Origin of the sequence: Streptomyces sp. NPDC088706 (genome assembly GCF_044752765.1) — a bacterium.
Classification (GTDB): domain Bacteria; phylum Actinomycetota; class Actinomycetes; order Streptomycetales; family Streptomycetaceae; genus Streptomyces.
The window spans coordinates 1-458,183 of sequence record NZ_JBIVLW010000001.1 but is presented as its reverse complement, the minus strand read 5'-3'; the positions used below and the strand labels follow the sequence as shown (position 1 = coordinate 458,183).

General features: G+C 72.0%; 402 protein-coding genes, 1 tRNA gene, 1 rRNA gene, 14 pseudogenes and 3 riboswitches. Of the genes and pseudogenes, 240 read left to right on the top strand and 178 right to left on the bottom strand.

The features are described from left to right. Positions 1-14: 14 nt before the first annotated feature. Positions 15-353, bottom strand: coding sequence for a hypothetical protein (locus tag ACIQAK_RS02090; protein WP_366388606.1), 339 nt, complete (start codon positions 351-353; stop codon positions 15-17). 158 nt (positions 354-511) lie between these two features. On the opposite strand from ACIQAK_RS02090, the gene ACIQAK_RS02085 reads away from it, so the two are divergent. The 4 genes from ACIQAK_RS02085 to ACIQAK_RS02070 all read left to right on the top strand — a co-directional run bounded on the left by ACIQAK_RS02085 (position 512) and on the right by ACIQAK_RS02070 (position 6,027). After that, the gene (locus ACIQAK_RS02085; RefSeq protein ID WP_366388216.1) at positions 512-1,276 is read left to right on the top strand and encodes a GntR family transcriptional regulator; all 765 of its coding nucleotides are present in this window, start codon (positions 512-514) and stop codon (positions 1,274-1,276) included. Positions 1,277-1,398: 122 nt separating this feature from the next. Further along, positions 1,399-1,734 (top strand): YnfA family protein, encoded by a 336-nt coding sequence (locus ACIQAK_RS02080; RefSeq protein ID WP_366388217.1) that lies wholly within the window; start codon positions 1,399-1,401, stop codon positions 1,732-1,734. 279 nt (positions 1,735-2,013) lie between these two features. Then, entirely contained in the window at positions 2,014-2,880 is an 867-nt protein-coding gene (locus tag ACIQAK_RS02075; RefSeq protein WP_366388218.1) for a putative protein N(5)-glutamine methyltransferase, read from the top strand. A 150-nt stretch (positions 2,881-3,030) separates the two neighbouring features. After that, on the top strand, positions 3,031-6,027 hold the full coding sequence (locus ACIQAK_RS02070) for a bifunctional [glutamine synthetase] adenylyltransferase/[glutamine synthetase]-adenylyl-L-tyrosine phosphorylase (protein ID WP_366388219.1): 2,997 nt from the start codon (positions 3,031-3,033) through the stop codon (positions 6,025-6,027). A gap of 184 nt (positions 6,028-6,211) precedes the next feature. Here the strand turns inward: ACIQAK_RS02070 and ACIQAK_RS02065 are convergent, their stop codons facing one another. Both ACIQAK_RS02065 and ACIQAK_RS02060 read right to left on the bottom strand, forming a co-directional pair. Beyond that, entirely contained in the window at positions 6,212-7,225 is a 1,014-nt protein-coding gene (locus ACIQAK_RS02065; protein WP_366388220.1) for a phosphatase PAP2 family protein, read from the bottom strand. A 76-nt stretch (positions 7,226-7,301) separates the two neighbouring features. Then, positions 7,302-8,345, bottom strand: a complete 1,044-nt coding sequence (locus ACIQAK_RS02060) for a LacI family DNA-binding transcriptional regulator (protein WP_366388221.1) — start codon at positions 8,343-8,345, stop codon at positions 7,302-7,304. Between the two features lie 344 nt (positions 8,346-8,689). Here ACIQAK_RS02060 and ACIQAK_RS02055 point away from each other — a divergent pair, with 344 nt between their 5' ends. From ACIQAK_RS02055 to ACIQAK_RS02015, 9 genes are all read left to right on the top strand, one after another. Beyond that, positions 8,690-9,961 (top strand): extracellular solute-binding protein, encoded by a 1,272-nt coding sequence (locus tag ACIQAK_RS02055; RefSeq protein ID WP_366388222.1) that lies wholly within the window; start codon positions 8,690-8,692, stop codon positions 9,959-9,961. Positions 9,962-9,980: 19 nt separating this feature from the next. Then, positions 9,981-11,000 carry a sugar ABC transporter permease gene (locus ACIQAK_RS02050; protein ID WP_366388223.1) on the top strand — a complete coding sequence of 340 codons (1,020 nt, stop codon included), beginning with the start codon at positions 9,981-9,983 and terminating at the stop codon, positions 10,998-11,000. Further along, entirely contained in the window at positions 10,997-11,884 is an 888-nt protein-coding gene (locus ACIQAK_RS02045; RefSeq protein WP_366388224.1) for a carbohydrate ABC transporter permease, read from the top strand. The genes ACIQAK_RS02050 and ACIQAK_RS02045 overlap by 4 nt, the downstream gene beginning before the upstream one ends. Before the next feature lie 112 nt (positions 11,885-11,996). Then, entirely contained in the window at positions 11,997-13,673 is a 1,677-nt protein-coding gene (locus ACIQAK_RS02040) for a glycoside hydrolase family 13 protein (protein WP_366388225.1), read from the top strand. Continuing rightward, positions 13,658-14,716: a LacI family DNA-binding transcriptional regulator gene (locus tag ACIQAK_RS02035; RefSeq protein ID WP_366388226.1), complete on the top strand. Its 1,059-nt coding sequence runs from the start codon at positions 13,658-13,660 to the stop codon at positions 14,714-14,716. Before ACIQAK_RS02040 ends, ACIQAK_RS02035 begins: the two co-directional genes overlap by 16 nt. A 427-nt stretch (positions 14,717-15,143) precedes the next feature. After that, positions 15,144-16,877: a carbohydrate-binding module family 20 domain-containing protein gene (locus ACIQAK_RS02030; protein WP_366388227.1), complete on the top strand. Its 1,734-nt coding sequence runs from the start codon at positions 15,144-15,146 to the stop codon at positions 16,875-16,877. Positions 16,878-16,961: 84 nt separating this feature from the next. Beyond that, positions 16,962-22,280 carry a pullulanase-type alpha-1,6-glucosidase gene (gene pulA / locus ACIQAK_RS02025; protein WP_366388228.1) on the top strand — a complete coding sequence of 1,773 codons (5,319 nt, stop codon included), beginning with the start codon at positions 16,962-16,964 and terminating at the stop codon, positions 22,278-22,280. A 187-nt stretch (positions 22,281-22,467) separates the two neighbouring features. Then, complete coding sequence (locus ACIQAK_RS02020; RefSeq protein WP_366388229.1) at positions 22,468-24,615, top strand: AAA family ATPase; 2,148 nt, start codon at positions 22,468-22,470, stop codon at positions 24,613-24,615. A 129-nt stretch (positions 24,616-24,744) separates the two neighbouring features. After that, a complete protein-coding gene (locus tag ACIQAK_RS02015; RefSeq protein WP_366388230.1) occupies positions 24,745-25,449 on the top strand; it encodes a DUF2470 domain-containing protein in 705 nt (234 codons plus the stop codon). A gap of 81 nt (positions 25,450-25,530) precedes the next feature. On the opposite strand, the gene ACIQAK_RS02010 is transcribed toward ACIQAK_RS02015, so the two are convergent. The 3 genes from ACIQAK_RS02010 to ACIQAK_RS02000 all read right to left on the bottom strand — a co-directional run bounded on the left by ACIQAK_RS02010 (position 25,531) and on the right by ACIQAK_RS02000 (position 28,352). Beyond that, entirely contained in the window at positions 25,531-26,256 is a 726-nt protein-coding gene (locus ACIQAK_RS02010; protein WP_366388231.1) for a TetR/AcrR family transcriptional regulator, read from the bottom strand. Between the two features lie 110 nt (positions 26,257-26,366). Beyond that, on the bottom strand, positions 26,367-27,443 hold the full coding sequence (locus ACIQAK_RS02005; RefSeq protein ID WP_366388232.1) for a PDR/VanB family oxidoreductase: 1,077 nt from the start codon (positions 27,441-27,443) through the stop codon (positions 26,367-26,369). Between the two features lie 3 nt (positions 27,444-27,446). Then, positions 27,447-28,352: a metal-dependent hydrolase gene (locus ACIQAK_RS02000; RefSeq protein ID WP_366388233.1), complete on the bottom strand. Its 906-nt coding sequence runs from the start codon at positions 28,350-28,352 to the stop codon at positions 27,447-27,449. A gap of 132 nt (positions 28,353-28,484) precedes the next feature. Between ACIQAK_RS02000 and ACIQAK_RS01995 the strand changes: the two genes are divergently transcribed. Next, positions 28,485-29,237, top strand: a complete 753-nt coding sequence (locus ACIQAK_RS01995; RefSeq protein WP_366388234.1) for a class I SAM-dependent methyltransferase — start codon at positions 28,485-28,487, stop codon at positions 29,235-29,237. Positions 29,238-29,264: 27 nt separating this feature from the next. Continuing rightward, positions 29,265-29,762: a hypothetical protein gene (locus tag ACIQAK_RS01990; protein ID WP_366388235.1), complete on the top strand. Its 498-nt coding sequence runs from the start codon at positions 29,265-29,267 to the stop codon at positions 29,760-29,762. Between the two features lie 75 nt (positions 29,763-29,837). Here ACIQAK_RS01990 and ACIQAK_RS01985 read toward each other — a convergent pair whose 3' ends face one another. The 7 genes from ACIQAK_RS01985 to ACIQAK_RS01955 form a co-directional block, all read right to left on the bottom strand. Further along, complete coding sequence (locus ACIQAK_RS01985; protein ID WP_366388236.1) at positions 29,838-31,466, bottom strand: DUF1996 domain-containing protein; 1,629 nt, start codon at positions 31,464-31,466, stop codon at positions 29,838-29,840. 157 nt (positions 31,467-31,623) lie between these two features. Beyond that, positions 31,624-32,271 carry a response regulator transcription factor gene (locus ACIQAK_RS01980; protein ID WP_366388237.1) on the bottom strand — a complete coding sequence of 216 codons (648 nt, stop codon included), beginning with the start codon at positions 32,269-32,271 and terminating at the stop codon, positions 31,624-31,626. Beyond that, positions 32,256-33,524, bottom strand: coding sequence for a sensor domain-containing protein (locus ACIQAK_RS01975; protein ID WP_366388238.1), 1,269 nt, complete (start codon positions 33,522-33,524; stop codon positions 32,256-32,258). The genes ACIQAK_RS01980 and ACIQAK_RS01975 overlap by 16 nt, the downstream gene beginning before the upstream one ends. Positions 33,525-33,779: 255 nt before the next feature. Next, positions 33,780-34,433, bottom strand: a complete 654-nt coding sequence (locus ACIQAK_RS01970) for a winged helix-turn-helix domain-containing protein (RefSeq protein WP_366388239.1) — start codon at positions 34,431-34,433, stop codon at positions 33,780-33,782. A 396-nt stretch (positions 34,434-34,829) separates the two neighbouring features. Beyond that, complete coding sequence (gene glnII / locus ACIQAK_RS01965) at positions 34,830-35,864, bottom strand: glutamine synthetase (RefSeq protein WP_366388240.1); 1,035 nt, start codon at positions 35,862-35,864, stop codon at positions 34,830-34,832. 171 nt (positions 35,865-36,035) lie between these two features. Further along, positions 36,036-37,178, bottom strand: a complete 1,143-nt coding sequence (locus tag ACIQAK_RS01960; RefSeq protein ID WP_366388241.1) for an ARPP-2 domain-containing protein — start codon at positions 37,176-37,178, stop codon at positions 36,036-36,038. Between the two features lie 60 nt (positions 37,179-37,238). Further along, complete coding sequence (locus ACIQAK_RS01955) at positions 37,239-38,717, bottom strand: hypothetical protein (protein WP_366388242.1); 1,479 nt, start codon at positions 38,715-38,717, stop codon at positions 37,239-37,241. Between the two features lie 197 nt (positions 38,718-38,914). On the opposite strand from ACIQAK_RS01955, the gene ACIQAK_RS01950 reads away from it, so the two are divergent. Next, positions 38,915-39,835 carry a Gfo/Idh/MocA family oxidoreductase gene (locus ACIQAK_RS01950; protein ID WP_366388243.1) on the top strand — a complete coding sequence of 307 codons (921 nt, stop codon included), beginning with the start codon at positions 38,915-38,917 and terminating at the stop codon, positions 39,833-39,835. 42 nt (positions 39,836-39,877) lie between these two features. Here the strand turns inward: ACIQAK_RS01950 and ACIQAK_RS01945 are convergent, their stop codons facing one another. Then, positions 39,878-41,287 (bottom strand): PLP-dependent aminotransferase family protein, encoded by a 1,410-nt coding sequence (locus ACIQAK_RS01945; RefSeq protein WP_366388244.1) that lies wholly within the window; start codon positions 41,285-41,287, stop codon positions 39,878-39,880. A 47-nt stretch (positions 41,288-41,334) separates the two neighbouring features. On the opposite strand from ACIQAK_RS01945, the gene ACIQAK_RS01940 reads away from it, so the two are divergent. Beyond that, entirely contained in the window at positions 41,335-41,832 is a 498-nt protein-coding gene (locus tag ACIQAK_RS01940; RefSeq protein ID WP_366388245.1) for a carboxymuconolactone decarboxylase family protein, read from the top strand. A gap of 128 nt (positions 41,833-41,960) precedes the next feature. Here the strand turns inward: ACIQAK_RS01940 and ACIQAK_RS01935 are convergent, their stop codons facing one another. Continuing rightward, positions 41,961-42,320: an arsenate reductase family protein gene (locus ACIQAK_RS01935; protein ID WP_069757476.1), complete on the bottom strand. Its 360-nt coding sequence runs from the start codon at positions 42,318-42,320 to the stop codon at positions 41,961-41,963. A 120-nt stretch (positions 42,321-42,440) separates the two neighbouring features. On the opposite strand from ACIQAK_RS01935, the gene ACIQAK_RS01930 reads away from it, so the two are divergent. Then, positions 42,441-42,746 carry a hypothetical protein gene (locus tag ACIQAK_RS01930; RefSeq protein WP_366388246.1) on the top strand — a complete coding sequence of 102 codons (306 nt, stop codon included), beginning with the start codon at positions 42,441-42,443 and terminating at the stop codon, positions 42,744-42,746. A gap of 111 nt (positions 42,747-42,857) precedes the next feature. On the opposite strand, the gene ACIQAK_RS01925 is transcribed toward ACIQAK_RS01930, so the two are convergent. Beyond that, positions 42,858-43,130, bottom strand: a complete 273-nt coding sequence (locus tag ACIQAK_RS01925) for an MmpS family transport accessory protein (protein ID WP_366388247.1) — start codon at positions 43,128-43,130, stop codon at positions 42,858-42,860. A gap of 35 nt (positions 43,131-43,165) precedes the next feature. Between ACIQAK_RS01925 and ACIQAK_RS01920 the strand changes: the two genes are divergently transcribed. From ACIQAK_RS01920 to ACIQAK_RS01900, 5 genes are all read left to right on the top strand, one after another. Then, the gene (locus ACIQAK_RS01920) at positions 43,166-43,339 is read left to right on the top strand and encodes a hypothetical protein (RefSeq protein ID WP_366388248.1); all 174 of its coding nucleotides are present in this window, start codon (positions 43,166-43,168) and stop codon (positions 43,337-43,339) included. An 80-nt stretch (positions 43,340-43,419) separates the two neighbouring features. Then, positions 43,420-43,986, top strand: a complete 567-nt coding sequence (locus ACIQAK_RS01915) for a GNAT family protein (RefSeq protein WP_366388249.1) — start codon at positions 43,420-43,422, stop codon at positions 43,984-43,986. 206 nt (positions 43,987-44,192) lie between these two features. Continuing rightward, positions 44,193-45,650 carry a sugar porter family MFS transporter gene (locus ACIQAK_RS01910; RefSeq protein ID WP_366388250.1) on the top strand — a complete coding sequence of 486 codons (1,458 nt, stop codon included), beginning with the start codon at positions 44,193-44,195 and terminating at the stop codon, positions 45,648-45,650. 2 nt (positions 45,651-45,652) lie between these two features. Continuing rightward, positions 45,653-47,074: a glucose-6-phosphate dehydrogenase gene (zwf, locus tag ACIQAK_RS01905; RefSeq protein ID WP_366388607.1), complete on the top strand. Its 1,422-nt coding sequence runs from the start codon at positions 45,653-45,655 to the stop codon at positions 47,072-47,074. Between the two features lie 86 nt (positions 47,075-47,160). Beyond that, positions 47,161-48,267 (top strand): FUSC family protein, encoded by a 1,107-nt coding sequence (locus tag ACIQAK_RS01900; protein ID WP_366388251.1) that lies wholly within the window; start codon positions 47,161-47,163, stop codon positions 48,265-48,267. Between the two features lie 357 nt (positions 48,268-48,624). Here the strand turns inward: ACIQAK_RS01900 and glnA are convergent, their stop codons facing one another. Further along, positions 48,625-50,034 carry a type I glutamate--ammonia ligase gene (glnA, locus tag ACIQAK_RS01895; protein WP_366388252.1) on the bottom strand — a complete coding sequence of 470 codons (1,410 nt, stop codon included), beginning with the start codon at positions 50,032-50,034 and terminating at the stop codon, positions 48,625-48,627. 280 nt (positions 50,035-50,314) lie between these two features. Here glnA and ACIQAK_RS01890 point away from each other — a divergent pair, with 280 nt between their 5' ends. Continuing rightward, the gene (locus tag ACIQAK_RS01890; protein WP_366388608.1) at positions 50,315-50,722 is read left to right on the top strand and encodes an RDD family protein; all 408 of its coding nucleotides are present in this window, start codon (positions 50,315-50,317) and stop codon (positions 50,720-50,722) included. Between the two features lie 126 nt (positions 50,723-50,848). On the opposite strand, the gene ACIQAK_RS01885 is transcribed toward ACIQAK_RS01890, so the two are convergent. The 4 genes from ACIQAK_RS01885 to lipB form a co-directional block, all read right to left on the bottom strand. After that, entirely contained in the window at positions 50,849-51,556 is a 708-nt protein-coding gene (locus ACIQAK_RS01885) for a DUF4191 domain-containing protein (RefSeq protein WP_366388253.1), read from the bottom strand. 30 nt (positions 51,557-51,586) lie between these two features. After that, positions 51,587-51,787, bottom strand: coding sequence for a hypothetical protein (locus ACIQAK_RS01880; RefSeq protein WP_366388254.1), 201 nt, complete (start codon positions 51,785-51,787; stop codon positions 51,587-51,589). 266 nt (positions 51,788-52,053) lie between these two features. Continuing rightward, a complete protein-coding gene (lipA, locus tag ACIQAK_RS01875) occupies positions 52,054-53,031 on the bottom strand; it encodes a lipoyl synthase (RefSeq protein ID WP_366388255.1) in 978 nt (325 codons plus the stop codon). 192 nt (positions 53,032-53,223) lie between these two features. Further along, positions 53,224-54,048, bottom strand: a complete 825-nt coding sequence (lipB, locus tag ACIQAK_RS01870; RefSeq protein ID WP_366388256.1) for a lipoyl(octanoyl) transferase LipB — start codon at positions 54,046-54,048, stop codon at positions 53,224-53,226. 301 nt (positions 54,049-54,349) lie between these two features. Here lipB and ACIQAK_RS01865 point away from each other — a divergent pair, with 301 nt between their 5' ends. After that, positions 54,350-56,086 (top strand): regulator, encoded by a 1,737-nt coding sequence (locus ACIQAK_RS01865; RefSeq protein ID WP_366388257.1) that lies wholly within the window; start codon positions 54,350-54,352, stop codon positions 56,084-56,086. A gap of 59 nt (positions 56,087-56,145) precedes the next feature. On the opposite strand, the gene ACIQAK_RS01860 is transcribed toward ACIQAK_RS01865, so the two are convergent. Then, complete coding sequence (locus ACIQAK_RS01860; RefSeq protein ID WP_366388258.1) at positions 56,146-57,537, bottom strand: FAD-dependent oxidoreductase; 1,392 nt, start codon at positions 57,535-57,537, stop codon at positions 56,146-56,148. 178 nt (positions 57,538-57,715) lie between these two features. Further along, positions 57,716-58,615 (bottom strand): TIGR01777 family oxidoreductase, encoded by a 900-nt coding sequence (locus tag ACIQAK_RS01855; protein WP_366388259.1) that lies wholly within the window; start codon positions 58,613-58,615, stop codon positions 57,716-57,718. Positions 58,616-58,710: 95 nt separating this feature from the next. Here ACIQAK_RS01855 and ACIQAK_RS01850 point away from each other — a divergent pair, with 95 nt between their 5' ends. Continuing rightward, positions 58,711-59,286 carry a GNAT family N-acetyltransferase gene (locus ACIQAK_RS01850; RefSeq protein WP_366388260.1) on the top strand — a complete coding sequence of 192 codons (576 nt, stop codon included), beginning with the start codon at positions 58,711-58,713 and terminating at the stop codon, positions 59,284-59,286. A 24-nt stretch (positions 59,287-59,310) separates the two neighbouring features. On the opposite strand, the gene ACIQAK_RS01845 is transcribed toward ACIQAK_RS01850, so the two are convergent. The 8 genes from ACIQAK_RS01845 to ACIQAK_RS01810 all read right to left on the bottom strand — a co-directional run bounded on the left by ACIQAK_RS01845 (position 59,311) and on the right by ACIQAK_RS01810 (position 71,175). Beyond that, positions 59,311-59,832 carry a DUF4240 domain-containing protein gene (locus tag ACIQAK_RS01845; protein WP_366388261.1) on the bottom strand — a complete coding sequence of 174 codons (522 nt, stop codon included), beginning with the start codon at positions 59,830-59,832 and terminating at the stop codon, positions 59,311-59,313. Between the two features lie 62 nt (positions 59,833-59,894). After that, positions 59,895-60,878: a YafY family protein gene (locus ACIQAK_RS01840; RefSeq protein WP_366388262.1), complete on the bottom strand. Its 984-nt coding sequence runs from the start codon at positions 60,876-60,878 to the stop codon at positions 59,895-59,897. A gap of 126 nt (positions 60,879-61,004) precedes the next feature. Next, entirely contained in the window at positions 61,005-63,725 is a 2,721-nt protein-coding gene (gene aceE / locus ACIQAK_RS01835) for a pyruvate dehydrogenase (acetyl-transferring), homodimeric type (RefSeq protein ID WP_366388263.1), read from the bottom strand. 289 nt (positions 63,726-64,014) lie between these two features. Beyond that, entirely contained in the window at positions 64,015-64,638 is a 624-nt protein-coding gene (locus tag ACIQAK_RS01830; RefSeq protein WP_366388264.1) for a GntR family transcriptional regulator, read from the bottom strand. Positions 64,639-64,786: 148 nt separating this feature from the next. Then, the gene (sucB, locus tag ACIQAK_RS01825) at positions 64,787-66,682 is read right to left on the bottom strand and encodes a 2-oxoglutarate dehydrogenase, E2 component, dihydrolipoamide succinyltransferase (RefSeq protein WP_366388265.1); all 1,896 of its coding nucleotides are present in this window, start codon (positions 66,680-66,682) and stop codon (positions 64,787-64,789) included. 62 nt (positions 66,683-66,744) lie between these two features. Then, positions 66,745-68,133, bottom strand: a complete 1,389-nt coding sequence (lpdA, locus tag ACIQAK_RS01820; protein WP_366388266.1) for a dihydrolipoyl dehydrogenase — start codon at positions 68,131-68,133, stop codon at positions 66,745-66,747. A gap of 412 nt (positions 68,134-68,545) precedes the next feature. Beyond that, positions 68,546-70,105 carry a leucyl aminopeptidase gene (locus tag ACIQAK_RS01815; RefSeq protein WP_366388267.1) on the bottom strand — a complete coding sequence of 520 codons (1,560 nt, stop codon included), beginning with the start codon at positions 70,103-70,105 and terminating at the stop codon, positions 68,546-68,548. Between the two features lie 287 nt (positions 70,106-70,392). After that, positions 70,393-71,175, bottom strand: a complete 783-nt coding sequence (locus ACIQAK_RS01810) for an adenosylcobinamide-GDP ribazoletransferase (protein WP_366388268.1) — start codon at positions 71,173-71,175, stop codon at positions 70,393-70,395. 88 nt (positions 71,176-71,263) lie between these two features. Between ACIQAK_RS01810 and ACIQAK_RS01805 the strand changes: the two genes are divergently transcribed. Then, positions 71,264-72,028: a hypothetical protein gene (locus ACIQAK_RS01805; protein WP_366388269.1), complete on the top strand. Its 765-nt coding sequence runs from the start codon at positions 71,264-71,266 to the stop codon at positions 72,026-72,028. A 112-nt stretch (positions 72,029-72,140) separates the two neighbouring features. Here ACIQAK_RS01805 and cobT read toward each other — a convergent pair whose 3' ends face one another. Both cobT and ACIQAK_RS01795 read right to left on the bottom strand, forming a co-directional pair. Further along, positions 72,141-73,262 (bottom strand): nicotinate-nucleotide--dimethylbenzimidazole phosphoribosyltransferase, encoded by a 1,122-nt coding sequence (gene cobT, locus ACIQAK_RS01800; RefSeq protein WP_366388270.1) that lies wholly within the window; start codon positions 73,260-73,262, stop codon positions 72,141-72,143. Between the two features lie 142 nt (positions 73,263-73,404). Beyond that, a complete protein-coding gene (locus tag ACIQAK_RS01795) occupies positions 73,405-74,607 on the bottom strand; it encodes a bifunctional adenosylcobinamide kinase/adenosylcobinamide-phosphate guanylyltransferase (RefSeq protein WP_366388271.1) in 1,203 nt (400 codons plus the stop codon). A gap of 78 nt (positions 74,608-74,685) precedes the next feature. Here ACIQAK_RS01795 and ACIQAK_RS01790 point away from each other — a divergent pair, with 78 nt between their 5' ends. Continuing rightward, positions 74,686-74,895 (top strand): hypothetical protein, encoded by a 210-nt coding sequence (locus tag ACIQAK_RS01790; protein ID WP_366388272.1) that lies wholly within the window; start codon positions 74,686-74,688, stop codon positions 74,893-74,895. A 94-nt stretch (positions 74,896-74,989) separates the two neighbouring features. On the opposite strand, the gene ACIQAK_RS01785 is transcribed toward ACIQAK_RS01790, so the two are convergent. The 3 genes from ACIQAK_RS01785 to ACIQAK_RS01775 form a co-directional block, all read right to left on the bottom strand. After that, complete coding sequence (locus ACIQAK_RS01785; protein ID WP_366388273.1) at positions 74,990-76,090, bottom strand: trypsin-like peptidase domain-containing protein; 1,101 nt, start codon at positions 76,088-76,090, stop codon at positions 74,990-74,992. Positions 76,091-76,176: 86 nt separating this feature from the next. Beyond that, entirely contained in the window at positions 76,177-76,884 is a 708-nt protein-coding gene (locus tag ACIQAK_RS01780) for a methyltransferase domain-containing protein (RefSeq protein ID WP_366388609.1), read from the bottom strand. Positions 76,885-76,958: 74 nt separating this feature from the next. After that, positions 76,959-77,558 (bottom strand): DUF3043 domain-containing protein, encoded by a 600-nt coding sequence (locus tag ACIQAK_RS01775; RefSeq protein ID WP_366388274.1) that lies wholly within the window; start codon positions 77,556-77,558, stop codon positions 76,959-76,961. 296 nt (positions 77,559-77,854) lie between these two features. Between ACIQAK_RS01775 and ACIQAK_RS01770 the strand changes: the two genes are divergently transcribed. From ACIQAK_RS01770 to ACIQAK_RS01750, 5 genes and pseudogenes are all read left to right on the top strand, one after another. After that, positions 77,855-78,637 carry a PspA/IM30 family protein gene (locus tag ACIQAK_RS01770; protein WP_366388610.1) on the top strand — a complete coding sequence of 261 codons (783 nt, stop codon included), beginning with the start codon at positions 77,855-77,857 and terminating at the stop codon, positions 78,635-78,637. 13 nt (positions 78,638-78,650) lie between these two features. Next, positions 78,651-78,929 (top strand): hypothetical protein, encoded by a 279-nt coding sequence (locus tag ACIQAK_RS01765; protein WP_366388275.1) that lies wholly within the window; start codon positions 78,651-78,653, stop codon positions 78,927-78,929. A gap of 338 nt (positions 78,930-79,267) precedes the next feature. Next, positions 79,268-80,554, top strand: coding sequence for a sensor histidine kinase (locus tag ACIQAK_RS01760; RefSeq protein ID WP_366388276.1), 1,287 nt, complete (start codon positions 79,268-79,270; stop codon positions 80,552-80,554). Then, complete coding sequence (locus ACIQAK_RS01755) at positions 80,551-81,297, top strand: response regulator transcription factor (protein WP_366388277.1); 747 nt, start codon at positions 80,551-80,553, stop codon at positions 81,295-81,297. The genes ACIQAK_RS01760 and ACIQAK_RS01755 overlap by 4 nt, the downstream gene beginning before the upstream one ends. A gap of 54 nt (positions 81,298-81,351) precedes the next feature. After that, a pseudogene (locus ACIQAK_RS01750) lies at positions 81,352-82,262 on the top strand (efflux RND transporter permease subunit); the annotation flags it as partial. Positions 82,263-82,309: 47 nt separating this feature from the next. Here the strand turns inward: ACIQAK_RS01750 and nadA are convergent. Next, positions 82,310-83,488, bottom strand: coding sequence for a quinolinate synthase NadA (gene nadA / locus ACIQAK_RS01745; RefSeq protein ID WP_366388278.1), 1,179 nt, complete (start codon positions 83,486-83,488; stop codon positions 82,310-82,312). A gap of 251 nt (positions 83,489-83,739) precedes the next feature. Between nadA and ACIQAK_RS01740 the strand changes: the two genes are divergently transcribed. Further along, positions 83,740-84,096 (top strand): iron-sulfur cluster assembly accessory protein, encoded by a 357-nt coding sequence (locus ACIQAK_RS01740; protein ID WP_003969624.1) that lies wholly within the window; start codon positions 83,740-83,742, stop codon positions 84,094-84,096. Between the two features lie 79 nt (positions 84,097-84,175). Here ACIQAK_RS01740 and ACIQAK_RS01735 read toward each other — a convergent pair whose 3' ends face one another. Together ACIQAK_RS01735 and ACIQAK_RS01730 are read right to left on the bottom strand one after the other, a co-directional pair. Continuing rightward, positions 84,176-85,612, bottom strand: coding sequence for a hypothetical protein (locus tag ACIQAK_RS01735; protein WP_366388279.1), 1,437 nt, complete (start codon positions 85,610-85,612; stop codon positions 84,176-84,178). Positions 85,613-85,742: 130 nt separating this feature from the next. Then, a complete protein-coding gene (locus tag ACIQAK_RS01730) occupies positions 85,743-85,940 on the bottom strand; it encodes a hypothetical protein (RefSeq protein ID WP_366388280.1) in 198 nt (65 codons plus the stop codon). Positions 85,941-86,096: 156 nt separating this feature from the next. On the opposite strand from ACIQAK_RS01730, the gene ACIQAK_RS01725 reads away from it, so the two are divergent. Next, a complete protein-coding gene (locus tag ACIQAK_RS01725) occupies positions 86,097-87,071 on the top strand; it encodes a carbohydrate kinase family protein (RefSeq protein ID WP_366388281.1) in 975 nt (324 codons plus the stop codon). A gap of 79 nt (positions 87,072-87,150) precedes the next feature. Here the strand turns inward: ACIQAK_RS01725 and ACIQAK_RS01720 are convergent, their stop codons facing one another. Continuing rightward, positions 87,151-88,533, bottom strand: coding sequence for an aminotransferase class V-fold PLP-dependent enzyme (locus tag ACIQAK_RS01720; RefSeq protein WP_366388282.1), 1,383 nt, complete (start codon positions 88,531-88,533; stop codon positions 87,151-87,153). 271 nt (positions 88,534-88,804) lie between these two features. Here ACIQAK_RS01720 and coxB point away from each other — a divergent pair, with 271 nt between their 5' ends. The 4 genes from coxB to ACIQAK_RS01700 all read left to right on the top strand — a co-directional run bounded on the left by coxB (position 88,805) and on the right by ACIQAK_RS01700 (position 93,281). Next, complete coding sequence (coxB, locus tag ACIQAK_RS01715; RefSeq protein WP_366388283.1) at positions 88,805-89,773, top strand: cytochrome c oxidase subunit II; 969 nt, start codon at positions 88,805-88,807, stop codon at positions 89,771-89,773. Continuing rightward, the gene (ctaD, locus tag ACIQAK_RS01710; protein WP_366388284.1) at positions 89,770-91,506 is read left to right on the top strand and encodes a cytochrome c oxidase subunit I; all 1,737 of its coding nucleotides are present in this window, start codon (positions 89,770-89,772) and stop codon (positions 91,504-91,506) included. The genes coxB and ctaD overlap by 4 nt, the downstream gene beginning before the upstream one ends. Next, positions 91,503-91,901 (top strand): cytochrome c oxidase subunit 4, encoded by a 399-nt coding sequence (locus tag ACIQAK_RS01705; protein WP_366388285.1) that lies wholly within the window; start codon positions 91,503-91,505, stop codon positions 91,899-91,901. Before ctaD ends, ACIQAK_RS01705 begins: the two co-directional genes overlap by 4 nt. A gap of 126 nt (positions 91,902-92,027) precedes the next feature. Continuing rightward, positions 92,028-93,281: an Ig-like domain-containing protein gene (locus ACIQAK_RS01700; protein WP_366388286.1), complete on the top strand. Its 1,254-nt coding sequence runs from the start codon at positions 92,028-92,030 to the stop codon at positions 93,279-93,281. Positions 93,282-93,341: 60 nt separating this feature from the next. Here ACIQAK_RS01700 and ACIQAK_RS01695 read toward each other — a convergent pair whose 3' ends face one another. Continuing rightward, complete coding sequence (locus ACIQAK_RS01695) at positions 93,342-93,743, bottom strand: hypothetical protein (RefSeq protein WP_366388287.1); 402 nt, start codon at positions 93,741-93,743, stop codon at positions 93,342-93,344. A 187-nt stretch (positions 93,744-93,930) separates the two neighbouring features. Here ACIQAK_RS01695 and ACIQAK_RS01690 point away from each other — a divergent pair, with 187 nt between their 5' ends. From ACIQAK_RS01690 to ACIQAK_RS01665, 6 genes are all read left to right on the top strand, one after another. Next, entirely contained in the window at positions 93,931-94,551 is a 621-nt protein-coding gene (locus tag ACIQAK_RS01690; protein WP_366388288.1) for a heme-copper oxidase subunit III, read from the top strand. A 55-nt stretch (positions 94,552-94,606) separates the two neighbouring features. Then, the gene (locus tag ACIQAK_RS01685; protein WP_366388289.1) at positions 94,607-95,416 is read left to right on the top strand and encodes a c-type cytochrome; all 810 of its coding nucleotides are present in this window, start codon (positions 94,607-94,609) and stop codon (positions 95,414-95,416) included. Continuing rightward, positions 95,413-96,465: a Rieske 2Fe-2S domain-containing protein gene (locus ACIQAK_RS01680; protein ID WP_366388290.1), complete on the top strand. Its 1,053-nt coding sequence runs from the start codon at positions 95,413-95,415 to the stop codon at positions 96,463-96,465. Before ACIQAK_RS01685 ends, ACIQAK_RS01680 begins: the two co-directional genes overlap by 4 nt. After that, a complete protein-coding gene (locus tag ACIQAK_RS01675; protein ID WP_366388291.1) occupies positions 96,462-98,108 on the top strand; it encodes a cytochrome bc complex cytochrome b subunit in 1,647 nt (548 codons plus the stop codon). Before ACIQAK_RS01680 ends, ACIQAK_RS01675 begins: the two co-directional genes overlap by 4 nt. Before the next feature lie 123 nt (positions 98,109-98,231). Further along, positions 98,232-99,296: an anthranilate phosphoribosyltransferase gene (gene trpD, locus ACIQAK_RS01670; RefSeq protein WP_366388292.1), complete on the top strand. Its 1,065-nt coding sequence runs from the start codon at positions 98,232-98,234 to the stop codon at positions 99,294-99,296. A 96-nt stretch (positions 99,297-99,392) separates the two neighbouring features. Continuing rightward, positions 99,393-99,510: riboswitch (SAM riboswitch) on the top strand. 191 nt (positions 99,511-99,701) lie between these two features. After that, positions 99,702-101,081 (top strand): aminotransferase class V-fold PLP-dependent enzyme, encoded by a 1,380-nt coding sequence (locus tag ACIQAK_RS01665; RefSeq protein ID WP_366388293.1) that lies wholly within the window; start codon positions 99,702-99,704, stop codon positions 101,079-101,081. 73 nt (positions 101,082-101,154) lie between these two features. Here the strand turns inward: ACIQAK_RS01665 and ACIQAK_RS01660 are convergent, their stop codons facing one another. Both ACIQAK_RS01660 and ACIQAK_RS01655 read right to left on the bottom strand, forming a co-directional pair. Next, positions 101,155-101,436 (bottom strand): Lrp/AsnC family transcriptional regulator, encoded by a 282-nt coding sequence (locus ACIQAK_RS01660; RefSeq protein ID WP_007451244.1) that lies wholly within the window; start codon positions 101,434-101,436, stop codon positions 101,155-101,157. Further along, positions 101,433-102,185, bottom strand: coding sequence for a rhomboid family intramembrane serine protease (locus ACIQAK_RS01655; protein WP_366388294.1), 753 nt, complete (start codon positions 102,183-102,185; stop codon positions 101,433-101,435). The genes ACIQAK_RS01660 and ACIQAK_RS01655 overlap by 4 nt, the downstream gene beginning before the upstream one ends. Positions 102,186-102,375: 190 nt before the next feature. Between ACIQAK_RS01655 and ACIQAK_RS01650 the strand changes: the two genes are divergently transcribed. The 5 genes from ACIQAK_RS01650 to ACIQAK_RS01630 all read left to right on the top strand — a co-directional run bounded on the left by ACIQAK_RS01650 (position 102,376) and on the right by ACIQAK_RS01630 (position 107,902). Then, on the top strand, positions 102,376-102,618 hold the full coding sequence (locus tag ACIQAK_RS01650) for a hypothetical protein (RefSeq protein WP_366388295.1): 243 nt from the start codon (positions 102,376-102,378) through the stop codon (positions 102,616-102,618). A 39-nt stretch (positions 102,619-102,657) separates the two neighbouring features. Continuing rightward, on the top strand, positions 102,658-104,019 hold the full coding sequence (locus ACIQAK_RS01645; RefSeq protein ID WP_366388296.1) for an NYN domain-containing protein: 1,362 nt from the start codon (positions 102,658-102,660) through the stop codon (positions 104,017-104,019). A gap of 292 nt (positions 104,020-104,311) precedes the next feature. Next, on the top strand, positions 104,312-105,337 hold the full coding sequence (locus ACIQAK_RS01640; protein ID WP_366388297.1) for an NlpC/P60 family protein: 1,026 nt from the start codon (positions 104,312-104,314) through the stop codon (positions 105,335-105,337). Positions 105,338-105,591: 254 nt separating this feature from the next. Next, positions 105,592-106,620 (top strand): C40 family peptidase, encoded by a 1,029-nt coding sequence (locus ACIQAK_RS01635; protein WP_366388298.1) that lies wholly within the window; start codon positions 105,592-105,594, stop codon positions 106,618-106,620. A gap of 16 nt (positions 106,621-106,636) precedes the next feature. Beyond that, positions 106,637-107,902, top strand: a complete 1,266-nt coding sequence (locus ACIQAK_RS01630) for a hypothetical protein (protein WP_366388299.1) — start codon at positions 106,637-106,639, stop codon at positions 107,900-107,902. Here the strand turns inward: ACIQAK_RS01630 and ACIQAK_RS01625 are convergent. Next, positions 107,878-109,134, bottom strand: a complete 1,257-nt coding sequence (locus ACIQAK_RS01625; protein ID WP_366388300.1) for a glycosyltransferase family 87 protein — start codon at positions 109,132-109,134, stop codon at positions 107,878-107,880. The genes ACIQAK_RS01630 and ACIQAK_RS01625 overlap by 25 nt on opposite strands. Before the next feature lie 168 nt (positions 109,135-109,302). Here ACIQAK_RS01625 and ACIQAK_RS01620 point away from each other — a divergent pair, with 168 nt between their 5' ends. After that, positions 109,303-110,445 carry a glycosyltransferase family 4 protein gene (locus ACIQAK_RS01620; protein WP_366388301.1) on the top strand — a complete coding sequence of 381 codons (1,143 nt, stop codon included), beginning with the start codon at positions 109,303-109,305 and terminating at the stop codon, positions 110,443-110,445. A 101-nt stretch (positions 110,446-110,546) separates the two neighbouring features. Here the strand turns inward: ACIQAK_RS01620 and ACIQAK_RS01615 are convergent, their stop codons facing one another. Next, positions 110,547-112,343 carry an AMP-binding protein gene (locus tag ACIQAK_RS01615; protein ID WP_366388302.1) on the bottom strand — a complete coding sequence of 599 codons (1,797 nt, stop codon included), beginning with the start codon at positions 112,341-112,343 and terminating at the stop codon, positions 110,547-110,549. A gap of 281 nt (positions 112,344-112,624) precedes the next feature. Between ACIQAK_RS01615 and ACIQAK_RS01610 the strand changes: the two genes are divergently transcribed. From ACIQAK_RS01610 to ACIQAK_RS01585, 6 genes are all read left to right on the top strand, one after another. Continuing rightward, positions 112,625-113,434: a metallophosphoesterase gene (locus ACIQAK_RS01610; RefSeq protein ID WP_366388303.1), complete on the top strand. Its 810-nt coding sequence runs from the start codon at positions 112,625-112,627 to the stop codon at positions 113,432-113,434. A 109-nt stretch (positions 113,435-113,543) separates the two neighbouring features. Continuing rightward, entirely contained in the window at positions 113,544-113,993 is a 450-nt protein-coding gene (locus ACIQAK_RS01605) for an SRPBCC family protein (protein ID WP_366388304.1), read from the top strand. Between the two features lie 5 nt (positions 113,994-113,998). Continuing rightward, complete coding sequence (locus ACIQAK_RS01600; protein ID WP_366388305.1) at positions 113,999-115,192, top strand: ArsA-related P-loop ATPase; 1,194 nt, start codon at positions 113,999-114,001, stop codon at positions 115,190-115,192. Between the two features lie 111 nt (positions 115,193-115,303). Then, entirely contained in the window at positions 115,304-115,783 is a 480-nt protein-coding gene (locus ACIQAK_RS01595) for a DUF5304 domain-containing protein (protein ID WP_366388306.1), read from the top strand. A 119-nt stretch (positions 115,784-115,902) separates the two neighbouring features. Then, positions 115,903-116,844 carry an ROK family glucokinase gene (locus ACIQAK_RS01590; RefSeq protein WP_366388307.1) on the top strand — a complete coding sequence of 314 codons (942 nt, stop codon included), beginning with the start codon at positions 115,903-115,905 and terminating at the stop codon, positions 116,842-116,844. 78 nt (positions 116,845-116,922) lie between these two features. Further along, entirely contained in the window at positions 116,923-117,675 is a 753-nt protein-coding gene (locus ACIQAK_RS01585) for an endonuclease/exonuclease/phosphatase family protein (protein WP_366388308.1), read from the top strand. A 3-nt stretch (positions 117,676-117,678) separates the two neighbouring features. Here the strand turns inward: ACIQAK_RS01585 and ACIQAK_RS01580 are convergent, their stop codons facing one another. After that, a complete protein-coding gene (locus tag ACIQAK_RS01580) occupies positions 117,679-118,407 on the bottom strand; it encodes a hypothetical protein (protein WP_366388309.1) in 729 nt (242 codons plus the stop codon). Beyond that, positions 118,400-119,179, bottom strand: a complete 780-nt coding sequence (locus ACIQAK_RS01575; RefSeq protein ID WP_366388310.1) for an alpha/beta fold hydrolase — start codon at positions 119,177-119,179, stop codon at positions 118,400-118,402. Before ACIQAK_RS01575 ends, ACIQAK_RS01580 begins: the two co-directional genes overlap by 8 nt. 232 nt (positions 119,180-119,411) lie before the next feature. Between ACIQAK_RS01575 and ACIQAK_RS01570 the strand changes: the two genes are divergently transcribed. The 4 genes from ACIQAK_RS01570 (at position 119,412) to ACIQAK_RS01555 (ending at position 123,274) form a co-directional block, all read left to right on the top strand. Then, the gene (locus ACIQAK_RS01570) at positions 119,412-120,221 is read left to right on the top strand and encodes a lysophospholipid acyltransferase family protein (protein ID WP_366388311.1); all 810 of its coding nucleotides are present in this window, start codon (positions 119,412-119,414) and stop codon (positions 120,219-120,221) included. Between the two features lie 30 nt (positions 120,222-120,251). Continuing rightward, entirely contained in the window at positions 120,252-121,502 is a 1,251-nt protein-coding gene (gene macS, locus ACIQAK_RS01565) for a MacS family sensor histidine kinase (RefSeq protein WP_366388312.1), read from the top strand. After that, positions 121,499-122,215: a response regulator transcription factor gene (locus tag ACIQAK_RS01560; protein WP_366388313.1), complete on the top strand. Its 717-nt coding sequence runs from the start codon at positions 121,499-121,501 to the stop codon at positions 122,213-122,215. Before macS ends, ACIQAK_RS01560 begins: the two co-directional genes overlap by 4 nt. 63 nt (positions 122,216-122,278) lie before the next feature. Further along, entirely contained in the window at positions 122,279-123,274 is a 996-nt protein-coding gene (locus ACIQAK_RS01555) for a 2-hydroxyacid dehydrogenase (RefSeq protein WP_366388314.1), read from the top strand. Positions 123,275-123,285: 11 nt separating this feature from the next. On the opposite strand, the gene ACIQAK_RS01550 is transcribed toward ACIQAK_RS01555, so the two are convergent. Both ACIQAK_RS01550 and ACIQAK_RS01545 read right to left on the bottom strand, forming a co-directional pair. Next, a complete protein-coding gene (locus tag ACIQAK_RS01550; RefSeq protein ID WP_366388315.1) occupies positions 123,286-125,184 on the bottom strand; it encodes an anthranilate synthase family protein in 1,899 nt (632 codons plus the stop codon). 129 nt (positions 125,185-125,313) lie between these two features. Beyond that, entirely contained in the window at positions 125,314-125,382 is a 69-nt protein-coding gene (locus ACIQAK_RS01545; protein WP_106429850.1) for a trp operon leader peptide, read from the bottom strand. A gap of 102 nt (positions 125,383-125,484) precedes the next feature. On the opposite strand from ACIQAK_RS01545, the gene ACIQAK_RS01540 reads away from it, so the two are divergent. Together ACIQAK_RS01540 and ACIQAK_RS01535 are read left to right on the top strand one after the other, a co-directional pair. Beyond that, positions 125,485-126,831 carry a class II 3-deoxy-7-phosphoheptulonate synthase gene (locus ACIQAK_RS01540; RefSeq protein ID WP_366388316.1) on the top strand — a complete coding sequence of 449 codons (1,347 nt, stop codon included), beginning with the start codon at positions 125,485-125,487 and terminating at the stop codon, positions 126,829-126,831. A gap of 173 nt (positions 126,832-127,004) precedes the next feature. Beyond that, positions 127,005-127,301 (top strand): (2Fe-2S)-binding protein, encoded by a 297-nt coding sequence (locus ACIQAK_RS01535; RefSeq protein ID WP_366388317.1) that lies wholly within the window; start codon positions 127,005-127,007, stop codon positions 127,299-127,301. A gap of 30 nt (positions 127,302-127,331) precedes the next feature. On the opposite strand, the gene bfr is transcribed toward ACIQAK_RS01535, so the two are convergent. Then, positions 127,332-127,811, bottom strand: a complete 480-nt coding sequence (bfr, locus tag ACIQAK_RS01530) for a bacterioferritin (protein WP_366388318.1) — start codon at positions 127,809-127,811, stop codon at positions 127,332-127,334. Positions 127,812-127,962: 151 nt separating this feature from the next. On the opposite strand from bfr, the gene ACIQAK_RS01525 reads away from it, so the two are divergent. After that, the gene (locus ACIQAK_RS01525) at positions 127,963-128,595 is read left to right on the top strand and encodes a sulfite oxidase-like oxidoreductase (protein WP_366388319.1); all 633 of its coding nucleotides are present in this window, start codon (positions 127,963-127,965) and stop codon (positions 128,593-128,595) included. Here the strand turns inward: ACIQAK_RS01525 and ACIQAK_RS01520 are convergent. The 5 genes from ACIQAK_RS01520 to thiO all read right to left on the bottom strand — a co-directional run bounded on the left by ACIQAK_RS01520 (position 128,592) and on the right by thiO (position 133,702). Beyond that, the gene (locus ACIQAK_RS01520; protein ID WP_366388320.1) at positions 128,592-129,449 is read right to left on the bottom strand and encodes a deoxyribonuclease IV; all 858 of its coding nucleotides are present in this window, start codon (positions 129,447-129,449) and stop codon (positions 128,592-128,594) included. The two genes, ACIQAK_RS01525 and ACIQAK_RS01520, sit on opposite strands and share 4 nt — an antisense overlap. Before the next feature lie 6 nt (positions 129,450-129,455). Further along, positions 129,456-131,384, bottom strand: a complete 1,929-nt coding sequence (gene pknB / locus ACIQAK_RS01515) for a Stk1 family PASTA domain-containing Ser/Thr kinase (protein WP_366388321.1) — start codon at positions 131,382-131,384, stop codon at positions 129,456-129,458. A 103-nt stretch (positions 131,385-131,487) separates the two neighbouring features. Next, positions 131,488-132,282, bottom strand: a complete 795-nt coding sequence (locus ACIQAK_RS01510; RefSeq protein ID WP_032759507.1) for a thiazole synthase — start codon at positions 132,280-132,282, stop codon at positions 131,488-131,490. Between the two features lie 2 nt (positions 132,283-132,284). Further along, on the bottom strand, positions 132,285-132,497 hold the full coding sequence (gene thiS / locus ACIQAK_RS01505; protein WP_366388322.1) for a sulfur carrier protein ThiS: 213 nt from the start codon (positions 132,495-132,497) through the stop codon (positions 132,285-132,287). Further along, positions 132,494-133,702, bottom strand: a complete 1,209-nt coding sequence (thiO, locus tag ACIQAK_RS01500; protein WP_366388323.1) for a glycine oxidase ThiO — start codon at positions 133,700-133,702, stop codon at positions 132,494-132,496. The genes thiS and thiO overlap by 4 nt, the downstream gene beginning before the upstream one ends. After that, positions 133,700-133,812: riboswitch (TPP riboswitch) on the bottom strand. It overlaps the preceding gene by 3 nt. A 63-nt stretch (positions 133,813-133,875) precedes the next feature. On the opposite strand from thiO, the gene ACIQAK_RS01495 reads away from it, so the two are divergent. The 6 genes from ACIQAK_RS01495 (at position 133,876) to ACIQAK_RS01470 (ending at position 138,725) form a co-directional block, all read left to right on the top strand. Continuing rightward, a complete protein-coding gene (locus ACIQAK_RS01495; RefSeq protein WP_366388324.1) occupies positions 133,876-134,217 on the top strand; it encodes a hypothetical protein in 342 nt (113 codons plus the stop codon). A gap of 29 nt (positions 134,218-134,246) precedes the next feature. Continuing rightward, positions 134,247-135,491 (top strand): FAD-dependent oxidoreductase, encoded by a 1,245-nt coding sequence (locus tag ACIQAK_RS01490; protein WP_366388325.1) that lies wholly within the window; start codon positions 134,247-134,249, stop codon positions 135,489-135,491. 93 nt (positions 135,492-135,584) lie between these two features. Next, positions 135,585-135,950 carry an Rv2175c family DNA-binding protein gene (locus ACIQAK_RS01485; RefSeq protein WP_030564177.1) on the top strand — a complete coding sequence of 122 codons (366 nt, stop codon included), beginning with the start codon at positions 135,585-135,587 and terminating at the stop codon, positions 135,948-135,950. A gap of 79 nt (positions 135,951-136,029) precedes the next feature. After that, positions 136,030-136,680: a thiamine phosphate synthase gene (gene thiE / locus ACIQAK_RS01480; RefSeq protein ID WP_366388326.1), complete on the top strand. Its 651-nt coding sequence runs from the start codon at positions 136,030-136,032 to the stop codon at positions 136,678-136,680. A gap of 131 nt (positions 136,681-136,811) precedes the next feature. Continuing rightward, positions 136,812-137,729 carry a methylenetetrahydrofolate reductase [NAD(P)H] gene (gene metF, locus ACIQAK_RS01475; protein ID WP_366388327.1) on the top strand — a complete coding sequence of 306 codons (918 nt, stop codon included), beginning with the start codon at positions 136,812-136,814 and terminating at the stop codon, positions 137,727-137,729. Between the two features lie 48 nt (positions 137,730-137,777). Then, the gene (locus tag ACIQAK_RS01470) at positions 137,778-138,725 is read left to right on the top strand and encodes a hypothetical protein (RefSeq protein WP_366388328.1); all 948 of its coding nucleotides are present in this window, start codon (positions 137,778-137,780) and stop codon (positions 138,723-138,725) included. Positions 138,726-138,769: 44 nt separating this feature from the next. Here ACIQAK_RS01470 and ACIQAK_RS01465 read toward each other — a convergent pair whose 3' ends face one another. The 4 genes from ACIQAK_RS01465 to ACIQAK_RS01450 form a co-directional block, all read right to left on the bottom strand. Further along, on the bottom strand, positions 138,770-140,275 hold the full coding sequence (locus ACIQAK_RS01465) for an NAD(P)/FAD-dependent oxidoreductase (RefSeq protein ID WP_366388329.1): 1,506 nt from the start codon (positions 140,273-140,275) through the stop codon (positions 138,770-138,772). 423 nt (positions 140,276-140,698) lie between these two features. Further along, positions 140,699-141,310, bottom strand: coding sequence for a TetR/AcrR family transcriptional regulator (locus ACIQAK_RS01460; protein WP_093692959.1), 612 nt, complete (start codon positions 141,308-141,310; stop codon positions 140,699-140,701). A gap of 29 nt (positions 141,311-141,339) precedes the next feature. Next, complete coding sequence (locus tag ACIQAK_RS01455) at positions 141,340-143,427, bottom strand: YhgE/Pip domain-containing protein (RefSeq protein ID WP_366388330.1); 2,088 nt, start codon at positions 143,425-143,427, stop codon at positions 141,340-141,342. After that, the gene (locus ACIQAK_RS01450) at positions 143,399-144,142 is read right to left on the bottom strand and encodes an ATP-binding cassette domain-containing protein (protein WP_366388331.1); all 744 of its coding nucleotides are present in this window, start codon (positions 144,140-144,142) and stop codon (positions 143,399-143,401) included. Before ACIQAK_RS01450 ends, ACIQAK_RS01455 begins: the two co-directional genes overlap by 29 nt. A 193-nt stretch (positions 144,143-144,335) precedes the next feature. Here ACIQAK_RS01450 and ACIQAK_RS01445 point away from each other — a divergent pair, with 193 nt between their 5' ends. The 3 genes from ACIQAK_RS01445 to ACIQAK_RS01435 all read left to right on the top strand — a co-directional run bounded on the left by ACIQAK_RS01445 (position 144,336) and on the right by ACIQAK_RS01435 (position 146,449). Continuing rightward, positions 144,336-144,863: an SAV_6107 family HEPN domain-containing protein gene (locus tag ACIQAK_RS01445; protein ID WP_366388332.1), complete on the top strand. Its 528-nt coding sequence runs from the start codon at positions 144,336-144,338 to the stop codon at positions 144,861-144,863. Between the two features lie 125 nt (positions 144,864-144,988). Then, positions 144,989-145,747: a methyltransferase gene (locus ACIQAK_RS01440; protein WP_366388333.1), complete on the top strand. Its 759-nt coding sequence runs from the start codon at positions 144,989-144,991 to the stop codon at positions 145,745-145,747. 303 nt (positions 145,748-146,050) lie between these two features. Then, entirely contained in the window at positions 146,051-146,449 is a 399-nt protein-coding gene (locus tag ACIQAK_RS01435; protein WP_366388334.1) for a DUF3040 domain-containing protein, read from the top strand. Positions 146,450-146,664: 215 nt separating this feature from the next. Here the strand turns inward: ACIQAK_RS01435 and ACIQAK_RS01430 are convergent, their stop codons facing one another. The 4 genes from ACIQAK_RS01430 to ACIQAK_RS01415 form a co-directional block, all read right to left on the bottom strand. Then, positions 146,665-149,085, bottom strand: coding sequence for a DUF3488 and transglutaminase-like domain-containing protein (locus tag ACIQAK_RS01430; RefSeq protein ID WP_366388335.1), 2,421 nt, complete (start codon positions 149,083-149,085; stop codon positions 146,665-146,667). After that, complete coding sequence (locus tag ACIQAK_RS01425) at positions 149,082-150,455, bottom strand: DUF58 domain-containing protein (RefSeq protein WP_366388336.1); 1,374 nt, start codon at positions 150,453-150,455, stop codon at positions 149,082-149,084. The genes ACIQAK_RS01430 and ACIQAK_RS01425 overlap by 4 nt, the downstream gene beginning before the upstream one ends. After that, complete coding sequence (locus ACIQAK_RS01420) at positions 150,455-151,507, bottom strand: MoxR family ATPase (RefSeq protein ID WP_366388337.1); 1,053 nt, start codon at positions 151,505-151,507, stop codon at positions 150,455-150,457. The genes ACIQAK_RS01425 and ACIQAK_RS01420 overlap by 1 nt, the downstream gene beginning before the upstream one ends. A 230-nt stretch (positions 151,508-151,737) precedes the next feature. Continuing rightward, a complete protein-coding gene (locus ACIQAK_RS01415) occupies positions 151,738-152,301 on the bottom strand; it encodes a carbonic anhydrase (RefSeq protein ID WP_366388338.1) in 564 nt (187 codons plus the stop codon). 415 nt (positions 152,302-152,716) lie between these two features. Between ACIQAK_RS01415 and rsmH the strand changes: the two genes are divergently transcribed. From rsmH to ACIQAK_RS01335, 16 genes are all read left to right on the top strand, one after another. After that, positions 152,717-153,682: a 16S rRNA (cytosine(1402)-N(4))-methyltransferase RsmH gene (rsmH, locus tag ACIQAK_RS01410; protein WP_366388339.1), complete on the top strand. Its 966-nt coding sequence runs from the start codon at positions 152,717-152,719 to the stop codon at positions 153,680-153,682. Positions 153,683-153,701: 19 nt separating this feature from the next. After that, entirely contained in the window at positions 153,702-154,262 is a 561-nt protein-coding gene (locus ACIQAK_RS01405) for a septum formation initiator (protein WP_366388340.1), read from the top strand. 211 nt (positions 154,263-154,473) lie between these two features. Further along, entirely contained in the window at positions 154,474-156,246 is a 1,773-nt protein-coding gene (locus ACIQAK_RS01400; protein WP_366388611.1) for a penicillin-binding protein 2, read from the top strand. Positions 156,247-156,285: 39 nt separating this feature from the next. Next, positions 156,286-158,004, top strand: a complete 1,719-nt coding sequence (locus ACIQAK_RS01395) for a UDP-N-acetylmuramoyl-L-alanyl-D-glutamate--2,6-diaminopimelate ligase (protein ID WP_401362051.1) — start codon at positions 156,286-156,288, stop codon at positions 158,002-158,004. Positions 158,005-158,008: 4 nt separating this feature from the next. After that, positions 158,009-159,430: a UDP-N-acetylmuramoyl-tripeptide--D-alanyl-D-alanine ligase gene (murF, locus tag ACIQAK_RS01390; protein WP_366388341.1), complete on the top strand. Its 1,422-nt coding sequence runs from the start codon at positions 158,009-158,011 to the stop codon at positions 159,428-159,430. Then, positions 159,427-160,497 carry a phospho-N-acetylmuramoyl-pentapeptide-transferase gene (gene mraY, locus ACIQAK_RS01385; RefSeq protein ID WP_366388342.1) on the top strand — a complete coding sequence of 357 codons (1,071 nt, stop codon included), beginning with the start codon at positions 159,427-159,429 and terminating at the stop codon, positions 160,495-160,497. The genes murF and mraY overlap by 4 nt, the downstream gene beginning before the upstream one ends. After that, the gene (murD, locus tag ACIQAK_RS01380) at positions 160,479-161,921 is read left to right on the top strand and encodes a UDP-N-acetylmuramoyl-L-alanine--D-glutamate ligase (RefSeq protein WP_366388343.1); all 1,443 of its coding nucleotides are present in this window, start codon (positions 160,479-160,481) and stop codon (positions 161,919-161,921) included. The genes mraY and murD overlap by 19 nt, the downstream gene beginning before the upstream one ends. 75 nt (positions 161,922-161,996) lie before the next feature. Beyond that, positions 161,997-163,325, top strand: coding sequence for a putative lipid II flippase FtsW (gene ftsW / locus ACIQAK_RS01375; RefSeq protein WP_366388344.1), 1,329 nt, complete (start codon positions 161,997-161,999; stop codon positions 163,323-163,325). A 6-nt stretch (positions 163,326-163,331) separates the two neighbouring features. Then, positions 163,332-164,426, top strand: coding sequence for an undecaprenyldiphospho-muramoylpentapeptide beta-N-acetylglucosaminyltransferase (murG, locus tag ACIQAK_RS01370; protein ID WP_366388345.1), 1,095 nt, complete (start codon positions 163,332-163,334; stop codon positions 164,424-164,426). Positions 164,427-164,475: 49 nt separating this feature from the next. Further along, positions 164,476-165,270: an FtsQ-type POTRA domain-containing protein gene (locus tag ACIQAK_RS01365; protein WP_366388346.1), complete on the top strand. Its 795-nt coding sequence runs from the start codon at positions 164,476-164,478 to the stop codon at positions 165,268-165,270. Positions 165,271-165,546: 276 nt separating this feature from the next. Further along, a complete protein-coding gene (gene ftsZ, locus ACIQAK_RS01360; RefSeq protein WP_366388347.1) occupies positions 165,547-166,770 on the top strand; it encodes a cell division protein FtsZ in 1,224 nt (407 codons plus the stop codon). Continuing rightward, positions 166,767-167,507, top strand: coding sequence for a peptidoglycan editing factor PgeF (gene pgeF, locus ACIQAK_RS01355; RefSeq protein ID WP_366388348.1), 741 nt, complete (start codon positions 166,767-166,769; stop codon positions 167,505-167,507). The genes ftsZ and pgeF overlap by 4 nt, the downstream gene beginning before the upstream one ends. A 6-nt stretch (positions 167,508-167,513) precedes the next feature. Further along, positions 167,514-168,233, top strand: a complete 720-nt coding sequence (locus ACIQAK_RS01350) for a YggS family pyridoxal phosphate-dependent enzyme (RefSeq protein ID WP_366388349.1) — start codon at positions 167,514-167,516, stop codon at positions 168,231-168,233. Between the two features lie 126 nt (positions 168,234-168,359). Then, positions 168,360-168,989 (top strand): cell division protein SepF, encoded by a 630-nt coding sequence (locus tag ACIQAK_RS01345; protein ID WP_228926830.1) that lies wholly within the window; start codon positions 168,360-168,362, stop codon positions 168,987-168,989. A gap of 73 nt (positions 168,990-169,062) precedes the next feature. Continuing rightward, positions 169,063-169,347, top strand: coding sequence for a YggT family protein (locus ACIQAK_RS01340; RefSeq protein ID WP_006123846.1), 285 nt, complete (start codon positions 169,063-169,065; stop codon positions 169,345-169,347). A 49-nt stretch (positions 169,348-169,396) separates the two neighbouring features. Beyond that, on the top strand, positions 169,397-170,542 hold the full coding sequence (locus ACIQAK_RS01335) for a DivIVA domain-containing protein (protein ID WP_366388350.1): 1,146 nt from the start codon (positions 169,397-169,399) through the stop codon (positions 170,540-170,542). A gap of 388 nt (positions 170,543-170,930) precedes the next feature. Here the strand turns inward: ACIQAK_RS01335 and ileS are convergent, their stop codons facing one another. After that, positions 170,931-174,074, bottom strand: a complete 3,144-nt coding sequence (gene ileS, locus ACIQAK_RS01330; RefSeq protein ID WP_366388351.1) for an isoleucine--tRNA ligase — start codon at positions 174,072-174,074, stop codon at positions 170,931-170,933. 575 nt (positions 174,075-174,649) lie between these two features. On the opposite strand from ileS, the gene ACIQAK_RS01325 reads away from it, so the two are divergent. The 5 genes from ACIQAK_RS01325 (at position 174,650) to ACIQAK_RS01305 (ending at position 179,333) form a co-directional block, all read left to right on the top strand. Then, the gene (locus tag ACIQAK_RS01325) at positions 174,650-175,438 is read left to right on the top strand and encodes a TraR/DksA C4-type zinc finger protein (protein WP_366388352.1); all 789 of its coding nucleotides are present in this window, start codon (positions 174,650-174,652) and stop codon (positions 175,436-175,438) included. 58 nt (positions 175,439-175,496) lie between these two features. Next, entirely contained in the window at positions 175,497-176,084 is a 588-nt protein-coding gene (gene lspA, locus ACIQAK_RS01320; RefSeq protein ID WP_366388353.1) for a signal peptidase II, read from the top strand. Between the two features lie 50 nt (positions 176,085-176,134). Further along, the gene (locus ACIQAK_RS01315; RefSeq protein WP_366388354.1) at positions 176,135-177,076 is read left to right on the top strand and encodes an RluA family pseudouridine synthase; all 942 of its coding nucleotides are present in this window, start codon (positions 176,135-176,137) and stop codon (positions 177,074-177,076) included. Further along, positions 177,073-177,558, top strand: a complete 486-nt coding sequence (locus ACIQAK_RS01310) for a GNAT family N-acetyltransferase (protein ID WP_366388355.1) — start codon at positions 177,073-177,075, stop codon at positions 177,556-177,558. The genes ACIQAK_RS01315 and ACIQAK_RS01310 overlap by 4 nt, the downstream gene beginning before the upstream one ends. Positions 177,559-177,746: 188 nt before the next feature. Continuing rightward, a complete protein-coding gene (locus tag ACIQAK_RS01305; RefSeq protein WP_366388356.1) occupies positions 177,747-179,333 on the top strand; it encodes a Na+/H+ antiporter in 1,587 nt (528 codons plus the stop codon). Positions 179,334-179,469: 136 nt separating this feature from the next. Here ACIQAK_RS01305 and ACIQAK_RS01300 read toward each other — a convergent pair whose 3' ends face one another. Further along, entirely contained in the window at positions 179,470-180,621 is a 1,152-nt protein-coding gene (locus ACIQAK_RS01300; RefSeq protein WP_366388357.1) for a mechanosensitive ion channel domain-containing protein, read from the bottom strand. A gap of 37 nt (positions 180,622-180,658) precedes the next feature. Here ACIQAK_RS01300 and ACIQAK_RS01295 point away from each other — a divergent pair, with 37 nt between their 5' ends. Further along, the gene (locus tag ACIQAK_RS01295; RefSeq protein WP_366388358.1) at positions 180,659-181,237 is read left to right on the top strand and encodes a dienelactone hydrolase family protein; all 579 of its coding nucleotides are present in this window, start codon (positions 180,659-180,661) and stop codon (positions 181,235-181,237) included. Positions 181,238-181,303: 66 nt separating this feature from the next. On the opposite strand, the gene ACIQAK_RS01290 is transcribed toward ACIQAK_RS01295, so the two are convergent. The 3 genes from ACIQAK_RS01290 to ACIQAK_RS01280 all read right to left on the bottom strand — a co-directional run bounded on the left by ACIQAK_RS01290 (position 181,304) and on the right by ACIQAK_RS01280 (position 184,372). Further along, positions 181,304-182,119 (bottom strand): DsbA family protein, encoded by an 816-nt coding sequence (locus ACIQAK_RS01290; RefSeq protein WP_366388359.1) that lies wholly within the window; start codon positions 182,117-182,119, stop codon positions 181,304-181,306. A gap of 63 nt (positions 182,120-182,182) precedes the next feature. Continuing rightward, on the bottom strand, positions 182,183-182,911 hold the full coding sequence (locus tag ACIQAK_RS01285; RefSeq protein ID WP_366388360.1) for a hypothetical protein: 729 nt from the start codon (positions 182,909-182,911) through the stop codon (positions 182,183-182,185). Positions 182,912-183,046: 135 nt separating this feature from the next. Continuing rightward, positions 183,047-184,372, bottom strand: coding sequence for a DUF2252 domain-containing protein (locus tag ACIQAK_RS01280; RefSeq protein ID WP_366388361.1), 1,326 nt, complete (start codon positions 184,370-184,372; stop codon positions 183,047-183,049). A 203-nt stretch (positions 184,373-184,575) separates the two neighbouring features. Here ACIQAK_RS01280 and dnaE point away from each other — a divergent pair, with 203 nt between their 5' ends. After that, positions 184,576-188,115 carry a DNA polymerase III subunit alpha gene (gene dnaE, locus ACIQAK_RS01275; protein WP_366388362.1) on the top strand — a complete coding sequence of 1,180 codons (3,540 nt, stop codon included), beginning with the start codon at positions 184,576-184,578 and terminating at the stop codon, positions 188,113-188,115. A 78-nt stretch (positions 188,116-188,193) separates the two neighbouring features. Here dnaE and ACIQAK_RS01270 read toward each other — a convergent pair whose 3' ends face one another. Further along, positions 188,194-188,373 carry a hypothetical protein gene (locus ACIQAK_RS01270; protein WP_366388363.1) on the bottom strand — a complete coding sequence of 60 codons (180 nt, stop codon included), beginning with the start codon at positions 188,371-188,373 and terminating at the stop codon, positions 188,194-188,196. A gap of 293 nt (positions 188,374-188,666) precedes the next feature. On the opposite strand from ACIQAK_RS01270, the gene ACIQAK_RS01265 reads away from it, so the two are divergent. The 4 genes from ACIQAK_RS01265 (at position 188,667) to ACIQAK_RS01250 (ending at position 192,926) form a co-directional block, all read left to right on the top strand. Further along, positions 188,667-189,932 (top strand): NYN domain-containing protein, encoded by a 1,266-nt coding sequence (locus tag ACIQAK_RS01265; RefSeq protein ID WP_366388364.1) that lies wholly within the window; start codon positions 188,667-188,669, stop codon positions 189,930-189,932. Positions 189,933-190,085: 153 nt separating this feature from the next. After that, the gene (locus ACIQAK_RS01260; RefSeq protein WP_366388613.1) at positions 190,086-191,069 is read left to right on the top strand and encodes an ABC transporter ATP-binding protein; all 984 of its coding nucleotides are present in this window, start codon (positions 190,086-190,088) and stop codon (positions 191,067-191,069) included. A gap of 163 nt (positions 191,070-191,232) precedes the next feature. Continuing rightward, positions 191,233-192,078, top strand: coding sequence for an ABC transporter permease (locus ACIQAK_RS01255; RefSeq protein WP_366388365.1), 846 nt, complete (start codon positions 191,233-191,235; stop codon positions 192,076-192,078). A 155-nt stretch (positions 192,079-192,233) separates the two neighbouring features. Next, positions 192,234-192,926, top strand: coding sequence for an ABC transporter permease (locus tag ACIQAK_RS01250; protein WP_366388366.1), 693 nt, complete (start codon positions 192,234-192,236; stop codon positions 192,924-192,926). On the opposite strand, the gene ybaK is transcribed toward ACIQAK_RS01250, so the two are convergent. The 4 genes from ybaK to ACIQAK_RS01230 form a co-directional block, all read right to left on the bottom strand. Then, entirely contained in the window at positions 192,923-193,423 is a 501-nt protein-coding gene (gene ybaK, locus ACIQAK_RS01245; protein WP_366388367.1) for a Cys-tRNA(Pro) deacylase, read from the bottom strand. The genes ACIQAK_RS01250 and ybaK overlap by 4 nt on opposite strands. Before the next feature lie 17 nt (positions 193,424-193,440). Then, positions 193,441-194,205, bottom strand: coding sequence for an LON peptidase substrate-binding domain-containing protein (locus ACIQAK_RS01240; RefSeq protein ID WP_366388368.1), 765 nt, complete (start codon positions 194,203-194,205; stop codon positions 193,441-193,443). Positions 194,206-194,210: 5 nt separating this feature from the next. Continuing rightward, on the bottom strand, positions 194,211-195,251 hold the full coding sequence (locus tag ACIQAK_RS01235) for a hypothetical protein (RefSeq protein WP_366388369.1): 1,041 nt from the start codon (positions 195,249-195,251) through the stop codon (positions 194,211-194,213). A 220-nt stretch (positions 195,252-195,471) separates the two neighbouring features. Further along, on the bottom strand, positions 195,472-197,073 hold the full coding sequence (locus ACIQAK_RS01230) for an oxidoreductase (RefSeq protein ID WP_366388370.1): 1,602 nt from the start codon (positions 197,071-197,073) through the stop codon (positions 195,472-195,474). 167 nt (positions 197,074-197,240) lie between these two features. Between ACIQAK_RS01230 and hisD the strand changes: the two genes are divergently transcribed. The 11 genes and pseudogenes from hisD to ACIQAK_RS01175 all read left to right on the top strand — a co-directional run bounded on the left by hisD (position 197,241) and on the right by ACIQAK_RS01175 (position 209,148). Then, a complete protein-coding gene (gene hisD / locus ACIQAK_RS01225; protein ID WP_366388371.1) occupies positions 197,241-198,563 on the top strand; it encodes a histidinol dehydrogenase in 1,323 nt (440 codons plus the stop codon). Continuing rightward, on the top strand, positions 198,560-199,693 hold the full coding sequence (locus ACIQAK_RS01220; RefSeq protein ID WP_401847754.1) for a histidinol-phosphate transaminase: 1,134 nt from the start codon (positions 198,560-198,562) through the stop codon (positions 199,691-199,693). Before hisD ends, ACIQAK_RS01220 begins: the two co-directional genes overlap by 4 nt. Next, positions 199,690-200,286 (top strand): imidazoleglycerol-phosphate dehydratase HisB, encoded by a 597-nt coding sequence (hisB, locus tag ACIQAK_RS01215; protein WP_015607963.1) that lies wholly within the window; start codon positions 199,690-199,692, stop codon positions 200,284-200,286. The genes ACIQAK_RS01220 and hisB overlap by 4 nt, the downstream gene beginning before the upstream one ends. Further along, on the top strand, positions 200,283-200,450 hold the full coding sequence (locus tag ACIQAK_RS01210; RefSeq protein WP_003969742.1) for a hypothetical protein: 168 nt from the start codon (positions 200,283-200,285) through the stop codon (positions 200,448-200,450). Before hisB ends, ACIQAK_RS01210 begins: the two co-directional genes overlap by 4 nt. 10 nt (positions 200,451-200,460) lie before the next feature. Further along, positions 200,461-201,114, top strand: a complete 654-nt coding sequence (gene hisH, locus ACIQAK_RS01205) for an imidazole glycerol phosphate synthase subunit HisH (RefSeq protein ID WP_366388373.1) — start codon at positions 200,461-200,463, stop codon at positions 201,112-201,114. Further along, positions 201,114-201,839: a bifunctional 1-(5-phosphoribosyl)-5-((5-phosphoribosylamino)methylideneamino)imidazole-4-carboxamide isomerase/phosphoribosylanthranilate isomerase PriA gene (priA, locus tag ACIQAK_RS01200; protein WP_018512033.1), complete on the top strand. Its 726-nt coding sequence runs from the start codon at positions 201,114-201,116 to the stop codon at positions 201,837-201,839. The genes hisH and priA overlap by 1 nt, the downstream gene beginning before the upstream one ends. Next, a complete protein-coding gene (locus ACIQAK_RS01195) occupies positions 201,836-202,249 on the top strand; it encodes a RidA family protein (protein WP_366388374.1) in 414 nt (137 codons plus the stop codon). Before priA ends, ACIQAK_RS01195 begins: the two co-directional genes overlap by 4 nt. After that, entirely contained in the window at positions 202,246-203,001 is a 756-nt protein-coding gene (gene hisF, locus ACIQAK_RS01190; RefSeq protein WP_366388375.1) for an imidazole glycerol phosphate synthase subunit HisF, read from the top strand. Before ACIQAK_RS01195 ends, hisF begins: the two co-directional genes overlap by 4 nt. A 203-nt stretch (positions 203,002-203,204) precedes the next feature. Further along, positions 203,205-204,141: pseudogene (locus tag ACIQAK_RS01185) on the top strand (alpha/beta hydrolase family protein). A gap of 134 nt (positions 204,142-204,275) precedes the next feature. Beyond that, a complete protein-coding gene (locus ACIQAK_RS01180) occupies positions 204,276-207,593 on the top strand; it encodes an AAA family ATPase (RefSeq protein WP_366388376.1) in 3,318 nt (1,105 codons plus the stop codon). Positions 207,594-207,742: 149 nt separating this feature from the next. Further along, positions 207,743-209,148 (top strand): annotated as a pseudogene (locus ACIQAK_RS01175) (PucR family transcriptional regulator). A gap of 6 nt (positions 209,149-209,154) precedes the next feature. On the opposite strand, the gene ACIQAK_RS01170 reads toward ACIQAK_RS01175, so the two are convergent. Next, positions 209,155-209,787, bottom strand: a complete 633-nt coding sequence (locus tag ACIQAK_RS01170) for a TIGR03085 family metal-binding protein (protein ID WP_366388377.1) — start codon at positions 209,785-209,787, stop codon at positions 209,155-209,157. A gap of 84 nt (positions 209,788-209,871) precedes the next feature. Here ACIQAK_RS01170 and hisI point away from each other — a divergent pair, with 84 nt between their 5' ends. From hisI to lgt, 11 genes are all read left to right on the top strand, one after another. Continuing rightward, positions 209,872-210,249, top strand: coding sequence for a phosphoribosyl-AMP cyclohydrolase (gene hisI, locus ACIQAK_RS01165; protein WP_366388378.1), 378 nt, complete (start codon positions 209,872-209,874; stop codon positions 210,247-210,249). Between the two features lie 11 nt (positions 210,250-210,260). Next, entirely contained in the window at positions 210,261-211,754 is a 1,494-nt protein-coding gene (locus tag ACIQAK_RS01160; protein WP_366388379.1) for an anthranilate synthase component I, read from the top strand. A 14-nt stretch (positions 211,755-211,768) separates the two neighbouring features. Further along, positions 211,769-212,461 (top strand): TIGR02234 family membrane protein, encoded by a 693-nt coding sequence (locus tag ACIQAK_RS01155; RefSeq protein ID WP_366388380.1) that lies wholly within the window; start codon positions 211,769-211,771, stop codon positions 212,459-212,461. A 136-nt stretch (positions 212,462-212,597) separates the two neighbouring features. Further along, positions 212,598-212,849: an HGxxPAAW family protein gene (locus tag ACIQAK_RS01150; RefSeq protein ID WP_366388381.1), complete on the top strand. Its 252-nt coding sequence runs from the start codon at positions 212,598-212,600 to the stop codon at positions 212,847-212,849. Positions 212,850-213,183: 334 nt separating this feature from the next. Continuing rightward, a complete protein-coding gene (locus ACIQAK_RS01145; protein WP_366388614.1) occupies positions 213,184-213,708 on the top strand; it encodes a DUF2752 domain-containing protein in 525 nt (174 codons plus the stop codon). Positions 213,709-213,823: 115 nt separating this feature from the next. Next, the gene (gene trpC / locus ACIQAK_RS01140) at positions 213,824-214,633 is read left to right on the top strand and encodes an indole-3-glycerol phosphate synthase TrpC (RefSeq protein ID WP_366388382.1); all 810 of its coding nucleotides are present in this window, start codon (positions 213,824-213,826) and stop codon (positions 214,631-214,633) included. Between the two features lie 17 nt (positions 214,634-214,650). Continuing rightward, entirely contained in the window at positions 214,651-214,863 is a 213-nt protein-coding gene (gene trpM / locus ACIQAK_RS01135) for a tryptophan biosynthesis modulator TrpM (protein ID WP_366388383.1), read from the top strand. Positions 214,864-215,008: 145 nt separating this feature from the next. Beyond that, a complete protein-coding gene (gene trpB / locus ACIQAK_RS01130; protein ID WP_366388384.1) occupies positions 215,009-216,295 on the top strand; it encodes a tryptophan synthase subunit beta in 1,287 nt (428 codons plus the stop codon). After that, a complete protein-coding gene (gene trpA, locus ACIQAK_RS01125) occupies positions 216,292-217,104 on the top strand; it encodes a tryptophan synthase subunit alpha (RefSeq protein WP_366388385.1) in 813 nt (270 codons plus the stop codon). The genes trpB and trpA overlap by 4 nt, the downstream gene beginning before the upstream one ends. A 75-nt stretch (positions 217,105-217,179) precedes the next feature. Next, complete coding sequence (locus ACIQAK_RS01120) at positions 217,180-218,007, top strand: thioredoxin domain-containing protein (RefSeq protein WP_366388386.1); 828 nt, start codon at positions 217,180-217,182, stop codon at positions 218,005-218,007. 145 nt (positions 218,008-218,152) lie between these two features. Then, positions 218,153-219,136, top strand: coding sequence for a prolipoprotein diacylglyceryl transferase (gene lgt, locus ACIQAK_RS01115; RefSeq protein ID WP_366388387.1), 984 nt, complete (start codon positions 218,153-218,155; stop codon positions 219,134-219,136). A gap of 63 nt (positions 219,137-219,199) precedes the next feature. Here the strand turns inward: lgt and ACIQAK_RS01110 are convergent, their stop codons facing one another. Genes ACIQAK_RS01110 through ACIQAK_RS01080 form a run of 7 tightly spaced genes read right to left on the bottom strand, consistent with a single transcriptional unit; the run spans position 219,200 to position 227,208 of the window. Beyond that, positions 219,200-220,039: an aldolase/citrate lyase family protein gene (locus ACIQAK_RS01110; RefSeq protein ID WP_366388388.1), complete on the bottom strand. Its 840-nt coding sequence runs from the start codon at positions 220,037-220,039 to the stop codon at positions 219,200-219,202. Further along, positions 220,036-221,253 (bottom strand): CoA transferase, encoded by a 1,218-nt coding sequence (locus tag ACIQAK_RS01105; protein WP_366388389.1) that lies wholly within the window; start codon positions 221,251-221,253, stop codon positions 220,036-220,038. The genes ACIQAK_RS01110 and ACIQAK_RS01105 overlap by 4 nt, the downstream gene beginning before the upstream one ends. Continuing rightward, the gene (gene rbsK / locus ACIQAK_RS01100; protein ID WP_366388390.1) at positions 221,250-222,140 is read right to left on the bottom strand and encodes a ribokinase; all 891 of its coding nucleotides are present in this window, start codon (positions 222,138-222,140) and stop codon (positions 221,250-221,252) included. The genes ACIQAK_RS01105 and rbsK overlap by 4 nt, the downstream gene beginning before the upstream one ends. After that, the gene (locus ACIQAK_RS01095; RefSeq protein ID WP_366388391.1) at positions 222,137-223,504 is read right to left on the bottom strand and encodes an ADP-ribosylglycohydrolase family protein; all 1,368 of its coding nucleotides are present in this window, start codon (positions 223,502-223,504) and stop codon (positions 222,137-222,139) included. Before ACIQAK_RS01095 ends, rbsK begins: the two co-directional genes overlap by 4 nt. Then, positions 223,501-224,709, bottom strand: coding sequence for an ADP-ribosylglycohydrolase family protein (locus ACIQAK_RS01090; protein ID WP_366388392.1), 1,209 nt, complete (start codon positions 224,707-224,709; stop codon positions 223,501-223,503). Before ACIQAK_RS01090 ends, ACIQAK_RS01095 begins: the two co-directional genes overlap by 4 nt. Further along, complete coding sequence (locus tag ACIQAK_RS01085) at positions 224,621-226,078, bottom strand: ADP-ribosylglycohydrolase family protein (RefSeq protein ID WP_366388393.1); 1,458 nt, start codon at positions 226,076-226,078, stop codon at positions 224,621-224,623. The genes ACIQAK_RS01090 and ACIQAK_RS01085 overlap by 89 nt, the downstream gene beginning before the upstream one ends. Then, positions 226,075-227,208 carry an ADP-ribosylglycohydrolase family protein gene (locus tag ACIQAK_RS01080; RefSeq protein ID WP_366388394.1) on the bottom strand — a complete coding sequence of 378 codons (1,134 nt, stop codon included), beginning with the start codon at positions 227,206-227,208 and terminating at the stop codon, positions 226,075-226,077. Before ACIQAK_RS01080 ends, ACIQAK_RS01085 begins: the two co-directional genes overlap by 4 nt. Positions 227,209-227,516: 308 nt before the next feature. Here ACIQAK_RS01080 and ACIQAK_RS01075 point away from each other — a divergent pair, with 308 nt between their 5' ends. The 6 genes and pseudogenes from ACIQAK_RS01075 to ACIQAK_RS01050 all read left to right on the top strand — a co-directional run bounded on the left by ACIQAK_RS01075 (position 227,517) and on the right by ACIQAK_RS01050 (position 236,455). Then, positions 227,517-228,248, top strand: coding sequence for a VIT1/CCC1 transporter family protein (locus ACIQAK_RS01075; protein WP_366388395.1), 732 nt, complete (start codon positions 227,517-227,519; stop codon positions 228,246-228,248). A 468-nt stretch (positions 228,249-228,716) separates the two neighbouring features. After that, complete coding sequence (gltB, locus tag ACIQAK_RS01070) at positions 228,717-233,276, top strand: glutamate synthase large subunit (RefSeq protein WP_366388396.1); 4,560 nt, start codon at positions 228,717-228,719, stop codon at positions 233,274-233,276. After that, a complete protein-coding gene (locus ACIQAK_RS01065) occupies positions 233,269-234,798 on the top strand; it encodes a glutamate synthase subunit beta (RefSeq protein WP_366388397.1) in 1,530 nt (509 codons plus the stop codon). Before gltB ends, ACIQAK_RS01065 begins: the two co-directional genes overlap by 8 nt. Before the next feature lie 310 nt (positions 234,799-235,108). Continuing rightward, positions 235,109-235,327: pseudogene (locus ACIQAK_RS01060) on the top strand (VWA domain-containing protein); the annotation flags it as partial. After that, positions 235,324-235,878: a HutD family protein gene (locus ACIQAK_RS01055; RefSeq protein WP_366388398.1), complete on the top strand. Its 555-nt coding sequence runs from the start codon at positions 235,324-235,326 to the stop codon at positions 235,876-235,878. The pseudogene ACIQAK_RS01060 and the gene ACIQAK_RS01055, both read left to right, overlap by 4 nt. A gap of 55 nt (positions 235,879-235,933) precedes the next feature. Continuing rightward, positions 235,934-236,455 carry a pyridoxamine 5'-phosphate oxidase family protein gene (locus tag ACIQAK_RS01050; RefSeq protein ID WP_366388399.1) on the top strand — a complete coding sequence of 174 codons (522 nt, stop codon included), beginning with the start codon at positions 235,934-235,936 and terminating at the stop codon, positions 236,453-236,455. Between the two features lie 20 nt (positions 236,456-236,475). Here ACIQAK_RS01050 and ACIQAK_RS01045 read toward each other — a convergent pair whose 3' ends face one another. Next, complete coding sequence (locus tag ACIQAK_RS01045; RefSeq protein ID WP_366388400.1) at positions 236,476-237,462, bottom strand: acyl-CoA dehydrogenase family protein; 987 nt, start codon at positions 237,460-237,462, stop codon at positions 236,476-236,478. Between the two features lie 2 nt (positions 237,463-237,464). Then, positions 237,465-238,607 (bottom strand): annotated as a pseudogene (locus tag ACIQAK_RS01040) (acyl-CoA dehydrogenase family protein); the annotation flags it as partial. A gap of 105 nt (positions 238,608-238,712) precedes the next feature. Between ACIQAK_RS01040 and ACIQAK_RS01035 the strand changes: the two are divergent. The 5 genes from ACIQAK_RS01035 (at position 238,713) to ACIQAK_RS01015 (ending at position 243,575) form a co-directional block, all read left to right on the top strand. After that, on the top strand, positions 238,713-239,495 hold the full coding sequence (locus tag ACIQAK_RS01035; protein WP_366388401.1) for an SDR family oxidoreductase: 783 nt from the start codon (positions 238,713-238,715) through the stop codon (positions 239,493-239,495). A gap of 30 nt (positions 239,496-239,525) precedes the next feature. Further along, positions 239,526-240,137 carry a TetR/AcrR family transcriptional regulator gene (locus tag ACIQAK_RS01030; protein ID WP_366388402.1) on the top strand — a complete coding sequence of 204 codons (612 nt, stop codon included), beginning with the start codon at positions 239,526-239,528 and terminating at the stop codon, positions 240,135-240,137. A gap of 27 nt (positions 240,138-240,164) precedes the next feature. Further along, complete coding sequence (locus ACIQAK_RS01025) at positions 240,165-241,322, top strand: acetyl-CoA C-acetyltransferase (protein WP_366388403.1); 1,158 nt, start codon at positions 240,165-240,167, stop codon at positions 241,320-241,322. Positions 241,323-241,546: 224 nt separating this feature from the next. Beyond that, complete coding sequence (locus tag ACIQAK_RS01020) at positions 241,547-241,750, top strand: cold-shock protein (protein WP_015607926.1); 204 nt, start codon at positions 241,547-241,549, stop codon at positions 241,748-241,750. Positions 241,751-241,937: 187 nt separating this feature from the next. Continuing rightward, positions 241,938-243,575: a DEAD/DEAH box helicase gene (locus tag ACIQAK_RS01015; protein ID WP_366388404.1), complete on the top strand. Its 1,638-nt coding sequence runs from the start codon at positions 241,938-241,940 to the stop codon at positions 243,573-243,575. A 239-nt stretch (positions 243,576-243,814) separates the two neighbouring features. Here ACIQAK_RS01015 and ACIQAK_RS01010 read toward each other — a convergent pair whose 3' ends face one another. From ACIQAK_RS01010 to ACIQAK_RS00995, 4 genes are read right to left on the bottom strand one after another with little or no spacing between them, the layout of a single operon-like run. Further along, positions 243,815-244,903, bottom strand: a complete 1,089-nt coding sequence (locus ACIQAK_RS01010) for a nitronate monooxygenase (RefSeq protein ID WP_366388405.1) — start codon at positions 244,901-244,903, stop codon at positions 243,815-243,817. Continuing rightward, positions 244,903-245,652 (bottom strand): CoA-transferase, encoded by a 750-nt coding sequence (locus ACIQAK_RS01005; protein WP_366388406.1) that lies wholly within the window; start codon positions 245,650-245,652, stop codon positions 244,903-244,905. The genes ACIQAK_RS01010 and ACIQAK_RS01005 overlap by 1 nt, the downstream gene beginning before the upstream one ends. Then, positions 245,649-246,506 (bottom strand): CoA-transferase, encoded by an 858-nt coding sequence (locus ACIQAK_RS01000; protein ID WP_366388615.1) that lies wholly within the window; start codon positions 246,504-246,506, stop codon positions 245,649-245,651. The genes ACIQAK_RS01005 and ACIQAK_RS01000 overlap by 4 nt, the downstream gene beginning before the upstream one ends. 35 nt (positions 246,507-246,541) lie before the next feature. Next, entirely contained in the window at positions 246,542-247,291 is a 750-nt protein-coding gene (locus ACIQAK_RS00995; RefSeq protein ID WP_366388407.1) for an enoyl-CoA hydratase family protein, read from the bottom strand. Positions 247,292-247,387: 96 nt separating this feature from the next. Between ACIQAK_RS00995 and ACIQAK_RS00990 the strand changes: the two genes are divergently transcribed. Next, entirely contained in the window at positions 247,388-248,314 is a 927-nt protein-coding gene (locus ACIQAK_RS00990) for an SDR family oxidoreductase (RefSeq protein ID WP_366388408.1), read from the top strand. A 148-nt stretch (positions 248,315-248,462) separates the two neighbouring features. Here the strand turns inward: ACIQAK_RS00990 and ACIQAK_RS00985 are convergent, their stop codons facing one another. Together ACIQAK_RS00985 and ACIQAK_RS00980 are read right to left on the bottom strand one after the other, a co-directional pair. Further along, entirely contained in the window at positions 248,463-249,218 is a 756-nt protein-coding gene (locus tag ACIQAK_RS00985) for an ankyrin repeat domain-containing protein (RefSeq protein WP_366388409.1), read from the bottom strand. Between the two features lie 38 nt (positions 249,219-249,256). After that, positions 249,257-250,159, bottom strand: coding sequence for a hypothetical protein (locus ACIQAK_RS00980; RefSeq protein WP_366388410.1), 903 nt, complete (start codon positions 250,157-250,159; stop codon positions 249,257-249,259). A 338-nt stretch (positions 250,160-250,497) separates the two neighbouring features. Here ACIQAK_RS00980 and ACIQAK_RS00975 point away from each other — a divergent pair, with 338 nt between their 5' ends. Further along, the gene (locus ACIQAK_RS00975; RefSeq protein ID WP_366388411.1) at positions 250,498-251,277 is read left to right on the top strand and encodes a serine protease; all 780 of its coding nucleotides are present in this window, start codon (positions 250,498-250,500) and stop codon (positions 251,275-251,277) included. Positions 251,278-251,308: 31 nt separating this feature from the next. Here ACIQAK_RS00975 and ACIQAK_RS00970 read toward each other — a convergent pair whose 3' ends face one another. Next, positions 251,309-253,129 (bottom strand): beta-galactosidase family protein, encoded by a 1,821-nt coding sequence (locus tag ACIQAK_RS00970; RefSeq protein ID WP_366388412.1) that lies wholly within the window; start codon positions 253,127-253,129, stop codon positions 251,309-251,311. Positions 253,130-253,360: 231 nt separating this feature from the next. On the opposite strand from ACIQAK_RS00970, the gene ACIQAK_RS00965 reads away from it, so the two are divergent. Further along, complete coding sequence (locus ACIQAK_RS00965) at positions 253,361-254,245, top strand: AraC family transcriptional regulator (protein ID WP_366388413.1); 885 nt, start codon at positions 253,361-253,363, stop codon at positions 254,243-254,245. Between the two features lie 25 nt (positions 254,246-254,270). Further along, positions 254,271-254,639, top strand: a complete 369-nt coding sequence (locus ACIQAK_RS00960) for a chorismate mutase (protein WP_366388414.1) — start codon at positions 254,271-254,273, stop codon at positions 254,637-254,639. A gap of 98 nt (positions 254,640-254,737) precedes the next feature. Here ACIQAK_RS00960 and ACIQAK_RS00955 read toward each other — a convergent pair whose 3' ends face one another. Further along, entirely contained in the window at positions 254,738-255,580 is an 843-nt protein-coding gene (locus tag ACIQAK_RS00955) for an aquaporin (protein WP_366388415.1), read from the bottom strand. A gap of 288 nt (positions 255,581-255,868) precedes the next feature. Between ACIQAK_RS00955 and pepN the strand changes: the two genes are divergently transcribed. From pepN to ACIQAK_RS00940, 3 genes and pseudogenes are all read left to right on the top strand, one after another. Next, positions 255,869-258,394, top strand: coding sequence for an aminopeptidase N (gene pepN / locus ACIQAK_RS00950; RefSeq protein ID WP_366388416.1), 2,526 nt, complete (start codon positions 255,869-255,871; stop codon positions 258,392-258,394). A gap of 454 nt (positions 258,395-258,848) precedes the next feature. Continuing rightward, a pseudogene (locus tag ACIQAK_RS00945) lies at positions 258,849-260,246 on the top strand (pyridoxal phosphate-dependent decarboxylase family protein); the annotation flags it as partial. 299 nt (positions 260,247-260,545) lie between these two features. Next, positions 260,546-261,973 carry a SidA/IucD/PvdA family monooxygenase gene (locus ACIQAK_RS00940; protein ID WP_366388418.1) on the top strand — a complete coding sequence of 476 codons (1,428 nt, stop codon included), beginning with the start codon at positions 260,546-260,548 and terminating at the stop codon, positions 261,971-261,973. Between the two features lie 71 nt (positions 261,974-262,044). Here the strand turns inward: ACIQAK_RS00940 and ACIQAK_RS00935 are convergent, their stop codons facing one another. Beyond that, a complete protein-coding gene (locus ACIQAK_RS00935) occupies positions 262,045-263,886 on the bottom strand; it encodes a 5'-nucleotidase C-terminal domain-containing protein (protein ID WP_366388419.1) in 1,842 nt (613 codons plus the stop codon). A gap of 144 nt (positions 263,887-264,030) precedes the next feature. On the opposite strand from ACIQAK_RS00935, the gene ACIQAK_RS00930 reads away from it, so the two are divergent. Together ACIQAK_RS00930 and pyk are read left to right on the top strand one after the other, a co-directional pair. Next, entirely contained in the window at positions 264,031-264,762 is a 732-nt protein-coding gene (locus ACIQAK_RS00930) for an SIMPL domain-containing protein (protein WP_366388420.1), read from the top strand. A 120-nt stretch (positions 264,763-264,882) separates the two neighbouring features. After that, positions 264,883-266,322, top strand: a complete 1,440-nt coding sequence (pyk, locus tag ACIQAK_RS00925; protein WP_366388421.1) for a pyruvate kinase — start codon at positions 264,883-264,885, stop codon at positions 266,320-266,322. Positions 266,323-266,328: 6 nt separating this feature from the next. Here pyk and ACIQAK_RS00920 read toward each other — a convergent pair whose 3' ends face one another. Next, positions 266,329-267,105: a helix-turn-helix domain-containing protein gene (locus tag ACIQAK_RS00920; protein WP_366388422.1), complete on the bottom strand. Its 777-nt coding sequence runs from the start codon at positions 267,103-267,105 to the stop codon at positions 266,329-266,331. 109 nt (positions 267,106-267,214) lie between these two features. Continuing rightward, a tRNA-Leu gene (locus ACIQAK_RS00915) sits at positions 267,215-267,289 on the bottom strand. 97 nt (positions 267,290-267,386) lie between these two features. Between ACIQAK_RS00915 and ACIQAK_RS00910 the strand changes: the two genes are divergently transcribed. Next, entirely contained in the window at positions 267,387-268,040 is a 654-nt protein-coding gene (locus ACIQAK_RS00910) for an ANTAR domain-containing response regulator (RefSeq protein ID WP_114930278.1), read from the top strand. An 86-nt stretch (positions 268,041-268,126) separates the two neighbouring features. On the opposite strand, the gene ACIQAK_RS00905 is transcribed toward ACIQAK_RS00910, so the two are convergent. From ACIQAK_RS00905 to ACIQAK_RS00875, 7 genes are all read right to left on the bottom strand, one after another. Then, complete coding sequence (locus ACIQAK_RS00905) at positions 268,127-268,843, bottom strand: ABC transporter ATP-binding protein (protein ID WP_366388423.1); 717 nt, start codon at positions 268,841-268,843, stop codon at positions 268,127-268,129. After that, entirely contained in the window at positions 268,840-269,793 is a 954-nt protein-coding gene (locus ACIQAK_RS00900; RefSeq protein WP_366388424.1) for an ABC transporter ATP-binding protein, read from the bottom strand. Before ACIQAK_RS00900 ends, ACIQAK_RS00905 begins: the two co-directional genes overlap by 4 nt. A 2-nt stretch (positions 269,794-269,795) precedes the next feature. Continuing rightward, the gene (locus ACIQAK_RS00895; RefSeq protein ID WP_366388425.1) at positions 269,796-271,622 is read right to left on the bottom strand and encodes a branched-chain amino acid ABC transporter permease; all 1,827 of its coding nucleotides are present in this window, start codon (positions 271,620-271,622) and stop codon (positions 269,796-269,798) included. A 5-nt stretch (positions 271,623-271,627) separates the two neighbouring features. Next, positions 271,628-272,557, bottom strand: coding sequence for a branched-chain amino acid ABC transporter permease (locus tag ACIQAK_RS00890; protein WP_366388426.1), 930 nt, complete (start codon positions 272,555-272,557; stop codon positions 271,628-271,630). Positions 272,558-272,649: 92 nt separating this feature from the next. Beyond that, positions 272,650-273,888: a branched-chain amino acid ABC transporter substrate-binding protein gene (locus ACIQAK_RS00885; RefSeq protein WP_366388427.1), complete on the bottom strand. Its 1,239-nt coding sequence runs from the start codon at positions 273,886-273,888 to the stop codon at positions 272,650-272,652. Between the two features lie 629 nt (positions 273,889-274,517). Next, positions 274,518-274,988: a hotdog fold thioesterase gene (locus ACIQAK_RS00880; RefSeq protein ID WP_366388428.1), complete on the bottom strand. Its 471-nt coding sequence runs from the start codon at positions 274,986-274,988 to the stop codon at positions 274,518-274,520. Between the two features lie 72 nt (positions 274,989-275,060). After that, positions 275,061-277,358 (bottom strand): FdhF/YdeP family oxidoreductase, encoded by a 2,298-nt coding sequence (locus tag ACIQAK_RS00875; protein WP_366388429.1) that lies wholly within the window; start codon positions 277,356-277,358, stop codon positions 275,061-275,063. A gap of 119 nt (positions 277,359-277,477) precedes the next feature. On the opposite strand from ACIQAK_RS00875, the gene polA reads away from it, so the two are divergent. Beyond that, positions 277,478-280,189 (top strand): DNA polymerase I, encoded by a 2,712-nt coding sequence (gene polA / locus ACIQAK_RS00870; RefSeq protein WP_366388430.1) that lies wholly within the window; start codon positions 277,478-277,480, stop codon positions 280,187-280,189. A gap of 113 nt (positions 280,190-280,302) precedes the next feature. Here polA and ACIQAK_RS00865 read toward each other — a convergent pair whose 3' ends face one another. Continuing rightward, a complete protein-coding gene (locus tag ACIQAK_RS00865; protein WP_366388431.1) occupies positions 280,303-281,235 on the bottom strand; it encodes a DUF4184 family protein in 933 nt (310 codons plus the stop codon). Between the two features lie 202 nt (positions 281,236-281,437). Here ACIQAK_RS00865 and ACIQAK_RS00860 point away from each other — a divergent pair, with 202 nt between their 5' ends. The 3 genes from ACIQAK_RS00860 to ACIQAK_RS00850 all read left to right on the top strand — a co-directional run bounded on the left by ACIQAK_RS00860 (position 281,438) and on the right by ACIQAK_RS00850 (position 284,383). Next, positions 281,438-283,162, top strand: a complete 1,725-nt coding sequence (locus tag ACIQAK_RS00860; protein ID WP_366388432.1) for a lytic transglycosylase domain-containing protein — start codon at positions 281,438-281,440, stop codon at positions 283,160-283,162. 134 nt (positions 283,163-283,296) lie between these two features. Continuing rightward, positions 283,297-283,434, top strand: coding sequence for an SPW_0924 family protein (locus tag ACIQAK_RS00855; RefSeq protein ID WP_366388433.1), 138 nt, complete (start codon positions 283,297-283,299; stop codon positions 283,432-283,434). 25 nt (positions 283,435-283,459) lie between these two features. Then, positions 283,460-284,383 (top strand): DUF3068 domain-containing protein, encoded by a 924-nt coding sequence (locus ACIQAK_RS00850; protein WP_366388434.1) that lies wholly within the window; start codon positions 283,460-283,462, stop codon positions 284,381-284,383. Here the strand turns inward: ACIQAK_RS00850 and hrpB are convergent. Both hrpB and ACIQAK_RS00840 read right to left on the bottom strand, forming a co-directional pair. Next, positions 284,370-286,910 carry an ATP-dependent helicase HrpB gene (gene hrpB / locus ACIQAK_RS00845; protein ID WP_366388435.1) on the bottom strand — a complete coding sequence of 847 codons (2,541 nt, stop codon included), beginning with the start codon at positions 286,908-286,910 and terminating at the stop codon, positions 284,370-284,372. The genes ACIQAK_RS00850 and hrpB overlap by 14 nt on opposite strands. A 38-nt stretch (positions 286,911-286,948) precedes the next feature. Further along, the gene (locus ACIQAK_RS00840) at positions 286,949-287,815 is read right to left on the bottom strand and encodes a class I SAM-dependent methyltransferase (RefSeq protein WP_366388436.1); all 867 of its coding nucleotides are present in this window, start codon (positions 287,813-287,815) and stop codon (positions 286,949-286,951) included. A gap of 434 nt (positions 287,816-288,249) precedes the next feature. On the opposite strand from ACIQAK_RS00840, the gene rpsA reads away from it, so the two are divergent. Further along, a complete protein-coding gene (rpsA, locus tag ACIQAK_RS00835) occupies positions 288,250-289,761 on the top strand; it encodes a 30S ribosomal protein S1 (protein WP_018512105.1) in 1,512 nt (503 codons plus the stop codon). Between the two features lie 107 nt (positions 289,762-289,868). On the opposite strand, the pseudogene ACIQAK_RS00830 reads toward rpsA, so the two are convergent. Continuing rightward, positions 289,869-290,129: pseudogene (locus ACIQAK_RS00830) on the bottom strand (sheath polysaccharide-degrading enzyme); the annotation flags it as partial. A 100-nt stretch (positions 290,130-290,229) separates the two neighbouring features. Here ACIQAK_RS00830 and ACIQAK_RS00825 point away from each other — a divergent pair. The 3 genes from ACIQAK_RS00825 to ACIQAK_RS00815 all read left to right on the top strand — a co-directional run bounded on the left by ACIQAK_RS00825 (position 290,230) and on the right by ACIQAK_RS00815 (position 292,271). Continuing rightward, positions 290,230-291,168: a PAC2 family protein gene (locus ACIQAK_RS00825; RefSeq protein ID WP_366388437.1), complete on the top strand. Its 939-nt coding sequence runs from the start codon at positions 290,230-290,232 to the stop codon at positions 291,166-291,168. 58 nt (positions 291,169-291,226) lie between these two features. Then, the gene (gene coaE / locus ACIQAK_RS00820) at positions 291,227-291,835 is read left to right on the top strand and encodes a dephospho-CoA kinase (protein WP_366388438.1); all 609 of its coding nucleotides are present in this window, start codon (positions 291,227-291,229) and stop codon (positions 291,833-291,835) included. Positions 291,836-291,902: 67 nt separating this feature from the next. Beyond that, a complete protein-coding gene (locus ACIQAK_RS00815; protein ID WP_366388439.1) occupies positions 291,903-292,271 on the top strand; it encodes a tetratricopeptide repeat protein in 369 nt (122 codons plus the stop codon). A 42-nt stretch (positions 292,272-292,313) separates the two neighbouring features. Here the strand turns inward: ACIQAK_RS00815 and ACIQAK_RS00810 are convergent, their stop codons facing one another. Next, a complete protein-coding gene (locus ACIQAK_RS00810) occupies positions 292,314-292,622 on the bottom strand; it encodes a DUF6343 family protein (protein ID WP_366388440.1) in 309 nt (102 codons plus the stop codon). A gap of 81 nt (positions 292,623-292,703) precedes the next feature. Here ACIQAK_RS00810 and ACIQAK_RS00805 point away from each other — a divergent pair. Continuing rightward, positions 292,704-293,137 (top strand): annotated as a pseudogene (locus tag ACIQAK_RS00805) (class I SAM-dependent methyltransferase); the annotation flags it as partial. Between the two features lie 60 nt (positions 293,138-293,197). Here ACIQAK_RS00805 and ACIQAK_RS00800 read toward each other — a convergent pair. Further along, positions 293,198-293,551 (bottom strand): hypothetical protein, encoded by a 354-nt coding sequence (locus tag ACIQAK_RS00800; RefSeq protein ID WP_366388441.1) that lies wholly within the window; start codon positions 293,549-293,551, stop codon positions 293,198-293,200. Between the two features lie 347 nt (positions 293,552-293,898). On the opposite strand from ACIQAK_RS00800, the gene ACIQAK_RS00795 reads away from it, so the two are divergent. The 3 genes from ACIQAK_RS00795 to ACIQAK_RS00785 are packed head-to-tail and all read left to right on the top strand — an operon-like array spanning position 293,899 to position 299,118. Further along, positions 293,899-296,979 (top strand): DEAD/DEAH box helicase, encoded by a 3,081-nt coding sequence (locus ACIQAK_RS00795; protein WP_366388442.1) that lies wholly within the window; start codon positions 293,899-293,901, stop codon positions 296,977-296,979. Continuing rightward, on the top strand, positions 296,976-298,343 hold the full coding sequence (locus ACIQAK_RS00790; protein ID WP_366388443.1) for an SWIM zinc finger family protein: 1,368 nt from the start codon (positions 296,976-296,978) through the stop codon (positions 298,341-298,343). Before ACIQAK_RS00795 ends, ACIQAK_RS00790 begins: the two co-directional genes overlap by 4 nt. 43 nt (positions 298,344-298,386) lie before the next feature. Further along, positions 298,387-299,118: a hypothetical protein gene (locus tag ACIQAK_RS00785; protein ID WP_366388444.1), complete on the top strand. Its 732-nt coding sequence runs from the start codon at positions 298,387-298,389 to the stop codon at positions 299,116-299,118. Positions 299,119-299,544: 426 nt separating this feature from the next. Here the strand turns inward: ACIQAK_RS00785 and ACIQAK_RS00780 are convergent, their stop codons facing one another. After that, positions 299,545-300,756 carry a pyridoxal phosphate-dependent aminotransferase gene (locus ACIQAK_RS00780; RefSeq protein ID WP_366388445.1) on the bottom strand — a complete coding sequence of 404 codons (1,212 nt, stop codon included), beginning with the start codon at positions 300,754-300,756 and terminating at the stop codon, positions 299,545-299,547. 86 nt (positions 300,757-300,842) lie between these two features. Here ACIQAK_RS00780 and ACIQAK_RS00775 point away from each other — a divergent pair, with 86 nt between their 5' ends. Next, the gene (locus ACIQAK_RS00775; protein ID WP_366388446.1) at positions 300,843-301,520 is read left to right on the top strand and encodes a helix-turn-helix domain-containing protein; all 678 of its coding nucleotides are present in this window, start codon (positions 300,843-300,845) and stop codon (positions 301,518-301,520) included. A 21-nt stretch (positions 301,521-301,541) separates the two neighbouring features. After that, positions 301,542-302,195, top strand: a complete 654-nt coding sequence (locus tag ACIQAK_RS00770) for a uridine kinase (protein ID WP_366388447.1) — start codon at positions 301,542-301,544, stop codon at positions 302,193-302,195. Positions 302,196-302,198: 3 nt separating this feature from the next. On the opposite strand, the gene ACIQAK_RS00765 is transcribed toward ACIQAK_RS00770, so the two are convergent. Both ACIQAK_RS00765 and ACIQAK_RS00760 read right to left on the bottom strand, forming a co-directional pair. Further along, positions 302,199-303,107 carry a PfkB family carbohydrate kinase gene (locus ACIQAK_RS00765; RefSeq protein WP_366388448.1) on the bottom strand — a complete coding sequence of 303 codons (909 nt, stop codon included), beginning with the start codon at positions 303,105-303,107 and terminating at the stop codon, positions 302,199-302,201. Next, positions 303,104-304,036, bottom strand: a complete 933-nt coding sequence (locus tag ACIQAK_RS00760) for a pseudouridine-5'-phosphate glycosidase (protein WP_366388449.1) — start codon at positions 304,034-304,036, stop codon at positions 303,104-303,106. The genes ACIQAK_RS00765 and ACIQAK_RS00760 overlap by 4 nt, the downstream gene beginning before the upstream one ends. A 105-nt stretch (positions 304,037-304,141) precedes the next feature. On the opposite strand from ACIQAK_RS00760, the gene ACIQAK_RS00755 reads away from it, so the two are divergent. After that, entirely contained in the window at positions 304,142-304,504 is a 363-nt protein-coding gene (locus ACIQAK_RS00755) for a cupin domain-containing protein (RefSeq protein ID WP_366388450.1), read from the top strand. A gap of 21 nt (positions 304,505-304,525) precedes the next feature. Here ACIQAK_RS00755 and ACIQAK_RS00750 read toward each other — a convergent pair whose 3' ends face one another. The 3 genes and pseudogenes from ACIQAK_RS00750 to ACIQAK_RS00740 all read right to left on the bottom strand — a co-directional run. Then, complete coding sequence (locus tag ACIQAK_RS00750; RefSeq protein WP_401847765.1) at positions 304,526-305,725, bottom strand: MFS transporter; 1,200 nt, start codon at positions 305,723-305,725, stop codon at positions 304,526-304,528. Positions 305,726-305,861: 136 nt separating this feature from the next. Continuing rightward, positions 305,862-306,419 (bottom strand): methylated-DNA--[protein]-cysteine S-methyltransferase, encoded by a 558-nt coding sequence (locus tag ACIQAK_RS00745; protein ID WP_366388616.1) that lies wholly within the window; start codon positions 306,417-306,419, stop codon positions 305,862-305,864. Between the two features lie 57 nt (positions 306,420-306,476). Then, positions 306,477-306,741 (bottom strand): annotated as a pseudogene (locus ACIQAK_RS00740) (glycerophosphodiester phosphodiesterase); the annotation flags it as partial. 153 nt (positions 306,742-306,894) lie between these two features. Here ACIQAK_RS00740 and uvrB point away from each other — a divergent pair. From uvrB to ACIQAK_RS00720, 4 genes are all read left to right on the top strand, one after another. Next, positions 306,895-309,024 (top strand): excinuclease ABC subunit UvrB, encoded by a 2,130-nt coding sequence (uvrB, locus tag ACIQAK_RS00735; protein WP_366388452.1) that lies wholly within the window; start codon positions 306,895-306,897, stop codon positions 309,022-309,024. A gap of 169 nt (positions 309,025-309,193) precedes the next feature. Further along, positions 309,194-309,772 (top strand): TerD family protein, encoded by a 579-nt coding sequence (locus tag ACIQAK_RS00730; protein WP_366388453.1) that lies wholly within the window; start codon positions 309,194-309,196, stop codon positions 309,770-309,772. A 119-nt stretch (positions 309,773-309,891) separates the two neighbouring features. Further along, positions 309,892-311,988: a TerD family protein gene (locus ACIQAK_RS00725; protein WP_366388454.1), complete on the top strand. Its 2,097-nt coding sequence runs from the start codon at positions 309,892-309,894 to the stop codon at positions 311,986-311,988. A gap of 242 nt (positions 311,989-312,230) precedes the next feature. After that, positions 312,231-313,241, top strand: a complete 1,011-nt coding sequence (locus tag ACIQAK_RS00720) for a TerC family protein (protein WP_366388455.1) — start codon at positions 312,231-312,233, stop codon at positions 313,239-313,241. Between the two features lie 173 nt (positions 313,242-313,414). Here the strand turns inward: ACIQAK_RS00720 and ACIQAK_RS00715 are convergent, their stop codons facing one another. Together ACIQAK_RS00715 and ACIQAK_RS00710 are read right to left on the bottom strand one after the other, a co-directional pair. After that, positions 313,415-314,071 carry an MBL fold metallo-hydrolase gene (locus ACIQAK_RS00715; protein ID WP_366388456.1) on the bottom strand — a complete coding sequence of 219 codons (657 nt, stop codon included), beginning with the start codon at positions 314,069-314,071 and terminating at the stop codon, positions 313,415-313,417. A gap of 64 nt (positions 314,072-314,135) precedes the next feature. Further along, positions 314,136-314,825 (bottom strand): maleylpyruvate isomerase family mycothiol-dependent enzyme, encoded by a 690-nt coding sequence (locus ACIQAK_RS00710; RefSeq protein WP_366388457.1) that lies wholly within the window; start codon positions 314,823-314,825, stop codon positions 314,136-314,138. Positions 314,826-315,003: 178 nt separating this feature from the next. Between ACIQAK_RS00710 and uvrA the strand changes: the two genes are divergently transcribed. Together uvrA and ACIQAK_RS00700 are read left to right on the top strand one after the other, a co-directional pair. Continuing rightward, complete coding sequence (gene uvrA / locus ACIQAK_RS00705) at positions 315,004-318,060, top strand: excinuclease ABC subunit UvrA (protein WP_366388458.1); 3,057 nt, start codon at positions 315,004-315,006, stop codon at positions 318,058-318,060. Between the two features lie 209 nt (positions 318,061-318,269). Then, positions 318,270-318,698: a Rieske (2Fe-2S) protein gene (locus ACIQAK_RS00700; RefSeq protein ID WP_366388459.1), complete on the top strand. Its 429-nt coding sequence runs from the start codon at positions 318,270-318,272 to the stop codon at positions 318,696-318,698. A 124-nt stretch (positions 318,699-318,822) separates the two neighbouring features. On the opposite strand, the pseudogene ACIQAK_RS00695 reads toward ACIQAK_RS00700, so the two are convergent. Next, a pseudogene (locus tag ACIQAK_RS00695) lies at positions 318,823-319,749 on the bottom strand (hypothetical protein). Between the two features lie 227 nt (positions 319,750-319,976). Here ACIQAK_RS00695 and ACIQAK_RS00690 point away from each other — a divergent pair. From ACIQAK_RS00690 to ACIQAK_RS00625, 14 genes are all read left to right on the top strand, one after another. Beyond that, complete coding sequence (locus ACIQAK_RS00690; protein ID WP_366388460.1) at positions 319,977-320,597, top strand: papain-like cysteine protease family protein; 621 nt, start codon at positions 319,977-319,979, stop codon at positions 320,595-320,597. A gap of 4 nt (positions 320,598-320,601) precedes the next feature. Then, on the top strand, positions 320,602-321,534 hold the full coding sequence (locus ACIQAK_RS00685; RefSeq protein WP_366388461.1) for a hypothetical protein: 933 nt from the start codon (positions 320,602-320,604) through the stop codon (positions 321,532-321,534). A gap of 148 nt (positions 321,535-321,682) precedes the next feature. Next, positions 321,683-323,824, top strand: a complete 2,142-nt coding sequence (uvrC, locus tag ACIQAK_RS00680; RefSeq protein WP_366388462.1) for an excinuclease ABC subunit UvrC — start codon at positions 321,683-321,685, stop codon at positions 323,822-323,824. Beyond that, positions 323,821-324,825 carry an RNase adapter RapZ gene (rapZ, locus tag ACIQAK_RS00675; protein ID WP_366388463.1) on the top strand — a complete coding sequence of 335 codons (1,005 nt, stop codon included), beginning with the start codon at positions 323,821-323,823 and terminating at the stop codon, positions 324,823-324,825. Before uvrC ends, rapZ begins: the two co-directional genes overlap by 4 nt. Then, on the top strand, positions 324,822-325,856 hold the full coding sequence (gene yvcK / locus ACIQAK_RS00670; RefSeq protein ID WP_366388464.1) for a uridine diphosphate-N-acetylglucosamine-binding protein YvcK: 1,035 nt from the start codon (positions 324,822-324,824) through the stop codon (positions 325,854-325,856). Before rapZ ends, yvcK begins: the two co-directional genes overlap by 4 nt. Next, complete coding sequence (gene whiA / locus ACIQAK_RS00665) at positions 325,847-326,836, top strand: DNA-binding protein WhiA (protein WP_084745309.1); 990 nt, start codon at positions 325,847-325,849, stop codon at positions 326,834-326,836. Before yvcK ends, whiA begins: the two co-directional genes overlap by 10 nt. Before the next feature lie 239 nt (positions 326,837-327,075). After that, positions 327,076-328,086 carry a type I glyceraldehyde-3-phosphate dehydrogenase gene (gene gap, locus ACIQAK_RS00660; RefSeq protein ID WP_366388465.1) on the top strand — a complete coding sequence of 337 codons (1,011 nt, stop codon included), beginning with the start codon at positions 327,076-327,078 and terminating at the stop codon, positions 328,084-328,086. A gap of 113 nt (positions 328,087-328,199) precedes the next feature. Next, the gene (locus ACIQAK_RS00655) at positions 328,200-329,411 is read left to right on the top strand and encodes a phosphoglycerate kinase (protein ID WP_366388466.1); all 1,212 of its coding nucleotides are present in this window, start codon (positions 328,200-328,202) and stop codon (positions 329,409-329,411) included. 6 nt (positions 329,412-329,417) lie between these two features. After that, positions 329,418-330,194: a triose-phosphate isomerase gene (gene tpiA / locus ACIQAK_RS00650; protein ID WP_366388467.1), complete on the top strand. Its 777-nt coding sequence runs from the start codon at positions 329,418-329,420 to the stop codon at positions 330,192-330,194. 120 nt (positions 330,195-330,314) lie between these two features. Next, entirely contained in the window at positions 330,315-330,545 is a 231-nt protein-coding gene (secG, locus tag ACIQAK_RS00645; protein ID WP_018512146.1) for a preprotein translocase subunit SecG, read from the top strand. Positions 330,546-330,652: 107 nt separating this feature from the next. Next, the gene (locus tag ACIQAK_RS00640) at positions 330,653-330,988 is read left to right on the top strand and encodes an RNA polymerase-binding protein RbpA (protein WP_073880172.1); all 336 of its coding nucleotides are present in this window, start codon (positions 330,653-330,655) and stop codon (positions 330,986-330,988) included. A 187-nt stretch (positions 330,989-331,175) separates the two neighbouring features. After that, positions 331,176-332,828 carry a glucose-6-phosphate isomerase gene (gene pgi, locus ACIQAK_RS00635; RefSeq protein ID WP_366388468.1) on the top strand — a complete coding sequence of 551 codons (1,653 nt, stop codon included), beginning with the start codon at positions 331,176-331,178 and terminating at the stop codon, positions 332,826-332,828. Positions 332,829-332,832: 4 nt separating this feature from the next. Then, entirely contained in the window at positions 332,833-333,342 is a 510-nt protein-coding gene (locus tag ACIQAK_RS00630) for a PH domain-containing protein (protein ID WP_366388469.1), read from the top strand. A gap of 119 nt (positions 333,343-333,461) precedes the next feature. Continuing rightward, entirely contained in the window at positions 333,462-334,988 is a 1,527-nt protein-coding gene (locus ACIQAK_RS00625; RefSeq protein ID WP_366388470.1) for a PH domain-containing protein, read from the top strand. Positions 334,989-334,994: 6 nt separating this feature from the next. Here ACIQAK_RS00625 and ACIQAK_RS00620 read toward each other — a convergent pair whose 3' ends face one another. From ACIQAK_RS00620 to tkt, 6 genes are all read right to left on the bottom strand, one after another. Beyond that, positions 334,995-335,357 carry a VOC family protein gene (locus tag ACIQAK_RS00620; protein ID WP_366388471.1) on the bottom strand — a complete coding sequence of 121 codons (363 nt, stop codon included), beginning with the start codon at positions 335,355-335,357 and terminating at the stop codon, positions 334,995-334,997. Positions 335,358-335,427: 70 nt separating this feature from the next. Further along, positions 335,428-336,210, bottom strand: a complete 783-nt coding sequence (pgl, locus tag ACIQAK_RS00615) for a 6-phosphogluconolactonase (RefSeq protein ID WP_366388472.1) — start codon at positions 336,208-336,210, stop codon at positions 335,428-335,430. Further along, the gene (gene opcA, locus ACIQAK_RS00610) at positions 336,207-337,238 is read right to left on the bottom strand and encodes a glucose-6-phosphate dehydrogenase assembly protein OpcA (RefSeq protein ID WP_366388473.1); all 1,032 of its coding nucleotides are present in this window, start codon (positions 337,236-337,238) and stop codon (positions 336,207-336,209) included. Before opcA ends, pgl begins: the two co-directional genes overlap by 4 nt. Further along, positions 337,235-338,767, bottom strand: coding sequence for a glucose-6-phosphate dehydrogenase (gene zwf / locus ACIQAK_RS00605; RefSeq protein WP_366388474.1), 1,533 nt, complete (start codon positions 338,765-338,767; stop codon positions 337,235-337,237). Before zwf (ACIQAK_RS00605) ends, opcA begins: the two co-directional genes overlap by 4 nt. Positions 338,768-338,771: 4 nt before the next feature. Beyond that, positions 338,772-339,890 carry a transaldolase gene (gene tal / locus ACIQAK_RS00600; protein WP_366388475.1) on the bottom strand — a complete coding sequence of 373 codons (1,119 nt, stop codon included), beginning with the start codon at positions 339,888-339,890 and terminating at the stop codon, positions 338,772-338,774. A 33-nt stretch (positions 339,891-339,923) separates the two neighbouring features. Next, the gene (tkt, locus tag ACIQAK_RS00595; protein WP_366388476.1) at positions 339,924-342,026 is read right to left on the bottom strand and encodes a transketolase; all 2,103 of its coding nucleotides are present in this window, start codon (positions 342,024-342,026) and stop codon (positions 339,924-339,926) included. 287 nt (positions 342,027-342,313) lie between these two features. On the opposite strand from tkt, the gene ACIQAK_RS00590 reads away from it, so the two are divergent. Both ACIQAK_RS00590 and ACIQAK_RS00585 read left to right on the top strand, forming a co-directional pair. Continuing rightward, a complete protein-coding gene (locus tag ACIQAK_RS00590; protein WP_366388477.1) occupies positions 342,314-343,267 on the top strand; it encodes a heme o synthase in 954 nt (317 codons plus the stop codon). 85 nt (positions 343,268-343,352) lie between these two features. Further along, complete coding sequence (locus ACIQAK_RS00585; RefSeq protein ID WP_366388478.1) at positions 343,353-343,730, top strand: hypothetical protein; 378 nt, start codon at positions 343,353-343,355, stop codon at positions 343,728-343,730. Between the two features lie 58 nt (positions 343,731-343,788). Here ACIQAK_RS00585 and ACIQAK_RS00580 read toward each other — a convergent pair whose 3' ends face one another. From ACIQAK_RS00580 to ACIQAK_RS00570, 3 genes are all read right to left on the bottom strand, one after another. After that, positions 343,789-344,775, bottom strand: coding sequence for a COX15/CtaA family protein (locus ACIQAK_RS00580; RefSeq protein ID WP_366388479.1), 987 nt, complete (start codon positions 344,773-344,775; stop codon positions 343,789-343,791). Positions 344,776-344,853: 78 nt separating this feature from the next. Then, entirely contained in the window at positions 344,854-345,621 is a 768-nt protein-coding gene (locus ACIQAK_RS00575; RefSeq protein WP_366388480.1) for an ABC transporter permease, read from the bottom strand. After that, positions 345,618-346,544 (bottom strand): ABC transporter ATP-binding protein, encoded by a 927-nt coding sequence (locus ACIQAK_RS00570; RefSeq protein WP_366388481.1) that lies wholly within the window; start codon positions 346,542-346,544, stop codon positions 345,618-345,620. Before ACIQAK_RS00570 ends, ACIQAK_RS00575 begins: the two co-directional genes overlap by 4 nt. A gap of 136 nt (positions 346,545-346,680) precedes the next feature. Between ACIQAK_RS00570 and ACIQAK_RS00565 the strand changes: the two genes are divergently transcribed. The 8 genes from ACIQAK_RS00565 to ACIQAK_RS00530 all read left to right on the top strand — a co-directional run bounded on the left by ACIQAK_RS00565 (position 346,681) and on the right by ACIQAK_RS00530 (position 353,308). Continuing rightward, the gene (locus ACIQAK_RS00565) at positions 346,681-347,424 is read left to right on the top strand and encodes a metalloregulator ArsR/SmtB family transcription factor (protein ID WP_366388482.1); all 744 of its coding nucleotides are present in this window, start codon (positions 346,681-346,683) and stop codon (positions 347,422-347,424) included. Beyond that, entirely contained in the window at positions 347,421-348,842 is a 1,422-nt protein-coding gene (gene sufB / locus ACIQAK_RS00560) for a Fe-S cluster assembly protein SufB (RefSeq protein ID WP_366388483.1), read from the top strand. The genes ACIQAK_RS00565 and sufB overlap by 4 nt, the downstream gene beginning before the upstream one ends. A 102-nt stretch (positions 348,843-348,944) precedes the next feature. Beyond that, entirely contained in the window at positions 348,945-350,126 is a 1,182-nt protein-coding gene (sufD, locus tag ACIQAK_RS00555; protein ID WP_366388484.1) for a Fe-S cluster assembly protein SufD, read from the top strand. Then, entirely contained in the window at positions 350,126-350,443 is a 318-nt protein-coding gene (locus ACIQAK_RS00550; protein ID WP_366388485.1) for a bifunctional 3-phenylpropionate/cinnamic acid dioxygenase ferredoxin subunit, read from the top strand. The genes sufD and ACIQAK_RS00550 overlap by 1 nt, the downstream gene beginning before the upstream one ends. A gap of 7 nt (positions 350,444-350,450) precedes the next feature. After that, positions 350,451-351,242, top strand: a complete 792-nt coding sequence (gene sufC / locus ACIQAK_RS00545; RefSeq protein WP_366388486.1) for a Fe-S cluster assembly ATPase SufC — start codon at positions 350,451-350,453, stop codon at positions 351,240-351,242. Further along, a complete protein-coding gene (locus ACIQAK_RS00540; protein ID WP_366388487.1) occupies positions 351,239-352,507 on the top strand; it encodes a cysteine desulfurase in 1,269 nt (422 codons plus the stop codon). Before sufC ends, ACIQAK_RS00540 begins: the two co-directional genes overlap by 4 nt. A 10-nt stretch (positions 352,508-352,517) precedes the next feature. After that, a complete protein-coding gene (gene sufU / locus ACIQAK_RS00535) occupies positions 352,518-352,973 on the top strand; it encodes a Fe-S cluster assembly sulfur transfer protein SufU (protein WP_366388488.1) in 456 nt (151 codons plus the stop codon). Then, positions 352,970-353,308: a metal-sulfur cluster assembly factor gene (locus tag ACIQAK_RS00530; RefSeq protein WP_015607822.1), complete on the top strand. Its 339-nt coding sequence runs from the start codon at positions 352,970-352,972 to the stop codon at positions 353,306-353,308. The genes sufU and ACIQAK_RS00530 overlap by 4 nt, the downstream gene beginning before the upstream one ends. Positions 353,309-353,416: 108 nt before the next feature. Here the strand turns inward: ACIQAK_RS00530 and ACIQAK_RS00525 are convergent, their stop codons facing one another. Next, on the bottom strand, positions 353,417-353,875 hold the full coding sequence (locus ACIQAK_RS00525) for a hypothetical protein (RefSeq protein ID WP_366388489.1): 459 nt from the start codon (positions 353,873-353,875) through the stop codon (positions 353,417-353,419). Positions 353,876-354,094: 219 nt separating this feature from the next. Between ACIQAK_RS00525 and ACIQAK_RS00520 the strand changes: the two are divergent. Continuing rightward, positions 354,095-354,712, top strand: a pseudogene (locus ACIQAK_RS00520) (Tn3 family transposase); the annotation flags it as partial. Positions 354,713-355,276: 564 nt separating this feature from the next. Then, positions 355,277-356,071, top strand: coding sequence for a hypothetical protein (locus ACIQAK_RS00515; protein WP_366388490.1), 795 nt, complete (start codon positions 355,277-355,279; stop codon positions 356,069-356,071). A gap of 185 nt (positions 356,072-356,256) precedes the next feature. Here ACIQAK_RS00515 and ACIQAK_RS00510 read toward each other — a convergent pair. The 3 genes and pseudogenes from ACIQAK_RS00510 to ACIQAK_RS00500 all read right to left on the bottom strand — a co-directional run. Next, positions 356,257-357,217: pseudogene (locus ACIQAK_RS00510) on the bottom strand (site-specific integrase); the annotation flags it as partial. 234 nt (positions 357,218-357,451) lie between these two features. Beyond that, positions 357,452-358,321, bottom strand: coding sequence for a phosphotransferase (locus tag ACIQAK_RS00505; RefSeq protein ID WP_366388491.1), 870 nt, complete (start codon positions 358,319-358,321; stop codon positions 357,452-357,454). Between the two features lie 326 nt (positions 358,322-358,647). Continuing rightward, positions 358,648-358,905: a hypothetical protein gene (locus tag ACIQAK_RS00500; protein ID WP_366388492.1), complete on the bottom strand. Its 258-nt coding sequence runs from the start codon at positions 358,903-358,905 to the stop codon at positions 358,648-358,650. A 569-nt stretch (positions 358,906-359,474) separates the two neighbouring features. On the opposite strand from ACIQAK_RS00500, the gene ACIQAK_RS00495 reads away from it, so the two are divergent. After that, positions 359,475-360,683: a helix-turn-helix transcriptional regulator gene (locus ACIQAK_RS00495; RefSeq protein WP_366388493.1), complete on the top strand. Its 1,209-nt coding sequence runs from the start codon at positions 359,475-359,477 to the stop codon at positions 360,681-360,683. 15 nt (positions 360,684-360,698) lie between these two features. On the opposite strand, the gene ACIQAK_RS00490 is transcribed toward ACIQAK_RS00495, so the two are convergent. Both ACIQAK_RS00490 and ACIQAK_RS00485 read right to left on the bottom strand, forming a co-directional pair. Further along, positions 360,699-361,118 carry a recombinase family protein gene (locus tag ACIQAK_RS00490; protein ID WP_366388494.1) on the bottom strand — a complete coding sequence of 140 codons (420 nt, stop codon included), beginning with the start codon at positions 361,116-361,118 and terminating at the stop codon, positions 360,699-360,701. 69 nt (positions 361,119-361,187) lie between these two features. Continuing rightward, positions 361,188-362,168 carry a hypothetical protein gene (locus ACIQAK_RS00485; protein ID WP_366388495.1) on the bottom strand — a complete coding sequence of 327 codons (981 nt, stop codon included), beginning with the start codon at positions 362,166-362,168 and terminating at the stop codon, positions 361,188-361,190. A 286-nt stretch (positions 362,169-362,454) separates the two neighbouring features. Here ACIQAK_RS00485 and ACIQAK_RS00480 point away from each other — a divergent pair, with 286 nt between their 5' ends. The 3 genes from ACIQAK_RS00480 to dapD are packed head-to-tail and all read left to right on the top strand — an operon-like array spanning position 362,455 to position 364,444. Further along, positions 362,455-362,781, top strand: coding sequence for a multidrug efflux SMR transporter (locus ACIQAK_RS00480; protein ID WP_366388496.1), 327 nt, complete (start codon positions 362,455-362,457; stop codon positions 362,779-362,781). Further along, positions 362,781-363,401 carry a TetR family transcriptional regulator gene (locus ACIQAK_RS00475; RefSeq protein ID WP_366388497.1) on the top strand — a complete coding sequence of 207 codons (621 nt, stop codon included), beginning with the start codon at positions 362,781-362,783 and terminating at the stop codon, positions 363,399-363,401. Before ACIQAK_RS00480 ends, ACIQAK_RS00475 begins: the two co-directional genes overlap by 1 nt. 44 nt (positions 363,402-363,445) lie before the next feature. Then, a complete protein-coding gene (dapD, locus tag ACIQAK_RS00470) occupies positions 363,446-364,444 on the top strand; it encodes a 2,3,4,5-tetrahydropyridine-2,6-dicarboxylate N-succinyltransferase (protein ID WP_366388498.1) in 999 nt (332 codons plus the stop codon). Positions 364,445-364,450: 6 nt separating this feature from the next. Here the strand turns inward: dapD and ACIQAK_RS00465 are convergent, their stop codons facing one another. Then, on the bottom strand, positions 364,451-365,332 hold the full coding sequence (locus ACIQAK_RS00465) for a 4-hydroxy-tetrahydrodipicolinate synthase (protein ID WP_366388499.1): 882 nt from the start codon (positions 365,330-365,332) through the stop codon (positions 364,451-364,453). A gap of 160 nt (positions 365,333-365,492) precedes the next feature. Between ACIQAK_RS00465 and ACIQAK_RS00460 the strand changes: the two genes are divergently transcribed. The 5 genes from ACIQAK_RS00460 (at position 365,493) to ACIQAK_RS00440 (ending at position 371,103) form a co-directional block, all read left to right on the top strand. Next, positions 365,493-366,194, top strand: a complete 702-nt coding sequence (locus ACIQAK_RS00460) for a DUF4232 domain-containing protein (protein ID WP_401847742.1) — start codon at positions 365,493-365,495, stop codon at positions 366,192-366,194. Between the two features lie 82 nt (positions 366,195-366,276). Then, complete coding sequence (locus ACIQAK_RS00455; protein WP_366388500.1) at positions 366,277-366,981, top strand: antibiotic biosynthesis monooxygenase; 705 nt, start codon at positions 366,277-366,279, stop codon at positions 366,979-366,981. Between the two features lie 181 nt (positions 366,982-367,162). Further along, entirely contained in the window at positions 367,163-368,644 is a 1,482-nt protein-coding gene (locus ACIQAK_RS00450) for a hypothetical protein (protein WP_366388501.1), read from the top strand. A 553-nt stretch (positions 368,645-369,197) separates the two neighbouring features. Continuing rightward, a complete protein-coding gene (locus ACIQAK_RS00445) occupies positions 369,198-370,787 on the top strand; it encodes a TROVE domain-containing protein (protein WP_366388502.1) in 1,590 nt (529 codons plus the stop codon). 85 nt (positions 370,788-370,872) lie between these two features. Continuing rightward, entirely contained in the window at positions 370,873-371,103 is a 231-nt protein-coding gene (locus ACIQAK_RS00440; RefSeq protein ID WP_003969918.1) for a hypothetical protein, read from the top strand. Positions 371,104-371,213: 110 nt separating this feature from the next. On the opposite strand, the gene ACIQAK_RS00435 is transcribed toward ACIQAK_RS00440, so the two are convergent. The 3 genes from ACIQAK_RS00435 to ACIQAK_RS00425 form a co-directional block, all read right to left on the bottom strand. Further along, entirely contained in the window at positions 371,214-372,431 is a 1,218-nt protein-coding gene (locus ACIQAK_RS00435) for a TerD family protein (protein ID WP_366388503.1), read from the bottom strand. 147 nt (positions 372,432-372,578) lie between these two features. Further along, positions 372,579-372,800 (bottom strand): hypothetical protein, encoded by a 222-nt coding sequence (locus ACIQAK_RS00430; RefSeq protein ID WP_366388504.1) that lies wholly within the window; start codon positions 372,798-372,800, stop codon positions 372,579-372,581. Positions 372,801-372,929: 129 nt separating this feature from the next. Continuing rightward, positions 372,930-373,853, bottom strand: coding sequence for a LysR family transcriptional regulator (locus ACIQAK_RS00425; RefSeq protein WP_366388505.1), 924 nt, complete (start codon positions 373,851-373,853; stop codon positions 372,930-372,932). Positions 373,854-374,313: 460 nt separating this feature from the next. Between ACIQAK_RS00425 and ssuE the strand changes: the two genes are divergently transcribed. The 3 genes from ssuE (at position 374,314) to ACIQAK_RS00410 (ending at position 377,288) form a co-directional block, all read left to right on the top strand. Next, the gene (ssuE, locus tag ACIQAK_RS00420) at positions 374,314-374,868 is read left to right on the top strand and encodes an NADPH-dependent FMN reductase (RefSeq protein WP_366388506.1); all 555 of its coding nucleotides are present in this window, start codon (positions 374,314-374,316) and stop codon (positions 374,866-374,868) included. 67 nt (positions 374,869-374,935) lie between these two features. Next, positions 374,936-376,108 (top strand): SfnB family sulfur acquisition oxidoreductase, encoded by a 1,173-nt coding sequence (locus ACIQAK_RS00415; protein WP_366388618.1) that lies wholly within the window; start codon positions 374,936-374,938, stop codon positions 376,106-376,108. A gap of 25 nt (positions 376,109-376,133) precedes the next feature. Further along, on the top strand, positions 376,134-377,288 hold the full coding sequence (locus ACIQAK_RS00410; protein ID WP_366388507.1) for an LLM class flavin-dependent oxidoreductase: 1,155 nt from the start codon (positions 376,134-376,136) through the stop codon (positions 377,286-377,288). A gap of 160 nt (positions 377,289-377,448) precedes the next feature. Here the strand turns inward: ACIQAK_RS00410 and ACIQAK_RS00405 are convergent, their stop codons facing one another. The 4 genes and pseudogenes from ACIQAK_RS00405 to ACIQAK_RS00390 form a co-directional block, all read right to left on the bottom strand. After that, on the bottom strand, positions 377,449-378,900 hold the full coding sequence (locus tag ACIQAK_RS00405) for a penicillin-binding protein 2 (RefSeq protein ID WP_366388508.1): 1,452 nt from the start codon (positions 378,898-378,900) through the stop codon (positions 377,449-377,451). 114 nt (positions 378,901-379,014) lie between these two features. Further along, a pseudogene (locus ACIQAK_RS00400) lies at positions 379,015-379,679 on the bottom strand (response regulator). Continuing rightward, positions 379,676-380,360, bottom strand: a pseudogene (locus tag ACIQAK_RS00395) (sensor histidine kinase); the annotation flags it as partial. The pseudogenes ACIQAK_RS00400 and ACIQAK_RS00395, both read right to left, overlap by 4 nt. 102 nt (positions 380,361-380,462) lie before the next feature. Further along, the gene (locus ACIQAK_RS00390; RefSeq protein ID WP_366388509.1) at positions 380,463-381,233 is read right to left on the bottom strand and encodes an IclR family transcriptional regulator; all 771 of its coding nucleotides are present in this window, start codon (positions 381,231-381,233) and stop codon (positions 380,463-380,465) included. A 170-nt stretch (positions 381,234-381,403) separates the two neighbouring features. On the opposite strand from ACIQAK_RS00390, the gene ACIQAK_RS00385 reads away from it, so the two are divergent. The 3 genes from ACIQAK_RS00385 (at position 381,404) to ACIQAK_RS00375 (ending at position 384,946) form a co-directional block, all read left to right on the top strand. After that, positions 381,404-382,924, top strand: a complete 1,521-nt coding sequence (locus ACIQAK_RS00385; RefSeq protein ID WP_366388510.1) for an aldehyde dehydrogenase (NADP(+)) — start codon at positions 381,404-381,406, stop codon at positions 382,922-382,924. 150 nt (positions 382,925-383,074) lie between these two features. Beyond that, positions 383,075-383,791 (top strand): DsbA family oxidoreductase, encoded by a 717-nt coding sequence (locus ACIQAK_RS00380; protein WP_366388511.1) that lies wholly within the window; start codon positions 383,075-383,077, stop codon positions 383,789-383,791. 87 nt (positions 383,792-383,878) lie between these two features. After that, positions 383,879-384,946: an aminotransferase class V-fold PLP-dependent enzyme gene (locus ACIQAK_RS00375; protein WP_366388512.1), complete on the top strand. Its 1,068-nt coding sequence runs from the start codon at positions 383,879-383,881 to the stop codon at positions 384,944-384,946. A gap of 53 nt (positions 384,947-384,999) precedes the next feature. On the opposite strand, the gene ACIQAK_RS00370 is transcribed toward ACIQAK_RS00375, so the two are convergent. Then, on the bottom strand, positions 385,000-385,506 hold the full coding sequence (locus ACIQAK_RS00370; RefSeq protein ID WP_366388513.1) for a MarR family winged helix-turn-helix transcriptional regulator: 507 nt from the start codon (positions 385,504-385,506) through the stop codon (positions 385,000-385,002). Positions 385,507-385,684: 178 nt separating this feature from the next. Between ACIQAK_RS00370 and ACIQAK_RS00365 the strand changes: the two genes are divergently transcribed. Continuing rightward, entirely contained in the window at positions 385,685-386,755 is a 1,071-nt protein-coding gene (locus tag ACIQAK_RS00365) for an alkene reductase (RefSeq protein WP_366388514.1), read from the top strand. Here ACIQAK_RS00365 and ACIQAK_RS00360 read toward each other — a convergent pair. From ACIQAK_RS00360 to ACIQAK_RS00335, 6 genes are all read right to left on the bottom strand, one after another. Next, positions 386,731-387,768, bottom strand: coding sequence for a VOC family protein (locus ACIQAK_RS00360; protein WP_366388515.1), 1,038 nt, complete (start codon positions 387,766-387,768; stop codon positions 386,731-386,733). The two genes, ACIQAK_RS00365 and ACIQAK_RS00360, sit on opposite strands and share 25 nt — an antisense overlap. Before the next feature lie 110 nt (positions 387,769-387,878). Then, positions 387,879-388,772, bottom strand: coding sequence for an ectoine hydroxylase (gene thpD / locus ACIQAK_RS00355; RefSeq protein WP_366388516.1), 894 nt, complete (start codon positions 388,770-388,772; stop codon positions 387,879-387,881). A 6-nt stretch (positions 388,773-388,778) separates the two neighbouring features. Next, entirely contained in the window at positions 388,779-389,177 is a 399-nt protein-coding gene (locus tag ACIQAK_RS00350) for an ectoine synthase (RefSeq protein ID WP_366388517.1), read from the bottom strand. 83 nt (positions 389,178-389,260) lie between these two features. Beyond that, positions 389,261-390,523, bottom strand: coding sequence for a diaminobutyrate--2-oxoglutarate transaminase (gene ectB / locus ACIQAK_RS00345; protein ID WP_366388518.1), 1,263 nt, complete (start codon positions 390,521-390,523; stop codon positions 389,261-389,263). Positions 390,524-390,786: 263 nt separating this feature from the next. Then, on the bottom strand, positions 390,787-391,317 hold the full coding sequence (gene ectA, locus ACIQAK_RS00340; protein ID WP_366388519.1) for a diaminobutyrate acetyltransferase: 531 nt from the start codon (positions 391,315-391,317) through the stop codon (positions 390,787-390,789). Positions 391,318-391,624: 307 nt separating this feature from the next. After that, complete coding sequence (locus tag ACIQAK_RS00335) at positions 391,625-392,731, bottom strand: aminotransferase class V-fold PLP-dependent enzyme (protein ID WP_366388520.1); 1,107 nt, start codon at positions 392,729-392,731, stop codon at positions 391,625-391,627. Between the two features lie 124 nt (positions 392,732-392,855). Here ACIQAK_RS00335 and ACIQAK_RS00330 point away from each other — a divergent pair, with 124 nt between their 5' ends. Both ACIQAK_RS00330 and ACIQAK_RS00325 read left to right on the top strand, forming a co-directional pair. Continuing rightward, a complete protein-coding gene (locus ACIQAK_RS00330) occupies positions 392,856-393,956 on the top strand; it encodes an amidohydrolase family protein (RefSeq protein WP_366388521.1) in 1,101 nt (366 codons plus the stop codon). 323 nt (positions 393,957-394,279) lie between these two features. Continuing rightward, on the top strand, positions 394,280-395,188 hold the full coding sequence (locus ACIQAK_RS00325; protein ID WP_366388522.1) for an SCO1860 family LAETG-anchored protein: 909 nt from the start codon (positions 394,280-394,282) through the stop codon (positions 395,186-395,188). Between the two features lie 129 nt (positions 395,189-395,317). On the opposite strand, the gene cobC is transcribed toward ACIQAK_RS00325, so the two are convergent. Further along, positions 395,318-396,907 carry an Rv2231c family pyridoxal phosphate-dependent protein CobC gene (cobC, locus tag ACIQAK_RS00320; RefSeq protein ID WP_366388523.1) on the bottom strand — a complete coding sequence of 530 codons (1,590 nt, stop codon included), beginning with the start codon at positions 396,905-396,907 and terminating at the stop codon, positions 395,318-395,320. Between the two features lie 210 nt (positions 396,908-397,117). Here cobC and ACIQAK_RS00315 point away from each other — a divergent pair, with 210 nt between their 5' ends. Next, positions 397,118-397,840: a ZIP family metal transporter gene (locus ACIQAK_RS00315; RefSeq protein WP_366388524.1), complete on the top strand. Its 723-nt coding sequence runs from the start codon at positions 397,118-397,120 to the stop codon at positions 397,838-397,840. 46 nt (positions 397,841-397,886) lie between these two features. On the opposite strand, the gene ACIQAK_RS00310 is transcribed toward ACIQAK_RS00315, so the two are convergent. From ACIQAK_RS00310 to ACIQAK_RS00280, 7 genes are all read right to left on the bottom strand, one after another. Continuing rightward, entirely contained in the window at positions 397,887-399,236 is a 1,350-nt protein-coding gene (locus tag ACIQAK_RS00310; protein ID WP_366388525.1) for a cobyrinate a,c-diamide synthase, read from the bottom strand. After that, positions 399,230-399,829, bottom strand: coding sequence for a cob(I)yrinic acid a,c-diamide adenosyltransferase (gene cobO, locus ACIQAK_RS00305; protein WP_366388526.1), 600 nt, complete (start codon positions 399,827-399,829; stop codon positions 399,230-399,232). The genes ACIQAK_RS00310 and cobO overlap by 7 nt, the downstream gene beginning before the upstream one ends. Next, entirely contained in the window at positions 399,829-401,862 is a 2,034-nt protein-coding gene (locus ACIQAK_RS00300) for a putative cobaltochelatase (protein ID WP_366388527.1), read from the bottom strand. The genes cobO and ACIQAK_RS00300 overlap by 1 nt, the downstream gene beginning before the upstream one ends. Continuing rightward, on the bottom strand, positions 401,859-403,565 hold the full coding sequence (locus ACIQAK_RS00295; protein WP_366388528.1) for a cobyric acid synthase: 1,707 nt from the start codon (positions 403,563-403,565) through the stop codon (positions 401,859-401,861). The genes ACIQAK_RS00300 and ACIQAK_RS00295 overlap by 4 nt, the downstream gene beginning before the upstream one ends. Before the next feature lie 40 nt (positions 403,566-403,605). Continuing rightward, positions 403,606-404,571: a cobalamin biosynthesis protein gene (locus ACIQAK_RS00290; protein ID WP_366388529.1), complete on the bottom strand. Its 966-nt coding sequence runs from the start codon at positions 404,569-404,571 to the stop codon at positions 403,606-403,608. Positions 404,572-404,677: 106 nt separating this feature from the next. Next, a riboswitch (cobalamin riboswitch) is annotated at positions 404,678-404,879 on the bottom strand. A gap of 101 nt (positions 404,880-404,980) precedes the next feature. Further along, complete coding sequence (locus ACIQAK_RS00285) at positions 404,981-405,211, bottom strand: hypothetical protein (protein ID WP_366388530.1); 231 nt, start codon at positions 405,209-405,211, stop codon at positions 404,981-404,983. Between the two features lie 12 nt (positions 405,212-405,223). Continuing rightward, positions 405,224-406,480, bottom strand: coding sequence for an inorganic phosphate transporter (locus ACIQAK_RS00280; protein ID WP_366388531.1), 1,257 nt, complete (start codon positions 406,478-406,480; stop codon positions 405,224-405,226). A 276-nt stretch (positions 406,481-406,756) separates the two neighbouring features. Between ACIQAK_RS00280 and ACIQAK_RS00275 the strand changes: the two genes are divergently transcribed. The 3 genes from ACIQAK_RS00275 to ACIQAK_RS00265 all read left to right on the top strand — a co-directional run bounded on the left by ACIQAK_RS00275 (position 406,757) and on the right by ACIQAK_RS00265 (position 410,188). After that, positions 406,757-407,416, top strand: a complete 660-nt coding sequence (locus ACIQAK_RS00275) for a class II aldolase/adducin family protein (RefSeq protein ID WP_366388532.1) — start codon at positions 406,757-406,759, stop codon at positions 407,414-407,416. A gap of 133 nt (positions 407,417-407,549) precedes the next feature. After that, positions 407,550-408,677: an alpha/beta fold hydrolase gene (locus ACIQAK_RS00270; protein WP_366388533.1), complete on the top strand. Its 1,128-nt coding sequence runs from the start codon at positions 407,550-407,552 to the stop codon at positions 408,675-408,677. A 185-nt stretch (positions 408,678-408,862) separates the two neighbouring features. Further along, entirely contained in the window at positions 408,863-410,188 is a 1,326-nt protein-coding gene (locus ACIQAK_RS00265; RefSeq protein WP_366388619.1) for a hypothetical protein, read from the top strand. 146 nt (positions 410,189-410,334) lie between these two features. Here the strand turns inward: ACIQAK_RS00265 and ACIQAK_RS00260 are convergent, their stop codons facing one another. Together ACIQAK_RS00260 and ACIQAK_RS00255 are read right to left on the bottom strand one after the other, a co-directional pair. Beyond that, positions 410,335-410,748: a VOC family protein gene (locus tag ACIQAK_RS00260; RefSeq protein WP_366388534.1), complete on the bottom strand. Its 414-nt coding sequence runs from the start codon at positions 410,746-410,748 to the stop codon at positions 410,335-410,337. 110 nt (positions 410,749-410,858) lie between these two features. Beyond that, positions 410,859-411,749, bottom strand: coding sequence for a neutral zinc metallopeptidase (locus tag ACIQAK_RS00255; protein WP_366388535.1), 891 nt, complete (start codon positions 411,747-411,749; stop codon positions 410,859-410,861). A 205-nt stretch (positions 411,750-411,954) separates the two neighbouring features. On the opposite strand from ACIQAK_RS00255, the gene ACIQAK_RS00250 reads away from it, so the two are divergent. The 3 genes from ACIQAK_RS00250 to ACIQAK_RS00240 all read left to right on the top strand — a co-directional run bounded on the left by ACIQAK_RS00250 (position 411,955) and on the right by ACIQAK_RS00240 (position 415,027). Then, on the top strand, positions 411,955-413,553 hold the full coding sequence (locus ACIQAK_RS00250) for an ABC-F family ATP-binding cassette domain-containing protein (RefSeq protein WP_366388536.1): 1,599 nt from the start codon (positions 411,955-411,957) through the stop codon (positions 413,551-413,553). 321 nt (positions 413,554-413,874) lie between these two features. Then, positions 413,875-414,096, top strand: a complete 222-nt coding sequence (locus ACIQAK_RS00245; RefSeq protein WP_006123601.1) for a helix-turn-helix domain-containing protein — start codon at positions 413,875-413,877, stop codon at positions 414,094-414,096. Positions 414,097-414,235: 139 nt separating this feature from the next. Continuing rightward, on the top strand, positions 414,236-415,027 hold the full coding sequence (locus ACIQAK_RS00240) for an enoyl-CoA hydratase/isomerase family protein (RefSeq protein WP_366388537.1): 792 nt from the start codon (positions 414,236-414,238) through the stop codon (positions 415,025-415,027). Between the two features lie 59 nt (positions 415,028-415,086). On the opposite strand, the gene ACIQAK_RS00235 is transcribed toward ACIQAK_RS00240, so the two are convergent. Beyond that, entirely contained in the window at positions 415,087-415,893 is an 807-nt protein-coding gene (locus ACIQAK_RS00235) for a hypothetical protein (RefSeq protein WP_366388538.1), read from the bottom strand. A 95-nt stretch (positions 415,894-415,988) separates the two neighbouring features. On the opposite strand from ACIQAK_RS00235, the gene ACIQAK_RS00230 reads away from it, so the two are divergent. The 5 genes from ACIQAK_RS00230 to amaP are packed head-to-tail and all read left to right on the top strand — an operon-like array spanning position 415,989 to position 418,301. Then, complete coding sequence (locus ACIQAK_RS00230; RefSeq protein ID WP_366388539.1) at positions 415,989-416,462, top strand: Asp23/Gls24 family envelope stress response protein; 474 nt, start codon at positions 415,989-415,991, stop codon at positions 416,460-416,462. A gap of 39 nt (positions 416,463-416,501) precedes the next feature. After that, entirely contained in the window at positions 416,502-416,693 is a 192-nt protein-coding gene (locus tag ACIQAK_RS00225) for a hypothetical protein (RefSeq protein ID WP_266537133.1), read from the top strand. Beyond that, positions 416,690-417,037 (top strand): hypothetical protein, encoded by a 348-nt coding sequence (locus ACIQAK_RS00220; RefSeq protein ID WP_366388540.1) that lies wholly within the window; start codon positions 416,690-416,692, stop codon positions 417,035-417,037. The genes ACIQAK_RS00225 and ACIQAK_RS00220 overlap by 4 nt, the downstream gene beginning before the upstream one ends. Further along, positions 417,034-417,717 (top strand): DUF6286 domain-containing protein, encoded by a 684-nt coding sequence (locus ACIQAK_RS00215; protein WP_366388541.1) that lies wholly within the window; start codon positions 417,034-417,036, stop codon positions 417,715-417,717. Before ACIQAK_RS00220 ends, ACIQAK_RS00215 begins: the two co-directional genes overlap by 4 nt. After that, positions 417,714-418,301 carry an alkaline shock response membrane anchor protein AmaP gene (amaP, locus tag ACIQAK_RS00210; protein ID WP_366388542.1) on the top strand — a complete coding sequence of 196 codons (588 nt, stop codon included), beginning with the start codon at positions 417,714-417,716 and terminating at the stop codon, positions 418,299-418,301. Before ACIQAK_RS00215 ends, amaP begins: the two co-directional genes overlap by 4 nt. Positions 418,302-418,487: 186 nt before the next feature. On the opposite strand, the gene ACIQAK_RS00205 is transcribed toward amaP, so the two are convergent. The 7 genes from ACIQAK_RS00205 to ACIQAK_RS00175 form a co-directional block, all read right to left on the bottom strand. Then, positions 418,488-419,243 carry an SDR family oxidoreductase gene (locus ACIQAK_RS00205; RefSeq protein WP_366388543.1) on the bottom strand — a complete coding sequence of 252 codons (756 nt, stop codon included), beginning with the start codon at positions 419,241-419,243 and terminating at the stop codon, positions 418,488-418,490. Between the two features lie 4 nt (positions 419,244-419,247). Continuing rightward, a complete protein-coding gene (locus tag ACIQAK_RS00200; protein ID WP_366388544.1) occupies positions 419,248-421,041 on the bottom strand; it encodes a glycoside hydrolase family 15 protein in 1,794 nt (597 codons plus the stop codon). A gap of 59 nt (positions 421,042-421,100) precedes the next feature. Further along, positions 421,101-421,907, bottom strand: a complete 807-nt coding sequence (locus ACIQAK_RS00195) for an SURF1 family protein (protein WP_366388545.1) — start codon at positions 421,905-421,907, stop codon at positions 421,101-421,103. 78 nt (positions 421,908-421,985) lie between these two features. Then, positions 421,986-422,219, bottom strand: coding sequence for a hypothetical protein (locus ACIQAK_RS00190; protein WP_006123591.1), 234 nt, complete (start codon positions 422,217-422,219; stop codon positions 421,986-421,988). A gap of 63 nt (positions 422,220-422,282) precedes the next feature. Next, a complete protein-coding gene (locus ACIQAK_RS00185) occupies positions 422,283-423,296 on the bottom strand; it encodes a DEDDh family exonuclease (RefSeq protein WP_366388546.1) in 1,014 nt (337 codons plus the stop codon). Between the two features lie 105 nt (positions 423,297-423,401). Then, positions 423,402-423,560, bottom strand: coding sequence for a hypothetical protein (locus ACIQAK_RS00180; protein ID WP_366388547.1), 159 nt, complete (start codon positions 423,558-423,560; stop codon positions 423,402-423,404). Positions 423,561-423,675: 115 nt separating this feature from the next. After that, on the bottom strand, positions 423,676-425,214 hold the full coding sequence (locus ACIQAK_RS00175; RefSeq protein WP_366388548.1) for a S8 family serine peptidase: 1,539 nt from the start codon (positions 425,212-425,214) through the stop codon (positions 423,676-423,678). 343 nt (positions 425,215-425,557) lie between these two features. Between ACIQAK_RS00175 and ACIQAK_RS00170 the strand changes: the two genes are divergently transcribed. The 3 genes from ACIQAK_RS00170 (at position 425,558) to moaA (ending at position 428,777) form a co-directional block, all read left to right on the top strand. After that, on the top strand, positions 425,558-425,923 hold the full coding sequence (locus tag ACIQAK_RS00170) for a DUF485 domain-containing protein (RefSeq protein ID WP_366388549.1): 366 nt from the start codon (positions 425,558-425,560) through the stop codon (positions 425,921-425,923). Further along, positions 425,920-427,560: a cation acetate symporter gene (locus ACIQAK_RS00165; protein ID WP_366388550.1), complete on the top strand. Its 1,641-nt coding sequence runs from the start codon at positions 425,920-425,922 to the stop codon at positions 427,558-427,560. Before ACIQAK_RS00170 ends, ACIQAK_RS00165 begins: the two co-directional genes overlap by 4 nt. A gap of 227 nt (positions 427,561-427,787) precedes the next feature. After that, on the top strand, positions 427,788-428,777 hold the full coding sequence (gene moaA, locus ACIQAK_RS00160) for a GTP 3',8-cyclase MoaA (RefSeq protein WP_366388551.1): 990 nt from the start codon (positions 427,788-427,790) through the stop codon (positions 428,775-428,777). 36 nt (positions 428,778-428,813) lie between these two features. On the opposite strand, the gene ACIQAK_RS00155 is transcribed toward moaA, so the two are convergent. Both ACIQAK_RS00155 and ACIQAK_RS00150 read right to left on the bottom strand, forming a co-directional pair. Next, the gene (locus ACIQAK_RS00155; protein WP_366388552.1) at positions 428,814-429,041 is read right to left on the bottom strand and encodes a hypothetical protein; all 228 of its coding nucleotides are present in this window, start codon (positions 429,039-429,041) and stop codon (positions 428,814-428,816) included. A 220-nt stretch (positions 429,042-429,261) separates the two neighbouring features. Beyond that, positions 429,262-429,639: a DUF3099 domain-containing protein gene (locus ACIQAK_RS00150; protein ID WP_366388620.1), complete on the bottom strand. Its 378-nt coding sequence runs from the start codon at positions 429,637-429,639 to the stop codon at positions 429,262-429,264. A gap of 206 nt (positions 429,640-429,845) precedes the next feature. Between ACIQAK_RS00150 and ACIQAK_RS00145 the strand changes: the two genes are divergently transcribed. Further along, positions 429,846-430,121, top strand: coding sequence for a GlsB/YeaQ/YmgE family stress response membrane protein (locus tag ACIQAK_RS00145; RefSeq protein ID WP_366388553.1), 276 nt, complete (start codon positions 429,846-429,848; stop codon positions 430,119-430,121). A 104-nt stretch (positions 430,122-430,225) separates the two neighbouring features. On the opposite strand, the gene tyrS is transcribed toward ACIQAK_RS00145, so the two are convergent. Genes tyrS through ACIQAK_RS00130 form a run of 3 tightly spaced genes read right to left on the bottom strand, consistent with a single transcriptional unit; the run spans position 430,226 to position 434,464 of the window. Then, entirely contained in the window at positions 430,226-431,497 is a 1,272-nt protein-coding gene (tyrS, locus tag ACIQAK_RS00140) for a tyrosine--tRNA ligase (protein ID WP_366388554.1), read from the bottom strand. 52 nt (positions 431,498-431,549) lie between these two features. Beyond that, entirely contained in the window at positions 431,550-432,944 is a 1,395-nt protein-coding gene (locus ACIQAK_RS00135) for a metallopeptidase TldD-related protein (RefSeq protein ID WP_366388555.1), read from the bottom strand. Next, positions 432,941-434,464, bottom strand: coding sequence for a TldD/PmbA family protein (locus ACIQAK_RS00130; protein ID WP_366388556.1), 1,524 nt, complete (start codon positions 434,462-434,464; stop codon positions 432,941-432,943). The genes ACIQAK_RS00135 and ACIQAK_RS00130 overlap by 4 nt, the downstream gene beginning before the upstream one ends. Before the next feature lie 237 nt (positions 434,465-434,701). Between ACIQAK_RS00130 and fabG the strand changes: the two genes are divergently transcribed. The 3 genes from fabG (at position 434,702) to ACIQAK_RS00115 (ending at position 436,749) form a co-directional block, all read left to right on the top strand. Continuing rightward, complete coding sequence (gene fabG / locus ACIQAK_RS00125; protein ID WP_018488215.1) at positions 434,702-435,421, top strand: 3-oxoacyl-[acyl-carrier-protein] reductase; 720 nt, start codon at positions 434,702-434,704, stop codon at positions 435,419-435,421. A gap of 5 nt (positions 435,422-435,426) precedes the next feature. Further along, positions 435,427-436,194, top strand: coding sequence for an enoyl-ACP reductase FabI (gene fabI / locus ACIQAK_RS00120; protein WP_366388557.1), 768 nt, complete (start codon positions 435,427-435,429; stop codon positions 436,192-436,194). Between the two features lie 183 nt (positions 436,195-436,377). Beyond that, a complete protein-coding gene (locus ACIQAK_RS00115) occupies positions 436,378-436,749 on the top strand; it encodes a hypothetical protein (RefSeq protein ID WP_366388558.1) in 372 nt (123 codons plus the stop codon). Between the two features lie 62 nt (positions 436,750-436,811). On the opposite strand, the gene ACIQAK_RS00110 is transcribed toward ACIQAK_RS00115, so the two are convergent. Beyond that, positions 436,812-437,486: a FadR/GntR family transcriptional regulator gene (locus ACIQAK_RS00110; protein WP_366388559.1), complete on the bottom strand. Its 675-nt coding sequence runs from the start codon at positions 437,484-437,486 to the stop codon at positions 436,812-436,814. Positions 437,487-437,606: 120 nt separating this feature from the next. Between ACIQAK_RS00110 and ACIQAK_RS00105 the strand changes: the two genes are divergently transcribed. The 4 genes from ACIQAK_RS00105 to ACIQAK_RS00090 all read left to right on the top strand — a co-directional run bounded on the left by ACIQAK_RS00105 (position 437,607) and on the right by ACIQAK_RS00090 (position 440,032). Then, the gene (locus tag ACIQAK_RS00105) at positions 437,607-438,911 is read left to right on the top strand and encodes a CynX/NimT family MFS transporter (protein ID WP_366388560.1); all 1,305 of its coding nucleotides are present in this window, start codon (positions 437,607-437,609) and stop codon (positions 438,909-438,911) included. Between the two features lie 17 nt (positions 438,912-438,928). After that, the gene (locus tag ACIQAK_RS00100) at positions 438,929-439,045 is read left to right on the top strand and encodes an SGM_5486 family transporter-associated protein (protein WP_015607728.1); all 117 of its coding nucleotides are present in this window, start codon (positions 438,929-438,931) and stop codon (positions 439,043-439,045) included. A 147-nt stretch (positions 439,046-439,192) separates the two neighbouring features. Next, on the top strand, positions 439,193-439,417 hold the full coding sequence (locus ACIQAK_RS00095) for a hypothetical protein (RefSeq protein WP_366388561.1): 225 nt from the start codon (positions 439,193-439,195) through the stop codon (positions 439,415-439,417). A gap of 96 nt (positions 439,418-439,513) precedes the next feature. Continuing rightward, positions 439,514-440,032, top strand: a complete 519-nt coding sequence (locus tag ACIQAK_RS00090; RefSeq protein WP_366388562.1) for a histidine phosphatase family protein — start codon at positions 439,514-439,516, stop codon at positions 440,030-440,032. A gap of 177 nt (positions 440,033-440,209) precedes the next feature. Here the strand turns inward: ACIQAK_RS00090 and serB are convergent, their stop codons facing one another. Continuing rightward, positions 440,210-441,535 (bottom strand): phosphoserine phosphatase SerB, encoded by a 1,326-nt coding sequence (gene serB / locus ACIQAK_RS00085; protein WP_366388563.1) that lies wholly within the window; start codon positions 441,533-441,535, stop codon positions 440,210-440,212. Between the two features lie 210 nt (positions 441,536-441,745). Between serB and ACIQAK_RS00080 the strand changes: the two genes are divergently transcribed. Further along, positions 441,746-444,586 (top strand): FHA domain-containing protein, encoded by a 2,841-nt coding sequence (locus ACIQAK_RS00080; protein WP_401847734.1) that lies wholly within the window; start codon positions 441,746-441,748, stop codon positions 444,584-444,586. A gap of 77 nt (positions 444,587-444,663) precedes the next feature. Here ACIQAK_RS00080 and ACIQAK_RS00075 read toward each other — a convergent pair whose 3' ends face one another. The 3 genes from ACIQAK_RS00075 to ACIQAK_RS00065 all read right to left on the bottom strand — a co-directional run bounded on the left by ACIQAK_RS00075 (position 444,664) and on the right by ACIQAK_RS00065 (position 447,787). After that, positions 444,664-445,401: a transglycosylase SLT domain-containing protein gene (locus ACIQAK_RS00075; RefSeq protein WP_366388566.1), complete on the bottom strand. Its 738-nt coding sequence runs from the start codon at positions 445,399-445,401 to the stop codon at positions 444,664-444,666. Positions 445,402-445,673: 272 nt separating this feature from the next. Continuing rightward, positions 445,674-446,876 (bottom strand): S-adenosylmethionine:tRNA ribosyltransferase-isomerase, encoded by a 1,203-nt coding sequence (locus ACIQAK_RS00070; protein ID WP_366388621.1) that lies wholly within the window; start codon positions 446,874-446,876, stop codon positions 445,674-445,676. Between the two features lie 185 nt (positions 446,877-447,061). Next, positions 447,062-447,787, bottom strand: a complete 726-nt coding sequence (locus tag ACIQAK_RS00065; protein WP_366388567.1) for an SDR family oxidoreductase — start codon at positions 447,785-447,787, stop codon at positions 447,062-447,064. A gap of 245 nt (positions 447,788-448,032) precedes the next feature. On the opposite strand from ACIQAK_RS00065, the gene ACIQAK_RS00060 reads away from it, so the two are divergent. Further along, positions 448,033-449,178 carry a GAF domain-containing sensor histidine kinase gene (locus tag ACIQAK_RS00060; RefSeq protein ID WP_366388568.1) on the top strand — a complete coding sequence of 382 codons (1,146 nt, stop codon included), beginning with the start codon at positions 448,033-448,035 and terminating at the stop codon, positions 449,176-449,178. Continuing rightward, positions 449,171-449,815, top strand: a complete 645-nt coding sequence (locus ACIQAK_RS00055; RefSeq protein WP_366388569.1) for a response regulator transcription factor — start codon at positions 449,171-449,173, stop codon at positions 449,813-449,815. Before ACIQAK_RS00060 ends, ACIQAK_RS00055 begins: the two co-directional genes overlap by 8 nt. 263 nt (positions 449,816-450,078) lie before the next feature. Here the strand turns inward: ACIQAK_RS00055 and ACIQAK_RS00050 are convergent, their stop codons facing one another. Next, the gene (locus tag ACIQAK_RS00050; RefSeq protein WP_366388570.1) at positions 450,079-450,870 is read right to left on the bottom strand and encodes a hypothetical protein; all 792 of its coding nucleotides are present in this window, start codon (positions 450,868-450,870) and stop codon (positions 450,079-450,081) included. 135 nt (positions 450,871-451,005) lie between these two features. On the opposite strand from ACIQAK_RS00050, the gene ACIQAK_RS00045 reads away from it, so the two are divergent. The 4 genes from ACIQAK_RS00045 (at position 451,006) to ACIQAK_RS00030 (ending at position 454,354) form a co-directional block, all read left to right on the top strand. Then, complete coding sequence (locus ACIQAK_RS00045) at positions 451,006-451,803, top strand: ABC transporter ATP-binding protein (RefSeq protein WP_366388571.1); 798 nt, start codon at positions 451,006-451,008, stop codon at positions 451,801-451,803. Between the two features lie 110 nt (positions 451,804-451,913). Beyond that, the gene (locus ACIQAK_RS00040) at positions 451,914-452,342 is read left to right on the top strand and encodes an NfeD family protein (protein WP_366388572.1); all 429 of its coding nucleotides are present in this window, start codon (positions 451,914-451,916) and stop codon (positions 452,340-452,342) included. A 185-nt stretch (positions 452,343-452,527) separates the two neighbouring features. Next, positions 452,528-453,502, top strand: coding sequence for an SPFH domain-containing protein (locus ACIQAK_RS00035; RefSeq protein ID WP_366388573.1), 975 nt, complete (start codon positions 452,528-452,530; stop codon positions 453,500-453,502). A gap of 84 nt (positions 453,503-453,586) precedes the next feature. Continuing rightward, complete coding sequence (locus tag ACIQAK_RS00030) at positions 453,587-454,354, top strand: sulfite exporter TauE/SafE family protein (RefSeq protein ID WP_366388574.1); 768 nt, start codon at positions 453,587-453,589, stop codon at positions 454,352-454,354. A 75-nt stretch (positions 454,355-454,429) separates the two neighbouring features. On the opposite strand, the gene ACIQAK_RS00025 is transcribed toward ACIQAK_RS00030, so the two are convergent. The 3 genes from ACIQAK_RS00025 to ACIQAK_RS00015 form a co-directional block, all read right to left on the bottom strand. After that, on the bottom strand, positions 454,430-454,942 hold the full coding sequence (locus ACIQAK_RS00025) for an HNH endonuclease (RefSeq protein WP_366388575.1): 513 nt from the start codon (positions 454,940-454,942) through the stop codon (positions 454,430-454,432). A gap of 138 nt (positions 454,943-455,080) precedes the next feature. Further along, on the bottom strand, positions 455,081-455,617 hold the full coding sequence (locus tag ACIQAK_RS00020) for a YbhB/YbcL family Raf kinase inhibitor-like protein (protein WP_366388576.1): 537 nt from the start codon (positions 455,615-455,617) through the stop codon (positions 455,081-455,083). Positions 455,618-455,713: 96 nt separating this feature from the next. Beyond that, positions 455,714-456,496, bottom strand: a complete 783-nt coding sequence (locus ACIQAK_RS00015) for a sporulation protein (protein WP_366388577.1) — start codon at positions 456,494-456,496, stop codon at positions 455,714-455,716. A gap of 86 nt (positions 456,497-456,582) precedes the next feature. Between ACIQAK_RS00015 and ACIQAK_RS00010 the strand changes: the two genes are divergently transcribed. After that, the gene (locus ACIQAK_RS00010; protein ID WP_366388578.1) at positions 456,583-457,227 is read left to right on the top strand and encodes a DNA-3-methyladenine glycosylase; all 645 of its coding nucleotides are present in this window, start codon (positions 456,583-456,585) and stop codon (positions 457,225-457,227) included. 679 nt (positions 457,228-457,906) lie between these two features. Then, positions 457,907-458,183: ribosomal RNA gene (locus ACIQAK_RS00005) — 16S ribosomal RNA — on the top strand; the annotation flags it as partial.

The window sequence follows — 458,183 nt, the reverse complement described above, 5'->3', positions numbered from 1 at the left end:
CGGTGCGCCGGGCCTCATCCGCGGGTCTCGCGCCACCTGCGGACGAGCTTCGCCGCCGTGGGGCAGGTGGCACCCGCCCGGCAGGCGTCGCACGCCGTCGTGTGGGCGAGGAGGTCGCGGTAGGCCGCGTCGGGGGATTCGGTCGTGGTCACGGTCGCCTCTCTGCTGATCTCGGCCCAGACGAATTCGGCGGTGCGGGTGAGGGTGTGCCCGAAGTGATCGGCCGTGGCCAGGGCGGCGAGGACCGCCGCGTGCCCGGCATCGGAGAGCTCGGTGGGGAGGTCCGCCTCGATGCGGATGCCGGCCGTGGTGTCGGTGACGCGCGGCTCGGTGCCGATGGCCGCGGTGAGCATGCCGGTCAGTGCCGCTGCCCGCGCTTGTGCTGAGCGCACACTTCTCCCCTGGTGAAGCCGATGTCACTCCATGTAATGCTGAATACTCAGCTTCAACCTGATGGGTTAGCTTTGTCAATATCGAGCCCGAACGCCGCACCCCTCACGGAGCCGCCGAAATGCCTCGCGATACCCCGTACTTGCAGGTGGCCGACGAGATCCGCGCCCGGGTGCTGGCCGGCGAATGGGCCGTCGGTGACAAGCTGCCCTCCCGCTCCCGGCTCGCCGCGGAGTACGGCGTGGGTCAGTCCGTCGCCCAGCGGGCCATGGAGCGCCTGATCATCGAGGGCATCCTCGAAGGCCGCGCCGGTTCCGGTACGTACGTCCGCAAGGCCCGCGAGCGCCGCAGGATGGTCCGCTCCCGCCTGCGTCAGGAGCGCAGCGGCTCCCCGTTCCGCTCCGAGATGAAGGACCAGGGCGCGACGGGTGCCTGGGAGTGCAACAGCAGGGCGCGGGTCCCCGCGACCGAGGACATCGCCGCCCGCCTGGCGATCGAGCCCGGCGACCTCTGCGTCATGACCGACTACGAATTCCTCGCGGACGGACAGCCCGCCCAGCTCGCGACGAGCTGGGAGCCGATGGCCGTCACCGGCGGCACGTCCGTCCTGCTCCCGGAGATGGGTCCGCGCGGCAGGATCGGCGTCGTCGCCCGTATGCGCTCCATCGACGTGCACATCTCCACCGCCCTCGAACTGCCGCGCCCGGCCCGCGCCACGCGCGAGCAGGCCGGCTTCCTCGGCATCTCCGTGGGCGACCTGGTCACCCAGCTGGAGCGCACGTACTTCGACGCCGATGGCCGTCCGGTGGAGACCGCCGACATCATCGTCCCGGACATCCGCTGGGAGATCGCGTACGAGATCGAGGTCGACGACTCCCGGTTCTGAGCGCCCCGGCCGGCGAACCGCGGAACAACGAGTGCGGCGCCGGCGCACTCCTCGCCGGCCTCTCCGGCTCTGTTCGCTGATCCCGAACCGAGCTGTTCCCCCGACCGGAAGGCCCCTTCACCGTGCTCGTCGCCCGCTCCATCGCCCTGTTCGCCGTCGCCGCACTGTTCGAGATCGGAGGCGCCTGGCTCGTCTGGCAGGGCATCCGCGAGCACAAGGGCTGGGTCTGGATCGGCGCCGGTGTCATCGCGCTCGGGCTGTACGGCGTCGTCGCCACCTTCCAGAGCGACGACGACTTCGGCCGTATCCTCGCCGCCTACGGCGGCATCTTCGTGGCCGGTTCGATCGCCTGGGGCATGGTCGCCGACGGCTACCGCCCGGACCGGTTCGACATCGTCGGCGCCCTGGTCTGCCTCGCCGGGATGGCGGTCATCATGTACGCCCCTCGCGGCCACTGACCCCGACGCAGACGCCGTACGCTCGCGTGGCCCGGGGCGCGACGGGCGACGAGGGCGATCAGCAGTCCATGCCCCTCCGGCGCGGGCTGTTGTAGTGTTACGACCCCTCGCGCACCGGCACGGGGACGGACCGGGGAGGTGAGACCCATTACCGCTGGATCGCTCTGGGTGCTCACTTCGTACGATCGCGTCGCACGGCCGGCAGTGGCAGCAGCAGCCGTCCGGAGGGTCTAGCCGATCGCGGAGCGCCCATCGGTTTCCCCGAAAGGCTTCGCCCGCATGCCGGTTCACGCCGTGAGTTCCCGTTCCGCCACCGTCGCCACCCTGCGCCGCGCGGGCTGCGTCTTCGCCGAGGACGAGGCTCTCCTCCTCCACGAGGCGGCCCTGTCCCCGGACGAACTGTCCTCCCTCGTCGAGCGCCGCGTCGCCGGACTGCCGCTCGAACACGTCCTGGGCTGGGCAGAGTTCCGTGGCCGCCGCCTCGCCGTGGACACCGCGGTCTTCGTGCCCCGCCGGCGTACGGAGTTCCTGGTGGCGCAGGCCGCCGCCTTCGCACCCCGGGGGGCCGTCGTCGTCGACCTGTGCTGCGGGTCCGGTGCGCTCGGCGTCGCCCTCGCCACGGAGCTGGGGGCGGCCGAGGCGGAGGCCGTCGAATTGCACGCCTGCGACGTCGATCCCGCCGCCGTGCGCTGCGCCCGGCGCAACGTCGGCGACCTCGGGCAGGTCTACGAGGGCGACCTGTTCGACCCGCTGCCCGCCGCCCTGCGCGGCCGGGTCGACGTGCTGCTGGCCAACGTTCCGTACGTACCGACCGCAGATGTCGAACTCCTCCCCGCCGAAGCCCGCGTCCACGAACCCCGCGTCGCCCTCGACGGCGGCGGCGACGGGCTCGACGTCATGCGCCGGGTCGCCGCAGACGCCCCCCGGTGGCTCGCCCCCGGCGGCAGCCTGCTGGTGGAGGCCGGTGAGCGGCAGCGGGACGCGGCGGTGCGGGTCCTGCGCGACGCCGGACTCACCCCGAAGGTGGCGGTCTGCGAGGAGCTGTACGCCACCGTCGTCATCGGTACGGCGGGATCGGAGCGTGCCGGTACGGCGGGTAGCAGCCGTAGGTACGGCGGGGCAGCAGCCGTAGGTGAGGCGGGGTAGCAGCCGTCGGTACGGTGGGGTGGCAGCCGTCAGGTGGGCCGTGGCCGCGTCCCGAATCCACCCGCACAGGACTAGGCTCGAAGAGCTGCGGCGCGGCAAAGGGGCAGTGCGCGGCTACGCGGATCGGTTCGGGCGGCAGGAGAGCGTGGAATGACGACGGTGCCGGGGCGTAGGAGCAGTACGTTCACCAGGCTGCTGCGGCACGGATTCACCGACCCGTCCGCCGCCGAGCAGCTCCTGGAGCTGGACGACCTCGCCTCCGTTCGGTCCGATCCGGTCCTCTTGGAGGCGCTCGGCGCCACCGCCGACCCCGATCTGGCCCTGCGCGGCCTCGTCCGGCTCGTGGAGGCCGAGGCGGCGGACGAGCGGCAGGTGCTGCTCGACACCCTCGTCACCGCCAAGCCGCTGCGCGACCGGCTCCTCGGGGTCCTCGGGGCGTCCGAGGCGCTCGGCGACCACCTGGCCCGGCACCCGCGCGACTGGCAGGCACTCGTCACGTACGAGGCGGTCGACCTGCACCCGGGGGTCGCCGAGTTCGAGCGCGGGCTCGCCGAGGCCGTGGACCCGGACTCGCTCCGCGTCGCCTACCGTCGCTGCCTGCTCACCCTGGCCGCCCGCGACGTCTGCGGGACCACCGGCCTCGCCCAGACCGCCGCCGAACTGGCCGACCTCGCCACCGCCACCCTCCGCGCCGCCCTGGCCATCGCCCGCACCGGGGCACCGGAGGACGCGGCGCAGTGCCGGCTCGCCGTCGTCGCCATGGGCAAGTGCGGCGGCCACGAGCTGAACTACGTCTCCGACGTCGACGTGATCTTCGTGGCGGAGGCGCGCGACGGGGTCGACGAGAACAAGGCCATGCAGGCCGCCACCCGGCTGGCCGCCCACATGATGCGGATCTGCTCGGACAACACCCCCGAGGGCACCATCTGGCCGGTCGACGCCAACCTCCGCCCCGAGGGCCGCAACGGGCCCCTCGTGCGCACCCTCACCTCGCACCTCGCCTACTACCAGTGGTGGGCGAAGACCTGGGAGTTCCAGGCGCTGCTGAAGGCCCGCGCGGTCGCCGGGGACCCGGAGCTCGGCGCGGAGTACGTCGACGCCGTCTCCCCGCTCGTCTGGCAGGCCGCCGACCGGGAGAACTTCGTCCCCGACGTGCAGAAGATGCGCCGCCGCGTCGTCGACAACATCCCCGCCGACCGGATCGAGCGGGAACTCAAGCTCGGACCCGGCGGGCTGCGGGACGTCGAGTTCGCCGTGCAGCTCCTCCAGCTCGTGCACGGCCGCAGCGACGCCTCGCTGCACAGCGGCACCACCCTGGAGGCCCTGCGGGCGCTCGCCGAGGGCGGGTACGTGGGGCGCGCGGACGCCGCCCAGCTCGACGAGGCGTACCGCTTCCTGCGCTCCATGGAGCACCGCATCCAGCTCTACCGGCTGCGCCGCACCCACCTGGTCCCCGAGGACGATGCGGACCTGCGGCGGCTCGGGCGGTCGCTCGGGATGCGGACCGACCCGGTCGCCGAGATCAACAGGGCGTGGCGGCGGCACGCCTCCGTCGTACGGCGGCTGCACGAGAAGATTTTCTACCGGCCGCTGCTGGATGCCGTCGCCCAGCTGGCCCCCGCCGAGTCCCGGCTCAGCGCGAAGGCCGCCGCGATCCGGCTGGAGGCCCTCGGGTACGCCGACCCCGGCGCGGCCCTGCGCCACCTGGAGGCCCTTTCCTCCGGGGTCTCCCGCAAGGCGGCGATCCAGCGCACCCTGCTGCCGGTGCTGCTCGGCTGGTTCGCGGACTCCGCCGACCCGGACGCCGGGCTCCTCGGCTTCCGCAAGGTGTCCGACGCGCTCGGCAAGACCCCGTGGTACCTGCGGCTCCTGCGCGACGAGGGGGCGGCGGCGGAGAACCTCGCCCGGGTCCTCTCCGCCGGCCGCCTCGCCCCCGACCTGCTGCTGCGCGCCCCGGAGGCGGTGGCGATCCTCGGCGATCCGGAGGGGCTCGCCCCGCGCACCCGGGACCACCTGGAGCAGGAGGTGCTGGCCGCGGTGGGGCGCGCGGGGGACGCCGAGTCGGCGGTCGCGGTGGTGCGCGGGGTGCGGCGGCGGGAGCTGTTCCGTACGACGGCCGCCGACATCATCGGCTCCTACGGCACCGAGGACAGCCCGGCCGAGCAGGACCACGGGGCCCTCGTCGACCGGGTCGGCTCGGCCGTCACCGACCTCAACGCCGCCACCATCGCGGGCGCGCTGCGGGCCGCCGTACGCGAGCGGTGGGGGGACACCCTGCCGACCCGGTTCGCCGTCATCGGCATGGGGCGCTTCGGCGGGCACGAGCTGAGTTACGGCTCCGACGCCGACGTCCTCTTCGTGCACCGGCCGCGCGAGGGCGTGAGCGACGAGGAGGCGGCCCGGGCCGCGAACGCGGTCGTCTCCGAGATGCGGAGACTGCTCCAGCTGCCGACCGCCGACCCGCCGCTGCTGATCGACGCCGACCTGCGGCCGGAGGGCAAGACCGGGCCGATGGTACGGACGCTGAAGTCGTACCAGGCGTACTACCGGCGCTGGTCGCTGGTCTGGGAGAGCCAGGCGCTGCTGCGGGCCGAGCCGATGGCGGGTGACGCGGAGCTGGCGCGCGACTTCATGGAGGTCGTCGATCCGCTGCGGTATCCGATGGAGGGGCTCGACGAGGACGCCGTACGCGAGATCCGCCGGCTCAAGGCGCGGATGGAGTCCGAGCGGATGCCGCGCGGCGCGGACCCGACGCTCCACGCGAAGCTGGGCCGGGGCGGGCTGAGCGACGTCGAGTGGACCGTGCAGCTGACGCAGATGCAGCACGGGTGGGCGGAGCCGGGGCTGCGGACGACGCGTACGCGTCAGGCGCTGGCGGCGGCGTGCGCGGCGGGGCTCATTCCGGCGGAGGACGCGCAGATGCTGGACGAGGCGTGGGTGCTGGCCACGCGGGTGCGGAACGCGGTGATGCTGGTGCGGGGGCGGCCGGGCGACACGTTCCCGTCCGATCCCCGGGAGATGACCGCGGTGGGGCGGTACCTGGGGTACGAGCCGGGGCACGTCGGGGACATGCTGGACGACTACCGGCGCATCACGCGGAGGGCTCGGGCGGTGGTGGAGGAGCGGTTCTACGGGGCGACGTCCTAGGCGCGTCCTTGCGGTGCTCCGCCCCGGGCCCCGCTCCTCAAGCGCCGGAGGGGTTGGTCCTCAGGCGCCGGGCGGGCTGGAGGTGGTGCGGGCGGGCGGGCTGGAGGTGGTGCGGGCGGACGGGCTGGAGGTGGTGCGGGCGGACGGGCTGGACGTGGTGCGGGCGGACGGGCTGGACGTGGTGCTACGACCTCCGCGCACCCGCCGTCTCGGGCTCGGGATCCGGCTCCGCCGTCGGCCGTGGCAGCCGGGCCGCCGCCCGCACCCCCGTCAGCCGGCCGCTCCCCTTCGCGGGGACCCACTTCGGCAGGTGGTGCGGCAGCGAGCCGTACCAGGTGCGGGAGACCGCGTAGCCGAACGCCAGGCAGGCCATGCCGCCCACCGCGTCCAGCCAGAAGTGGTTGGCGGTGGCCACGATGACGACCAGGGTGAGCGTCGGGTAGAGCAGGCCCAGGATGCGGGCCCAGGGCGCCGAGGCCAGCGCGAAGATCGTCAGGCCGCACCAGAGGGACCAGCCGATGTGCATGGACGGCATCGCCGCGTACTGGTTCGACATGTTCTTGAAGTTGCCCGAGGCCATCGAGCCCCAGGTCTCGTGCACGAGCACCGTGTCGATGAAGTTCGCCCCGTTCATCAGACGGGGTGGCGCCAGCGGGTAGAGGTAGTAGCCGAGCAGCGCCACGGCCGTCGTGGCGAACAGGACGAGCCGGGTCGCCGCGTAACGGCCCGGGTGGCGGCGGAACAGCCAGACGAGGACGCCGATGGTCACGACGAAGTGCAGCGTCGCGTAGTAGTAGTTCATCGACACGATCAGCCAGGTCACGGAATTGACCGAGTGGTTGACCGCTTCCTCGAAGGCGAGGCCCAGGGACTTCTCCGCCGACCAGATCCAGTCCGCGTTGCGCAGGGCCGCCGCCTTCTGCTCCGGGACGGCGTTGCGCACGAGCGAGTACAGCCAGTAACTGACCGCGATGAGCAGGATCTCGAACCAGAGCCGGGGGCGGCCGGGCGACCGCAGGGAGCGGAAGCGGGCCCGCCGCCCGCTCGTGCCGGAAGCCTCCCCCGCGGCCGGGGAAGCGGCGGCCGGGGACGTTGCGGTCGGGGAGATGGCCCGGGCCTCGGGGGCCGCATCGGCCTCGATGGGTGAAGGACCGGCCGCCGACCGGCCTTCCTGTGCTGTCACGTGCGTTTCACCCATAGGCAGAGAGTCTTCCATAGAGATTCCCCTGCCCCCGATCATCCTCCGGTCGGGTCACCGTCGCACATCATGCGCCTCAGGGATGAGCGTGCGACCCCGCGCCCGATCCAGGACCCGAGGCCGTCGTCCCCCGGACCACCAGCTCGGGCATGAAGACGAACTCGCTGTGCGGAGCCGGGGTGCCGCCGATCTCCTCCAGCAGCGTGCGCACCGCGGCCTGGCCCATCGCCGTCACCGGCTGCCGGATGGTGGTGAGCGGCGGATCGGTGAACGCTATGAGGGGCGAGTCGTCGTAGCCGACCACGGAGAGGTCCCGGGGGACTTCCCGGGAGAGCCTGCGGGCCGCCCGGATCGCCCCGAGCGCCATCATGTCGCTCGCGCACACGACCGCCGTGCAGCCGCGCTCCATCAGGGCCGAGGCGGCGGCCTGGCCGCCCTCCAGTGTGTACAGGGAGTGCTGGATCAACTCCTCCACCTGGTCGGGGGTCAGGCCCAGCTGCTCCTGCATCGTGGCGTGGAAGCCCTCGATCTTGCGGAGCACCGGCACGAAGCGCTTGGGGCCGACCGCGAGGCCGATACGGGTGTGGCCCAGCGCCACCAGGTGCGTCACCGCCAGCCGCATCGCCGCCCGGTCGTCGGGGGAGATGAAGGGGGCCTGCACCTTGGCGGAGAAGCCGTTCACCAGGACGAAGGGGACGCCCTGGCCGCGCAGTTGCTCGTAGCGCTGCATGTCGGCCGAGGTGTCGGCGTGCAGACCGGAGACGAAGATGATGCCGGAGACGCCCCGGTCCACCAGCATTTCGGTGAGCTCGTCCTCGGTGGAGCCGCCGGGGGTCTGGGTGGCCAGGACCGGGGTGTACCCCTGCCGGGTCAGCGCCTGGCCGATGACCTGGGCCAGCGCCGGGAAGATCGGGTTCTCCAGCTCCGGGGTGATCAGACCGACCAGGCCCGCGCTGCGCCGGCGCAACCGTACGGGGCGTTCGTAGCCGAGGACGTCGAGCGCCGCGAGGACGGATTCGCGGGTGGTCGCCGCGACCCCGGGCTTGCCGTTCAGGACTCGGCTGACCGTCGCTTCGCTGACCCCCGCCTGAGTTGCGATATCGGCAAGCCGTGCGGTCATGTCAGTGGACTGTACCGGGCCGGTGTCGGATTGCCCACCGTGCGGAGAGCGTCACCGGCAGAGAGCGGGAGTGGCGTTCCGGCAACCTCTTGCAAGCTCTTGCGGTCGGACCGCGGCCCGCGGTCGAATCGTCGCACTGCGCATACGCCGCGCCTGGCCTGCCCTTGCCAGGGGTGAGGGGCCTCCGTCAAGGGGCTTGACGGCAACCTTGAGGACACGCGAATGTAACGATCAGCAGGGATTGCAGAAAGCTTCCGCAAGGTCTTTCGGTGTTCTTTCATCCTTGTTACGTTCACGTCGACCCGGCGCCGCGACGGAGCGGTACGGCAGTTGAAGGAGTTCAGATGCGACGTGGCATAACGGCCACCGCCCTGGTCGCGGCCCTGGCGCTCGCGGCGACCGCCTGCGGCGGCGACGACAAGTCCGGCGGCGGTTCGAGCTCGGGTGAGCTCTCCGGCACCGTGACCTGGTGGGACACCTCGAACGTCGGCAGCGAGGACAAGGTCTTCAAGAAGCTGGCCGAAGGCTTCGAGAAGAAGCACCCGAAGGTCGACGTCAAGTACGTCAGCGTCCCCTTCGGTGACGCGCAGAACAAGTTCAAGAACGCGGCCCAGGCCGGCAGCTCCGCGCCCGACGTGATCCGCTCCGAGGTCGCCTGGACGCCGGACTTCGCCTCCCTCGGCTACCTGGCCCCGCTGGACGGCACCGCCGCCCTGAAGAACCAGGACGACTTCCTGCCCCAGGCCGTCGCGTCCACCAAGTTCGAGGACAAGACCTACGCCGTCCCGCAGGTCATCGACTCCATGGGCATCTTCTACAACAAGAAGCTGCTGGAGAAGGCGGGCGTCGAGGCCCCGGCCACCCTGGACGACCTGAAGAGCGTCGCCAAGAAGATCAAGGACAAGACCGGCAAGACCGGCCTCTACCTGCGCGGCGACGACCCGTACTACTTCCTCTCCTTCCTGTACGGCGAGGGCGGCGACCTGGTCGACGCCGATTCCAAGGCCGTCACCGTGGACCGGCCCGAGGGCGTCAAGGCGTTCGAGGCGGTCAAGGCCCTGGTCGACGACGGCACCGCGAAGACGGACGCCTCGGACGGCTGGGAGAACATGATGCAGTCGTTCAAGAACGGCGACGTCGCCATGATGATCAACGGCCCCTGGGCCGTGTCCGACACGCTGACCGGCAAGGAGTTCACGGACAAGGCCAACCTGGGCATCACCACGGTCCCGGCCGGCTCCGCCGCCCAGGGCGCCCCGCAGGGCGGCCACAACCTCGCCGTCTACGCCGGTTCGAAGAACCTGGAAGCCTCCTACGCCTTCGTCGAGTACATGACGTCCGTGGAGTCCCAGGCCACCACCGCCGGTGAGCTGAACCTCCTGCCGACGCGCACCTCCGCGTACGCCAAGAAGGAAGCCGTCGACAGCGAGATCGTCGGCTTCTTCAAGCCGGTCGTCGAGACCGCCGTCGAGCGCCCCTGGATCCCCGAGGGCGGCAGCCTCTTCGCCCCGCTCGGTGTCGAGTACACCAAGGTCCTCACCGGCCAGACCACGCCGGAGAAGGCCGCCAAGTCGACCGGCGACTCCTACCGCAAGCTCCTGAAGGACTGGAAGTAACAGGAAGGTTGGCCGACTGATGGCTGTCCACACCAGCCAGTCGGTGGTGAAGGCCGCGGGCGAGGACGTCGCCCGCGGCCGGAGCCGCGGTACTGGCACCCCACCACCGGCCCCCGGCCGTTTCCGGCGCGGCCTGTCGACCCACTGGTACGCCTGGACCATGGTCGCCCCGGTCGTCGTCGTGATCAGCGTGATCATCGGCTACCCGCTGCTGCGCGGCATCTACCTGTCGATGACCGACGCCGACGAGCGCAACGTCGCCCGCACCATCGGCGTCAACGAACTGCCCGCCACCTACGGGTTCGTCGGTGCGGACAACTACGTCGACGCGCTGACCGGCTCGCAGTTCCTCGGCACGCTCGGGTGGACGCTGGTGTGGACGGTCTCCTGCGTGAGCGTCACGTTCGTGCTCGGCATGGGCCTCGCCAACATCCTCAACCGCCGCATCGCCGGACGCTCCGCCTACCGCATGGCCCTCATCCTGCCCTGGGCCATCCCCGGCTTCGTCTCGGTCTTCGCCTGGCGCTTCCTCTACAACGAGGAGCGCGGCCTGCTCAACAAGATCCTCGGCGGCGCCGGCATCGACGGTATCCCGTGGCTCAACGACCCGACCTGGGCGAAGTTCGCCGTCATCGCCGTCAACGTCTGGCTCGGCATCCCCTTCATGATGGTCGCCCTGCTCGGCGGGTTGCAGTCCATCCCCTCGGAGCAGTACGAGGCAGCCGAGATGGACGGCGCCACCGCCTGGCAGCGGTTCCGCCACATCACGCTCCCCGGACTGCGCCCGGTCTCCACCACGGTGATCCTGCTCTCGACCATCTGGACCTTCAACATGTTCCCGGTGATCTTCCTGCTCACCCGCGGCGGACCCGGTGAGGCCACCCAGATCCTCGTCACCCAGGCGTACAAGTTCTCCTTCGAGATCAGCCCGCGCGATTTCGCGCAGTCCTCCACCTGGGGCGTGCTGATCCTCGTACTCCTGATGCTCTTCGCCGTGATCTACCGGCGAGTCCTGCGCACCCAGGGAGACAACTGGTGAGCACCGTCACCTCCGCCACCGACACCCCCGCGCGTCCGGCCGGGCCCAAGGTCCGGCTGCGCGGCGAGCGTTCGCCGCTCGCCTCGATCGGGCTGCACCTCACCCTGATCATCGCCTCGGTGATCGCGGTCTTCCCGGTGCTGTGGGTCCTGCTGACCTCGCTCAAGCCCGCCAAGTACGCGACCACCACGGACTTCTTCCGCGAGACCACGTTCGTCAACTACACGAACCTGATCCGCGACACCGAGTTCCTCAACTGGTTCGCCAACTCGGCGATCATCGCCGGGCTCTCCACCGTCATCGGGGTCTTCGTCGCCGCCACCACCGGCTACGCCGTCAGCCGCTTCCGCTTCCCCGGCAAGCGCGGGCTGATGTGGACGCTGCTGATCACCCAGATGTTCCCGGTCGCCGTCCTCATCGTGCCGATCTACAACATCATGGCGAACCTGGGGCTGCTCAACCAGCCCGCCGGCCTCGTCATCACCTACCTCACCATCTCGGTGCCGTTCTGCGCCTGGATGATGAAGGGCTTCTTCGACACCATCCCGCGTGAGATCGACGAGTCGGGCGAGGTCGACGGCCTCACCCCGTTCGGCACCTTCTGGCGGTTGATCCTGCCGCTGGCCAAGCCGGGCCTCGCGGTCACCGCGTTCTACTCCTTCATCACCGCCTGGGGCGAGGTGGCGTACGCCTCCGCCTTCCTGGTCGGTGACGAGAACCTGACGCTGGCCGGCGGACTCCAGAAGTTCGTCAACCAGTACGGCGCCCAGTGGGGCCCCATGACGGCGGCCTCCGTGCTCATCGCCGTCCCGGCGGCCCTGGTCTTCCTGTTCGCGCAGAAGCACCTGGTCACCGGCATGTCCGCCGGAGCCGTCAAGGGCTGAGGAACCTCCTGGACGCCAGCACCCGCACGCATCACCGCACCCGTCACGGCGGCGCCGGAAACCCCGACCCGGCCACCGGCGCCGCTCCCCACCCAGACACCCCAGGGACGACATGACCCAGCACCTCGCTGCCCCCTCCACCGGCACGTCCGACGACGCCCCGGGCCACCGCACCGGCTGGTGGCAGGACGCGGTGATCTACCAGGTCTATCCGCGGAGCTTCGCCGACGGAGACGGCGACGGCATGGGCGACCTCCCCGGCGTCACCGCCCGCCTCCCCTACCTCCGGGACCTCGGCGTCGACGCGGTCTGGCTCTCGCCCTTCTACGCCTCCCCGCAGGCCGACGCCGGGTACGACGTCGCCGACTACCGGGCCATCGACCCGATGTTCGGCACCCTGCTGGACGCCGACGCGCTGATCCGCGAGGCGCACGGCCTGGGCCTGCGCATCATCGTCGACCTGGTGCCCAACCACTCCTCCGACCAGCACGAGTGGTTCAAGCGCGCCCTGGCCGAGGGTCCCGGCTCCGCCCTGCGTGAGCGCTACCACTTCCGCCCCGGCAAGGGCGCCGACGGCGAACTCCCGCCCAACGACTGGGAGTCCATCTTCGGCGGCCCCGCCTGGACCCGTACGGTCGACCCGGACGGCACCCCGGGCGACTGGTACCTCCACCTCTTCGCCCCCGAGCAGCCCGACTTCAACTGGGAGCACCCGGCCGTCGCCGACGAGTTCCGCTCCATCCTGCGCTTCTGGCTCGACATGGGCGTCGACGGCTTCCGGGTCGACGTCGCCCACGGTCTCGTCAAGGCGCAGGGCCTGCCCGACCTCGGCTCCCATGACCAGCTCAAGCTGCTCGGCAACGACGTCATGCCCTTCTTCGACCAGGACGGCGTGCACGCGATCTACCGCAGCTGGCGCACCATCCTGGATGAATACCCCGGCGAGCGCATCGCCGTCGCCGAGGCGTGGACCCCCACCGTCGAGCGGACCGCCAACTACGTGCGTCCCGACGAGATGCACCAGGCGTTCAACTTCCAGTACCTCGGCACCGACTGGGACGCCGAGGCGCTCCGTAAGGTGATCGACTCCTCGCTCGACGCGATGCGCCCGGTTGGCGCCCCCACCACCTGGGTGCTCTCCAACCACGACGTCACCCGGCATGCCACCCGGTTCGCCAACCCGCCGGGCCTGGGCACCCAGATCCGTACCCCCGGCGACCGTGAACTCGGCCTGCGCCGGGCCCGCGCCGCCACCCTGCTGATGCTCGCCCTGCCCGGCTCCGCCTACGTCTACCAGGGCGAGGAGCTCGGCCTGCCCGACGTCACCGACCTGCCCGACGAGGCCCGCCAGGACCCCTCGTTCTTCCGCGCCGAGGGCCAGGACGGCTTCCGCGACGGGTGCCGGGTGCCGATCCCGTGGAGCCGCGAGGGCAGCAGTTACGGGTTCGGCGCGGGCGGCAGCTGGCTTCCGCAGCCCGCCGGCTGGGGCGAGCTGTCGGTGGCGGCGCAGACCGGCGTGGAGGGCTCCACGCTGGAGCTGTACCGGGCCGCGATCGCCGCCCGCCGGGACCACCCGGGCCTCGGCGCGGGCTCCGACGTCGAATGGCTGGACGGCCCCGACGGCGTCCTCGTCCTGGCCCGCCCCGGCTTCGTCTGCACCGTCAACACCACCGGCGCCCCGGTCCGGATCACCGCCCGCGGCCGGGTGCTGCTCGCCAGCTCCCCGGTCACCGTGGACGGCGCGGATGCCGTACTGCCCGCCGACACCACGGTGTGGTGGGCGGTGTGACACTGCCCGCGCCCAGGACCACCGCCGTGCCTCGCCTCTCCGACATCGCCGGCCAGGCGGCGGTCAGCGAGGCGACGGTCAGCCGGGTCCTGAACGGGAAGCAGGGCGTCGCGGACACCACGCGTCAGCGGGTGCTCGCGGCGCTCGACATCCTGGGCTACGAGCGGCCCGTACGGCTGCGGCAGCGCAGCGCCGGGCTGATCGGCCTGGTGACGCCCGAACTCACCAACCCGATCTTCCCGGCGTTCGCGCAGTCCGTCGAGCAGGTGCTGGCCGGGCACGGCTACACCCCCGTGCTCTGCACCCAGCTGCCGGGCGGCGCCACCGAGGACGAGCTGGTCGAACAGCTCGTGGAGCGGGGCGTCGGCGGCGTCGTCTTCCTGTCCGGGCTGCACGCCGACACCTCGGCCGACCCGGCGCGGTACGCCGCGCTCACCGAGCGCGGCGTACCGTTCGTCCTGATCAACGGCTACAACGAGCGCATCAGCGCCCCGTTCGTCTCGCCCGATGACAACGCTGCCGTACGGATGGCCGTGGGCCACCTCGCCGACCTGGGCCACCGCCGGATCGGCCTGGCCATCGGCCCGCAGCGGTACGTGCCCTCCCGGCGCAAGCGCGACGGCTTCGTGGAGGCGGCCATCTCGTTGCTCGGCATGGACCCCTCCGAGGCCGGACTGCTCGTCTGCTCCACCCTGTTCAGCGTCGAGGGCGGCCAGGTGGCGGCGGGCGCCCTGCTGGACGCCGGGTGCACCGGCATCGTCTGCGGCAGCGACCTGATGGCCCTGGGCGTCGTCCGCGCCGCCCGGGGGAGGGGGCTCGACGTGCCGCGTGACGTCTCGGTCGTCGGCTTCGACGACTCGCAGCTCATCGCGTTCACGGACCCGCCCCTGACGACTGTGCGCCAGCCCGTGCAGGCGATGGCGGCGGCCGCGGTGGGCGCGCTGCTGGAGGAGATCGGCGGGAGCCCGGTGCAGCGCACCGAGTACGTCTTCCAGCCGGAGCTGGTGGTACGGGGCTCGACCGCGGCAGTCCGCGCGGACTGACCGGAAACACGGGAACGGACACGTACAGGAGAGGCACCAGGAGTCGGCCCAGGAAGGGCCGGCGGGGAGTTCTTGCGACTCCGGGTGCCTCTCTTGTCGTGACCGGCCCGGCCGGCCGGGCGCGTGGGGTCCGGCGCCGCGAGTCGCGGTACCGGAACCCTCGGCCGACCGGACCGGAGTCGGATGAAACGTAACAGGCCGGCAATATCTTGCGAAAGACCTTGCAGGAAGAAAACCGGGCTGTTTCGTGGATGTGAGCGGGAGATGTCCAAAGGGTTGACCGGCGCCTGACGGGCTCGTACGGTCTGCTCCGCGGCAAGGTTTGCATTCTTGCAGCAAGAACCTTCAGGAGCCTTGAGGGCATGGCGCGTTGCCGGCTGAGGCTGCACCGTCACCCGCGTTCCCCCCCACCCGCAGGAGGAAAGACATGGCACGCAGACCCCTGTCTGCCGCGCTCGCCCTCGTGGCCGGCGCCGCCGCCGCCCTTGTCATCCCCACCGGATTCGGCACCGCGTCCCCCGCGCAGGCCGCCGCTCCGGGCGACAAGGACGTCACCGCCGTGCTGTTCGAGTGGAAGTACGCCTCCATAGCCAAGGCCTGCACGGACACCCTCGGTCCGGCGGGCTACGGCTACGTCCAGGTCTCGCCACCCCAGGAACACATCCAGGGTGGCCAGTGGTGGACGTCGTACCAGCCCGTCAGCTACAAGATCGCCGGCCGCCTCGGTGACCGGGCCGCCTTCTCCGCCATGGTGAACACGTGTCACTCGGCCGGGGTCAAGGTCGTCGCGGACGCCGTCATCAACCACATGTCCGCCGGCAGCGGCACCGGCACCGGCGGCTCGTCGTACACCAAGTACGACTACCCGGGGCTCTACTCGGTCAACGACCTGAACCACTGCCAGGCGCTGATCTCCGACTACAACGACCGCGCCGACGTCCAGAACTGCGAACTGGTCGGCCTCGCCGACCTGGACACCGGCGAGGACTACGTACGCGGCAGGATCGCCGGCTACCTCAACGACCTGCTCTCCCTCGGTGTCGACGGCTTCCGGATCGACGCGGCCAAGCACATGCCCGCCGCCGACCTCGCCGACATCAAGTCCCGGCTGACCAAGCCCGACGTCTACTGGAAGCAGGAGGCGATCCACGGGGCGGGCGAGGCCGTCTCGCCCTCGGAGTACCTCGGCAACGGGGACGTCCAGGAGTTCCGGTACGCGCGCGGCCTCAAGCAGGTCTTCCTGAACGAGAACCTCGCCCACCTGAAGAACTTCGGCACGGGCTGGGGCTTCATGGAGTCCGGCAAGTCCGGCGTCTTCGTCGACAACCACGACACCGAGCGCAACGGCGAGACGCTCAGCTACAAGAACGGCTCCGCCTACACCCTCGCCGGCGTCTTCATGCTGGCCTGGCCCTACGGCTCCCCGGACGTCCACTCCGGCTACGAGTTCAGCGACCACGACGCCGGACCGCCGAACGGCGGCCAGGTCAACGCCTGCTACAGCGGCGGCTGGAAGTGCCAGCACGACTGGCGCGAGATCTCCTCCATGGTCGGCCTCCGCAACGCCGCACGCGGCCAGGCCGTCACCAACTGGTGGGACAACGGCGGCGACCAGATCGCCTTCGGCCGGGGCACCAAGGCGTACGTGGCCATCAACCACGAGGGCTCCTCGCTGACCCGGACCTTCCAGACCTCGTTGCCCGCCGGTGCTTACTGCGACGTACAGAGCGGCCGAGGCGTCACGGTGAACGGTTCCGGCCAGTTCACCGCCACCGTGGGCGCGGGCACCGCTGTGGCCCTGCACGCGAACGCCCGTACGTGCGGGGGTGGCGGTTCCACTCCGGACCCCGGCCCCGGCAACGGCCGGTCCGGTGTCTCCTTCGGTGTCCAGGCCGCCACCCAGCCCGGCCAGAACCTCTACGTCACCGGTGACCAGGCCGCCCTCGGCAACTGGAACCCGGCCACCGCGCTGAAGCTCGACCCGGCCACGTACCCCGTGTGGAAGCTGGACGTGAACCTGCCCGCCGGGACCTCGTTCGCGTACAAGTACCTCCGCAAGGACGCGAGCGGCAACGTCACCTGGGAGAGCGGCGCCAACCGCACCGCCACCGTCCCGTCCTCCGGGAAGGCCACGCTGACCGCCGACGTGTGGCGCAGCTGATCTCTTCCCTCTCCCCGCGGGCCGGTGGCACCGCGACCGGCCCGCAGCCCACCCTCCTGAGACCAGCCGAGGAGCAACCCTCTCGTGTCCCGAACCCTTCTCAGGCGCGGGGTCGTCGCCGCGCTCTGCGCGGCGCTGCTGCCCGTCGTCCCGGCGGCCACGGCCGCCGCATCGCCCAGAACGCCCGCCCCGCCGTCCGACGCGAAGCTCGCACGCGAGGCGGCCCGGCACGACCTCACGCGTGAGCAGTTCTACTTCGTGCTGCCGGACCGGTTCGCCAACGGCACCGCCGCCAACGACCGTGGCGGCCTGACCGGTTCACGGCTGGAGCACGGCTTCGACCCCACCGACAAGGGGTTCTACCAGGGCGGCGACCTCAAGGGTCTGACCGGGAAGCTCGACTACATCAAGGGGCTCGGCACCACCGCGATCTGGATGGCGCCGATCTTCAAGAACCGGCCCGTCCAGGGCACCGGCAAGGACGCATCGGCCGGCTACCACGGCTACTGGATCACCGACTTCACCCAGGTCGACCCGCACTTCGGCACCAACGCCGACCTGGAGAAGCTGATCGACCAGGCCCACGCCAAGGGCATGAAGGTCTTCTTCGACGTCATCACCAACCACACCGCCGACACCGTCGACCACGCGGAGAAGGCCTACGGCTACAAGCCCAAGGGCGCCTTCCCCTACCTCGACAGGACCGGCCGCCCCTTCGACGACCGGGACGGCGTCAAGGAGGTCGACGAGGACTCCTTCCCGTACACCCCGGTGCAGACCCCCGGCACCGGCAAGAAGGTCCCGTCCTGGCTCGACGACCCGACGATGTACCACAACCGGGGCGACTCGACCTGGGCCGGCGAATCCAACGAGTACGGCGACTTCTCCGGGCTCGACGACCTGTGGACCGAGCGTCCCGAGGTCGTGAAGGGCATGGAGAAGATCTACCAGAAGTGGGTCCGCGACTTCGACATCGACGGGTTCCGCATCGACACCGTCAAACACGTCGACCTGGACTTCTGGACCCAGTGGGCCACCGCCCTCGACGCCTACGCGGCGAAGCGGGGCCGGGACGACTTCTTCATGTTCGGTGAGGTCTACTCCGCCGACCCGGCGATCACCTCGCCGTACGTCACCCGGGGCCGGCTGGACTCGACGCTGGACTTCCCCTTCCAGGAGGCCGCCCGGCAGTTCGCCTCCCAGGGCGCCCCGGCCGACCGGCTCGCCTCGGTGTACGGCAACGACTACCGCTACACCACGGACAAGGCCAACGCCTACGAGCAGGTCACCTTCCTCGGCAACCACGACATGGGCCGCATCGGGACCTTCCTGGAGCAGGACAACCCGGGCGCCGGTGACGCGGAGCTGGTGAAGCGGGCGCGGCTCGCCAACGAGCTGATGTTCCTCGGCCGGGGCAACCCGGTCATCTACTACGGCGACGAGCAGGGCTTCACCGGCGCCGGCGGCGACAAGGACTCCCGCCAGACCCTCTTCGCCTCGAAGACCGCCGACTACCTGGACGACGACCAGCTCGGCACCGACCGCACCCATGCCTCGGACGCGTACGACACCACCCACCCGGTCTACCGCTCCATCGCGGGTCTTTCCAAGCTCACCAAACGCCACCCCGCCCTGCGGGACGGCGTCCAGAGCGAGCGGTATGCCGAAGGGCCGGTGTACGCCACCTCGCGCATCGACGCCGAGCGGCCCAACGAGTACCTCGTCGCCTCCAACAGCGCGACCACCCCGAAGGAGGTCCAGCTGACCACCGAGTCGGCCGGGATGAACTTCCGTACGGTCTACGGTGGTTCCGGCGCGGTCCGCAGCGGCACGGACAAGAAGGTCACCGTCACCGTGCCCGCCCTCTCCAGCATCGTGCTGCGGGCGGACAAGCCACTGGGGGCCCCGGCCGCCAAGCCCGCGGTCACCCTGAAGGCCCCGGCCGCCGGCGCCACCGGCACCGTCGAGATCACCGCCGACGTGGACGGCGGCCGGCTCGACCGGGTCGTCTTCGCCGCCCAGGTGGGCAACGGGAAGTGGCGGACGCTCGGTTCGGCCGACCACGCCCCGTACCGGGTCACCCAGTACCTCGACGCTTCGGTGAAGGCGGGAACACCGCTGCGCTACAAGGCCGTTGTCGTGGACCGGGCGGGCCGCACCTCCAGTGCCCTCGCCGCGACCACCGCCGGCCAGGCCCCGCCGTCCCCGAAGCCCGTCGCCGTCGAGCGCGACCGGGCCGTCGTCCACTACCGGCGTGCCGACGGCGACTACGACGGCTGGCAGCTCAAGTCCGGTGGCAGGACCGCCGAGTTCATCGGGCGGGACGCGTTCGGCGCCTTCGCCTGGCTCGACCTGGAGAAGGGCACGAGCTCGGTCCCGTACACCGTCGAGAGGAACGGCACGGCGGACGGGCCGCAGCGGACCATCGACCTCGGGGTGACCGGGCAGGTCTGGATCGAGCAGGGCAAGGACGGGCAGGCGGTCGAAGCGCCCGAGGCCCCGCCGCAGGACACGACGAAGGCGGTCCTCAACTACCACCGCCCCGACGGGGATTACGACGGCTGGGGGCTGCACACCTGGACCGGCGCCCAAGAGCCCACCGACTGGGCCAAGCCGCTGATGCCGGTGAAGAAGGACGCCTACGGGGTCACCTTCGAGGTGCCGCTCGTCGACGGGGCCACCTCGCTCAGCTACATCCTGCACAAGGGCGACGAGAAGGACCTGCCCAGCGACCAGTCCCTGGACCTCGCCACCTACGGCCACGAGGTCTGGATGCTCGGCGGCAAGCCCGGCTACCTGCTCCCGCAGGTCGGCGGGGGCCCGGCTCCCGACCTCACCAAAGCCGAGGCGCAGTGGATCGACGCGAACACCGTCGTCTGGAAGGTGAAGACCACCGACGCCACCAGCCAGCAGCTCGTGTACGCGAGGAAGGGCGGCATCTCCGTCGTCGGCGGGGCGCTCTCCGACGAGGGCCGGTGGCTGCGGCTCACGCCTGGCGCGCTGAGTGACGCGCAGCAGGCCAAGTACCCCCACCTGAAGGGCTATCCGGCCTTCACCGTGGACCCCCGCGACCGGGACCGCGTCCGCGCATCCCTGCGCGGCCAGCTCATCGCCACCCAGCGCGCGGCCAACGGCGCGCTGCTGGCCGCCACCGGCGTACAGACGGCGGGCATCCTGGACGACCTGTACGGCAAGAACGCGGCCTCCGCCCCGCTCGGCCCGGTCTTCCGCAAGGGCACGCCCACCCTGTCCGTGTGGGCCCCCACCGCCCAGGTCGTCGCCCTGGAACTCGGCGGCCGTACGCACCCGATGAAGCGCGACGACCGCACCGGCGTCTGGTCGGTCACCGGAGGGAAGGACTGGCGGGGCAAGCCCTACCGGTACGCCGTGACCGTCTGGGCGCCGACCGTCCAGAAGCTGGTCACCAACAAGGTCACCGACCCCTACTCCACCGCCCTGACCGCCGACTCCGCCCGCAGCCTCGTCGTCGACCTCACCGACCCGAAGCTGGCGCCGCGCGGCTGGTCCGGGCTGAGGAAGCCCGCCGCCACCCCGCTGCGGGACGCCCAGATCCAGGAGCTGCACGTCCGGGACTTCTCCGTCACGGACCGCACGGCCAAGCACCCCGGTGAGTACCTGGCCTTCACCGACACCCGCTCGAAGGGCATGCGGCACCTGAAGAAGCTGGCCGACTCCGGCACCAGCTACGTCCACCTGCTGCCCGTCTTCGACATCGGGACGATCCCGGAGAGGAAGGGTGAGCAGGCCAAGCCCGCCTGCGACCTGTCCGTATACGCCCCCGACTCCCAGGAGCAGCAGGCCTGCGTGAGCAAGGCCGCCGCCAAGGACGGCTTCAACTGGGGCTACGACCCGCTGCACTACACCGTCCCGGAGGGCTCGTACGCCTCCGACCCGGACGGCACGCGGCGCACGGTCGAGTTCCGCCGGATGGTCCAGGGCCTCAACCAGGCCGGGCTGCGCACGGTCATGGACGTCGTCTACAACCACACCGTCGCCTCCGGCCAGGACGACAAGTCGGTCCTGGACAAGATCGTCCCCGGCTACTACCAGCGGCTCCAGGAGGACGGCACCGTCGCCACCTCCACCTGCTGCGCCAACACCGCGCCCGAGAACACCATGATGGGCAAGCTCGTCGTCGACTCGATCGTCACCTGGGCGAAGGAGTACAAGGTCGACGGCTTCCGCTTCGACCTGATGGGCCACCACCCCAAGGACAACATCCTCGCCGTCCGCAAGGCGCTCGACGGGCTCACGCTCGCCGAGGACGGCGTGGACGGGAAGAAGATCATCCTGTACGGCGAGGGCTGGAACTTCGGGGAGATCGCCGACGACTCCCGCTTCGTCCAGGCCACGCAGAAGAACATGGCCGGCACCGGCATCGCCACCTTCTCCGACCGGGCCCGTGACGCCGTACGCGGCGGCGGCCCCTTCGACGAGGACCCCGGCGTCCAGGGCTTCGCCTCCGGCCTCTACACCGACCCCAACTCCTCTCCGGCCAACGGCACCCGCGCCGAACAGCGGGCCCGGCTGCTGCACTACCAGGACCTGATCAAGGTCGGCCTCACCGGCAACCTCGCCGGCTACACCTTCACCGACACCTCCGGCCGTACGGTCAAGGGCTCGGACGTCGACTACAACGGGGCGCCCGCCGGATACGCGGCCGCACCCGGCGACGCGCTGGCCTACTCCGACGCCCACGACAACGAGACGCTCTTCGACACCCTCGCCTTCAAGCTCCCGGCCTCCAGCACGGCCGAGAGCCGGGCCAGGGCCCAGGTGGTGGCGATGGCCGCCTCCGTGCTGTCCCAGGGCCCCTCGCTCGCCCAGGCGGGCACCGACCTGCTGCGCTCCAAGTCCCTGGACCGCAACTCCTACGACAGCGGGGACTGGTTCAACGCCCTGCACTGGGACTGCCGCGACGGCAACGGCTTCGGCCGGGGCCTGCCGCCGGCCGCCGACAACCAGGACAAGTGGTCGTACGCGAAGCCGCTGCTGACCGCCTCCGCGACCATCGCCCCCGACTGCGCCCGGATCGACGGCGCCTCGGCCGCCTACCGCGACCTGCTCACCATCCGCACCACCGAGAAGGAGTTCTCGCTCTCCACCGCCGGGCAGGTGCAGTCCGCCCTGTCCTTCCCGCTCTCCGGCCCGGACGAGACCCCCGGTGTGATCACCATGCGCCTGGGCAAGCTGGCCGTCGTCCTCAACGCCGCCCCGGACACCGCCACCCAGCGGCTCGCCGCACCGGCGGGGCAGACGTACGCCCTGCACCCGGTCCAGGCCAAGGGCGCGGACCTTACTGTCAAACGAGCCAGGTACGACGGGAAATCGGCCAGTTTCACCGTACCGGGACGCACGGTGGCCGTCTTCGTCCTGCGCTGACAGCCACCGGCACTACGGTGACGGCAGACGTCGGCGAAGGAGCCGCGACAGCCGTCCTGGTCCACCACCGGGCCGGTCCCGCCCCCCTCCGCAGGGGGGCGGGACCGGCCCGGTTCGTGCGGCAGGGGTTCCGCCCGGGGCGGGTCGGCTCACCGGCGCCCTCTGCCCCAGCGTGCCGGACGGTGTGATGATGACCCAGGTGGGATTCCTTCCCGAGGAGACGAGCAGCTTCGTCGGGAGGCGGGCCGAACTGGCCCGGCTGGAGACCGCGTTGACCACGCGGCGGATGACCACCCTGATCGGCCCCGGCGGCGTCGGCAAGACCCGGCTCGCCGTCCGGGCCGCCCGCGCCGCCGCCGACCGCTACCCGGACGGCGCCTGGTGGGCCGACCTCTCCCCGCTCTACGACGACGCGCTGCTGCTCCCCACCGTCTCGGACGCGGTCGGGCTCGCCGACCACACCCTGCGCAGGCCCGTCGAGGCGCTCTGCGAATGGCTCAGCGACAAGCGCCTCCTGCTCGTCCTGGACTCCGCCGAACACCTCCGCGCCTCCTGCTCCCATCTGCTGGCCGAGCTGCTCACCACCTCGCCCGGCCTGACCGTCCTGGTCACCAGCAGGCAGCCGCTGACCACCCGGGGCGAGCACGTCGTACAGGTCCCGCCACTGCCGGTCGACGGCGCCCCCGACGCGCTCCAGCTCTTCGAGGAGCGGCTGCGCGCGGGCGACCCCCGGGCGGCCCTGGCCGCCCCGGGCGACCGGGCCGCCGCCGCCGACATCTGCCGCCGCCTCGAAGGCATCCCGCTCGCCATCGAACTGGCCGCCGCGGGTATCGGCCGCCACACCGTGGCCCAGCTCGCCACCCGCATCGGGACCCGCTTCGACGCCCCGGTGGATGCCGAGGACCTCACCGCCTCCCGCCTCGACCTCCTCGCCGACGACTCCCTCTGGCCCCGCCGCCACCGCACCCTGCGCACCACGATCGGCTGGAGCCACGAGCTCTGCACCCCGCTGGAAAGGCTCCTGTGGGCCCGCCTCACCCTGTTCCGTACGGACTTCGACGAGGAGGTCGCCCGCGAGGTCTGCACCGGGGGCCCGCTCACCCCGCACGAGGTGGACCGGGCGCTGCAAGGGCTCGTGGCCCAGTCCGTCGTCCAGCGCGACGGCACCCGCTACCGGATGCTCGACACCCTGCGCGAGTACGGCCGCATGTGGCTCACCGAGCTCGGAGAGGAGCGCGCCGCCGCCGGCCGGCACGCCGCCAGCTTCCTCGGCCTGGCCCGCCGCGCCCACGACGGCTGGACCGGCCCCGACCAGATCTCCTGGTACCACACGGTTGCCGACGCCCACCTGGACCTGTGCGCCGCCCTGGACCACCTGCTCGCCCACGACTCCGCCGGTGCCCAGGAGATGGCCGGCCGGGTCGGCTTCTTCTGGGCCTGCTGCGGCCATCTGTCGGAGGCCCGCGGCTACGCCCAGCGCGCCCTGGACGCCGGCCCGGTGGAGGGCCCGCACCGCACCCGGCTGCAGTGGGTGCTGGGCGTGGCGGCCCTGCTCCAGGGGGACTTCGCCACCGCCGAGACGTACGGGGCGCTCTGCACGGCCATCGCACTGTACGACCGGGACGACGAGGGCATGCTCGGTGCCACCTATCTCTCCGGCCTCACCCAGTTGATGACGGGGGAGCCCGCGGCGGCGCTGGAAGCGGCCGAACGGGTCCTCCGGATGACCGGGGCGGCCCCCTCCGGCGGGGAGCCGGCGGAGCAGCCGGCCGCCGCCTCCGGGTCCGGTGCCGGTCCCGCCCCCGTGGAGTCCGCCCACCGGCTGCGCTGCCGCCTCATCACCGTCTTCGCCCTCACCGCGCTCGGCCGGCTCACCGAGTCCGGGCGGGCCGCCGCCGCGCTGCGCCGGTCCTGCGAGCAGGGCGGCGAGTACTGGACCCGCTCCTACGCCGACTACCAGCTCGCCCTGATCGCCCTGCTCCAGGGCCGCCCGGAGGCCTCCGCCGCCCACGCCCGGGCGATGCTCGCGGGCAAGCACCGGCTCCGCGACAGCTTCGGCATCGCGCTGGGCCTGGACATCCTGGCCGCCGCCATCGCCGCCCAGGGTGCGGGCGCTCAGGCCGCCAGGGTCTACGGCACCGGGCACGCGTACTGGCGGATGGTCGGCCACCCGCAGCGCGGCACCCCGGAACTGGGCCCGGTCCGCGAGACCTGCGAGCTCCAGGCCCGGGCCGCCGTGGGCGACGCCGCCTACCAGCACGCCTTCGAACGCGGCCAGGCGGACAACGCCGAGGTCGGACTCGCCGCCGCGCTGCACAGCGACCTCCAGCTCTGAAGTGCCCTCGGGGGAGTGATGCGGAAGGACGGATTCTGACGGCGGACTACCCCGACCCGCGCATCGTGAGTTAGGTTAGGCAAACCTAAGTGACCGCTTGGGTTTCCTGACCGCCTCTGGAGAACTCGGATGCGTCCTTTCAGCGCCCGTGCCACGCAGCCGACCCGCGCCGAGCGCGTCCGGTCGATCCTCGTCGTCGCCCACTCGATGACGGTGGTGAGCGACGGGGTGCAGACCGAAGTCCGCCGCCTGGACGGCACGGGGGCGATGGGCCACATCCACCTGCACGCCCCCACCGAGGACGGTCACGCCCCGGTCGGGCAGCGGGTCCCGGCCCGCCTGGAGTTCACGGACATCGCGCCCACCCCCGTCCGCGAGCGGCTGCGCGCCCGCGTCACGGTGACCGGGCTGCTGGCGGCCCCGTACAGCACGGACACCGAGAGCTCCACCTGCATGGAGTTCGGCCAGGCGGTCCTCGAGGACGCCGAGGGCCGTACGTTCATCACGCTCGAAGAGCTGGAGCGGACGGAGACCGACCCGGTCGCCGCGTGCGAGGCCGGCATGCTGACGCACCTGGTCGACGACCACAGCGAGCTCGTGCCCCTGCTGCTGCGCCTCGTCCGCCCCCACCCCGACCGGGGGATGGTGCGGGCCGTACCGCTGGCGATGGACCGCTACGGAGTGACCCTGCGCCTGGAGTACCCGCGCACCCACCGCGACGTACGGCTCCCGTTCCCGAAGCCGGTGACCGACATCGACCAGGCGGGCCCGCAGATCCACGCGCTGCTGGCCGCCGCCCGCCGCGTCTCCCACCGCAACGGGCTGCCGGCCTAGGGGCTTTGCCTGCCCAGGGGCTCTGCCGGCCCAGGGGCTTTGCCGGCCCAGGAGCTCTGCCGGCCCAGGGGCCTTGCCGGCCTACGGGCTTCCGTGCGGCAGCCGCTGGGCCGGTACGGCGGGGGCGAGCGCCGAGAGCCGGCCCAGCAGGTCCCCGAACGGACCCTCCGCCGGTTCCTGGGAGAGCACCCGCAGCACGATGCCCGCCATCTCCCGGTCGTACGCGGCGCTGACGGCCGCCAGCGCGGCGAAGTCGTGCACGAGCTGCATCTCCAGCTCCGCGCGCGGGATGCGCCGCCCGTCCAGCCAGATCAGCGCGGTCGACTCGGCGAGCGAGACCCAGGAGCGGACCACCAACTCCAGCCGGGCCGGCGGGTTCACCACCCCCAGATGCGCGATGATCTGCTCGTACGCGGCCTGCCGCACTCCGTCGATCATGGCATTGGCCGTCGAGGAGCCGACGGCCGGGCCGCCGCGCATCAGCGCCGAGAAGCCCGGACCGTGCTCCTCGACGAAGTCGAAGAACCGTCCCATGACCCGCAACAGCCGTGCTCCCAGGGGGCCTTCGAGAGGTTCCAGGAAGCGGGCGGCCAGCTCGTCGGCGGCCCGCCGCAGCGCCGCCTCGTACAGGCTCTGCTTCCCGGGGAAGTAGTGGTAGACCAGCGGCCGTGAGATGCCCGCGGCGGCGGCGATGTCGTCGATCGACACATCCTCGGGGGAGCGCCGGCTGAACAAGTCCAGCGCGACGCCGATCAGTTGCTGCCTGCGCTCGTCGACGCCCATCCTGCGCCGTACCCCGGTCGTCATCCGGACAGCCTAACCGGGGTGCGGGCCGGTGACTTCTCCAGGTCCAGAAGCCGGTGACTTCCACAGGCCCAAGAGCCGGTATCCGCTCCAGGTCCAGGAGCCGGTATCCGCTACAGGTCCAGCACGAGGCGCCCGCCCCGGCAGCGCGAGACGCAGATCAGCATCGAGTCGCCGCGCTCGTCATCGGTCAGCAGCTCGTCCCGGTGGTCGATCTCGCCCGCCAGGACCCGCTGTTGGCACGTCCCGCAGAAACCCTGCTCGCAGGAGTACGGGACATCCGGCAGTTCCTCGCGGACGGCCGCCAGCACGGACTGCCCGGCGGCCACCTGGACGGTCCGGCCGCTGCGGTGCAGCTCCACCGCGAAGGCGCCGGAGCCCGCCGCGTCCGCCGTCGGGGCGGAGAACCGCTCCAGGTGCAGGGTGCAGCCCTCGGGGAGCGCGCTGGTGACGGCGTCCATCAGGGGCTCGGGGCCGCAGCAGTAGACCGCGGTGCCGGGGGCGATGCCCACCAGTGCGGCAGCGATGTCCGGGTGGCCCGCCTCGTCCTGGGCGACCACCGTGACCCGGTCGCCGTCGGCGCCGAGCTTCTCGACCTCGTCCAGGAACGGCATCGAGGCCCGCGACCGGCCCCCGTACAGCAGACGCCAGTCGGCGCCCGACGCGGCCGACGAGCGCAGCATCGGCAGGACCGGGGTGATGCCGATCCCGCCCGCGACGAAGAGGTACGCCTCGGCCTCCACCAGCGGGAACCGGTTGCGCGGCCCGCGCACTTCGATCTCCGCGCCCTCCTGGAGCTGCTCGTGCACCTCCCGTGAACCGCCCCGGCCGTCCTCCACCAGCCGGGCCGCGACCGTGTACGTGCCCGGGTCGTCCGGATCGCCGCAGAGCGAGTACTGCCGCACGAGCCCCGAGGGCAGTACGAGATCCAGATGGGCCCCGGGCCGCCAGCGCGGCAACCGCGCGCCCTCCAACCGTAGTTGTACGACCCCGTCGGCGACGGAGACCCGCTCGGTGATCAGCAGCCGCCGGATGGCGGTCGGCCGCCGCCGGGAGTGCCCGGAGACGGGCTCGGCCAGGGCGGGCATCGGCCAGAGCGGGGACCGGGCGATCCGGCGGCGCAGCGCCCGCCGGGTGAGCAGGGCGGCACCGGCGACGACGGCGAGATGACGCAGACGGGGCGGGGCCATGGGTCAGCGGGTTCCCGTCGTACGGGCCTCGGCGGCGAGCGCCGCGGGCGAGTGGGCGAGATATTCGACGGCCTGGGCCGTGCTGCCCTCCTGCGAGGGGTGGTAGGACCGGCTCAGATAGCTGGGTATGGACCGCAGGATCGCCCCCGTGCTGGGCAGCGTCCCCTGCTTGCCGCCGGCGTGGAACGCCCTGAACGAGGCCTTGCCGTCCAGCAGGCTCGGGTCGTTCTCCATGAAGAACCGGGTCCCGCGCTGCCACAGGAACACCAGCGCGGAGAAGGCCGCCGCCCAGGTCCGCACCCGCCTGCGGTAGCCGCCGTCGACATGCGTGAACACCTCGAACGCCACCGACCGGTGTTCCACCTCCTCCGCGCCGTGCCAGCGCAGCAGGTCCAGCATGGTCGGATCGGCGCCCTTGCGGTCCAGCGCCTCGGCGTTGAGGATCCAGTCGCCCAGGAAGGCGGTGTAGTGCTCGATCGCCGCGATCGTCGCCACCCGCTCCATCAGCCACCACTTCGACGCCCGCCCCGGCGGCAGCGTCCGGTCGCCGAGCAGCTTCTCGAAGAACCAGTCGACCTGCGCGGTGTACGGGGTCGGGTCCAGGCCCAACTCCCGCAGGCGCGGCAGCACATCGTCGTGGGCCTGCGAGTGCACGGCCTCCTGGCCGATGAACCCGATCACGTCCTCGCGGAGCTGCTCGTCGTGGATGTACGGGAGGATCTGCCGGTACACGTGGATGAACCAGCGTTCCCCGGCCGGGAGCAGCAGGTGGAGCACGTTGATGGTGTGCGTGGTGAACGGATCGCCCGGCACCCAGTGCAGGGGGGTCTTCTCCCAGGCGAAGGAGACCCTGCGGGCCTTGAGCGGCGTCCGCTCCGACGCGACCGCCGCTGGCTGCGTGTTAGACATGGTGTCAATGTACTGACGGGTACCCGGGGGGACCAGAGGCGTGCACGGATTGATCGCGCTGATCGCTCCGGCCACGTGACCCCGTCCCCGGAACTTCGGCCCGGCGGGCTCCCGCCGCTTCATGATGGCGGTATGACGAACTCCGTACGGGCACGCTCCTTCGACGGCGTGGCCGCCGCCTACGCCGCGAACCGCCCCTCCTACCCTCCTGCCCTGCTCGACGCCGTCGAGGAGCTCGCCGGCCTGCCCCTGTCCGGGGCCCGGGTCGCGGACGTCGGCGCCGGCACCGGCCTCGGCACCGCGCGGCTGCGGGAGAGGGGCGCCCGGATCATCGCGGTGGAGCCCGGCGACGGCATGGCCGAGCAGTTCCGCCGGAGCCTGCCGGATGTGCCCGTGGTCCGGGGCGACGGCGACCGGCTGCCGCTGCGTACCGGCTCCCTGGACCTGATCACATACGCCCAGGCCTGGCACTGGACCGACCCCGTCCACTCGGTGCCCGAGGCGCGCCGGGTCCTGCGGCCGGGCGGGGCGCTCGCCCTGTGGTGGAACGACTCCGACCCGCGGGTGGAATGGATCGGCGATCAGGACCGGCGGCTGCGGACCTTCTTCGGGGCCGACGTCCCGACCGGGTACGACGACCGGGCCCGCTTCCGTGCCGCGCTGCCCGAAGGGCTCGACTTCCGTACCCGGCTGGTGGCCTGGAGCCGTCGCGTGCCGATCGACGTGCACCTCGCCAACATCGCCACGTACTCCGACTTCCTGGTCGCGGACCCGGCGGCGGTGCGTGACTGCCTGGCCCGCGAACACGCCGAGCTGACCTCTCGGTTCCCGGACGGTGCGGTGGAGGAGGCCTACGTCGTGAGTCTTGCCGTAGCCCGCCCCTGAGCCTGCCTTTGGGTGCAGGATGGGCCGATGGCGACAGAACCGGAACGGCGAGTCGGAGTCGGCCCCCGGGCCGCGGGCACCCTTCTGGCAGCGCTGCTGCTCCTGAGCGGGTGCAGCGCGGGCGGCGAAAGGGAAGCGGCCGACGGCGCCGGGAAGAACCCTCCCTCGGCACCGCCGACCGCGACGGGAACCCTGGAGCAGCTGGCCGAGAGGGCCGGCTGCGAGCCCAACGTACAGACCGACGCCCAGGAGCTCCGCCAGGCCAACTGCCGCACGAGGAGCGGGCGCTACGTACTGACCACCTTCGCCACCGACCGCGGCCAGCGCGAGTGGATCAACGAGGCCAAGGACTACGGCGGCTCGTATCTCGTCGGCCGGCGGTGGGTCGCCGCCGGTGAGGCGAAGGTGGTCGCGGCGCTGCGCGGCCGGCTCGGGGGGACGGTGGAGACCGCCTCGCCGCACCACTCGGGGGAGAGCGGCGGTGGGGGGAGCGAGGAAGGGCACTCCGGTCACCACGGGAGCTGACCGCGCAGGTCGAGGGGGACGGGCGCTACCGGTTCCGGTGCCGCGTCAGCGGCACCGGAACCGACGGGTGTCGGATCAGCGGCACCGGCGCCCGTCGTTGATGCACCGCACCATGGTCTTCATCAGCCGCTGGTCGAAGACGTTGATGAAGTCTCCGTGGTCGGTGATCGGCTTGTGCAGCTGCTCGGGGAAGGAGTCGACGGCGAAGCCGGGCCCCGGCGGCACGTCGTACACGATCCGCTGGACCAGCTGCGGAACCGCCCGGAACCCGTTCGGGCAGCGCCCGCCCGGCTGCGCGAACGCCACATGGGTGCGGTGGTTGGCGCTGTCGGTGTTCTGTCCGTCCCAGCAGTTCTGGAAGGCGAAGGTACGCACCACCTTGCTGCCCTCGGGGCAGATCGGGTACTTGTCCTTCAGCTGGCGGTTCTCGAACCCGGTGCAGCTCCAGGAGGCGTGGGCGTTGGCGTCGCCGTTGGTGAACGCCTTCGCGTCCCCGGTGATGATCCGCAGGAAGCGGGGCATCGCGGTGACCTTCCCGGCGGGGGAGCCGACGAACTTCAACGTCACCTGGGACGGGGTCTGGATCTCGCCGGTATTCTGGTCCTTGCCACCGCCGTCGGCGTTGACGTCGTCCTCGTCCTGACCGTTCTGCAGGCGCAGCACGGGCCAGTAGTAGGTGGACCGGTCGCCCTGGTTACGGCAGGTGGTGGCACCGTTCGCCAGATCGTCGTCGCTGGCGAAGGCGTCGTTGGCCTGGTTGCCGATGTAATCGTGCATGTGGTGCGCGCCGTTGCTCACGCCGGGCGCGACGATGACGTTGTCCGGGTTGAACTTGCCGTTCTCGTTGCGGCCGCAGTCGGTGGTGAAGGTGCCCCGGGAGGCGCCGCGTCGCTGGCGGGGGCGCTGGACATTGGGCTGGACGGACTGGATGTCGACGAAATCGGACGGCTCGGGCCCGTTGCCGCCCTGGCCTTGATCCTGCCCATCGCCCGGGTCCTGGCCGTCGCCCTGGCCTTGGTTCTCGCCTTGGCCCTGGTTGTCACCCTGGCCCTGGTCACCGCCCTGGCCTTGATTCTGGCCCTGGTCCTGCCCCTGGCCGTCGTCCTGGCCACCGCTGCCGTTACCGCCGTTACCGCCGTTGCCGCCGGCACCGCCGTTTTCGCCGTATCCGCCGTTACCTGTATCGCCGCCCGGGCTTCCGGAGGCGCTGTCGTCGGCGCGCAGGCTGCACCCGGCGAGACCTTCGATCCCCACAGGCCGCTCTCCGGCGCGCCCGATGGCGATGCCGATGCGGTCCAGGCTCGCCGTCCGCTTGTTCCGCAACGGGCCGAGTACGGCGTTCTCGGCGAGCCCCGGGTCCTGGGATATCTGCTCCTTCCGGTCGGCGAACTGCCGGTAGGCCTCGGTGATCTGGGTATCCATCGCCGCGAGTTCGCGGTCGACCTCGCCACGTGCCTGCTCAGGCACATCGGGCAGTTCGTTACCGGCATCGGGACAGTCGATGGTGGACATCTGGCGGCCCGCGTCCTGGGCCCGGGGCGTGGGCGGCGAACCGGACGGCCCTCCCCCCGCGGAGGCGTAGACATTGACCGCCACCAGCCCGCCTCCGCCGAGGATCAGGGCAGCGGAGGCGGCTATGGCCCGGTTGGCCGGGCTGGAGCGTTTCTTGCGGGACGTACGGGGTGTACGCGCTGTGCGTCGCATGGGACTCCTCTGCTTCGAGGGAGAAGCGTGACGTCCCATACGGGCGGACCCGGTCCCCTGTTCAGCCCCCCGGCCGATTCGTGCGAAGCTCCAGCGGGAAAGCGGCCCGAATGCGCAACTGCCGTGCGAACAAGGCCATTACGGCATCAACCTGCGCTCAGCCGTGGTCCAGGTAGGCGAGCACCGCCAGCACACGGCGGTTGTCGTCGTCCGACGGCGGCAGGCCGAGCTTCCCGAAGATGTTCGAGGTGTGCTTGGCGACCGCCCGTTCCGTGATCACCAGCTGGGCGGCGATCGCCGTGTTGGACCGGCCCTGGGCCACCAGCTCCATCACCTCCCGCTCGCGCGGGGTGAGCCCGTCCATCGGCTCGTCCTGCGAACGCCGCGACAGGAGCTGGGAGATCACCTGCGGGTCCATCGCGGTGCCGCCCGCCGCCACCCGCCGTACGGCGTCGATGAACTGGTCGGCGTCGAAGACCCGGTCCTTCAGCAGATAGCCGATGCCCCCGTTGCCGTCCGCCAGCAACTCCCGTGCGTACAACTGCTCCACGTGCTGGGAGAGCACCAGCACCGGCAGGCCCGGCCGCGCCCGCCGGGCCGCCAGGGCGCACTGCAGGCCCTCGTCCGTGTGGGACGGCGGGAGCCGGACGTCGACGACCGCGACATCCGGGTCCAACTCGCCCAGAGCCTTGGCCAGTTCGGGCCCGGTCTCCACGGCCGCGGCGATCTCGAACCCGTACGCCTCCAGCATGCGCACCAGTCCGTCGCGCAGCAGGAAGAGATCTTCGGCTAGGACAACACGCAAGGCAGCTCCATGGTGACCATGGTGGGACCGCCCGCGGGGCTGCTGACGGCCAGGACGCCGTCGAATGTACCGAGTCGCCGTTCGATTCCGCTCAGCCCGGACCCCGAGCCGATCCGGGCACCGCCCCCGCCGTTGTCCGTCACGGAGACCCGGAGCATCCCCTCGGCGTGGTGCAGGTCCACCCAGATCCGGTCGCCCCCGGCGTGCTTCACCACGTTGGTCAGGACCTCGCTCACCGCGAAGTACGCCGCCGACTCCACCGACGCCTCCGCCCGCCCCGGCAGCTCCACCGTCACCTCCGTGGCGACCGGCAGCCGCAGGGCCAGTGCCTTGACCGCGTCGCCGAGGCCCCGTTCGGCCAGGACCGGCGGGTGGATACCCCGGACGAGGTCGCGCAGTTCGGTCAGCGCCTCCGCCGAGGACTCCCGGGCCATGGCCAGCATCTCCTTCGCCTGGGCGGGGTCCTTCTCGATGAGCGCCTCGATCGTGCCCAGGTTCATCCCCATCGCGACCAGCCGGGCCTGCGCCCCGTCGTGCAAGTCCCTCTCTATGCGCCGGAGTTCGGAGGCGGCGGTGTCCACCGCCTCGGTCCGCGTCTCGGTGAGCCGGTCCACGCGCTGCGCCAGCGTCTGTTCCGGGGTGGGGGCCAGCAGGGGGCGGACGATGACGAAGTGCAGCCGGAGCAGCGGCGCCGCCGCCCACAGCCCGGCCACGAAGATGACGACCCCGAGCGCCAGCGCGGCCAGCCCCGTCCCCTGGCTGCTCACCGGCACGAACCCGTACCAGTACGGGTCGTCCTGGAACACCCGCCACAGTCCCGCCGCGAGGACGAGCCCCTCGACCGGGTAGATCAGCAGGGTGGCGGCGAGCAGCGCCACGACCGGGCCCGCCGTCATGTCGACCAGCAGCCACTGCAGGTCCCGCCAGGTCGCCGGGTCCTTCAGCAGCAGCGAGGTCCGCTCCACCTGCCCGGTGACACCCCCGCGCAGGTCCGGCGGGAGCGGGCGGTACGGCACGGGTATGCGCACGCCGGACCAGTCGGCCGCCCACAACCGCCGCTGGTTGGCATGGCGGCGCACCGCCTCCAGCACCACCGGGGTGGTGAACACGCCGATGCCCAGCAGGATGAGGGTGATCGAGAGCACCGCGAGGACGAACAGGGTGACGGAGACCGCCAGCCCGTAGACCGACAGGGCCAGCCCTCGTCCCGCCGCCAGCATCGGCGGCCGTACCCGTACAGCGAGTGTGTTCATCGTCGTCCGTCTCCCCTCGCAGGACCCGGACCGGCCCCGCTCCGGATCAAGTCTCGCCCCCGTCGGCCCACTCGCGGCAGCCGGTCCGCCACCCACCCGGGGGTGTAGCCAGCACCACCCCCGCCGCTGGCCCCGGCTCCACCCGAGCAGGGTCCCCGGGGCTGGGGCGGCACCCAGCAGACCTGACACACACGGGCGGCCCCGGACCACGGAACGAGACCGTGGTCCGGGGCCGCCGGACGTGCAAGAGGTCGGTCAGGGCGTGTACTTGTACCCCACCCGGCGGACCGTCTGGATCGAACGGCGGTGCTCCGCACCGAGCTTGCGCCGCAGCCGGGCGACATGGACGTCGACGGTGCGCCCGTCGCCCACGTGCCCGTACCCCCACACCGTCGTCACCAGCTGGTCGCGGGTGTGCACCCGGTGGGGGTGCGCCACCAGGTGGGCCAGCAGCTCGAACTCCAGGTACGTGAGGTCGAGGGTGACCCCGTCGACGGAGGCCGTCCGCCGGGTCGAGTCGATCCGGACCGGGCCGGGCGACGGCGCCTCCTCGACCCGCTCCGGCGCCGGCTGCTGGGGGAGGGGCGCGAGGCCCTGCCGGCCGGGCTGGGAGGCGGCGACCGCACCGGCGAGCGCCGGCTGCTGGTCGGCCGGGACGAGCACCAGGTAACCGATCATCGGCGGCTGGCCCGGCAGGGCGGGAAGCGTGTGCTGGGGAGCGGGCAGCCAGGTCGCGCCCGGCGGCAGGAAGTCGGCCACGTCGGAGAGCCGGGCGACCTCGTCACGGTCGACGGCGCGCAGGCGGTGCCGGTTGGGGGAGAGGGAGCGGGCGGTGGGGTTGGCCGCAGCGGGCGCCGGGGAGGCTGCGGTGGCAGCGGAAGCGGCGGAGAATGTACGGGTGTTCGCCATGGAGGGTCAGCTCTTTCGCGCGAGGAGTCGTCGAGGACGGACTTACGTCGTGCGCGCGGACCGAAGGCCGGGGTGAGCGGCTTTAGAGGGCCTGCGCGTTCCACGCGCGGCAACACACCCGGTCGAAATCATGGTGCTGACGGGAAGGCCAGAACGGCTCGAGGTCGCTGCGACCCGACGCGATGTACTGGAAGCTGGCCATGGCTCCATTGAAGCAGACATCGCGGCTGTGCATCAGACTCCTCTCACCCGTCGATACGGCCTCCTGGCGTTACCTTCCTCACGCTGTGCTTCATCGCGCTCACCTTTCCTTCCCCATGTCTCCAACGAGCGGGGAATCGCATGCGAAGGGCCCGCCGGTGATCCGGCGGGCCCTGTCGTGTACGGCTTCGGGAATCAGACCTGGCCGGCCTTCTCCAGCGCGGTGCAGCAGGTGTCGACGATGAGCCGCGTGACGACGTACGGGTCGACGTTGGCGTTGGGACGCCGGTCCTCGATGTAGCCCTTCTGGTCCTGCTCGACCTGCCAGGGGATACGGACCGAGGCGCCGCGGTCGGAGACGCCGTAGCTGTACTCGTTCCACGGGGCGGTCTCGTGCAGACCGGTGAGCCGGTCGTCGATGCCCGCGCCGTAGTTCTTCACGTGGTCCAGCGGCTTGGAGCCCTCGCCCAGCGACTCGCACGCGGTGATGATCGCGTCGTACCCCTCGCGCATCGCCTTGGTGGAGAAGTTGGTGTGCGCGCCCGCGCCGTTCCAGTCGCCCTTGACCGGCTTCGGGTCCAGCGTCGCGGAGACGTCGAAGTCCTCGGCGGTGCGGTAGAGCAGCCAACGGGCCACCCACAGCTGGTCGGAGACCTCCAGCGGCGAGAGCGGACCCACCTGGAACTCCCACTGGCCCGGCATCACCTCGGCGTTGATGCCGGAGATCCCGAGGCCCGCCGCCAGGCAGTTGTCGAGGTGCTTCTCCACGATCTCCCGGCCGAAGATCTCGTCCGCGCCGACACCGCAGTAGTAGCCGCCCTGCGCGGCCGGGAAGCCGCCCTCGGGGAAGCCGAGCGGGCGGTGGCCGGCGAAGAAGGTGTACTCCTGCTCGATACCGAAGACCGGGGCCTGGCCCGCGAACTGCTCGGCGACCGGACGCAGCGCGGCCCGGGTGTTGGACTCGTGCGGCGTCATGTCGATGTCGAAGACCTCGCACAGCACGAGGATGTCCACGCCGCCGCGGATCGGGTCCGGGCAGGTGAAGACGGGCTTCAGCACCCGGTCGGAGGCGTGGCCCTCGGCCTGGTTGGTGCTGGAACCGTCGAATCCCCAGATGGGCAGATCCGCCACGTCCTGCGACGGCGTGCCATCCATGATCTTCGTCTTCGAGCGCAGCTTGGCGGTCGGCTCGGTGCCGTCTATCCAGATGTACTCAGCCTTGAACGTCACGGACGCCATCCTTTGCGGGTGCAGCGGTCTATGCCGCGCAGCTTCGCAAGACGCCGTTTCCCGTCCGTTGCCCGAGTGTGAACCCCGTGTTACCGAGGTTTCCTGCCTCAGGAGGACGCCCTGTCCGGGCCCGTCCTGCGCCGTCCTGCCGCGCAACCGCCCCTCCGCGCCTCACACATGCCCCTTGAGGAGCTCCGAGAACCCGGCCGCGCGGATGCGCCGCACCAGCTCCTCGCGGCTCGACCCCAGCGCCTCGGCCGCCCGGGACAGCTCCCAGTCCGCGTCCGCGAGAGTGTGCAGCAGATAGCCGCGCCGGATCTGGGCGTCGGAGAGCCGGAACGTCTTGAGGTAGGCGACCTGCCCCTTGTGGTCGGTGATCGTCTCCCCGATGTGCTGCCCGCCGCCGTCCCGGACGAACGGCGGCAGGAACCGCCACAGCGTGAACGACCCCATCCGGTACACCCGGTCGAACCCGTACGAGGAATCCAGCAGCTCCCGAGCGAACAGCGTCTCGTGCGCCTCCTGCCACGCCCGCTCCTGCCCGCGCGCCGCCGCCCGCAGATCGGCGAGCGTACGGATGTGCTCCTCGCCTCCGATACGCGCCCCGAACTCCGCCACCGGGGCCCCGTACAGCCCGTACTGGTGGACCAGCTCCCCGTACAGGTCCTCCACCAGCGAGGCGTGCAGCAGCCGGTAGTCCTCCGGGTGCGGCACCGCGAACGCCGCGGCGAGCGCGTCGGAGACGTACACCATCACCCCGCACTGGTCCGGGTGGATCTCGAAGATCCGCAGCGCGTCCCCGAGCCCGCGCACCGACCATCCGAGGTAGGTGTCCTCCGCGCGCGGCGAGAGCCCGGCGCGCAGTGCCCGGCGCGACCACTCCTCCCAGGCGGTCGACGGGCCGCCGAAGTGCAGCGCGAGGTACCCCTCCAGGGCCAGGTGGAGCGGCAGGAACCGCAGCCGGTCGCCGGGGCGGCGCTTGGCCATGCGGTGGTGGGTGAGCCGGGGCAGCCGGATGGTACGCGGCGCGGCGCGCCCGTCGCCGAGCTGGGTTCCGTACGCCGCCGACCGCCCGCCGGCGCGCGGCACTTCGGGGTCCTGGCCCGACCAGTCGGCGACCAGCCCGTGCGGGATGTAGGAGACGTAGCGGCTACCGGGCCCGAGCTCGACGAGCCCCACCCCGAGCCCTTCGTACACCTCCCGGTGCAGCCGGAGCCCTTCCACCGGCGCCGCACGCACCAGCGGTACGAGCCGGACGCCGCCCCATACCTGCGCGGGCCGCGTCGCGAGCCCGGTGAGTTCCAGCCGGTTCACGCGACCTCCCCCTCTCCCAGGAGCCGGTTCACGAAGCCTCCACCTCTCCCAGGAGCCGGTTCACGAAGCCTCTCCCTCGCCCTCACCCAGGAACAGCGCCACCCGCCGGTCCAGATACGCGTGCAGCTCCGCCGCCCCGGTGCGGCCCTCCGCGAAGCGGGCGATCTCCACCAGCGCGGGCAGATCCTCCGCGTCCCGGATCCCGGCCGTCGGCACCCCTGCCGCGAGCCGCCGCACGTCGAAACCGTCCGCGTCGTATACGGGGTTCACATGCACCACACCCGTCCGCCGCTCCGGATCCAGCCGCGACCGCCATACCCGCAGCACCTCTCCCGCCAGACCCGCCGGGGCGTTGTCCCAGCCGTCCGACACGATGACCAGCCGGTCCGGGGCCGCGCCGTCCGGCCCGGGCTCCAGCGCGTCCAGGACCCGCATCCCGAGCGGGGTCGGCCCCCACGGACGTACGAGCAGGGCGTCGCCCCGGCCCGAGGTCCACAGCGCCCGGTACGCGCCGGGTGCGGCGAGCGCCTCCAGCAGGTGATGGCAGGCCAGGGCCACGGCGAGCGGCCGCCGCCGCTTCTGCCCGGACCCGGACGAGGAGAAGCTGTCGTCCAGCACGGTGTGCACCCGGCCCCAGCTCCCGGCGTGCCCACCCGCGGCCCGGCGGGCGGCGGCACGCAGGGCGCCGGTCAGCTCCGCGCGGCGGGCGGCGCGCTGCTCGAAGGGGAGCGCGAGGACGTACAGCGCCAGCCGGGTCAGCGGCACCACGGTCAGATCGGCATCCGGCCGCCGGTCGCCCACCACCCGCTGCTCCTGGGTGCGCAGCCGCTCCAGCCGCGTCATCCGGGGCGCGGCCCGCTTCAGGAACACCTCGCGCTGCATCCCGTGCCGGGCCGCGAACCCCTCCGCGACGGTGAACGGCAGCTCGGCCACGGCCCCCTGCTCGTAGTGGGCGCGCCGCCAGGCGTCCAACAGCCGGTGCTCGTAGCGCGGCAGCCTCCCCGGCCGGAACAGGAACGCCCCGATCTCGGCCGACGGCCCGGCCCCCTCGGCGCAGCGCAGATGGATGTGCCGGGCGGCCGTCCTCACCCCGCTGCGGTACTTTACCGCGTCGTGCCCCAGGTCCGGCCGGGCCACCAGCCAGTCGCGCATGATCGCCCGGGTGCGCCGGTTGTTGATCCCGGCCCGGCGTACCTCGCCGAAGAGGCGGTAGACCCGCTGCGGAGGCAGCCGCGCCAGCCGGGCGGCGATCAGGCGGCCCTCGGTGCGCCGCTCCTCGGCGCTCGCCTCGCCCGCGGTCTCCAGCAACCCGAACACGATCCGGGCGGCGTTGTGGTCGTTGATGTCCAGGGCTAGTGAAGCGGCGTACAGGTGGCGGTAATTGACCCGTACATACGTGTGCAGAAACTCCAGCGAAAGCTGCTGGCCGACGGCGTCCGAACGGAACTCACGCTGTCCGGTCGCGGTGATCGCCGCGTTCACGAAGAGCAGGACGTCTTCGGCGGCCACGAGATCGGCAAGGGTTTCGGGCGTGTTCATGGTCTTCCCCCGGTGGACGCAGACGCCGGCCGGGGAATGGAGGCGCGAACAACGAAATCATCGCTATACAGGCACGTCTCGGAAGTCGCAGCCGAAGTCCCGCGGCCGGCTCCCGAAACGTAACCGGGGACGCCCGTTCTCCGCCACCGCATTCGGCCGGTTCCTCGCGGTGCCGGCACACCAGGCACACTGGCCCCATGACGACACCCGCCGACACCACCACCCCCGCCCCCCTGCGCATCGGCCTCCTCGGCACCGGCCCCTGGGCGCGCAACACCCAGGCTCCCGCGCTCGCCGCCCACCCCGGCGTCGAGCTGAGCGGGGTGTGGGGACGCCGCGCGGAGGCGTCGGAGGTCCTCGCCGCCGCCCACGGAACCCGGGCGTACACCGGTGAGGCGGGGATCGACGCGCTCCTGGAGACCAGCGACGCGGTGGCCTTCGCGCTGCCGCCCGACATCCAGGCCCCGCTCGCGGTCCGGGCGGCGCGGGCGGGCCGGCACATCCTGATGGACAAGCCGGTCGCCACGACGGTCGAGGGGGCCCGCGCGGTCGCGGAGGCGGCCGCGAAGGCGGAGGTCGCCTCGGTGGTCTTCTGCACGCTCCGCTTCACGCCCGAGACCTCTGCGTGGATCGCCGAACAGACGGCGCTGGGCGGCTGGTTCACCGCCCGCGCCCAGTGGCTCGGCTCGCTCTACGCCGAGGGTTCGGCCAGCGAGTACGCCGATTCGCCGTGGCGGCGCGAGAAGGGCGGCCTGTGGGACGTCGGCCCGCACGCGCTCTCGGTGCTGATCCCGGTGCTCGGCGAGGTCACGGAGCTGACCGCCGCCCGCGGCCCCGCCGACACCACCCACCTGATCCTGCGCCACACCTCCGGCGCCTCCAGCACGGTCACCCTCGGCCTGAGCGCCCCGCCGGCCGCGGCGGGCATGGACATCGAGCTGCGGGGCGAGCACGGGACGGCGGCGATCCCGGACTGGGACGGCGCGGAGGCCGCCTTCCGGGGAGCGGTGGACGCGCTGGCCGAAGCGGTACGTACGGGGGTGCCGCACGCCTGCGACGCCCGCTTCGGCCTCCACCTCACGGAGCTGCTGGCGGAGGCGGAGAACCAGGCGGGGTAGCCAGGGGAGGTCACCCCGGTGGCGGGTCAGCCACTCGGGAGGTCACTCCGGCGGGAGGGCCCGGCACAGGGCCTCCAACGCCTCCGGGTAGGCGTGTTCGGTGGGCGTGGCGTACCCCACGACGAGCCCGTCCCGCTCACCGTCCGCCTCCTCCGCCCCCGGGTGCCGGTAGTCGGCGAGCCCCTCCACCGCTAGCCCTTGCCAGGCCGCGGCCCGCACCACCGAACGCTCGGTGCCCGGCGGCAGCTCCACCACCGCGTGCAGCCCCGCCGCGATCCCGGTGACCCGGACGTGCGGGGCCCGCCGCTCCAACGCCGCCACCAGCTGGTCCCGGCGCCGCCGGTGGCGCTGCCGCATCCGGCGTACCTGGCGGTCGTACGCGCCCGACTCGACGAAGTCCGCGAGGGTGAGCTGCTCGATGGCGCCGGAGAACTGCTCGCGCTCGCCCTTCGCCGTGACGACGGGCACCACCAGCCGCTCGGGCAGCACCATCCAGCCGATCCGCAGGGCGGGGGAGAGGCTCTTGCTCACCGACCCCAGCAGCACCACGTGCTCGGGATCGAGCCCCTGGACGGCGCCCACCGGCTGCCGGTCGTAGCGGAACTCCCCGTCGTAGTCGTCCTCCACGACGAGCCCGCCCGTGGACCGCGCCCAGTCGACCGCCGCCGCCCGCCGCGCGGGGTGCAACGGGCCGCCGGTCGGGAACTGATGGGCGGGCGTGAGCAGGACGGCCCGGTCGCGGCGGGTCAGTTCGCCGACCCGGGCGCCGTCCCCGTCCACGCCCACCGGACGGGTGCCGACCCCGTGCGAGGCGAGCAGCCCGCGGTGGAACGGCAGCCCGTACGCCTCCGCCGCCCAGGGGCCGCCCACCACCTCCGCCAGCAGCCGCAGCCCGTGCGCGGCTCCCGAACAGAGCACGATGCGCTCCGGCGCGGCCCGCACCCCGCGCACCCGGGTCAGATAGCCGGCCAGGGCTCGCCGCAGCTCGGGCCGCCCGTGCGGATCACCGGGCCCGAACGCGTCGTCGGGGGCGGCGGCGAGCGCCCGGCGCGCCGAGGCCAGCCAGGCGGTGCGCGGGAAGGCCGAGGGGTCCGGCCGCCCCTGGACCAGGTCGTGGACCGGGCGGGAGGGGCGGTCCGGGGTGCGCGGCCGGTGGGCGGGCGTCACGGGCGCGGCCCGCTCGGCGACCCGGGTGCCCGAGCCCTGGCGGGCGGCGAGCCAGCCCTCCGCGACAAGCTCCGCGTAGGCGTCGGCGACGGTGTTGCGGGCAAGGCCGAGGTCGGCGGCGAGGGAGCGGTAGGGCGGCAGCCGGGTGCCGGGGGCGAGCCGACCGCTGCGGGCGGCCTCGCGGAGGGCACCCATCAGGACGGTGCGGCGGTTGCCCGTAGCGGAAAGCTCCAGCGGCAAATCACTGCCCAGGATCTCCGCTGAATTGACCCATGAATTCGTCATGGAAATGCACCCCGCAACCGGTCGCCCGTCCTCGTAGATTTGTACCCATGACGACGACAGAGATCAAGACGAACGACCGCGCCACCACTCCCGCCCCCTCCGCTCGGCTCAATTTCGCCAAGGCCGCCCCGAAGGTGTTCCGGGCCGTCATCGGCCTGGACGCGGCGGCCCGCGAGGGGCTGGACCCGGCGCTGGTGGAGCTGGTCCAGATCCGCTCCTCGCACCTGAACCACTGCGCGTACTGCCTCCACATGCACACCACGGACGCGCGGAAGGCGGGGGAGAGCGAGGAGCGGCTGCACATGGTCGCGGTCTGGCAGGAGGCGGCCCACTTCTTCACGGAGAAGGAGCAGGCGGCCCTGGCCCTGACCGACGCGGTCACCCGGATCGCGGACGCGGGGGTCCCGGACGCGGTCCACGACCGGGCGGCGGCCCACTTCGACGAGGAGGAGCTGGCGCAGCTGCTGGCCCTGATCCTCACCATCAACACCTGGAACCGCATCGCCCTCGCCACGGCCAAGCGCCCGGGCACGGACGAGCGCTGAGGCGGGGCGGGGCGGGACCGACCCCGTCCACCGTCGAGGCGGGGCGAGGCCGACCCCGTCCGACCGTCGAGGCGGGGCGGGGCGGGACCGACCCCGTCCACCGTCGAGGCGGGGCCGCCCCCTGACCGCTACCGCCCCAGCGCGTCCCGTACCGCTTCCTCGCTCCGCGCCACCACGGCCGTACCATCCTCGGCGGTGATGATGGGCCGCTGGATCAGCTTGGGGTGCTCGGACAGGGCGGCGATCCACCGCTCCCGCGAACCGGCCTCCCGCGGCCACTCCTTGAGCCCCAGCTCCTTGGCCACCGCCTCCTGCGTCCGCGTGATGTCCCACGGCTCCAGCCCGAGCCGGTCCAGGACGGCCCGGATCTCCTCGGGTGAGGGCACGTCCTCCAGGTAGCGCCGGACGGTGTAGTCCGCCCCCTCCGCGTCGAGCAGGGTGAGTGCGCTGCGGCACTTGGAACAGGCCGGATTGATCCAGATCTCCATGGGGCCAAGGTTACGCGAGGGACGGCCCGAAAACCCCTCTGGCCAGGGGCGATTGTCAGTGGCGGGCAGTAAAATGGAGGGAGTTCATGAGGGTTCCACCACCCTGCCAGGAGGATGCCGATGGCCGTTGCCGCAGCCAGGACCGAGCCGCTCGACCGACAGCTCCCGATGCCCTTCCACCCGCCGCTTCCCACCCCGCCGGCGAAGAAGCGACTGCCCGCGGGCCGCCCCCGCGAGTGGTACGTCTCGCACAACCGCCGCCTCAAGGCCATGCGCCTGGCGATCGCCCTGCTCGACAACGGGGTCTACCAGCCGGCCAGCGCCGGAAACCACCGGATACGGACCACCGCCGAGCGCCTGGGCATGCACCCGCCGTCCGACACCACCTGCCGCATGGTCCGCGCCCTGATCCGCTACGGCCGCTGACCCCACCCGCCCAGCGACGACCGACCCGGTGCCCCCGTCCGCGCGGTCCGGGGGCGACCGACCCGGTGCCCCCGGCCCGCGCGGTCCGGGGGCACCGGCAGGGCCATCGACTCAGGACCCGCTGCAGGTGGCGGTGGCGAACGCCCCCGACGCGGTGGCCCTGCGCGGCGGCTGGTCGTCGACGATCACCGAACAGGCGACCTCTCCACCGGACTCCCCGAGGGTGACGCCCAGCGTGGCACCCTTCATGAACCCCTTCGCCGTGACCTCCTTCGTCCACGGCAGGCTCCGTGCCGTCACCTGGCTCGTCGACTGGTCGCCGTCCTGCCAGGTGCTGTAGGCGATGGAGACGCTCTCGGCCGTGCCGGTCACCTCGTACCGCACCCGGACCGTCCGATCGCTCGTCCGACACCTCGTTGGTGACCAGGGTGACGGTGGCGACGCAGCCGCCGATCAGCAGCAGGGCCACCACCAGCAGAATCCACGGCCACGTGCGCCGCCTCTTCGGCGGCGCGGCAGGCGGGGGGTCCGACCAGCCGCCGACCGGCCCCGCGACATATGACCGGCCCCTCTCCTGCGACCGGCTCCTCTAATGTGACCGGACGACGACCGAGGCGATCATGTCGAAGGGCGGACTCCGGGCCCCCCATCGCCTCCGGGTGGGGGGAGTGCGATGAGCGACCTGTGGACCGGCGAGAGGGTACGCCTGCGGGGCATCGAACCGGCGGACTGGGAGGGCTTCCGGGCCCTGGCCCTGCACACCGTGGACGCCCGCAACGCCGACCTGGTCGAGCCGCCCCGCTCCGACGAGAGCTTCCGCGCCTGGGCGGCCGAGCGCGCCGGCCGCACGCCGAACCCCGCCTCGTACCAACTCGTCATCGAGACCCGCTTCGAACACGCCTTCGTCGGCGCGATATCGGTGGGCGAGACGGACGCCCGCGCCGGCCGCTTCCGTACGGGCATCGAGGTCACCCGGGAACACCGCCGCCAGGGTTACGCGGCCGAGGCCACCGAGCTGGTCCTCACCTACATGTTCGCCGAACAGCGCTGCCACAAGTGCGAGGTGGAGGTCTACGCCTTCAACGACGCCTCCCTGGCCCTCTACCGCACTCTCGGCTTCGTGGAGGAGGGCCGCCTGCGCCAGCACGAGTTCTTCGCGGGCGCCTACCACGACGTGGTCCTGCTGGGCATCACGGCGGACGAGTTCTGGGCGGGGCGGGCGCGGCCTTCGCTGCGCTGACGGGCGTGCGGCGTCGGCGCGCACCGGCGCCGCACGTCCGGCGTCGGCGCACGCCGATCCGGAAACCGTCCACCGCCCTCCGCCGATACCCGCGAAGGTCTACTTTCCATAACTGCGCCGTCACCCGATTGACCCCATTTTCCGCCGATACCGGGTGAAGGGTGGTCTCGTTGGTCTGACGACGCATCGAGACACGAGGAAGTGACATGGTTCAGGGTTTCTCCAGAGAGCCAGGCACCCGCGGTCCGCTCGGCGAGGTGTCTCCGGAGGCGCAACGGAGGATCACACTCTGGGCAGCCGCCGTCGCGTTGGGCGGCTTTCTCTTCGGCTTCGACACGGGGGTCGTGTCGGGTGCCCTGCTCTACATCAAGCAGGACTTCGGCCTGAACTCCTTCGAGCAGGGGAGCGTGGTCAGCGTGCTCCTCATCGGGGCGGTGATCGGCGCCACCTCGGCGGGCCGGGTGTCCGACGGACTCGGCCGACGCAAGGCGCTGGGCGCGATCGGCGTGGTCTTCATCATCGGCACCGCGATCGCCAGCGCGGCGAGCGGCTATCTGATGCTCATGGCGGGCCGGGTGATCCTCGGTCTCGCGGTCGGAGCGGCGTCGGCCACCGTGCCGGTGTATCTCTCCGAGATCTCACCGACCAGGATCCGCGGCCGGCTGCTCACCATGAACCAGCTGATGATCACGCTCGGCATCCTCATCGCCTACCTGGTCAATCTCGCCTTCTCGAGCAGCGAGATGTGGCGGGCCATGTTCGCCGTCGGTGCCATTCCGGCCGCCCTGATGGTGGCGGCCACCGTGTGGTTCCTCCCCGAATCGCCGCAGTGGCTCATCTCCCACGGCCAGGCCGACCGGGCGCGCGAGGGGATCGCCTCGGTCACCGACGAGGCCACGGCCGACACACTGGTCGCGCGGGCCCAGCAGCGGATCGCCGAGGAGCGTGAGAAGGCGGAACGGAACTCCAGGACGGCCGACCGGGGAGCCAAAAAGCTGTTCACCCCCGATGTGCGCCCGGCCCTCGTCGTCGGGCTCACGCTCGCCGCCGTCCAGCAGTTCGGCGGCATCAACACGATCATCTACTACGCGCCGACCATCATTCAGCAGACCGGTCTGAACGCGTCGAACTCCATCTTCTACTCCGTGTTCATCGGCGTGATCAACCTGCTCATGACACTGGTGGCGATCCGGCTGGTCGACCGGGCGGGCCGCAGGATCATGGTCCTGGTCTCGCTCGCCCTCATGGCCGTCTCGATCTTCATGCTCGGGCTCGCGTTCGTGGTCGACATGAGCTCGGTGCTGACGCTGCTGTTCATGGTCATCTACATCGCCGCGTACGCGGGCGGCCTCGGACCGGTGTTCTGGACGCTGCTCGGTGAGATCTTCCCGCCGTCCGTCCGGGCGGAGGGCTCGAGTGTGGCCACCGCGGTCAACTGGGTCTCCAACTTCATCGTCAGCCTCGCCTTCCTGCCCCTGGCGTCCGCCATCGGACAGGGCGAGACCTTCTGGATCTTCGCCGGAATCTGCGTGGTCGCCTTCTTCTTCGTCGGCCGGTACCTGCCGGAGACCAAGGGCCGCGGCCCCGAGCAGATCGAGGCCGCTCTGCAGTCCCGCTTCGGACACGAGCCCGAGACAGCCGGCAGAGCCGAGAGAGGCCGATGACGATGAGCGACAGCTACTTCGGCCCAGCCGCCCTCGAACGCTCCGACGCCCTGGTGATCTTCGGGCTCTCCGGCGATCTGGCCAAGAAGATGCTGTTGCCCGCGCTGTACCGGCTCACCGAGTCCGGCAGGCTGACCGTGCCGGTGATCGGTGTGGCGGCCGTCGACTGGGACGACGACACCCTGCGCGAGCACGCGCGGGAAGCGGTCGTCGCCGCGGGCACGGACATCGACGAGGCGGTCTTCACCCGGTTCGCGAAGGGCCTGTCCATCGTCACCGGTGACTTCGCCGACGACGCCACCTTCGACCGGCTGCGGGACGCCGTGGCGGGGTTCGCGTTCGTGACGTACTACATGGCGATCCCTCCGTCGCTGTTCACCGAGGTCGCCGCCGCGCTGGCCAGGGCGGGCATGAACCGCGACGCGCGCCTGGTGGTGGAGAAGCCGTTCGGACACGACCTCGCATCGGCACGGAAGCTGCAGGACGAGCTGTCCTCCCACTTCGACAACTCCCACCTTCTGCGCGTCGACCACTTCCTGGGCAACCGCGCGGTCGAGAGCCTGATGGTCTCCCGGTTCGCCAACACGCTGCTCGCACCGATCTGGCACCGCGCCTACGTCGACAACGTCCAGATCACCCTCGCCGAGGACTTCGACGTCGCCGACCGGGGGTCCTTCTACGACGCGGTGGGCTGTCTGCGCGATGTGGTGCAGAACCACATGCTGCAGGTCCTGGCCCTCCTGGTGATGGAACCACCGAGCGCCACCAACGCCGAGGCGCAGGGGCTGGAGAAGTGGCGGGCCCTGCACGCGACCCGCACGATGGACCCGGCCGACACCGTTCGCGGCCAGTACGACGGGTACCGGGACGTCGAAGGCGTCGAGCCGGACTCCAGGACCGAGACCTACTTCGCTACTCGTGTGTTCGTCGACAACTGGCGCTGGGCCGGCGTGCCCTTCTTCCTCCGCAGCGGAAAGGCCCTGGCGGTCTCCGCCACCGAGGTCGTGGTCGAACTCCGCCAACCCCCCCTGGAACTCTTCGGCGAGGGCACGCGAGCGCCCGCCAACACCATCCGCTTCCGCGTCGACGGCGACACCGGGATCAGGGCGGACTTGATGCTGAGCAAGCCCGACAGAACCTCCGGGCCGATGACCGTCCCCATCGGTGTCGACTTCGCACGGGTGCTGGGACGGCAGGAACTCCCGTACGAGAACATCCTGTACGGAGCCGTCGTGGGCGACCCCGAGTGCTTCGCGTTCTTCCCCACGGTCCTGGAGTGCTGGCGCATCGTGGAGCCGGTGCTCGACCCGGCCGAGCCGCCCCAGGCGTACGCGCCGGGGAGCTGGGGCCCGGAGGAGGCCGGCCGGCTCCCCGGACTGCGGAGCTGGCACGAGCTGGGCAACCGTCTGTTCGACGACGTCTGATGGCCGGCGCGCGATCCCCGGCGGGCGCGCGAGGACCAGTGCGGCACGGGACGCTCCGCGCATCCCGCCGAGGACCGAAGAGGACGATGCACGAGGCGTGGCGGCGCGTCAGGGAGAACCTGTGGCCTGTGCTCCAGCAGGCCGTGGCCGCCGCCCTCTCCTGGTGGATCGCCAGGAACGCCTTCGACCACCACGTCCCCCTCTTCGCCCCGATCGCCACGATCGTCGCGCTCAACACACCCGTCGGAGGGCGCGGCACCAACGCCGTACGGGTCCTGTCCGGGGTCATCGCCGGCGTCGTCGTCGGGCAACTGGCCTTCCGCTTCCTCGGCCACGGTGCCCCGTCCGTCGGCGTCGCCGTCCTGTGCGCGCTCCTCGTCGCGCTGCTCGTCGGCGGAGAGCGCATCACGATGGCTCAGGCAGCCGTGGGCGCGGTGATCTCCGTCGCGGCGGGACAGCAGGCGGGCATCGACCGGGTCGAGGACGCCCTGCTCGGAGCGGGGGTGGCGCTCGTGTTCAGCCAGCTCCTCTTCCCGCCGCGGCCGCTCGTCCTGCTCAGGAACGCCGAGGCCGCCACGCTCGATGGGCTGAGCCGCGCACTGGAACTGACGGCGCGAGCGCTGGACGAGTCGGACGAGGAACGTGACGCGCGCCCGTGGAACGAGCTGCGCCCCGTCTACGCCCTGCTGAACGATCTCGGCCGGACCCGGGACGAGACCATCGCCGTCGTCCGGCGCACCCCTCACTGGCTGGGCGGCCAGGAGTCCGTGCACCAGGAGATCGCGTCCACGAAGCGCCTGGACCTGCTGGGCAACAGCTGCCTCACCCTCATCCGCGGCGCCGCCGCCCTCGACACGCGGCACCGGCAGGCCATCGCACACGCGGTACGGGAGCTGTCCGGTCTCCTGGGAGCACTGGCGGCGGCCCCCGCCGGCCCTGCCGTACGCCGGCACGTGAGCCGCCGGACCCTAGCCGTCGTCAAGGGCGCCCCGGTGGCGGGACAGGCTCTCCCGGTCGCCGTCTGGGAGAGCGTACGGCTGGTCTCCCAGGACGTCCTGGTCTGCGTCGGCGCGGACCCGGACGAGGCCGAACGTGCCGTACGCGAGAGAGCCACCGAGGTCCCCCTCCAGGCGCCACCGAACTCACGGTGGTCCGTCCCCGGCCTACGACGCCGGAGCCCCCACGGGCCGTGACCGGGTACACGGCCTCCGCTACCGGCACCGCGAGAACCGGCATCGGCAGCCCCCGCCACGGCGCTACAGGCAGTCGTGCACGACGCCGGGCCGGCCCAGGCCAGGGCCAGGTCGGTGAGGATGCGGCTCACGGCGACGACCTCCCGTACGGGCAGATCCGCCGGCGGCGTCGGCGCGCGCTCGAACAGCTGGAGCCGGCCCGGCCCCGTCCGAGGGCGATGGATGGAGCTTGTGCTCCGGCTCCGGCTGGACGTGGCTGGACGCAGAAACGCCCGTCGGCCGCCACCCCGGAGGGTGACGGCCGACGGCCCACAGACGGCCCAGGTGAGAGGAGAACCCCCCTGACCTGCGGCGGTCCTAGATGTCGAAGTACAGCTCGAACTCGTGCGGGTGCGGGCGCAGCTGGATCGGGGCGATCTCGTTCGTGCGCTTGTAGTCGATCCAGGTCTCGATCAGGTCCGACGTGAAGACGCCGCCCGCCTGGAGGTACTCGTTGTCCGCCTCCAGGGCCTCGAGCACGGCCGGGAGGGAGGTCGGGACCTGCTGGACGTTGGCGTGCTCCTCGGGAGCCAGCTCGTAGAGGTCCTTGTCGATCGGCTCGGCCGGCTCGATCTTGTTCTTCACGCCGTCCAGGCCCGCCATCAGCAGCGCCGAGAAGGCGAGGTACGGGTTGGAGGACGGGTCCGGGGCGCGGAACTCGACGCGCTTGGCCTTCGGGTTCGAGCCGGTGATCGGGATGCGCATCGCGGCGGAGCGGTTGCGCTGCGAGTACACCATGTTGACCGGGGCCTCGAAGCCGGGGACCAGGCGGTGGTAGGAGTTCACCGTCGGGTTGGTGAACGCCAGCAGCGACGGGGCGTGCTTCAGGATGCCGCCGATGTAGTAGCGCGCGATGTCCGACAGGCCGGCGTAACCCTGCTCGTCGTAGAAGAGCGGCGAGCCGCCCTGCCACAGCGACTGGTGGACGTGCATGCCCGAGCCGTTGTCGCCGAAGATCGGCTTCGGCATGAAGGTCGCGGTCTTGCCGTTGCGCCAGGCGACGTTCTTCACGATGTACTTGAAGAGCATCAGGTCGTCGGCCGCGGCGAGCAGCGTGTTGAACTTGTAGTTGATCTCGGCCTGGCCGGCGGTGCCGACCTCGTGGTGCTGGCGCTCGACCTGGAGGCCGTTCTTGTCCAGCTCCAGGGAGATCTCGGCACGCAGGTCGGCGAAGTGGTCCACCGGCGGGGCCGGGAAGTAGCCACCCTTGTAGCGGACCTTGTAGCCGCGGTTGTTCTCCACCGCACCGGTGTTCCAGGCGCCGGCCTCGGAGTCGATGTGGTAGAAGCTCTCGTTCGCCGACGTCTGGAAGCGGACGTTGTCGAAGACGTAGAACTCGGCCTCCGGGCCGAAGTACGCGGTGTCCGCGATGCCGGTCGAGGCGAGGTAGGCCTCGGCCTTCTTGGCGATGTTGCGCGGGTCACGGCTGTACTGCTCGCCCGTGATCGGGTCGTGGATGAAGAAGTTGATGTTGACGGTCTTGTCGCGGCGGAAGGGGTCCACCCGAGCCGTCGACAGGTCCGCGCGCAGCGCCATGTCGGACTCGTGGATCGCCTGGAAGCCGCGGATCGACGAACCGTCGAAGGCGAGTTCCTCGGCCGGGTCGAAGGTCGCTGCCGGGATCGTGAAGTGCTGCATCACCCCGGGCAGGTCGCAGAACCGGACATCGATGAACTTGACGTCGTTGTCCGCTACGTACTTCTGCACTTCGTCGGCGTTCTGGAACATCCAACTCCTCCTACTCCCGGCCCGGGAGGGACGGGGTTGTAGCTCGTTGTGCGGCCAGTGCGGTGGCACACGCTGGACCCGACCATAGGCAGGCGTGATTTCTCAAGCATGACCCATTTGTTTCGCCCAAGTTAACCGGGGCGGGGCCGGGCGGCACCTCAGCGGCTGTTTCCGTGCCCCGCCCGGCCGGGCGCAAACATGGGCGCAGTACCGTGGACGGGTGGACAACAGGCAAGCAATCGGATCGTGGCTCTCGGGGCCCCGCGCGGCCGCCGAAGAGATGGGTGCCGACTTCGGCTACCGCGGCCAGCGCCTCGGGCTGCCCGAGGAGGGGCCCGGGGCCATCGCGCCGCTCGGCCGTCGTTTCGGGGCCGTCTTCATCGACTGGTCGCTCTGCATGGTGATCGCATACGGGCTCCTCGCTCGCGGTGACCAGCAGGCGGCGGGGAACTGGGCGCTCGGCGTCTTCCTGCTGATGAGCGCCCTCACCGTCGGCACCATCGGATGCACCCCCGGCAAGCGCCTCCTGGGGCTCCGCGTGGTCTCCGAGGACGGCGGCCGCCTCGGTTTCGGGCGCGTCCTCGTACGGACCGTCCTGCTCCTGCTCGTCATCCCCGCCCTCGTCTGGGACCGCGACGGGCGCGGCCTCCACGACCGCCTCGGCCGCGCCGTGCAGGTCCGGATGTAGCCGCAGCGACGACGTAGTCCCTGGCGGAGACGACGTAGTCCCTGGAGGGAACGCAGCGGCCCCGGACCGTCATCGGTCCGGGGCCGTCCGCTCATGACACGTACGCGTACGGGTACGCGACCGCGGTCAGCGCATCTTTCCGCCGCGCGGCATCCGCATGCCCTTGGGCATCGGGCCCTTCGGCAGCGGCATGTTGCTCATCAGGTCGCCCATCGCGCGCAGCCGGTCGTTGGTGGTGGTCACCTGCGGGCCGGTCAGGACGCGGGGGAGCTTCAGCATCTTGGTGCGGACCTTCTTCAGGGGCACCTGGCCCTCGCCGTTGCCGACGATGATGTCGTGGACCGGGACGTCCACCACGATGCGGGCCATCTTCCTCTTCTCGGACGCCAGCAGGCCCTTCACCCGGTTCGGGTTGCCCTCGGCGACCAGGACGATGCCGGCCTTGCCGACCGACCGGTGCACGACGTCCTGGCTGCGGTTCATCGCCACCGCGGGGGTCGTGGTCCAGCCGCGTCCGATCCGGTCCAGGACGGCGGCCGCAGCGCCGGGCTGGCCCTCCATCTGTCCGAAGGCTGCTCGCTCGGCCCGTCGTCCGAAGACGATCGCCATCGCGAGGACGGCCAGGACGAAGCCCAGGATGCCCAGGTAGATCGGGTGACCGATCACGAAGCCGATGCCGAGGAGGACACCGAACGTGGCGATTCCCACACCCGCGACGATGAGACCGATCTTGCTGTCGGACCGCCTGGTCATCTTGTAGGTCAGGGCGATCTGCTTGAGCCGCCCCGCGTTCTCGGCGCTGTCCGCGCCTTCGGTTTTTGCCTTCCTCGCCATGTACCGAAGTTTACGTGGCGTGGAAGCGGCCTAGGAACGGTGGTCGGCCACGGTTCCCGGTACGTACGGGGAGTTCACCCGGTCCATGGCCCGGCGGCGGTCCTCCAGGACGGCCGTCCAGGCGTTGCGGCGGGCGGTGCGCTGGCCGCTGCTCAGCAGCAGCGACTCGACGGCGCGCAGGGCGGTGGTGACGGACGGAAGGGCGTGGGCGCGGACCGGGGCGGCCTGCATGGTGTCTCCCCCTCGGAGCGGGTGCGCCCCCTGGGGCGCGGACTGAGTACGGGAAGCGGTGACGGCGGCAGCGGGAGCCGCCGCTGCACGTGTACCTAGGGTCACTGTTCGGTGTTACCAGCGCGTGACCGGTCGGTCAAACACCAATGAACCCTTCATTCCGGTGCCCCGCACGCCGAGGCGGCCCATCCGCGTCCCTCACCTGCGGGGAGCGGACGGGCCGCGTCGGTCATGCGGTTACTGCTCGGTAGGTCGGGTGAGCGGACTCACACGGCCTGGGCGGTCGGCACGCTGCCGGTGGCCGCGCCACGCGCCTCCATCGCCTGCTGGAAGAGACGGCCCGCGCGGTACGAGGAACGCACCAGCGGCCCCGACATCACGCCGGAGTAGCCGATCGCGTCGGCCTCGTCCTTCAGCTCGACGAACTCGTGCGGCTTCACCCAGCGCTCGACGGGGTGGTGGCGCACGGTGGGCCGCAGGTACTGCGTGATCGTGATGAGCTCGCAACCCGCGTCGTGCAGGTCCTGGAGCGCCTCGCTGACCTCCTCGCGGGTCTCGCCCATGCCGAGGATCAGGTTCGACTTGGTCACCAGGCCGGCCTCGCGGGCCCGCGTGATGACTTCCAGGGACCGCTCGTAACGGAACCCGGGGCGGATGCGCTTGAAGATGCGCGGCACCGTCTCCACGTTGTGCGCGAGCACCTCGGGGCGCGAGGAGAAGACCTCGGCGAGCTGCTCGGGCTCGGCGTTGAAGTCGGGGATCAGCAGCTCGACCTTGGTGCCGCCCGCCTCCCGCTCAGCGGTCAGCGTGTGGATCTGGCGCACGGTCTCCGCGTACAGCCAGGCCCCGCCGTCCTCCAGGTCGTCGCGGGCGACGCCGGTGATGGTGGCGTAGTTCAGGTCCATCGTGACGACGGACTCGCCGACCCGGCGGGGTTCGTCACGGTCCAGCGCCTGCGGCTTGCCCGTGTCGATCTGGCAGAAGTCGCAGCGCCGCGTGCACTGGTCGCCGCCGATGAGGAAGGTGGCCTCGCGGTCCTCCCAGCACTCGAAGATGTTGGGGCAGCCCGCCTCCTGGCAGACCGTGTGCAGCCCCTCGCCCTTCACGAGACTCTGCAGCTGCTTGTACTCGGGGCCCATCTTCGCCCGCGTTTTGATCCACTCGGGCTTGCGCTCGATGGGGGTCTGGCTGTTTCGGACCTCCAGGCGCAGCATCTTGCGCCCGTCGGGTGCGACAGCGGACACTCCGGCTCCCCTTTGCTTTCTGCTGCGTGGGATTCGCATGGGATTCTTCGGCGAACACCAGGGTACGCCCGTAAATCAAACGTCCTTACGTCTGGCCAACCTGCGGCCGACGGGGCGTATTCCCCGGTCCTGGCCCGGCCCTTCCCCGGCCGGTGACGGCGGTCGGGGCTACTGACCGGTACTGCTTTCCGGTCATCGCGCCGGGGCCGCGGCCTCCGGCTGCTCGACCGGCCGCTCGATCACGCGGGGCGCGAGCTCCGCGTTCTCCAGGATGTCCCGCAGGTGCTTCTCGGCGACCGGCAGCACCTCCTCGATGGTGATCTCCCGGCCCAGCTCGTTGGACAGGGAGGTGACGCCCGCGTCGCGGATGCCGCACGGCACGATCCGGTCGAACCAGGTGTTGTCCGGGTTCACGTTGAGCGCGAAGCCGTGCATGGTCACGCCCTTGGCGACCCGGATCCCGATGGCGGCCAGCTTGCGGTCCTCGCGGCGCTGGCCGGCGTTGGACGGGGCGTACTCCGGGCCGTTCAGCCGCGGGTCGAACTCCTCGTCCTGGAGTCTCGGGTCGAAGTCCAGCGAGAGCCCGCCGAGCGCCTGGCGCTGCCCGACCGGATCGCCGAGCACCCAGACCCCGCTGCGGCCCTCGACCCGCGAGGTCTCCACCCCGAAATCGGCGGCCGTACGGATCAGCGCGTCCTCCAGCCGGCGGACGTGCGCGACGACGTCGACCGGACGCGGCAGCTTCTGGATGGGGTAGCCGACCAGCTGCCCCGGACCGTGCCAGGTGATCTTGCCGCCCCGGTCCACATCGATGACCGGGGTGCCGTCCAGCGGGCGTTCGCTGTCGGCGGTACGGCGGCCCGCCGTGTAGACGGGCGGGTGTTCCAGGAGCAGACAGGTGTCCGGCACCAGGTCCTCGAACCGGGCCGCGTGCACCTCACGCTGCTTCTGCCATGCCTCCTGGTACTCGACCGCCTCCGCGCCGAAGCCCAGACGGACGAACCGCAGCTCGCTCACGACGGATGCCTCCCTACGTCGGACGCCGTGTGCCCCGAGGGGTGTCCCCGGGATGACGGCACCCTGCACTGATCGCGCCCGCATCCACTGTACGGCCGTCACCCGGCCGGCCCACCGGCAGGTGGAGGGCGCATCCGTGACCTGGGGGAGGCCCGGTCCCTTCTGTCAGCTCTGTCCACAATCCTCACACGATCGGATGAACGTGGAGCAAAGGGTGTCTCCGACCGCCCCGGCGGACGCTAAATTCGCGCCGTTCCCCAGGGGCGGCCCGTGCCCCCGAAGGCAGGAGACCGTACAGCTGATGTCGGAACGACCCCCGCAGCGCACGCCCAACCGCCGCCTCGCCTCCCTCATCGCGGAAGCCGGGTTCTCCCACGCGGGTCTCGCCCGCCGGGTCGATCAGCTCGGCCTCGAACACGGACTGGACCTGCGGTACGACAAAACCTCGGTCACCCGCTGGCTGCGGGGACAGCAGCCGCGCGGCACCACCCCCGCCCTGATCGCCGAGGTCTTCACCCGGCGCCTCGGGCGGCGGCTCTCCGCCCAGGACCTCGGGCTCGACGCCTGCGCACCGGTCTACGCGGGTCTCGAGTTCGCGGCCACCCCCGCCGAGGCCGTCGACATCGTCAGCGGACTGTGGCGCAAGGACTCGGGCACCCACACCGAACTGCGGAAGATCGCCTTCACGCCCGCCGGGCTCGTCGTCCCCAGCCGGGACTGGCTGATCGGCCGCGCCGACGAGTGGGTGGCCCGCGACGGCGGGGCGGTTCAGCCGCCCGCCCCGCCCCGCAGGCCGGGCGCCGGGGCCGCCGGGGCCCAGGCGCCCGGCCGTACGGAGGCACCGGGTCGTACGGACGGGGCCTCGCGCACCGAGCTCCGGGGCGCGCCACGCCCCGGCGGACCCGTGCGCCCCGGCGGTCGGCCCGGCCCGCCGGCCGGCCACCCCGTCCCCGCCGGTGGCCAGCCGTCGGGGGCGGACCCGTCCGGGGTGGCCCAGCCCGCTCCGGGTGGCCGCTTCGGGGCCAGGGCCCTGCCCGGTGGACTGCCCGGCGGTCTTGCCGGCTCCGGAGCCTCGTCCGGTACGGAGCCGCTCCCCGTGGTCCCGCGCCAGCGGCAGACCGAGCGCGGACCCGGCCAGCGGGTCGGCAGCGGGGACGTCGCGGCGCTGCGCTCGGTCGGCGAGCTCTTCCGCACCCTCGACCACACCTACGGCGGCGGCCACGCCCGCCAGGCCCTCGTGCGCTATCTGGAGCACGAGGCCGAGCCGATGCTCCGGGGAAGTTACGGCGAAGCCACCGGGCGCCGCCTCTTCGCCGCGGTCGCCGACCTGACCCGGCTGGCCGGCTGGACCTCGTTCGACATCGCCGCCCACGGTCTGGCCCAGCGGTACTTCGTCCAGGCCCTGCGGCTCGCCCAGGCCGCCGGGGACCGCGGCTACGGCGCGTACGTCCTGATCACCATGAGCCGCCAGGCCGTCTACCTCGGCCACGGCAGGGAGGCCGTGCAGCTCGCCCGCGTCGCCCAGCAGGGCATCGGCTCCGCCGCCCCGCCCCTCGTCCAGGCGCTGCTGCACTCGGTCGAGGCGCGCGGCCACGGCATCCTCGGCGAGGCACGGGCCTGCACCGCCGCGCTGACCCGGGCCGAGCACGCCCTGGAGGTCGCGCGCCCCGGGGACGAGCCGCCGCAGTGGGCCCGCCCCTTCGACGAGGCACAGCTCGCCCACGAACTCGGCCACTGCCACCGCGACCTCCAGCAGTACCGGGCCGCCGCCCAGCACGCCGAGCGCTCACTCCAGCTGCGCGCCCCGGCGTACGCCCGCAGCCGGCTGTTCTGCCGGGTGGTGCTCGCCTCCGCCCGGCTGGGCCTCGGCGAGCTCGACCAGGCCTGCCGGCTGGGGGCCGAGGCGGCCCAGCAGGCCCGCGAGATGCGCTCGGTCCGGGCCACGGAGTACGTACGCGCCTTCGAGCGCAGCCTGGAGCCGTACCGGGACGCCCCCGCCGTACGCGGCTACCGCGACCGGGTGGCAGCGCTCGGCTGACCCCGGGCCTGGCCGCGACATTCCTGGGGCGTGTCCGGCGCAGCAGGACCGGACACGTCCTACGCCGCCTCCGACAGCCGCGCGCCCCCCTCGCGCGCCGGGGTCACACCCAGGTCCGTCAGGATCGCCTCGGCGGCCCGGCGTCCCGAGTGCAGCGCGCCCTGGACCGTGCTCGTGCCACGGTGGTCGCCGCACACGTACAGCCCGGCCAGCACCCGCACCGGCCGGCGCGGGTCGTGCGGGGCCTCCATCGCGGGCACCGCCTCCGGGTCGTGGTGGGCGGCCAGCAGCTCCCAGTCGTCCGTCGGGGTCCCGTACAGCGCGGCAAGGTGCCCGCGCACGGAACGGTCCAGGTCCGGCGGCGGACTCCCCAGCACGGTCGACGTGATCAACGCCCGGCCCTCCGGAGCGCGCGATGGGTCGACCTCGCTCATCGCCGCCGTGTACGCCACCGGCCCCGACCGGTCGCCGTCCAGCACCAGCGACCGGCCGGTCGGCGGCGGCGCGGGCGCGGTGTGGTGAAGGACCGTCACCGGGCGGAAGGCGGGCACCCGCAGTCCCGGCAGCAGTTCGGCCGCGGCACCCGCACCGGTGGCCAGCAGCAGGGAGCGGCACCCCAGTTCGCCGTGCTCCTTGGTGCGTACGGTGGTGATGTCGGCGGCCGTGACGTGCACCCCGGTCCGTACCGTGCCGGGCGGCAGGGCGGCCGCCAGCAGGTCCGGCAGCGTCCCCGAACCTCCCGCCGGGACACAGAGCCCGCCCCGCGCGTAGTCCCGCAGCGCCAGATCCGCGCACCGGCTCGACGTGGTGAGGCCGGGATCGCCGAGCAGCGCGCGGAGCAGTGGGCGCAGGACGCCGTCCACCGTACGGGCGGGCAGCTGGCCCGCCGTCAGCGCGGCGAGCGCCGTCCGCTCGGGGCGGGCCAGCAGCTGGGCCGTCGGGGTGGCGGCCAGCCGGGAGAGCGCCGCGCCGAGGCGGGCCCGGTCGATCGCGTCGGACACGGTGCCGCTGCTCCTGAGGCCCGCGCTCCTGACGCCGAGGCCGCCTCGGGACACCAGGCGCAGATGGCTCCCGCACCCGCCGGGTGAGAGCTGGGGGGCGCTTGACCGGGTGCGTACGGCTCTGAGTGCGCCCCTCGCGCTCCGTATGTCACCGGTGCGATGGCGGCGGCCCTCGCTGTGCACCAGTACCCCGGGCGCGAACTCCCGCAGCTCCGGGGTGCCGAGCCCCGGGGTGGAGGTCAGCTCCGGCCAGGAGGTGCAGAGCAGGGGGCCGAACTGGTCGAGACGGAAGCCGTCCACCTGATGGGTGGCCAGTCGGCCGCCCACGGTGGAGGCCGCCTCCAGAACACTGACGCCGACTCCGGCGCCGGTCAGCAGATGGGCCGCTGAGAGGCCGGCGATCCCGGCCCCGATGATGATCACGTCCGCGTGGTGTGCCGTGCTGCGCACAAGCCCTCCCCGAGTCGGTGCGACTGGTGGGGGCTTCTTGCCCCCAACAGGTCCCCGGAATGCCGGAGTTCGCATCGAGGCTAGGAGGATGGCCGATACTGGGTCAGACGCGCGTGCCCGGGGGCAACGGGGCACGGGGTCGCACACCTGGCCGACCTGCGCGGGTACGGGCTGCGGCTCAGCGCAGCGCCGCGCGGATCGCCGCGTCGACGCCGGGGAACGCGAACGAGAAGCCGGAGTCCAGCAACTGCGCGGGGATCACCCGCTGGCTTCCCAGCACATCGCCGGCGAACTCCCCGAGCGCGCCCCGCAGCGCCGGCGCGGGGGCCGTGAACAGGGTCGGGCGGCGCAGTACGCGGCCCATCGCGGCGGTCACCTCGGCGTTGGTGACCGGGTCGGGCCCGGTCAGGTTCACCGGGCCGGTCAGCGACTCGGTGTCCAGGATGTGGCGCAGTGCCGCGACATGGTCGTGCAGGGCGATGAAGCTCCAGTACTGCCGGCCGTCGCCCATCCGCCCGCCCAGCCCGGCCTTGAACAGCGGGAACAGCCGCCCCCACGCCCCGCCCTCGCGGGCCACCACCAGTCCGGTGCGGGCGTGCACCGTGCGGATGCCCCGCTCCTCGGCGGCCGCGGTCGCGGCCTCCCACTCCTCACAGACGGAGGGCAGGAAACCGTCCCCCGGCGGTGCGCTCTCGTCCACGGCGCGGTCTCCCGTGTCGCCGTAGTAGCCGATGGCGGAGCTGGAGAGCAGCACCTTGGGCGGGGTGTCGAGCGAGGCGACGGCCTCGGCGACCGCGGCGGTGCCCAGCACCCGGCTCTCGCGGATCTCCCGCTTGTAGTCGTCGGTCCAGCGGTGGTCGCCGACCCCGGCCCCGGCGAGGTGGACGACCGCGTCGCAGCCCACCAGCCCGGCCACGTCGACGTGACCCCGCTTGGGGTCCCACTCCACCTCGTCCCCGGACCTGGCGGGCCGCCGCACCAGGCGGGCCACCTCGTGCCCGTCGGCGCGCAGTGAGCGCACGAGCGCCGCTCCGATGAGTCCGGACGATCCAGTGACGGCGATACGGGAGGTCGGCATGGTGCCATCCTGCCCCACGGATTACGGGAAACACGGCAGTGGATACGGGGGAAGACACCATGGAGTGCGCAGAACCCGCATGGGACAGTCAGGTCATGTCCGCAACCACCCTCCACTCCGTCTTCGTCCGTCCCGCCCGGCCCGCCGACGAGGAAGCGCTCGGCGACCTCGACCGGTCCACCTGGTCGACGCTGCACGCGGTGACGCCGCGGCCCCAGCCCCCGTACGACCCCTTCTTCGACGAGCGGCACCGGCCCGGGGACTTCCTGGTGGCCGAGGCCGAGGCCGTGGCCGAGGCCGCGACGGAGGCGAAGGCCCCGGCCGATGATTCCGGCGGGACACCGATCGCCGGGTACATACGCCTGGTCCCGCCCACCCCGCTCGTCTGCAACGCCCATGTGCGGCAGATACAGGGCCTCGCCGTGGCGAGCTGGGCGCGCGGGGCCGGGGTCGGGCGGACGCTGCTGCGGGCCGCGTGCGCCGAGGCGCGGCGCCAGGGTGCCAACCGGATCACGCTGCGGGTGCTCGGGCACAACACCCCCGCCCGGGCGCTCTACGCCTCCGAGGGGTTCGTCGTCGAAGGGGTGCTGAGCGGGGAGTTCTTCCTGCACGGGCGCTATGTCGACGACGTGCTGATGGGCCGCTCGCTCACCCCGGGTGCCCCTGGCTGACCTCTCTCCCCGATGCTCGGCGGTTCAGCGGGGGGCGAAGCGGTCCCAGAGCTCCGGGTAGCGGGCGGCCAGCGCCTCGTCGTCCTCGAAGTCGACCGGTGACCCCAGCGGCTCGGTGGGCTGCGGTGGCAGGCCGAGATCCGGCGCGACCACGCCGGTGAGCTGCTCGTACGCCTCGTCCGCCGCGTAACCCAGCTCCTCGCCGTCCCCGTCCACCTCCTCGTCGAACTCCTCCAGCAACTCGGCCAGGTCGTCCGGGTCGTGCAGCGCGCCCTCGAAGACCTCCCGGCCCTGGCCGATCAGCCAGCACCGGAAGTAGTCGAAGGCGTCGTCGCTCGCCCCGCCGAGCAGCACGGCGGCCGCGCCCCACAGGTCCCAGCGGTAGGCGCGGTTGTAGCGGGCCTCGAAGTGCCGGGCGAAGTCCAGCACGGAATCGGGGTCGAGCTGCACCAGCCGTTCCACGAGCAGATCGGCCTGCTCCTCGGGGTCGCCCTCGGCTCCCTCGCGGCTGCTGTCGATGAGCTCCCAGAATTCCGTCTCGTCCATCACGGGTCCAGCATCCAGCCTGCCGGGACCCCCCGCACGCCCAGACGGCGAAAAGAAGCCTTTCAGCGATAAAGATCACTCAGGCGTTCGACCGCCTCGGCGAACCGGCCCCGCAGCTCTTCGGGCGCCACGACCTCCAACTCGGGACCCAGCGAAAGGAGCTGGCTGTATGCCACGTCCAGTGACTCCACGGGCAGGACGACCGTGCGCCACCCGTCCGGGCCGGCGGGAGGGGCCTCGGCGAGGGCCGCCGCGGCGGCCGCCCGGTCCCTGGTGTACGCGAGCTGCCGCGCACCGCTCTCGGACACCCGTACGGTCACTTCGGTCCGCAGGAGGGACCGGGCGAACTCGGCGGCCCGCGCCTCCCAGAACGCGGGCAGGTCGAAGGCCGCGTCCCGCTCGAAGCGCTCGCCGGCCGGCTCCACGGAGGTGAACCGGTCGATCCGGTAGACCCGGAAGTCACGGCCCGCCTTGGCGCAGAGATACCAGACCCCGGCCTTGAGGACGAGCCCGTACGGAGCGAGCTCCCGCCTCACCTCCGTACCCGCGTGCTCGCGGCCCCCGCCCTTGCGGTAGCGGGCCCGCAGCAGGCGGTCGTCCCAGACGGCGTCGGCGACGGCGGGCAGCAGTTCGGGGGGCTCCGGCTCGTGGTACCAGGACGGGGCGTCCAGGTGGAAGCGCTGGGCGGCGGCGGAGGAGGCGTCCCGGAGGGAGGGCAGCAGCGCGGCCGAGACCTTGAGCCGGGCGGCCGAGCCAGCGTCCTCCAGCCCCATCTCGCGCAGCGCGGAGGGCAGCCCGGAGAGGAAGAGCGCCTCCGCCTCGTTCCGGGCCAGGCCGGTCAGCCGGGTGCGGTAGCCGCCGATGAGCCGGTAGCCGCCCGCCCGGCCGCGCTCCGCGTACACCGGGACGCCCGCCTCGGAGAGCGCCTGCGCGTCCCGGGTGACCGTACGCTCCGACACCTCCAGCTCCTTGGCCAGTTCGGCGGCGGACATGGCGGGGCGGGACTGCAGGAGCAGCACCATCTTGATCAGCCGGGCAGCGCGCATACGCCCATTGTGGCGGCGGTGGAAGCCGCCGGCCGCCCACGCCGAAACCCCCGGCCGCCGGGACGGGGCGCTGTCGGACGCACCCGCCCCGGTGACCGGGGGGCTCGGAGCTGTACGGGAGGGGGCTCAGAGCCCGTAGCGCTCCCGGGCCTCCTTGACCGCCGAGGCCGGCACCTCGCCGCGCTTGGCGAGCTGGGCCAGCGCCGCCACCGCGATCGACCGGGCGTCGACCCCGAAGTGCCGGCGGGCCGCCTCGCGGGTGTCGGAGAGGCCGAAGCCGTCCGTGCCGAGCGAGGACCAGTCCTGCTCCACCCACTGGCTGATCTGGTCCGGGACCTGGCGCATCCAGTCGCTGACCGCGAGCACCGGACCTGGCGCACCGGAGAGCGCCTGCGTCACGTACGGGACCCGCAGCTCACCGCGGAGCAGCGCCTCGTCCGCCGCCAGCGCGTCGCGGCGCAGCTCGCCCCACGAGGTGGCGGACCAGACGTCGGCCGTGACACCCCAGTCGGCGGCCAGCAGCTCCTGGGCCTCCAGGGCCCAGTGGATCGCCGTACCGGAGGCCAGCAGCTGCAGGCGCGGCGCGTCCGCCGTGGCGGGCGTGCCCTCCTTGAAGCGGTACAGGCCCTTGACGATGCCCTCCTCGACGCCCTCGGGCATCGCGGGCTGGGGCTTCGGCTCGTTGTAGACCGTCAGGTAGTAGAAGACGTCCGAGTCCTCGCCGGGGACGGCACCGCCGTACATCCGGCGCAGACCGTCCTTGACGATCACCGCGACCTCGTACGCGAACGCCGGGTCGTAGTTGAGCGAGGCCGGGTTGGTGGCCGCGATCAGGTGCGAGTGGCCGTCCGCGTGCTGGAGGCCCTCACCCGTCAGGGTCGTACGGCCCGCCGTGGCGCCGACGATGAAGCCCTTGCCGAGCTGGTCGGCGAGCTGCCACATCTGGTCGCCGGTCCGCTGCCAGCCGAACATCGAGTAGAAGATGTAGAACGGGATCATCGTCTCGCCGTGCGTCGCGTACGACGTGGCGGCGGCGATGAAGTCGGCCATGGCCCCGGCCTCGGTGATCCCCTCGTTGAGGATCTGGCCGTCCTTGGCCTCCTTGTAGTACATCAACTGGTCGCGGTCGACCGGCTCGTACGTCTGGCCGAGCGGCGAGTAGATGCCGGCCGAGGGGAACAGGGACTCCATACCGAAGGTGCGCGCCTCGTCCGGGACGATCGGCACCCAGCGCCTGCCGGTCTCCTTGTCCCGCATCAGGTCCTTCACCAGGCGGACGAACGCCATGGTGGTGGCCATCTCCTGCTTGCCGGACCCCTTGTACAGGGCCTTGAACGCGCGTTCCCCGGGCTGCGGCAGCGGCGCGGAGGCGTGCATCCGGCGGGCCGGGGCGGGACCGCCGAGGGCGGCCCGGCGCTCCTGGAGGTAGCGGACCTCGGGGGAGTCGGCGCCGGGGTGGCCGTAGGGGACGAGACCGTCCTCGAAGGCGCTGTCGGGGATCGGGAGGCCGAGCAGCTCGCGCATGCCCTTGAACTCGTCGATCGACAGCTTCTTCATCTGGTGGTTGGCGTTCTTGGACTCGAAGCCCTTGCCGAGCGTGTAGCCCTTGACCGTCTGGGCCAGGATCACGGTCGGCGCACCCTTGTGCTCGACCGCCGCCTTGTACGCCGCGTACACCTTGCGGGCCTCGTGGCCGCCGCGCGAGGTGTAGAAACACTCGGCGATCTTCGCGTCGCTGAGCAGCTTCGCCAGCTCGACGAGGGCGGGCTCGGCGCCGAAGAAGTGCTCGCGGATGTAGGCCACGTCACGGGTGGAGTACGTCTGGAACTGCGCGTCCGGGACCTCCCGCAGGCGGCGCAGCAGCGCGCCCGTGGTGTCCAGCTGGAACAGCTCGTCCCAGGCGTTGCCCCAGAGCGTCTTGACGACGTTCCAGCCGGCCCCGCGGAACTGCGCCTCCAGCTCCTGGACCATGCGGAAGTTGGCGCGGACCGGGCCGTCGAGGCGCTGCAGGTTGCAGTTGATGACGAAGGTCAGGTTGTCGAGCTGCTCACGGGCCGCCAGCGCGAGGGCGGCGGTCGACTCGGGCTCGTCCATCTCGCCGTCGCCGAGGAAGGCCCAGACGTGCGAGTCGGAGGTGTCCTTGATGGAGCGGTTGGTCAGATAGCGGTTGAAGCGCGCCTGGTAGATGGCCGAGAGCGGGCCGAGGCCCATCGACACGGTGGGGAACTCCCACAGCCAGGGCAGCCGCCGCGGGTGCGGGTAGGAGGGCAGGCCCTCGCCACCGGACTCCTGGCGGAAGTGGTCGAGCTGCCGCTCGCTGAGGCGGCCGTCGAGGAAGGCGCGGGCGTAGATGCCGGGGGAGGCGTGGCCCTGGATGTAGAGCTGGTCGCCGGAGCCTCCCCCATTCTCGGCTGCGCTCGAACGGGAGGTGCCCCCTCCTTCCTTGCCGCGGAAGAAGTGGTTGAAGCCGGTCTCGTAGAGCCAGGCCGCCGACGCGAAGGTGGCGATGTGGCCGCCCACCCCGTACCGGGCGCCCCGGGTGACCATCGCGGCCGCGTTCCAGCGGTTCCACGCGGTGATCTTCGACTCCATCTCCAGGTCGCCGTCGAACGCGGGCTCGGCGGCGGTCGGGATGGAGTTGACGTAATCGGTCTCCAGCAGCTTGGGCAGCGCGAGACCGGCGCCCTCGGCGTGCTGCAGCGAGCGGCGCATCAGGTACGCGGCGCGGTGCGGGCCGGCGGCCTGGGTGACGGCGTCCAGGGAGGCCGCCCATTCGGCGGTCTCCTCGGGGTCACGGTCCGGGAGCTGGTCGAGCTCGCTCGGAAGCTTTGCTACGGGGTCGGTCATGATCGCCGCCTTCCGGGGAGGAGGGGGGTGGAGAAGGCCCTGACTGGCAGGACAGGGCGATGGGGCCGGTGGGCCCGCGGAGTGAACTGTAAGTCGCTGATCGATGATCGATCAAAGGATTGAAGGCAAAACTTCTCGATACGAAGAAAAGTGGCATGCCGTGCCTCGGAACGGGGCACGGAGTGACGCGAAAAAGCGCACAAAAAGGGTGCTGACCTGCACGGAAGAGCAGGCCGCCCGCCAGATGACCGGAGCTCGCCGAGCCGGCCGGACGCGGGCGCCCGGAGGCTTACGCGCGGGGCGCGCAGCCCAGCACGTGGGCCTTCACCAGGGCGCCGATCTGCGGGTCCCCGGCCAGGAACGCGTCGATGAGCGCCTGGTGCTCCTCCGCGTACGACTTCTGCACCGTGCCCAGCCAGCGGATCGACAGGGCGGTGAACACCTCGATGCCCAGTCCCTCCCAGGTGTGCAGCAGCACCGCGTTCCCGGCGGCCCGGACCATCTCCCGGTGGAAGCCCACCGTGTGCCGCACCTGGGCCTCACCGTCGGCCAGCCGGTCCGCCTCGTACAGCGCCACCACATGCGGCTCCAGCGCCGAGCAGTCCTGGCCGAGCAGCGGGGCCGCCAGCTCGGCCGCGATCTGCTCCAGACCGGCCCGTACCGGGTAGCTCTCCTCCAGGTCGGCCGCGGTGAGGTTGCGGACCCGGACGCCCTTGTTGGGGGCCGACTCGATCAGCCGCAGCGTCTCCAGCTCGCGCAGCGCCTCCCGTACGGGCGTCTGGCTGACCTCCAGCTCGGTGGCGATCCGGCGCTCCACGATCCGCTCGCCCGGCTTCCAGCGCCCGCTGACGATCCCCTCCACGATGTGCTCGCGGATCTGTTCGCGCAGCGAGTGGACGACGGGCGGGGTCATGGAGCGCTCCTTCAGGGCAGACCGGTGCTGCCTACATCATCACGGTGGCGGTAGGCCTCCCGTGGTGTTTAGACAATACGGCGGCGCCCCCGCCCGGAAGAGTTCCGGACGGGGGCGCCGCTGGTGAGGCTGGTTACAGCCGGAGCGTTCAGAGGCCGAGCTCGACCTCGAACTCACCGGCCTCCAGGATCGCCTTGACCGACGTCAGGTAACGGGCGGCGTCCGCGCCGTCCACCAGGCGGTGGTCGTAGGAGAGCGCGAGGTAGGTCATGTCGCGCACCGCGATGGTCTCGCCGAGGTCCGGGTGGTCGATGACCACCGGGCGGCGGACCGTGGCGCCGATGCCCAGGATGGCTGCCTGGTTCGGCGGCACGATGACGGTGTCGAACAGCGCACCGCGCGAACCGGTGTTGCTGATGGTGAAGGTGGCACCGGACATGTCGTCCGGGGTCAGGCCGCCACCGCGGGCCTTGCCGGCCAGCTCGGCGGTCTTCTTCGAGATACCGGCGAGGTTCAGGTCACCCGCACCCTTGATGACCGGGGTCATCAGGCCCTTCTCCGCGTCCACGGCGATGCCGATGTTCTCCGCGTCGAAGTACGTGATGGTGCCTTCGCCCTCGTTGATCCGGGCGTTGACGACCGGGTGGGCCTTCAGCGCCTGGGCCGCCGCCTTCACGAAGAACGGCATCGGGGACAGCTTGACGCCCTCACGGGCGGCGAACGCGGCCTTCGCCTGGTTGCGCAGCTTCATCAGCTTGGTGATGTCGACCTCGACGACCGAGGTCAGCTGGGCCTGCGAGTGCAGCGCCTTCATCATGTTGTCGCCGATGACCTTGCGCATGCGGGTCATCTTGACCGTCTGACCACGCAGCGGGGAGGCCTCCAGCTTCGGCGCGGCCTTGGCGGCGGCGGCATGGCCTCCGCCAGTCACAGCGGAGGGCGCCGGAGCAGCGGCGGCGGCCTTGGCGGCCTCCGCGGCGGCGACGACGTCCTGCTTGCGGATACGGCCGCCGACGCCGGTGCCCTTGACCGAGCCCAGGTCCACGTTGTTCTCGGACGCGAGCTTGCGGACCAGCGGCGTGACGTACGCGCCGTCGTCGCCGGAGGGCGCGGCCGGGGTGGCGGCCGGTGCCGGGGCGGCGGGGGCGGGCTGCGCCGGAGCCGGGGCGGGAGCCGCGGGGGCCTCGGCCTTCGGCGCCTCCTGCTGGGGAGCCTCGGCCTGGGGAGCCTCCTGCTTCGGAGCCTCCTCCTGCTTCGGAGCCTCGGCCTTGGGGGCCTCGGCCTTCGGCACCTCCTGCTGGGGAGCCTCCTGCTGCGGAGCCTCCTGCTGCGGAGCCTCCTCCTTCGGGGCTTGCTGCTCGGGGGCCTCCTGCTTCGGGGCGGCGCCCGGAGCACCGATGACGGCGAGCTTGGCGCCGACCTCGGCGGTCTCGTCCTCGGCGACCACGATCTCCAGCAGCACACCGGCGACCGGGGCGGGGATCTCGGTGTCGACCTTGTCCGTGGAGACCTCGAGGAGGGGCTCGTCCTCCGCGACCTCCTCGCCGACCTCCTTCAGCCAGCGGGTGACGGTGCCCTCGGTGACGCTCTCGCCGAGCGCCGGGAGGGTGACGTCGGTGCCCTCGGCGGACGAACCGCCGGTGGCGGCCTCGGCGGTCGGGGCCTCGGCCGGAGCCTCGGTCTCGGTCGACGGGGCGGTGGGCGCCTCTTCGGCCGCCGGGGCCGGGGTGGCGGCCGGCTCGGTGGACTCGGCCTCGGCCGGAGCCTCGGCCTCGGCCGGAGCCTCGGCCTCGGCCGGAGCGCCGGAGCCGTCGTCGATGACGGCCAGCTCGGCGCCGACCTCGACGGTCTCGTCCTCGGCGACCTTGATGGACGACAGAACGCCGGACGCGGGGGCCGGGATCTCGGTGTCGACCTTGTCGGTCGAGACCTCGAGCAACGGCTCGTCGGCCTCGACGCGCTCGCCCTCGGCCTTCAGCCAACGGGTGACAGTGCCCTCGGTGACGCTCTCGCCGAGCGCCGGAAGGGTTACGGAAACCGACATGGTTTCAGTTGCTCCTTACGAAAATGCGGAAGTGGTCGGTCGTCGCGCCCGGAACCGGGGGATCAGTCGTGCGAGTGGAGGGGCTTGCCGGCCAGCGCCAGGTGGGCCTCGCCCATCGCCTCGTTCTGCGTCGGGTGGGCGTGGATGAGCTGCGCGACCTCGGACGGCAGCGCCTCCCAGTTGTAGATCAGCTGGGCTTCGCCGACCTGTTCGCCCATGCGGTCGCCCACCATGTGGACGCCGACCACGGCACCGTCCTTGACCTGGACGAGCTTGATCTCGCCCGCGGTCTTCAGGATCTTGCTCTTGCCGTTGCCCGCGAGGTTGTACTTCAGGACGACGACCTTGTCCGCGCCGTAGATCTCCTTGGCCTTGGCCTCGGTGATACCCACGGAGGCGACCTCGGGGTGGCAGTACGTCACCTTCGGCACGCCGTCGTAGTCGATCGGGACGGTCTTGAGACCGGCGAGACGCTCCGCCACCAGGATGCCCTCGGCGAAGCCGACGTGGGCGAGCTGGAGGGTCGGGACGAGGTCGCCCACGGCCGAGATCGTGGGCACGTTGGTCTGCATGTACTCGTCGACCAGGACATAGCCGCGGTCCATGGCGACGCCCTGCTCCTCGTAGCCCAGCCCCTGCGAGACCGGGCCTCGGCCGATGGCGACGAGCAGCAGCTCCGCCTCGAACGTCTTGCCGTCGGCGAGGGTGACGCGGACGCCGTCCTGCGTGTACTCGGCCTTCTCGAAGAACGTGCCGAGGTTGAACTTGATGCCGCGCTTGCGGAACGCGCGCTCAAGAAGCTTCGAGCTGTTCTCGTCCTCGACCGGGACGAGGTGCTTCAGGCCCTCGACGATGGTGATCTCGGTGCCGAAGGACTTCCACGCCGAGGCGAACTCGACGCCGATGACGCCGCCGCCCAGCACTATCGCCGACTTCGGGACGCGGTCCATCTTCAGCGCGTGGTCCGAGGAGATGATCCGGTCGCCGTCGATCTCCAGGCCCGGCAGCGACTTCGGCACGGAGCCGGTCGCCAGCAGCACGTGGCGGCCCTGGACGCGCTGGCCGTTCACGTCGACGGAGGTGGGGGAGGAGAGCTTGCCCTCACCCTCGATGTAGTGGACCTTGCGCGAGGCGATGAGACCCTGGAGACCCTTGTACAGGCCCGAGATCACCTCGTCCTTGTACTTGTTGACGGCCTCCATGTCGATGCCCTCGAAGGTCGCCTTCACGCCGAACTGGGCCGACTCGCGGGCCTGGTCCGCGATCTCGCCCGCGTGCAGCAGTGCCTTCGTGGGGATGCAGCCGTTGTGCAGGCAGGTGCCGCCGACCTTGCCCTTCTCGATCAGGGCGACGTCCAGGCCCAGCTGCGCTCCGCGCAGGGCCGCGGCGTACCCGCCACTGCCACCGCCGAGGATCACTAGGTCGAAAACGGTGCTGGCGTCGTTCGCCACGTCACGTCCTCCATGCATGTGCGCCGTACGCCGGGCCCCGTCGCTGGGGTGTGACCGGCCGGTCGGCTGGTGTTCGGCCGCTTTTGTCTTCGGCCCTGTGGTGGGGGCCCTGTCCTGCCGAGAACCCATCTTCGCACTTGATGACGGCGGGCGGGACGCGGGGCCCGGGTCCGGGGCGGACGATCGTCCGCCCCGGAGGGTTACTGCTGGGTGGATACCTACGGATTCGGCCGGTGTTCGTCGAGAGCGAAACCCGCTCGCCCCCCGCTCTTCCTTGCCACTTTCGCCGCGACAACACGCTTTCGCTGCCACAACGCGTACGGCCCCGGACCTGTGCCCGGGGCCGTAAGGGGTGCCCGGCGGATCAGGGCCGGGACCACGGTCCGCCGGGCACTCCTTCGCGGACGATCACTCAGCCCAGGTCGCCGTCGGCGGTGCGCTCGGCGAGACGCACCAGGGTGCGGACCGCGGAGCCGGTGCCGCCCTTGGGCGTGTAGCCGTACGGGGCGCCCTCGTGGAAGGCCGGGCCCGCGATGTCCAGGTGCGCCCAGGCGATGCCCTCGCCCACGAACTCCTTCAGGAACAGGCCGGCCACCAGCCCGCCGCCCATGCGCTCACCCATGTTGGCGATGTCGGCGGTGGGGGAGTCCATGCCCTTGCGCAGGTCGGCGGGGAGCGGCATCGGCCACGAGGCCTCGCCGACCTCCTCGGCGATCTCGTGGATCGAGGTACGGAAGGCGTCGTCGTTGGACATGATCCCGAAGGTGCGGTTGCCGAGCGCCAGCACCATCGCACCGGTCAGGGTCGCCACGTCGACGATCGCGTCGGGCCTCTCCTCGGAGGCGCGGGTCAGCGCGTCGCCCAGGACGAGCCGGCCCTCGGCGTCGGTGTTGAGCACCTCGACGGTCTTGCCGCTGTACATGCGCAGCACGTCACCGGGGCGGGTGGCGTTGCCGGAGGGCATGTTCTCGGCGAGCGCCAGCCAGCCGGTCACGTTGACCTTCAGGCCGAGGCGGGCGGCCGTGACGACGGCGGCGAACACGGCGGCGGCGCCGCTCATGTCGCACTTCATCGTCTCGTTGTGGCCGGCCGGCTTGAGCGAGATGCCGCCCGAGTCGTAGGTGATGCCCTTGCCCACGAGGGCCAGGGTCTTCTCCGCCTTCGAGTGGGTGTAGGCGAGCTTCACCAGGCGCGGGCCGTTCGCGGAGCCCTGGCCGACGCCCAGGATGCCGCCGAAGCCGCCCTTGACCAGGGCCTTCTCGTCGAGGACCTGGACCTTGATGCCGTGCTCCTTGCCCGCGGCGGTGGCCACGGCGGCGAAGGACTCGGGGTAGAGGTCGTTGGGCGGGGTGTTGATCAGGTCGCGGGCGCGGTTGATCTCCTCGGCCAGGGCCAGGGCGCGCTCGACGGCCGCCTTGTAGGCCTTGTCGCGCGGCTTGGCGCCGACCAGGGTCACCTCGGCGAGCGGCAGCTTCGGGCCGTTGCCCTTGGCCTTCGCCTCCTTGGGGGCGAGCTTGTTCTCGCCGCCCTGGTAGGCGGTGAAGGCGTACGCGCCGAGCAGGGCGCCCTCGGCGACGGCCGCGGCGTCCTCGACGGACGCGGCGGGCAGCGCGAAGCCGGCCTTCTTCGAACCGGCCAGCGCGCGGGCGGCGGTGCCCGCGGCGCGGCGCAGCGCCTCGGCGTCGTACGCGTCCTCCTTGTCCGGGACCGTACCGAGCCCGACCGCGACGACGACCGGGACCTTGAGGCCGGACGGCGCGGGCAGCTTGGTCAGTTCGCCCTCGGCACCCACGGCCCCCAGGGTCGCGAGAACGGAGGCGAGCTTTCCGCCGAACGCCTTGTCCACGGCCTCGGCGCCCGGTGCGAGGACCAGGTCCCCCGACGCGGATCCGGCGCCCTTCGCTACGCCGACGACGAGTGCGTCGGCGCGCAGCGTCGCCGCACCGGCAGTGCTGAGAGTGAGAGCAGTCACGGTGGTGAAATCTCGCTTCCGTTGAGTTCGAGTCCGGCCGAGGGGTGGGCCGACCGTGCCGACGCATCGTGGACGCCTCCGCGATGTGCCAGCGACGAGCCTACGCGCGCCACTCCCCGGGGGGTACGGCGGCGGGCCGATCCCGACCGGCAGGGCGGCCGGGAGGGCCCTTTCGGAGACCGCTTCCCCGGTTGTACGCCGGTGAGCGCGCGAGCCTGCTCGGAGCCGGGAGCCGGGAGCCGGGAGCCGGGAGCCGGGAGCCGGGAGCCGGGAGCCGGGCGCCGGGGTCAGGGGCCGAGCGCCAGCACCACCAGGGCCGCCGTCGCCGCCGTCTCCGCCACCCCGCCGAACACATCCCCGGTCACCCCGCCGAACCGTCGTACGCAGTGGCGCAGCAGGAGTTCGGCGGCGGCCAGGGCGAGCAGCACCGCGAGCGCGTGGTGCAGCGCCCCGTACGGGCCGGCCCCGGCGCCCGCCGCCGCGCACAGCGCCACCGTCACCGCCGTCGTGAGCAGCGCCCACCCGGCCGGGACCGTGGCGGCGACCGCCGCGCCGAGGCCCTCCGGCCGGGCGGCCGGGACGCCCTGACGGGACGCCAGGGTGAGCGCGAGCCGGGCGGCGACGCCCGCGACGACGGCCCCGAGCGCCCCGTGCGCCCAGCCCTCCCCGTACAGCTCGAAGAGGACCGCGACCTGGGCCAGCAGGACCAGGAGCAGCGCGATGACACCGAACGGCCCAATGTCGGACCGCTTCATGATCCGCAGAGCGTCCTCGGCAGGCTTCCCGCTGCCGAGGCCGTCCGCCGTGTCGGCGAGGCCGTCCAGGTGCAGCCCCCGGGTGAGGGCGGCGGGCACCGCGACGGAGGCGACCGCCGCGAGCAGCGGCCCCGAGCCTGCCAGCAGGGACAGTGAGCCGAGCGCGGCGGCGAGCAGGCCGACGGCGAGCCCGGCGAGGGGGGCGCAGAGCATGCCGGCCCGGGCGGTCGCCCGGTCCCAGCGGGTCACGCGGACGGGGAGCACGGTGAGGGTGCCGAAGGCGAAACGCAGGCCGTGGCTGTTCAAAGAGGTCACCGCGGGCAGGCTAGCCACTCCCGCTCACGGATAGATTGGCCGAAACGGACATAAGGCTTTAGAAGCGCAGGTATCGGGAGTGGGTGGCATGGGTAACTGGTGGCACACCAACATCGGCGAGCCGGGCAAGCTCCCCCTGCTCCTCGCGCTGGCCGCCTTCGTCCTGACCTTCGCCGTCACCCGCACGATCACGCGGATGATCCGCACGGGGAAGGGCCCGTTCCGCAACGTCACCCCCGGTGGGATGCACATCCACCACGTGGTGCCCGGGGTCGTGCTGACGGTGGTCGGCGGCTTCGGCGCGGTGGCCGCCGGCCGGCACGGGGTGGCCGCCGGGATCTGCGCGGTGATCTTCGGGATCGGGGCCGGTCTGGTGCTGGACGAGTTCGCGCTGATCCTGCATCTGGACGACGTCTACTGGACCGAGCAGGGCCGTCAGAGCGTCGAGGTCGTCGTGCTGACCGTCTCCCTGGTCGTGCTGGTCCTGGCGGGGTTCTCACCGCTCGGGGTGAACGACGTCACCGAGGACGAGCAACAGGGCCGGATCGGCGTCATCACCTCGTACGCCGTCAACTTCGGCTTCGTCCTGGTCGCGCTGTTCAAGGGCAAGACCCGGATGGCGGTGCTCGGCACCCTCGTCCCGTTCGTCGCGCTGATCGGCGCGCTCCGCCTGGCCCGCCCCACCTCGCCGTGGGCCAAGCGGTTCTACCGCGACCGCCATCGTGCCCGCTCCAAGGCGGTGCTGCGCGCCTACCACCACGATGTGCGCTGGGCGGGGCCGCGCCGGAAGTTCCAGGACCTCATCGGCGGCGCCCCGGACCGGGCCCCGCTGCCGCCCGTCGGCAAGCCCTGACCGCCGCCGCCCCGGACCGGGCCCCGCTGCCGCCCGTCGGCAAGCCCTGACCGCCGCCGCCCTCCCGAGGAAGGTGCCCGGGCGCAGAGCCCGCCGCCTCTGCGGCCGCCGCTCAGGTCGCGTCGAGGTTCCTCACCTCGTCCTGGCCGGCGGCGTCCTCGGCCGCCTCGGTGCCGCTGTCGTCGTCGGCCACCACCGGCGTACGCTCCGGCAGCTCCGCGGCGAGCGCGGCCGCGGCCTGCACCAGCGGCAGGGCCAGCAGCGCGCCCGCGCCCTCGCCCACCGTGACCCCGTGGTCCAGCAGCGGGGTCAGCGCCATCCGGTCCAGCGCCTTCGCCTGCGCGGGCTCCCCGCTGACCTGCCCGGCCAGCCACCAGTCCGGCGCCCGGAACGCCGCGCGCTGCGCCACCAGCGCACACGCCGACGCGACGACCCCGTCCAGGATCACCGGCATCCGGCGCACCGCCGACTGGAGCAGGAACCCCGTCATCGCGGCCAGATCGGCGCCGCCCACCGTGGCCAGCAGCTCCAGCTGGTCACCCAGCACCGGCCTGGCCCGGCGCAGCGCGTCCCGGATCGCGGCGCACTTGCGCATCCAGGCCAGGTCGTCGATGCCCGCACCACCGCGCCCGGTCACCACCGAGGCGTCCGTACCGCAGAGCGCCGCGACCAGGGTGGCCGCGGCCGTGGTCCCACCGACGCTCAGGTCGCCGAGCACCACCAGATCGGTGCCGGAGTCGGCCTCCTCGTCGGCGATCGCCATGCCCAGGCGTACGGCCCGCTCGGCCTCCTCGGCACTCAGCGCGTCCTCGATGTCGATGCGCCCCGAACCCCGCCGCACCCGGTGGCGTACGACGGACTCGGGCAGCAGCTCCGGGTCGCAGTCGATCCCGGCGTCCACGATCCGCACCGGCACCGAGAAGCGCCGGGCCAGCACCGCCACCGGGCTCGCCCCGTCGAGGGCCGCCCGGACCAGCTCGTGGGTAGTGCCCGCCGCGCGCCCGGAGACGCCCAGCTCCGCCACCCCGTGGTCACCCGCGAAGAGCACCACGCGCGGCTGCCCGACCGCTCTGACCGGCACGGACTGCTGCGCGGCGCTGAGCCACTCGCCCAGCTCGTCGAGCCGTCCCAGCGCCCCCGGCGGGACGGCTCGCCGCTTCCGCCGTTCCTCGGCGTCGCGCCGGACGCCCCCGTCGGGGCGTTCGATCAGGTCGGAGAAGTCGTCCAGGTTCACGGAGGTCTGCCTCGCGGGTCGTCACGTCGGGTTCCGGTCCGGGAACCCGGCGGCGGGTCCCTGCCGGGAACAGTACCGGTCGGCCCGGACGGCCCGGCCCGAGCGCCGATTTCTCCCGGCCGCCCCGCGCGCTGACGCCCCCTCACCCCCGCAGTACGACCGCCTGCCCCGCCACCACCAGCAGCACCTCCTCGCACTCGGCCGCCACCGCCGCGTTCAGCCGCCCCAGCTCGTCCCGGAACCGACGTCCCGCCGGGGTCGCCGGGACCACCCCCGCACCCGCCTCGTTGGTCACCAGCACCACCTGACGCCGCGTCGCGCGCACCGCGCCCACCAGCTCCGCGACCCGCGCCCGCAACGCCCTCTCGCCGCCCTCCCGCCACCGCACGTCCTCCCAGGCGTCCACCCGGTCCATCGCGTCGGTCAGCCACAGCGACAGGCAGTCGATCAGCAGCGGCGGCCCGGCCGCGCCCAACAGCTCCGCGACCTCGCAGGTCTCCTCGGTCCGCCACGCGCCGGGCCTGCGCTCCCGGTGCAGCCCCACCCGGGCCGCCCACTCCGGGTCCCCGTCGCGCCGCCCACCGGTCGCCACGTACACCACCTCGGGGAACGTCTCCAGCCGCCGCTCCGCCTCCAGCGACTTCCCCGACCGGGCGCCGCCCGTCACCAGCACCCGGCGCGGCACGTCCGGCACCACCGGGTACTCGCCCACCACCAGCGTCGTCCCGTCCGGCACCGCCCGCGCACCGGCCGCCGCGAGGAGCCGCTCCAGCGTCGCGCCCGGCGGGGCGTCGTGGTCCAGGTGGACCGCGATCACCTCGGTGGCCGGGCCGATCGCGCCGACCACCCGCAGCCGCGCCAGCGCGTCGGGCCGCCCCATCACATCGCAGACGACCAGGTCGTACGGCCGCTCCACCCGCCCGTCGAGACCGGAGGGCGCGGCCCCCGGCGGCAGGTACAGCAGCCGCTCGCCGTCCGGGGAGCTCACCTCGTAACCGGTCCCCGGCGCGTCCATCGGCACCGCCCGCACCCGGTGCCCACTGATCAGCGTCAGCACCTGGCCGTCCGGCACCCGCCCGGCCGGCGGCAGGGTGGGCGGCAGCTCCACGGCCGGCCCGTCGTGCGGGTGGGTCAGCAGCACCTGGCGCACCGCGCCCAGGGAGTGCCCCGCGCGGGCGGCCGCGAACACCGCTCCCGGGGTCAGATCGAGCAGCAGCGCGTCGTCGACCAGCAGGGCGGTCGCGGCGCGCGCCCACGGGCCGCGGGCCGTCGCACAGGCCGCGCAGGGGCAGGAGGGGCGGGGCAGGCCGTCGGGGGCTCCGGTGCCGAGCAGAGTCAGTTCCACACCTTGATCCTCCCGTGTCCCCCCGTCAGGTGCGCGCCCGGCTAGGCTTCGGGCAGCAACGTGACCCAGGAGGCGGACATGGCGTGGACGTGGCGGTTCGAGAAGTCCGACGGTACGGAGACGGAGCCGGCGCTGCAGCCGGAGGAATTCACCACCCAGGGCGACGCGGAGTCCTGGATCGGTGAGTACTGGAAGGAACTCCTGGAAGGCGGTGCCGCCCAGGTGACGCTCTTCGAGGACTCGACCAAGATCTACGGCCCGATGAGCCTGCGGGCCGACGGCGCCTGACGCTCGGGCGGCGGAAGGGGCGGTACGGGCAAACCCCGTACCGCCCCTTCCGCGTCCGGGCCCCCGCGCTCCCGGCCGTGCCGCCTGAGGCCCCTCAGATCTCCCCGAGCGTGACCTCGGCGGTCCTGCCGTCGTCGTCCCGGGTGTACGTCACGGTCACCTTGTCGCCCGGCTGGTCGCCCGCCAGGGCCTCGGAGAGCGAGGTGATGGTGGTGACCGAGGTGTCACCGATCTTCGTGATGATGTCTCCGGCCCGCAGCCCCGCCTCGTCCGCGGCCCCGCCCCGCTCCACGCTCACCAGTGCGACGCCGGCCGGCCGGTAGGAGTCGTCGACGACCGTACGGCCGGTGATGTTCAGCGCGGCGCGTCCCGAGTCGGTGACCCGGCCGTCCTTGATGATCTGGTCGGCGACCGTCCTCACCATCGAGACGGGGATGGCGAACCCGATGCCCGGCGCCGCGCTGTCGCCCATCTGCGGGTCGGTCGCCGCGAGGGTGGGGATGCCGATCACCTCGCTGTCCAGGTTGACCAGCGCCCCGCCGCTGTTGCCCGGGTTGATGGCCGCCGAGGTCTGCACCATGTTGGCGATCGTCGCGCCGGTCCCGCCGCCCGCCCGGCTCTCGCTGACGGTCCGGCCGAGCGCCGAGACGATGCCCTGGGTGACGCTGCTGGAGAGGCCGAGCGGCGAGCCCATCGCCATCACGATCTGCCCCACCTCCACCTGCTCCGAGTCGCCGAACTTCGCGGGCCGCAGGCCGTCGGGCACCTCGTCCAGCTTGATCACGGCCAGGTCCTGCTCCGGGTAGGAGGAGACCAGCGAGGCGTTCAGCACCGCCTCCCCGGTGGCGACGGTGACCTTGAACTTCTTCTCGTCGCCGATCACATGGGCGTTGGTGACGATGTGGCCCCGGTCGTCGTAGACGATCCCGGAACCGAGGCTGTCCGACGCGTCGATCTGCACCACCGAGGGCAGCACGTCGCTGATGACGGCCTGGTAGGCGCTCTCCAGATCGGCGGTGTCGCGGGCCGCGGCGCCCTGGGCCGTGGCGGAGGGGCTGGCCTCCGGGGCGGGGGCCGCCGTGATTCCGCCGGAGCAGCCGGAGGCCAGGGCGATCGCGCAGACGCCTGCGGACAGGGGCAGCAGCAGCCGGCGCGCACGGCCGCGTGACGGGGGTGCCGAGGGGGATGCGTCCATATCCGGAGTCTGCTGCCCCCACCCTTTCGGGTGCCCGTACTGATGGGCCGAACGGGAGCCGGACCCGTACGTACGTGTGCCGGCTGCTAGCCGCGCACCCCGCACAGGTGCAGCAGCGCCGCGACCGCCCGGTACGGGTCGGTCCGCCCGGCCCGGTCCTCCAGGGTCAGCACCCGCTCCAGCTCCCCGGCGGGCAGCCCGGCCCCGTCGGCCACGCCGTCCGTGAAGACCCGCACGCCGTACCAGGCGTGCAGCGGGGCGGCGATCCCGGCCAGGGTGGCCCGCAGCGCGTCGAGCCGGTCGGCCCGCACGGTGAGGCCGCGGTGATCGGTGTACGTGGCCGTGTCGAAGGCCGCCAGGGCCGCGCCGAAGTCGCCGGTGAGCCCTGGGCGCATGGCGAGGGCGTCCGCGTTCCGTACGAGCAGGGAGAGCAGACCGCCCGGCGCCAGCATCCGGGCCAGCCCGGCCAGCATCGGGTCGGGCTCCTCGACGTACATCAGGACACCGTGGCAGAGCACCACGTCGAAGCTGCCCGGCAGGAAGTGGACGCCGGTCTCCCGGCCGTCGCCCTCGATCAGCTCGACCCGCTCCCGGATGCCCTCGGGCTCGGTCGCCAGGGTCTCCCGGGCCGTGCGGAGAAGCCCGGCGTCCGACTCCATACCGGTCACCGAGTGACCGGCCCGCGCGAGCCGCAGCGCCTGGACGCCGCTGCCCATGCCGACGTCCAGGACGCGCAGCCGCCGGCCGACCGGGAAACGCCCGGCTATCTGCTCGTCCAGCTGCCGGGCGACCAGCTCCTGGCGGACCGTGTCACGCACGGAGCCGGCACGCGCCGGATCGACCCCGGTGGAGCCGGAGGTTTCCGTGCTCAGGGCCGCTCTCCGCGCTTGACCTGCGGCTTCGGGAGCCGAAGACGGCGCATCTGGAGCGTGCGCATCAGCCCGTAGGCGATGGCACCGCGCTTGGGGGTGTCCGGGAAGCGCTCCCGCAGCTGCTTCCTCAGGCGGATCGAGAGACCGATCGAGTCGAGCACGATCAGGATGATCACACCCATCCAGAGCATCAGCACGACGCTCTGGATGTTCTGCACCTGGATCACACTGAGGATCAGGATGATCACCGCGAGCGGCAGGAAGTACTCGGCGACGCAGAAGCGCGAGTCCACGAAGTCGCGGACGAAGCGCCGCACCGGGCCCTTGTCGCGGACCGGGAGGTAGCGCTCGTCGCCCGAGGCGAGAGCCTCACGCTGCCGGGCCAGGTCGGCGCGGCGCGCTTCGCGCTGGCGCTTCACGGCCGCCTTGCGGTCGGTCGGCGCGCTGGACGCGGCACGCCGGCGCTGCGTCTGGGCCTCGCTGCGCTTGGGGGTGGGGCGACCCTTGGGAGCCTGCGGGTCGCGGGGCTGCTGGGAGAGGTCCGCCGTCACCTTGTCGGTGGGGGCCTTCTCTGTCTTCGCACGGCTACGGAACACAAAACCCAAGGGTAAGGGGTCGGGATACGGGCTCGCGGACCCGGGCGGGAACGATCCGGCAACGGACCGCGTCCCTGGAGGTACCCGGCAGGGGGCAGGGGCGTTCGCCGCCGGTTTCCCTGACCGCCACCTACACCCTGGGCGGGAGTGGCCACCGGCCGCAGTCGTCCTTGGGGAGGAGCACATCGGGCCTCGAACAGTGCGGTAATGGAGACAGGGCCCGTACTGTGGGTTCTATCGGGAGTGCTGGAGCTCAGTCCGTCAGAAGGGGGCGCGCGAAGCCCATGAGCGGTGTCATGAAGCGTATGGGGATGCTTTTCCGCGCGAAGGCAAACAAGGCCCTTGACCGGGCCGAGGATCCGCGCGAGACCCTGGATTACTCGTACCAGAAGCAGCTGGAGCTGCTTCAGAAGGTGCGCCGCGGCGTCGCCGACGTGGCGACGTCCCGCAAGCGGCTGGAGTTGCAGCTGAACCAGCTGCAGGGCCAGTCGTCCAAGCTGGAGGACCAGGGCCGCAAGGCGCTGGCGCTCGGCCGCGAGGACCTGGCGCGTGAGGCGCTGTCCCGGCGCGCCGCCCTCCAGCAGCAGGTCACCGACCTGGAGACGCAGCACACCACGCTGCAGGGCGAGGAGGAGAAGCTCACGCTCGCGGCCCAGCGGCTGCAGGCCAAGGTCGATGCCTTCCGCACCAAGAAGGAGACCATCAAGGCGACCTACACCGCGGCCCAGGCGCAGACCCGGATCGGCGAGGCCTTCTCCGGCATCTCCGAGGAGATGGGCGACGTCGGCCTGGCGATCCAGCGGGCCGAGGACAAGACGCAGCAGCTCCAGGCGCGGGCCGGCGCCATCGACGAGCTGCTCGCCTCCGGTGCCCTGGACGACCCGACCGGCACGGCCAAGGACGACATCGCCGCCGAGCTGGACCGGATCTCCGGCGGCTCGGACGTGGAGCTGGAGCTGCAGCGCATGAAGGCCGAGCTGGCCGGCGGCTCCTCCTCCTCGCAGCAGGCGATCGAGGGCGGTGCTCAGGACGGCACGCAGCAGCCGCAGCAGTCCCCGCACAAGTTCGACAAGCAGTAGTGAGGGCGGCGTCATGATCGTACGGATCATGGGGGAAGGCCAGGTCGAGCTGGCCGACAGTCACTTCGTCGAACTCAACGAGCTCGACGACGTCCTGCTCAAGGAGATGGACACCGGGGACGGCCCCGGCTTCCGCACCACGCTCCACGCGCTCCTCGACAAGGTGCGCGAGCTCGGCACTCCGCTCGCCGACGACTCCCTGGAGCCGTCGGAGCTGATCCTGCCGGCGCCCGACGCGACCCTCGAAGAGGTGCGCGCCATGCTCAGCGACGACGGACTCATCCCGAACTGAGGCAGAACTCCGTCCGTGGCGGCCCCTGCCCCGGACGGAGAGCACCGCTCCACCAGCACGCACACAGCCGTGCCCCGCGCCCGGCCCGCCGGTCGGGGCACCGTGCTGTCCGCCCCTGCCCCGCCGCCGCCGTCGTCGTACGGTCCCGGGGGCGCCCCGCCGCGTACGGGTTCGCGCCTCCCGCCCCCGTACGTCTCCGCGCGCCTCCGCGCCCCGTACGTCCCCGCGCGCCTCCGCCCCGTACGTCTCCGCGCGCCCCCGCTCCCGTACGGTTCTGTGATCGTCCCGGCACACCGCGGAGACCGGTCCGTGCGCGGCACGCCGTACCGTTGCTGGGCGTGACCACCCTCACCTCCGGGTTCGCGCGGGCCCGCCGCTGGCTTCGGGACCACCCCCTCGCGTTCGACGCGTCCCTGGCGTTCTGTGTCCTGATCGCGATGATCTGCGGTTCGTTCGCGGACCCGGGCAAGGGTCACGGGCCGACGTTCGGGACCCGCACCCCCGAGGTCTTCAGCGTGCTGCTCATGGTGCTGGCCGCCTCGGCGCTCGTCCTGCGCCGGCGGCGGCCCGTGGCGGTCCTCGCGGTGACCGGCGTCCTCACGGCCGCCGAGTACGTCCTCATGGACCCGCCCGCCCCGGTCGTGATGAGTACCGTCATCGCGCTGTACACCGTCGCCTCGCGCACCGACCGCCCCACCACCTGGCGGGTCGGCCTGCTGACCATGGGGGTGCTGACGGTGGCCGCGATGGTCTTCGGGTCGTCGCCCTGGTACAGCCAGGAGAATTTCGGCGTCTTCGCCTGGACCGGGATGGCGTCGGCCGCCGGGGACGCCGTACGCAGCAGGCGCGCCTTCGTCGACGCGATCCGGGAGCGCGCGGAGCGGGCGGAGCGCACCCGCGAGGAGGAGGCCCGCCGCCGCGTCGCGGAGGAGCGGCTGCGGATCGCCCGGGACCTCCATGACGTCGTCGCCCACCACATCGCCCTGGTCAACGTCCAGGCCGGGGTCGCCGCCCACGTCATGGACAAGCGCCCGGACCAGGCGAAGGAGGCGCTCGCCCACGTACGCGACGCCAGCCGCTCCGCGCTCGACGAACTCCGCGTCACCGTCGGCCTGCTGCGCCAGTCCGGCGACCCCGCCGCACCCACCGAACCGGCCCCCGGCCTCGCGGTCCTGGACGAGCTGGTGGACACCTTCCGCAACGCCGGGCTCCCCGTCGAGGTGGCCGGCGCCGACCGGGACCCCCGGCTCCCCGCCGCCGTCGACCTGGCCGCGTACCGGGTCATCCAGGAGGCCCTGACCAACGTACGCAAGCACGCGGGCACCGGGGCCAGGGCCGAGGTGAGTGTCGTACGGGTCGGCGCCACCGCCGAGATCACGGTGCTGGACAACGGCCGGGGGAGCGCCGCCCGGCGTGCGGGCTCCGAGCACGGGACCGGCGCTCCGGACGGCGGCGGCCACGGTCTCGTCGGGATGCGCGAGCGCGTCACCGCGCTGGGCGGCGCCCTCACGGCGGGACCTCGCTACGGAGGCGGCTTCCGGGTCCATGCGATCCTGCCCATCGAGGCCCGCACGGGTGAGCCGGAACCGCCCGGCCCGGCGGCCGCGACGGGGGAGCGCCGATGACACGGTCCGCACAACAGCCCGCAGGGAGTCCACAGACACCGCAGCCGACACCCGAGGCACCCATCAGGGTGCTGCTCGCCGACGACCAGGCGCTGCTGCGCAGCGCGTTCCGGGTGCTGGTGGACTCCGAACCCGACATGCAGGTCGTCGGCGAGGCGGCCGACGGGGCCCAGGCGGTGGAGCTGGCCCGGGCGACCGGCGCCGACGTGGTGCTCATGGACATCCGGATGCCGGGCACGGACGGGCTCGCCGCCACCCGCATGATCAGCACGGACCCGGCGCTCGCCGCGGTACGGGTGGTCATGCTCACCACCTTCGAGGTCGACGAGTACGTGGTGCAGTCCCTGCGCGCCGGAGCCTCCGGCTTCCTCGGCAAGGGCGCGGAGCCCGACGAGCTGCTCAACGCGATCCGCATCGCCGCGGCCGGCGAGGCGCTGCTCTCCCCGGCGGCGACCAAGGGGCTCATCGCCACCTTCCTGGCCCAGGGCGGGAGTCCGGGGGAGGGGCAGGACAGCGCGGAGTACGCGGAGCGGCTGGCCGGGCTCACCGTGCGCGAGCGGGAGGTGCTCGTCCTGGTCGCGGGCGGCCTCTCCAACGACCAGATCGCCGAACGGCTCCAGGTCAGCCCGCTCACGGTGAAGACCCATGTGAACCGGGCGATGGCCAAGGTGGCGGCCAGGGACCGGGCCCAACTGGTCGTCATCGCGTACGAGTCGGGTCTGGTACGCCCTCGGGTGGAGTGAGGGGGAGCGGGCGGCGCGGAGGGTGGCAAGACAGCCTCGCGCATCGCCACCTTCGGCACGCTCGACTCCATCGGTGACACGACCATCGCCGCGGGCGACGGCTTCGGCTCCCAGGACCTGAGCGCCGTGGTCAAGGCGTCCGACGCCGACACCCTGAAGAAGGCGGCCGAGGCGGTCCGCACCGCGGTCGCCCCGGTCAGGGACGTCACCGACGTCCAGAGCGACCTGGCGCAGAGCGTCCCGCGGATCTCCGTCACGGCCGGCGACAAGGCGGCCGCCGCCGGATTCGGCTCCACCACCCTGGGCGGGATCGTCGCCGGAGCCGTACGCGGCACCCCGGCCGGCACCGCGATGCTGGACGACACCGAGCGCGACGTCGTCATCACGTCCTCGCGCCCGGCCGCCACCATGGCCGAACTGAAGGCCCTGCCGCTCGGCCCGGTGAAGCTCGGCGACATCGCCACGGTCGAACTGGTCCCCGGCCCGGCGATGACCCGCGTCGACGGCCGACGCGCGGCGACCATCACCGCCAAGCCCGGCGGCGACCACACCGGCGCGGTCAGCACCACCCTCGCCTCGAAGATCGACGCGCTGGACCTCCCCGAGGGTGCCACCGCCACCGTCGGCGGCGTCACCGAGGACCAGAACGAGCATTCATGAAGCTGAGTCTCGCCATGCCGGCGGCCATCGCGATCGTCTTCATGCTGCTGGTAGCCACCTTCCGGTCGCTCGCCCAGCCGCTGATCCTGCTGGTATCCGTGCCGTTCGCGGCGACCGGCGCCATCGGCCCGCTGCTCGTCACGGGCACCCCGCTGGGCGTTCCCGCGATGATCGGCATGCTGATGCTCATCGGCATCGTGGTCACCAACGCGATCGTGCTGATCGACCTGATCAACCAGTACCGCTCGCGGGGCCTCGGCATCGGAGACCGAGGCCGCGAAGGCCGGGCACGGCGAGGGGGCCCGTCCCACGCGGATGCGTGGGACGGGCCCCCGGCCGGGCACGGCGCCCGTTACGGCAGTGCCAGCATCCGCTCCAGCGCGAGCTTGGCGTACTTCTCCGTCTCCGGGTCCACCTCGATCCGGTTGACCAGCTTGCCCTCGGCCAGCGACTCCAGGGTCCAGACCAGGTGCGGCAGATCGATCCGGTTCATGGTCGAGCAGAAGCAGACCGTCTTGTCGAGGAAGACGATCTCCTTGTCCTCCGCGGCGAAACGGTTCGCCAGGCGGCGGACCAGGTTCAGCTCCGTACCGATGGCCCACTTCGAGCCGCGCGGCGCCGCCTCCAGGGCCTTGATGATGTACTCCGTCGAGCCGACGTAGTCCGCCGCTGCCACGACCTCGTGCTTGCACTCCGGGTGGACCAGCACGTTGACCCCGGGCATCCGCACCCGGACGTCCTCGACCGACTCGACCGAGAAGCGGCCGTGGACCGAGCAGTGGCCGCGCCACAGGATCATCTTCGCGTTCCGCAGCTGCTCGGCGGTGAGGCCGCCGTTCGGCTTGTGCGGGTTGTACAGGACGCAGTCCTCCAGGCTCATCCCCATGTCCCGCACCGCGGTGTTGCGGCCCAGGTGCTGGTCGGGGAGGAAGAGGATCTTCTCGCCCTGCTCGAAGGCCCACTCCAGGGCCCGCTTCGCGTTGGACGAGGTGCAGATCGTGCCGCCGTGCTTGCCGGTGAAGGCCTTGATGTCGGCGGAGGAATTCATGTACGAGACGGGCACCACCTGATCGGCGACCCCGGCCTCCGTCAGCACGTCCCAGCACTCGGCGACCTGCTCGGCGGTGGCCATGTCGGCCATCGAGCAGCCCGCCGCCAGGTCCGGCAGCACGACCGCCTGGGCGTCCGTGGTCAGGATGTCCGCGGACTCGGCCATGAAGTGCACACCGCAGAAGACGATGTACTCCGCCTCCGGGCGCGCGGCCGCGTCCCGGGCGAGCTTGAAGGAGTCGCCGGTGACGTCCGCGAACTGGATGACCTCGTCGCGCTGGTAGTGGTGGCCGAGGACGAAGACCTTGTCCCCGAGCTTCTCCTTCGCCGCCCGGGCGCGGGCGACCAGATCCGGGTCGGAGGGGGAGGGGAGGTCGCCGGGGCACTCGACACCTCGCTCGCTCCTCGGGTCGGCCTCCCGGCCGAGCAGCAGCAGCGCGAGGGGTGTCGGCTGTACGTCCAGGGGCTGGGCCGTGGTCACGTCACGCACCCTTTCTTCTCTGCGTTCTGCTCTGCGCTTCTGCGAACGCGCCTTTTCGTCTATTTGACGCTATCTATCATAGCTCCTTCGTGTCACTTTGACGATGCCGATAGCGTCGATGTGACGCATCCCCCGGGTGGCCGGGTGTGCGAGCATGAAAAGGAACAGACAAGCGCTTGGCCCGGAATGAATCCGCGGCGCAGGCCGTTGAACCGTCGGCAAGCAGTCCGTACAACCCGGGAGAGAAGCAGATGTCCGTATCGGACGAGACCACCACCGTGAGCGACGGCATCCTCCTGTCCGACGCCGCCGCAGCCAAGGTCAAGGGCCTGCTGGAGCAGGAAGGCCGTGAGGACCTGGCACTGCGCGTCGCCGTCCAGCCCGGCGGCTGCTCGGGCCTGCGCTATCAGCTCTTCTTCGACGAGCGTTCGCTCGACGGCGACGTCGTCAAGGACTTCGACGGTGTCAAGGTCGTCACCGACCGGATGAGCGCCCCCTACCTGGGCGGTGCCTCCATCGACTTCGTCGACACCATCGAGAAGCAGGGCTTCACGATCGACAACCCGAACGCCACCGGTTCCTGCGCCTGCGGCGACTCGTTCAGCTGAGCGCCGCGAGGACAGACGTACGACGGCGGCCCCGGGATCACTCCCGGGGCCGCCGTCGTCTCCCCGTCGTACGTCTCCGTCAGCCGCGCGGCACCCTCGCGCCGGACTCGGCGTCGATCACCACGCGGTCACCCAACGGCGCGTCCAGCGTCACCGTCCGCTTCAGCTCCTTGGCGATCATGATGCAGGCGCCGCCCTTCTGCGACTCCTCCGCGATGGAGATCCGCACCTGACCGGCGCTCTCCTCGGCACTCGCCGTGTACGTGCTGCACACACCGCCCCAGAAGGTCACCTCCAGCGTCCGGCCGTCGGCCGCGTACGAGGTCGCCCTCCGGTCGCCCGAGGGCGTCGGCTCGGCCGGCTTCTCGACGAACTCCGGCGCCACCGCGATCTGCGTCACCGTGCTCTCCGGCCCGCCCGGCCCCTGGCGGACGCTGAACAGCCACGACGGTACGAGGGTCTGCCGACCGTCGACATAACGCAGCGCCAGCCCGAACACCGCGTCCTCGACCGTCTGCGTCACCGGCGCCCGCTTGCCGTTCGACGGCACGCACTGCGGGTCCGACGGCTTCGGCTCACCCTCCAGCGGTACGGGAGTGGCGCAGCCGCCGATGTCCCGGCCCCCGTCCCCCCTGGCCCTGCTCGCCTCGTTGAGCTGCTCCAACGCCTCACCGGCCCCGATCGCCGGATAGGTGTCACCCTTCTCCAGCGCCTTCAGCTGCCCGCTGCCCCCGGCCACCTCGCCGTCCGGCCCGATCTGCACCCCGGTCGACCAGCCGTACGTGGGCAGCCCGTCCACCTTCGGGTCGGCGTTCACCACGCGTACGTCACCCATGAGCTGGCCCGCGTTCAGTGCCGCGTCGTCCTGGCCCACGGCCTTGAGCACCGGCGCCGCGGCGGCCTTCGCGGCCTTCTCGCCCACCGGCTGCCCGTCCGCCTCCGGCGGGCTCTGGTTCGCGCACATCTTCCCCCGCTCGCAGGGCTCGGCGGGGGTGGTGCGGGCGAACGTCCAGGTGCCCGGGGCCTGCTTGGTGACCTGCAGGAGCGCACCCGGCCCGTCCTCGTCCCCGACCACCCAGGACGCGTCCACGGTCCGCGGGGTCCCCGGAATGCCCAGCGCCTTCGCCAGCCGGGTGACCTCCGCCGCGGCGACCGTGCCCGTGGCGCGGTGGACCGCTGCCTCGCCGGGGCCGTCGGGGAGCTGGCCCGCCGCCCGGTAGACCACGGGCGGACCGCCCGGGTCCGGTTCACCCGGAGCGATGCCCGGGGGCGGTGGACTCGGGTCGCCGGGCGTGGCCGGGGAGCCCTCCCCGGCGGCGTCCAGTGCCAGCACGGGGGCCGAGCCGCGGTCCCGGGCGGTGCTGTCCGCCCCACCGCCGTCGCCGGAGGCGGTGGAGGCCCAGTAGGCCCCGCCGCCCCCGGCCAGCAGCACCGCTGCCGCCACCGAGGCCACCGCGAGCGGCGGACGCCGCCGCCGGGGGCCGGTCACGTCGTTGTCGGGTCGCTCGGTGCTCACCGGATCGCTCCTTCGACTGCGTTGCCCTCGCGTTCACTACCGCGTGCCCCCGGACGGGGACACCGGTGGGACGGAGCGGAGGAGGATGCGGTTCCCGTGCCGAGGACGCGGTCCCCGGGCAACCGGGGGCTCAGTCCCCGTACTCGGACATCGCGTCGATCAGCCGCGCCGACGCGGGTGGCACCGTCACCCCGTGGATCAGCGACGGCTTCACCGGCACGGCGGCGGACTTCACGGGGGCGGCCCAGTGCGGTGCCATGCGCGCGCAGTCCCCGCGCAGCTCGGCCAGGCTCACTTCGGACTCTCGCGCTGCGGTGTGCTTCGACATATCCGCACCGTAACCACGGTCACGCTCAGGTAGAAAGACCTACTATCGGGTAGTTTTCCCTTTTCCCGCCCGGACAGCTCACCCGGTAGCGTGAACTGTCACGCCGTCCCGGAGGGCGCACCTCGGCCCTTCGCCTTCCGCAGGAGAAGCCTCCCCGTGCGTATTGCAGTCACCGGCTCCATCGCCACCGATCACCTCATGACCTTCCCCGGCCGCTTCGCCGACCAGCTGGTCGCGGATCAGCTGCACACGGTCTCCCTCTCCTTCCTGGTCGACAACCTCGATGTGCGCCGGGGCGGTGTCGCCGCCAACATCTGCTTCGGCATGGGCATGCTCGGCACCCGGCCGATCCTCGTGGGCGCCGCGGGCTCCGACTTCGACGAGTACCGCGCCTGGCTCGACCGGCACGGTGTCGAGACGGGTTCGGTCCGGATCTCCGAGGTCCTGCACACCGCCCGCTTCGTCTGCACCACCGACTCCGACCACAACCAGATCGGCTCCTTCTACACGGGCGCGATGAGCGAGGCCCGCCTCATCGAGCTGAAGAGCGTCGCGGACCGTGTGGGCGGCCTCGACCTGGTCTCGATCGGCGCGGACGACCCGGAGGCGATGCTCCGCCACACCGAGGAGTGCCGCTCCCGGAACATCCCGTTCGCCGCGGACTTCTCGCAGCAGATCGCGCGGATGGACGGCGACGAGATCCGCATCCTGCTGGACGGTGCCACGTACCTCTTCTCCAACGAGTACGAGAAGGGGCTCATCGAGTCCAAGACCGGCTGGACCGACGAGGAGATCCTCGCCCGGGTCGGCCACCGGGTCACCACGCTCGGCGCCCGCGGCGTGCGGATCGAGCGGGTCGGCGAGCCGGTCATCGAGGTCGGCTGCCCCGAGGAGGACACCAAGGCCGACCCGACCGGCGTCGGCGACGCCTTCCGGGCCGGGTTCCTCTCCGGTCTCGCCTGGGACGTCGGCCTGGAGCGCGCCGCCCAGGTCGGCTGCATGCTCGCCACCCTGGTCATCGAGACGGTCGGCACCCAGGAGTACACCCTGCGCCGCACCACCTTCATGGACCGCTTCACCAAGGCGTACGGCCATGAGGCGGCCGCCGAGGTCCAGCAGCACCTGAAGTAGCGCACCGGCCGGCACCTGAAGTAGCGCACCGGTCAGCACTGAAGCAGCGCACCGCCCGGCACCTGAAGCAGCGCACCGGTCAGCTGAGCCGGCGGACCACATAGGCCGAGCCACGGTCCGCCGGCTCCTCGCCCACGTACTCCTGCTCCCGCATCTCGCACCAGGCGGGGATGTCGAGCCGGGCCGCCTCGTCGTCGGCGAGCACCGTCACCGTGGCGCCCACCGGTACCTCCCCGATCACCTTTGCGAGCTCGATCACCGGGATCGGGCAGCGCCGGCCGAGCGCGTCGACCACCAGGGGCCGCGCCGACGTGGGGGAGGGGGGTGCGGAGACCGGGGCGCCGAGCCGCTCCCGGACCTCCGCGACCACCCCGGGCAGCACCTCCAGGAAGCGGTCCACATCCGGCGCCGCCGTGCCCGCCGGCAGCGACACCCGGACGTTCCCCTCCGACAGCACCCCCATCGCCTTCAGCACATGGCTCGGCTCCAGCGTGCTGCTCGTGCAGGACGAACCGGACGATACGGAGAAACCGTGCCGGTCCAGTTCATGGAGGAGGGTCTCCCCGTCGACATAGAGACAGGAGAAGGTGACCAGGTGCGGCAGCCGCCGCTCCGGATCGCCGACCACCTCCACATCGGGCACCCGCTCGGCCACCAGGCTCCGGATCCGGTCGACCAGGGCCCGCAGCCGCACCGCCTCCGCCGTCGCCTCGTCCCGTACCGCGCGCAGCGAGGCCGCGGCCGCCACGATCGCCGGCAGGTTCTCGAACCCCGGCGCCCGGCCGGACTCCCGCTCCCCGGCCGGGCCCTGCGGGGCGAACCGCACCCCCTTGCGCACCGCCAGCAGCCCCACCCCGGCCGGCCCGCCCCACTTGTGCGCGCTCGCCGTCAGCAGGGACCAGCCGCCCGCCACCGGCCCCCACCCCAGCGACTGGGCGGCGTCCACCAGCAGCGGAACCCCGGCTCCTGCGCAGACCGCGGCGACCTCGGCCACCGGCTGCTCGGTCCCCACCTCGTGGTTGGCCGACTGGAGACAGGCCAGCGCGGTGTCCGACCGGAGCGCTCCGGCGTACGCCGCCGGGTCCACCGCCCCCGACCGCCCCACCGGCACCTCGGTGAACGAGCCGCCCGCCGCCTCCTGGGCCGCCGCCGCATGGAGCACCGCGGAGTGCTCGACCGCCGAGAGGGCCAGATGGCGGCCGACACGCCGACGCCCCGAAAGAGCCCCGGCGATTCCCGCGTGCACGGCACTCGTCCCCGACGAGGTGAAGACCAGCTCGTCCGGACGGCAGCCCACGGCGTCCGCCGCCGCCTCCCGGGCGGCGTCCAGCAGCAGCCGGGCGCGGCGGCCCTCGCGGTACAGGCGGGCGGGATCGGCCCAGCCCTCGTCGAGCGCGGCAAGCAGCGCCTGGCGTGCGACGGGGTGCAGGGGGGCGGCGGAGGCGGCGTCGAAGTAGGGCACGCCGCCACGCTAGCCCGCACCGCCCGCCACCCGGCGCCCCGGCTGCCCGCCCGGCCGGGAGAGAGGGCGTCAGAAGGCTGCCGGAGGCCCGGATTCCACCCCTTCGGGCAGTCGGGCGGCGCGTTGGGCACCCTCCCCGCGCGACCCCAAATAGCGTCCAGTAGGGTTTGGTCCGCATAAACATCCAAACCCCTGCCCGCGACAGGGACGGCGACCGACCAGAGAGACGGGCGCGCCGACCGTGCGGGCGAGACTCTCGGGAAGGCGCTACGTGAGTCCCAACGGCTCCGACCGCTCGTCGCGGCGCCCGATGCGGCGGAAGCTGCCGCAGGTGCTGACTGCGGGCCTGGTCCTGGCGACGGCCTCCGGTTGTTCATACAACTGGGAGGATTTCCCCCGCCTCGGTATGCCCACCCCGGTGACGGAAGAGGCCCCTCGGATCCTCTCCCTCTGGCAAGGCTCGTGGGCGGCAGCGCTCGTCACGGGTGTCCTTGTCTGGGGGCTGATCCTCTGGAGCGTCTTCTTCCACCGGCGTAGCCGGACCAAGGTGGAGGTACCTCCGCAGACCAGGTACAACATGCCCATCGAGGCGTTGTACACAGTGGTTCCGCTCATCATCGTCTCGGTGCTCTTCTACTTCACCGCGCGTGATGAGTCGAAGCTCCTCGAGCTCTCCGACAAGCCCGCCCACACGGTCAACGTGGTCGGCTACCAGTGGAGCTGGGGCTTCAACTACATCGAGAAGGTGGACGGCCAGCCCGCTGCGGGCAGCGAGGTTCCCAAGGAGCTCGTGGCCATCCCGAACAAGTTCCAGGAGGACTTCCCGCAGGGCGCGGGCGGCGTCCACGACGCGGGCATCCCGGGAACCCGTAACCCGCAGAACGGCAACCCGGGCCCGACCCTGTGGCTGCCGAAGGGGGAGAAGGTCCGCTTCATCCTGACTTCGCGTGACGTCATCCACTCCTTCTGGGTGGTGCCGTTCCTCATGAAGCAGGACGTCATCCCGGGCCACACCAACGTCTTCGAGGTCACTCCCAACCGGGAGGGCACCTTCATGGGCAAGTGCGCCGAGCTCTGTGGCGTCGACCACTCCCGGATGCTCTTCAACGTCAAGGTCGTCTCCCCGGAGCGTTACCAGCAGCACCTCAAGGAGCTGGCTGAGAAGGGTCAGACGGGCTACGTGCCGGCAGGCATCGAGCAGACGGACCCGGCCAGGAATGCGGAGAAGAACCAACTGTGAGCATCCTCAACGAACCTCAGGGTGCTGCGCCGGCAGACGACTCGTACCAGGACGAGCTGCCGGTTCGGCGCAAGCAGCCGGGAAACGTCGTCATCAAGTGGCTGACCACCACCGACCACAAGACGATCGGCACGCTCTACCTGGTCACGTCGTTCGCGTTCTTCTGCATCGGCGGACTCATGGCGCTGTTCATGCGCGCCGAGCTGGCCCGTCCCGGCACGCAGATCATGTCGAACGAGCAGTTCAACCAGGCGTTCACGATGCACGGCACGATCATGTTGCTGATGTTCGCGACGCCGCTGTTCGCCGGGTTCGCCAACTGGATCATGCCGTTGCAGATCGGCGCGCCCGACGTGGCGTTCCCGCGGCTGAACATGTTCGCGTACTGGCTGTACCTCTTCGGCTCGCTCATCGCAGTGGCCGGCTTCCTCACCCCGCAGGGCGCAGCCGACTTCGGCTGGTTCGCCTACGCGCCGCTGAACGACGCGGTCCGCTCGCCGGGCATCGGCGCCGACATGTGGATCATGGGCCTGGCCTTCTCCGGCTTCGGCACGATCCTCGGCTCGGTCAACTTCATCACCACGATCATCTGCATGCGCGCCCCCGGCATGACGATGTTCCGCATGCCGATCTTCACCTGGAACGTCCTGCTGACCGGTGTCCTGGTCCTGCTGGCCTTCCCGGTCCTGGCCGCCGCGCTGTTCGCGCTGGAGGCGGACCGTAAATTCGGTGCGCACATCTTCGACTCCGCCAATGGCGGCGCACTGCTGTGGCAACACCTCTTCTGGTTCTTCGGACACCCAGAGGTGTACATCATCGCCCTGCCGTTCTTCGGCATCATTTCCGAGGTCATTCCGGTATTCAGCCGCAAGCCGATGTTCGGCTACATCGGCCTGATCGCCGCGACGATCGCCATCGCCGGTCTTTCGGTGACGGTGTGGGCGCACCACATGTATGTGACGGGCGGCGTGCTGTTGCCGTTCTTCTCGTTCATGACGTTCCTCATCGCGGTGCCGACAGGGGTGAAGTTCTTCAACTGGATCGGCACGATGTGGAAGGGGTCGTTGTCCTTCGAGACACCGATGCTCTGGGCCGTCGGCTTCCTGATCACCTTCACCTTCGGTGGTCTGACCGGCGTCATCCTGGCCTCGCCCCCGATGGACTTCCACGTCTCCGACTCGTACTTCGTCGTCGCGCACTTCCACTACGTCATCTTCGGCACCGTGGTCTTCGCCATGTTCTCCGGATTCCACTTCTGGTGGCCGAAGTTCACCGGCAAGATGCTGGACGAGCGGCTCGGGAAGATCACCTTCTGGACGCTGTTCGTGGGCTTCCACGGCACGTTCCTGGTTCAGCACTGGCTCGGTGCCGAGGGAATGCCGCGTCGCTACGCGGACTACCTCGCCGCCGACGGCTTCACCGCGCTGAACACGATCTCGACCATCGCGTCCTTCGTGCTCGGCCTGTCGATGCTGCCGTTCTTCTACAACGTCTGGAAGACCGCCAAGTACGGCAAGAAGATCGAGGTCGACGACCCCTGGGGTTACGGCCGTTCGCTGGAGTGGGCGACCTCCTGCCCGCCGCCGCGGCACAACTTCCTCACCCTGCCGCGGATCCGTTCCGAATCCCCGGCGTTCGACCTGCACCACCCGGAGATCGCGGCGCTCGAGCAGCTTGAGCACCACTCCGAGTCGGACAAGGCCCTCGCCGGCGGCAAGGAGGCAGGCAAGTGAAGATCCAGGGACAGATGTTCATCTGGCTGAGCGTCTTCATCCTCGGCATGGCCATCGTGTACGGCGTGTGGTCGAAGGAGCCGGTCGGCACCACGGCCCTCTTCCTGGCCTTCGGGCTCTCGGTCATGATCGGCTTCTACCTGGCCTTCACGGCCAAGCGGGTCGACGCCATGGCCCAGGACGACAAGGAGGCCGATGTCGCCGACGAGGCGGGCGAGCTGGGGTTCTTCTCCCCGCACAGCTGGCAGCCGCTCTCCCTGGCGATCGGTGGCGCCTTCGCCTTCATGGGCGTGGTCTTCGGCTGGTGGCTGATGTACTTCTCGGCTCCGCTGCTCCTGATCGGCCTCTTCGGCTGGGTCTTCGAGTACTACCGGGGTGAGAACCGCACCCAGTGACACCCTCCGGAGGGTGACACCGCACTACCCCACGAGGGGCCCGCGTCGCAGGAAGCGACACGGGCCCCTCGCTCGTTCGGAGTCATTGAACGCGCTGGATCGGATGAATCTTCTTACGTTGAGTTCATGAACCACACGCCGCGCATCCGCACCGTAGTGAGCTGCACTCTGCTGGTCGTGACCCTGGTTGCAGGTGCGACCGCCTGTGGCGAGCCCGACGGTCATCCGCTGTCGACCAAGCCGTACGACGCCGGGGACCAGGTCTCCTTCAACGGCCCCTCCAAGAGCGAGAAGGCCGACCCCGACAAGCCCCTGGAAGTCACCGTCAAGGGCGGTGACGGCCGCATCACCGACGTGAGCGCCGTGGACACGGGGGGCCGCCACCTGGCGGGCGAGCTCTCCGCCGACGGCAAGCGGTGGCGCTCCACCGCCCCGCTCGCCGCCGGCACCGGATACACCGTCAGGGTCTCCACCGAGAACGGGGACGGCGCTCCCGGCACCCGTACGCTCTCCTTCGACACCTCCTCGCCCAAGAAGTTGCTGAAGGTCGCCTTCGGCCCGCAGGCGGGCACCTACGGCGTCGGACAGCCCATCACGGCGGAACTCAGCGCTCCGGTCACCGACAAGGCCTCCCGCGCCACCGTCGAGCGCGCCCTGAAGGTCCGCTCCACCCCGGCCGTCACCGGTGCCTGGTACTGGGTCGACGACAAGAACCTGCACTACCGGCCCCAGGAGTACTGGCCCGCCGACGCCACCATCGAGGTCCGCTCCAACCTGAAGGGCATCAAGGTGACCAACGCCCTCTACGGGGCCGAGGCCAAGCCGTTGAAGATCACCACCGGCGACCGGGTCGAGGCCATCACCGACGCCTCCTCCCACACCATGACGGTCCTGCGCAACGGAGAAGTGATCAATACCATTCCGGTCACCACCGGCAAGCCCGGCTTCTCCACCCGCAACGGGGTCAAGGTGATCCTCGCCAAGGAGCAGTTCGTACGGATGCGCGGGGAGAGCATCGGCATCGCGGCCGGCTCCTCCGAGTCGTACGACCTGCCGGTCTACTGGGCCACCCGGGTGACCTGGAGCGGTGAGTACGTCCACGCCGCGCCCTGGTCCACCGGCTCCCAGGGCAACGCCAACGTCAGCCACGGCTGCACCGGGATGAGCACCGGCAACGCCGAGTGGTTCTTCGACACCGTGCGCCAGGGCGACATCGTCAAGGTCGTCGGCAGCGAGGGGGAGACCATGACCCCGTTCGACAACGGGTTCGGCGACTGGAACCTCTCCTGGGAGAAGTGGCAGAAGGGCAGCGCCCTCAACGAAGGGGTGCCGGACAGCCCCCAGACGCTCCAGGCCGCCCGGCTGCGGCCCCACGTCTGACCCCGCCACCGGGGAGCGCCCCGCCGCGCGGGGCGCTCATCATGGGGCCGCGGGGCCCGCTCAGGCCTGCACGGCGAGCCGGGCGCGCAGCAGCGCCGCCAGCGCGTCGGCGAACTCCACCGGGTCCACCGGCAGGGTCACCGCGGCCTCCGCACGGCTCCAGGTGGCCAGCCACGCGTCCTGCGGGCGGCCGATCAGCAGCAGGACCGGGGGGCAGTGGAAGATCTCGTCCTTGATCTGCCGGCAGACGCCCATACCGCCGATGGGAGCCGTCTCGCCGTCCAGCACGCAGACGTCGACGCCGCCACCGTCCAGCGCCGCCAGGACGGCCGGAAGCGTCGCGCACTCCAGGAACCGCACCGGCGGCACGTCGGCGGCGGGCCTGCGACCGGCCGCCAGCTTCACCTGCTCGCGGATGTTGGCGTCGTCGCTGTAGACCAGGACCGTGGCGGTCGCCTGCATTGTTCCTCCGTGACATCTGTGTCTTCGGGGCTCTCGGGGCATGAACCGATGCGCGGATCGTACTCCGCCCGACCGGCCGTCAACACCGGTGAGGACACCGATTCGATGGGCCGTCCGGGCAGGACACACGGGACTGACACACCGAACGGCACCCCCCGGAGTGAGGGCGGGATAAGCGACCGACATAATGTCGGTCGTGGCGACAGCAACGACAGTAGAAACCGGGCACGCGCACCCGTCGGTCAATCGGCCGAACCTCACCAGCGTCGGAACCATCATCTGGTTGAGTTCCGAGCTGATGTTCTTCGCGGCCCTCTTCGCGATGTACTTCACCCTGCGATCGGTGATGGGACCCGATTACTGGAAGGAGATGGCCGGTCATCTGAGCTTCCCGTTCTCGGCCACGAACACCACGATCCTGGTGCTCTCCTCACTCACCTGCCAGCTCGGCGTCTTCGCCGCCGAGCGGGGCGATGTGAAGAAGCTCCGCACCTGGTTCATCATCACCTTCGTGATGGGCGCGATCTTCATCGGCGGCCAGGTCCTGGAGTACACCGAGCTGGTCAAGGACGCGGGGCTGTCCCTGTCGTCCGACCCGTACGGCTCGGTGTTCTACCTGACCACCGGCTTCCACGGTCTGCACGTGACGGGCGGCCTCATCGCCTTCCTGCTGGTTCTCGGCAGGACGTACGCAGCCAAGAGGTTCACCCATGACCAGGCCACCGCAGCCATCGTCGTGTCCTACTACTGGCACTTCGTGGATGTGGTGTGGATCGGCCTGTTCGCAACGATCTACATGATCAAGTAACCGGGCTCGCACCCACCCACCATCGACGCAGAAGATCCTGACACCGGGGTAATCCGTGAAAAAGCTCTCCGCACGACGACGCCATCCGCTGGCGGCGGTCGTCGTACTACTCCTCGCGCTGGCGGCCACCGGGGGGCTGTACGCCGCGTTTGCGCCTGCGGGCAAGGCGCAGGCCGATGAAACCGCCCAGTCCCTCGCCATCGACGAGGGCAAGAAGCTCTACACCGTAGGCTGCGCCAGCTGCCACGGAACCGGCGGTCAGGGCACCACCGACGGGCCGTCCCTCGTGGGCGTGGGCTCCGCCGCCGTCGACTTCCAGGTCGGTACGGGCCGTATGCCCGCGCAGCAGCCGGGCGCCCAGGTACCGAAGAAGCCGGTCATCTACACCCAGGCGGAGATCGACCAGCTCGCGGCGTACGTCGCGTCGCTCGGCGCCGGTCCGATCACGCCGACCGACAAGCAGGTCGACCCGGCCGGCGCGGACGTCGCCAAGGGCGGGGAACTGTTCCGCAGCAACTGCGCCCAGTGCCACAACTTCACGGGCAAGGGCGGCGCCCTCACCAAGGGCAAGTACGCCCCGGACCTCGAAGGCGTGAGCCCGAAGCACATCTACGAGGCCATGCAGACCGGCCCGCAGAGCATGCCCTCCTTCCCCGACACGACGATGCCGGAGCAGGAGAAGAAGGACATCATCGCGTACATCCAGACCGTGAACGGTGAGGAGTCGGAGAGCCCCGGTGGCCTCGAACTCGGCGGTCTGGGTCCGGTCAGTGAAGGCCTGTTCGCCTGGATCTTCGGACTCGGCGCGCTCGTCGCCATCGCCGTCTGGGTCGCGGCCCACACCGCTAAGGCCAAGAAGTCATGAGTAGCCAACAGATTCCAGAAGACAACCTGCCCGTAGTGCAGGAGACCGCGCACGGCGCGGTGGAGCGTACGGACGACCCGTTCGCCGACCCGGGGCTGCCGGCCCACAAGCCGCGCATCCAGGACCTCGACGAACGCGCAGCGAACCGCTCCGAGCGGGCCGTCGCGTTCATGTTCGTCCTCTCGATGCTGTCGACGGTGGGCTTCATCGCCTCCTACGTCATCTTCCCGGTGGACAAGATCGTCTACATCTGGCCCTTCGGCCATGTGAGCGCGCTCAACTTCTCCCTGGGACTGACGCTCGGCTTCGCGCTCTTCTTCATCGGAGCGGGCGCCGTCCACTGGGCGCGCACCCTGATGTCCGATGTGGAGACCGCCGCCGAACGCCACCCGATCGAGGCGACCCCCGAGGTCAAGGCCCAGGTCCTCGCCGACTTCGCGGCCGGTGCCGAGGAGTCCGCGCTGGGCCGTCGCAAGCTCATCCGCACCACCCTCTTCGGCGCGCTGGCCCTGGTGCCGCTCTCCGGCGTGATGCTGCTGCGCGACCTCGGTCCGCTGCCGGAGAAGAAGCTCCGCACCACGATGTGGGCCAAGGGCAAGCTGCTCGTCAACATGAACACGATGGAGCCGCTGCGCCCCGAGCACGTCGCCGTGGGCTCGCTGACCTTCGCCATGCCCGAGAGCCTGGAGGAGGACGCGCACGACTTCCAGACGCAGATCGCCAAGGCGGCCCTGATGATCGTCCGCATCGAGCCGGACGACATCAAGGACGAGCGCCAGCGCGACTGGGCCCACGAGGGCATCGTCGCCTTCTCCAAGATCTGCACCCACGTCGGCTGCCCGATCAGCCTGTACGAGCAGCAGACACACCACGTGCTCTGCCCGTGCCACCAGTCCACCTTCGACCTCTCCGACGGCGCCCGCGTCATCTTCGGTCCGGCCGGCCACGCGCTCCCGCAGCTGCGGATCGGCGTGAACAGCGAGGGCAACCTCGAGGCGCTCGGTGACTTCGACGAGCCCGTCGGCCCTTCCTTCTGGGAGCGCGGATGAGTACTGCGACAACGAACCCGCCCGCCGACCAGGCGGGCCAGCGCAAGGCACCCGCGGGCGAGCGGGTCGCCGACTGGGCTGACGGCCGACTGGGCATCTACGGCCTGGCCAAGGCCAACATGCGCAAGATCTTCCCGGACCACTGGTCCTTCATGCTCGGTGAGGTCGCGCTCTACAGCTTCATCATCATCATCCTCACGGGTGTGTACCTGACGCTGTTCTTCCAGCCGAGCATGGGCGAGGTCGTCTACCACGGCCCGTACGAGCCCATGCAGGGCATCCGGATGTCGGAGGCGTACGCCTCCACCCTGAAGATCAGCTTCGAGGTCCGCGGCGGTCTGCTCGTGCGGCAGATCCACCACTGGGGCGCGCTGATCTTCCTGGCCGCCATGTTCGTGCACATGTGCCGCGTCTTCTTCACGGGCGCGTTCCGCAAGCCGCGCGAAATCAACTGGCTGTTCGGCTTCCTGCTCTTCGTGCTGGGCATGTTCACCGGCTTCACCGGCTACTCCCTCCCGGACGACCTGCTCTCCGGTACGGGTGTCCGCTTCACCCAGGGCGCGATCCTGTCCGTGCCGATCGTCGGTACGTACATCTCGATGTTCCTGTTCGGCGGCGAGTTCCCCGGCCACGACTTCGTGGCCCGGTTCTACTCGATCCACATCCTGCTGCTGCCGGGCATCATGCTCGGGCTGGTGGTGGCCCACCTGATCCTGGTCTTCTACCACAAGCACACGCAGTTCGCGGGTCCCGGCCGGACCAACAAGAACGTGGTCGGCATGCCGCTGCTGCCGGTCTACATGGCGAAGGCCGGAGGCTTCTTCTTCCTCGTCTTCGGCATCATCGCGATCATCTCGGCCATCGCCACGATCAACCCGATCTGGGCGCTCGGCCCGTACCGCCCGGACCAGGTGTCCACCGGCGCCCAGCCCGACTGGTACATGGGCTTCGCCGAGGGGCTGGTCCGTACGATGCCCGGCTGGGAGATCAACCTGTGGGGTCACACGCTCGCCCTGGGCGTGTTCATCCCACTGGTGCTCTTCGGCCTGGTGCTCACGCTGCCCGCGGTCTACCCGTTCATCGAGTCCTGGATCACCGGGGACAAGCGCGAGCACCACATCCTGGACCGCCCGCGCAACGCCCCGACCCGTACGGCTCTCGGCGTCGCCTGGATCACGGCGTACTTCATCGGCCTCGTCGGCGGTGGTAACGACCTGTGGGCCACGCACTTCCATCTGTCGCTGAACGCCATCTCCTGGTTCGTCCGGATCTTCTTCTTCGCCGGACCGGTCATCGCGTTCATCGTCACGAAGCGGATCTGCCTCGGCCTCCAGCGCCGCGACCGGGAGAAGGTGCTGCACGGCCGGGAGACCGGCATCATCAAGCGCCTGCCGCACGGTGAGTTCGTGGAGATCCACGAGCCGCTCTCCCCGGAGAAGCTGCACACGCTCACCGCGCACGAGCAGTACAAGCCGTTCGAACTCGGCCCCGAGGTCGACGAGAACGGTGTCAAGCGCAAGATCTCCCCGGTCAAGAAGCTGCGCGCGAAGCTCAGCAAGGGGTACTACGGCGACGACAACCAGATCGCCAAGCCCACCGCGGAGGAGTACAAGGAGATCACCGAGGGCCACGGCCACCACTGATCACCTGACCTGATCGCCACAGCAGGAGCCCCGTCCATCCGATGGACGGGGCTCTTCGCGGTCCCGGCGGCTGGATAGGGTGGAGCCGTCTCTTAACCGGCTGTGGACTCCCTGGAGCGGACCATGAACGTCTGGACCCCGAGCGGCGGCGACAGCGTGGCGGACCGTTCCTGGCCCGGCCTGCTGAACCCCCTGCTGCGCGGCGAGAACCTCTCCGCCGAGGAAACCGCCTGGGCGATGGACCGCATCATGAGCGGCGAGGCGACCGACGCGCAGATCGCCGGCTTCGCGGTCGCGCTGCGGGCCAAGGGCGAGACCGTCGAGGAGGTCACCGGCCTGGTGCGCGCGATGTACGCGCACGCCAACACCATCCACGTGCCGGGCCGCACCGTCGACATCGTCGGCACCGGCGGCGACCTCGCCAGGACGGTCAACATCTCGACCATGTCCGCGATCGTCATCGCCGGGACCGGCGCGAAGGTCGTCAAGCACGGCAACCGGGCCGCGTCCTCGGCGAGCGGCTCCTCCGACGTCCTGGAGAAGCTCGGCGTCAACCTGGAGCTGACCCCCCAGCGGGTGGTCGAGGTCGCCGAGGCGGCGGGCATCACCTTCTGCTTCGCCGTGAAGTTCCACCCCGCCCTGCGGTACGCCGCCAAGGCCCGCCGGGAGCTCGGCGCGCAGACCACGTTCAACATCCTGGGCCCCCTCACCAACCCCGCCCAGGTGCGCGCCCAGGCCGTCGGCGTCGCCGACGTCAGGATGGCGCCCATCGTCGCGGGCGTGCTCGCGGAGCGGGGCAACTCGGCGCTGGTCTTCCGCGGGGACGACGGGCTCGACGAGCTGACCACCACCGCCACCTCACGGGTCTGGGTGGTCCGCGAGGGCACGGTGCGCGAGGAGCCCTTCGACCCGCGCGACGTCGGGCTGCCGATCGTCCCCGTCGAGGCGCTGCGCGGCGCCGACGCCTCGTACAACGCGGATGTCGCCCGCCGCCTGCTGGACGGCGAGGGCGGCGCGGTACGCGAGGCGGTGCTGCTCAACTCGGCGGCGGCGCTGGTCGCGCTCGACCCGGGCCCGGGCACGCTGACCGAGCAGATCGCGGCGAAGATCGCGGTGGCGGCCGAGTCCATCGACTCCGGCGCCGCCAAGCGCGCCCTGGAGCGCTGGATCGCGGCCAGCAACGCCTGAACGAAGTTCCCGGCGTACGCAGTGTGACGCGGGGCGCAGTCCGGATGCCGGACTGCGCCCTTGCGCCTCCGCATACATATGGCAAGATGCTGCGCAGGTCATGAGTGACAGCGACTACGGCCCCGGCCCGCTGTCCGGCAACCCTCCGTCCGTGGCGGGGTGCCCCGGGTGAAGACCAGGCCGTAGGCAGCGAGGTCTGCGGCAAGCGCGGGCCCCTCGGCATCCAGCGGATGCCAGCCCCCGGGGTCCTGGTCCCTAGGGAGCCTCTTGTGAGCAAGCGAATGCGTTAGGGCCTTCCGGGCCCATGGGCCCGATCGCCCTTCCGCGCACCCTCTTTCCTTCTTCTCCTGCGCTGCCGCGTACCCGCCGGCGCCGGATTTCGCCTGCCTTCTACGGGAGTTCGCCATGTCTGTCTCCACCGCTGTCATCGACTCGTCGGTTTGTGCCCCTCTGCCCGTTCTGGGGCAGGATGTCACCGTTCCGCTCGTCACCGGCGGTGAAGTCACCTACGCCGCACTCGACTACGCCGCCAGTGCCCCGGCCCTCCAGCGGGTCTGGGACGATGTCGCCGCTTACGCCCCGTACTACGGCAGCGTCCACCGCGGTGCCGGATACCTCTCGCAGCTCTCCACCGACCTCTTCGAGAACAGTCGCCGCACGGTGGCGGAGTTCCTCGGCTGCCGCGCGGACGACCAGGTGGTCTTCACCCGCTCGACGACCGACTCCCTCAACCTGCTGGCCGCCGCGATCCCCGCCGACTGCCAGGTGTTCGTGTACGAGACCGAGCACCACGCCTCCCTGCTGCCCTGGCGCGACGCTCAGGTCTCCTACCTCGACGCGCCCCGCACCCCGGCCCGGGCCGTGGAATCCCTGGAGCGGGCGCTAGCCGGCCGCGACCCCTACGGTCCCGCCCTGGTCTGCGTCACCGGCGCCTCCAACGTGACCGGCGAGCTGTGGCCGGTCAAGGAGCTGGCCGCCGCCGCCCACGCGCACGGCGCCCGGATCGTCCTGGACGCCGCCCAGCTCGCCCCGCACCACCCCGTGGACATCGCCGAACTGGACGTCGACTGGGTCGCGTTCTCCGGCCACAAGCTGTACGCGCCCTTCGGCTCCGGGGTCCTCGCCGGCCGCGCCGACTGGCTCCAGGCGGCCGAGCCGTACCTCGCCGGCGGCGGCGCGTCCCGCAAGGTCGCCCGGCGCGCCGACGGCGGCGTGGACGTCGACTGGCACACCACGGCCGCCCGCCACGAGGCCGGTTCGCCCAACGTGATCGGTGTCTACTCCATCGCCTCAGCCTGCCAGGCCCTCACCGAGGCGGGCTTCGACTCCCTGGTCGCCCGGGAGCAGGAGCTGGTGAGCCGGGTCCGCGCGGGGCTGGCCGAGGTACCCGAGGTCCAGGTGCTCTCGCTCTTCGGGGACGACGCGCCCCGGGTCGGCGTGATCTCCTTCGTGGTGCGCGGCTGGAACAGCTCGCATTTCGCCGCCGCCCTCTCCGCCGAGTACGGCATCGGCGTCCGCGACGGCCTCTTCTGCGCCCACCCGCTGGTGCGCACCCTCCTCGGCAGCGACCCGCAGGACCCGGGCGAGTGCGGCGCCCCGGAGGCCGAGCCGGGCGAGAGGTCCCTGAACGCCATCCGGGTCAGCTTCGGCGCCGGTACGCCGGACGAGCACATCGACCGCTTCCTGCGCGCGGTCACCGAGCTGGTCCAGGAGGGCGCCCAGTGGAAGTACCGCACCGAGGACGGCCGTTGCGTCCCGGACCGGGGCGAGGCCGCCCGGATCTGAAAACGACCCCAGGAAAACACCTCGGCCGGGGACGGGCGCGCCGCCCGTCCCCGGCCGAGGTGCTGTCCGGTTCCTACGCGTCGAGGCCGATGGCGAACGCCGCTTCCAGGTCGTGCTGGGAGTACGTGCGGAACGCCACGTGGGTGTCGGTGCCCTCGACACCGGGGATCTTGCTGATCCGGCCGGGGATGACATCGGCGAGGTCGTCGTGCTTGGCGACCCGGACCATGGCGATCAGGTCGTAGGTGCCGGTGACGGAGAAGACCTCGCTGACACTGTCCAGCGCGGCGATGGCCTCGGCGATCTCCGGAATCCGGTCCACGCTGGTCTTGATGAGCACGATCGCGGTGATCACGGCTGGCTGTCTCCCTCGGTGGCCGTGGCTGGAACCTTCACTCTAGTCCCACCCCGGTAGCGCCCCCAGGCGTACAGGAACCCCGCGGCGAACCCCGCCACGTGCGCCAGATACGCCACCCCCGGCCCGGCGTCCGCCGCCTGCGCGGCCGCCCACTGGAGCCCGAACCAGAAGACCAGCACGATCCAGGCGGGGAAGCGCAGCGGCAGGAAGAAGAGGAACGGGAACAGGCTGGTCACCCGGGCCCTGGGGAACAGGTACAGGAACGCGCCGAGCACCGCCGAGATCGCGCCGGAGGCGCCGACCAGCGTCTGCCCCGAGTCCGCGTGCACCGCCGCGTAGCAGACCAGCGCCACATAGCCGCACCCCACGTAGAAGAGGGCGAACTGCGCCCGGCCCATCCGCTCCTCGGCCATCGCCCCGAACACGTACAGGAAGAGCAGGTTGCCCAGCAGGTGCAGCCAGCTGCCGTGCAGGAACAGTGCGGTGAACGGGGTGAGCAGGGCGCGGGGCGAGCCCTCCCACAGCTCGGCCGGGATGACCCCCCACCGCTCGAAGTACCCGGCCTGCGCGGCGAGCAGCGCGTCCTGGCTCCCGTAGGAGGCGCCACCGAACCCCGAGAGCGGACCGATCAGGAAGATCACGCAGCACAGGGCGATCAGCCCGTACGTCACCGGCGCCCAGCCCGCCGTCCGCTCCCGGACCCTTCCGGCCGTGGCCCGCCGGTCGAACTGCCGCCCGTCGATCATGTACAGAGCATGACGTACCGGTGGAGAACCGGACGGGGCGCCTCGCCGTGCCGATGCCTATACGCGAGGCCGTAGGGTTACGCCAGGACTTCCGCAGTTCGACGGCGCACCGCGAGATCCTTGACGTAGGACAGGAAGCGACACGGCGGCGCGCCCGCCGCGCGCTCCGACGACGAAAGAGGACGCAACGATGACGACGGTTCCCCTGCCGACCGACGGGACCCGCTGGCGCTGCACCCTGTGCGGCAATCTCACGCGCTTCGACGTGACGCGGTCCTCCAAGGTCGTGGAGTACGTGCATCTCGACCTGGCCGGTGAGTCCGGTGTCGAGGAGCGGGAGGTGGTCAATGAGACCATCGAGTCGGTCCGCTGTCGCTGGTGCAACGCGGTGGACCAGATCGAACTGGTGGACAGGCCGGGTGCCCCCTCCTGAGGGAGCGCACCGACAGACATATCTATGGGGTGACGGACGGTGGATCAGCCGACCAGCGGCGCCGAACCGGCCGGTGCGGCCGACGGCGGTGCAGAGGCGCTCGACCGCCCGCTGCCCGAAGGCGTACGGCGGCGGGTCGTCGCGCTGGTCTCGGACGCCTTCGGCGGCCTGACCGTCGCCGAACTCCCCGCCCAGCTGCGGCAGTATGCCCGGTTCACCCCCACCCGGCGGGCCAAGTTCGCCGGGAACGCGATGGCCGCGGCCCTGGAGGGCGACCCCCTCTTCCGGCAGCGGATCGGTGAGCGGCTGAGCCAGACCCAGCCGGAGCTGGCCGGTGCGCTGGAGGCGGGTTCGCCGCCCGCGGCCGCCGACCCCGTCGATGTGGCCGCCGCCGCCTATGTGCTGCGCCCGACGGGCTGGGTCAAGCTGGTCGAGGCGGCCGGTGAGGAGGTCCAGCGCGCCGACGCGGAGCGGGTGGACGAGGAGACCCGGCGCGAACTGGTGCAGCTGCGCCAGGAGCTGGAGCGGGCGCGCGCCCACACCCGCGGCGAGACCGAGCGGCTGCGCGCCGAGCTGGACGCGGCCCGCAAGGAGTCCGAGTCGCTGCACCGCAAGCTCCGCTCCGCGCTGAGCGAGGTGAAGCGAGGCGAGGCCGCCCTGCGCCGCGGCGCCGCCGAGGCGGATGCCCAGCGGGCCGAGGCGGCCGCCCAGCTCTCCGCGGCCGAGAGCGAGTCGCGTCGGCTCAAGGGCAGGCTCGGCGAGGCCGAGGCGGCCCTGGAGGCGGGCCGCAAGGCCTCCCGTGAGGGGCGCTCGATGGAGGACATGCGGCTGCGGCTGCTGCTGGACACCGTGCTGGACGCGGCCTCCGGGCTCCGGCGCGAGCTGGCCCTGCCCCCGGTGACCACCCACCCCGCCGACACCGTCGACGCGGTGGAACCGGGCCGGATGTCGCCCAAGGACATTGCCGCCAGAGCCCTTTCGGACACCGATCCGGCGCTGCTCGACCAGTTGCTGGCCCTGCCGCAGGCGCATCTCATCGTGGACGGCTACAACGTCACCAAGACCGGCTATCCCCAGATGCCGCTGGAGAAGCAGCGGTTGCGGCTGCTGGGCGGCCTCTCGGTGCTCGCCGCCCAGACCGGAGCCGAGATGACCTGTGTCTTCGACGGGGCCGAACTGGCCGCTCCGGTGCTGCTCGCCCCACCGCGTGGGGTGCGGGTGCTGTTCAGCAAGGCGGGCGTCACCGCGGACGAGCTGATCCGTCAACTGGCCCGCGCGGAACCGCCGGGGCGGCCCGTGGTCGTCGTCTCCACCGACCGCGAGGTGGCGGACGGGGTGGCCAAGGCCGGGGCCCGGCCTGTCGCGTCCATCTTGCTCCTGAAGCGCCTTTCGCGCGTCTAGAAACAGATGTGCGACATGTGTGGCATGCCGGATTCCTGGGAACGTACCGTCAAGTCGCCGCTACACGTGGTGCGGTGAGAGTAAAGAAGTGCCTGGTGTGACAAGAAAAATCCTGTGAGGATTTGAACTGATCACAAGATGGTCACTAGGGTCAGCCTTCGAACCTTCGCACGGTTGATCACCCATTAGGGGTGACGGCGAAGGAACCGCCGAGTCCGTGAGAGCACGGAGCCGGGGATTCGTTCCCCCACAAGCCCGGTAGGCGGCTCTGAGGAAGAAGGAGCTCGCCTTCGTGGCGTCCCACCGTCGTCCCAAGCAGCCGAGCCGCAGCCGCGTGACCGTGCTCACCGCGACCGCCGCCGCGGCCGTGGCCCTGTCCTCCCAGGCCGCCCACGCCGACCCCAAGCCGAGCAAGAGCGAGGTCAAGGCGAAGGTCGACAAGCTCTACCACGAGGCCGAGGCGGCCACCGAGAAGTACAACGGGGCCAAGGAGCAGCAGGACAAGCTCAAGAAGCAGGTCGACGCGCTGCAGGACAAGGTCGCCCGCGGCCAGGACGAGCTCAACAGCCTGCGCGGCGAGCTGGGTTCGATCGCCACCGCGCAGTACCGCTCCGGCGGTATCGACCCCTCGGTCGCCCTCTTCCTCGCCTCGGACCCGGACAGCTTCCTCGACCAGGCCTCCGCGCTCGACCAGCTGACGGTCAAGCAGACGGAGTCGCTGCAGAAGATCCAGGCCAAGCAGCGCACCCTCGCCCAGCAGCGCCAGGAGGCCCAGGACAAGCTCGGCGACCTCGCCGACGTCCGCAAGGCGCTCGGCGAGAACAAGAAGAAGTACCAGGGCAAGCTGGCCGACGCCCAGCGGCTGCTCAACAGCCTGACCGCCACCGAGCGGGCGAAGATCCAGGAGGAGGAGAACCGCGCCAGCCGCGCCTCCAACGAGCGGGTCGAGCTCGGCAACGAGGCCCCCGCGTCCAACCGCGGCGCGGCCGCCCTCGCCGCCGCCGCCACCCAGCTCGGCAAGCCGTACGTCTCCGGCGGCTCGGGCCCCAACTCCTACGACTGCTCCGGGCTGACCCAGTGGGCCTTCGCCCAGGCCGGCGTCTCCATCACCCGGACCACGTACACCCAGCAGAACGACGGGGTGAAGATCGGCCGCAGCCAGCTCAAGCCGGGCGACCTGGTCTTCTTCAACGGCCTGTCGCACGTCGGCTTCTACGCCGGCAACAACCAGATCCTGCACGCCCCGAAGCCGGGCACCGTGGTCCGCTACGAGTCCATGGACTACATGGGCACCTTCCAGTTCGGCGTCCGCGTCTGACGCCACGGCGCGCCCGAACGAGGGAATCGCCGCACCCCACGCTGACGCCCTGCCCCGCCCGGAGACCGAGGTCACCGGCGGGGCAGCGGCGTATCCCGCCTCATCCGCCACCGGCGAGGTCTTTGGCCCGCGCGTAGTCGTCCGATTACTGTCTGGCTGCTGCGCGGCTCCCGCTCACCGGTCCGCCCGTCCCGGGCGGCAGGGACCGCGCGTAACCGCGTCAACTGCGTCAGCGGAAGGGAGTGCGGCTTCCTGTGGTGTCCCATCGCCGTCCCACACAGTCCGGCCTCAATCGGAGCGTCCGCGCCACGGTCGTCTCGGCGGCCGCCGCCACCGCGGCCGCGACCCTGACCGGGGCCCCGGCGAGCGCCGACCCGCAGGACACCCGGGAGAGCGCCAAGGCGGCCGTCGACCGGCTCTACGGCGAGGCCGAGCGGGCCACCGAGCTGTACAACGAGGCCGGTGAGCGCGTGGAGCGACTGCGCGGCCGGGCGGACCGGGCCCAGGACGCGGCGGCCCGCGGCCAGGAGTCCATCAACCGGATGCGCAACGCGCTCGGTGCGATGGCGGGCGCCCAGTACCGCACCGGTGCCATCGACCCGACGCTCGCCCTGCTGCTCTCCTCCGACCCGGACACCTACCTGGAGCGGGCCGCCGCCCTCGACCGGGCCGGCGCGCGCCAGGCGCTGACCCTGGACAAGCTCCGTCACGCCCAGCGCAAGGTCGCCCAGATCCGCGCCGAGGCCTCCCGCGCCCTCACCGAGCTGGAGCGGAACCGGGCCGCCGTCACCCGCCACAAACGTGCCGTCGAGGCCAGGCTCCGCCAGGCCCGGGAGCTGCTGAACTCGCTGCCGGCCAAGGACCGCGCCTCCTTCGACCGGGTCTCCCGCTCCGGCCGCGACGACGCCCCCGACCTCTCCGGCGTCGCCCCCGGTTCGGCCCGGGCGATGTCCGCCGTGGCCGCGGTCCGCCAAGCGCTCGGCAAGCCGTACGTGTGGGGCGCCAACGGGCCCTCCGGCTTCGACTGCTCCGGGCTCATGCAGTGGGCCTACGCCCAGGCCGGGGTGAGCCTGCCCCGCACCTCGCAGGCCCAGCGGTACGCGGGCCGCATGGTGCCCCTCTCCCAGGCCCGGCCCGGCGACCTGGTCGCCTACCGCGCGGACGCCAGCCACATCGGCATGTACGTGGGCAACGGCCAGGTCATCCACGCCCCCTACCCGGGCGCCCCGATCCGCTACGACCCCGTCGGCATGATGCCCGTCTCCTCGGTCACCCGGATCTGACCGTACGATCGGCAGGGTGGCCGTACGAGGACGTGGTGCGCGAGGCAGACGCCCTCGGCGGTGTCGGCGCGCGGCGGGCCTGGTGCTCGCCGCCCTGCTGACCGCCTCCGCCTGCGTGGCGCCCGCGGGCCATCGGGATGCCGCCACCTCCCTCACCGTCCGCGGGATCGACGCCACCCTGGAGCGCCGCGCCGCCGCCGTCCTCGCCCGGGACCCGGCGGGCTACCTCGACACCCTCGCCCCCGGTGCCGCGAAGCTGCGGGCCGCCCAGCGCACGGAGCTCGCCAACCTCGCCGACGTACCCCTGAAGTCGTGGACGTACGAGGTGAAGGGCACCCCTGAGCAGGACGGCGACCGGGCCACCGCCGAGGTCGAGCTGCGCTACCGGATCGCCGGGTACGACACCGCGCCGATCGCCACCCGCCGCGCCCTGGAGCTGACGCGGGAGGGCGAGCGGTGGTACGTCAGCGCCGACCGGCCCGCCAAGGGCGCCTCCGACCAGCTCTGGCACCAGGGAGAGGTGCAGGTCGTCCGGGGTGCCCGCAGCCTCGTCCTGGGCGTCGGACGGCCCGAGGAGGAGCTGCGCCAGGTCGCGGACACCGTGGACCTCGCCGTCCCGGCCGTATCGGACGCCTGGCCGCACCCCTGGGCCGGACGGGTGGTCGTCCTCGTCCCGGCCTCCGTGGAGTCCATGGCGGGGCTGCTGGGCTCGCCGGACACCAGCTACCGGGGGATCGCCGCCGTCACCACCGGCGAGGCCGGCGCCACCGGGAAGCGTCCGGCGCTCGCGGACCGGGTGATCGTCAACCCGCAGGCGTACGCCTCACTCGGCAGCATCGGCCAGCGGGTCGTCCTGACCCATGAGACGGCCCATGTCGCCACCCGGACCAGTACCTCCACGGCCACCCCGGTCTGGCTCTCCGAGGGGCTCGCCGACTGGGCCGCCTACCGGGGCGAGGACCGCACCCCCGACCTCATCGCGCCCGAGCTGGCGGGCGCGGTCCGCAAGGGTGACGTACCCGCCGAACTCCCCGACGACCAGGACTTCGGCTTCGACGGCGACCCCGCCAGGCTCGCCCGGGCCTACGAGAGCGCCTGGATGGCCTGCGAGCTCATCGCGGAGCGGTGGGGCAAGGAGAAGCTGACCGCCTTCTACACGGCCGTGGGGGCCCACCCCGGGCGGGACGGTGCGGTGGAGCGGGCGATGGGGTCGGTGCTCGGCACGACGCCCGAGGAGTTCACCGCCGACTGGCGCGACTACTTGAGCGACCGGCTCGGCTGACCCCCGCACGCCGGACGCGCCTCGGCGCTCTCCCCGGACCCGCGCCCCGGCACCGTCTCCCGCCACAGCCGGCGCGCGGCGATCAGCGAGGCCGCCACCAGCAGACCGTTCCGTACGAGAAGGAGCGTCACGCCCCACGCCTCGCTCGCCACCACCTGACCGAAGCCGACCGGGAACTCCAGCACCGTCACCCCGGCCGCGACCAGCACCAGCACGGCGGGCCGGACCATCCCCCCGCCCCGGAACGCCAGGCAGACCGCCGCGAGCCCGACCAGCCACACCACGTACTGCGGGCTGATCACCCGGCTCGTCGTGGTGAACAGCAGCACCGCGGTGAACGCGGCCTGCGCCGGGGTGTGGGCGGCGAACATACGGGCCCGCAGCCGCCACACCAGCAGCCAGCCCAGCGCCAGCACGGCGAGCCCCAGCGCCAGCCTGGAGGCCAGCTCCACGTGCGGGCCGAGGAACTCCATCGAGCCGTAGTGCAGCTCCACCCGCCCCGCCCAGCCGAAGTGCCGCGCGATGTGGAAGTACAGCGCCCCCAGCGACTCGATCTCGGTACCCCGGTCCCGCTGGAAGGCCAGGAACGCGAACGCCCCCGGCATCCACAGCGCGAAGCCCAGGGCGAGACCGGCCGCCGTCAGCGCCGCCGCCCCCCAGGCCACCCGGGTCGGCCTTCCCCGCGCCACCCCCACCAGCACCAGCGCCGGCCACACCTTCAGCAGCCCCCCGAACGCGGCCAGCGCTCCCAGCACCCGGGGACGGCGCACCCCCGCCAGCAGGGCCGCCACCGCGACCGCCGTCACCATCAGGTCGTAGCGGGCGTACACGGTCGGCCCCAGCAGCGGCACCCCCGCGATCCACCCCCAGGCACCCGCCGCCCTCATCCCCGGCCGCCGCCCCGCGTACAGCAGCAGCCTCAGCACCAGCGCGTCGCAGAACAGCACCAGCACGAAGAAGGCGCTCGCGTACTCCCAGAACGGCAGCAGGGCGGGGGAGAGGATCGCCAGCGCCGCGCCGGGCGGGTACTGCCAGGTGACGTCGTGCAGCGGGTAGGTGCCGGTGAGCAGCACCTCGTACCAGCCCCGGTAGATCACCGACACGTCCACCGTGACGTCGGGGCCCGGCACGGTGAGCACGTGGAACACACAGAGCAGCAGCGCGGCCCGGGTCAGCGCCCAGGCCGCGTACGGCAGCAGTCGTCCGCCGATGGGTGCCCGTCGTCCCGTCATCGCCGCCCTCATCGTCTCCGGCTGCTCCAGCCTGATCCGGCCCGCTCAAGACTGATTCAGCATGATTCAGACCGATCAGACCTTTTTCGGCCTGGTTCCGGCGGCCCATGATGCCGGGGGGTGAGGGCGTGGGCGGTGAAGCGCGGCCGTTCGGTACTGTCAGCCGCGATGGACAAGACCTTGATCGTGACCAACGACTTCCCGCCCCGCCCCGGTGGCATCCAGGCGTTCCTGCACAACATGGCGCTCCGCCTGGACCCCGACCGGGTCGTCGTCTACGCCTCCACCTGGAAGCGCGGCGAGGAGGGTACGGCGGCCACCGCCGCCTTCGACGCCGAGCAGCCCTTCACCGTGGTCCGCGACCGGACGACGATGCTGCTGCCGACCCCGCGCGTCACCCGGCGGGCCACCGCCCTGCTGCGGACACACGGCTGCACCTCCGTCTGGTTCGGCGCCGCCGCCCCGCTCGGCCTGATGGCCCCCGCGCTGCGCCGCGCGGGCGCCCGGCGCCTGGTGGCCACCACCCACGGACACGAGGCCGGGTGGGCCCAGCTGCCCGCCTCCCGGCAGCTGCTGCGCCGGATCGGGGAGGGCACGGACACGATCACCTATCTGGGTGAGTACACCCGCTCCCGGATCGCCGCCGCCCTCACCCCGGACGCGGCCGCCCGCATGGTGCAACTGCCGCCGGGCGTCGACGAGAAGACCTTCCACCCGGCCTCCGGCGGCGACCGGGTCCGCGCCCGCCTGGGACTCTCCAACCGCCCGGTCGTCGTCTGCGTCTCGCGTCTCGTGCCGCGCAAGGGCCAGGACACGCTGATCCTGGCCATGCCCGCGATCCTGGCGCAGGTCCCGGACGCGGTGCTGCTGATCGTCGGCGGCGGCCCGTACGCGAAGGACCTGGAGCGGCTCGCGGCGGAGACCGGGGTGCAGGACTCGGTGCGGTTCGCCGGACCCGTGCCGTGGGCGGAGCTGCCCGCGCACTACGGGGCCGGGGACGTCTTCGCCATGCCGTGCCGGACCCGGCGCGGGGGGCTCGACGTGGAGGGGCTCGGGATCGTCTACCTGGAGGCGTCCGCGACCGGGCTGCCGGTGGTGGCCGGGGACTCGGGCGGCGCCCCGGACGCGGTGCTCGACGGCGAGACCGGGTGGGTGGTGCGCGGCGGCAGCGCCGAGGAGGCGGCGGACCGGATCGTGACGCTGCTCGGCGACCCGGAGCTGCGGCAGCGGATGGGGGAGCGGGGGCGCGCCTGGGTCGAGGAGAAGTGGCGCTGGGACCTGCTGGCGGAGCGGCTCAAGACGCTGCTGTGAGCAGGGGGAGGCGGGTCCCGTGCCGACGTCCGCCGCCCCGCGCCGCACACCGAAGGGGCCCGCGCCAGGAAAAGCGCGGGCCTCTTCGGCGTACGTACGGGTCAGGCGCGGTAGATCGACTCCACCTCGTCCACGAAGTCCTTCGCCACCACGTTCCGCTTCAGCTTCAGCGACGGCGTGATGTGGCCCGCCTCCTCGGTGAACTGGGCCGGCAGGATCCGGAACTTGCGTACGGACTCGGCCTTGGAGACCGCCGCGTTGCCGTCGTCCACCGCCCGCTGCACCTCCGCCAGCAGCTCCGCGTCCTCGCGCAGCGACAGGGCGGTCGAGCCGACCGGCTTGCCGTGCTCCTCGGCCCAGCGGCCCAGGAACTCCTCGTCCAGGGTGACCAGCGCGCCGATGAACGGGCGGCCGTCGCCGACCACCATGCACTCGGCGACCAGGGCGTGGGCGCGGATGCGGTCCTCGATCACCGCCGGGGCGACGTTCTTGCCGCCCGCCGTCACGATGATCTCCTTCTTGCGGCCGGTGATCGCGAGGTAGCCGTCCTCGTCGAGCGTGCCGATGTCCCCGGTGTGGAACCAGCCGTCGGCCAGCGCCTCGGCGGACGCCGGCTCGTTCTTCCAGTACCCGGTGAACAGGTGCTCGCCGTGGAGCAGCACCTCACCGTCGTCCGCGATCCGGACCACCGAGCCGGGCAGCGGCTGGCCGACCGTACCGATCTTCTGCCGGTCCCACGGGTTGAACGCGGTCGCCCCACAGGTCTCGGTCAGGCCGTAGCCCTCCAGGACGGTGAAGCCGATGCCCCGGTAGAAGTGGCCGAGCCGCTCGCCGAGCGGAGCGCCGCCGGAGATCGCGAACTCGCCCCGGCCGCCGAGGACCGCGCGGAGCTTGCCGAAGACCAGCTTGTCGAAGAGCTTGTGCTTGAGCTTCAGCCCCAGTGCGGGCCCCTGCGGGGTGCTCAGCGCCCGGCTGTAGGCGATCGCCGTGTCGGCGGCCCGATCGAAGATCTTGCCCTTGCCGTCCGCCTGCGCCTTGGCGCGGGCCGCGTTGTAGACCTTCTCGAAGACCCGGGGCACACCGAGGATCAGCGTGGGCCGGAACGAGGCCAACTCGTCGGTGAGGTTCTTGATGTCGGGGACGCAGCCGAGCCTGATCGGCGCCATCACCGACGCCACCTCGACCAGCCGGCCGAAGACATGCGCGGCGGGCAGGAACAGCAGCACCGAGCACTCGCCCGTGCGGAACAGCGGCTTCAGCCGCTCCACCACGTTGCCGCACTCCGCGAAGAAGCTGCGGTGGGTGAGCACACAGCCCTTGGGGCGGCCCGTGGTGCCGGAGGTGTAGACGATCGTCGCCGGGTCGTCCGCCTTGGCGCTGACCATCCGCAGGTCCAGGGTCTCGTCGGTGACCTCGGCCCCCGCGTCGCCCAGGGCCTTCACCGCGCCCGCGTCGATCTGCCAGACGTGCGCGAGGTCCGGCAGCGCGTCCCGTACGGAGGCCACCGCCGCCGTGTGCGCGTCGCTCTCCACGAGCACCGCCACCGCACCGGAGTCACCGAGGATCCACTGCACCTGCTCGGCGGAGCTGGTCTCGTACAACGGCACGGTCACCGCGCCCGCGCTCCAGATCGCGAAGTCCAGCAGCACCCACTCGAAACGGGTGCGCGACATCAGGGCGACCCGGTCGCCGGGCTGCACGCCCGAGGCGATCAGCCCTTTGGCGGCGGCTCTCACCTCGGCCAGGAACTGGGTGGCACTGACGTCGCTCCAGGCACCGGCCACCTTGCGGCTCATCACCGCGACGTCGGGATGCTGAGCGGCGTTGCGGCGGATGAGATCCGTCAGATTGCCGTCCGTGGGGACCTCGTACAGGGCCGGAAGGCTGAACTCGCGCAAGACTGCTGCTCCTCATCGGGCTCCGGTGCCACGGCTCTGTGTGACGCACCGGCTGCGGTCCGAGAACGGCGGGTGCTCAGTGGGGTGAGCACGACTGGACTGCCCGGACGTTACCCACCGGTACCAGGTTCCCGATAGGGGGTTCCGGTCAGATGTCTTATGCATCACACATATAAATGGCCCTTTCGCGCACAGTAGTCCACCGGCGCGACCACCTGGAAGTAACCGCAGGTCCGGCCGGATCCACCCGCGCGGGGGCGGGGCGCTTTAGGGTGATCCGCATGCGAGGCAGCGAAGCGGGCGGGACGGCGCCGGGCGCGCGGCGCGCCACCCGGATCCACGTGGTCAGCGATGTGCACGGCAACACCGAGGCCCTGGCCCGCGCCGGGGACGGTGCCGACGCCCTGGTGTGCCTGGGTGACCTGGTGCTCTTCCTCGACTACGCCGACCACTCGCGCGGCATCTTCCCCGACCTGTTCGGTGAGGCGAACGCCGACCGCATCGTCGCGCTGCGCACCGCCCGCCGCTACGAGGAGGCCCGCGCCTTCGGCCGTGAGCTGTGGGCGGGCCGCGACCGCAACGCCGAGATCCTCGGCGCGGTACGCAGGCAGTACGCCGAACTCTTCGCCGCCTTCCCCACCCCGACGTACGCCACCTACGGCAATGTCGACGTCCCGCACCTGTGGCCCGAGTACACCCGCCCCGGCACCACCGTGCTGGACGGTGAGCGGGTGGAGATCGGCGGGTGGGTCTTCGGGTTCGTCGGCGGCGGCCTCCGGACCCCGATGAACACCCCGTACGAGATCAGCGACGAGGAGTACGCCGCCAAGGTCGAGGCGCTCGGCCCGGTCGACGTGCTCTGCTCGCACATCCCGCCCGAGGTCCCCGAGCTGACGTACGACACCGTCGCCCGCCGCTTCGAGCGCGGCAGCACCGCCCTGCTGGAGGCCATCCGCACCACCCGCCCCCGGTACGCGCTTTTCGGTCATGTTCACCAGCCGTTGGTCCGCCGGATGCGGATCGGTACCACCGAGTGCGTCAACGTCGGCCACTTCGCCTCCAGCGGGACGCCCTGGGCGCTGAGCTGGTGACCGGAAGGGTCCGGGGCGTGGCCCGGAGCGCGGTGGGCACGCGATAGCCTGCACAGCGGCAGGCTTCTGCCGAACGCGACCGGTTACACCGCACTGGAGGGCCACGGCGATGGCTGAACACACCAGCTCGAGCATCACGATCGAGGCGGCACCGGCCGACGTCATGGCGGTGATCGCCGACTTCGCCCGCTACCCGCAGTGGACCGGCGAGGTGAAGGAGGCCGAGGTCCTGGCCACGGACGACCGGGGCCGCGCCGAGCAGGTCCGCCTCGTCCTGGACGCCGGAGCCATCAAGGACGACCACGTCCTGTCGTACACCTGGCTGGGCGACGAGGAAGTCAGCTGGACCCTCGTCAAGTCCCAGATGCTGCGCTCCCTCGACGGCACGTACGCTCTCGCCCCACTCGCCGGCGGCGTCCGCACCGAGGTCACCTACCGGCTCGCCGTCGACGTCAAGATCCCGCTCCTGGGCATGATCAAGCGCAAGGCCGAGAAGGTCATCATCGACCGCGCGCTCGCCGGTCTGAAGAAGCGCGTCGAGTCCGTCCCGCAGAGCTGAGAGCGATGCGTACGGTCCTGGTCACCGGCCTCGGCGGCGCAGGCCGTACCACCGTCGCCGCGGCGAGCGCCCTGGCCTCGGCCGCCGGCGGCAGCCGCACCCTCCTGGTCTCCGCCGCGTCCGTACCCGGCTTCCCCGACGGTACGGAACCGGTCCCGGTCACCGGCCTCCTCGACCACGCCCGGATCGACTCCGGGGAGCACTTCCGCGCCGAACTCACCGAGCTCCAGCAGCGCGCCTCCGGTGTCCTGGACCTGGTCGGGGCCGGGCGGCTGGACGGCGAGGAGCTCACCGAACTGCCCGGTTCCCCGCAGCTGGCCCTCCTGCACACCCTGCACCGGGCCGCCGCCGGCGACTGGTCCACCGGCGGCTACGACACCCTCGTGGTGGACCTTCCGCCGCTCGGCGAAGCCCTCGCCCTGCTCGCCCTCCCCGAGCAGCTCCGCCGCTACCTGCGCCGCCTGCTGCCCGCCGAACGCCAGGCCGCCCGCGCCCTGCGCCCGGTCCTCGCCCAGCTCGCCGGGGTCCCGATGCCCGCGCAGTGGCTGTACGAGGCCGCCGCCCGCAAGGACGAGGAGCTGGCCGCCGTCCAGGCCCTGGTCGAGGACGGCGCCACCACACTCCGCCTGGTCGCCGAGCCCGGGCCCGCCGCGGAGGACGCCCTACGCACCGCCCGCACCGGCCTCGCCCTGCACGGGCTCCGTGCCGACCTGCTGGTGGCCTCCCGGGTGCTGCCCCGGCACTCGTCCGACCCCTGGTTCGCCGCGCTCGCCGCCCAGCAGGAGAAGTGCCTGGGCCACTGGCACGAGGAGTGGGCCCAGGACGTCCCCGTCCACGAGGCCGCCCACCTGGGCCGTGACCCCCGGACCGCCGACGACCTGGCCGCGCTCGCCGTCCCCGCGCCGGACGGCCGGGAGCCGGGCCGGGCGGACGACCCGTGGTGGACCGAGGAGGAGCCGGGCGAGGAGGGCCGCCCGTCCGGGCTGACCTGGTGCCTGCCGCTGCCCGGCGCGGCCAAGGAGGACCTGCGCCTGGTCCGCCGGGGCGACGAACTCCTCCTGACCGTCGGCCCGTTCCACCGCATCGTCAGGGTCGCCTCGGCCCTGCGCCGCTGCACCGTCGCGGGCGCGGCCCTGACCGACGGCGTCCTGCGGGTCCGCTTCGCACCCGACCCGGCGCTCTGGCCGCGCACCTCCTGACCCGTGTGTCCCGCTTCCTGAACGGTCCGCGGCCGTTCGGGTAACGTCGGGGGTACGAGTCCCCGCCGGCCCGCCGCCACCAGCCGGCACCCCGCGTCGCAGGAGTCCGCCATGAGTGAAGCCACCGACCGTCCCGTAGACGGCGACGCCTGGGCCGACGCCTGCGCCGAGGACCTCGCGGCGGAGCAGGCCCGCCGCCGGGCCCAGTACGGCCCGCGGCCCGGCTCCGCAGCCGAGGAACTGCGCAAGCTGGTCGACGCGGTCGCCGACAAGGTCTCCTCGCTCCACTCGCCGCTGCTCGGCACCGCCGCCCAGGGCGCGGTCCAGCAGGCCATCCGGCAGGCGAGGTCGGCCGTGGAGCCGGTCATCGAGCGCAACCCGCAGGTCTTCGACCACCTCGCCGCCGCGGGCAACGAGCTGCTGGCCGCCTACCGCTCCGCCGTGGAGGGCCAGGAGAGCCGCTGGACCCGCACCGCCGCCGACGCCACGAAGGCCGACCCCTGGGCGAAGGCCGCCGACGACCCGTCCGACCCGCGCGACCGGGGCCCCGACGACGGCCCCGCTGACACCGAACGCATCGACCTGGACTGACCCGGCACACCGGCCGGGAGCGCGCTCCACATCTACCGGGACCGACCGGTCCCGGCCAGGCAGAGCCCTGCCTCGGGTACGGTTGCCCCTAGCGGGGCTCGACCGAAACTGAGGGATTCATGGGACTCACCATCGGCGTCGATATCGGCGGCACGAAGATCGCGGCTGGAGTGGTCGACGAAGAGGGCCGGATCCTCTCGACGTTCAAGGTGGCGACGCCCCCGACGGCCGAAGGCATCGTCGACGCGATCTGCGCGGCGGTGGCCGGGGCGAGCGAGGGACACGACGTGGAGGCCGTCGGCATCGGCGCCGCCGGTTACGTCGACGACAAGCGCGCCACCGTGCTGTTCGCGCCCAACATCAACTGGCGCCACGAGCCGCTCAAGGACAAGGTCGAACAGCGCGTCGGCCTGCCCGTCGTCGTCGAGAACGACGCCAACGCGGCCGCCTGGGGCGAGTACCGCTTCGGCGCCGGCCAGGGCCACGACGACGTCATCTGCATCACGCTCGGTACCGGCCTCGGCGGCGGCATCATCATCGGCAACAAGCTGCGCCGCGGACGCTTCGGCGTGGCCGCCGAGTTCGGCCACATCCGGGTCGTCCCGGACGGTCTGCTCTGCGGCTGCGGCAGCCAGGGCTGCTGGGAGCAGTACGCCTCCGGCCGCGCGCTGGTCCGGTACGCGAAGCAGCGCGCCAACGCCACCCCCGAGAACGCCGCCATACTGCTCGGCCTCGGCGACGGCACGGTGGAGGGCATCGAGGGCAAGCACATCAGCCAGGCCGCCCGCCAGGGCGACCTGGTGGCGACCGACTCGTTCCGCGAACTGGCGCGCTGGGCCGGCGCCGGACTGGCCGACCTCGCCTCGCTGTTCGACCCGTCCGCGTTCATCGTCGGCGGCGGCGTGTCGGACGAGGGCGAGCTGGTCCTCGACCCGATCCGCAAGTCCTTCCGGCGCTGGCTGATCGGCGGCGAGTGGCGCCCGCACGCCCAGGTGCTGGCCGCCCAACTCGGCGGCAAGGCAGGGCTCGTGGGCGCCGCCGACCTGGCCCGCCAGGGCTGAGCCCACCGTCGTACGACGCACGGACGCCCGTCGCCGCCCTCCGGGGCAGCGGCGGGCGTCCGCCGTATCGTGGCCCGCATGGTCCTGACGCCACTGCCCGACTCCCGTACCGGGCCGGACGGTTCAGCCGTCATCCGCGTGCTGAGCTACAACGTCCGGTCGATGCGCGACGACACCGCGGCCCTGGCCCGGGTCATCCGCGCCTGCGCGCCCGACCTCGTCCTCGTCCAGGAGGCGCCGCGCTTCTTCCGCTGGCGCAAGGCGGCGGCCAGGCTCGCCAAGAGCAGTGGCCTGGTGGTCCTCGGCGGGGGTGCCACCGCCGCCGGGCCGCTGCTGCTGCGCTCGCTGCGGGCCTCCGTCGAGCGCGCCGAGGACGTCCTGCTGCCGCTCACCCCGGGCCTGCACCGCAGGGGCTTCGCCACCGCCGTCGTCACGATCGGCGGCGCCCGGCTCGGGGTGCTGAGCTGCCATCTGAGCCTCCAGCGCGACGAACGCCTCGCCCAGGCCGGCCTGCTGCTGGAACAGCTGGCGTCCATGGGGGTGGAGCACGCCGTGGCGGGCGGCGACCTCAACGACGTACCGACCGGGAAGGCGTTCCAGCATCTGGCCGGGCACCTCCAGGACTGCCGGGCGGTCGCCCCGTGGGGCGGCGAGCTCACCTTCACCCCCGACGACCCGCGAAGGCGCATCGACGCGGTCTTCGCCACCCCGGGCATCGAGGTGCTCGGCTGCGGTGTGCCCGCCGGGCTCCCCGGCGTGAGCGAGGCGGACCTGAGGGCGGCCACCGACCATCTGCCGGTCCTGGCCGCCCTCAGGGTCCCCACGGGGTGAGGGTCACACGACGGCGCCGCGCCCCGGGTCGCCGTAGGTGTCGTCATCGTCGTCGTGCGGCATCCGGGCCACCAGGGTGGCGAAGCCGCCCAGGAAGCCGCCGATGCAGAGCGTGCTGAGCCACCACGTCATCTCCCACCGCAGGAGCACCGCCAGCAGCATCAGGACCGGCCCGCCGATCACCGCGAGCCAGGCGAACTTCGCCGTGACGTCGGCCTCCGGCAGCGCCGGCGGCTCCGGGGGCACGAAGTGGCCCTCCTCGCCGTCGTCCGGCTCGTCGATGCCGTCGTCCTTGGACTCGGGCAACTCGTAGTCGCGGGGTCCGGCGACGCCGGGCGCGAAGACGACGGAGCTGCCGAGGGGCTTCTTCTCCGGCGGTTTCGGGGGCGTCTTTCCCGACCCCTTGTCCGCCGGGTCCCCGGCGCGGCCGTTGTCCGGCCCCACCACGTTGCGCTGGTCGTCCTCCAGCAGGGCGAGGTCCTCGATCGACTTGAAGGGCTTGGCGCCCGGCGGGTCCGGCGGCTCCTCCCCGTACCCCGCGACGATCGCGGCCCAGGCCGCGTCCTCGTCGATCGCCCGCTCCTCGTCCGCCCTCTTCCCCGGACCCGCGCCCTCCGGTCCCGCTCCCTCAGCGCCCACCGGCTTGGTTCCCTCCGGGACCGCCGCGCTCTCCGTGGGGCGCGGTTCGCGCTCCTCGTCGCTGCCTGTGCGTTCCGCGTCGTGCTCAGCCACCGGTCGTGCTCCCCTTCTTCCCGACGCTCGGTGCGAGACGGCCGATGAACCGGTAGCTCTCATCGAAGATCCGCTCCGCATCGTGGTCCAACGTCGCCACGTGGTAGCTCTGTTCCAACAGGATCTCCGAGACGTCCGTGGAGGAGATCCGGCTCAGGATCCGCGCGCTGTCCGCTGGCGGTACGACATGGTCCTGCGGGCTGCGCAGCAGCAGCACCGGTTGGGTCACCTGGGGCAGTTCGCCGTCGACCAGCCGGAAGAACCTGCGCACCGAGTGGGCGGCGTGCAGCGGCACCTTGGTGTAGCCGACCTCGTGCGAACCCGGGAGCGCGATGTCGTCGGCCACCCCCTTCGTCGTACGCACCAGATGGCGGGCGACCGGCAGCGCGTACGCGGAGAGGCCGTGCACCTTGTTGGCCGGGTTGACCAGCACCAGACCGCTGATCGCGTCCCCGTGCTTGGCCGCCAGCCGCAGGCTCAGCGCGCCGCCCATGGAGAGGCCGAAGACGAAGACCCGGTCGCACCTCTCGCGCAGCGCCCGCAGCTCGCGGTCCACCTCCGCGTACCAGTCCTGCCAGCCGGTGACCGCCATGTCCTCCCAGCGGGTGCCGTGGCCCGGCAGCAGCGGCAGCGAGACGGTCAGCCCGCGCTCGGCGAGATGGTCGGCCCAGGGGCGCAGCGACTGCGGCGATCCGGTGAAGCCATGACAGAGGAGGACGCCGGCCTCTCCGCCCTCGTGGCGGAACGGCTCGGCTCCAGGGAGGACCGGCACCGGGGTCTCCTGTTCGTGAAGTGAGGCGGGGCGGGGGCGGGCCGCGCACCAGGGACGTGCTCGACGGATGACTTCACCGTACGCGACCGGACCGACACCGACCAGGGCCGTCACGGCCCCCGCCACCCGCCCCCGCCCGGCTGTAGGGCAGCCGCCCACGGCCCGTGCGGGCCCCGGGCCGCAGGACCGCACAGGTTAAGGTCTGACCGACAGCACACAGGAGGCACCACAGTTGATCTACGGCGCAATGAAGTTCTCCATCGGCGGGTCCCTGAAGCTCGCCTTCCGGCCGTGGGTGGAGGGCCTGGAGAACATCCCCGAGCGGGGGCCGGCGATCCTCGCGAGCAACCACCTCTCCTTCTCCGACTCGTTCTTCCTGCCGGCTGTCCTGGACCGCAAGGTCACGTTCATCGCCAAGGCCGAGTACTTCACCGCGCCCGGGGTGAGGGGCAAGCTCACCGCCGCCTTCTTCAAGGGCGTCGGCCAGCTCCCCGTCGACCGCTCCGGAGCCCGCGGCGCCGGTGAGGCCGCCATCAGGGCGGGCATCCAGGTCGTCGAGAGCGGCGGACTCTTCGGCATCTATCCCGAGGGCACCCGCTCCCCCGACGGCCGCCTCTACCGCGGCAAGCCCGGGGGGCTGGCCCGGGTGGCGCTGGCCACCGGGGCCCCCGTCATCCCGGTCGCCATGATCGACACCGAGAAGATCCAGCCGCCCGGCCAGGTGATGCCCAAGCTGATGCGCCCCGGCATCCGGATCGGCAGGCCGCTGGACTTCAGCCGCTACCAGGGCATGGACGGCGACCGCTTCATCCTGCGTTCGGTGACCGACGAGGTCATGTACGAGATCATGAAGCTCTCCGGCCAGGAGTACGTGGACATCTACGCCACCGCCGCCAAGCGCCAGATCGCCGACGAGGCGAAGGCCAGGGCGGAGGAGGCCAAGCGCGACCGGAAGCAGGCGGCCGCCGGCGACGGGAACGGACGCGTGCCGGGGGCCGGGGCCGCGGGCGACGGCAGTGGAACGGAACGGTCCGGCGCGTAACCGCGTCGTTCACCGTCGGGGGGTGGGGCCATGGCCGAGCGTGAGCGGGTCGTCCGGATGTCGGTCGAGCAGCCGCTGTGGCGTGCGCTGACGGGCTACCGCGTTCTGACGATGATCTACGCGTTGCTGCTCGCGCTCTTCGCCAAGGACAACGTCGGCCGGGAGCCCTTCGAGCGGCCCTGGGTGGCCATCGCCTACCTCGCGTTCCTCTTCGTGTGGACGCTCGCCACCCTGCCCAAGGTCCGCTCGGCGGCGAGCTGCACCAAGCGCTTCCTCGGCGCGGACCTCGTCGTCGCGCTGACCGGGATCCTGCTCACCCCGCTCGCCGACGTCCACTCCCAGACCCTCGACGGGCCGACGCTGCCCTCGATCTGGACGGCCGGCTCGGTCCTCGCCTTCGCCATCAAGGGCGGCTGGCGGTGGGCGGCCTTCGCCTCCACCTTCGTCGCCGCCGCCAACATCGTCCAGCGCGGCGAGCCCAGCCGGGACACCTTCCACAACGTCCTGCTGGTCTGGGTCGCCTCCATCGCCATCGGGTACGTCGTCGAGGTGGCCCGCGCCAGTGAGCGCACCCTGGCCCGCGCCCTGGAGATCGAGGCCGCCACCCGCGAACGCGAACGGCTCGCCCGGGACATCCACGACAGCGTCCTCCAGGTCCTGGCGATGGTGCAGCGCCGGGGCACCGCGATCGGCGGCGAGGCGGCCGAGCTGGGCCGGATGGCCGGGGAGCAGGAGGTCGCCCTGCGCACCCTGGTCTCCAGCGGTCTGGTGCCGCCGACCCGGGTCTCCGAGGACGCCGCCGACGGCGCGGTCGTCCGCACGGTCGACGTGGACGAGGAGAGCCCCGGCGGCGGAGCCACCTGCGACCTGCGCGCCCTGCTCGCCCCGCACGCCGGTTCCCGTACCAGCTTCGCGGAGCCCGGCGCTCCGGTGGTCCTGCCGGCGGCGGCCGCCCGGGAGCTGGCCGCCGCCGTCGGTGCCGCCCTGGACAACGTGCGGGTGCACGCCGGAGCGGACGCCCAGGCGTGGATCCTGGTCGAGGACGAGCCCGGCGAGGTCGTCGTCACCGTCCGGGACGACGGCCCGGGCATCCCGGAAGGGCGCCTCGCCCAGGCGGAGGGGGAGGGGCGGCTGGGGGTCGCGCTCTCCATCCGCGGCCGGCTGCGCGATCTCGGCGGCACGGCCGAGGTGATCTCGGTGCCGGGACAGGGCACCGAGGTCGAGTTGAAGGTTCCGAAAGCACCGAAGGTTTCCCGGGGGAAGGCAGGATCGGCCCGATGAGCACACAGAACGCACCGCAGGACGCGGCACAGGACGACCAGGGGGCCGCCGGCCGGCCCATCAAGGTCATGGTGGTCGACGACCACCCGATGTGGCGCGACGCGGTCGCCCGCGACCTGGCCGAGTCGGGCTTCGACGTCGTGGCGACCGCCGGCGACGGCCCGCAGGCGGTCCGCCGGGCCAAGGCGGCCGGCCCCGACGTCCTGGTCCTCGACCTGAACCTGCCCGGTATGCCCGGCGTCCAGGTCTGCAAGGAGCTGGTCCCGGCCCACCCCGGACTGCGCGTGCTGGTCCTCTCCGCCAGCGGCGAGCACGCCGACGTCCTGGAGGCGGTGAAGTCCGGCGCCACCGGCTATCTCCTCAAATCCGCCTCCACCCAGGAGCTGACCGAGGCCGTCCGCTCCACCGCCGCCGGCGACCCGGTCTTCACCCCGGGTCTCGCGGGTCTGGTCCTCGGCGAGTACCGCAGGCTCGCCTCCGACCCGCTGCCCGCGGCATCCGACGAGCCGAAGGCCCCGCGGCTGACCGACCGGGAGACCGAGGTCCTGCGGCTGGTCGCCAAGGGACTCTCGTACAAGCAGATCGCCGAACGCCTGGTCATCTCGCACCGCACCGTCCAGAACCACGTGCAGAACACCCTCGGCAAGCTCCAGCTGCACAACCGGGTGGAGCTCGTGCGGTACGCGATCGAACGCGGCCTCGACGACGTCTGACCGGGACCTCCGGCCGGCCCGTCCGGACCGGCGGGTCCGGGGGCGGGGTCGTATATTCGCGCTATGGAGATCCTGGCCTTCGGTGTGCAGTCCGACGAGCGGCCCCTGATCGAGCGGGCTTTCCGGGGGCTGCACGAGGTCCGCTGCCTGGACGTCTTCCTGAACCGGGACACCGCCCCGATCGCGGCGGGGTACGAGATCATCTCCACCAGCGTCAACGCCGACCTCGACGCCGAGGCGCTCCAGACCCTGGCCGCCGGCGGCACGCAGATGATCGCCCAGCGCTCCACCGGCTTCAACAACATCGACCTGGACGTCGCCGAACGGCTCGCCCTGCGCGTCGCCCGGGTCTCGTACTACTCGCCGTACGCGGTCGCCGAATTCGCCTGGACCCTGGCCATGGCGGCGAACCGGCGCGTCATCCGGGCCGCGAGCCGCACCCGCGACTTCGACTTCCGCCTCGACGGGCTGCTCGGCCGCGACATGCACGGCCGGACCGTCGGCGTGGTCGGCACCGGCAAGATCGGTGAGGCGTTCACCCGGATCGCCCACGGCTTCGGGATGAGACTGCTCGGCTGGGACGTCGTGGAGAACCCGGCCTGCCGCCAGCTCGGCATGGAGTACGTGCAGAAGGAGCGGCTCTTCGCCGAGGCCGATCTGATCAGCCTGCACGTCCCGCTGCTCCCCGCCACCCGGCAGATCATCAACGAGGCCGCCCTCAAGTCGATGAAGGACGAGGCCATCCTGGTCAACTCCAGCCGCGGCGGCCTCATCGACACCGCCGCCCTGGTCACCGAGTTGCGCGCCGGGCGCTTCCTCGGCGTCGGACTCGACGTGTACGAGGCGGAGGCCGGGCTCTTCTTCCTGGACAAGTCCCTGGAGGGCGTCGACGACGACACCCTGGCCCGGCTGGTCACCTTCCCGAACGTCATCGTCACCTCCCACCAGGCGTACTACACCGAGGACGCGGTGGGCCAGATCATCGACACGACGGTTCGGAACGTCACCGACTACCTGGCCCGCCGCACTAGCGAGAACGTGCTCGTGCCGCGTAGCTGAACCGGAGGGGTTCAGCTCAGCACCGGCAGCCCCGCCAGCAGCTCCGTCACGATGGCGGCCCCCCGCACCGTCAGCACCGACTCCGGATGGAACTGCACCGAGGCGAAGCCGGGCCCGCGCAGCGCGTGCAGCTCACCGCTCTCCTCGTCCCGGCTCACCTCGATCCCGTGCGCGGCCAGCTCGGCGGCGGCCGGGGAGTCGCACCGCCCGGTGAAGCTGTTGTAGAAGCCCACCGTCTCCGGCCGCCCGAACAGCTCGATCCGACTCTGCGCCCCCTGGTACGGCACCGTCTTGCGCACGATCTCCAGGCCCAGCTCCGCCGCGATCAGCTCGTGCCCGAGGCACACCCCCAGCAGCCCGTACCGGTGCTCCCGCACCAGCCCGGCCGCCAGCTCCCGCAGCAGCCGCATCCTCGGGTCCGCGAGGTCGCCCGGATTCCCCGGGCCGGGCCCCAGCACGACCGGCCCCCGGTGCGCCCGCACCACCTCGCGCAGCCCCGGTTCGTCGTACCGGCGCACCGAGACCTCCAGGCCCGAGGAACGCAGCAGGTGGGCCAGCATCGCGGTGAACGTGTCCTCGCCGTCCACCACCAGCGCGTGACCGGCCAGGTCCCGGCCGCGCTCCTGCATCCGCAGCCAGAACGGGGCGAGAGAGCCGCGCCGGTCGTCCAGCGCCGCCTGCACCCGGGGGTCGGCCGCCAGCTGCGGCCGCCCCGCCTCCGCCTCCGGCCGCCCCGGCCGCACCCCCAGCGCGGCGAGCACCCCGGCCGCCTTGGCGTGCGTCTCGGCGACCTCGCTCTCCGGGTCCGAGTGGCGTACGAGGGTGGCGCCGACGGGCACCGCCAGGCTCCCGTCCGGGGCGATGTCGGCCGTCCGGATCAGGATCGGGGAGTCCAGCGTCTGCGCCCCGTTCGCGTCCCGGCCCAGCAGGGCCAGCGCCCCGGCGTAGTAGCCGCGCCCGCCCTTCTCGTACCGCTCGATGACCCGGCAGGCGTTCTGCACCGGGGAGCCGGTGACGGTCGCCGCGAACATGGTCTCGCGCAGCACGTCCCGCACGTCCAGCGAGGAGCGGCCGCGCAGCTCGTACTCCGTATGGGCGAGGTGGGCCATCTCCTTGAGCCGGGGCCCGACCACCACCCCGCCCCTGTCGCCCACCGTGCACATCATCTTCAGCTCCTCGTCGACCACCATGGACAGCTCCTCGCTCTCCTTGCGGTCCCCGAGGAACGCCAGCAGGCTTGTCGCGGTGGGACCCTCGGCCGGGTAGCGGTAGGTCCCGCTGATCGGGTTCATCACCACCGTCCCGCCCGACATCCGCACGTGCACCTCCGGGCTCGCCCCGACCAGCGCCCTGGCCCCGGTGTGCACCACGAACGTCCAGTACGCGCCCCGCTCACCCGCCAGCAGCCGCCGGAACAGGGCCAGCGCGTCCGCCCGTCCGAACCCCGGGATCTCGCCCCGGAACGTCCGCCGGATCACGAAGTTCGCGCCCTCGCCCTGCCCGATCTCGTCCCGGATCACCCGCCGGACGATCTCCGCGTACTCCCCGTCCGGCACGTCGAAGCCGCGGTCCTCCACCGTCACGTCATGGGCGGGCAGCGCGGCCAGCACGCTGGTGAGCTCCAGCTCGTGACTCTCCTCCGCGACCAGCACGCTCAGCGGCGTCCCGTCGTCCCGCACGTCGAAGCCGCGCTCGGCGATCTGCCGGAACGGCACCAGGGCCAGCGCGGGCGACGCGCCCACCGGCAGATCGGCCAGCCGCTCCACCTCCCGCACCCGACCGATCAGCACCTCCACGTGATCGTGGTCACGGCCGGGCGTGCGCCGGCGCAGCAGGGCGAAGGGCGGGGCGTCGTCGGCCACCAGCCGGCGGATGAGGTCGGGGGCGGTGCGGGGCGCGGTACGGGACATGGGAGCGGGGTTCCTTCCGGACGGCCCGTACGGGGCTCCGTACGGGATTCACAGGGGGGAGGAACGGCTCCGGAACGCGGAAAAGGCCGCCCCTCGGGCGGCCTTCGCGGAGTGTGTCAGCGCGATGAGTCAGCGGGCCGCCGGATGAGCGGTCCACCACCAGTTCTGGATCGAGATCTGGATCTGTTGCGTCGACATGCTGCGACCCTAGCGGACGTTCCGGGCATCGGAGCGGGTGTCTCAACTATTGAGCGCTCGGATGGACGCCTCCCGCGACCCCGTAGTGTTGTCCGTGTGACCGTGAACGCCAATACCTCCGTCGCCGGTGGCAACACCTGGCGAGACCTTCCCGCGGCGCAGCAGCCCGAGTACCCCGACTCCGAGGCCCTGCGCGATGTACTCGCGGACCTCGCGTCGTATCCGCCGCTCGTCTTCGCGGGCGAGTGCGACCAGCTGCGCGCCCGCCTGGGAGCCGTCGCCAAGGGCGAGGCGTTCCTGCTGCAGGGCGGCGACTGCGCCGAGGCCTTCGACGCCGTGTCGGCCGAGCACATCCGGGCCAAGCTGAAGACGCTGCTCCAGATGAGCGCCGTCCTGACCTACGCGGCCGCCGTGCCCGTGGTGAAGGTCGGCCGGATCGCGGGCCAGTACTCCAAGCCGCGCTCCAAGTCGACCGAGACCCGCGACGGCGTGACCCTGCCGACCTACCGCGGCGACTCGGTGAACGGCTTCGCCTTCACCGAGAAGGCCCGGATCCCGGACCCCGAGCGGCTGAAGCAGATGTACCACGCGTCCGCCTCCACGCTGAACCTGGTCCGTGCCTTCACCACCGGTGGCTACGCCGACCTGCACCAGGTCCACGCCTGGAACCAGGACTTCGTGAAGTCGTCCCCCGCCGGCCAGCGCTACGAGGCCCTGGCCCGCGAGATCGACAACGCGCTCAACTTCATGAAGGCGTGCGGCACCGACCCGGCCGAGTTCAAGGCGGTCGAGTTCTACGCCTCGCACGAGGCCCTGCTGCTGGACTACGAGACGGCGCTGACCCGGACGGACTCGCGCACCGGCGAGCTGTACGACACCTCCGGCCACATGGTCTGGATCGGTGAGCGCACCCGCCAGATGGACGGCGCGCACATCGAGTTCGCCTCGAAGGTCCGCAACCCGATCGGCATCAAGCTCGGCCCGACGACCACCGTCGACGAGGCGCTCGGCTACGTCGACCGCCTGGACCCCGAGCGCGAGCCCGGCCGGCTGACCTTCATCGTCCGCATGGGCGCCGACAAGGTCCGCGACAGGCTTCCCGAGCTGGTGGAGAAGGTCACCGCATCCGGCGCCACCGTGGCGTGGGTGACGGACCCGATGCACGGCAACACCTTCGAGGCCGCCTCCGGCCACAAGACGCGCCGCTTCGACGACGTCCTGGACGAGGTTAAGGGCTTCTTCGAGGTCCACAAGGGCCTCGGCACCCACCCGGGCGGCATCCACGTGGAGCTGACCGGTGACGACGTCACCGAGTGCGTGGGCGGCGGCCACGAGATCTTCGTGGACGACCTGCACCAGCGTTACGAGACGGCCTGCGACCCGCGGCTCAACCGCAGCCAGTCGCTCGACCTGGCCTTCCTCGTCGCCGAGATGTACCGCGACCAGTAGGAGTTCCCTGGAATTCCCGCCGGAGGCACCTGTGGGGCACGGATCCATGTGATCCGTGCCCCACCGGCCGTTCCAGGACTTTTGCGCGCCTTGGCAGACGGGTAAGGTTAGGTTAGCCTCACCGACGAAGACGGGGACGGCACCAGCGACCGGCCCGCAGGGAGGTGAACCGCATGTACGTCTGCTCCTGCTTCGGGATCACCGAGGCACAGGTCAAGAAGCATGCGGACGCAGGGGCCTGCACCCCGCGCCAGATCGCCTCGGCCTGCAAGGCCGGCACGGACTGCGGCGGCTGTGTCCGCCGGATCCAGGCCCTGCTGGGGCGTGACCTCTCGCGCCGCGACCTCGTGGCGCAGCGGGAGCCCGTGGCGGCCTCCGTCACGCATCCCGTCACCGCGCCGGTCATGGCCCCGGCGGCAGCGGTGGCCCTGTCCGCGGTCGGGGACGTGCGGTTCTCCGACGCCGCCTGACCGGCCCGCCGTGCTTCCCGAGCGGCCCGCTCAGCTCTCCGGCTGCTCGATCAGCTGGGCGATGTAGAGCGGCTCACCGAGCTTCTCCACCAGCTCCAGCTGGGTGTCGAGGTAGTCGATGTGGTGCTCCTCGTCCGCCAGGATGGCCTCGAAGATGTTCGCGGACGTGATGTCGCCCTTGGCGCGCATCACCTCGATACCGCGCTTGAGGCGGTCGATCGCCTCCACCTCGACCTGGCGGTCGGCCTGGAACATCTCGGTGACCGTCTGGCCCACCCGGACGTGGAAGAGCCGCTGGTAGTTGGGCAGCCCGTCCAGGAACAGGATCCGGTCGGTGAGGATCTCGGCGTGCTTCATCTCGTCGAAGGACTCGGCCCTGGTGTACTTGGCGAGCTTGGTCCAGCCGAAGTTGTCCTGCATTTTCGCATGCAGGAAGTACTGGTTGATGGCGGTCAATTCGGCGGTCAGCTGCTCATTGAGGAACTCAAGGACCTCGGGGTCGCCCTGCATCGCAAAGCTCCTTCCAAACGTGATCGACAAGGTGGCCGCATCCTCGCACTGCGCCCAGCGGCCGTCCAGTAAGTGCACGCTTAGTACGAGTTGACCCCATGGGGCGCTGCCCTGGTCATGACCACCCCTGCCTGTCTGTCACCATGGAGGCATGGGTCAGCCGGAAAGCCGGGAACACCGCGCGGCAGAGCAGCCCGAGCTTCCGCCGGGACAGCGACTGCAGCGTGGGTGGCCGGTCACCCACTACGGGCCCGTTCCCAAGTTCAAGCCCGAGCGCTGGGAGTTCCGGGTCTTCGGGGCCACCGCCGACGGCGACAAGCACTGCTGGAACCACCAGGACTTCTCGGCGCTGCCGTTCTCCTCGGTGGTCGCCGATCTGCACTGCGTGACCAAGTTCAGCATGATCGGTGCCGAATGGGGCGGGGTCCTCGCCCGAACGGTGCTCGACCTGGCACCGCCCGCGCCCGACGTCACCCATGTGATGGTCTGGGCGGAGTACGGCTTCTCCTCGAACCTGCGCCTGGCCGACTTCGCCTCGGAACGCGCCCTCTTCGCCACCCACAAGGACGGCGAACTCCTCACCGCCGAGCACGGCTTCCCGCTCCGCCTCGTCGTCCCCCACCTGTACGCCTGGAAGGGCCCGAAATGGGTCCGCGGCGTCGAGTACATGACGGCCGACCGGCGCGGGTTCTGGGAGGAGCGGGGCTACCACAACATCGGCGACCCCTGGAGCGAGCAGCGCTACTCCTACCAGGAGGAGCCCGGGGACGGCCCCGAGCTCTAGCGGCTCTCCCGGAGCGCCTTCAGCCGGGCCACGTCCGCCGCGTGCCCCTCCTTGCCGCCGGGCGTCTCGATGATCAGCGGTACGCCCGCGGTCGCCGGATGCGCGAACAGCTCCCGGAAGGGCTCCGCACCGATGTGACCCGCGCCGATGTTCTCGTGCCGGTCCTTGTGGGCGCCCACGACGTCCTTGGAGTCGTTGGCGTGGATCAGCTTCAGCCGGCCCGCACCGACCGTCGCCACCAGCAGGTCGAGCGTCTGCCGCATCCCCGAGGGGCCGGTCAGGTCGTGGCCCGCCGCGTAGATGTGGCAGGTGTCCAGGCAGATGCCCAGCCTGGGGTGGGAGTCCAGCGCCTCGAAGTACGGCCCGAAGTCCCACGTACGGGAGCAGAGCGAGGAGCCCTGGCCCGCGGTGGACTCCAGCAGCAGATACGGGTCGTCGTCGTGCGTCAGCTCGTCCAGCAGCGGCCGCAGGTGCTCCCGCACCTGGGCCAGCGCCTCGGCGCGGGGCCGCCCGCCCGTCGCCGAGCCGGTGTGCACGACCACGCCCAGCGCCCCGATCTCCCGGGCCCGCCGCAGCGAGTGGCGCAGGGACTCCACCGACCTGCTCACGGTCGCCTCGGTGTGCGAGCCGAAGTTGATCAGATACGGGGCGTGGACGTACGCCGGGATCGACGCAGCCGCACACTCCGAGCGGAACAGCTCGTCCTGGGCCGGGTTCCCGACGGGCGTCGCCCAGCCCCGCGGGTTGGCGACGAAGACCTGCACGGCCTCGGCCGCCAGCTCACGGGCGTACTCCAGGCCGACCTTGGCGAGACCGCCGGCCACCGGGACATGTCCGCCTACCGGGTTACGCATGTGGTCCTAGAACCCCTTGGTCTCGATGGTGATGGTGGAGCCCTCGGGGGCCTGCTCGCCGCCCTTCACCGACTGGTCCGCGACGGTGTCGCTGAAGGAGAGGAACGGCCGGTCGACCTTCACCTCGAAACCCGCCTCCTCCAGGGTGGTCCTGGCCTCGTCCACGTCCCGGCCGGTGATGTCGGGGACGTCCAGCATCCGGGGGCCCTTGGAGACCGTCAGCTCGATCGTGTCGCCCTCGGCCGCCTCGGCGCCCGCGTCCGGGGAGTGCCGGGCGATGTCCCCGGCGGCCTCGGAGGAATGGACCCGGCCGGGCAGCACCTTCACCTTCAGCCCCTCCTCCTTCAGCTCGGCGGTGGCGTCCTGGACCGAGAGCCCGGTGACGTCGGGGACGTCGACGGGGCTGCCCTTGCTGACCACCAGGGCCACCGCGGTGTCCGGGTGCCGGTCGGTGCCCGCGCGGGGTTCCGTACGGATCACCTCGCCGCGCGCCACGTCCTGGCTGAACTCCCTGGTCACCATGCCGGGGGCCAGGCCCACCTCCTTCAGCGAGCGCCGGGCGTCGCCGAGGGAGGAGCCCGCGACATCGGGCACCCGGACGATCTCCGGGCCGCGCGAGACGACGAGCTTCACCGAGCCGTTGCCCCGGATGCGGTCGCCCGAGGCGGGATCGCTGCCGACCACCGAACCCCGTTCGACCGTGTCGCTGAAGACCCGCTCGACCCCCTTCAGTTCGAGTCCGGTGTCCGCGAGCCGCTGCTCGGCCGCCTTCTGGCTCTGGCCGAGCAGCGAGGGGACCTGGGTGAACTGGCCGGAGTTGATGTACCAGACGCCCGTCCCGATGCCGAAGGTCAGCAGGACGGCGCTGAGCACCGTGGCCAGCTTGCGCTGCGGCCCGCCGAACGGTCCGCGCCGGCCGGCCCTGCGCCGGGGCGCCGGGGCCGGTGGCGGAACCTCCAGGCGACTGGTGCGGTGCACGCCACCGGCGTCGCCGTCCGCCGGAAGGGCCCGCGGGATGACGCTCGTACGGTCCTGAGCGCCGTCGTGGGTGTCCGACAGCGCCTGCGGCGGTACGGCGTCCAGCTCGGCGTCGGTCAGCGTGGCGCGGGCCTCCAGAGCCTCGGCCAGCAGCAGCACCGCGTCGTGCGGGCGCACCTCGGGAGTGCGGGCGGTCGCGCTCGCCACCAGGCTGTCCAGCGCGACCGGGAGCCCCGGCACGACGGCGGACGGGGCCGGGACGTCGGTGCTGAGGTGCTGGTAGATGACCTGGGCGGCGTTCTCGCCGGTGTGCGGCTTGGCGCCGGTCAGCATCTCGTACAGCACGACCCCGCAGGCGTACACGTCACTGCGGGTGTCGGCCGTGCCGTGCTCGATCTGCTCGGGCGCCAGGTACGAGACCGTGCCCAGTAGCGAACCGGTGGTGTCGGTGGCCGTGCCGACCGCCCTGACCAGGCCGAAGTCGGCGACCTTGACCCGCCCGTCGTCCCCTATCAGCACGTTCTCCGGCTTCATGTCGCGGTGCACGAACCCGGCCCGGTGGGCCGCGCCGAGCGCGGCGAGGACCGGCTCCAGGATGTCCAGCGCGGCCCGGGGCTGGAGCGCGCCGCGCTCGCGCAGGACGTCGCGCAGGGTGCAGCCCGCCACGTACTCCATGGCGAGGTAGACGTACGCGCCCTGGGCGCCCTGGTCGAAGACCGCGACCACATTGGGGTGGGCGAGCCGGGCCACCGACTTGGCCTCACGGATGAACCGCTCGACGAAGGCGGCGTCGACGGCGAGCGCCGGGTGCATCACCTTGAGGGCGAGCACCCGGTCCAGGCGGATGTCCACGGCCCGGTAGACCGTGGCCATCCCGCCGACGGCGATGCGCGCCTCAATGCGATACCGGCCGTCGAGCAGCTGCCCGACGAGAGGGTCCTGGAGGGTCGTGTCCACCCGGAGAGTCTACGAGCCGCCACCGACACCCCGGACGGGCCGGGGCACTCCCGGAGCCGTTCCAGGACCGATCCGTGACACGGCACACTCCCCGGCGGGAGTGTCAGAACGCCGGGCGCTCGGGGTCGAGCGCCGCCCGCCCGTCCACCGGCGAGGAGGCCTCGGCGAAGTGCCGGCGCGGAATGCGGCCCGCCCGGTACGCCAGACGTCCGCCGTCCACCGCGTGCCGCATCGCGGCGGCCATCAGCTCCGGCTCCTGGGCCCGGGTCACCGCCGATGCGAGCATCACAGCCGCGCACCCCAGCTCCATCGCCAGCGCCGCGTCCGACGCGGTCCCGGCCCCCGCGTCCAGGATCACCGGCACCCCGGCCCGCTCCACGATCAGCTCGAAGTTGTGCGGGTTGCGGATGCCGAGCCCGGAGCCGATGGGGGAGCCGAGCGGCATGATCGCCGCGCACCCCACGTCCTCCAGCTTCCGGGCGAGGACCGGGTCGTCGTTGGTGTACGGCAGCACGGTGAACCCGTCGTCGACCAGGATCTCGGCCGCGTCCAGCAGCTCGATCGGGTCCGGCAGCAGCGTCCGCTCGTCGGCCACCACCTCCAGCTTGACCCAGTCGGTCCCGAGCGCCTCCCGGGCCAGCCGCGCGGTCAGCACCGCCTCGCCCGCGGTGAAGCAGCCCGCCGTGTTCGGCAGCACCTGGATGGAGAGCCGCTCCAGCACGGAGAGGACCGAGCCCTGCACGGTCGGGTCGAGCCGGCGCATGGCGACCGTGGTCAGCTCGGTCCCCGATGCGATCAGGGAGCGTTCCAGCACCTCCAGGCTCGGCGCGCCGCCGGTGCCCATGATCAGCCGCGATCCGAAGGTGGCGGGCCCCAGGGTGAAGACGTCGTCGGACACGGTCAGCCTCCCTGTACGGCGGTCAGGACCTCGACGCGGTCACCCTCGCCGAGCGTGGTGGCGGCCCACCGGCCGCGCGGCACGACACATTCGTTGACCGCGGCGGCGACCCCGGACGGCGCGGCGGTCAGGGTGGCGACGAGGCGGTCCAGCGGGGTGCCCGCGTCGAGGGTGCGCGGCTCCCCGTTCACCGAGACGGATACGGACGGGCTCATGCGGGCTGCTCCTGGAGTACGGGGGCGGCGACGGCGGACGCGAACCGGCCCGGGGCGAAGGGGCGGGCCACCTCGGGCAGCTCGCCGGTGGTCAGCACCTCGGCCATCGCGTCACCGGTGACGGGCGTCAGCAGGACGCCGTTGCGGTGGTGGCCGGTGGCGAGGAGGAGACCGGGCAGGGCGGTCGGGCCGAGCAGGGGTGCGTTGTCGGGCGACGCGGGGCGCAGACCGGCCCGGGTCTCGGTGAGCGGCAGCTCGGTGATGCCGGGTACCAGCTCATGGGCGTCGCGCAGCAGCTCGTACACCCCGCCGGCGGTGACCGTGGTGTCCCAGCCCATCTCCTCGCTGGTGGCACCGATGACCAGCTCGCCGTTCTCGCGCGGTACGAGGTAGAGGTGGCCGCCCCGGACCACGGCGCGCACGGTCCGGCTGAGGAAGGGGGCGTACGCCGGTGGCACGGTCAGCCGCAGGACCTGGCCCTTGACCGGGCGGACCGGCGGCACGGCCTCCTCCGGCAGCCCCGCGAGCCGGCCGCTGAGGCTGCCCGCCGCGAGGACGACCTGGTCGGCCTTGAGCTTCGTACCGCCTTCGAGTACGGCTCCGGCCGCCCGGCCCCCGGCGACGGTGAGCCGCTCGGCCGGGGCCCGGTGGAAGGCGACCCCCGCCCGCTCGCAGGCGGCCAGCAGCGCGGCGGCGAGCCGGCGCGGGTCCACCTGGTGGTCGCCGTCGACCCGCAGCCCGCCCCGCACGCCCGGCGCCAGCATCGGCTCCAGGCGTCGGCACTCACGGCCGCTGAGCCAGACCGACTCCAGGCCCGAACGCTCCTGGAGGGCGTGCAGCTCCCGCAGATGGGCGCGGTCGTCGGAGTCCAGCGCGACGGCCAGCGTGCCGCAGGTACGGAAACCGGTCTCCCGGCCGCTCGCCGCCTCCAGCTCCGCGACGAACTCCGGATAGCGGGCGGCGGAGGCGAGGTTGAGGCCGAGCAACATCTCCTCGCCGTAGTGCAGTTCGGTGACGGCGGCCAGCATGCCCGCCGCGACCTGGGCGGCCCCGCCGCCCGGATCGGGATCGGCCACGGTGACGGCCAGCCCGCGCTGGGCCGCCCGCCACGCGGTGACCAGGCCGATGACGCCGCCCCCGATGACGAGGACGTCGGATCCTGAGCTTCCCCCCGGGATTCCGGAGGCTTTCCCCGAGACGCGCATGGGTGTCCAGCCCCTCCCTTCGCCGGCATGACCCGGATCAGGTTCGTACGGTCGGAGGCGCTCCAGCCTCCCTCTCAGCCCGGTGCGTCCGGGCTCCCGCGAGTGTTCTACCGTGGCCAGCCTAGACCCACTCGCCCACGGCCGGTAAGCGGCCGGTCAAGGGAGCAGCCACCGTGGCCCGTTCACTCGACGGACTCGTCCTCTCGCCCGTCGCCGACCAGGCCCCCGGCCAGGTGGGCACCCGTACCCGCTTCACGTACCACGAGCGGGGCGGCCGGATCTGGGCCGAGTACGCGGGCGGTGACGTCGTCCGCGGTCATCTCGTCGGCACCCGCGAGGGGGACGCGCTCGACTTCCGCTACGTCCAGCTCAAGCAGGACGGGACGACCTCCTGCGGCCACTGCCTCTCCACCGTCGTCGATCTCGCGGACGGCCGGGTGCGGCTGGAGGAGCGCTGGGCGTGGGAGTCCCAGGAGGGCAGCGGGACGAGCGTGGTGGAGGAAGTACCCGCCTGACGCTGCGTCAGATGAATAGACTGGTACACGTGAGCGAGCAGACGGAACACCACGCGGCGCGGCAGCGGACACGGAACGTCGTGGTCGTCGGAGCGGGCATGGCGGGCGTACAGACCGCCGTCGCCCTGCGGGAAGCCGGCTTCACCGGCCCCGTCACACTGATCGGCGCCGAACCCCACCAGCCCTACGACCGGCCGCCCCTGTCCAAGGCGGTGCTGCTGGGCAAGGCCGAGGACTCCGCCTTCGACGTCGACTTCGAGGCGCTGGACATCACGCTCCGCCTCGGCCTGGACGTCACCGCCCTGCGCGCCGCCGACCACGTACTGGACACGGCGGGCGGCCCCGTCCCCTACGACGTCCTGGTCCTGGCGACCGGCGCCGAGCCCATCGCCCTGCCCGGCACCGAAGGCGTCCCCGGCGTCCATCTGCTGCGCACCCTCGACGACGCCGCCCGGCTGCGGCCCGTCCTGGAGCGGCAGCATGACGTGGTCGTCGTCGGGGCGGGGTGGATCGGCGCCGAGTTCGCCACCGCCGCCCGCGCCGCCGGCTGCGCGGTCACCGTCGCCGAGGCCGCCGCCCGCCCGCTGGCCGGCACCCTGCCCGCCGAGGTCGCCGCCCCGATGGCCGGCTGGTACGCGGAGAGCGGCGCCGAACTCCTCACCGGCGTCCGGGTCGAGCGGGTCGGGGAGGGTGCGGTCGCCCTCGCGGACGGCCGCACCCTGCCCGCCGGGGCCGTCGTCGTCGGCATCGGTGCCCGCCCCGCCACCGGCTGGCTCGCCGGCTCCGGCGTCGAACGCGGCCCGGACGGCTCGATCACCGCCGACAGCGCGCTGCGCACCTCCCTGCCCGATGTGTACGCGGTCGGGGACTGCGCCTCCTTCCCCTCCGCCCGCTACGGCGAACGCCTGCTGATCCACCACTGGGACAACGCCCTCCAGGGCCCGCGGACCGCGGCCGCCGCGATCCTCGCCGCCGAGAGCGGTGCGCCGCTCCCCGTCCACGACCCCGTCCCCTACTTCTGGTCCGAGCAGTTCGGCCGCTTCGTGCAGTACGCCGGCCACCACGCCCACGCCGACACCCTGCTGTGGCGCGGCGACGGCGCCGAGTCCGCCTGGTCGGTGTGCTGGCTCAAGGCCGGGGCCCTGGTCGCCGTCCTCGCGGTGGGCCGCCCCCGTGACCTCGCCCAGGGCCGCAAGCTCATCGAATCCGGAGCCGTGCTCGACCCCGACCGGGTCGCCGACCCCGCCGTACCGCTGAAGTCCACCGCCCTGTGAGCCTGCGGGCCGACCGTACGAGCGCGGCCCGTGGGACCCCCGTACGGTCGGCCCGGCTACCGGCTGTCGGTCCGGGATGGCACGCTTGTCCTTGTGACCGAGATTGACGCAAAGACCGATGCTCTCGTCCCCGCCTGGCTCCACCTCCCCGACATCGCGGAAAAGCTCGACGTCGAGGTGACGCGCGTACGGCAGCTGGTCAAGGAGGGCCAGCTCATCGCCGTACGCCGTGGTGAGAACCGGACGCTTCAGGTGCCCGCCGCCTTCATCGACGGCGACAAGGTGGTCAAGGGCCTCTCCGGCACCCTGACCCTCCTGAGGGACGACGGCTATTCCGACGAAGAGATGCTGGAATGGCTCTTCACCCCCGATCCGACCCTGCCCGGCACCCCCGCGCAGGCGCTGAGCGAGAATCGCGGTACGGAGGTGAAGCGCCGCGCCCAGGCGCTCGCCGTCTGACCGACACGACCGGAAGCGGCGTACGGGCCCCGCGTGCAGCGCGGCCCGTATCCCGCCACGACCACGGGGGGACTCCACCATGCCCACGCCCAGCGAGCAGCTGTCCGACGCCCGGCTCTATCTGTGTACGGACGCCCGCAGGAAGCAGGGCGACCTCCCCGCGTTCCTGGACGCCGCGCTCTCCGGTGGGGTCGACATCGTCCAGCTCCGGGACAAGGGCATGGAGGCCGCCGAGGAGCTCGATCACCTCGCGGTCCTCGCCGACGCCTGCCGGCGCCACGGCAAGCTCCTCGCCGTCAACGACCGCGCCGACGTCGCCCACGCCATCGGCGCCGACGTCCTGCACCTGGGCCAGGGCGACCTGCCGGTGGACGCCGCCCGCGCGATCATCGGCCCCGGCCGGTTGGTCGGCCGCTCCACGCACGCCGAGTCCGAGGTCGACGCCGCCGTCGCCCAGGAGGGCGTGGACTACTTCTGCACCGGTCCCTGCTGGCCCACCCCCACCAAGCCCGGGCGCCACGCCCCCGGCCTCGGCCTCGTGCGGTACGCCGCCTCCCTGGCGCAGCCGCGCCCCTGGTTCGCGATCGGCGGGATCGACGCGGGGAACCTGGACCGGGTGCTGGAGGCGGGCGCCCGGCGGATCGTGGTCGTCCGGGCGATCACCGAGGCGGACGACCCCTCGGCCGCCGCCGCCGACCTGGCCAAGAGGGTCCGGGCACACGCGCTCTGAGCAGCTCTTCCACGGTGACCGCAGTACCCCGGGCCCCCGTCGTCCCAAGGGATGGACGGCAAACCGGCAAAACGAGACAATTTTGGCTGCTCTGGTTGGGCGAGTGTCCACCCCCTGGTTAACCTCCCCCTATGGCCCTTGGGACACCCTCCACCAGGACGGACCACGCACGCACCGTGCGTGACCTGCTCGCGACCGGCAAGACCTCGTACTCCTTCGAGTTCTGGGCGCCCAAGACCGAGAAGGGCGAGCGCAACCTCTGGAACGCGCTGCGCCGGGTCGAGGCGGTCCGTCCGAGCTTCGTCTCGGTGACCTACGGGGCCGGCGGCTCCACCCGGGCCGGGACGGTGCGGGCGACCCAGCAGATCGCCGCCGACTCCACGCTCACCCCGGTCGCCCACCTCACCGCGGTGAGCCACTCGGTCGCCGAGCTGCGCAACATGGTCGGCCAGTACGCCGACGCCGGGATCAGGAACATCCTCGCGGTCCGCGGCGACCCGCCCGGCGACCCGATGGGGGAGTGGGTGGAGCACCCGCAGGGCGTGAAGTACGCGGCCGACCTGGTCCGCCTCATCAAGGAGTCCGGCGACTTCTGCGTCGGCGTCGCCGCGTTCCCCGAGATGCACCCGCGCTCCGCCGACTGGGAGACGGACATCGGCCACTTCGTGGACAAGTGCCGGGCCGGGGCCGACTACGCGATCACCCAGATGTTCTTCCGGCCGGAGGACTACCTCCGCATGCGTGACCGGGTGGTCGCCGCCGGTTGCCGGACGCCGGTGATCCCCGAGGTCATGCCGCTCACGAGTGTGAAACAACTGGAAAGATTTTCTCAGCTCAGCAACGCGACGGTCCCGACGCCGCTGAAAGAGCGCATCCTCGCGGTCAAGGACGATCCGGCCGCTGTACGCTCCATTGGCATCGAGTTCGCAACGGAGTTCTGCGCGAAACTGCTGGCCGAGGGTGTGCCCGGACTGCACTTCATCACGCTCAACAACTCGACGGCAACGCTCGAAATCTACGAGAATCTCGGACTGCACAAGCAGTCGTGACCGGCCGTACCCGCCCCCGAGCGGCTGCGGCCGCAGGAGGGGGCGGGCGTGGGCTGGACGGTCCTCTACATCGCATTCGGCTTGGTGGCACTGTGGCTGCTCGGCGAGGTCCTGCTGCAGTACAAGGCGCGCCTGCGCTGGCGCCTCCTCGCCTTCGGCGGCTTCCTCGGCGTGGTCATGGGGGTCCTGCTCGCCTCCGTCCCGGTCATCGTCATCGGGACCCTCGCCTTCGCCACCGGCCAGACCTATGTGACGCTCTCCTTCCGCCGCGGCTTCTCCACCGGCTGGGCCATCGGCGGCAGTCCGGGGGAGAGCCGCCGCCGCCGCGCCGGTGCCGAGCGCGCGGCCGCCCAGAAGCCCACGCTGGAGGTCTCCGGCCTGGAGGTCTCGGACCCCGCCGCCGATCCCGGCTTCCCCTCTCCCGGCCACGGCACCGGGGCTCCGGCCACCGCGTCCGACGCCCTCGCCTCCGTGTACGAGCCGCAGCCGCTCCCCGACGACACCGGGCAGTACGGCGTGTACAGCGACTCCGGTCACCCGGCGGACGACCCGGGCCGAGGAGGCCCGGACCAGCAGCAGTACGAGCCGGACCCCTCGGCCCAGCCGCAGTTCGCCGCGTACGACCCGTACACCGGCTACGACCCGCAGCAGGCCCAGGACACCTACGCCGGGCCGTACGACTACGGGAGCGGCCGGCAGAGCTACGCCGCCTACTCCGACCCGTACATCGGCACCACCGGCGGGACGGCCCCCTACGGCGGTTACGACGCCTACGGCAACGGCAACGGCTACGACAGCCAGGGCGGCCAGGAGGGCTACGCCGACCCCTACGCCCAGGGCTACGGCACGGACGCGTACAGCACGGACACCCCGCCCGGGGGCGTGTGGGTGCCGCAGCAGCGCGACGCCGAGCAGTACCCCCCGATGCCACCCGAGCAGCCCGCTCCGTACGGCAACGGCTACGACACCGGCCAGAACGAGCAGTACCGCCACTGAGGCGGGGCGGCGCGACCGGCCCTACGGGCTGGGGGCGGCCCTTCTCATCGGGAGCCGCGGAAGTCGTCGCCCTCCACCACGAGTCCGGCCACCAGCGTCCCCGACATCCCGGCGTGCGCGAGCCCGCCGCCCGGGTGCGACCAGCCGCCCGCCAGATAGAGCCCGGGCAGCCGGGAGAGGTTGCCGGGGTGCAGATACGCGCCCCGCGCACCGGCCAGCGCGGGCGGCGGCACCGCACCGCCCTCGGCGCCCGTCTGCGCCTCGGTCTCCGCCGGCGTACGGACCTCCGTGTGCAGGATGCGCTCCCGCAGCCCGGGCACGGCCGCCCCGGCCCGCTCCACCAGTGCCTCCGCGAACCGCTGCCGCACCGCCGGGTCCGTCCAGTCCATCGGGCCCTGCGGGGCCACCGTCGCCGTCAGTGTCACCGCCTCGTGCGCCTCGTCCGGACGGGTCGCCGGGTCGTCGGGGCGCAGCACCGTCACCGTGGGATGCGCGGCGACCCGGCCCCCGAACACCGCCTCCTGCTCCGCCGCCCCGTCGGCACTGTGCACCACGGTCCGGTGCGCCACGCCCGCCTCCCGCCCCCCGCGCAGCGACAGCAGCACCGTGAACCGCCCCGGCACCGACGCGGCCGCCCGGGCCGTCACATCGCCCGCGCCCCACACCCGCTGAACCGGCACCAGGCCGGGGTGCGGACGGGCGCCCAGCACCACCCGGTGCGCCTCGGCCACCTGACCGCCCGCCAGCTCCACCCCCGCGGCCCGGCCGGCCCTCTCGACGACCCGCACCACCTCGGCCCCGAAGACGAACTCCACCCTCCGGGCCACGCACCGCTCGTACACCGCACGGGCCAGCTCCCGCATCCCGCCCATCACATACCAGCTGCCGAACGTCTGCTCCATGTACGGCAGCAGCGCCGCGCTCGCGGGGGCGGTGCGCGGGTCGAGGCCGTAGGAGAGCGCGAACCCGTCGAGCAGGGCGGCGAGGCGGGCGTCCGCCAGCTCCCACGCGCCGATCTCCGCCACGGTGGCCGCCTGCCGGGTGCGCAGCAGCCTGCGCTGCCTGAGCGCCGGATACGGGTCACGCCCCAGCACCTGGTGGTCCGCCCGCAGCGGCTCCTCCAGCAGCGGCCGCCGCGACCGGTCCCAGGCGTCCCGGGCCCGCTCCAGGAACCCGCTCCAGCGCTCCCCGGCACCGGCCCCGAGCGCCGCGTCCAGAGCGGAGGCCACCCCGGCCCGGGAGGCGTTGGGCAGGGACACCGCCGTGCCGTCGGCGAAGAGGTGGCGGCTCGCCGGGTCGACCTGGGTCAGCGTCACACACTGCTCCAGGGACTGCTTGCCGGTCTTCACGAAGAGGTCCCGCTGGACGGCGGGCAGATGCAGCAGCCCGGGCCCGGTGTCGAAGACGAAGCCCTCGTGCTCATGGCGGCCGAGCGAGCCGCCGTAGCTCGCCGACCGCTCGTACACCGTCACCTTGTCGCCCGCGACGGCGAGCCGGGCGGCTGCCGCCATGGCGCCCGTCCCGGCGCCGATCACCGCAATTCGTGCCATGCCGGTGACTTTATCGACCACCACCGACAGCCCGGCCGGGAGGCCGGAGCCCACTCGTCCGGAGAGCGTGAGGATCCCGCCGGGCAGTCGGCTGGGGTCGGGTGCGCAGCCCTGAGTACCCGTACCTAGGAGAGGAGATGAGTAGTTGCGCGGATAGGCCCCGACCTGCGGGGACGGAAGAGTGGTGACCACGGAAGGGGCGCGGCGCCCGGTCCGCCGACACGGGGCGGCGGACCGGCGCGGCCCCTGACGGAACGGGGGTGCACGACGTCAGGACCCGGGGGCCACGGGGGACATACGGGTCACGGGGAACGGGTCCGACGGATGCACGGAAGACGCCGGTCCGCTGACGTCCGCAGGGGGATGCGAACGTCAGCGGCCGGCGTCTTCGTGTTCTCCGACGGCCGCGGAAGGGCTTCCCCCTCAGTGCCCGCTGACCCGCCCGTGCAGCAGCAGGGACAGCGCCGAGTGGACCTCGTCGATCGAGCGCTCCGGTTGGAACGCCTGCCAGTCCAGCGCCGCCACCAGCACCATCCCGACCAGGGCCGCCGCCGTCAGCGGGATGTCGATCTCCTCGCTCAGCTCACCGCTGCGCACCGCCTCGCGCAGTACGTCCTCCACGACCGCGACGGCCTCCTGCCGCACCACCAGCAGCGTGGACTGCCAGGCGCGGTTGGTGCGCCAGAGCTCGGCCACGTACAGTTGGGTGAAGGCGGGATAGCGGTCGATGAAGGCGAGGCCGGCCCGGATCATGGCGTCCAGCGCCTCGACCCGGGTGCCGCCGCGCTCCTCGGACTCCTCGGCAGCGGCCCGCAGCGAGGCGGTGAGGAGTCCGACGCCGTGCCGGAGCAGCTCCTCGAACAGCTCGGTCTTGCTCTTGAAGTTGTAATAGACCGTGCCCTTGGCGACCCCGGCCCGCTCGGCGATCTCGTCGACCGTGGTCGCCGAGAACCCCTTCTCGGCGATGAGGGTCACCGCCGCCTCGTAGAGCCTCTGCCGGGTGGCCTGGCGGCGCGTGGTGCCACTGCTTTCCATGGGGCCGATTCTCCCAGCTTCCGGCGCGCTCACAGGCTCAGCTCCGGGTGCAGCCGGCTCAGGCTCCACACCTGCTTGCGGCGCGCGGTGAACGCGGTCAGGGCGAGGGCCCCGACGGTGAAGGCGCCCAGCACCGCGCAGCCCAGCCAGACCGGGCCGAGGGGGCCGCCGGTGATGAGCCGGCGCAGCCCCTCCACGACGTACGTCATGGGCAGCAACGGGTGGATCGCACCGAAGAAGCCGGGGCTGGTCTGGACGGGGTAGGTGCCGCCGGCCGAGGTCAGCTGGAGCATCAGCACGACCAGCACCAGGATGCGTCCGGCCGCGCCGAAGCAGGCGTTCAGCCACTGCACGATCGCGCCGAAACAGCAGGTCACCAGCGCCAGGAAGGCGATCGTCCCGACGGAGCGAGCCATCTCCAGGCCAAGTCCCCAGTGCAGGACGGCCATCAGGGCGCCGACCTGGAGGATGCCGATGGCGGCGACCGGGAGCCACCCGGCGAAGGCGATCCGCCAGGCGGAGGCGCCGGTGGACAGCGCCCGCTTGTTGAGCGGCTGGATGATCATGTACGCCACCATCGCGCCGACCCAGAGGGAGAGCGGGATGAAGTACGGGGCGAAACCGGTGCCGTAGTTGGGTGCCGCGTGAAGAGACTTGGAGGCCAGCTTCACCGGGTCGGCCATGACGTCGGTACGGGCGTCGCGGTCCTTCTTGTCGTAGTCCGGGATCTTCTCCACGCCGTCGTTGAGGCCCTGGGCGAGTTCGGCCGAGCCGTCGCCGAGCCGGAACAGCCCGCCGTCCAGGTTCTCGGCGCCCGTCTTGAGCTTGCCGACCCCGGTGTCCAGGTCGGCGGAGCCGGTACGGGCGCTGCCGAGGCCGGTGTGCAGATCGGCCGCGCCCTTGGCCACCTTGTGGGCCCCGGTGTTGAGGGCGTTGACGTCCTTGACGGCCCTCTCCAGGTCGTCGTCCAGGGTCGGCGCGCGCTTCGCCAGCGCCTCGGCCTGCTGCTGGAAGGTGGCCAGGTGGGCGCTGAGCTTCTTCAGCTCGCCGTTCTGGCTGGTGACCAGCTTGCTGACATCGGCGGCGACCACGGCGACGTCGGACGCCGCCTCGGACGCCTTCTTCAGCGCGGGGCAGGAGGCGGTGTCGGGTTCGGTCGCCTCCTGGCACCGGGTGCGGTACACCTCGCCCAGTTCGTCGGAGGCCGTACGGGCGTCGGCGGCGGCGGTCGGGGCGGCCGCCACCAGCCGGTCGAGGTCCTCGCGGGCGGTCTTCGACCCGTCCGCCACCAGTCGGGCGGTGTCCCCGATGGCCTTGCCGTTGTCCTGGAAGAAGGGGCGGACGTCACCGGCGATCTTGTTGACCTTGTCGGCCAGGGTCTGGGTGCCGCCGGCCACCTCCCGTGACCCGGAAGCGAGTTCGCCGGCCCCGGTGTTCAGCTTCACGATGCCGTCGGAGAGCCGCTTGCTGCCCGCCTTGGAGTCCTTGAGGCCGTCCGCGAGCTCCTTGGAGCCCTTCTTCGCCTTCGATATGCCGCCCTTGAGCTCGTCGGCGCCCTTGGCCGCGTCGGCGGTCTTGTCGTGCAGATCGGAGAAGTTGATGAAGATGCGGTCCAGGAAGCCCCGCGAGGCGTCGGTGGAGGCGGCGTTGCGCACCTCGCCGAAGACCGTCTTGGAGATCTGCCCGACGATGTAGTTGTTGGCGTCGTTCGTGCGTACCTGGAGCGCGCCCGTCTCGGGGGAGTCCCCACCGCTGGAGGCGATCTTCTCGCTGAAGTCGGAGGGCATGGTCAGCGAGAGGTAGTACGTTCCGTCCTCGACGCCCTTGTCGGCTTCGGCGGAGCTCACCTCGTGCCATGCGAAGACCTTGGAGTCGAGCAGCTTGTCGCTGATCTCGTCCCCGGCGTGGACGCGCTTGCCGTCGTTGGTGGCGCCCTTGTCGTTGTTCACCAGGGCGACGGGCAGCTTGTCGAGGTTCCCGTACGGGTCCCAGAACGAGAACAGGTACAGGGCGCCGTAGAGCAGCGGCAGGAGCAGCAGGGCGACCAGCGCGGCGGCCGGCAGCTTCCCCCTGCGGAACCGCCGCAGCTCAAGCGCGGCCAGCTTCGGCGAACGCATCGGCCGTCTCCTCTTCGGTGGTGGGTGCGGTACGGACGACCTGGACGTCCTCGGGGGCCTCACCGCACACGGCGAGCACGGTGGTGCCGGCGTCGGAGAGGGAGCGCAGCAGCCCCCAGGCGTCGGCGCGTTCGGCGGGGGAGAGCTTCAGGTCGGTGTCGTCCAGGGCGAGCAGCCGCGGGGTGCCGATCAGCGCCAGGGCGACGGAGAGCCGCAGCGCTTCGAGCCGCTCCAGGTCCCGTACGGAGGTCCGTTCGGCCTTGGGCAGGGTGGCGGTGTCCAGTCCCGCGGCTTCCAGCGCCGCGTCGATCCGGGCCCGGGCGGCGGCCCGGCGCTCGGAACGCGGGCGCAGGAGGGTGCGCAGGGAGGCCCCGTAGCGGCCCTGGAGCAGGGTCCGTTCGCGCAGGTGCTCGGCGACGGTGAAGGCGGGGTCCAGTTCACTGACGCCGGTGACCGGGCCCAGGGCGGCGATCCGGCGGACGGCGGCCGCCTTGCGGGGAAGTTCGAGGCCGCCGACCTGCGCGCCGCCCTCGGTCGTGCGCATGCGACCGGTCAGAGCGAGCAGAAGACAGGTGCGTCCGGAACCGGAGGGACCTTCGATGGCGACGAGCGACCCCGGTGGAGCGCTGAACCCCACCTTGCGAAAGGCCCAGCCGCGCGGCCCCTTGAGTCCGAAGTCCGCGGCGCCGAGTGCGGCACCGTGCGGGCTCTCCACAGACCCTCCCCTGATCTCGTCCGTGATCCTGCGTGGTTCTTTTGAACTGACTGGTCAGTTCAAAAAGTTAGCCCGAACTCGCGCTCGACGCAAAACGGCAGGTCGGGGACGGGTTCTGACCGATTGTCAGTGGGGGCCGCCACCATGGACACATACGGCCACGGAGCCGTCACACGACGACAGGAGGTTCGTCATGGCCAGCTCGTCCGCAGCCGCCGCCCCGCGGCGCCGCGCAGGCAGCCCTGCCCCCTCACTGACCGGTCCCGCCGACGATGTGCACCCCGTGCTGCGCCGCACCACGGCACCGCCCGCCGCACTCGACCTGCTCGCCAAGGCCCGCACCGGCCTGGACGAGGCCGCCGTGCTCCACGAACCGAACGAGCGCTACGCCACCGCCCACCTCGCGGCCCTGCGCACGGCGGCGGCCGTGCTGGCCGCCCGTGGCCGCCCCGAGACGAACAAGCGCCACCGCGACCGCATCCGGAGTGCCTGGGAGGTCCTCCCGGAGATAGCGCCGGAGCTCACCGACTGGAGCGACCTCTTCGCTTCCGGCGCGTCCCGCCGGGCCCGCGCGGAGGCGGGCATGCCCGGCGCCGCCAGCGACCGGGACGCCGACGACCTGCTGCGCGACGCGGCCCAGTTCCTGCGGCTGGTGGAGCGGCTGCTGGTGCTCCAGCCGGTGCTCCCGCAGCCGAGGCCCGGGGGGTCCGCCGCTGGATGAGACGGGCGGGTGCCGGATGACCGGGACGGCGGTGCGAGGCAATAGGGTGGTGGACGCTCACATCACCACCTGCACTGTTCACGCTCCGCCGTCCCAGGCGGCACCGTGCCGAGGAGTCATCTGCCGTGTCGGACCAGCCGCGCCCCCGCGCCTCCCTCCGTACCGCCGTGGTCTGGGAGGTCCTGAAGGACGCTCTGGAGCGTCAGGTCAAGACGGCCGGCCGGGACGCCCTGGATGTTCTGGACACCGGTGGCGGCACCGGCAACTTCGCGGTGCCCGCCGCCCGGCTGGGCCACCGGGTCACCGTCGTCGACCCCAGCCCCAACGCGCTCTTCGCACTGGAGCGCCGCGCCGCCGAGGCCGGGGTCGCCGACCGCGTCCGGGGCGTCCAGGGCGACATCCTCGGTCTGTTCGACGTCGTGGAGCGCGGCGGCTTCGACGCGGTGCTCTGCCACGGCGTCCTGGAGTACGTGGACGAGCCCGCCGAGGGCGTACGGAACGCGGTGGCCGCCCTGCGCCCCTCCGGCGCACTGAGTCTGCTCGCCGCGGGCCTGGGCGGGGCCGTGCTGGCCCGCGCGCTGGCCGGTCACTTCACCGAGGCCCGGCAGGCGCTCGCCGACCCGGCGGGCCGCTGGGGCGAAGGCGACCCGGTGCCCCGCCGCTTCACCGCCGAGCAGCTCTCCGAGCTGGTCTCCGGGGCCGGCCTGGCGGTCGGCGCCGTGCACGGCGTGCGGGTCTTCGCCGACCTCGTGCCCGGCGTCCTGGTGGACACCGAGTCCGGCGCCATGGACGCGCTCCTCAAGCTCGAAGCCGCCGTCTCCGAACTGCCCGCCTTCCACTCCGTGGCGACCCAGCTGCACGTTCTCGGCGAGAAGCGCCCCTGAGCCGACCGCGCGGACCGGTCCCCGGGAGCCCCCGCGCGGGCAGGCCACGGGGCTGATCAGCAACGAAGCTGCGGACGGAGTCGGACTCGGGACCCCCGTAGCGGGCGTCGGCCCCGTATGATCGGGTGACACCATCCGGCATGGCGGATCGGTCGTCGGGGAATCTACGCCTCAGCAGCCGAGCCGACACAGCGGTCCGGACTGGCTGAACGCTAGAGGGCGGGTTTCACGGGGGCGAATCCCTGCCTATCCTGGAAGGGCCGCATACCGGTCGCCCCCGCGGCCGACGACGAGGAGGATCCCGTGCCGCTCTCGGAGCACGAGCAGCGCATGCTCGAGCAGATGGAGCGAGCGCTGTACGCCGAAGATCCCAAGTTCGCTACAGCGCTTGAGGGAACCGGGCTGCGTACGTACACCCGACGACGGGTCTACCAGGCGGTCGCTGGCTTCCTGGTGGGTATCGCGCTCCTCATGGCCGGAATGGTCGCCCAGCAGATCTGGATCAGTGTGGTGGGCTTCCTCGTCATGCTCGGCTGTGCCGTGCTCGCGGTCACCGGATGGCGCAAGGCGCCGAAGCCCGGTGAACAGCAGTCGGCCGCCGGCGCGGACGGCGGCTCACGCCGCCGACCGAGACAACGCCGGTCGATGATGAACCGCATCGAGCAACGCTGGCAGCGCCGCCGCGACGAACAGGGCCAGTAAGAACTTTCTTCCGGCTCGGCCCTGGCGCTCATGGCGCAGCAGGGCTGTGCCGGGCACGACGCACGACACCGTCGGATGAGGGGCGGCCGCATTTCTGCGGCCGCCCCTCAGGCGTTGCCGTCAGCTTCAGGCGTCGCCCTCACTTTCAGGCGTCGCCCTCAGCTTCAGCCACTGCCCTCAGCTTCAGGCGTCGCCCTCAGCTTCAGCCGTTGCCCTCAGCCGTACCGGCGGGAGATCCGCCGCCACCGGGCCGTCCAGCGGCCGTGCCCGGGACGGTCAGTCCACCGCTGCACGAGCGTCGCCCACCGGTCCGAGACCGCCCAGGTCACCCGGACAGCCGAGCGGGGTGCCAGCTTCGCCCGCAGCCGCGCGCCCCGGCCGGCCGAAGCCGCCAGGCCCGCCCGTACCGTCAGCGCGTCCTCGGTCAGACCGGCCGTGGGACGCGGCTCGGGGGCGTACAGCACCTGCTCCACCGCGCCCGCGATCCGGTGCACGGCCTCGGCCGCCATGATGTCGAGCCCGCCTTGACGCACGATCCGGGCCGCCGCCTTCCGGGGCGTCAGCGACTCGTCCGGCGCGATGCCGTGGTCCCAGGCGCTGTCGGTGACCTCCAGCCAGGCGGCCAGGGCCCGGGCCGCCGCGTCAGCCGGCGTACGCCCCCCGGAACCGAGCCGCCGGTTCCTGGTCAGGGTCCGCCAGAACATCGGCGCCAGCAGGATCAGGAGCAGGACCAGGAGCACCCCGAGAACCAGCAGCGCCGTGTCGAGCCCGGAACCCCCCGCGGTCGGAGGCGTCGGAGCGGGCGCGGCGGACATGCCGCACTCACCCTGCCGGCGCAGCTGCGGCGAGCAGCTTTCCCGGTCGGACGGGGCCGCGGACGGTGCGGTGGTGGCGTCGGCCGACGGCTGCGCCGGATCGCTCGCACCGCCCGTGGGAGTCTCCGGCAGGGTGTACGTCGGCGTGGTCCCGCGGCTCGGGGTCGGCTCGAACCGGGTCCACCCGACGCCCTCGAAGTACAGCTCGGGCCAGGCGTGCGCGTCGCGCAGCCCGACCGAGGTCGAGCCGTCCGCCTGGAGGGTGCCCGGGGTGAAGCCCACCGCGACCCGGGACGGGATGTCCAGGGTCCGGGCCATCGCGGCCATCGTGAACGAGAAGTGGATGCAGAACCCCTTCTTGTCACGGAGGAACCGGGCTGTGGCCGAGGAGCCCGTCCCCGAACTGACCGAGGTGTCGTACGTGAAACCGCCCTCGGAGGCGAACCAGTCCTGGAGCTTCACGGCCCGCTCGTAGGCGTTGGCCGAGCCCTCGGTGACCTGCTCGGCGGTCCTCGCCACCACTCCCGGCAGCGAGTCGGGGACCTGGGTGTACTCGGCCAGCAGCTTCTGCGGGGGCGGTCCGGCCGCCGCCAGCTGGGCCGCGGTCGGCTCGATGACCAGGCTGGAGACCTCGTACCGCGCGCCGCCGGTGTTCTGCCCGTTGTCGCCGACGAGGGTGCGGCCCTCCGGCTCGTACCGCCAGCGGCCGTCGATCGCCACTTCGCTCGCCGGGTAGGGGAGCGGCAGATAGCTCTGCTGGTACGAGGACGAGGAGGAGACGTTCGTCCGGATCTCGGTGACGGCGACGTCCCGGCCGAGACCGGTGGGCTGCGGGAGGCGGTCCGGCACATCCGTCAGACGGCGGGTCGAGGAGCGCCACTCGCTGCCGTTGAACTCGTCCAGGGCCAGGATCCGCAGGTAGAGGTCGCGCGGGTCCTGGGCGTTGGTGCGATACGTCATCACCTCCCGGTTCTCCGGCTGGTTGAGGTTGTCCTTCAGCGACACCAGGGGGTTCACCGCGGAGATGGTGCCGCCGCCGCTGCCCTTGCCGCTCCCGCCGCCCCGGCCGCCCAGCAGACCGCTGTCCAGGGCGGGCAGGGCCGCGGGGACGACCAGGGCGATGCCCAGCGCGAGCACGCCGATGCGCCGCCCGGTGCGGACCGGCGAGGCCGCGCCACCGCCACGGCCGGACAGGCCGTCCGCCAGACCTCCCCGGGACCGGTTGGCGCCGCCGAAGACGCGGCCCCACGCCGAGAGCCGGTCGCGGCCCTCGGCCAGCAGAAGCAGCAGATAGCCGGAGGCGGCCAGCAGGAACCAGAGCCAGCCCGTTCTGCCGTCGCCGAGTCCCGCGGCGACCGAGTACAGCGCGAGCAGCGGCAGCCCGGCCGGTGCCGCGCTGCGCAAGGTCACCGCGAGCGCGTCCACCGCCAGCCCGATCAGCACCACCCCGCCGACCACCATCAGCCGGATGCCGTCCGTCATCGGGGCGGGGATCGCGTACGTACCGATGTCCTCGCCACCCGCCACCAACAGCTCACCGAGCCGGACCACGGCCTGCGGGCCCGGGACCACGCCGAACAGCGCCTGGTCCCGCGCGAACACCACGGTCAGCAGCAGCAGGGTCACCAGCGCCTGGGAGGCGATCGTCAGCGACCGCGCCAGGGGGACCCGGCGGGCCAGCGCCCCGACCCCGCCCTGGACCCCGAGCAGCAGGGCCGCCTGCAGGAGCCAGCCCGCCCCCTCCACCAGCGGGAGCAGGGCTCCCGACGCCAGGAGTGTCGCCGCGAAGGCGCACAGCGCCAGCCGGGCCCGCCCGCTCATGACCATCCCCCCGGAAAAGCTGTAGAGCCGCCGTTCCCGGCGGACTGCGTGTCGGTGCGCAGCTGTCCCACCAGTTGCCACAGCACCGGCAGATCGGCCCCGGGCTGCACCGGCACCACGATCCAGCCGGCCTCGCGCAGCTGCCGCAACCGCTCCTCGGCCCGGGCGGCGGCCGAAGCGTCCGTACCGCCGGACCAGCGGGCGCTGTCCAGGACGAAGGCGACCGCCGCACCGCTGCGCTGCCGCATCCGGGCCGCGACCGAGGTCTGCTCCTCGTCGAGATCACCGAGGAACGCGATCAGCAGCCCTTCGTTGCCGCCGCGCAGCACGTCGTGGGCGCGCGAGAGGCCGCCGCCGTCGGAGTGGCCGACGACCGCGAGGGTGTCGAGCATCAGACCCGCGGCGTCCGCGGACTCCTGGGTCGAGCCGGCGAAACCGTCGGATTCGTCCCCGGGCACCGCGCTCCCGTCGTCCGTCAGCAGCCGGACGGCGAAGCCGCGCTCCAGCATGTGCACCAGCGCGGAGGCCGCCCCCGACACCGCCCACTCGAACGCCGAGTCGGGCCCGGCGCCCACGTACCCGACCTGGCGGGTGTCCAGCAGCACCGTGCAGCGGGCCCGCTGCGGCTGCTCCTCCCGCCGGACCATCAGCTCGCCGTAGCGCGCGGTGGAGCGCCAGTGGACCCGGCGCAGGTCGTCGCCGTGCCGGTAGCCGCGAGGGATGATGTCGTCCTCACCGGCGAGGGCGAGCGAGCGCTGCCGGCCGTCGCCGTACCCCGAGGCCTCGCCCGCGAGCCGCAGGACGGGCAGCGGGACCGTGCGCGGGATGACGACGAGGGTGTCGTACGCGCTGAAGGAACGGGTCAGCTCGCACATCCCGAACGGGTCGCTGAGCCGCAGCTGCAACGGGCCCAGCGGATAGCGGCCGCGCAGGTCGGAACGGACCCGGTAGGACACCTCCCGCCGGCCGCCCGCCTCCACCCGGTCCAGCACGAACCGGGGCCGGGGCCCCAGGACGTAGGGCACCCGGTCCTGGAGCATCAGCAGGCCCGTGGGGAGCCGGGACACGTTGTCCATCCGCAGGTGCACCCGAGCCTCCGAGCCCGTGGGCACCCGGGACGGCGAGAGCCGGCGGGTGCCCGTCACCCGGTAGCGGGTGCGGTAGAGGACGATCACGCACACCAGGGGCAGCACGGCCAGCAGCAGCCCGACGCGCAGCAGGTCGGCCTGGCCCAGGACATAGGCGCAGACGGCGGCGGCCACCCCGGCGGCCAGGAAGGAGCGCCCCCGGGTGGTGAGCCCGCCGAGAGCCGCACGCGGGCCGCCCTTGCTGGAGCCGTCCCGCACGGCGCCGGGCTCGCCGGCCGACATCACAGCCGCCGGGAGCCGGGCTGCTGCTGGCCGTACATCGGGCGGCCCGGGTCGTGCACGCCCTGCGCCGGGGGCGCGGCGCCACCGGCCGAGGTCGGGACCGGGGTGCGCTGGATGATCTCCAGCACCACCTGCTCCGCGGTGCGGCGGTTCAGCTGCGCCTGCGCGGTGGGCAGCAGCCGGTGGGCGAGCACGGGCGCGGCCAGGGCCTGGACGTCGTCCGGCAGGGCGTAGTCGCGGCCGCTGAGGGCCGCCGACGCCTTCGCGGCGCGCAGCAGGTGCAGCGTCGCGCGCGGCGAGGCCCCGAGTCTGAGGTCCGGGTGGTTGCGGGTGGCCCCGACCAGCTGCACCGCGTAGCGGCGTACGGCGTCGGCGACGTGCACCGTACGGACCGCGTCGATCAGCTTCACGATGTCGTGGGCGTGCGCCACCGGCTGGAGGTCGTCCAGCGGGGAGACACCCCCGTGCACGTCGAGCATCCGCAGCTCGGCCTCCGGGCTGGGGTAGCCGATGGAGACCCGCGCCATGAAGCGGTCGCGCTGGGCCTCGGGCAGCGGGTAGGTGCCCTCCATCTCCACCGGGTTCTGGGTGGCCACCACCATGAAGGGATCGGGGAGCTCGTACGTCTGCCCATCGATGGTGACCTGGCGCTCCTCCATCGACTCCAGCAGCGCCGACTGCGTCTTGGGCGAGGCGCGGTTGATCTCGTCGCCGATCACGATCTGCGCGAAGATCGCGCCGGGCTTGAACTCGAAGTCGCGCCGCTGCTGGTCGAAGACCGACACACCGGTGATGTCGGACGGCAGCAGGTCCGGCGTGAACTGGATGCGGCGCACCGAACAGTCGATGGACCGCGCCAGCGCCTTGGCCAGCATGGTCTTGCCGACCCCGGGGACGTCCTCGATGAGGAGGTGCCCCTCCGCGAGCAGCACGGTCAGCGAAAGCCGTACGACCTCAGGCTTGCCCTCGATCACACCCTCCACCGACCTGCGCACCCGCTCCGCTGTGGTGGTCAGATCTGTGAGGCTCGCTCGATCGTCATAGGTCGTCACCCGGCCCTCCTCGGCCCTTTTGCGCATGGGCCGGCGTCCGTACCCGCCCGGCCCACCCCGAAACACGGACACTCCGCCGGAAGGCCCGGGGGAGGTCACACCCGCATTCTTGTTGCCGTTACCGCTTCGTGTCACTCGCCTGTGGACAACTGGGTGCGATATGTCGGTCTCTGCCGGGTTTCGCGCGGTGGGCCGAGGAGCGGACCGCGGAAACGGGCGGGGGCGGAAGGTCAGGAAGCGGGCTGGATCTCGCGGAGCAGACCGGTGGTCACGTCGAAGACGAAACCGCGCACGTCGTCGGTGTGCAGGAGGAACGGCGAGGTCTTCACCCGCTGCATCGACTGGCGTACGTCCTGGTCGGCGTCCGTGTAGGCCTCCACCGCCCAGACCGGCCGCTGGCCGACCTCGCGCTCCAGGTCCTGCCGGAACTCCTCGGTGAGGGATTCGAGGCCGCAGCCCGTGTGGTGGATGAGGATGATGCTGCGGGTGCCGAGCGCCCGCTGGCTGATGGTGAGCGAGCGGATCACGTCGTCGGTGACGACACCGCCCGCGTTGCGGATGGTGTGGCAGTCGCCGAGTTCGAGGCCCAGCGCGGAGTGGAGGTCGAGGCGGGCGTCCATGCAGGCGACCACGGCGACCTGGAGGACCGGCTTGGCGTCCATACCGGGATCGCGGAAGTCCTCCGCGTACCGGGCGTTCGCCTCGACCAGCTGATCGGTCACCTGGCCCCTCTCGCGGACCGCCGCGGCGGTCGATGTCGCGGACTGTGCGGGGGAGTGAGCAGAAGTCGACATGGCTACGACGTTAACCTTCCCGCCCGGCCGGGGCGTGCTGTGGGAGCGGACAAAAAACGTCAACGCGGCTTGGTGTGAGCTAACCCACAAGCACCAGGGAACGCGCCCGTTCGGATGAGGTCGCCGCTTCCGGACGGGTGGCGCGACTCGCTGCCCGGTTCGTTGATCGGATGGCCGGGTGGACTAAAGTAACGCGAAGTCACCACCCTGAACCCGCACCACCCCACTCCGCACACCCTGCACCTCCTGCATATTCCGTTTTTCCCCCGTGATGTGCGGCGTACGTGCGGCCCGGCCCTCTCCCGCTCCCGGTCGGCCGACGCCCCTTCCCCGGCGCCGGCGGACCTCCCCTTCGGAGCGGGCGGGGACCAGGACGTACGTACCGGCCGCGCGGGACAGAGCCTGAGAGGGCGCATTGAGCCAGACCCGACACGTCCCGGTGATGCTCCAGCGGTGTCTGGACCTGTTGGCCCCGGCTCTGCGGGACCAGGCCCATCCGGAGCCCGTGGTCGTCGACTGCACCCTCGGCCTCGGCGGCCACAGCGAGGCGCTCCTCGAAGCCTTCCCCACCGCCCGGCTGATCGCGCTGGACCGCGACAAGGAGGCCCTGCGCCTCTCCGGCGAGCGGCTCGCCCCTTACGGCGACCGCGCCACCCTCGTCCACGCCGTCTACGACGAACTCCCCGACGTACTCGCCCGGCTCGGCCTCCCCAAGGTCCAGGGCGTCCTCTTCGACCTCGGCGTCTCCTCCATGCAGCTCGACGAGGCCGACCGAGGTTTCGCGTACGCCCAGGACGCCCCGCTCGACATGCGCATGGACCAGTCCACCGGCATCGGCGCCGCCGAGGTGCTCAACACCTACCCGCCCGGCGAACTCGTGCGGATCCTGCGCGCGTACGGCGAGGAGAAGCAGGCCAAGCGGATCGTCTCCGCCGTCGTGCGCGAGCGCGAGAAGGAGCCGTTCAGCAACAGCGCCCGGCTCGTCGAGCTGATCCGCGACTCCCTGCCGCAGGCCGCCAAGCGCACCGGCGGCAACCCGGCCAAGCGGACCTTCCAGGCCCTGCGCATCGAGGTCAACGGCGAGCTGAGCGTCCTGGAGCAGGCCGTTCCGGCGGCGGTGCGGAGCCTCGCGGTCGGCGGCCGGATCGCCGTCCTGTCCTACCACTCGCTGGAGGACCGGCTGGTCAAGCAGGTCTTCGCGGCCGGTGCCGCCAACACCGCGCCCCCCGGTCTGCCCGTCGTCCCCGAGCGCTACCAGCCCCGACTGAAGCTGCTCACCCGGGGCGCCGAGCTGCCCACCGAGGAGGAGATCGCCGAGAACCGGCGCGCCGCCCCCGCCCGGCTCCGCGGTGCCCAGCGCATCCGGGAGGACGAGCGATGAGCACCACGGGGGGCACGCGGTGAGCAGGCCGGGCGCACCGCTGAAGGGGCGGGCCGGACGGCTCGCCCGGCTGATGCCGTCCGCGGGACCCAGCAGCGCGGCCCGCACCCCGTTCGTGCTGCTGGTCGTGCTCCTCCTGGGCGGCGGACTCATCACCCTGCTCCTGCTGAACTCCGCGCTCAACGAAGGATCGTTCAGGCTCAGCGAGCTCAAGCGGGACACCACCGAACTCACCGACGAGCAGCAGGCCCTCCAGCGCGACGTCGACAGCTACTCCCAGCCCGGCGCCCTGGAGCGCCGCGCCCGGGAACTCGGCATGGTCCCCGGCGGCAGCCCCGCCTTCCTCAACCCGGACGGCACGGTCCGCGGAGTCCCCGCGACGGCCACCGCCCCGCCGCCCAGCCCCACCCCCAGCCCCGAGCCGACGCCCGAGGGCGGAGCCCAGGCCGAGGGAGCGGACCCCTTCGGCTCCGCGAGCCCCGCTCCGGGCGCCCCCGCGGAGCCCGGGGTCCAGGGCGCCACCGCCCCCGCCGCGGAGAACACCCCGGCACCCCAGCCCCCGACCACCCCCGGCAGGTGACGCAGTGCCCAAGGAACCGCCGCGCCGCCGCGTACCCGGCCCGGCGCGCCCCCGCACCGGGGCCGACGGCCGCTCCGGCGCGCGCCCCCCGGTCCGCCGGCCCCGCCCCGGCGCCGGGCGCACCACCGCGCGCGGGCGCGCACCCCGGTCCCTGCGCCTGGGCAGCCCGCGCCCCCGGCTCCGGCTGGTCAGCCTCGGGCTGACGCTGGTCATGCTGCTCTTCGTGGCCCGGCTGCTCCAGGTCCAGGCCGTCGACGCCACCGCGTACGCGGCCAAGGCCGAGAAGAACCGCTACCTGGAGTACACGGTCGCGGCCGAGCGCGGGGAGATCACCGACCGCGGGGGCGTCGCCCTCGCCACCAGCGTCGACGCGCACAACATCACGGCCGACCCGAAGATGTTCACGCCCGAGGACAGCAAGGCCCCCGACGCGCCCCAGCAGGCCGCCGCCCTGCTCGCCCCGATCCTCGGCAAGGACGTCGACGAGCTCGTCGAGAAGCTCTCGACCCCCAAGAGCCGCTACACCGTGCTCGCGTACCGCCAGACCCCCCAGGTCTGGAAGCAGATCAAGGACCTCAAGGCCGTCTTCGCCGAGAAGGCATCCGAGGACAGGCTGAACGGCGGCGCGGGCGCCGACGTCCTGGCCGGGGTCCTCCAGGAGCCCACCACCAAGCGGGTCTACCCCAACGGGGACCTCGCGGCCGGGATACTGGGATTCGTCAGCGCCGACGGCAAGGGCGGCGGCGGACTCGAATCACAGCTGGACAAGGAGCTCGCGGGCGAGGACGGCAAGATCCGCTACGCCCAGGCCGGCGGCCGCCGCGTCCCCACCGCGGGCAGCAGTGAGGTCCCGGCCGTGCCCGGCTCCGACATCGAGCTGACCATCGACCGCGACATCCAGTGGGCCGCGCAGAAGGCCATCAGCGACCAGGTCGAGAAGTCCAAGGCCGACCGCGGCTACGTCATCGTGCAGAACACGCGGACCGGCGAGCTGCTGGCGATGGCCAACGCGCCCGGCTACGACCCCAATGACCTCTCCCAGGCCACCTCGGCCTCCCTCGGCAACGCGGCCCTCCAGGACGTGTACGAGCCCGGCTCCACCAGCAAGGTGATGTCCATGGCCGCCGTGCTGGAGGAGAAGGTCGCCACGCCCGGCACCCACGTCACCGTCCCCAACCGGCTGCACCGCGGCGACCGGCTGTTCAAGGACGACATCGACCACCCCACCTGGTACCTCACGCTCAACGGGGTCCTCGCCAAGTCCAGCAACATCGGCACCATCCTGGCGACCGGTCAGCTCGGCGGGAACCAGGCCGAGTCCAACCAGGTCCTCTACTCCTACCTGCGCAAATTCGGCCTCGGCAGCAAGACCGGGCTCGGCTACCCCGGCGAGTCACCGGGCCTGCTGGCCCACCCCAGGAGCTGGTCGACCTCGCAGCAGTACACGATCCCCTTCGGCCAGGGCCTCTCGCTCAACGCCGTCCAGGCCGCCTCGGTCTACTCCACCATCGCCAACGGCGGAGTCCGGATCGCACCCACCCTCGTACGCGGCACCAAGGGCGCCGACGGCCGCTTCACCGCCGCGGAGGAACCCGAGGAGAACCGGGTGGTCAGCGAGAAGACCGCCAAGACCCTGGCCACCATGCTGGAATCCGTCGTCGACGACCAGGAGGGCACCGGCACCAAGGCCGCCATCCCCGGCTACCGCGTCGCCGGCAAGACCGGTACCGCCAACCGGGTCGACCCGGTCCGCGGCTTCTACAAGGGCTACACCGCCTCCTTCGCCGGCTTCGCCCCGGCCGACGATCCGCAGATCACCGTCTACTGCGCGATCCAGAACCCCACCAGCGGAAGCTACTTCGGCGGCCAGATCTGCGGTCCGATCTACAAGCAGGTCATGGAGTTCGCGCTCAAGACGCTCCAGATCCCACCGTCCGGCAGCAAGCCGCCCCGGCTGCCGGTGTCCTTCAAACCCGGCGAGTGAACACGGGGATGCGCGAGCATCTCCCCAAGGGAACCCTCAGTGACAACCATCACCCCCGACCCCGGGAACCGGAACGAGAACTTCCTCCGACCCGGTCCCTCGCTTCGCAAGAGCCCGCACCGGCCCGGTACGCTCACCGCCGTGCCCCACGCTGATCAGTCCCAAACCACCCAGAAGGACGCGCCTGTGACCTACCCGGGAGCGCCCCGACCGGACCGGCTCCGGCCCACCCCCCTCGGCGAGCTGGCCGAGCGGCTCGGCGTCGAAGCGGCCGGGACCGGTGACGTCACCGGCATCACCCACGACTCGCGCGCCGTGCGCCCCGGAGACGTGTACGCGGCCCTGCCCGGCGCCCGCCTCCACGGTGCCGACTTCGCGGCCCAGGCCGCGGGCCTGGGCGCCGTCGCCGTCCTCACCGACCCGACGGGTGCCGAACGCGCCACCGCCACCGGCCTGCCGGTCCTTCTCGCCGAGGACCCGCGCTCCGTCATGGGCGAGCTGGCCGCGGACATCTACGGGCGGCCCGGCATCGGCCTGCTCCAGATCGGCATCACCGGAACCTCCGGCAAGACCACCACCGCGTACCTGGTCGAAGGCGGACTGCGCGCCGCGGGCCGGGCCACCGGACTCATCGGCACCGTCGAGATGCGCATCGGTGACGAGCGCATCAAGTCCGAGCGCACCACCCCCGAAGCCACCGACCTCCAGGCCCTGTTCGCCGTCATGCGCGAACGCGGCGTCGAGGCCGTCGCCATGGAGGTCTCCAGCCACGCCCTCGTGCTCGGCCGGGTCGACGGCTGCGTCTTCGACGTCGCCGTCTTCAACAACCTCAGCCCGGAGCACATGGAGTTCCACTCCGGCATGGAGGACTACTTCCAGGCCAAGGCCCAGCTCTTCACCCCGGAGCGCAGCCACCGAGGCGTGGTCAACTTCGACGACGAGTACGGGCGCAGGCTCATCACCGAGTCCGGCGTCCCGGTCACCACCTTCTCCGCCGAGGGCCACCCGGACGCCGACTGGCACGCCGAGGACGTCGAGGTGGGACCGCAGGACAGCACCTTCACCGCCGTCGGCCCGAAGGGCGAGCGGATCGCCGCCCGCGCCCCGCTGCCCGGTCCGTTCAACGTCGCCAACACCCTCGCCGCGATCGTCACCCTGGCCGTCGCGGACGTCGACCCGCAGACCGCCGCCGACGGCATCGCGGCCGTCCCCGGCGTCCCGGGCCGCCTGGAGCGGGTGGACGCCGGCCAGCCGTACCTCGCCGTCGTCGACTACGCGCACAAGACCGACGCCGTCGAGTCCGTACTGCGCTCCCTGCAGAAGGTCACCGAAGGCAGGGTGCACATCGTCCTCGGCTGCGGCGGCGACCGCGACACCACCAAGCGCGGCCCGATGGGCGCCGCCGCGGCCCGCCTCGCCGACACCGCCGTACTGACCTCCGACAACCCCCGCTCCGAGGACCCGCTGGCGATCCTCTCCGCGATGCTCTCCGGCGCCGCCGAAGTCCCCGTCCACGAACGCGGCGACGTCCTGGTCGACGCCGACCGGGCCTCGGCCATCGCCGCCGCGGTCGCCCGCGCCGAACCGGGCGACACCGTCCTCGTCGCGGGCAAGGGCCACGAGCAGGGCCAGGACATCCACGGAGTCGTACGCCCCTTCGACGACCGCAAGGTCCTGCACGACGCCATCGAGCGGTCCCTGGGGCGCACCGGCGCCGCGGACCGTGCCCCTCATCACGAGAACAACAGTCAGGGATGACCAAGTGATCACCCTTTCCCTCGCCGAGATCGCGGAAATCGTCGGCGGGCAGCCGCACGACATACCGGACCCGGCAGTCACCGTCACCGGGCCCGTCGTCATCGACTCCCGCGAGGTCGAACCCGGCAGCCTGTTCGCCGCGTTCGCCGGCGAACGCGTGGACGGCCACGACTACGCGCAGCGCGCCGTGGCGGCGGGCGCGGCAGCCGTCCTGGCCGCCCGCCCCGTCGGCGTCCCGGCGATCGTCGTGGACGACGTCGTCGGCGCGCTCGGCGCGCTCGCCCGTACCGTCGTCGAACGCCTCGGCACCGCCGTCGTCGCGCTCACCGGCTCCGCGGGCAAGACGTCCACCAAGGACCTGATCGCCCAGCTCCTCCAGCACAAGGCCCCCACGGTCTGGACGCCGGGCTCGCTCAACAACGAGATCGGCCTGCCCCTCACCGCCCTGCGCGCCACCCCCGAGACCGAGCACCTGGTCCTGGAGATGGGCGCCCGCGGCATCGGCCACATCCGCTACCTCGCCGAACTCACCCCGCCCCGCATCGGCCTGGTCCTCAACGTCGGCTCCGCCCACCTCGGGGAGTTCGGCAGCCGCGAGGCGATCGCCCAGGCCAAGGGCGAGATGGTCGAGGCGCTCCCCGAGGACGGCTGCGCCGTGCTCAACGCCGACGACCACCTCGTCGCCGCGATGGCCTCGCGCACCAGGGCCCGGGTTCTGCGCTTCGGAGAAGCCCCGGATGCGGACGTACGGGGCGAGAAGGTCCGGATGACCCCCGACGGGCGGCCCGCGTTCGAGCTCCACACACCCACCGGGTGCAGCGACGTGACCTTGCGCCTGTACGGTGAGCACCACGTGTCGAACGCGCTCGCCGCGGCCGCCGTCGCCCATGAGTTGGGCATGTCCGTGACCAAGATCGCCGAGGCGCTCTCGGAGGCGGGCACCCTCTCCCGCTGGCGTATGGAGGTCACCGAGCGCGGGGACGGTGTGACGGTCGTCAACGACGCCTACAACGCGAACCCCGAATCCATGCGAGCCGCGCTGCGTGCGCTGGCCGCCATGGGGCAGGCCCGAGCGGCCGAGGGGGGACGCACCTGGGCGGTGCTCGGTCAGATGGCCGAGCTCGGTGACGCGTCGCTCGCCGAGCACGACGCGGTCGGACGGCTCGCCGTCCGGCTCAACGTCAGCAAGCTCGTCGCTGTCGGGGGGAGAGAAGCCTCCTGGCTGCAACTGGGCGCATATAACGAGGGTTCGTGGGGTGAGGAGTCGGTGCACGTGTCCGACGCGCAGGCGGCCGTCGACCTGTTGCGCAGTGAACTGCGCCCGGGAGACGTCGTGCTGGTGAAGGCGTCCCGGTCGGTCGGCCTGGAGAAGGTCGCCCAGGCACTGCTGGAGAACTCGACCGAGGGCGAGGTCGCCGGCCGATGAGGCAGATCCTCTTCGCGGGGGCCATCGGGCTCTTCCTGACCCTGGTCGGGACCCCGCTGCTGATCAAGCTGCTGGCCCGCAAGGGATACGGGCAGTTCATCCGGGACGACGGCCCGCGCACGCACGGCAGCAAGAAGGGCACGCCCACGATGGGCGGCATCGCCTTCATCCTGGCGACGATCATCGCGTACCTCCTTGCGAAGGTGATCACCGGCGAGGACATCCGCTACTCCGGTGTGCTCGTGCTGTTCCTGATGGCCGGGATGGGGCTCGTCGGCTTCCTCGACGACTACATCAAGATCGTCAAGCAGCGTTCGCTGGGTCTGCGGGCCAAGGCGAAGATGGCCGGACAGCTGATCGTCGGCATCGCCTTCGCGGTGCTCTCGCTCCAGTTCCCCAACTCCAACGGCTACACCCCGGCCTCCACCCGGCTCTCGTTCGTCGAGGACTTCGGCTGGTCGATCGGCCCGGTGCTGTTCTGCGTCTGGGCGCTGTTCATGATCCTGGCCATGTCCAACGGCGTGAACCTCACGGACGGCCTGGACGGACTGGCCACCGGCGCGTCGGTGATGGTCTTCGGCGCCTACACCTTCATCGGCCTCTGGCAGTTCCAGGAGTCCTGCGCCAACGCGGCCACCCTGACCAACCCCAGCGCCTGCTTCGAGGTACGCGACCCGCTCGACCTCGCCGTCGTCGCCTCCGCCCTGATGGGCGCCTGCTTCGGGTTCCTGTGGTGGAACACCTCACCCGCCAAGATCTTCATGGGTGACACCGGTTCGCTCGCGCTCGGCGGCGCGCTCGCGGGTCTGGCGATCGCCTCCCGCACCGAGTTCCTGCTCGCCATCCTCGGCGGCCTCTTCGTGATGATCACCATGTCCGTGGTCATCCAGGTCGGTTCGTTCAAGATGACCGGTAAGCGGGTCTTCCGGATGGCACCCCTCCAGCACCACTTCGAACTCAAGGGGTGGTCCGAGGTCCTTGTCGTGGTCCGCTTCTGGATCATCCAGGGCATGTGCGTGATCGTCGGCCTCGGCCTCTTCTATGCGGGATGGGCAGCCAAGAAGTGAGCACCGTGGACTGGCAGGGCAAGCACGTCACCGTGGCCGGACTCGGCGTCAGCGGCATCCCCGCGGCCCGCGTCCTGCACGAGCGCGGCGCACGCGTCACCGTCGTCGACGACGGCGACGACGCACGCGCCCGCGCGCAGGCGGCCGAACTGGAGGCGCTCGGCATCACCGTGCGCCTCGGCGACGGCGCCACCCTGCCGCCGTCCACGGAACTCGTCGTCACCGCCCCCGGCTGGCAGCCGGACAAGCCGCTCTTCCTGGCTGCCGCCGAGGCGGGCGTCGACATCTGGGGCGACGTCGAACTCGCCTGGCGGCTGCGCGGCACCAACGGCCGCCCGGCCGCCCCCTGGCTCGCCGTCACCGGCACCAACGGCAAGACCACCACCGTACGGATGCTGGCCTCGATCCTTCAGGCGGCGGGCCTGCGCACCGCGCCGGTCGGCAACATCGGCGTATCGCTGCTGGACGCGGTGCTCGGCGAGCAGGAGTACGACGTCCTCGCCGTCGAGCTCTCCAGCTACCAGCTGCACTGGGCGCCCTCCCTGCGCGCCCATTCCGCCGCCGTCCTCAACCTGGCTCCGGACCACCTCGACTGGCACGGCTCGATGGAGGCGTACGCCGCCGACAAGGGCCGGGTCTACGAGGGCAACACGGTGGCCTGCGTCTACAACGTGGCCGACCCCGCCACCGAGGAACTGGTCCGCGAGGCCGACGTCGAGGAGGGCTGCCGCGCCATCGGCTTCACCCTCGGAGCCCCCGGCCCCTCGCAGCTCGGGGTGGTCGACGGCATCCTCGTCGACCGGGCCTTCGTGGCGAACCGCCAGAAGCAGGCCCAGGAACTCGCCGAGGTCGCCGACGTCAACCCGTCGGCCCCGCACAACATCGCCAACGCGCTCGCCGCGGCCGCCCTCGCCCGCGCCTTCGGCGTGGAGCCGGCCGCCGTCCGCGACGGGCTGCGCGCCTTCCGGCCGGACGCCCACCGCATCGAACACGTCGCGGACATCGGCGAAGTCGCCTACGTCGACGACTCCAAGGCCACCAACACCCACGCCACCGAGGCCTCCCTCGCCGCCTACGACTCCATCGTCTGGATCGCGGGCGGACTCGCCAAGGGCGCCACCTTCGACGAGCTGGTCACCGGTGCGGCGAAGCGGCTGCGCGGAGTCGTGCTGATGGGCGCCGACCGCGCGCTGATCCGTGAAGCCCTCACGCGACACGCCCCCGAAGTCCCGGTGGTCGACCTCGACCGGACCGACACTGGGGCGATGTCCGAGGCGGTCGAGCACGCCGCCCGGCTCGCCCGGCCGGGCGATACGGTACTGCTGGCCCCGGCCTGCGCCTCGATGGACATGTTCACCAACTACAACAAGCGGGGCGAGGCGTTCGCGGACGCGGTCCGCGCACGCGCCGAAGAGAGCGCCTGAGAGACGGGCCCCAGCGCCCGAGGGTCCCGGCCCCGGCACCGCCCCCGGGCACGAGCAGTGGAGGGGACAGCGACAATGCCGGCCGAGAAGAGCTCCGCCGTACGCAGCCGCCGGCCGGCGCCGCCCCGTGGCGCGGGACGCGGCTCCCCGGCTCCCCGCATTCCGCGCGGCGGCGGCGTACGGCGCTTCTACGAGCGGGCACGCCGGGCCTGGGACCGGCCCCTGACCGCCTACTACGTGATCCTCGGCTCCAGCCTCCTGATCACCGTGCTGGGCCTGGTGATGGTGTACTCCGCCTCGATGATCAAGGCGCTGAGCATCGACAAGTCGTCGACGTACTTCTTCGGGAAGCAGTTCGTCGCCGCCGTCATCGGGGGCGCGCTGATGCTGGTCGCCTCCCGGATGCCGGTCAAGCTCCACCGCGCACTGGCCTACCCGATGCTCATGGTCACCGTCTTCCTGATGGTCCTGGTCCAGGTGCCGGGGATAGGGATGTCGGTCAACGGCAACCAGAACTGGCTCTACCTGGGCGGCCCGTTCCAGATCCAGCCCAGCGAGTTCGGCAAGCTCGCGCTCATCCTGTGGGGCGCCGACCTGCTCGCCCGCAAACAGGACAAGCGGTTGCTGACGCAGTGGAAGCACATGCTCGTGCCGCTCGTCCCGGTCGCCTTCATGCTGCTCGGGCTGATCATGCTCGGCGGCGACATGGGAACCGCGATCATTCTCACGGCGATCCTGTTCGGCCTGCTCTGGCTGGCCGGCGCCCCGACCCGGCTCTTCGCCGGGGTGCTCGGCTTCGCCGCCGTCATGGTGTTCGTGCTGATCTGGTCCAGCCCCAACCGGATGTCCCGGCTCTCCTGCATGGGCGTCAGCGAACCCGACCCGGAGGGCGGCTGCTGGCAGGCCGCCCACGGAATCTACGCGCTGGCGTCCGGCGGATGGTTCGGTTCCGGGCTGGGTGCGAGTGTGGAAAAATGGGGTCAACTCCCGGAACCTCACACCGACTTCATCTTCGCCATCACCGGTGAGGAACTGGGGTTGGCGGGGACGCTGTCCGTGCTCGCCCTGTTCGCGGCTCTAGGCTATGCGGGTATCCGCGTGGCCGGACGCACGGAGGACCCCTTCGTCAGGTTTGCCGCGGGAGGCGTGACCACCTGGATCATGGCCCAGGCCGTGATCAACATCGGTGCGGTGCTCGGCCTGTTGCCGATCGCCGGTGTCCCGCTCCCGCTGTTCTCCTACGGCGGGTCCGCCCTGCTGCCGACGATGTTCGCGGTCGGGCTCATGATCGCCTTCGCGCGGGACGATCCCGCCGCGAAGGCGGCCCTGGCCATGCGGAGGCCCGGGGTGAGATGGAAGACGATGAGACGGCGCGTCAAGAAGCGTTCGTCCGGAGAGCGGTGAATTTCGGTGCATGTCGTACTCGCCGGCGGGGGGACCGCCGGACACATCGAGCCCGCGCTTGCCCTCGCAGACGCCCTGCGCAGGCAGGACCCGGCCATGGGAATCACTGCCCTCGGCACGGAACGCGGCCTGGAGACCAGGCTCGTACCCGAGCGGGGGTACGAGCTCGCCCTCATCCCCGCCGTACCGCTGCCCCGTAAGCCCACTCCCGAGCTGATCACCGTCCCGGGCCGGCTGCGCGGCACCATCAAGGCCGCCGAGCAGATCCTGGAGCGCACGAAGGCGGACTGCGTGGTCGGCTTCGGCGGTTACGTCGCGCTGCCCGGCTACCTCGCCGCCAAGCGCGTCGGGGTACCCATCGTCGTCCACGAGGCCAACGCCCGTCCGGGCCTCGCCAACAAGATCGGCTCGCGGTACGCCCACGGGGTCGCCGTCTCCACGCCGGACAGCAAGCTGCGCGGCGCCCGCTACATCGGCATCCCGCTGCGCCGCACCATCGCCACCCTGGACCGCGCCCGGGTCCGTCCGGAGGCCCGCGCCTCCTTCGGCCTCGACCCCAACCTGCCCACGCTGCTGGTCTCCGGCGGCTCACAGGGCGCGCGCCACCTCAACGAGGTGGTCCAGCGGGTCGCGCCGCTGCTCCAGCGCTCCGGGATCCAGATCCTCCATGTGGTCGGTCCGAAGAACGAATTGCCGCGGATCGACAACATGCCCGGGATGCCGCCCTACATCCCGGTACCGTACGTGGACCGGATGGACCTCGCGTACGCCGCGGCCGACATGATGCTCTGCCGCGCGGGCGCGATGACCGTCGCCGAACTCTCCGCCGTCGGGCTTCCCGCCGCCTACGTCCCGCTGCCCATCGGCAACGGCGAACAGCGGCTCAACGCCCAGCCGGTGGTCAACGCCGGCGGCGGCCTGCTGGTGGACGACGCGGCGCTCACCCCGGAGTGGGTGCAGGGCAACGTTCTGCCGGTGCTGTCGGACCCCCACCGGCTGTACGAAATGTCCCGCGCCGCGGCCGAGTTCGGCCGGCGCGACGCCGACGACCTGCTGGTCGGCATGGTGTACGAAGCGATTGCCTCCCGCCACCAGGCGTGAGGCGGTGCGGGCCCGGGGCGGGTGCCCCGGGCCCGGCGAAGGAGCGAGCGTGGCCGGACCGACGACCGCCCAGCGCGGCGCAGCGGGGCGTGCGGACACCCCCGCCCGCCCGCCCCACATCGGCCCCGTGAAGCGCCGGATCGGCCGCCGTACGCTGCTGATCCTGATCGGCGTCGCGGCGGCCCTGCTCACCGCGTTCACGCTCTGGGCGCTCTACGGCTCCTCCTGGCTCCGGGTCGAACGCGTCTCCACCACCGGCGTGGACGTGCTGACCCGCGAAGAGGTGGAAGCGGTTGCCGCGGTGCCGCTGGGAGCGCCCCTGATCGCGGTGGACACCGATGCCATCGAGGCCAGGTTGCGCCAGAAGCTGCCGCGTATCGACTCGGTGGATGTCGTACGGTCCTGGCCGCACGGCATCGGCCTCAAGGTGACCGAACGCCGGCCGGTCCTGCTGGTCGAAAAGGGTGCGAAGTTCATCGAAGTGGACGCGGCGGGCGTCCGCTTCGCCACGGTGGACCGGGCGCCCGAGGGCGTACCGCTGCTGGAGCTGAAGCCGGACCGGTCGGCGAGTCTGCGCCGGTTCGGCACCGGCCGGCTGCTGCGGGAAGCGGTACAGGTCGCCGGCGAGCTGCCCGGGGGTATCGCCAGGGACACCGAGGCCGTGCGGGTCACCTCGTACGACGCGATCTCCTTGCGGCTCACCCGTGATCGGCAGGTGACCTGGGGCAGTAGTGAGGATGGACCGGTGAAGGCGCGTGTTCTCGCCGCTCTCATGAAGGCGGTACCCAAAGCGGGACACTTCGACGTGAGTGCTCCCACCGCCCCTGCGGCATCAGCGAGTTGACGTGCATTTGTGCTGGCCAGCACCCTGGTTGGTCAGCGCTACGGGTGATCACATAGGGTGAAAAGAAAAACGGGAGGTTCGGCGTGTTCGTTGAACGTGCGCCACTTGTCGACTTAGTGTCCTGTTCGGAAGAGTCCAGGAAGCAGACACACTGGTAACCCTAAAGTTGAACGTTAGGGTTCGGGTCGGCGTTCGGACCGTCCCCATCGACATCAGTCGTCGCCGCGGGTCTTCCGCAGAGCGACGACACGTAACTCGAGGCGAGAGGCCTTCGACGTGGCAGCACCGCAGAACTACCTCGCAGTCATCAAGGTCATCGGTGTCGGCGGCGGTGGTGTCAATGCCATCAACCGAATGATCGAGGTCGGTCTCAAGGGCGTCGAGTTCATCGCGATCAACACGGATGCGCAAGCCCTGTTGATGAGCGACGCCGACGTCAAGCTCGACGTCGGCCGCGAACTCACCCGGGGCCTCGGCGCCGGGGCGAACCCGGCCGTCGGTCGTAAGGCGGCAGAGGACCACCGTGAGGAGATCGAGGAGGTCCTGAAGGGGGCCGACATGGTCTTCGTCACCGCCGGAGAAGGCGGCGGCACCGGCACCGGCGGCGCACCCGTCGTCGCCAACATCGCGCGCTCGCTCGGCGCCCTGACGATCGGTGTGGTCACCCGCCCGTTCACCTTCGAGGGCCGGCGACGCGCGAACCAGGCGGAGGACGGCATCGCCGAACTCCGCGAAGAGGTCGACACCCTCATCGTCATCCCCAACGACCGCCTGCTGTCCATCTCGGACCGCCAGGTCAGCGTGCTCGACGCCTTCAAGTCGGCCGACCAGGTGCTGCTGTCGGGTGTCCAGGGCATCACCGACCTGATCACCACGCCGGGTCTGATCAACCTCGACTTCGCCGACGTCAAGTCGGTCATGTCCGAGGCCGGATCGGCGCTCATGGGCATCGGCTCGGCGCGCGGTGACGACCGCGCGGTGGCGGCGGCGGAGATGGCGATCTCCTCGCCGCTCCTGGAGGCGTCCATCGACGGCGCCCGCGGTGTCCTGCTCTCCATCTCCGGCGGCAGCGACCTCGGTCTCTTCGAGATCAACGAGGCCGCCCAGCTGGTGAGCGAGGCGGCACACCCCGAGGCCAACATCATCTTCGGTGCCGTCATCGACGACGCCCTCGGTGACGAGGTCCGGGTCACCGTGATCGCGGCGGGGTTCGACGGCGGACAGCCGCCGGCCCGGCGCGAGAGCGCCCTCGGCGCCAGCACGAACAAGCGGGAGGAGCCGGCCACCCCGGCCAGGTCCTCCGCCGAGCCCGCCCGCCCGTCGGGCGGCCTCGGTTCCGTGCCGCCGCGCGAGGAGAGCCCGGCCCCGGCCGAGCCCGCCCCCGCGTCGGCTTCGAACGAGAGCCCGCTGTCGCCGGTCTCTCCGCCGCACGTCCCGCCGGCCCGTCCCTACCAGGACACCCAGGCCGAAGAGCTGGACGTACCGGACTTCTTGAAGTGATAGGCGGACCTCCGGCGGAACCCGCCACGGGCAGCGCTCACTTCGCCTTCACCGACCGGTGGGGCGGGGTGAGCGCCGCTCCGTTCGGTGAGCTCAACCTCGGCGGCGCGGTCGGTGACGATCCCGCCGCCGTCGGCGCGAACCGCGAGCGCGCGGCCCGACGGCTCGGCCTCGACCCGGCCTCGGTCGTCTGGATGAACCAGGTGCACGGCCGGGACGTGGCGGTGGTCGACGGACCCTGGGGCGTGGACGCGGAGATCCCGGCCGTGGACGCGGTGGTGACCGCGCGGCGCGGACTGGCGCTCGCGGTACTGACCGCCGACTGCACCCCCGTCCTCCTCGTCGACCCGGTCGCCGGAGTCGTCGGGGCGGCGCACGCCGGGCGGCCGGGACTGGTCGCCGGAGTCGTCCCCGCGGTGGTCGAGGCGATGACCGCGCTGGGCGCACGCCCCGCCCGGATCACCGCGCACACCGGACCGGCCGTCTGCGGACGGTGCTACGAAGTGCCGGAGCAGATGCGGGCCGAGGTCGCCGAAGCCGTCCCGGGCACCTGGTCCGAGACCAGCTGGGGGACCCCCGCGGTCGACGTCACCGGTGGCGTCCATGCCCAGCTCGCCGCACTCGGGGTCGGTGACCTGCACCGTTCGCCGGTCTGCACCCGGGAGTCGGGCGACCACTTCTCGTACCGCCGCGACTGCACCACCGGGCGGCTCGCCGGATATGTCTGGTTGGACTGATAGCGCATGACGGACCGTACGGCTCAACTCGCGGCGAACCTGGCACAGGTGGAGGAGAGGATCACCTCCGCCTGCGCCGCGGCCGGCCGCGAGCGCGAGGAAGTGACCCTGATCGTGGTCACCAAGACCTACCCGGCGAGCGACGTGCGAATCCTGCACGAGCTCGGTGTGCGCCATGTCGCCGAGAATCGTGACCAGGACGCGGCACCGAAGGCCACCGCTTGTGCGGATCTTTCCCTGACATGGCACTTCGTCGGACAATTGCAGACGAACAAGGTTCGGTCTGTGACGAGTTATGCCGATGTCGTGCAGTCGGTGGACCGGACCAAGCTGGTCGCCGCCCTCTCGTCCGCCGCGGTCCGCGCGGAGCGCGAGCTCGGCTGTCTGATCCAGGTCGCCCTCGACGCCGAGAGCGGCGAGCGCGGGGAGCGCGGCGGGGTCGCGCCGGACGGGATCGAGGAGTTGGCGGCCGCGGTCGACGCGGCCGAGGGGCTGCGGCTCGACGGACTGATGACCGTGGCGCCGCTGGCCGGACCGTTCGCCGGCAGGCAACGGGCCGCTTTCGACCGGCTGATGGAATTCACCACCCACCTGCGCGCCGGTCATCCGGCTGCGACCATGGTCTCCGCGGGGATGAGTGCGGACCTGGCGGACGCTGTGGCGGCCGGAGCGACACATGTACGCGTCGGTACGGCGGTACTCGGAGTCCGACCCGGGCTCGGGTAACGTCGCAAAGCAAGTCGGACCACAGCAGAAAATATGGTCATTCCCCAGCACGAGGGGGTGGACCACAGTGGATCGCGGGCACTTGGTGACGAATGCCGATCCACCACAGAGCGGAGGACTCGGAGCATGGCCGGCGCGATGCGCAAGATGGCGGTCTACCTCGGCCTCGTGGAGGACGATGGGTACGACGGTCCGGGGTTCGACCCCGACGACGAATTCGAACCTGAGCCGGAGCCTGAGCGCGACCGGCGGCGGCACCAGCCCCCGCACCAGGTGGAACGCGAGCGCGAGCGGGAACGCGAAAGGGACGAACCGGTACGAGTGGTGCAACCGCCCGCCCAGCGCGAACCGGTTCAGCTCCCTGCGGAAAGCGGGCGACCCGCCCGAATCGCCCCCGTGGCATCCATCACACCTGAACGTCCGAACATGGAGAAGAACGCACCGGTGATCATGCCCAAGGTCGTGTCCGAGCGGGAGCCGTACCGCATCACCACGCTGCACCCCAGGACCTACAACGAGGCCCGTACCATCGGGGAACACTTCCGTGAGGGCACTCCGGTGATCATGAATCTCACGGAGATGGACGATACAGACGCGAAGCGACTTGTCGACTTTGCCGCAGGACTCGTCTTCGGGCTCCATGGCAGCATTGAACGCGTGACGCAGAAGGTGTTCCTGTTGTCGCCTGCTAACGTCGATGTCACGGCGGAGGACAAGGCCCGCATCGCAGAGGGCGGATTCTTCAACCAGAGCTGAGAACACGACACCGGGAACGACCCGGCCGAGAGGCCGGTAGCTACGAGAGCCAGGGGAGAGGGAAGCGCGGGACATGGGCGTCGCACTGGATGTGGTCTATATCGCGCTGATGTGTTTCCTCATCGTGCTGATCTTCCGGCTCGTCATGGACTACGTCTTCCAGTTCGCACGTTCATGGCAACCCGGCAAGGCGATGGTGGTCGTTCTCGAGGCCACCTACACTGTCACCGATCCACCGCTCAAGCTTCTGCGGCGGTTCATTCCGCCGCTGCGTCTCGGGGGCGTGGCACTCGACCTGTCCTTCTTCGTTCTGATGATCATCGTCTACATCCTGATCAGCGTTGTGGTCAGGTTGTGAGCGATACGGTCTTGCCGACTGCCGACGACTACGTAGAGGTGAAGAAGAGATGCCGTTGACCCCCGAGGACGTGCGGAACAAGCAGTTCACGACCGTCCGCCTCCGAGAAGGCTATGACGAGGACGAGGTCGATGCCTTTCTCGACGAGGTCGAATCGGAGCTGACCCGTCTGCTCCGTGAGAACGAGGACCTGCGCGCCAAGCTGGCCGCCGCGACGCGCGCCGCCGCGCAGAACCAGCAGCAGCAACAGCAGCAGGGTATGCGCAAGCCCCCGGAGCAGCAGGACCGCCCCGGTGCGCCCGTTCCCGCCGCCATATCGGGACCGCCGCAGCAGCAGCAGCAGCCCCCGCAGATGGGTCCGCCCCAGCTGCCCGGTGGCCCTCCGCAGCTGCCTGCCGGCCCCAGCGGTCATGGCCCCCAGGGTGGTCACGGCGGCCCGCAGGGCCCGCACGGCCCCGGCCCGATGCAGGGCGGTCCCATGGGCGGCCCGATGGGCGGCCCCATGGGTCAGCACCCCCAGCAGCAGCAGATGCAGCAGATGCAGCAGCCGCAGATGCAGCAGCAGAGCCCCGGTGGCGACAGCGCCGCCCGTGTCCTCTCGCTCGCCCAGCAGACCGCCGACCAGGCGATCGCGGAGGCCCGTTCCGAGGCCAACAAGATCGTCGGCGAGGCGCGCAGCCGTGCCGAGGGTCTGGAGCGCGACGCCCGTGCCAAGGCCGACGCCCTGGAGCGGGACGCGCAGGAGAAGCACCGCGTGGCGATGGGCTCGCTGGAGTCGGCCCGCGCGACGCTGGAGCGTAAGGTCGAGGACCTGCGCGGCTTCGAGCGCGAGTACCGCACGCGGCTGAAGTCCTACCTGGAGAGCCAGCTGCGTCAGCTGGAGACCCAGGCGGACGACTCGCTGGCCCCGCCGCGGACTCCGGCCGCCGCCTCGCTGCCGCCGTCGCCTTCGCTGGCTCCGGCCGGTGCGGGTGCGATGGGTCACTCCATGGGCAGCTCCAACCACGGTGGCCATGGCGGCCAGCAGATGGGTGGCGGCCAGTCCATGGGCGGTGCGCCGTCCTACGGCGGGCAGCAGCAGATGTCGCCCGCGATGACGCAGCCGATGGCGCCGGTGCGGCCCCAGGCGCCGCAGCCGATGCAGCAGGCGCCGTCGCCGATGCGTGGGTTCCTGATCGACGAGGACGACAACTGAGCGGTTCGCGCTCGCTGAGCGCGTAGCCGTCGGCAGTCGAAGGGCCGGGCCCCGGGGTTTCCCCGGGGCCCGGCCCTTTGGCGTGGGCGGCAGCGGTTGCCGGGTGCGGGTGGGCGGCGCCTGCGGCGGGCGTTGTCCCCTACCCGCCCCTTCCCGAAACCGGGGCTGCGCCCCGGGCCCCCTCTGTCCTCAAGCGCCGGACGGGCTTGATTTTGCCGGGCGTCGTCTGCGTGTGAGGCAGAGACATATCCAGCCGTCCGGCGCTTGAGGACATCTTTCAGCCTCGCCGGCGATTGAGGCGTGGGGGTTCGGGGGCGGAGCCCCTGAGGTGGGTACGCGGGAGGGCCCGGCCGGAACGGATCCGGCCGGGCCCTCCCATACGTACCGGTTACCGCTTGCGCAGGCGGAACGTCAGAGCCAGGCCCTCGTCCGTGAACGCCTCGCCGTAAGTGTCGTCCGCCTCGCCCTCCGCGTAGTCCAGGGCGAGCACCTCCTCGGAGATCAGCGGGGTGTGCTCCGTGAGGGCCTCCACCGTCGCCGGGGACGTCGAGGTCCAGCGGACGGCGATGCGGTCCGCCACGTCCAGGCCGCTGTTCTTACGGGCCTCCTGGATCAGGCGGATCGCGTCACGGGCCAGACCCGCGCGGCGCAGTGCGGGGGTGATCTCCAGGTCCAGGGCCACCGTCGCGCCCGAGTCCGACGCCACCGACCAGCCCTCGCGCGGGGTCTCCGTGATGATGACCTCGTCGGGGGCGAGGGTGATCTGCTCGCCCTCCACCCGCACCGACGCCGTGCCCTCGCGCAGGGCGAGGGAGAGAGCCGCCGCGTCCGCCTCGGCGACCGCCTTGGCCACCGCCTGCACGCCCTTGCCGAACCGCTTGCCCAGCGCCCGGAAGTTCGCCTTCGCCGTCGTGTCGACCAGCGAGCCGCCCACCTCGGAGAGCGAGGCGAGCGATGTGACGTTCAGCTCCTCCGTGATCTGTGCGCGCAGTTCGGGGGAGAGCCCCTCGAAGCCGCTCGCCGCCACCAGCGCGCGCGACAGCGGCTGGCGCGTCTTCACGCCCGACTCGGCACGCGTGGCCCGGCCCAGCTCGACCAGGCGGCGCACCAGCGCCATCTGGGAGGAGAGGGCCGGGTCGATCGCCGTCAGGTCCGCCTTCGGCCAGGTGGACAGGTGCACCGACTCCGGAGCGTCCGGGGTGACCGGCGCGACCAGGTCCTGCCAGACCCGCTCGGTGATGAACGGGGTCAGCGGGGCCATCAGCCGCGTCACCGTCTCGACGACCTCGTGCAGCGTGCGCAGCGCCGCCTTGTCGCCCTGCCAGAACCGGCGGCGCGAGCGGCGTACGTACCAGTTGGAGAGGTCGTCGACGAACGCCGAGAGCAGCTTGCCGGCGCGCTGGGTGTCGTACCCCTCCATCGCGGCGGTCATCTGGTCGACCAGCGCGTTCAGTTCGCTCAGCAGCCAGCGGTCCAGGACCGTGCGGTCCGCCGGGGCCGGGTCGGCCGCCGACGGGGCCCAGCCCGACGTGCGTGCGTACAGGGCCTGGAAGGCGACCGTGTTCCAGTAGGTGAGGAGCGTCTTGCGGACGACCTCCTGGATAGTGCCGTGGCCCACGCGCCGCGCCACCCACGGGGAGCCGCCCGCCGCCATGAACCACCGCACCGCGTCCGCCCCGTGCTGGTCCATCAGCGGGATCGGCTGGAGGATGTTGCCCAGGTGCTTGGACATCTTGCGGCCGTCCTCGGCGAGGATGTGGCCCAGGCAGACCACGTTCTCGTAGGACGACTTGTCGAAGACCAGGGTGCCGACCGCCATCAGCGTGTAGAACCAGCCGCGGGTCTGGTCGATGGCCTCCGAGATGAACTGCGCCGGGTAGCGGCTCTCGAAGATCTCCTTGTTCTTGTACGGGTAGCCCCACTGCGCGAACGGCATCGAACCCGAGTCGTACCAGGCGTCGATGACCTCCGGGACGCGGTACGCCTCCAGCTGGCAGCTCTCGTGCGGGCAGGTGAAGGTGATCTCGTCGATGAACGGGCGGTGGGGGTCGAGCTCCGACTGGTCTCTGCCGGTCAGTTCGCTCAGCTCGGCGCGCGAGCCCACGCACGTCAGGTGGTCGTCCTCGCAGCGCCAGATCGGCAGCGGCGTGCCCCAGTAGCGGTTGCGGGAGAGCGCCCAGTCGACGTTGTTGTTCAGCCAGTCGCCGAAGCGGCCGTTCTTGACCGAGTCCGGGAACCAGTTGGTCTTCTCGTTCTCCTGAAGGAGACGGTCCTTGATCGCGGTCGTCCTGATGTACCAGGAGGGCTGCGCGTAGTAGAGCAGCGCCGTGTGGCAGCGCCAGCAGTGTGGGTAGCTGTGCTCGTAGGGAACGTGGCGGAAGAGCTTGCCACGGGCGTCCAGGTCCGCGGTGAGCGCCTCGTCGGCCTTCTTGAAGAAGACCCCGCCGACCAGCGGCAGGTCCTGCTCGAAAGTGCCGTCCGGGCGGACCGGGTTGACCACCGGCAGGCCGTACGCACGGCAGACCAGGAGGTCGTCGGCGCCGAACGCGGGGGACTGGTGGACCAGACCCGTACCGTCCTCGGTCGTGACGTACTCGGCATTGACCACGTAGTGCGCGTCCGCCGGGAAGTCCACCAGGGTGAACGGGCGTTCGTAGGTCCAGCGCTCCATCTCGGCGCCGGTGAACGACCGGCCGGTCACCTCCCAGCCCTCGCCGAGCGCCTTCTCCAGGAGCGGTTCGGCGACGACGAGCTTCTCCTCGCCGTCCGTAGCGACCACGTACCGGACCCCGGGGCGCGCCGCGACGGCCGTGTTGGAGACCAGCGTCCAAGGGGTGGTCGTCCAGACCAGCAGGGCCGCCTCGCCGGCCAGCGGGCCGGAGGTGAGGGGGAAGCGGACGAAGACCGAGGGGTCGACGACCGTCTCGTACCCCTGGGCCAGCTCGTGGTCGGAGAGACCGGTGCCGCAGCGCGGGCACCAGGGGGCGACGCGGTGGTCCTGGACCAGCAGGTCCTTGTTGAAGATCTCCTTCAGCGACCACCACACGGAGTCCACGTACTCCGGGTCCATCGTGCGGTACGCGTCGTCCAGGTCGACCCAGTACCCCATACGGGTCGTGAGCTCGGCGAACGCGTCGGTGTGCCGGGTCACCGACTCGCGGCACTTGGCGTTGAACTCGGCGATGCCGAACGCCTCGATGTCCTTCTTGCCGTTGAAGCCCAGCTCCTTCTCCACCGCGAGCTCGACCGGCAGGCCGTGACAGTCCCAGCCGGCCTTGCGGCCCACGTGGTAGCCCTGCATCGTGCGGAAGCGCGGGAAGACGTCCTTGAAGACGCGGGCCTCGATGTGGTGCGCGCCCGGCATGCCGTTGGCGGTGGGCGGGCCCTCGTAGAAGACCCACTCGGGGCGGCCCTCGGACCGGCCGAGGCTCTTGGCGAAGACCTTGTTCTCGCGCCAGAAGTCGAGCACGGCGTGCTCCAGCGCGGGCAGGTCGACCTGGGCGGGTACCTGGCGGTACTGCGGCGATGTCATGTGCGGCTTCCTCCGGCGGACGTATTCCACTTCCGTCGGAGGGACGAGAGCGTCTCGGCTCCCGCGGTACCACCCTCCTTGGCCCCGGGCGCGTGCGCCCGTGGCCCCCTCATTGGGGTCGCGACGCCGGGTCTAGTCGCCTCGGCGGTCCTGGGCGGGGCCCAGGGTCCAAGGCTTTCTTCCGGCGGCTCCGGGGTGATCTTCACGACGCGCTCGCCCCCGGGCTCCCACTGTCCCCGGGTCGCTGCTGGCTGCGTACGACGCTACTCGTCCCGTCCATGCCTCTCGCTGCGCCCAGTGTACGGGCCCATACGGCTGACGGCCGACCGGTTCAACCCCGGCCCCGGGCGTGACCCGAATGGCCGGTCGGTGGCGTGCGGAGCCGGCGGCGACGCGCGGGAGCGTCCGGGGCGGATTACCGGGCGGGGAGCTGGGAACAACGGATGCAGGCGCGCCACGACCGGGTATGGAGAGGGGCGAAACGGCGGCGTGCCCCGTTGCCGCGGGGCTGGAGTCGATTTATCGTCCCAGCACGATTCGCGTGCAAGATCACAATATGTGAAGGGGCCGCGGCCATGGTGGCGAAGAAGACGGCGGAAGAGACCGCGGCCGGGCAGAAGGCCGACGGCGAGCCACCGGCCGAGACGTCCGCGACCGCCGACGAGGCGGCGGACGACAAGGCGCCCGCGAGTAAGACAGCGGCCAGGAAGACGGCTGCGAAGAAGGCGCCTGCCGAGAAGGCGACGGCCAAGAAGACCGCCGCCAAGAAGAGCACCACGAAGCAAAGCACCACGAAGAAGAGCGCGGCCAAGAAGGCTTCGAAGACGGCCGCACATACGGCCACGGGGGCGGCTCAGGCCGCCGAGGAGACGGGAGTCCACACGGTGGTAGCCAAGAAGAGCGCGAGTCGCCCCGCAGCCGGTACGGAGGACGTGGCCGCGGTGCCGCCGGCTCGTGCCGCCGCTCCCGGGGAGCTGGCGGTACGGCCCGGGGAGGACCCCTGGACCCCGGAGGAGGTCACCGAGGCGCGGACCCTGCTGACCAGCGAGATCATGCGGCTGCGCAGCGAGCTGGAGGCCTCGGGCGCGGCGCTCGCCGGGCTGATGCGGGACTCCGGTGACGGCGCGGGCGACGACGAGGCCGACACCGGCACCAAGAACATCACCCGCGAGCACGAGCTGTCGCTCGCCGCCCACGCCCAGGAGACGCTGGAGCAGACCGAGCGGGCCCTGGCCCGGCTCGAAGCGGGGACCTACGGGCTCTGCGAGGTGTGCGGCAAACCGATCGGCAAGGCACGGATGCAGGCATTTCCCCGCGCCACCCTCTGCGTCGAGGACAAGCAGAAGCAGGAGCGGCGCGGCTGACCCGCACAGGTGTGTCGTACCCTCGTCCTCAGTCAGGCACCTAGGTTGAGGGACTCACGTGGCAGAGGCGGAGCGCATCATCGGTACGCCGGACAATCCCGAGGCCGAGCACCCGGACGGCGGCTCCACCGCCGCCGACGCCACGGTGAACGCGGGCACGGGCAAGCGCAAGATCCTGGCGCTCATCGGCGTCTCCGTCGTCGCCTACCTGCTGGACCTGGTCACCAAGATGATCGTGGTCGCCAAGCTGGAGCACCAGCCGCCGATCGACATCATCGGCGACTGGCTGCAGTTCCGGGCGCTGCGCAACCCGGGCGCCGCGTTCGGGTTCGGCGAGGCGTTCACGGTGATCTTCACCATCATCGCCGCCGGCGTGATCGTGGTCGTCATCCGGCTGGCCCGCAAGCTCTACAGCCTGCCGTGGGCCATCGCCCTGGGGCTGCTCCTGGGCGGTGCGCTCGGCAACCTCACCGACCGGATCTTCCGGGCACCCGGCGTGTTCGAAGGGGCGGTGGTCGACTTCATCGCCCCCAAGCACTTCGCCGTCTTCAACCTCGCGGACTCCGCCATCGTGTGCGGCGGCATCCTCATCGTGATCCTCTCCTTCAAGGGCCTGGACCCCGACGGCACCGTCCACAAGGACTAGGGGTACCCGGTCCTGCGCGGCGAGCATCCGGCGCAAGGCATACTCGACAGGTGAGTACGCACCCCGAGATCCGCACCCTGCCCGTACCGGACGGCCTGGAGGGCGAGCGTGTCGACGCCGCCATCTCCAGGATGTTCGGTTTCTCCCGCACCAAGGCCGCCGAGCTGGCCGCCGCCGGGAAGGTCCAGGTGGACGGTTCGGTGGCCGGCAAGTCCGAGCGCGTGCACGGCGGTGCCTGGCTGGAGGTCGAGATGCCCCAGGCGCCCGCCCCCGTCCAGATCGTCGCCGAGCCCGTCGAGGGCATGGAGATCGTCCACGACGACGACGACATCGTGGTCATCGTGAAGCCGGTCGGCGTCGCGGCCCACCCCAGCCCCGGCTGGACCGGCACCACCGTCATCGGCGGCCTCGCCGCCGCCGGGTACCGCATCTCGACGTCCGGCGCCGCCGAGCGCCAGGGCATCGTGCACCGGCTCGACGTCGGCACCTCCGGCCTGATGGTCGTCGCCAAGTCCGAGCGCGCGTACACCCTGCTCAAGGCCCAGTTCCGCGACCGGGTCGTCGACAAGAAGTACCACGCGCTCGTCCAGGGCCACCCGGACCCGATGAGCGGCACCATCGACGCCCCGATCGGGCGCCACCCCAACCACGACTACAAGTGGGCCGTCACCGCCGAGGGCAAGCCGTCGGTGACCCACTACGACCTCATCGAGGCGTACCGCGCCGCCAGCCTCCTGGACATCAAGCTGGAGACCGGCCGCACCCACCAGATCCGGGTCCACATGTCCGCCCACCGCCACCCCTGCGTCGGCGACCTGACCTACGGCGCCGACCCGACCCTGGCCAAGCGGCTCGGGCTGACCCGGCAGTGGCTGCACGCGGTGCGCCTGGGCTTCGAGCACCCGAGCGACGGCAGCTGGGTGGAGTTCTCCAGCACCTACCCGGCCGACCTCCAGCACGCCCTCGACACCATCTCCGCGGAGAGCCAGTGACCGCCGCGCCACCCCCCTACACCACCGGCAGGGCCGTCGAGGAGAGCGACCTGGCGGCCTGCTTCCAGGTGCGCAAGGAAGTCTTCGTGGGCGAGCAGAACGTGCCCGAGGAGATCGAGTACGACGCCTACGACGCGACCGCCGTGCATGTCCTGGCCGTCGCGGCGGATGGCACCGCCCTGGGAACGGGACGGCTGCTGCACGGCGCCGACGCGGCCGGGAAGGCCGGTGGCGACCTCACCGTCGGCTCGCTGGGGCGGCTCGCGGTGACCCGGCGGGCGCGCGGGCTCGGCGTCGGCGCCGCGCTGGTGCGCGCCATCGAGGACGAGGCGGCCGGGCTCGGCCTGGCCGCCGTGGACCTGCACGCCCAGACGCACGCCCTCGGCTTCTACGAGCGGCTCGGCTATGTGGCGTACGGCCCCGAGTTCCCGGACGCGGGCATCGCGCACCGGGCGATGCGCCGGAGGATCGGGTCCGCCTGACCCCGTGTGCGGGGGGCCTTGTCCGCTTGGGGAACCGCGCGTGGCAGGGTGGAGCCCGCTCGGCCGTCGCCCCGGCCGGGCCCCTGACGGCCGCCCACCCCGGCCGGACCTGACGGACGCGGCAGAGCCGTGACCGGTGCGTCGGCCCGGTGAGCGGCCCGGAACCGTACGCTCCGGAAGGCGCCCCCGTGGATCAGATGGCCCTGCTGCTCCTGCTGCTGCTCGGAGCCGTGGTCACGGTGCCGCTCGGCGCCCGCCTGGGGCTGCCGGCACCGGTTCTGATGACGCTGGCCGGGGTGGCCATGGCGTTCGCGCCCTTCGTGCCGAACGTCGACATCCCGCCCGAGATCATCCTCCCGGCCCTGCTGCCGCCGCTGCTCTACGCCTCCGTGCAGCGCACCTCCTGGCGGCAGTTCGCCGCCAACAAGCGCCCGATCTTCCTGCTGGCCGTCGCCCTGGTCTTCGTCACCACGGCCGCCGTCGCCGCCGTCGCCAACTCGATCGTGCCCGGCCTGCCGATCGCCGCCGCCGTCGCCCTCGGCGCGCTCGTCGCCCCGCCCGACCCGGTCGCGGCGACCGCCGTGGCGGGCTCGGTCGGACTGCCGCGCCGGCTCGTGTCGATCCTGGAAGGCGAGGGGCTGTTCAACGACGTCACCGCCATCGTGCTCTACCACGTGGCCATCGCCGCGGCGGTGAGCGGCACCTTCTCGCTGCCCGAGGCCTTCGGGCTGCTCATCCTCTCCGCCGTGGTCGCGGTCGTCGTCGGCCTCGCCCTCGGCTGGCTCACCATCAAGCTCATGGGGCTGCTGGGTGATGCCACCCTCCAGGTCGGCCTGAGCCTGCTCGTGCCCTTCGTCGCCTACGTCCTCGCGGAGGAGCTGAAGGGCTCCGGCGTGCTCGCGGTCCTGACCGTCGCGCTCTTCCTCGCCGAGCACACCGCCGACGCCGACGACGTGCTGGGCCGGCTCACCGGACGTACCTTCTGGGAGATCGTCGACACCCTGGTCACCGGGGTGGCCTTCGGGCTGATCGGCCTGGAACTGCACAATGTGTTCGGCACCGCCGGCGGACGCGAGTTCCGGATGCTCGGCTGGGGGCTGGCCATCGTCGTGGTCGTCGTCGGCGTACGGCTGGCATGGCTGCTGCCCGCCACCTGGCTCGCCAAGCGGCTGCACAACCGCGGGGACGTCAGCGAGGAGATCCCGACCAGCTGGCGGGAGACCGTGGTCATGTGGTGGGCCGGGATGCGCGGGGTGGCCTCCGTCGCGCTGGCGCTGGCGATCCCGTTGGAGACGGATGACGGGCAGCCCTTCCCCGGCCGCGAGGAGATCATCTTCATCGCCTTCTCCGTGATCATGGTCACCCTCGTCTTCCAGGGGCTCACCCTGCCCTGGCTGGTCCGCAAACTCCGCGTACGGGCCGACGGCGACGCCGAGGAGGCCCTGGAGCGGCAGCTCGCCCTGCGCGCCGCCCTGGCCGCCAAGCACCGGCTCAAGGAGATCCAGGAGGTCGAGGAGTTCCCGGACGAGGTCGTGGAGCGGCTCCAGAAGGCCGCGTACGACATCGGCGCCCGGATCAACCCGGACATGGTCGACGAGGAGCGGCGCGAGGCCTACGCGAAGCGGGCCGAACGGTTCAAGGCGGTCAGCCGTGTCCAGCGCGAGATGATGTCGGCCGCCCGGCACGAGGTGCTCTCCGCCCGCAACGAGGCCGGCTCCGACCCCGAGGTCGTCGACCGGGTGCTGCGCTACCTGGACGTCCGCTCCCTGCGCTGATCCCCCGGGGCGTCAGGTGCGGCCACCCCGGGCGCAGGCGTCACGGAGCGGCCGGGCCCCCGGGCGCAGGCGTCACGGAGCGGCCGCACCCGGCGTACGGGAAGCGGCCGCTCCGTGACGCGGGGCGTACGGGACCTCAGCCGCGGCCGGTGCGGGGCGCCTTCGAGCCGTCCAGGTCGAAGGAGGAGCCGGAACCGTTGTGGCCGATCAGGGCCTCCGCCCCCGTCAGCTCCGCCCACTGCTCACCCGGCGGCAGCGCGGCGGGTGAGGTGGCGACCCGCGGCAGCGCGTAGGGGTGGTGGTCGCGCAGCCAGCCGATCAGCTGCTCACGTACCGCGCAGCGCACCGTCCAGATGTCGTCCGCGTCCTTCGCCGTGACCACGGCCCGCACCTGGATGGTGGTCGGGGTCGTGTCGGTGACGGCGAGCGACCAGTCCCGGCCGTCCCAGGCGGCGACGTCACCGAGGATGTCCCGCAGCTTCTCGCGCATCGCGGCCACCGGCGCCGCGTGGTCGAGGTGGAAGAAGACCGTGCCGGTCATCTGGACCCCGCCGCGCGACCAGTTCTCGAACGGCTTGCTGGTGAAGTACGAGACCGGCATCGTGATCCGCCGCTCGTCCCAGGTCCGGACCGCCAGGAACGTCAGCGTGATCTCCTCGATGGTGCCCCACTCGCCGTCCACCACCACGGTGTCGCCGAGCCGGACCATGTCGCCGAAGGCGATCTGGAGCCCGGCGAAGAGGTTGCCGAGGGTCGACTGGGCGGCCACACCGGCGACGATGCCGAGCACACCCGCCGAGGCCAGCATCGAGGTGCCGACCCCGCGCATCGCCGGGAACGTCAGCAGCATCGCCGCGATGGCGACCACCGTCACCACCGCGATGACGACCCGCTGGATCAGCGTCACCTGCGTGCGGACCCGGCGTACCCGGGCCGGATCGCGGGTGGCCGTCGCGTACCGCGCGTAGCTGGACTCGACGACCGTCACGGCGGCCCGGACCACCAGCCACGCCGAGGCGCCGATCAGCACCAGGCTGAGGGCCTGGCCTATCCCGACCCGGTGCTCCCACACCCAGGCGATGCCCGACTGGCGGTAGCTTCCGCGCAGCAACGCGATGATGATCACCACTTGCAGCGGTGGCCGGCAGCGCCGCAGCAGACCCCACAGCGGGGTCTCGTGGTGGCGGGTGTCGGCCCCGCGCAGCAGCCGGTCGACCAGCCAGCCGACCAGCAGGGTGATCACCACGGAACCGCCGAAGACGATCAGCGGGCGCAGCACGTTCTCCATCGCCTAGTCCTCCAAGCATTCAGGCACAACTGGCACCATGGGCCTCATGGACATCATGCTTTTCCACTCGACCTACGGGCTGACGCCCGCAGTGCACGCCGCGGCCGCGCGTCTGAGGGACGCCGGCCACGAGGTGCGCGTGCCCGATCTTTTCGAGGGGCACACCTTTGACACGGTGGAGGAGGGCATGGCCTTCAAGGAGGAGGTCGGCAAGGAGGAGCTGCTGAAGCGCGCCGTGCTGGCCGCGGCCCCCTACTCCGACCATGGGCTGGTCTACGCCGGCTTCTCCCTCGGGGCGGCGACCGCGCAGACCCTGGCCCTGGGCGACGCGAAGGCGCGCGGGCTGCTGCTGTTCCACGGCACGTCGGACATCGCCGAGAATGCCACGGTGGAGGAGCTCCCCGTCCAGCTGCACGTCGCGGACCCGGACCCCTTCGAGTCCCACGACTGGCTGAACAGCTGGTACCTCCAGATGCAGCGGACCGGCGCGGACGTGGAGATCTACCGCTACCCCGGGGCCGGCCACCTGTTCACCGACCCCGATCGCCACGACTACGACCAGGCCGCCGCCGAGCAGACCTGGAAGGTCGCGCTCGGCTTCCTGGCCACGCTGTAGGGGGCCTTCAAGCGCACCGGGCGGTCCTCCGTGGCGGACCGCCCGGTTCTCGCTGCCGTGCGGGCGTTACGCCTTCAGCGCCTTGTCCACCGCCGCCGTGAACTCGGCCGCCGTCATCGGGGCGTTGTCGCTGCCCTCGCTCGTGATCTTCTCGCCGTCCATCTTCAGCGTCGGCGTGCCCTGCACCCCGCTCTTGTCGAACGTCTTGGACATCTTCATCGCCCAGGCGTCGTACGTACCGTCCTCGACGTCCTTCTGGAAGGCCTTGTTGCCCTTCAGGGCGTCCACCGAGTCGGCGACCTCGATGAGGTAGCTGTCCTTGGCGAACTTGTCCTCGCTCTCCTGCGGGTGGAACTTCGCGGAGTACAGCGCGGCCTTGTAGTCCATGAACGCCTCGGGGCTCACGTCCAGCGCGGCGCCGAGCGCGCTGAGGGCGTTCTTGGAACCCTCACCGTTGTCGGTGTTGTCGATGAAGGTCGCACCGACGTACTTGACCTTGTACTTGCCGGACTCGACGTCCTTGGCGACGGTCTCGCCGACGCCCTGCTCGAACGTGGCGCAGACCGGGCAGCGGGAGTCCTCGTACAGCACCAGGGTCTTCTCGGCGTCGGACTTGCCGATCACCACGGTGGTGCCGTCGGTACCCGAGGTGTTCTTCGGCGCGCTGACGTTCTTCGCGTCGGCGGCGGCTTCCCAGGCGTCCGGCTTGTTCAGCTGCATCACGCCGTAGCTGATACCGCCGACGACGGCGAGGGCCGCGACGACCGAGACGGCGACGACGAGCTGCTTGCGGGTCCTGTCCTTCTTGGCCTGGACCTCGCGCTCGGCGCGCAGCCGCTCACGGGCCGCTGCCTTGTTCTGCTGGGTGTTGCGCTTGCTCATGATCGTTCTCCGTGGATGCGTGGGGAGTGGAAGGGGTGCTGCCCGGCGTCGGCCGTGCTGCCCTCAGGCAGCGGCGTACGCGGTGAGCGGCGGCCCCCTCCGTCCCACGGAGTGCACGGGGAAGCGGGCCGCGGCGAGCGGGTGCGCGCCCCCGGCGGGCCGGGGGAGGCGGGGGGCCGACCGGACGCTCCCGCGCACCGCGGCGACCGCGGTGAGCAGCGGCCTGAACGCCACCAGGGCCGCCGCGCGCACCAGCCCCGCCAGCGCCGCCTCCCCGCGCCGCAGCCAGAGGGCGGCGAGCAGCCCGACGGCCACATGGGCGGCGAGCAGCAGCCACGGCACGGCGGGTCCGGGCTGCGCCAGCAAGGCCGCCGCGCGCTCGCCCGCACCGGTCACCCCGGCGAGCGGGGTGCCCACCGTGCCGACGCCCGCCAGCCGCGCACCGGTCGCGCCGACCTCGCCGCCACCGCAGAGCACGTCGAAGCCGATCGAGCGCAGCGGGCCGGCGATGGGCCCGCCGGCCGCCCCGTAGCAGAGGTGCTGGCCGGTGGTGAAGAGCGTGTCGGCGGCCAGCTCCAGCGGCACGAGCAGCCCCGCGATGGCGCCGAAGCCGCGCTCCCGGCCGGCCAGCGCGTACGCCAGGGCGAAGACGGCCGCGGCGAGGAGCGCGACCGCGGTCAGCGGCAGTGGCACCCCGGAGAGCAGCACATGGGACGCGGTGGACAGGGTGACGGCGAGCGCGGCGAAAAGCGCCGCGCGCGCCACCCTGAGCTGCGTACCTGAGATGTCCATCGCCGGAAAGTGTGTCATGTGCCGAGGTAGGAGGGCCTTAAAAGAGGGTGAGATTCACAGCGCCGGCAGCCGCGGCCACGGAAGCCACGGCCACGGGAGTCACGGCGCCGTTACGCACGGTCCGGGCGGGCGGCCCTACAGGCCCGGGATCTTGCCGTTGCGGAAGAGGTCCACGAAGATCTGGTGGTCCGCCCGGGCCCGGGCGCCGTAGCTGTGGGCGAAGTCGACCAGCAGCTCGCCGAAGCCCTCCTCGTCGGCCGCGATGGCCGCGTCGATCGCCCGCTCCGTGGAGAACGGCACCAGCGAGTGGCCGCTCTCGTCGTCCGCCGCCGCGTGCATGGTGGCCGTGGCCCGGCCCAGGTCGGCGACGACCGCCGCGATCTCGTCCACCTCGTCGATCTCGGACCAGTCCAGGTCGACCGCGTACGGCGAGACTTCGGCGACCAGCTGGCCCGCGCCGTCCAGCTCGGTCCAGCCCAGCCACGGGTCCGCGTGCGCCTGGAGGGCGCGCTGCGAGATCACCGTACGGTGGCCCTCGTGCTGGAAGTAGTCCCGCACGGCGGCGTCCGTGATGTGCCGGGAGACCGCCGGGGTCTGCGCCTGCTTGAGGTAGATCACCACATCGTTCTCCAGGGCGTCGCTGTTGCCCTCCAGGAGGATGTTGTACGAGGGCAGTCCGGCGGAGCCGATGCCGATGCCCCGGCGGCCCACCACGTCCTTGACCCGGTAGGAGTCGGGGCGGGTCAGGCTCGACTCCGGCAGCGTCTCCAGATAGCCGTCGAACGCGGCGAGCACCTTGTACCGCGTGGCGGCGTCCAGGTCGATCGCGCCGCCGCCGTCGGCGAACCGGCGCTCGAAGTCCTGGATCACCGTCATCGAGTCCAGCAGCGAGAAGCGGGTCAGCGAGCGGGCGGTGCGCAGCGCGGACAGCAGCGGGCCGTCCGCGGTGTCCAGCGTGAAGGGCGGCACCTCGTCGTTCTTCGCGCCCGTCGCCAGCGCGTGGATCCGCTCCCGGTAGGCGGCGGCGAAGATCCGGACCAGGTCGGTGATCTGCTCGTCGGACAGCGCCTTGGCGTACCCGATCAGCGCCACGGAGGCGGCGAACCGCTTCAGGTCCCAGGTGAAGGGGCCCACGTACGCCTCGTCGAAGTCGTTGACGTTGAAGACGAGGCGGCCGTTGGCGTCCATGTAGGTGCCGAAGTTCTCCGCGTGCAGGTCGCCGTGGATCCAGACCCGGCCGGTGCGCTCGTCGAGATACGGGCCGCCGCGCTGCTCGCGCTCCAGGTCGGTGTAGAACAGGCCGGCCGTGCCCCGGTAGAAGGCGAAGGCCGAGCCGGCCATCTTGCGGAACTTGACCCGGAAGGCGGCCGGATCGGCGGCCAGCAGCTTCCCGAAGGCGGTGTCGAAAACGGCGAGAATCTGCTCCCCGCGCTGCGCTGCGCCGGTCTGCGGTTCCGACATTTCTTGCTGCCTCCTGCTGTCGTGGGCGTGCCTGGCCGGACCGGTGGTCCGCATGACTGAGTGCATGACAAAACGGACACCCGTTCCGCCCTGTCCAACGCTCGGCGGAAGCCGGGAGTGCCCGTCGTCCGACTCCGTCACGTCGTAGACTTCCACGCTGTCCCCCCGTCCGTCATCGCCCGACTTCCCGGAGGCCCGACGCCGTGACCAAGCCGCCCTTCACGCACCTGCACGTTCACACCCAGTACTCGCTGCTGGACGGTGCGGCGCGGCTCAAGGACATGTTCGAGGCCTGCAACGAGATGGGCATGTCGCACATCGCGATGACCGACCACGGCAACCTGCACGGGGCCTACGACTTCTTCCACTCGGCGACCAAGGCCGGAGTCACGCCGATCATCGGCATCGAGGCGTACGTCGCCCCCGAGTCGCGCAAACACAAGCGCAAGGTGCAGTGGGGACAGCCGCACCAGAAGCGCGACGACGTGTCCGGATCCGGTGGTTACACCCACAAGACGATCTGGGCGTCGAACAGGACGGGGCTGCACAACCTCTTCCGGCTCTCCTCCGACGCGTACGCCGAGGGCTGGCTCCAGAAGTGGCCCCGGATGGACAAGGAGACCATCTCCCAGTGGTCCGAGGGCCTCATCGCGTCCACCGGCTGCCCCTCCGGCGAGGTGCAGACCCGGCTGCGGCTCGGCCAGTTCGACGAGGCGGTCCAGGCGGCCTCCGACTACAAGGACATCTTCGGCGCGGACAAGTACTTCCTGGAGCTGATGGACCACGGCATCGAGATCGAGCGCCGGGTCCGTGACGGGCTCCTGGAGATCGGCCGGAAGCTCGACATCCCGCCGCTGGTGACGAACGACTCCCACTACACGTACGCGCACGAGGCCACCGCCCACGACGCCCTGCTCTGCATCCAGACCGGCAAGAACCTCTCCGACCCGGACCGCTTCCGCTTCGACGGCACCGGCTACTACCTGAAGACGACGGACGAGATGTACGCCGTCGACTCCTCCGACGCCTGGCAGCAGGGGTGCGCCAACACCCTGCTGGTCGCCCAGCAGATCGACACCACCGGCATGTTCGAGGCGAAGAACCTCATGCCGAAGTTCGAGATCCCGGACGGCTTCACCGAGATCACCTGGTTCCAGGAGGAGGTCCGGACCGGCATGCGGCGCCGCTTCCCGGGCGGGGTGCCCGAGGACCGGCAGAAGCAGGTCGAGTACGAGATGGACATCATCATCCAGATGGGGTTCCCGGGGTACTTCCTGGTCGTCGCCGACTTCATCATGTGGGCCAAGAACAACGGCATCGCGGTGGGACCGGGACGTGGTTCGGCGGCCGGCTCGATCGTGTCGTACGCGATGGGCATCACCGACCTCGACCCGATCGAGCACGGGCTGATCTTCGAGCGGTTCCTCAACCCCGAGCGCGTCTCCATGCCCGATGTCGACATCGACTTCGACGAGCGCCGGCGCGTCGAGGTGATCCGGTACGTGACCGAGAAGTACGGCGCCGACAAGGTCGCCATGATCGGCACCTACGGCAAGATCAAGGCGAAGAACGCCATCAAGGACTCGGCCCGGGTGCTGGGCTACCCGTACGCCATGGGCGACCGCCTCACCAAGGCGATGCCCGCCGACGTCCTCGGCAAGGGCATCGACCTCAACGGCATCACCGACCCCAAGCACCCGCGCTACAGCGAGGCGGGCGAGATCCGGGGGATGTACGAGAGCGAGCCGGACGTCAAGAAGGTCATCGACACCGCCAAGGGCGTCGAGGGCCTGGTGCGGCAGATGGGCGTGCACGCCGCCGGCGTCATCATGTCCAGCGAGCCGATCGTCGACCACGCACCGGTCTGGGTCCGGCACACCGACGGCGTCACCATCACGCAGTGGGACTACCCGCAGTGCGAGTCGCTCGGCCTGCTGAAGATGGACTTCCTCGGCCTGCGCAACCTGACGATCATGGACGACGCCATCAAGATGGTGAAGTCCAACAAGGGCATCGACCTGGAGATGCTCGCCCTGCCGCTGGACGACCCCAAGACCTACGAACTGCTCTGCCGCGGTGACACGCTCGGCGTCTTCCAGTTCGACGGCGGGCCGATGCGCTCCCTGCTGCGCCAGATGCAGCCCGACAACTTCGAGGACATCTCCGCCGTCTCGGCCCTCTACCGGCCGGGCCCGATGGGCATGAACTCGCACACGAACTACGCGGAGCGCAAGAACGGCCGCCAGGAGATCACCCCGATCCACCCGGAGCTGGAGGAGCCCCTCAAGGAGGTCCTCGGCCTCACCTACGGTCTGATCGTCTACCAGGAGCAGGTCCAGAAGGCCGCCCAGATCGTCGCAGGCTACTCGCTCGGCGAGGCCGACATCCTGCGCCGCGTGATGGGCAAGAAGAAGCCCGAGGAGCTGGCGAAGAACTTCGTCCTCTTCGAGAAGGGCGCCAAGGAGAAGGGGTTCTCCGACGCGGCGATCAAGGCGCTGTGGGACGTCCTGGTGCCGTTCGCCGGGTACGCGTTCAACAAGGCGCATTCCTCGGCGTACGGCCTGGTCACCTACTGGACCGCCTACCTGAAGGCGAACTACCCCGCCGAGTACATGGCCGCCCTGCTGACCTCGGTCAAGGACGACAAGGACAAGTCCGCGGTCTACCTCAACGAGTGCCGCCGCATGGGCATCAAGGTGCTGCCGCCCAACGTCAACGAGTCGCTGTCCAACTTCGCCGCCCAGGGCGACGACGTGATCCTCTTCGGCCTGACCGCCATCCGCAACGTCGGCCAGAACGTCGTGGACTCGATCATCCGCTCCCGCAAGGCCAAGGGGAAGTACAGCACCTTCCCCGACTTCCTCGACAAGGTCGAGGCGGTCGTCTGCAACAAGCGCACCGTCGAATCACTGATCAAGGCCGGCGCCTTCGACGAGATGGGCCACACCCGCAAGGGCCTCGTCGCCCACCACGAACCGATGATCGACAACGTGGTCCAGGTCAAGCGCAAGGAGGCCGAGGGGCAGTTCGACCTCTTCGGCGGCATGGGCGAGGAGGAGAGCAGCGAGCCGGGTTTCGGGCTCGACGTGGAGTTCTCCGACGTCGAGTGGGAGAAGGCCTACCTGCTCGCCCAGGAGCGGGAGATGCTCGGCCTGTACGTCTCCGACCACCCGCTGTTCGGCCTGGAGCACGTGCTGTCCGACAAGGCCGACTCCTCGATCTCCCAGCTCATGGGCGGGGACTACGGGGACGGCGCCATCGTCACCGTCGGCGGCATCATCTCCGGCCTCCAGCGCAAGATGACCAAGCAGGGCAACGCCTGGGCCATCGCCACCGTGGAGGACCTGGCGGGCTCCATCGAGTGCATGTTCTTCCCCGCCACCTACCAGCTGGTCTCCACCCAGCTCGTCGAGGACACCGTCGTCTTCGTCAAGGGACGGCTCGACAAGCGCGAGGACGTGCCCCGGCTGGTCGCCATGGAGATGCAGGTCCCCGACATCTCCAACGCCGGGACCAACGCACCGGTCGTCCTCACCATCCCCACCGTGAAGATCACCCCGCCCATGGTCACCCGGCTCGGCGAGGTGCTCAGCCACCACCGGGGCGACACCGAGGTACGCATCAGGCTCCAGGGCCCCCGCACCACCACGGTCCTGCGCCTCGACCGGCACCGGGTCAAGCCCGACCCGGCCCTCTTCGGGGACCTGAAGGTGCTGCTCGGCCCGTCCTGCCTGGCCGGCTGAGTTCAGGAGACACGACGAGAGGGGCGTCCCGCCGGTGCGGGACGCCCCTCTCGTGCATGACCGCGAGCGGCCGACGCGTCAGTTGTGACCGAAGCGCCGCTGGTGCTTGCGCGCCACGTCGGACGGGCTGCCCTGGGCCTGCGACTGCGGCTGGGTCTGCGACTCGAAAGCCGTCGACTTGGCCTGCTCCGCACCACGCTCCGAGGCGGACGCGCGATCGTGCTGGCTGCCCTGCTTGCGGTTCTTGTTCTTGGCCATGGTGAATGCCTCCTGTGGGGAATCCTGGGGGGCCAGGACCGCTGTCAGACTCACATAGCGCCGCAAACAGTGCATGTTGGATCATTACCGTACGTAGCGGTATCCGCAGTGAGGGCCGTTCCCGCCGCCTGCCCCGGGCCTTCTCCGGCCCGCCCCCGATTCGCCACGCCGATGATCGAGTTCCGGCCGTCAACCCTTGCGCGGTCGGGCAGACTCGAAGGAAACCCTGGGTAAGCGGACCCGGTCATCGAGGGGCGGGTGCCGCTGAACCGTTCCCGAATTCCTGGAAGAGGGTGGAACGCGTGGACCGTTGCGTCGTCCTGGTGGACGCCGGCTACTTGCTGGGCGCAGCCGCGAGTCTGCTGGCCGGAGAGCCCGCCCGTTCCCGGATCACCGTCGACCACGCGGCCCTCATCCAGGGCCTGCGTGAGAGGGCCGAGGCCGACACGCAGCAGCCGCTGCTGCGGATCTACTGGTTCGACGGCGCCCCCGACCGGGTACCCCAGCCCGAGCACCGCAGACTCCGCGTGATGCCCCGGGTGACCGTACGGCTGGGAGCCCTGACCCGCAGCGACGGACGCTGGGCCCAGAAGGGCGTGGACGCCGCCATGCACGCCGAGCTCACCGAACTGGCCAGGAACCGGGCCTGTTCCGATGTGGTCCTGGTGACCGGCGACGGCGATCTGCTGCCCGGCCTCATGTCCGCCAAGGAGCACGGGGTCGCCGTCCACCTGTGGGCCGTCCAGGCCGCCGACGGCGACTACAACCAGTCCGAGGACCTCGTCGCCGAGGCGGACGAACGCCGCGTGCTCGACCGGGCCTGGATCACCAAGGCCGTCCGTGCCAAGGACACCGGTGGCAGCTGCCCGCCGCCCCCCGCCCCGCGCCCCGAGATCGCCGCCATCCTCTCCGCGCCGCTGCCGGAGGCCGCCCTCGCCGCCTCCGCCGAGCGGGCCTCCGAGGCGGCCCAGGCCGCCGCCGCCCGCAACGGGCCCGCTGCCCCCGCCGGGACCGTCCCCTCCGAGCCCCCGCCCGCCCCCGGCCACAAGACCGTCCCCACCCCCAAGGACCTCGCCGCACTCCGCGCCCACTCCGCCCACCCGGACCGGACGGCCGCCCAGGCGGCTGCCCCGGCCAACGCCACCCTGCGCTGGTCCTCCGACAAGGGCTGGGTCGAGCGCTCCGGCCCCCTCGGCGAACCGGCCGAGACCGCCTCCCTGCCGACCCTCGCCCAGCTCACCAGCGCCGAACAGCGCTGGGCCGACCGGGAGGAGGACATCACCACCGTCGGCGGCGATCCCTTCGAAGTGGGCCAGGTCTTCGCCCGGCGCTGGATGGAACGGCTCCCGGAAACGGTCCACCTGCAGAAGCTGTCCACCATGTACCCCCGCATCCCGCACCGCATCGACGGCGAACTGCTGCGGTACGCGGCCCGCTTCGGACTCCTCGCCCACAAGGACGACCAGATCGACGAGCACGACCGCTACGCGATCCGGGCGGGGTTCTGGCGCGAGATCGACGTGCGCGCGGCGGCGGAACACGTGCCTGCCGGGGAGTAGGGCCTTTCCCGCGGCCCGCGCCGGGTGTCTCCCGCGGATCGTGCCGGGCTCCGCGACGCGGGGCGGCCCCGGACGCGAACCGGGGCGTGTGACCCCGTACCCTCGTACCTCGTGAGTACGGGCACAGCACAGGCGCAGAGCGACACCGGCACCGTGTGCGCGGTGCGCGACCTCGTCAAGACCTATCCCGCCGTACGGGGCCGCCGCGGCGCACCCGCCACCCCGCAGGTGCGCGCCACCGACGGGATCAGCCTCGATGTCGAGCGCGGCGAGATCTTCGGACTGCTCGGCCCCAACGGCGCCGGCAAGTCCACGCTGGTCCGCCAGCTGACCGGGCTGATGCGCCCCGACTCCGGCTCCGTCGAAGTCCTCGGCCACGACCTCGTACGCCACCCCGAGCGGGCCTCCCGGCTGATCGGCTACCTGGGGCAGGAATCCACCGCCCTGGACGAGCTGACGGTCTCGCTGGCCGCCGAGACCACCGGGCGGCTGCGCGGGCTCCACGTCCGCGAGGCGCGCGCCGAACGCGACGCCGTACTGGAGGAGCTCGGCCTCACCGCGCTCGCCGCGCGGCCCCTGAAGAAGCTCTCCGGCGGTCAGCGCAGGCTCGCCTGCTTCGCCGCCACGCTCGTCGGGGACCGGCCGGTGCTGGTCCTGGACGAGCCGACGACCGGCATGGACCCGGTGGCCCGGCGGGCCGTCTGGGCCGCCGTCGACCGCCGCCGGGCGGAGCGCGGGGCCACCGTCCTGCTGGTCACCCACAACGTCATCGAGGCCGAGACCGTCCTCGACCGGGTCGCCGTCCTGGAGCGCGGCCGGGTCATCGCCTGCGACACCCCCTCCGGCCTCAAGGAGAAGGTGGCCGGGGAGGTCCGCGTCGAGCTCATGTGGCGCGAGCGGGCCCCGCTGGACGTCCCGGAGGTCGCGGCGCTGCGCCCGTCCGCCCAGGAGTCCGGGCGGCGCTGGGTGCTGCGGCTCGGCCCCGACGAGGCCCGGGCCGCGGTCGCCGCGGTGACGGGCGGCGCGGCCTTCGCCGCGCTCGACGATTTCACCCTGGCCACACCCAGCCTGGAAGATGTGTACCTGGCGCTCGGGGGAGACGCGGCCAATGCGACCAAGGGGCTGGTGAAGGCGTGAGGATCCACGGGCGCGGGGTGCGGGCGCTGAACGCCGCGCGGGCGCCGTACGTACGGGACGGGGCGGGCACGGTGGAGGTACGGGACGTGGTTCACCGACGGGACGAGTGGGGTGCGTCGGACGTGTCGGACGTGTCGGGCGTGTGTAAGGGGAGCGGCCCCAGGTGACCAGCATCATTCCGGCCAGGACCGCACCGTCGCGCGTCCGGACCCTGCCCCGCCCCGCCGGCTCCGGCTCCGCCGCGCGGACCGTGTCCGCCCCCCTCGCGCCGCGCGCCCGCCTGCTGCCCTCGCTGGCCGCCGTCTACCGCGCCCAGCTCTCCCGGGCGCGGGTCGCCCGCATCCCGCTGCTCTTCGTGGCGACCTTCCAGTCCGTCGGGATCATGGTCCTGATGCGGGGCGTCGTCGACGGCGGGGCCGAGGCCCGCGCGGTGGTCGCCGGCTCCAGCGTGCTGGTCGTGGCGTTCGTCGCGCTCAATCTGCTCGCCCAGTACTTCGGCCAGCTGCGGGCCGGCGGCGGACTCGACCACTACGCCACGCTGCCGGTGCCGCCGGCGGCGGTGGTGCTGGGGGCGGCGGCCGCGTACGCCTCCTTCACCGTGCCGGGCACGGTCTTCACGGCGATCACCGGGAGCGTGCTGTTCCAGCTCCCGATGACCCACCTGTGGGTCCTGGTCGCCGTCATCCCGCTCTCCGGCGCCGCGCTGGCCGGTCTCGGGGCGGCCCTCGGGCTGCTCGCCCCGCGTCAGGAGCTGGCCACCCTGCTGGGCCAGCTGGGCATGTCCGCCGCGCTGCTGCTCGGGGTGCTGCCGGCTGACCGGCTGCCGGAGCCGGTGGGGTGGGCGCGTGACCTGCTGCCCTCGACGTACGGGGTCGAGGCGCTGGCCCGCTCCTTCGACGCCGATCCGGACTGGGGCATGATCGGCTTCTTCCTCGCGGTCTGCGCGGCGGTGGGGGTGCTGTCGCTGGCCGTGGCGACGTGGGCGTACCGGCGGGCGGCCGTACGGTAGGTGGCCCCTGGCCCCTGGCTCCGCTCCTGGCTCATGCCCCGGGCTCGTGGCTCATGCTCCGGGCTCGTGGCTCCGGCTCCGGGCTCCTGGCTCTGGGCGGGGCGGGGTGGTCGGCCGTACGCACGGGTGCGGCATCCGGTGAGGCGCCGCACAGGGTGGCCTGGCACGATGGCACGGTGACCGCACCTCTGACGCCGCCTCACCAGCCGAACCCCCACGATCCGTGGCAGGCCCCGCCTTCGGGCTCCCACCTCGCGCCCGCGTCCGGTTCGCCCGACGACCCGGACACGGCGACGGAGCTCCGTCAGGCCGCCGTGATCGTCGTGCTCGTGGCGCTCGCCGGTATCGCGCTCGGGCTGCTGTGGCTGTGGCTCGCGCCCCGGGTCCCGCTGGTCTCCGACGGCACCGCCGTCTTCCTGAAGAACAGCGAGGGCGAGGAGGCGATCGGGGCGGACGGAACGTTCGTGCTGCTCGCCGCCGCGTTCGGTGTTTTGTCGGCGGCGCTGGTCTTCTGGCGGCTGCGGCGGGGCGGTGTCCTCGTCGTGGTGGGTCTGGCGCTGGGCGCGGTGCTCGGCTCGCTGCTGGCCTGGCGGGTGGGGGTCTGGCTGGGGCCCTCGTCCGACGTGGTGGCCCGGGCGCGGGAGGCCGGCAAGGGGGTCGTGTTCGACGCGCCGCTTGAGCTGCACGCGGTGGTGGTGGCGGTGATGGTGTGGCCGTTCGTGGCGCTGGCCCTGCATCTGCTGCTGACCGCGGCGTTCGGGCCCCGGGAGGTCGAGCCGGAGTGGGCCGGGGCGGGGTGGTCGTCGTACGGCGGGGGGCCGGAGGGCAGCGCCCCCGGGAGCGCCTAGGCCCCGCGGCCGATGTCCGCGAACACCGCCCCCGTCAGCTCCGCCAGATCCGTCGCCGCCAGCTCCACCTCCAGGCCCCGGCGCCCGGCCGAGACGCAGATCGTGGTGTGCGAGCGCGCCGACGCGTCCAGCACCGTGCGCAGGCGCTTGCGCTGGCCCAGGGGGGAGATGCCGCCGCGGACGTAGCCCGTCGTGCGTTCCGCGGCTGCCGGGTCCGCCATCGTGGCGCGTTTGCCGCCCACCGCGGACGCCAGGGCCTTGAGGTCCAGGGAGCCGGCCACCGGGACGACCGCGACCGTCAGTTCGCCGTCCACGTCCGCGACCAGGGTCTTGAAGACCCGGTCGGGGGAGACGCCCAAGGCCTCGGCCGCCTCCTCGCCGTAGGAGGGGGAGGCCGGGTCGTGGTCGTAGGCGCGGACAGTGAAGGCGGTGCCCGCCGCGGTCAGGGCGACGGTGGCGGGGGTGCCGCCCGACTGCTTCTTCGGCTTCTTCACCATCGGAGCGCGGTCCTTCTTCAGTTGGGGTGGGTCGGGGCGCGGGTCAGGTCGGGCGCGGGCAGCGAGGGCAGGTGGCGGATGACCGCCGCCTCCCGGCGCAGCAGCGTCAGCTCCTCGCGCAGCCGGGTCGCGGTGTCCGGGGCCTGGAGCAGCCGCTGTTTGGTGGGGATGTCCAGGACGGTGGCCGCCGCGACCAGGTAGGAGACGACGGAGGGGTCGTCGGGGAGCTCGGACCCGGTGGCGAGTGAGCGCTCGCTCGCTCCGGCCAGGCGCTTCTGGTAGGAGCGGAACGCCCGCAGGACGCCCTCCGCGAGGGCACCGGCCTCGTCGGCCTCGTCCTCCGCCGGCGGTTCCTCGGTCACTTCCTCGACCTCGGCGCTCAGATACGGGCCGCTCGCGTCGACCGAGAGGAGCCTGACCCGGGTGGTGCCGGTGGCCAGGACCTCGAAACTGCCGTCCGCGCGCTCGCGGATGGTCGCCGCGTCGGCCACGCAGCCGACGCGGTGGAAGGTCTGGATGGGGTCGGGGCCGAAGCCCTCGGCCGGGGCGCGCTCGGCGGGGGGTGCGGAGGCGACGGGGTCCGGCATGCCGGTGCCCGTCACCGCGGTCTCGCGGCCGTCGCGGATCGCGACCACGACGAAGCGGCGAGGTTCGTCCTCGTCGCTCTTCAGCAGCTCCCGCATCATGGCGCGATAACGCTCCTCGAAGACGTTGAGCGGCAGCACGAGGCCGGGGAACAGCACCACGTTGAGGGGGAACAGGGGAAGACGGGCGGTGGTCACAACGCTCAAGCGTAATGGCCGCGCGGACGTCCTCGGTCGGCCCGGTTGCGCAAGGGGGTCAGGGCGGCCACCTGGAGCCGTGCGCCGTCCCGTGCGTCGAGGAACCGGCCCAGGGCGTCGTCGGAGACCGAGGACCACGGGAACGACGTCGCGTGCAGCCCGATCAGCGCGAACTGGTCCAGCGCCTCGGCCCACCGGCCGCGGGCGAGCAGCACGTACGCGAGGAGGTTGCGGACCTCGGCCGGCCACGGATCGCCGGGCCGGTAGGCGGCCGACAGCCCGATGGCCGCGTCGGCCGCCGCGTCGATCCGCTCCTCCAGTACGGAGGTGGTCCGGGCGAGCGCCTGGGCGTCCATGAGCAGGGCGAAGGCGGCCCGGACCGGGAGGGCCTGCACCAGGGAGTCGGGCAGGGCGTCCTCGGCGGCCCGCTCGGCGAAGTCGAAGCACTCGCGGTGCGAGCCGTACCAGGCGGCGGAGAGGTAGCGCAGCGCCGCCACATGGCAGCCGTAGTGGTGCGCGGAGCGCCGTATCGCCTGCTCCCACAGCGACTCGAACGCCGTGTGGGTGGCGTGGGTGCCGCGGGCGTGGTCCAGGGCGAGCCGCCACGGCACCGGGTCGCGCGGGTCCGCCTCGGCGGCGGCGGCGATCATCGGGCCGACCTCGTGGAGCCGTTCCGCCCGGGCGGGCGACTCCCAGGCCCGGTGGACCGCGAGCTCCGCCTTGACCAGCAGGGCGTCGGGGTCGCGCGGGGCGGCGGCCAGCCAGTCGGTGAGCCAGCCGTCCCGGTGGCGGGCGAACGTGGTGAGCCGGCCGAGATAGCGGTCGCGGTTCTCCCAGTCGGCGGCGTCCCGGGTGGAGGCGAGCAGCTTGGCGGCCGGCTCGTGGTCGCCGAGGGCGGCGGCCACCAGCGCCGGTGAGAGCCGCTCGTCGGGGGCGTCGAGCAGCACGGCGTCATCCGCGGGCAGTCCGGCGGACAGCGGAGGGCTGTGCCGGATCATGCGCGCGGTACTGAGCAGAGCGCGAAGGAAGGCCATGGTGCAGACCATTGAAAAGCGCTGGTGAGGGCCGCGCCAGGGGTGTGCTGTGAAGCTTCTGTGCCGAGTGGATGGGTTGTATCCGGCCGGGTCAAGAAAGGGCAAAGGAAATGTCCGGCGGTGGCTTGAATACGACCTGCCGGTCACCTCGTCACTGTCTGCAAAGCCGCCCCGTCCTCCCCCGGACGTGCCGGTCCCAGGCGGGCGCACCCGGTTCGAGCTGCGCTTTCGGTCAGCTCCTGCGCAGCAGCCGGGAGGCTCCGGCGGCCACCGTGGTGGCCAAAATCCATCCCACGAGCACCAGAGTGGCCGCGGCCCACTGCCAGCCGCCCTCCATCCGCCAGTAGCCGTCCTGGCCGAGGTTGATCACGGGGATGAGGAGGTCCAGCGCGTAGAGCGCCGGATTCCACTGCGGTGACTCCCCGTTCTTGATCGACGCCGGGTCGTACTGCGAGAAGGCCGCCGTGCCCGCCGCCCACAGCACCGCCATCCACACCGCCGCCCGCCCCGGCCGGTACCCGTACGCCACGGTCCAGTCCTGGAGGAACCCCCACGCCTTCGCGGCGGGCGGCAGTGTCTCGCGGCGGCGGCGCTGCTTGGCCAGCAGCACCTCCCGGGCGTCCGCGTCCTCGCCACAGCCGCGCATCACCGCCGCCAGCCGCTCGTACGGTTCGGGGACGTACTCCGGGGTCGCCGCCAGCACCCACTCCAGCCGCCGCGAGAGCGGGAAGTGGCCGTAGGGGACCAGGTTCTCGTAGACGAAACCGCCCATGGCGAGGCCGCCGGGCCCCGGCCAGCTGGTGGACAGGTCGATCAGGGTCACCACCTTCGCGCCGTTCAGCACGACCCGGCCCTCCTCCGGGCGCTCCGCGTTGAACCGCAGCTCCGGCGTGACGATCCTGCGCAACGACAGCTCCTCCTGCCGGGTCATCGTGAACCGGGCCTTGGCCAGGTCCACCGCGTCCCCGAACCGCCCGTCGTCCAGCCGCACCCCGCCCTTGCTCTCGAAGATCTGCGACCGGGTCCCGCGTGCCGTGGTCGGGGCGTAGACCACGCCGTACGGGGGAGTGGTGCCCTGGTTGCCGGTGTCGACGCTCACCCACGCCTCGGTCATGTACAGCGTGCGCTCCACCGTCAGCTGCGGCGCGTTCAGCGCGCGGCGGTCCTCCGCGGCCCGCAGATGGCTGCCGCGCAGGCTCAGCGAACCGCCCACCTTCGCCCCGCGCAGGCTCAGCTCGCCGTGCGTCTCGATCATCTCGGCCTGGAGGTCCTGGGCGACCGCCATACCGTCCCCGACGAACGCCCGGCCGTGCCGGTCGGGCCCCACACTGAGCTGGTTGATCAGCAGGTCCGTGCCGATCTGGGCGTCGGTCAGCCGGATGCCCCGGTCGATCCGGCAGCGCGGCAGATGCAGATCGCCCTCGGTGTGCAGCCGGGCCGCCTCCAGCCGGGGCAGCAGGCAGCCCACCATCCGCAACGTCGTGAAGTGGCACTCGGGCAGTACCACCTCCTGCTCGAAGCGGCACCCCGTCAGCTCCACGTACGGCGAGACCCGGCCGCCCGCCAGGTCCAGCTTCCCGGTGATCCGCACCCCCCGGAGCTTGAGCGCCGCCACCCGGCCCGGGCGCGCCGGCGGTCCGCTCAGCAGCAGCCGCGCCACCGTCCGCGCGCCGACACTCCGCTCGGGGCCCCACACGTGCGGGGCGAACGGATCGTTGCGGGTGGAGTCGTAGGTGCGTAAGTCGTAGGTGGTCCCGTTGCGGAAGGACTGCCACATGCCCAGCTCCGCTGCGCTGAGGCCGTCCGGGATGTCGCCTTCGTGCGGCTCGGTCACGGCCGCTCCCTCCGTGCACACATGGCACACATGCTCTGGTGCTGTTCTTCCCTCTGCGTGACGGTGTGAAGCTATCGGTCACCAGTGACAGCGGGAGATGGCCGAGACATGTATCAGCCAGTGATACGGGCGACCGGCGGTCCTGAGCGGTCTGCGAGAATTGCGGTGTGATCTCTCGAATCGATCTGCGCGGCGACACCCTCCCCGAGGGTGCTGCCCTGCGCGACCTGCTGCCCCGTGCCGAGTTCGACGTGGAAGCCGCCCTGGAGACGGTGCGGCCCATCTGCGAGGACGTGCGCCATCGTGGCTCCGCGGCAGTGATCGAGTGGGGGGAGAAGCTGGACGGTGTCCGGATCCCGTCGGTCCGGGTGCCCGCCGACGCCCTGACCCGGGCGCTGAAGGAGCTGGACCCCGCCGTCCGCGCGGCCCTCGAGGAGTCGATCCGCCGCGCCCGCCTCGTCCACCGCGAGCAGCGCCGCACCACGCACACCACCCAGGTCGTCCCCGGCGGCACCGTCACCGAGAAGTGGGTCCCCGTCGAGCGCGTCGGGCTCTACGTCCCCGGCGGCCGTTCGGTCTACCCCTCCTCCGTCGTGATGAACGTCGTCCCGGCCCAGGAGGCGGGCGTCGAGGGCATCGCCGTGGCCTCCCCGCCGCAGAAGGACTTCGACGGACTGCCCCACCCCACGATCCTCGCCGCCTGCGCCCTGCTCGGCGTCGACGAGGTGTACGCGGCGGGCGGGGCCCAGGCCGTCGCCATGTTCGCGTACGGCACCGAGGACTGCCTCCCGGTCAACCTGGTCACCGGCCCCGGCAACATCTACGTCGCCGCCGCCAAGCGCCTCCTCAAGGGCCGCATCGGCATCGACGCCGAGGCAGGCCCCACCGAGATCGCGATCCTCGCCGACACCACCGCCGACCCGGCGCACGTCGCCGCCGACCTGATCAGCCAGGCCGAGCACGACCCGATGGCCGCCGCCGTCCTGGTCACCGACTCCGAGGAGCTGGCCGCCGCCACCGAGGCCGAGCTCGCCCCGCAGGTCGCCGCCACCAAGCACACCAAGGACCGTATCGAGCCCGCGCTGGCCGGCCGCCAGTCCGCGATCGTCCTGGTCTCCTCGATCGAGGACGGCCTCAAGGTCGTCGACGCGTACGGTGCCGAGCACCTGGAGATCCAGACCGCCGACGCGGCCGCCGTCGCCGACCGGGTCCGCAACGCCGGAGCGATCTTCGTCGGTCCCTGGTCGCCCGTCTCGCTAGGCGACTACTGCGCCGGCTCCAACCACGTCCTGCCCACCGGCGGCTGCGCCTGCCACTCCTCGGGCCTGTCCGTGCAGTCCTTCCTGCGCGGCATCCACATCGTCGACTACACCCGCGACGCGCTCGCCGAGGTCACCCACCACGTCGTGACCCTCGCCGAGGCGGAGGACCTCCCCGCCCACGGCGCCGCGCTCAAGGCACGGTTCGGATGGAAGGTCCCCCAGCAGTGACGTACGACAGCGCCGCCGCCCCCCTCAGCCCCTGGGACGAGCTCCCCATCCGCGACGAGCTGCGCGGCCAGTCCCCGTACGGCGCACCCCAGCTCGACGTCCCCGTACGCCTCAACACCAACGAGAACCCCTACCCGCTCCCCGAAGCCCTGGTCGACCGGATCGCCGAGCGGGTCCGCGAGGCCGCCCGCGGCCTCAACCGCTACCCCGACCGGGACGCCGTCGAGCTCCGCACCGAGCTGGCCCGCTACCTCACCCGCACCGCGGGCCACGAGGTGGCAGCCGCCAATGTCTGGGCCGCCAACGGCTCCAACGAGGTCCTCCAGCAGCTGCTCCAGACCTTCGGCGGGCCCGGCCGCACCGCCATCGGCTTCGAACCCTCGTACTCGATGCACGCCCTGATCTCGCGGGGCACCGGCACCGGCTGGATCTCCGGGCCGCGCAACGAGGACTTCACCATCGACGTCGAGTCCGCCCGCACCGCCATCGCCGAGCAGCGCCCTCACGTGGTCTTCGTCACCTCGCCCAACAACCCCACCGGCACCGCCGTGGACGCCGACACCGTCCTCGCCCTGTATGACGCCGCCCGGGCCGCCGGCCCTTCGATCGTCGTCGTCGACGAGGCGTACGGCGAGTTCAGCCACCACCCCTCACTGCTCCCGCTCATCGAGGGCCGCCGCAACCTGGTCCTCTCCCGGACCATGTCCAAGGCCTTCGGCGCCGCCGGGCTCCGCCTGGGCTACCTCGCCGCCGACCCGGCCGTGGTCGACGCGGTCCAGCTGGTGCGGCTGCCCTACCACCTCTCCTCGGTCACCCAGGCCACCGCGCTCGCCGCCCTGGAGCACACCGATACGCTGCTGGGATACGTCGCGCAGCTCAGGAGCGAGCGCGACCGGCTGGTGGCCGAGCTGCGCGCCACCGGCTACGAGGTCACCGAGTCGGACGCCAACTTCGTCCAGTTCGGCCGCTTCGACGACAGCCACGCCGTCTGGCAGCAGATCCTCGACCGGGGCGTCCTGGTCCGGGACAACGGCGTACCGGGATGGCTGCGGGTCACCGCGGGAACCCCGGCAGAGAACGACGCGTTCCTCGATGCGGTACGCGAACTCAAGAAGGAGCACGACGCATGAGCCCCCGCGTAGGCCGCGTGGAACGCACCACGAAGGAAACGTCCGTGCTGGTCGAGATCAACCTCGACGGCACCGGAAAGGTCGATGTCGCCACCGGGGTCGGCTTCTACGACCACATGCTCGACCAGCTCGGCCGCCACGGCCTCTTCGACCTCACGGTCAAGACCGAGGGCGACCTGCACATCGACAGCCACCACACCATCGAGGACACCGCCCTCGCGCTCGGCGCCGCCTTCAAGCAGGCCCTCGGCGACAAGGTCGGCATCTACCGCTTCGGCAACTGCACCGTCCCGCTGGACGAGTCGCTCGCCCAGGTCACCGTCGACCTCTCCGGCCGCCCCTACCTCGTGCACACCGAGCCCGAGAAGATGGCGCCGATGATCGGCGAGTACGACACGACGATGACCCGGCACATCCTGGAGTCCTTCGTCGCCCAGGCGCAGATCGCCCTGCACGTCCACGTGCCGTACGGGCGCAACGCCCACCACATCGTGGAGTGCCAGTTCAAGGCGCTCGCCCGCGCCCTGCGCTACGCCAGTGAGCACGACCCGCGCGCCGCCGGCATCCTGCCCTCCACGAAGGGCGCCCTGTGACCGGCCTCAACACCATCCTGATCGTCGTCGGCCTCTTCCTGGCCGGCGGCGTCTACTCCTTCGCCAAGCAGGGGATGCCCAAGGGCGTCATCGTGCTGCTGTCGATCGGCTCCGTGATGTGCCTGGTGGCGGGCATCCTGCGGATCCAGGGCCTGTGGGACTGAGGGGCACACCATGACCGACACATCGACCGGCAAGAAGAAGGTCGTCGTCTTCGACTACGGCTTCGGCAACGTCCGCTCCGCCGAGCGGGCCCTCGCCCACGTCGGCGCGGACGTCGAGATCACCCGCGACTACGACCGCGCGATGGACGCCGACGGGCTGCTCGTCCCCGGCGTCGGGGCTTTCTCCGCCTGCATGGAGGGGCTGAAGCGGGCGCGCGGCGACTGGATCGTGGGCCGCAGGCTGGCCGGAGGCCGTCCCGTGATGGGCATCTGCGTCGGGATGCAGATCCTGTTCGAGCGCGGCATCGAGCACGGCGTGGAGACCGATGGCCTGGACGAGTGGCCCGGTACGGTCGGACCCCTGAAGGCCGACGTCGTCCCGCACATGGGGTGGAACACCGTCGAAGCCCCCGAGGACTCCCGGCTCTTCGCCGGCCTGGACGCCGACGCGCGGTACTACTTCGTGCACTCCTACGCCGCGCACGACTGGTCCCTCGAAGTGACCAACGCCAAGATCCGTGCCCCCAAGGTCACTTGGGCCACGCACGGCGAACGGTTCGTGGCCGCCGTGGAGAACGGCGCGCTGTGGGCCACCCAGTTCCACCCCGAGAAGTCCGGCGATGCCGGGGCCCAGCTGCTGACCAACTGGATCGAGACGCTGTAATGCCGAAGCTTGAACTGCTCCCCGCCGTCGACGTCCGTGACGGCCAAGCCGTCCGCCTCGTGCACGGCGAGTCCGGCTCCGAGACCTCCTACGGCTCCCCGCTGGAGGCCGCCCTCGCCTGGCAGAGCGCCGGCGCCGAGTGGCTGCACCTCGTCGACCTGGACGCCGCCTTCGGCACCGGCGACAACCGGGACCTGATCGCCGAGGTCGCCGGGGCCATGGACATCAAGGTCGAGCTCTCCGGCGGCATCCGCGACGACGCCTCGCTCGCCGCCGCCCTCGCCACCGGCTGCCGCCGCGTCAACCTCGGCACCGCCGCCCTGGAGACCCCGGAGTGGGTCGCCAAGGTCATCGCCGAGCACGGCGACAAGATCGCCGTCGGCCTCGACGTCCGGGGCACCACCCTGCGCGGCCGTGGCTGGACCCGCGACGGCGGCGACCTCTACGAGACGCTCGCCCGCCTCGACGCCGAGGGCTGCGCCCGCTACGTCGTCACCGACATCGCCAAGGACGGCACCCTCCAGGGCCCCAACCTCGGCCTCCTGCGGGACGTCTGCGCCGTCACCGACCGCCCGGTCGTCGCCTCCGGCGGCGTCTCCTCCCTCGCCGACCTCCGCGCGATCTCCCTCCTCGTCCCCGAAGGCGTCGAGGGCGCCATCGTCGGCAAGGCGCTGTACGCGAAGGAGTTCACGCTGGAAGAGGCGCTCAAGGCGGTAGCCGCATGACGGAGCCCACTGCTTCGGCCTCCGTACGCCGGATCTCCACCGGCGCCCCCTGGGAGGAGCAGTTCGGCTACTCCCGCGCGGTCGAACTCCCGGGCGGGCTCGTCCTGGTGGCCGGCTGCACCTCCGTGGTGAACGGCCAGATCTCCGCCGGCTCCCCGTACGAGCAGACGATCACCGCCTTCGACGTCGCGTTCGCGGCGCTGGAGCAGGTGGGCCTCACCCGCGAGGACGTCGTCCGCACCCGGATGTACATCACGCACGCCCGGGACGTGGACGACGTCGGCCGCGCCCACAAGGAACTGTTCGACGCCGTACGCCCCGCCGCCTCCATGATCATCGTGTCCGGCTTCGTCGACCCGAGCCTGGTCGTCGAGGTCGAGATCGAGGCCTACCGGGGAGGCGCCAAGTGACTCTCGCCGTACGGGTCATCCCCTGCCTCGACGTCGACAACGGCCGGGTCGTCAAGGGCGTCAACTTCCAGAACCTGCGCGACGCGGGCGACCCCGTCGAGATGGCCAAGCTGTACGACGCCGAGGGCGCCGACGAGCTGACCTTCCTCGACATCACCGCCTCCAGCGGCGACCGCGAGACGACGTACGACGTGGTCCGCCGCACCGCCGAGCAGGTCTTCATCCCGCTCACCGTCGGCGGCGGCGTCCGCACCCCCGACGACGTGGACAAGCTGCTGCGCGCCGGGGCGGACAAGGTCGGCGTCAACACCGCCGCCATCGCCCGCCCCGACCTCATCCGCGAGATCGCCGAGCGCTTCGGCCGTCAGGTCCTGGTGCTCTCCGTCGACGCCCGCCGCACCCCGGAGGGCACCTTCGAGGTCACCACGCACGGCGGGCGCAAGGGCACCGGCATCGACGCCGTCGAGTGGGCGCACCGGGCCGCCGAGCTGGGCGCGGGCGAGATCCTGCTCAACTCGATGGACGCGGACGGCACGAAGGACGGCTACGACACGGAGATGATCGAGGCGGTACGGGGGCACGTCACCGTCCCCGTCATCGCCTCCGGCGGCGCGGGCCGGCTCGCCGACTTCGCCCCGGCGATCGAGGCGGGGGCGGACGCGGTACTCGCCGCGTCGGTGTTCCACTTCGGCGACCTGCGGATCTCCGAGGTCAAGGGCGCTCTGCGGGAAGCGGGACACGCGGTCCGCTGACCCGGTACGGGGTTGAGGCGGTGTCACCGGTCCGTCAAGACCGGTGATACCGCCGATGCGTGACCACGGGACGCACCGTGAGAGTGGCGACCGCCGACGAACGACGACGGCAGCCACGCGGTGCACCCCGACAGCCCCCGGACGACGGGCTCGTGCGCCTCGCGTGGTGTGGTTCCCCCCGCCACCACCGAGAGGACCCCCCCGTGCAGCAGCACCTCCCCTCACGCCAGCACCCCCCGCGCCCGAGCCGCTCCCGTACGTACGCGGGAGGCTCCCGTACGCTCACCGGTCTGCTGACCGCCGCCGCGGCCACCACCGGCATCCTGATGACCGCCCTGGTCCCGGGCGCCCAGGCCGCCGCCAACCCCTACGAGCGCGGCCCGGCCCCCACCAACGCCTCCGTCGAGGCGAGCCGCGGCTCGTACGCCACCTCCCAGACGTCCGTCTCCTCGCTCGCCGTGAGCGGGTTCGGCGGCGGCACGATCTACTACCCGACCTCCACCGCCGACGGCACCTTCGGCGCGGTCGTCATCTCGCCCGGCCACCGCCTACCAGTCCTCCATCGCCTGGCTCGGCCCGCGTCTGGCGTCCCAGGGCTTCGTGGTCTTCACCATCGACACCACCACCACGCTCGACCAGCCCGACAGCAGAGGCCGCCAACTCCTGTCCGCGCTGGACTACCTGACCCAGCGCAGCTCGGTACGGACCCGGGTCGACGCCACCCGGCTCGGCGTGATGGGCCACTCGATGGGCGGCGGCTCCCTGGAGGCCGCCAAGAGCCGTACGTCGCTGAAGGCGGCGATCCCGCTGACCGGCTGGAACACCGACAAGACCTGGCCGGAACTGCGCACGCCCACCCTGGTCGTGGGAGCGGACGGGGACACGGTCGCGCCGGTCGGCACCCACTCCGAGCCGTTCTACCAGTCGCTGCCCGGGTCGTTGGAGAAGGCGTACCTGGAACTGCGGGGCGCCTCCCACTTCACGCCCAACTCCTCCAACACCACGATCGCCAGGTACAGCCTTTCGTGGCTGAAGCGATTCATCGACAACGACACCCGCTACGAGCAGTTCCTCTGCCCGATCCCGCAGCCGAGTTCCACCATCGCGGAGTACCGGGGCACCTGCCCGCACTCCTCGTAGACCGGTCCTCCGGCGGCTCCGGCGCTGTGCCCGCGCACAGCGCCGGAGCCGTCCGGCTGGGAGTCCGCACCGCCCCGGCCGGACGGCCGGACGCGCACCTTCCACCCCCGATCGCACGGCCCTAACGTGCCGCTGTGACCTCATCGACGACCGTGCACAGTCCGCTCCGGCTGTACGGCCGCAGCGGTGAAATCGCCGTCCTGGGAAGCCTGTTGGCCCGGCTACGGCAGGGTGAGGGCGGTGTCCTCGTACTGGCGGCACCGCCCGGCCTCGGCCGTACCGCCCTGCTGCGCCAGGCGGCCGCCACCCACCGGTCCCGGGGGCCGGTGCTGTTCGCCACGGCCGCCCCCGCCGAACGCGCCCTGCCCCACAGCGGACTGCACGCCCTGCTCTGCTCGGCCCCGGGGGCGGGACCGGGGCACCCCTCCCGCCTCACCCCCGACGCGCTGCTCGCCCGGCTACGGCAGCTGGGCGAACAGCGCCCGCTGCTGGTCTGCGCCGACGACGCCCACGCCTGGGACCCGGACTCCCGGACCGCGCTGGGCTTCGCGGCCCGCAGGCTGGGCGCGGGCAGCCGGGTCGCCGTCCTGATCACCGCTGACGACGGCCCCGCCTTCGCCGGTCTGCCCGCACTCCGGCTCGGCCCGCCGGACGAGGACGCGGCCGCCGCACTCCTGGACCGGCTGACCGGCGCTACGGAGGGGCCTTCCGGCGGCACGGAGGGGCCTCACAGCGGCACGGAGGCGCCCCCCGGCGGTACGAAGGGGCTCGGCCGTCGTACGGAAGGACTGGCCGGCGGCGGGGAACGGCTCGACCCGGTCGTCCGCGCCGAGCTCCTGCGGGAGGCGGCCGGCAATCCCCGCCTGCTCACCGGGCTCACCGGCCGCCTCACCCCGGACCAACTCGCCGGGCGCACCCCGCTGCCCTGTCCGCTGCCCGGCGCCGAGGGCGTGCTGGCCGCACACGCGGAGCGGCTCGACGGGCTCCCGGCGCACGCCCGCGCGCTGCTCCTGCTGGCCGCCGCCGCCCAGGAGCACGAGCCGGCGGGAGCGGGGGCGGACGCCCTGCTCCTGCTGCGCGCGGGCACCCGGACCGGGCTGCCCCGGGACTTCCTGGACGGGGTCCTGTTCGGCCCGGACACGACCGATGGGCTGCTCCAACGGGCCGGCGGCCGGGTCCACCTCAGTCACCCGCTGTTCGCCCGCGCGGTGCTGCACCACGCCCCGCCGGCCGGCCGCCGCGCCACCCACGAACTGCTCGCGGCCCTGCTGGCGGAGACCGGTGAGCGCCCTGCCTCGCCGGCCACCCGGCCGACGCGGTCCGGTGGCGACCGCCCCGCCCCGCTCGCCTCCCTCGTCCAGCGAGCCTGCGCGGCCCCCGGCCCGGACGCCGGGCTCGCCGCCCGGCTGGAGGCGGCGGCGACGGACCCGTACCCGCATGCCGAGCGCTCCTCGGCTCTCGCCCGCGCCGCCGCGCTCACCGCCGACCAGCACCCGCGCTCGGCCCGGTTCGCCGCGGCTGCCGAACAGGCGGCACTGGCGGGCGACCCGGCCCTGGCCCGCGCCCTGCTGGCCCGGACGGGGCGCTCGGCAGGGGTCCCGGGGGAGCCCGGACACGGCCTCGCCCCCTACGTCCACGGCCTGCTCGCCCTGCGCTCCGGCCCCGCCGCCGACGCCCACGAAGCCCTCCTCGCCGCAGCCGCGCTGCTCGGCCCCGACGACCCCCGGCGCGCCCTCGACGCCCTCCTCGGTGCGGCCGAGGCGGCCTGGCTGATGGGTGACGCGCCCGGCTATCTGGAGGCCATGGGCCGCATCGACCCGGCCCCGCACGACCGGGCGTTCGCCGCCTACCGGGCCGGGATGTGCGCGGTGCTCGCCGGACGCACGGAGGAGGGGCACGCCCTGCTCCGCCGGTGCCTGAACCCGGCAGACCCGGCGGGCCGGACGGACCCGGCGGGTCGAGCCCGCCCGGCGGACCGGACGGACCCGGCGGACCCGGTGGACCCGACGGGTGGAGCCCGCCCGGCGGGCCGGATGGGCCGGACGGACCCTGCGTACCCGGTGAACCCTGCGTACCCGGCAGACCCTGCGTACCCGGCAGACCCTGCGTACCCGGCAGACCCGCCGGACCCGCCGGACCCGGCAGACCCGGCGGGCCGGACGACCTCCGCTGGCCGGGCCACCCCCGCCCCGGCCCCCGCCCCCACCACAGCCCCCGCCGCCCCCGCCCCGGCCCCAGCCGCCCCCGCCCCGGCCCCAGCGGCCCTCGCCCCGGCCCCAGCCGCCCCCGCCCCCGTCCCGGCCCCAGCCGCCCCCACCACAGCCCCCGCCGCCCTCCTCCGCGCCGGGGTCGCCGCTCTCGTTCTCGGGGAGGTCGCCACCGCCTGCCGGACCGGGGCCCGGGCGGTCGCCGTCGTGCGGACCCGGGGGCCCGACGCCCTGCTGCCGCAGGCCCTGGAGCACCTCGCCTACGCCGAACTGCGGGCCGGGCTCCACGCCGGAGCCCGCGCCCACGCCCTGGAGGGGCTGCACGCCGCACGCCGTACCGGGCAGCCCAACACCTCCGTCCACCTCCACGCCGTCCTCGCCCTCGCCGCCTCCGTCGAGGGGCCCGCAGAGGCCTGCGCCGCGCACTGCGACGCCGCGCTTGCCGGTGCGGGGCCCCACGGGCTCGCCCAGGCCGCGACCCTCGCCACCTGGGCCCGGGCGCGGGCCGACCTGGGGGCGGGACGGTCCGACGAGGCGGCCGCCCGGCTCGGGCCGCTGGTGCGCCCGGGACCGCGGCAGGGCCACTTCGCCGCCCGGATGCTCGCCGTGCCCTGTTACATCGAGGCCGCCGTCCTCGGTGGGCGGGCCGCCCAGGAGGCCGGCGAACTCCACGCCGCCGTGGCCGAGTTCGCCGGATGGACCGCCCGGACCGCCGACCCGCAGGCCCCCGCCCAACTGGCCCGCTGCCGTGCGCTGCTGGCCACCGCCGAGGAGGCCGAAGCCCGGTACACGGAGGCTCTGGCCCACCACGAGCGGGCGGGCGGCGACTTCGAACGGGCCCGCACCCGACTCCTGTACGGGCAGTTGCTCCGCCGCCGGCGGCGTACCCGCGAGGCGCGCACCCCCCTGCGCGACGCCCTGGTCGCCTTCCAGCGCTGCTCGGCCCGCGCCTGGGCGGACCGGGCGGCCGGCGAGTTGCGGGCGGCGGGGGAGCGGGGCCGTACCGCGGGGCCCGCTGCCGTCGGAGCCCTCTGCGCGCTCACCCCGCAGCAGCAGCGCATCGCCCGCTGCGTCGCCGAAGGGGCCACCAACCGCGAGGGCGCGCTCCGGCTCTCGCTCAGCCCGCGCACGGTCGATCACCACCTCCGTAACGTCTTCGCCGCCCTCTCCATCCGCTCCCGCACCGAACTGGTGCGGCTGCTCGCTCCCAGGCCGCCCGAGGACCGGGTGGTTGCAGGACCGTGATGACAAGTTCCGCGCAGACCCCTAGGTACCGACCGGGCGGTATGCCATTCTGCGGGCGTCAGGATCATTCGGCTGTATCCGCGCCCTGCCGGGCCGGGTGCTCCGAGCCGGCCGATCGCGCAGCCGGCCGATTCCCGGTGGAGGCCGCCATGCCACAGGTCGTACGTCCGCGGATCGCGGTGCTGCGGGGCACCCGTTCCGCGGCGCCGTTGCCCCAGCGCTTCCGTTCCCTGGCCGACCGCGAAGCCGTCGAGGTGCTGCACCGGGCCGCCCGGGTCCTCGTGGCGTCGCTCCCGGCGCTCACCGACCGGCTGGTGGAGGCCCTGTACCAGCAGGAGCCCGGCTACCGGGCGGCGATCGAGGCCGACCGGGCGGAGGTCTGGCAGGAGGTCCACCACTCGCTGCGGCACAACGTGGGCTCGCTGATCCAGCCCCGGGAGTTCCGTGAGGCCGCCCACCGCACCTCCCGCTGGATCGGCGAGATCCGCGCCGAACAGGGCGTACCGCTCGACGCCGTCCTGCACGCCTTCCGGATGGGCGGCGCGATGGTCTGGCAGGACCTGGTGGACGAGACGGCTCGCCGTGACCCCGACGGCGTGCGGCTGCTCGTCCATGTCGCCGCCGATGTGTGGAACTTCGTCGACGAGCACTGCGGGATCGTCGGCGACGCCTACCGGCAGGCCGAGCGGCAGCTGTCCTGGCGGCGCGAGAACCAGCAGCGGCTGATGCTCGCGGCGCTGCTCGACGGGACCGCCCGGATCGCGGACCTCTGCGAGGCTGCGGCGATGCTGGGCCTGCCGGAGCAGGGCCGGTACGCCGTACTCGCGGTGGCCTCCGCCCCGCGCGGGCCGCACCAGCAGGGGCCCGCCCGGCCGCCCTTGACCCTGCCGCTCCCACGGCCGCGGGGCGAGGCCCCGTACGGCCGGGCGCGGTCGGACGCCACCCCGCACCGGCCCGCCACCCCGCACCGGCCCGCCACCCCGCACCGGCCGCCAGCCCGCACCGCCCCGCCACCCCGCTCTGGCACACCGGTCCCGACGCGGAGTTCGCGATCCTGCCGCTCACCGGCGAGGCCGGCGAACTGCACGCGATCGCCGCCGCGCTGGAGGCCTCCGCCGACACCCCGGCCGGAACCCGGGCCGGGATCGGCTCCGCCGTCGACGGGTTGGCCGCGCTCGGTGACGCCCGGCGGCTTGCGGAGACCGCGCTGCGCGCCTGCCCCGCCTCCGGCGGCACGGTCCTGCTCGACGAGCACCTCCCCGACGCCCTCGTCGTCTCCTCCCCGGCCCTCGGCTCCGCGCTGGCCGACCGGGTGCTCGGCCCGCTGGACCGGCTCGATCCCTCGGACCGGGACGTCATCGTGGAGACCCTGACGGCCTGGCTGGACGCGGACGGCTCGGCGCAGCGGGCGGGCGCGCGGCTCTACTGCCACCGCAACACCGTCCTCAACCGGCTGCGCCGCTTCGAACAGCTCACCGGCCGCTGCCTGACCCGCCCCCGGGACGCCGTGGAGGTCTCCCTCGCCCTGGCGGCCCGGCGGCTGCTGGGAACGTAGCGGCGTCTACATCCCCAGCTCGGCCCGGTTCAGCCGCTCCACCGCGTCCTTCTCGCCCTCCACCTGGACGTCCGCCGAGTCCTGCCGGCCGAACGCGAACAGCAGCAGCTCCGAGGGCTCCCCGGTCACCGTCACCACCGGGGCTCCCTTGTGGGCCACAGCCGTCCGGCCGTCCGGGCGGCGCAGCACCAGCCCCACCGGGGACCTGCGCCCCAGCATCCGGGAGGTCTTCTCGGTGTTCGACCAGAGCACATCGGCGAATACCGGGTCCAGCTCGCGCCGCGACCAGTCCGGCTGGGCCCGGCGCACGTCCTCCGCGTGGATGAAGAACTCGACGGTGTTCGCCGCCTCGTCGATCGGCTTGAGGGACATCGGCGAGAACCGGGGCGGGCCCGTACGGATCAGCTGGATCAGCTCCTCGTACGGCTTCGCCGCGAACTCCGCCTGCACCCGCTCCAGCCGGCCTTTCAGGGCGGAGATCACCAGCCCGCCCGCCGCGTCGACGCGGCGCTCACGGACCACCACATGGGCGGCCAGATCCCGGGTCTTCCAGCCGTCGCACAGGGTCAGGGCCTCGGGTCCCGCCGCCTCCAACAGGTCGGCGAGCAGAAGACGTTCACGCTTCGCATGGGTCGACATGCCCGCCAGCGTACGGCGCTCACCCCCGGTCCGCCCAGTGGACGCCCGCCCGGAGAGCCCCCACGACCACGGCACAATGGGCCCATGACCAGCACGCCCGGCCCCACGCCGCCCGCCAGCAGCCTCGATCCCGCCATCGCCGCCCGCCTCAGGCGCGGCGCCGACGGTCTGGTCCCGGCCATCGCCCAGCAGTACGACACCGGCGAGGTGCTGATGCTCGGCTGGATGGACGACGAGGCGCTGCACCGCACCCTCACCACGGGCCGCTGCACCTACTGGTCGCGCAGCCGCCAGGAGTACTGGGTCAAGGGCGACACCTCCGGCCACATCCAGCGGGTGAAGTCCGTCGCCCTGGACTGCGACGCCGACACCGTCCTGGTCAAGGTCGACCAGACCGGTGCCGCCTGCCACACGGGCGACCGCACCTGTTTCGACGCCGACGTCCTGCCCCTGGGGAAGTAAGGTCACCGGCCATGGATCTCGACACCTTCCGCAAGCTGGCCGTCGACCGGCGCGTCGTCCCCGTCAGCCGCCGCCTCCTCGCGGACGGCGACACCCCGGTCGGCCTGTACCGCAAGCTCGCCGCCGAGCGCACCGGCACCTTCCTGCTGGAATCCGCGGAGAACGGCCGGACCTGGTCGCGCTACTCCTTCATCGGCGTCCGCAGCGACGCCACCCTCACCGCCCGCGACGGCGCGGCCCACTGGCTCGGCACCCCGCCCGTCGGCGTCCCGGTGGACGGCGACCCCCTGGACGCCCTGCGCGCCACCGTCGAGACCCTGCACACCCCGCGCGACCTGGTCGGTGACGCGGGCCTGCCCCCGTTCACCGGCGGCATGGTCGGCTACCTCGGCTACGACGTCGTCCGCCGCCTGGAGAAGATCGGCGAGCACGGCGGCGACGACCTGGAACTGCCCGAGCTCACCATGCTCCTCACCTCGGACCTCGCCGTCCTCGACCACCAGAACGGCACCGTCCTGCTGATCGCCAACGCGATCAACCACAACGACCTCGAAACCGGTGTCGACGAGGCCCACGCGGACGCCGTCGCCCGTCTCGACGCCATGGAGCAGGACCTGCGCCGCCCGGTCGAGAACGCCCCCGCCGTCCTGCCCCCCTCCGAGCTGCCGCCGTACACCGCGCTCTGGGGCGGCGAGGCCTACCAGGGGGCCGTCGAGGACATCAAGGAGCGCATCCGGGCCGGTGAGGCCTTCCAGGTCGTGCCCTCCCAGCGCTTCGAGACTCCGTGCACCGCGAGTGCCCTGGACGTCTACCGGGTGTTGCGGGCCACCAACCCGTCCCCGTACATGTACCTCTTCCGCTTCGACGGGTTCGACGTCGTCGGCTCCAGCCCCGAGGCCCTCGTCAAGGTCGAGGACGGCCGGGCCATGGTCCATCCGATCGCCGGGACCCGGCACCGCGGCGCCACCCCGCAGGAGGACCAGGCGCTCGCCGAGGAGCTGCTCGCCGACCCCAAGGAGCGCGCCGAGCACCTCATGCTCGTCGACCTGGGCCGCAACGACCTGGGCCGGGTCTGCGAACCCGGCAGCGTGGAGGTCGTCGACTTCATGTCGATCGAGCGCTACTCCCACGTGATGCACATCGTCTCCACCGTCACCGGCCGCGTCACCGAGGACCGCACCGCCTTCGACGTCCTCACCGCCTGCTTCCCCGCCGGCACCCTCTCCGGCGCCCCCAAGCCGCGCGCCATGCAGATCATCGAGGAGCTGGAGCCGAGCCGCCGAGGCCTGTACGGGGGCTGCGTCGGCTACCTCGACTTCGCCGGGGACTCCGACACCGCGATCGCCATCCGCACCGCCCTGCTCCGGGACGGCACCGCGTACGTGCAGGCCGGTGCGGGTGTCGTCGCCGACTCCGACCCGGTCGCGGAGGACAACGAGTGCCGCAACAAGGCCGCCGCCGTGCTGCGCGCCGTCCACACCGCCAACCGGCTCCACGACCGCTGAGGCCGTAGGGGATAGTGGAGGACGTGAGTGCCGTCCCCGTACCCCAGCCCCGTGCCCGAACCGCCGACGCATCCTCCGGCGCCGCGCCCGAAGCGCCTTCCGGGTCCGCGTCCGACTCCACGGGCAGCCGCCGGTCCCTCGCGGCCGGGCTGCTCCTGGGCGCGGCCGGCGCGACCGTCGTCCTGCTGGCCTCCGGCCAGACCTGGGCCGAGGGCCGGGCCGCCACCGGCGGCGGCGCCCTGCCGCTGAGCGCCGACGGCCGGGACGTCACCGGCGCCCCGGCGGCCCTGGCGATCGTCGGCCTGGCCGCCCTCGTCGCCGTCTTCGCCGTGCGTGGCGCGGGCCGCCGTATCGTCGCCGTCCTGCTCGCGCTCAGCGGCCTCGGGGCCGCGCTCAGCGCCTGGGCCGGCGCCTCCGACAGCACGGCCCTCGACGAGGAGGCCGCCCGCACCACCGGGGACGCGGCGGCCACCGTCGACGCCCTCACCCACACCGCCTGGCCCTACGTCACCGCCGCCGGGGGCCTGCTGATCCTGTTGGCCGGGCTGCTCGCCCTCCGCTTCGGCAGCCGCTGGCCCACGATGTCGGGCCGGTACGAGCGCGATGGCACCCCGCGCCCCCGCAAGGCGCCCCGCACCGCCCCCGACCCGGACCGGCCCGAGGAGCTGTGGAAGGCCCTGGACCGGGGCGAGGACCCGACGGGCTAGGCACCCGTCGGGGGCGACCCCCCGGCTCACCCCGCCCTGCCCCGTACGGGACAATGGAGACGAGCCGTCCCCCGAGCGACAGCTACAGCGGCACCCACAGCGATACCCACCGCGCAACACCAACAAGGAGCAACTCATGGCGGGCACGAGCCACGGACACACCCCGGCCGCCTGGACCGGCGTCATCATCTCCTTCATCGGCTTCTGCGTCGCAGGCGTCTTCATGGTCGCGGCCAACCCGCTCGGCTTCTGGGTCGGTATCGCCGTCATCTTCGCCGGCGGCGTCGTCGGTTACGCCATGAAGCTGGCCGGTCTCGGCATGCCGAAGGAGTCCTCCGAGCTGGTGGAGGCCCGGGCGCGCGCGGGCGAGGCCCAGGTCTCCCACTGACCCGCGCGGCCGACACGCAGCAAGGCGCAGCCCCCACCGGGCTGCGCCTTTCCGTATGACCGGGGACAATCACCGGGTGGACGCCTCCCCGACCCCCGCCGCCGCCCAGACCCCGGACCCGGGCCCCGGTCCCGCCGACCGGGCCCGCCCGGAAGCCGAGCCCCAGGGCGTCGGCTCCTGGAACATGCCGCTGACGGTCTGCCCGACCCCGGACACGGCCAGGCCCACTCCCGACACGGCCCGGCCCACCCCAGCCCGTCCGGCGTTTGAGGACGGAACCCTCGCGGGGGTGAGCCCGGATCGCACAGGCCCCTCGGGCGAGGAAGCCTCGCAGGTGCCCGGCCCCCAAGGCCACGGTTCCGTCCTCAAACGCCGGACGGGCTGGGGGGAGCCCGGTACGGGCCGGGAAGAGCCCCGGACGGGCTGGGGGGAGGCCGGCACGGGCCAGGTACGGCCCCGGGCAGGCCGGGTACGACGCTTCGCCACCCCCCTCGGCGTTCTCGCCACCGTCACCGCGGCCTTCGCGTACGTCGGTACGGTCGACCCCAACGAGCCCGGCCACTACCCCGTCTGCCCGCTGCTCAGGATCACCGGAGCGTTCTGTCCCGGCTGCGGTGGGTTGCGCAGCGCCCACGCCTTCGTCCACGGCGACCTCGGCGCCGCCTTCTCCACCAACGCGGTCGCCACCGCCGGCTACTTCCTCTTCGCCGCGGTCTGGGTCCTCTGGCTGGTCCGGGCCTGGCGCGGCCGGCCCCTGCGGATCAGCCTGGCGCCCGCCTGGTGGTGGGGTGCCGGGACGCTGCTCCTGGTCTTCACCGTCGTCCGGAATCTGCCGTTCGGCTCGGCGCTGGCGCCCTGAATGCCCAGGTAGTGGGACGCGGCGCGGCCGGATGCGGGCCCCGGGGCCTCCTGCGGATACCATCGGTATGGCTGATCCTGTTCACCGTCAACCGTTCCGGAAGGGGGCCGCTCGCGTGAGTGTGCTCGACGAGATCATCGACGGCGTCCGCGCCGACCTCGCGGAGCGGCAGGCGCGCGTCAGCCTCGACCAGCTGAAGGAGCGCGCCGCCCGCGCCCCCCAGGCCAAGGACGGAGTCGCCGCCCTGCGCGGCGAGGGCGTCACCGTCATCTGCGAGGTCAAACGCTCGTCCCCGTCCAAGGGGGCCCTTGCCGCCATCGCGGACCCCGCCGCGCTCGCCGCGGACTACGCGGCGGGCGGCGCGTCCGTCATCTCGGTCCTCACCGAGGAGCGCCGTTTCGGCGGGTCGCTCGCCGACCTGGAGGCCGTCCGCGCCAAGGTCGACACCCCGATCCTGCGCAAGGACTTCATCGTCACCTCGTACCAGCTGTGGGAGGCCCGGGCGTACGGCGCCGACCTCGCCCTGCTGATCGTCGCCGCCCTCGACCAGGAGGCCCTGGTCTCCCTGATCGAGCGTGCCGAGTCGATCGGGCTCACCCCGCTCGTCGAGGCGCACGACGAGGAGGAGGCGGAGCGGGCCGTGGACGCCGGAGCGAAGATCATCGGTGTCAACGCGCGCAACCTGAAGGACCTCAAGGTCGACCGCTCCACCTTCGAGCGCGTCGCCCCCGAGATCCCCGACCACATCGTCAAGGTCGCCGAGTCCGGCGTCCGGGGCCCGCACGACCTGATCGCGTACGCCAACGCCGGCGCCGACGCGGTCCTGGTCGGCGAGTCCCTGGTCACCGGCCGCGACCCGCGCGGAGCCGTCGCCGATCTGGTCGCAGCGGGCGCTCACCCGGCCCTCCGCCACGGCCGCGGCTGACGAGGAGCCCCGCGACCATGACCGACCGTTCCGTGGACCGCGTCCGGCCGGGCCTGCGCCCCGCCGGGGCCCCGGCCCGGGACCCGCACGCCCCGCTGGCGCGCGGATGCAGGCCGCGCGGCTGCCGCGCCCCCGCCCGGCGCGTGCACGGACGGCGCGTGCGGTACGTGATCGGTGACGAGCCCGGCCAGGTGAACGGGATGCGATGGCGCCCGGGGTCCGCGCTGTAGGCGAGCCCCGGCCGACGTACCGCACCACCCACATCTCCACCCGTACGTACGACCGCACCACCCCGACCGCACGCCGGTCCCGGTGGCGCTCGCTGCTCGGCGCATACGGTGAACCCACCCGTTGCCATGCCAAGGAGCACGTCGCATGTCGTCCGACTTCTTCATTCCGGACCCCGAGGGTCTGATCCCCAGCGCCGAGGGCTACTTCGGTGCCTACGGCGGCAAGTTCATCCCGGAGGCGCTCGTCGCCGCCGTGGACGAGGTCGCCGTCGAGTACGACAAGGCCAAGTCCGACCCGGCGTTCGCCGCCGAGCTCAACGAGCTCATGGTCGACTACACCGGCCGGCCCAGCGCGCTGACCGAGGTCCCGCGCTTCGCCGAGCACGCGGGCGGCGCCCGGGTCTTCCTCAAGCGCGAGGACCTGAACCACACCGGATCACACAAGATCAACAACGTGCTCGGCCAGGCGCTGCTCACCAAGCGCATGGGCAAGACGCGGGTCATCGCCGAGACCGGAGCCGGTCAGCACGGCGTCGCCACCGCCACCGCCTGCGCGCTCTTCGGCCTCGACTGCACCATCTACATGGGCGAGATCGACACCGAGCGCCAGGCGCTGAACGTGGCCCGGATGCGGATGCTCGGCGCCGAGGTCGTCGCGGTGAAGTCCGGCTCGCGGACCCTGAAGGACGCCATCAACGAGGCGTTCCGCGACTGGGTCGCCAACGTGGACCGTACGCACTACCTCTTCGGCACGGTCGCGGGCCCGCACCCCTTCCCGGCGATGGTCCGCGACTTCCACCGCGTCATCGGCGTCGAGGCCCGCCGCCAGCTCCTGGAGCGCACCGGCCGTCTCCCCGACGCGGCGGTCGCCTGTGTCGGCGGCGGCTCCAACGCCATCGGCCTCTTCCACGCCTTCATCCCGGACGCCGGTGTCCGCCTGGTGGGCTGCGAGCCCGCCGGACACGGTGTGGAGACCGGCGAGCACGCGGCGACCCTGACCGCGGGGGAGCCCGGCATCCTGCACGGCTCGCGCTCCTACGTCCTCCAGGACGACGAGGGCCAGATCACCGAGCCGTACTCCATCTCCGCCGGTCTGGACTACCCGGGCATCGGCCCCGAGCACTCCTACCTCAAGGACATCGGGCGCGGCGAGTACCGTGCGGTCACCGACGACGCGGCCATGCAGGCCCTGCGCCTGCTGTCGCGCACCGAGGGGATCATCCCGGCCATCGAGAGCGCCCACGCGCTCGCCGGTGCGCTGGAGATCGGCAAGGAACTGGGCAAGGACGGGCTGATCCTCATCAATCTGTCCGGCCGCGGCGACAAGGACATGGACACCGCCGCCCGCTACTTCGGGCTGTACGACACCGACGCCGCCGTCGAGGCGGACGCGGACAGCGACCGCGCCGAGATCGAGGGGGACGCCAAGTGAGCGGCAACATCGAGCTGTTGAGCACCACCCTCGCCGCCGCGAAGGCGGAGGGCCGGGCGGCGCTCGTCGCCTACCTCCCGGCCGGCTTCCCGACCGTCGACGGCGGCATCGAGGCGGTCAAGGCCGTCGTCGCGGGCGGCGCCGACGTCGTCGAGGTCGGCCTCCCGCACAGCGACCCGGTGCTCGACGGGCCGGTCATCCAGACCGCCGACGACATCGCCCTGCGCGGCGGGGTCCGCATCGCCGACGTGATGCGCACGGTCCGCGAGGCGTACGAGGCCACCGGGGTGCCGATCCTGGTCATGACGTACTGGAACCCCATCGACCGGTACGGCGTCGAGCGCTTCACCGCCGAGCTGGCCGAGGCGGGCGGCGCCGGGTGCATCCTGCCCGACCTGCCGGTCCAGGAGTCCGCGCTGTGGCGCGAGCACGCCGACAAGCACGGCCTCGCCACCGTGTTCGTCGTCGCCCCCAGCAGCCAGGACGCCCGCCTCGCCACCATCACCGCGGCCGGCAGCGGCTTCGTCTACGCGGCCTCCCTGATGGGCGTCACCGGCACCCGCGCCTCGGTCGGCGCCCAGGCCCAGGAACTGGTGGCACGCACCCGCGCCACCACCGACCTGCCGGTCTGCGTCGGCCTCGGCGTCTCCAACGCCGAGCAGGCCGCCGAGGTCGCCGGATTCGCCGACGGCGTGATCGTCGGCTCGGCCTTCGTCAAGGCGATCCTGGACGCCCCCGACGAGGCCGCCGGTCTCGACACCGTCCGCTCGCTCGCGGGCGAGCTGGCCCAGGGCGTTCGAAAGCGCTGACCCCTCGCATCACCCGAATGGGTGGAATGCGGACCGAGGAGGCGCGAAGGCGCCTCCTCGGTTCGTTCTGCGGGTGTGAGCGACAAGATTCCTGAGGGAAACCGAAGTGCGCGCGAGCGCCTGGCCCAGCAGCGCGAGCGGGACAAGGGCCGCGACAAGCGCCGCCGTACGCTGATCGTCTCCTCCGCGGTGGTCGGCGTGCTGGCACTGGCCGCGGTGGTCGGCCTGATCGCGGCCAACGTGGGCAAGGACGGCGGCGGCGACAGCGCGTCCGGGCCCGCCATCACCCCGTCGGGAGCGACCGGCGAGGACTCCCTGACCCTGCCGGTCGGCGCGTCCGACGCCCCGTCCACGCTCACGATCTGGGAGGACTTCCGCTGCCCGGTCTGCGCCCAGTTCGAGAACGCCTTCCGGGACACCGTCACGGAGCTGGTGGAGGCCGGGCAGCTCAAGGTGGACTACCACCTGGCCACGATCATCGACGGCAACCTCGGCGGCAAGGGGTCGCTGCGCGCCGCCAACGCCGCCGCCTGCGCCCAGGACGTCGGCAAGTTCGCCCCGTACCACGACGTCCTCTTCCGCAACCAGCCCCCCGAGCCCGACGACGCCTTCGCCAAGAACAGCCGGCTGATCGAGCTGGCCGGTGAGGTCGAAGGGCTGGACACACCGGCCTTCCGCGGCTGTGTGGAGGGCGGCGAGCACGACAGCTGGGTCCAGAAGTCCGACACGGCGTTCCGCGAGGGTGGCTTCCAGGGCACCCCGACCGCGCTCCTCAACGGTGAGTCGATCTTCCCGAAGAAGGGCGGCGAGCAGATCTCCGTGGAGAACCTGAAGAAGTGGGTCAAGGAGGCCAACAAGGGCAAGAAGCCGGGCACCGCCACCCCGTCCGCGCCCGCCCCCTGAGGGGCCCGGAAACCGCTCCCGGGAGCGCTCCCGGCACAGGCCAGGACAGGGCGGGCGTACGGGCCCGCGGCCGTGCCCTCGTTACCCAGACGTTGCCGGGTGGCTTGCCGTACCCACCGCCCGGCAGGGTAGCGTCGACCTCGTCATGAACCTTGCCTCCATTCCCAGCCCGTCGACCGGCGTGATCGAGCTCGGCCCGATCCCGCTGCGCGGCTACGCGTTCTGCATCATCATCGGTGTCTTCGTCGCCGTCTGGATCGGCAACAAGCGCTGGGTCGCCCGGGGCGGCAAAGCCGGCACCGTCGCCGACATCGCCGTCTGGGCCGTGCCCTTCGGCCTCGTCGGCGGCCGGCTGTACCACGTGATCACCGACTACCAGCTCTACTTCAGCGACGGCCAGGACTGGGTCGACGCGTTCAAGATCTGGGAGGGCGGCCTCGGCATCTGGGGTGCGATCGCCTTCGGCGCGGTCGGCGCCTGGATCGGCTGCCGCCGCCGGGGCATCCCGCTGCCCGCCTGGGCGGACGCGCTCGCCCCTGGCATCGCCATCGCGCAGGCCATCGGCCGCTGGGGCAACTGGTTCAACCAGGAGCTGTACGGCAAGCCGACCGACCTGCCCTGGGCGCTGGAGATCAGCGAGGGCACGAACCGGGTCGCCGGGACGTACCACCCGACCTTCCTCTACGAATCGCTGTGGTGCATCGGCGTCGCGCTGCTGGTCATCTGGGCCGACCGCCGCTTCCGGCTCGGCCACGGACGGGCGTTCGCGCTCTACGTCGCGGCGTACTGCGCGGGGCGCGGCTGGATCGAGTACATGCGGGTCGACGAGGCCCACCACATCCTCGGCCTGCGGCTGAACGTGTGGACCGCGATCGTCGTCTTCGTCCTCGCCGTCGCCTACATCGTGATCTCGGCGAAGCTCCGCCCGGGCCGCGAGGAGATCGTCGAGCCGGACAAGGACGCCGAGGCCGCGAAGAGGGACGACGCGGACGGCACGGACGCCACCGAGAAGGACGGCGACCCGCTCAGGAAGACCGGCAGCACGGACGGGGACCCGCTGAAGAAGGACGCGGCGACCACCGACGCCCCGGCCGAAGGCAGCGCTCCCGAGGCAGCCGACAAGAGCTGACCGCTCGCGCCCCGCACGGCGCCACCCCGCGTCCCCCCGGTCGCCGGGCGGACCTGAGAGACCTCAGGTCCGCCCGGCGATCGCCAGTGTGCGGCGGGCCGACGCCACCACCGCCGCGTCCACGAACCGCCCATCCGGCAGCGCCAGCGCCCCCGCTTCCACCGCCGACGCCGCGACGATCTCCTCGGCCGCCTCGATCTCCTGGTCCGTCGGCCGGAACGCCCGCTCGATCACCTCCAGCTGACGCGGATGGATCGCCGCCCGGCCCAGCAGCCCGAGCCCCCGCCCCCGGACGCACGAGGCCCACAGCCCGTCGAGGTCCCGGACGTCCGGGAAGACCGACTGGGCGGGCGGCGGCAGTGCGGCCGCCCGGGCCGCCACCACGAGCCGGCTGCGCGCCCAGTCCAGCCCGTGGTCCTCCCGTACGCCGAGATCCGCCCGCAGGTCCGCCTCGCCCAGCGCGATGCCCCGGACGGCGGGGTCGGCCGAGGCGATCGAGTACGCGTGCTCCACGGCGAGCGCCGACTCCAGCAGCGGGTAGAGCGGCACGCCGGGGGCGACCGCCGCCACATGGTGCACGGAGACCGCGTGGGTGATCTTGGGCAGCCGGAACCCGGAGAGGCCCGGCAGCCCCGTCAGCGCCCGGACGTCGCCCTCGCCGTGCACCCGGACATGGACCGGTACGGCGCCGGGGACGGCGGTCACCGGGTCGGCGAGGAGTTCGGCGATGGCGGCGCGCGCGTACTCCTTGCGGTCGGGGGCGACCGCGTCCTCCAGGTCGACGATGACCACGTCCGCCCCGCAGCCGAGCGCCTTGGCCACCACCTCCGGCCGGTCCGCGGGGACGTACAGCCAGGTCAGCGGGGGCCGGGGAACCGCCGCCACGCGGTCCGGGGTGCTCACAGCGCCCCCTGGTCCCGCAGCGCCGCGATCCCGGTCTCCGACAGCCCGAGCCCGGCCAGGATCTCCTCGCTGTCCGCGCCGTGCGGCCGGCCAGCCCAGCGGATGGCGCCCGGGGTCCGCGAGAGCCGGAAGAGGACGTTCTGCATCCGCAGCGGTCCCAGCTCCGGGTCGTCGACCTCGGCGAAGGTGCCCAGCGCCCGGTACTGCGGGTCCTCCATCACCTCCCGCACGTCCTGGATCGGCGCCACCGCCGCCTCCGCCTTCTCGAAGGCGTCGAGCACCTCCGCGCGGCTGTGCCGGGAGATCCAGTGGCCGACCGCCTCGTCCAGCTCCTCGGTGTGCTCGGCCCGGGTGGTGCCCGCGCCGAACCAGGGCTCCTCGATCAGTTCCGGGCGGCCGACCAGTCGCATCACCCGCTCCGCGACGGACTGGGCGGAGGTGGAGACCGCGACCCAGTGGCCGTCGGCGGTGCGGTAGGTGTTGCGTGGGGCGTTGTTGCGGGAGCGGTTGCCGGTGCGCGGCTGGACGTACCCGAGCTGGTCGTACCAGAGCGGCTGCGGGCCCAGCACGGTGAGGATCGGCTCGATAATCGCCAGGTCCACCACCTGCCCCTCGCCGGTCCTCTCCCGTCCGGCGAGCGCGGCCATCACCGCGTACGCCGTCGCCAGCGCCGCGATGGAGTCCGCCAGCCCGAACGGCGGCAGGGTCGGCGGCCCGTCCGGCTCCCCGGTGATCGCCGCGAACCCGCTCATCGCCTCGGCCAGCGTTCCGAAGCCGGGGCGGTGGGCGTACGGGCCGAACTGGCCGAACCCGGTGACCCGGGCCAGCACCAGGCGCGGGTTGACCGCGTGCAGCTCATCGGGGCCCAGGCCCCAGCGCTCCAGGGTCCCCGGCCGGAAGTTCTCGATGATCACATCGGTCTCGGCGGCCAGTCGCAGCAGCACGTCCCGGCCACCGGGGGCGGACAGGTCCAGGGCCAGGGTGCGCTTGTTGCGGCCGAGCAGCTTCCACCACAGGCCGACACCGTCCTTGGCGGGTCCGTGCCCGCGCGAGGGGTCCGGTCTACGGGGGTGCTCGACCTTGATCACATCGGCGCCGAAGTCTCCGAGCATGGTGGCGGCGAGCGGTCCGGCGAAGAGGGTGGCGAGGTCGATGACCTTCAGCCCGGTCAGGGGGCCCGCGCCGGTGCGGGGTGCAGATGCTGTCGTACTCATGCGGTCTCGGCCTCGATCTCGCTGCGGTAGGGCATGGACGTGGACGCGCCGGGTTTCTGGACGCAGAGCGCGGCGGCCGACGAGGCGAAGGCCAGCGCCTCGGCCACCGGCCGCCCCTCCCCGAGCGCCACCGCCAGCGCCCCGACGAAGGTGTCCCCGGCCCCGGTCGTGTCGACGGCACGCACGCCGGGCGCCGCGAACAGCACCGGCTCGCCGCCCCGGGCCGCGTACAGGGAGCCCTTCGCACCGAGTGTGATGATCACCTCGGGCACCTGCCGCAGCAGGATCTGCGCCGCCGCGTGCGGCTCCGCCTGCCCGGAGAGCTCGGCGGCCTCGTGCTCGTTCGGGATCAACAGGTCGATGTGGTCCAGGAGTTCATCGGGCAGCGGCTGTACGGGGGAGGGGGTGAGGATGGTGCGCACACCCTGGGAGCGGGCGGCGCGGGCGCCTTCCACGACGGCGGAGAGCGGGAGTTCGAGCTGCATCAGCAGCAGCTCGGCGGAGGCGATCGCCGCGATCTCCCCGGGGCCGAGCGCGGTGAGGACGCCGTTGGCGCCGGGGATCACCACGATGGCGTTGGACCCGGAGTCGTCGACCACGATGTGCGCGGTGCCGCTGGGGCCCTCGGCGGTGTGCAGGAGATCGGTGTCGACCCCGGCGTGTTCGAGGCCGTCGCGCAACCGGGCGCCGTACGCGTCGTCGCCGACCGCGCCGATCATCACCACCTCCGCGCCCGCGCGGGCGGCGGCGACGGCCTGGTTGGCGCCCTTGCCGCCGGGGACCGTCCGGAACTCCCGGCCGGTGACGGTCTCCCCGCGTTCGGGGGCGCGGGCGGTGTAGGCGACGAGGTCCATGTTGGTGCTGCCGAGCACCGCGATTCGGGTCATGGGCGCAGAGCCTCCTGGTGGGTCAGTGCGGCGAGGGTGTCGAACCCGGTCCGGTCGAAGCCGGGTACGGAGGTGGCGAGGCGGTTCTTCAACGGGGCCGTCCAGCGGTCGGGCAGGGCGTCCGGGGCGCCCGCGAGCAGTCCGGCGAGCGAACCGGCGGTGGCCCCGTTGGAGTCGGTGTCCCAGCCGCCGGAGACCGCGCGGCCGATCGACCGGGTGAAGTCGCCGTCGGCGTGGGTGAGTGCGGCGGCGAGCAGTGCGGCGTTGGGCAGCACGTGTACCCAGTGGTGGGTGTCGGCATACGCGGCGTGCAGCCGGTCCACCACCAGGTCGAAATCCCCTTCCGTCCGGGCGGTCTCGATGCCGAGCCGGACCGCGCGGGCGTACCGCGCGTGCGGCGGCACCACCCGCAGCCCGGCGGCCAGGCAGCCGTGCACATCGCTCTCCCCGCCCGCCGCCACAGCGAGCGCCGCCGCGGTGAACATCGCGCCGTAGACCCCGTTGGCGGTGTGGGTGAGGACCGCGTCACGGTGGGCCTGGGCGGCGGCCCCGGCCGGGTCGCCGGGATGGGTCCAGCCGTGCACGTCGGCCCGGATCTGGGCACCGATCCACTCGCGGAACGGGTTGCGGATGCGGGCCGTCTCCGGGGGCTCGACGCCCGCGAGGAGATTGCCGTACGCGATCCGCTCGGCGGTGAAGGTGCGGCCCGCCGGAAGTTCGTCCAGCCAGAGGCGGGCCAGATCGGCGGTGGTGAAGGCGCGGCCGTGCCGCTGGAGCAGCAGCAGGGTGAGGAGCGGGTAGTTGAGGTCGTCGTCCTCCGGCATCCCGTCGATGTGCTCGGCGAGAGAGGTGGGGGCCGAGCGGCGGTTCCAGGGGTGGGCGGCGAGCAGTTCGGCGGGCACGCCGCGTTCGGTGAACCAGGTGGCCAGAGGCCAGTTGCCGGCCGCGCGGGCGAGGGCGCGGATGCCGTCGAGAGGCAGTTTCTCGACCGGCTTCCCGAGCAGGCAGCCCGCCGCCCGGCCGAGCCAGGCCGCGTGCAGCCGGTCCCGGCCGACGGCGGGGGTGGCCCCGGGCGCTCCCGGCCACTGCGGGCAGGCGGCCACGATCTCGTCCAGGGCGGTCGGCTCGTCGGCGGCCAACGGCGAGTCCAGCAGGGCGAGTTCGTCGAGGAGCTGTCCGGCCAGTTCGCGCAGCCGGGGCGGTGCCGACGGCTCGGAGGCACCCGCACGGTCCGGGGCGGGGGAGCCCCCGGCCGCGTACCACCGCTCCTCGACCTCCCGGGCGTCCCGGCCGTCCTGCGCGGCCTGCCGCAGCTCGTGCCCGATCAGGTCCTCGGGCTGCACCCAGGTCAGCCGGAGGCTCACCGCGGACCGGCCAGGGCGGCGAACGCCTCTTCGTGGGACCGGCGGCGCTCCAGGTCCCGGGCGAAGACCTCCCGGGCCACCCGCGCGAGAGCCAGGGCGGGGGCGTGCAGGTCCAGCCGGCTCGCCTCCGCCACCGTGGCCGCCCAGTCGGCGGGGATCTCACCACCCAGCGCCCCCACGATGGCACCGCTCATCGTGGCGATGGAGTCGCAGTCCCGGCCGTAGTTGACCGAACCGAGCACCGTACGCCGGTAGTCGCCGCCGCCGACCAGCACCATGCCCAGCGCGATGGGCAGTTCCTCGATGGCGTGCAGCCGGGAGGGGCGGCGGGCGCCCAGCGAGGGGCTGCGGTAGTCGGGGCCCACCGTGTCGAACGGCTCCACCGCCGCCCGCAGCGGGGCGAGCGCGGACTCGAAGTCCGCGTGGTGCGAGGCCACTTCACAGACCTCCTCGATGGCGGACCGGGTCCCGTCCTTGGCCAGCGCGAGGGCGGCGTCGATCACCGCGTTCGGGGTGGCGTCCGGGTGGCAGGCGGCGGCCACGGCGGCGGCGAAGACCCCGGCGGCCTCCCGCCCGTAGGAGGACTGGTGGGGCGCGGCGACCTCCAGCGCCTCGGCGTACGCGGCCTCGGGGTGACCGGCGTTGACCAGACCGACCGGGGCCATGTACATCGCGGCCCCGCAGTTGACGATGTTGCCCGCACCGGCCTCGCGCGGGTCGACGTGCCCGTAGTGCAGCCGGGCCACGAGCCACTTCTCGGCCAGGAAGATCCGCTGGAGCGGCAGCGCCTGGGCCTCCAGCTCCGGAATCCAGCGGGGTGACAGCAGGTCGGGTACGAGGTGGTCCGCGACGGCGTACGCGTCGAGGTGGTCGCGCACCCGGTCGTAGACCCGGACCAGGGCGTGGGTCATCAGGGTGTCGTCGGTGACGTGCCCGTCGCCCTTGTGGTACGGGGCGATGGGGCGCGCGGTGCGCCATTCCTCGCCGTGCCAGGGGCCGACGATCCCGGTCACCCGGCCGCCGTGGCGTTCGGCGATCTGCTCGGGGGTCCAGCCCTCGACCGGGCCGCCGAGGGCGTCCCCGACGGCGGCGCCGACGAGGGCCCGGGTGATGCGGTCATCGAGTCCGGGCGGGGTGGCCGGGGAGGTGGGTGCGGGGGCGGGTTCCGTGGCCGATGTGGTCGCTGTGGCCGTTGTGGGCGTCATGCCGGAATTGTCCACCCCGGGTGGCCGGTTCCGTGGCTGCCAGCAGCCCGGCGAGTTCGACCAGATCCGTGCCCGCCAGCCGGGGCAGCGCACAGCCCGCGAGCGTCCGGCACGCCTCCCGCCACCCCGCCGGTACGGCGGTGACGGAGCCGATCGCCCCGGTCAGCGCCCCGGCCAGGGCGGGTGCGGAGTCCGCGACCCGGGACAGACAGGCGGCGGCCGGGACGGCCTGGGCGATCTCGCCCCGGGCGGCGGTGGTGAGGGCCAGCGCCACGGGTACGGTCTCGGCAGCGGCGATCCCGTAGCTGTAGACGTGGTCCACGATCTGGTGCTCCAGGACCGGGACCAGGGCGAACGCCCCGGCCGGCTCGTCGGCGAACTCCCGGGCCAGGCGGACCGCGTGCGCGGCGTTGCGGGCGATCTCGGTGCCCTCGGGGAGCTGGGCGAGGGCGGCGTCCACCACCGCTTCGACGTCCGCCCCGGCCAGCGCCACGGCGATCGCGGCGGCCATGGCCCGCGCCCCGTGCACCCCGTCGCCGTCCTGGGTGTAGCGGGCGTCGAACTCCGCGAGCGCCGCCGCCTCCGCCGGGGCGCCCGGGTGGACCACGGCGAGCACGGCCGCCCGTACGCAGGCGGCGTCGTCGAAGTAGTGCGGGTTGTCGTGCCCGGTGGCGGGCGGCCGCAGCCCGGCGGCCAGGTTGCCGAGCCCGGCCCGTACCGAGATCCGGGCGCGCAGCGGCAGCACCGCCGCCTCCACCTCGGGAGCCCGGGCGCTGGCGGCTGCGACGGTGGCGGCCAGCGCGTTCCAGGCCCGGTCCACCGCGTCCCGCATCCGGCGGCCCGGGGAGAGGCCGTCCGCGTCGTCGGCGGCGGCCAGCACCGTACGGGCGGCGAACGCGGCCCACTCGGCGTCGTCGGAGGGGCCGAGCCGCAGGGGCTCGGGCGGCTGGTTGAGGGCGATGGGCACGGGGAGGGTGGTGGTGGCGTACCTCTCGGCGAAGGTGTCCAGCTCGCGGGTGAGCGGCCGGGTCCACTCGGGCATCCGGGCCGCCCGGTGCCGCGCGGCGGGCCACCCGGCGGCGTCCCCGGAGGCGAGCCCGAGGAGCAGCCCTTCGATCCGGGCGCGCCGGGAGGGGGCGGTGGGTGTGTCGGCTGCGGTGTGGGTGGCCGGGGTGGCTGTGGTCGCCGAGGTGACGGTGGGTGCTGGGGGTGCGGTTGTGGTGGCCGGGGCGTCGGTGGGCGCGGTGGGTGTGCCACGGCCGTCGGTGGTCGCTGAGGGTGCGGTGGCCGTGTCAGGGCCGTCGGTGGTCGCTGAGGGTGCGGTGGTCGTGCCACGGCCGTCGGTGGTCGCCTCGCGGGTCCTCGTCATCGCCGGTCCTCCCGTACGGGCTCGAAGGACGCGGCCACGGACGCCAGGTCCCGTACGACGGAAGGTTCGCGCCCGCCGCCCTGACCCGGGCCCTGCACGGCCCCGGCCCCCTCCGGACCAACCGCCGCCCCGGCACCCTCCGCCGCCTCCGGGCTCTCCGGCGTCAGCAGGTCCGCGATGTCCAGCACGTGGTAGCCCCGCATCGAGGGCAGGCAGCTGCCTCGCACCGGCCCGATCGCCGACGCCCAGTCCTGCGGGATCGCGCCCACCCCGCGCAGCGCCCCGGCCAGGGCCCCCGCCACCGCCGCCGTCGTATCGGCGTCGCGGCCCATGTTCACGGCCGTCAGCACCGCCGCCGGGAAGTCCCCGCGCGCCGCCGTGAACGCCCCGAACGCCAGCCCCACCGCCTCCGGCGCGAGGTCCGTCCACGGGTAGCCGCCGATGACCACCGCCGAACGCACCGCCCGTTCCATGGTGAGCCGGTCCGGGTACGGGCGCTGGGCCGCCGTCACCGCACGGCGCAGCGAACGGGCCGTCCAGGAGTCCATCGGGACCACCGAGAGCGCGGCCGCGATCACCGAGGCCACGCCCGCGCCCACCATCGCGGCCGCGACCCCGGCCGCCACCGCCTGGCCCCCGTAGATCCCCTCGCCCTCGTGGCTCACCCGGCCGTCCACCGCCACCAGCCGGGCCGCCTCGGCGGGGCGCCCGGCCGCGAACACCCCGAAGGGGGCCGCGCGCATCGCCAGGCCGTCGCTCCAGGCGTGCCGGTGCTGGGCCGAGATCGGTGCGGCGAGGCCCCGGCGCAGGTTCTCCAGGGTGCCGCGCTCGCTGAACCCGGCGCCCCGGAACGGGCCCTCGTCCAGGTCGGCGATCCAGTGGTGCCAGGCCCGCTCCACGTGGGAGACGGTGAGCGCGGAGCCGTGCCGGGCGAGCAGGAGCCCGGAGAAGATCGTGTACTCCGTGTCGTCGGTCCCCGCCGGGTCCTCGCTCACGAACCCCTCGATCCGTCCCCAGCGGCGGCGGATCTCGGAGGGCAGCAGATTCTCCGCCGGGGCGCCGAGCGCGTCCCCGACCGCCAGGCCCAGCAGCGCACCCCTGGCCCGTTCCTTGCCGACGGCCGTGTCCATCGCGTCGCCCTCCGCTCGTCCGGCGAGTCCCGTTCCGATACCGAGTCCGCGTTCGGCTCCGGGCCCCCTTCCCGCATCTGTGCCACGCGGAGGACGGTCGGAGGCGGGTCAGGGGCAGAAAGGGGCCGGTCGGATGACGGCGCGGAAAGCTGAGCCTGCCCTTCCTTCGCAGGTCACAGGGGTGGTAAGCCAGCCCAGCCTTGCTGGCGAAGGTCGCCCGTCCGGCGTAGTTTGGACTTTGTCGAAAGTTGTACAGGCATTGCTCGCGGGGGCGACAGCCCTCCGGGGGAGCAGGGGAGAAGCACGCCGTGGCCATCATCGAGACCGACGCCGTCCTGCACGAGGCGCACCGGGACAACCACACCCACCGGGATGTGAACGGCGGCTGGCTGCGCCCCGCCGTCTTCGGCGCCATGGACGGTCTGGTCTCCAACCTCGCCCTGATGACCGGGGTGGCCGGCGGCGCGGTCTCCCAGCAGACCATCGTGATCACCGGGCTCGCGGGCCTGGCCGCCGGGGCGTTCTCCATGGCGGCGGGCGAGTACACCTCCGTCGCCTCCCAGCGCGAGCTGGTCGAGGCCGAGCTGGACGTCGAGCGCCGGGAGCTGCGCAAGCACCCCAAGGACGAGATGGCCGAGCTCGCCGCCCTCTACGAGGCCCGAGGGGTGGACGCCCCGCTGGCCGCCGAGGTCGCCCGGCAGCTGTCGCGCGACCCGGAGCAGGCGCTGGAGATCCACGCCCGGGAGGAACTCGGCATCGACCCGAAAGACCTGCCCTCCCCGCTGGTGGCCGCCGTCTCCTCCTTCGGCGCCTTCGCGCTCGGCGCCCTGCTGCCCGTGCTGCCCTACCTCCTCGGCGCGAGCGCCCTGTGGCCCTCGGTGCTCCTCGCCCTGCTCGGCCTCTTCGGCTGCGGTGCGGTGGTGGCCCGGGTGACGGCCCGCAGCTGGTGGTTCAGCGGGCTGCGGCAGCTCGCCCTCGGTGGGGCCGCGGCGGCACTGACGTACGGGCTCGGCACCCTGTTCGGTGGGGCGGCCGGCTGACGCGGAGGGCTGCACGGCACCGCCCGAACGGCCTGGCGGGGGCGTTACGGAACCGCCCGAACGGCTTAACCGTGCGGCAACCCGTGTGACGTACGTCCTGACACCGCCCCCTGGGCGGAACGGACGCCGCGGCCGTAAAATGAGACTCTATGCAGGGCTACACATAAGTAGCCGTTACCCGGTGGTTTCGTTTCTTTTGCCACCGGGCATGAGCCGTAGGCACCGCAGGCAACGACGCCTGCTCTCTGCGGGTCCCCGGGCGCTTGATCGTCTCCGACAGCGACCCACCCCCTGGTCAACCGGTCATCTCTGGTCACCCAGTCACTTCCGGTCACCACGGTGTCCGTATGTTGGAACGAGCCTTCCGCTTCTTGAGAAGCGCCCCATCATGTAACCTGCACGAAATTTCGCAGAGGGCCAACGTCGTCCCTCGGCACCGCACATGCCACGACGACGACGGGAGAGCCGATGCGTATCGACGCCTGGTCGCCCATGGACGGTCGCCCCGCCCAGCAGGGGATGTACGACCCCCGTAACGAGCACGACGCCTGTGGCGTCGGGTTCGTGGCCACTCTGACCGGTGTGGCCAGCCATGAGCTGGTCGAGCAGGCGCTGACCGTACTGCGCAACCTCGAACACCGCGGCGCCACCGGCTCCGAGCCCGACTCCGGCGACGGCGCCGGCATCCTGTGCCAGGTCCCTGACGCCTTCCTGCGCGCCGAGGCCCCCTTCGAACTCCCCGAGGCCGGCTCGTACGCCGTGGGCATCGCCTTCCTCCCCGCGGGCGAGTCCAGCGAGGCCGTCCGGACGATCGAGGAGATCGCCATTGAGGAGGGCCTCACCGTCCTCGGCTGGCGCGATGTCCCGGTCGCCCCCGAGCTCCTCGGCAACGGCGCCCGCGCCACCATGCCCACCTTCCGCCAGGTCTTCGTCGCCGACGGCGAGTCCACCGGCATCGTCCTGGACCGCAAGGCGTTCGTCCTGCGCAAGCGGGCCGAGCGTGAGGCCGGGGTGTACTTCCCGTCGCTCTCCGCCCGTACCATCGTCTACAAGGGCATGCTCACCACGGGGCAGCTGGAGCCGTTCTTCCCGGACCTCTCCGACCGCCGCTTCGCCTCCACGGTCGCGCTGGTCCACTCCCGCTTCTCGACCAACACCTTCCCCAGCTGGCCGCTGGCACACCCGTACCGCTTCGTCGCGCACAACGGCGAGATCAACACGGTCAAGGGCAACCGCAACTGGATGAAGGCCCGCGAGTCCCAGCTCGCCTCCAGCCTCTTCGGCCAGGCGCAGCTCGACCGGATCTTCCCCGTCTGCACCCCGGACGCCTCCGACTCGGCCTCCTTCGACGAGGTCCTGGAGCTGCTCCACCTCGGCGGGCGCTCGCTGCCGCACTCGGTGCTGATGATGGTCCCCGAGGCGTGGGAGAACCACGACTCGATGGACCCGGCCCGGCGCGCGTTCTACCAGTACCACGCCACGATGATGGAGCCCTGGGACGGCCCGGCCTGCGTCACCTTCACCGACGGCGTCCAGGTCGGCGCGGTCCTGGACCGCAACGGGCTGCGCCCCGGCCGCTACTGGGTCACCGACGACGGCCTCGTCGTGCTCTCCTCCGAGGTCGGCGTCCTGGACATCGACCCGGCGAAGGTCGTCCGCAAGGGCCGCCTCCAGCCCGGCAAGATGTTCCTCGTCGACACCGCCGAGCACCGCATCATCGAGGACGACGAGATCAAGGCGTCCCTCGCCGCCGAGCAGCCGTACCAGGAGTGGCTGGAGACCGGCGAGATCGAGCTGAGCGACCTGCCCGAGCGTGAGCACATCGTGCACACCCACGCCTCGGTCACCCGCCGCCAGCAGACCTTCGGCTACACCGAGGAAGAGCTCCGCGTCATCCTCGCGCCGATGGCCCGCACCGCCGGCGAGCCGCTGGGCTCCATGGGCACCGACTCGCCGATCGCCGCGCTCTCCGAGCGCCCCCGGCTGCTCTTCGACTACTTCACCCAGCTCTTCGCCCAGGTCACCAACCCGCCGCTGGACGCCATCCGCGAGGAGCTCGTCACCTCCTTGCGCTCCTCGCTCGGCCCCCAGGGCAACATCCTGGAGCCGACCGCCGCGGCCTGCCGCACCGTCACGCTGCCGTTCCCGGTGATCGACAACGACGAGCTCGCCAAGCTGATACACATCAACGCCGACGGCGACATGCCGGGCATGAAGGCCGCCACCCTCGCCGGTCTCTACCGGGTCGGCGGCGGCGGCGACGCCTTGGCCGCCCGCATCGAGGAGATCTGCGCCGAGGTCGACGCCGCCATAGAGGACGGCGCCCGCCTCGTCGTCCTCTCCGACCGGCACTCCGACGCCGAGCACGCCCCGATCCCCTCGCTGCTGCTCACCTCCGCCGTCCACCACCACCTCATCCGCACCAAGCAGCGCACCCAGGTGGGCCTGCTGGTCGAGGCCGGGGACGTCCGCGAGGTCCACCACGTCGCCCTGCTCATCGGTTACGGCGCCGCCGCGGTCAACCCGTACCTCGCCATGGAGTCCGTCGAGGACCTGGTCCGCGCCGGCACCTTCATCGAGAACATCGACGCCGAGCAGGCCATCCGGAACCTGATCTACGCGCTCGGCAAGGGCGTCCTGAAGGTCATGTCCAAGATGGGCATCTCCACCGTCGCCTCCTACCGCGGCGCCCAGGTCTTCGAGGCCGTCGGCCTCGACGAGGCCTTCGTCGCCACGTACTTCAACGGCACCGCCACCAAGATCGGCGGCGCCGGCCTGGACGTCATCGCCCAGGAGGTCGCCGCCCGGCACACCAAGGCGTACCCCGCCTCCGGCATCGCGGCCTCGCACCGCGCGCTGGAGATCGGCGGCGAGTACCAGTGGCGCCGCGAGGGCGAGCCGCACCTGTTCGACCCGGAGACGGTCTTCCGCCTCCAGCACGCCACCCGCAACCGGCGCTACGACATCTTCAAGCAGTACACCGACCGGGTGAACGAGCAGTCCGAGCGCCTGATGACGCTCCGCGGCCTGTTCGGCTTCGACTCGGGCCGGACCCCGATCTCCATCGACGAGGTCGAGCCCGCCTCCGAGATCGTCAAGCGGTTCTCCACCGGCGCCATGTCGTACGGCTCGATCTCCCGCGAGGCGCACGAGACGCTCGCCATCGCCATGAACCAGCTCGGCGGCAAGTCCAACACCGGTGAGGGCGGCGAGGACCCCGACCGCCTCTACGACCCGGCGCGCCGCTCCTCCATCAAGCAGGTCGCCTCCGGCCGCTTCGGTGTGACCAGCGAATACCTGGTCAACGCGGACGACATCCAGATCAAGATGGCGCAGGGTGCCAAGCCCGGCGAGGGCGGCCAGCTGCCCGGCCACAAGGTCTACCCGTGGGTCGCCAAGACGCGTCACTCGACGCCCGGCGTCGGCCTCATCTCGCCGCCGCCGCACCACGACATCTACTCCATCGAAGACCTCGCCCAGCTGATCCACGACCTCAAGAACGCCAACCCGGCGGCCCGCATCCACGTCAAGCTCGTCTCCGAGGTCGGGGTCGGCACGGTCGCCGCCGGTGTCTCCAAGGCGCACGCCGACGTCGTCCTCATCTCCGGCCACGACGGCGGAACGGGCGCCTCCCCGCTCACCTCGCTCAAGCACGCGGGCGGCCCCTGGGAGCTCGGCCTCGCCGAGACCCAGCAGACGCTGCTGCTCAACGGCCTGCGCGACCGCATCGTCGTGCAGACCGACGGCCAGCTCAAGACCGGCCGCGACGTGGTCATCGCCGCGCTGCTGGGCGCCGAGGAGTTCGGTTTCGCGACCGCGCCGCTCGTCGTCTCCGGCTGCGTCATGATGCGCGTCTGCCACCTGGACACCTGCCCGGTCGGCATCGCCACCCAGAACCCGGTGCTCCGTGACCGGTTCTCCGGCAAGGCCGAGTACGTCGTCAACTTCTTCGAGTTCATCGCCGAAGAGGTCCGCGAGATCCTCGCCGAGCTGGGCTTCCGCACCATCGAGGAGGCCGTCGGCCACGCCGAGCTCCTCGACACCGACCGGGCGATCACCCACTGGAAGGCGCAGGGACTGGACCTGGCCCCGCTCTTCCACGTGCCCGAGCTGCCCGAGGGCGCGGTCCGCCACCGTATCGTCGAGCAGGACCACGGTCTGACGAAGGCGCTCGACAACCAGCTGATCAAGCTGGCCGCCGACGCGCTCGGCGCGATGAGCCCCGAGGCCGCCCAGCCGGTCCGGGCCCAGGTCGCCATCCGCAACATCAACCGGACCGTCGGCACCATGCTCGGCCACGAGGTGACCAAGAAGTTCGGCGGTGCGGGCCTGCCCGAGAACACCATCGACATCACCTTCACCGGCTCGGCCGGCCAGTCCTTCGGCGCGTTCCTGCCGCGCGGGGTCACCCTGCGCCTGGAGGGCGACGCCAACGACTACGTCGGCAAGGGCCTCTCCGGCGGCCGCGTCGTCGTCCGCCCGGACCGGGGCGCCGACCACCTCGCCGAGTACTCCACCATCGCCGGCAACACCATCGGCTACGGCGCGACCGGCGGCGAGCTGTTCCTGCGCGGCCGCACCGGCGAGCGCTTCTGCGTCCGCAACTCCGGTGCGCTCGTCGTCTCCGAGGGCGTCGGCGACCACGGCTGCGAGTACATGACCGGCGGCCACGCCGTCGTCCTCGGCGAGACCGGACGCAACTTCGCCGCCGGGATGTCGGGCGGAGTCGCGTACGTCATCGACCTGAACCGCGACAACGTCAACGTGGGCAACCTCGGCGCCGTCGAGGAGCTCACCGACACCGACCGGCAGTGGCTGCACGATGTCGTGCGCCGCCACCACGAGGAGACCGGCTCCACCGTCGCCGAGAAGCTCCTCGCCGAGTGGGACACCGCCGTGTCCCGCTTCAGCAAGATCATCCCGTCCACGTACAAGGCAGTGCTCGCCGCCAAGGACGCCGCTGAGCTCGCCGGTCTCTCCGAGCAGGAGACCACCGAGAAGATGATGGAGGCGGCGACCAATGGCTGACCCCAAGGGCTTCCTGACCACCGGACGCGAGGTCGCCCGGACCCGCCCCGTGGCCGAGCGCGTCAAGGACTGGAACGAGGTCTACGTTCCGGGCTCGCTGCTCCCGATCATCAGCAAGCAGGCCGGCCGCTGCATGGACTGCGGCATCCCGTTCTGCCACAACGGCTGCCCGCTCGGAAACCTCATCCCCGAGTGGAACGACTACGCCTACCGCGAGGACTGGACCGCCGCCTCCGAGCGGCTGCACGCCACGAACAACTTCCCGGAGTTCACCGGGCGGCTCTGCCCGGCACCCTGCGAGTCGGCGTGCGTGCTCGGCATCAACCAGCCGGCCGTCACCATCAAGAACGTCGAAGTCTCCATCATCGACAAGGCGTGGGACAGCGGCGACGTCACCCCGCAGCCGCCCGAGCGGCTCTCCGGCAAGACCGTCGCGGTCATCGGCTCGGGCCCGGCGGGACTCGCCGCCGCCCAGCAGCTGACCCGGGCCGGCCACACCGTCGCCGTCTACGAGCGCGCGGACCGCATCGGGGGCCTCCTCCGCTACGGCATCCCCGAGTTCAAGATGGAGAAGTCCCACATCAATCGCCGCATCGAGCAGATGCGCCTGGAAGGCACCAAGTTCCGTACGGAGGTGGAGATCGGCAAGGACATCGACGCCGCCAAGCTCCGCCGCCGCTACGACGCCGTCGTCATCGCGGCCGGTGCCACCGTCTCCCGCGACCTGCCGGTCCCCGGCCGCGAGCTGGGCGGCATCCACTTCGCCATGGAGTACCTGCCGCTCGCCAACAAGGTGCAGGAGGGCGACCTGACGGTGGCCCCGATCCACGCCGAGGGCAAGGACGTCGTCGTCATCGGCGGCGGCGACACCGGCGCCGACTGCGTGGGCACCGCCCACCGCCAGGGCGCGGCCTCCGTCACCCAGCTGGAGATCATGCCCAGGCCGGGTGAGGACCGGAACGCGGGCCAGCCCTGGCCGACCTTCCCGATGCTCTACAAGGTCACCTCCGCGCACGAGGAGACCGAGGTGCTGGCTCGCCTCAAGGAGAGCGGCGAGCAGGAGCAGGGAACCTCCTCGCCGAAGGCGGGCAAGGAGGGACGGGTCTACTCCGTCTCCACCACCCACTTCGAGGGCGACGAGAACGGGAACGTCGCGGCGCTCCACCTGGTCGAGGTCGAGTTCAAGGACGGTAAGCTGGAGCAGAAGCCCGGCACGGAGCGGCGCATCCCCGCGCAGCTCGTCACCCTCGCCATGGGTTTCACCGGAACCGACCAGTCCAACGGTCTGGTCCAGCAGTTCGGCCTGGAGCTCGACCAGCGTGGCAACGTCGCCCGCGACGAGAACTACGCGACCAACGTCGACGGCGTCTTCGTCGCCGGTGACGCGGGCCGTGGCCAGTCGCTCATCGTCTGGGCGATCGCCGAGGGCCGCTCCGCCGCCCGCGGTGTGGACCGCTTCCTGACCGGGACCAGCGCCCTGCCGGCCCCGATCCGCCCGACGGACCGGTCCCTGCTGGTCTGAGCACCACCCGGGTTCCCCCTGGGCCACGCGGCCCGGGGGACCCCCTTGATACGTCCCGTACAACGGCGTACGGAACTGAACGCGGCGCCTGCCTGTCCCCGACCGGACTCAGCGGGCGCCGTGGCGCGTCCGGGGTCAGCCGGTGTGGGGGACCCGGGGCCGAGGGCCCTGCCGTGGCCTACGCTCTAGGTCCGCACAGCGCGGACCGCACAAGGGGGGCGCCATGTACGGCGGGAACACGGCCGCTGCCGCCACCGGCCCGGCCATCAGCCTGACCAAGGTCCAGGAGACCGCGCCGGGCCTCGTCAACCAGTTCGTCGGCTTCGGCGACACCCGCAGCAGCCAGTTCGACTTCCTGCGCAAGCTCGACGAGCTGGCCGTCCCCGCCAGGCGGGCCGTCGACAACGCCGGGTACTTCCACGCAGGTCTCGACCCCCGGCAGGTCCCGGACGCCGAACTGTACGACCGGCTGGTCGCCGAGTTCCCGTCCTGGCCGGCCGCCGCCGAGGCCCAGGGGATCGTCCGATGACCGTTCGCCTCCTGCGCGCCGCCGACCGCGCGCCCGTTCCCTGGAAGAACGGCGGCGGGCTCACCCGCGAGATCGCCGCCGGGCCCGGCGGCGACGCCTTCGACTGGCGGGTGAGCCTCGCCGACGTCACCGCCGACGGGCCGTTCTCGCTCTTCCCCGGGGTGGACCGCACCCTGACCGTGGTCGAGGGCGCGGGCATGGACCTCGTCGTCGGCGGCGAGCACCACATCGTCGACGAGCCGATGTGGCCGCACGACTTCCCCGGCGACCGGCCGACCGAGGGCTACCTGCTGGCCGGACCCGTCGTCAACCTCAACGTCATGTACCGCAGGGGGCGTACGCGGGCGGAGACCGCCGTCGTCTGCGGCACCGTACGGCTGACGCCGCCCCCGGGCGGCGCGGTGCTGGCCCTCGGACTGGACGACGGCGCCGTGCTCGACGGCACGGACATCCGGCTCGACCGCTACGACGCGGTGCTCGCCCACGGCGCGTCGCCGGGGGTGCTGCGGACGATGGGCCAGGCGGTGGTGATCACGTTCTCGGACGGGTGAGCGGCCGCAGACGGTCGGGGATACCGGACAGAAGGTGTCGGGTATCAGGTGTTCGATGGCGTTCATGACGTCACCTTCCGCTGTCCCCTGGAGCGGCTTCGCCGTCGCCGAACCCGCCTTCGCCGACACCGTGCGCAGCCGCTTCCAGCTCTACCAGCACCACGTCCTCGCCACCCTGAGGAAGGACGGCTCGCCCCGCCTCACCGGCCTGGAGGCCGACTTCCGCTTCGGTGAGCTGTTGCTCGGCATGATGCCGAACTCCCGCAAGGCCCTGGACCTGCGCCGCGACCCGCGCTTCGCACTCCAGGCCAACCCCGGGCCGGACGCCGAGATGAACGACGGCGATGTCCGCGTCAGCGGCCGGGCCGTGGAGATCACCGACCCGGACTTCCTCGCCCGCTTCGTCGAGGACGCCGCCCCGCCCGAGCCGTTCCACCTCTTCCGGGCGGAGCTGACCGAGGTGGTCCGCATCGGACTGGACGGCGAGGCCCTGGTCATCCGGTCCTGGCGGCCGGGACAGCCGCCGCGTACGGTACGCCGGACCGGCGACGACGCACCGGCGGCAGAGGCGGACTGAGACCCGGTGGGCCGCCCCTCTCACCCCGCCACCACCCGCGCCCGGCAGGCCGACGGCGTCCCCCAGGCGTCCCGCAGGGGCCGGGCCCGGCGCAGCCACCACGCCAGGTCCAGCTCCTCGGTGTACCCCACCGCGCCGTGCAGCTGCAGCGCGGTGCGGGCCGCCGCGTAGCCCGCCTCGCCCGCCGCCACCTTCGCCGCCGCGACCGCCGCCCCGGCCCCGGGTGACCCCTCGGCCAGCTCCACCGCCGCCCCGTACACCAGCGGGCGCGCGAACTCCAGGCCGAGCAGGGTGTCCGCGAGGCGGTACTTGACGGCCTGGAAGGAGCCGACGGGGACACCGAACCGGGTGCGCTGCTTCACGTACGCCACCGTCGCCCGCAGCAACGCCTCCCCGCAGCCCGGCGCCTGGGCCGCCGTCATGAACGTGGCCCGGTCGCCCGCCGCCCGCGCCGCCTCGCGCACCCTCGGCCCGGCGGCCACCACCTCGCCGCCCGCCTCCGGCCGCAACAGCCGCCGCGCCGGGTCCATCGACGGTGTCGGCTCCCCGGCCGCCCGCCCGAGCCGCAGCTCGTCCCCGGTCACGGTGAACACCGCGTCCGCCACATCCCCGTCCAGCACGTACGGCCCGTACCCCTCCAGGACCAGCGACACCACTGCGGTACCGGCCGCGATCCTCGCCAGCCACTCCTTGGCCACCGGCCCGCCCACCCCGCCCAGCAGCGCCCCCGCCGCCGCGCTCTCCACCACGGGCCCCGGCATCCCGTGCCGGCCCAGCTCCACGAACGCGACCGCCGTCTCCACGGGCAGCGGCCCGACACCCCCGTACGCCTGCGGGACCGCCAGCGCGAACACCCCCGCGTCCGCGAGCCGCCGCCAGAGGGTGAGCCCCGGGCGGTGGTCGCCGGTGGCCCACGCCCGTACGACCGCCGGCGTGTCCGCCGCCGTCAGCAGCGCGTCCAGGGAGCGCGCGAACGCCCGCTGCTCGTCGTCCAGGAGGAAACGCACCAGCGCCGCCCCCTCGGCAGGCCGAGCAGCCGCTCGGCGATGATGTCGCGCTGGATCTCGTTCGTCCCCGCGTAGAGCGGACCGGCCAGCGCGAAGACGTACCCCTGCGCCCATGGGCCGTCCGCCGCCTCCGCGTCCGGGCCGAGCAGGTCGAGCGCGATCTCGTGCAGCGCGAGGTCGTGACGTGACCAGAACACCTTGTTCAGGCTGGACTCCGCCCCGAGCGCCGCCCCCGCCGCGGACCGGGACGCGGAGGCGGCCGTGAACAGCTGATAGGCCCGCGCCCCGATCACCGCGTCGGCCACCCGGTCGCGCAGCGCGGTGTCCGCCGGGTCACCCGCCTCCCGCCACAGCTCCGTCAGCCGGGAGGCGGCGGCCAGGAAGCGGCCGGGGGAGCGCAGGGTGAGGCCCCGCTCGTCGCCGGTGGCCGACATGGCGATGCGCCAGCCCCGCCCCGGCTCCCCGATGACGTCCTCGTCAGGTACGAACACCTCGTCCAGGAAGATCTCGGCGAACGCGGGCTTCCCGTCCAGCCGCCTGATGGGACGGACCGCGACCCCGGGCGCCCGCAGCCCGAACATCAGGTACGTGAGCCCCTGGTGCGGCTTCGCGGCCCCCGGGTCCGTACGGAAGATCCCGAACGCCCGGTCCGCGAACGCCGCCCGTGAAGACCACGTCTTCTGCCCCGACAGCAGCCAGCCGCCCTCCGTCCGCACCGCCCGCGACCGCAGCGCCGCCAGGTCCGACCCGGCCTCCGGCTCCGACCAGGCCTGCGCCCAGATCACCTCGCCGCTCGCCATCGGGGGCAGCACCCGGGCCCGCTGCTCGGCCGTGCCGTGGTCGAAGAGGGTCGGGGCGAGGAGGCTGATCCCGTTCTGCGAGACCCGGCCGGGGGCGCCCGAGGCCCAGTACTCCTCCTCGAACGCCAGCCACCCGAAGAGGTCCGCGCCCCGGCCCCCGTACTCCTCGGGCCACGAGAGGGCCGACCACCCGCCCCCGTACAGCCTCGCCTCCCACTCCCGGTGCGCGGCGAACCCCTCCGCCGTCTCCAGGGACGGCAGCGGCCGGGCGGGCACATGGTCCCGCAGCCAGGACCGGGCCTCGGCCCGCAGCGCGTCGGTCCGTGCTGTCTGCGCCAGATCCATGGCGGGGCCTGCCTTCCGCGTACGTCACCGCCGACGGTTCCCTAACAAGTGTTTGGTAGGTTAACGTACGGTCCAAGAACCGTCGAGGAGTAGGGGGATGGGCCGATGGGCGCACCCGACTACCTGCCGGGACACGGACTGCTGACCGGCCGCACCGCCGTCGTCACCGCCGCCGCCGGGGCCGGGATCGGCGGCGCCACCGCCCGCCGCTTCCTGGAGGAGGGCGCCCGGGTGGTCATCGGTGACGCCCACACCCGGCGGCTGAAGGAGAGCGCACACGCCCTCGCCGAGGAGTTCGGCGCCGACCGCGTCACCGCCCTGACCTGCGACGTCACCGACGAAGACCAGGTGCAGGCCCTCTTCGCCCACGCCGAAGCCAGCCACGGCCGCCTTGACATCGTCGTCAACAACGCGGGACTCGGCGGCACCGCCGAACTCACCGAGATGACCGACGACCAGTGGACGAAGATCCTCGACACCACCCTGAACGTCACCTTCCGCTGCACCCGCGCCGCCCTGCGCTCCCTCAAGGCCGCCGGTGCCGGGGGAGTGATCGTCAACAACGCCTCCGTCGTCGGCTGGCGCGCCCAGCGCGGCCAGGCCCACTACGCCGCCGCCAAGGCCGGCGTCATGGCCCTCACCCGCTGCGCCGCGCTTGAGGCGGCCGCCCACGGCGTACGTGTCAACGCCGTCGCCCCCAGCCTCGCCATGCATCCCCACCTGACCAAGGTCACCTCGGCCGAACTGCTCGCCGAACTCACCGGGAAGGAGGCGTTCGGCCGGTACGCGGAGCCCTGGGAGGTCGCCAATGTGATCGTCTTCCTCGCCAGCGGCTACTCCTCGTACATGACCGGCGAGGTCGTCGCCGTCAGCAGCCAGCATGCGTGAACACCCAGGCCGCGGGCGGACAATGGCGGGGTGCCTACCAAGAAGAAGCCCCAGGTGACCCCCACTCCCGAACGGCGCCGCGAACTCCTCGCCACCGCCGCCGAGGTCTTCGCCGCCCAGGGATACAACGCCACCACCGTCCGCCGCATCGCGGACGAGGCGGGGATGCTCGCCGGCAGCCTCTACTACCACTTCGATTCCAAGGAATCGATGATCGACGAGATCCTCGCCACCTTCCTCGACGAGCTCTGGCAGGGGTACGACGCGGTCCTGGCGGCCGGACTCGGCCCCCGCGAGACCATCGAGGCACTGGTCACCGAGTCCTTCCGGGAGATCGACCGGCACCGCCCCGCCGTCGCGATCTATCAGAAGGAGTCCAAGCACCTCGCCACCCAGCCGCGCTTCGCCTACCTCACCGACTCGCAGGAGAAGTTCGAGAAGACCTGGCTCTCCACCCTGGAACGCGGCGTCACCGAAGGCGCCTTCCGCGCCGACCTGGACATCCGCCTCACCTACCGCTTCGTCCGCGACACCGTCTGGGTCGCGGCTTCCTGGTACCGGCCCGGCGGACTCCACAGCCCCGAGGAGATCGCCCGCCAGTACCTCTCGATGGTGCTGGACGGGATCGCCCTGCGCACCTAGCCACCTCTTGACGACCGAGGAGCAGCCATGGCCGAGGCCTACATCGTCGAAGCGGTACGGACACCTGTCGGACGGCGCAAGGGGGGCCTCGGGGCCGTCCACCCCGCCGACCTCGGCGCCCATGTGCTGAAGGAGCTGATCGCCCGCTCCGGCGTCGACCCGGCGGCCGTGGAGGACGTCGTCCTCGGCTGCCTGGACACCATCGGTCCGCAGGCCGGGGACATCGCCCGTACGTCATGGCTGGCGGCCGGACTGCCCGAGGAGGTGCCCGGCGTCACCGTCGACCGGCAGTGCGGCTCCTCCCAGCAGGCCCTCCACTTCGCGGCCCAGGGCGTCCTCTCCGGCACCCAGGACCTCGTCGTCGCGGGCGGCGTCCAGAACATGACCCAGATCCCCATCGCCTTCGCCTCCCGCCAGGCCGCCGAACCCCTGGGCCTCACCGAGGGCCCCTACGCGGGCAGCGAGGGCTGGCGCGCCCGGTACGGCGACGCGCCCGTCAACCAGTTCCACGGCGCCCAGCTCATCGCCGAGAAGTGGAACATCAGCCGCCGGGACATGGAGGAGTTCGCCCTCACCTCGCACCGCCGTGCCGTCCGTGCCATCGACGAGGGCCGCTTCACCCGCGAGACCGTGGCGTACGGGGACGTCACCGCCGACGAGGGGCCGCGCCGCGACACCACCCTGGAGAAGATGGCCGCCCTCAGCCCCGTCCTGCCCGGAGGCACGATCACCGCCGCCTGCTCCTCGCAGGTCTCCGACGGCGCCGCCGCCCTGCTCATCGCCTCCGAGCGGGCCGTCGCCGAGCACGGCCTCACCCCGCGCGCCCGCGTCCACCACCTCTCCGCGCGGGGCGAGGACCCGATCCGGATGCTCTCCGCGCCGATCCCCGCCACCGCGTACGCCCTGAAGAAGACCGGCCTGACCATCGACGCCATCGACCTCGTCGAGATCAACGAGGCCTTCGCACCCGTCGTCCTCGCCTGGCTGCGGGAGACCGGCGCCGACCCGGAGCGCGTCAACGTCAACGGCGGGGCCATCGCACTGGGCCACCCGCTCGGCGCGACCGGCGCCAGGCTGATGACCACCCTCCTGCACGAACTGGAACGCACCGGGGGCCGCTACGGGCTCCAGACCATGTGCGAGGGCGGCGGCCAGGCCAACGTCACCATCGTCGAGCGCCTCTGACGATCTTTCCCTCCTACGGCGTGGCGTGATCCACCACCGGCAGGAAGGACGTGCTACGGTGTTCCCGTTGCAGTTTTGGTACCCATGAACTTTATGTGCGCCTGACGGGAATGCTTCCTCAGGCGCTTTATTGTTTTCCGGCTTCTCCGGGTGGGGCTCAATGCGGCGACTTGGAATCCGTAAAGTGCGGATTCTCGGCACTGCACCTCTTTTAGGAGAATGACATGGCTACTGGAACCGTGAAGTGGTTCAACTCGGAAAAGGGCTTCGGCTTCATCGAGCAGGACGGCGGCGGCGCCGACGTCTTCGCCCACTACTCCAACATCGCCACCCAGGGCTTCCGTGAGCTCCAGGAGGGCCAGAAGGTCTCCTTCGACGTCACGCAGGGCCAGAAGGGCCCGCAGGCGGAGAACATCGTCCCGGCCTAATTGCCGCGACGCGTACCTCTCCTACCGGGGCCCGCACCGTGAAGGTGCGGGCCCCGGTTTGTGCTGTCCGAGCAACAACCCGCTTTGTGCGCGCATCCTGGGGGCGCATGACAAGCGGTAGGACAAGCACATCAGCAGTCATCCGAATCCGCAGTTGCCCAGGAATCCCCCAGGAGGGCAATTCCGTATGACTCGCTTCGAACGCCAGGACCGCACCCCCCGCTCCCGCCCGGCCCGTGGCCGGGCACAGGGCGCCACCGCGCAGGGCGCGTCGAACCCCCGGGGCGGCGCCGCCCGCTCCAAGGCCCCGGCCAAGGCCCCGGCCCGCCGCCGCGCCACCCCGCCGCAGGGCGAGTTCGCCCTGCCGGAGACGGTGACCCCCGCACTGCCCGCCGTCGAGGCCTTCGCGGACCTCGACATGCCGGCCGCGCTGCTGAAGACCCTCGCCGCGCAGGGTGTCACCGAGCCCTTCCCGATCCAGGGCGCCACCCTGCCGAACTCGCTGGCCGGCCGGGACATCCTCGGCCGCGGCCGCACCGGCTCCGGCAAGACCCTCGCCTTCGGCCTGGCCCTGCTCGCCCGCACCGCCGGGCGCCGCAGCGAGCCGCGCGCCCCGCTCGCCATGGTCCTCGTGCCCACCCGTGAGCTCGCCCAGCAGGTCACCGACGCGCTCACCCCGTACGCCACCGCCGTGAACCTGCGGCTCGCCACCGTCGTCGGCGGCATGTCGATCACCAAGCAGTCCGCCACCCTGCGGCGCGGCGCCGAAGTGCTCGTCGCCACCCCCGGCCGGCTCAAGGACCTCATCGAGCGCGGCGACTGCCGGCTGGACCAGGTCGCCATCACCGTCCTCGACGAGGCCGACCAGATGGCCGACATGGGTTTCATGCCGCAGGTCGTCGCGCTGCTCAAGCAGGTCGAGGCGGACGGGCAGCGGATGCTGTTCTCCGCCACCCTGGACAAGAACATCGACCGCCTCGTCAAGATGTTCCTCACCGACCCGGTCGTCCACTCCGTCGACCCGTCCGCCGGCGCGGTCACCACGATGGAGCACCACGTGCTCCACGTCCTGGACGAGACGGACAAGAAGGCCGTCGCCACGAAGATCGCCGCCCGCGAGGGCCGCGTGATCATGTTCGTCGACACCAAGCGCGCCGCCGACCGCTTCGCCAAGCGGCTGCTCGCCAGCGGTGTACGGGCCGCCGCCCTGCACGGCGGGCGCTCCCAGCCGCAGCGCAACCGGACCCTGGACCAGTTCAAGAACGGCCAGGTCACCGCGCTCGTCGCAACGAACGTGGCGGCCCGCGGCATCCACGTCGACGACCTCGACCTGGTCGTCAACGTGGACCCGCCCACCGACCACAAGGACTACCTCCACCGCGGCGGGCGCACGGCGCGCGCCGGGGAGTCCGGCAGCGTCGTCACGCTGGTGCTGCCCGAGGAGAAGCGGGACATGACCCGGCTGATGCAGGACGCGGGCATCGCGCCCCGCACCACGCGGGTCACCTCCAGCGACGAGGAGCTGTCCCGGATCACGGGGGCGCGTGAGCCCTCCGGGATCGCCATCGTCGTCGAGGTCCCGCAGCCGACTCCGCCGAAGCAGCGGACCCGGTCGGGCGGTCCGGCGGGCTCCGGCTCCGGCGGGGGCGCGGTGCGCTCCGGGAGCCGGGGGCGGGGTCGGCGTGGGGCTGGTTCCGGTGCCGGTTCCGGTGCCGGTGGTGCGCAGGGTGGTGGCGCGGGACGTTCCGGCGGCGCGCGTTCGGGTGGCGAGTCCCGTGGTGCGGGCCGCTCCGGCGCTCCCGCGCGGGGGCGTCGGGCAGCGTAGGGGTGGCCACTTCGATCCCGTCCGGCGATTGAGGACCGGGGCCCGGGGCAGTGCCCCGAAGGGCCCCGCCTCGGTCGCCGGCCCCCAGGGGTGTCCTCAGGCGCCGGACGGGCTGGAGTTGGTGCCCGGGCCCCGGGGGTGTCCTCAGGCGCCGGATGGGCTGGAGTTGGTGCCCGGGCCCTGGGGGTGTCCTGAGGCGCGGGACGGGCTGGAGTTGGTGCCCGGGCCCCGGGGTTTTCTCAAGCCCCGGACGGGCTGGCAGGCGCCGCCCCGCCGTCGGGCCCGGGTGAGGGCAGCGCCGCCAACGCCCCGTCCGCCTCCACCATGATCCGCGCCACCAGCTCCGCCACGCTCGGCAGATCCTCGATCAAGGCCGCCACCTGGCCCGACGCCATGATCCCCAGGTCCGTGCGGCCCTCCACCATGGACGCCTTCAGCAGCATCGGCGTGTTCGCCGCCAGCAGCACCTGGCTCCAGGCCAGGTCCCTGCCGTGCCGCAGCGCCAGACCGTCCCGCACCATGCTCGGCCAGCTCAGCCCGGAGATCCGGCGGAAGCGGGACGCCCGGCGCACCGCCCGGGCCAGGGACCGCAGCCGCCCCGCCCCCTCCAGCGCGGCCACCATCTCCGTACGGAGCATCCGGTGCGGGAGCCCGTCCACGGCGGTCGTCAGGGTGATGTCCTTGGCCGTGGCCGCCAGATAGCGGGCCTTCACCGCGTCCGGGACCGTCGAGTCCGAGGTCAGCAGGAACCGGGGGCCCATGGCGACGCCCACCGCCCCGTACGTCAGCGCCGCGACCAGCCCGCGCCCGTCGTGGAAGCCGCCCGCCGCGATCACCGGGAGGTCCACCGCGTCGACCACCTGGGGCAGCAGCACCGTCGTGGCCACGCTCCCCGTGTGGCCGCCGCCCTCCCCGCCCTGCACGATGACCGCGTCCGCGCCCCAGGCCGCCACCTTCTCCGCGTGCCGCCGGGCCCCCACCGAGGGGATGACCACCACGCCCGCGTCCTTCAGCTCCGCGATGAGCTCCCTGGAGGGGGCGAGCGCGAACGACGCCACCCGTACGCCCTCTTCGACGATGATCCGCACCCGCTCCCGCGCGTCCCCGGCGTCCGCACGCAGGTTCACACCGAACGGAGCGTTTGTCCGCGACCTCACCTCCCGTACCGCACCACGCAGTTGACCGGGCGTCATGGTCGCGGAGGCCAGGATGCCGAGCGCGCCCGCCCGCGCGGTCGCGGTGACCAGGCGGGGGCCGGAGACCCAGCCCATGCCCGTCTGCACGATCGGGTGGCGGACGCCCGTGAGGTCGGTGAGCGCCGTGCGCATCAGAGCCGCACCTCGCGGTCGCGGGTGCCCGCCGGGTCGATGACCTCGCGGATCAGGGCGAGTTCGGCGGGGGTGGGGTCGCGGGTGTACGGGACGTCGGCGGGCGCGGTGAGGGGGAAGCCCGTCGCCGCGCGCACCTGGTCCACCGTGACGCCCGGGTGGACCGAGACCAGCCGCATCGAGCGGTCCGGGGTCCCGAAGTCGAAGACCCCGAGATCGCTGACCACCCGGGGGACGCGGTGGAAGCGCGTCGCCGAGGGGCCCGCCGCCACGGCCCGGTCGTGGCCCACCCCGCAGACCAGGTCGACGCGCTCGACGAAGACCCGGCGCGAGTGCCGGGGAATCCAGTAACTCACCGGGTGGTTCAGCGTGTTGACGGGCGCGCCGCGTACGCCGAGGAGCTGGCGGGCGGGCTGTGCCCAGTCGCCGATGCAGGAGATGTTCTGGTTGCCGAACCGGTCGATCTGGCTCGCCCCCATCATCACGTGCCGCCGTCCGCCGGTGACCAGGGTGAGGTGTCTGCGGTAGGGGAGCCAGCCCTCCGTCTCGCCGTCCGGGCCGACGATCGTCGCCTCACCGTCCGTGAGCAGCAGTTCCGGGGCGAAGGTCAGCCGGGCCAGCCGCGCGCCGACGGCGGGGATCACGCCCATCGGGGCGGCCAGCACCTCGCCGTCGCCGCGCCAGGCCTCCGCGCAGGCGATCACGCAGTACTCGGCGCGGGTGACGCCGGCGGTGGCGGATGCGTTCACCTCTGCTCCTCGTGCCAGGTGCGGACCGCCCGCCGGTAGCCCTTCTCGTCGCCGTCCGGGGGCAGGAAGCGGGCGCTGAACTCCGCCCAGGCCGCGGGGTCCGCCGCCGCGGCCGCGTACGCCCGCTGGAACGGCTCGTCGCGCGGGTGGTCGGGGGCGCACGAGGTGAAGTGCGCCCCACCGGGTGTCTCCACGACACCGGTGACGGAGTGCCGTTGGACGAGCAGGGTCTGGGGGGCGATGGACCCGTCCGTCAACTCGGCCGTCTTCAGCAGGCGTTCGCACGATACGTACGCCGTGTCCGCCGCCTCGCAGAACAGGTCGTCGAAGTACGGGTCGGGGCCCAGGTACTGGCCGTTGCCCAGCCGGTCCGCCCGGTTCAGATGGACCAGCGCCGCGTCCATCCGCAGGGCCGGCGCCGCGACGAACTCCTCACCGTCCTCGTACGGCGAAGTCACCGTGCGCAGGTGGGGGTTGACCCGCATCACGTCGGAGCCGAGCCCTGCCCGCACCGGCAGGAACGGCAGCCGGTTGGCGGCCGCGTGCAGTCCCCACATGAACATCGCCTCGTCGATCTCCGTCAGCGCGAACGCCCCGCGTTGCCGGGCCGCCCGGTAGTGCGGCTCCAACGGGATGGAGTCGAGCGTCACGAACGCCGTGACCAGGCGGGCGATCCGGCCCGCGGCGGCGAGCAGCCCGACGTCCGGGCCGCCGTAGGAGATCACCGTCAGATCGGTGACGGGGGAGCGGAGCAACGCCCGCACCAGGGCCATGGGCTTGCGGCGCGAGCCCCAGCCGCCGATCCCGATCGTCATGCCGCTGTCCAGCCGGGCAGCGACCTCGTCGGGTGTCATCGTCTTGTCGCGCACAGGCGGCGCAGCAGCCACGGTCAGGCCTCCTTGCCGAAGGTGGAGCGGACCCGGTCGGCGGTCCCCGCCAGGCTCGCCTCGAAGGTGAAGCCCTGCTCGAAGCGGTAGCTGCGCCGTACGTCGACGGGGTCGATCCCGTTGAGCGCGGCCTTGGCCAGCCGCAGCAGATGGCCGTCCTTGCGGGCGATCTCAGCCGCCAACTCCACTGCGGCGCTCATCAGTTCGGTCGGTGGAACGACCCGCCAGACGGAGCCGTGGGCGAGGAGTTCGGCCGCGGTCACCGTGCGCGAGGTGTAGTACAGCGTGCGCATCAGATGCTGCGGGACCAGCCGGGCCAGGTGGGTCGCCGCCCCGAGCGCGCCCCGGTCCAGCTCCGGCAGGCCGAAGACCGCGTCCTCGCCCGCCACGATCGCGTCGGCGTTCCCGACGAGTCCGACGCCGCCCCCGAGGCAGAACCCCCGCACGGCGGCGACGACCGGGACCTCGCACGCGTACACGGCCTCGAACGCCTCCGCGCAGCCCCGGTTGACGGCGATCAGGGCCGCGTTCCCGGGGTCGCGCTGCAACTCCTTGATGTCGACACCCGCGTTGAACCCGCGCCCGGCGGCGGCCAGCACGACGCAGCGGACCTCCGGGTCGCGGCCCGCCGCCCGGACGGCGTCGGCCAGGTCGTACCAGCCCCGCACGGGAAGCGCGTTGACGGGTGGATGGTCGACGGTGATGACGCGGACGCCCTCGGCATCGGCCGGATGTGCGGTGGAGACAGTCATCGGAGGATCAGCTACCTTTCCACCAAACATTTGTTAGGTGGACGGTGGCAGTCACGCCCCTGCCCGCCAACCAGGCCCACGCGAACGGGAGATGCGATGACCACACCCACCACCGGACGGCTCTGCGCGGGCCGGGTCGTCGCCGTCACGGGCGCCGGGCGCGGTCTCGGCCGGGCCCACGCGCCGGCTTTCGCCGCCGAAGGAGCCCGGGTCGTCGTCAACGACCTGGGTGTGGGGCCGGCCGGCGACGGCACCTCGGCCGCACCGGCCCAGCGGGTCGTCGACGAGATCGAGGCGGCGGGCGGCGCAGCGGTCGTCCACGACGGCGACATCGCCACCACCGAGGGTGCCGCCTCCCTGGTCACCACCGCTCTGGACGCCTTCGGCCGCCTCGACACCCTGGTCAACAACGCGGGCTTCCTGCGCGACCGGACGCTGGTCAACCTGGACGAGGACGACTGGGACGCGGTGACGCGCGTCCACCTCAAGGGCCACTTCCTGCCCCTGAAGCACGCCGCCGCGCACTGGCGGGCCGAGGCCAAGGCGGGCCGGACGCCGGTCGCCCGCGTCATCAACACCAGTTCGGGCGCCGGGCTCCTGGGCAGCGTCGGCCAGGGCGGCTACGCGGCGGCCAAGGCCGGGATCGTGGCTCTGACCCTGGTCGCCGCCGCCGAACTGGGCCGGTACGGAGTCCACGTCAACGCCCTCGCCCCGGCCGCCCGGACCCGGATGACCGAGCAGACCTTCGCCGGGACGACGGCGGCCCCGGGGCAGGGGCGGTTCGACGCGATGGCCCCGGAGAACGTCTCGCCCCTCGTCGTCTGGCTCGGCTCCCCCGCGAGCGACGGCGTGACCGGCCGCGTCTTCGAGGCCGAGGCGGGCCGCATCACCGTCATGGAGGGCTGGCGTCCCGGCCCCACCGACGACCGGGGCGGGCGCAGGTCCCCGGCCGACGCGGGGGAGACGGTACGCAGGCTGCTGGCGGAGGCGGAAGTCCCGCAGCGGGTGTACGGGGCGTCGTAGCCGGTTGCGTACAGCGCCCGCGGAACCGTCTCCTCCCTCTGCCGGCCGCAGGGTTCCGGGGGGTGGCAGGCGGGACCCGCCCGGGACACCCGCCAGGGCAAGGACCCGCCCAGGACACCCGACCGGGCAAGGGGTCGGCGCGTCCGGCTCACCCCCACCCCTCCAGCAGCGCCGTGATCTCCCCGTGCCCCGTGTGCCGGTCCGCCCCCGCCGACGGCACCCCGTCCCGCAGCAGCTCCACGGTCACCGTCTCCTCGCCCTCGACCAGATCACGCCGGACCATCGCGTCGAGTCCAGGCCCGTACGCCTCCTCCAACTGCCGCAGCAGCTCCTGCTCCAGGTCCACCCCGGCCAGCCGCCGCGCCTCCGCGACCGCCTCGCCCACCACCGCGCCCTGCCCCTGGGCCCCCGCCCCGTACTCCAGCAGCGACCGCACCGTCCGTGGCGAGCCGCGCCGCGCCGCCAGGACCAGCATCGGCTCGCCCTGCGGACCGGGCAGCAACGGGTCCGCACCCCCGGCGAGCAGCGCCTCCACCGTCGGGGCGTGGCCGAGACCCACCGCCCAGCGCAGTGCCGTGAACCCGAACTCCTCGCGCAGGTCCGGCCGCGCCCCGGCGGACAGCAGTGCCTCCACCACCTCGGTGTGCCCGCCGCACGCCGCTCCGCACAGCGGCAGGTCACCCGCCCCGGCGCCGCTCGCACGGTCGGGGTCGGCGCCCGCCGCGAGCAGCAGCCGCACCGCTCCCGGCCGGTCCTGGACCGCCGCCAGATAGAGCGCCGTCGTGCCCTCCTCGTCGCTCGACTCGACCCGAGCGCCCGCGCGCAGCGCCCGTAGGACCGCGTTCTCGTCCTCGTACAGCGCATCGAACAGGCTTGGTTCATCCCTGATCGGCTCGTTCGTCATGCTTCGACCCTACGGCGGGTCTCGGACAACGCCCGGGTTCAGGTGTCGCACTCCAGGCGCGTGCGGCACAGCCCGCACCGCGCGGAGACCCGGCCCCGGACGGGGAGCCGGATGCGCTGGTGGCAGGTGGGGCACGGGAAGGAGACCCGCAGCCCCTCGCCGCCCGTCTCGAAGGCGTACGGAACACCGCGGTCCGCGACCGTGCCGGGGTGGTCCTGGGCGCACCGCCGGTCCTTGGCGTAACGCCGCCGCCCCGCCCAGCCAACCGCCGTCAGCGGAGGCCTGCGCAGATCCTCCAGGGCCTGCGCCCGCCCCTTGGTGTACGCGGTGTACGCCTGCGGGCTGGTGAACCACGGCGAGGGGTCCTCGTCGAAGACGAACGCCCGCTTGGCCAGGACGTACCCGAACTCCTCCGGCGTCAGATAGCCCAGCTTCTGCCGGGACGTGGCGTCCTCCCGGAAGGCGTCCAGCAGCAGCCAGCCCGCCCCCAGATAGGCCGTCGTCGTGTCGGTGAGGATCTCGTTGTCGCGCGTGCCGGGGAACTCCAGGCCGAGCCGGTGCAGCAGGACATGGGTGATCTCGTGGGCGAGCGCCGCGCCGATGTCCCTGCGGTGGGTGCGGAAGCGGTCGTTGAGTTCGATGAAGTACTCGGGTCCGGCGGTCAGTTCCACGCTCGCCGCGTGCTCCATCGTGCGGAAGCCGACGATCATGCGCGCGTCGGGCAGGTGGAGGTGCTGGACCAGGGCCCGCGCCACCCGCTGGGCGCCGAGATGGAGATCGTCCCCGTCGGAGAAGGCCGCGTCGGCGGGAACCAGGCTGGTGCCGTAGGTGTGGACACCGTCCCGGGAGAGCCGCCGGTACAGCGCGGTGATCGCGGACCGGACCGTGTCCAGGTGCGGAAAGCCGTGGACGACCGGTGCGTCCGGACTGCCGTTGCTCACATCCGTACCCCCATCTGCGGGACCTCCGCCCTCGCCGGACCTCCACTGTAGGCCGGGGCGCCCCGGGAAGGGGCGTCGGAAGGGGGGGCGAGGCGGGCGTCCGAAGCGGCGACCGAAGCGGCGACCGAAGGCGTCCGAAGGGGGCGAAATCCCCCTGAACGGGCTTGGCCGAAAAGTGTGCCTTGTGGCAGCGGTCACCCCTTCCTGATAATCGGATCACCTTGACGGGTGCATGACCACTGCGTCGATCGTCCAGGCGTGTCCATGTGTCCATGTGTCCACGTGTCCATGCGCCCGTCGTGGTTCCCACAGCAGCCCCCCACGAAAGAAGGCAGTCCGTGAAGCAACTCCTGCGTGCGCTGAAGAGATGTTCCGTCGTCGTCGCCACCGTCGCCGTCGCGGTCGTCGGCCTCCAGCCCGTCACCGCCTCGGCCGCCCCCAACCCCGTCGTCGGCGGAACCCGCGCCGCCCAGGGCGAGTTCCCCTTCATGGTCCGGCTCTCCATGGGCTGCGGCGGCGCCCTCTACGCCAAGGACATCGTCCTGACCGCCGCCCACTGCGTGAACGGATCGGGCAACAACACCTCGATCACCGCCACCGCCGGCGTCGTCGACCTCCAGTCGTCGAGCGCCGTCAAGGTCCGCTCCACCAAGGTCCTCCAGGCCCCGGGCTACAACGGCTCCGGTAAGGACTGGGCGCTCATCAAGCTCGCCCAGCCCATCAACCAGCCCACCCTGAAGATCGCCACCACCACCGCGTACAACCAGGGCACCTTCACCGTCGCCGGCTGGGGCGCCAACCGCGAGGGCGGCAGCCAGCAGCGCTACCTGCTCAAGGCCAACGTCCCGTTCGTCTCCGACGCCACCTGCCGCTCCGCCTACGGCAGCGACCTCATCGCCTCCGAGGAGATCTGCGCCGGATACCCCGACACCGGGGGCGTCGACACCTGCCAGGGTGACTCCGGCGGCCCGATGTTCCGCAGGGACAACGCCAACCAGTGGATCCAGGTCGGCATCGTCAGCTGGGGCTACGGCTGCGCCCGCCCCGGCTACCCCGGTGTCTACACCGAGGTCTCGACCTTCGCCGCGGCCATCGCCTCCGCGGCCGCCACGCTCTGAGGTGACCCACCGCCCGCGACCCCGCGGGTGATCACGGCTGAACCACCCCGGGGGTGCCCGTCCGTACGGGCACCCCCGGACCCAGCTCCACATACGGATCGCCCGCGCCCTCCAGCTCCAGCACCCACACCTCGTTGACCCCCTCGCGGAGCACCGGGCCCGGCACGTACAGCGTCTCCTGCGGACCGGCGGACCAGTACCGGCCCAGGCAGAACCCGTTCACCCAGACGAAGCCACGCGTCCAGCCGGGCAGTTCGAGCCCCGCGTGATCGACGCCCTCCGGCTGCGCGATGCTGAACGTCCCCCGGAACAGACCCGTCCGCCCCGCCCCCGCGGCCACCGGCGAAGGCACCGGCCCGAACGGCACCGCCGCCACCGCGCCCGCCTCCTCGAAGGCCGCCAGCCGCAGCCCCCGGGCCCGTACCCCGTGCAGATACTGCCGCTCGTGCAGCACCCCGCCCGTGATCCCCTTCGGCTCACCCAGGCGCGGCCCGTAGTTGACCCGGCCCAGCGACTCCACCCACAGCTCCACCTCCGCCGGACCCGCCACCGGCTCCGGCAGCGTGGCGCTCTCCTCGGTCAGCACCCCCGCCCGGACCCCGTCCACGTACACCACCGCCCGGTCCCGCAGGCCCGCCGCCGTCAGCGGATACGGGACGCGCGGCCCCGGCACCGCCACCCGGTAGCGCACCAGACCCCGGCCCACCCCCAGCTCCTCGAAGGCCGGCGCCACCCCCGACTCCGGCCCCTCCGGATCACCCAGCGCCTCCAGGACATCCCCGAGCCCGGCCCACCCGTCCAACTCCGCCCGCACCGCGACGGCCAGCCCCACCGGCTCCGGCGGCAACGCGGGCAGCGGTCCCTCGGCGTACTCCCGGAGCACCTCCCGGAACAGGTGGAACTTCTCCGTGGCCCGCCCGTACTCGTCGACGGGCGCGTCGTAGTCGTACGACGTCACCGTCGGCTGGAACTCCCCGTCCTGCACCGGACCACCCCGGTTCGCCCCCGCCCAGCCCCCGAAGTTCGTCCCACCGTGCGCCATGTAGATGTTCACCGACGCCCCGCACTCCAGGATCTCCCGCAGCGCCCCCGCCGCCTGCTCCGCGTCCCGCAGCACCGGTTTGGCCCCCCAGTGGTCGAACCAGCCGCACCAGAACTCCATGCACATCAGCGGTCCCTTCGGCTGATGGCGGCGCAGCACCGCGAAACCCTCCCGCGCCCCCGAACCGAAGTTCGCCGTCGCCAGCAGCCCCGGCACGGACCCGCCCGTCAGCATGTGGTCCTCGGGCCCGTCCGAGGTGAACAGCGGAACGCTCACCCCGCACCGCCGCAGCAGTCCCGCCAGCCACTCCAGGTACACCGCGTCGCTGCCGTAACTCCCGTACTCGTTCTCTGCCTGCACCAGGATCACCGGACCGCCCCCGCCGACCTGCCGCCGGACCACCTGCGGCAGCAGCTCCCGGAACCACCGCTCCACCGCCGCCCGGTACCCCGCGTCCCGTGTCCGCACCCGCCGCCCGAACCGGCCCGTCACCCAGACGGGCAGCCCGCCGTTCTCCCACTCGGCACAGATGTACGGACCCGGGCGGACGACGGCCCACAGCCCGGCCTCCTGGGCCGCGTCCAGGAACCGGCCGAGCGCGGCCACATCCCGGTGGACGCCCTCCCGCTCCTCGTGCAGATTCCACGGCACGTACGTCTCCACGCAGTTCAGCCCCATCGCCGCCAGCATCGCCAGCCGATGGCCCCACTGCTCCTCATGCACCCGGAAGTAGTGCAGGGCACCCGACAGCAGCCGTACGGGTTTCCCGTCGAGCCGGAAGTGGTCGTCCCCCACGGTGAGGTCGGTCATCGTGCTCGTACGCTCCTGTGCTCTGCCGCACCCGGCGGCCCCCGGTCACATTGGTCCGACCACCTTCACCTCTGGCGCGCACCGGGTCCATGGACAAAGATCGCTGCTGATTGGACGCAAACGCCTACGGGACGCAAACGCCGACGGGACGCAGGCACGGCGGGACGAAAAGCCGACGGGACGCAGACACCGACGGGACGCGAAGCCCGGAGAGCGGGAAGGAGAAGCGGCATGCCGACGTACCACACCTGGATGCGTTTCTTCACCCCCAGCCCGCTCCACCACCGCCTGGGCCTCGTCTGCCTGGGCGTCGGCCTCCAGCACGGCGCACTGCCCACCGTCGGCCCCCGCACCCTGGACCACCACGTCGCCGTGATCGTCCACTCCGGCACCGGCTGGTTCAGTGGCCCCGACGGGCGCCGCACCCCCGTCAGCGGGCCCGCCCTCATCTGGCTCACCCCCGGCACCCCGCACCACTACGGCGCCGACCCCGGCACCGGCTGGGACGAGAGCTTCGTCGACTTCACCGGCCCCGCCACCACCACCTACACCGAACTCGGCTACATCGAGCCCGACCGCCCCCTGATCCCGCTCTCCGACACCGCCGCCCCGCGCGCCGCCGTCGGCCGGATCGTGCGCGCCGCCCGGCGCGGCAACCCCCTCCTGGAGGTGGAGACCGCGGCCGCCGTCCACGAACTCCTCGTCTCCCTGCGCCGCGCCCGCGCCGACCTCGGCCCCGACGGCGACCCGGTCCTCCAGGCGCTCGCCCGCGACGCCTACCAGCCGCTCACCGTCGCCGAACACGCCGCCAAACACGGCATGACCCCCGCCGAACTGCGCACCGCGGTACGGCGCGGCGCCGGCTGCAGCCCCAAAAACTACCTGCTCACCATCCGCCTCGGCCGGGCCAAGGAACTGCTCGCCGCCACCGACCTCCCGGTCGCCGCCGTCGCCCGCCGCGTCGGCTACGACGACCCCGCCTACTTCTCCCGCCTCTTCGCCCGCCGCGTCGGCACCGCCCCCGTCCGCTTCCGCGAACAGCAGGGCCGCAGCGTGCCCGGCGGCTGGAGCGACCAGGTGCCCGACCCGGACGACCCGCCGATGATCGGGCCGTGACGCCGGACGTCTAAGCTCGCTGACCATGAGCACCAGCGAAACCGGCGGGCCCGGACCCGTCGCCGCCCCCGTCGCCGCACCCGTCCAGGCCGAACTGAACCGGCTGCGCGAGAGCATCGACAACATCGACGCCGCTGTCGTCCACATGCTCGCCGAGCGCTTCAAGGCCACCCAGCAGGTCGGCCGCCTCAAGGCCGACCACCAGCTGCCGCCCGCCGACCCGGCCCGCGAGACCCGTCAGATCACCCGGCTGCGGCAGCTGGCGCAGAGCGCCAACCTGGACCCGGCGTTCGCCGAGAAGCTGCTGAACTTCATCATCGCGGAGGTCATCCGCCACCACGAACGCATCGCGGAGGAAGCCGGGAACGGGGCCGCCACGGCTTCCGGAGCCTGACGCGCGGGCCGTTTACGCAGCGCCGGGGCGGCCACCGAACCCTGCGCCGGACCGTTTACGCAGCGCCGGGGCGGCCACCGAACCCTGCGCCGGACCGTTTACGCAGCGCCGGGGCGGCCACCGAACCCTGCGCCGGACCGCTTACGCAGCGCCGGGACGGACCGTTTACGCAGTCGGGTACGCAGCGCGCCCCGCCGCGTACGCAGCACCCGTGCGAGCCCCGCCCCGGCCACCGCCCCCAGCACCGGCCCCACCACGTACACCCACAGCCGCCCCACCTCCCCCGACAGCAGCGCCGGGCCGAACTGCCGGGCCGGATTGGCCGAGCCGCCGCTCAGCGGACCGAGCACCGCGATCACGAGCGCGGTGACCAGACCCACGGCGTACGGCAGAAGTCTTCGGCCCACCGGACGCGCCAGCAGCCCGGCGAGCAGCAGCGTCGATCCGGCCAGCACCCCCGCCTCGGCCGCCACCACCGCCCCCTCGCCCCAGCCCGGACCGGGCCGCACCACCGCGTGCCCCACCGGCGGCCGGGAGACCACGGGCCCCCACAGGAGCCCCGCCAGCCACGTCCCCGCCACCGAGCCGCCCAACTGCGCGACGACGTACGGCACCACATCCTGCCCCGGGAACACCCCGAGCCGCCACAGGGCGAGGGTGACGGCCGGATTCAGATGTCCGCCCGAGCACCGCCCCGGCGCCGACAGCATCAGGACGCCGAGCAGTGCCCCCACACCCGCCCCCAGCACCGCGAACGCCACCCCGCCACCGCCGTACCCGGCCGGTGCGAAGAGCCACCGCACCCCGGTCACGACGGACAGGAGCAACACGGCCGTCAGCCCGAACTCGCCAACGGTGCGAAGCGCCAGGCCGGGGGAGGGGGAAGCCGCGGCCAGGTCAGGAACGCGGGCGGCGGCACCGCGCGCAGGCGTGAGCGTCATGAGGACGTCCTCGGTACTCGGTGTGCCGCGCCGAGACGATGGTAAGCGGCAACAGCCCCCAGGGGGTATCTGCCTCCCCCCGGCCTGCCTGCTCCCAATCCGCCTCCCCCCGGCCTGCCTGCTCCCGGCCTGCCTGCCCTCGGCCCGACCGCTCCCGGCCTGCCTGCCCTCGGCCCGACCGCTCCCGGCCTGCCTGCCCTCGGCCCGACCGCTCCCGGCCCGCCCGCGTACGTCCGCCCAGCGAGAACGCCCCTTCGCCCGCCCGACCCCGTACGGCAGCATGGGCGCATGTCCGTACTGACGCGCGACGAAGCGCAGACCCGAGCCCAGATCATCGACGTGGAGCGGTACACGATCGCCCTCGACCTCACCACCGGCGAGGAGACCTTCGACTCCAAGGCCGCCATCCGGTTCACCGCCCGCGCGGCCGGTGACACCTTCATCGAGGTCAAACCCGCCACCCTGCGCTCGATCGCCCTGGACGGACAGCCCCTGGACCCCGCCCTCCTGGACGGCAACCGCTACCCCCTCACCGGCCTCACCCCCGGCCCCCACGAACTCCACGTCGACGCCGCGATGAGCTACTCGCGCACCGGCGAGGGCATGCACCGCTTCACCGACCCCGCCGACGGCGAGACCTACCTCTACACCCAGCTGTTCATGGAGGACGTCCAGCGCGTCTTCGCCGCCTTCGACCAGCCCGACCTCAAGTCCGTCTTCGCCATCGACGTCACCGCCCCCGAAGGCTGGACCGTCCTCGGCAACGGCGTCGCCGCACGCGGTGAGGACGGCCGCTGGACCATCGCCCCCACCCCCCTCATCTCCACGTACCTCGTCGCCGTCGCCGCAGGCCCCTGGCACTCGGTCACCACCGAACACGCCGGACTGCCCTTCGGCCTCCACTGCCGGCGCTCCCTCGCGCCCCACCTCGACGCCGACGCCGACGAGATCCTCTCCATCACCCGCGCCTGCTTCGACCGCTACCACGAGAAGTTCGACGAGCCCTACCCGTTCGACTCCTACGACCAGGCCTTCGTCCCCGAGTTCAACGCGGGCGCCATGGAGAACCCCGGACTCGTCACCTTCCGCGACGAGTTCATCTACCGCTCCGCCGTCACCGACACCGAACGCCAGACCCGCGCCATGGTCGTCGCCCACGAGATGGCCCACATGTGGTTCGGCGACCTCGTCACCCTCGGCTGGTGGGACGACATCTGGCTGAACGAGTCCTTCGCCGAGTACATGGGCTACCAGACCCTCACCGAAGCCACCAGGTTCACCGACACCTGGGTCGACTTCGGCGTCGCCCGCAAGGGCTGGGGTTACGACGCCGACCAGCGCCCCTCCACCCACCCCGTCGCCCCCGATCCCGACGCCGTACCCGACACCGCCTCCGCCCTCCTCAACTTCGACGGCATCAGCTACGCCAAGGGCGCCTCCGCACTCCGCCAGCTCGTCGCCTGGCTCGGCGAGAAGGACTTCCTCGCCGGGATCAACACCCACTTCGCCCGGCACAAGTTCGGCAACGCGACCCTCGCCGACTTCATCGACAACCTCGCCTCCGCCACCGACCGCGACGTCCACGCCTGGGCCGAGCGGTGGCTTCGCACCACCGGCGTCGACACCCTCACCGCCGACGTCCACGAACCCACCGCACCCACCGAGGCCGGACAGTCCTGGACCCTGGCCGTGGAGCGCGACGGCAACCGCCCCCACCGCATCACCGTCGCCACCTTCGACCACGCCCTCAACACCCAGGCAGGCCCCGGCCACCTCGCCCCCCGCGACCGCTTCGAACTCGACATCCCCGGCGACGGCGCCCCCACCGTCCGCACCGGCAACCGCCCCGCCCTCGTCGTCCTCAACGACGGCGACCTCACCTACGCCAAGATCCGCCTCGACGCCGCCTCCTGGGACACCGCCCTCACCCACCTCTCCGCGATCCCCGACCCCCTCACCCGGGCCGTGATCTGGAACGCCGCCCGCGACATGGTCCGCGACGGCGAACTGGACCCCGCGCGCTACCTCACCGCCGCCCGCACCCACCTCCCGTACGAGAGCGACCTCGCCCTCGTGCAAGGCGTCCTGGCCTTCGCCGACGGCCAGATCGCCGCCCGCTACACCGCCCCCCGGACACGCCCCGCAGCCCTCGCCACGCTCACCGACCTCTGCCGCGACCTGATCCGCCGCACCGAGGACGGTTCCCACCCGGGCCTGCGCCTCACCGCCGTACGCCACTTCATCGACGCCGCCACCCAGCCCGACACCCTCCAGACCTGGCTCGCCGAAGGCACCGTCCACGGCGGGCCCGAACTCGACCCCGAGCTGCGCTGGCGCATCCTCACCCGCCTCGCCGTCCTCGGCGCCACCGACGAGGCGGCCATCGACGCCGAACTCGCCACCGACCCCAGCGCCACCGGCCGCGAAGGCGCCGCCCGCTGCCGGGCCGCCCTGCCCACCCCCGAGGCCAAGGCCGCCGCCTGGCAGGCGATGTTCAGCGACGACACCCTGTCCAACTACCTGTTCACCGCCACCGCCCAAGGCTTCTGGCAGTCCGGCCAGGACGAGCTGCTGACCGCGTACGTGGACCGCTTCTACCCCGACGCCACCGCACTCGCCGCCCGCCGGGGCCCGGCCATCGCGGAGGCAGCCGGACGCTACGCCTTCCCCGCGTACGCCATCGACACCGAGAGCCTCGCCACCGGCACCCGGGCCCTCAAGGACCCGGCCCTCATCCCTGCCCTGCGCCGCAAGCTGATCGACCAACTGGACGACCTCCGGCGGGCGCTGGCCGTACGGACGACGAACGAGTAGCTGACCGGGCCGAGACAGATGAACGAGTAGGTCACCTGGCGGAGAGCAGGAGGGCCGGCCGGTACGTGGCAGCAGCCGCCGCGCACCGGCCGGCCCTTCGCCGTTCCACCGGCACCACCGCCCCGCCCGGCCTGCGCGTGTACGTGCGCCGCAACCGTTCCGTCAGGCCCACTCGGCCGGCCGAGCCTCACCCGCCCAGCCCGGCCTGCGCGTGCGCGTGCGCCTCACCCGTCCCATCAGGACTTGGCCGACCGAGCCCCACCCGCCCCGCCAGGCCCACCCGTACGCCCGTCCCGCAACCGCACACCCTTACCACCCGAACCCCCGGCAAATGGCCCACACCGGCCACCAGTACCCCTTTCGAGTTCAGATCGTTGGGATCTTCGGCCGCGCCGCCCGAAACCCGGGACAAGCTGGCATGACCACCCCGCCCTCCCGAAGGACCACCCCACCCATGCCCACCCCACCCCTCGCCGGAGGCACCGCAGGGCCCGCCGCACTGCGCCCCCTCATCGACACCGTGCTCACCGCACTCCACGACGGCGCGGCCCTACGGAACGGCCCCCTTCCCGTCGGCGGACCCGACGCCGTCACCCCTCGCACCCGCCATGCCACCCACCCCCTCATCCCCGACCACGGCACCGGCGCCCACCACGCCCTGCGCTCCCTCGTCACCGCTCTCACCGAAGGCGCCGCCGACCCCGCCCACCCCCACTGCGCCGCCCACCTCCACACCCCACCCCTCGCCCTCGCAGCCGCCGCCGACCTCGCCGCCAGCGCCCTCAACCCCTCCATGGACTCCTGGGACCAGGCCCCCGCCGCCTCCACCCTCGAAGCCGACCTCACCACCGCGCTCGCCGCCGAGATCTACCCCCACACCCCCTCACCGGACGCCTTCATCACCACCGGCGGCACCGAAGCCAACCAACTCGCCCTCCTCCTCGCCCGCGAACGCCACGGCCCCGTCCAGACCCTCTGCGCCGCGAGCGCCCACCACAGCATCGCCCGCGCCGCCTGGCTCCTCGGCCTCCCCGAGCCCGTCATCGTGCCCGCCCCCACCGGCACCATGGACCTCGCCGCCCTCGACGAAGCCCTCACCGCCCTCCACCGCCCCCTCCTCGTCATCGCCACCGCCGGCACCACCGACACCGGCCAGGTCGACCCCCTCGACGCCATCGCCGACGTCTGCACCACCCACGGCGCCGAACTCCACATCGACGCCGCCTACGGCGGACCCCTCCTCTTCAGCCCCACCCACCGCACCCTCCTCCACGGCCTCCACCGCGCCCACAGCGTCACCCTCGACCTGCACAAACTCGGCTGGCAACCCGCCTCCGCCGGCCTCTTCGCCGTCCCCGAACGCCACCACCTCGCCCCCCTCCACCACCACGCCCCCTACCTCAACGCCGACGACGACACCGAAGCCGGCCTCCCCGACCTCCTCGGCCGCTCCCTGCGCACCACCCGACGCCCCGACGCCCTCAAGATCGCCGTCACCCTCCAGGCGCTCGGCCGCACCGGACTCGCCGACCTCATCGACCGCACCGTCGCCACCGCCCACCACCTCGCCGACCTCATCACCCGAGCCCCCACCCTCGACCTCTACGCCCGCCCCACCATCAGCACCGTCCTCTTCCGCCCCACAGGCGCCGACGACCACACCGTCGCCACCATCCGCCGCACCCTCCTCAACCGCGGCCACGCCGTCCTCGGCCGCGCCCACACCGCCGGCCGCCTCTGGCTCAAGGCGACCCTCCTCAACCCCCACACCACCCACGACGACCTCCAGACGCTCCTCGACCTGGTCACCGCCACCACCATCGACGTGACCACCGCCGCGACCGCCGACCGGACCACCCACCCGGCCCCGGCCACCGACGTGACCACCGCCGCGACCGCCGACCGGACCACCCACCCGGCCCCGACCAACGACGTAACCACCGCCGCGACCGCCGACCGGACCACCCACCCGGCCCCGACCACCGACGTGACCACCGCCGCGACCGCCGACCGGTCCACCCACCCGGCCCCGGCCACCAACCGGACCACCCCCCCGGCCCCAGCCGCAGCCACCGAGCCGACGACCTCCACCCCCACCACCACCGGCTCCTACACCCCCACAACCCCCCACACGGAAAGCGACACCCCACGATGACCGACCGGCCCGCCACCGAACCCGACCAGCCACACGACCTCGTCGGCATCGGCATCGGCCCCTTCAACCTCTCCCTCGCCGCCCTCGCCCACAACATCCCCGCCGCCCCCGACGACCCCCGCCCCCTCGCCGCGACCTTCTACGAACAACGCCCCGCCTTCCACTGGCACCCCGGCCTCCTCCTCGACGGCGCCAGCCTCCAAGTCCCCTTCCTCGCCGACCTCGTCACCCTCGCCGACCCCTCCAGCCCCTGGAGCTTCCTCAGCTACCTCCGCACCCGCGACCGCCTCTTCCCCTTCTACTTCGCCGAGCGCTTCCACATCCAACGAGCCGAATACGACGCCTACTGCCGCTGGGTCAGCGAACAACTGCCCGGACTCCACTTCGGCCACCAGGTCGACGCCGTCCGCTGGAACACCGAACGCGCCCTCTTCGAAGTCGACTTCACCCAACTCGACCGCGACGGCGAAGCCGAAGCGCTCGGCCGCGCCTACGCCCGCCACATCGCCCTCGGCATCGGCACCGAACCCTTCGTCCCCGAACCCCTCAAACCCCTGGCCGAAGCCGAATCCGTCCCCGTACTCCACTCCGCCGACTACCTCCGCCACCGCGAACAGCTCCTCACCGCCGACCACATCACCGTCATCGGCTCCGGCCAGTCCGGCGCCGAGATCTTCCTCGACCTCCTGCGCGCCCGCCCCGAAGGCGCCGAAAAGATCCACTGGCTCGCCCGCACCCAGGCCTTCGCCCCGATGGAATATTCCAAGCTCGGCCTGGAGCACTTCACCCCCGACTACAGCCGCTACTTCCACGCGCTGCCCGAATCCGCCCGCGACGAACTCGTCCCCCGCCAATGGCAGCTCCACAAAGGCATCGACGCCGACACCATCGCCGCCATCCACGACGAGCTCTACCGCCGCACCCTCCACGGCGGCTGGCCCGACGCCACCCTCACCCCCGGCGTCCACGTCCGCACCGCGGGCCGCGTCGCCAACACCCGCGTCGAACTCCACCTCGAACACACCCAGCAAGGCACCCGCTCCCGCCTCACCACCGACGCCGTCATCCTCGCCACCGGCTACCGCGAACGCCCCCTCGACGCCATCCTCGGCGGCCTCGACCCCTACCTCCGCCGCGACGCCTCGAACCGCCCCCGCATCGACGACCACTACCGCCTCGTCCTCGACCGCAACGTCACCGGACACGTCTACGTACAGAACGCCGAACGCCACACCCACGGAGTCGGCGCCCCCGACCTCGGCCTCGCCGCCTGGCGCAGCGCCACCATCCTCAACAACCTCACCGGCACCACCCCCTACCCCCTCCCCGAACGCACCGCCTTCACCACCTTCGGCCTCACCCCCAACCACCCCCGGGTCCCCGCCCAGGCCCCCGTCCTCGTCCCCCTCAGCCAGTCCATCTGAGGAACACGGCCGTGGCCCGGGACTCCCACCGACGGAGACCCGGGCCACAGAGACCACCACACACCACGTCGTTACGGGAACACCGGCGTCCCCCCACGCGTCAGCCGCCACCCCACCGAAGCGAACGCCGCCGGATCCACCGACCCCTTCGCCCGCACCCACGCGATGATCGTGTTCCGGATCTCATCCGAATTCGCCCACACCTGCTTCGCCCCCGGCACATGCGGGAAATTACCCCCACCGCTCGCCCGGTAGTTGTTCACCGCGAACACGAACCGCGCCGCCGGATCCACCGGCTTCCCCTCGAACGACAACCCCACGATCCGCGACCCCACCGGCTGCGCGACATCGACGTCGTACGTCACCCCCGACACCGCGTCATAGTTGTAATCCGGAATCCCGCCCGCATTCGTCAACTTCGCCGTGTCCACCGGCCCACCCACAGGCGTCCGCACGTAATACCGCGCCGAATACTCCAGATACTCCTTCAACTGCGCCCCCGTGAGCAGCCGCGCCTCCAGCGTGTTCTCGAACGGATACAGCCCCGCCGCATCCCGGATCGTCACATCACCGGCCGGAATCCCAGCCGTCCGCGAGAAACACGACGCCTGCGACAGCACCGGCAGCGCCGCGTACTCCCCGCCGGCCAGCGCCGCCTTCACCGTCTCCGCCTGCACCTGGTTGATCAGATCGATGATCGGCTCGTCCTGCCACGGCGCCGCCGCCGTCGACATCGCCACCACCGACGTACCGATCACCTGGTTGACGTACGCCACCACCTTCCGGTGCTCGTCCCGCAGCAGCGACACCACCTTCCGGTCCTCCGCCACCGCATTCGAGTTCAGCACCCTCGAACCGGCCTTCTCGACCGCCCAGCGCCCCTTCTCCCACACCAGATCGAAATCGAAAACCGTCAGCCGCTGCCCCCACTTCGCCGGCTCCGAGAGAACGACCCGCTTCCCCGTCACCTTGTTCACCACGAAATGCTCGGCGATCTCCACATGCGCGTGCCCCACCAGAATCGCGTCGATCCCCGGCACCTGCTCCGCCACCAGACCCGCCGCGTTCTCGACGTACGGCAACTGATCCCCGTACGACGACGTCCCCGACGAACCCGAATGCGCCGACACGATCACCACATCAGCACCCATCGAACGCAGCTTCGGCACCCACTTCGCCGCCTGCTCCTCCAACCCCGGGAACACCATCTTCCCGCCCACGTTCGCCTTGTCCCAGATCGCGATCCCCGGATTCGTCAACCCGAGCACCGCCACCCGCACATCACGACCGAACGGCGTCCGCAAACGCTTGATGACGTACGGGGCGAATGCCGGCCGCAATGTCTTCGCGTCCAGCGCGTTCGCCCCCAGCAGCGGAAAATCACACTGCTCCTCGAACTTCCGCAACACCGGAATCCCGTAATTGAACTCGTGATTCCCCAGCGCCGCCGCGTCATACCCGATCGCGTTCATCGCCTGCGCCATCGGATGCACCGGACCACGCCGCGCCGTGATCGGATCGACCTTCGCGTAGTAATACGACAACTGCGTGCCCTGGATCGTGTCACCCGCGTCGATCAACAACGTGTTCCGGCGCCCCTTCTCCCGGCGCACCTGATCCACCAGCGTCGAGATCTTCGCCAGACCGACGTCGTTGTGCGCCGCGTCGTCGTACTCCTTGTCGGTGAAGTAGTCCCAGTTGAAGACGTTCCCGTGCAGATCCGTCGTCCCCATCACCGTGAACGAGTACCGCTTGCCGCGCCGCCCATGACCGTGCCCGTGCTCACGACCACGGCCGTGCGCCTGAGCTCCGCCCGCCGCCCCCACGACCGCGCCACCCGCCATCGCGACCCCCGCACCGGCAGCGGCCGAACGGCCCAGAAACGTCCTACGGTCCCACGGGTTCAACGGCATCGTTCACTCACTCCTCGTTCAGTACGGGCAACGCGCGTAGATTCTGACCCGGCCCCCATCCCACGCAACACCCCACGCGGGTTTCGATTCGATGACCACCCGACACACCCCCTCCACACCCGCCCTTCATGCCACAGTGAACACATGACCGAAACCCCCACGCCCCAGCCCGCACCCACCACCGCCGACCACCACCCCTACGGCACCCCCGACACCCCCCACGTCACCGTCCGCGGCGAAGCCCACCTCGAAGTCGACCCCGAAACCGCGCACATCACCGTCACCATCACCGCCCGAGGCACCGACCGCCGCACCACCCTCGACGACCTCACCCGCCGCAACACCATCACCCTCGACCTCATCAAGAGCTACGGCGACACCATCGAGAAACTCGAAACCGGCACCCTCACCATCAACCCCGAACTCACCCGCCACGGCCGCGCCGAACGCATCCGCGCCTACCACGGCAGCATCCAGCACACCGTCACCCTCAACGACTTCACCACTCTCGGCGAACTCACCGCCCGCCTCGCCGACCACGAACTCACCCGCATCGACGGCCCCTGGTGGTCCCTGCGCCCCACCTCACCCCACCACGCCACCGCCCGCCGCCAAGCCGTCCGCGAAGCCCTCCAACGCGCCCGCGAATACGCCGACGCCCTCGACACCCGCCTCGGCGCCCTCCTCGAACTCAGCGACACCGGCACCCACCACAGCCCCCTCGGCCGCGCCGCCTTCGCCCAGGCCATGCCCTACGGAGCAGCCGGCGCGGAAGCCGCCGGCGACGCCGCCCCGATCGACCTCGAACCCGTACGCCAGAGTATCGACGCCCAGGTCGAAGCATCCTTCACCCTCATCCCGCCGGCCCTCGGATAAACGCTCATCAGAGCGGACCACCGCACAATTCAACACTTGTCAATAACCCTTCACCCGAAGGTTGTTGAGGTGTCATGCCGAGCCAAATACCTACCCGTAGGTAAGGTCTAGGCTCGAACCATGCGCCGAGCGAAAATCGTTTGTACCCTGGGACCGGCAACCGACACATACGACCAGATCAAGGCCTTGGTCGAAGCGGGAATGGACATCGCCCGCTTCAACCTCAGCCACGGCTCCTACGCCGAACACGAGCAGCGATACCACCACGTCCGCAAAGCCTCCGAAGAGACCGGCCGCAGCGTCGGCATCCTCGCCGACCTTCAAGGCCCAAAGATCCGCCTCGGACGCTTCCGCGAAGGCCCCGTACTCCTTGAACGCGGCGACACCTTCACCATCACCGTCGAACCCCTCGAAAACGAAGGCAACGGCGACATCTGCTCCACCACCTACGACGGCCTCGCCGCCGACGTCACCACCGGCGAACGCATCCTCGTCGACGACGGCCGCGTCACCCTCGAAGTCACCGGCGTCGACGGCCCCCGCGTCCACACCACCGTCATCGAAGGCGGCATGGTCTCCGACAACAAAGGACTCAACCTCCCCGGAGTCGCCGTCTCCGTCCCCGCCCTCTCCGAAAAGGACATCGACGACCTCCGCTGGGCCCTGCGCACCGGCGCCGACCTCATCGCCCTCTCCTTCGTCCGCACCGGACGCGACATCGACGACGTCCACCGCATCATGGACGAAGAAGGCCGCCGCCTCCCCGTCATCGCCAAGGTCGAAAAGCCCCAGGCCGTCGAGAACATCGACGACATCGTCGCCGCCTTCGACGGCATCATGGTCGCCCGCGGCGACCTCGGCGTCGAAATGCCCCTGGAACAGGTCCCGATCGTCCAGAAGCGCGCCGTCAAACTCGCCAAGCGCAACGCCAAACCGGTCATCGTCGCCACCCAGATGCTCGACTCGATGATCGACAACTCCCGCCCCACCCGCGCCGAAGCCTCCGACGTCGCCAACGCGATCATCGACGGCACCGACGCGGTGATGCTCTCCGGCGAGACCAGCGTCGGCAAGTACCCGATCGAGACCGTACGCACCATGTCCCGCATCGTCGAAGCGGCCGAGGAAGACATCCTCGCCAAGGGCCTCCCGCCCCTCACCGAACGCAACAAACCCCGCACCCAGGGCGGCGCCGTCGCCCGGGCCGCCGCCGAGATGGGCGACTTCCTCGGCGCCAAGTTCCTCGTCGCCTTCACCCAGAGCGGCGACACCGTCAAGCGCCTCTCCCGCTACCGCTCACCCATCCCGCTCCTCGCCTTCACCCCCGACGAGGCGACCCGCGCCCAGCTCAACCTCACCTGGGGCGTCGAGACCTTCCTCGGCCCGCACGTCGATTCCACGGACGCCATGGTCGCCCAGGTCGACGAGGAGCTCCTGCGCATCGGCCGCTGCGCGAAGGGCGACATCGTGGTGATCACGGCCGGCTCCCCGCCCGGCGTAGCGGGCTCCACCAACCTGGTCCGCGTCCACTACATCGGCGAGGACGACAGCCCGAAGTAGGGCGGCTCAGTATTTCGGCCCGACGTGCGCATCCATGAGGGCGACGGATGCCCGTCGGGCTACGGAGATGCTGAGCGGCTTGCTGCCGCGCGCGAGTACAGTCCACTCGACTCCTACGGCGGTGAGGGTGTCGCTGAAGAGCTTGCGGATGTCGTCGGACTTGTTGGTGAAGAAGTACCGGGGGTACTCGTAGCGCTTACGTTCGCCGCGAACCATGCGCGTGGCCCAGTTGGTGATGCGACAGCCGTCGGAGTGGATGAGCCCGCGGATGAATTCCCAGGGGTGGGCGTCCACGATCTCCTGCTGCCAGGATTCGAGAGCGATCCTGCGCTCGTGCTTCTTACCGGGGCCGTGCTGAGGGAAGAGGCAAGGCCAATGCTTGCTCCAGCAGGTGACGTTCCTGCAGCCTTCCCGCTGAAGGCGGAAGACCTTGTTGCCCGGTCGAGCAAGCTGTACGGCGTCGGCACAGGCGTCGATGAGCCCCGGCCAGGCGTCATCGCAGGCGATCCGGAGAAAGTGCACCCCGCGTCGAGAAGTGCTGATCCAGCCGTCTCCGAGGTAGAGCCCCAGCAGGTAGGCGTACGAGGAGGGGTTCTCGATCGCCGTGGGCGTTTCGGCGCACCTCGGGCACGGATTGCCCCGGTTCGTGTCGAGCGGTTCAAGGCGTGTCCGCCAGGAGCGGATCGCGGCGCGCGATATGCCGGTCTGCTTGCTCACGGAATTGAGGCTGCGGCCCTGCGCGACCTGGGCCAGAACTCGCTCGCGCGTTTTCACGTCGTACATGGCGACAAGTCTTGTCGCGCAGACGATGATCCGGTGTGGAATGGAACGCCAGTACCCAGATCAAGTGAACTTCGATCATCGGCGTTGCGCCTTGGAATCGAAGGATAAGTGCCCCAGGTGGGATTCGAACCCACACTGTCCGCTGTTTGAGAGCGGCCTCTCTAACCAGTTGGAGTACTGGGGCCTTAGAAAGGAAGGGTCATTGCTGCCCTGCGCGTCACTACCTTACAGGAGCTAGGTAGGCTCGTGGCAGCAGTATCTGCCCCATACCGAGGAGCCCCGTGACCACCCCCGAGTCGCCCCAGCCCGTAGACGCCGTCGACGACGACAAGTCGCACGTCCCGCCGCTGACGACCCGCGTCGTCATCGCCGAGGACGAGGCCCTCATCCGCCTCGACCTCAAGGAGATGCTGGAGGAGGAGGGCTACTCCGTCGTCGGGGAGGCGGGCGACGGGCAGCAGGCCGTCGAGCTGGCCCGGGAGCACAAGCCGGACCTGGTGATCCTGGACGTGAAGATGCCGGTCCTCGACGGGATCTCCGCCGCCGAGAAGATCGCCGAGGAGTCCATCGCGCCCGTCCTCATGCTCACCGCCTTCTCGCAGCGCGACCTGGTCGAGCGGGCCCGGGACGCCGGGGCGATGGCGTACCTGGTGAAGCCGTTCAGCAAGAGCGACGTCGTGCCGGCCATCGAGATGGCCGTCTCCCGGTTCGCGGAGTTGAAGGCGCTGGAGAGCGAGATCGCGGATCTGTCGCAGCGGCTGGAGACCCGCAAGCTGGTGGACCGGGCGAAGAGCATCCTGCAGACCGATTACGGGCTCTCCGAGCCGGCCGCGTTCCGGTGGATCCAGAAGACGTCGATGGACCGCCGGATGTCGATGCAGCAGCTGGCGGAGGCTCTGATCGCGGACGCCGAGGAGAAGAAGGCGGCCGAGTAGCTCCGTACGAACGCAGGGAAAAAAGAGGCCCGCACCCCGGCTCAAGAACCGGGGTGCGGGCCTCTCCGCGTACGCCGTGAAGGACCTCAGTCCTCGCCCAGATACGCCTTGCGGACCGAGTCGTCGTGCAGCAGGTCCTGGCCGGTGCCGGAGAGGACGATGCTGCCGACCTCCATCACGTGCGCGTGGTTGGCGAGCGAGAGTGCCGCCTGGGCGTTCTGCTCGACGAGCAGGATGGTGGTGCCCTGGGCGCGCAGTTCGGTGATGGTCGCCATGATCTTCTGCATCATGATCGGGGAGAGGCCCATGGAGGGCTCGTCGAGCATGAGCAGCTTGGGCTGGGACATCAGGGCCCTGCCCATGGCGAGCATCTGCTGCTCGCCGCCGGAGAGGGTGCCGGCGGCCTGCTTGCGGCGTTCCCCGAGGATGGGGAAGAGGTCGTAGGCGCGCTGGATGTCCTTGTTGATCCCGTCGCTGTCCTTGCGGAGGAAGGCGCCGAGGCGCAGGTTGTCCTCGATGGACATGCGGGGGAAGATGTGGCGGCCCTCGGGGGAGTGGGCGAGTCCGAGGGACACGACCTGGTGGGCCGGGATCTTGCGCAGGGACTTGCCGTTGAACTTGATCTGGCCGGTGAGGGGCTTGATCAGTCCGGAGAGGGTGCGCAGCGTCGTCGTCTTGCCGGCGCCGTTGGTGCCGATGAGGGTGACGACTTCGCCTTCGTCGACCTTGAACGAGATTCCCTTGACGGCCTCGATCTTGCCGTAGGCGACGCGCAGGTCCTCGACTTCGAGAAGTGCGGTCATCGGTCGTTCTCCTTGCTGGTGCTCTCGCCGGAGGTGGCCGGAGCGGCTGTGGTGTCCGGGGCGGTGGCCTCGGGGGTCTCCGTGGCCGCGGCGGCTTCGGCGGCTTCGACCTCGGCGACTTCTGCCGCGCCCGGGTCGCCTTCGAAGGGTTCGCCGAGGTAGGCGGCGACGACGCGTTCGTCGCCCTGGACTTCGGCGGCGGTGCCTTCGACGAGTTTTTCGCCTTGGACGAGGCAGGCGACGCGGTCGCAGAGGTTGAAGATGAAGCGCATGTCGTGCTCGATGACGAGGACGGCGATGCCCTTGTCGCGGATGGCGAAGATGAGTTCTTCGGCCGCGCGGGTCTCCTGGGGGTTCATGCCGGCGGTGGGTTCGTCGAGCAGGAGGAGGCCGGGCTCGCTGGCGAGTGCGCGGGCGATCTCCAGCTTGCGCTGTTCACCGTAGGGGAGGTTGCGGGAGAGGTGTTCGGCCTTGTGGTGGAGGCCGACGAACTCCAACAGTTCCATGGCCCGGGCCTTGGACTCGGCTTCGGCGCGGTGGAAGCCGGGGCCGCGCAGGAGGGCGGACCAGAGGCCTTCCTTGGTGCGGGTGTGGCGTCCGACGAGGACGTTTTCCAGCACGGTCATGTTGGAGAAGAGGCGGATGTTCTGGAAGGTGCGGGCGATGCCGGCTGCCGTGACCTTGTGGGATTTGGCGGGGAGGACGGTGCCTTTGTAGCGGACTTCGCCTTCGGTGGGGATGTAGAGGCCGGTGAGGCAGTTGAAGAAGGTGGTCTTGCCGGCGCCGTTGGGGCCGATGAGGCCGACGATCTCGCCGGAGTTGACGGTGAGGTCGACGGACCGGACGGCGGTGAGGCCGCCGAATCGCATGGTGACGCCGCGGGCGTCGAGGACGGTCTCGCCGGGTGCGGTCACGGCTGCTGCCCCGGCGGTGGTGGTGTCGGTGGTCATCGTCAGGCCCCTGCCTTGGTGAGAGTGGCGGGTGCTTCGTCCTTCTCGTGGAATTCCAGCTGCTGGCGGCGGCTGGGGATGAGGCCCTCGGGGCGGAAGCGCATGAGGAGGACCAGCGCGAGCCCGAAGGCGAAGAGCTGGAAGTCGCTCATGAACTGGAGCTTGGCCGGGATGAGGAAGAGGAGTGCGCCGCCGACGAGGGGGCCGCTGATGGTGCCCATGCCGCCGAGGACGACCGCTGCGAGGAGGAAGGCCGAGTTGGGCGGGACGACGTGGGCGAACTGGTACTGCTCGGGGGTCACGGTGTAGGTGACGTGGGCCTGGACGGCTCCGGCGAGGCCGGCGAGGGTGGCGCCGAGGGCGAAGGCGACGAGCTTGGTGCGGAAGCCGTTGATGCCCATGGCTTCGGCGGCGGTCTCGTCCTCGCGGATGGCGACCCAGGCGCGGCCGATGCGGGATTCGGCGCTGCGCCGGAAGACCACGACCACGATGAGGGTGACGAGCAGCATCAGGAAGAAGTAGTTGGCGAAGCGTCCGATGGTGAACCCGGCGATGGAGTGGGTGGCGCCGAAGTCGAAGCCGAACAGGTTGAGGTTCGGGATCGAGGAGATGCCGTTGGAGCCGTTGGTGATGTCGGGTCCGGAGGTGCCGTCGAGGTTGAGGACGGCGATGCGGAAGATCTCACCGAAGCCGAGGGTGACGATGGCGAGGTAGTCACCGCGTAGCCGCAGGGTGGGGGCACCGATGAGGACGCCGAAGACCATGGAGGCGGTGGCGCCGACGAGGATCGCCTGCCAGAAGGGCAGGTGGATGCCGAAGGGGGAGCTCGGGGAGCCGGAGACCATGGCGGCGGCGTAGGCGCCGACGCCGAGGAAGGCGACGTAGCCGAGGTCAAGGAGGCCGGCGAGGCCGACGACGATGTTCAGGCCGAGGGCGACGGTGGCGAAGATGAGGATGTTGACGCCGATGGTCGCGTACTGGTCGTCGGACTGGGTGAACGGGAAGGCCGCGGCGGCGACGAAGGCGCCGACGAGGGTCACGTTGCGGTGGCGTGCGGTGAGGGTGGAGACGCGCTGGATGAGGCCAGCTTTCTGGATCGCCGCGAAGCCGAAGCCGGCGGTGAGGAGGAAGCCGATGAACAGCTCGTCGTACTCGGTGGTGATGCCGTAGGTGAAGACGGCGAGGCCGAGGGCGAGGACGACCGCGACGATCAGGATCTCGAGGTACGCGGGCAGGGTCTTCGCGGGCTGGGCGGTGCCGGTGGTGAAGGCGCCCTTGTACCCGGCTGTGCGGTTGTTGAGGTTGTGCTTGAACTGGTCGAAGCCGCTGTCTTCGGGGTCGGCCGGGGTGGGCTCGGGCCGCTGGTAGGGCAGGGAGCGGGCGCCGAGCCAGCCGATGAGGGTGGCGACGAGGGCGACGTAGGCGCCGGGTTCGAGGTTGACGAAGCCGCCGAGCTGGACGCTGATGGCGATCATCGTGAACCAGGCGGTGGCGAGGGCCGCGTAGGCGGAGAGCCGGATCGCGGGGTCGGCGCCTTGGGGGGTGAGCCAGTTCAGGCCCTTGATCCCGTAGGAGGAGAGGCTGAAGAGGGTGAGGAGGGCGCCGCTGACCAGGACCAGCCACTGGAGGCCGCCGGGGTAGCCGTAGACGGTGAGGTCGCCGGGGAAGGCGGAGGTCCAGGTCCAGGCGAGGAAGGCGGAGATGATGGTGAGCGCGCCGCCGGCGGTGGCGGTGGCCCGTGCGATGTGCGGCGGGAGGGTGAGGGTGCCGCGGGTGGCCGGGGTGGCCTGTGCGGGTGTGGTGACCGTGGTGGTCTGTGTGGTGGTCATGGTGATCACGCCCTGTCCGCGACGCGCTCGCCCATGATGCCCTGGGGCCGGAAGAGGAGCACGAGGATGAGGAGTACGAACGCCCAGGCGTTGGCCCAGGACTGGCCGCCGAGCTGTTCGAGGCCGGGGACTTCGGCGATGTAGGCGGCGGCCATGGTCTCGGCGACGCCGAGGGTGAGGCCGCCGATCATGGCGCCGTAGATGTTGCCGATGCCGCCGAGGACGGCTGCGGTGAAGGCCTTGAGGCCGAGGAGGAAGCCCATGCGGAACTGGACTTCGCCGTACTTGAGGCCGTAGGCGACGGCGCCGATGGCGGCGAAGGTGGCGCCGAGGGCGAACGCGACCACGATGATGCGGTCGGTGTTGATGCCCATGAGCTTGGCGGTGTCCGGGTCCTGCGCGGTGGCCTGCATGCCGCGGCCGGTGCGGGTCTTCATGACGAAGTAGCCGAGGACGGCCATCGACAGGGGGGCGGCGATGAGCAGGAAGACGTCACCGGTCTGGATGGTGATGGGGCCGAGCTCGAAGGGGCCACCGGGGATCTCGGGGAAGGTGCGGGCGGACTTGGCGCCCGGGTACCAGGCCCATACGGCTTGCTGGAGGGCGAGCGAGAGGCCGATGGCGGTGATGAGGGGTGCGAGGCGTGGTCCGCCGCGCAGGGGCCGGTAGGCGAATCGTTCCGCTCCGACCGCGATGAGGGTGGCGACGAGGATCGCGCCGATGAGCATGAGGGGGAGTGCGAGCAGCATGGTCGTGCCGCTGGGGAGTATGAGCCAGACCGTGAGGGCCCCGAAGCCGCCGGTCATGAAGATCTCGCCATGGGCGAAGTTGATGAGCTGGACAATGCCGTAGACCATTGTGTAGCCGATAGCGACCAGCCCGTACATCGATCCGAGTAGCAGGCCGTTGACCAGCTGTTGCGGCAGTTCGTTCACCGCGGGTCCTCCGTGTCTTTCGCCGAATATAGAGCCGCGCGGGGCGCCTGGTGCGGCGCCTCGCGCGGCCGGTGGTAGGTCAGGCTGGTTGGTCAGCCGGTGAAGGTGCCGGACTTGACCGCAGCCCAGTCGCCGTCCTTGTACTCGTAGACGGTCAGCTGCTTGTTGGTGGTGTCGCCGAACTCGTCGAAGGAGACCTTGCCGGTCACGCCTTCGAAGTCGACCTTGCCGACGGCCTCGGCGACCTTGGCGCGGGCGTCGCTGGGGAGCTTGCCGTCGTTGGCCTCGGCGACCGCCTTGACGGCCTCGATGATCGACCAGGCGGCGTCGTAGGAGTAGCCGCCGTACGCCTCGAAGGGCTCCTTGTAGCCGGCCTTCTCGTAGTTGGCGACGAACTCCTTGGCGGAGGGGAGGGTGTCGATCGGTGCGCCGACGGAGGTGGCGAGGTCGCCCACGCCCTCCGCGCCGGAGAGCTTGATGTATTCGGCGCTGTAGATGCCGTCGCCGCCGACGACCGGGATCTTGGCTCCGGCCTTCTTGATCTGCTTGCTCAGCGGGCCGGCCGCGGGGTATTCGCCGCCGTAGTAGACGACGTCGGCGCCGGAGCTCTTGACCTTGGTGGCGACCGAGGAGAAGTCCTTGGTCTCGGGGTCGATGTGCTCGGTGCCGGCGACCTTGCCGCCGAGCTTCTCGAACTCGGCCTTGAAGGTGGCGGCCAGGCCGGCGCCGTAGGTCTTCTTGTCGTCGATGACGAAGACGTTCTTCTTCTTGGCGTCGTTGAAGAGGTACTGCGCCGCGAAGGGGCCCTGGACGGCGTCCGTGGTCGCAGTGCGGAAGTAGGAGGCGAACGGGCGGGCCTTGGTGCCGCCGTTCCACTTCTGGCCCTGGGTGAGGGAGGGCGAGGTGTTGGCCGGGGAGACCTGGACGAGCTTGGCGTCGGCCAGGACCTTCTGCATGGACTCGCCGACGGAGGAGTTCAGCGGGCCGACGACGCCGAGGGCTTCCTCGTTGGCGACGAGCTTGGTGGCGTTCTGCTGTCCGGAGGACGGCTGGGCCTGGTCGTCGAGGGCTTCGATCTTGAAGGTGACGCCGTCGACGTACTTCTTGGCGTTGGCCTGCTTGACGGCGAGGTCGGCGGAGTTCTTGATGCCGAGGCCGAGGGCGGAGAGGTCGCCGGTGAGCGGGGCGTCGACTCCGATGACGACGGTCTGGGTGCCGCCGTCGCCGCCGCCGCCGTCGCCGTTGCTGTCGTCGCGCGAACCGCAGGCGGTGAGGGTGAGTGCTCCGGTGGTGAGCACTGCGGTGAGTATGAGCAAAGAACGGTGTCGCACGAAAAGTCCTTTCCCTGGCGCGGCCTCCTCTGCTTGAGGTGCCGTGTCGGTCGCCGGGCCGTACTGGGGGCGGTACAGGGGCCGTGCAGCAGACGCGCCCGGCGGCGCGGTGACTGGCGGTGACTCTAAGCGCAGCTGGGGGCGTCCGGGACGGGTCGGCGACGGATGTGACTCTCTTGTTATGCCCTTGAGCAAGGTTTGAGGTTCCTGGGGGTGGATGTGTGGCTTTAGCACGGAGTGTGGAATGACCACATGCTGAGAACACGCAGCTCTGCTAAGGGGCTTGGGGTGATCTTGGTGCTGACGCGGGGTGGGGCGGCGGCGGGCGTGCCGGAGTGCCCCGGTGGCCTCGGGCCGGGGTGGGCGGCCGGTTTCCGCATTTCGTGCTTGTTACGCAGTGTCACAACGGCGAAGGTGCGTTCGAGTCCGCTGAGGCCAATGTGGCTGCTGAGTGGCTCATGCAGCGCCGCGTGCCGTCAAGGGTGTTGACCGAGTGTGGTGATCGACGCGGCGGATTTGGTGGTGATATGGCGCTGCCCGGGCGGAATGCGAGGTGCGATTCCGGCCGGGCAGTGGGGCCTTGCGTGGTGGTACGGGGGGTGACGCGGGGTGTTGGTGGGGTGCGGGTGTCAGCCGGCGTCGGGGCGGGGGGCGTCGCGCAGGAGGCAGGTGAGGCGGGCGGTGCAGACCCGCTTGTCCTGTTCGTCGGTGATGACGATCTCGTACGTGGCGGTCGAGCGGCCGCGGTGTACGGGGGTGGCGACGCCGGTGACGAGGCCGCTGCGGGCTCCTCGGTGGTGGGTGCAGTTCAGGTCGACGCCGACGGCGATCCTGCCCGCGCCGCCGTGCAGCATGGAGCCGATGGAGCCGAGGGTCTCGGCGAGGACGGCGGAGGCGCCGCCGTGCAGGAGGCCGTAGGGCTGGGTGTTGCCCTCGACGGGCATGGTGCCGACGACGCGGTCGGCGGCGGCCTCGACGATGGTCACGCCCATGCGTTCGCCGAGGTGGCCGGCGGAGAAGAGGGCGGGGAGGTCGATGCCGAGGGCCGCGTACTCCTCGATGACTTCCTCAGGGAACGTGGGTGCGGTGTGCTCGCCCATGGGTCCGGCTCCGATCGTCTGCGCTGGTGCATGGCTGTGTGCACTGTTCTTACCAGACGGCTGAGCGGACGCTTAGGGGGTGGTGGGTTCCCGGTCGCTCCGGGGGGTCTCGAAGCGGACGACGACCGACTTGCTGGCCGGGGTGTTGCTGATGTCCGCCGTGGAGCCGAGCGGGACCAGGACGTTGGTCTCGGGGTAGTAGGCGGCGGCGCAGCCACGGGCGGTGGGGTAGTGGACGACGCGGAAGCCTTCCGCGCGGCGTTCCACGCCGTCCTTCCACTCGCTGACGAGGTCGGTGTAGGAGCCGTCGGTGAGGCCGAGGGCGGCCGCGTCGTCGGGGTTGACCATGACGATGCGGCGCCCGCCCTTGATGCCGCGGTAGCGGTCGTTCAGGCCGTAGATGGTGGTGTTGTACTGGTCGTGGGAGCGCAGGGTCTGCAACAGGAGCCTGCCTTCGGGGAGTTCGGGGAACTCGACGGGGGCGGCGGTGAAGTTGGCGCGGCCGGTGGCGGTGGGGAAGCGGCGCTCGTCGCGGGGGGCGTGGGGGAGGGCGAAGCCGCCGGGGCGGGCGATGCGGGTGTTGAAGTCCTCGAAGCCCGCGACGACCCGGGAGATGCGGTCGCGGATGGTGGCGTAGTCCCGCTCGAAGGCCTCCCACTCGGTACGGGAGTCGGTGCCGAGGACCGCACGGGCGAGGCGGGCGACGATGGCCGGCTCGGAGAGCAGGTGGGGGCTCGCGGGGGCGAGGTTGCCGCGGGAGGCGTGGACCATGCCCATGGAGTCCTCGACGGTGACGAACTGCTTGCCGCTCGCCTGGACGTCCTTGTCGGTGCGGCCGAGCGTCGGCAGGATCAGCGCGCGGGTGCCGGTGACGGCGTGGGAGCGGTTGAGCTTGGTCGACACATGGACGGTGAGGCGGGCGCGGCGCATCGCGGCCTCGGTGACGGCGGTGTCGGGGGTGGCGGCGACGAAGTTGCCGCCCATCGCGAAGAACACCTTGGCCTCGCCGTCGCGCAGGGCCTGGATGGAACGCACCACGTCCAGGCCGTGGTGGCGGGGCGAGGTGATGCCGAACTCCCTGTCCAAGGCGTCGAGGAAGGCCGGTGCGGGCCGCTCGAAGATGCCCATGGTGCGGTCGCCCTGCACGTTGGAGTGGCCGCGCACCGGGCAGACCCCGGCGCCGGGGCGGCCGATGTTGCCGCGCAGCAGGAGGAAGTTGACGACTTCGCGGATCGTGGGCACGGAGTGTTTGTGCTGGGTGAGGCCCATGGCCCAGCAGACGATGGTGCGTCGCGAGGCGAGGACGAGGGCGAGGGTCTGTTCGATCTCTGCGCGGGTGAGGCCGGTGGCGCTGAGGGTCTCGTCCCAGTCGGCGGCTTCGGCGGCCTGGGCGAACTCCTCGAAGCCGTGGGTGTGTTCGGTGACGAACGCGGTGTCGACCGCGCCCTCGGTGGCCAGGATCAGCTTGTTCAGGAGGCGGAAGAGGGCCTGGTCGCCGCCGATGCGGATCTGGAGGAAGAGGTCGTTGAGCGGGGTGCCCTTCAGCATGCCGTGCGGTGTCTGGGGGTTCTTGAACCGCTCCATGCCGGCTTCGGGGAGCGGGTTCACCGAGATGATCTTCGCCCCGGCGCTCTTGGCCTTCTCCAGGGCCGAGAGCATCCGGGGGTGGTTGGTGCCGGGGTTCTGTCCGGCGACGATGATCAGGTCGGCCTGGTGGAGGTCCTCCAGGGAGACGCTGCCCTTGCCGATGCCGATGGTCTCCACGAGCGCCGAGCCGGACGACTCGTGGCACATGTTGGAGCAGTCGGGGAGGTTGTTGGTGCCGAACTCGCGGGCGAAGAGCTGGAGGAGGAACGCGGCCTCGTTGCTGGTGCGGCCCGAGGTGTAGAAGAGGGCCTCGTCGGGGGAGCCGAGGGCGGTCAGCTCCTCGGCGATGATCCCGAACGCGCGCTCCCAGGTGATGGCCTCGTACCGGTCGGCACCTTCGGGGAGGTACACCGGCTGGGTGATCCGGCCCTGCTGGCCCAGCCAGTAGCCGCTGCGCCCGGCGAGGTCGGCGACGGGGTGGGCGGCGAAGAAGTCGGGGGTGACGCGCCGCAGCGTCGCCTCCTCGGCGACGGCCTTCGCCCCGTTCTCGCAGAATTCGGCGGTGTGCCGCTTCTCGCCCTCGGGCCAGGCGCAGCCGGGGCAGTCGAAGCCGTCCTTCTGGTTGACCTTGAGGAGGGTCTGCGCGGCGCGGCGCACCCCCATCTGCTGCTGGGCGATGCGCAGGGAATGGGCGACGGCGGGCAGCCCGGCGGCGGCGTGCGGGGCGGGCTCGACCTGCGGGGCGTCCTGGACCGGATCACCGGTCGGCGGCTTGCTGGCCATGATGCTGCTCCTCTTCGAGCGCTTTTTCCTCGGTCGTATTTCCTCACTGTCGATCCTGTCACGGCCGGACACCCCCGGTCCGGTCCGGATTGTCAGTGGGGCGTGGCAGGATCGAGGGCGTGGCTGAGACGGCATCGAAGAAGACGGCAGACAACCGACCGCGTCTGCTCCTCATGGACGGGCACTCCCTGGCGTACCGGGCGTTCTTCGCCCTGCCCGCGGAGAATTTCACGACGGCGGTGGGGCAGCCGACGAACGCCGTGTACGGCTTCATGTCGATGCTGGCGAACACCCTGCGTGACGAGGCGCCCACGCACTTCGCGGTCGCGTTCGACGTGTCCCGCAAGACCTGGCGTGCGCAGGAGTTCCCGGAGTACAAGGCGAACCGCTCCAAGACCCCCGACGAGTTCAAGGGGCAGGTCGAGCTGATCGGCGAGCTGCTGGACGCGATGCGCGCGGACCGGTTCGCGGTGGACGGGTTCGAGGCGGACGACGTCATCGCGACCTTGGCGACCCAGGCCGAGGCGGCCGGGTTCGAGGTGCTGATCGTCACCGGCGACCGGGACTCCTTCCAGCTGATCACGGAGAACGTGACCGTGCTCTACCCCACCAAGGGGGTCTCGGAGCTGACCCGGTTCACCCCGGAGAAGATCTTCGAGAAGTACGGGCTCACCCCGCAGCAGTATCCGGACTTCGCGGCCCTGCGCGGCGACCCGTCCGACAACCTGCCGAGCATCCCGGGGGTCGGTGAGAAGACGGCCGCGAAGTGGATCAACCAGTTCGGTTCGTTCACCGAGCTGATGGAGCGGGCGGACGAGGTCAAGGGCAAGGCCGGGCAGAATCTCCGGGACCACCTGGACGCGGTGAAGATGAACCGGGTGCTGACCGAGATGGTCCGGGACGTGGAGCTGCCGAAGTCCCCGGCCGGTCTGGAGCGCGCCCCCTACGACCGCACGGCGGTCACCGGCATCCTGGACATACTGGAGATCCGCAACCCGAGCCTGCGCGAGCGCCTCCTCGCCGTCGACCCGGGCGCGGCGGAGGCCGAGCCGCCCGCCCCCGCCGCCGGTATCGAGCTGGACGGGGTGGTGCTCGGCTCCGGTGAGGTCGCCCCGTGGCTGGAGGCGCACGGCGCTCAGCCGCTCGGCGTGATGACCGTCGACACCTGGTCCCTCGGCTCCGGCACGGTCACCGAGGTCGCGCTCGCCGCCGCCGACGGGACGGCCGCCTGGCTGGACCCGACCCAGCTGGAGGAGGCCGACGAGCGGGCGTTCGCCGCCTGGGTGGCCGATGCCGGGCGGCCGAAGGTCCTGCACAACGCGAAGAACGTGATGCGGGTCTTCCCGGAGATGGGCTGGCGGCTCGAAGGCGTCACGATGGACACCGCGCTCGCCGCGTATCTGGTGAAGCCGGGCCGCCGCTCCTTCGCCCTGGACGCGCTGACCGTGGAGTATCTGGGCCGCGAGCTGGCCCCGGCCGCCTCCTCCGACGGGCAGCTGGCCTTCGGCGCGGACGACCGGGCGGAGGCGGACGCCCTGATGGCGCAGGCCCGCGCCGTGCTCGACCTGGGCGAGGCGTTCACCGCCCGTCTGAAGGAGGTCAACGCCACCGAGCTGCTCCACGACATGGAGCTGCCGACCTCGATCCTCCTGGCCCGCCTGGAGCGGCACGGCATCGCCGCGGACCGGGCCCACCTGGAGTCCATGGAGCAGCAGTTCGCCGGGACCGTGCAGCAGGCGGTGAAGGAGGCGCACGCGGCGGTGGGCCGCGAGTTCAACCTCGGTTCGCCCAAGCAGCTCCAGGAGATCCTCTTCGGCGAGCTGGCCCTGCCGAAGACGAAGAAGACCAAGACCGGATACACCACGGACGCGGACGCGCTGGCCTGGCTGGCCGCGCAGACCGAGCACGAGCTGCCGGTCCTGATGCTGCGCCACCGCGAGCAGGCGAAGCTCCGGGTCACGGTCGAGGGCCTGATCAAGACGATCGCGGCCGACGGCCGCATCCACACCACGTTCAACCAGACGGTGGCGGCGACCGGCCGGCTCTCCTCCACCGACCCCAATCTGCAGAACATCCCGGTGCGCACCGACGAGGGCCGGGCGATCCGCCGGGGCTTCGTCGTCGGTGAGGGCTTCGAGACGCTGATGACGGCGGACTACAGCCAGATCGAGCTGCGGGTCATGGCGCACCTCTCCGAGGACGCCGGTCTCATCGAGGCGTTCACCTCCGGCGAGGACCTGCACACCACGGTCGCCTCGCAGGTCTTCGGTGTCGGCAAGAGCGCCGTCGACGCGGAGATGCGCCGCAAGATCAAGGCCATGTCGTACGGCCTGGCCTACGGCCTGTCCGCGTTCGGCCTCTCCCAGCAGCTGAACATCGACCCCGCCGAGGCCCGGGTGCTGATGGACACCTACTTCGAGCGGTTCGGCGGCGTACGGGACTACCTCCACCGGGTCGTCGAGGAGGCCCGGGCCACCGGCTACACGGAGACGATCCTCGGCCGCCGCCGCTATCTCCCCGACCTGAACAGCGACAACCGCCAGCGCCGCGAGGCCGCCGAGCGGATGGCGCTCAACGCCCCGATCCAGGGCACCGCGGCGGACATCGTGAAGGTGGCGATGCTGCGGGTGGACCGGGCGCTGCGGGAGGCGGAGCTGACCTCGCGGATGCTGCTCCAGGTCCACGACGAAATCGTGCTGGAGATCGCCAAGGGCGAGCGGAAGCAGGTGGAGCAGATCCTGCGCCACGAGATGGCCCACGCCGTCGAGCTGCGCGCGCCGCTGGACGTCTCGGTCGGCGTCGGCAAGGACTGGGAGTCGGCGGCCCACTGAGCCGCGCCCGACGAAAGGGCCCGGAACCGCACCACGGTTCCGGGCCCGCCTGCGTCTGCCCGCCCGCCTGCGTCCGTCCGTCTACGTACGCCCGCCTACGTCGGCCCGCCTGACTACCGTCCTGCGGACGCGTCTGTACGGGCCCCGTCTGTACGGGCCCCGTCTGTACGGGCCCCGTCTGTACGGGCCCCGTCTGTACGGGCCGCGTCCGGTACGGGCCCCTGCCCCGGGCCCTCCGTCGGCCGCCGCCCGCGCAGCACCCGCATCCACCCCCCGTACAGCAGCAGTCCGGCCGCCAGCCCGGCGCCCGCGCCGAAGCAGGCGGTCGGGATGATGTCGAGCGGGTTCCCGACGCGCCCGAAGTAGGCGTACCAGCGCACGCACCGGTGGACCAGGCCCAGCACCACACAGAGCGCCAGCAGCCCGAGCGCGCCCCGCCGTCCGCCCCGGCCGAGCGCCGGGGGTGCCTCCGGTACCGGGGCAGCGGCCGTGCGCCGCAGACCGGTGACGACGAACCAGCCGAGCACCACGAGGGCCGCCGCCGAACTGCCGTACTGCGCGAACTGGTAGAGCGGGAAGCCCCCGACGCTCCGGTCGAGGAACGGCAGCGCCTCCGTCCCCCACCGGCTGTGATGGGTGAACGCGTCCCACACCACATGCGTGGCCGCGCCGAGTGCGGCGGACGCCCCGAACCACAGCCAGGCGGACGGCCCGAACGACTCCCGGGTCCACCGCTGTCCCCGTACGAAGGTGTGGACGCGGCCCTGGGCCCGTACCGGCAACAGCGCCACCAGCGGTTCGCGCAGCAGCGCCCACACCGCCACCAGCACCGCGGCGATCAGCACGTTCACGGTGACCACACCGAGGAAGGTGTGCGTGAAGTCGCCGAACCTCATCGCCCCCGGGATCACGGTGTCCGCGAAGTAGGTGATGTCGGGCGCGAACGAACCGGCGACGAGCGCCGAGGGGAGCAGCGGCGACCGGGCGGTCCCGTTCCGGCGGATGGCCGGAAGCACGGCGGCGGCGTGGCTGAGCGTGAACGGCATGGCGGCAAGTATGCGGGAACGACCGGGCACCGACCGTCAGGGCACCCTCCGTTGCCCTCCTGGACCACGTATGTGCGGGAACGTGAAAAAACAGTAAGAAGCGGTCAGGGTACGGTGCCTGGGCGCCACAAGTTGCCGTAGGGTCGCTTGAGCCTTGCGCTGGGGAGCGTGAGCAGCCTTCGAGGGGGAGGGACCGGAACGTATGGCAGCGCACATTCGACGACGTCTGCGCAAGGGGGCCACGACCACCGCGGTGGCGGCGGCCGCCGTGGCGGCGCTCGCCGCGTCCGGGGCCCCGGCGGCCCCGCTGGCCGACGGACCCGCGGCCGGCGGCGACCAGCAGGCGGCCGGCGGTGAGTCGGGCGGCCCGGAGGACGCTGCCGCCACGGGCAACTCGCCGTACTACACCGACCTTCCGCCCCTCGTCACGCCCGACCGGCCCGGTTCGTCCAGCAACCTCCCCGCCGCCGGCAGTGCGGAAGCGGGCATTCCGGCGTCGATCCTGGCCGCGTACAAGCAGGCCGAACGGAGCGTCGCCGCCACCGATCCGGCCTGCCGGCTGCCCTGGCAGCTCCTCGCCGCGATCGGCAAGGTCGAGTCCGGCCAGGCCCGCGGCGGCCGGGTCGACGCGAACGGCACCACCCCCAGCCCGATCCTCGGCCCGGCCCTCAACGGCCAGGGCTTCGCGCTGATCAAGGACACCGACGACGGGGCGTACGACGGCGACGCCCTCCACGACCGCGCGGTCGGCCCGATGCAGTTCATCCCGTCCACCTGGGCCAGCTGGGGCCAGGACGCGAACGGCGACGGCCGCAAGGACCCCAACAACATCTACGACGCGGCGCTCGCCGCCGGACGTTACCTCTGCGCGGGCGGCCGGGACCTCGCCGTCGCCGCCGATCTCGACCGGGCCGTGCTGAGCTACAACCGCTCGACGGAGTACCTGCGTACGGTCCGCTCCTGGTTCGCGTACTACCAGCGCGGCACGCACGAGGTGCCCGACGGCAGCGGAGTCCTCCCCACCGCGCCGAGCACCCCGACGCCGAGCCCCGTCCCCACCCCCGGCGGGACGACGAGCCCGACGCCCTCCCCGCCGTCCTCCAAGCCCGGGGGTACGAAGCCGGGCCCCGGCCCCTCGAAGCCCGGCGGCGGCTCCACCAGCCCGACGCCCACTCCGCCCACCCGGCCGACGCCGCCCCCGAAGCCGACCCCGCCCCCGGCCGACACCTTCGGCTCCCTGGAGAACGCGGGCACCGGCCCCCTCGCCGCCACCGCGGGCGGGACGTTCGCCGAGCGGGTCTCCGTACGCGCCCGCAACGCCCTCGGCGCACCGATGGCCAAGGTGCCGGTCACCTTCACCGTCACCGGCTCCACCGGCACGCTCTTCGACGGCGGCAGGAAGACGGTCACGGTGATCAGCCGGGGCGACGGCACCGCCACCGCGCCGGCGCTCAAGGCGGGTGAGAGGACCGGTGAGTTCACCGTGACCGCCACCGCGGGCACCGGCCGGCCGCGCACCCTGACCTATGCGGCGAGCGTCACCGCCCGCCGGGCCGACGCGATCGTACGGACCGACGGCAAGGCGCTCGTCGCCGCGCCCGGCGAGAAGTTCGCGGACGCCGTGACCCTCAAGGCCACGTACAAGGGCGCTGCCGCCGCCGGAGTGCCCGTCACCGCCACGCTGGTCGCGGACGCCGGCAAGCCCGTCGAGAACGACCAGGGCCCGCACTTCAAGGACGCGGCGGGCAAGCCGCTGCGCACCCTGGCCCTCACGACGGGCGCCGACGGTGTGCTCCGGCTCCCGGACCTCTTCGCCGACGCGAACCCGGGCACGTACCAGCTGCTCCTCACCACCGAGGGCGGTGCCACGCTCGTCGTCGAGCTGACCGTGGCGGCGGCCGAGGAGACTGCACCCTCCGAGGCCTGAGCCGACCCGCTCTCCCGACAGCCCCCGCGCCCGCCCGGCGCGGGGGCTGTCGTCCGTGTTCTCATCTCGCGCCCCGGTTGCTACGGTGCCCCACCCCTGACGGACCATCAGATCGCTGTCCCGGGAGGTCGAGCATGCGTGTCCTCGTCGCCGCCGCCATCGGACTGGCCGCCGCCCTGGCGCTCGTGTTCACGATCTCCGCCGTCGGCTCCCCGCCGGGCGAGACCTCGCCGAAACCCCTGCTCACCACCGTCCCGGGCCCCAAGAGGTAACTCCGCAGAGGGAGAGGTCACCACCATGCGCCGCCGAGCCGGTCTCGTCCTCCTGGCCTTCGCCGTGTTCTTCACCGCCCTGTCGCCGCTGCTGCGCTGGTACGCCTTCCCCCGCCTGGCCAAGGTGCCGCCGAACCAGTACCAGGAAGTCGTCCTGGAGGCGAAGCCCGCCACCCTCCTCGACTACACGACGCTCAAGGGCAACGTGGAGGAGTCCGAGAGGATCGAACGCAGCGCCGGGCGGGACGTCGTCGTCTGGGACGCGCTCTCCTACATCCAGGGCCCCGACGGCACGATGGTCTCCGAGATCCCCGAGCGCTACATCTTCGACGCCCACACCCAGGCCCCCGTCACCGCCACCGGGGAGATGGTCGACGGCGACCCGGTCCGGCGCGAGGGCATCGAGTTCAAGTGGCCCTTCCGCACGGAGAAGCGGGACTACGAGTACTTCGACGCCCAGAGCCGCACCACCGCGCCCATCCGCTACCGGGGCACCCGCACCTTCCGCGGCCTGGAGGTCTACTACTTCGAGCAGACCGTCCCGTGGACCAGGGCCCCGATGCCGAAGAAGATGCCCATCGAGGGCGTCACCGCCGAGCAGATCGCACGGACCGGCATGACCCGCTGGTACACCACCCGGCGCATGTTCTGGGTCGAGCCGGTCACCGGAGCCCCGGTCAACGGCGAGGAGATCCACCGGGAGGAGCTGCGTAACGCGAAGAGGATGGGCATGTCCGAGGACACCGTCACCGCGTTCTCCGGCCATGTGAAGATGCGCGAGGACTACATCGCGGACACCGTCGACCTGGTGAAGTCCCAGCGCGTCCTGGTCCTCCTGCTCACCTCGTACCTGCCGTGGGCTTTCCTGGGCCTCGGCATCGGACTGCTCGCGCTCGCGCTGTGGCTGGAGGCGCGGTCGCGGCGGCCGGCGGATGCTACGGGCGCTTGAGCCGCGCCGAGGTGTACCGCGTCGCCGGTACGGTCGCGGGGTCCTCCGGCCACGGGTGCTTCGGGTAGCGGCCGCGCAGCTCCGCCCGTACGGCCCTGTAGCCGTCCCGCCAGAACGACGCCAGGTCCGCCGTGACGGCCGCGGGCCGCCCGGCGGGGGAGAGCAGGTGGAACAGGACCGGCACCCCGGCCACCCGGGGTGTCTCGCCCAGCCCGAACAACTCCTGGAGCTTCACCGCCAGGACGGGCTGCTCGCCGCCGTACTCGACCCGGATACGGGAGCCGCTCGGCACCTCGATCCGCTCCGGCGCCAGCTCGTCCAGCCGCACCGCCTCACCCGTCGCCCACGGCAGCAGCCGGCGCAGCGCCTGCCCCGCGTCGATCCGCCCCAGGTCCGCCCGCCGCCGCGCCCGCGACAGCTCCGGCTCCAGCCACGCCTCGGTCTCCGCCAGCAGCGCCGCGTCCGACACGTCCGGCCACGGCGCGCCCACCACCCGGTGCAGGAACGCCAGGCGCAGCCGGAACTGTTCACTGTCCCGGGTCCACCGCAGCAGCCCGAGCCCCTCCCGCCGAAGCCCCGCCACCAGCGCCTCGCGCACCAGCTCCGGATCCGGCTGCTTCAGCGGCCGCACCGCCAGCTCCACCGCCCCCACCCGGTCCACCGACCGGGCCACCACGTCGCCGTCGACCCACCGGACCTCCTCGCCCCGCACCCGCAGCTGCCCGGCGGCCAGGAGCGCGGTGGACTCGTCGACCACCGCCGCCAGCCGCACCCGGGCCGAGGCCGCGTGGGAGGGCCGGTCCGCGACGGCGACGGCCAGCCAGGGCGCGCTGCGCAGCCGCGAGGTGTCCCGCAGCTCCGCGCCCGTCCCCGACACCATGAGGAAGGCCCCGTCGCCCCGGGCCCTGGCCACCCGTTCGGGGAAGGCCAGGGCGGCGACGAGCCCGACGACGGCGTCATCGAAGCCGCCGCCCGTGGTGCCGCCGGAGTCGGAGCCACCGCCGCCCCTCCTGTCGGAGGGTTCGGAGCCCAGCGACGACGACAGCCGCCGCACCTCCTGCTTCCAGCGCCCCGCGTACCCGTCCTGCCCCCGGCGGGCGGTCCGCAGCGCCGCCGCCAGATCGTCCCCGTACTCCCTCGGCGGCTCCTCGCTCAGCAGCGCCACCACCTCCGCGGCCCGCCGCGCCCCGGCCTCCCGGGCGCCGTCCAGCAGGGCGCGGGCCAGCCGGGGGTGCAGCCCGAGCCGGGACATCCGTACGCCGCGTGCCGTGACCCGGCCCGCCGCGTCCACCGCGCCGATCGCCTCCAGCACCTCGCGGGCGGCGCCCATCGCCCCGGCGGGCGGCGGGTCCAGCAGGGCGAGCGAAGAGGCGTCCGGGGTGCCCCAGCACGCCGCCTGGAGCGCGAACGCGGCGAGGTCGGCGAGCTTGATCTCCGGCGAGGGGAAGCGGGCGAGCCGCCCGTCCTCGGCCTGGTCCCAGCACCGGTAGACGGCCCCCGGCGCCTCCCGCCCCGCCCGGCCCGCGCGCTGCCGCCCGGCCGCCTGGGAGGCCCGTACGGTCGTCAGGGCGCTCAGGCCCCGGGCGTGGTCGGTACGGGGTTCCCGGGCGAGGCCCGAGTCGACGACGACCCGCACACCCGGCACCGTCAGCGACGATTCCGCCACCGAGGTCGCCAGGACCACCCGCCGCCCCCCGGAGGACCCGGCGAGCACCGCGTCCTGCACGGCGGCCGGGGCGCGCCCGTGCACCTGGAGCACCTCCGCGTCCACCCCCGCGAGCTGCCCGGCCACCCGCGCGATCTCCCCGACGCCGGGCAGGAAGCAGAGCACATCCCCTTCACGCTCCGTGAGGGCCCGCCGCACGGTGGCGGCCACCTGCGTGAGCAGCGCCGGATCTACGTGCATCCCGTGCGGAGGCTTCACCGGACGGGCGGGCGGCGCCCAGACCACCTCCACCGGATGCGAGACCCCCTGCGCCTCGATCACCGGGGCGTCGCCCAGCAGCCGCGCCCACCCCTGCGCGTCCGTCGTCGCGGAGGCCGCCACCAGCCGCAGATCGGGCCGGATCGCCTCCCGTACGTCCAGGAGGAAGGCGGCGACCGTGTCCGCGTCCAGATGGCGTTCGTGGCACTCGTCGATGATCACCACATCGACCCCGGCCAGCTCCTGGTCGCGCTGGAGCCGCTGGAGCAGCACCCCGGTGGTCACCACCTCCACCACCGTCTCCCGCCCGACCACGCGCTCCCCGCGCACGGTGAAGCCGATCCGGCCGCCCGGCCGCTCGCCCAGCAGCCACGCCATCCGCCGCGCCGCCGCCCGCGCGGCGATCCGGCGCGGCTCGGCGACCACGACCCGGCGTACCGGGCCGTGGTCGGTCAGCCCGGCCAGGACCAGCGGAACGAGGGTCGTCTTGCCGGTGCCGGGCGGTGCGCACAGGACGGCGACGCCCCGGTCGTCGAGCGCGCGCCGCAGGGCGGGCACGGCGGTACGGACGGGGAGGCGGTCCAGGGCTTCGGTGCGGATCACGCCCCCAGTGTCGTACGCGGTCCTCCCTCGGGAAGACGTCAGTCCCGCTCGCACACGAAGATCGCCGTCCCCGGGATCAGGTTGCCGCGCAGCGGGGACCAGCCGCCCCACTCCTGGTCGTTCCACGCGGGCCATTCCGGTTCGACCAGGTCGACCAGCCGGAACCCGCCCGCCACCACGTCCCGCACCCGGTCACCAAGCGTGCGGTGGTGCTCCACATAGACGGCGTCGCCCTGTTCGTCCTGCTCGACGTAGGGGACGCGGTCGAAGTACGAGGCGGCGACGGACAGGCCCTCGGGCCCCGGCTCGTCCGGGAACGCCCAGCGGATCGGGTGCGTCACGGAGAAGACCCAGCGCCCGCCGGGCCGCAGCACCCTGCGGACCTCGCGGAAGACCTGGACGGGGTCGGCGACGAAGGGCACCGCCCCGTACGCGGAGCAGGCCAGGTCGAAGGAGGCGTCGCGGAAGGGGAGCCGGCCCGCGTCCGCCTCGACGAGCGGGATGCCCTCGCCGATCCGCAGGGCGTGCTGGAGCTGGCGGTGGGAGAGGTCGAGCGCCACCGGGCGGGCGCCCTGCCCGGCCAGCCAGCGCGAGCACTGGGCGGCCCCGGCGCCGATCTCCAGGACGTCGAGGCCCTTGAGGGAGGAGGCGGGCCCCAGCAGGGCGGCCTCCGCCTCGTCCAGCCCCTCCGGGCCCCAGACGAAGCGGTCGTCCCCCAGGAAACCGCCGTGATCGTTCTGGTACTCGTCGGCGTTGCGGTCCCACCACCCGCGGCTGGCCCGGCTGCTCTCGGCCTCGTCCGCCGCGCGGCGGGTGGCTTCGGGCTCCGCGGGTTCCGCGGGTTCGGCGGGTACTGCGGGTACTGCGGGTTCGTTGGAGTGGGTTCCGTGGATCTCTTGGCTCATCGTGCCCGTCGTTGTAGTTTGCCTTCACTCGCCGCACGCGGTACGCACCAGGAGGGGTACCGCGGTACGGACGCGCGTGCGCGACGCCTTGCCGCACTGCCGTATCGTGTTCGGGCCGATCGGTCCGAACACGCCTCGGAGAACAGGAGTTGCTCCGGTACAGGGCCGTCACGGGGCCGTGGTGCCCCCGGTCCGCGCCTGCGCGCATTGACCCTGTCCGGCTGCCCCCGTATGCTACAAGTTGCGCTGCGAGCCTGCGCGCCTCAGACCTAGCAGGCCGCGCTCGCGTCTGTTGCATGTCCCCTCGGTTGTCGAGGCGTCTCTCCGGAAACGGATTGCGCGCTTTCCAGGCTGTCCGGCTTCTGCAGAGGCGATACGGGCTTTCGGCGTAGCAGTACCTACGACTCTCTGTCCGTACCGGAGCCCTTTCCCACATGACGAGCAGCACCGAGACCACCGCCACCACTCCGCAGGTTGCGGTCAACGACATCGGCGACGCGGACGCGTTCCTCGCGGCGATCGACGAGACGATCAAGTACTTCAACGACGGCGACATCGTTGACGGTGTCATCGTCAAGGTTGACCGGGACGAGGTTCTCCTCGACATCGGTTACAAGACCGAAGGTGTCATCCCGAGCCGCGAGCTCTCGATCAAGCACGACGTCGACCCGAACGAGGTCGTCAAGGTCGGCGACGAGATCGAGGCCCTGGTCCTCCAGAAGGAGGACAAGGAAGGCCGCCTGATCCTCTCGAAGAAGCGCGCTCAGTACGAGCGTGCCTGGGGCACCATCGAGAAGATCAAGGAAGAAGACGGCATCGTCACCGGTACCGTCATCGAGGTCGTCAAGGGTGGTCTCATCCTCGACATCGGCCTCCGCGGCTTCCTCCCGGCGTCGCTCGTCGAGATGCGTCGCGTCCGCGACCTCCAGCCCTACGTGGGCAAGGAGCTCGAGGCGAAGATCATCGAGCTGGACAAGAACCGCAACAACGTGGTCCTGTCCCGCCGCGCCTGGCTCGAGCAGACCCAGTCCGAGGTTCGCCAGACGTTCCTCACCACCCTGCAGAAGGGTCAGGTCCGCTCCGGCGTCGTCTCCTCGATCGTCAACTTCGGTGCCTTCGTGGACCTGGGTGGCGTCGACGGTCTCGTGCACGTCTCCGAGCTGTCCTGGAAGCACATCGACCACCCCTCCGAGGTTGTCGAGGTCGGTCAGGAAGTCACCGTCGAGGTCCTCGACGTCGACATGGACCGCGAGCGCGTCTCCCTGTCGCTCAAGGCGACGCAGGAAGACCCGTGGCAGCAGTTCGCCCGGACGCACCAGATCGGTCAGGTCGTCCCGGGTAAGGTCACCAAGCTCGTTCCGTTCGGTGCGTTCGTCCGCGTCGACGAGGGCATCGAGGGTCTGGTCCACATCTCCGAGCTGGCCGAGCGCCACGTGGAGATCCCGGAGCAGGTCGTCCAGGTCAACGACGAGATCTTCGTCAAGGTCATCGACATCGACCTCGAGCGCCGTCGCATCAGCCTCTCGCTGAAGCAGGCCAACGAGTCCTTCGGTGGCGACCCGGCCTCGGTCGAGTTCGACCCGACGCTGTACGGCATGGCCGCGTCGTACGACGACCAGGGCAACTACATCTACCCCGAGGGCTTCGACCCCGAGACCAACGACTGGCTCGAGGGCTTCGAGGCGCAGCGCGAGGTCTGGGAGACCCAGTACGCCGAGGCGCAGCAGCGCTTCGAGCAGCACCAGGCCCAGGTCATCAAGTCTCGCGAGGCCGACGAGGCCGCCGCTGCCGAGGGTGCTGCCGCCCCGGCCGGCGCCGCTCCGGCCGCCTCCGGCGGCTCCGGTGGCGGTTCGTACTCCTCGGAGTCGGCGGACAACTCCGGCGCCCTGGCGTCGGACGAGGCCCTGGCTGCCCTGCGCGAGAAGCTGGCGGGCGGCCAGAGCTGAAGCTCCGGACCCCGACGGCGACGGCTCATCGGCTGCGGTAAAGCTGTAGAGCGGTAAGTGAGGCCCGTTCCCTTCGGGGGGCGGGCCTCACTCGCGTAGACAAGTGCCTACGGCGTCACGGTGATGTTGGTCAGTCCCCGGCCGCCGGTGACGGTGCTGCTCGCGTGCACCGCGGTGCGGCAGCCGGCGCTGTTGCCGGTGACGTCGACCGCGAGCTGCCGGTCGCCGGTGGCGCCGGACAGGTTCGAGGTGTTGTTGCGGAAGACCGTGCCGCAGCCCCGGCCGCTCTGCTGGGTGTGGGTCTCGTAGCCGTTGTCGGTGGCGCGGGTCCCCCTGTCGCCCTCGACCAGGACGTCGTTGCCCTTGACTGACGGCCCGTGAAGCTCCCTTGCCGGAAACCCGGGTGGTGGGGAATGCCCATGCGGCCGGGCGCGTTCTTCCCTAGGAACACGAGGAGGAGCGGTAACCGTGCCTGATCCGCAGAGTTTGTACGAATGGGAGCCGAAGGGCCTGGCCGTCGTCGACATGGCGCTGGCCCAGGAGTCGGCCGGCCTGGTCATGCTCTACCACTTCGACGGATACATCGACGCGGGCGAGACCGGCGAGCAGATCGTCGAGGGCCTGCTCGAAACGCTGCCCCACCAGGTCGTGGCCCGCTTCGACCACGACCGGCTCGTCGACTACCGCGCACGGCGCCCGCTGCTGACCTTCCGGCGCGACCGCTGGACGTCCTTCGAGGCCCCGACCCTGGAGGTCCGGGTGGTCCAGGACGCCACCGGGGCGCCCTTCCTGCTGCTGTCGGGCCCGGAGCCGGACGTGGAGTGGGAGCGGTTCGCCGCCGCCGTGGAGCAGATCGTCGAGCGCCTCGGCGTGCGCCTCGCGGTCAACTTCCACGGCATCCCCATGGGCGTCCCGCACACCCGCCCCGTCGGCATCACCCCGCACGGCAACCGCACGGACCTGATGCCGGGCCACCGCAGCCCGTTCGACGAGGCCCAGGTCCCCGGCTCGGCCGAATCCCTCGTCGAGTACCGGCTGATGGAGTCCGGCCACGACGTCCTCGGGGTCGCCACCCACGTCCCGCACTACGTCGCCCGGTCCGCCTACCCGGACGCGGCCCTGACCGCGCTGGAGGCGATCACCGCGGCGACCGGCCTGGTCCTGCCCGCCCTCGCGCACTCGCTGCGCACCGAGGCCCACCGCACCCAGACCGAGATCGACCGGCAGATCGGCCAGGGCGACGAGGAGCTGGTCTCCCTCGTCGAGGGCCTTGAGCATCAGTACGACGCGATCGCCGGCTCCGAGACCCGCGGCAACCTCGTCGCCGAACCGGCCGACCTGCCGTCCGCAGACGAGCTCGGCCGCGAGTTCGAGCGCTTCCTCGCCGAGCGGGAGGGTGAGGGCTGAGCCCGCGAGGGGGAGGGCGGCGGCTGAGCGCCCCGGCCGGACCCGTAGGCTGCGGCCCATGCTGAAAGTGGGCCTGACCGGTGGGATCGGCGCCGGCAAGAGTGAGGTGTCGCGGCGACTCGTCGAGTACGGCGCCGTGCTGATCGACTCCGACCGGATCGCGCGCGAGGTCGTCGAACCCGGCACCCCCGGGCTCGCGGCCGTGGTCGAGGAGTTCGGGCCGGACATCCTGGCCGCCGACGGCACGCTGGACCGCCCGGCGCTCGGTGCGATCGTCTTCGCCGACCCGGACCGCCGCGCCGCGCTGAACGCGATCGTCCACCCGTTGGTCGGCGCCCGCGCCGCCGAGCTGGAACGGGAGGCCGGCGGGGACGCCGTCGTCATCCATGACGTACCGCTGCTGGCGGAGAACGGCCTCGCCCCGTTCTACGACCTGGTCGTGGTGGTGGACGCCTCCCCCGAGACCCAGCTCGACCGGCTGGTGAACGTGCGCGGAACGACCGAGTCCGACGCCCGCGCCAGGATGGCGGCCCAGGCGACCCGCGAGGAGCGCCTCGCCGTCGCCGATCTGACCGTGGACAACGACGGGCCGCTGGAGGCGCTGGAGCCCCAGGTCCGCGGGGTCTGGGAGGAACTGCTGCGCAGGGCGGCCGCCACCACGCGCTGATCTTGAGCGGGCATATTCCGGCCGTGGTGGATGTTGGAAACGCGGCAGCCGAGGGAAGGATGCGACCGTGCCCGAGAGCAACCCGGAAACCCATGTCATCGATTTCCGCGCGGCCGAGCAGCTGCTCGACGCCCGGGACCCCCGGGGCGCGGTGAAGCTCCTCGACTCGGTGATCGCCGCCCACCCCGAGAACACCGCCGCCCGGCTGCTGCGGGCCCGCGCCTTCTTCGCCTCCGCCCAACTGCGCCCCGCCGAGCTGGAGTTCGAGCTGGTGCTGGAGCGTGAGCCGGACAACGCGTTCGCCCACCACGCCCTGGCCCGCACCTTCGAGCGGGCGGGCCGCCCGGAACAGGCGATGCGCCACTTCCGGCTCGCGGCGGCGCTCGACCCGAAGCCGGAGTATCTGAAGGCGGCCAGGTTCGACGCCGGGGACTGACCGGCGACGGGGCGGGTGCGTGGCCGCCCGCCCCGGTCGGCGTCACGGTGGCTTCGTACCGTCCCGCGGGTCCGTCCCGCGCCCCTGGCCGCGCCCGCCCCGGTCGGGTTCGTACGGCGGCACGTCCCGGCCCGGCTGGTAGTGCGCTCCCTGGCGCATACGGTACGCGACCACGCAGAGGTCCAGGAGGGTGAGGGCGAGGAGCACCGCGCAGGCCACCGCCCAGCCCGGCCGCCCGGTCAGGGAGAAGGCCAGCAGACCGAAGAGCGCCCAGAACGTCCCCCACAGACTCAGCCAGAGCCGCATCCGCAGCGGACTGCGGGCGGTCACGGGCTCACTCCCGGTACGCATGGCGATCACCTCACCCCTCCAGCATGGACCCGCCTGGCTCCCGGCGGGAACCACGGCCCCGGGGCGTCTCGCGGGTCCTGCATGGGTGAATCACTGGTACGTGAGGGATACGCGGGGACTGGCCCGGGGGCCATCACACCGGACGGTTGCGCCGTCGAGCTCTACCGGCGGCCGCCGTGGGCGAGGAACCGGACGTGATCGCGGGCGCGGCCCCCGTCGGCGCGACCATCCTCGAACTGGGCTGCGGAGCGGGCCGGGTGACCCACCCGCTCGTCGGGCGCGGCTTCACCGTGACGGCGGTGGACGAGTCGGCGGAGATGCTGGAGCAGATCGACGGCGCCCGTACGGTGCGCAGCCCCATGGAGGCACTGGACCTCGGCGCCGAGCGCTTCGACGTCGTGCTGCTGAGCTCGTTCCTGGTCCACGCGGGTGAGCACCGGGTGCGGGATGCGATGCTCCGCGTCTGCCGCCGCCACGTGCACGAGGGTGTCGCTGCGCTGCGGCGGGTCGGTGCACGAGGGTGTCGCTGTGCCGCGGCGGGTCGGTGCACGAAGGTGTCGCTGCGCCGCGGCGGGTCAGTGCACGAAGGTGTAGCTGCGCCACGGTGGGCCGCTCTCGGCCGCCACGTCGCTGAACCGGGTGGCCAGGTAGGTCGTCCCGCCGCCGGAGCAGTCCCGGGTGGGGTAGAGGACGATGTCGACCAGCGTGCCGTTCTCCACCTCGCGGACCCCGGCGGGGGCCAGCCGGTGGCAGCCGCGTACCGACGGGCTGTTCACCTGCACCACCGCCTCGCGGTCGGTGGTGTACGTCACCGGGCCGACGGCGGTGCGGCCGAGGCCGGAGCAGCCGGAGACGGTCAGGGCCAGGAGCGAGGCTGCCGCGACGGCGCCGAGACGGCGACGGCGGGGATCAAGCGCGGTCACGGACATGGGCGGGTCCTCGTCTGCTCGTCCGGTGCTCGTCCGGCTCTCATCGGTACGCCGGTGAGACGTGCTGGCGCTGGCCACCCTGCCCGCTTCCCACCACCCCGGCATCCCCTGCGCGGCCGACCGGGCGACGAGGCGAACCCCGGCCGTTCGCCGTGCACCTCCCTGGGATACCGATCGCCCGTCACTGGACGTGGCCGGTGCCGGACAGTGCCGGGCGCGCCGCATACCGCTGTGAACTGGGGCGATACGGCTGCGGGCCGCGTTGTCAGACCCCCGGCCTAGACTCGCGGAGTCAGCATGAACCGTGCTGGCCGACCCAGCGGATCAGGCGGGAGGGGGTGGCCGGAATGACGTCACAGGACACACGTGCCCCGGGCGGTGGCGAGCTGCTGCCCGCGGACATCGGCCGCCTGCTGCGCTGCGCGGCGGTCTTCCTGCCCGGCCCGGTCCCGCGAGAAGGACAGATCGCCTTCTGGGACCCGCAGGCCCACGGTGACCGGGCCGCGCGGAGCGGATCCTCCTTCACCTACGCGGACTACGCCTACGCCGACGCCCGGGCCCCGGCCGACGCCGTGCCCTACCGCGCGGCCGAGCTCACGGTCGTCCGGCGGGATGCCGGGCGGGACGGGGCATCGGACGTCCAGGGAACCGTCCGGCGGGTCCTCGGGGCATCGGACGTGCGGCGGGCCGGGTCGCCGGGCCCGGAACAGCCCGGTGTCCGGAGCGCGGAGGTGCCCGCCGCGCTGCTCTCCGTGGCCGACGCGCTGCCCGTGCTCGTCCGCGCCCGGCACCAGGCGTCCGCCCACCCCGCCACCCGCTGCTGGGGCGCGGCGGCGCTGCACGCGCTCCACCTGGTCGCGCGCGGCAGGCTCCTGCCCGGCCTCACGGCGGGCGGCCACGACGCCTGGCGGGCGGGCCCGAGGGACGCCGAGGACGTCGCGCACCTGCGGGCCACCGCCGCGGCGCTGCCCCCCGAGGGGTACGCGGTGCCGCTCCCGGGAATCGACCCGCCCGAGCTCCCCGACCCGGAGGCGCTGATCGGGTCCTTCCTGGACGCCGTCGCCGACACACTCCCGCGCACCCCCGCCGCCGCCTACGCGATGGGCGCGCCCTTCGCCGCCCGTGAGCCCCAGCACCTGCCGCACGCCGCCGCCTGGGCCGTCGAGGTGGCCTCAGGACTGGACGCGGGCGTACGGGTCTCGCTCCGGCTCGACCTCTCCACCTACGAGCTGTTCGACACCGCCGACACCTACGCCGTCACCGCCTCCGGCGAGGAAGCCGGACCGGGCACCCCGGAGCACCCCGACGACCCGGCCGTCCGGCACGCGGCCGCGGCCGTCGTCCAGGTGCACAGCCTCGCCGACCCGACGTACGTGGTCGACGCGGCCGCCCTGTGGCACGGCGTGGCGGGCGAGCCGTTCGGGCCCCGCGCCCGGGTCGACGCCGTGCTGGCGCTGCGCCGGGCCGCCCGGGTGTGGGCCCCGCTCGCCCGCCTGCTGGACCAGCCCGTCCCCGACGTGCTCGCCATCACCGAGGACGAGCTGTACGAGCTGCTGAGCGACGCGGGGGCCCGGCTGGCGGGGGCGGGGGTCCACGTCCACTGGCCGCGCGAGCTGGCCCGTTCGCTCACCGCGGCCGCCGTCGTGCGGCCGGCGCCCGGATCGGCGACCGACGGCACCTCGTTCTTCGACGCCGAGCAGCTCTTCGCCTTCGACTGGCAGCTGTCCCTGGGCGACGAGCGGCTGACCGAGGCCGAGATGGACACCCTCGCCGAGGCCCACCGCCCGGTGGTGCGGCTGCGCGACCAGTGGGTGGTCGTCGACCCCGCCCTCGTCCGCAAGGCACGCAAGCGGGAGCTGGGGCTGCTCGACCCGGTGGACGCGCTGGCCGTCGCCCTCACCGGGAGCGCCGAGGTGGACGGTGAGCAGGTCGAAGCGGTCCCCGCCGGAGCCCTCGCCGCGCTCCGTACGCGCATCCTCGCCGAGGACACGACGATCGCACCACCGCCCGGCCTGGCGGCGACCCTGCGCGACTACCAGCTGCGCGGCCTGGCCTGGCTGGACCGGATGACCTCGCTCGGGCTCGGCGGCTGTCTCGCCGACGACATGGGCCTCGGCAAGACGATCACCCTCATCGCCCTCCATCTGCACCGCGCGCGGCAGGCCCCCACCCTGGTGGTCTGCCCCGCCTCCCTCCTCGGCAACTGGCACCGGGAGATCAGCCGCTTCGCCCCCGGTGTCCCGGTCCGCCGCTTCCACGGCACCGACCGGACCCTGGGCGAGCTGGACGGCGGCTTCGTCCTCACCACGTACGGCACCATGCGATCCAGCGCCGCCCAGCTCGCCGCGCACACCTGGGGCCTGGTCGTCGCCGACGAGGCCCAGCACGTCAAGAACCCGCACTCCTCCACCGCGAAGGCCCTGCGGACCATTCCCGCCCCGGCCAGGGTCGCCCTGACCGGCACTCCCGTGGAGAACAACCTCTCCGAGCTCTGGGCGCTGCTCGACTGGACGACCCCCGGACTGCTCGGCCCGCTCAAGGCGTTCCGGGCCCGGCACGCCCGGATCGTGGAGAACACCGGGACGGCCGCCGGCCTGGGCAACGAGGAGGCGGTCGAGCGGCTCTCCCGGCTGGTCCGCCCCTTCCTGCTCCGCCGCAAGAAGTCCGACCCCGGCATCGCCCCCGAGCTGCCGCCCAAGACGGAGACCGACCACCCCGTCTCCCTCACCCGGGAGCAGGCCACGCTGTACGAGGCGGCCGTGCGCGAGACGATGGCGCAGATCGAGGCGGCCGAGGGCATCGCCCGGCGCGGGCTCGTCATGAAGCTGCTGGCCTCGCTCAAGCAGATCTGCAACCACCCGGCGCAGTATCTGAAGGAGGAGCCCACCCGGCTCACCGGCCGTTCCGGCAAGCTCGCCCTGCTGGACGAGCTCCTCGACACGATCCTCTCCGAGGACGGCTCGGTCCTGATCTTCACCCAGTACGTGACCATGGCCAGGCTCCTCTCCGCGCACCTCGCCTCCCGCGCCTTCCCCTCGCAGCTCCTGCACGGCGGTACGCCGGTGCCCGAGCGGGAACGGATGGTGGACCGCTTCCAGTCCGCCGAGGTCCCCGTCTTCCTGCTCTCTCTCAAGGCCGCCGGGACCGGACTGAACCTCACCCGCGCCGCCCATGTCATCCACTACGACCGCTGGTGGAACCCGGCCGTGGAGGAGCAGGCCACCGACCGGGCGTACCGCATCGGGCAGACCCAGCCCGTGCAGGTCCACCGCCTCATCGCGGAGGGCACGGTGGAGGACCGGATCGCCGAGCTGCTGGAGTCCAAGAGGGCCCTCGCGGACGCGGTCCTGTCGACCGGTGAGAGTGCCCTCACCGAGCTCAGCGACCGTGACCTCGCCGACCTCGTCTCGCTGAGGAGGCCGGCATGAGCCCCCGCCCGACGCCCGGTTCGGCACCGCGCGAGGACGCCCGCCCGGCATCCCGTACGGGCCCCCGCTCCCGCCCGGGCCCCGACGACCTGCGGCGCACCTTCGACGCGGTGCCGGCCCGCACCTCCCGGGAGGGCGAGCCCTTCGCGGACAGCTGGTGGGGCCGCGCCTGGGTGGCCGCGCTGGAGTCGCTGTCGATGGACGAGGCCCGGCTCGCCCGCGGCCGCGCGTACGCCGACGAGGGCCAGGTCGCCGCGGTCACCGTCACCCCCGGGCGCGTGGTGGCCTATGTGCGCGGCAGCCGCGTCCGGCCCTACCGCGCCGAGCTGCGCCTGCGCACCCTCACCGACAGCGGCTGGGACACCCTGCTCGACGCGGTCGCCGCCCACCCCGGCCACCTCTCCGCGCTGCTGGCCAAGGAGATGCCGCATTCCCTGGCCGACACCGCGCGGGAGGCCGACGTCCGGCTGCTGCCCGGCGCCGACGACCTGGACCCGAGCTGTACGTGCCCCGACCACGGCCGGCCCTGCAAGCACGTCGCCGCGCTCTGCTTCCAGACCGCACGGCTGCTCGACAGCGACCCCTTCGTCCTGCTGCTGATGCGGGGCCGGGGCGAGCGTGAACTCCTCGACGAGCTGGGCCGCCGCAACGCCGAACACTCCGCCCGCGAGCGCCCCGCCACCCCCGTCCCCCCGTCGGTCGACGCACACGAGGCGTTCGCGGACCGGTTCCTGCCGCCGCTCCCGGCGCCCCTGCCCGTAGCCCCGTATCCGGGCCAGCCGCCGTCCTTCCCGGACCTGCCGGGCGCGCGCGATCCGCTGGGCCTGGACCACCTCGCCACCGACGCCGCCGCCCGCGCGCACGCCCTGCTGACGACGGGCCGCGATCCGCTCGCCGGGCTCACCCCCTGGCAGGACGCCGTCCGGATCGCCGCCTCCCGCCCGACCGCCGGGCTCACCGCCACCACCCGCGCGCTCTACCGGGAGCTCGCCCACGCCACCGGCCGCAACACCACCGACCTGGCCCGTGCCGTGGCCGCCTGGCGGCAGGGAGGCGCCGAGGGCCTCATGGTCCTGGAGAGCCCCTGGGACCCGCCGGCCGGTCCCTTCGACCGGGCCAGGCCCCTGCTGGCCGCCGCCGGGTTCCCGCGCTTCACGCCCCGGCGCAACCACCTCACCCACCCGGCCGGCTCGCTCCAGCTCCGCTTCGGCCACGACGCCCGCTGGTACGGCTACGAGTCCGACCCCGGCGCCGAGGACTGGTGGCCCCGCGCCACCCCGGACCCGGACCCGGTCGCCGCCCTGGAAGCGCTGCTGACCGGCGACACGGTCACGGCCGACCCCGACGACACGTACGTGCGGTAAAAGCCTTGGCCACAGCGCAGTTGGCGCTGTTAGCGTCCTCGACGTGGCGAAACTCAATCAGATCATCGCAGTGGAGAAGGGCGTCAAGTCCAAGGCGCACCAGGACCTGACGGCGGCACATCACGGCCTGCAGAAGGCCGGACTGCTGGCCGGCATCTCCCGGACCTACCAGACCAAGGACGAGGAGGGCGAGCAGCTTCCGCCCGAGTCGACGCTGGTCCAGGTCAAGGCCGAGGACGTGCTGCGGGACACCGCCGCGACGCTCACCCGGCTCTTCGATGTGACCGCCACGAAGGACTGGGCGAACTGCTCGGCCAGGGCCGATGTGTCGGTGGACGGCCGGGTGCTGGTGAGCGAGGTGCCGGTGTCGTATCTGCTCTTCCTGGAGAAGCAGTTGACCGACCTCAACACCTTCATCCGCAAGCTGCCGGTGCTGGACGCCGCCGAGTCCTGGGTGCAGGACCCGTCGACCGACTCCTGGAAGACCGAGCCGGTCCGGACGGTCCGGACGAAGAAGGTGCCCCGCAACCATGTGAAGGCGGAGGCCACCGAGAAGCACCCGGCACAGGTCGAGGTGTACTACGAGGACATCCCGATCGGGTACTGGACGACCGTCAAGTTCTCCGGGTCGCTGCCCGCACGGCGCGTCAACGAGCTGCTGGACCGGGTCGAGAAGCTCCAGCAGGCCGTGAAGTTCGCCCGCGAGGAGGCCAACGGCGCGGAGGTCACCGACCAGCGGGTGGGTGATGCGGTATTCGGTTACCTCTTCGGGTGACCGACCATGGATTCCCCGGCCGCCGATGACGGTGACCGGGGTGCGCGAGGAGCGCAAGCTGAACCTGAAGCTTGTCGTGAAGGCGCGGTTCCAGTGGAGGTTCGACTCCTCCCTCCGGCACGGGCCGGAGTAGCCCAAGCAGGCAGAGGCAGACCGCCGTCAATCTCAGACTCTTGCTCCAGACTCAGCATTCGCCGCCGATCGCCGGATCGAACGGGCCCGGGCCCGCGCGCGTCGAGATGCCGGTTCAAGTCCGGCCCGCAGAGCTTCGATCTGCGGTGGTCCAAAGGCAGGACGCGACGACATCATGACTGACCCGGACCCTTAAACGTGCCGGCGTGCCCGATGGGCGGCACACTCAGGGCCCGGAGGCCGGCTATGCCTCCGGGCCCGCTCCCGTTCGCGGGGCGGACCCGCACGAGCGGATCACTGCCGGTATCCGTTCAGGAAGCGGCCGATGCGGCTGATCGCCGCGTCGAGGTCGTCGGCGTACGGGAGGGTCAGAATGCGGAAGTGGTCCGGGCGCGGCCAGCTGAAGCCCGTGCCCTGCACCACCTGGATCTTCTCCCGCAGCAGCAGGTCCAGCACGAACTTCTCGTCGTCGACGATGGGGTGCACCTTCGGATCGATGCGCGGGAACGCGTACAGCGCGCCCTTCGGCTTCACGCACGAGACCCCGGGGATCTCGTTCAGCCGCTCCCAGGCCCGGTCCCGCTGCTCGTACAGCCTGCCGCCCGGCGCGACCAGCTCCCGGATGGACTGCCGGCCGCCGAGCGCGGCCTGGATGGCGTACTGCGCGGGCGCGTTGGGGCACAGCCGCATGGAGGCCAGCATGGTGAGGCCCTCCAGATAGCTGCGGGCGTGCTGCTGCGGCCCGGACACCACCATCCAGCCGGAGCGGAACCCGGCCACCCGGTACGTCTTCGACAGCCCGCTGAAGGTGAGGCAGACCAGATCCGGGGCGAGGACGGCCGCGCTGTGGTGCTCGGCCCCGTCGTACAGGATCTGGTCGTAGATCTCGTCGGCGAACACCATCAGCCCGTGCCGGCGGGCGAGATCGAGAATGCCCTCGAGGATCTCGCGCGGATAGACCGCGCCGGTGGGGTTGTTCGGGTTGATGATCACCACGGCCTTGGTCCGGTCGGTGATCTTCGACGCCAGGTCGGCGAGGTCCGGGTTCCAGTCGGACTCCTCGTCGCAGATGTAGTGCACGGCCCTGCCGCCCGCGAGCGTGGTAACCGCCGTCCAGAGCGGGAAGTCCGGGGCCGGGATCAGCACCTCGTCGCCGTCCTCCAGCAGCGCCTGGACGGCCATGGAGATCAGCTCGGAGACCCCGTTGCCGAGAAAGATGTCGTCCACGTCGACCTCGGTGAGCCCCATAGCCTGGTAGCGCTGGGCCACCGCCCGCCGCGCGGAGAGGATGCCGCGCGAATCGGTGTAGCCGTGGGCCTGGGGCAGCATCCGGATCATGTCCTGGACGATCTCCTCCGGCGCCTCGAAGCCGAAGAGCGCCGGGTTGCCCGTGTTGAGCCGCAGCACGCTGTGGCCCGCTTCCTCCAGGGCGTTGGCGTGCTCGATGACCGGGCCCCGGATCTCGTAACAGACCTCGTTGAGCTTGCTGGACTGCCGGAACTCCATGCGTTGCCTCCCCGAGCCGAACTGCGATACTTGGTTTTACCAAGTGGAAGCTTGGAAAGTCCAACAACATGTCTAGACTGCGTCGCATGCCACGTCAGCAGCCCGCCGCATCACGCCCCGTCAGACGCCGGAGCTACGACCAGTTCTGCGCCACCGCCCGCGCCCTCGACTCCGTCGGCGACCGGTGGACGCTGCTGATCGTCCGCGAACTGCTGGCCGGACCCCGCCGCTACACCGACCTCCACGCCGACCTGCCGGGCGTCTCCACCGATGTCCTGGCCTCCCGCCTCAAGGACATGGAACAGGGTGGCCTCGCCGTACGCCGCAGACTGCCGCCGCCCGCCGCCGCGTCGGTCTACGAGCTGACCGAGCGCGGCCACGGCCTGCTGCCCGTCCTCACCGCCCTCGCCGAGTGGGGAGCCCCCGCCCTCGCCGAGCGCCGTCCCACCGACGCCGTACGCGCCCACTGGTTCGCCCTGCCGCTGCTGCCCGCGCTGGCCGGACTCACCCAGGAGGGCGTCCTCGAAGTCCGTCTCGACGAGGGCGAGTTCCATGTCCGTACGGGCGGGGGAGCGGCGGTCGGCCTCAAGGGCGAGCCGTACGGGTTCGGTCCGGCACCCCGACCCGACGCCTGCATCACCCTCGACGCCGGACTGTGCCTGGAGCTGGGGCGCGGCGGCGTGACCCTCGCGGAGGCGGTCGAGGACGGGCGGATCGAGGTGGCGGGGGATGGGCCGCTCGCCGCCGAGCTGCGGGGTGGCTGACGCGGCGAGGATGATGGAGGCGTGCGACTCGAAGCGATCACCTGGGAACGGCTGGCCGGCGAGCTGGCCCGGCACAGCGACGGCCTCTGTGCCGCCGACGGGGCGCCCTGGCTCACCCTCGGCATCGACGGCGCCCCGGCCGCGCACACCGCTGACCTGGCCGAACGTGTAGCCGATGAGCTGAGGTTGCGCGGCCGGTCGGTGCTCACCGTCTCCACCGAGGGCTTCCTGCGCCCGGCGAGCCTGCGCTTCGAGTACGGCAAGGAGGACCCGGACTCGTACGCCGACAGCTGGTTCGACACGGGGGCGCTCTGGCGCGAGGTGTTCGGGCCGCTGGAGGCGGGCGGCTCCGGGCGGGTGTTGCCCGACCTGTGGGATCCGGTCACCGACCGGGCCACCCGGACGCCCTACCATCCGCTGCCCGAGGGCGGGGTGGTGATCGTGCACGGGCCGCTGCTGCTGGGCCACTGGTTCCCGTTCGCGCTGAGCGTCCATGTGCGGCTCTCGCCGGGCGCGTTGGTGCGGCGCACGGCGGAAGCGGAGCGGTGGACGCTGCCGGCTTTCGCCCGGTACGAGGACGAGGTGGTGCCCGCCGACATGGCGGACGTGGTCGTGCGCGCGGACGACCCGCTCCATCCGGCGTGGTCGGGGCTGGGCGGCGGCCTTCGGCGTTGACCCTCACAGGGGCGGGCGTCCGCCCACCGCGGTGACCGCTTCGGCCCCACACCGGCAGCCCTCCAGCGCGGCGGCCTCGTCGTCCGCCCCGGCCAGCAGGGCCGCGAGGAACCCACCGGTGAACGCGTCGCCCGCCCCCGTCGAGTCGACCGGGTCGCGGACCGGCCGCGCACGGACCCACCCCGTCACCGCACCACCGGCGGCCAGCACCGCGCCCCGGCCGCCCAGGGTGACGCCGACCCGGGGGAACGTACGGCTCAACTCGGCCGCCGCCTCGCCCGGTTCGGGCAGCCCGGTCAGCAGCCGCGCCTCATCCGCGTTGGGCAGCAGCAGCTCGGCCCCCGCGGCGAACTCCAGGAACCGCTGCGGGCCCAGCTCGGCCAGGAACCCCGCCGACGCCGGGTCCACGCTCACCGGTACACCCCGTTCCCGGGCGCTACGCAGGGCGAGCTGCGCCGTGGCGCGGCTCGTGGCGGCGAACAGGAGATAGCCGGAGAGGTGCAGCCACCCCATGCCGTCCAGCATCGAGGGCGCGAAGTCGTCGGTGGCGAGCCGCAGCACGGCCCCGCTGTCGGTGAGGAACGTGCGCTCGGCGGTGGCGTCCACCAAGGCGATGACGGTCGCGGTCGCCACCTCCTCGTCCACCGCCAGCAGCGCCCGCACCCCCGCCCGCTCCAGCGCGTCCCGGTGCCAGTCGGCGTCCTCCACCCCGACCCGGGCCAGCAGCGCGACCTCCGTACACCCCGAACGCACCGCCCAGCTCGCGACATTGGCCCCCGCGCCGCCGGGCAGGCTCCGGATCCGGGCGGCGGTGTCCGTGCCGTGGGCGAGCGCGGAGCCGTGCCGGGCCACGACGTCGGTGACCACGTCCCCGACGACCAGGAGCCCGCTCCCCGCCACCGGGAGGTTCACCGTACGGCCGCTGCCGCGGCGATCCGGGCCGCGAGCCGCACGTTTGCGCGTACCGCCGCCAGGTTCGCCTCCAGCGACGCGCCCTCGGTCCGCCGCATCAGCTGGTCCAGCAGGAACGGGGTGACGCCCTGCCCGGTGATCCCGCGTTCCCGGCACGCGTCGAGCGCCTCCGCGAGCACCCGGTCGTGCAGCGCGGGGTCCAACTGGTCCTGTTCCGGTACGGGGTTGGCGACGATCAGCGCGGTCGCCGGGCCGCCCAGCGCCTCCTTCGCCCGCGCCACCCGCACGACCTCCTCGGCGCTGTGCACGGTCCAGTCGACCGGCTGTCCGGAGCTGCGCAGATAGAAGCCGGGAAAGTGCCCGGTGCCGTAGCCGACGACGGAGACGCCCAGGGTCTCCAGGCGCTGGAGCGTCGCCGGGACGTCCAGGATCGACTTCACTCCCGCGCAGACCACCGTGATCCCGGTGCGGGCGAGCAGCCGTAGATCGGCCGACTCGTCCTGGTTCTCGGACCACTCCCGGTGCACGCCCCCGAGCCCTCCGGTGGCGAAGACGCGCAGGCCCGCCCGCGCCGCCAGGAACGCGGTCGCGGAGACCGTCGTCGCGCCGCTCGCCCCGAGCGCCAGGGCGGGGGCGAGGTCGCGGTGGCCCAGCTTGCGGACCGCGGGATCTCCGGCCACGCGCTCCAACTCGTCCTTCTCCAGGCCCACATGGGCCCGCCCGTCCAGGACGGCGATGGTGGCCGGCACCGCACCGGCGGACCGGACGATTCCCTCCAGCTCGATCGCCACCCGGAGGTTGCGGGGGCGCGGCAGCCCGTGCGCGATGATCGTCGACTCCAGGGCCACGACGGGCAGCCCGCCGGTCAGGGCCGCGCGTACCTCGGCGGAGAGGACCGGTTCGTAGGAGGTGTCGATGTTCTGTGGCATGCCCCCATCCCTGTCGCGGGCGGGAGGGCCGCAAACCCCGGGGGGACGGGTTCCGGCCGGTCCTGGTGACGGGACGGCCGGAAGCGGTCGCTAGGGTGACCGGCCATGACCACATATGACCAGGCCCCCGCCTCCTTCGCCGTGCACATCCCGGACGCCGAGCTCGAACCGGAGCCGCTCGATCCGGCACAGATCGTCTCGGGCGAGCCCGTGGTGACGGGCAAGGTGCTGTGGGAGTCCGCCGACGGTACGCAGGTGCGCGGGATCTGGCAGATCACGCCGGGAGTGGTCACGGACACCGAGGCGAACGAGCTGTTCGTGGTCGTCAGCGGGCGGGCGACCGTGGCGGTCGAGGGCGGCGCGACGCTGGAGATCGGCCCGGGGGACGCCTGCGTCCTGCGCGAGGGCGACCGGACCACCTGGACGGTGCACGAGACGCTCCGCAAGGCGTACCACATCAACCTCTGAGGCTCCTGGGGCCTGGGGGATCTATCGGGTCTGCGGTGTGGGCTTCAGGCTCCGGCGCAACGCGAGCGCGGCCACCGGGAGCAGCAGGGCGGCACCGGTCGCGTTCAGTGGGCCGTACCCCCACTGGGCGACGATCACCCCGGCCGTCGCCCCGCCGACGCCGGCCGCCGCGTTCATGGTCAGGTCCGACAGGCCCTGTACGGCGGCCCGGGCGGCCTGCGGTACGGAGTCGGTGAGCAGCGCCGATCCGGCGATCATCCCGGCCGACCAGCCGAGGCCGAGCACGAACAGGCCCAGTGCGGTCTGGCCGTGCCGGGGCCCGGCGGTGCCCGCGAGCAGCGCTGCGCAGCTCAGCAGGCCGACCGCGAGACCGATCACGGAGAGCCGGCCGAACCGGTCGGCCAGCCACCCCATCACCGGCGAGAACGCGTACATGCCCGCGATGTGCCCGCTGATGACCAGCCCGATCAGCTGGAGACGGGCACCGTGCCCGCCGAGATGGACCGGGGTCATGACCATGATCGACACCATCGCGGTGTGCGACACGGTCACGGTCGCCAGGGCCAGCTTGGCCTTCGGCGACTCCCGGACGGCCACGACCCCGGCGCGCAAGGACCGCTTCCGTTCTCCCTGGGTGCTCTGCGGGGCCAGGGCGCGGGCCGTGAGCAGCGGGTCCGGGCGCAGCAGCACGGCCACGACCACTCCGGCGAGCAGGAAGGCGGCGGCGGACCAGAGGTAGGGGCCCGCGCTCTGCGGCACCGGCGTCCCGCGAAACAGCCGGCCGGCCGGAGCCGCGATGTTGGGGCCCGCCACCGAGCCGATCGTGGTGGCCCAGACGACGGTGGAGATCGCCCGGCCCCGCCGCTCCGGCCCGACCAGGTCGGCCGCCGCGAACCGGGCCTGGAGGTTGGCGGAGGACCCGGCGCCGAACGCCGCCATGCCGAGCAGCAGCAACGGGAAGCTGCGCACCACCGTGCCCAGGACCACCAGAGCGCCGCCCAGCGCGCCGATCAGATAGGCGAGCACCAGGCCCGGGCGGCGGCCGCGCGAGGTCATCAGGGCGGCCAGCGGCAGCGACAGCAGCGCCGTACCGGCGACGGACGCGGTCGGGGCCAGACCGGACAGGGCCTCGGAGCCGGTCACCTGGGTGGCCAGCATCGGGGCCAGGGCGATGCCGATGGCCACACCGAGGCCGCCGAGTATCTGGCTGACGACGAGCACGGTCGTGGTCCGGCGCTGGAGTGCGGGCAGCCCGGCGGCCGTGACCGGCGGGACGGCGGAGCGGGGGAGGGGTGGCGTCACCGGCGCAGTGTGCCATCAGGTGAACCAAGCGGTGCACCCGAACGGGTGAACCGGCCTAGAACAGCGGCTGCGGAAGCACCCCCTCCAGCGCCAGCAGCCGCCGCTTCGTCTCCAGCCCGCCCCCGAACCCCCCGAGGCCGCCGTCGCTCTCCACCACCCGGTGGCAGGGCACCACCAGCGGCAGCGGGTTGGCCCCCATGGCGGCCCCCACCGCCTGCGCCCCCTCCGGCCGGCCGACCCGCGCGGCCAGCTCCCCGTACCCGACGACCGTCCCGTACGGCACCCCGGACTCCAGCTCGCGGAACACCTCGCGGTGGAACCCGGTCGTCAGCGACCAGTCCAGCTCCAGGCCGAAGGTGTGCCGCTCGCCCGCGAAGTACGCCGCGAGCCGGCGTATCGGCTCGGCCAGCCGAGGGGAGCCGGGCGCCTCCAGCGGCTCCGCGCCGAGCCGGGTCCGCAGCCGCGCGAGCGCCGCGTCCCGTACGTCGGGGCGGGCGTGGAAGGCCACGCTCACCAGGCCGGCGGAGGTCGCGGCGAGCAGCAGCGGCCCGATACCGCTCTCCACGACGGACCACTCGACGGTCGGCTCGGTGACGCGCCGGTAGCTGTTCATGCCGACCACCGTACGACCGCCCACTGACAACGGCCCCGGCCCGAGCCCCGTGCCCCCCGCCACGCAATCGGCTCCGATCGTCGCGTACGAGGGGTTGATCCGGTCGGTGAACGCGGCGTACGACGGGAGGTCGCCCACCGCCGGGGTGCCCGGGAGACAGGACGTCCCGCTCGATGCCCGGGCAGGTCGCGGGGCTCTCGATCTCCAGGAGCAGGTTCTGCCGGTCGCGCTCCAGAAGGTTCACGAACCGGCTGAGCGTCGGTACCCGCGCCCCCGTGAACTGCTTCCCGAACCAGCCGCCCGCGTCCAGCCGCGCCACCTCGTACCCGGCCTCACCCGCCACGATCACCTGCCGGACCGAACTTCCCGCCCGCCCCATCGCCGGGCGCCGGAACCGATCGCGGCGGGGCCGGTCCGAGGCCGTTGTCAGTGCCGATCCGAGGCCGTTGTCAGTGGGTGGCCGTACGGTGGTTGCATGCGGCCCGTTTCCAAGATCGAACGTTCGGTGGCGCCCTTCGAGGTCGTCAGTCCCTACCAGCCCAGCGGCGACCAGCCCACGGCCATCGCCGACCTGGAGCGGCGCATCCGGGCAGGTGAGAAGGATGTCGTCCTGCTCGGCGCGACCGGCACCGGCAAGTCGGCCACCACCGCCTGGATGATCGAGAAGCTGCAGCGCCCCACCCTGGTGATGGCGCCGAACAAGACCCTCGCCGCGCAGCTGGCCAACGAGTTCCGCGAGCTCCTGCCGAACAACGCGGTGGAGTACTTCGTCTCGTACTACGACTACTACCAGCCCGAGGCGTACGTCCCGCAGTCGGACACCTACATCGAGAAGGACTCCTCGATCAACGAGGAGGTCGAGCGGCTGCGCCACTCGGCGACGAATTCGCTGCTCACCCGGCGTGACGTCGTCGTGGTCGCCTCCGTCTCCTGCATCTACGGCCTCGGTACGCCCCAGGAGTACGTGGACCGCATGGTCCAGCTCAAGGTCGGCGAGGAGATCGACCGGGACCAGCTGCTGCGCCGCTTCGTGGAGATGCAGTACGCGCGCAACGACCTCGCGTTCACCCGCGGCACCTTCCGGGTCCGGGGCGACACCATCGAGATCTTCCCGGTCTACGAGGAGCTCGCCGTCCGCATCGAGATGTTCGGCGACGAGATCGAGGCCCTCTCCACCCTGCACCCGCTGACCGGCGAGGTCATCAGCGAGGACCGGTCGCTGCACGTCTTCCCCGCCAGCCACTACGTGGCGGGCCCCGAGCGGCTGGAGAAGGCCGTGCGGGGCATCGAGCAGGAGCTGGAGGAGCGCCTGGCCGAGCTGGACAAGCAGGGCAAGATGCTGGAGGCCCAGCGACTGCGCATGCGCACCACGTACGACATCGAGATGCTCCGCCAGATCGGCAGCTGCTCGGGCGTCGAGAACTACTCGATGCACTTCGACGAGCGGGCCCCGGGCACCGCCCCCAACACCCTCCTCGACTACTTCCCCGAGGACTTCCTGCTCGTCCTCGACGAGTCGCACGTCACCGTGCCGCAGATCGGCGCGATGTACGAAGGGGACGCCTCCCGCAAGCGGACCCTCGTCGACCACGGTTTCCGGCTGCCTTCCGCCATGGACAACCGCCCGCTGAAGTGGGAGGAGTTCCTGAAGCGGATCGACCAGACGGTGTACCTCTCCGCCACCCCGGGGAAGTACGAGCTCTCGCGCGGCGACGGCTTCGTCGAGCAGATCATCCGCCCCACCGGCCTGGTCGACCCCGAGATCGTCGTCAAGCCCACCGAGGGTCAGATCGACGACCTGGTGCACGAGATCCGCAAGCGCACCGAGCGCGACGAGCGGGTCCTGGTCACCACCCTCACCAAGAAGATGTCGGAGGACCTCACCGACTACTTCCTGGAGCTCGGCATCCAAGTCAGGTATCTGCACAGCGACGTCGACACCCTGCGCCGCATCGAGCTGCTGCGCGAACTGCGCTCCGGCGAGTACGACGTCCTGGTCGGCATCAACCTGCTCCGTGAGGGCCTCGACCTTCCCGAGGTGTCCCTCGTGGCCATCCTCGACGCCGACAAGCAGGGCTTCCTGCGCTCCGGCACCTCGCTCATCCAGACCATCGGACGCGCCGCCCGTAACGTGTCCGGCCAGGTCCATATGTACGCGGACAAGGTCACCCCGGCGATGGCGCAGGCCATCGACGAGACGAACCGCCGCCGCGAGAAGCAGATCGCCTACAACACCGAGCGCGGCCTCGACCCGCAGCCGCTGCGCAAGAAGATCAACGACATCGTGGCGACCATCGCCCGCGAGGAGATCGACACCGAGCAGCTCCTCGGCACCGGCTACCGCCAGGGCAAGGAGGCCAAGACCCCGGTGCCGACGCTCGGCGTCAAGGCGGCCAAGGGCGGAGCGAAGAACAGGGGAGCGTCGCCCGGCGCGGTCGTCAGCGACCGTCCCGCGACCGAACTGGCCGGAATCATCGAGGAGATGACCGACCGGATGCGGGCCGCCGCCGCGGACCTGCAGTTCGAGGTCGCGGCCCGGCTGCGTGACGAGGTGGGTGAGTTGAAGAAGGAGCTGCGCCAGATGAAGGAGGCGGGTCTCGCCTGACGCGGGCGGGCGGCGCTCTACGAGGACCACACCGGGGGCCGCCACCCCCGGTGTGTTGCAAGACCGACACAAAAACGGACCGAGCCTGCTGCCCTCCCGGGGGCAGTGCGTAGGGTGCGGGGAAACCGCACATGGACGGTTGCGGGGCAACGCCGAGAGGGGACAGCGCGTGACGGTCAACATGACCAAGGGTCAGGCCATCAGCCTGCAGAAGAGCGACGGGGGGACCCTGACCGCGGTACGGATGGGGCTCGGCTGGCAGGCGGCTCCGCGCCGCGGTCTGTTCGGCTCGCGCACCCGGGAGATCGACCTGGACGCCTCGGCGGTGCTCTTCGCCGACAAGCAGCCGGTCGACGTCGTCTTCTTCCGTCACCTCGTCAGCGACGACGGCTCGGTCAAGCACACCGGCGACAACCTGGTCGGCGGCGCCGGCTCCGGCGGCGACGACGAGGCGATCCTCGTCGACCTCCAGCGCGTCCCGGTCCACATCGACCAGATCGTCTTCACGGTGAACTCCTTCACCGGGCAGACGTTCCAGGAGGTCCGCCACGCCTTCTGCCGCATCGTCGACGAGACCAACGGCCAGGAGCTCGCCCGGTACACGCTGGACGGCGGCGGCCAGTACACCGCCCAGATCATGGCGAAGGTGCACCGCGCGGGCAGCGGATGGCAGATGACCGCCCTCGGAAACCCGGCCAACGGCCGCACCTTCCAGGACCTGATGCCGTCCGTCCTGCCCCACCTGTAGGCGGACCGGACCGGGATCGGGCCGGCATCGGTCGGCGGGTGCGGCTCCCGAAGCCCCGGTCTTCGGGAGCCGCACGCGCCGATGCCGGCGCAGCACACATCGTCGAGGGGGACAGCGCAATGACGGCCGAGCTGGTCCGGGGGCAGAACCACGCCCTGCCCCAGACCCGTCTGGAGCTCCGGGTGTCGGCGGGCTCGCCCGTCGTGGCCGGTGCCACCTTCGGCGACGAGAGGGGCACGGTGCGCGGCGTCGAATGGGTCGCCCACCCCGGTCGCCACCGGCTCCCCGGCCTCGAAGTCTCCCGGCAGGCCGCCGCCGACCACCGCCTCGCCGTCGACCTGGAAGCCCTGCCCGATGAGGTGCACCGGGTCACCGTGCTCCTCGCCCTCCCGGTGGGCGTCGGCGGCCCGGCAAGGTTCGGCGCCACCGCCGCGCCCTTCGTCGCCGTCACCGGGCTCGACGGCACCGAGATCGCCACCTTCACGCTCACCGGCCTGGACGCCGAGTCGGCGGTCAGCGCCCTGGAGCTCTACCGCCGCCAGGGCGCCTGGAAGGTCCGGGCCGTCGGACAGGGGTACGCGGCCGGGCTGGCCGAGATGCTCACCGATCAGGGCCTGACCGGTGCGGCCGAGCTGGCCGCGGCCATCCAGGAGGCGGTCGCCGGGTCCCTGGCCCGCTCGGTGGCCCCGCCACCGCCCCGCACCCCCGAAGGCGACCGCGTACGACACGGCTCCGGACCGTCCGCCCACCGCCCGCCGTCCGCGCCTCGGCCCGCCGCGCACCCCCCGGCCACGCCCCGGCCCACCACCCCCGCGCCCCCGCCCACCGGCACCGGCGCCACCGCCGATGCGCTGCCCGACCCGGCCGCCACCCCCGCGCCCCCGCCCACCGGCGCCACCGCCGATGCGCTGCCCGACCCGGCCGCCACCCCCGCGCCCCCGCCCACCGGCACCGGCGCCACCGCCGGCACGGCCTCCACCCCCGCCCCCGGCGGCCCCATCGACTACGCGCACCCGCGTAGGCGGCACACCGCCCCGCCGCCGGCGCCACCCACCCCGCCCCCCGCCCAGCCCGGACAGGCCGCGCGGCCGGTGGCCGGGGACGCGACCGGCTGGTCGATGGACGAGCGCCTCTACAACCAGATCTGGGGCATGTTCGAAGACCTGGCACGGGCCGTCGCGGCCTACCGCAGCGCCGTGGACTTCGCCGAGTCCCGGATGGGCCAGGAGCTCGACCGGTCCCTGTCCGACCCGCGCGACCGGATCGGCGGCGCGGGTGACCGCGCCCGCGAGGAGGCCCGCGCCAAACGCGACGAGCTGACCGCCCGGGCCCGTGAGGTCCTCGACCGCGACCTCGCCCAGCTGGCCGCCGAGGCGGCCGTCGTCGGGCCCGCGCTGCCCGCCGCGTACGCGGGCTGGGACAACCCCGTCTGGCACGCCCACCGCATCCCGATGGAGCTGCCGATGGCCCTGCGCCTCGGTGACCTCCACCTGCCCGAGCGCTCCGACCTGCGCATCCCGCTGCTCGTCCGGCTGCCGCTGGAGCGGGGGATATGGGTGGACAGCGGGCGTACGGCCTCCGAGGCCGCCGCCCTCACGGACAGCGACCGGCTGCGCCGCCTCGCGCTGGAGACGGCCGTCCTGCACGCCGCCCGGCTGCTCGCCGTGTACCCGCCCGGTGAGTTCTCGGTGCACGTCATCGACCCGGCCGGCTCGGCGGCGGGGCCGCTGGCGCCGCTGGTCGAAGCGGACGTCCTCGCCGCGCCGCCGGCCGCCGGGCCCGGGGGAGTGGCCTCGGTCCTCGCCCACCTCACCCGCCGCGTGGACCTGGTGCAGATGGCGGTGCGGGCCGGTGCGGCCGACTCGCTCCCGCCGGACCTGGACACCGGCGAGCAGCTCCTGGTAGTCAACGACTTCCCGCACGGCTTCGACGACCGGGCCGTCACCCAGCTCCGCTACCTCGCCGACGAGGGCCCGGCGGTCGGCGTCCACCTGCTGATGGTCGCGGACCGCGAGGACGCCAGTGCGTACGGGCCGGTGCTCGACCCGCTGTGGCGTTCGCTGCTGCGGATCACCCCGGTCGCCGACAACCACCTCGCCGATCCCTGGGTCGGTCACGCCTGGACCTACGAGCCTCCGGCCACACCACCGGGCAGCCGCGTGCTGGAGCAGGTCCTCGCCGCCGTCACGGCCGCTCGCAGAGCTGCCGGCCGCTGACCCCTCACCGGCCCCGACCTGCTCATTTTGTCATTCCTTTACCTTTTTCTTTACCTATCCTTGGTGAAGCATGTACTGTTCGGTCCACGGAGGGGAGTACTCCTTACGCGACGTTCTCGTCAGTACGGACCGTGACCGGTCCCGGGGCGTCGGCCCGGCACGCATCCCGTGTGCCAGGGTGGAAGAGACCTCCGGCAGCGACGACGCTGATCAAGTAGCCGTAGCGAACTGCCGGAGGCGCAGTGGACGTTTCATGGACCGTTTGGGCCCTGACCATCCTTGGTCTGTCAGCCCTGATCGCCGTCGACTTCTTCATCGGGCGCAAGCCCCATGACGTGTCGACCAAGGAAGCCGGGATCTGGACGATCGTCTGGATCGCGCTGGCCGTCCTCTTCGGACTCGGCCTCATGGTCTTCGGCCAGGGCCAGGCCTCCGGTGAGTTCTTCGCCGGATTCATCACCGAGAAGTCGCTGAGCGTCGACAACCTCTTCGTCTTCGTCCTGATCATGGCGAAGTTCTCGGTGCCCTCGCACCTCCAGCAGCGGGTGCTGCTCATCGGTGTGCTGATCGCCCTGGTGCTCCGGGCGATCTTCATCGCCGCCGGTGCCGCCGTGATCGCCAACTTCTCGTGGGTCTTCTACATCTTCGGCGCGTTCCTGATCTACACCGCCTGGAAGCTCATCCAGGAGGCGCGGGCCGACGAGGAGGACGAGGAGTTCGAGGAGAACCGCCTCCTCAAGTCGATCGAGCACCGCTTCGGTGTCGCCGACCAGTACCACGGCACGAAGCTCTTCATCCAGAAGAACGGCAAGCGCATCATGACCCCGCTGATGGTGGTCATGCTCGCCATCGGTATGACCGACGTGCTGTTCGCGCTGGACTCGATCCCGGCCATCTTCGGCCTCACCCAGGACCCGTACATCGTCTTCACGGCCAACGCGTTCGCGCTGATGGGTCTGCGGCAGCTGTACTTCCTCATCGGTGGTCTGCTGAAGAAGCTGGTCCACCTCAGCTACGGTCTGTCGGTGATCCTCGGCTTCATCGGCGTCAAGCTGGTGCTGCACGCCCTGCACGAGTCCGGGGTGCACGTGCCTGAGATCTCCATCCCGTTCTCGCTCACCGTCATCTGCGGCGTCCTGGTGGTCACCACGATCACCAGCCTGATCGCCAACAAGAAGCAGGAGGCGGCCGAGGCCGAGGCGGCCAAGAGCGCCGGCCCGGCCGACGAGGAGACCGAGACCATCAGCAGCTGACCCCGGGCCGTCGAGGGCGGCGCAGGGACACACCGGCAGCGGCCGGGGCGGAACGGCGCGAGCCGTCCACTCCGGCCGCTGCACGTATGTGTACGCGTCCGCGAAGCGAGATGTGCGCGTCCGCGAGGCGAGATGTACGCGTCCGCGTCCGCGGGGCGAGCCGACGCCCCGGGCTACCAGCCCCGCGCGCGCCACTCGGGCAGGTGCGGCCGCTCGTCGCCGAGGGTCGTGTCGTTCCCGTGGCCCGGGTAGACCCAGGTCTCGTCCGGCAACCGGTCGAACAGCTTCGTCTCGACGTCGTGCAGCAGGCTCGCGAACGCCTCCGGGTCCTGGCGGGTGTTGCCGATCCCGCCGGGGAAGAGGCAGTCACCGGTGAACAGGTGAGGCGCCCCGTGCGGATCGTCGTAGACCAGTGCGATCGAGCCCGGCGTGTGACCGGTGAGGTGGCGGGCGGTCAGCTCCACCCGGCCCACGGTGATCGTGTCGCCGTCCTCCACGAGGACGTCCGTGGCGACCGGGATGCCCTCGGCGTCGTACCGGCCCGCGTACGTCCGGGCGCCGGTGGCCGCCACCACCTCGGCCAGCGCCTGCCAGTGGTCCCCGTGCTGATGGGTGGTGACGACCGACGCGATGCCGTCAGCGCCGATCAGCGCCAGCAGCGTGGCGGCCTCGGCCGCCGCGTCGATCAGGAGCTGCTCGCCGGTGGCCCGGCAGCGCAGCAGGTAGGCGTTGTTGTCCATGGCGCCCACGGCGACCTTGGAGATCATCAGATCCGTCAGTTCGTGCACGCTCGCCGGTCCGCCGACCTTCACCGCTCCGCTGTACGTCATGCGGTTCACCCTAATCCGTCCCCGCCGGGGCCGGACGGTGTTCCCGGCCCCGGCGGGGACCCGCCTACAGCGGCGGCAGCGCCGGCAGGGCGCCCCCGGTCACGGTCAGGGCGGAGCCGTCGCGGCGGCCGGCCAGCCAGCCCAGCAGACCGGCCGCCGTACCCCGCGCCGACACCGGTGCGCCGTCCGCCCCGCCGCCCGTGGTCCAGGCGCGGCCGCGCTCGTCGGTCAGCGTGGTGGCGGGGACGTCCGGGTGGCCGGAGAAGCGGTCGGTGAGGAAGGCGATCTCCCGCTCCGTGAACCCCTCCGGCAGGTCCTCCAGCTCGTAGCCGACGTCCAGGTCGACGTGGTGGATCTCCAGCTCGATCAGGCGGCGGAAGGGGACCCGGGACGCGGAATCCGTCACACCGTTGCGCAGGATGACCGTACGGGACCAGTCGGCCGGTTCGTCGGCCACCGCCCGGAAGCGGTCCGCGCTCGCCCGGAAATCGGCCAGCTGCTCGGCCAGGGGGCGCGGTGCGCCGGCCGCGATATCGGCGTCCCGGGTTTCGCTGCTCGCGTACATCGGCAGACCCCGGAGAACATTTCCGAGCGCGTCGGCGTTACGTGACAGGTGGGCCAGAACATGGCTCCGACTCCATCCGGGCAGCCGTGACGGCTCGGCGAGTGCGGCGTCGTCCCAGCTGCCCGCTTCGTTGAGCAGCCGATCGGTCGCTTCGCGTACAGCTCCCAGGTCATGCGCATGATCCATCATGCGGCCGAGCCTAGCTCCGCCACTCATTCGGGTGAAGGTGCCCGAGCGCGACCGTTAATCGAATGTGCGTGCTATACGCTCGGAGGAGACAAAGCTTCCCCCATCGCAGTGGCGCCCCCCCATAACCTGGACCGGGGGCTGAGTTCCCCCGTTTCTCTCTAGAAAGGTGCGGACCGGCGTGGCCGACCGTCTCATCGTCCGTGGCGCGCGCGAGCACAACCTGAAGAACGTCTCGCTCGATCTCCCCCGTGACTCCCTCATCGTCTTCACCGGGCTCTCCGGGTCGGGCAAGTCGTCCCTCGCGTTCGACACGATCTTCGCCGAGGGCCAGCGGCGCTATGTGGAGTCCCTCTCCTCGTACGCCCGGCAGTTCCTCGGCCAGATGGACAAGCCGGACGTCGATTTCATCGAGGGTCTCTCCCCTGCCGTCTCCATCGACCAGAAGTCGACCTCGCGCAACCCGCGCTCGACGGTCGGCACCATCACGGAGGTCTACGACTACCTCCGGCTGCTCTTCGCCCGGATCGGCAAGCCGCACTGCCCCGAGTGCGGGCGTCCCATCGCCCGCCAGTCGCCGCAGGCCATCGTGGACAAGGTCCTCGGCCTGCCCGAGGGCAGCCGCTTCCAGGTCCTCTCGCCCCTGGTGCGCGAGCGCAAGGGCGAGTTCGTCGACCTCTTCGCCGACCTCCAGACCAAGGGGTACAGCCGCGCCCGGGTCGACGGCACCACCATCCAGCTCTCCGAGCCGCCCACGCTCAAGAAGCAGGAGAAGCACACCATCGAGGTGGTCATCGACCGCCTCACGGTCAAGGACAGCGCCAAGCGCCGGCTCACCGACTCGGTCGAGACCGCGCTCGGCCTCTCCGGCGGCATGGTCGTCCTGGACTTCGTCGACCTCCCCGAGGACGACCCCGAGCGCGAGCGGATGTATTCGGAGCATCTCTACTGCGCTTACGACGACCTCTCCTTCGAGGAGCTGGAGCCGCGCTCCTTCTCCTTCAACTCTCCCTTCGGCGCCTGCCCCGACTGCACGGGCATCGGTACGCGCATGGAGGTCGACCCGGAGCTGATCGTTCCGGACGAGGAGAAGTCGCTCGACGAGGGGGCGATCCATCCCTGGTCGCACGGCCACACCAAGGAGTACTTCGGACGGCTGATCGGCGCGCTCTCCAAGGCGCTCGGCTTCCGTACGGACATCCCCTGGGCCGGACTGCCGCAGCGGGCCAAGAAGGCCCTGCTGTACGGCCACAAGATCCAGACCGAGGTCCGCTACCGCAACCGCTACGGGCGCGAGCGCGCCTACACCACCCCCGCCTTCGAGGGCGCCGTCCAGTTCGTCAAGCGGCGCCACACCGAGGCCGAGAGCGACTCCAGCCGGGAGCGCTTCGAGGGTTACATGCGCGAGGTGCCCTGCCCCACCTGTGAGGGCACCCGGCTGAAGCCGATCGTGCTCGCGGTGACGGTGATGGAGAGGTCCATCGCCGAGGTCGCCGCGATGTCGATCAGCGACTGCGCCGAGTTCCTCGGCCGCCTCAGGCTGAACGCCCGCGACAAGAAGATCGCCGAGCGGGTCCTCAAGGAGGTCAACGAGCGGCTGAAGTTCCTGGTCGACGTCGGCCTGGACTACCTCTCGCTGAACCGCGCGGCCGGCACCCTCTCCGGCGGCGAGGCCCAGCGCATCCGGCTGGCCACCCAGATCGGCTCCGGCCTGGTCGGCGTGCTGTACGTCCTGGACGAGCCGTCCATCGGCCTGCACCAGCGCGACAACCACCGCCTGATCGAGACCCTGGTCCGGCTCCGCGACATGGGCAACACGCTCATCGTCGTCGAGCACGACGAGGACACCATCAAGGTCGCCGACTGGGTCGTCGACATCGGCCCCGGCGCCGGTGAGCACGGCGGCAAGGTCGTCCACTCCGGCTCGCTCAAGGAGCTGCTGGCCAACAAGGAGTCGATCACCGGCCAGTACCTGGCGGGCAAGCGGGCCATCCCGACGCCGGACATCCGCCGCCCGGTCGACCCGGCCCGCAGCCTCACCGTGCACGGAGCGCGGGAGAACAATCTCCATGACATCGACGTCTCCTTCCCGCTCGGCGTGCTCACCGCCGTCACCGGCGTCTCCGGGTCCGGGAAGTCGACCCTGGTCAACGACATCCTCTACACCCACCTGGCCCGCGAGCTGAACGGCGCCAAGTCGGTCCCCGGCCGCCACACCCGGGTCGACGGCGACGACCTCGTCGACAAGGTGGTCCACGTCGACCAGTCGCCGATCGGCCGGACGCCCCGGTCCAACCCGGCGACGTACACCGGGGTCTTCGACCACGTCCGCCGGCTGTTCGCCGAGACGATGGAGGCGAAGGTGCGCGGCTATCTGCCGGGCCGCTTCTCCTTCAACGTCAAGGGCGGGCGCTGCGAGAACTGCTCCGGCGACGGCACGATCAAGATCGAGATGAACTTCCTGCCCGACGTGTACGTCCCGTGCGAGGTCTGCCACGGTGCGCGCTACAACCGGGAGACCCTGGAGGTCCACTACAAGGGCAAGTCCATCGCCGAGGTGCTGGACATGCCGATCGAGGAGGGCCTGGAGTTCTTCGAGGCCGTCCCGGCGATCGCCCGCCACCTCCGTACGCTCAACGACGTGGGCCTGGGATACGTGCGGCTCGGGCAGTCCGCGCCGACCCTCTCCGGCGGTGAGGCGCAGCGCGTCAAGCTGGCGAGCGAGCTCCAGAAGCGCTCCACCGGCCGCACGGTGTACGTCCTGGACGAGCCGACCACCGGTCTCCACTTCGAGGACATCAGCAAGCTGATCACGGTCCTCTCCGGCCTGGTCGACAAGGGCAACTCGGTGATCGTCATCGAGCACAACCTCGACGTCATCAAGACCGCCGACTGGGTCATCGACATGGGCCCCGAGGGCGGCAACGGCGGCGGTCTGGTCGTCGCGGAGGGAACCCCGGAGCAGGTCGCCTCGGTCCCCGCCAGCCACACCGGGAAGTTCCTCCAGGGGATCCTGGACGCGGACCGGATCAGCGAGGCCGCGGTGCCCTCGGCCCGGGGGACGGCTCGCAGGACCGCCGCCCGGAAGACCGCGGCGGCGAAGAAGTCCGCGGCGCCGAAGAAGGCGACGGCCACGAAGACGGCCGCCACCAAGGCCACGGCGTCCACGGCCGCGGTCAAGAAGGCGACGGCCACGAAGGCCACCGCGAAGAAGGCGACACGCGCCCGCAAGGCGTGAGCGGACGACCGTGGCCCCCTCCCGTCCCGGAGGGGGCCACGGTCGTGACCGGCCCGGTCGCGGGCCGTCCGTTCCCCGCCGGTATCGTCGGTTCCGTCACCGTGGGGAACGGGCGGCCACGGCCCTCGTCGCCTCCCGTCCGCTCGGCGACCACCCGAGCCGCCCCGCTCGACCCCGCCCCACCCCGAACAACGATCCGTGGAGTCCGCATGCCCGGTCTGCCCGCCGCCCGCCGTACCGTGCTGAAGGGCGCCGCGCTCGCCGGTGCCGCCGGGCTGGGAGCGGCCGCCTGCTCGACCGACTCCAAGCTCGGCCACGCCGAACAGCCCACCCCCACCGCTCCCGTCCCCCTCGGCGCGGCTTCCGAGGTGCCCGTCGGCGGAGCCAAGCTCTACCGCGAGCAGCGCCTCGTCGTCAGCTGCCCGGCGAAGGGTGAGTACAAGGCGTTCAGCGCCCAGTGCACCCACGGCGGCTGCGTCCTGACCAAGATCGAGGGCACCGAGGGGCACTGCCCCTGCCACGGCAGCCGCTTCGACACGACCACCGGCAAGGTCGTCCAGGGCCCCGCCACCGTGCCGCTGCCCGCCGTCCCGGTCACGGCCGAAGGCGGAAAACTCGTCGCCGGCCCGGGCGCCTGACCCCGCCACGTGGACCGGATGCCTGACCCCGCCACGTGAACCGGATGTCTGAACCCGCCGCGCGACCGGGCGCCTGACCCCGCCACGCGACCGGGCGCCTGACCCACCCCGCGTAACCCCGGGGTCAGTCCCAGTCCCAGTCGATCCCGACGAGCCCCGGCCGCACCCCCTCCTCCACCACGTGCACCGTCCGGTGCCGTCCGGTGAGCGTGAGGTCCCGGCGGGCCGCGCGCGCCGCACCCGCCGAGGACTGCTCGAAGCGGCGGCACCGGACCGGCAGCGCCGCCTCGTCGAAGCCGACCTGGAGCACGTAGTGCCCACCGCCGAAGGTGAAGCCGCGCACGTACTCGCCGCTCGCCCCGCCCGTACCGTCCTCGAAGCCGTAGCCGAAGAGGTACGTCTCACCCGACCGCAGCCGGGTGTCGAAGAGCAGCTCCGCCACCAGCACCCCCGCCTCCGCGTCCCAGCGGACCCGCCCGGTCCGGCAGTTCTCCCCGGCCCGCACCGCGATGCGCGCCGGATCACACCCCGCGTCGCCGCGGTGGATCGCCAGATAGCGGTCGATCCCGTCCCGGTGCGCGCGGACGACATGGAGCGAGGAACGCCCCGCCAGCTCGCGCCGGGCCCCGATCCGTACCCGCTCCTGGTGGTCCACGGTGTGCAGTCCGCCGTCCACCGGTGACTCCATCGCCGCCAGCAGCCGTTCCACCGCCCCCGAGGACTCCAGCAGCGAGCGGTACGAGCGCGGAGCCGGGCGCTCCCCGTCCGTACCGGAACCGTCGCCCCGCAGCAGCCGCAGCAGGGAGTCGTCCGGCAGCGCCAGCACGTCCTCCAGGGCGCGGACGGCCCGCAGCGACTCGGGGCGGCGGGGACGGCGTACGCCCTGCTGCCACTAACTCAGGCTGGTCACCCCGAGCTTGACGCCCCGGTGCGCCAGATGGTGCTGCACCCGGTGGAGCGGCAGCCCGCGCACCGAGAGGGCGGTGCGCAGGGCCAGATGGAAGGGGCCGGTGTGCAGCACCTGGGCCAGTTCTCTCTCGGTGTGCCGCATGGGGGCCTCCGGTGAACGTTCACGTGGGGGAGAGGGGACACCGCCCCCGGGAGATGCGGGGGAGCAGGTGACCGGTGTGCGCCGTTCACATGGGCGCCGTGCCGTTCACACCGTGATGTCACTCCGCATTGAAGCGTGTTGACCTGTTCCGGACAACGGTCGATGCTCCTCATCAGCGTCCGGACGCGCTCCTCCGATCCCCACCCCCCCGCCTTGGGAGGAACGCCATGCGCAACCCAAGAATCCGGCCCCGAAGGCCCGCCAGATTCCCGTTCACGGCCCTTCTGGCCGCCGCCCTCCTCGTCGTCCCCGCGGCCACCGCCACCGCCACCGAGGCCCAGTCCCCGTCCCAGGAGCGCGGAGCCGCCGCCGCCCAGCGCCTGAACATCACCATGCAGGCCCAGCAGAAGACCAACTGGTGCTGGGCGGCCGGCGGCAACACCATCGCCGCCTGGTTCGGCCGCGACTACTCCCAGAACCAGTTCTGCAACGCCGCCTTCAACCGCTCGCAGAACACCGAGTGCCCCAACTCGCAGGCCACCCTCGGCAACGTCCAGACCGGACTGTCCTGGGCCGGTGTCCGGCCCGGCAGTTACGTCACCGGCTGGCTGCGCTACCCGACCGTCCAGACCGAGATAGCCGCCCAGCGGCCCATCGAGACCCGCATCCAGTGGTCGTCCGGCGGCGGCCACATGCACGTCATCTACGGCTACGACGACGCCAACAGCTGGGTCTACTGGGGCGACCCGTGGCCCTCCAGCGACCGCTACAACTGGGCCTCGCACTCCTGGTACGTGAACAACAACCAGTTCTCCTGGACCCACTCGCTCTACCGGATCGGGGCGTGAGGACATGACCGCGACCACCCGGCGCCTCGCCGTCGCCACCGCACTCGCCGCCACCGCCCTGTGCACGGCCGCGCCGCTCGCCTCCGCCGACGAGGCGCCCGCCCCGCCCAAGCTGACCGCCGCCACGCTGGCAGCCGCCCACGAGGCGGCCTCCGCGCCGGCGACCCTGGACACCCTGTCCCGGTTCTTCGCCCGGGAGGGAGCGGTGGCCCGTACGGCGGCTGCCCCGCGCATCGAGGCGAGGACCGTGCCGGTACGCACGCTCTCCGCCGCGTTCGTCGCCGGGAAGCCGGGGGCCGCGCCGAGCACCCTGGACTACCTCGCCGCCACCGCCGTCTCCTCCGACGGCCGGAAGGCGTCCCTGTGGACCGTCCCCGGGGCCCCGGGCAGCGGCGAGTGGCAGGTGGTGAACATCGCCACCGGCGACGACGAGGCCCGCTACACCGCGCGGGGGGTCCGCGCGCTCCCCGGCGGCACGGTCTTCCGCGAACCGCAGATCGACGCCTGGTACGTCCACGACGCCTCCCGGGTGCTCCCGCTGGACGAGGACGCCACGGCGGCCGTGGGCGCGAAGGGCACCACCCTGAACGCCTACCGGGCCCGGGTGAAGGCGGCGTACGGCGACAAGCTGCCCGGCTCCGGGTACGCGACGTCGGGCAAGGCGGGAGGCTACGGCCCCGAGGCGGCGGGCGCCGGGCGGGCGGCCGGCCCGCCCCAGGCCCCGGCACCCGCTCCGGGCGCCGACCGGGCACCCGAGGCCGCTCCGGAGGCCGCTCCCGGCCCCGCGCTCGCCGACGCGGCGGGAACCCCGGACACGGCCCTGAGCGCCGTCTCCGCGGTGGCCGGCGCCGGAGCCCTGCTCGCGCTGGCCCTGTGCGGCGCCGCCGCCGTACGCCGCCGGAGCCGCACCCGGCACCACCCCGGGCCGGACGCCTGAGCGGAGCGCTCCGGGGCCCGCACGCCCCGGAGCGCTCCGGCCGGCCGCGAACCCGCGCTCCGGGACCGCCGGCACCCCCGGCGCCCCGGAGCGCACCCGTCACCCGGAGGACGACGCGCTGTCACACCCCGCAAGTAGGGTGTGAGACATGGCAGACCCCTCCAGCTACCGCCCCAGCCCGGGGCAGATCCCCGACTCCCCGGGGGTCTACAAGTTCCGCGACGAGCACCGCCGGGTGATCTACGTCGGGAAGGCCAAGAACCTCCGCCAGCGCGTGGCCAGCTACTTCCAGGACCTGGCCGGTCTCCACCCGCGTACGCGCACGATGGTCACGACCGCCGCCTCCGTCGAGTGGACGGTCGTCTCCACCGAGGTCGAGGCGCTCCAGCTGGAGTACACCTGGATCAAGGAGTTCGACCCCCGGTTCAACGTCAAGTACCGGGACGACAAGAGCTATCCCTATCTCGCCGTCACGCTGAACGAGGAGTTCCCCCGCGTCCAGGTGATGCGCGGAGCCAAGAAGAAGGGCGTGCGCTACTTCGGTCCGTACGGGCACGCCTGGGCGATCCGCGAGACGGTCGACCTGATGCTCCGCGTCTTCCCCGTCCGCACCTGCTCCGCCGGAGTCTTCAAGAACGCCGCCCGCACCGGCCGCCCCTGCCTCCTCGGCTACATCGACAAGTGCTCGGCCCCCTGCGTGGGCCGGGTCACCCCCGAGGAACACCGGGAGCTGGCCGAGGACTTCTGCGACTTCATGGCCGGGCGCACGGGCACCTACATCCGCCGCCTGGAGAAGGACATGGCGCAGGCGGCCGAGGAGATGGAGTACGAGCGCGCCGCCCGGCTCCGGGACGACGCCGGGGCCCTCAAGCGGGCCATGGAGAAGAGCGCCGTCGTCCTCGCGGACGCCACCGACGCCGACCTGATCGCCGTCGCCGAGGACGAGCTGGAGGCCGCCCTCCAGATCTTCCATGTGCGCGGCGGCCGGGTCCGCGGCCAGCGCGGCTGGGTCACCGACAAGGTCGAGGCGGTCGACACCGCCGGCCTCGTCGAGCACGCCCTCCAGCAGCTGTACGGGGAGGAGCGCGGCGAGTCCGTCCCCAAGGAGGTCCTGGTCCCAGCCCTGCCCGAGGACACCGAGGCGGTCTCCCAGTGGCTCGCCGAGCGCCGGGGCTCCCAGGTCAGCCTGCGCATCCCGCAGCGCGGCGACAAGAAGGACCTCATGGCGACGGTCCAGCGCAACGCCCAGCAGGCGCTCGGGCTGCACAAGACCAAGCGCGCCTCCGACCTGACCACCCGCTCCCGGGCGCTGGAGGAGATCGCCGAGGCGCTCGGCCTGGACACCGCCCCGCTGCGCATCGAGTGCTACGACATCTCCCACCTCCAGGGCGACGACGTGGTGGCCTCCATGGTGGTCTTCGAGGACGGCCTCGCCCGCAAGAGCGAGTACCGCCGCTTCCAGATCAGGGGCTTCGAGGGCCAGGACGACGTCCGCTCGATGCACGAGGTGATCGGTCGCCGCTTCAAGCGCTACCTCCAGGAGAAGGAGCGCACGGGGGAGTGGGAGGAGACGCCGGAGGCGACCCCCGGCGCGACCGTCCCCACCGGCCCCGCCCTCGCCGGCCCCGTCCCCACCGGCCCCGCCCTCACCGCCCCCGCCCCCACCGCCCCCGCCCTCACCGGCCCCGCCCCCACCGGCCCCGTCCCGGCCCCCGCCCTCACCGCCGCCTCCCCGGTCGACGAGATCGAGCCCCGGGAGGACGACGGGCGCCCTAAGCGGTTCGCCTATCCGCCGCAGCTCGTCGTGGTCGACGGCGGACAGCTCCAGGTCGCCGCCGCCAAGCGGGCCCTGGACGAGCTGGGGATCGACGACATCGCCGTCTGCGGCCTGGCCAAGCGCCTGGAGGAGGTCTGGCTCCCCGATGACGACGACCCCGTCGTCCTGCCCCGTTCCAGCGAGGGTCTCTACCTCCTCCAGCGCGTCCGGGACGAGGCCCACCGCTTCGCCATCACCTACCAGCGCGCCAAGCGGGCCAAGCGCATCCGCTCCAGCCCCCTGGACGACGTGGCGGGCCTCGGCGAGACCCGCAAGCAGGCCCTGATCAAGCATTTCGGCTCCGTGAAGAAGCTCCGGCAGGCGACAATCGAGGAGATCTGCGAGGTCCCCGGGATAGGGCGCAGGACGGCGGAATCGGTGGCCGTCGCCCTGGCCGCGACCGCTCCCGCGGCCCCTGCCGTGAACACGGCCACAGGAGAGATCATGGAAGAGGACGACGGGGGCACGTCATGACCGAGCCCGCCCGCCGGGCCGACCGTGCCGGCGACGACAGCGCGCGCCCCGACGACGACCAGCACGAACGAACAGACCGAGCAGACGGAGCAGACGTGAGTACGAACACCACGAACGAGACGGGCGAGGCAGTGGTGCCGGCCATCCCCGAGCTGGTGATCATCTCCGGCATGTCCGGCGCCGGGCGCAGCACCGCCGCCAAGTGTCTGGAGGACCTCGGCTGGTTCGTCGTCGACAACCTGCCGCCCGCGCTGATCCCCACCATGGTGGAGCTCGGCGCCCGCTCCCAGGGCAACGTGGCGCGGATCGCCGTCGTCGTCGACGTGCGCGGCCGGCGCTTCTTCGACAACCTCCGCGAGTCCCTCGCGGACCTGGAGGCCAAGCACGTCACCCGGCGGATCGTCTTTCTGGAGTCCTCCGACGACGCGCTGGTGCGCCGCTTCGAGTCCGTCCGCCGTCCGCACCCCCTCCAGGGTGACGGCCGCATCGTCGACGGCATCGCCGCCGAGCGCGACCTGCTGCGCGAGCTGCGCGGCGACGCCGACCTGGTCATCGACACCTCCAGCCTCAACGTGCACGAGCTGCGGGCCAAGATGGACGCCCAGTTCGCGGGCGAGTCGGAGCCGGAGCTGCGCGCCACGGTGATGTCCTTCGGCTACAAGTACGGCCTGCCCGTCGACGCCGACCTGGTCGTGGACTGCCGCTTCCTGCCCAACCCGCACTGGGTCCCGGAGCTGCGCCCCTTCACCGGGCTGAACGAGGAGGTCTCCGGCTACGTCTTCAACCAGCCGGGGGCCAAGGAGTTCCTCAACCAGTACACGGAGCTGCTCCAGCTGATCGCCGCCGGCTACCGCCGCGAGGGCAAGCGGTACGTGACCATCGCCGTGGGCTGCACGGGCGGCAAGCACCGCTCGGTCGCCATGTCGGAGAAGCTCTCGGCCCGCTTGGCCGCCGAAGGCATCGAGACCGTCCTCGTCCACCGGGACATGGGGCGAGAGTGACCGGTCGCAATCTGCGGATGCGGCGGCTGAGCCGCGCCTCGTCGGGGCTCTCCGGCCGTAAACGCGGTGGACAGCCCAAGGTCGTCGCGCTCGGCGGCGGCATGGGCCTCTCGGCGTCCCTGGCGGCGCTGCGCCGGATCACCGGCGACCTCACGGCCGTGGTCACCGTCGCCGACGACGGCGGCTCCAGCGGCCGACTGCGCGAGGAGCTGGGCGTCCTGCCGCCCGGGGACCTGCGCAAGGCGCTCGCCGCGCTCTGCGGCGACGACGACTGGGGCCGCACCTGGTCCCGGGTCATCCAGCACCGCTTCGAGTCCAAGGGCGACCTCCACGGGCACGCGGTCGGCAATCTGCTGATCGTCGCCCTCTGGGAGCAGCTCGGCGACCACGTCCAGGCCCTCGACCTGGTCGGCAGGCTGCTGGGTGCGCAGGGCCGGGTGCTGCCCATGTCCGCCGTGCCGCTGGAGCTCCAGGCGCTGGTGAAGGGCCACGACCCCGAGCTGCCGGACGCGATCGTCACCGTGCGCGGCCAGGCCACCGTGGCGCTCACCCCGGGCGAGGTGCAGTCCGTGCACGTCGTCCCGCCCGATCCGCCGGCCGTCCCGGAAGCCGTCGAGGCGGTCCTGGACGCCGACTGGGTGGTGCTCGGCCCGGGCTCCTGGTTCTCCTCGGTGATCCCGCATCTGCTGGTGCCGGAACTGCTCGACGCCCTGGTCACCACGAAGGCCCGCAAGGTCCTGTCGTTGAATCTCGCACCACAGCCCGGTGAAACAGAGGGGTTCTCACCGCAGCGTCATTTGGAGGTTTTGGGACGACACGCCCCTAAACTCGCGTTGGACGTGGTGCTGGCCGACGAGGCAGCCGTGCCCGACCGCGAATCCCTCGCCGATGCCGCCAAGCGGCTCGGAGCGGCGGTCGAGCTGGCGCCGGTGGCATCGCCCGACGGCGTTCCGGTCCATGATCAGGAGCTGTTGGCCGCCGCGTACGACCGTATTTTCCGGATGCATGGAAGGATCGGCCCATGGCGATGACGCCAGCGGTGAAGGACGAAATCTCTCGGCTTCCCGTCACCCGGACCTGTTGCAGGAAGGCGGAGGTCTCGGCGATTCTCCGGTTCGCGGGCGGGCTGCACCTGGTGAGCGGCCGGATCGTGATCGAGGCGGAGCTGGACACCGCGATGGCGGCGCGCCGGCTCAAGCGCGACATCCTCGAGATCTTCGGGCACAGCTCGGAGCTGATCGTGATGGCCCCCGGCGGGCTGCGGCGCGGTTCGCGCTATGTCGTACGGGTGGTGGCGGGCGGCGACCAGCTGGCCCGTCAGACCGGCCTGGTGGACGGCCGGGGCCGCCCCATCCGCGGGCTGCCGCCGCAGGTGGTCTCGGGGGCCACCTGCGACGCCGAGGCCGCCTGGCGCGGCGCGTTCCTCGCCCACGGCTCCCTCACCGAGCCCGGCCGCTCCTCCTCGCTGGAGGTCACCTGCCCCGGCCCCGAGGCGGCCCTCGCCCTGGTCGGCGCGGCGCGCCGGCTCTCCATCGCGGCCAAGGCCCGCGAGGTGCGTGGCGTGGACCGGGTCGTCGTCCGCGACGGCGACGCGATCGGCGCCCTGCTCACCCGGCTCGGCGCCCATGAGTCGGTGCTGGCCTGGGAGGAGCGCCGGATGCGGCGCGAGGTCCGCGCCACCGCCAACCGGCTCGCCAACTTCGACGACGCGAACCTGCGCCGCTCGGCCCGCGCGGCGGTCGCCGCCGGGGCCCGGGTGGGACGCGCGCTGGAGATCCTCGGCGAGGAGGTCCCCGAACACCTCGCGGCGGCCGGACGGCTGCGCATGGAGCACAAGCAGGCCTCGCTGGAGGAGCTGGGAGCGCTCGCCGACCCGCCGCTGACCAAGGACGCGGTCGCCGGCCGGATCCGCCGCCTGCTGGCCATGGCCGACAAGCGCGCCCAGGATCTCGGCATCCCGGGGACGGAGGCGACGCTCAGCGAGGAGCTGGCGGACGGCCTGGTCGGCTGACTCGGCCACGGCCGGGGGACGTTGGTCCCCGGCCCCCGGGACCTAGGTCCCGAAGCGTGCACGGAGGCCCGTGACCCTACTGGGGAGTACGGGCCTCCGGGCGTATGCCGGTGGCGCGTACGGGCCCTCTCGATGTCACCCCGGGGCCCTCGGAGAGGTAGGGTCGGAGGCGGTCGGGGACATCCCTATACAACTCGCCGGCGTCGAAAACCGGCGTACCTAACGAGGAGATCGGTTTCGTGACGATCCGCGTAGGCATCAACGGCTTTGGCCGCATCGGTCGCAACTACTTCCGCGCGCTGCTGGAGCAGGGTGCGGACATCGAGATCGTGGCTGTCAACGACCTGGGTGACACTGCGACCACGGCCCACCTGCTGAAGTACGACACCATTCTGGGTCGTCTCAAGGCAGAGGTCAGCCACACCGCCGACACCATCACCGTCGACGGGCACACCATCAAGGTGCTCTCCGAGCGCGACCCGGCCGACATCCCCTGGGGTGAGCTGGGCGTCGACATCGTCATCGAGTCGACCGGTATCTTCACCAAGAAGGCCGACGCGGAGAAGCACATCACCGGTGGTGCCAAGAAGGTCCTCATCTCGGCTCCGGCCAAGGACGAGGACATCACCATCGTGATGGGCGTCAACCAGGACAAGTACGACGCGACCAACCACCACGTCATCTCCAACGCCTCCTGCACCACCAACTGTGTGGCGCCGATGGCCAAGGTGCTCGACGAGAACTTCGGCATCGTCAAGGGACTGATGACGACGGTCCACGCGTACACCAACGACCAGCGCATCCTGGACTTCCCGCACTCGGACCTGCGCCGCGCCCGCGCCGCCGCCGAGAACATCATCCCGACCACGACCGGTGCCGCCAAGGCCACCGCCCTGGTCCTCCCGCAGCTCAAGGGCAAGCTCGACGGCATCGCCATGCGTGTCCCGGTCCCGACCGGTTCCGCCACCGACCTCGTCGTCACCCTGGACCGTGAGGTCACCAAGGACGAGGTCAACGCCGCGTTCAAGAAGGCCGCCGACGACGGCGACCTCAAGGGCTTCCTGACGTACACCGAGGACCCGATCGTCTCCTCGGACATCGTCGGCGACCCGTCGTCCTGCACCTTCGACTCCTCCCTGACCATGGTCCAGGAGGGGAACTCGGTGAAGATCCTCGGCTGGTACGACAACGAGTGGGGCTACTCCAACCGCCTCGTCGACCTCACGGTCTTCGTCGGCGACCAGCTCTGACCGTCGGGTCGGCAGGCACAACGATGTGAGTGAAGGGGCTCGGCCGGCGCAACGAAGCGCCGGCCGAGCCCCTTAGCATGCTCATCGGTCCTCCCAAGGAGTAAACGGAACAGATGAAGACGATCGACGAACTTCTCACCGAAGGGGTCGCCGGCAGGCGGGTATTCGTCCGCGCCGACCTCAACGTGCCGCTCGACGGCACCACCATCACCGACGACGGCCGTATCCGCGCCGTCGTCCCGACGGTCGCCAAGCTCGCCGACGCCGGCGCGCGCGTCGTCGTCGCCTCGCACCTGGGCCGTCCCAAGGGTGCCCCGGACCCGGCGTTCTCGCTGGCGCCCGCCGCCGCACGCCTCGGTGAACTCCTCGGTGCCGACGTCGCCTTCGCGACCGACACCGTCGGCGACTCCGCCCGCTCGACCGTCGCGGCCCTCACCGACGGCCAGGTCGCCGTCGTGGAGAACCTCCGCTTCAACGCCGGTGAGACGGCCAAGGACGACGCCGAGCGCGGCGCCTTCGCCGACCAGCTCGCCGAGCTCGCGGACGTGTACGTGGGCGACGGCTTCGGTGCCGTACACCGCAAGCACGCCTCGGTCTTCGACCTCCCGGCCCGGCTGCCGCACTACGCGGGCTACCTCATCGCCACCGAGGTCGGTGTGCTGAAGAAGCTCACCACCGACGTCAAGCGCCCGTACGCCGTCGTCCTCGGCGGAGCCAAGGTCTCCGACAAGCTCGGCGTGATCGACCACCTGCTGGAGAAGGCCGACCGCATCCTGATCGGCGGCGGCATGGCGTACACCTTCCTCAAGGCCCAGGGCCACGAGGTCGGCAGCTCGCTGCTCCAGGAGGACCAGATCCCCGCCGTCCAGGAGTACCTGCGGCGTGCGCAGGACAAGGGCGTGGAGTTCGTCCTGCCGGTCGACGTCGTCGTCGCCCCCGCCTTCCCCGACCTGAAGACCAAGGCCCCGGCCCACCCCACCACCGTCGCCGCCGACGCCATCCCGGCCGGCCAGATGGGTCTGGACAACGGACCGGAGACGAACAAGCTCTACGCATCGAAGCTCGCCGACGCGGCCACCGTCTTCTGGAACGGCCCGATGGGCGTCTTCGAGCACCCCGAGTTCGCCGACGGCACCCGCGCGGTCGCCCAGGCGCTCGTCGACTCCCCGGCCTTCAGCGTCGTCGGCGGTGGCGACTCCGCCGCGGCCGTTCGCATCCTGGGCTTCGACGAGAATGCTTTCGGACATATTTCGACCGGTGGCGGCGCCAGCCTCGAATACCTCGAGGGCAAGACGCTTCCCGGCCTCGCCGCACTGGAGGACTGACCCTCAATGACCACCCGCACCCCGCTGATGGCGGGCAACTGGAAGATGAACCTCAACCACCTGGAGGCCATCGCCCACGTCCAGAAGCTCTCCTTCGCCCTGGCCGACAAGGACTACGACGCCGTCGAGGTCGCCGTCCTGCCGCCCTTCACCGACCTGCGCTCCGTGCAGACCCTGGTGGACGGCGACAAGCTGAAGATCAAGTACGGCGCCCAGGACATCTCGGCGCACGACTCCGGCGCGTACACCGGTGAGATCTCCGGCGCGATGCTCGCCAAGCTGCGCTGCACGTACGTGGCCGTCGGCCACAGCGAGCGCCGCCAGTACCACGGCGAGAGCGACGAGATCTGCAACGCCAAGGTGAAGGCCGCCTACCAGCACGGCCTGACCCCGATCCTCTGCGTCGGCGAGGGACTGGACATCCGCAAGGCCGGTGACCAGGTCTCCTACACGCTCGCGCAGCTCGACGGCGCCCTGAGGGACCTCCCGGCCGAGCAGGCCGAGTCCATCGTCATCGCCTACGAGCCGGTCTGGGCGATCGGGACCGGCGAGGTCGCCACCCCCGAGGACGCCCAGGAGGTCTGCGGTGCGATCCGCCGCCGGCTGGCCGAGCTGTACTCGCCGGAGCTGGCCGACGCCGTCCGCATCCAGTACGGCGGCTCGGTGAAGTCCGGCAACGTGGCGGCCATCATGGCGCAGCCCGACGTGGACGGCGCCCTCATCGGAGGCGCCGCGCTGGACGCCGACGAGTTCGTCAAGATCGTCCGCTTCCGCGACCAGTGAGTATGCGGTAGCGCGGATCCGTCGTACCCTTGCGGGGGCCGAGGGGGTTGTCACCCTCCGGCCCCCGCTGTACGTACAGGCAGTAGTCGAGAATTCTGAAAGTAGGGACCAGCCGTGGTTATGGCGTTCCAGATCGCTCTGATCGTCTTCAGCCTGCTGCTGATGCTGCTGGTGCTCATGCACAAGGGCAAGGGCGGCGGCCTCTCCGACATGTTCGGTGGCGGGATGCAGTCGTCCGTCGGCGGTTCCTCCGTCGCCGAACGTAACCTCGACCGCATCACCGTCGTGGTCGGTCTGGTCTGGTTCGCATGCGTCGTCGTCCTCGGTCTGCTCGTCAAGCTGGGCGACTGACCGGCGTCCGCGATTCCCGTGAGGGTGTAACTCCTTTCACTGGACGCGCGTTGGGCCTTACGTAGACTGGGGCATCCTCGAGCACCATCACGCAGGGAGTTACGACCGTGGCAAGTGGCAACGCGATCCGGGGGAGCCGGGTCGGAGCGGGGCCGATGGGTGAGGCCGAGCGGGGCGAGTCCGCGCCACGCCTGCGCATCTCCTTCTGGTGCTCGAACGGGCACGAGACGCAGCCGAGCTTCGCCCATGACGCGCAGGTGCCGGACACCTGGGACTGCCCGCGCTGCGGCTTCCCGGCCGGCCAGGACCGGGACAGCCCGCCGGACCCGCCCCGTACCGAGCCGTACAAGACGCACCTCGCATACGTACGCGAACGGCGCAGCGACGAGGACGGCGAGGCCATCCTCGCCGAGGCACTCGCCAAGCTCCGCGGCGAGATCTAGCACCGCCGCGGTCCGTACAGCGCCACGGACCACCCCAGTCGTTCACCGGCCGGACACCCAACGGGAGTCCGGCCGGACCGCTTTGCCTCCTCCCGGCCCGCGCACCCGCCACCTGCCTCCTCGATCAATTAGGTTGGAGGGGCAGCGGGGAAGCTGAGTGACGAGAAGAAGTGGGCTGATATCCGGGATGAACGCAGCAAGCCGAACCAAGCTCAACCAGACCCCCGAGTGGACGGCTCTCGCCAAGCACCGTGAGGAGTTCGGCGCCACCCAGCTGCGCGAGCTCTTCGCGCGGCAGCCGGACCGGGGCAGCGCCTGCACCCTCAGGGTCGGCGATCTCCACCTCGACTACTCCAAGCACCTGGTCACCGACGAGACGCTGCGCCTGCTGCGCGAACTCGCCGCCGCGACCGGGGTCGCCGAGCTGCGGGACGCGATGTTCCGCGGCGAGAAGATCAACACCACCGAGGACCGGGCCGTCCTGCACACCGCGCTGCGCGCGCCGCGCGACGCGGTGATCGAGGTCGACGGCGAGAACGTCGTGCCCGCCGTGCACGCCGTCCTGGACAAGATGGCCGCCTTCGCGGAGAAGGTCAGGTCGGGGGAGTGGACCGGGCACACCGGCCGCCCCATCAAGAACATCGTCAACATCGGCATCGGCGGCTCCGACCTCGGCCCCGCCATGGCGTACGAGGTGCTGCGCTCCTTCACGGACCGCTCGCTCACCGTCCGGTTCGTCTCCAACGTCGACGGCGCCGACCTCCATGAGGCGGTCCGCGACCTGGACCCCGCCGAGACGCTGTTCATCGTCGCCTCGAAGACGTTCACCACGATCGAGACGATCACCAACGCCACCTCCGCCCGCGACTGGCTCCTCACCGAGCTGCGGGCCGGTCAGGATGCCGTCGCCCAGCACTTCGTGGCGCTGTCGACCAACGCGGAGAAGGTCGACGAGTTCGGCATCGACACGGCCAACATGTTCGAGTTCTGGGACTGGGTCGGCGGCCGCTACTCCTACGACTCCGCGATCGGCCTCTCGCTGATGATCGCCATCGGCCCGGACCGGTTCCGCGAGATGCTGGACGGCTTCCACCTCGTCGACGAGCACTTCCGCACCGCCCCCGCCGAGGAGAACGCCCCGCTCCTGCTCGGCCTGCTCGGCGTCTGGTACGGCAACTTCTTCGACGCCCAGTCGCACGCGGTGCTGCCCTACAGCCACTACCTGTCCAAGTTCACCGCCTACCTCCAGCAGCTCGACATGGAGTCCAACGGCAAGTCCGTCGACCGCGAGGGCGACCCCGTCCAGTGGCAGACCGGACCGGTCGTCTGGGGGACCCCCGGCACCAACGGGCAGCACGCGTACTACCAGTTGATCCACCAGGGCACCAAGCTGATCCCGGCGGACTTCATCGGTTTCGCCGCCCCGGTCCACGACCTGCTGCCCGGCCTGATCGCCCAGCACGACCTGCTGATGGCCAACTTCTTCGCCCAGACCCAGGCGCTCGCCTTCGGCAGGACGCCCGACGAGGTCCGCGCGGAGGGCGTGCCCGAGGAGCTCGTCGCGCACAAGACGTTCCGGGGCAACCACCCGACGACCACGATCCTCGCCGACAAGCTGACCCCCTCGGTCCTCGGCCAGCTCATCGCGCTCTACGAGCACAAGGTCTTCGTCCAGGGCGCCGTCTGGAACATCGACTCCTTCGACCAGTGGGGCGTCGAACTCGGCAAGGTCCTGGCCAAGAAGATCGAGCCCGTCCTGACCGGTGAGACCGGCACCGGGGAGCTCGACAGCTCCACCGCGGCCCTCGTCACCGCCTACCGCACGCTGCGGGGACGCTGAGCCCATGCCACCGGGGGAGGGGACGGCGGGGATACGGCTGCGGCCGCCGCGCAACACGCTGAACGAGCGGGCCGTGGGCTGGTGGCGGGTCCAGTGGCTGCTGATGACCGCGCTGCCCGTCGTCCCGCTCGCCGTGCTGGGCGCGCTGATCGAGCCCGCCCGCTTCTGGCTGCTGCTGCCCGCCGCGGTGCTCGCCGCGGCGGGCGTGGCGGCCGCCTTCCTCCTCCCCCTGTGGTGGTTCCGCGTCCACCGCTGGGAGGTCACCGAGGACGCGGTGTACGTGCGCACCGGGTCCTTCCGGCAGGAGTGGCGGATCGCGCCGATGTCCCGGATCCAGACCGTGGACACCGTGCGCGGCCCGCTGGAGCAGCTCTACCGGCTCGCCACCGTCACGGTCACCACCGCCTCCGCCAAGGGAGCGGTGCGGATCGAGGGGCTGGACCACGAGGTCGCCGCCGAACTGGCCGAACGGCTCACCCTCATCACCCGCGACACCCCCGGCGACGCCACATGAGCACCCCGCGCCTCCCGTACCCCCCTGGCGAAGCCATATGAGCACCCCGCGCCTCCCGTACCCCCCTGGCGACGCCACATGAGCACCCCGCGCCTCCCGTACCCCCCTGGCGACGCCACATGAGCACCCCGCGCCTCCCGTACTCCCCCGAGGACGACTGGCGCCGCCTGGACCCCCGTACGGTCTGGGTCACCGTCCTCGTCGTGGCGGGCGTCGTCGCGGGCGCGGCCCTGCCCGCCACCCTCGGCCTCTCCGGCCGGCTCGGGCTCCTAGGCGCGGTGCTCGCGGTGGCCGGCGCCGGCGTCCTGGTCATCGGGGCGGCGGCGGGCGCCGACCGGGTCCGCTGGCACCGCACCCGCTACCGCGTCGGCGAGGAGCGCGTCGACCTGCGCACCGGCCTCCTCCTCGTCAAGCGCCGCTCCCTGGCCCGCGGCCGCATCCGCACCGTCGACCTCACCGCCAACCCGCTGCTGCGCCTCCTCGGCCTGGTCACCGTCAGGATCGGCACCGGCGAACAGGGCGGCGACTCCACCCTGGAGCTGGATCCGGTCACCCGCGCCGAGGGCGAACGGCTCCGCCGCCTCTTGCTGGAACGCACCGCCACCCCACCGACCGGCCTCCACCACGACGGCGAACTGGCCACGCTCGACCTCCGCTGGATCCGCTACGCCCCCTTCTCCTTCGGCGCCCCCGTGCTCGGCGGGGCCGCCGCCGGGGCCGTGATGCAGGTCAGCGACTGGGCCGGGGTCCAGGCTGAGGTCATCGCGTGGATCGGCGACCGGTTCCGGGACACCACGCTGCTCCGGATGATCGTCATCCTGGTCCTTGCCGCCCTGCTCGCGGGCGTCGTCGGGGCGCTCGGCCTCTGGATCGAGATGTGGTGGAACTACCGCCTGGAGCGCGAGCCCGGCGGCACCGTACGGGTCCGGCGCGGGCTGTTCACCTCCCGGTCGATCTCCGTCGAGGAGGCCCGGCTGCGCGGTGTGGACCTCGTCGAACCCCTCGGCGTACGGCTGCTCGGCGCCGCCCGGCTGGACGCCATCACCACCGGGCTCGCCAAGGACGACGAGTCGAAGTACGCCGACCACGACACGGTCCTTCCGGCGGTGCCGCGCCCGCTGGCCGACTCCGTCGCCGCCGCGGTACTCCGGGAGGAGAACACCCCGACCGGCGTCCCGCTGACCCGCCACCCGCGCGCCGCCCGGGGCCTCCGACTGCGCCGGTCGCTGGCCACCGCCCTCGCCCCGGTCCTGATCCTCACCGTCCTCGGGGCGCTCCTCACCCCCGTACTCCTGTGGATCGCGCTCGGCTGCGCGGTGGTGTTCCCGCCGCTCGCGGTGGCGCTCGCGCTGGATGCGTACCGGGCCCTCGGCCACGGGCTGTCCGGCCGCTACCTGGTGACCCGCTCCGGCACCCTGCGCCGCTCCACCGCCGCCCTGGAGCGGGCCGGGGTGATCGGCTGGACAGTCAAGCAGTCGTACTTCCAGCGGCGGGCCGGTCTGGTCAGCATCACGGCCACCACGGCCGCCGGAGGGGGCGCGTACACGGCGTACGACACCGATGCGGCCGAGGGCCTCACCTTCGCCGCCGAGGCCGTCCCCGGGCTGCTGGAACCCTTCCTGGAGCGGTCCGGCGGCACCACCTGAACCCGGTCAGCCGCCGCGCGTGGTGTCGATGACGCAGAAGCGGTTGCCCTCGGTGTCGGCGAGGACCACGAAGTCCGGGTCCGGCGGGTAGAGCTCCCACGCGACCCGCTCGGCGCCAAGGCCGACCAGCCGCTCCACCTCGGCCTCCTGGGCGTCGGAGTAGAGGTCGAGGTGGACCCGGGGGACCTCCTGCACCGGGGAGGAGGAGCGCCCCAGCGCCACCCCGACACCGGGCCCCTCGACCGGGACCAGGACCACCCAGTCGTCCGTCCCCGGCTCGCGCTCGGTGTACGTGAGCGCCGCCTTCCAGAAGGAGGCGGCCCGCGTCACGTCCGACGCGCCCATCACCACGGTTCCGATGTGCACCATGGGGCGAGCCTTTCATGCCGCAGGCCCGGCCCGCTGGGAGAAAAGCGGGCCGGGCCTGCGATCCGTGACTTCAGGCAGAGGCCGGCGGATACAGCGCGCGCGGCAGCTGCGAGGCCGCCGCCGCGTCCAGCAGCCACAGCGTCCGGCTGCGCCCGTACGCGCCCGCCGCCGGAGCCTGGATCTCCCCGGCGCCGGACAGCGCGATGGCCGCGGCCTCCGCCTTGTCCTCGCCGGCCGCCAGCAGCCACACCTCACGCGCCGCGCGGATCGCGGGCAGGGTGAGCGAGACGCGGACCGGCGGCGGCTTGGGGGCCCCGTGCACACCGACGACGGTGCGCTCGGTCTCCCGTACCGCGGGCAGCTCCGGGAAGAGCGAGGCGACATGGGTGTCCGGGCCGACGCCCAGCATCAGCACATCGAACGCCGGCACCCCGCCGTGGTCCTCCGGCCCCGCGGCGGCGGCCAGTTCGGCCGCGTACCCGGCGGCCGCCTCGTCCACGTCCGTGCCGTACGGGCCGTTCGACGCGGGCATCGCGTGCACCCGGGCCGGGTCCAGCTCCACCGCGTCCAGCAGCGCCTCGCGGGCCTGGGTGACGTTCCGCTCGGGGTCGCCCTCGGGCAGGAACCGCTCGTCGCCCCACCACAGGTCCAGCCGCGCCCAGTCGACCGCGTCCCGGGCGGGCGCGGCGGCGAGCGCGGCCAGCAGGCCGTTGCCGTTGCGCCCGCCGGTCAGCACCACCGAGGCGTGGCCCCGGGCGGCCTGGGCGTCCACGATCCTCGTGATCAGCCGGGCCGCCGCGGCCTGCGCCATCAGCTCCTTGTCGCGGTGCACGACCAGCTGAGGAGGCGTCACTTGGCGGCCGCCTTCTTGGCCGGGGCCTTCTTCGCGGCGGGAGCCTGCTGCTCGCCCTCGGCGCTCTTCTTCTCCGCCACGGCCGCGGCCTCGACCTCGCCGCCCGCGTGGAGCTTCGCCACCCCGAACTTCACCGCGGACTCATAGGTGTTGTCCGGGTCCAGCCGACGCAACTCCTCCGCCAGCAGTTCGGCGGTGTCCCGGCGCTTGAGCGCCACCGCGCGGTCCGGCTGGCCGTGCATGGAGAGCGTGGCCAGCGAGCCGTCGGCCCGGTCGAGCACGATGACGCCGTTCTTCGTCTCCATCCGGACGGCGGTCAGACCCGGGCCGCCGGAGTACGTGCGCTCCACCGGGACCCCGAGCCGGTCCGCGAGCCACATGGCGAGCAGTTCGCAGCTCGGGTTGTCGCTCTCGCCCTCGACGGTGGCGCCGATGACCTCCGCGGGCTGCTGGTCCAGCGCCGCGGCCAGCATCGAGCGCCACGGCGTGATCCGGGTCCACGACAGATCGGTGTCGCCGGGGCTGTACGTCGCCGCCCGCACCGCCAGCTCGTCGAGCGGGCGCTCGGCGGAGTAGCCGTCGGTGATCCGGCGCTGGGCGAGCGCGCCCAGGGGGTCCTTCGCCGCGTCGGCGGGCGCGTCGTCGGGCCACCAGACCACCACCGGGGCGTCCGGCAGCAGCAGGGGGAGAACCACCGACTGGGCGTGGTTGGCCAGTTCGCCGTGCAGGCGCAGGACGACGGTCTCGCCGGTGCCCGCGTCGGAACCGACCCGGACCTCGGCGTCGAGCCGGGCGTCGCGCCGGGCGCGCGGCGAGCGGCTGACCCGCTTGATCACCGCGATGATCCGCGAGGGGTGCTCGCGCGAGGCGTCACCGGCCGACTTGAGCGCGTCGTAGGCGTTCTCCTCGTCGGTGACGATGACCAGCGTGAGCACCATGCCGATGGCGGGGGTGCCGATCGCCCGGCGGGCCGAGACCAGCGCCTGGTTGATCTTGCTGGACGTGGTTTCCGTGAGATCGATCTTCATGGCCGCCTCCAGCTCCGTCCGTCACGTGCGAGCATCTCGTCGGCCTCGGCCGGACCCCAGGTGCCGGCCGCGTACTTCGCGGGCTTGCCGTGCTTGTCCCAGTACTCCTCGATCGGGTCGAGGATGGTCCAGGAGAGCTCGACCTCCTGGTGGCGCGGGAAGAGGTTGGCGTCGCCGAGCAGGACGTCGAGCAGCAGCCGCTCGTACGCCTCCGGGCTGGACTCCGTGAAGGACTCGCCGTACGCGAAGTCCATCGTGACGTCCCGGACCTCCATCGAGGTGCCGGGCACCTTGGAGCCGAAGCGGACGGTGACGCCCTCGTCCGGCTGCACCCGGATGACCAGGGCGTTGCCGCCGAGCTCCTCCGTGGCACCGGACTCGAAGGGCAGGTAGGGCGCCCGCTTGAAGACGACCGCGATCTCCGTGACCCGGCGGCCGAGCCGCTTGCCGGTCCGGAGGTAGAACGGCACGCCCGCCCAGCGGCGGTTGTTGATCGTCAGCTTGATCGCCGCGTAGGTGTCGGTCGTCGACTTGGGGTCGATGCCCTCCTCCTCGCAGTAGCCTAGGACCTCCTGGCCGCCCTGCCAGGCGTGCTCGTACTGGGCGCGCACGGTGTGCGAGCCGAGGTCCTCGGGCAGCTCGACGGCGGTGAGCACCTTGAGCTTCTCGGCGACCAGGGCCTTCGGGTGGAAGGAGCCGGGCTCCTCCATCGCGGTGAGCGCCAGCAGCTGGAGCAGGTGGTTCTGGATGACGTCACGGGCGGCGCCGATGCCGTCGTAGTAGCCGGCCCGGCCGCCGATACCGATGTCCTCGGCCATCGTGATCTGCACGTGGTCGACGTAGGACCGGTTCCAGATCGGCTCGAACATCGTGTTGGCGAACCGCAGTGCCAGGATGTTCTGGACCGTCTCCTTGCCCAGGTAGTGGTCGATCCGGAAGACCTCGTTGGGCGGGAAGACGTCGTGCACGAGCTGGTTGAGCTCCTGCGCGCTGGCCAGGTCGTGGCCGAACGGCTTCTCGATGACGGCCCGTCGCCAGGACCCTTCCGTCTGGTCGGCGAGTCCGTGCTTCTTGAGCTGCTGGACGACCTTGGGGAAGAACTTCGGCGGCACGGAGAGGTAGAAGGCGTAGTTGCCTCCGGTGCCCTGCACCTTGTCGAGCTCCTGGATGGTCGCCTTGAGCGTCTCGAACGCCGCGTCGTCGTCGAAGTTGCCCTGGACGAAGCGCATCCCCTGGATGAGCTGCTGCCAGACCTCCTCGCGGAACGGCGTACGGGCGTGCTCCTTGACGGCGTCGTGGACCACCTGGGCGAAGTCCTCGTCCTCCCAGTCGCGGCGCGCGAAGCCGATGAGCGAGAAGCCCGGTGGCAGCAGGCCGCGGTTGGCCAGGTCGTAGACAGCGGGCATCAGCTTTTTACGGGACAAATCGCCCGTGACGCCAAAGATGACCAGGCCCGACGGCCCCGCGATACGCGGGAGCCGTCGGTCCTGTGCGTCACGGAGCGGGTTGGCTCCGGGAACAGCAGACAAGTGGTCAGCCCTCCGAGGGGGCGAGGCGCTGGAGCTCCGCCTCGGTCGACTTGAGCAGGTCGGTCCAGGACGCCTCGAACTTGTCGACGCCCTCGTCCTCCAGCACCTGCACGACGTCGTCGTACGAGATGCCGAGCTTCTTGATCGCGTCCAGGTCGGCGCGCGCCTGGTCGTAACCGCCGGCGACGGTGTTGCCGGTGATCTCGCCGTGGTCGGCCACGGCCTCCAGGGTCGCCTCCGGCATGGTGTTGACCGTGTTGGGGGCCACCAGGTCGTCGACGTACAGGGTGTCCTTGAGCGCCGGGTCCTTGACACCGGTGGAGGCCCACAGCGGACGCTGCTTGTTGGCCCGCGCCTTGTCCAGGGCGGCCCAGCGGTCGCCCGAGAAGGCCTCCTCGTACGCCTCGTAGGCCAGGCGGGCGTTGGCCAGGGCGGACTTGCCCTTGGCGGCCTTCGCCTCGTCGGAGCCGATGGCGTCCAGCCGCTTGTCGATCTCGGTGTCCACGCGGGACACGAAGAAGGACGCCACCGAATGGATCTTGGAGAGGTCCAGGCCCGCGGCCTTCGCCTTCTCCAGGCCCGCCAGGTAGGCGTCCATGACCAGCCGGTAGCGCTCCAGCGAGAAGATCAGCGTCACGTTCACGCTGATGCCCCGGCCGATGGTCTCGGTGATCGCCGGCAGACCGGCCTTGGTCGCCGGGATCTTGATCAGCGTGTTCGGCCGGTCGACCAGCCAGGCCAGCTGCTTGGCCTCGGCGGTGGTGGCCAGCGTGTTGTGCGCCAGGCGCGGGTCGACCTCGATGGAGACCCGGCCGTCCTGGCCGCCGGTGGCGTCGAAGACCGGGCGCAGGATGTCGGCGGCGTCGCGGACGTCCGCCGTCGTGATCATGCGGACGGCTTCCTCGACGGTGACCCGGCGGGCGGCGAGGTCGGTGAGCTGCTGCTCGTAACCGTCGCCCTGCGAGATGGCCTTCTGGAAGATCGACGGGTTGGTGGTGACGCCGACGACATGGCTCTGGTCGATCAGCTCGGCCAGGTTGCCCGAGGTGATCCGCTTGCGCGACAGGTCGTCGAGCCAGATCGCCACGCCCTCGTCGGAGAGGCGCTTGAGTGCGTCTGTCATGAGTTGCATCTCCTACTAGTCGTATATATGGCGTCAGCGTGCTGCGGCGTCGAGAGATTCCCGCGCGGCTGCGGCCACGTTCTCGGCGGTGAAGCCGAACTCGCGGAAGAGGACCTTCGCGTCGGCCGAGGCACCGAAGTGCTCCAGCGAGACGATCCGGCCGGCGTCCCCCACGTACCGGTACCAGGTCAGGCCGATGCCGGCCTCGACGGCGACCCGCGCCTTGACCGACGGCGGGAGCACACTCTCCTTGTACGCCTGGTCCTGCTCTTCAAACCACTCGACCGACGGCATCGAGACCACCCGGGTCGGCACCCCGGCCGCCTGGAGCTGCTCGCGCGCCTCGACGGCGAGGTGGACCTCGGAGCCGGTGGCGATGAGCAGCACCTGCGGCGCCGTGTTCTGTCCGGAGGGCCCTTCGGCCTCGAACAGGACGTAACCGCCCTTGGCCGCGTCCTCGTTCGCCCCGTACGTCGGCACGCCCTGGCGGGTCAGCGCGAGACCGTGCGGGGCGCCCTTGCCGAACACCTTGGTGTAGCGGCGCAGGATCTCGCGCCAGGCGATGGAGGTCTCGTTGGCGTCGGCCGGGCGCACGACGTTCAGGCCCGGGATGGCGCGCAGTGCGGCCAGGTGCTCGACCGGCTGGTGGGTCGGGCCGTCCTCGCCGAGGCCGACGGAGTCGTGCGTCCACACGTACGTCACCGGAAGGTGCATCAGCGCGGAGAGGCGCACGGCGTTGCGCATGTAGTCGGAGAACACCAGGAAGGTGCCGCCGTAGATACGGGTGTTGCCGTGCAGCGCGATGCCGTTCATCGCGGCGGCCATCGCGTGCTCGCGGATGCCGAAGTGGATCGTGCGGCCGTACGGGTCGGCCTCCGGCAGCGGGTTGCCCGCCGGCAGGAACGACGACGTCTTGTCGATGGTGGTGTTGTTCGAGCCGGCGAGGTCGGCGGAGCCGCCCCACAGCTCGGGCACGACCTCGCCCAGCGCCTGGAGCACCTTGCCGGACGCGGCACGGGTGGCCAGGGACTTGCCGGTCTCGAAGACCGGGAGCTTCTCCTCCCAGCCCGCGGGCAGCTCACCCGCGGCGATCCGGTCGAAGTCGGCGGCACGCTCCGGGTCGGCGGTGCGCCACGCGGCGAAGGCCTTGTCCCACTCGGCGCGGGCCTCGCGGCCGCGGTCCAGGGCCTGGCGGGTGTGGCCGATGACCTCGTCGGAGACCTCGAAGGTCTGCTCCGGGTCGAAGCCCAGGACCCGCTTGGTCGCCGCGACCTCGTCGTCGCCGAGCGCCGAGCCGTGGGCCGCCTCGGTGTTCTGGGCGTTCGGGGCGGGCCAGGCGATGATCGAGCGGGCCGCGATGAACGACGGGCGCTCGGTCTCGGCCTTGGCCGCCTGGAGTGCCGCGTACAGACCCGCCGGGTCCAGGTCGCCGCTGGGCAGCTGGTCGACGCGCTGGACGTGCCAGCCGTAGGCCTCGTACCGCTTCAGGGTGTCCTCGGAGACCGCGGTCTCCGTGTCGCCCTCGATGGAGATGTGGTTGTCGTCCCAGAGCAGGACCAGATTGCCCAGCCGCTGGTGGCCGGCCAGCGAGGACGCCTCGGCGGAGATGCCCTCCTGGAGGCAGCCGTCACCGGCGATGACCCAGACCGTGTGGTCGAACGGGGAGGTGCCGGGGGCCGCCTCGGGGTCGAAGAGGCCGCGCTCGTAGCGGGCGGCCATGGCCATGCCCACCGCGTTGGCGACGCCCTGGCCCAGCGGGCCCGTCGTGGTCTCGACACCGGTGGTGTGGCCGTACTCCGGGTGCCCCGGCGTCTTGGAGCCCCAGGTCCGGAACGCCTTCAGGTCCTCCAGCTCCAGGCCGTAGCCGGCGAGGTAGAGCTGGATGTAGAGGGTCAGGCTGGAGTGGCCCGCCGAGAGGACGAACCGGTCGCGGCCGGTCCACTCCGCGTCCGCGGGGTCGTGCCGCATGACTTTCTGGAACAGGGTGTACGCGGCGGGAGCCAGGCTCATGGCCGTGCCCGGGTGGCCGTTTCCGACTTTCTGTACGGCGTCCGCGGCGAGGACGCGGGCGGTGTCCACGGCCCGCTGGTCCACATCGGTCCACTGGAGGTCTGTGGTGGTCGGCTTGATGCTCACCCTGAGTCAGGGCTCCTCTCCACTGTTGTAGGCCGGTGACCGTGAGCGCACCGGGCGTTGTCGAGCCTACCCCCGCCGCGGGGCGCACTTTCCGAGCTTTTTCCAGGGTGCGGGCGACGTGCGCACTTCGCCTCCCGGCGGACCGCCCGCGTACATCGCGCAGTCACCCTCAACACGACCCCACCCCCGCGAAGGACGGTGTATCCCCAACGTCTACAGTGGTCGGGTTCGCGCAAGTCTTCACCGGGCCTCCTCGCCCGGAGCTTGCTGGGATTTCTCTGTCAGGGGTGTGCGTGACGGCCGTCGAGTCCCGACCCGCAGGGGTCGCCTTGACTCCCAGCCCAGGGGGCCATCGCCCGTACGGGGCCCGTGTCAAGGCATTTGTGGCGCTTACCAAGCCACGGATCATCGAGCTGTTGCTCATCACCACCGTTCCGGTGATGTTCCTCGCCGCCCAGGGCGTACCCGACCTGTGGCTCGTGCTCACCACCACCGTCGGGGGATACCTCTCGGCGGGCGGCGCCAACGCGCTGAACATGTACATCGACCGGGACATCGACGCGCTGATGGACCGCACGTCGCAGCGTCCGCTGGTCACCGGCATGGTCAGCCCCCGTGAGTGCCTCGTCTTCGGCATCTCCCTCGCGGTGGTCTCCACGCTCTGGTTCGGCCTGCTCGTCAACTGGCTGTCGGCCGGACTCGCCCTCGGCGCGCTACTCTTCTACGTCGTCGTCTACACGATGCTGCTGAAGCGCCGCACCTCGCAGAACATCATCTGGGGCGGCATCGCCGGCTGCCTGCCGGTGCTCATCGGCTGGTCCTCCGTGACGAACTCCCTCTCCTGGGCCGCCGTCATCCTCTTCGCCGTCATCTTCTTCTGGACGCCGCCGCACTACTGGCCGCTCTCCATGAAGGTGAAGGACGACTACGCCCGGGTCGGCGTCCCGATGCTCCCGGTCGTCGCCTCCAACCAGGTGGTCGCCCGGCAGATCGTGATCTACAGCTGGGTGATGGTCGGCGTCTCGCTGCTGCTCACCCCGCTGGGCTACACCGGCTGGTTCTACCTGTCGGTGGCGCTGCTGGCGGGCGGCTTCTGGCTCTGGGAGGCCCACGGTCTGCAGAGCCGGGCCAAGGCGGGAGTGACCGGCGCCAAGCTGAAGGAGATGCGGCTGTTCCACTGGTCCATCACCTACGTCTCGCTCCTCTTCCTGGCGGTCGCGGTCGACCCCTTCCTGCGCTGATCCCCCCTCGACGGGCGGGTCACGTGGCACAAGCCACGTGACCCGCCCGTCGCCGTTCCCCCTACCCGTCGGTAGCATCCTGTCCATGGCAGAGACGGCAGCAGACGCAGCAGACACCGGGCAGACCTCGCGGACGGACGCCAGGCAGGCGGCCCGCGCGGAGCGCAGGGCGGCGAAGCTGGCCCGGGAGATCGGGGCCTTCGCCAAGGAGCACGGCGGCGCCGAGGGGCAGCTCGCTTACCTCGGCCAGGCGGGCGCCCGTATCGTCCTGGTCGGCCAGGACGGCGCCTGGGGCGACCTGGTGGCCCCGACGTACGCGGTGGCCGAGAGCGCGGCTGAGAAGTCCGGGATCACGATGCACGAGCAGTTCGACGGCGACTTCGCCCTCAAGGTCCGCACGGGTCCCTACGAGTGGTCGCGGATGGCCGGCATCCAGGTCGGCGGGCCTTCCAACGACCGCTGAGCGGGTACGGCGAAGGGGCGGCGGGCACAGGCCCGCCGCCCCTTTCCCGTACGGATTTCTAGACCGCCCGCGCGGCCGCCGGCCGCTGCCGCTCGGCCGACGGGCCGGGCAGCGGGGTCGACTCGCCGTCGCCGCGCTCGCGCATGCTCATCACGAGCCGGATCACGGCGATCCACATGAGGGCCGAGCCGAGCATGTGGACGCCGACCAGGATCTCCGGGACGTCGCTGAAGTACTGCACGTACCCGATCGCGCCCTGGGCGAGCAGCACGACCAGCAGGTCACGGGCGCGGGCCCGGGCATCGGCGGGCGCGTCCACCACCCGCAGAGCCAGCCACATCGCGATGGCCAGCGCGCAGACCACCCACGCGGCGATGGCGTGCACATGGGCGGCGGCCGACCAGTCCCACGGCATGCGCGGTACGTCGCTGCTGTCACCCGCGTGCTTGCCGGAACCGGTCACCGAGGTGCCGAGCACGATGAGGACCACGGTGGTCGCCAGGATCGCCCAGGAGAGCCGGCGCACCGGCAGGGGGGCACGGGGGCGCGCCGGGCCGTCGCCCTCGCCGATCCGCACCCAGGTGCTCACGGTGACCGCGAGCAGCGCGTTGGCGAGCAGGAAGTGCCCGGCCACCGTCCACGGGTTCAGCCCCGCCCAGACGGTGATGCCGCCGAGGACGGCGTTGCCCAGCACGATCCAGAACTGCGACCAGGCCAGCCGGGTCACCTTGCGGCGGCGCGGCTCGGCCGAGCGGGTCGCCACGATCGTCCAGCCGACGGCGGCCGACAGGACGTACGTCAGCATCCGGTTGCCGAACTCGATAGCGCCGTGCAGACCCTGTTCGGGCGTGGCGAACAGGCTGTCGTCGGTGCACTTGGGCCAGGTGTCGCAGCCGAGGCCCGAACCGGTCAGCCGGACGGCACCGCCGGTCACGATGATGAAGACGCTCATCAGCACGGCGGAGAGCGCGGCACGCTTCACCACCCGGGTGGACGGCGTCCAGCGCTTGGCGATGGCAGAGAGGGGGGTTTCCACGCGGACCATCGTAGGACGAGGCTTGTGCATGTTTTCACGAGGGGTGGGTTCGTACCCGCTCGCCCGTGAAGATCCCCGCTGTGGGGGCTACTCCCAGCGGAAGAACTTGGCCGCCGCGCCCAGCCCCAGCACCGCCCACACCGCCAGGATCCCGGCCTGGGCCCACGGCATCGGCGCGCCGTGCTGGAGGACGTCCCGCAGCCCCTGGGAGAGCGCCGAGATGGGCAGCAGTCCCAGCACCGACTGCACCGCGTCCGGGAACTTGTCCAGCGGCACGATGACCCCGCCGCCGACCAGCAGCAGCAGGAAGACCAGGTTGGCGGCGGCGAGTGTCGCCTCCGCCCTCAGCGTCCCGGCCATCAGCAGCCCGAGCCCGGAGAACGCGGCGGTCCCCAGCACCAGGAGCAGCAGGACGGAGAGCGGGTTGCCCTGCGGCGACCAGCCCAGCGCGAAGGCGATCACCGTCAGCAGCAGCACCTGGAGCACCTCGGTGACCAGCACGGACAGGGTCTTCGCCGTCATCAGCGCCCAGTGCGGCAGCGGGGAGGCCCCGAGCCGCTTGAGGACCCCGTAACGGCGCTCGAAGCCGGTGGCGATGGCCTGGCCGGTGAAGGCGGTCGACAGCACGGCGAGGGCGAGGATTCCCGGCGCCAGGAAGTCGACCGACGCGCCCGAGCCGGTGTCCACGACGTCGACCGCGCTGAACAGGACCAGCAGCAGCGCCGGGATGATCACCGTCAGCAGCAGCTGCTCCCCGTTGCGCAGCAGCATCCGGGTCTCCAGCGCGGTCTGCGCGGCGATCATCCGGGGGAGCGGGGCGGCGCCGGGGCGCGGGGTGTACGTACCGGCGCTCATGCGCGCAGCTCCTTGCCGGTCAGTTCGAGGAAGACGTCCTCCAGGGTGTGCCGCTCCACCGAGATGCCCTCGGGCATCACACCGTGCTGGGCGCACCAGGAGGTGACGGTGGCCAGCAGCTGCGGGTCGACGTTCCCGGTGATCCGGTACGTGCCCGGGAGCGGCTCGGCGGCCTCGGAGCCGTCGGGCAGCGCCTTGACGAGCGAGCCGAGGTCGAGCCCCGGGCGGCCGGTGAAGCGCAGGGTGTTCTCCGCGCCGCCCCGGCAGAGCTGTTCCGGGCTGCCCTGGGCGATGACCCGGCCCGCGTCGATGATCGCCACGTCGTCGGCGAGCGCCTCGGCCTCGTCCATGAAGTGGGTGGTGAGCACCACGGTGACCCCGTCGGCGCGCAGCTCGCGCACCAGGTCCCAGGTGGAGCGGCGGGCCTGCGGGTCGAGCCCGGCGGTCGGCTCGTCCAGGAAGACCAGCTCGGGCCGGCCGACGACCGCCAGGGCCAGGGCGAGCCGCTGCTGCTGGCCGCCGGAGAGCCGGCGGTAGGTGGTGCGGCCGCAGGAGCCGAGGCCCAGGCGCTCGATCAGGGCGTCCACGTCCAGCGGGTGGGCGTGGAGCTTGGCCATGTGCCGGAGCATCTCGTCGGCGCGGGCGCCGGAGTAGACGCCGCCGGACTGGAGCATGACCCCGATCCTCGGGCGCAGCCGCTCCGCGTCGGCGACCGGGTCGAGCCCGAGGACGCGTACGGTGCCGGCGTCGGGGCGGCGGTAGCCCTCGCAGGTCTCGATCGTGCTGGTCTTGCCGGCGCCGTTCGGGCCGAGGACGGCCGTCACCGCGCCCGACGCCACGACCAGATCGAGGCCGTCCACCGCGGTCTTCGTGCCGTACCGCTTCACCAGGCCTTCGACCTGTACGACGGGCTCGTTCTCCATGGCGCGTAAGTCTAGGCAGGGGTGGGGACGAACCCTCTCCCGGGGCCAGATTAGGTAACCCTAAGTGACGAACCACACCGTAGATCGTTCCGGACCGTGGTTGTCATGGCCGAATGAATTACGCAACAATGGTGTTGTGAAATACGACGGCGGAGCTCCTCAGGAGGAACTCGCGACCGGTGAGCGCTCGACGCGCAACCGGGTCGCGCGCTCCATCCTGGACCACGGTCCGTCCACGGCGGCCGATCTCGCCAAGCGCGTCGGCCTCACCCAGGCCGCCGTCCGCCGCCACCTGGACGCCCTCGTCTCCGACGATGTCGTCGAAGCCCGTGAGCAGCGGGTCTACGGGGCGCGGACCCGCGGCAGGCCCGCCAAGGTGTTCGCCCTGACGGACTGCGGCCGGGACGCCTTCGACCAGTCCTACGACAAGCTGGCCGCGGACGCCCTGCGCTTCATCGCCGAGTCCGGCGGGGACGAGGCGGTCACCGCCTTCGCCCGTGCCCGGATGGCGGCGACGGGCGAGGCGTACCGCGCCGCGGTCGAGGCCGCGGCGCCCGAAGGACGCACGGAGGCCCTTGCCAGGGCGCTGAGCGCCGACGGGTACGCTGCTACGGCGCGCAGCGCGCCGGGCCCGCAGCAGGGCGAACAGCTGTGCCAGCACCACTGCCCGGTGGCGCACGTCGCCGAGCAGTTCCCACAGCTGTGCGAGGCGGAGACGGAATTCTTCTCCAGCCTCCTCGGGACCCATGTGCAGCGTCTGGCCACCCTCGCCCACGGCGACGGCGTGTGCACGACGTACGTGCCGCGCAGCGGCCACGCAGCACCCCCACAGACCACCCATTCAGCATCTGCAAGCACGGCCGGGAGGAACCCCGCATGACGCTCCCCACGGAGACTGCCCACCCTGAGCTCGAGGGTCTGGGTACGTACGAATTCGGCTGGGCCGACTCCGACGCGGCAGGCGCGGCGGCCAAGCGCGGCCTCTCCGAGGCTGTCGTCCGCGACATCTCGGACAAGAAGAACGAGCCCGAGTGGATGCTGAAGCTGCGGCTCAAGGGCCTCAAGCTCTTCGGCAAGAAGCCCATGCCGAACTGGGGCTCGGACCTGTCGGGCATCGACTTCGACAACATCAAGTACTTCGTGCGGTCCACGGAGAAGCAGGCGGCCTCCTGGGAGGACCTGCCCGAGGACATCAAGAACACCTACGACAAGCTCGGCATCCCCGAGGCGGAGAAGCAGCGCCTCGTCGCCGGTGTCGCCGCGCAGTACGAGTCCGAGGTCGTCTACCACCAGATCAACGAGGAGCTGGAGGCGCAGGGTGTCATCTTCATGGACACCGACACCGCGCTGAAGGAGCACCCGGAGCTCTTCAAGGAGTACTTCGGCACCGTCATCCCCGTCGGTGACAACAAGTTCGCCTCGCTGAACTCGGCCGTGTGGTCCGGCGGCTCGTTCATCTACGTGCCCAAGGGCGTCCACGTCGAGATCCCGCTCCAGGCCTACTTCCGTATCAACACGGAGAACATGGGCCAGTTCGAGCGGACGCTGATCATCGTCGACGAGGACGCCTACGTCCACTACGTCGAGGGCTGTACCGCGCCGATCTACTCCTCGGACTCGCTGCACAGCGCCGTGGTCGAGATCATCGTGAAGAAGGGCGGCCGCTGCCGCTACACGACCATCCAGAACTGGTCGAACAACGTCTACAACCTGGTCACCAAGCGGGCCGTGGCCTACGAGGGCGCGACCATGGAGTGGGTCGACGGCAACATCGGCTCCAAGGTGACCATGAAGTACCCGGCCGTCTACCTGATGGGCGAGCACGCCAAGGGCGAGACGCTCTCCATCGCCTTCGCGGGCGAGGGCCAGCACCAGGACGCCGGCGCCAAGATGGTCCACATGGCGCCGAACACCTCCTCCAACATCGTCTCCAAGTCGGTGGCGCGAGGCGGCGGCCGTACCTCCTACCGCGGTCTGATCGAGATCGGCGAGGGCGCGCCGGGCGCGAAGTCCAACGTGCTCTGCGACGCTCTGCTCGTCGACACGATCTCGCGCTCGGACACCTACCCCTACGTCGACGTCCGCGAGGACGACGTGTCGATGGGCCACGAGGCGACCGTCTCCAAGGTCTCCGAGGACCAGCTCTTCTACCTCATGAGCCGCGGACTCACCGAGTTCGAGGCCATGGCGATGATCGTGCGCGGCTTCGTCGAGCCGATCGCCAAGGAGCTGCCCATGGAGTACGCCCTGGAGCTCAACCGGCTGATCGAGCTGCAGATGGAGGGTTCGGTCGGCTAGGTCCTCGATCCGAGGCCCCCTTGGGGACGGCCGCGCTGCGGCCGTCCCCGCCCCACCGAACCACCCCCCTTCTTGACTGAGAAAGCGAGCACTACGACAGCCATGGCTGAGGCTCAGAACACTCCGGTGGGCTCCACCACCGCCGGCTCCATCGCGGTGGCCGCCGAGTCGACCGTCGCCACGCGCATGAGCGCACCCCCGTCCTTCGACGTCGCGGACTTCCCCGTCCCGCACGGCCGCGAGGAGGAGTGGCGCTTCACCCCGCTGGAGCGGCTGCGCGGGCTGCACGACGGCACCGCGGTAGCGAACGGCGGCGGCGTGAAGGTCGCGATCGAGGCGCCCGAGGGCGTCACCGTCGAGACCGTCGGCCGCGACGACGCCCGGCTCGGCAAGGCCGGTACGCCGGTGGACCGGGTCGCCGCCCAGGCGTACTCCTCCTTCGAGCAGGCCTCGGTCGTCACGGTCGCCAAGGAGGCCGTGCTCACCGAGCCGGTCCGGATCACCGTGCACGGTGAGGGCGGCACCGCCTACGGCCACCAGCTCATCGAGCTGAAGGCCTTCGCCGAGGCCGTCGTCGTCATCGACCACACCGGTGACGCGGTGCTCGCCGCCAACGTCGACTACGTCCTCGGTGACGGCGCCAAGCTGACCGTCGTCTCCGTGCAGGACTGGGACGACACGGCCGTCCACGTCGGCCAGCACAACGCGCTGGTCGGCCGGGACGCCTCCTTCAAGTCGATCGTCGTCACCTTCGGCGGCGACCTCGTCCGTCTGCACCCGCGGGTGGCCTACGCGGCCCCCGGCGGCGAGGCGGAGCTCTTCGGTCTGTACTTCACCGACAAGGGCCAGCACCAGGAGCACCGCCTCCTGGTCGACCACAACACCCCGCACTGCAAGTCCAACGCGGTGTACAAGGGCGCACTCCAGGGCGAGGGCGCGCACGCCGTCTGGATCGGGGACGTCCTCATCCAGGCCGCCGCCGAGGGCACCGACACCTACGAGATGAACCGGAACCTCGTCCTCACCGACGGCGCCCGGGTCGACTCCGTACCCAACCTGGAGATCGAGACCGGCGAGATCGTCGGCGCCGGCCACGCCTCGGCGACCGGCCGCTTCGACGACGAGCAGCTCTTCTACCTCCAGTCCCGCGGCATCCCGGCCGAGGAGGCCCGCCGCCTCGTCGTGCGCGGCTTCTTCGCCGAGCTGGTCCAGCAGATCGGCCTGCCGGACGTGGAGGCGCGACTGCTCGACAAGATCGAGGCAGAGCTGAAGGCGTCCGTCTGATGGCCTTCGTCAAGGCGTGCGCGCTCAGTGAGCTGGAGGACGACACCCCGAAACGGGTCGAGCTCGACGGCACACCGGTCTCCGTCGTCCGTACCGAGGGCGAGGTGTTCGCGATCAACGACATCTGCTCGCACGCGAACGTGTCGCTCGCGGAGGGCGAGGTGGAGGACTGTGCGATCGAGTGCTGGCTGCACGGTTCGTCGTTCGACCTCCGCACCGGCAAGCCGTCGGGCCTTCCCGCGACGCGCCCCGTCCCCGTATACCCCGTAAAGATCGAAGGGGACGATGTGCTCGTCTCCGTCACCCAGGAGTCCTGAGTCACCCATGGCAACGCTTGAAATCCGCGACCTGCACGTCTCCGTCGAGGCCGACAACGCCACGAAGGAGATCCTCAAGGGCGTCGACCTGACCGTGAAGCAGGGCGAGACCCACGCCATCATGGGCCCCAACGGGTCCGGCAAGTCCACCCTCGCGTACTCGCTCGCCGGTCACCCCAAGTACACGATCACGAGCGGCACGGTCACCCTGGACGGCGAGGACGTCCTGGAGATGTCCGTCGACGAGCGCGCCCGCGCCGGCCTGTTCCTCGCCATGCAGTACCCGGTCGAGATCCCCGGTGTCTCGGTCTCCAACTTCCTGCGCACCTCCGCCACCGCCGTCCGCGGCGAGGCCCCCAAGCTGCGTACGTGGGTCAAGGAGGTCAAGGAGACGATGGCCGAGCTCCAGATGGACCCGTCCTTCGCCGAGCGCAACGTCAACGAGGGCTTCTCCGGCGGTGAGAAGAAGCGCCACGAGATCCTCCAGCTGGAGCTCCTCAAGCCGAAGATCGCCGTCCTGGACGAGACCGACTCCGGCCTGGACGTCGACGCGCTCAAGACCGTCTCCGAGGGCGTCAACCGGGTCCGCGCGACCGGCGAGGTCGGCACCCTGCTGATCACCCACTACACCCGCATCCTGAAGTACATCCAGCCCGACTTCGTGCACGTGTTCGCCAACGGCCGGATCGCGGCCTCCGGCGGTGCCGAGCTGGCCGACCAGCTGGAGAACGAGGGCTACGAGGCATACACGAAGGGTGGCCCCGTGAACGGAGGGAACTCAGGAGGTGCAGCAGCGTGACTGACGCCCGACAGGGGCTCACCGGCCTCCTCGACACCGAGGCGATCCGCAAGGACTTCCCGATCCTGGACCGCACGGTCCACGACGGCAAGAAGATCGTTTACCTGGACTCCGCGGCGACCTCGCAGAAGCCGCGCCAGGTCCTCGACGCGCTCAACACGTACTACGAGCGCCACAACGCGAACGTGCACCGAGGCGTCTACACGATCGCCGAGGAGGCCACCGCGCTGTACGAAGGCGCCCGTGACAAGGTCGCGGCCTTCATCAACGCGCCGAGCCGCAACGAGGTGATCTTCACGAAGAACGCCTCGGAGTCGCTCAACCTCGTGGCCAACATGCTCGGCTGGGCCGACGAGCCCTACCGGGTGGACCGCGACACCGAGATCGTCACCACGGAGATGGAGCACCACTCCAACATCGTGCCGTGGCAGCTGCTCGCGCAGCGCACCGGCGCGAAGCTGAAGTGGTTCGGCATCACCGACGACGGCCGGCTCGACCTGTCGAACATCGACGAGATCATCACCGAGAAGACGAAGATCGTCTCCTTCACGCTGGTCTCCAACATCCTGGGCACCGTCAACCCGGTCGAGCAGATCATCCGCCGCGCCCAGCAGGTCGGCGCGCTGGTCTGCATCGACGCCTCGCAGGCGGCTCCGCACATGGTGCTGGACGTGCAGGCGCTCCAGGCCGACTTCGTGGCCTTCACCGGTCACAAGATGGTCGGCCCGACCGGTATCGGCGTGCTCTGGGGACGGCAGGAGCTCCTGGAGGACCTGCCGCCGTTCCTCGGCGGCGGCGAGATGATCGAGACCGTGTCGATGCACTCGTCCACCTACGCCCCGGCGCCGCACAAGTTCGAGGCCGGTACGCCCCCGATCGCCCAGGCCGTCGGCCTCGGCGCGGCCGTGGACTACCTCTCCTCGATCGGCATGGAGAAGATCCACAGCCACGAGAAGGCGATCACCGAGTACGCGGTGAAGCGCCTCCTGGAGGTCCCGGACCTGCGGATCATCGGCCCGTCGACGGCCGAGGACCGCGGCGCGGCGATCTCCTTCACGCTCGGCGACATCCACCCGCACGACGTGGGCCAGGTCCTCGACGAGCTGGGCATCTGCGTCCGGGTCGGCCACCACTGCGCGCGCCCGGTCTGCCTGCGGTACGGAATTCCCGCGACGACGCGAGCGTCTTTCTATCTGTACTCCACGCCCGCCGAGGTCGACGCACTGGTGGACGGCCTGGAGCACGTCCGGAACTTCTTCGGCTGAGGACGCAACGGTGAAGCTTGATTCCATGTACCAGGAAGTGATCCTGGACCACTACAAGCACCCCCACGGGCGCGGCCTGCGGGACGGCGACGCCGAGGTGCACCACGTCAATCCGACGTGCGGCGACGAGATCACGCTCCGGGTGAAGTACGACGGTGAGACCATCGCCGACGTGAGCTACGAGGGCCAGGGTTGCTCCATCAGCCAGGCATCCGCCTCCGTGCTGAACGAGCTGCTCGTCGGCAAGGAGCTGGCCGAGGCGCAGAAGATCCAGGGCGCGTTCCTGGAGCTGATGCAGTCCAAGGGCCAGCTGGAGCCGGACGACGCGATGGAGGAGGTGCTGGAGGACGCGGTCGCGTTCGCCGGTGTCTCCAAGTACCCCGCCCGGGTCAAGTGCGCGCTGCTGAGCTGGATGGCGTGGAAGGACGCGACGGCCAAGGCGCTGTCCGAAGGGAAGACCGCATGAGCGAGAACGAGACCGCGACCATGAAGCCGGCCTCCGAGGAGGAGGTCCGCGAGGCGCTGTACGACGTCGTCGACCCCGAGTTGGGCATCGACGTCGTCAACCTGGGCCTGATCTACGGCATCCACGTGGACGACGCCAACATCGCCACCCTCGACATGACCCTGACGTCCGCGGCCTGCCCGCTGACCGATGTCATCGAGGACCAGGCGAAGTCCGCCACGGACGGCATCGTCAACGAGCTCCGGATCAACTGGGTCTGGATGCCGCCGTGGGGCCCGGACAAGATCACGGACGACGGGCGCGAGCAGCTCCGCGCGCTCGGCTTCAACGTCTGATCCCGCGCTCTCCGGTACAACGCGAACGGCCGTGCCCGCCAGTCCTTGTGGCGGACACGGCCGTTCGCGTTCCCTCTCAGGTGCTCAGGTGCTCAGGTGCTCAGGTGCTCAGGTGCCCGGGCGTGCGGGAGGCGCGGGCCGCAGAGCGCGGGAGCCGTCCCGCACCCCACCGGCACAGGCCAGCGCGATGCCCGTACAGGCCGCGACGGCCACCACCGCGATCAGGCTGTCCGGCCCCGGGGACTCCCGCAGGGCCGAGTCCACGAACGGCACCGCGACCACGGCCTCGGTGGCCCCGAGAACCACGAGCCACGCCGTCCGTACGCCGCCCGGCACCCGGGCCCGTACGTCCTCCCGGCCCAGCAACGCCGCCCCGCCGACGGCCAGCAGCACGAACGCCAGGAGCAGCCCGTTGACCAGGGTGTGGGCGACGGGCGACGGGTCGGTGTGGTCGAGCTCGGCGGTGTCGGGGAACCGGAGTGCGAACAGCAGCACGAAGAAGCCGAGGTACGCGACCTGCAGAAGCAGCGGGACGGGTGCGATCCGGTGGATGAGCAGTCGTTTCATGCGATCTTTCTGATGATGTGTGTGTTCCGTGGTGCGGCCGCCGTGCCGGCCGGACACATTGTCCGGCATGGCCGTTCGCTTGTACCACCTCGCCTTTCGGGGGCCCGGGGTGCCGGTTGAGTTCTTGACGGATGAGCAGGCTGCCGCGTATGCGGCGTTTCGCGGTGCGCCGTCCCGTACGGAGCTGGAGCGATTCTTCTTCCTGGACGACGCTGACCCTGGCGCATTGACCGCGCCGCTGACTACGGCGCCTTCCAGGACGCGGCCCGCGGCCGGGTCGACCTCGCCCGGATCGAGCGGCACTGGGAGGACATCCTGCGGATCATCGGCTCCATCCACACCGGGGCCGTACGCGCCTGCGACGTGATCCGGATGCTGTCCCGGGACGGCCGCCCCACCCCGCTCGGCGACGCGATCGCGTACTACGGGCGGATCGCCAAGACCCCGCACATCCTGCGTCTGGCCGACGAGCCCGGATACCGCAGGCAGATCAAGGTGCAGGCCAACCTCCAAGAGGGCCGTCACGCGCTCGCCCGGAAGATCTTCCATGGCCGGGCCGGACAGCTCTACCAGCGCTACCAGGACGGCATGGAAGACCAGATCGGCGCCCTCGGACTGGTCCTCAACGCCCTGGTGCTCTTCAACACGAGATACATGGACGCCGCCGTCACTCAGCTGCGCGAGGACGGGTTCGACGTCCGCGACGAGGACGTGGCTCGCCTCTCCCCGTTCGTCCGCCATCACATCAACATGCTCGGCCGGTATTCCTTCCAACTCCCCGACCTGCCCGGGGGCCCGCGTCCGCTGCGTGATCCGGACGCCGCCGACGAGGAATGACACTCGGTGATGGGTCGTCAGCGGCACGGGACGCTGACGACCCATCTCACCGGGCTCACAGCTAGAGGCGAATCAGGAAACCTAAGTGAGGTTTGAATACCTCAGAGGTGCAGGTCAACCCTGCAAGGTTTCGCCTGGGGAGAGGTTGCTCCGAGGTGACTGCGAGCGTTGTCAGAGTGAGTTGGCAAGATCGCGGCTAAGAACAGCACTCCGACCACTCCACCACGGCCGTTCGACGTCACCGCGCTCTTCCCTCAACTGGGCCCGCTGGCACGTACGGCGACCCGGTTGCACCCCCGCCCCGGGTCTCCGTCACCGCAGGACAGTTCCATCGGCGGACCGCTGCTATGGCCCGCCAACGAGCCGTGGCCGCACTGCGACGGACCTCATGTGAGGGACACAACGCGCCCGGCCCTGTCCCCGGCGGACGTGCGACAGGAACGGCAGATCCGTGCCGCCTCGCGCGACAGGAGCTTGACCGCGCAGGAACGAGAGACCCTTCAGCGGATCCGTCCCCCTCGGGAGAATCCGCTGAAGTCGGCGTTCGCCCCGTATGAGGGTTCCATGGCGATGCTGCCCGTCGCTCAGTTGTACCGACGGGACGTGCCCGCTCTGCACACACCTGAAGGAGCTGACCTGCTCCAGGTCCTGTGGTGCCCCTTCGACCACCAGGCCATGCCCAGGACCACGCTGTTCTGGCGGTCGGCAGCCACGGTCAGCGACATCCTCAACACGCCCCCCGAACCGCCCGCGATGCGGTCCGACGGCTACCTGCCCGAGCCGTGCCTGCTCAACCCGGAGCAGGTCACCGAATATCCCGACCACCTGGAGTTGAGCAAGGAACGACGGGAGCAGCTCGGGGCCTGGAGCGAATGGCAGGCAGCCGTCACGGATGTCGACGACTACGCGTCGTCCCCGGAGTTGTTCTACGACCGTGAGTTGGCCGCCGCACCCGGCTGGAAGGTCGGCGGTTGGCCTCGCTGGGGCGCCACCGACCCCACCCCCCGGCTCTGCCCTGCCTGCGGCAGCGACATGGATGCCCTACTGACCATCGCCACGTTCGAGGGCGACGACGACAGCAGCTGGCTCCCGAACGAAGTTCGCGAAGACCGAGAACACACCGGTCCGTCCTCCCGCCACACTGGGCCGGAAGGTCAGGCCGTGATCGACTTCTTCCGCGCCCAAGGCATTGAGGTGCACGACCGCGGTCGCGTCCCCCGCGATGCCCGTGTCGCGCCCCTCGGCACCAACCCTGCTCCAAGGCAACCGACCGCCGTCCAGATCGGCAGCGGCTACGACCAGCAGCTCTACGTCTGTCCGGCAGCGCCAGAGCACCCCCACTCCGAGCTGATGCACTAGCCGGCCCCATACACCGGACCCCGCCCCTCCCGAACCCTCCGTGTCCGAGAAGAGCCTTGGGCCTATCGGTGCGTGATGGGGCGAGGCGGTGTGGACGACGCGGACTCATCCGCTCGTGCCTGCGGTTGTACCGCTGGTCCCCAATTCTGGGAAAGTACCCCGCCCTCGGTCAGCGTCGGCGATCGCCCGGGCGCGAGCAGGCTGGTAACGTCGGCGATCGCCTCCGGGGAGGGGTGGAAGTACTTCCGTACGTTCTCCGCCTTCTTGTGCCGGGACTTCGCCATCAGCATCAGCAGGCTCGCCCCTCCCTCGCCGAGGTGGGTCAGGCCGGAGTGTCGCCACTCATGCAGATCCCAGCCCGTGCCCGGCTCACCGCCGAGGGCCGTGTGCTCGTCCAGCAACATCCGGGCCTGCCCGTAGGAGAGCCGGGCGAGCCCAGTGTCCGGGCAGATGTCGCGCGGGCTGACAACCTTGCCGGGGCCTGGCTTGCGGCGGGTGACGAACACCGGCCCGCGCGTACGGCCCTTGAGCAGGCGGGGCAGCAGCCGGTCGGTGCCCGCGCCCGGTAGACCGTCTCCAGAACGAAGGCTTCGCGGATGGCGCCGCGACGACGCGTACGAGGGCGGGCACCCTTGGCCTTCACCGGGGCGCGGCGCCCGGCAGATCCAGCTCCTCGATATTGACACCCAGGATCTCCTCGGCGCGGGCCACGGTCTCGTGGAGCATCCGCCACAGCGTCTTCTCCCGCAGATGCACCTCACGCCGCGCGATCAGCCGGTCGATCGCCATCTTCGAGCGGGCCGGCGTCTCGGAGTCCGGCGGGGTGAGCCGCTTCGCCCAGGCCGGGACCGCCGGGCCGTCGTACCCGCGCTCACCGCACCAGCCCAGCCACGAGAGCACCGACGCACGCCGGGCATTCCAGGTGTTCACCGCGGAGCTGCCCCACAGCAGTTCCAGGGCCTCGCCGATCTCGTCGTCCGCGACGGCCGCCAGCGGCCGGCCCTCGCCGAGCCGCTCGGCGGTCTTACCTACCCCGATCCCGTAGTTGCGGATCGTGTTCGGGTTGCCGAGCGAATCGAGGAAGACGTCGGCCGCCGCGCGGACGGTCAGAGCCTTCCCCGCGGGCAGTTGTACGACGGCGGACACCACTTTCCCCTTGCCGCAGATAACAGAGCCGCGTCATGTACGGCTTGACGACCGTTTCCGCAGGTCGCGATCAGCCTTCCCGCAGGTAATAGGGCGTTATCTGCGGAAGGACTTCAGACCGACCCCATCGCCGACGCTCCGTCAGCCGCCCACCAGGGCCGACAGATCCTTAGCGCCGGTTTTCGTTCCGATGTTCCTCAACCCCCGAGACGCCTACCGGGGCCGGTGCCGCGCTCAGATGGCGCGGGGCCGCTTCCGTGGTGCCGGGCGCTTCCTCGCCTTTTGACGGAAGCCGAGAAGACACTCATAGTTCCCGTTGCTGTATCGGGCGTCCTTCTCTCCGACCCGCGCCGTCCACTGACGGCATGTGGCGTTCACGAATGCTTTTACCGATTCCGGGTCCGCGTACTGCCAGCTTGTGAACCCCGCAAGCCACTTCAGGGCCGCAGCGGGCGAGTGCCCGAACTCCATCAGGCGCACAGCCGTACATGCCGGGTCCACCCACGCGGGACCGATGGCGGGCATTGCCCAGTCCACAACGCACGCCCGGTTCTGCCGAGGCCCGTACATAAGGATGTTGTGGGGGTGGGTATCGGTGTGAAGCAGATTGTTGCCCTTGAGCGCACGTGTTTCGTCGGCATCGATGAATCCTTCGAACCGGTCGGCCAGCGGGGGGACGATGAATGGGAATCGGCCGTACGGCAGGGGATTCGAGAAGGTGAGTTGTTGCATCCAGTTGAGTACGAACTCGATGCCGTCGAGATCGGTTGACCCGGGGGTCATGTCTGCGTGTCGGCCGTTGTCCACGTAGCCGAACGTCAGGCAGAACCAACCGGCGAGCCGGAATCGGTAGCGGAGTTGGGCGCTGATTCCGTCAAGAACGGTGTTCACCTGTTCTTCTTGCCGCAGCGCGTAAACACCTGCGGTGCCCTCGCGTACCCCCTTGAGGAAGAGCGGGCCATGCTTCTGCGTGCGGATCATCAAGGCGACTGAGCAGTTGAGCCCTTCGGCGATCACCTGTGATTCGGTCACCTCCCCCGTGTCGGATTCAATGGCGTTGCGCAACTCGGCCGGAAGCTCTTCCCAGCGGAGACGTTCAAACACAGTTCCCACCTTCAGTAATAGCCGAAGGGGGACCGGTGGCCCGGCCCCCCTCACACTTGCCGACTACTGCGTTGCGCCGCACTTTCGGCAACGCAGCTTGCCACTCCATCCGACCCACTCATGGTCACAGTTGCCCAGAATCCAAGGCTGCATAACTGGTTCCTCTCGGTTGAGTGTTGTGGACCTTGCGACCCGTCCGGCCGCTCACCTGTCCTTCTTCACGGGGTGGGCAGAGCGACCGGGCGGGGGTGGAGCCCCGCCCCTGCCGGGTCCGAATCGAGTACGGGGGAGTCCTCGAATACGGTCGCGTCGGCAGGGGCGGGAGATCAGGAGGGCAGGCGTTCGATGCGCTTCGGGGAGCGCGGGGGGACTCCAGGGCCACGCGAGACGTCGGCTTCGGACCGGCCACGTACGCGGACGCCCCATTCATCGAACTGTGCGGTCAGCCAGTTGTCATCGACGCCCCAGGTACGGCAGATGCCTTGCCGGGTCGCACCGTCGCGGTATGCCTTGATCACGTCGGCTTTGTGTTCCAGCAAGTTGGCGCGGCCTTCCGCGACCTCAGTCTTGGAGCGGCGGGGCATGGTTACCTCTTCTTGCGGATTGTTGTCGGCGTTCGGTGAGCCCGTAAATACCGAAAGGCGGGTACACCTCGACGCGCACGGGGTATCCGCTCTCCGCGCACGGCCAGCAAAGGAGGTCAGGCGTACCACGTTGCTCGCCTGACCTTCGGTTTCGTTGAGGGGCGGTGGTACGTAGCGGACACATTCGACGGGGGCGAGCCAACATGCCTCGCATGTCGTTACGTCCGTGGCCGTTCGTGCAAACCGGGTGGTGAACATGCGGGGTTTGTCCTTGGGGTGTCACGGGGGCGGTCACTTGTGCGCGTCCCCCAGGTGTCGGCGCAACCTGACGTTGCAGACACTCACGCTGCTTGCGTCGCCGTTCGCTTTGGCTCGGTCTCGGTCCTGCGCGACCTTGTCGCAGTGCGCGCACCCCGGTACCGGCTTCGGTTCGGTGAGTGTCGCGGTGCTCTGCTGAGTAGTCATCGGTCCGCCGTTCCCTCTGTCGGCAATACGGGGTCCAGCGTCCGGCGGTAATCGATCTCCGACTAGCGGCCCGCTGTCGGCCAACTGTCGGCCAGACTGGAGACATGAGCAGCGGAATCGGGGCCAACATCCGGCGAGAGCGGCGACGTCTCGGTTGGAGCCAGGCACGGCTGGCGCGGGAGGTGTGCCGCGCGGCCGGCGTGGTCGGTGAGCCGGTCGGCCGCCAAGAGGTAAGCCGGTGGGAGACAGGGAAGCGCACGCCGCGCGAGTGGTTACCGTTCCTCGCTGCTGTGCTGGTTGTCCCCGTGGAAGTGCTCACGACGCCACAGACGGCCGCTGAACCGCCGCTTCCGACGCTGACCAACTTTCTGCCCGCCGAGGACCCGCTAGAGCAGCTGAGCGTCCGTACAGGGGGCCGTATCGGTATGGGACAGGTGGCCGATATGCAACAGCGGGTGCACGGCCTACGGCTTGCCGACGACGTGCTAGCCGGGGGTGACCTCATGCGGCCCGCGCTGCGAGAACTTCGCAAGGCTGTTCACATCTTCCGAGAGCACAGCTACTCCGATCTGACCGGATGTCGACTTCTAGTGCAGCTTGCGGAGTTGGCGCAGATTGCGGGATGGGTCGCGTCGGACGCTGGCCAGCACGCGGAGGCGGAGAGGATCTACCGGCTAGGTCTGAGCGCGGCGACGCAGGCCGAGGACCGGACGCTGGCCGGGAATCTCGCCGGGTCGCTGGCCTACCAACTCAGCAACACTGGAAGGGAGTTGGAAGGTCTAGAGCTTTCCCGTGTCGCTCTCGACGGGGCCGGGCCGGACGCTCCGGCAAAGGCTCGCGCGCTGTATCTCGATCGGGTGGCATGGGCCCACACGAAAGCGGGAGGAACCGAGAATGCGCAGCACGCAATGCGCGCCCTCGGGGAAGCATCGGAAGCATTGGCCGAGGACAGCGAGGGAACCGAGGAGCCGGCATACCTGTATTGGGTGGACGCCGGGGAATTGCGGGTAATGGAATCGCGCGTCTACACCGAATTGCGGCGGCCTCTCCGCGCTGTCCCATTGCTGCGGGAAGTCCTCGGGAAGTACGACGCCACGCACACACGCGAACTAGCGCTATATCTCTCGTGGTTGGCCGTTGCCTACGCCGACGCGAACGAACCCGAGGAGGCTGCGGCCACGGCGGAACGGGTGCTTTCACTGTCGGCAGACGTGGCCAGCGAGCGGACAGCGCAGCGGGTCCGGGTAGTTCTGGAGCGGCTCGCCGAGTATGCCGATGTCCCCGAGGTCAGGTCCGTTCTTGAGTCTACCTAGTCCGACCAAAGCTCTTTACTTGAAATGGTCTCCCTCGCCCTGCGAAGGAAAATAACCGTACGGGGGTCGCGCACCGCGCCACCGGAGCGGCATTCCGCGAATGGCTGCCGTGGCACCGGTAGCGCGGTCGCTGATGCTCTGCGATTCGACCTGAGCCGCGAAGGCAAGGAAGGCCATCATCAGCTCAGAGACCGGGTCCATCGGGTTCCGGAGGTCAAAGACGAGCTTGCCCCCGCCGATGCCCTCGGCGAAGACAAGCATCTTTCGGTGCCGCTTCGCCCACTTCGCAAGGTCGTGCATGTCGCTCATGGACCGGATGGGACGGTCGAACCGCCACCAGGCAAGCGCGTCGTACTCATCCGGACGGGAGAGCCACCCGCCGGGTGCGGGACGGTCGAACGGGGCAATCTTGCTCGCGGACACGTCAAGGTCCACGGCTTCACGGGGCTGGTCGCCCTGTGACCCGGGCCCGGACGCGGCCGGGCCCGGGTCGTCCCGTTCGTGCTACGCAGGGGCGGCGGACGGCGGCGGCCCGTACTGCTCCGGCAGGGTCCGCGCCGCGGCCTCCGCCAGGACCGGGGCCAGGTTCTCCTTGCGCATCCGCAGGTCCACGTACAGCAGGCCGACCACCAGCGGCGGGAAGATCGACGAGAAGAGCTGGCTCACCAGCCCGCTGATCATGGACAGCACCATCAGGCCGCCGAGCAGGCCGATGATCTCCCCGCCGCTCGGTTCCGTGCCCGTGAGGTCCACGGAGCCAGGAATCGCGCCGAGCGCCTGGATCGGCAGCTGGATCATGTAGCCGACCATGGACGCCAGCCCGAAGGCGAGCAGGCCGATCCCGAAGACCCGCCACCAGCTGCCGCGCACCAGCTGGGCCGAGCGCCGGAGCGCCGCGAGCGGGCGCTGGTCCTCGAAGACCAGGACCGTCGGGGCGAGGGAGAGCTTCACCCAGATCCAGACCGCCACCGGGCCGAGGAGCAAGGTGCCGAGCAGGCCGATCCACAGCAGCGGCAGGACGTCGTCGGCGTCGCCCATCGTCAGGAAGTAGACCATCACCGCGACCACGGAGGTCATCAGGAGCATCATCGGGACGAGGACGGTCAGCCCCAGCAGGAACACCGTGCCGATCATGGCCCAGACCCGCGACCAGGCCCGCTTCCAGAGGGTACCGAAGTGGACCGGGCGGCCCAGTACGGCCTCCTGGAGGACCACGGGCACCGCCGCCTGGACGACGGCCGACGCGAGCAGGAAGGCGACGGTGCCGATGATCACCAGGACGCCGAACGCGATGCCCAGCGGGACCAGTTGTGCCGTGTCCGGCTCACCGGGCCCGGTCAGGTCCTCCCAGCTGGCCGCGACGGTGGAGAAGGCGATGGCCGCCCCGACGACCATCACCGCCGTCGCCGCGCCGAACAGTGTCAGCGCGACGCCGACCAACGGTTTCCAGTACCGCCCGAGCGTCGAGAAGGCGCCGCTGAGCATGTCCGAGACCCTCAGCGGCGCCAGGGGTATCACTCCCGGCTTGGGCGGCGCCGCCCATCCGCCGCTCCAGCCACCCGGTCCTCGCGCTCCCCCGTGGAAGGGCCCCCCACCGTGGGGTGCGCCCCCCTGCGGGCCACCGCCCCACCCTGCATCCTGCGCCACTGTCTCTCCGCTCATGTCGTCGGCCCGTGCTGACGGGTCGTGCCATCGGTCGGGACACCGTAGCGCCCCCGACATGGGCCGATGATATGTACATCCGTACGCAGCGATGCGTACACTCGTACGCATGGGATACGCATACGGACTGCTCGCCGCGGCGATCGCGGCGGAGGTGGCCGGCACGACGGCCATGAAGTACAGCGAGGGCTTCACCCGGCTCTGGCCCTCCATCGGCACGGCGGTGGGATACCTCATCGCCTTCACGCTGCTCGCGCAGACCCTCAAGACGCTCTCCGTGGGCACCGCGTACGCGATCTGGGCCGGCGTCGGCACCGCGGCCGTCGCCCTCATCGGCATCCTGTTCCTGGGGGAGTCCGGCAGCCTGGTCAAGCTCGCGGGCGTCGCCCTGATCGTGGCCGGGGTCGTCGTGCTCAATCTGGGAGGGGCGCACTGATGGCCCGCCGGTACGACCCCGAGCGCCGGACGCGGATCGTCGACGCCGCGCTGCGGGTGATCGCGGCCGACGGGATAGCCGGGCTCAGCCACCGTACGGTGGCCGCCGAGGCCGATGTGCCGCTCGGCTCGACCACGTACCACTTCGGCTCGCTGGACGAGCTGCTGATCGCCGCCCTGCGCCGGTCGGACGACAGCTTCGCCCAGGCGCTGCGCGACAGTGACGCCTTCGCCGTACCGCCGGGAGCCGATGGGGACTCGGCCGCCGGGCTCGCCGACGAGCTGACCCGGGTGCTGGAGGAGTGGTTCGCGGGCGAGCGGGGCGCGATCGAGCTGGAGTACGAGCTGTACCTCGCGGCCCTGCGCCGCCCGGCCCTGCGTCCCGTCGCCGCCGAGTGGACCGAGTCGGCGGTCGAGGTGCTGTCCGCGCGCACCGACCCGGCCACCGCGCGGGCCCTCGTCGCGCTGCTGGACGGCGTCTGCCTCCAGGTGCTGCTGACCGGCTCCGCCTTCGACGCGGCCTACACCCGCGAGATGCTGGCCCGGGTGCTGGCGGGCGGGGCCGGAGTGGCGACAGGAACGGCCGCGGACGCGGGTGGTGGAGGAGGGGCCGCACGCTGAGACCGGTTCGCCCGACCGTGCCCCGGCCGGTTAGGTTTCTGTCCATGACCGACACGACACCCCAGGCCCCTTCCCGTACCACCGGCGCCGTCGCCGCCGGCCTCGCCACCGTCGCCGGTGACGGCACCGTCCTCGACACCTGGTTCCCCGCCCCCGAGCTCAAGCCCGAGCCCGGCCCGGCCGGTACGCAGCGGCTCAGCCCGGACGAGGCCGCGGGCCGCCTCGGTGAGGGGGCCGCGAAGGCCGTCGGCGTGGACGCCCGGCGCGGGGTCGAGGTCGTCGCCGTCTCCACGGTCATCTCCTCGCTGGAGGACAAGCCGCTGGACGCGCACGACGCGTACCTGCGCCTGCACCTGCTCTCCCACCGGCTCGTCCAGCCGCACGGCCAGAACCTCGACGGCCTCTTCGGCCTGCTCGCCAACGTCGCCTGGACCTCGCTCGGCCCGGTCGCCGTCGACGACCTGGAGCGGGTCCGGCTCAACGCCCGCGCCGAGGGGCTGCACCTCCAGGTGACCTCGGTCGACAAGTTCCCGCGGATGACCGACTACGTCGCCCCCAAGGGCGTACGGATCGCCGACGCCGACCGGGTCCGCCTCGGCGCGCACCTGGCCGCCGGGACCACCGTCATGCACGAGGGCTTCGTCAACTTCAACGCGGGCACGCTCGGCACCTCGATGGTCGAGGGCCGCATCTCCGCGGGTGTCGTCGTCGGCGACGGCTCCGACATCGGCGGCGGCGCCTCCACCATGGGCACCCTCTCCGGCGGCGGCAACGTGCGCATCGTCATCGGCGAGCGCTGCCTGGTCGGCGCGGAGGCCGGCGTCGGGATCGCGCTCGGCGACGAGTGCGTCGTGGAGGCCGGGCTGTACGTCACGGCCGGCACCCGCGTCACGCTGCCGGACGGCCAGGTCGTCAAGGCCCGCGAGCTCTCCGGCGCCTCCAACATCCTCTTCCGCCGCAACTCGGTCACCGGCACCGTCGAGGCCCGCCCGAACAACGCGGTCTGGGGCGGGCTGAACGAGGTCCTGCACGCGCACAACTGACCCGTCTCAGGCGGCGAGCAACTCCTCGTACGCCGCACGCAGCCCGTCGACCGCCGCGCGGCCGGCGGGCTGCAGCGGTTCCCGGACCGGGCCCGCGTCGAGCAGGGCCTTCACGGTGACGGTGCCGGGGAGACCGCCCGCCATCATCAGCTCGGTGAGCCGGACCGTCAGCCCGTTGAGCCGGGCCGCCTCATCGGTGCGCCCCGCGTCGAACGCGTCCAGCGGCGCCCGCATCCGGCGCGGGGCCACGTTGGCGACGGTGCTGACATAGCCCGCGCCGCCCAGCGCGTACAGCGGGAGGTTCAGCTCCTCGCACCCCGAGTAGTACGCCAGTCGGGTGCGCGCCAGCACCTTCGTCGAGCCGAGCAGGTCGTACGCGCAGTCCTTCACCGCGACCACGCGGGGGTGCTCCGCCAGCCGCAGCAGGGTCTCCGGCTCGATCCGGGTGCCGGTGCGGCCGGGGATGTCGTACAGCATCAGCGGTACGCCGGTGGCCTCGGCGATCCGCAGGAAGTACGTCTCCACGGCGGCCTGCGGCGGGCGGCTGTAGTACGGCGGCGCCACCAACAGCCCGTCCGCGCCGGCCTCTTCGGCCGCCCGCGCGAGGCGCACCGCGTGCGCGGTGTCCGCGCTGCCGACGCCGGAGAGCAGCGGCACCCCGGCACCGACCTCGGCGCGGACGGCCCGCAGCAGGTCCGACTTCTCCACGTCCGACGTGGTGGGGGACTCGCCGGTGGTACCGCTGAGCACGAGCCCGTCGCAGCCCTCGGCCACCAGGTGCGCGGCGTGGGCGCGCGCGGCGTCGAGGTCCAGCGCCCCGGTGGCGGTGAACGGCGTGATCATGGCGCAGAGCGTGCGGCCGAAGGGGCGGGGTGCGGTGGCAGTCATGTCCGCAGTGTCGGCCCCCCTGACCGTGAAGGTCCACTTAGATCTGCTTGCCCCGACCGGCAAGGTTTGCTGAACAGTGCGGGACGGCGCCATGGGGTCGCCCGGCCGCTGGCATGATCGAACGCGCGGACGGCGTACGGCCGGAGGGTCGCGGCGGGAGATGGGCGACATGGGGGGCGTCATGGGTGAGCGGATGCGGGGCCGGACGCGGGAACGGGTGCGGATGCGGAGACCGGGCTCGGTGGCGGTCCTGCTGGCGGCGGCCGCCTCGGCGCTGACCGGCTGCTCGGGGTTCCTCGTCCCGGCCGGCGAGGGCGAGAGGAGCCCCGCCCCGTCCGCGTCCGCGCGCCCCGGGGTTTCCGCCGGCGCGCTGCCCCCGCCGCCGGTCACCGACGTACCGGCACAGGGCCCCGACCCGACGCCCACCCCGACACCCACCGGCGGCTGCCCCGCCTCCGGAGCCGTGGTGACCATGGGGGAGGTGCAGGCCGTGATGATGAGCCGCGCGGTCGTCCTGACCCTGACCAACTGCGGCGCGAAGCCCTACCGGGTCGACGGCTACCCCTCGATCCAGGTCCTCGGCGAGGACGGTGAGCGCCTCCCGGTGAAGGTCAACCCGGCCGGTTCCCAGCTCGGCCGCGACCAGGGCCCCGAGGCGCTCCTCCTGAAGCCGGGCGCCACCGCGAGGTCGATGCTCGCCTGGGTCTCCACCCAGGAGGGCGGCGAGCTCATCACGGCCGACGCCCTGGAGCTGGCCGCCGCCCCGGACGCGGGGGCGCGGGTCCACCCGCTGGAGGGCCACGACATCCGGTACATGGACGAACTGAACATGACGGCCTGGCGGGCCGAACTGCCCGAATGACCGCCCTTGACCTCAAGCGGGCTTGAGGCGTGACGGTGGTGGCAACGGCGCACCGACCGGCGCGCGAGAGGGGAGTGCCACCATGACCGCGCAGTTCACCGACCGCCCGGACCCGGCCCGCAGCGACGCCGGCATCGCCAAGTCCGGTACCTGGGACGTGGGTACGCCGGAGCGGCAGCGGCAGGCCGTCGACGCCATCCGGAAGGCGTGGGAGAGCCGGCCGTGGCCGCACCCGGGGCTGCTCTCGTACAGCGTCTACGCGGGCGAGGACGGCGCGACCCTGCTGCACTACTCCCAGTGGACCGGCGAACAGGCCCATCAGGATTTCGTCCGGGAGGGCCGCGACGCCCGCGACGCCGACATCGACGCCGCCGTGCCCGGGATCGAACGCCGGGGGCTCCGCACGTACGAGCTGTACCGCTCCGGCCTCCGGCCCGGGGGCGACACCCGTGAGCCCGGGTGCGTGGTGATCGTCGACGTGGAGTTCGCCGGCCCCGACCCGGCGCGGCAACGGGACTGGGTGGACGCCGTGTTCGAGGCGCTCGGCGACGACGTCCACCTGCCCGAGGGCGGCATCGCCGCGCACTTCCACGTCAGCACCGACGGCACCCGGGTCCTCGACTACGCCGAGTGGGAGAGCGCCGAGCACCACATCGCGGCACTCGCCGCACCCGGTGAAGGGGTCGGCTCCCCGTCGCCGCTGTGGGAACGGGTCCGGAACCACCCGGGCGTGACCGGCGGGGGCGTGAGCCGGTACGCGCCCGCGCTCAGCATGCGGGCGGGGTGATGCGTGGGGGTGGGGTGCGGCAATCCCGTTGCCCCGCAGGGGAGTTGTCCGCGTACCCCCGGTGAACGCCGGTGGTCGGTCGCCCGAACCGGGTGGCATGCGGGCAATTGCGTCTAGGCTTGGGCGGCTGAACGCGTACGCGCCCCGTACGCCCCCGAGCACGCACCGAGGAGAACCCCCGATGTCCGCAGAGCGCCCCATCCTGCCGCCGGTGCGGCTGCACTCCGAGGCCGAACTGGCACGGGACGCGCTCGCCGCGCCGCTGTTCGTCCGCGCCGTCCGGCTCGCCCGGTGGGCGGGGCCCGACGCGCGGGTCGGCGCCGGCGGCGAGCTCGCCGAGGCGCAGCTGCCCGCGGCCGCCGAGCACCTCGGACTGACGGCGGACGAGGACGGCGCGGCGTACGCCAGTGAGGCCTGGCGGCTCGCCGTGGACACCGGGCTCCTCGACGTCACCGACCCCGAGGAGGGCGAGCTCCCGGACGGCTCGGACGCCGAGGGCACCGTCACCGCGGGCGAGAACCTGGCGCTGCTCACCACCGGCTCCCCGCAGGACATCCTCGGGATCTGGCTCGACGGCCTCGACGCCGTGTACGCCGACGCCACCGCGCCCGTCCTGGACGACTTCGCGGACCTCGTCGGCGAGGACGGCTCGATCGACTTCGACGCCCTGGACTGGGACCCGGAGGCCGAGGCGGAGTTCCTCGACGGGGTCCTCGGCAACCTCTACCTGCTCACCCTCGCCGACAACGGCACGGGTGACGGGCCGGTGCCGCTGCCCGCCCTCGCCGCGTCGATGATCGTCCCCGACGACATGGGCGAGCCCACCGACGACATCCTGGAGCAGGTGTCGGAGGCGATGATGCGCCTCGACGACCAGTTCCAGCTCCTCGAACCCATCGGAATCGTCGAGTACCAGCCGGTGGACGAAGCGCTGATGGTCGAGGAGGGCGACGCGGCGGACGCCTCCGTCACCGGGGCCGACGAGGAGGACGTCACCCGGTACGGGATGGTCAGGCTCACCCCCCTCGGCCTGTACGGCATCCGGGCCCGGATGCTGGAGGCCGGGGTGGACGCCCCCGCCGTCGGTGACCTCGCCGACAAGGGCGCCGACGCCCTGCTCGACGGCATCGCGTACTACCCGGAGGCCACCGCCCGCGCCGAGATCCAGCTCTGGCTCGCCGGGCGCGGCGCCGAGGGGGCGGTCCCGGCGGCGGCCGAGCTGCTGGCGGCGGCGCGCGGCACGGACCAGGGCGCGCCGCTGCGCCGCCTCCACTGCCAGCAGGCGCTCGCGCTCGCCGGCGCGGAGGCCGAACCCGCCGTACGCGCGGTCCTCGGCGACCAGGAGCTCGGCGGCCTGGCCCGGGTCTGGCTCGCGGAGCGCGGCGCGGCCGACGTCCCGGCGCCGCCGGAGGCGATGATCTTCTGGCTGGCCGTCGACACGATCGCCGCCCAGCTGGACGCGGACGGCGAGCTCGACGAGCTCCAGGGCCTGGTCGAGGGGCTCTCCGCGCAGCACAGCGGCTTCTTCGACGAGGTCTGGCGGGTCGACCACCCGGCCACCGCCGACGTACTGGAGGCGATGGGCCGGCTGCACAGCGACAAGAAGGCGGCGAAGGACGCCCGGAAGGCCGCGTTCAAGGCGCGGTCACGCGTGGGGGACTGAGCATCGCGGGGGACTGGGTCGCGCGCGGAGAGCTGAGAGGGCGCGGCTCCGGTGCCGAGCACGGCGCCGGCCCCGGGACGTGTCCCGCGGCGTCGGCCCCGGGACGTGTCCGGCCGGTCCAGCAGGGGACGTCGCAGCAGTTCGTGGCGGAAGCGCCGGGTGACCCCGTCCTCACGGAGGATGCCCCTGGCCCGGGCGCCGTCGAGGAAGGCCGGGTGGCGGGCCGTCCTCGGTGCGTGCCGAAATCCCGTCGCGTCCACGGAGGCTGTTCCCTAAGGTCATGGACATGCACCTCCCGGTGCGAGGGCGGCGGCTCCTTCCTTTCCCGAAACACGCCGCAGCCACTGTTGATCTCGGGAGGCGCGAGCGCCGGGGTGCCCGGTGCGCAGACGACGGATACTTCTGGATCTGGCGGTTGCGGGTTCGAGTCCCGCCCGGCTCCGGCCGGTAGCTCAAGTGGACAGAGCACCGGACTGTTCTCCGTCGTCGACCCCTGATCTCGGGCACCCCGTTCCGCCGCCGCGTCCTCCCCCAGGAATTCGGGGGAATTCTGATGGCCCGCTTCAACCAGCGCGTCACCCAGCTCCGCACCGCCCTGTCCGGCCCCACCTCGCCCGTCGCCACGACCGGCGCGCTCGCGGCCGACCACCAGGGCGGCACCGGGCACGTGCGCGACGCCCGCTCCGAGCTCTTCCTCCTGGCCGTCGCCAACTTCGTCGCACAGGAGACCTTCTACGAGGGCGGCGAGGAGCGCGACTCCCGGTTCGCCGCCCTCGTGCGGCGCTTCGCCGTCGAGGACCCCGCCTGGACCGCGGGACTCCTCCACTGGCTGCGCCGTGACGGGCAGCTGCGGACCGCCTCGCTGGTCGGCGCCGCGGAGTACGTGAAGGCCCGGCTGGACGCGGGGTGCACCGGGGGCCCGGCGAACCGGCAGGTCATCGACTCCGTACTGCTGCGCGCCGACGAGCCGGGCGAACTGCTCGGCTACTGGACCTCCCGCTACGGCCGCGCCCTGCCCAAGCCCGTCAAGCGGGGCATCGCCGACGCCGTATGCCGTCTCTACACGGGCCGCGCGCTGCTGAAGTACGACACCGCGTCCAAGGGCTACCGCTTCGGTGACGTCCTCAATCTGGTGCACGCGGCGCCCGACCCGGCCAAGCCCTGGCAGGGGGAGCTGTTCCGGTTCGCGCTGGACCGCAGGCACCGGCCCGAGACCGCCGTGCCGCCGGCCGGCGACCGCACCCTGACCGCCCACCGGGCCCTCATGGAGCTGCCGGTCGCCGAGCGTCGCGCGGTCGTCACCGGGCCCGGCGGCGCCGAGCGGCTGGCGGAGGCCGGAATGACCTGGGAGTCGCTGGCGGGCTGGCTGCGGGGGCCGATGGACGCGGCGGCCTGGGAGGCGGCCATCCCCTCCATGGGGACGATGGCGCTCGTCCGCAACCTCCGGAACTTCGACGAGGCCGGGGTGAGCGACGAGGTCGCGGCCGGGGCGGCGGCGCGGATCTGTGACCCGGAGGCGGTCGCCGCGTCCCGGCAGTTCCCCTTCCGCTACCTCGCCGCCTACCGGCACGCGCCCTCGCTGCGCTGGGCGTATCCGCTGGAGCAGGCGCTCGGCCACTCGCTGGCCCAGGTCCCGGCGCTGCCCGGGCGCACCCTGGTCCTGGTCGACCGCTCGGGTTCGATGTGGTCGCCGCTGTCCGAGCGCTCCCAGCTGAACCGGGCCGACGCGGCCGCCGTCTTCGGTGCCGCGCTCGCGCTGCGCGCCGCCGACGCGGACCTGGTGGAGTTCGGTACGACCAGCGCGCCGGTGACGTACCGCACGGGCGAGTCGGTGCTCAGGGTCCTGGAGCGCTTCGGCAACCTGGGCGGCACCAACACCGTACGGGCGGTGGAGCGCCATTACCGGGGCCACGACCGGGTGCTCATCGTCACCGACGAGCAGGCCTCGTACACCTATCGTGGCGACGCCACCTGGAGCGTTCCGGACACGGTGCCCGTCTACACCTGGAACCTGGCCGGATACCGGCTCGGCCACGCCCCGTCCGGCAACGGAAACCGCCACACGTTCGGGGGGCTTTCCGACGCCGCGTTCCGCATGGTTCCGCTGCTGGAGGCGGGAGTAAGCGCTGACTGGCCCTGGTGAGCGCGGGTCACGAATCCGGCACTTCTGAGCCCCGGGCGGCAAACGGGCATGGCGTCGGGCCTTCACAGGGCGCATACTCGACTTAATGAAACAGTCAGCCGGATCCCGGCGTCACCTGCCTTCCAGTCCCTTCAACCGCCCGGCCCAGGAGGCCCCACCGGTCGAATGCTTCGATGTGGGCGACAGGGTGTCGCACGACCAGTTCGGGCTCGGCAGAATCCTTGCTGTCGAGGGCGACAACGACGCAGTCCTCATCGACTTCTCGGGGCGGCAGGGGAGGATCCTGAGCCCGTACTCCAAGCTGACCAAGCTCTGAGACACCGGACGAGCACGAGCAGCGTCCGCCCTCTCCGGATCCGGGGCACCTGAATCACTTCAGGTGCCCCGGATGCCGTTGCGGCCCAGGGGGCCGCCGGGTCCCGGAGGTCAGAGGGACTTGGCGGCGGGTTTCACCATGCCGCGTACGGTGCGTGACTTCACGAACTCGCCCATGGCCGTCATCTCCCACTCGCCGGTGAACTGCTTGATCAGCTTGGCCATCATGACGCCGGTCTGCGGCTCGGCCCCGGTCAGGTCGAACCGGACCAGCTCCTCGCCGCTGGCCGCGTCGATCAGCCGGCAGTAGGCCTTGGCGACCTCGTTGAACTTCTGGCCGGTGAACGAGTTCACCGTGAAGACCAGACCGGTCGCCTCGGCCGGGATCCGGCCCAGGTCCACGACGATCACCTCGTCGTCGCCCGCGCCCTCACCCGTGAGGTTGTCGCCGGAGTGCTTGATCGCCCCGTCCAGGATGGAGAGCTTGCCGAAGTAGCAGCTGTCCAGGTGATTGCGGTCGGGGCCGTAGGCGATGACCGAGGCGTCCAGGTCGATGTCCTTGCCGCGGAACGCGGGCTCCCAGCCCAGGCCCATCTTCACCCGGGAGAGGAGCGGGGCGCCGCCCTTGACCAGGGAGACGGTCTGGTTCTTCTGGAGGTTGACCCGTCCCTTGTCGAGGTTGATCTTCCCGGCACCCGCGGGCGGGGCGGCGGGCGGTGCCGGGGGAGCGGCGGGGGCCGGCGGCGCGATCCGCGGGTCCACCGGAGCGGCCGCCGGAGCCACCGGGGCGGCTGCCGACGGGACCGGCGCGGCGGCGGGAGCGGCCGGCTCCTCGACCGAGACGCCGAAGTCCGTGGCGATCCCGGCCAGGCCGTTCGCGTAGCCCTGGCCCACCGCGCGGGCCTTCCAGGCGCCGTTGCGCAGGTAGATCTCGATGACCACGAGCGCCGTCTCGCTGCCCAGCCGGGGCGGGGTGAAGGTGGCCAGCGCGGTGCCGTCGTCGGCGTTGCGCACGGTGGCGGTGGGCTCGATGCCCTGGAAGGTCTGGCCCGCGGCGTCGGGGCTCGCGGTCACGACGATCTTCTCGATGCCCGGGGGGACGGCCGCGGTGTCCACCACGATGGCGTCGGGCGCGGAGCCGCCACCGGAGCGGTAGGTGACGCCGGGCCCCGAGGGCTGGTTGTAGAAGATGAAGTCGTCGTCGGAGCGCACCTTGCCGTCGGCGGTGAGCAGCAGGCCCGAGACGTCGAGCCGCACCGGAGCGGCGACGTCCACCGCCACGCGGACGGCGGAGAGAGGGATGTTCGAGCCGGGGGTCATTGCGGTCATGCCCGGGGTAACGAACGACCCCCCTTTGCCGTTCCCTTACCTTCTGCGGCCGTCGGAGCGGACTTTCCGGTCGTCGGAGCGGTCCTTCCGCCCGCCGCAGCGGCCTGTGCCGCCCTCGAAGCAGCCTTCGCGGCCGACGGAGCGTCCTCAGCGGCGGTTGCGCGGGTGGTCGCGGGCGGCGCGTTCGTTGCCGTGCTTGTAGGCGCCGGTCCAGCGCGCCATCACCAGCTGGGCGTCGCCCGACACCACCTCGGCCAGGAACTTCTCCGCCCGGCCACCGCGCAGGGTGCCCGCCGGGCGGCCGTGGTGGGTGATGGTCACGCTCTGGTCGCCGTGCTGTTCGTGCAGGAATCCGGAAGGTCTCGGCATGTCCGCATCCTGCCCGCCCGGCCACCCCCGCGTCGCCTCGATTTCCCGCCGTGCGCGGCGCGGGGGGCGGGGCCGCCGCCGGCCCGAACGAAGCCGTCCCGCCCGCTCGGGCGGATGCCCCAGGAGTCGCTAAGAGGTACCGGGGGAGCCGTCCGTGCGATGCGCCTGTGCGCGCTCCACGAAGATCCGGTGCAGGTCACGGGCGGCCCGAGGGGCCGAGCCCGAGCGGCTGCGCTGCACCACCAGCAGCACCGTGGTGGAGTCGCCCTCCAACGGGCGGCAGGTGATCGCGCCGGTGCGCTCCAGCGGGTCCCCGACGACGCTGTAGTCCGGGAGCACGGTGACCCCCAGCCCCTCCGCCACCATCAGCTTGCCCATCTCCGCCCCGTCGGCGGAGTACGAGAAGGAGGGCACCCGGTCCTTCAGCAGCCGGTGGGTGAAGCGGTGCATCAGATAGCCCGAGCGCATCACGATCAGCGGCTCGCCCAGCAGGTCGTCCACCCCGACCGACTCCAGCGACGCCAGCGGGCTGTCGGGGCGCAGGCAGACGACCGGGCGGCCCCGGATCAGCTCCGTGGTGTGCAGGTCCGGAGCCAGGTCGTCGCCCGCCAGGTAGTTCACCAGGCCGAGGTCGACACCGCCCTCCAGCAGGGAGCGGTGGATCACCGACTGCTGGGCCGCGATCACCTCCACCTCGGTCGCCGGGTGCAGCGCGTGGAACTGCCGGATCGCCGGCACCAGCAGCGGGACCGTCGCCGCGAAGACCGTGCCGAGCCGGACCGTGCGGCTGGTGCGGTGCTGCTCGTCGGCGGCCCGGCGCAGCCGGTCGACCGCGTCCAGCACCCCGATGATGTGCGGCAGCAGCTCGCGCCCCGCGTCGCTGATCGTCGCCCCCGACCGCTTCCGGTCCAGCACGGCCACCCCGAGCTCACGCTCCAGGTTCCGGACCGTCTCGCTCAACGCGGGCTGGGACAGGTGCAGTTCCTCCGCCGCCCGGCGCAGCGACCCGAGCCGGGTGACGGCCTCGATGTACTCCAGCTGTTCGATCCGCACGGCGGTCCTTCCCTCAACCGGCTCCGGTGGAAGGGAAACCCTATCGCTCCCTCGCCGATGCCTTCTCGACCTGGAGCGTTCCGGCCCCCTACTCTGGGACGCGAAGGCGCCCCCGGCCCACCGGAGGTCCGCCGCGGAACGCGAGAGGAGAGGGATGTGCGCCGCCTGACCCGCCGCCGCCACATCGACCTCGGCCGCGTTTCCAGCGCCTTCTGTCGCCGCGAAGTCTGAGGAGCAGCCTCCTCCTTCGCGCTCCCGCGCAGTCCTCCTACGCCGCCGCGCGCTCTCCCTTCGGCCCCTCGCCCCTGATCGGGTTTCTCGATCACCGGGCCCCCGGCCCCGCTCCCGGCCACCCGCAGCCCGCCCACCGCGGGCTCCCCCCATCCGGCACTCCGACCCGCCCGCGACCCGGTGCACACCTCCACCGCACGGGCCGGGCCCCTCAGAGAAGAGGTCTCCCATGGCCACCGTCCTGTCGGTCTCCGGCAGCCCTTCCGCCACCTCCCGCACCGCCCGGCTGCTGCGCCACCTCGACGCCGACCTCAGCGCCCAGGGCCACGAGGTGATACCGCTCGACGTCCGTACGCTGCCCGCCGAAGCCCTCCTGGGCGCCGACTTCGCGCACCCCGAGATCGTCCGCGCCACCGAGCTGTTCGCCCGCGCCGACGGCGTCGTCATCGGCACGCCCGTCTACAAGGCCGCCTACTCCGGACTGCTCAAGACCCTCCTGGACCTGCTGCCCCAGTTCGCGCTGACCGGCAAGACCGTCCTGCCGCTCGCCACCGGCGGCACCACCGCCCACGTGCTGGCGCTCGACTACGCCCTGCGCCCGGTGCTCTCCTCCATGGGCGCCGCGCACATCGTCCCGGGCTGGTTCGTCCTGGACCGGCACATCACGGCCGGCGACGACGGGGGAGTGGTCCTCGACCCCGCGTCCGCCGCCCCGCTCGACCAGGTCGTCGCCCAGTTCGCCGCCGCCCTGGACCGCACCGCCCCGGTCCCCGCCACCCACTGACCCCCATCCCCTTCTCCGGAGGCCCGCCGTGACCGCGCCGACCCGACGACCACCCACCACCGCGCGGGTGATCCGCGACGACGCCGAGGCGCTGCGCACCGCCGCCGGACTGGCCGAGGAGTTCCGCCCGGGCGCCTCCGGGCGGGACGCCCGGCGTGAGCTGCCCCGCGCCGAACTCGACCGCCTCACCGCCACCGGCCTCCTCGCCATCACCGTCCCGGCCGAGCACGGCGGGGCCGACGTCTGCGCGGTCACCCTCGCGGAGGTCTTCCGGCTGCTCGCCTCGGCCGACGCCAGCCTGGCGCAGATCCCGCAGAGCCACTTCGCGTACGTCAACGTCCTCCGCCGGCAGGGGAGTCCGGACCAGCAGGCCTTCTTCTTCGGCGAGGTGCTGGCGGGCCGCCGCTTCGGCAACGCCCAGTCCGAGGCCGGGACCAAGCACCTCCAGGACATCCGCACCCGGCTGGTGGACGCCGGGGACGGCTCATACCTCCTGACCGGGGTGAAGAACTACTCCACCGGGGCCCTCTTCGCCGACTGGATACCCGTCCTCGCCCGCGCCGAGGACGACCTGCTCCATGTCGCGTACGTCCCCGCCGGCGCCCCCGGTCTCACCGTGACCGACGACTGGGACGGCATGGGGCAGCGGACGACCGCGAGCGGCACGGTCCGCCTGGAGTCCGTACCGGTTCCAGCAGCCCACGTCGTCCCGCACCACCTCACCTTCACCGGCCCGCAACTGCACGGCGCCATAGCCCAGTTGCTGCACAGTGCCATCGACGCGGGGATCGCCGCCGGAGCGCTGGCGGAGGCGGCCGACTTCGTGCGGACCCGGAGCCGTCCCTGGTTCGAGAGCGGGTACGAGAGCGCCGCCGAGGACCCCCTCCTCATCCAGCGCTTCGGCGAACTCGCCGTCCGTCACCGGGCCGCCGACGCGCTGCTGGCCGCCGCGGCCCGGGCCGTGGACACCGCCCGGGCAGGCCTGGACGACGACAGCGCGGCGGAGGCGTCGATCGCGGTGGCGACGGCGAAGGCGTACGCCGGGAGCGCGGCCCTGGAGATCGCGGACGCGCTCTTCGAGGTCTCCGGAACGCGCGCCGCCCTCGACGGCCTGAACCTGCACCGGCACTGGCGCGACGCCCGGACCCACACCCTGCACGACCCCGCGCGCTGGAAGATCCAGCACATCGGGCGGTACGTCCTCAACGGCACCCGCCCGCCCCGCCACGGCCTCCTGTGACCTCTCACCCCTGTTCGGAGAAACGATGTCCCTGACCTTCCACTGGTTCCTGCCCACCAACGGCGACAGCCGCCATGTCGTCGGCGGCGGCCACGGCACCCCGGTCACGGCGGCGGGCGGCGACCGTCCGCCGACCGTCCGCTACCTCGCCCAGATCGCCCGCGCCGCCGAGGACGTCGGCTTCACCGGGGTGCTCACCCCGACGGGGGCCTGGTGCGAGGACGCCTGGCTGACCACCGCGATGATCAGCCAGCACACCGAGCGGCTGAAGTTCCTGGTCGCCTTCCGCCCCGGCTTCATCTCGCCGACGCTGGCCGCCCAGATGGCCTCCACCTACCAGCGGCAGACCGGCGGACGGCTGCTCCTCAACGTCGTCACCGGCGGCGAGAGCCACGAGCAGCGCGCGTACGGGGACTTCCTCGACAAGGACGCCCGCTACGCCCGCACCGACGAGTTCCTGGAGATCGTCCGGCAGTTGTGGGACGGCAAGACCGTCGACCTGGACGGCGAGCACCTGCACGTCGAGCAGGCCCGGCTCACCCAGCTCCCCGACCCCGTACCCGAGGTCTACTTCGGCGGCTCCTCCCCGGCCGCCGGACGGGTCGCCGCCCGCCACTCGGACGTCTACCTCACCTGGGGCGAGCCGCCCGCCCAGGTGGCGGAGAAGATCGGCTGGATCAGGGGGCTCGCCGCCGAACAGGGCCGTACCGTACGGTTCGGCATCCGGCTGCACGTGATCACCCGGGACACCTCACAGGCGGCCTGGGCCGAGGCGGACCGGCTGCTCGCGGGCTTCGACCCGGAGACCGTGCGCTCGGTCCAGGAGGGGTTGGCGCGCAGCGAGTCGGAGGGGCAGCGGCGGATGCTGGAGCTGCACGGCGGCGGCCGGGACGGTCTGGAGATCCACCCCAACCTGTGGGCCGGCATCGGCCTCGTCCGGGGCGGCGCGGGCACCGCCCTGGTCGGCGGCCACGCGGAGGTCGCCGAACGCATCAGGGAGTACCACGCCCTGGGCATCGACGAGTTCGTGCTCTCCGGCTACCCGCACCTGGAGGAGGCGTACTGGTTCGGCGAGGGCGTGCTGCCCCGGCTGGCCGAGGCGGGACTCTGGACCCACCCGGCGGGCCCGGCCCGGCCGGGCGGCGCCGCGGAGGTCCCGTTCGCGGGCGGGGCGCGGTGAGCGGCCCGGAGCGGGCTGCCGGTGAGCCGTACCGACGGCATCGCGTTCGGCCCGGTCGAGCAGCCGCCGCGCGTGCGGGCGTGCTGGGCGGGCGGGCAGGAGCGGTACGCCGCACGGGGGCGGTGCACACGACCACCGGCCCCCGCTCACCGCTCCCGGCTCACCGCTCCAGCGCCGCCTTCATCATCTTCCGCGCGATCGGAGCCGCCAGGCCGTTGCCGCTGACCTCGGAGCGTGCCGAGCCGGAGTCCTCGACGATGACCGCGACGGCGACCTCCTTGCCGCTGCTGTCGTCCTTCGCGTACGAGGTGAACCAGGCGTACGGGGTGTTGCTGTTGTCCACACCGTTCTGCGCGGTCCCCGTCTTCCCGCCCACCTCGGCCCCGGCGATCCTGGCGTTGGTGCCGGTGCCCTCCTCGACGACGGTCACCATCGCGCTGCGGAGCTGCTCGGCGGTCCCCTCCTCCACCACCCGCTTCGTGTCGCCGTCGTCGGTCTCCTCCAGCGTGGAGCCGTCCCCGTCCGTCACCGACGACACCAGGTGCGGGCCGGCCAGTTCACCGCCGTTGGCGAGGGCCGAGGTGACCATCGCCATCTGGAGCGGGGTCGCGGTGACCTCGAACTGGCCGATGCCCGTCAGCGCCGTCTGCGCCCTGTCCATGCCGGTCGGGTAGACGCTCCTGGCCGCCCGCACCGGGACGTCCAGCTTCTCCGTGTCGAACCCGAAGGCGTCCGCCATCTCCTTGACCTTGTCCTGGCCGAGGTCGGCGGCGGCCTTGGCGAAGACGTTGTTGCAGGAGTACTGGAGGGCGGTGCGCAGGGTCGCGTTCTCACAGGGCGCCGAGGCGTTCTCGTTGCGCAGGACGGTGCTGGTGCCGGGGAGGGTGTACGGGTCGGGGCTCCTGGTGGCCTCGTCGACGGACCCGTACAGCCCGTTCTCCAGCGCCGCCGCCGCGACCACCAGCTTGAACGTGGAGCCCGGTGCCAGCGGCTGTCGCAGCGCCCGGTTGACCAGCGGCTTCTCCTTGTCGTCCAGCAGCTGCCGCCAGGCGTCGCCGTCGTCCGTACCGCTGATCTTCGAGGGGTCGTACGAAGGTGTGGAGACCATGCCGAGGATGCTGCCGGTCTTCGGGTCGACGGCCACGGCGGCGCCCTTGTCGTCGCCGAGCGCCTCGTACGCCGCCTTCTGGACGTCCGGGTCGATGGTGGTGAGCACGTCGCCCGGGGCGGACTGCTTGCCGGTGATCAGGTCGGCCGGGTTCTTCAGGCGGTCGTCCGTGCCGTCCAGGACGTCGTTGTAGATGCCTTCGAGCTGGGTCGCCCCGTACGCCTGCGAGCTGTAGCCCGTCACGGCCGCGTACAGCTCGCCCTGCGTGTAGGTCCTCTTGTACCGGAGGTCGCCGCCACTGGTCCCCTTCGATCCGGTGACCGGAGAACCGGCCACGATGATGTCCCCGAGCGGGTGCGCGTACCGCGCGATGGTGTTCCGCCGGTTGTGCTCGTCGTCTGCGAGCGCCTTGGCCTGGTAGCCCTGCACCCACGTCGCCCGCACCAGCAGGGCGAGCACCGCGAGCAGGCAGAAGACCGAAGCGCGCCTGATTGTCTTGTTCATCCCACCGGAGGGACGAGCGGGGGCGCCACGCCCGTTCCCGGTTGTGCCGCTTCTCACCGATTTCTCACGTGGTCCGCGCGGGTGTGAAGGCCGGCCCGCTGCTCGGCACGGGGCTCAGCCCGGGGTGATGAACCCGGACTCGTACGCCGCGATGACCGCCTGCGTACGGTCCCGGGCTCCGGTCTTCGCAAGGACCGCCGCCACATGGGACTTCACCGTCGCCGCGCCCACCGCGAGCCGCCCCGCGATCTCCGCGTTGGTCAGCCCCGCCGCCATCAGCCGCAGCACGTCCGCCTCCCGCCCGGTCAGCCGCGCCACCCAGGCCGGGGCCCGTGGCGCCCGCCGCCCGCCATGCTCGGCGGCCAGGGTGCGGACCGCCGCCGGATAGAGGAGCGAGTCGCCGCACGCCACCAGACGCACCGCCTGCACCAGCTCCTCGGCCGCCGACCGCTTCAGCAGGAACCGGCGGCTCCGGCGCGCAGGGCGTCGTACACATACGCGTCGTTCTCGAAGGTCGTCACCACGACGATCCGCGGCGGTTCCTCCAGCGTGGCGAGGATCTGCTCGGTGGCCCGGATGCCGTCGATCTCCGGCATCCGCACGTCCATCAGCACCACATCGGGCCGCAGGGCCCGCACCAGGGAGAGGGCCTGCGCCCCGGTGGCGGCCTCACCGGCCACCTCGATGCCCTGCTCCGCGTCCAGGATCGCGCGCAGCGCCGTACGCACCATCTCCTCGTCGTCCGCGACCACGACCCGCACGGGCGTCGCCCCGCTCATGACCGCTCCTCGCCGCCTGCCGTCAGCGGCAGCCGGGCGGTGAGCCGCCAGCCGCCGTCGTACGGTCCCGCCTCGCTCCGGCCGCCCAGCAGTACGGCCCGCTCCGCGATGCCGCGCAGTCCTCGACCGCCTCCGGGACGCGCCACGGCGGGCCGCCCGCCCAGTGGGTTCTCCATCACGATCTCCAGCTCCCTCTTCCCTACCGCGATCAGCAGCCGCACGGGGGACGGGCCGCCCCCCGCCGTGCCGCAGGGCGTTGCTCAGTCCCTCCTGCACGATCCGGTACGCCTCCCGCGAGACCACCGGCACCACCACACCCGGGTCGCCCGGGTCGCCCTCCCGCTCGTACGCCACCGGCACCCCGCAGTGCTCCAACAGCCCGTCGAGCGCGTCGAGACCAGGACCGCACGCCCTCTCCCCGGCCCCCGGCTCCCCGCTCCCCGGCTCCTCGTCCCGGCGCAACAGCCGCACCACGGCGTCCAGCTCGCCGACCGTCCACCGCGTCGTCTCCTCGATCGCGGTCAGCGCCCGGCGGACGAACTCCGGATCCCGGTCCAGCACCCGCCGGGCCGCCCCCGCCTGGAGGGTCACCGCGCTCAGGGCGTGGCCCACCGAGTCGTGCAGCTCCCGGGCGAGCCGGTTGCGCACGGCCAGATCCGCCGCCCGGCGCTCGGCGGCGGCCCGGTTCGCTGTCGTCATGACGACCACGCTCCCGTGCGGCCGCCGCCCGCACCTCCTGCCCGGCGACGATCCGCCTCCGCCGTACGGGGGAGACCCCCGGGCTCACAGCCTCCGCGTGGCGAGGGTGAGCCGGTCGCGGGCGTCCAGCAGGGCGTCCTTGACCGTCTGCTCGTGGCCGGGGGTGAGCCGGGCCACCGGCACCGAGCAGCTGATCGCGTCGCGGGCGGGCGTGCGGTAGGGGATCGCCACGCCGAAGCAGCGCAGGCCGAGGGTGTTCTCCTCGCGGTCCACCGCGTAGCCCTGCTCGCGGACCAGGCGCAGCTCCTCGATGAGCCGCTCGCGGTCGGTGATGGTGTGTCCGGTCAGCGCGGGCAGCGTCGCGGGGAGCATCTCGCGGACCTGCTCGTCGCTGTGGGTGGCCAGCAGCGCCTTGCCGAGCGAGGTGGAGTGGGCGGGCAGCCGGCGGCCGACCCGGGTGAAGGGGCGCAGATGGTGCTGGGACCGCCGGGTGGCGAGGTGGACGACGTTCGTCCCGTCGAGCCGGGCCAGGTGGATGGTCTCCGCCGTGTCGTCGGAGAGCCGGTCCAGGGTGGTCCGGGCGACGGCCACGACCTCGTCGCCGTCGATGTAGGAGGTGCCCACCAGCAGGGCGCGGACCCCGATCCCGTACCGCGTGCCCGTCGCGTCCGTCTCCACCCAGCCGAGCTCCACCAGGGTGCGCAGCAGCATGTAGAGGCTGGACTTGGGGTAGCCCACGGCCTCCTGGACGGCGGCGAGCGAATGCATGCCGGGGCGGCCCGCGAAGTACTCGAGCAGCTCCACCGTCCGTACCGCGGACTTGACCTGTGCGCCTCCGGACTCGGCGACCGACATCGCTCCACGCCCCTTCTCCGGCTTTTCGGCTCTGCGCCCGGAAAGCTCGCCACCATGGATTGCCAACCCGGAACACCCGGAAATAGAGTCCGAGCACATTCACGATCAGGAACTCTGTTCAGATTACCGAACGCTTCTCATGGGTGGTCCAGGACCGGGAGGGAATCACGGTGAGTGCAGCACCAGTCTGGAGTGTCGACCCCCGCAGCGGGAAGCCGCGCGAGCAGGTCGCGGTGGAGGCCACCGCCGAGGAGGTCGACCGCGCGGTCCGGGCGGCCCACGCGGTACGTGAGGCCCTGGCCGGCCGCACGGCACGCGCCGCTTTCCTGCGCACGGCGGCGGAACTCCTGGAGGGGGCCGGCGCGCACATCATCGAGGCCGCCGACGCCGAGACCGCCCTCGGCCCGGCCCGGCTCACCGGGGAACTCGCGCGCACCGCGGCCCAGTTGCGGGCCTTCGCCGAGGTCGTGGACGAGGGCGCCTACCTCGACATCCGCATCGACCACGAGGACGGCTCCCGCACCCCGCCCTGGCCCGACCTGCGCCGCTACAAGATCCCGCTCGGGGTCGTCGCCGTCTACGCGGCGGGCAACTTCCCGCTCGCCTTCTCCGTCCCCGGCGGCGACACCGCCAGCGCGCTGGCGGCCGGCTGCCCGGTCGTGGTCAAGGCGCACCCCGGCCACCCGGCCACCTCAGAACTCTGCGCCTCGGTCCTGCGCCGAGCGGCCGCCCGCACCGGCCTGCCCGAGGACGTGGTGACCCTGGTCCACGGGTTCGACGCGGGCGTCGAGCTGATCCGCCACCCGCTGGTCGGCGCGGCGGGCTTCACCGGCTCGGTGCGCGGCGGGCGCGCCCTGTTCGACGCGGCGGCCACTCGCCCCGCCCCGATCCCCTTCCACGGCGAACTCGGCTCGCTCAACCCGGTCGTGGTCACCGAGGCGGCCGCCGACGAGCGTTGCGCGGAGACCGGCGCCGGGCTCGGCGCCTCCATGACCCTGGGCGTCGGCCAGTTCTGCACCAAGCCCGGTTTCGTCCTCGTCCCGGCGGGCGACGCGGGCGACCGGCTGGTGAAGGCCCTCACCGAGACGGTCAGCTCCACCGGCTCCGGCGTGATGCTGGACCACCGGATGCGGGACGCCTTCCTCAGGGGCGTACGCGATCGGGCCGGACTCCCGGACGTCGAGGCGCCCGTCACCCCCGGCGCGGCCGGCGAGCACACCGTGTCCGCCGGATTCCTGACCGTACCGGCGAGCCGGCTGACCGCGAAGGGCCCGCACGACGCGCTCCTGGAGGAGTGCTTCGGCCCGGTCACCGTGATCGCCCGGTACGGCTCGAAGGACGAGGTCGCCGCCGTCCTCGCCCGCCTCCCCGGCAACCTCGCCGCCACGCTCCAGACCGCGACGCGGCGCGACGACCCGGAGGCGGCCGGACTCCTCGCCGCCCTCACCCCGCTCGCCGGCCGCATCCTGGTCAACGGCTGGCCGACCGGCGTCGCCGTGGCCCCCGCCCAGCACCACGGTGGTCCCTATCCGGCCACCACCTCGCCCGCCACCTCGGTCGGCACGACGGCGATCGAGCGCTGGCTGCGCCCGGTGACGTACCAGAGCACCCCCGACGCGCTCCTCCCCCCGGAACTGCGCGAGGCCAACCCGCTGAACCTGCCCCGCCGCGTGGACGGACGCCACGCCTGAGCCCGGGGCCTCCGCCTGAACGGGGCCTGGCGCCTCCGGCGGCGGGAATCACCTGGTCAGGTTCGGTGTTCGACCGGGTGGTCCGTCCTGGGGAGGCAATCTCCGCAGGACGGACCGCGACCCCCGCGATCCCTGGAGAGAAGAAGAGTCATGCGCGTCGAGATCTGGTCCGATATCGCTTGTCCCTGGTGCTACATCGGCAAGGCCCGCTTCGAGAAGGGTCTCGCCGAGTTCGCCCACCGGGACGAGGTCGAGGTCGTGCACCGCTCCTTCGAGCTCGACCCCGGGCGGGCCAAGGGCAAGAGGGAGCAGGTCGTCGACATGCTGGCCGCCAAGTACGGGCGGACCCGCGAGGAGGCCGCCGCCATGGAGGCCGACGTCGCGGCCAACGCGCGGGCCGAGGGGCTCGGTTACCGGACCGAGGGCCGGGACCACGGCAACACCTTCGACATCCACCGGCTGCTGCACCTGGCCAAGGCCGGCGGGCGTCAGGACGAGCTGCTGACCCTCGCCTACCGGGCCAACTTCGCCGAGGAGCGGTCCGTCTTCGACGACGACGTGCTGCTCGCCCTCGCCGTGGAGGCCGGGCTCGACGCCGACGAGGCGCGTGCGGTGCTCGCCGACCCCGAGGCGTACGCGGACGACGTCCGGGCCGACGAGCGCGAGGCGTCCGAACTGGGCGCCGGCGCGGTGCCCTTCTTCGTACTCGACCGGCGGTACGGGATCTCCGGCGGACAGCCCTCGGAGGTCTTCGTCCAGGCGCTGGAGCAGGCATGGAAGGACCGCCCGGCCGCCGGGCTGACCACCGTCGGCGGCGACGCGGCGGCCTGCGACCCGGACGGCGCCTGCGAGGTTCCGCGGGGCTGAACCCCCGCCCGTCCATAAGAAGACCTTGGGTGCGCCCGGCGAGTTCCGGCAATTGACTATGAGTGGCGGGGACCCCACGCTGGGCGCATGACGATCTCTCCGCTCAGCCAGGCGGCCGCCGCCGAGTTCGCCCCGGAGGTCACGTACCTCAACACCTCCAGCTGGGGGCTGCTGCCCCGCCGGACCATCGCCGCCGTCAAGGCCCTCGCCGACGAGAACGCCGCCGGCCGCCGGATCGGCGCGGGCAGCTTCGAGGCGGTGGAGGCGGCCCGGGCCGGCTTCGCCCGGCTCGCCGGGGTCGGGCCGGACCGGGTCGCCACCGGCAGTTCGGTCACCGTCCATGTCGGGCTGATCGCCGCCTCGCTGCCGGCTGGGGCCGAAGTCCTCGCTCCCGAAGGCGAGTTCACCTCCGTCGTCAGCCCGTTCGCGCTCCGCGGCGACCTGCGCGTGCGGTACGTCCCGCTCGCGGACCTCGCCGATGCCGTACGCCCCACGACCGCGCTCGTCGCCTTCTCCTCGGTCCAGTCGGCCGACGGCCGGGTCGCCGACCTCGCCGCCGTCCGCGCGGCCGCCGCCGCCCACGGGGCCCGGACCCTGCTGGACGCCACCCAGTCGGCGGGCTGGTTCCCGCTGGACGCCGGGGCGTACGACTACACCGTCACCGGCGGCTTCAAGTTCCTGCTCTGCCCCCGGGGTACGTCGTTCCTCACCGTCACCGAGGAGGCGCAGGCCACCCTGCCCCCGCTCTTCGCGGGCTGGTTCGCCGCCGGTGCGCCCTGGAACAGCAACTACGGTCCGCTGGAGCGCGTCGCCCCCGGTGCCCGAGGGTTCGACGAGCCGCCAGCCTTCCTCTCGTACCACGGGGCCGAGCACTCCCTCGCGCTGCTCGCGGAGATCGGCACCGACGCGCTGTACGCGCACGCCACCGCTCTCGCCGCCCGGCTGCGCTCGGGGCTGGTGGAGCTGGGGCTCGAGGTGGTGCCGGGGGAGTCGGCGATCGTCTCCGTGCCGGGGCTCGACAGCCGCGAACCGGAGCTCGCCAAGGCCCGGATCGCGGTCTCGGCGCCCGTCGGGAACCTGCGGATCTCCTGTCACCTGTACAACACCGAGGCGGATGTGGACCGCGTACTGCACGTGCTGGCTCACCACGCCTGAGGTGCTCCAGGGCTTCAGCCCCGCTCCGGACAGCCTGAGGTGCTCCCAGGGCTTCAGCCCCGCTCCGGACATCCCTCCGTCTCCTGGCAGAGGTTCGCCTCCACCCTCGCCAGCAGCCGCGTCAGCTCCGTACGCTCCTCGCTCTCCAGCCCCGCGAGCGTGTGCTCCTCCAGGCTGCCCCACGCGTCCCGCACCGCCGCGTGCAGCGCGCAGCTCTCGTCCGTCGCCTCGACCAGTACGGCCCGCCGGTCGTCCGGGTCGGGGCGGCGGCGCACATGCCCGGTCTGTTCGAGGCGCTGGAGCATCTTGGTGACCGTGGACGGGTCCAGGTCCAGGGTCTTGATCAGCTCGGCCTGGCGGACCGGCCCCGCGTCCCACAGGTGCATCATCAGCAGATCCTGCCCCGGGTAGAGCCCCAGCCCCTTCAGCAGCTTCCCCGCGGCGATCCGGTGCAGCCGGGCCACGCGCGAGACGGCGTGGCTCACGGGCCCGCTGAGCGCCGCTCCGGGCAGCGCGTCGGTACAGGCGGCTTCCGCGGTGCTGGCGTGGCCGGTCTTCATGTCGGGGCTCCTCAGTGCTGCGCCGGTAGGCCTTGTGGGGCTTCGATGATGCCCGGCAGCTTCCCCACACTTTACCTTGGTCGGCCAATCAATGGGCTACAGTAGCCGTCAGTGCCGATGGTTGGCCGACCACATACCCTATTTATTGGTCGACCACATACTTTTTCTGGGAGCTCTCATGACCACCGCTTTCGATCCGATCGACCTCGCCGGCACCCCGCTGGCCAACCGCATCGTGATGGCTCCGATGACCCGGAGCCGGGCGGGCGACGGCGGTACGGCCACCGACCTCACGGCCGCCTACTACGCCCAGCGCGCCTCCGCCGGACTCGTCATCACCGAGGGCATCCAGCCCTCCGCCGTCGGCCAGGGCTACCCCTTCACGCCGGGACTGCACAGCGCCGAGCAGGTCGCCTCCTGGCGCAAGGTCACCGACGCGGTGCACGCCGAGGGCGGCCGGATCTTCGCCCAGCTCATGCACGCGGGCCGCATCAGCCACCCGGTCCTGCTCCCCGACGGCCTGGTCCCGGTCAGCGCCTCCCCGGTGAAGGCGGACGGGCAGGTCTACACCGCGGAGGGTCCCAAGGATTTCGTCGAGCCGCACGAGCTGACCGACGCCGAGATCCGGCAGACCATCGCCGACTTCGTCTCCGCCGCCCGCAACGCCGTGGACGCCGGATTCGACGGCGTGGAGCTGCACGGCGCCAACGGCTACCTCATCCACCAGTTCCTCGCGCCCAACACCAACCTGCGCACCGACGAGTGGGGCGGCTCCGAGACCGGCCGCATCCGGTTCGCCGTGGAGGTCGTCGAGGCGGTCGCGGCCGAGATCGGCGCCGCCCGCACCGGGCTGCGCATCTCGCCCGCCAACCCGTACAACGACATCGACGAGCCCGCCCCCGACGCCGTCTACACCGCGCTGGTCCAGGAGATCGAGCCGCTCGGCCTCGCCTACCTGCACATCCTGGAGAACGCCCCGATCCGCGAGCTGACCCTCTCCCTGCGCAAGGTGTTCACCGGCCCCGTCCTGATCAACGTGCACTCCGAGGGGCCGACCGGCCCGGACGACCACACCGTGATCGACGACGGGATCGCCGACCTGATCTCGTACGGCGTCCTCTTCCTCGCCAACCCGGACCTGCCCGCCCGGCTCAAGGCCGGGGGCCCCTTCAACACCCCCGACCCGTCGACGTTCTTCGGCGGCGACGCCAAGGGCTACACCGACTACCCGGCGCTGGACGCCGTCTGACCGTCCTCCCGCGGCCTCCCGTCCCATCGCCACGAGGTGCGGCGCGGGTGGTCCGGCAGTTCGGCGCGGCCGGTGGCCCAGAGCAGGACGGTCCACCGGTCGCCGCCCGGCGGGGCGTCGGGGAAGAGCCGGGCCAGCACCCGGTCGCACATCGCGGCGGGCGGCGCCCACTCCAGGCCGAGGCCCTCGGCCAGGTCGTGGGTGTGCACCAGGGTCTCCAGCACGCCCATCGCGGCGAAGCCCTCCGGGTCGGAGATGCCGAACCCGTGGTACGAGCGCACCTCGGCCGGTGTGGTCCTGGCCATCGAGGCCAGCAGCGCACCGCTCGCCTCCAGGGTCGCCAGCAGCCCGGCGGGACCGGCGTCGCGGTCGGCGAAGATCGCGTTGTACGGCCCGCCCTGCCGGTCGGGCACCCACCGGTAGGGAACTTCGCCGTCGAGCGGAGGCGTGCGGGGGCCCAACTGGACGGCGTACGCGAACAGGTCGTCGCTCAGGTGCTCGACGGTCTCCCAGCAGGTCCACTCCAGCGTTCCGGCGGGCGCGTCCCAGCGGTCCGCCGGGGCTGCGGCCAGCACGTCCGCCGCCAGCCCGACGGCCGTGGTCACATCGTCGGCGGTCACCGGCAGCCGGGTCCCGGTCAGCGCGGCCCGCTCGGCGGCGGAGCACTCCACGCAGAACTCGTTGCCCTCGGGATCCGCCAGGGTCGCCCACCCCCTCCCGTCGGGTCCGCGGTGGTCACCCACCAGGGTGGCGCCGAGCGCGAGCAGCCGCTCGACCTCCTCGTCCCGGGTGCGGTCCTGCGGCTGGACGTCGAGGTGGACCCGGTTCTTGACGGTCTTCGTGTCGGGCCCCTGGACGAAGAGGATCGCCGCGCCGGGGGTTTCGAGCAGGGCCTCCGGATCGCCGGGGAAGTCGTCGGCGGCGAGCGGGGAGCCGAGCACCTGGGACCAGAAGCTGCCGAGCGCGTAGGCGTCGGCGCAGTCGACGGTGATGTGCCGTACGTGAGAAGTCATGGCCGCCACCCTCTCCGGTGGCCGTGCCGGGGTCCAGCGAGTTACGCGGCGGGGGCCCGGGACGGCGTACCGTTCCGGGCCCCCGCACAGCCGCGTGCCCGCGCGTGGCGCTACTTCACCGGGGTGAAGTCCCGCGCCCCGATGAACTCGGGACGGCGGATCGGAGCCGAGAACGGCTCCTGCGCCTCGTTCTCCACGCTGTTGAAGACGATGAAGACGTTGCTCCGCGCGTACGGGGTGATGTTGTCGCCCGACCCGTGCATGGCGTTGCAGTCGAACCAGGTCGCCGAACCGGCCTTGCCCGTGAAGAGCTTGATGCCGTGGCGGTCGGCCAGCTTCGTCAGCGCCTCGTCGGACGGGGTGCCGGCGTCCTGCATCTGGAGCGACTTCTTGTAGTTGTCCCTAGGCGTCTCGCCGGCGCAGCCGAGGAACGACTTGTGCGAACCGGGCATGATCATCAGCCCGCCGTTGGTGTCGAAGTTCTCGGTGAGGGCGATCGACACGGAGACGGTCCGCATGTTCGGCAGACCGTCCTCGGCGTGCCACGTCTCGAAGTCCGAGTGCCAGTAGAAGCCCGAGGCCCCGAAGCCCGGCTTCACGTTGATCCGGGACTGGTGGACGTAGACGTCCGAGCCGAGGATCTGGCGGGCCCGGCCCACCACCCGCTCGTCGCGGACCAGCGCGGCGAAGACCTCGCTGATCTTGTGGACCTCGAAGACGGACCGTACGCTCTGCGACTGCGGCTCGATGATGGAGCGCTCGTCGGCGCGGACCGCCGGGTCGGAGACCAGCCGGTTCAGCTCCGCCTCGTAGGCGGCGACCTCGTCCGGGGTGATCAACTGGTCGACGGTGAGGAAGCCGTCGTGCTCGTATCCCTGGAGATCCCTGGCGGCGATCGGGCCCGGTGCGCCCGGCGCGGACCAGATGACCGGGTCCTGGCGGGGAGTGGTCATCTCGGCGGCGCCGCGCGAGGGGTACAGATCGGCGCGTACTTCGGTGGTCATGGTGGTTCAGGCCTCCTCGGTCAGCAGTGGGTAGACACCGTTCTCGTCGTGGTCCTCCCGCCCGGTGACGGGAGGGTTGAAGACGCACACGCAGCGGAAGTCGGTCTTGGGCCGCAGGGTGTGCCGCTCGTGCCCGTCCAGCAGGTACATGGTGCCGGGGGAGATCCAGTGGGTCTCGCCGGTCTCGTCGTTGGTGAGCTCGGCCTCGCCCTCGGTGCACAGGACCGCCTCGATGTGGTTCGCGTACCACATCGAGGTCTCCGTACCCGCGTAGAGCACGGTCTCGTGGAGTGAGAAGCCCACCTTCTCCTTGGCGAGCACGATGCGCTTGCTCTCCCAGGTGCCGGACGCGGCCTTCACATGCCGGTCGGTGTTCTCGATGTCACTGAACGATCGGACGATCACGGTGAGCGGTGCCTTTCTCTCGTGCTCCGCCCCGGGCCTCACGGCCCGGGGGCTTACTTCTCGCCTGCCCCGGTCTCGCCGGGTCAGGCCGTCTCGCGGACGCAGCGGGCCAGCGTGCGCAGGCCCTCGTCCAGTTCGTCGGGGGTGATGGTCAGCGGCGGCAGCAGCTTGACGACCTCGCTCTGCGGGCCGGAGGTCTCCAGCAGGAGCCCCAGCTCGAAGGCGCGGGCGCAGACCGCCGAGGCGCGCGCCGGGTCCTGGAACTCCATGCCCCAGACCAGACCGCGGCCGCGGAACTGCGCGGTCGGCTCCTCGGCGCAGATGGCCAGCAGCGCCTGCTCGACCTGCTCGCCGCGGGCCAGGGTCTGCTTCTCCATCTGGCCGTCGGCCCAGTAGGCGTCCAGCACGGCGGCGGCGGTGACGAAGGCCGGGTTGTTGCCGCGGAAGGTGCCGTTGTGCTCGCCCGGCTCCCAGATGTCCAGCTCCGGCTTGAACAGGCACAGTGACATCGGCAGCCCGTAACCGCTGATGGACTTCGACAGCGTGACGATGTCCGGGACGATGCCGGCCTCCTCGAAGGAGAAGAAGCCACCGGTGCGGCCGCAGCCCATCTGGATGTCGTCGACGATCAGCAGCATGTCCTGGCGGTGGCAGAGCTCCTGGAGCGCGCGCAGCCACTCGGCGCGGGCGACGTTGATGCCGCCCTCGCCCTGGACCGTCTCCACGATCACGGCGGCGGGCTTGTTCAGCCCGGAGCCCTGGTCCTCCAGCAGCCGCTCGAACCAGAGGAAGTCCGGGACGGTGCCGTCGAAGTAGTTGTCGAACGGCATCGGGGTGCCGTGCACCAGCGGGATGCCGGCGCCGGCCCGCTTGAACGCGTTGCCGGTGACGGCGAGCGAGCCCAGCGACATGCCATGGAAGGCGTTGGTGAACGAGACGACGGACTCGCGGCCCTTGACCTTACGGGCCAGCTTCAGCGCCGCCTCGACGGCGTTGGTGCCGGTCGGGCCGGGGAACATCACCTTGTAGGGGAGGTCGCGCGGGCGCAGGATGACGTTCTGGAACGTCTCCAGGAAGGCGCGCTTGGCGGTGGTCGCCATGTCCAGGCCGTGGGTGATGCCGTCGCGCTCGATGTAGTCGATCAGCGCTCGTTTCAGCACCGGGTTGTTGTGGCCGTAGTTGAGCGAGCCGGCCCCGGCGAAGAAGTCCAGGTAGGTGTGGCCGTCCTCGTCGGTCAGCCGGGCGCCCTGCGCGCGATCGAACACGGCGGGCCAGCCGCGGCAGTAGCTCCGGACCTCCGACTCCAGGGTCTCGAAGACGCTCAGTGCGGGCGGGGTGATGGTCACAGCGGGTCTCTCCTGCGTGCGGGGGTGTGACGGGCAGTGGTCGGTGCTCCCCGCCGCACGGGGGCGGCCGGGAGCGCGCCGGGTGGTCGGCCGGCGCGAGAAGTCGTGGGGATCCGGGCGTACGGGTCAGGTACACCGGGCCGTGGCCGGGTGACCCACGGGGCCGGTGAGTCCCTCGTGGCTCGGGTGATCCACGGGGCCGGTGAGTCCCTCGTGGCTCGGGTGATCCACGGGGCCGGTGAGGCCCTCGTGGCTCGGGCGGCTCAGTCGGTGAACGGGCCGATCCGGTAGAGGACCTCCGGCAGGTGCGTCCCCTCGGGGAACAGGGCCCCGTCGAAGAGCACCTCCTGCTCCAGCGGTACGTCGTGCCGCCGGGCGAAGGACGTGAACAGCCGGTCGGACGCCGTGTTGTCCGGGGTGATCGTCGTCTCGACGCAGGAGAGGCCCTGGCCGACGGCGACGCGTGCGGTCAGCGCGTCCAGCAGGGTGGCGGCCAGTCCCTCGCCTCGGTGGGCCTGGTCGACGGCCACCTGCCAGACGACGAGGGTCTCGGGGCGGTCGGGCCTGATGTAGCCGGTGACGAAGGCGATCGGCTCGCCGTCCTCGCCACGGGCCACGGCGGAGGTCGCGGCGAAGTCACGACACCACAGCAGGTAGCTGTACGAGGAGTTCAGGTCCAGGACCTGGGAGTCGCGGGCGATACGCCAGATCGCGGCTCCGTCCTCCACTCGTGGCGTGTCGATGGTAAGGAATTCGCTTCGGGCACGGGCAAACTCTGCTGGTGCGGCGGTCATGCGAAGGGAATTTACCCAGCAAATTTCGAAATTGCATCGAGGCAAGGGGTTGGGTGGCGCGCCCTTCTGTGTTATCAGGCGGGCGTGAACCCCCTCACGACTCTGGTGCTATTTCCTCCTACTTGTCCACAATTTTTCGGGCATAACGCCGCTCGTGTGGAGTCGGTCACAGGACCGTAACTCCTGCGAGACGTGCCCGAATCATGAAATCCGGAGCCGTGAAAACGTCAGCGTTTACGGGTCGGGAAAGCGGGCAGAAGAATGCGGGGAGCCGCTTTCGATAAAGCGGCTCCCCGCATGATGGATATCAAACGCCAGGCCAGGTTTCCGCCACCGCGCGGCGGGCAGCTTCGAAGTCGACCTGCCGGCCCGCAGCGGCCAGCGCCGCCCCCAGAGCCGCGAGCGAGGACAGCACCGCGTCCCGCGTCGCATCCGCACCGTAGTGATTGACCCGGATCATCTCCTCGGACAGCGCCCCGCCACCCGCGACGAGCGGCAGCGAGGGTTCCGTCGCCAACGCCCGCGCGACCAGAGCGGCGGCGTCGGTCCCCGCCGGGGCGCGCAGCGTCGTGGCCACCGGCGCGGCGTTGCGTGCCTCGTGGACGTACGGCTCCAGACCGCCGCCCAGCGCCACCGCACCCACCCGCGTCGCCGCCGCGGCCGAGGCGTGGCGGGCCATCACCGTCTCCAGGCCGTCCGCCTCGATCCGCTCCAGGCACGCCTGAAGGCCCAGCATCTCCAGCTGCGCCGGGGCGTGCGGCAACGCCTTGCGGCCCCCGTCGATCCAGCGCTCCTTCCAGTCCAGCAGCGAGAGGTACGAGCGGCGCGGGGCGGCCGGGTTGGCGGTGATCCGCTCCCAGGCCCGCGCGCTCACCGACACCGCCGACACCCCGGCCGGGCCGCCCATCGCCTTCTGCGCGCCGATCACGCACAGGTCGACGCCCCAGGCGTCCGGCAGCAGCGGCTCGGCGCCCACCGAGGCGACCGCGTCCAGCATGAACAGCGCCCCGTGGGCCCGGACCACCTCACCGATCTCCGCGACCGGGTTGGTGTTGCCGGTCGCCGCCTCCGCGTGCACCAGCGAGACGAAGTCGATCTCCGGGTGCTCGGCGAGCGCCTCGGCGACCTGGGCGGCGCTCACCGCGGTGTGGAAGGGCACGGTGAGGTCGACGACCTCGGCGCCGCAGTCCCGCAGCCAGTTGCCGAAGGTCTGCCCGTACGGTCCGGTGACCACGTTCAACGCGGTCGAGCCGGGCCGGGCGGCGCCGCGGATGCAGCCCTCCAGGGGCAGCAGCGCCTCGCCCTGGGTGATGACGACGTCCTGCCCGGTGGCGAGGAGCGCGGCCACCTGCCGCTCGATGGCCGCGAAGTGCCCGGCGGTCAGCGGGGGGAGGTCGAGGAAGGGGTGCGTCACGGTGGGGCTCTCTTCGCATTCGGTCGGTCGGCGGTCGGTCGGGTCTTTCCCTGGCCGGGCGACGGGTCCTGCTCGTGGCCGACGCCTCGTCGCAGCCTACCGAGGGCCTCGTACAGTGCCGCCTATGAATGATCAGGCGGGGCAGCGGGTGCTGCGGGTGAAGGGGCGGGTCCTCGTCGGCCCGGACGAGGTGCGCGACGAACTGTGGGCCGTCGACGGGCGGATCACCTACGAGCGGCCGTCGGGCGCGGACGCCGCGCCGACCGTCACGGGCTGGGCGCTGCCCGGCCTTGTCGACGCGCACTGCCATGTGGGCCTGGACCGGCACGGCCCGGTCGACGCGGCGACCGCGGAGAAGCAGGCGCTCACCGACCGGGAGGCCGGGACCCTGCTCATCCGGGACGCCGGATCGCCCTCGGACACCCGCTGGATCGACGACCGCGAAGACCTGCCGAAGATCATCCGAGCCGGCCGCCACATCGCCAGGACCCGCCGCTACATCCACAACTACGCCCACGAGATCGAGCCCGGCGACCTCGTCGCGTACGTCGCCCGGGAGGCCCGGCGCGGCGACGGCTGGGTCAAGCTGGTGGGGGACTGGATCGACCGGGACGCCGGGGACCTGACCGCCTGCTGGCCACGCGGCGAGGTCGAGGCGGCCATCGCCGAGGCGCACCGGCTGGGCGCCCGGGTCACCGCCCACTGCTTCGCCGAGGAGTCGTTGCGCGACCTCGTGGAGGCCGGCATCGACTGCGTCGAGCACGCCACCGGCCTCACCGAGGAGACCATCCCGCTCTTCGCCGAGCGCGGGGTGGCGATCGTCCCGACGCTGGTCAACATCGCCACGTTCCCCGACCTCGCGGCGGGCGGCGAGGCCAAGTTCCCGCGCTGGTCGGCCCAGATGCGGCAGCTCCACGAGCGCCGCTACGACACCGTGCGCGCCGCGTACGACGCCGGCATCCCGGTCTACGTCGGCACCGACGCGGGCGGCTCGCTGGCGCACGGTCTGGTCGCGGGCGAGGTCGCCGAGCTGGTGAAGGCGGGCATCCCTCCCCTGGCGGCGCTCTCCGCCACCGCGTGGGGAGCGAGGCGGTGGCTGGGGCGGCCCGTCCTGGAGGAGGGAGCCCCGGCGGACCTGGTCGTGTACGAGCAGGACCCGCGCGCGGACGTCCGGGTGCTTGCGGCCCCCCGGCACATCGTGCTGAACGGGCGCGTGATCGGCTGACGAGGCGGTGGGTTGACAGGCGGTGACGGATCAGGGCTCCGGCTCGTTGGTGGAGCTCAGCCCGTCGCCGCACCTCGCGTGCGCCCCGGCGCAGTCGCACACCGTTCGACCCGCGCTGTGGGAAACGGGTGACGCCAGGGAACCCACGTGCCAGAAGATTCGAATATGCGCGCGGAAACCCCCCTTTGGGGTGAACTCATCCCAGGTATCCGCCAGTTCACCCTCGGTGCGTAAAGATTCACGGAGTCGACGCCACCGGTGCGCGCGATGTCCCCCATTGACGGCACCGGTGGCTCCATGTCTCCTGTGGGGGTTCCACCACCTTGAACAGCAACACCTTCCGTCTCGCTGCCCTGGCGGCCGCCACCGCTCCCGTCGCCCTGCTGGTCGCCGTCCCCGCGCAGGCAGCCCCGGCGACGCCCGCCACCGGCGGTGCGGGCGGGGCGAGCGCGGTCGTGCTCCGCACCGGGCTCGACGTATCGCTCCTCGGCAAGTCCGTCCACGTGCCCCTCAAGGTCACGCTCAACGAGGTGCAGGCACCGGCCGGCGCCGACAAGACCGCGCTCTCCGTGAACCTGGACGGGGTCGAGGGCGGAAAGCCGGTGGACGTCCTGCGCGCCGACGTGGCCACCGCGAACGCCACGGTCGACAAGAACAAGACCGAGGGGTACGCCCACCTCGTCAAGGCCCGGGTCCACGTGCCCGGTCTGCCGCTGCTCTCGCTCATCGAGGTCGAGAAGGTGACCTCCAAGGCGCTCTGCGAGGTCGGCGAGCAGCCCGTCGCCGAGTCGAACGTGCTCGGTCAGGTCTCGGTGCTCGGCAGGAAGGTGACGCTCTCGGCGGGCGGGCCGACCCGGGTGGCGGTGCCGGGCGTCGGCGAGGTGAGCCTCGACCTGTCCAGGACGTCCACCACCTCGCGTACGGCCGCCGCGACGGCACTCCGGCTCACGGTGGCGGTGAACCCGCTGAACCTCAACGTCGCCGCGGTGAAGGGCGAGGTCACCCTGGCCGAGGCGACCTGCGAGACCCCGCAGGCACCCGCGACGCCCGAGAAGCCGGACGGCACCGATGTGCGGCCGCAGACCGGCTCCGACCCCGCCCCCACCGCGCCCGACCTCGCCGAGACCGGCGGCAGCTCCACCACCCCGTACCTCGCGGGTGGCGCGGTCGTGCTCCTGGCGATCGGCGCGGGCGCCACGGTGGTCGCGCGCAGGCGGGGCAGCCAGGCCTGATCCCGGCCGCCCCGAGGAGGCTCGGCACGGGGGCTGAGAGGGGCTTGAGGGGCGGTGTTCGCAGCGGTCGAACGCCGCCCCACGGGCCTTGCCGTGATGCTTTTCCCCGTCAGCGCCCGTCAGCGCCCGTCAGCGCCCCGTTCGCGCGGGCAGCGCCTGAACGGCCTGGTCCAGGGCCTGGAGGAAGCGGTTGGTCGTCGCCCGGTCGCGTACGGCGAGCCGCAGCCACTGCGGCCCGAGCCCCGGGAACGTGTCGCCGCGCCGGGCCGCGAAGCCCAGCAGTCGCAGCCGTTCCCGGATCTCCGCCGCCCGCTCCAGCCGCACCAGGACGAACGGCCCCCGGGCCTCCTCGACCACCCGCACCTCACTGAACTCCGCGAGCCCGGCCAGCAGATGAGCCCGGTCCACGGTGGTCCGGTCCGCCGCCTGCGCCGCCTCCACCAGCGCCCTCGGCTCCATGCACGCCTGAGCCGCCGCCAGCGCCGGGGACGACACCGGCCACAGCGGCTGCGCGTCCGCGAGCAGCGCGACGGTCTCCGGATCGGCCAGGACATAGCCGATCCGCAGCCCGGCCAGTCCCCATGTCTTGGTGAGGCTGCGCAGCACGACCAGACCCGGGATGTCCGTCCGCGAACAGAGCGCCTCGCGCTCGCCCGGCACCACGTCCATGAACGCCTCGTCGACCACCAGCGTCCGCCCCGGTCTCGCCAGCCGCTCCAGCAGGGCCGCCGGGTGCAGCACGGACGTCGGGTTGGTCGGGTTGCCGACCACCACCAGATCCGCCTCCTCCGGCACCGCCGCCGGATCGAGCCGGAAACCGTCCTCCTCCCGCAGCAGCACCCGCCCCACCCCGTGCCCGGCCGCTCGCAGCGCCGCCTCCGGCTCGGTGAACTGCGGATGCACCACCACCGGGCACCGGGCCGGGAGCGCCCGGGCGATCAGGACGAACGCCTCGGCGGCACCCGCCGTCAACAGCACGCGCTCCACCGGCAGTCCGTGCCGCTCGGCGACCGCCGCCCGCGCCGGTGTGCCGTCCGGGTAGGCGGCCAGCGAGACCAGGGAGGCGGCTATCCGCTGGCGCAGCCACTCCGGTGGTGTGTGGGTACGGACGTTCACGGCGAGATCGGTCAGATTCTCGCCGCGCACCTCCGCGTCGCCGTGGTGGCGCAGGTCGGGCCCGGCGCTCTCGATGTTCTGTGTGGGGGGAGTCATGGCTGCCATGGTGAACGGGCGGGGGCTTTCCGTCACGGGTGGGGTGGAAGTTTTCTCGCCGGAAACAGGGAAAGGTCCGAGGACGGCCGGAAACCTGCGAGCCACCGCACAGGTCGCGGTCGCCGCCCGGTCCGTGGCGGCGGACTTCTCCACCACCAGCTCGTCCGCGTCGATCAGCGCCGCCGCCTCCGCGACCGACGGCGTGCCCACCGCCCCCTCAGCCGCACCCGAGGGGTTCGGCACGCGCACCCCGGCCAGCGCCGCCGCCGGATGCGACCGCACCGGTACCCCGAGCCGGGCGGCCGCCCCCACGATCCCCGGCTCCTGCGCCTTCGCCTCGACGGTCGCCAGCTCCACGACATCGGCCGTACGCAGCCCCGCCCCGCGCAACACGTCCTCGATCAGGCCGTACACCTCGTCGAGCGGCGCGCCGCTGCGGGCGCCGACCCCGACGACCAGGTTCCGCGCCCCGGACTCCGGCACGGGGCGGGCAGGTGCTCCGGTCATGGGCGGATTCCTGAGCGTGGGATTCTCGTCATGGCGGAGCCTGCCTTTCCCGTTCGAGCGGCCTCACACGAGGCGGCCCGCACATCAAGCGCTGGGGGGTGGAGCTGTTCCGTATACGGTCACGGATCCGGTCGTACGGGCGGGCGCGGGCGCCCCGGGTAAGGACACCCTGGGATGCGGTCGGCGGGGTCGATCGACTAGCAAGAGCCCATGGCGGTGTTCGTCGCGCTCGGCGCGTTCCTGATGACTCTGGCCGGCGGCTGGGTCGCGCAACGCGTCACCGACCGCCGCCACCTGGTGCTCGGCTTCGCGGGCGGGCTGATGCTCGGAGTGGTCGGCCTGGACCTGCTGCCCGAGGCGATGGAGGCCGCGGGCACCCCGGTGTTCGGCGTACCCGTCGCCCTGCTGCTGTTCGTCGGCGGCTTCCTGGTGGCCCATCTGGTCGAGGGGCTGCTCGCCGTACGCCAGGTGGCACACGGGGCGAGCGGTGAACGCGTACCGCAGGTGGGGCTCACGGCGGCCGCCGCGATGGTCGGCCACAGCCTGATGGACGGCATCGCGCTCGGTGCCGCCTTCCAGGTCGGCGGGGCCATGGGCGTGGCCGTCGCGCTGGCGGTGATCAGTCATGACTTCGCCGACGGATTCAACACGTACACCCTCACCAGTCTTTACGGGAACGCCCGCCGCAAGGCGCTCCTGATGCTGTTCGCGGCTGCCGTGGCGCCGGTCGTGGGCGCCGCGACGACACTGCTGTTCACCCTTCCGGAGGAACTGCTCGGCGGCTATCTCGGATTCTTCGGCGGAGCACTGCTCTACCTGGCCGCCGCGGAGATCCTTCCCGAGGCACACCACACCCATCCCGCCCGTTCCACTCTTCTCTGCACCATCGGGGGCGCGGGCTTCATCTGGCTGGTCGTGGGCATCGCCGAGTGAGCCCGCGTACGCCCGCACACGCCGCCACGACGAACGCGCGGGCCGTTCACCGCGCCCGGCAGTGCTCCACGAAGCGGTGCGCCACCTCGGGGGAGGCCGCCCAGTGGGTGTGCAGATAGCTGGCGTGCACGCCCCGCTGGACGTACCCCTCCACCCGCCGCTCCGGCTGGTGCATCCCCCAGGCGGGCACCGGTCCCGCCGCCGGCTCCAGCACCGTCCGGTGGAACTCATGGCCGCGCATCCGGGTCCCCGCGACCGCGAGCGCGCTGTCCGAGACCGCCACCGCCTGCCGGTAGCCGAGCGTGAGCCGCTCCGACATCCGGGCCTCGGCGTCCAGCACCCCGCACATCGGCTTCCCGTCCAGCTCCCGGGCCAGATACAGCAGCCCCGCGCACTCGGCCGCCACCGGGGCGCCGCTCAGGGCCAGTTCCGTCACCGCCCGCCGCAACGGCTCGTTGGCCGACAGCTCGGGGGCGTACACCTCCGGGAACCCGCCGCCGATGACGAGCCCCGCCGTACCGGACGGCAGCTTCTCGTCCCGCAGCGGGTCGAAGACCACGACCTCCGCACCGGCCGCCGTCAGCAGCTCGGCGTGCTCCGCGTACGCGAAGGTGAACGCCGCCCCGCCGGCCACGGCGACGACGGGGCGGTGCCCCCGCGCGGAGGCGTACGCCGGCTCCCACGGCTCGTCCGGCAGCGCGGGCGCACTCCGGGCCAGCGCCATCAGCGCGTCCAGGTCGCACCCGGCCCGCACCCGCTCACCCATGGCCCGTACGGCGTCCACCGCATCGCCCTGCCGCTCGGCCACCGGCACCAGACCCAGGTGGCGCGAGGGCGTGGCGACCTGAGGCGCCCGGCGCAGCACGCCCAGCACCGGCAGGCCGGACTCGTCCAACGCGTCCCGCAGCAGCGCCTCGTGCCGGTCGGAGGCCACCTTGTTCAGGATCACCCCGCCGATCCGCACCTCCGGGTCCCAGGAGGCGAACCCGTGCACCAGGGCGGCCACCGAACGGGACTGCGAGGAGGCGTCGACCACCAGCACCACGGGCGCCCTGAGCAGCTTCGCCACCTGCGCGGTGGACGCCAGCTCCCCCTGCCCCGAGGCACCGTCGTACAGCCCCATCACACCCTCGACCACGGCGAGGTCGCACCCCGCCGACCCGTGCGCGAGGAGCGGGGCGATCAGCTCCGTCCCGCACATGTACGCGTCGAGGTTGCGGCCGGGGCGTCCCGTCGCCAGCGAGTGGTACCCCGGATCGATGTAGTCCGGGCCCACCTTGTGCGGCGAGACGGCGAGCCCGCGCGCGGCGAAGGCGGCCATCAGGCCGGTGGCAACGGTGGTCTTGCCGCTGCCGGAGGCCGGAGCGGCGATGACCAGGCGGGGCACACTCACCACTCGATGCCCCTCTGGCCCTTCTGCCCCGCGTCCATCGGGTGCTTGACCTTCGACATGTCGGTCACCAGGTCGGCGGCCTCGATCAGCGCGTCCGGCGCGTTGCGGCCGGTGATCACCACGTGCTGGGTGCCGGGCCGGTTCCGCATCACCTCCACGACCTCGTCGGTGTCGATCCAGCCCCAGTGCAGCGGGTAGGCGAACTCGTCCAGCACGTACAGCTTGTACGTCTCGGCCGCCAGGTCGCGCTTGACCTGCTCCCAGCCCTCGCGGGCCTTGTCCTCGTTGTCGAGCTGGCCGTCCCGCTGCACCCAGGACCAGCCCTCGCCCATCTTGTGCCAGTCGACGGAGCCGCCCTCGCCGCTCGCGCCCAGCACCTTCAGCGCGTTCTCCTCGCCGACCTTCCACTTCGCCGACTTCACGAACTGGAACACCCCGATCGGCCAGCCCTGGTTCCAGGCCCGCAGCGCGAGCCCGAAGGCGGCGGTCGACTTGCCCTTCCCGATGCCCGTGTGGACGAACAGGAGCGGGCGGTTGCGCCGCTGACGGGTGGTGAGCCCGTCGTCCGGCACCGATATCGGCTGTCCCTGCGGCATCAGGCGGCCCTCCCGGCGGCGGTGACGTCCTTGACGAGCCCGGCGATCGAGTCGGCCCGCAGCTCGTCGAGCGTGACGGCGGTGCCTCCCAGTTCCCGGGCGAGTTCCCCGGCGAGACCGAGGCGTACGTACCCCGACTCGCAGTCCACGACGACCGAGGCCGTCCCTTCGGCCCGGTGCAGCCGCGCCGCCCGCCCCGCGAGCGCCACCGGTTCCGGACCGCCGGTCGCCCGGCCGTCCGTGACGACGACGAGCAGGGGCCGGCGCGAAGGATCGCGCAGCCGCTCGACGCGCAGGACGTCATGGGCCTTGAGCAGCCCGGCGGCGAGCGGCGTACGCCCCCCGGTCGGCAGCGACTCCAGACGGGAGGCGGCCGCGTCCACGGACGAGGTCGGCGGCAGCGCCACCTCGGCGTCCTTGCCCCGGAAGGTGACCAGGCCGACCTTGTCCCGCCGCTGGTAGGCGTCCAGCAGCAGCGACAGCACGGCGCCCTTGACCGCGCTCATCCGCTGCCGGGCCGCCATCGACCCGGAGGCGTCCACGACGAACAGCACGAGGTTGCCCTCCCGCCCCTCGCGGGTCGCCTGCCGCAGATCGTCCCGGCGCACCACGAGCCCGCGCCCGGAGCGCCCGCGCGCCCGCTGGTGCGGGGCGGCGGCCTGCACGGTCGCGGCCAGGTGCAGCTTGGTCAGCGACCCCTCGGGGCGGCGCGCGCCGGTGGTACGGCCGTGCTCGGTACGGGCCCGGGAGCGCCGCCCCGCAGCCCCCTCACCGAGCCCCGGCACGCTGAGCATCTTCGTACGGAACGGCTCGGCGGAGGCCACCGGCCGCTGCTCGGCCCCGGCGGACCGGCCGGGCGCTTCGGGAGAGCCCGCGGGGGCCTGCGCCGGCGTGTCGCCGCCGTCCGAGGCCGGAGGCGGCGGGCGGTCGCCATCGGCCTGGGGCGGCACGCCACCGCCACCACCGTCGTCGTTCCCGCCCCCATCGGGATCGGGATCGTCGTCGCCGCCCCGCCCCTGATCCCCGGCCGCCTGGTCCAGGGTCTGATCGAGCTTGTCCTCGTCCAGGCCCGGCGCGTCGAACGGGTTGCGGCGCCGCCGGTGCGGCAGCGCCAGCAGAGCGGCCTGCCGTACGTCGTCGGCGGTCACCTCCTCGCGCCCGGCCCAGGCGGCGAGGGCGGTCGCGGTACGCGCCATCACGATGTCGGCCCGCATCCCGTCGACCTCGAACGCGGCGCAGGTCGCGGCGATCTGCCGCAACACGCCGTCACCGAGGAGGACGCGGGGCAGCAGGGCACGCGCGCCGGCGATCCGCTCCCGCAGCGCCGTCTCCTCCTGCGCCCAGCGCGCGGCGAACCCCGCCGGATCGTCGTCGTACGCGAGCCGGCGCCGCACGACCTCCACCCGCTCGTCGGTGTCCCGGGAGGCGGCCACCTCGACGGTCAGTCCGAACCGGTCCAGCAACTGCGGCCGCAGCTCGCCCTCCTCCGGGTTCATCGTCCCGACCAGCAGGAACCGTGCCGCATGCCGTACGGAGACGCCCTCGCGCTCGACGTACGAGGCCCCCATGGCGGCCGCGTCCAGCAGCAGGTCCACCAGGTGGTCGTGGAGCAGGTTGACCTCGTCGACGTACAGGATCCCCCGGTGCGCGTCGGCCAGCAGCCCCGGCTCGAACGCCTTCACGCCCTCCGAGAGCGCCCGCTCGATGTCCAGCGCCCCCACGAGCCGGTCCTCGGACGCCCCGACCGGCAGCTCCACGGTCCGCGCCGGGCGCGACACACCGGCGGCCTCCGTGTGCGGCCCGTCGGGACACGCCGGATCGGGGGAGAGGGGATCACAGGAGAACCGGCACCCCGGCACGACGGAGACCTCGGGCATGAGGGCGGCCAGCGCCCGGACGGCGGTGGACTTGGCGGTCCCCTTCTCGCCCCGCACGAGCAGACCACCGACGGCGGGACTGACGGCGTTCAGCAACAGCCCGAGCCGCAGGTCGTCCTGGCCGACGATCGCGGTGAAGGGATAGGGCGTACTCACGTGGCCTCCTCGTTGACGTCAACATCATCAATGTCAAGCCCGGCGGGCCTTGACCCGGCGGACCCGGCAAACTCAAGCCCCTGGGACTCGCCCGCTTCCCTCTGCGTCTCCGGGCGAGCAAAATCAAGCCCCTCCGGCGCTTGAGGAGCGGGGTCCGGGGCAGCGCCCCGGCTCTCCGACGACGCGCCCGCCCCCAGCGGCGGCGCCCCCGGCGGCACGAACGGCAACCCCACCGGCGCGCCCCCCTCGATCAACCGCCACAACGCCTCCGTATCCGCATGCTCCTCCACCAGATCCCCCAGCCGGTCGAGCTGCTCCTCCCGCAGCACCCCGAACCGGGTGTCCGGCGCGGGAACGAACCGCCGCCCGGCGGCCTGGGCCACCTCCTCCAGGAACCGCCGCCGGAACCCGTCGCTCTCCAGCGACCCGTGCCAGTGCGTCCCCCACACCGCCCCCACCCGGCATCCGTCCAGGAACGGCTCCCCGCCCCGCACATCGGCCACCCCGTGGTGGATCTCGTACCCCTCGACCGGCTCCCCGAGCGCCGAACCCACCGGCCGCGCCAGCGTCTTGGCCCGGTCGAACCGGATGCGTACGGGAAGGAGCCCCAGCCCGTCCACCACCCCCGCCCGCGACTCCACCTCGTCCTCGATCCGCTCACCGAGCACCTGGAACCCGCCGCAGATCCCCAGCACCGGCCGGCCCTCCGCCGCCCGCCGCACCAGCGCGTCCGCCAGCCCCCGCTCCCGCAGCCAGGCCAGCGCCTTCACCGTGCCGCGCGTTCCGGGCACGATGACCAGGTCCGCGTCGGCCAGCTCGTCGGCCCGGTCCACGAACCGCACGACGACGCCCGGTTCGGCGGCCAGCGCGTCCACGTCCGTGAAGTTCGACATCAGCGGCACCGCGCAGACCGCGACCCGCAGCACGTCCTCGCCGTGCGGGGGCGCCACGACCGACTCCCGCACCGCACCCCGCAGGGAGACCCGCAGGCCGTCCTCCTCGTCGATGCCGAGCCCATGGGCGTACGGCAGCACCCCGTACGTCCGCCGCCCGGTCAGCCCGTACAGCATGTCCAGCCCCGGCTCCAGCAGCGAGACGTCACCCCGGAACTTGTTCACCAGGTAGCCCGCGACCAGCGACTGGTCCTCCGCGCTCAGCAGCGCCGTGGTCCCGAAGAACGAGGCGAAGACCCCGCCCCGGTCGATGTCCCCGACCACCAGCACGGGGAAGCGGGCCGCCCGCGCGATCCCCATGTTCACGATGTCGGTCCGGCGGAGGTTGATCTCGGCCGGCGACCCGGCCCCTTCACAGATCACCGCGTCATAGGTCGACCGCAGCTGCTTCAGGCACTCCACGACCGTCCCGAGCAGCGCCTCCTGCCGGCCCCCGTGGTAGCCCCGGGCGCTCATCTCGCCGACCGGCTTCCCCATCAGGACGACCTGGCTGGAGCGGTCGCTGCCGGGCTTGAGCAGCACCGGGTTCATCAGCGCGGTCGGCTCCACCCGGGCCGCCTGCGCCTGCATCGCCTGGGCGCGCCCGATCTCCGCGCCCTCACGGGTCACGAAGGAGTTGAGGGACATGTTCTGCGCCTTGAACGGCGCGACCTTCACGCCCCGGCGCACCAGCCAGCGGCAGATGCCCGCCGTGACGACGCTCTTGCCCGCGTCCGAGGTCGTTCCCGCGACCAGCAGCCCACCGCTCATGCCCGCTCCCCGTCCCGTTCGGCGTTCCGTGCCGGACCGTTCATGACCGTCCCCGCCTCCGTCCCGCGACCAGGTGGCCCGCGACCGTCCGGCCCACCACGCACACGCCGAGGGCCAGCGCACCCACCCGGCGCGACAGCCGCACCGCGCGTTCGATGTCCGCGCTCCGCACCTCGCGCCCGGACCGCCCGTTCAGCACCGGCCGGTGCTCGACGCGCCCCGCGTACGCCAGCGTCCCGCCGAGCCGTACGCCGAGCGCTCCCGCGAACGCGGCCTCCACCGGTCCCGCGTTCGGGCTCGGATGGCGCCCCGAGTCCGCCTTCCAGGCGCGTACGGCCTCCCGGGGCCGCCCGCCGCCCACCACGGCCAGCGCGGCCGTCAGCCGGGCACCGGGCCACCCCGCGAGATCGTCCAGGCGCGCCGAGGCCCAGCCGTAGCGGCGGTAGCGGGGCGACCTGTGACCGACCATCGCGTCGAGCGTGTTCACGGCCCGGAACCCGACGAGTCCCGGCACGCCGCCGATCGCCCCCCACACCAGCGCGCCGACGACGGCGTCCGAGGTGTTCTCGGCGACCGACTCCACGACGGCACGGGCGATCTGCGGCCCGTCCAGGCAGTGCGGATCGCGCCCGCACAGGTGCGGCAGCCGCTCCCGGGCCACCTCCAGGTCCCCGGCGGCCAGCGCGCCCCCGATGGCGCGGGCCTCCCGGCCCAGCGACGTACCCCCGACGACCGACCAGGTGGTGGCGGCGGTCAGCGCGACGGCGAGCCCGGGGCGGCCCCGTACGGCGCGGGCGGCCAGCGCGGCGGCCCCCACGGCGCCTCCGGCGCAGAGCAGGGTGTGCAGCGCGCCCCGGGCCCGGTCGTCACGCCACAGCAGCGACTCCACCCGCGCGGCGGCCCGGCCGAAACCGGCGACGGGGTGACCCCGCCGAGGGTCGCCGAGAGCCGCGTCGGCGATCAGCCCGGCGGTGGCGCCGTACGCGAAGACGCGATCGACACGCACGGGTCAGGCCGTCGTGGATCGGGAGGTTCCGGTGTGCGGGGGCAACGGATGCGGCGCTCGGCGGCCAGGCATGGCGTTAAGTCCTTAACTCAGGGTCCGCGCCCTGGTTCGACGTGACCGGCGACGAGAGTCTCCTGGCTTCCGGATCCGCAGTTCCCCCGGCCTTCCAGCCCGTGTGGTGAGGGCCGTGACATCCGGTGTGGGGGAGTGCTCCCCGGTGACAGTGGCGGGACCGCGCCGGATTCGCACCGGCTTCCTCTTCTGTCGCCGTGAATGGCTCCGGCAGTCCACCACGCTGCGAGAACAACCGTCAACTTGCTGTTGACCTGCGGGGGGCCGGTGTGCGCAGACGCACATCGGGCCGGACACACGGTGGTGTGTCCGGCCCGGGGGAGTGCGCTGGGGCGCGTCAGGCGACGATCAGATAGATCCCGTACGCGACCGCCGCCACGCAGGCCGCGAAGCAGGCGTACGCGCTGGTGCGCGCCAGCACGGCCGAACCGCCGACGGCGCCGCCGGCGGCCGGGGCCGACAGCTTGGAGAGGGCGACGATGCCCAGGGTGAAGACGCCGACCAGTGCGACGGTGACCACGAGACTGACACCGAAGACGGAGGCGAGAGCTGCCCAGTCGATTTTCATACGGATCTGTCCTTACACCGTGGCCGAGGGCCGCGCCGTGTCGTCCGGCGCTGCGGCCGGAGCCGGGATGGTGGTCATGAGGTCGGGGTGGGAGCCGATGGGCGGCGGCTGGACCGCGGCGATGGCCGTGGTGACGATGCCCTGGGGCTCGTCGCTGTCCGTGTCGTTGACGTTGGTGTGGTCGACCGGCTGGCGGCGCGAGGCCAGCCAGATGGCGAAGGAGCCACCGACCAGCAGGATCGCGGTGACGGTGATGCCCCACGGGCCCTGCTTGGTGAGGAACTCGGCACCCGCGCCGACCAGACCCGCGGCCGGGAGCGTCAGGCCCCAGGCGACGAACATCCGGGTGGCGGTGGACCAGCGGACCACCCCGCCCTTGCGGCCGAGGCCCGCGCCCATCACGGCACCCGAGCAGGACTGGGTGGTGGAGAGCGAGAAGCCGAGGTGCGAGGAGGCCAGGATGACGGTCGCCGCGCTGGTCTGGGCGGCGAAGCCCTGCGGCGGCTTCAGGTCGGTGAGGCCCTTGCCCATGGTGCGGATGATGCGCCAGCCACCGAGGTAGGTGCCGAGCGCGATGGCCACACCGGCGGAGACGATGACCCACATCGGCGGGTTGGAGCCGGGGGCCAGGACGCCGCCGGTGACCAGGGCCAGGGTGATGATGCCCATCGTCTTCTGGGCGTCGTTGGTGCCGTGGGCGAGCGAGACGAGACCGGCCGAGGCGATCTGTCCGGCCCGGTAGCCCTTGGCCGTCGACTTGAGCTGGTTCTCGTCGGTGACGTTCCGGTTGATCCGGTACGTCAGCTTCGTGGCCAGCATCGCGGCGAGACCGGCGACCAGCGGGGCGGCGATCGCGGGGAGCAGCACCTTGGTGACGACGGTGCCCCCGTTGATCGAGGACCAGCCGGCCGACATGACGGCGGCGCCGATCAGACCGCCGAACAGGGCGTGGGAGGAGCTGGAGGGCAGGCCGACCAGCCAGGTCAGCAGATTCCACAGGATGGCGCCGACGAGCGCCGCGAAGATGACCTCGGTTCTGAGGCCGTTCTCGTTGACGATCCCGCCGGAGATCGTCTTGGCGACCTCCACCGACAGGAACGCGCCGATGAGGTTGAGAACGGCGGACATGGCCACCGCTGTCTTGGGCTTCAGTGCGCCGGTCGAGATGGTGGTGGCCATCGCGTTGGCGGTGTCGTGGAAACCGTTCGTGAAATCGAACACGAGAGCTGTTACGACCACAATCGCAAGCAGCAGCGTGATGTGTTCCATTTACCCAGGCAATCGTTCGACGTCAGTGGCACATGGACCGTAGGCAACCTGAGTGAACGGAAGATGAACTGAGCGGGGCGCTGTGGTGACCCCAACCGGCAGGTGGTGGTTCCGCTTGTGTGCGGCAGGGGCTGTGGGAGACCGGTGGGGCACCGGCTGGTCTGGTCTTTGCCCCTCATCGGTGAAGTTCTTGACCGGCGGTCCCGGGCCGGAAGAGATCCCCGTCACTCGGGTGATGGCGTTCCGGTTCCGTGCCTCCGGCCCTACGCTCGCCCCATGAGCGAGCAGCAGCCGGAATCCGTCGCCCGGGCCTGGCGGCAGGTGGTCGGCGCCGCCCGCCGCAGCGCCGCCGACGGGCTGGTCGTCGGCACCTCCGGCAATGTGTCGGCCCGCGTCGGAGACCTGGTCCTGGTGACCCCCAGCGGGGTGCCCTACGACCGGCTCGGACCGCGGGACGCGGTCGGGGTCGACCTGGCGGGGCGGCAGGTCCTCGGGGACCTCGGGCCGACCAGCGAACTCCCCCTCCACCTCGCGGTCTACCGGGAGACCGGCGCCGCCGCCGTGGTCCACACCCACGCGGTGCACGCCACCGCCGTCTCCACCCTCGTCACCGAGGTGCCCCTCGTGCACTACGCGGCCGCGATCCTCGGCGGCCCCGTCCGCACCGCCCCCTACGCCCGCTACGGCACCCCCGAACTGGCCGACGCCATGCTCACCGCCCTCCGCGACCGCACCGGCTGCCTGCTCGCCAACCACGGCACCGTCACCTACGGCTCCACCCTCGACCAGGCGTACGAGCGCACCGCCCAGCTGGAGTGGCTCTGCCGGCTCTGGCTCACCGCGAGCGCCCTGCCGGGGCGCAGCCCGGCCCTGCTCACCGAAGCCCAGCTGGCCGAGGTGGCCGACGCGCTCCAGGGGTACGGGCAGCCGGAGTGAGGGACCCGGGTCCGGGCCCCCGCCGGCCCGGCCGCACCGGACGGCCCCGCCCACCGGCACCGCCCGCCGGCCCGGCCGCACCGGACGGCCCCGCCCACTGGCACCGCGCCGCCCGCCCCACCACACTGGAGCGGTGCGCCCGGCAACTGCGACGGCAACGGCCGTCACCACCTTCCTCGGCGCCGGTGCGGCAGCGGTCGCGGCCGGCCGGTACGCCAGCGACGCCGCCCTCAAGGCGGCGCCAGGACGTCCCCTCCCCACCGACCGCAGACTCACCGTGCACGCCACGGCGATCGAGCGGATCACCCTGACCCGCTCCCTCACCGCGCTCCGCCCCGGTACGTACGGGATCGAGGGCCCCGGCGTGCACGCCGTGGTCGGCCCCGTCGTCGAGGGGGCCGAATCCACCGCCGACACCGTCGTCCGCCGACTGGAGCGGGTCACCCGCGGCCTGCTCGAACCCGGCATGAAGGTCCGCCTCACCCCCGAGCTGTACCGCGGCGACCCCGGCAGCGCCCTCGGCCTGGAGTACCGCGAGGTCGAGATCCCCGGCGAGCTCGGCGGACTGCCCGCCTGGTGGGTGCCCGGCGAGCGCGACACCTGGGCCATCACCGCCCACGGCCTGGGCACCACCCGGGAACACCCCATGAACGTGATGGACTTCCTGGCCGGCCGGCGGATCCCCGTGCTGGACATCGCCTACCGGGGCGACGCCGGAGCCCCCCGCCCCGCCGACGGCCTCGGCCACCTCGGCGCCTCCGAGTGGCGCGACCTGGACGCCGCCATCCGCTACGCCGTGCGCTACGGCGCCCGGAACGTGATCCTGTACGGCTGGTCCACCGGCGCCTCCATGGCCCTGCACGCAGCGGTCAACTCCCCGCTGCGCGACCGCGTCAGCGGCCTCGTCCTGGACTCCCCGGTCATGGACTGGCAGACCACCCTGCGCGCCCTGGCGGCCGCCCGAGGCGTCCCCGCCGCCCTGCTGCCGCTGGCCGTCCGCGCCGCCCAGGGCAGGACCGGGATGATCTCGGCCCCGCTCCTGGACACCTCCCTGCCCGACGCGCTGCCCACCCCGACACTGATCCTGCACGGCCCGGACGACACCATCGCCCCCTGGGGCCCGTCCCGGGAGCTCGCCGCCCGTCGCCCGGACCTGGTCAGCCTCCACACCGTGCGGCAGGCTCCGCATGCGTCGATGTGGAACGCCGATCCCGGCCGCTACGAGGAGACCCTCAGACGCTTCCTCACGCCCCTGATGTGAGGCGATGCGGCGATCGAGCCCTCCGGTCACCGCACCCCCGGTAACCCCGGGGGTGCCGGTGAAACGCCTTCCGTTTGGGCTTTCGGGCCGTCAGAGGCAAGACTGCTCCCGTGACGTCCCGTACCCCGCGCGACTCCAGGCTGCGACTTGTCCGCCCGCGACCCCTCGCCACCGCCCGCAGGGCGGTGTCCACCCGGCGCACCCGGCCGGCCCCCCGGCCCCCCGAGGGCACCCCACCCCGCACGGAACTGGCCCGCCAGGCCAGGGCGGTCCTCGCCGACGCCGTGCGCATCGCCCACTGGGCGGCCGGCGCCCCCGGCAGCGCCGCACCGCTCGCCACCCAGGCCCTCGAACGGGCCGCGACGGCCCTGGAGATCTCCCCGGCACAGGTGCGTGCGGGCTGGGACCGGGCCCGGCTGGCCGGCCTCATCGAGCTGCACGGCGACACCGCCCGCCCCGGTTGGCGGCTGCGGGCCTGGGACCGGGACGACTCGGCCGTGCTGCGCGGCTGGGTGGCGCTCTTCGACGCCTGGTCGCTCGTCCACGCCGCGCCCGAGGGCATCGAGGCCGGGGCGGTCGCCGAAGCCGTCGAGGCCGTGCCCCAGGTGCTCTCCCTCCTCCAGCTCTCCGCCGGCCCGGTCCCCGTACCCGCCCTCCTGGACCTCCTCGCCCAGCGCATCGCCGAACTCCAGGAGGAGCGCTGCGAGGTGCCGTACGGGACGGGCCGGGCGGCCGGTCCGAGCGCTCCGCCCGACAGACGCCCCGCACCCGCACCGGACCGGAGCGCCGACCTCGACGCCCTGCTGCTCGACTGGGCCCTGGAGGGCCTCGCCGCGGTCGGCGCGCTGACCCTCGGCAAAGGCCACGCCACCCTCACCCCGCTCGGCAACTGGGCGGTCTGGGTCAAGCTGGAACAGATCTGCGTCGCCGCCCAGAGCCCCGCCGGGAACATCGAGCAGTCCGCCGCCGACATGCTGCTCGGCTGCGCCCGGCTCACCCCGGGGCCGGCCCGCGACGAATACCGGGCCTGGCTCGCCGCCCGTACGGTCGGCAGTGCCGTCGCCGAACTGCTCGCCGTCGCCCGGGGCGAGGACGCGCTCCTGCGGGGGCTGGCCTTCGAGGCGCTGCGGGTCGTCGGCGCCCCCGCCGAGCCCGAGGTCCGCGCCGTGGTCACCAACCCGTCGCTACGGCCCTACGCGCTGCTCTGGCTCGCCGAGTACGAGGGAGTGGACCCGGACGACGCGCAGGAGATCCTCAGCCGCGAGGAGGCCACCTGGCTCTGGGTCGACACCGCCGCCGCCGTCGCCGACCACGGGGAGACCGGCCTGCTGGTGCGCCACCTCGACTCCGCCGTCCAGGGCACCGTCCCGGCCCTGCTCGACGAGGTCAGGGCCGTCGGCCACCCGCGCACCGTCCAGGTCCTGGTCGCCCTGGCCGCCGCCCACCCGGACCCGGCCCTGGCCAAGGCGGTCCGCCGGGCCGCGTTCCAGGTCCACACCGGCGGGGCCTGAGACCCGCGCCCGCCGGGATCCGCCGGGCCGCGTTCCAGCTCCACACCGCCGGGGTCCGAGATCCGCGCCCGCCGGGATCCGCCGGGCCGCGTTCCAGCTCCACACCGCCGGGGTCCGAGCCCCTCCGCCACCGGGGGCCCCGCCGCTCAGCCGGCGGACCCCGGCATATACGTCCCGAAGCTCCACACGTTGCCCTCGGCGTCCCGGGCCATGTAGTCCCGTGAGCCGTAGTCCTGGTCCGTCGGCTCCATCAGGATCTCCACGCCGAAATCCCGGGCCCGGGCGAAGTGCTCGTCCACCTCGTCCACCACCACGTACACCCCCGCCGGGCCCGCGCCCGCCATCGCCCGGGCGAACACACCCTCCCTGCCCCTGGAGCCGAGCATCACCCTGCCGTTGCCGCAGGACAGCTCGGCGTGCAGCACGCTGCCGTTCTCGCCCTCGTAGACCGCTTCCTCGGTGAAGCCGAAGCCGCGCGTCAACGTCGTGATCGCTGCCTTCGCGTCGTCGTACAGCACTGTCGGATAGATCGTCGGAACACCCTGTGCCACGCCCGCCATCACCCTCACCTCTCCTGATGTGATCTGCGTCTCAGTCTTCCACCGGGCACTGACAATGCCCTCCTGGAACGGGTCTCCGCAGGTCAGGGGTAGGTCACAGGCGGCCCGGCTCAGGCGAAGGTGTCGCACTGCCCCATGTCGCCGCTGCGGAACCCCGTGGAGAACCACTGCTGCCGCTGCGCGGACGAACCGTGCGTCCAGGACTCCGGGGTGACCCGGCCCTGGAACCGCTCCTGGATGCGGTCGTCCCCGACCGCCGCCGCCGCGTCCAGGCCGTCCCGGATGTCCGCCCGGGTCAGCTCCGTGATCAGCGGCCGGCCCGTCGACTCGTCCGGCGTCGTCGTCGCGTGGTGCGCCCAGACCCCGGCGTAGCAGTCGGCCTGCAGCTCCACCTTCACCGCGTTGCTGTCCGCCCCCTGCCGCCCGTCCTGCGACCGGCCCAGCGTGCCCATCTGGTTCTGCACGTGGTGGCCGTACTCGTGCGCCACGACGTATGCCTGGGCGAACGGACCGCCGCTGGAGCCGAACTTCGTCCGCAGCTCGTCGAAGAAGCCGAGGTCCAGATAGACCTTCCGGTCACCGGGGCAGTAGAACGGCCCCACCGCCGAGGTCGCCGCCCCGCAGGCGGTGCCGACCCGCTCGCTGAACAGGACCGTCGGGGCGGCCCCGTAGCCGCCGCCCCGGCGCTGGAACTCCTGGCGCCAGAAGTCCTGCACGCTGTTGACCACCGCCACCGTCCGGCAGTCGTCCCGGCTGTTGGCGTCCTGGCCCTTCAGACAGCTCTCCTGCACCCGCGCCGCCGACGAGGAGGTGGCCGCGGGGTCCGAACCGTCCGACGAGAGGCCGAGCTGATCGGGGCCCACGCCGAACAGCAGCCCCAGGATCAGGGCGATCACCCCCACGACACCGCCGCCCACGGTGGCCCGCCCGCCGGGAATCCGGCTGCCGCGCACATCCTGGACCTCGGACGTGTCCAGATCGGCGTCGTCGTCGAACTGCACGGTCGCACCTCCGTCATCCTCGGGCCGGGGGGCCGGGTGCCCGCCCTGCGCCGAGTATCGGACGGCTACCCCCGGCGGGCGCGCGGAAAAGCAGTTGCACACCGCCAGTAGAATGGGGGCCATGGCCATTCTCCTTGCGCATTAGCGGCGTCGAGAGACCTCCGCCCTCGTCCCTCCGCCGTCCATATTGCCCTGGAGTTTTTCCGTGATCACCGCTTCCGGCATCGAGCTGCGTGCCGGCGCCCGCATCCTCATCGAGTCCGCCTCCTTCCGTATCGCCAAGGGCGACCGCATCGGCCTGGTCGGCCGCAACGGGGCGGGCAAGACCACCCTCACCAAGTGCCTGGCGGGCGAGGGCACCCCGGCGGGCGGCACCATCACCCGCTCCGGCGAGGTCGGCTACCTCCCGCAGGACCCCCGCACCGGCGACCTCGACGTCCTGGCCCGGGACCGCATCCTCTCCGCCCGCGGTCTCGACGAGATCCTGCGCAAGATGCACGAGAACGAGGACCGGATGGCGAACGGCAAGGGCGCCACCCGGGAGAAGGCGATGAAGAAGTACGAGCGCCTGGAGACGGAGTTCCTCACCAAGGGCGGTTACGCCGCCGAGGCCGAGGCCGCCACCATCGCCGCCGCGCTCAACCTGCCCGACCGGGTGCTCGGTCAGCCCCTGCACACGCTCTCCGGCGGTCAGCGCCGCCGTGTCGAGCTGGCCCGGATCCTCTTCTCGGACGCCGACACCCTGCTCCTGGACGAGCCGACCAACCACCTGGACGCCGACTCGATCGTCTGGCTGCGCGACTACCTGAAGTCCTACCGCGGCGGCTTCGTCGTGATCTCCCACGACGTCGACCTCGTCGAGACCGTGGTCAACAAGGTCTTCTACCTCGACGCCAACCGCTCGCAGATCGACGTCTACAACATGGGCTGGAGGCTCTACCAGCAGCAGCGCGAAGCGGACGAGAAGCGCCGCAAGCGTGAGCGCCAGAACGCCGAGAAGAAGGCCGCGGCCCTCAACTCGCAGGCCGACAAGATGCGCGCCAAGGCCACCAAGACCGTCGCCGCCCAGAACATGGCCAAGCGGGCCGACCGGCTGCTGGCGGGCCTGGAGGCCGTCCGGGTCTCGGACAAGGTCGCCAAGCTCCGCTTCCCCGAGCCCTCACCCTGCGGCAAGACCCCTCTGATGGCGGAGGGACTGTCGAAGTCGTACGGATCGCTGGAGATCTTCACCGACGTCGACCTCGCCATCGACAAGGGCTCCCGCGTCGTCATCCTCGGACTCAACGGGGCCGGCAAGACCACACTGCTGCGCCTGCTCGGCGGCGCGGAGAAGCCCGACACCGGCCAGGTCATCGAGGGCCACGGCCTCAAGCTCGGCTACTACGCCCAGGAGCACGAGACCCTCGACCCCGAGCGCACCGTCCTGGAGAACATGCGCTCCGCCGCGCCCGACCTGGACCTGGTCGAGGTCCGCAAGACGCTGGGCTCGTTCCTCTTCTCCGGCGACGACGTCGACAAGCCGGCCGGGGTGCTCTCCGGCGGCGAGAAGACCCGGCTCGCGCTCGCCACCCTGGTCGTCTCCTCCGCCAACGTGCTCCTGCTCGACGAGCCGACGAACAACCTCGACCCCGCCAGCCGAGAGGAGATCCTCGGCGCACTGCGCACCTACAAGGGCGCCGTCGTCCTCGTCACCCACGACGAGGGCGCGGTCGAGGCGCTCCAGCCGGAGCGCATCATCCTGCTCCCGGACGGTGTCGAGGACCTCTGGGGTGCCGACTACCGGGACCTCGTCGCCCTCGCCTGATCCCCCTCCGGATAGATCATTCGGCCTACGCGTGATCCACCATCTGCGTGAGGACGTCTCGTACCCCGGTGCTGAGCCCGGCGCTCACCCGCCGCCCGCCCCGTCCCGGGGGGCGACTCCTCGTACGGCTCTGACCTGCCGGTTCCTTCGCAGGTAGGCGCCGTACGCCCCGGTCGCCGCCCGGAATGCAGGATTCCGTATCGGTCGGAGCGCTCCCCGGTCCGGAATCCGGCCGTACCGACCTTGCCGAATGGGTGGCCAGGAAGCGCGGGAGGGGTGATCATGAGAGTCCAGAGCGCACTTCCCATAGAGGAGGCACGGGTGGCCGAGACTCTGAAGAAGGGCAGCCGGGTGACCGGCGCCGCGCGTGACAAGCTCGCGGCAGACCTGAAGAAGAAGTACGACTCCGGTGCGAGCATCAGGGCGCTGGCCGAGGAAACCGGCCGCTCCTACGGGTTCGTCCACCGGATGCTCAGTGAGTCCGGAGTGACGCTGCGAGGCCGCGGCGGAGCCACACGAGGCAAGAAGGCCGCTTCGGCCTGAGCCGCTCACCGGTGGGGCGGACCCCAGGGACTCATCGGAATTCGGGGTGGCCACCCGGCTGACCGCCAGGTCGTCCGGGTGGTTACTGTTCAGTCACTTAGTTTCTGAGTGCTGACTGCACCCGATCCGGAGGCGCCCCATGACCTCGCTCGACCCTGTGCTCGACAAGGACGGCGTACGGCTCACCGTCGAAGACGCGGTTGCCACGGTGACGCTCACCAACCCGGCCAAGCGCAACGCTCAGTCTCCCGCTCTGTGGCGGGCGTTGACCGAAGCCGGACGGGCGCTGCCCGGGGATGTCCGGGTCGTGGTGCTCCGCGGCGAGGGCAAGTCCTTCTCCGCGGGCCTCGACCGGCAGGCGTTCACCCCCGAGGGATTCGACGGCGAGCCGTCCTTCCTCGACATGGCACGCGGCCCGGAAGCCGAGCTCGACGCGACCATCGCCGAGTACCAGGAGGCGTTCACCTGGTGGCGCCGCAACGACCTCGTGTCGATCGCGACCGTCCAGGGCCACGCCATCGGCGCCGGCTTCCAGCTGGCCCTCGCCTGCGACCTGCGGATCGTCGCCGAAGACGTGCAGTTCGCCATGCGCGAGACCAGCCTCGGCCTCGTCCCCGACCTCACGGGCACCCACCCCCTGGTGAACCTCGTGGGGTACGCCCGTGCGCTCGAGATCTGCGCCACCGGACGGTTCGTGCACGCCGACGAGGCCGAGCGCACCGGCCTCGCCAATCTCGTGGTCCCCGCCGACCAGCTCGACGGGGCGGCCCGCGACCTGGCCGCCGCGCTGATCTCCGCCCCGCGCGACGCCGTCGTGGAGACCAAGGCCCTGCTCAGCGGCGCTGGTTCGCGTGACTACGAGGACCAGCGCATCGCCGAGCGGGCCGCCCAGGGCCGCAGGCTGCGCGATCTGGCGGGCATCACCGACTGAACCGACCGGACCGACTGAACCGGTCGGACCGACCGGACCGACCGGACCGACCAAGCCGACTAAGGGGTGCCGCCGGCCTGCGGAACCACGTCGGTCACCAGCACCGACACCGGTAGCCCGTCCGCCGCGGCCGCCGACACCGCCGTGCGCACCGACCGGGCCACGTCCAGCGCCCGGTGGTCCCCGGCCGTCGCCAGCTCGATCCGGATGTGGTCCTCGGCGGTGTGCACCGCACTGCCCAGGACCCGGGTCAGCGAGACGACACCCGGCACCGCGGCGGCGGCCCGCGCCGCCGGCCCTTCCGCCTCGGCCGTCGGCACCGAGGCGGAGGCGGAGGACGCGGCGGACGGGGCCGTCACCTGTTCGGTCGCACCGTCCTCGAGCAATGCCGTCACCCGCAGGTCCACCTCCGCGACCTCCAGACCGAGCCGGGCCGAGGCCGCCGTGACGAGCGCCGCGCGCAGGGCGGCCGCCGCGTCGGGCAGCGGACGGTCACCGGCCGCCCGGAACTCCGCCTCGATCCTCAGCGGCCCGGGCGGCAGAGCGCTCGGCGGCGCCGGAGGCACGGCCGGCCCCGCCCCCACGGAGCCCGCCCCGGCCGGCCCCACCCCCGCAAGGCCCGCCCCGGCCGGGCCCGCCTCCGCACGCGGGTCCGTCCCGACGGCCGCCCGGGCCGGTCCGATCTTCAGCGTCCCCAGCACCGCACCCGGCACCGCCGCCCCGCGCAGCACCGAGGCCGCCGCCGTCTCCGCGATCCACGCCCCGTCCACGGCACCACCCAGGGGGAGCAGTCTGCCGAGGCCAAGTCGTTGCCGTACCGCGGCTGTCCATCCGTCCGCCCTCTGCGGGCCACGCTCCGTCGTCATCCCCCCAGCCTGCCGTATCCACGGCGCGGGACCGGGCAAGCGCACTTAACGTGGGCCAGGAAGTCCCAACCCTGCCCCCGAAGGGAAGAGCGGCGATGACTGAGACCCCCCAGCGCAACAGCCCCGACAGCGGTTCCGGCAAGCCTCCCCTGAGCAAGCGCGGCGGAGGCGACCCCGGTACCCGGGGCCGTACCACCATCGCCGACGGCGTCGTCGAGAAGATCGCCGGAATGGCCGCACGCGATGTGGCCGGTGTCCACGCCATGGGCAGCGGCCTGTCCCGGACCTTCGGTGCGGTCCGCGACCGGGTTCCCGGCGGCGGCAAGTCCGTCACCCGGGGGGTGAAGGCCGAGGTCGGCGAGTCGCAGGCCGCCCTCGACCTGGAGATCGTCGTCGAGTACGGCGTCGCGATCGCCGACGTCGCGCGCGACGTACGCGAGAACGTCATCGCGGGGGTCGAGCGGATGACCGGCCTCGAAGTCGTCGAAGTCAACATCGCGGTCAGCGACGTCAAGCTGCCCGACGAGGACGACGACGAGGACGATGGCGACCAACAGCGCGTCCAGTAGTTTCCGCGTTCCCCGCCGCAAGGCAGTTGAGGAGAGACGATGAGCATGGCTGTGGTCGGTCTGCTGGCCGGCATGGCGCTCGGGTTCGCCGGGTATTTCGGCGGATTCGGAGCCTTCGTACTGGTGGCCGCGCTGGGGGCGGTCGGCTTCATCGCCGGCCGCTTCCTCGACGGTGACCTGGAACCCGGCGACTTCTTCCGGAGTCGCGAGCGCGGCGACCGACGGCGGTGACCGCGGTGACCGGGCGGGTCGCCGCCGCCGAACGGGGCGAGACCCGGATCGCCGACCGGGTCGTCGCCAAGATCGCCGCGCAGGCGGCGAAGGAAGCCGTCGACGATCCGCCCGAGAACGGGTCCTCCCCGCGCGCCACGGTCACCGTGCACCGTGACTCCGCCCGCGTACGGGTCAGCCTGGAGCTCGGCTACCCCTGCGACATCGGCCGCCAGTGCGGTGCCGTACGCAGCAGGGTCGCCCAGCGGGTCAAGACGCTGGCGGGCATGGACGTGCCCGAAGTGGCCGTCCAGGTCGAACGGCTGCACCCGGCGACGAGCGGAGCACAGGGGAGGATCCGATGACCGAACCCGTCGAACCCACCGGCTCCACCCGGCGCATGCCCACGCTGGACGAGGGCGGCGACGACCGGCACCCGCCCGGGACGGGCGCGGGCTCCGCCGCCCATGATCCGGTCCCCACCCTGGAACAGGGCGGCGGCCGGGCCGGCCGCTTCTGGTCCGCGCGCCGGGTGCCGGCCGCCCTGCTGGCCCTGGTCCTCCTGGGCGCCGCCGGGCTGCTGCTCTACGACATCGCCGCCGTACGGGCCGGGCACCCGGCCATGCAGTGGCGGCGCTCGCTCGCCGACGGCCTCGCGGAGCGGAAGGTCGACGATGTCGTGGTGCTCATCGGGGCAGGGGTCGCCGCGTTGATCGGCCTCTGGCTGCTCCTGCTGGCCCTCACCCCGGGGCTCCGCGCCCTGCTGCCGATGCGCCGCGAACGCGCCGGCGTACGCGCCGGACTCGACCGCGACGCCGCCGCGCAGGTCCTGCGGGACCGGGCCGTGGAGGTGGCCGGAGTGCAGTCCGTCCGGGTCCGGATGGGGCGGAAGAAGGCGAAGGTGCGCGCCTTCTCGCACTTCCGGGAACTCGACGACGTACGCGGCGACCTGGACACCGTGCTGGCCGCGGCCGTCGGTGAGCTGGGCCTGGCGAAGCCGCCGGGCCTCTCCGTCCAGGTGAACCGACCGGCGAAGAAGGGATGAGCGGCATGCGCTCCACCGTCAACCGGGTCCTGCTGGCCCTGGCCGGGCTCCTGCTGATCGTCGTGGGCGGAGCGGTGCTCGCCGTCGGCCTCGGCGCCTCGCTGCCGTCCTGGTGGCCCTGGGACGGCAAGAACGACGTGCTGCTCAGCGCGGCCGACCGGGGTCGCTGGCGCGACGAGGGCTGGTGGTGGCCGACCGTGATCGCGGTCCTCGCCGTGCTGGTCGTCCTCGCCCTGTGGTGGTTCCTCGCCCAGCTCCGGCGTGGCCGCCTCTCCGAGGTGCTGGTGGACAGCGGCGACGGTGAGGGGGCGCGGGTGCGCGGCAAGGCGCTGGAGGGCGTGATCGCCGACGAGGCGGGCGAGGTGGACGGAGTGGCCCGCGCCCAGGCGGCCCTGACCGGCCGCCGGACCGCACCGAAGGCCCGGCTCCGGCTGCTGATGGAGCCGGACGCCGCCCCTGGCCAGGCCCTGAACGCGGTGGCCGACGGAGCACTGGCCCATGCCCGCGCGTCGGCGGGCCTGGACGAGCTCCCGGCCGAGGTACGGCTGCGGGCCGCCAAGCACCGCGCGGAGCGGGTGTCCTGACGGCCCGTGGGCGGTCGGTGGGATCGGCGGCCCGTACGTGCGAGGCCGCGGCCCTCGGGCCCGTACGCAGGGAGAGCCGCGGCCCCGGGCCCGTACGCACGGAGAGCCGCGGCCCTCGGGCCCGTACGTACGGGGAAGAGGCTGGGGCCCGCTGGCCGTGTACGTACGGGGAAGAGGCCGGGGCCTTCAGAAGCCGCGCCGCAGCCCGCCGTCGACCGGCACCATGATCCCCGTCAGATACGAGGCGGCGGGGGAGAGCAGGAAGGCCGCGGTCCTCCCGAACTCCTCCGGCTTCCCGTAGCGCCGCAGCGGGATGCGCGCCTCGTTGGCCGTACGGGCGGCCTCGGCGTCGCCGGAGAGCGCGTCCAGTTCACGGACCCGGTCGGTGTCGATCCGGGCGGGCAGCACCCCGACGACCCGGATGCCGCGCGGCCCCAGCTCGTCGGCGAGCGACTTGGCGAAACCGGCGAGACCGGGGCGCAGCCCGTTGGAGATGGTCAGTCCGGCGATCGGCTCGTGCACCGAACCGGAGAGCACGAAGCCGATGACGCCGCCCTCGCCCAGTGCGGCGGCGGTCGTCCGGGCGAGCCGGACCGCCCCGAGGAACACCGTCTCGAAAGCCGTCTGCCACTGGTCGTCGGTGTTGTCGGCGACGAAGCCCGGCGCGGGCCCGCCGACGCTGATGAGCACGCCGTCGAGCCGCCCGAAACGCTCCCGTGCCGCGTCCACCAGCCGCTGGGCGGCGCTCGGGTCGGCGTTGTCGGCGGCGAGACCGACGGCATCCGGGCCCAGCTCGGCTGCGGCCTCCGCCACGCTCTTCCCGTCCCGGCCGGTGATGATCACCTTCGCCCCGTCGGCGGCCAGCGCCCGTGCCGTGGCGTTGCCGAGGCCCCGGGTCGCGCCCGTGACGATGTACACGCGGTCCTTCAGTCCCAGATCCATGGCCCTATCCTGCCGGGTCCTGACCGCCGAGGTCGACCACCGAGTTCACCAGTCCGATATGGCTGAACGCCTGGGGGAAGTTGCCCAGCTGCCGCCCGGCCGCGACGTCGTACTCCTCGGCCAGCAGCCCCACGTCGTTGCGGAGCGACAGCAGATGCTCCAGCAGCTCCCGCGCCTCGCCGGGCCTGCCGATCCGCTCCAACGCGTCCACCAGCCAGAACGAGCAGGCGAGGAACGCCCCCTCGTCGCCCGGCAGTCCGTCGACGGAGACACCCTCGGTGCTGTAGCGGCGCACCAGTCCGTCGCTGCCCAGCTCCTCGCGGACCGCGTCGACCGTGCCGATGACCCGGGGGTCGTCCGGCGGCAGGAACCCGGTCCGTACGATGAGCAGCGTCGCGGCGTCCAGCTCCTTCGACCCGTAGGACTGGGTGAAGGTGTTCCGCACGGGGTCGTACCCCCGCTCGCACACCTCGGCGTGCACGGCGTCCCGCATCGCCCGCCAGCGGTCCGCGTCACCGGGCAGCTCGGGGTTCTCCTCCAGCGAGCACACCGCCCGGTCGGCGGCGACCCAGGCCATCACCTTGGAGTGCACGAAGTGGCGGCGGGCACCACGGATCTCCCACAGCCCCTCGTCCGGTTCACGCCAGCTCGACTCCAGGAAGCCGAGCAGGCTGAGCTGGAGGTTCCAGGCGTGCGGTTTGTCGTCCAGACCGGCGACGCGGGCCAGCCGAAGCGCGTCGATGACCTCGCCGTACACATCCAACTGCTTCTGCCGGACCGCCGCGTTGCCGGTGCGCACCGGGCGGGAGCCCTCGTACCCGGCGAGCCAGGGCAGCTCCATCTCGGGGAGCCGGCGCTCGCCCGCGAGCCCGTACATGATCTGGAGGTCCGCCGGGTCCCCGGCGACGGCCCGCAGCAGCCAGTCGCGCCAGGCGGCCGCCTCCTCCAGATAGCCGGCCGAGAGCATCGCCCCGAGGGTGAGGGTGGCGTCCCGCAGCCAGCAGAAGCGGTAGTCCCAGTTCCGTACGCCGCCGATCTCCTCCGGCAGCGAGGTGGTCGGAGCCGCCACGATGCCGCCCGTCGGGGCGTACGTCAGCGCCTTCAGCGTGATCAGCGAGCGCAGCACGGCCTCGCGGTAGGGGCCCTCGTAGGTGCACCGGTCGGTCCACTTCGCCCAGTCGTGCAGGGTGTGCCGCAGCGCCTTGTCCGGGTCGATCAGCTTCGGGCGCTGCGAGTGCGAGGGGTGCCAGGTGAGCACGAAGGCCACGCTCTCGCCCTCGGTGACGGTGAACGAGGAGCAGGTGCTGAACTGCTGGCCCCACGTCTTGACCGGCGGTTCGCTGCGCAGCCAGACGGAGTCGGGGCCGGCGACCGCGACCCGGTGTCCGTGCGACTTGCGGACCCAGGGCACCACCGAACCGAAGTCGAAGCGCAGCCGCAGGACGGAGCTCATGTCGACGGTGCCGCTGACGCCCTCGACGATCCGCATCAGGTCGGGCGTCTTGTCGCGCTGCGGCATGAAGTCGGTGACCTTGACCGTGCCGGTCCGGGTCTCCCAGTACGTCTCCAGGACCAGCGAATCACCTACGTAGCCCCGCCGGGTGCAGGTGTCCGTGGGGTCGGTGCCCTGGGGGGCGATGCGCCAGTGGCCGTTCTCCTCGTCGCCGAGCAGCGCCGCGAAGCAGGCGCCGGAGTCGAAGCGGGGCAGGCAGAGCCAGTCGACGGAACCGTTCCTGCCGACGAGCGCGGCGGTCTGGAGATCGCCGATCAGAGCGTAGTCCTCGATGCGTGGGGTCACGCTGTGGCGTGTTCCCGAACCGGACCCGGATTAAGCAGCCCGATGGTGTGCCGGAACTCTCAGGCGCTCGCGGGTTCCGGCTGCTCGGAGGCCTCGTCGGCCGCTGCGCCCCGCGTGGCGGCCTCCTCGCGGTCGCGCTTCTCCCGCCGTACGAGGATGAGCCAGCCGACCGGGACGGCGGCGACGAACAGCCACCACTGGACGGCGTACGCCATGTGCGCGCCGATCGAGCTGTCGTCGGGGGCGGCGATCTGCTCGGGCAGCCCGCCCGACGGCTGCGGGGCGGTCTGCTCGATGTACCCGCCCAGGACCTCCCGGGACAGCAGCTGGGACTGCTGCTCGCTGTTGATCAGCATGACCTGCCGGTCCGGCAGCCCCGCCAGGTCCTTGATGCCGCTGCTGCCGGTGGTCTCGTCCGCCTTGAGCCGTCCGGTGACGGTCACTTCGCCGCGGGGGGCGGGCGGCACGTCCGGGTAGTCCGTCTGGTTCGGCGCGGCGGGGACCCAGCCCCGGTTGACCAGGACGGTGGAGCCGTCCTTCAGGTCCAGCGGGGTCAGCACATGGACGCCGATCCGGTCGTCGTCCGACGTACGCCGGCGGACCACCACCTCGTGCTCGGTGTCGAACGTGCCCGTCGCGGTCACCGCCCGCCAGTAGTCGGCGCGCGGGACGGTGTGTCCGGGGGAGGTGAGGCCGGTGACCGGCGCCGGCTCCGCCCGGAGGTTCCGCGAGATCAGCTCGTTCTGCGCGACCCGGTGCTGATGCCGGTGCAACTGCCAGAAACCCAGCTCGACCATCGTCGGCATCAGTACGAGGGCGAGGAGGGTGAGGATCACCCACTGCCGGGTCAACAGGAAGCGGTACACCCCATGACCGTACAACCGGGGCCATGGGGTGCGGCACTCAGGGGTGGCGCCGGGGTAGCCCCGCAGCGGATCGATCCGTCATACTTTGTCCACGATGCCCGCCTTCCCTTCGGCGCGGGCGCAGTGGGCGCCGCAGTACCAGTGCCCGTCGGCCTCGACGCCCTGCCCGATCACCTGGACCCGGCAGTGCTCGCAGATCGGCGCCATGCGGTGGATGGCGCAGGAGAAGCAGTCGAAGACGTGCACCGCACCTTGTGCGTGCACCTCGAAGGACATGCCGTAGTCGTTTCCGCAAACCTCACAACGTGCCATGCGCCACAGGGTGGGACGCCCGGCGGCGCCGGGCGAGCGGGCGCCGGGCGAGTCGCGCCCGGTTCACTCCGATGACGGCGGAGGCGCCTGGTGCGGCAGTACGGCCCCATCGGCGGGCGCCACATCCCGCAGCAGATGGGTGAAGGCGCTCTCCTCCAGGATCGGTGTGCCGAACGCCTTCGCCTTCTGCGTCTTGGAGGTCGCCGCGTCCGGGTCGTTGGTCACCAGCAGACTGGTCAGCCGCGACACGCTGGTCGCCACGTGCAGACCCGCCTCCACCGCCCGGTCCTCCAGCAGCTCCCGGTCGATCGAGGTGTCCCCGGAGAACGCCACGCGCATCCCCTGCTTGAGCGGCCTCTCCTTCTCGTACCGCCCCGGGTTGGGATACGGGCAGGCGGGCCGCTTGCGCGAGGGCCGCCAGCTGTTCGGCTGCCGGAAGGGCTGATACCCCACGCGTGGGGCGACGGGCGAGTCGGACCACTCGGTCAGCGGACGGCACTCCAGCAACGGCAGCCGCACCCCGCCCCGGGCCGCCGCGTGCAGACTCGGCCGGAACGCCTCGGCCAGCACCCGGGCGTCGTCCAGGGCGTGGTGCGCGTGCTGCTGTACGACGCCGAAGTGGGCGGCGAGGGAGGCCAGCTTGTGGTTGGGCAGCGGCAGCCGCAGCTCCTTGGCGAGCGCGATCGTGCACAGCCGCTGCTCGACCGGGGCGACCACCGAGGCGCGGGCGTACTCCCGGGCGATCATCGACCAGTCGAACGCCGCGTTGTGTGCCACGAGCACCCGGTCCGCGAGCCGCGCCGACAACTCGGCGGCGACTTCCGGGAAGAGCGGTGCGCCTTCCAGCACATCGCTGGTCAGCCCGTGGATCCAGACGGGGCCGGGGTCCCGCTCCGGGTTCACCAGCGTGTACCAGTGGTCCTCGACATCGCCCAGGGCGTCCAGCCGGTAGACGGCGGCGGACACTATCCGGTCGTCGCGGGCGAGGCCGGTGGTCTCCACGTCGACGACCGCGTACCCCTGGGGGTAGGCGGTCGGCCACGGTGCGGCTGTCTGGAGGTCGTCGAGCATGGTCACAGAGAATACGGGCCACGACTGACAGTCCCCTAGCCGACCGGGTGGGCCGCACGCCGGACACCGCTCCGGGCCCCGCAACTCGGCGGCCCCGCAGCGCCCTTCAGGTCAGCCGAGCGCGGCGACCAGGTCGCCCGCCGTCACCCGGTCGAGACCGCGGCCGTCCACCGGTCCGGGCAGCAGCCGGTAGACCGTGCCGCTCACCTTCTCCGGGGCCGCGTCCCCGTCCACCACCGCGAGCAGCACCCGCTTCCGGCCGCGTGCCACACCACCAGGTCCCACAGCACACCGGGGAGCCGCCCCCGCGCAAGAGGGAGCTGACGCACGGCGGGGGCCCGGGGAGAACACTCCCCGGGCCCCCGCTGCTCGCTCGGTCACACACCTACCAGCGGACCGCGTCCAGCGCGTCCACCACTCCGGCCCCGTAGAAGCCGTTGTAGCTCTTGCCGCCCTCGCAGACCGCGTCGATGACGCCGTCACCGTTGTAGTCGTAGGGCTCGCCGCAGGCCTTGGCGTCCGCCTGGAGGCCCAGCAGCACCTTCACCGCGGCCGGTGAGGCGTAGGCGTGGCGGGACTTGATCAGGGCCACGACGCCCGCGACGTGCGGGGACGCCATCGACGTACCGGCCTTGTAGCCGAACTTGCCGCCCGGCAGCGTGGAGAGGATCAGGCCGTTGACGGCCGGCGGCTCAGGGGTCTGGTAGATCGTCGAGTCACCGCCGGGGGCGGCGACGTCGATGACACCCTTGCCGTAGTTCGAGTACGAGGACTTCCATCCCTTGGCACCCGTGGCGGAGACCGTCACGACACCCGGCAGCATGGTCGGGATGTCGGGGCAGACCCGCGGGTCGACGGTGCGGGTGACCGGCTCGGTGTCGTTCGGGCTGGTCCGGTCCTCGATCGCGTCGGAGGCCAGGTCGTGGCGGGAGTTGCCCGCGGCGGCCACGTTGACCGTGCCCTTGCGCTCGGCGTACTTGACGGCGCGAGTGAGGGACTCGACCAGGGCGCCCTGGTCCGGGTCGTTCTTGCAGTTGAACAGCCACGGGTCGGTGTAGTAGCTGTTGTTCGTCACCTCGACGCCCCGCTCGGCCGCCCAGAGGAAGCCGCAGACGACGGCCTCGGTGTAGAAGAAGCCGTCCGGGGTGGAGACCTTGATGCCGGAGACCTTCACACCCGGCGCCACACCGGTCACGCCGAAGCCGTTCTTCGCCGCGGCGATGGTGCCGGCCACATGCGTGCCGTGGTCGCTCTCGCCCGCCGCCGGTCGCCAGGAGCCGGCGGTGGTGTCCGGAGCGCCCGTGACACAGTTGGCCGAGGCCGCCTGGTCGAAGTTGGGCGCCAGGTCCGGGTGGGTGTCGTCGACGCCCGTGTCGATGACGGCGACCGTGACCCGCTTCGAGCCGAGCGTCTTCTGGTGCGCCTTGTCCGCCTTGATCGCGGGCAGCGACCACTGCAGCGGCTCCAGCGGGTCCTCCTCCGCCGTCGCCTGCGCGGCCGCGGCCGCCGCCTGGGCCTCGGTCAGCGGCTGCGCTATGGCGCCGACGTCCTTGGTGGCCTGCGGCACGATCGGGTTGGTCCGGGTCGCGCCCGCCGACTGCACGCCCCGGGCCCGCCGGATCGTCTCCCCGAAAGCCGGGTTCTGCGAGTGGGCGACGATGACGCCGATCTGCTCATAGGCGATGACGACCGTGCCGCCGGCCTGCGTGATGGCCTTCTTCACCTGCTGGACGGCGCTGCGGCCGGTGCCGGTGTTGACGACGTAACTCAGTTTCGGCCCGTCGGTCCGCGGGGTCACGGTGGCCGGTGCGCCGGTGGGCGCAGCCGTGGCCGTCGCGGCCGGCAGGAAGCCGAGCGAGGCGACGAGCGCGAGTCCGACGGGCAGCGCGAGCGCGCGGGTCCGTCTCGATGCCAGATGAGCCATGGGTTCTCCACATCATCCGTGCCGGTCGACCGGACACCTGGCGTGTTCGGTCGCGTACATGACGAGTGAAGCTATCGCTGATCTTTCCGGCACATCAACGTTTGTTGGCAAGTGAGTTCGAAGAGTGACCTGTGCGGCCGAATGTGTACGGGCGACTTCAGGCCACCGGCAGGGGGATCCGGTCACCGTCATGAGGCCGAGAAGGCGAAAGATCCCGTGAACCGCTTCGTCGTGCCCTCCGTGCCGTTGTCCAGGAGGCACGACACCGTCCCCCGGTGAGCGAGGCCTCCCCATGTCACCCACCGTCCCCCAGATCACCGCACCCGCGTCTCAAGGAGATTCCGTGGCCACCGATGCACCGCCGCCCGAGGGCCGTCCCGACGACGGCCCGGCCCAGCCCACCGCCGAGGCGTACAACGCGGTGCAGGCGAGTGCCGACTTCGCCGACCTGCGCCGCTCGTTCCGCTCCTTCGCCTTCCCGCTCACCGTCGCCTTCGTGACCTGGTACCTGCTCTACGTCCTGCTCTGCAACTACGCGGCCGGCTTCATGAGCACCAAGCTCGTCGGCAACATCAACGTGGCGCTCGTCCTCGGCCTCGCCCAGTTCGCCACCACCTTCCTCATCGCCTGGCTCTACTCCCGGCACGCCGCCACCCAGCTCGACCCGAAGGCCGAAGCCATCAAGTCCCGTATGGAGGCCGACGTATGAGCGCCGCCCACGCCGCCCATCCCGCCGTCCAGCTCGCCGCCGAGGGAGCGAGCGAGCACCGGCCGCTGATCATCACCCTGTTCGCCGCGTTCGTCGTGGCGACCCTCTTCATCACCGTGTGGGCGGGCCGCCAGACCAAGAGCGCCGCCGACTTCTACGCGGGCGGCCGCCAGTTCACCGGATTCCAGAACGGGCTCGCGGTCTCCGGCGACTACATGTCCGCGGCGTCCTTCCTGGGCATCGCGGGCGCCATCGCCCTCTTCGGCTACGACGGCTTCCTCTACTCCATCGGCTTCCTCGTCGCCTGGCTCGTCGCCCTGCTCCTGGTCGCCGAACCGCTCCGCAACTCCGGCCGCTACACCATGGGCGACGTGCTGGCCTACCGGATGCGCCAGCGCCCCGTACGCACCGCCGCCGGCACGTCCACCATCGTCGTCTCGATCTTCTACCTGCTGGCCCAGATGGCCGGGGCCGGCGTCCTCGTCTCGCTGCTGCTCGGCATCACCAGCGACTTCGGGAAGATCGTCATCGTCGCCCTGGTCGGCGTGCTCATGATCCTCTACGTCACCATCGGCGGCATGAAGGGCACCACCTGGGTGCAGATGGTCAAGGCCGTCCTGCTCATCGCGGGCACCCTGCTCATCACCTTCCTGATCCTGCTGAAGTTCGACTTCAACATCTCCGACCTGCTCGGCACCGCCGCGAGCAACAGCGGCAAGGGCGCCGCCTTCCTGGAACCCGGCCTGAAGTACGGCGCCACCGGCGTCTCCAAGCTCGACTTCATCTCCCTCGGCCTCGCCCTGGTCCTCGGCACCGCCGGCCTGCCGCACATCCTGATCCGCTTCTACACCGTGCCCACCGCCAAGGCCGCCCGTAAGTCGGTGAACTGGGCGATCGGCATCATCGGCGCCTTCTACCTGATGACGATCGTGCTCGGCTTCGGCGCCGCGGCGATCCTCGAACCCGGCGACATCATCGCCTCGAACAAGGCGGGCAACACGGCCGCGCCACTCGCCGCCCTGGAGATCGGCGGCGGCTCCGGATCCACCGGAGGCGCCATCCTCCTCGCGGTGATCTCCGCCGTCGCCTTCGCCACCATCCTCGCCGTCGTCGCCGGACTCACCCTCGCCTCCTCCTCGTCCTTCGCGCACGACATCTACGCCAACGTGATCCGCAAGGGGAAGGCCACCGAGAAGGAGGAGGTCCGCGCCGCACGCTGGGCCACCGTCGCCATCGGGGTCGTCTCCATCGCCCTGGGCGCGCTCGCCCGCGACCTCAACGTGGCCGGCCTGGTGGCCCTGGCCTTCGCCGTCGCCGCGTCCGCCAACCTGCCGACGATCCTCTACAGCCTCTTCTGGAAGCGGTTCACCACCCACGGGGCCCTTTGGTCCATCTACGGCGGACTCGCCTCCTCCGTCCTGCTGGTGCTCTTCTCGCCGGTCGTCTCCTCCAAGCCGACATCGATGTTCCCGAACGTCGACTTCGCCTGGTTCCCGCTGGAGAACCCCGGCCTGATCTCGATCCCGCTCGGCTTCCTGCTCGGCTGGGCCGGCTCGCTGCTCTCCAAGGAGAAGCCCGACACGGACAAGTACGCCGAACTGGAGGTCAAGTCCCTCACCGGCACCGGAGCGCACTGAGAGAAGGAGTTCACCGAGCCGTTCGGTTCATCACCCACCCCATGGTCCGGGCCGCGTCGTAGAGTCCTACGACACGGCCCGGCCACACCTCGTGGCAAACGGGCCCCTGCGATATCACAGGCGTCACGTAGGCTCGGAAGAGTCAACGCAGTGAACGAGCCGAAGTCTCGGCAGGGCCGACAGCCCTGCGGAGCTACCGCGACACCACCCGGGGGAGGAGCGCCACCGTGCTCATCGACACCTATGACAGGGTCGCCACCGACCTGCGCGTGTCACTGACCGACAAGTGCAATCTGCGGTGCACCTACTGCATGCCGGAAGAGGGCCTGCAGTGGCTCGGCAAGAGCGAGCTGCTCTCCGACGACGAGATCGTGCGCCTGATCCGCATCGCGGTCACCACCCTCGGCATCACCGAGGTCCGCTTCACCGGCGGAGAGCCCCTGCTCCGCCCCGGCCTCGTCTCCATCGTCGAGCAGTGCGCGGCCCTCACCCCGCGTCCCCGCATGTCGCTCACGACCAACGGCATCGGACTCAAGCGGACCGCCGCCGCCCTCAAGGCGGCCGGCCTCGACCGGGTCAACGTCTCGCTGGACACCCTGCGCCCCGACGTCTTCAAGACCCTCACCCGCCGCGACCGCCACAAGGACGTGCTGGAAGGCCTCGCGGCCGCCCGCGACGCCGGCCTCACCCCGGTGAAGGTCAACTCCGTCCTGATGCCGGGACTCAACGACGACGAGGCCCCCGAGCTGCTGGCCTGGGCCGTCGGCAACGATTACGAGCTCCGCTTCATCGAGCAGATGCCCCTGGACGCCCAGCACGGCTGGAAGCGCGACGGCATGATCACGGCAGGTGACATCCTCGCCTCGCTGCGCACCCGCTTCACCCTCACCGCCGAGGACGACGAGGCCCGCGGTTCCGCCCCCGCCGAGCGCTGGACCGTCGACGGCGGCCCGCACCGCGTCGGCGTGATCGCCTCGGTCACCCGCCCGTTCTGCCGCGCCTGCGACCGCACCCGGCTCACCGCCGACGGCCAGATCCGCACCTGCCTCTTCGCCCGCGAGGAGACCGACCTGCGCTCAGCCCTGCGCTCGGACGCGCCCGACGCGGAGATCGCCCAGCTCTGGAAGCTCGCCATGTGGGGCAAGAAGGCCGGCTCCGGACTGGACGACCCGTCCTTCCTCCAGCCCGACCGCCCGATGTCCGCGATCGGCGGCTGACGCGCTCAGGCGCCTCGCGCCCCGCCGCTCCCGGACTCACCAGTCCTTCAGCGCCACGACGTCCTTGAGGAAGCCGCGTACCCCCAGGAACCGCGACAGGTGCTCCCGGTGCTCCTCGCAGGCCAGCCAGGTCTTGCGGCGCTCGGGGGTATGCAGCTTGGGGTTGTTCCAGGCGAGCACCCAGACCGCGTCGGCCCGGCAGCCCTTGGCGGAGCAGACCGGGGCCCCGGCGGCGCTCTCGGCGGATGTCTCGGGAAAGATCACGGGGCCCAGCCTAAGTCAGGTGCTCCGCGCCCGGAACGACGCATCCCCGCCGGAGAAAAGGCGACGCCGAGCAGCCACGGGGGGAGCTGCCCGGCGTCGGTCCGTCGCTCCGACGGGGGATGCGGAGCGCCACTGAAGTATGTCACGGGCACCGGGGTGCGGTGCACCGGAACGTCATGATTGATCTGAGCTTTTCCTGAGCTTCGCGGGACCCGCGGGCTCAGCCGTGTTCCTGTGGCGGGGGCACCCGCCCGGCCCGCTCCTCACGGCCCGCGGACCCGGCCGGACCGGCGGCCGGAGCCGCCTCCACGGCGGGCCGCACCGGCGCTGCGACGAACGTCGACGGCAGGGAGGGGACGTTCTCCCGGCCCGCGTTGGCGATGACCACCGCCACGTACGGCAGCAGCACCCCCAGGGCGAGCGCCACGATCGCCACATGCCGCTCCACGTTCCACAGCACGGCGGCCAGCACCACCGACACCGTACGCACGGACATCGAGATCACATAGCGCCGCTGCCTGCCCCGCACATCGTCGGCCAGCCCCTGACGGGCTCCCGTGATCCGGAAGACCTGCACCTCGTCGCTCTTGCGCAGCATGTGTTCCACCACCAGATCTCTGTGCCGGACACTCCGGGACCGGGCCGCATCCACGGTACGCCGGGTCCCCGCCGGACCGGAGACCGGGGCGCACCCGGCCGCCACCGGAAAGGGCCGCCACCCGGACGGCCCCGCACGGAGTGCGGCCCGGCGGCGGCCGGCCAAGACTGGACGGACGCGCACTCCGCGCCGTACGAGGAGGCGAAATGAGCTGGTTGTGGGCAATCATCGTGGGCCTGGTGCTCGGTGTGATCGCACGGGCGATCCTGCCGGGCAAGCAGGAGATCCCACTCTGGCTGACGGTCATCTTCGGCATTCTCGGCAGCATCCTCGGTAATGCCGTGGCGACCTGGATCGGGGTCAACGAGACCAGGGGCATCGACTGGATCCGCCATCTGCTCCAGCTGGCCGGAGCCGTGGCCGTCGTCGCCGTCGGAGACATGGCCTGGCAGTCCATCCGGGGCAACAAGCGCAGAGCCTGACCCCGGACAGCGCAGTGCCGCGGCCGGACACGCGAGGAAGAGCGTGTCCGGCTGCGGCACTGCGCTGTCCGGTACGCCGCGGCACTGCGCTGTCCGGTACGGGGTCAGCCGGCCGGGACGACCTCCACGGCCGCCAGGTTCTTCTTGCCCCGGCGCAGCACCAGCCAGCGCCCGTGCAGCAGCTCCCCGGCGGCCGGCGCGACCTCGCCGTCGGCGACCTTCACGTTGTTCACGTACGCGCCGCCCTCCTTGACCGTGCGACGGGCACCCGACTTGCTCGGTGCCAGGCCGACCTCCACCAGCAGGTCCACCAGCGGGCCCAGCTCGGCGACCCGGGCGTGCGGCACCTCGGAGAGGGCCGCGCTCAGCGTCGCCTCGTCCAGCTCGGCCAGGTCGCCCTGGCCGAACAGTGCCTTCGACGCCGCGATGACCGCCGCGCACTGCGCACCTCCGTGCACCAGCGTGGTCAGCTCCTCGGCCAGCGCGCGCTGCGCGGAACGGGCCTGCGGCCGCTCCTCGGTCAGCTGCTCCAGCTCCTTGAGCTCCGCACGGCTCTTGAAGCTGAGGATGCGCAGGTAGCGCGAGATGTCCCGGTCGTCCACGTTCAGCCAGAACTGGTAGAACGCGTACGGCGTGGTCATCTCCGGGTCGAGCCAGACGGCACCGCTCTCGGACTTGCCGAACTTGGTCCCGTCCGCCTTCACCATCAGCGGCGTCGCCAGCGCGTGCACGGTGGCACCCGGCTCCAGCCGGTGGATCAGGTCGATGCCCGCGGTGAGGTTGCCCCACTGGTCGCTGCCGCCCTGCTGGAGGACGCAGCCGTAGCGGCGGTACAGCTCCAGGAAGTCCATCCCCTGGAGGAGCTGGTAGCTGAACTCGGTGTAGCTGATGCCCTCCTGCGACTCCAGCCGGCGGGCGACGGAGTCCTTGGTGAGCATCTTGTTGACCCGGAAGTGCTTGCCGATGTCCCGCAGGAACTCGATCGCGGACATCCCCGCGGTCCAGTCCAGGTTGTTGACCATCGTCGCCGCGTTCGGGCCCTCGAAGGTGAGGAAGGGCTCGATCTGCTCCCGCAGCCGCCGCACCCAGGCGGCGATGGTCTCCGGGTCGTTCAGCGTGCGCTCGGCGGTCGGGCGCGGGTCACCGATCTGACCGGTGGCCCCGCCGACCAGGGCGAGCGGGCGGTGCCCCGCCAGCTGGAGCCGGCGCACGGTGAGGACCTGCACGAGGTGCCCCACGTGCAGGCTCGCCGCGGTCGGGTCGAAGCCGCAATAGAAGGTGACGGGACCGTCCGCGAGAGCCTTGCGCAATGCGTCCTCGTCAGTGGACTGGGCGAACAGCCCGCGCCACTTCAGCTCGTCGACGATGTCCGTCACGGTTCCGGTGCTCCTTGCGTTTCGTAGGGATGTACGGGTCAGTCTAGGCGGGTCACACCCCCTGGCTGACCGAGCTCATGTTGAAGTCCGGGATGCGCAGCGCGGGCATCGCGGCCCGGGTGAACCAGTCGCCCCACTCACGCGGCAGCGTCTTCTCCGTACGTCCCGCCTCCGACGCCCGCGACAGCAGGTCCACCGGTGACTCGTTGAACCGGAAGTTGTTCACCTCGCCGACCACCTCGCCGTCCTCCACCAGATAGACACCGTCCCGGGTCAGCCCGGTCAGCAGCAGCGTCGCCGGGTCCACCTCGCGGATGTACCACAGGCAGGTCAGCAGGAGCGCCCGCCCGGTCGTCGCGGCCACCATCTCCTCCAGGGACCGCTCACCGCCCCCGTCCAGCACCAGGTTGTCGATGGCCGGGGCGACCGGCAGCCCGGTGAGGGCCGCCGTGTGCCGGGTCGTCGTCAGCCGCTCCAGCCTGCCCTCCCGCACCCAGTCCGTCGGCGCGAGCGGCAGCCCGTTGTCGAAGACGGAACCGCTGTCGCCGGAGGAGTGGGCGATCACGAAGGGCGCCGACTCCAGACCCGGCGCGTGCGGGTCGCTGCGCAGGGTCAGCGGGAGCGGTGCCAGCGTCTCGCCGAGCCGCGTTCCACCCCCCGGCTCGGAGAACACCGTCCGGCCCTCCACGGCGTCCCGCGCGGTGGACGACCAGAGCTGGTAGATCAGCAGGTCCGCCACCGCGGTCGGCGGCAGCAGCGTCTCGTACCGCCCGGCGGGCAGGTCGATGCGCCGCTCCGCCCAGCGCAGCCGCTGCGCCAGCTCCGCGTCCAGGGCCGCCGGATCGACGTCCTTGAAGTCCCGGGTCGCCCGGCCCGCCCACGCGGAGCGGGTCCGGTCCGGCGACTTGGCGTTCAGCTCCAGCGTCCCGGTCGGCTGGTCGTGGCGCAGCCGCAGCCCCGTCGACGTACCCAGGTAGGTGGAGGTCAGCTCGTGGTTGGCGAACCCGTACAGCTCGCGGCCACCGGAGCGGGCCCGGGCGAAGGCGTCGCCGAGCGCGGGGGCGAAGTCGGCGAAGACCTCGGAACCCGTCTCGGCCGGCGCGTCCGTGAAGTCGGGGGACGAGGGCACTCCGCTCACCAGCGGCTGCGCGTCCTCGGCGGGACCCGCGCCCCGGGCGGCGGCCTCGGCGGCCCGCACCAGGGGCTCCAGGTCGTCGGTGGTCACGGCGGACCGGGAGACGACCCCGGACGCCGTGCCTTCGGCCCCGTCCACGGTGGCGATGACGGTGAGGGTCCGTCCCCGGGTCACCCCGTTCGTGGTGAGCGCGTTGCCCGCCCAGCGCAGATTGGCGGAGGAGTGCTCGTCGGCGATGATTACCAGGCCGTCCGTGGTGGACAGCTCCAGGGCCCGCTCGACGATCTCGTACGGCTTGCTGACGCGGCTCATCGTCCGGCCTCCTGCGTCGTGTTGAGGATGTTCACGCCTCTGAAGAGGGCGGAGGGGCAGCCGTGGGAGACCGCCGCGACCTGGCCCGGCTGGGCCTTGCCGCAGTTGAACGCGCCGCCCAGCACGTATGTCTGCGGGCCGCCGACCTTCTCCATCGAGCCCCAGAAGTCCGTGGTCGTCGCCTGGTACGCCACATCGCGCAGCTGCCCGGCGAGCTTGCCGTTCTCGATGCGGAAGAACCGCTGCCCGGTGAACTGGAAGTTGTAGCGCTGCATGTCGATCGACCAGGACCGGTCGCCGACGACGTAGATCCCGCGCTCGACCCCGCCGATCAGGTCCTCCGTCGACAGTCCGCCCGGGTCCGGCCGGAGCGACACGTTCGCCATGCGCTGTACGGGGACATGGCCCGGGGAGTCCGCGAACGCGCACCCGTTGGAGCGGCCCAGTCCCGTCAGCTTCGCGATCCGGCGGTCCAGCTGGTAGCCGACCAGGGTGCCGTCCTTGACCAGGTCCCAGGACTGCGCCTCGACGCCCTCGTCGTCGTACCCGATGGTCGCCAGGCCGTGTTCGGCGGTGCGGTCACCGGTCACGTTCATGACGGGGGAGCCGTACGCCAGCTTGCCCAGCTGGTCGAAGGTGGCGAACGACGTGCCCGCGTACGCCGCCTCGTAACCGAGCGCCCGGTCCAGCTCGGTGGCATGGCCGATCGACTCATGGATGGTCAGCCAGAGGTTCGACGGGTCGACGACCAGGTCGTAGCTCCCCGCCTCGACGCCCGGCGCCCGCATCTTCTCCGCGAGCAGCCCGGGGATCTGCTCCAGTTCGGCGTCCCAGTCCCAGCCGGTCCCGGTCAGGTACTCCCAACCGCGCCCGGCGGGCGGTGCGATGGTCCGCATGGAGTCGAACTCACCGGTCGTGGAGTCCACCGCCACGGCCGTGAACTGCGGCTGGATGCGCACCCGCTGCTGCGTGGTGACGGTCCCCGCCGTGTCCGCGTAGAACTTGTTCTCATGGACGGTCATCAGGGACGCGTCCACATGGGCCACTCCGTCCGCCCGCAGCAGCCGCCCGCTCCACTCGGCGAGCAGTGCCGCCTTCTCCTCGTCCGGTACGGAGAACGGGTCGACGTCGTACGCCGAGACCCAGGTCCGCTCGCCGTGCACCGGCTCGTCCGCCAGCTCGACGCGCTCGTCGGAGCCGGCCGCCGCGATCACCTTCGCCGACAGCTTGGCCATCGCCACGGCCTGCGAGGCCACCTTCGCCGCCGCGTCCATCGTCAGGTCGACGCCCGAGGCGAACCCCCAGGCCCCGCCGTGCACCACCCGCACCGCGTACCCGAGGTCCGTACTGTCCGAAGCGCCGGCGGGCCGCGCGTCCCGCAGCCGCCAGGAGGCGCTGCGCACCCGCTCCAGCCGGAAGTCGGCGTGCGTGGCGCCGAGCGCCCGCGCCCGCGCGAGCGCCGCGTCGGCCAGCGCGCGCGACGGCAGGGCCAGGAATGACTGATCTACCTCGTGGGGCACAGGGAGTTCCCTTCTCGATACACGACGGCAGTGAACCACGGCGGAGGGCGGCGCACCGGGGGATATCGGGGACAGGTGTGCCGGGCACGCAACGGTGCGGACTGTAGGAACCCCACAGCCCCCCGGACAAGCCACTGTCAGGGCCCGATTCCTCGATCGGCGCGCGGTACCGATAGGTTTTCGACGTACTCGACCGCCAGAGGGTACGCACCACACCGCCAAGGAAAGGGTGATCCGTTGAGCCGCTCGGTTCTCGTCACCGGAGGAAACCGGGGCATCGGCCTCGCCATCGCCCGCGCCTTCGCCGACAACGGCGACCAGGTAGCGATCACCTACCGTTCCGGCGAGCCGCCCCAGGCCCTCACCGAGGCGGGTGTCCTCGCGGTCCGCTGCGACATCACCGACGCCGAGCAGGTGGAGCAGGCCTACAAGGAGATCGAGGACAAGCACGGTCCGGTGGAGGTGCTGGTCGCCAACGCCGGTATCACCAAGGACCAGTTGCTGATGCGGATGTCCGAGGAGGACTTCACGTCCGTCGTCGACACCAACCTCACCGGCACCTTCCGGGTCGTCAAGCGCGCCAACCGCGGCATGCTGCGCGCCAAGAAGGGCCGTGTCGTCCTGATCTCCTCCGTCGTCGGCCTCCTCGGCTCGGCGGGCCAGGCGAACTACGCCGCCTCCAAGGCCGGACTGGTCGGGTTCGCCCGGTCGCTGGCCCGTGAGCTCGGCTCGCGGAACATCACCTTCAACGTCGTCGCCCCCGGCTTTGTCGACACCGACATGACCCAGGTGCTCACCGAGGAACAGCGCAAGGGCATCGTGTCCCAGGTGCCGCTGGGCCGCTACGCGCAGCCCGAGGAGATCGCCGCCGCGGTGCGCTTCCTCGCCTCCGACGACGCGTCGTACATCACTGGAGCCGTCATCCCCGTTGACGGCGGATTGGGCATGGGTCACTGATCACCATGAGCGGAATTCTCGACGGCAAGCGCATCCTCATCACCGGGGTGCTGATGGAGTCGTCCATCGCGTTCCACGCCGCCAAGGTGGCCCAGGAGCAGGGTGCCGAGGTCATCCTGACGGCCTTCCCCCGCCCCACCCTGACCGAGCGCATCGCCAAGAAGCTGCCGAAGCCGGCCAAGGTCATCGAGCTGGACGTGACCGACCAGGAGCACCTGGACCGACTGGAGGGCCTGGTCCGCGAGGAGCTCGGCTCGCTGGACGGCGTCGTCCACTCCATCGGCTTCGCGCCGCAGGACGCGCTCGGCGGCAACTTCCTCAACACGCCGTTCGAGTCCGTCGCCACCGCGATGCACGTCTCGGCGTTCTCGCTGAAGTCGCTGGCCATGGCCTGCAAGCCGCTGATGAGCGAGGGCGGCTCGATCGTCGGCCTCACCTTCGACGCGCAGTACGCCTGGCCGCAGTACGACTGGATGGGACCGGCCAAGGCCGCGCTGGAGGCCACCTCCCGCTATCTCGCCCGTGACCTGGGCAAGGACGGGCTGCGCTGCAACCTGATCTCCGCCGGACCGCTCCGTTCCATGGCCGCCAAGTCCATCCCGGGCTTCGAGGAGCTGGCCGACGTCTGGAACACCCGCGCTCCGCTGGCCTGGGACATGAACGACCCGGAGCCGGCCGGCCGGGGCATCGTGGCGCTGCTCTCCGACTTCTTCCCGCGGACGACGGGCGAGATCATCCACGTCGACAGCGGCGTGCACATGATGGGCGCCTGACCGGCACCACCCCCGCTGAACGGCCCCCGGCCGCGTACCCCTCCCGATTCCCGGAGGCGGTACGCGGCCGGGGGCCGTTCACCGTCCGTGGCCGACTGCCTCCCCTCCGGTCGAAAAGTCGGCCGATCCACCGCAGAATGTGGAGGAACCGGACTTCTGTCAGGCTGCGGGAGGGAGATCGCTGTGCGCCCCACGCGTCGCCGCACCCGTCTCCTGCTGGCCGCTTCGGCGGCCGTCACCGCACTCGCCGTACCCCTGGGGTTCCACGTGGCCAGGGGTGCCGACTCCGGTACGGCAGCGGCGCCCCCGAAACCCGAACCGGCCGGCTCCGAGTGCCGTACGGCACTCGAGGGCTCCCGGGTCGTGGCGTACTGCCACAACCCCTACCCCTCCACCGACCTGGTCCAGCTGCACACCGAGTGCGCCCGCTGGTGGGACGTCGACGCGGACGGCGCGGCGGTCGCGGTGGCGCCGGGACGGACCGTGCGGCTGGAGGACCGCTGCTGGAAGGAGATCGCGACCGCCTGGGTCAGCCACCGGCCTGCGCCGCTCTGAGCGCGTCCGCGTCCGCCGGGTCGCGCCGCTCCGAAGCGCCCGGGGGATCCGCCGGACACCCCCTAGACCCGGTCCGCCAGGCAGTTCAATGCGTGGCTCGCCGCCTCGGCCGCGGCCGTCTCCGCGTCCCCGGCCCGGATCGCCTCGACCAGGCGCGCGTGATCCATATGGTTCTCCGGACGCAGCTCGGGACCCACGTCACCGCGCAGGTAGTCGCGCAGCAGATCCCCCAGGTCGGCGTAGAGCTCGGTGAGGACGTCGTTGTGCGAGGCGGCGACCACCGCCAGGTGCAGCGTGGCGTCGGCCGCGACGAACGCCTCCGCGTCGCCCGAGGCCCAGGCTTCCTCCCGCCGCGCCATCAGGGTGTCGAGCTGCCGTACATCGCGCTCGGTACGCCGTACGGCGGCCAGCCGGGCGGCCGACGACTCCAGCGTCGAGCGCAGCTCCGCGATGTGGCGCGGGTCGGCGGCGGCGAAACGGCGGTGCATCACCCCGGCCAGCTCGCTGGTGGCGATCACATACGTGCCCGAGCCCTGCCGGATGTCCAGCAGCCCGTTGTGCGCCAGCGCCCGCACCGCCTCGCGCACGGTGTTACGGGCCACGCCGAGCTGCTCGACCAGCTCCGGCTCGGTCGGAATCCGCGAGCCGACCGGCCACTCGCCCGAGGTGATCTGGTTGCGCAACTGCGCGATCACCTGGTCGGCGAGAGCCGAACGCCGGGGAGACGTCAGCGCCATGGTGCTCCTTGCTCGTGAGCTGTGAGGTCCGGGGCGGATTCTCTCAGGGGAACCGGGAGCCTTGAGGGCTACGGAGGAATGATTGGACAATCAATCATCCTATGATTCTATGATGGACTCATGCCGGACGACGAGACCCAGACCCAGACCCTGAACCGCGGCAGCGCCGCGCGCACCCCCGCCGGCCCTCCGGCCCCGGAACTCGCCGCGACCGCGGAGGCCCCCGCCCCCTGGCTGCTGCGCCTGATCGCCGTCGGGCTCGTCCTGGCCGCCGTCAACCTCCGCCCCGCCATCACCAGCCTCGGCGCCCTCCTCGAAGAGGTCCGCGAGGGGCTGCACATGAGCGGCAGCCTGGCGGGCGTCCTCACCTCCGTACCGCCGCTCTGTTTCGCGGTCTTCGGGGTCATGGCCCCCCGTCTCGCCCGCCGCTTCAGCCCGGGCGCGGTCGTCTGCGCGGGCCTGGCCGCCATCGCGGCCGGCCTGGTGGTCCGCCCGTACATCGGCTCCACCGCCGGGTTCCTGGCCGCCAGCGCGCTGGCTCTGATGGGCATCGCCGTCAGCAACATCCTGATGCCGGTGATCGTCAAGCGCTGGTTCCCCGACCGCGTCGGCACCATGACCGGCCTCTACTCCATGGCCCTGGCCCTCGGCACCGCTCTCGCCGCCGCCGTCACGGTCCCCCTGACCGGTGCGATGGGCGGGAACTGGCAGTCCGGGCTCGCCGTCTGGGCGGTGCTCGCCGCCCTCGCGGTGCTGCCCTGGATCGTCCTCGTACGGGACCGCACCCCGGCCCCGGGGACGCCTGTGCCGGGACCGGCCGCCGCCCGCCCCGCCGACGCCCCGACCCTCCGGATCACCCGCAGCCGGACCGCCTGGGGGCTCGCCTGCTTCTTCGGGCTCCAGGCGACCGCCGCGTACATCACCATGGGCTGGATGCCGCAGATCTTCCGCGACGCCGGGGTCTCGGCCGGTACGGCAGGCGTCCTGCTCGCGGTCACCATGGCGATGGGTGTCCCGCTCGCCTTCGTCATCCCCCGGGTCGCCGCCCGGCTCAAGCAGCAGGGCCCCATCGTCGTCGTCCTCGGCTTCTGCGGCCTGATCGGTTACGGGGGCCTCTACCTGGCCCCCGCCGCCGGCGCCTGGGTGTGGGCGCTGCTGCTGGGCGTGGCCAGCTGCGCCTTCCCGCTCGCCCTCACCATGATCGGCATGCGGTCACGGACCGGGGCGGGCGTGGTCCGGCTCTCCGCCTTCGCCCAGTCCACCGGCTATCTGCTCTCTATCCCGGGCCCGCTGCTCGTCGGCGTGCTCTACCAGCACAGCGGCGGCTGGGGGCTGCCGATCGCCCTGATGGCGGGGCTGATGATCCCGCAGATGGTGGCCGGGGTGCTGGCGGGCCGGGACCGGACGATCGAGGACGAGTGCTGAGGTGCGAGACTGGCCCCATGCCAGTGCTCGATCCTCATCCCAAGAACGGTCAGAAGAAGCTCCTCCTCGTCTTCGGAGCGATGCTTCTCGTCACCGTGGTCATCGGTGTGATCGCCACGATCGCCTCTCCCTGACGCCCGTCGGCCCCGCCCATGGTGGGGCTGGCCCCCCTGTCCCCTAGGGGGCCAGGGTCAGGGTGAAGTGGGTGGACCACCGGATGGGGCCGGCCGGCTCCGTTCCGTAGGTTCTTCGTAACGAACCGAACACCCACGGAGGCGGACATGCCGGTCCCTGCGCACCCCAGGCCCCACCGCCCGGCCCCCTCCCGTGGACCGGCCGCCGACCGTGTGGAGATACGGCTGCCCTGGTGGGCTGTGGCGCTCCCGGCCGTCGCGTTCGCCGCTCTGCTGCTCATGATCGTGAGCCCGGGGCAGGCACAGGCCGCCACCGCCGACCCGGCGCTCGGACAGATGGTGGAGCGCGCGCTCCACCTGCTCGCCCGCTGAGGCACGCCAACCCACCCCGGACCAGCACGTCCACCGTCCGGATGAGGCTGTCAACACCCTGCGCCAGGGGCCGCGTTTCATGCGAAGCTGAGGTGTATGAGCGTCGAGACACCTCGCAGGATCGTCCTTCTCAGGCATGCCAAGGCGGAATGGTCGCAGTCCTCCGATCATGAGCGCCCCTTGGCCGAGCGCGGCCGTAAGGACGCGCCCGTGGCCGGCCGCAGGCTCGCCGACTCCGGCATCGACTTCGACCTGGCCCTGTGCTCCAGCGCGGTCAGGACACGGGAGACCTGGAAGCTGGCGGTCCACGAATTCGCCCAGCGCCCCAGGACCGTCTACGAGGAGAGGCTGTACGAGGCATCCCTCGGCGAACTGATCGCCCTGTTCAACGAGACCCCCGACGAGGTCCGCAACCTCCTGGTCATCGGCCACAACCCGGGGATGCACGGAGCCGCCGACGCCCTCTCCGGCTCGGCCGAGGGCCACACACTGGCCCGGATGACCCGGGACGGCTTCCCCACGGCGTCCTACGCGGTCGTGGAGTTCCCCGGCTCCTGGAAGAGCGTGGAGCACGGAGCGGGCCGGCTCACGGAGTACTGGACGCCGAACGACTGAGCACCCGGGGCGCCGCTGACCAGGTGAACGTGCGGGGCCCCGGCACAGCTCCCGTGCCGGGGCCCTCCTCCGACCGCTCCGGGATCCGGCGGCTCCGACCGCTCCGGGATCCGGCGGCTCCGTACGCTCCGGGATCCGGCGGCTCCGTCCGCTCCCCGATCCGGCAGCCCGAGGCCGTCAGTCGACCAGACCGTCCGCCGCCTCCACCTCTTCACGGGTGATGCCGAGCAGATAGAGCACGGTGTCCAGGAACGGCACGTTCACCGCGGTGTGCGCCGCCTCGCGGACCACGGGCTTGGCGTTGAAGGCGACCCCGAGCCCCGCGGTGTTCAGCATGTCGAGGTCGTTCGCCCCGTCCCCGATGGCCACCGTCTGCGCGAGCGGTACCCCCGCCTGCTCGGCGAAGCTCCGCAGCAGCCGGGCCTTGCCCGCCCGGTCCACCACGTCACCGACGACCCGCCCGGTGAGCTTGCCGTCCACCACCTCCAGGGTGTTGGCGGAGGCGAAGTCCAGGCCGAGACGTTGCTTCAGGTCGTCCGTGACCTGGGTGAAACCGCCCGAGACGACGCCCACCTGGTACCCGAGGCGCTTGAGCGTACGGATCAGGGTGCGGGCCCCGGGCGTGAGCCGCACCTCGGCGCGCACCTTGTCCACCACCGAGGCGTCCAGGCCGGCGAGCAGCGCGACCCGGGCGTGCAGCGACTGCTCGAAGTCCAGCTCGCCGCGCATCGCCCGCTCGGTGACCTCGGCGACCTTGTCCTCACAGCCCGCGTGGGCCGCGAAGAGCTCGATCACCTCGTCCTGGATCAGCGTGGAGTCCACGTCCATGACGACCAGGCGCTGGGCCCGCCGGCTCAGCCCGGCGGAGACCACCGCGACATCCACCCCGATCTCCGCGGCCCCGGTGGCCAGCGCGGTCCGCAGCTCCCCGGTCCCGGTCCCCGACACCGCGAACTCCACGGCGGTGACCGGGTACTTCGCCAGTCGGAAGATGCGGTCGATGTTCCCGCCGGTCGAGGTGATCCTGGCCGCTATGGCGGCGGTCGACTCCGCGGTGAGCGGGTGCCCCAGCACGGTCACATGGGAACGGCCGTAACCGCGGGGCCGGTTGTCACCGGTGCCCGAGATGATCTCGGCCTGCAGCTTCAGGGAGTCGGCCCAGCTGTGCACGGTCGCCCGCAGATCACCCTCGGTCGTCCCGCCCACGGTGGGCGAGGTGACCAGGGCGCACAGCACGATGCGGCCCCGGGTGACGACCTGCTCGATGTCCACGACGTCGACGGAGTAGGCGGCCAGGGTGTCGAACAGCCCGGCCGTGATGCCGGGGCGGTCCTTGCCGAAGATCTTGACGAGCACCGTGGGCGTGTCGTCCACGAGAGGAGTGGGGGTGCCGTCCACGAGAGGAGGAGACACGTCGCTGTCCCGGGCGGGCTCGCCGCCGTCCCGACCGGGATCGGGGAGCTCAGGGGAGGAGGAAGGCTGAGGTGGCTGAGATGCGCTCATGGTGTTCCCACCGTATCGGTCCCGCGGCCGCGTCCGGCCGCCCGTCCCGAGTGCCGGACGCAATGGTGCGGGGCTTCCCGGCCGCCGCCCCCTGTGCGACGACCCGACTTTCGGATGAGGGACCGCTCCTGGAATAGTTCCCCACGATATTCAGCATCCCTAGACTCCCTGCGACGGGGGAAACTCGGGGGACAACTAGTGGGGCGCGGAGTGCCGGAACTCGTACTGGAATTGAATGGCAGCACCTGGACGCTCGATCCGTCCAGGCCGTACACCCTCGGGCGTGATCCGCAGGGGGACCTGACGATCGACGACGCCCGAGTCTCGTGGCGGCACGCCACGATCGGCTGGGACGGCCGGAGTTGGTTCATCGAGGACCACGGCTCCACCAACGGCACCTACGTCCAGGGACAGCGCGTCCAGCGCACGGAGATCGGGGTCGGCGCCGCCGTGCGCCTGGGCAACGCGACCGACGGCCCGCGGCTGAATCTCACCGCTGCCGCCGGCCACAGCGCCCAGCCGGCCGTCGCCCACCAGGCCCCCGCGAACCAGCAGCACCCGCAGCAGGCCCCCGCGCACCAGCAGCACGCGCAGCAGGCCCCCGCGCACCAGCAGCACGCGCAGCAGGCCCCGGCGCCCCAACAGCAGCACGCGCAGCCGGGCGCGGCGGCCTGGCCCGGACAGCAGGCCCCCGGCCAGCACCAGGCCTCGCCCCAGCACCAGGCCCCCGGCCAGCACCAGGCCTCGCCCCAGCACCAGGCCCCCGGCCAGCACCAGGCCCCGCCCCAGCACCAGGCTCCCGCGCACCAGGCCCCTCCCCAGCAGGCGTGGCAGCAGCAGGCACCGGAGCCCCAGCAGCAGGCCCCGTACCAGCAGGCCCCCTATCAGCAGGTTCCGCACCAGCAGGGCCCGGCGCAGCCGGCCGCCCCCGCCCACGGCGGCGGACCGGCCCACGGCGGCGGACCGGCCCACGGTGGCGGACCGGTCACCGGCGGCGGACCGGTCACCGGCGGTGCGGCGGGGGCGTCGCCGGTCTACGGCGACCGCAGCCCGACCACGTTCCACCAGCTGGCACTCGGCCGGGTCATGCGCATCGGTCGTGCGCTGGAGAACGAGCTGGTCGTCTCCGATCTCCAGGTCTCCCGCAACCACGCCGAGTTCCACGCGACGCCCGACGGCCGGTTCGAGATCCGCGACCTCGGGTCGCACAACGGCACGTACGTCAACGGTCTGCCGCTGCAGAAGTCCGGTTCGGCGCTGATCGGCCCCAACGACATCGTCGGCGTCGGCCACTCGACGTTCCGGCTGGTCGGGGACCGGCTGGAGGAGTTCGTCGACACCGGTGAGGTCTCCTTCTCCGCCCGCCACCTCACGGTGACGGTCGACGGCGGCAAGCAGATCCTCAAGGACGTCTCCTTCGGCGTCCCGGAGAAGTCGCTGATCGCGGTCATCGGCCCGTCGGGCTCCGGAAAGTCCACCCTGCTGAAGGCGCTCACCGGCTACCGGCCCGCCAACGAGGGTGACGTCCTCTACGACAACCGGAACCTGTACAAGCAGTTCGCCGAGCTGCGCCAGCGCATCGGTCTGGTCCCGCAGGACGACATCCTGCACAAGGAACTGACCGTCACCAAGGCCCTCAAGTACGCGGCCAAGCTCCGCTTCCCCGCGGACACCACCGAGGCCGAGCGCCAGGCCCGGATCACCGAGGTCCTCGCCGAGCTCAAGCTCGACATCCACAAGGACAAGAAGGTCACCTCGCTCTCCGGCGGCCAGCGCAAGCGTGTCTCGGTCGCCCTGGAGCTGCTGACCAAGCCGTCACTGATCTTCCTGGACGAGCCGACCTCCGGCCTCGACCCCGGCATGGACCGCGATGTCATGCAGCTGCTGCGCGGCCTCGCCGACGACGGCCGCACGGTCCTCGTCGTCACGCACTCCGTGGCCGAGCTGGCCATCTGCGACAAACTCCTCGTCATGGCGCCCGGCGGTTCCGTGGCGTACTTCGGTCCGCCGGAGGAGGCGCTGAACTTCTTCGGCTACAGCTCCTGGGCCGACGTCTTCTCCGCCTTCGAGAACTACCGCGACTACGACTGGGCGGGCCGCTGGCGCGGTTCGCAGCACTACCAGATGTACGCCGCCGACATCGACGCCGTCGCCGCGCAGGCCGTGCACATGCCGCCGCCGCAGCAGATGCGTCCGCCGAAGCCGCAGAGCTGGGGCACCCAGCTGTGGACCCTGATGCGCCGGTACGTCTCCGTCATCGCCTCCGACAAGGGCTTCCTCGGCCTGATGGTGGCGCTGCCCGCCGTGATCGGCGTGGTCAGCGCGGTCATCCCGGCGGACTTCGGACTGGCGGCACCGGCTCCGCCGTCCCGGTTCAACTCGAAGGCCGGAACGATCATGCTCATCCTCGCGGTCGGCATCTGCTTCTCCGGCGCGGCCAACTCCGTACGAGAAATGATCAAGGAACGTGTCATCTACGAGCGGGAACGGGCCACCGGCCTCTCCCGCTCGGCCTATCTGATGTCCAAGGTGATCGTGCTCGGCGTGATCACGGCCTTCCAGAGCGTCATCCTCTGCGGTATCGGCTTCGCCGCCCATGATCTGCCTGCCGAGGGCCTGTTCATGTCTCCGGCCGTCGAGATCTGCCTCTCCGTCGTGGCGCTCGGCTTCACCTCGATGATGTTCGGTCTGATGATCTCCTCGCTGGTCAAGACCTCCGAGAAGACCATGCCGCTGCTGGTGATGTTCGCGATCGTCCAGGTGGTCTTCACCGGGGTGCTCTTCCAGCTCTACGGGTCGCCCGGCCTGGAGCAGTTCGCCTGGCTGATGCCGGCCCGCTGGGGTGTGGCCGCGGCCGGCACCACGCTGGACCTGGCCCAGCTGATGCCGCCGTGGGACCCGAAGAACCCGACCGACCTGGACCCGCTGTGGGAGGCCTCGGCCGTTCAGTGGGGGATCAACATCTCCGTGCTCCTGGTGATCGGCCTGCTGTGCGGTGTCGCGGTCGCCCGGCTGCTGCGCCGCCACGAGCCCGAGGTCATGCGCAAGTAGGGCCCGCCGGTACGGAACGACGCCGGAGGCCGGCACCCCCGCGGGGGTGCCGGCCTCCGGCGTGGGTACGGCTGGGCTCAGTACGCGCTGTTGACGTTGTCCATCGAGCCGTAGCGGTCGGCCGCGTAGTTGCAGGCGGCGACGATGTTGGCGACCGGGTCGTAGAGGTCCTTCTTGGTGCCCTTGACGTGGTACCGGTCGAAGGTCGGCTGGATCACCTGGAGCAGGCCCTTGGAGGGTATGCCGTTCCGGGCGTTGATGTCCCAGTTGTTGATCGCCCAGCGGTTACCGCTGGACTCCCGGATGATGTTGCGGTGGATCCCGCTGTAGGAGCCGGGGATGCCTTCCTTCTTCATGATCGCCATCGCCTCGCGGATCCAGCCGTCCAGGTTGTTGGCGTAGACGGGCTTGCGTGCGGTGGAGCGGCTGGCCGCCTCGGAGCTGCGCTTCTTCGCGTCGGCCTTGGCCTTGGCGGCCTTGTCCTTCGCGTCGGCGGCGGCCTTGGCCTTCGCGGCCTTCGCCTTGGTCTCGGCGGCGGCCTTGGCCTTGGCGGCGTCGGCGGCCTTCACGAGCTGCTCGGCGGTGGAGTGCTGCTCGATGAGGCTGTCCTGCACGGTCTTGGCCTGTGCGGAGCCTCCGGTGAAAGCCACGGGAGCGGCAGCGCCGGCTGCCTGCGGGGCAACCTCGGCCTCGGCGTTCGACGGGACGAGCGAGAAGGTCAGGGAGGCGACGGCCAGGGCCGACACACCGGCCACGGAGATCTTCTGGACCTTGTTCAGACGACGGACACGGCTGGGGATGCGAGTCGCAGACATGTAGGGCTACCTCTTCGAATGCTCAGGTGTCCTCACGGAGGACGAGACCGGAGGCGGCGATGCGCACCTCCGTCGGGGACGAGAGCAATTCTTAGCGGCAGCAAAATCGCGTGGCAAAGGTGTGACGTACGAAGCCGGGTAGTGGAACAGGGTCCTGTTCGTCCGAAATAACACCCGATCCTGATTACCTAAAACGCCCTTTTAGGTCCACTAGGTACGTTCGTAAGTGACGTGGGCCCTATGCCCGGGCTCACACCGCCGAGGCGGTTGGCTCACGGGTCGTTGCTGAAGCAATCCGGAGTGTTACGTTCCTCATTCGGCGGGATGAGGTGCACGTCCCCGAACTCGTGCCAGAGGTAGCGCCGCTCCAGCGCCGCCTCGTACCCACGTCGCAGCGCCGCACGGCCCGCGACCGCCTCCAGCATCAGCAGGTGCGAGGCCTGCGGCTCGTGGAGCCCGGCCAGCAGCCCGTCCACCACCCGCACGCCCCGGCGCGGCGTGACCACCAGGTCCGTCCAGCCCGCGACGGGCCGTACCACCCCGTCCGCGTCCACCGCCGACTCCAGCGCCCGCACCGCCGTCGTCCCCACCGCGACCACCCGGCCGCCCGCCGCCCGCGCCGCGTTCACCAGCCATGCCGTCGTCGGCGGCACCGCGAACCGCTCGGGGTACGGAGGCTCGTGCGCCTGTGCCGACGCCACCCCCGTATCCAGCGACAGCGGAGCGAACTGCACCCCCCGGCTCACCAGCTCCGCCACCAGGGCGGCCGTGAAGGGGCGCACCGCACTCGGCATCTCCGCCGAACCGCTCCCGTCCGGCGCCTCCACCGCGAACACGGTCCGGTACGCGGAGAGCGGCTGGTCCCGTTCCGTGTACCCGTACCTGATCGGACGCCCGTACCGCCGCAACAGCTCCGGCACCCGGTCCGGCACCCGCGCCCACCACAGCCGCGCCCCCACCGCGGGACCCAGCGGCTCCTCCAGCACCAGCTGCCGCCCGCCCGGCAGCCGCACCACGCAACCGGCGGGCCCACCCGGGCGTGGCACGGTGGCCCCCGACGCCCCCGACGCCCCCGACGCCCCCGACGCCCCCGACGCCCCCGACGCCCCCGACGCCCCCGGCGCCCCCGGCGCCCCCGGCGTCCGCAGCTCCACCGCCCACCGCCCGTCCTCACCCCGCGTCGAGAAGTGCACGACGACCCGCTCGCCGCCCACGCGCCCGTTCACCGCGGCCGGCAGCGTCGCCGACGTGTTCACCACCAGCACGTCCCCGGCCCGGAGCTGCCCGGGCAGCTCCCGGAACGCGTGGTGCGAGACCTCCGTCCCCCGGGTCACCAGCAGCCGTACGTCGTCCCGCCCCGACCCACGCTGCTCGGCCGGCACCCGCGCCGACAACTCCGCGGGCACCCGCAACGCCTCCAGGGGCGAAGCCCCGACGGCTGGTGACGGGTCCTCGCCGGCCCGCCCGCACCCCACGGGCGAAGCCCCGGCATCCTCCACCCACCGGAGCCCGCACCCCACGGGCGAAGCCCCGGCACCCTCCACCCACCGGGGCCCGCACCCCTCCACCGGAGCGCCACCGCACCCCTCCACCGGAGCGCCACCGCCCCCCTCCACCGGAGCGCCACCGCCCCCCTCCGGCCTCGCCGCCCCTACCGCACTCACCGCGCACCCCTGTCCGCAGCCACCGGTTCCTCCAGCAGAGCCGGAGCGGCGAACCGCCCACTGGCCGGCCGCTCCCGCACCAGCCGCAGGAACGCGGGCACCACGCTCGCGGGTGAGGGCCGCCTCTCCGCGCCGTCATCCGGCACCGCGGCCTCGTACAGATCCGTGTCCATGTCCCCCGGATCGACCGACCACACCCGCAGCCCGGGCTCCTCCACGCCCAGCACCGCCGCCAGCTGGTCCAGCGCCGCCTTCGACGCCCCGTAACCGCCCCACGTCCCGTACGGCTCCGCCGCCGCGTCCGAGCTGACCGTCACCACGGCCCCCGCGGCCGAACCACGCAGCAGCGGCAACGCCTCGTGTACGAGACCGAGCGCGGCAACCACATTCGTCTCCAGCGCCCGCCGCAACCCCTCCAGCGGCTGCGCCTCCAGCCGGACCAGCGGCTCGGCGCCCAGCACGCTCGCGTTGCTCACCAGCAGATCGAGCCCGCCCAGCTCCCCGGCGGCCGCGACCAGCTCCGCCCGGTGCGCCGTGTCCGTCACATCCCCCGGCACGGCCACCACCCGCGTCCCGTACCGTTCCCGCACCGCCTTCGCCGTCGCCTCCAGCACTACGGAGGTCCGCGCGTCCAGCACCAGATCCCACCCCTGCCGGGCCAGCGCCTCGGCGAGGGCGCGCCCCAGCCCCTTCGAACCACCCGTGATCAACGCAACCGGCATGGTGACCCTCCTCGGAACGTCGGCGTCCACCGGGTGACCCCGGCGACTCCAACGTAGGAAGCCCCGCTCGCGCCCCGCCTCGCCCAGGAGCCGCACCCGCACCCGCACCCGGCACTTGGGCCTAGGACCGGAGTGGTCCTAGGACCTGCGGCCGGGCACGGGCCGCGAGCGGCCTAGGTCCCCGGCCCACGGGCCGCGTCCTCGGTCCGATACGGCCGCCCTGCCCCCGCCGGTACGGTGATCCCATGAGTCATCGCCCACCGTCGGGATTCGCCGCGGTGAGTGCCGCGCTGCTCGCCATGAGCCGGCACCTCGAAGTAGGAGACGTCCTCAAGACGATCGTCGCCTCCGCCCGTGAGCTGCTCGACGCCCAGTACGCGGCCCTCGGCGTCCCGGACGACCACGGCGGCTTCGCCCAGTTCGTGGTCGACGGCGTGAGCGACGAACAGTGGAAGGCCATCGGCCCGCTGCCCCGGCAGCACGGCATCCTCGCCGCGATGCTCCACCAGGCCAAGCCCGAACGGCTCGCCGATGTCCGCGAGGACCCCCGCTTCGAGGGCTGGCCGGAGGCCCACCCCGACATGTCCGACTTCCTCGGCCTGCCCATCACGGACGGCGACGAGATCATCGGCGCCCTCTTCCTCGCCAACAAGATGTCCCCCAAGCCCGACGGCGGCTGCGGCTTCACCGCCGAGGACGAGGAGCTGCTCTCGATCCTCGCTCAGCACGCCGCGATCGCCCTCACCAACGCCCGCCTCTACGAGCGCAGCCGCGAGCTGACCATCGCCGAGGAGCGCTCCCGCCTCGCCCACGAGCTGCACGACGCGGTCAGCCAGAAACTGTTCTCGCTCCGGCTCACCGCCCAGGCCGCCGCCGCGCTCGTCGACCGCGACCCGGCCCGCGCGAAAGGGGAGCTCCAGCAGGTCGCCGTACTCGCCGCCGAAGCGGTCGACGAGCTGCGCGCGGCCGTCGTGGAACTGCGCCCGGCCGCGCTCGACGAGGACGGGCTGATCGCCACGCTCCGTACCCAGATCCAGGTCCTGGACCGGGCCCACGCGGCCGCGGTCACCTTCGGGAGCAGCGGTGTACGCGCCCTGCCCGCCGCCCACGAGGAGGCGCTGCTCCGGGTCGCCCAGGAGGCCCTGCACAACGCCCTGCGCCATTCCGGCGCGGAGCACGTGGACGTCACCCTGGCCCGGCACGCCACCTCGACCGTCCTGCGCGTCACCGACGACGGCATCGGGTTCGACCCCACCGCCGTCCGGCGGGCGGGCCGTCACCTGGGACTGGTCTCCATGCGCCACCGGGCCAAGAGCGTCGGCGGCCGGCTGACCGTTGTTTCGGAGCCCGGGAAGGGCGCCACGATCGAGATGGAGGTCCCCGGTGGCTGACAAGATCATCAGGGTGCTGCTGGTCGACGACCACCAGGTGGTCCGCCGCGGACTGCGCACCTTCCTGGAGATCCAGGAGGACATCGAAGTCGTCGGCGAGGCGTCCGACGGCGCCGAGGGCGTGGCCCGCGCCGAGGAGCTCCGGCCCGACGTCGTCCTCATGGACATCAAGATGCCCGGCACCGACGGCATCGAGGCCCTGCGCAGGCTCCACCAGCTCGACAACCCGGCCAAGGTCCTCATCGTCACCAGCTTCACCGAACAGCGCACGGTGGTCCCCGCCCTGCGCGCCGGAGCCTCCGGTTACGTCTACAAGGACGTCGACCCGGACGCCCTGGCCGGTGCCATCCGCTCGGTCCACGCCGGACACGTCCTGCTCCAGCCGGAGGTCGCCGGCGCGCTCCTCACCCAGGACGACGCGGGCAGCGGTACGGGCCGGGGGAGCACCCTGACCGAACGCGAACGCGAGGTGCTCGGCCTCATCGCCGACGGCCGTTCCAACCGCGAGATCGCCCGCGCCCTCGTCCTCTCCGAGAAGACGGTCAAGACGCACGTCTCGAACATCCTGATGAAGCTCGACCTGGCGGACCGCACGCAGGCCGCACTGTGGGCGGTACGGAACGGCGCCGCAGGCTGACACAACCCGACCCGACCCCCCCTTCCCAGTCAGCCGGCGCCTCCCCACCCCGTCCGGCGCCTCCCCACCCCGTCCGGCGCCTCCCCACCCCGTCCGGCGCCTCCCCACCCCGTCCGGCGCCTCCCCACCCCGTCCTGCGCCTCCCCAGCCCGTCCGGCGTTTGAGGACGGAACCCTCACGGTGGGTCCCCCGCGCCAGAAGGGCCCCCGCCCAGGGGCACCCACCCCAGCCCGTCCGGCGCTTGAGGACAAAGGCCCGCGGGCCTACCGCCGAACCTCCCCGCCCTCCACATACGCGTTGTAGGCCGCCACCTGAGCCCGCCGAGCCACCCGCTCCACCGGCCGCAACGCGGCCCCCCGCGCCGCGATCTCCGACGCGCTCACCGCACCCCCGTGCCCGGACCCGTACGCCACCGAGACCAGCAGCCCCACCCGCTGCGCCAACTCCAGCACCCGCACCGCCCGCGGCGGATACCCGGGCGCCAGCACATCGCGCCCCCGGCCCCCCTCCGCCCGCGCCCGGTACGCGTCCACCGCCGCCTCCGCCACCGGACCGGAGCCGGCCACGTCCAGCCGGGACAGCACCGCCGTCGCGTCCCGCAGCGCCTCCGCCAGCTCCCGCTCCGCCTCGCCCAGCGACGGCACGTCCGCCGGCGGCGCTTCCCGCACCGGCAGCACCCGCCACACCACCTCGATGTGCAGATCCCCCTCAGGACCCACCTCGCTCACGTCCGGCACCAGCCCGTACGGCACCCCGTACGCGATCACCGCCTCCTCCGCCTCCAGCGCCCGCGCGTTGAAGTCGGGCGGACCGCTCAGCCCCAGCGGATGTCCCGGCACCGGCAGCGCGACCCGGAAACCGGTCGCCCCCAGCGCCCGCAGCCGCCCGAGCGCCAGCGTGAGCCCGACCGGCCCCGTCTCACCCGGCAGCCCCTCGACGCGGTGCACCGCGTCCTCCCCGACGATCGCCAGCGCCGCGTCGTCCGGCGAGACAAGTCCCGCCAGAAGCGCGTTCCCCCAGGCGGCCAACAACCCTGAACGTGGTTCCACAAGCATGGGGACAGCCTAGGGAACGGACCGGGGACGGACCTCACGGCCGGACCACTCGCGCGGTGGCGTAGGTTTTCCCTGGGACTGTGCCCACAGGCACGCGACGATCTCGACGAGACTGCATGGGGAGACAACGCGCTCATGAGCGATGTACTGGAGCTGGTGGACGTATCCGTGGTCCGCGACGGACGCGCTCTGGTGGACGACGTCTCCTGGTCGGTCAAGGAGGGGGAGCGCTGGATCATCCTGGGCCCCAACGGCGCCGGCAAGACGACGCTCCTCAACCTCGCGTCCAGCTACCTCTTCCCGAGCAGGGGAACGGCCACCGTCCTCGGCGAGCAGCTGGGCGGCGTCGGCACCGACGTCTTCGAACTCCGCCCCCGCATCGGCATGGCGGGCGTGGCGATGGCCGACAAGCTGCCCAAGCGGCAGACCGTGCTGCAGACGGTGCTCACCGCCGCGTACGGCATGACCGCCACCTGGCACGAGAACTACGAGGCCGTCGACGAGGAGCGCGCCCGCGCCTTCCTGGACCGCCTCGGCATGACCGAGTACCTGGACCGCAAGTTCGGCACGCTCTCCGAAGGAGAGCGCAAGCGCGCTCTGATCGCCCGCGCGATGATGACCGACCCCGAGCTGCTGCTCCTCGACGAGCCCGCGGCCGGACTCGACCTCGGCGGCCGTGAGGACCTGGTACGCCGCCTCGGCCGGCTCGCCCGCGACCCGTACGCCCCCTCCATGATCATGGTCACCCACCATGTCGAGGAGATCGCGCCCGGCTTCACCCACGTCCTGATGATCCGGCAGGGCAAGGTCCTCGCGGCCGGACCCATGGAGACCGAGCTCAGCTCCCGTAACCTCTCGCTCTGCTTCGGCCTGCCACTGATCGTCGAGCACACCGGCGACCGCTACACCGCCCACGGCCTGCCGCTCTCCTGACCCGGCGCCCACCTGCGAGCAACCGGCCTGGCGCAATCCGCCGGGCGCGTACCGCAGTTGACCACCCCTGCGCCCTGTCGGTGACGCACCGACAGTCCTACGATGACCATGTGGACATCGACGCATGGGTGTGGTGGCTGATCGGCGCGGTGGGGCTGGGCATCCCGCTCGTCCTGACCGCGATGCCCGAGTTGGGAATGTTCGTCGTCGGGGCGCTGGCCGCTTCCGTCGTCGCCGCGCTCGGCGGCGGCATCGTGGCCCAGGTGCTGATCTTCGTCGTGGTCTCGGTGGCGCTGATCGCCGTCGTGCGGCCGATCGCGGCCAGACACCGGGCCGGAGGGACCGGCCATGCCAGCGGCATCGACGCCCTGAAGGGCCGTCAGGCGGTCGTCCTGGAACGGGTCAGCGCCGCCGACGGCCGCATCAAGCTCGCCGGCGAGGTCTGGTCGGCGCGCTCGCTCGACGAGGACCAGGTCTTCGAACCCGGCCGACAGGTCGATGTCGTGGACATCGACGGAGCGACGGCCGTCGTCATGTGAGCGAACCGTGCACGAGGCGGGCCCGGTTCTGCGAGACTCGAAGTCGATCATGTCGATCATCATGAGAACCGGGTCCGGGCCCGAACTCACCGGCGACCGGCCCCCGTCCGCATCCCCATGACGATCCGACCCCGATCACCGCGATCACCGCGATCCGTCGGCAACCGAAGGGCACGAGAGACACGATGCAACCGATCATCATCGTCCTGATCATTCTGGTGGTGCTCGTCTTCATCGCCCTGATCAAGACGATCCAGGTCATTCCGCAGGCCAGCGCCGCCATCGTGGAGCGCTTCGGCCGCTACACGCGCACCCTGAACGCGGGCCTGAACATCGTCGTCCCGTTCATCGACTCGATCCGCAACCGGATCGACCTCCGTGAACAGGTCGTGCCCTTCCCGCCGCAGCCGGTGATCACCCAGGACAACCTCGTCGTCAACATCGACACCGTCATCTACTACCAGGTGACCGACGCCCGAGCCGCCACCTACGAAGTCGCCAGCTACATCCAGGCGATCGAGCAGCTCACCGTCACCACCCTCCGCAACATCATCGGAGGCATGGACCTGGAGCGCACCCTCACCTCCCGCGAGGAGATCAACGCGGCCCTGCGCGGCGTCCTCGACGAGGCCACCGGCAAGTGGGGCATCCGCGTCAACCGCGTCGAGCTCAAGGCGATCGAACCACCCACCTCCATCCAGGACTCGATGGAGAAGCAGATGCGCGCCGACCGCGACAAGCGCGCCGCGATCCTCACCGCCGAAGGCATCCGGCAGTCCCAGATCCTCACCGCCGAGGGCGAGAAGCAGTCCGCGATCCTGCGCGCCGAGGGTGAGTCGAAGGCAGCGGCCCTCAGGGCCGAGGGTGAGGCCCAGGCCGTCCGCACGGTCTTCGAGGCCATCCACGCAGGGGACCCGGACCAGAAGCTGCTCTCGTACCAATACCTCCAGATGCTCCCGAAGATCGCCGAGGGTGACGCCAACAAGCTCTGGATCGTGCCCAGTGAGATCGGCGACGCCCTCAAGGGCCTCAGTGGAGCCTTCGGCAACCTCGGCGGCGGCGCCCCCGGCTTCAACACCGGGGGCAACGGCGGCAACGGCAACGGGGGCAACTCCGGTGGCACCGCGGTGGAACGACGCCAAGAACCCCCGGTCTCCTGACGCGCCACCCTCTTCGTGCATGATCAGTGAGGCCCCTCGACCTTCATGGCGGGGAGGCATCACTGACCATCGAAGGAGATGGCCTTGTCCATCTGGGAAATACTCGCCGTCCTCGCGGCGGGAGTCGGTGCGGGCACGATCAACACGATCGTCGGCTCGGGCACCCTGATCACCTTCCCCGTCCTGCTCGCCACCGGCCTTCCGCCGGTGACCGCCACCGTCTCCAACGCGCTGGGCCTCATCCCCGGCTCGGTCAGCGGAGCCATCGGCTACCGCAAGGAACTGGCCGGCCAACGCCGCCGCATCCTCAGACTGAGCGTCGGAGCCGCCATCGGCGGCCTCACCGGCGCCACCCTCCTGCTCGCCCTGCCCTCCACGGCGTTCGAGACGATCGTCCCCGTCCTGGTCGCCCTGGCCCTCGTGCTGGTGATCCTGCAACCACGCATCAGCAAAGCCGTCCAGCGCCGCCGCGAGCGGGCCGGCACTCCCGCCCGCCCCGACGGCGGCCCGCTCCTGTTCACCGGCCTGATGCTCGCCAGCGTCTACGGGGGCTACTTCACCGCCGCCCAGGGGATCATCTACCTCTCCCTGATGGGCATGCTGGTCGACGACACCATCCAGCGCCTCAACGCCGTCAAGAACGTCCTGGCCGCCGTGGTCAACAGCATCGCCGCGCTGTTCTTCCTCTTCGTCGCGGACTTCGACTGGACGGCGGTCGTCCTGATCGCGGTCGGCTCGGCCATCGGCGGCCAGATAGGAGCCAAGGTCGGCCGCCGCCTCAGCCCCACCCTCCTGCGCGCCCTGATCGTCGCCGTCGGCACCGTGGCCATCGTCCAGCTGCTGCTGCGCTGACACACGTGGGCCCGCCCCCTCCCAGGGACGGGCCCACGGCTCCGACGACAAGCGTACGACGCGTACGCCACCGTCCTAGGCGGCCGCCGCCGCCCGGTCCAGCCACCGAGGCAGCTCCGCCCGGTCACCGGCCCCCATCGCCAGCAGCATCGCCTCGGCGGGGGAGGGCACGAACGGCTGTTTCAGCAACGGCATCCCCGCCTGCTCCGGCGTCCGGGCCGCCTTGCGATGGTTGTCCTCGGCGCAGGAGGCCACCGTGTTCAACCAGGTGTCCTGACCCCCCTGGGCACGCGGCACCACATGGTCGACGGTGGACGCCCGCCGCCCGCAGTACGCGCACCGGTGCTGGTCCCGGATCAGCACACCCCTTCTGGACCACGGCGCCTGTCTTCGGAACGGCACCCGTACATACCGGCAGAGTCTGATCACCCGGGGCACCGGGATGTCCACGGCGGCACCACGCATACGGAGTTCGGGATGCGACTGCTCGACGACGGCCTTGTCCGTCAGGATCAGGACCACCGCACGGTTGAGCGTCACTGTCGACAGCGGCTCGAAGCTCGCGTTGAGAACCAGCGTGTCACGCATCCTGCCCACCTCCCGTGTGCCGCCCGCCCCCTGGCAGGCCCGGATCAACTCTGGCTGGGCAGGCCGCGATGGACAACGCAATAAAAAATGCCCTGCTCTGATCTCTCCAAGACCAGAGCAGGGCAAACAACAGACGAACTAATCGGCGGCGGGAGCCTCGTACTCACCGATCAGCTGGGCACGCCCCAGGGTGTGGAACCGGAGGTTGAACCCGACCACCGCGGGCGAGGAGTCGCTGTCGATACCGAGCTTCTCGGTGTCCACCGCGTACACGGTGAACACGTAGCGGTGGTTCTCCCCGGCAGGCGGCGCGGCCCCGCCGAACTCCTTCGACCCGTAGTCGTTACGCGCCTGGAGGGCCCCATCGGGCAGCCCTTCGGACGAACCGCCGCCCGCACCGGCCGGCAGCTCGGTCACCGACGCCGGGATGTCGAAGACCACCCAGTGCCAGAACCCGCTCCCCGTCGGGGCGTCCGGATCGAAACACGTCACGGCGAAGCTCTTGGTCTCCGCCGGGAAACCCTCCCACCGCAGGTGCGGCGAGGTGTTCCCGGACGCAAGCACCTGCGCGTCCCCCAGCACGGCACCCGGAGCGAGATCCTTGCTCGTCACGGTGAACGCGTGCACTTCCGGATGGAAGTCGTGCGGCAGCGGGGCCCTCTTCGGCTCGGTCACGTCTCGCACCTCTCCTGATCGGCTCGTCTGCCGCGAGCGACTCGCCGACCGCCCGGCAGCAGGTCTTCTCCAGGTTCTCCGCCCGACCCTAAAGCCCTAGAGCCAGTTGCGCTGTCCGCCGACCTGGGCCAGCCACTGGTTGAGGTACGCCGCCCAGTCGGTCTGCTGGAAGTCGTTCAGACCGACCTTGAACGCCCGGTACGAATCGCTGCCCTCGCTGAACAGCCCCGGCTTCTTGTCCATCTCCAGGATCACGTCCATCTCGCGGTCGTCCGCGACGAACGTCAGCTCGACCTGGTGAAGCCCGCGGTACTGCTGCGGCGGTACGAACTCGATCTCCTGGTAGAACGGCAGACGCTGACGGGTGCCCCGGATGTGACCGCGCTCCATGTCCGCACTGCGGAAGGTGAAGCCCAGCTGTCCGAAGGCGTCCAGAATGGCCTGCTGCGCCGGCAGCGGGTGCACATTGATCGGGTCCAGGTCACCGGAGTCCAACGCCCGGGCGATCTCCAGCTCGGTGGTCACGCCGATGTCCATACCGCGCAGGTGCTGACCGGCGAACATCGTGACCGGCGTCTCCCACGGGATCTCCAGACCGAACGGCACCACGTGCACCGCCCCCGCCTGTACCTCGAAGGCACCGCCGAGCCGCACCTTGGCGAACTCGATGTTCTGCTTGGTCTCCTGGTCACCGCTCTCCACCTCGACCCGCGCCTGGAGACCGACGGAGAGCCCCTCGATCTGCTGGGCCACGGAGCCGCCCTGGATCCGCACCTCGCCCTGGACGACCCCACCGGGGACGACGTTCACCTCGGTGAGCTCGGTCTCCACCGACGCACCACCGGCACCCATGCTCGCGAGCAGCCGCTTGAAGCCCATGATCACTCCTTCTTGGTCCTGACCCTAGATACGCGCCATGACCGTAGCCGGTTCCCGCGCTCGTCTCCCCAGTACCCTCGGACGGCATGACCAAAGGCCCTGACCGCACACCCCTGACGCGCGACTTCTTCGCCCGATCCGTCCAGGAGGTCGCCCCCGACCTCCTGGGCCGCACGCTCGTCCGCCACAGCGACGAGGGCACGATCGAAGTGCGCCTCACCGAGGTGGAGGCGTACGCCGGCGAGGCCGACCCCGGCTCGCACGCCTTCCGCGGCCGCACCGCCCGCAACAGCGTGATGTTCGGTCCGCCCGGTCATACGTACGTCTACTTCACCTACGGGATGTGGCACTGCCTCAACCTGGTCTGCGGCCCGGAAGGCCAGGCGAGCGGAGTGCTGCTCCGCGCGGGCGAGATCAACGTGGGTGCCGGCCTGGCCCGGGAGCGCCGCGCCTCGGCCCGCAATGACAAGGAACTGGCCAAAGGTCCGGCCCGCCTCGCCACCGCCCTCGCCGTCGACCGGACGCTGAACGGCAGCGACCTCTTCGCCGGCCCCCTCCCCGAACTCTCCGTACTCCACGGCACCCCGCCCCCGTCTGAGCAGGTACGCAGCGGCCCCCGCACCGGAGTCGGCGGAGACGGGGCACACCAGCCGTGGCGCTACTGGATCGCGGACGACCCCACGGTCAGCCCGTACCGCGCCCACGCTCCCCGCCGCCGCGGGGCGAAGTGACGAGCCATGAGCGACTTGACGCGCCCGGGGCGGACGCCTAATGTAGTCCAAGCCGCTTGACACGGGTACAGCTGTCGGCACGGTCCATCGGACCGGATCGAGCAACCCCGAAGAGGCCAAACCACTACCTACGACTCACCCTGGCGGGTGTGAATTCGGCATGCCCGCAATTCGCTCGACAGGCTCGATTATGAGCTGCCAAGGGAATGGGCTAACGTAGTGAACACGCCGAAAGGCAAGGCCACCCCACAGGCCACCAGAAATCGAATTCGGACCGGAAACGGAACGAAAAGAGTCTGGTAAAGTTGGAACCGCCGGAAAGGGAAAACGCGAAAGCGAAGAACCTCGAAAGCACCCCGCTTCGACCGGGAATCGGACAGGAAAGAGTCTGATAGAGTCGGAAACGCAAGAACGAAGGGAAGCGCCCGGAGGGCCCCGGTGAAACGGGACCGAAGGAAGCGTCCGTTCCTTGAGAACTCAACAGCGTGCCAAAAGTCAACGCCAGATATGTTGATACCCCGGCCTGCTACGGCAGGTTGGTGGTTCCTTTGAAAAGTCCTGTCAGGGTCGCTTCGGTGATACCGGCAGGCAATACACAGCGAGGACGCTGTGAACAACGGGTCTTATTCCGACCGGTTGTTCCGCTCTCGTGATGTGTGCACCCGATTACGGGTAAACATTCACGGAGAGTTTGATCCTGGCTCAGGACGAACGCTGGCGGCGTGCTTAACACATGCAAGTCGAACGATGAAGCCCTTCGGGGTGGATTAGTGGCGAACGGGTGAGTAACACGTGGGCAATCTGCCCTTCACTCTGGGACAAGCCCTGGAAACGGGGTCTAATACCGGATAACACTCTGTTCCGCATGGGACGGGGTTAAAAGCTCCGGCGGTGAAGGATGAGCCCGCGGCCTATCAGCTTGTTGGTGGGGTAATGGCCTACCAAGGCGACGACGG

Excerpts from the sequence above, each read along its gene's own strand:
- ACIQAK_RS02090 (WP_366388606.1), bottom strand. The coding sequence starts at position 353 with ATGCTCACCGCGGCCATCGGCACCGAGCCGCGCGTCACCGACACCACG.
- ACIQAK_RS02085 (WP_366388216.1), top strand. The coding sequence starts at position 512 with ATGCCTCGCGATACCCCGTACTTGCAGGTGGCCGACGAGATCCGCGCC.
- ACIQAK_RS02075 (WP_366388218.1), top strand. The coding sequence starts at position 2,014 with ATGCCGGTTCACGCCGTGAGTTCCCGTTCCGCCACCGTCGCCACCCTG.
- ACIQAK_RS02070 (WP_366388219.1), top strand. The coding sequence starts at position 3,031 with ATGACGACGGTGCCGGGGCGTAGGAGCAGTACGTTCACCAGGCTGCTG.
- ACIQAK_RS02065 (WP_366388220.1), bottom strand. The coding sequence starts at position 7,225 with ATGGGTGAAACGCACGTGACAGCACAGGAAGGCCGGTCGGCGGCCGGT.
- ACIQAK_RS02060 (WP_366388221.1), bottom strand. The coding sequence starts at position 8,345 with ATGACCGCACGGCTTGCCGATATCGCAACTCAGGCGGGGGTCAGCGAA.
- ACIQAK_RS02055 (WP_366388222.1), top strand. The coding sequence starts at position 8,690 with ATGCGACGTGGCATAACGGCCACCGCCCTGGTCGCGGCCCTGGCGCTC.
- ACIQAK_RS02050 (WP_366388223.1), top strand. The coding sequence starts at position 9,981 with ATGGCTGTCCACACCAGCCAGTCGGTGGTGAAGGCCGCGGGCGAGGAC.
- ACIQAK_RS02040 (WP_366388225.1), top strand. The coding sequence starts at position 11,997 with ATGACCCAGCACCTCGCTGCCCCCTCCACCGGCACGTCCGACGACGCC.
- ACIQAK_RS02030 (WP_366388227.1), top strand. The coding sequence starts at position 15,144 with ATGGCACGCAGACCCCTGTCTGCCGCGCTCGCCCTCGTGGCCGGCGCC.
- ACIQAK_RS02020 (WP_366388229.1), top strand. The coding sequence starts at position 22,468 with ATGATGACCCAGGTGGGATTCCTTCCCGAGGAGACGAGCAGCTTCGTC.
- ACIQAK_RS02015 (WP_366388230.1), top strand. The coding sequence starts at position 24,745 with ATGCGTCCTTTCAGCGCCCGTGCCACGCAGCCGACCCGCGCCGAGCGC.
- ACIQAK_RS02010 (WP_366388231.1), bottom strand. The coding sequence starts at position 26,256 with ATGACGACCGGGGTACGGCGCAGGATGGGCGTCGACGAGCGCAGGCAG.
- ACIQAK_RS02005 (WP_366388232.1), bottom strand. The coding sequence starts at position 27,443 with ATGGCCCCGCCCCGTCTGCGTCATCTCGCCGTCGTCGCCGGTGCCGCC.
- ACIQAK_RS02000 (WP_366388233.1), bottom strand. The coding sequence starts at position 28,352 with ATGTCTAACACGCAGCCAGCGGCGGTCGCGTCGGAGCGGACGCCGCTC.
- ACIQAK_RS01995 (WP_366388234.1), top strand. The coding sequence starts at position 28,485 with ATGACGAACTCCGTACGGGCACGCTCCTTCGACGGCGTGGCCGCCGCC.
- ACIQAK_RS01990 (WP_366388235.1), top strand. The coding sequence starts at position 29,265 with ATGGCGACAGAACCGGAACGGCGAGTCGGAGTCGGCCCCCGGGCCGCG.
- ACIQAK_RS01985 (WP_366388236.1), bottom strand. The coding sequence starts at position 31,466 with ATGCGACGCACAGCGCGTACACCCCGTACGTCCCGCAAGAAACGCTCC.
- ACIQAK_RS01975 (WP_366388238.1), bottom strand. The coding sequence starts at position 33,524 with ATGAACACACTCGCTGTACGGGTACGGCCGCCGATGCTGGCGGCGGGA.
- ACIQAK_RS01970 (WP_366388239.1), bottom strand. The coding sequence starts at position 34,433 with ATGGCGAACACCCGTACATTCTCCGCCGCTTCCGCTGCCACCGCAGCC.
- ACIQAK_RS01955 (WP_366388242.1), bottom strand. The coding sequence starts at position 38,717 with ATGAACACGCCCGAAACCCTTGCCGATCTCGTGGCCGCCGAAGACGTC.
- ACIQAK_RS01950 (WP_366388243.1), top strand. The coding sequence starts at position 38,915 with ATGACGACACCCGCCGACACCACCACCCCCGCCCCCCTGCGCATCGGC.
- ACIQAK_RS01945 (WP_366388244.1), bottom strand. The coding sequence starts at position 41,287 with ATGACGAATTCATGGGTCAATTCAGCGGAGATCCTGGGCAGTGATTTG.
- ACIQAK_RS01940 (WP_366388245.1), top strand. The coding sequence starts at position 41,335 with ATGACGACGACAGAGATCAAGACGAACGACCGCGCCACCACTCCCGCC.
- ACIQAK_RS01935 (WP_069757476.1), bottom strand. The coding sequence starts at position 42,320 with ATGGAGATCTGGATCAATCCGGCCTGTTCCAAGTGCCGCAGCGCACTC.
- ACIQAK_RS01930 (WP_366388246.1), top strand. The coding sequence starts at position 42,441 with ATGGCCGTTGCCGCAGCCAGGACCGAGCCGCTCGACCGACAGCTCCCG.
- ACIQAK_RS01915 (WP_366388249.1), top strand. The coding sequence starts at position 43,420 with ATGAGCGACCTGTGGACCGGCGAGAGGGTACGCCTGCGGGGCATCGAA.
- ACIQAK_RS01910 (WP_366388250.1), top strand. The coding sequence starts at position 44,193 with ATGGTTCAGGGTTTCTCCAGAGAGCCAGGCACCCGCGGTCCGCTCGGC.
- zwf (WP_366388607.1), top strand. The coding sequence starts at position 45,653 with ATGAGCGACAGCTACTTCGGCCCAGCCGCCCTCGAACGCTCCGACGCC.
- ACIQAK_RS01900 (WP_366388251.1), top strand. The coding sequence starts at position 47,161 with ATGCACGAGGCGTGGCGGCGCGTCAGGGAGAACCTGTGGCCTGTGCTC.
- glnA (WP_366388252.1), bottom strand. The coding sequence starts at position 50,034 with ATGTTCCAGAACGCCGACGAAGTGCAGAAGTACGTAGCGGACAACGAC.
- ACIQAK_RS01890 (WP_366388608.1), top strand. The coding sequence starts at position 50,315 with ATGGGTGCCGACTTCGGCTACCGCGGCCAGCGCCTCGGGCTGCCCGAG.
- ACIQAK_RS01885 (WP_366388253.1), bottom strand. The coding sequence starts at position 51,556 with ATGGCGAGGAAGGCAAAAACCGAAGGCGCGGACAGCGCCGAGAACGCG.
- ACIQAK_RS01880 (WP_366388254.1), bottom strand. The coding sequence starts at position 51,787 with ATGCAGGCCGCCCCGGTCCGCGCCCACGCCCTTCCGTCCGTCACCACC.
- ACIQAK_RS01865 (WP_366388257.1), top strand. The coding sequence starts at position 54,350 with ATGTCGGAACGACCCCCGCAGCGCACGCCCAACCGCCGCCTCGCCTCC.
- ACIQAK_RS01855 (WP_366388259.1), bottom strand. The coding sequence starts at position 58,615 with ATGCCGACCTCCCGTATCGCCGTCACTGGATCGTCCGGACTCATCGGA.
- ACIQAK_RS01850 (WP_366388260.1), top strand. The coding sequence starts at position 58,711 with ATGTCCGCAACCACCCTCCACTCCGTCTTCGTCCGTCCCGCCCGGCCC.
- ACIQAK_RS01845 (WP_366388261.1), bottom strand. The coding sequence starts at position 59,832 with ATGGACGAGACGGAATTCTGGGAGCTCATCGACAGCAGCCGCGAGGGA.
- ACIQAK_RS01840 (WP_366388262.1), bottom strand. The coding sequence starts at position 60,878 with ATGCGCGCTGCCCGGCTGATCAAGATGGTGCTGCTCCTGCAGTCCCGC.
- aceE (WP_366388263.1), bottom strand. The coding sequence starts at position 63,725 with ATGACCGACCCCGTAGCAAAGCTTCCGAGCGAGCTCGACCAGCTCCCG.
- ACIQAK_RS01830 (WP_366388264.1), bottom strand. The coding sequence starts at position 64,638 with ATGACCCCGCCCGTCGTCCACTCGCTGCGCGAACAGATCCGCGAGCAC.
- sucB (WP_366388265.1), bottom strand. The coding sequence starts at position 66,682 with ATGTCGGTTTCCGTAACCCTTCCGGCGCTCGGCGAGAGCGTCACCGAG.
- ACIQAK_RS01805 (WP_366388269.1), top strand. The coding sequence starts at position 71,264 with ATGGGTAACTGGTGGCACACCAACATCGGCGAGCCGGGCAAGCTCCCC.
- ACIQAK_RS01790 (WP_366388272.1), top strand. The coding sequence starts at position 74,686 with ATGGCGTGGACGTGGCGGTTCGAGAAGTCCGACGGTACGGAGACGGAG.
- ACIQAK_RS01785 (WP_366388273.1), bottom strand. The coding sequence starts at position 76,090 with ATGGACGCATCCCCCTCGGCACCCCCGTCACGCGGCCGTGCGCGCCGG.
- ACIQAK_RS01770 (WP_366388610.1), top strand. The coding sequence starts at position 77,855 with ATGAAGCGTATGGGGATGCTTTTCCGCGCGAAGGCAAACAAGGCCCTT.
- ACIQAK_RS01765 (WP_366388275.1), top strand. The coding sequence starts at position 78,651 with ATGATCGTACGGATCATGGGGGAAGGCCAGGTCGAGCTGGCCGACAGT.
- ACIQAK_RS01755 (WP_366388277.1), top strand. The coding sequence starts at position 80,551 with ATGACACGGTCCGCACAACAGCCCGCAGGGAGTCCACAGACACCGCAG.
- ACIQAK_RS01740 (WP_003969624.1), top strand. The coding sequence starts at position 83,740 with ATGTCCGTATCGGACGAGACCACCACCGTGAGCGACGGCATCCTCCTG.
- ACIQAK_RS01730 (WP_366388280.1), bottom strand. The coding sequence starts at position 85,940 with ATGTCGAAGCACACCGCAGCGCGAGAGTCCGAAGTGAGCCTGGCCGAG.
- ACIQAK_RS01700 (WP_366388286.1), top strand. The coding sequence starts at position 92,028 with ATGAACCACACGCCGCGCATCCGCACCGTAGTGAGCTGCACTCTGCTG.
- ACIQAK_RS01695 (WP_366388287.1), bottom strand. The coding sequence starts at position 93,743 with ATGCAGGCGACCGCCACGGTCCTGGTCTACAGCGACGACGCCAACATC.
- ACIQAK_RS01690 (WP_366388288.1), top strand. The coding sequence starts at position 93,931 with ATGTCGGTCGTGGCGACAGCAACGACAGTAGAAACCGGGCACGCGCAC.
- ACIQAK_RS01680 (WP_366388290.1), top strand. The coding sequence starts at position 95,413 with ATGAGTAGCCAACAGATTCCAGAAGACAACCTGCCCGTAGTGCAGGAG.
- ACIQAK_RS01675 (WP_366388291.1), top strand. The coding sequence starts at position 96,462 with ATGAGTACTGCGACAACGAACCCGCCCGCCGACCAGGCGGGCCAGCGC.
- trpD (WP_366388292.1), top strand. The coding sequence starts at position 98,232 with ATGAACGTCTGGACCCCGAGCGGCGGCGACAGCGTGGCGGACCGTTCC.
- ACIQAK_RS01665 (WP_366388293.1), top strand. The coding sequence starts at position 99,702 with ATGTCTGTCTCCACCGCTGTCATCGACTCGTCGGTTTGTGCCCCTCTG.
- ACIQAK_RS01655 (WP_366388294.1), bottom strand. The coding sequence starts at position 102,185 with ATGATCGACGGGCGGCAGTTCGACCGGCGGGCCACGGCCGGAAGGGTC.
- ACIQAK_RS01650 (WP_366388295.1), top strand. The coding sequence starts at position 102,376 with ATGACGACGGTTCCCCTGCCGACCGACGGGACCCGCTGGCGCTGCACC.
- ACIQAK_RS01625 (WP_366388300.1), bottom strand. The coding sequence starts at position 109,134 with ATGACGGGACGACGGGCACCCATCGGCGGACGACTGCTGCCGTACGCG.
- ACIQAK_RS01620 (WP_366388301.1), top strand. The coding sequence starts at position 109,303 with ATGGACAAGACCTTGATCGTGACCAACGACTTCCCGCCCCGCCCCGGT.
- ACIQAK_RS01610 (WP_366388303.1), top strand. The coding sequence starts at position 112,625 with ATGCGAGGCAGCGAAGCGGGCGGGACGGCGCCGGGCGCGCGGCGCGCC.
- ACIQAK_RS01605 (WP_366388304.1), top strand. The coding sequence starts at position 113,544 with ATGGCTGAACACACCAGCTCGAGCATCACGATCGAGGCGGCACCGGCC.
- ACIQAK_RS01600 (WP_366388305.1), top strand. The coding sequence starts at position 113,999 with ATGCGTACGGTCCTGGTCACCGGCCTCGGCGGCGCAGGCCGTACCACC.
- ACIQAK_RS01595 (WP_366388306.1), top strand. The coding sequence starts at position 115,304 with ATGAGTGAAGCCACCGACCGTCCCGTAGACGGCGACGCCTGGGCCGAC.
- ACIQAK_RS01590 (WP_366388307.1), top strand. The coding sequence starts at position 115,903 with ATGGGACTCACCATCGGCGTCGATATCGGCGGCACGAAGATCGCGGCT.
- ACIQAK_RS01585 (WP_366388308.1), top strand. The coding sequence starts at position 116,923 with ATGGTCCTGACGCCACTGCCCGACTCCCGTACCGGGCCGGACGGTTCA.
- macS (WP_366388312.1), top strand. The coding sequence starts at position 120,252 with ATGGCCGAGCGTGAGCGGGTCGTCCGGATGTCGGTCGAGCAGCCGCTG.
- ACIQAK_RS01560 (WP_366388313.1), top strand. The coding sequence starts at position 121,499 with ATGAGCACACAGAACGCACCGCAGGACGCGGCACAGGACGACCAGGGG.
- ACIQAK_RS01555 (WP_366388314.1), top strand. The coding sequence starts at position 122,279 with ATGGAGATCCTGGCCTTCGGTGTGCAGTCCGACGAGCGGCCCCTGATC.
- ACIQAK_RS01550 (WP_366388315.1), bottom strand. The coding sequence starts at position 125,184 with ATGTCCCGTACCGCGCCCCGCACCGCCCCCGACCTCATCCGCCGGCTG.
- ACIQAK_RS01535 (WP_366388317.1), top strand. The coding sequence starts at position 127,005 with ATGTACGTCTGCTCCTGCTTCGGGATCACCGAGGCACAGGTCAAGAAG.
- bfr (WP_366388318.1), bottom strand. The coding sequence starts at position 127,811 with ATGCAGGGCGACCCCGAGGTCCTTGAGTTCCTCAATGAGCAGCTGACC.
- ACIQAK_RS01525 (WP_366388319.1), top strand. The coding sequence starts at position 127,963 with ATGGGTCAGCCGGAAAGCCGGGAACACCGCGCGGCAGAGCAGCCCGAG.
- ACIQAK_RS01520 (WP_366388320.1), bottom strand. The coding sequence starts at position 129,449 with ATGCGTAACCCGGTAGGCGGACATGTCCCGGTGGCCGGCGGTCTCGCC.
- thiS (WP_366388322.1), bottom strand. The coding sequence starts at position 132,497 with ATGAGCCCGTCCGTATCCGTCTCGGTGAACGGGGAGCCGCGCACCCTC.
- thiO (WP_366388323.1), bottom strand. The coding sequence starts at position 133,702 with ATGCGCGTCTCGGGGAAAGCCTCCGGAATCCCGGGGGGAAGCTCAGGA.
- thiE (WP_366388326.1), top strand. The coding sequence starts at position 136,030 with ATGCCCACGCCCAGCGAGCAGCTGTCCGACGCCCGGCTCTATCTGTGT.
- metF (WP_366388327.1), top strand. The coding sequence starts at position 136,812 with ATGGCCCTTGGGACACCCTCCACCAGGACGGACCACGCACGCACCGTG.
- ACIQAK_RS01465 (WP_366388329.1), bottom strand. The coding sequence starts at position 140,275 with ATGGCACGAATTGCGGTGATCGGCGCCGGGACGGGCGCCATGGCGGCA.
- ACIQAK_RS01460 (WP_093692959.1), bottom strand. The coding sequence starts at position 141,310 with ATGGAAAGCAGTGGCACCACGCGCCGCCAGGCCACCCGGCAGAGGCTC.
- ACIQAK_RS01455 (WP_366388330.1), bottom strand. The coding sequence starts at position 143,427 with ATGCGTTCGCCGAAGCTGGCCGCGCTTGAGCTGCGGCGGTTCCGCAGG.
- ACIQAK_RS01445 (WP_366388332.1), top strand. The coding sequence starts at position 144,336 with ATGGCCAGCTCGTCCGCAGCCGCCGCCCCGCGGCGCCGCGCAGGCAGC.
- ACIQAK_RS01430 (WP_366388335.1), bottom strand. The coding sequence starts at position 149,085 with ATGAGCGGGCGGGCCCGGCTGGCGCTGTGCGCCTTCGCGGCGACACTC.
- ACIQAK_RS01425 (WP_366388336.1), bottom strand. The coding sequence starts at position 150,455 with ATGTCGGCCGGCGAGCCCGGCGCCGTGCGGGACGGCTCCAGCAAGGGC.
- ACIQAK_RS01415 (WP_366388338.1), bottom strand. The coding sequence starts at position 152,301 with ATGTCGACTTCTGCTCACTCCCCCGCACAGTCCGCGACATCGACCGCC.
- ACIQAK_RS01400 (WP_366388611.1), top strand. The coding sequence starts at position 154,474 with ATGCTGCTCTTCGTGGCCCGGCTGCTCCAGGTCCAGGCCGTCGACGCC.
- mraY (WP_366388342.1), top strand. The coding sequence starts at position 159,427 with ATGAGGCAGATCCTCTTCGCGGGGGCCATCGGGCTCTTCCTGACCCTG.
- murD (WP_366388343.1), top strand. The coding sequence starts at position 160,479 with ATGGGCAGCCAAGAAGTGAGCACCGTGGACTGGCAGGGCAAGCACGTC.
- ftsW (WP_366388344.1), top strand. The coding sequence starts at position 161,997 with ATGCCGGCCGAGAAGAGCTCCGCCGTACGCAGCCGCCGGCCGGCGCCG.
- ACIQAK_RS01350 (WP_366388349.1), top strand. The coding sequence starts at position 167,514 with ATGACGGACCGTACGGCTCAACTCGCGGCGAACCTGGCACAGGTGGAG.
- ACIQAK_RS01345 (WP_228926830.1), top strand. The coding sequence starts at position 168,360 with ATGGCCGGCGCGATGCGCAAGATGGCGGTCTACCTCGGCCTCGTGGAG.
- ACIQAK_RS01340 (WP_006123846.1), top strand. The coding sequence starts at position 169,063 with ATGGGCGTCGCACTGGATGTGGTCTATATCGCGCTGATGTGTTTCCTC.
- ACIQAK_RS01335 (WP_366388350.1), top strand. The coding sequence starts at position 169,397 with ATGCCGTTGACCCCCGAGGACGTGCGGAACAAGCAGTTCACGACCGTC.
- ileS (WP_366388351.1), bottom strand. The coding sequence starts at position 174,074 with ATGACATCGCCGCAGTACCGCCAGGTACCCGCCCAGGTCGACCTGCCC.
- ACIQAK_RS01325 (WP_366388352.1), top strand. The coding sequence starts at position 174,650 with ATGGTGGCGAAGAAGACGGCGGAAGAGACCGCGGCCGGGCAGAAGGCC.
- ACIQAK_RS01300 (WP_366388357.1), bottom strand. The coding sequence starts at position 180,621 with ATGGAGAACGTGCTGCGCCCGCTGATCGTCTTCGGCGGTTCCGTGGTG.
- ACIQAK_RS01295 (WP_366388358.1), top strand. The coding sequence starts at position 180,659 with ATGGGCCTCATGGACATCATGCTTTTCCACTCGACCTACGGGCTGACG.
- ACIQAK_RS01290 (WP_366388359.1), bottom strand. The coding sequence starts at position 182,119 with ATGAGCAAGCGCAACACCCAGCAGAACAAGGCAGCGGCCCGTGAGCGG.
- ACIQAK_RS01285 (WP_366388360.1), bottom strand. The coding sequence starts at position 182,911 with ATGGACATCTCAGGTACGCAGCTCAGGGTGGCGCGCGCGGCGCTTTTC.
- ACIQAK_RS01280 (WP_366388361.1), bottom strand. The coding sequence starts at position 184,372 with ATGTCGGAACCGCAGACCGGCGCAGCGCAGCGCGGGGAGCAGATTCTC.
- ACIQAK_RS01270 (WP_366388363.1), bottom strand. The coding sequence starts at position 188,373 with ATGGCCAAGAACAAGAACCGCAAGCAGGGCAGCCAGCACGATCGCGCG.
- ybaK (WP_366388367.1), bottom strand. The coding sequence starts at position 193,423 with ATGGTGAAGAAGCCGAAGAAGCAGTCGGGCGGCACCCCCGCCACCGTC.
- ACIQAK_RS01235 (WP_366388369.1), bottom strand. The coding sequence starts at position 195,251 with ATGGTCTGCACCATGGCCTTCCTTCGCGCTCTGCTCAGTACCGCGCGC.
- hisB (WP_015607963.1), top strand. The coding sequence starts at position 199,690 with ATGAGCCCCCGCGTAGGCCGCGTGGAACGCACCACGAAGGAAACGTCC.
- hisH (WP_366388373.1), top strand. The coding sequence starts at position 200,461 with ATGACCGACACATCGACCGGCAAGAAGAAGGTCGTCGTCTTCGACTAC.
- priA (WP_018512033.1), top strand. The coding sequence starts at position 201,114 with ATGCCGAAGCTTGAACTGCTCCCCGCCGTCGACGTCCGTGACGGCCAA.
- ACIQAK_RS01195 (WP_366388374.1), top strand. The coding sequence starts at position 201,836 with ATGACGGAGCCCACTGCTTCGGCCTCCGTACGCCGGATCTCCACCGGC.
- ACIQAK_RS01170 (WP_366388377.1), bottom strand. The coding sequence starts at position 209,787 with ATGTCGACCCATGCGAAGCGTGAACGTCTTCTGCTCGCCGACCTGTTG.
- hisI (WP_366388378.1), top strand. The coding sequence starts at position 209,872 with ATGACCAGCACGCCCGGCCCCACGCCGCCCGCCAGCAGCCTCGATCCC.
- ACIQAK_RS01160 (WP_366388379.1), top strand. The coding sequence starts at position 210,261 with ATGGATCTCGACACCTTCCGCAAGCTGGCCGTCGACCGGCGCGTCGTC.
- ACIQAK_RS01150 (WP_366388381.1), top strand. The coding sequence starts at position 212,598 with ATGGCGGGCACGAGCCACGGACACACCCCGGCCGCCTGGACCGGCGTC.
- trpM (WP_366388383.1), top strand. The coding sequence starts at position 214,651 with ATGACCGACCGTTCCGTGGACCGCGTCCGGCCGGGCCTGCGCCCCGCC.
- trpB (WP_366388384.1), top strand. The coding sequence starts at position 215,009 with ATGTCGTCCGACTTCTTCATTCCGGACCCCGAGGGTCTGATCCCCAGC.
- lgt (WP_366388387.1), top strand. The coding sequence starts at position 218,153 with ATGAACCTTGCCTCCATTCCCAGCCCGTCGACCGGCGTGATCGAGCTC.
- ACIQAK_RS01105 (WP_366388389.1), bottom strand. The coding sequence starts at position 221,253 with ATGAGTACGACAGCATCTGCACCCCGCACCGGCGCGGGCCCCCTGACC.
- rbsK (WP_366388390.1), bottom strand. The coding sequence starts at position 222,140 with ATGACCCGAATCGCGGTGCTCGGCAGCACCAACATGGACCTCGTCGCC.
- ACIQAK_RS01090 (WP_366388392.1), bottom strand. The coding sequence starts at position 224,709 with ATGACGCCCACAACGGCCACAGCGACCACATCGGCCACGGAACCCGCC.
- ACIQAK_RS01085 (WP_366388393.1), bottom strand. The coding sequence starts at position 226,078 with ATGACGAGGACCCGCGAGGCGACCACCGACGGCCGTGGCACGACCACC.
- ACIQAK_RS01080 (WP_366388394.1), bottom strand. The coding sequence starts at position 227,208 with ATGGACACGGCCGTCGGCAAGGAACGGGCCAGGGGTGCGCTGCTGGGC.
- gltB (WP_366388396.1), top strand. The coding sequence starts at position 228,717 with ATGCGTATCGACGCCTGGTCGCCCATGGACGGTCGCCCCGCCCAGCAG.
- ACIQAK_RS01065 (WP_366388397.1), top strand. The coding sequence starts at position 233,269 with ATGGCTGACCCCAAGGGCTTCCTGACCACCGGACGCGAGGTCGCCCGG.
- ACIQAK_RS01055 (WP_366388398.1), top strand. The coding sequence starts at position 235,324 with ATGACCGTTCGCCTCCTGCGCGCCGCCGACCGCGCGCCCGTTCCCTGG.
- ACIQAK_RS01050 (WP_366388399.1), top strand. The coding sequence starts at position 235,934 with ATGGCGTTCATGACGTCACCTTCCGCTGTCCCCTGGAGCGGCTTCGCC.
- ACIQAK_RS01035 (WP_366388401.1), top strand. The coding sequence starts at position 238,713 with ATGGGCGCACCCGACTACCTGCCGGGACACGGACTGCTGACCGGCCGC.
- ACIQAK_RS01025 (WP_366388403.1), top strand. The coding sequence starts at position 240,165 with ATGGCCGAGGCCTACATCGTCGAAGCGGTACGGACACCTGTCGGACGG.
- ACIQAK_RS01020 (WP_015607926.1), top strand. The coding sequence starts at position 241,547 with ATGGCTACTGGAACCGTGAAGTGGTTCAACTCGGAAAAGGGCTTCGGC.
- ACIQAK_RS01015 (WP_366388404.1), top strand. The coding sequence starts at position 241,938 with ATGACTCGCTTCGAACGCCAGGACCGCACCCCCCGCTCCCGCCCGGCC.
- ACIQAK_RS01010 (WP_366388405.1), bottom strand. The coding sequence starts at position 244,903 with ATGCGCACGGCGCTCACCGACCTCACGGGCGTCCGCCACCCGATCGTG.
- ACIQAK_RS01000 (WP_366388615.1), bottom strand. The coding sequence starts at position 246,506 with ATGACACCCGACGAGGTCGCTGCCCGGCTGGACAGCGGCATGACGATC.
- ACIQAK_RS00995 (WP_366388407.1), bottom strand. The coding sequence starts at position 247,291 with ATGACTGTCTCCACCGCACATCCGGCCGATGCCGAGGGCGTCCGCGTC.
- ACIQAK_RS00990 (WP_366388408.1), top strand. The coding sequence starts at position 247,388 with ATGACCACACCCACCACCGGACGGCTCTGCGCGGGCCGGGTCGTCGCC.
- ACIQAK_RS00985 (WP_366388409.1), bottom strand. The coding sequence starts at position 249,218 with ATGACGAACGAGCCGATCAGGGATGAACCAAGCCTGTTCGATGCGCTG.
- ACIQAK_RS00970 (WP_366388412.1), bottom strand. The coding sequence starts at position 253,129 with ATGACCGACCTCACCGTGGGGGACGACCACTTCCGGCTCGACGGGAAA.
- ACIQAK_RS00965 (WP_366388413.1), top strand. The coding sequence starts at position 253,361 with ATGCCGACGTACCACACCTGGATGCGTTTCTTCACCCCCAGCCCGCTC.
- ACIQAK_RS00960 (WP_366388414.1), top strand. The coding sequence starts at position 254,271 with ATGAGCACCAGCGAAACCGGCGGGCCCGGACCCGTCGCCGCCCCCGTC.
- ACIQAK_RS00955 (WP_366388415.1), bottom strand. The coding sequence starts at position 255,580 with ATGACGCTCACGCCTGCGCGCGGTGCCGCCGCCCGCGTTCCTGACCTG.
- pepN (WP_366388416.1), top strand. The coding sequence starts at position 255,869 with ATGTCCGTACTGACGCGCGACGAAGCGCAGACCCGAGCCCAGATCATC.
- ACIQAK_RS00940 (WP_366388418.1), top strand. The coding sequence starts at position 260,546 with ATGACCGACCGGCCCGCCACCGAACCCGACCAGCCACACGACCTCGTC.
- ACIQAK_RS00935 (WP_366388419.1), bottom strand. The coding sequence starts at position 263,886 with ATGCCGTTGAACCCGTGGGACCGTAGGACGTTTCTGGGCCGTTCGGCC.
- ACIQAK_RS00930 (WP_366388420.1), top strand. The coding sequence starts at position 264,031 with ATGACCGAAACCCCCACGCCCCAGCCCGCACCCACCACCGCCGACCAC.
- pyk (WP_366388421.1), top strand. The coding sequence starts at position 264,883 with ATGCGCCGAGCGAAAATCGTTTGTACCCTGGGACCGGCAACCGACACA.
- ACIQAK_RS00920 (WP_366388422.1), bottom strand. The coding sequence starts at position 267,105 with ATGTACGACGTGAAAACGCGCGAGCGAGTTCTGGCCCAGGTCGCGCAG.
- ACIQAK_RS00905 (WP_366388423.1), bottom strand. The coding sequence starts at position 268,843 with ATGACCGCACTTCTCGAAGTCGAGGACCTGCGCGTCGCCTACGGCAAG.
- ACIQAK_RS00900 (WP_366388424.1), bottom strand. The coding sequence starts at position 269,793 with ATGACCACCGACACCACCACCGCCGGGGCAGCAGCCGTGACCGCACCC.
- ACIQAK_RS00895 (WP_366388425.1), bottom strand. The coding sequence starts at position 271,622 with ATGACCACCACACAGACCACCACGGTCACCACACCCGCACAGGCCACC.
- ACIQAK_RS00880 (WP_366388428.1), bottom strand. The coding sequence starts at position 274,988 with ATGGGCGAGCACACCGCACCCACGTTCCCTGAGGAAGTCATCGAGGAG.
- ACIQAK_RS00875 (WP_366388429.1), bottom strand. The coding sequence starts at position 277,358 with ATGGCCAGCAAGCCGCCGACCGGTGATCCGGTCCAGGACGCCCCGCAG.
- ACIQAK_RS00865 (WP_366388431.1), bottom strand. The coding sequence starts at position 281,235 with ATGCCGTTCACGCTCAGCCACGCCGCCGCCGTGCTTCCGGCCATCCGC.
- ACIQAK_RS00860 (WP_366388432.1), top strand. The coding sequence starts at position 281,438 with ATGGCAGCGCACATTCGACGACGTCTGCGCAAGGGGGCCACGACCACC.
- ACIQAK_RS00855 (WP_366388433.1), top strand. The coding sequence starts at position 283,297 with ATGCGTGTCCTCGTCGCCGCCGCCATCGGACTGGCCGCCGCCCTGGCG.
- ACIQAK_RS00850 (WP_366388434.1), top strand. The coding sequence starts at position 283,460 with ATGCGCCGCCGAGCCGGTCTCGTCCTCCTGGCCTTCGCCGTGTTCTTC.
- ACIQAK_RS00840 (WP_366388436.1), bottom strand. The coding sequence starts at position 287,815 with ATGAGCCAAGAGATCCACGGAACCCACTCCAACGAACCCGCAGTACCC.
- rpsA (WP_018512105.1), top strand. The coding sequence starts at position 288,250 with ATGACGAGCAGCACCGAGACCACCGCCACCACTCCGCAGGTTGCGGTC.
- coaE (WP_366388438.1), top strand. The coding sequence starts at position 291,227 with ATGCTGAAAGTGGGCCTGACCGGTGGGATCGGCGCCGGCAAGAGTGAG.
- ACIQAK_RS00810 (WP_366388440.1), bottom strand. The coding sequence starts at position 292,622 with ATGCGTACCGGGAGTGAGCCCGTGACCGCCCGCAGTCCGCTGCGGATG.
- ACIQAK_RS00800 (WP_366388441.1), bottom strand. The coding sequence starts at position 293,551 with ATGTCCGTGACCGCGCTTGATCCCCGCCGTCGCCGTCTCGGCGCCGTC.
- ACIQAK_RS00795 (WP_366388442.1), top strand. The coding sequence starts at position 293,899 with ATGACGTCACAGGACACACGTGCCCCGGGCGGTGGCGAGCTGCTGCCC.
- ACIQAK_RS00790 (WP_366388443.1), top strand. The coding sequence starts at position 296,976 with ATGAGCCCCCGCCCGACGCCCGGTTCGGCACCGCGCGAGGACGCCCGC.
- ACIQAK_RS00780 (WP_366388445.1), bottom strand. The coding sequence starts at position 300,756 with ATGGAGTTCCGGCAGTCCAGCAAGCTCAACGAGGTCTGTTACGAGATC.
- ACIQAK_RS00775 (WP_366388446.1), top strand. The coding sequence starts at position 300,843 with ATGCCACGTCAGCAGCCCGCCGCATCACGCCCCGTCAGACGCCGGAGC.
- ACIQAK_RS00760 (WP_366388449.1), bottom strand. The coding sequence starts at position 304,036 with ATGCCACAGAACATCGACACCTCCTACGAACCGGTCCTCTCCGCCGAG.
- ACIQAK_RS00755 (WP_366388450.1), top strand. The coding sequence starts at position 304,142 with ATGACCACATATGACCAGGCCCCCGCCTCCTTCGCCGTGCACATCCCG.
- ACIQAK_RS00745 (WP_366388616.1), bottom strand. The coding sequence starts at position 306,419 with ATGAACAGCTACCGGCGCGTCACCGAGCCGACCGTCGAGTGGTCCGTC.
- uvrB (WP_366388452.1), top strand. The coding sequence starts at position 306,895 with ATGCGGCCCGTTTCCAAGATCGAACGTTCGGTGGCGCCCTTCGAGGTC.
- ACIQAK_RS00725 (WP_366388454.1), top strand. The coding sequence starts at position 309,892 with ATGACGGCCGAGCTGGTCCGGGGGCAGAACCACGCCCTGCCCCAGACC.
- ACIQAK_RS00715 (WP_366388456.1), bottom strand. The coding sequence starts at position 314,071 with ATGACGTACAGCGGAGCGGTGAAGGTCGGCGGACCGGCGAGCGTGCAC.
- ACIQAK_RS00710 (WP_366388457.1), bottom strand. The coding sequence starts at position 314,825 with ATGATGGATCATGCGCATGACCTGGGAGCTGTACGCGAAGCGACCGAT.
- ACIQAK_RS00700 (WP_366388459.1), top strand. The coding sequence starts at position 318,270 with ATGCCCGGTCTGCCCGCCGCCCGCCGTACCGTGCTGAAGGGCGCCGCG.
- ACIQAK_RS00690 (WP_366388460.1), top strand. The coding sequence starts at position 319,977 with ATGCGCAACCCAAGAATCCGGCCCCGAAGGCCCGCCAGATTCCCGTTC.
- ACIQAK_RS00685 (WP_366388461.1), top strand. The coding sequence starts at position 320,602 with ATGACCGCGACCACCCGGCGCCTCGCCGTCGCCACCGCACTCGCCGCC.
- uvrC (WP_366388462.1), top strand. The coding sequence starts at position 321,683 with ATGGCAGACCCCTCCAGCTACCGCCCCAGCCCGGGGCAGATCCCCGAC.
- rapZ (WP_366388463.1), top strand. The coding sequence starts at position 323,821 with ATGACCGAGCCCGCCCGCCGGGCCGACCGTGCCGGCGACGACAGCGCG.
- whiA (WP_084745309.1), top strand. The coding sequence starts at position 325,847 with ATGGCGATGACGCCAGCGGTGAAGGACGAAATCTCTCGGCTTCCCGTC.
- ACIQAK_RS00655 (WP_366388466.1), top strand. The coding sequence starts at position 328,200 with ATGAAGACGATCGACGAACTTCTCACCGAAGGGGTCGCCGGCAGGCGG.
- tpiA (WP_366388467.1), top strand. The coding sequence starts at position 329,418 with ATGACCACCCGCACCCCGCTGATGGCGGGCAACTGGAAGATGAACCTC.
- secG (WP_018512146.1), top strand. The coding sequence starts at position 330,315 with ATGGCGTTCCAGATCGCTCTGATCGTCTTCAGCCTGCTGCTGATGCTG.
- pgi (WP_366388468.1), top strand. The coding sequence starts at position 331,176 with ATGAACGCAGCAAGCCGAACCAAGCTCAACCAGACCCCCGAGTGGACG.
- ACIQAK_RS00630 (WP_366388469.1), top strand. The coding sequence starts at position 332,833 with ATGCCACCGGGGGAGGGGACGGCGGGGATACGGCTGCGGCCGCCGCGC.
- ACIQAK_RS00625 (WP_366388470.1), top strand. The coding sequence starts at position 333,462 with ATGAGCACCCCGCGCCTCCCGTACTCCCCCGAGGACGACTGGCGCCGC.
- ACIQAK_RS00620 (WP_366388471.1), bottom strand. The coding sequence starts at position 335,357 with ATGGTGCACATCGGAACCGTGGTGATGGGCGCGTCGGACGTGACGCGG.
- opcA (WP_366388473.1), bottom strand. The coding sequence starts at position 337,238 with ATGAAGATCGATCTCACGGAAACCACGTCCAGCAAGATCAACCAGGCG.
- tal (WP_366388475.1), bottom strand. The coding sequence starts at position 339,890 with ATGACAGACGCACTCAAGCGCCTCTCCGACGAGGGCGTGGCGATCTGG.
- ACIQAK_RS00585 (WP_366388478.1), top strand. The coding sequence starts at position 343,353 with ATGGCAGAGACGGCAGCAGACGCAGCAGACACCGGGCAGACCTCGCGG.
- ACIQAK_RS00580 (WP_366388479.1), bottom strand. The coding sequence starts at position 344,775 with ATGGTCCGCGTGGAAACCCCCCTCTCTGCCATCGCCAAGCGCTGGACG.
- ACIQAK_RS00575 (WP_366388480.1), bottom strand. The coding sequence starts at position 345,621 with ATGAGCGCCGGTACGTACACCCCGCGCCCCGGCGCCGCCCCGCTCCCC.
- ACIQAK_RS00570 (WP_366388481.1), bottom strand. The coding sequence starts at position 346,544 with ATGGAGAACGAGCCCGTCGTACAGGTCGAAGGCCTGGTGAAGCGGTAC.
- sufB (WP_366388483.1), top strand. The coding sequence starts at position 347,421 with ATGACGCTCCCCACGGAGACTGCCCACCCTGAGCTCGAGGGTCTGGGT.
- sufD (WP_366388484.1), top strand. The coding sequence starts at position 348,945 with ATGGCTGAGGCTCAGAACACTCCGGTGGGCTCCACCACCGCCGGCTCC.
- ACIQAK_RS00550 (WP_366388485.1), top strand. The coding sequence starts at position 350,126 with ATGGCCTTCGTCAAGGCGTGCGCGCTCAGTGAGCTGGAGGACGACACC.
- sufC (WP_366388486.1), top strand. The coding sequence starts at position 350,451 with ATGGCAACGCTTGAAATCCGCGACCTGCACGTCTCCGTCGAGGCCGAC.
- ACIQAK_RS00530 (WP_015607822.1), top strand. The coding sequence starts at position 352,970 with ATGAGCGAGAACGAGACCGCGACCATGAAGCCGGCCTCCGAGGAGGAG.
- ACIQAK_RS00525 (WP_366388489.1), bottom strand. The coding sequence starts at position 353,875 with ATGAAACGACTGCTCATCCACCGGATCGCACCCGTCCCGCTGCTTCTG.
- ACIQAK_RS00515 (WP_366388490.1), top strand. The coding sequence starts at position 355,277 with ATGGCGATGCTGCCCGTCGCTCAGTTGTACCGACGGGACGTGCCCGCT.
- ACIQAK_RS00500 (WP_366388492.1), bottom strand. The coding sequence starts at position 358,905 with ATGCCCCGCCGCTCCAAGACTGAGGTCGCGGAAGGCCGCGCCAACTTG.
- ACIQAK_RS00495 (WP_366388493.1), top strand. The coding sequence starts at position 359,475 with ATGAGCAGCGGAATCGGGGCCAACATCCGGCGAGAGCGGCGACGTCTC.
- ACIQAK_RS00485 (WP_366388495.1), bottom strand. The coding sequence starts at position 362,168 with ATGCTCAGCGGCGCCTTCTCGACGCTCGGGCGGTACTGGAAACCGTTG.
- ACIQAK_RS00480 (WP_366388496.1), top strand. The coding sequence starts at position 362,455 with ATGGGATACGCATACGGACTGCTCGCCGCGGCGATCGCGGCGGAGGTG.
- ACIQAK_RS00475 (WP_366388497.1), top strand. The coding sequence starts at position 362,781 with ATGGCCCGCCGGTACGACCCCGAGCGCCGGACGCGGATCGTCGACGCC.
- dapD (WP_366388498.1), top strand. The coding sequence starts at position 363,446 with ATGACCGACACGACACCCCAGGCCCCTTCCCGTACCACCGGCGCCGTC.
- ACIQAK_RS00465 (WP_366388499.1), bottom strand. The coding sequence starts at position 365,332 with ATGACTGCCACCGCACCCCGCCCCTTCGGCCGCACGCTCTGCGCCATG.
- ACIQAK_RS00460 (WP_401847742.1), top strand. The coding sequence starts at position 365,493 with ATGGGCGACATGGGGGGCGTCATGGGTGAGCGGATGCGGGGCCGGACG.
- ACIQAK_RS00455 (WP_366388500.1), top strand. The coding sequence starts at position 366,277 with ATGACCGCGCAGTTCACCGACCGCCCGGACCCGGCCCGCAGCGACGCC.
- ACIQAK_RS00450 (WP_366388501.1), top strand. The coding sequence starts at position 367,163 with ATGTCCGCAGAGCGCCCCATCCTGCCGCCGGTGCGGCTGCACTCCGAG.
- ACIQAK_RS00445 (WP_366388502.1), top strand. The coding sequence starts at position 369,198 with ATGGCCCGCTTCAACCAGCGCGTCACCCAGCTCCGCACCGCCCTGTCC.
- ACIQAK_RS00440 (WP_003969918.1), top strand. The coding sequence starts at position 370,873 with ATGAAACAGTCAGCCGGATCCCGGCGTCACCTGCCTTCCAGTCCCTTC.
- ACIQAK_RS00435 (WP_366388503.1), bottom strand. The coding sequence starts at position 372,431 with ATGACCGCAATGACCCCCGGCTCGAACATCCCTCTCTCCGCCGTCCGC.
- ACIQAK_RS00430 (WP_366388504.1), bottom strand. The coding sequence starts at position 372,800 with ATGCCGAGACCTTCCGGATTCCTGCACGAACAGCACGGCGACCAGAGC.
- ssuE (WP_366388506.1), top strand. The coding sequence starts at position 374,314 with ATGGCCACCGTCCTGTCGGTCTCCGGCAGCCCTTCCGCCACCTCCCGC.
- ACIQAK_RS00410 (WP_366388507.1), top strand. The coding sequence starts at position 376,134 with ATGTCCCTGACCTTCCACTGGTTCCTGCCCACCAACGGCGACAGCCGC.
- ACIQAK_RS00405 (WP_366388508.1), bottom strand. The coding sequence starts at position 378,900 with ATGAACAAGACAATCAGGCGCGCTTCGGTCTTCTGCCTGCTCGCGGTG.
- ACIQAK_RS00390 (WP_366388509.1), bottom strand. The coding sequence starts at position 381,233 with ATGTCGGTCGCCGAGTCCGGAGGCGCACAGGTCAAGTCCGCGGTACGG.
- ACIQAK_RS00380 (WP_366388511.1), top strand. The coding sequence starts at position 383,075 with ATGCGCGTCGAGATCTGGTCCGATATCGCTTGTCCCTGGTGCTACATC.
- ACIQAK_RS00375 (WP_366388512.1), top strand. The coding sequence starts at position 383,879 with ATGACGATCTCTCCGCTCAGCCAGGCGGCCGCCGCCGAGTTCGCCCCG.
- ACIQAK_RS00370 (WP_366388513.1), bottom strand. The coding sequence starts at position 385,506 with ATGAAGACCGGCCACGCCAGCACCGCGGAAGCCGCCTGTACCGACGCG.
- ACIQAK_RS00365 (WP_366388514.1), top strand. The coding sequence starts at position 385,685 with ATGACCACCGCTTTCGATCCGATCGACCTCGCCGGCACCCCGCTGGCC.
- ACIQAK_RS00360 (WP_366388515.1), bottom strand. The coding sequence starts at position 387,768 with ATGACTTCTCACGTACGGCACATCACCGTCGACTGCGCCGACGCCTAC.
- thpD (WP_366388516.1), bottom strand. The coding sequence starts at position 388,772 with ATGACCACCGAAGTACGCGCCGATCTGTACCCCTCGCGCGGCGCCGCC.
- ectA (WP_366388519.1), bottom strand. The coding sequence starts at position 391,317 with ATGACCGCCGCACCAGCAGAGTTTGCCCGTGCCCGAAGCGAATTCCTT.
- ACIQAK_RS00330 (WP_366388521.1), top strand. The coding sequence starts at position 392,856 with ATGAATGATCAGGCGGGGCAGCGGGTGCTGCGGGTGAAGGGGCGGGTC.
- cobC (WP_366388523.1), bottom strand. The coding sequence starts at position 396,907 with ATGACCGGAGCACCTGCCCGCCCCGTGCCGGAGTCCGGGGCGCGGAAC.
- ACIQAK_RS00315 (WP_366388524.1), top strand. The coding sequence starts at position 397,118 with ATGGCGGTGTTCGTCGCGCTCGGCGCGTTCCTGATGACTCTGGCCGGC.
- cobO (WP_366388526.1), bottom strand. The coding sequence starts at position 399,829 with ATGCCGCAGGGACAGCCGATATCGGTGCCGGACGACGGGCTCACCACC.
- ACIQAK_RS00295 (WP_366388528.1), bottom strand. The coding sequence starts at position 403,565 with ATGAGCGGTGGGCTGCTGGTCGCGGGAACGACCTCGGACGCGGGCAAG.
- ACIQAK_RS00285 (WP_366388530.1), bottom strand. The coding sequence starts at position 405,211 with ATGAAAATCGACTGGGCAGCTCTCGCCTCCGTCTTCGGTGTCAGTCTC.
- ACIQAK_RS00280 (WP_366388531.1), bottom strand. The coding sequence starts at position 406,480 with ATGGAACACATCACGCTGCTGCTTGCGATTGTGGTCGTAACAGCTCTC.
- ACIQAK_RS00275 (WP_366388532.1), top strand. The coding sequence starts at position 406,757 with ATGAGCGAGCAGCAGCCGGAATCCGTCGCCCGGGCCTGGCGGCAGGTG.
- ACIQAK_RS00260 (WP_366388534.1), bottom strand. The coding sequence starts at position 410,748 with ATGGCGGGCGTGGCACAGGGTGTTCCGACGATCTATCCGACAGTGCTG.
- ACIQAK_RS00240 (WP_366388537.1), top strand. The coding sequence starts at position 414,236 with ATGACCTCGCTCGACCCTGTGCTCGACAAGGACGGCGTACGGCTCACC.
- ACIQAK_RS00235 (WP_366388538.1), bottom strand. The coding sequence starts at position 415,893 with ATGACGACGGAGCGTGGCCCGCAGAGGGCGGACGGATGGACAGCCGCG.
- ACIQAK_RS00230 (WP_366388539.1), top strand. The coding sequence starts at position 415,989 with ATGACTGAGACCCCCCAGCGCAACAGCCCCGACAGCGGTTCCGGCAAG.
- ACIQAK_RS00225 (WP_266537133.1), top strand. The coding sequence starts at position 416,502 with ATGAGCATGGCTGTGGTCGGTCTGCTGGCCGGCATGGCGCTCGGGTTC.
- ACIQAK_RS00215 (WP_366388541.1), top strand. The coding sequence starts at position 417,034 with ATGACCGAACCCGTCGAACCCACCGGCTCCACCCGGCGCATGCCCACG.
- amaP (WP_366388542.1), top strand. The coding sequence starts at position 417,714 with ATGAGCGGCATGCGCTCCACCGTCAACCGGGTCCTGCTGGCCCTGGCC.
- ACIQAK_RS00205 (WP_366388543.1), bottom strand. The coding sequence starts at position 419,243 with ATGGATCTGGGACTGAAGGACCGCGTGTACATCGTCACGGGCGCGACC.
- ACIQAK_RS00190 (WP_006123591.1), bottom strand. The coding sequence starts at position 422,219 with ATGGCACGTTGTGAGGTTTGCGGAAACGACTACGGCATGTCCTTCGAG.
- ACIQAK_RS00175 (WP_366388548.1), bottom strand. The coding sequence starts at position 425,214 with ATGGCTCATCTGGCATCGAGACGGACCCGCGCGCTCGCGCTGCCCGTC.
- ACIQAK_RS00165 (WP_366388550.1), top strand. The coding sequence starts at position 425,920 with ATGAGCGCCGCCCACGCCGCCCATCCCGCCGTCCAGCTCGCCGCCGAG.
- ACIQAK_RS00150 (WP_366388620.1), bottom strand. The coding sequence starts at position 429,639 with ATGCTGCGCAAGAGCGACGAGGTGCAGGTCTTCCGGATCACGGGAGCC.
- ACIQAK_RS00145 (WP_366388553.1), top strand. The coding sequence starts at position 429,846 with ATGAGCTGGTTGTGGGCAATCATCGTGGGCCTGGTGCTCGGTGTGATC.
- ACIQAK_RS00135 (WP_366388555.1), bottom strand. The coding sequence starts at position 432,944 with ATGAGCCGCGTCAGCAAGCCGTACGAGATCGTCGAGCGGGCCCTGGAG.
- fabI (WP_366388557.1), top strand. The coding sequence starts at position 435,427 with ATGAGCGGAATTCTCGACGGCAAGCGCATCCTCATCACCGGGGTGCTG.
- ACIQAK_RS00110 (WP_366388559.1), bottom strand. The coding sequence starts at position 437,486 with ATGGCGCTGACGTCTCCCCGGCGTTCGGCTCTCGCCGACCAGGTGATC.
- ACIQAK_RS00105 (WP_366388560.1), top strand. The coding sequence starts at position 437,607 with ATGCCGGACGACGAGACCCAGACCCAGACCCTGAACCGCGGCAGCGCC.
- ACIQAK_RS00100 (WP_015607728.1), top strand. The coding sequence starts at position 438,929 with ATGCCAGTGCTCGATCCTCATCCCAAGAACGGTCAGAAGAAGCTCCTC.
- ACIQAK_RS00095 (WP_366388561.1), top strand. The coding sequence starts at position 439,193 with ATGCCGGTCCCTGCGCACCCCAGGCCCCACCGCCCGGCCCCCTCCCGT.
- ACIQAK_RS00090 (WP_366388562.1), top strand. The coding sequence starts at position 439,514 with ATGAGCGTCGAGACACCTCGCAGGATCGTCCTTCTCAGGCATGCCAAG.
- serB (WP_366388563.1), bottom strand. The coding sequence starts at position 441,535 with ATGAGCGCATCTCAGCCACCTCAGCCTTCCTCCTCCCCTGAGCTCCCC.
- ACIQAK_RS00075 (WP_366388566.1), bottom strand. The coding sequence starts at position 445,401 with ATGTCTGCGACTCGCATCCCCAGCCGTGTCCGTCGTCTGAACAAGGTC.
- ACIQAK_RS00065 (WP_366388567.1), bottom strand. The coding sequence starts at position 447,787 with ATGCCGGTTGCGTTGATCACGGGTGGTTCGAAGGGGCTGGGGCGCGCC.
- ACIQAK_RS00060 (WP_366388568.1), top strand. The coding sequence starts at position 448,033 with ATGAGTCATCGCCCACCGTCGGGATTCGCCGCGGTGAGTGCCGCGCTG.
- ACIQAK_RS00050 (WP_366388570.1), bottom strand. The coding sequence starts at position 450,870 with ATGCTTGTGGAACCACGTTCAGGGTTGTTGGCCGCCTGGGGGAACGCG.
- ACIQAK_RS00045 (WP_366388571.1), top strand. The coding sequence starts at position 451,006 with ATGAGCGATGTACTGGAGCTGGTGGACGTATCCGTGGTCCGCGACGGA.
- ACIQAK_RS00035 (WP_366388573.1), top strand. The coding sequence starts at position 452,528 with ATGCAACCGATCATCATCGTCCTGATCATTCTGGTGGTGCTCGTCTTC.
- ACIQAK_RS00025 (WP_366388575.1), bottom strand. The coding sequence starts at position 454,942 with ATGCGTGACACGCTGGTTCTCAACGCGAGCTTCGAGCCGCTGTCGACA.
- ACIQAK_RS00015 (WP_366388577.1), bottom strand. The coding sequence starts at position 456,496 with ATGGGCTTCAAGCGGCTGCTCGCGAGCATGGGTGCCGGTGGTGCGTCG.
- ACIQAK_RS00010 (WP_366388578.1), top strand. The coding sequence starts at position 456,583 with ATGACCAAAGGCCCTGACCGCACACCCCTGACGCGCGACTTCTTCGCC.